Origin of the sequence: Bacillus xiamenensis (assembly GCF_001857925.1) — a bacterium.
In the GTDB taxonomy this organism is placed as follows: Bacteria; Bacillota; Bacilli; order Bacillales; family Bacillaceae; genus Bacillus; species Bacillus xiamenensis.
Genome location: NZ_CP017786.1, coordinates 2,133,844 through 2,595,216, shown reverse-complemented (window position 1 = coordinate 2,595,216; position 461,373 = coordinate 2,133,844). Strand labels below are relative to the sequence as shown.

480 protein-coding genes, 1 tRNA gene, 1 other RNA gene, 13 pseudogenes, 2 riboswitches and 1 other annotated feature (2 of these 498 cut by a window edge) are annotated in these 461,373 nt (G+C 41.1%); of the genes and pseudogenes, 114 read left to right on the top strand and 381 right to left on the bottom strand.

From position 1 onward, the window contains the following. From yqbG to BK049_RS19565, 11 genes are all read right to left on the bottom strand, one after another. Positions 1-357: the 5' portion of a protein YqbG gene (yqbG, locus tag BK049_RS13110; RefSeq protein ID WP_071168708.1), read on the bottom strand. Its footprint begins 27 nt before the window's first position; only the first 357 of its 384 coding nucleotides appear in the window; it begins with the start codon at positions 355-357; the stop codon falls past the left edge of the window. 13 nt (positions 358-370) lie between these two features. Then, the gene (locus tag BK049_RS13105; RefSeq protein WP_008361434.1) at positions 371-1,294 is read right to left on the bottom strand and encodes a phage major capsid protein; all 924 of its coding nucleotides are present in this window, start codon (positions 1,292-1,294) and stop codon (positions 371-373) included. 21 nt (positions 1,295-1,315) lie between these two features. Next, positions 1,316-2,407, bottom strand: coding sequence for an XkdF-like putative serine protease domain-containing protein (locus tag BK049_RS13100; RefSeq protein WP_071168707.1), 1,092 nt, complete (start codon positions 2,405-2,407; stop codon positions 1,316-1,318). Between the two features lie 34 nt (positions 2,408-2,441). Beyond that, positions 2,442-3,899 carry a phage portal protein gene (locus tag BK049_RS13095; RefSeq protein ID WP_071168706.1) on the bottom strand — a complete coding sequence of 486 codons (1,458 nt, stop codon included), beginning with the start codon at positions 3,897-3,899 and terminating at the stop codon, positions 2,442-2,444. Then, positions 3,896-5,209, bottom strand: coding sequence for a PBSX family phage terminase large subunit (locus BK049_RS13090; RefSeq protein ID WP_071168705.1), 1,314 nt, complete (start codon positions 5,207-5,209; stop codon positions 3,896-3,898). Before BK049_RS13090 ends, BK049_RS13095 begins: the two co-directional genes overlap by 4 nt. Beyond that, on the bottom strand, positions 5,206-5,853 hold the full coding sequence (terS, locus tag BK049_RS13085; protein WP_071168704.1) for a phage terminase small subunit: 648 nt from the start codon (positions 5,851-5,853) through the stop codon (positions 5,206-5,208). The genes BK049_RS13090 and terS overlap by 4 nt, the downstream gene beginning before the upstream one ends. Positions 5,854-6,003: 150 nt before the next feature. Then, entirely contained in the window at positions 6,004-6,522 is a 519-nt protein-coding gene (locus BK049_RS13080; RefSeq protein WP_071168703.1) for a sigma-70 family RNA polymerase sigma factor, read from the bottom strand. 98 nt (positions 6,523-6,620) lie between these two features. After that, complete coding sequence (locus BK049_RS13075) at positions 6,621-6,851, bottom strand: XtrA/YqaO family protein (RefSeq protein WP_071168702.1); 231 nt, start codon at positions 6,849-6,851, stop codon at positions 6,621-6,623. Beyond that, the gene (locus BK049_RS13070) at positions 6,848-7,249 is read right to left on the bottom strand and encodes a RusA family crossover junction endodeoxyribonuclease (protein ID WP_071168701.1); all 402 of its coding nucleotides are present in this window, start codon (positions 7,247-7,249) and stop codon (positions 6,848-6,850) included. Before BK049_RS13070 ends, BK049_RS13075 begins: the two co-directional genes overlap by 4 nt. A 102-nt stretch (positions 7,250-7,351) precedes the next feature. Then, positions 7,352-7,549: a hypothetical protein gene (locus tag BK049_RS13065; RefSeq protein WP_008361449.1), complete on the bottom strand. Its 198-nt coding sequence runs from the start codon at positions 7,547-7,549 to the stop codon at positions 7,352-7,354. Next, a complete protein-coding gene (locus BK049_RS19565; protein WP_167358864.1) occupies positions 7,524-7,682 on the bottom strand; it encodes a hypothetical protein in 159 nt (52 codons plus the stop codon). Before BK049_RS19565 ends, BK049_RS13065 begins: the two co-directional genes overlap by 26 nt. Before the next feature lie 393 nt (positions 7,683-8,075). Here BK049_RS19565 and BK049_RS13060 point away from each other — a divergent pair, with 393 nt between their 5' ends. Both BK049_RS13060 and bioB read left to right on the top strand, forming a co-directional pair. Further along, on the top strand, positions 8,076-8,453 hold the full coding sequence (locus BK049_RS13060; protein ID WP_071168700.1) for a helix-turn-helix domain-containing protein: 378 nt from the start codon (positions 8,076-8,078) through the stop codon (positions 8,451-8,453). 478 nt (positions 8,454-8,931) lie between these two features. Next, the gene (bioB, locus tag BK049_RS13050; protein WP_008361456.1) at positions 8,932-9,927 is read left to right on the top strand and encodes a biotin synthase BioB; all 996 of its coding nucleotides are present in this window, start codon (positions 8,932-8,934) and stop codon (positions 9,925-9,927) included. A gap of 40 nt (positions 9,928-9,967) precedes the next feature. Here the strand turns inward: bioB and BK049_RS13045 are convergent, their stop codons facing one another. The 4 genes from BK049_RS13045 to BK049_RS13030 form a co-directional block, all read right to left on the bottom strand. Then, positions 9,968-10,441, bottom strand: coding sequence for a hypothetical protein (locus tag BK049_RS13045; RefSeq protein WP_008361458.1), 474 nt, complete (start codon positions 10,439-10,441; stop codon positions 9,968-9,970). A 183-nt stretch (positions 10,442-10,624) separates the two neighbouring features. Continuing rightward, entirely contained in the window at positions 10,625-11,458 is an 834-nt protein-coding gene (locus BK049_RS13040) for an undecaprenyl-diphosphate phosphatase (RefSeq protein WP_008358926.1), read from the bottom strand. 126 nt (positions 11,459-11,584) lie between these two features. After that, positions 11,585-12,727, bottom strand: coding sequence for an AI-2E family transporter (locus BK049_RS13035; protein ID WP_008358928.1), 1,143 nt, complete (start codon positions 12,725-12,727; stop codon positions 11,585-11,587). Between the two features lie 73 nt (positions 12,728-12,800). Continuing rightward, complete coding sequence (locus tag BK049_RS13030) at positions 12,801-13,184, bottom strand: membrane protein (protein WP_008358930.1); 384 nt, start codon at positions 13,182-13,184, stop codon at positions 12,801-12,803. Positions 13,185-13,386: 202 nt separating this feature from the next. Here BK049_RS13030 and BK049_RS13025 point away from each other — a divergent pair, with 202 nt between their 5' ends. Continuing rightward, the gene (locus BK049_RS13025) at positions 13,387-14,370 is read left to right on the top strand and encodes a Gfo/Idh/MocA family protein (RefSeq protein ID WP_071169234.1); all 984 of its coding nucleotides are present in this window, start codon (positions 13,387-13,389) and stop codon (positions 14,368-14,370) included. 78 nt (positions 14,371-14,448) lie between these two features. Here BK049_RS13025 and BK049_RS13020 read toward each other — a convergent pair whose 3' ends face one another. The 8 genes and pseudogenes from BK049_RS13020 to BK049_RS20140 all read right to left on the bottom strand — a co-directional run. Further along, a complete protein-coding gene (locus BK049_RS13020; protein WP_071168699.1) occupies positions 14,449-14,973 on the bottom strand; it encodes a type 1 glutamine amidotransferase domain-containing protein in 525 nt (174 codons plus the stop codon). A 90-nt stretch (positions 14,974-15,063) separates the two neighbouring features. Then, positions 15,064-16,017 carry a methyl-accepting chemotaxis protein gene (locus BK049_RS20175; protein WP_425304338.1) on the bottom strand — a complete coding sequence of 318 codons (954 nt, stop codon included), beginning with the start codon at positions 16,015-16,017 and terminating at the stop codon, positions 15,064-15,066. After that, a pseudogene (locus tag BK049_RS20170) lies at positions 16,009-16,971 on the bottom strand (HAMP domain-containing protein); the annotation flags it as partial. The pseudogene BK049_RS20170 and the gene BK049_RS20175, both read right to left, overlap by 9 nt. Positions 16,972-17,219: 248 nt before the next feature. Beyond that, positions 17,220-18,167, bottom strand: coding sequence for a methyl-accepting chemotaxis protein (locus BK049_RS20165; protein ID WP_406566802.1), 948 nt, complete (start codon positions 18,165-18,167; stop codon positions 17,220-17,222). Continuing rightward, a pseudogene (locus BK049_RS20160) lies at positions 18,159-19,055 on the bottom strand (HAMP domain-containing protein); the annotation flags it as partial. The pseudogene BK049_RS20160 and the gene BK049_RS20165, both read right to left, overlap by 9 nt. 319 nt (positions 19,056-19,374) lie before the next feature. After that, on the bottom strand, positions 19,375-21,357 hold the full coding sequence (locus BK049_RS20235; RefSeq protein ID WP_071168696.1) for a methyl-accepting chemotaxis protein: 1,983 nt from the start codon (positions 21,355-21,357) through the stop codon (positions 19,375-19,377). Positions 21,358-21,491: 134 nt separating this feature from the next. Beyond that, positions 21,492-22,319, bottom strand: coding sequence for a methyl-accepting chemotaxis protein (locus BK049_RS20145; protein WP_406566800.1), 828 nt, complete (start codon positions 22,317-22,319; stop codon positions 21,492-21,494). Between the two features lie 114 nt (positions 22,320-22,433). Beyond that, a pseudogene (locus tag BK049_RS20140) lies at positions 22,434-23,300 on the bottom strand (cache domain-containing protein); the annotation flags it as partial. 339 nt (positions 23,301-23,639) lie between these two features. On the opposite strand from BK049_RS20140, the gene BK049_RS12995 reads away from it, so the two are divergent. After that, on the top strand, positions 23,640-24,380 hold the full coding sequence (locus BK049_RS12995; RefSeq protein WP_071168694.1) for a protein-glutamine gamma-glutamyltransferase: 741 nt from the start codon (positions 23,640-23,642) through the stop codon (positions 24,378-24,380). A 21-nt stretch (positions 24,381-24,401) separates the two neighbouring features. Here the strand turns inward: BK049_RS12995 and BK049_RS12990 are convergent, their stop codons facing one another. The 6 genes from BK049_RS12990 to BK049_RS12965 all read right to left on the bottom strand — a co-directional run bounded on the left by BK049_RS12990 (position 24,402) and on the right by BK049_RS12965 (position 28,573). Beyond that, complete coding sequence (locus BK049_RS12990) at positions 24,402-24,650, bottom strand: hypothetical protein (RefSeq protein ID WP_008358949.1); 249 nt, start codon at positions 24,648-24,650, stop codon at positions 24,402-24,404. Positions 24,651-24,673: 23 nt separating this feature from the next. Next, positions 24,674-25,705 carry a nitronate monooxygenase gene (locus tag BK049_RS12985; protein ID WP_071168693.1) on the bottom strand — a complete coding sequence of 344 codons (1,032 nt, stop codon included), beginning with the start codon at positions 25,703-25,705 and terminating at the stop codon, positions 24,674-24,676. A gap of 12 nt (positions 25,706-25,717) precedes the next feature. Next, a complete protein-coding gene (locus BK049_RS12980; protein ID WP_071168692.1) occupies positions 25,718-26,119 on the bottom strand; it encodes a secondary thiamine-phosphate synthase enzyme YjbQ in 402 nt (133 codons plus the stop codon). 133 nt (positions 26,120-26,252) lie between these two features. Continuing rightward, a complete protein-coding gene (locus BK049_RS12975) occupies positions 26,253-27,545 on the bottom strand; it encodes a hemolysin family protein (protein WP_008358955.1) in 1,293 nt (430 codons plus the stop codon). A gap of 48 nt (positions 27,546-27,593) precedes the next feature. Further along, complete coding sequence (locus BK049_RS12970) at positions 27,594-28,268, bottom strand: zinc metallopeptidase (protein WP_034739202.1); 675 nt, start codon at positions 28,266-28,268, stop codon at positions 27,594-27,596. Positions 28,269-28,348: 80 nt separating this feature from the next. After that, complete coding sequence (locus BK049_RS12965; protein WP_008358960.1) at positions 28,349-28,573, bottom strand: YuzI family membrane protein; 225 nt, start codon at positions 28,571-28,573, stop codon at positions 28,349-28,351. A gap of 128 nt (positions 28,574-28,701) precedes the next feature. Between BK049_RS12965 and BK049_RS12960 the strand changes: the two genes are divergently transcribed. Then, entirely contained in the window at positions 28,702-29,688 is a 987-nt protein-coding gene (locus BK049_RS12960; protein ID WP_008358962.1) for a potassium channel family protein, read from the top strand. On the opposite strand, the gene BK049_RS12955 is transcribed toward BK049_RS12960, so the two are convergent. From BK049_RS12955 to BK049_RS12935, 5 genes are all read right to left on the bottom strand, one after another. Further along, positions 29,685-30,086: a YugN-like family protein gene (locus BK049_RS12955; protein WP_071168691.1), complete on the bottom strand. Its 402-nt coding sequence runs from the start codon at positions 30,084-30,086 to the stop codon at positions 29,685-29,687. The genes BK049_RS12960 and BK049_RS12955 overlap by 4 nt on opposite strands. 29 nt (positions 30,087-30,115) lie before the next feature. Further along, positions 30,116-30,334, bottom strand: a complete 219-nt coding sequence (locus BK049_RS12950) for a spore germination protein (protein WP_008358966.1) — start codon at positions 30,332-30,334, stop codon at positions 30,116-30,118. Between the two features lie 310 nt (positions 30,335-30,644). Beyond that, positions 30,645-32,000 carry a glucose-6-phosphate isomerase gene (locus tag BK049_RS12945; RefSeq protein ID WP_071168690.1) on the bottom strand — a complete coding sequence of 452 codons (1,356 nt, stop codon included), beginning with the start codon at positions 31,998-32,000 and terminating at the stop codon, positions 30,645-30,647. 126 nt (positions 32,001-32,126) lie between these two features. Next, complete coding sequence (locus BK049_RS12940) at positions 32,127-33,299, bottom strand: iron-containing alcohol dehydrogenase (RefSeq protein ID WP_008358972.1); 1,173 nt, start codon at positions 33,297-33,299, stop codon at positions 32,127-32,129. Between the two features lie 121 nt (positions 33,300-33,420). Continuing rightward, positions 33,421-34,584, bottom strand: coding sequence for an iron-containing alcohol dehydrogenase (locus tag BK049_RS12935; protein WP_008358974.1), 1,164 nt, complete (start codon positions 34,582-34,584; stop codon positions 33,421-33,423). A 144-nt stretch (positions 34,585-34,728) separates the two neighbouring features. On the opposite strand from BK049_RS12935, the gene BK049_RS12930 reads away from it, so the two are divergent. Then, positions 34,729-34,965 (top strand): DUF378 domain-containing protein, encoded by a 237-nt coding sequence (locus BK049_RS12930; RefSeq protein ID WP_008345792.1) that lies wholly within the window; start codon positions 34,729-34,731, stop codon positions 34,963-34,965. Positions 34,966-35,032: 67 nt separating this feature from the next. On the opposite strand, the gene yugI is transcribed toward BK049_RS12930, so the two are convergent. The 3 genes from yugI to BK049_RS12915 form a co-directional block, all read right to left on the bottom strand. After that, on the bottom strand, positions 35,033-35,425 hold the full coding sequence (yugI, locus tag BK049_RS12925; protein ID WP_008345795.1) for a S1 domain-containing post-transcriptional regulator GSP13: 393 nt from the start codon (positions 35,423-35,425) through the stop codon (positions 35,033-35,035). A 199-nt stretch (positions 35,426-35,624) separates the two neighbouring features. Beyond that, entirely contained in the window at positions 35,625-36,818 is a 1,194-nt protein-coding gene (locus BK049_RS12920) for an aminotransferase (RefSeq protein WP_008358977.1), read from the bottom strand. Then, entirely contained in the window at positions 36,819-37,319 is a 501-nt protein-coding gene (locus tag BK049_RS12915; protein ID WP_071168689.1) for an Lrp/AsnC family transcriptional regulator, read from the bottom strand. It lies immediately after the preceding gene. Positions 37,320-37,491: 172 nt separating this feature from the next. Here BK049_RS12915 and BK049_RS12910 point away from each other — a divergent pair, with 172 nt between their 5' ends. After that, the gene (locus BK049_RS12910) at positions 37,492-38,316 is read left to right on the top strand and encodes an alpha/beta fold hydrolase (RefSeq protein ID WP_071168688.1); all 825 of its coding nucleotides are present in this window, start codon (positions 37,492-37,494) and stop codon (positions 38,314-38,316) included. Here BK049_RS12910 and BK049_RS12905 read toward each other — a convergent pair. Beyond that, positions 38,313-38,573, bottom strand: a complete 261-nt coding sequence (locus BK049_RS12905) for a DUF1871 family protein (RefSeq protein WP_008358983.1) — start codon at positions 38,571-38,573, stop codon at positions 38,313-38,315. The two genes, BK049_RS12910 and BK049_RS12905, sit on opposite strands and share 4 nt — an antisense overlap. Before the next feature lie 83 nt (positions 38,574-38,656). On the opposite strand from BK049_RS12905, the gene BK049_RS12900 reads away from it, so the two are divergent. Both BK049_RS12900 and BK049_RS12895 read left to right on the top strand, forming a co-directional pair. Continuing rightward, complete coding sequence (locus BK049_RS12900) at positions 38,657-39,832, top strand: MalY/PatB family protein (RefSeq protein ID WP_071168687.1); 1,176 nt, start codon at positions 38,657-38,659, stop codon at positions 39,830-39,832. 133 nt (positions 39,833-39,965) lie between these two features. Then, the gene (locus BK049_RS12895) at positions 39,966-41,258 is read left to right on the top strand and encodes an ATP-binding protein (RefSeq protein WP_008358987.1); all 1,293 of its coding nucleotides are present in this window, start codon (positions 39,966-39,968) and stop codon (positions 41,256-41,258) included. Here BK049_RS12895 and BK049_RS12890 read toward each other — a convergent pair whose 3' ends face one another. Then, positions 41,259-41,438, bottom strand: coding sequence for a hypothetical protein (locus BK049_RS12890; protein ID WP_008358989.1), 180 nt, complete (start codon positions 41,436-41,438; stop codon positions 41,259-41,261). A gap of 90 nt (positions 41,439-41,528) precedes the next feature. Between BK049_RS12890 and kapB the strand changes: the two genes are divergently transcribed. Next, positions 41,529-41,921, top strand: coding sequence for a kinase-associated lipoprotein KapB (kapB, locus tag BK049_RS12885; protein WP_071168686.1), 393 nt, complete (start codon positions 41,529-41,531; stop codon positions 41,919-41,921). On the opposite strand, the gene kapD is transcribed toward kapB, so the two are convergent. Continuing rightward, a complete protein-coding gene (gene kapD / locus BK049_RS12880; protein WP_008358993.1) occupies positions 41,918-42,535 on the bottom strand; it encodes a 3'-5' exonuclease KapD in 618 nt (205 codons plus the stop codon). The two genes, kapB and kapD, sit on opposite strands and share 4 nt — an antisense overlap. Positions 42,536-42,753: 218 nt before the next feature. Between kapD and BK049_RS12875 the strand changes: the two genes are divergently transcribed. From BK049_RS12875 to BK049_RS12865, 3 genes are all read left to right on the top strand, one after another. Next, positions 42,754-43,932, top strand: a complete 1,179-nt coding sequence (locus tag BK049_RS12875) for an MFS transporter (protein ID WP_008358995.1) — start codon at positions 42,754-42,756, stop codon at positions 43,930-43,932. A gap of 108 nt (positions 43,933-44,040) precedes the next feature. Then, positions 44,041-45,942 (top strand): transglycosylase domain-containing protein, encoded by a 1,902-nt coding sequence (locus tag BK049_RS12870; protein WP_071168685.1) that lies wholly within the window; start codon positions 44,041-44,043, stop codon positions 45,940-45,942. Positions 45,943-45,961: 19 nt separating this feature from the next. Further along, positions 45,962-46,372 (top strand): thiol-disulfide oxidoreductase DCC family protein, encoded by a 411-nt coding sequence (locus BK049_RS12865; protein ID WP_071168684.1) that lies wholly within the window; start codon positions 45,962-45,964, stop codon positions 46,370-46,372. 442 nt (positions 46,373-46,814) lie between these two features. On the opposite strand, the gene BK049_RS12860 is transcribed toward BK049_RS12865, so the two are convergent. After that, positions 46,815-47,372 carry a YufK family protein gene (locus BK049_RS12860; protein ID WP_008357146.1) on the bottom strand — a complete coding sequence of 186 codons (558 nt, stop codon included), beginning with the start codon at positions 47,370-47,372 and terminating at the stop codon, positions 46,815-46,817. Positions 47,373-47,558: 186 nt separating this feature from the next. Here BK049_RS12860 and malK point away from each other — a divergent pair, with 186 nt between their 5' ends. The 7 genes from malK to BK049_RS12825 all read left to right on the top strand — a co-directional run bounded on the left by malK (position 47,559) and on the right by BK049_RS12825 (position 56,546). After that, positions 47,559-49,160 (top strand): malate sensor histidine kinase MalK, encoded by a 1,602-nt coding sequence (gene malK / locus BK049_RS12855; RefSeq protein WP_071168683.1) that lies wholly within the window; start codon positions 47,559-47,561, stop codon positions 49,158-49,160. Further along, positions 49,153-49,860, top strand: a complete 708-nt coding sequence (locus BK049_RS12850) for a response regulator (RefSeq protein WP_071168682.1) — start codon at positions 49,153-49,155, stop codon at positions 49,858-49,860. Before malK ends, BK049_RS12850 begins: the two co-directional genes overlap by 8 nt. 395 nt (positions 49,861-50,255) lie before the next feature. After that, complete coding sequence (locus BK049_RS12845) at positions 50,256-51,338, top strand: BMP family lipoprotein (protein WP_071168681.1); 1,083 nt, start codon at positions 50,256-50,258, stop codon at positions 51,336-51,338. 159 nt (positions 51,339-51,497) lie between these two features. Then, entirely contained in the window at positions 51,498-53,033 is a 1,536-nt protein-coding gene (locus tag BK049_RS12840; RefSeq protein ID WP_071168680.1) for an ABC transporter ATP-binding protein, read from the top strand. Further along, the gene (locus tag BK049_RS12835) at positions 53,026-54,072 is read left to right on the top strand and encodes an ABC transporter permease (RefSeq protein WP_071168679.1); all 1,047 of its coding nucleotides are present in this window, start codon (positions 53,026-53,028) and stop codon (positions 54,070-54,072) included. The genes BK049_RS12840 and BK049_RS12835 overlap by 8 nt, the downstream gene beginning before the upstream one ends. After that, entirely contained in the window at positions 54,073-55,032 is a 960-nt protein-coding gene (locus tag BK049_RS12830; RefSeq protein ID WP_008357158.1) for an ABC transporter permease, read from the top strand. Positions 55,033-55,208: 176 nt separating this feature from the next. Then, positions 55,209-56,546: a 2-hydroxycarboxylate transporter family protein gene (locus tag BK049_RS12825; protein WP_071168678.1), complete on the top strand. Its 1,338-nt coding sequence runs from the start codon at positions 55,209-55,211 to the stop codon at positions 56,544-56,546. Between the two features lie 77 nt (positions 56,547-56,623). On the opposite strand, the gene BK049_RS12820 is transcribed toward BK049_RS12825, so the two are convergent. After that, positions 56,624-56,833 (bottom strand): hypothetical protein, encoded by a 210-nt coding sequence (locus BK049_RS12820; protein ID WP_071168677.1) that lies wholly within the window; start codon positions 56,831-56,833, stop codon positions 56,624-56,626. A 218-nt stretch (positions 56,834-57,051) separates the two neighbouring features. On the opposite strand from BK049_RS12820, the gene BK049_RS12815 reads away from it, so the two are divergent. Genes BK049_RS12815 through mnhG form a run of 7 tightly spaced genes read left to right on the top strand, consistent with a single transcriptional unit; the run spans position 57,052 to position 62,828 of the window. Then, complete coding sequence (locus BK049_RS12815; protein ID WP_071168676.1) at positions 57,052-59,463, top strand: Na+/H+ antiporter subunit A; 2,412 nt, start codon at positions 57,052-57,054, stop codon at positions 59,461-59,463. Further along, entirely contained in the window at positions 59,460-59,891 is a 432-nt protein-coding gene (locus tag BK049_RS12810) for a Na(+)/H(+) antiporter subunit B (protein WP_071168675.1), read from the top strand. Before BK049_RS12815 ends, BK049_RS12810 begins: the two co-directional genes overlap by 4 nt. Further along, positions 59,891-60,232 (top strand): Na(+)/H(+) antiporter subunit C, encoded by a 342-nt coding sequence (locus tag BK049_RS12805; RefSeq protein ID WP_003213576.1) that lies wholly within the window; start codon positions 59,891-59,893, stop codon positions 60,230-60,232. The genes BK049_RS12810 and BK049_RS12805 overlap by 1 nt, the downstream gene beginning before the upstream one ends. Further along, positions 60,225-61,703 carry a Na+/H+ antiporter subunit D gene (locus BK049_RS12800; RefSeq protein ID WP_071168674.1) on the top strand — a complete coding sequence of 493 codons (1,479 nt, stop codon included), beginning with the start codon at positions 60,225-60,227 and terminating at the stop codon, positions 61,701-61,703. The genes BK049_RS12805 and BK049_RS12800 overlap by 8 nt, the downstream gene beginning before the upstream one ends. A 6-nt stretch (positions 61,704-61,709) precedes the next feature. Continuing rightward, the gene (locus tag BK049_RS12795; protein ID WP_008357170.1) at positions 61,710-62,189 is read left to right on the top strand and encodes a Na+/H+ antiporter subunit E; all 480 of its coding nucleotides are present in this window, start codon (positions 61,710-61,712) and stop codon (positions 62,187-62,189) included. Next, positions 62,189-62,470, top strand: a complete 282-nt coding sequence (locus BK049_RS12790) for a Na(+)/H(+) antiporter subunit F1 (protein ID WP_008357172.1) — start codon at positions 62,189-62,191, stop codon at positions 62,468-62,470. The genes BK049_RS12795 and BK049_RS12790 overlap by 1 nt, the downstream gene beginning before the upstream one ends. Continuing rightward, on the top strand, positions 62,454-62,828 hold the full coding sequence (gene mnhG, locus BK049_RS12785; protein ID WP_071168673.1) for a monovalent cation/H(+) antiporter subunit G: 375 nt from the start codon (positions 62,454-62,456) through the stop codon (positions 62,826-62,828). Before BK049_RS12790 ends, mnhG begins: the two co-directional genes overlap by 17 nt. 94 nt (positions 62,829-62,922) lie before the next feature. On the opposite strand, the gene BK049_RS12780 is transcribed toward mnhG, so the two are convergent. The 6 genes from BK049_RS12780 to degQ all read right to left on the bottom strand — a co-directional run bounded on the left by BK049_RS12780 (position 62,923) and on the right by degQ (position 67,807). After that, positions 62,923-63,312: a hotdog fold thioesterase gene (locus BK049_RS12780; RefSeq protein WP_008357176.1), complete on the bottom strand. Its 390-nt coding sequence runs from the start codon at positions 63,310-63,312 to the stop codon at positions 62,923-62,925. A gap of 23 nt (positions 63,313-63,335) precedes the next feature. Continuing rightward, complete coding sequence (gene comA, locus BK049_RS12775; RefSeq protein WP_008357178.1) at positions 63,336-63,977, bottom strand: two-component system response regulator ComA; 642 nt, start codon at positions 63,975-63,977, stop codon at positions 63,336-63,338. An 80-nt stretch (positions 63,978-64,057) separates the two neighbouring features. After that, complete coding sequence (locus BK049_RS12770; protein WP_008357179.1) at positions 64,058-66,379, bottom strand: ATP-binding protein; 2,322 nt, start codon at positions 66,377-66,379, stop codon at positions 64,058-64,060. Between the two features lie 53 nt (positions 66,380-66,432). Beyond that, on the bottom strand, positions 66,433-66,603 hold the full coding sequence (gene comX / locus BK049_RS18990) for a competence pheromone ComX (protein WP_008357181.1): 171 nt from the start codon (positions 66,601-66,603) through the stop codon (positions 66,433-66,435). After that, positions 66,600-67,514, bottom strand: coding sequence for a polyprenyl synthetase family protein (locus BK049_RS12765; protein WP_008357184.1), 915 nt, complete (start codon positions 67,512-67,514; stop codon positions 66,600-66,602). Before BK049_RS12765 ends, comX begins: the two co-directional genes overlap by 4 nt. Before the next feature lie 152 nt (positions 67,515-67,666). After that, positions 67,667-67,807 (bottom strand): degradation enzyme regulation protein DegQ, encoded by a 141-nt coding sequence (degQ, locus tag BK049_RS12760; protein WP_003213123.1) that lies wholly within the window; start codon positions 67,805-67,807, stop codon positions 67,667-67,669. A 505-nt stretch (positions 67,808-68,312) separates the two neighbouring features. Here degQ and BK049_RS12755 point away from each other — a divergent pair. Next, positions 68,313-68,666, top strand: coding sequence for a YuzC family spore coat inner layer protein (locus tag BK049_RS12755; RefSeq protein WP_034738645.1), 354 nt, complete (start codon positions 68,313-68,315; stop codon positions 68,664-68,666). Positions 68,667-68,700: 34 nt separating this feature from the next. Here the strand turns inward: BK049_RS12755 and BK049_RS12750 are convergent, their stop codons facing one another. The 9 genes from BK049_RS12750 to BK049_RS12710 all read right to left on the bottom strand — a co-directional run bounded on the left by BK049_RS12750 (position 68,701) and on the right by BK049_RS12710 (position 75,080). Further along, the gene (locus BK049_RS12750; protein WP_008357188.1) at positions 68,701-69,927 is read right to left on the bottom strand and encodes an EAL and HDOD domain-containing protein; all 1,227 of its coding nucleotides are present in this window, start codon (positions 69,925-69,927) and stop codon (positions 68,701-68,703) included. A 139-nt stretch (positions 69,928-70,066) separates the two neighbouring features. Beyond that, positions 70,067-71,536, bottom strand: coding sequence for a nicotinate phosphoribosyltransferase (locus BK049_RS12745; protein ID WP_008357190.1), 1,470 nt, complete (start codon positions 71,534-71,536; stop codon positions 70,067-70,069). A gap of 17 nt (positions 71,537-71,553) precedes the next feature. Further along, a complete protein-coding gene (locus tag BK049_RS12740; RefSeq protein ID WP_008357192.1) occupies positions 71,554-72,105 on the bottom strand; it encodes a cysteine hydrolase family protein in 552 nt (183 codons plus the stop codon). Positions 72,106-72,165: 60 nt separating this feature from the next. Beyond that, entirely contained in the window at positions 72,166-72,573 is a 408-nt protein-coding gene (locus BK049_RS12735; RefSeq protein ID WP_008357193.1) for a YueI family protein, read from the bottom strand. Positions 72,574-72,600: 27 nt separating this feature from the next. Further along, positions 72,601-72,849 (bottom strand): YueH family protein, encoded by a 249-nt coding sequence (locus BK049_RS12730; protein WP_008357195.1) that lies wholly within the window; start codon positions 72,847-72,849, stop codon positions 72,601-72,603. A 94-nt stretch (positions 72,850-72,943) separates the two neighbouring features. After that, complete coding sequence (locus BK049_RS12725) at positions 72,944-73,165, bottom strand: spore germination protein (RefSeq protein WP_008357197.1); 222 nt, start codon at positions 73,163-73,165, stop codon at positions 72,944-72,946. A gap of 101 nt (positions 73,166-73,266) precedes the next feature. Next, complete coding sequence (locus tag BK049_RS12720; RefSeq protein WP_008357200.1) at positions 73,267-73,488, bottom strand: spore germination protein; 222 nt, start codon at positions 73,486-73,488, stop codon at positions 73,267-73,269. 68 nt (positions 73,489-73,556) lie between these two features. Beyond that, positions 73,557-74,660 carry an AI-2E family transporter gene (locus BK049_RS12715; RefSeq protein WP_008357202.1) on the bottom strand — a complete coding sequence of 368 codons (1,104 nt, stop codon included), beginning with the start codon at positions 74,658-74,660 and terminating at the stop codon, positions 73,557-73,559. A gap of 183 nt (positions 74,661-74,843) precedes the next feature. Then, complete coding sequence (locus BK049_RS12710) at positions 74,844-75,080, bottom strand: YuzF family protein (RefSeq protein WP_003213721.1); 237 nt, start codon at positions 75,078-75,080, stop codon at positions 74,844-74,846. A gap of 174 nt (positions 75,081-75,254) precedes the next feature. On the opposite strand from BK049_RS12710, the gene BK049_RS12705 reads away from it, so the two are divergent. Then, positions 75,255-76,745, top strand: a complete 1,491-nt coding sequence (locus BK049_RS12705; RefSeq protein WP_242059711.1) for an esterase/lipase family protein — start codon at positions 75,255-75,257, stop codon at positions 76,743-76,745. Here the strand turns inward: BK049_RS12705 and BK049_RS12700 are convergent. The 8 genes from BK049_RS12700 to BK049_RS12665 all read right to left on the bottom strand — a co-directional run bounded on the left by BK049_RS12700 (position 76,742) and on the right by BK049_RS12665 (position 88,321). Next, complete coding sequence (locus BK049_RS12700) at positions 76,742-77,275, bottom strand: HD domain-containing protein (protein WP_008357207.1); 534 nt, start codon at positions 77,273-77,275, stop codon at positions 76,742-76,744. The genes BK049_RS12705 and BK049_RS12700 overlap by 4 nt on opposite strands. Before the next feature lie 342 nt (positions 77,276-77,617). Continuing rightward, a complete protein-coding gene (locus BK049_RS12695) occupies positions 77,618-78,367 on the bottom strand; it encodes a (S)-benzoin forming benzil reductase (protein WP_008357209.1) in 750 nt (249 codons plus the stop codon). Positions 78,368-78,459: 92 nt separating this feature from the next. Continuing rightward, positions 78,460-78,948: a type VII secretion protein EssA gene (gene essA / locus BK049_RS12690; protein ID WP_071168671.1), complete on the bottom strand. Its 489-nt coding sequence runs from the start codon at positions 78,946-78,948 to the stop codon at positions 78,460-78,462. Beyond that, entirely contained in the window at positions 78,938-81,847 is a 2,910-nt protein-coding gene (esaA, locus tag BK049_RS12685) for a type VII secretion protein EsaA (protein WP_071168670.1), read from the bottom strand. The genes essA and esaA overlap by 11 nt, the downstream gene beginning before the upstream one ends. Further along, complete coding sequence (essC, locus tag BK049_RS12680) at positions 81,844-86,319, bottom strand: type VII secretion protein EssC (RefSeq protein ID WP_071168669.1); 4,476 nt, start codon at positions 86,317-86,319, stop codon at positions 81,844-81,846. Before essC ends, esaA begins: the two co-directional genes overlap by 4 nt. A gap of 51 nt (positions 86,320-86,370) precedes the next feature. Further along, positions 86,371-87,678, bottom strand: a complete 1,308-nt coding sequence (essB, locus tag BK049_RS12675) for a type VII secretion protein EssB (protein WP_071168668.1) — start codon at positions 87,676-87,678, stop codon at positions 86,371-86,373. Between the two features lie 14 nt (positions 87,679-87,692). Then, positions 87,693-87,932 carry an ESX secretion system protein YukD gene (gene yukD, locus BK049_RS12670; RefSeq protein WP_003213579.1) on the bottom strand — a complete coding sequence of 80 codons (240 nt, stop codon included), beginning with the start codon at positions 87,930-87,932 and terminating at the stop codon, positions 87,693-87,695. 95 nt (positions 87,933-88,027) lie between these two features. Further along, positions 88,028-88,321: a WXG100 family type VII secretion target gene (locus BK049_RS12665; RefSeq protein WP_003213769.1), complete on the bottom strand. Its 294-nt coding sequence runs from the start codon at positions 88,319-88,321 to the stop codon at positions 88,028-88,030. A gap of 405 nt (positions 88,322-88,726) precedes the next feature. Here BK049_RS12665 and BK049_RS12660 point away from each other — a divergent pair, with 405 nt between their 5' ends. The 3 genes from BK049_RS12660 (at position 88,727) to BK049_RS12650 (ending at position 91,917) form a co-directional block, all read left to right on the top strand. Then, complete coding sequence (locus tag BK049_RS12660; protein ID WP_071168667.1) at positions 88,727-89,956, top strand: sporulation transcriptional activator AdeR; 1,230 nt, start codon at positions 88,727-88,729, stop codon at positions 89,954-89,956. A gap of 110 nt (positions 89,957-90,066) precedes the next feature. Continuing rightward, positions 90,067-91,203, top strand: a complete 1,137-nt coding sequence (ald, locus tag BK049_RS12655) for an alanine dehydrogenase (RefSeq protein ID WP_071168666.1) — start codon at positions 90,067-90,069, stop codon at positions 91,201-91,203. Between the two features lie 117 nt (positions 91,204-91,320). Next, entirely contained in the window at positions 91,321-91,917 is a 597-nt protein-coding gene (locus BK049_RS12650; RefSeq protein WP_008357225.1) for a biotin transporter BioY, read from the top strand. A 41-nt stretch (positions 91,918-91,958) separates the two neighbouring features. Here the strand turns inward: BK049_RS12650 and BK049_RS12645 are convergent, their stop codons facing one another. Continuing rightward, positions 91,959-93,287, bottom strand: a complete 1,329-nt coding sequence (locus BK049_RS12645; RefSeq protein WP_008357227.1) for a Na+/H+ antiporter family protein — start codon at positions 93,285-93,287, stop codon at positions 91,959-91,961. A gap of 139 nt (positions 93,288-93,426) precedes the next feature. Further along, positions 93,427-94,917, bottom strand: coding sequence for a leucyl aminopeptidase (locus BK049_RS12640; protein WP_008357229.1), 1,491 nt, complete (start codon positions 94,915-94,917; stop codon positions 93,427-93,429). A gap of 321 nt (positions 94,918-95,238) precedes the next feature. Here BK049_RS12640 and BK049_RS12635 point away from each other — a divergent pair, with 321 nt between their 5' ends. After that, positions 95,239-95,715 carry a divergent PAP2 family protein gene (locus BK049_RS12635; protein ID WP_008346791.1) on the top strand — a complete coding sequence of 159 codons (477 nt, stop codon included), beginning with the start codon at positions 95,239-95,241 and terminating at the stop codon, positions 95,713-95,715. A gap of 40 nt (positions 95,716-95,755) precedes the next feature. Here BK049_RS12635 and BK049_RS12630 read toward each other — a convergent pair whose 3' ends face one another. The 4 genes from BK049_RS12630 to BK049_RS12620 all read right to left on the bottom strand — a co-directional run bounded on the left by BK049_RS12630 (position 95,756) and on the right by BK049_RS12620 (position 98,379). After that, entirely contained in the window at positions 95,756-96,400 is a 645-nt protein-coding gene (locus tag BK049_RS12630) for a 3D domain-containing protein (RefSeq protein ID WP_071168665.1), read from the bottom strand. A gap of 99 nt (positions 96,401-96,499) precedes the next feature. After that, the gene (locus tag BK049_RS12625) at positions 96,500-96,820 is read right to left on the bottom strand and encodes a YuiB family protein (RefSeq protein WP_008357234.1); all 321 of its coding nucleotides are present in this window, start codon (positions 96,818-96,820) and stop codon (positions 96,500-96,502) included. 81 nt (positions 96,821-96,901) lie between these two features. Beyond that, positions 96,902-97,027 (bottom strand): YuiA family protein, encoded by a 126-nt coding sequence (locus tag BK049_RS19560; RefSeq protein ID WP_167358863.1) that lies wholly within the window; start codon positions 97,025-97,027, stop codon positions 96,902-96,904. 134 nt (positions 97,028-97,161) lie between these two features. Beyond that, entirely contained in the window at positions 97,162-98,379 is a 1,218-nt protein-coding gene (locus tag BK049_RS12620; RefSeq protein ID WP_162130799.1) for an NAD(P)/FAD-dependent oxidoreductase, read from the bottom strand. Between the two features lie 390 nt (positions 98,380-98,769). Here BK049_RS12620 and yumC point away from each other — a divergent pair, with 390 nt between their 5' ends. After that, entirely contained in the window at positions 98,770-99,768 is a 999-nt protein-coding gene (gene yumC / locus BK049_RS12615; RefSeq protein WP_008357239.1) for a ferredoxin--NADP reductase 2, read from the top strand. A gap of 46 nt (positions 99,769-99,814) precedes the next feature. Here the strand turns inward: yumC and BK049_RS12610 are convergent, their stop codons facing one another. Continuing rightward, positions 99,815-100,021: a hypothetical protein gene (locus BK049_RS12610; protein ID WP_008346803.1), complete on the bottom strand. Its 207-nt coding sequence runs from the start codon at positions 100,019-100,021 to the stop codon at positions 99,815-99,817. 197 nt (positions 100,022-100,218) lie between these two features. Between BK049_RS12610 and BK049_RS12605 the strand changes: the two genes are divergently transcribed. Beyond that, positions 100,219-100,635, top strand: coding sequence for a hypothetical protein (locus tag BK049_RS12605; RefSeq protein WP_071168664.1), 417 nt, complete (start codon positions 100,219-100,221; stop codon positions 100,633-100,635). 124 nt (positions 100,636-100,759) lie between these two features. Here the strand turns inward: BK049_RS12605 and BK049_RS18980 are convergent. From BK049_RS18980 to BK049_RS12580, 6 genes and pseudogenes are all read right to left on the bottom strand, one after another. Next, a pseudogene (locus BK049_RS18980) lies at positions 100,760-100,866 on the bottom strand (iron-sulfur cluster assembly accessory protein); the annotation flags it as partial. Between the two features lie 76 nt (positions 100,867-100,942). Further along, the gene (locus BK049_RS12600) at positions 100,943-101,887 is read right to left on the bottom strand and encodes a sce7725 family protein (protein ID WP_071168663.1); all 945 of its coding nucleotides are present in this window, start codon (positions 101,885-101,887) and stop codon (positions 100,943-100,945) included. Continuing rightward, positions 101,888-102,691 carry a sce7726 family protein gene (locus BK049_RS12595; RefSeq protein ID WP_071168662.1) on the bottom strand — a complete coding sequence of 268 codons (804 nt, stop codon included), beginning with the start codon at positions 102,689-102,691 and terminating at the stop codon, positions 101,888-101,890. It lies immediately after the preceding gene. Between the two features lie 1,090 nt (positions 102,692-103,781). After that, complete coding sequence (gene erpA / locus BK049_RS12590; RefSeq protein ID WP_008357254.1) at positions 103,782-104,144, bottom strand: iron-sulfur cluster insertion protein ErpA; 363 nt, start codon at positions 104,142-104,144, stop codon at positions 103,782-103,784. Between the two features lie 73 nt (positions 104,145-104,217). Beyond that, positions 104,218-105,072 carry a diaminopimelate epimerase gene (gene dapF / locus BK049_RS12585; protein ID WP_071168661.1) on the bottom strand — a complete coding sequence of 285 codons (855 nt, stop codon included), beginning with the start codon at positions 105,070-105,072 and terminating at the stop codon, positions 104,218-104,220. Between the two features lie 270 nt (positions 105,073-105,342). Further along, positions 105,343-105,579, bottom strand: coding sequence for a YuzB family protein (locus BK049_RS12580; protein ID WP_008346813.1), 237 nt, complete (start codon positions 105,577-105,579; stop codon positions 105,343-105,345). Between the two features lie 256 nt (positions 105,580-105,835). Between BK049_RS12580 and BK049_RS12575 the strand changes: the two genes are divergently transcribed. Continuing rightward, on the top strand, positions 105,836-106,903 hold the full coding sequence (locus BK049_RS12575) for an NAD(P)/FAD-dependent oxidoreductase (protein WP_008357258.1): 1,068 nt from the start codon (positions 105,836-105,838) through the stop codon (positions 106,901-106,903). A gap of 49 nt (positions 106,904-106,952) precedes the next feature. Here BK049_RS12575 and BK049_RS12570 read toward each other — a convergent pair whose 3' ends face one another. Together BK049_RS12570 and BK049_RS12565 are read right to left on the bottom strand one after the other, a co-directional pair. Beyond that, positions 106,953-107,183, bottom strand: a complete 231-nt coding sequence (locus BK049_RS12570) for a WYL domain-containing protein (protein ID WP_008357259.1) — start codon at positions 107,181-107,183, stop codon at positions 106,953-106,955. Positions 107,184-107,284: 101 nt separating this feature from the next. Continuing rightward, entirely contained in the window at positions 107,285-107,614 is a 330-nt protein-coding gene (locus BK049_RS12565) for a YuzD family protein (protein ID WP_071168660.1), read from the bottom strand. Positions 107,615-107,735: 121 nt separating this feature from the next. On the opposite strand from BK049_RS12565, the pseudogene BK049_RS12560 reads away from it, so the two are divergent. Next, positions 107,736-108,035 (top strand): annotated as a pseudogene (locus tag BK049_RS12560) (NifU family protein). Between the two features lie 241 nt (positions 108,036-108,276). Here BK049_RS12560 and BK049_RS12555 read toward each other — a convergent pair. From BK049_RS12555 to yutH, 6 genes are all read right to left on the bottom strand, one after another. Then, positions 108,277-110,244, bottom strand: coding sequence for an alpha/beta hydrolase family protein (locus tag BK049_RS12555; protein ID WP_071168659.1), 1,968 nt, complete (start codon positions 110,242-110,244; stop codon positions 108,277-108,279). Positions 110,245-110,345: 101 nt separating this feature from the next. Beyond that, positions 110,346-111,278 carry a homoserine kinase gene (gene thrB, locus BK049_RS12550; protein ID WP_071168658.1) on the bottom strand — a complete coding sequence of 311 codons (933 nt, stop codon included), beginning with the start codon at positions 111,276-111,278 and terminating at the stop codon, positions 110,346-110,348. Next, on the bottom strand, positions 111,275-112,336 hold the full coding sequence (thrC, locus tag BK049_RS12545; protein ID WP_008360439.1) for a threonine synthase: 1,062 nt from the start codon (positions 112,334-112,336) through the stop codon (positions 111,275-111,277). The genes thrB and thrC overlap by 4 nt, the downstream gene beginning before the upstream one ends. Continuing rightward, positions 112,336-113,637 (bottom strand): homoserine dehydrogenase, encoded by a 1,302-nt coding sequence (locus tag BK049_RS12540; protein WP_071168657.1) that lies wholly within the window; start codon positions 113,635-113,637, stop codon positions 112,336-112,338. The genes thrC and BK049_RS12540 overlap by 1 nt, the downstream gene beginning before the upstream one ends. 222 nt (positions 113,638-113,859) lie before the next feature. Next, complete coding sequence (locus BK049_RS12535; RefSeq protein WP_071168656.1) at positions 113,860-114,828, bottom strand: 2-hydroxyacid dehydrogenase; 969 nt, start codon at positions 114,826-114,828, stop codon at positions 113,860-113,862. Positions 114,829-114,902: 74 nt separating this feature from the next. Further along, positions 114,903-115,943 carry a spore coat putative kinase YutH gene (gene yutH, locus BK049_RS12530; protein ID WP_071168655.1) on the bottom strand — a complete coding sequence of 347 codons (1,041 nt, stop codon included), beginning with the start codon at positions 115,941-115,943 and terminating at the stop codon, positions 114,903-114,905. Between the two features lie 113 nt (positions 115,944-116,056). On the opposite strand from yutH, the gene BK049_RS12525 reads away from it, so the two are divergent. Beyond that, positions 116,057-116,557 (top strand): phosphatidylglycerophosphatase A family protein, encoded by a 501-nt coding sequence (locus BK049_RS12525; RefSeq protein WP_008360446.1) that lies wholly within the window; start codon positions 116,057-116,059, stop codon positions 116,555-116,557. 43 nt (positions 116,558-116,600) lie between these two features. Here the strand turns inward: BK049_RS12525 and BK049_RS12520 are convergent, their stop codons facing one another. From BK049_RS12520 to BK049_RS12510, 3 genes are read right to left on the bottom strand one after another with little or no spacing between them, the layout of a single operon-like run. Further along, the gene (locus BK049_RS12520) at positions 116,601-117,374 is read right to left on the bottom strand and encodes a TIGR01457 family HAD-type hydrolase (RefSeq protein ID WP_145939433.1); all 774 of its coding nucleotides are present in this window, start codon (positions 117,372-117,374) and stop codon (positions 116,601-116,603) included. Positions 117,375-117,392: 18 nt separating this feature from the next. Next, positions 117,393-117,827: a DUF86 domain-containing protein gene (locus tag BK049_RS12515; RefSeq protein ID WP_008360450.1), complete on the bottom strand. Its 435-nt coding sequence runs from the start codon at positions 117,825-117,827 to the stop codon at positions 117,393-117,395. Positions 117,828-117,846: 19 nt separating this feature from the next. Next, positions 117,847-118,122, bottom strand: a complete 276-nt coding sequence (locus BK049_RS12510) for a YutD family protein (RefSeq protein WP_008360452.1) — start codon at positions 118,120-118,122, stop codon at positions 117,847-117,849. 120 nt (positions 118,123-118,242) lie between these two features. Here BK049_RS12510 and BK049_RS12505 point away from each other — a divergent pair, with 120 nt between their 5' ends. Then, positions 118,243-118,878 (top strand): YhcN/YlaJ family sporulation lipoprotein, encoded by a 636-nt coding sequence (locus BK049_RS12505; protein ID WP_071168654.1) that lies wholly within the window; start codon positions 118,243-118,245, stop codon positions 118,876-118,878. A gap of 39 nt (positions 118,879-118,917) precedes the next feature. Here BK049_RS12505 and lipA read toward each other — a convergent pair whose 3' ends face one another. After that, entirely contained in the window at positions 118,918-119,814 is an 897-nt protein-coding gene (gene lipA, locus BK049_RS12500) for a lipoyl synthase (protein ID WP_008360456.1), read from the bottom strand. A gap of 325 nt (positions 119,815-120,139) precedes the next feature. On the opposite strand from lipA, the gene BK049_RS12490 reads away from it, so the two are divergent. Then, a complete protein-coding gene (locus BK049_RS12490) occupies positions 120,140-121,084 on the top strand; it encodes a M23 family metallopeptidase (protein WP_232532147.1) in 945 nt (314 codons plus the stop codon). A gap of 89 nt (positions 121,085-121,173) precedes the next feature. Here BK049_RS12490 and BK049_RS12485 read toward each other — a convergent pair whose 3' ends face one another. The 5 genes from BK049_RS12485 to BK049_RS12465 all read right to left on the bottom strand — a co-directional run bounded on the left by BK049_RS12485 (position 121,174) and on the right by BK049_RS12465 (position 125,230). Beyond that, positions 121,174-121,401 carry a hypothetical protein gene (locus BK049_RS12485; RefSeq protein ID WP_008360462.1) on the bottom strand — a complete coding sequence of 76 codons (228 nt, stop codon included), beginning with the start codon at positions 121,399-121,401 and terminating at the stop codon, positions 121,174-121,176. Between the two features lie 327 nt (positions 121,402-121,728). Beyond that, positions 121,729-122,499, bottom strand: a complete 771-nt coding sequence (gene yunB / locus BK049_RS12480) for a sporulation protein YunB (protein WP_008360464.1) — start codon at positions 122,497-122,499, stop codon at positions 121,729-121,731. A gap of 69 nt (positions 122,500-122,568) precedes the next feature. Then, positions 122,569-122,874 carry a YunC family protein gene (locus BK049_RS12475; protein ID WP_008360466.1) on the bottom strand — a complete coding sequence of 102 codons (306 nt, stop codon included), beginning with the start codon at positions 122,872-122,874 and terminating at the stop codon, positions 122,569-122,571. A gap of 67 nt (positions 122,875-122,941) precedes the next feature. After that, positions 122,942-124,315 (bottom strand): bifunctional metallophosphatase/5'-nucleotidase, encoded by a 1,374-nt coding sequence (locus BK049_RS12470; protein WP_071168652.1) that lies wholly within the window; start codon positions 124,313-124,315, stop codon positions 122,942-122,944. Positions 124,316-124,378: 63 nt separating this feature from the next. Continuing rightward, entirely contained in the window at positions 124,379-125,230 is an 852-nt protein-coding gene (locus BK049_RS12465; protein WP_071168651.1) for a DUF72 domain-containing protein, read from the bottom strand. Positions 125,231-125,553: 323 nt separating this feature from the next. Here BK049_RS12465 and BK049_RS12460 point away from each other — a divergent pair, with 323 nt between their 5' ends. Together BK049_RS12460 and BK049_RS12455 are read left to right on the top strand one after the other, a co-directional pair. Then, entirely contained in the window at positions 125,554-126,723 is a 1,170-nt protein-coding gene (locus BK049_RS12460) for a PucR family transcriptional regulator (protein ID WP_071168650.1), read from the top strand. Between the two features lie 65 nt (positions 126,724-126,788). Then, positions 126,789-127,946 carry an oxalate decarboxylase family bicupin gene (locus BK049_RS12455; RefSeq protein WP_071168649.1) on the top strand — a complete coding sequence of 386 codons (1,158 nt, stop codon included), beginning with the start codon at positions 126,789-126,791 and terminating at the stop codon, positions 127,944-127,946. 47 nt (positions 127,947-127,993) lie between these two features. Here the strand turns inward: BK049_RS12455 and BK049_RS12450 are convergent, their stop codons facing one another. Beyond that, positions 127,994-129,265 (bottom strand): MFS transporter, encoded by a 1,272-nt coding sequence (locus BK049_RS12450; RefSeq protein WP_483294851.1) that lies wholly within the window; start codon positions 129,263-129,265, stop codon positions 127,994-127,996. 87 nt (positions 129,266-129,352) lie between these two features. Next, entirely contained in the window at positions 129,353-130,588 is a 1,236-nt protein-coding gene (locus tag BK049_RS12445; protein ID WP_034739629.1) for a pyridoxal-phosphate-dependent aminotransferase family protein, read from the bottom strand. Positions 130,589-130,758: 170 nt separating this feature from the next. Here BK049_RS12445 and BK049_RS12440 point away from each other — a divergent pair, with 170 nt between their 5' ends. Further along, a complete protein-coding gene (locus BK049_RS12440; protein WP_008360483.1) occupies positions 130,759-131,637 on the top strand; it encodes an endonuclease I family protein in 879 nt (292 codons plus the stop codon). Positions 131,638-131,855: 218 nt separating this feature from the next. On the opposite strand, the gene BK049_RS12435 is transcribed toward BK049_RS12440, so the two are convergent. The 4 genes from BK049_RS12435 to BK049_RS12420 all read right to left on the bottom strand — a co-directional run bounded on the left by BK049_RS12435 (position 131,856) and on the right by BK049_RS12420 (position 135,692). Beyond that, the gene (locus tag BK049_RS12435) at positions 131,856-132,599 is read right to left on the bottom strand and encodes an IucA/IucC family C-terminal-domain containing protein (protein WP_071168648.1); all 744 of its coding nucleotides are present in this window, start codon (positions 132,597-132,599) and stop codon (positions 131,856-131,858) included. A 21-nt stretch (positions 132,600-132,620) separates the two neighbouring features. Beyond that, positions 132,621-133,658 (bottom strand): FecCD family ABC transporter permease, encoded by a 1,038-nt coding sequence (locus BK049_RS12430; RefSeq protein WP_008362051.1) that lies wholly within the window; start codon positions 133,656-133,658, stop codon positions 132,621-132,623. Beyond that, entirely contained in the window at positions 133,651-134,667 is a 1,017-nt protein-coding gene (locus tag BK049_RS12425) for a FecCD family ABC transporter permease (protein ID WP_071168647.1), read from the bottom strand. Before BK049_RS12425 ends, BK049_RS12430 begins: the two co-directional genes overlap by 8 nt. A gap of 71 nt (positions 134,668-134,738) precedes the next feature. After that, positions 134,739-135,692 (bottom strand): ABC transporter substrate-binding protein, encoded by a 954-nt coding sequence (locus BK049_RS12420; RefSeq protein WP_008362055.1) that lies wholly within the window; start codon positions 135,690-135,692, stop codon positions 134,739-134,741. 419 nt (positions 135,693-136,111) lie between these two features. Here BK049_RS12420 and BK049_RS20135 point away from each other — a divergent pair, with 419 nt between their 5' ends. After that, positions 136,112-136,222, top strand: a complete 111-nt coding sequence (locus BK049_RS20135) for a DUF418 domain-containing protein (RefSeq protein ID WP_237739244.1) — start codon at positions 136,112-136,114, stop codon at positions 136,220-136,222. Positions 136,223-136,641: 419 nt separating this feature from the next. Further along, positions 136,642-136,794 carry a hypothetical protein gene (locus BK049_RS19550; RefSeq protein WP_165378950.1) on the top strand — a complete coding sequence of 51 codons (153 nt, stop codon included), beginning with the start codon at positions 136,642-136,644 and terminating at the stop codon, positions 136,792-136,794. A gap of 143 nt (positions 136,795-136,937) precedes the next feature. On the opposite strand, the gene BK049_RS12415 is transcribed toward BK049_RS19550, so the two are convergent. After that, entirely contained in the window at positions 136,938-138,074 is a 1,137-nt protein-coding gene (locus BK049_RS12415) for a Rap family tetratricopeptide repeat protein (protein ID WP_244887348.1), read from the bottom strand. A 117-nt stretch (positions 138,075-138,191) separates the two neighbouring features. After that, a complete protein-coding gene (locus BK049_RS12410; RefSeq protein WP_071168645.1) occupies positions 138,192-138,692 on the bottom strand; it encodes a hypothetical protein in 501 nt (166 codons plus the stop codon). An 83-nt stretch (positions 138,693-138,775) separates the two neighbouring features. On the opposite strand from BK049_RS12410, the gene BK049_RS12405 reads away from it, so the two are divergent. Further along, positions 138,776-138,988 (top strand): hypothetical protein, encoded by a 213-nt coding sequence (locus BK049_RS12405; protein ID WP_071168644.1) that lies wholly within the window; start codon positions 138,776-138,778, stop codon positions 138,986-138,988. Positions 138,989-139,090: 102 nt separating this feature from the next. On the opposite strand, the pseudogene BK049_RS18965 reads toward BK049_RS12405, so the two are convergent. Next, positions 139,091-139,234: pseudogene (locus BK049_RS18965) on the bottom strand (transposase); the annotation flags it as partial. 32 nt (positions 139,235-139,266) lie between these two features. Here BK049_RS18965 and BK049_RS12400 point away from each other — a divergent pair. From BK049_RS12400 to BK049_RS19840, 4 genes are all read left to right on the top strand, one after another. Then, entirely contained in the window at positions 139,267-139,650 is a 384-nt protein-coding gene (locus BK049_RS12400; RefSeq protein WP_071168643.1) for an ImmA/IrrE family metallo-endopeptidase, read from the top strand. Between the two features lie 94 nt (positions 139,651-139,744). Further along, positions 139,745-140,041, top strand: coding sequence for an Arm DNA-binding domain-containing protein (locus tag BK049_RS19850; RefSeq protein WP_034738522.1), 297 nt, complete (start codon positions 139,745-139,747; stop codon positions 140,039-140,041). Between the two features lie 56 nt (positions 140,042-140,097). Further along, positions 140,098-140,403: a hypothetical protein gene (locus BK049_RS19845; RefSeq protein WP_237739190.1), complete on the top strand. Its 306-nt coding sequence runs from the start codon at positions 140,098-140,100 to the stop codon at positions 140,401-140,403. Continuing rightward, the gene (locus BK049_RS19840; RefSeq protein ID WP_319641075.1) at positions 140,319-140,897 is read left to right on the top strand and encodes a site-specific integrase; all 579 of its coding nucleotides are present in this window, start codon (positions 140,319-140,321) and stop codon (positions 140,895-140,897) included. The genes BK049_RS19845 and BK049_RS19840 overlap by 85 nt, the downstream gene beginning before the upstream one ends. A gap of 78 nt (positions 140,898-140,975) precedes the next feature. Here BK049_RS19840 and sufB read toward each other — a convergent pair whose 3' ends face one another. The 19 genes from sufB to BK049_RS12295 form a co-directional block, all read right to left on the bottom strand. Next, positions 140,976-142,373: a Fe-S cluster assembly protein SufB gene (gene sufB, locus BK049_RS12380; RefSeq protein ID WP_008356703.1), complete on the bottom strand. Its 1,398-nt coding sequence runs from the start codon at positions 142,371-142,373 to the stop codon at positions 140,976-140,978. Between the two features lie 17 nt (positions 142,374-142,390). Beyond that, positions 142,391-142,837 carry a Fe-S cluster assembly sulfur transfer protein SufU gene (sufU, locus tag BK049_RS12375; RefSeq protein ID WP_008356701.1) on the bottom strand — a complete coding sequence of 149 codons (447 nt, stop codon included), beginning with the start codon at positions 142,835-142,837 and terminating at the stop codon, positions 142,391-142,393. Then, positions 142,827-144,047 (bottom strand): cysteine desulfurase, encoded by a 1,221-nt coding sequence (locus BK049_RS12370; RefSeq protein ID WP_008356699.1) that lies wholly within the window; start codon positions 144,045-144,047, stop codon positions 142,827-142,829. Before BK049_RS12370 ends, sufU begins: the two co-directional genes overlap by 11 nt. Then, complete coding sequence (sufD, locus tag BK049_RS12365) at positions 144,047-145,360, bottom strand: Fe-S cluster assembly protein SufD (RefSeq protein ID WP_008356697.1); 1,314 nt, start codon at positions 145,358-145,360, stop codon at positions 144,047-144,049. The genes BK049_RS12370 and sufD overlap by 1 nt, the downstream gene beginning before the upstream one ends. A gap of 18 nt (positions 145,361-145,378) precedes the next feature. Next, on the bottom strand, positions 145,379-146,164 hold the full coding sequence (gene sufC / locus BK049_RS12360) for a Fe-S cluster assembly ATPase SufC (RefSeq protein ID WP_007500355.1): 786 nt from the start codon (positions 146,162-146,164) through the stop codon (positions 145,379-145,381). A gap of 210 nt (positions 146,165-146,374) precedes the next feature. After that, complete coding sequence (locus tag BK049_RS19545; RefSeq protein ID WP_008356693.1) at positions 146,375-146,512, bottom strand: YuzK family famiily protein; 138 nt, start codon at positions 146,510-146,512, stop codon at positions 146,375-146,377. Positions 146,513-146,728: 216 nt separating this feature from the next. Continuing rightward, positions 146,729-147,097 (bottom strand): carboxymuconolactone decarboxylase family protein, encoded by a 369-nt coding sequence (locus tag BK049_RS12355; RefSeq protein WP_003212803.1) that lies wholly within the window; start codon positions 147,095-147,097, stop codon positions 146,729-146,731. 104 nt (positions 147,098-147,201) lie between these two features. Continuing rightward, positions 147,202-148,023: a methionine ABC transporter substrate-binding lipoprotein MetQ gene (metQ, locus tag BK049_RS12350; RefSeq protein WP_008356691.1), complete on the bottom strand. Its 822-nt coding sequence runs from the start codon at positions 148,021-148,023 to the stop codon at positions 147,202-147,204. Positions 148,024-148,037: 14 nt separating this feature from the next. After that, complete coding sequence (locus tag BK049_RS12345) at positions 148,038-148,706, bottom strand: methionine ABC transporter permease (protein WP_008356688.1); 669 nt, start codon at positions 148,704-148,706, stop codon at positions 148,038-148,040. Next, entirely contained in the window at positions 148,699-149,724 is a 1,026-nt protein-coding gene (locus tag BK049_RS12340; protein WP_008356686.1) for a methionine ABC transporter ATP-binding protein, read from the bottom strand. The genes BK049_RS12345 and BK049_RS12340 overlap by 8 nt, the downstream gene beginning before the upstream one ends. A 155-nt stretch (positions 149,725-149,879) precedes the next feature. After that, positions 149,880-149,988, bottom strand: a riboswitch (SAM riboswitch). 102 nt (positions 149,989-150,090) lie between these two features. Further along, positions 150,091-150,432, bottom strand: a complete 342-nt coding sequence (locus BK049_RS12335; RefSeq protein ID WP_008356684.1) for an SCP2 sterol-binding domain-containing protein — start codon at positions 150,430-150,432, stop codon at positions 150,091-150,093. 120 nt (positions 150,433-150,552) lie between these two features. Further along, on the bottom strand, positions 150,553-150,855 hold the full coding sequence (locus tag BK049_RS12330) for a thioredoxin family protein (RefSeq protein WP_008356682.1): 303 nt from the start codon (positions 150,853-150,855) through the stop codon (positions 150,553-150,555). Positions 150,856-150,866: 11 nt separating this feature from the next. Then, positions 150,867-151,211 (bottom strand): toprim domain-containing protein, encoded by a 345-nt coding sequence (locus BK049_RS12325; RefSeq protein ID WP_008347035.1) that lies wholly within the window; start codon positions 151,209-151,211, stop codon positions 150,867-150,869. Positions 151,212-151,341: 130 nt separating this feature from the next. Beyond that, positions 151,342-151,578 (bottom strand): YusG family protein, encoded by a 237-nt coding sequence (locus tag BK049_RS12320; protein WP_008356677.1) that lies wholly within the window; start codon positions 151,576-151,578, stop codon positions 151,342-151,344. A 44-nt stretch (positions 151,579-151,622) separates the two neighbouring features. Beyond that, positions 151,623-152,006 (bottom strand): glycine cleavage system protein GcvH, encoded by a 384-nt coding sequence (gene gcvH, locus BK049_RS12315; protein WP_008356675.1) that lies wholly within the window; start codon positions 152,004-152,006, stop codon positions 151,623-151,625. A gap of 66 nt (positions 152,007-152,072) precedes the next feature. After that, a complete protein-coding gene (locus BK049_RS12310) occupies positions 152,073-152,429 on the bottom strand; it encodes an arsenate reductase family protein (protein WP_008356673.1) in 357 nt (118 codons plus the stop codon). A 111-nt stretch (positions 152,430-152,540) separates the two neighbouring features. Beyond that, the gene (locus BK049_RS12305) at positions 152,541-154,322 is read right to left on the bottom strand and encodes an acyl-CoA dehydrogenase family protein (RefSeq protein ID WP_071168642.1); all 1,782 of its coding nucleotides are present in this window, start codon (positions 154,320-154,322) and stop codon (positions 152,541-152,543) included. 14 nt (positions 154,323-154,336) lie between these two features. Then, positions 154,337-155,512 carry an acetyl-CoA C-acetyltransferase gene (locus tag BK049_RS12300; RefSeq protein ID WP_071168641.1) on the bottom strand — a complete coding sequence of 392 codons (1,176 nt, stop codon included), beginning with the start codon at positions 155,510-155,512 and terminating at the stop codon, positions 154,337-154,339. Positions 155,513-155,524: 12 nt separating this feature from the next. Further along, positions 155,525-157,912, bottom strand: coding sequence for a 3-hydroxyacyl-CoA dehydrogenase/enoyl-CoA hydratase family protein (locus BK049_RS12295; protein ID WP_071168640.1), 2,388 nt, complete (start codon positions 157,910-157,912; stop codon positions 155,525-155,527). Between the two features lie 199 nt (positions 157,913-158,111). Between BK049_RS12295 and BK049_RS18955 the strand changes: the two genes are divergently transcribed. Genes BK049_RS18955 through BK049_RS12285 form a run of 3 tightly spaced genes read left to right on the top strand, consistent with a single transcriptional unit; the run spans position 158,112 to position 158,888 of the window. Beyond that, complete coding sequence (locus tag BK049_RS18955; protein WP_008356665.1) at positions 158,112-158,249, top strand: YuzL family protein; 138 nt, start codon at positions 158,112-158,114, stop codon at positions 158,247-158,249. 27 nt (positions 158,250-158,276) lie between these two features. Then, the gene (locus BK049_RS12290) at positions 158,277-158,528 is read left to right on the top strand and encodes a hypothetical protein (protein ID WP_232532145.1); all 252 of its coding nucleotides are present in this window, start codon (positions 158,277-158,279) and stop codon (positions 158,526-158,528) included. A 12-nt stretch (positions 158,529-158,540) separates the two neighbouring features. Next, positions 158,541-158,888, top strand: coding sequence for a spore coat protein (locus tag BK049_RS12285; RefSeq protein WP_008356662.1), 348 nt, complete (start codon positions 158,541-158,543; stop codon positions 158,886-158,888). 34 nt (positions 158,889-158,922) lie between these two features. On the opposite strand, the gene BK049_RS12280 is transcribed toward BK049_RS12285, so the two are convergent. The 3 genes from BK049_RS12280 to BK049_RS12270 all read right to left on the bottom strand — a co-directional run bounded on the left by BK049_RS12280 (position 158,923) and on the right by BK049_RS12270 (position 160,669). Next, the gene (locus BK049_RS12280; protein WP_008356660.1) at positions 158,923-159,174 is read right to left on the bottom strand and encodes a YusU family protein; all 252 of its coding nucleotides are present in this window, start codon (positions 159,172-159,174) and stop codon (positions 158,923-158,925) included. Between the two features lie 72 nt (positions 159,175-159,246). Further along, positions 159,247-160,077 carry an ABC transporter ATP-binding protein gene (locus BK049_RS12275; protein WP_008356658.1) on the bottom strand — a complete coding sequence of 277 codons (831 nt, stop codon included), beginning with the start codon at positions 160,075-160,077 and terminating at the stop codon, positions 159,247-159,249. A gap of 145 nt (positions 160,078-160,222) precedes the next feature. Further along, positions 160,223-160,669, bottom strand: coding sequence for a YusW family protein (locus BK049_RS12270; RefSeq protein WP_008356655.1), 447 nt, complete (start codon positions 160,667-160,669; stop codon positions 160,223-160,225). A 126-nt stretch (positions 160,670-160,795) separates the two neighbouring features. On the opposite strand from BK049_RS12270, the gene BK049_RS12265 reads away from it, so the two are divergent. Next, positions 160,796-161,638 (top strand): oxidoreductase, encoded by an 843-nt coding sequence (locus BK049_RS12265; RefSeq protein WP_206760378.1) that lies wholly within the window; start codon positions 160,796-160,798, stop codon positions 161,636-161,638. A gap of 244 nt (positions 161,639-161,882) precedes the next feature. On the opposite strand, the gene BK049_RS12260 is transcribed toward BK049_RS12265, so the two are convergent. Continuing rightward, the gene (locus BK049_RS12260; RefSeq protein WP_008356651.1) at positions 161,883-163,247 is read right to left on the bottom strand and encodes a S1C family serine protease; all 1,365 of its coding nucleotides are present in this window, start codon (positions 163,245-163,247) and stop codon (positions 161,883-161,885) included. A 336-nt stretch (positions 163,248-163,583) separates the two neighbouring features. Here BK049_RS12260 and BK049_RS12255 point away from each other — a divergent pair, with 336 nt between their 5' ends. Beyond that, positions 163,584-164,258, top strand: a complete 675-nt coding sequence (locus BK049_RS12255; protein ID WP_008356649.1) for a response regulator transcription factor — start codon at positions 163,584-163,586, stop codon at positions 164,256-164,258. After that, on the top strand, positions 164,255-165,586 hold the full coding sequence (locus tag BK049_RS12250; RefSeq protein ID WP_071168637.1) for a sensor histidine kinase: 1,332 nt from the start codon (positions 164,255-164,257) through the stop codon (positions 165,584-165,586). Before BK049_RS12255 ends, BK049_RS12250 begins: the two co-directional genes overlap by 4 nt. A 21-nt stretch (positions 165,587-165,607) precedes the next feature. On the opposite strand, the gene spxO is transcribed toward BK049_RS12250, so the two are convergent. Continuing rightward, positions 165,608-165,772, bottom strand: coding sequence for an anti-adapter protein SpxO (gene spxO, locus BK049_RS19540; protein ID WP_008356647.1), 165 nt, complete (start codon positions 165,770-165,772; stop codon positions 165,608-165,610). A gap of 192 nt (positions 165,773-165,964) precedes the next feature. Between spxO and BK049_RS12245 the strand changes: the two genes are divergently transcribed. Continuing rightward, a complete protein-coding gene (locus BK049_RS12245) occupies positions 165,965-166,843 on the top strand; it encodes a TetR/AcrR family transcriptional regulator (protein ID WP_008356644.1) in 879 nt (292 codons plus the stop codon). 367 nt (positions 166,844-167,210) lie between these two features. Here the strand turns inward: BK049_RS12245 and fumC are convergent, their stop codons facing one another. Next, positions 167,211-168,605: a class II fumarate hydratase gene (gene fumC, locus BK049_RS12240; protein WP_008356643.1), complete on the bottom strand. Its 1,395-nt coding sequence runs from the start codon at positions 168,603-168,605 to the stop codon at positions 167,211-167,213. An 87-nt stretch (positions 168,606-168,692) separates the two neighbouring features. Next, the gene (locus tag BK049_RS18945; protein ID WP_008356641.1) at positions 168,693-168,860 is read right to left on the bottom strand and encodes a YvzF family protein; all 168 of its coding nucleotides are present in this window, start codon (positions 168,858-168,860) and stop codon (positions 168,693-168,695) included. A 112-nt stretch (positions 168,861-168,972) separates the two neighbouring features. Between BK049_RS18945 and BK049_RS12235 the strand changes: the two genes are divergently transcribed. From BK049_RS12235 to BK049_RS12220, 4 genes are read left to right on the top strand one after another with little or no spacing between them, the layout of a single operon-like run. Continuing rightward, positions 168,973-170,397 (top strand): spore germination protein, encoded by a 1,425-nt coding sequence (locus BK049_RS12235; RefSeq protein ID WP_008356639.1) that lies wholly within the window; start codon positions 168,973-168,975, stop codon positions 170,395-170,397. After that, on the top strand, positions 170,384-171,478 hold the full coding sequence (locus tag BK049_RS12230) for a GerAB/ArcD/ProY family transporter (RefSeq protein ID WP_008356636.1): 1,095 nt from the start codon (positions 170,384-170,386) through the stop codon (positions 171,476-171,478). Before BK049_RS12235 ends, BK049_RS12230 begins: the two co-directional genes overlap by 14 nt. Beyond that, on the top strand, positions 171,475-172,596 hold the full coding sequence (locus BK049_RS12225) for a Ger(x)C family spore germination protein (protein ID WP_071168636.1): 1,122 nt from the start codon (positions 171,475-171,477) through the stop codon (positions 172,594-172,596). Before BK049_RS12230 ends, BK049_RS12225 begins: the two co-directional genes overlap by 4 nt. A 37-nt stretch (positions 172,597-172,633) precedes the next feature. Then, positions 172,634-173,005 carry a hypothetical protein gene (locus BK049_RS12220; RefSeq protein ID WP_071168635.1) on the top strand — a complete coding sequence of 124 codons (372 nt, stop codon included), beginning with the start codon at positions 172,634-172,636 and terminating at the stop codon, positions 173,003-173,005. A gap of 43 nt (positions 173,006-173,048) precedes the next feature. On the opposite strand, the gene liaR is transcribed toward BK049_RS12220, so the two are convergent. The 7 genes from liaR to BK049_RS12185 all read right to left on the bottom strand — a co-directional run bounded on the left by liaR (position 173,049) and on the right by BK049_RS12185 (position 178,328). Then, positions 173,049-173,684, bottom strand: a complete 636-nt coding sequence (gene liaR, locus BK049_RS12215) for a two-component system response regulator LiaR (protein WP_007500305.1) — start codon at positions 173,682-173,684, stop codon at positions 173,049-173,051. Then, positions 173,681-174,745, bottom strand: coding sequence for a two-component system sensor histidine kinase LiaS (gene liaS, locus BK049_RS12210; RefSeq protein WP_071168634.1), 1,065 nt, complete (start codon positions 174,743-174,745; stop codon positions 173,681-173,683). Before liaS ends, liaR begins: the two co-directional genes overlap by 4 nt. After that, positions 174,742-175,506 carry a cell wall-active antibiotics response protein LiaF gene (gene liaF / locus BK049_RS12205; RefSeq protein ID WP_071168633.1) on the bottom strand — a complete coding sequence of 255 codons (765 nt, stop codon included), beginning with the start codon at positions 175,504-175,506 and terminating at the stop codon, positions 174,742-174,744. Before liaF ends, liaS begins: the two co-directional genes overlap by 4 nt. A gap of 31 nt (positions 175,507-175,537) precedes the next feature. Further along, positions 175,538-176,407: a LiaG family protein gene (liaG, locus tag BK049_RS12200; protein WP_034738503.1), complete on the bottom strand. Its 870-nt coding sequence runs from the start codon at positions 176,405-176,407 to the stop codon at positions 175,538-175,540. Positions 176,408-176,518: 111 nt separating this feature from the next. Continuing rightward, complete coding sequence (gene liaH, locus BK049_RS12195; protein ID WP_008356623.1) at positions 176,519-177,184, bottom strand: stress responsive protein LiaH; 666 nt, start codon at positions 177,182-177,184, stop codon at positions 176,519-176,521. Positions 177,185-177,199: 15 nt separating this feature from the next. Then, positions 177,200-177,592 carry a hypothetical protein gene (locus tag BK049_RS12190; RefSeq protein WP_008356621.1) on the bottom strand — a complete coding sequence of 131 codons (393 nt, stop codon included), beginning with the start codon at positions 177,590-177,592 and terminating at the stop codon, positions 177,200-177,202. A gap of 166 nt (positions 177,593-177,758) precedes the next feature. Beyond that, positions 177,759-178,328, bottom strand: a complete 570-nt coding sequence (locus BK049_RS12185; RefSeq protein WP_008356619.1) for a cob(I)yrinic acid a,c-diamide adenosyltransferase — start codon at positions 178,326-178,328, stop codon at positions 177,759-177,761. 189 nt (positions 178,329-178,517) lie between these two features. Here BK049_RS12185 and BK049_RS12180 point away from each other — a divergent pair, with 189 nt between their 5' ends. Then, complete coding sequence (locus BK049_RS12180; RefSeq protein WP_034738528.1) at positions 178,518-179,264, top strand: SDR family NAD(P)-dependent oxidoreductase; 747 nt, start codon at positions 178,518-178,520, stop codon at positions 179,262-179,264. 35 nt (positions 179,265-179,299) lie between these two features. Here the strand turns inward: BK049_RS12180 and pdxA are convergent, their stop codons facing one another. From pdxA to BK049_RS12080, 20 genes are all read right to left on the bottom strand, one after another. Beyond that, the gene (pdxA, locus tag BK049_RS12175) at positions 179,300-180,304 is read right to left on the bottom strand and encodes a 4-hydroxythreonine-4-phosphate dehydrogenase PdxA (RefSeq protein WP_008356614.1); all 1,005 of its coding nucleotides are present in this window, start codon (positions 180,302-180,304) and stop codon (positions 179,300-179,302) included. Beyond that, positions 180,280-181,623 carry a four-carbon acid sugar kinase family protein gene (locus BK049_RS12170; protein WP_071168632.1) on the bottom strand — a complete coding sequence of 448 codons (1,344 nt, stop codon included), beginning with the start codon at positions 181,621-181,623 and terminating at the stop codon, positions 180,280-180,282. Before BK049_RS12170 ends, pdxA begins: the two co-directional genes overlap by 25 nt. Positions 181,624-181,648: 25 nt before the next feature. Beyond that, complete coding sequence (locus tag BK049_RS12165) at positions 181,649-183,433, bottom strand: sigma-54-dependent Fis family transcriptional regulator (protein WP_174549233.1); 1,785 nt, start codon at positions 183,431-183,433, stop codon at positions 181,649-181,651. A 146-nt stretch (positions 183,434-183,579) separates the two neighbouring features. Beyond that, the gene (locus BK049_RS12160; RefSeq protein WP_071168631.1) at positions 183,580-184,755 is read right to left on the bottom strand and encodes a sialidase family protein; all 1,176 of its coding nucleotides are present in this window, start codon (positions 184,753-184,755) and stop codon (positions 183,580-183,582) included. Continuing rightward, the gene (locus BK049_RS12155; RefSeq protein ID WP_071168630.1) at positions 184,752-186,158 is read right to left on the bottom strand and encodes a sodium:solute symporter family protein; all 1,407 of its coding nucleotides are present in this window, start codon (positions 186,156-186,158) and stop codon (positions 184,752-184,754) included. The genes BK049_RS12160 and BK049_RS12155 overlap by 4 nt, the downstream gene beginning before the upstream one ends. Before the next feature lie 72 nt (positions 186,159-186,230). Continuing rightward, on the bottom strand, positions 186,231-187,403 hold the full coding sequence (locus tag BK049_RS12150) for an iron-containing alcohol dehydrogenase (protein ID WP_071168629.1): 1,173 nt from the start codon (positions 187,401-187,403) through the stop codon (positions 186,231-186,233). A 4-nt stretch (positions 187,404-187,407) separates the two neighbouring features. Beyond that, positions 187,408-188,310: a 4-hydroxy-tetrahydrodipicolinate synthase gene (dapA, locus tag BK049_RS12145; protein ID WP_083381160.1), complete on the bottom strand. Its 903-nt coding sequence runs from the start codon at positions 188,308-188,310 to the stop codon at positions 187,408-187,410. A 179-nt stretch (positions 188,311-188,489) separates the two neighbouring features. Continuing rightward, entirely contained in the window at positions 188,490-189,776 is a 1,287-nt protein-coding gene (locus BK049_RS12140) for a heme ABC transporter ATP-binding protein (RefSeq protein WP_071168628.1), read from the bottom strand. Continuing rightward, a complete protein-coding gene (locus tag BK049_RS12135) occupies positions 189,773-190,831 on the bottom strand; it encodes a FecCD family ABC transporter permease (protein WP_008356598.1) in 1,059 nt (352 codons plus the stop codon). Before BK049_RS12135 ends, BK049_RS12140 begins: the two co-directional genes overlap by 4 nt. After that, a complete protein-coding gene (locus tag BK049_RS12130) occupies positions 190,797-191,747 on the bottom strand; it encodes an ABC transporter substrate-binding protein (protein ID WP_071168627.1) in 951 nt (316 codons plus the stop codon). The genes BK049_RS12135 and BK049_RS12130 overlap by 35 nt, the downstream gene beginning before the upstream one ends. 227 nt (positions 191,748-191,974) lie before the next feature. Further along, positions 191,975-193,366 (bottom strand): glycoside hydrolase family 28 protein, encoded by a 1,392-nt coding sequence (locus BK049_RS12125; RefSeq protein ID WP_071168626.1) that lies wholly within the window; start codon positions 193,364-193,366, stop codon positions 191,975-191,977. 20 nt (positions 193,367-193,386) lie between these two features. After that, positions 193,387-194,880 carry a UxaA family hydrolase gene (locus tag BK049_RS12120; RefSeq protein WP_071168625.1) on the bottom strand — a complete coding sequence of 498 codons (1,494 nt, stop codon included), beginning with the start codon at positions 194,878-194,880 and terminating at the stop codon, positions 193,387-193,389. Further along, positions 194,877-196,334: a tagaturonate reductase gene (locus BK049_RS12115; RefSeq protein ID WP_071168624.1), complete on the bottom strand. Its 1,458-nt coding sequence runs from the start codon at positions 196,332-196,334 to the stop codon at positions 194,877-194,879. Before BK049_RS12115 ends, BK049_RS12120 begins: the two co-directional genes overlap by 4 nt. 58 nt (positions 196,335-196,392) lie before the next feature. Continuing rightward, positions 196,393-197,403, bottom strand: coding sequence for a LacI family DNA-binding transcriptional regulator (locus BK049_RS12110; RefSeq protein ID WP_008356587.1), 1,011 nt, complete (start codon positions 197,401-197,403; stop codon positions 196,393-196,395). Positions 197,404-197,471: 68 nt separating this feature from the next. Then, positions 197,472-198,908: a glucuronate isomerase gene (uxaC, locus tag BK049_RS12105; RefSeq protein ID WP_071168623.1), complete on the bottom strand. Its 1,437-nt coding sequence runs from the start codon at positions 198,906-198,908 to the stop codon at positions 197,472-197,474. Between the two features lie 137 nt (positions 198,909-199,045). Continuing rightward, positions 199,046-200,800 carry a HAMP domain-containing sensor histidine kinase gene (locus tag BK049_RS12100; protein ID WP_008356582.1) on the bottom strand — a complete coding sequence of 585 codons (1,755 nt, stop codon included), beginning with the start codon at positions 200,798-200,800 and terminating at the stop codon, positions 199,046-199,048. Between the two features lie 3 nt (positions 200,801-200,803). Then, positions 200,804-201,526, bottom strand: coding sequence for a response regulator transcription factor (locus BK049_RS12095; protein ID WP_008356581.1), 723 nt, complete (start codon positions 201,524-201,526; stop codon positions 200,804-200,806). Between the two features lie 173 nt (positions 201,527-201,699). Next, complete coding sequence (locus BK049_RS12090) at positions 201,700-202,515, bottom strand: ABC transporter ATP-binding protein (protein ID WP_071168622.1); 816 nt, start codon at positions 202,513-202,515, stop codon at positions 201,700-201,702. A gap of 21 nt (positions 202,516-202,536) precedes the next feature. Then, complete coding sequence (locus BK049_RS12085; RefSeq protein WP_008356577.1) at positions 202,537-203,559, bottom strand: FecCD family ABC transporter permease; 1,023 nt, start codon at positions 203,557-203,559, stop codon at positions 202,537-202,539. Then, on the bottom strand, positions 203,560-204,612 hold the full coding sequence (locus tag BK049_RS12080; RefSeq protein ID WP_008356576.1) for a FecCD family ABC transporter permease: 1,053 nt from the start codon (positions 204,610-204,612) through the stop codon (positions 203,560-203,562). Between the two features lie 259 nt (positions 204,613-204,871). On the opposite strand from BK049_RS12080, the gene BK049_RS12075 reads away from it, so the two are divergent. Next, positions 204,872-205,810 (top strand): iron-hydroxamate ABC transporter substrate-binding protein, encoded by a 939-nt coding sequence (locus BK049_RS12075; protein ID WP_071168621.1) that lies wholly within the window; start codon positions 204,872-204,874, stop codon positions 205,808-205,810. Between the two features lie 39 nt (positions 205,811-205,849). On the opposite strand, the gene BK049_RS12070 is transcribed toward BK049_RS12075, so the two are convergent. The 3 genes from BK049_RS12070 to BK049_RS12060 form a co-directional block, all read right to left on the bottom strand. Beyond that, positions 205,850-207,259, bottom strand: coding sequence for an amino acid permease (locus tag BK049_RS12070; protein WP_008356574.1), 1,410 nt, complete (start codon positions 207,257-207,259; stop codon positions 205,850-205,852). Positions 207,260-207,451: 192 nt separating this feature from the next. Then, positions 207,452-207,630, bottom strand: a riboswitch (Lysine riboswitch). A gap of 322 nt (positions 207,631-207,952) precedes the next feature. Beyond that, positions 207,953-208,096, bottom strand: a complete 144-nt coding sequence (gene sspJ, locus BK049_RS12065) for a small acid-soluble spore protein SspJ (protein ID WP_008347117.1) — start codon at positions 208,094-208,096, stop codon at positions 207,953-207,955. A gap of 82 nt (positions 208,097-208,178) precedes the next feature. Further along, the gene (locus BK049_RS12060; protein WP_008361625.1) at positions 208,179-208,607 is read right to left on the bottom strand and encodes a MarR family winged helix-turn-helix transcriptional regulator; all 429 of its coding nucleotides are present in this window, start codon (positions 208,605-208,607) and stop codon (positions 208,179-208,181) included. Positions 208,608-208,777: 170 nt separating this feature from the next. Between BK049_RS12060 and BK049_RS12050 the strand changes: the two genes are divergently transcribed. From BK049_RS12050 to modB, 4 genes are all read left to right on the top strand, one after another. Next, the gene (locus BK049_RS12050; RefSeq protein ID WP_008361622.1) at positions 208,778-209,269 is read left to right on the top strand and encodes a metal-dependent hydrolase; all 492 of its coding nucleotides are present in this window, start codon (positions 208,778-208,780) and stop codon (positions 209,267-209,269) included. A gap of 125 nt (positions 209,270-209,394) precedes the next feature. Further along, entirely contained in the window at positions 209,395-211,245 is a 1,851-nt protein-coding gene (locus BK049_RS12045; RefSeq protein ID WP_008361620.1) for an LTA synthase family protein, read from the top strand. A 116-nt stretch (positions 211,246-211,361) separates the two neighbouring features. Further along, entirely contained in the window at positions 211,362-212,144 is a 783-nt protein-coding gene (modA, locus tag BK049_RS12040) for a molybdate ABC transporter substrate-binding protein (RefSeq protein ID WP_071168619.1), read from the top strand. Beyond that, complete coding sequence (modB, locus tag BK049_RS12035) at positions 212,144-212,809, top strand: molybdate ABC transporter permease subunit (RefSeq protein ID WP_071168618.1); 666 nt, start codon at positions 212,144-212,146, stop codon at positions 212,807-212,809. Before modA ends, modB begins: the two co-directional genes overlap by 1 nt. A gap of 38 nt (positions 212,810-212,847) precedes the next feature. Here modB and BK049_RS12030 read toward each other — a convergent pair whose 3' ends face one another. The 7 genes from BK049_RS12030 to BK049_RS12000 all read right to left on the bottom strand — a co-directional run bounded on the left by BK049_RS12030 (position 212,848) and on the right by BK049_RS12000 (position 221,335). After that, entirely contained in the window at positions 212,848-213,693 is an 846-nt protein-coding gene (locus BK049_RS12030; protein WP_008361606.1) for an aldo/keto reductase, read from the bottom strand. Positions 213,694-213,761: 68 nt separating this feature from the next. Continuing rightward, entirely contained in the window at positions 213,762-214,631 is an 870-nt protein-coding gene (locus BK049_RS12025) for an ROK family protein (RefSeq protein ID WP_008361604.1), read from the bottom strand. A gap of 63 nt (positions 214,632-214,694) precedes the next feature. Next, positions 214,695-216,710 (bottom strand): Na+/H+ antiporter, encoded by a 2,016-nt coding sequence (locus BK049_RS12020; RefSeq protein WP_008361603.1) that lies wholly within the window; start codon positions 216,708-216,710, stop codon positions 214,695-214,697. 317 nt (positions 216,711-217,027) lie between these two features. Beyond that, on the bottom strand, positions 217,028-217,639 hold the full coding sequence (locus BK049_RS12015) for a trimeric intracellular cation channel family protein (RefSeq protein WP_008361601.1): 612 nt from the start codon (positions 217,637-217,639) through the stop codon (positions 217,028-217,030). A gap of 353 nt (positions 217,640-217,992) precedes the next feature. Next, entirely contained in the window at positions 217,993-218,406 is a 414-nt protein-coding gene (locus BK049_RS12010; protein WP_071168617.1) for a disulfide oxidoreductase, read from the bottom strand. Then, entirely contained in the window at positions 218,403-219,092 is a 690-nt protein-coding gene (locus BK049_RS12005) for a DsbA family protein (protein WP_071168616.1), read from the bottom strand. Before BK049_RS12005 ends, BK049_RS12010 begins: the two co-directional genes overlap by 4 nt. Before the next feature lie 143 nt (positions 219,093-219,235). Then, the gene (locus BK049_RS12000; RefSeq protein ID WP_071168615.1) at positions 219,236-221,335 is read right to left on the bottom strand and encodes a heavy metal translocating P-type ATPase; all 2,100 of its coding nucleotides are present in this window, start codon (positions 221,333-221,335) and stop codon (positions 219,236-219,238) included. Positions 221,336-221,756: 421 nt separating this feature from the next. On the opposite strand from BK049_RS12000, the gene BK049_RS11995 reads away from it, so the two are divergent. The 5 genes from BK049_RS11995 to BK049_RS11980 all read left to right on the top strand — a co-directional run bounded on the left by BK049_RS11995 (position 221,757) and on the right by BK049_RS11980 (position 224,955). Continuing rightward, positions 221,757-222,500 (top strand): metal ABC transporter ATP-binding protein, encoded by a 744-nt coding sequence (locus BK049_RS11995; protein ID WP_071168614.1) that lies wholly within the window; start codon positions 221,757-221,759, stop codon positions 222,498-222,500. Further along, complete coding sequence (locus BK049_RS11990; protein ID WP_008358349.1) at positions 222,500-223,372, top strand: metal ABC transporter permease; 873 nt, start codon at positions 222,500-222,502, stop codon at positions 223,370-223,372. Before BK049_RS11995 ends, BK049_RS11990 begins: the two co-directional genes overlap by 1 nt. 13 nt (positions 223,373-223,385) lie before the next feature. After that, on the top strand, positions 223,386-224,324 hold the full coding sequence (locus tag BK049_RS11985) for a metal ABC transporter substrate-binding protein (protein ID WP_008358347.1): 939 nt from the start codon (positions 223,386-223,388) through the stop codon (positions 224,322-224,324). 76 nt (positions 224,325-224,400) lie between these two features. Then, complete coding sequence (locus tag BK049_RS19835; RefSeq protein ID WP_232532107.1) at positions 224,401-224,547, top strand: TetR family transcriptional regulator; 147 nt, start codon at positions 224,401-224,403, stop codon at positions 224,545-224,547. A 12-nt stretch (positions 224,548-224,559) separates the two neighbouring features. Continuing rightward, a complete protein-coding gene (locus tag BK049_RS11980) occupies positions 224,560-224,955 on the top strand; it encodes a TetR family transcriptional regulator C-terminal domain-containing protein (RefSeq protein ID WP_244887347.1) in 396 nt (131 codons plus the stop codon). Between the two features lie 14 nt (positions 224,956-224,969). Here the strand turns inward: BK049_RS11980 and BK049_RS11975 are convergent, their stop codons facing one another. The 10 genes from BK049_RS11975 to BK049_RS11935 form a co-directional block, all read right to left on the bottom strand. Beyond that, positions 224,970-225,902, bottom strand: coding sequence for a response regulator (locus BK049_RS11975; RefSeq protein WP_008358344.1), 933 nt, complete (start codon positions 225,900-225,902; stop codon positions 224,970-224,972). Then, a complete protein-coding gene (locus tag BK049_RS11970) occupies positions 225,899-227,215 on the bottom strand; it encodes an ATP-binding protein (RefSeq protein ID WP_008358341.1) in 1,317 nt (438 codons plus the stop codon). The genes BK049_RS11975 and BK049_RS11970 overlap by 4 nt, the downstream gene beginning before the upstream one ends. A 117-nt stretch (positions 227,216-227,332) precedes the next feature. After that, positions 227,333-228,778, bottom strand: coding sequence for an aspartate ammonia-lyase (gene aspA, locus BK049_RS11965; RefSeq protein WP_008358340.1), 1,446 nt, complete (start codon positions 228,776-228,778; stop codon positions 227,333-227,335). Positions 228,779-228,795: 17 nt separating this feature from the next. Next, positions 228,796-230,073: a cation:dicarboxylate symporter family transporter gene (locus tag BK049_RS11960; protein ID WP_071168613.1), complete on the bottom strand. Its 1,278-nt coding sequence runs from the start codon at positions 230,071-230,073 to the stop codon at positions 228,796-228,798. Between the two features lie 374 nt (positions 230,074-230,447). Next, positions 230,448-230,582 carry a hypothetical protein gene (locus tag BK049_RS20005; RefSeq protein ID WP_280513602.1) on the bottom strand — a complete coding sequence of 45 codons (135 nt, stop codon included), beginning with the start codon at positions 230,580-230,582 and terminating at the stop codon, positions 230,448-230,450. After that, positions 230,579-233,014 (bottom strand): heavy metal translocating P-type ATPase, encoded by a 2,436-nt coding sequence (locus BK049_RS11955; RefSeq protein ID WP_071168612.1) that lies wholly within the window; start codon positions 233,012-233,014, stop codon positions 230,579-230,581. The genes BK049_RS20005 and BK049_RS11955 overlap by 4 nt, the downstream gene beginning before the upstream one ends. An 82-nt stretch (positions 233,015-233,096) precedes the next feature. Beyond that, positions 233,097-233,303, bottom strand: coding sequence for a copper chaperone CopZ (gene copZ / locus BK049_RS11950; protein ID WP_008358333.1), 207 nt, complete (start codon positions 233,301-233,303; stop codon positions 233,097-233,099). Between the two features lie 83 nt (positions 233,304-233,386). Then, a complete protein-coding gene (locus BK049_RS11945; protein WP_008358331.1) occupies positions 233,387-233,692 on the bottom strand; it encodes a metal-sensing transcriptional repressor in 306 nt (101 codons plus the stop codon). A 97-nt stretch (positions 233,693-233,789) separates the two neighbouring features. After that, entirely contained in the window at positions 233,790-234,245 is a 456-nt protein-coding gene (locus BK049_RS11940) for a DUF6376 family protein (protein ID WP_071168611.1), read from the bottom strand. A gap of 256 nt (positions 234,246-234,501) precedes the next feature. Further along, the gene (locus BK049_RS11935) at positions 234,502-236,103 is read right to left on the bottom strand and encodes a histidine kinase N-terminal 7TM domain-containing diguanylate cyclase (RefSeq protein WP_071168610.1); all 1,602 of its coding nucleotides are present in this window, start codon (positions 236,101-236,103) and stop codon (positions 234,502-234,504) included. 239 nt (positions 236,104-236,342) lie between these two features. On the opposite strand from BK049_RS11935, the gene BK049_RS11930 reads away from it, so the two are divergent. Next, entirely contained in the window at positions 236,343-236,522 is a 180-nt protein-coding gene (locus BK049_RS11930) for a hypothetical protein (RefSeq protein ID WP_071168609.1), read from the top strand. A gap of 167 nt (positions 236,523-236,689) precedes the next feature. Here the strand turns inward: BK049_RS11930 and BK049_RS11925 are convergent, their stop codons facing one another. Beyond that, positions 236,690-237,259: a hypothetical protein gene (locus tag BK049_RS11925; RefSeq protein WP_071168608.1), complete on the bottom strand. Its 570-nt coding sequence runs from the start codon at positions 237,257-237,259 to the stop codon at positions 236,690-236,692. Positions 237,260-237,550: 291 nt separating this feature from the next. On the opposite strand from BK049_RS11925, the gene BK049_RS11920 reads away from it, so the two are divergent. Further along, positions 237,551-239,029, top strand: a complete 1,479-nt coding sequence (locus BK049_RS11920; RefSeq protein WP_071168607.1) for a recombinase family protein — start codon at positions 237,551-237,553, stop codon at positions 239,027-239,029. Between the two features lie 1,676 nt (positions 239,030-240,705). Continuing rightward, positions 240,706-241,599, top strand: a complete 894-nt coding sequence (locus tag BK049_RS11915; RefSeq protein ID WP_071168606.1) for a hypothetical protein — start codon at positions 240,706-240,708, stop codon at positions 241,597-241,599. On the opposite strand, the gene BK049_RS11910 is transcribed toward BK049_RS11915, so the two are convergent. Next, the gene (locus BK049_RS11910) at positions 241,576-243,120 is read right to left on the bottom strand and encodes an Eco57I restriction-modification methylase domain-containing protein (protein WP_083381121.1); all 1,545 of its coding nucleotides are present in this window, start codon (positions 243,118-243,120) and stop codon (positions 241,576-241,578) included. The two genes, BK049_RS11915 and BK049_RS11910, sit on opposite strands and share 24 nt — an antisense overlap. Positions 243,121-243,367: 247 nt before the next feature. Then, positions 243,368-243,976 carry a recombinase family protein gene (locus tag BK049_RS11905; protein ID WP_071168605.1) on the bottom strand — a complete coding sequence of 203 codons (609 nt, stop codon included), beginning with the start codon at positions 243,974-243,976 and terminating at the stop codon, positions 243,368-243,370. Positions 243,977-244,313: 337 nt separating this feature from the next. On the opposite strand from BK049_RS11905, the gene BK049_RS11900 reads away from it, so the two are divergent. Beyond that, complete coding sequence (locus tag BK049_RS11900) at positions 244,314-244,589, top strand: hypothetical protein (protein ID WP_071168604.1); 276 nt, start codon at positions 244,314-244,316, stop codon at positions 244,587-244,589. Between the two features lie 863 nt (positions 244,590-245,452). On the opposite strand, the gene BK049_RS11895 is transcribed toward BK049_RS11900, so the two are convergent. From BK049_RS11895 to BK049_RS11870, 7 genes are read right to left on the bottom strand one after another with little or no spacing between them, the layout of a single operon-like run. After that, positions 245,453-245,737: a hypothetical protein gene (locus tag BK049_RS11895; RefSeq protein WP_071168603.1), complete on the bottom strand. Its 285-nt coding sequence runs from the start codon at positions 245,735-245,737 to the stop codon at positions 245,453-245,455. Next, on the bottom strand, positions 245,737-246,120 hold the full coding sequence (locus BK049_RS11890; RefSeq protein ID WP_071168602.1) for an adenylate kinase: 384 nt from the start codon (positions 246,118-246,120) through the stop codon (positions 245,737-245,739). Before BK049_RS11890 ends, BK049_RS11895 begins: the two co-directional genes overlap by 1 nt. Before the next feature lie 16 nt (positions 246,121-246,136). Then, on the bottom strand, positions 246,137-246,355 hold the full coding sequence (locus BK049_RS11885) for a hypothetical protein (RefSeq protein ID WP_071168601.1): 219 nt from the start codon (positions 246,353-246,355) through the stop codon (positions 246,137-246,139). Positions 246,356-246,392: 37 nt separating this feature from the next. Continuing rightward, positions 246,393-246,698 carry a hypothetical protein gene (locus BK049_RS11880; protein ID WP_071168600.1) on the bottom strand — a complete coding sequence of 102 codons (306 nt, stop codon included), beginning with the start codon at positions 246,696-246,698 and terminating at the stop codon, positions 246,393-246,395. After that, positions 246,699-247,328 carry a hypothetical protein gene (locus BK049_RS11875; protein ID WP_244887346.1) on the bottom strand — a complete coding sequence of 210 codons (630 nt, stop codon included), beginning with the start codon at positions 247,326-247,328 and terminating at the stop codon, positions 246,699-246,701. Next, positions 247,316-247,447 carry a hypothetical protein gene (locus BK049_RS20000; RefSeq protein WP_280513601.1) on the bottom strand — a complete coding sequence of 44 codons (132 nt, stop codon included), beginning with the start codon at positions 247,445-247,447 and terminating at the stop codon, positions 247,316-247,318. Before BK049_RS20000 ends, BK049_RS11875 begins: the two co-directional genes overlap by 13 nt. After that, positions 247,447-247,725 carry a helix-turn-helix domain-containing protein gene (locus BK049_RS11870; protein WP_071168599.1) on the bottom strand — a complete coding sequence of 93 codons (279 nt, stop codon included), beginning with the start codon at positions 247,723-247,725 and terminating at the stop codon, positions 247,447-247,449. The genes BK049_RS20000 and BK049_RS11870 overlap by 1 nt, the downstream gene beginning before the upstream one ends. 301 nt (positions 247,726-248,026) lie before the next feature. Between BK049_RS11870 and BK049_RS19995 the strand changes: the two genes are divergently transcribed. From BK049_RS19995 to BK049_RS20130, 3 genes and pseudogenes are all read left to right on the top strand, one after another. Further along, positions 248,027-248,149: a hypothetical protein gene (locus tag BK049_RS19995; protein ID WP_280513600.1), complete on the top strand. Its 123-nt coding sequence runs from the start codon at positions 248,027-248,029 to the stop codon at positions 248,147-248,149. A gap of 140 nt (positions 248,150-248,289) precedes the next feature. Then, positions 248,290-248,487, top strand: a complete 198-nt coding sequence (locus tag BK049_RS18930; RefSeq protein WP_234884887.1) for a transposase — start codon at positions 248,290-248,292, stop codon at positions 248,485-248,487. A 220-nt stretch (positions 248,488-248,707) separates the two neighbouring features. Further along, positions 248,708-248,902 (top strand): annotated as a pseudogene (locus BK049_RS20130) (IS3 family transposase); the annotation flags it as partial. 425 nt (positions 248,903-249,327) lie between these two features. Here BK049_RS20130 and BK049_RS11860 read toward each other — a convergent pair. From BK049_RS11860 to BK049_RS11845, 4 genes are all read right to left on the bottom strand, one after another. After that, positions 249,328-249,708 carry a hypothetical protein gene (locus tag BK049_RS11860; protein WP_008358323.1) on the bottom strand — a complete coding sequence of 127 codons (381 nt, stop codon included), beginning with the start codon at positions 249,706-249,708 and terminating at the stop codon, positions 249,328-249,330. Continuing rightward, positions 249,692-249,943 carry a hypothetical protein gene (locus BK049_RS11855; RefSeq protein WP_145939412.1) on the bottom strand — a complete coding sequence of 84 codons (252 nt, stop codon included), beginning with the start codon at positions 249,941-249,943 and terminating at the stop codon, positions 249,692-249,694. The genes BK049_RS11860 and BK049_RS11855 overlap by 17 nt, the downstream gene beginning before the upstream one ends. A gap of 603 nt (positions 249,944-250,546) precedes the next feature. Then, a complete protein-coding gene (locus BK049_RS11850; protein WP_071168597.1) occupies positions 250,547-252,430 on the bottom strand; it encodes an ATP-dependent helicase in 1,884 nt (627 codons plus the stop codon). Continuing rightward, the gene (locus BK049_RS11845) at positions 252,415-254,301 is read right to left on the bottom strand and encodes an ATP-dependent nuclease (RefSeq protein WP_244887396.1); all 1,887 of its coding nucleotides are present in this window, start codon (positions 254,299-254,301) and stop codon (positions 252,415-252,417) included. The genes BK049_RS11850 and BK049_RS11845 overlap by 16 nt, the downstream gene beginning before the upstream one ends. Before the next feature lie 2,003 nt (positions 254,302-256,304). On the opposite strand from BK049_RS11845, the gene BK049_RS11840 reads away from it, so the two are divergent. Next, positions 256,305-256,796 (top strand): hypothetical protein, encoded by a 492-nt coding sequence (locus BK049_RS11840; protein WP_071168595.1) that lies wholly within the window; start codon positions 256,305-256,307, stop codon positions 256,794-256,796. 23 nt (positions 256,797-256,819) lie between these two features. Then, positions 256,820-257,026 (top strand): hypothetical protein, encoded by a 207-nt coding sequence (locus BK049_RS11835; RefSeq protein ID WP_071168594.1) that lies wholly within the window; start codon positions 256,820-256,822, stop codon positions 257,024-257,026. 67 nt (positions 257,027-257,093) lie between these two features. On the opposite strand, the gene BK049_RS11830 is transcribed toward BK049_RS11835, so the two are convergent. The 44 genes and pseudogenes from BK049_RS11830 to BK049_RS11640 all read right to left on the bottom strand — a co-directional run bounded on the left by BK049_RS11830 (position 257,094) and on the right by BK049_RS11640 (position 288,505). Continuing rightward, positions 257,094-258,247, bottom strand: a protein-coding gene (locus BK049_RS11830; protein WP_145939411.1) for an IS3 family transposase whose coding sequence is annotated in 2 segments (ribosomal slippage) — positions 257,094-257,974 and positions 257,974-258,247 — 1,155 coding nt in all. Because the reading frame shifts where the segments join, the coding sequence is not laid out codon by codon here. A gap of 112 nt (positions 258,248-258,359) precedes the next feature. Continuing rightward, on the bottom strand, positions 258,360-259,169 hold the full coding sequence (locus BK049_RS11820) for an N-acetylmuramoyl-L-alanine amidase (protein WP_071168591.1): 810 nt from the start codon (positions 259,167-259,169) through the stop codon (positions 258,360-258,362). A gap of 44 nt (positions 259,170-259,213) precedes the next feature. Continuing rightward, on the bottom strand, positions 259,214-259,633 hold the full coding sequence (locus tag BK049_RS11815; RefSeq protein WP_071168590.1) for a phage holin family protein: 420 nt from the start codon (positions 259,631-259,633) through the stop codon (positions 259,214-259,216). Positions 259,634-259,675: 42 nt separating this feature from the next. Next, positions 259,676-259,855, bottom strand: a complete 180-nt coding sequence (locus tag BK049_RS11810) for an XkdX family protein (RefSeq protein ID WP_071168589.1) — start codon at positions 259,853-259,855, stop codon at positions 259,676-259,678. Continuing rightward, positions 259,852-260,136, bottom strand: coding sequence for a hypothetical protein (locus BK049_RS11805; protein WP_071168588.1), 285 nt, complete (start codon positions 260,134-260,136; stop codon positions 259,852-259,854). Before BK049_RS11805 ends, BK049_RS11810 begins: the two co-directional genes overlap by 4 nt. Before the next feature lie 14 nt (positions 260,137-260,150). Further along, on the bottom strand, positions 260,151-261,392 hold the full coding sequence (locus BK049_RS11800; protein WP_071168587.1) for a phage baseplate upper protein: 1,242 nt from the start codon (positions 261,390-261,392) through the stop codon (positions 260,151-260,153). Between the two features lie 13 nt (positions 261,393-261,405). Further along, positions 261,406-263,304 carry a right-handed parallel beta-helix repeat-containing protein gene (locus BK049_RS11795; RefSeq protein ID WP_244887345.1) on the bottom strand — a complete coding sequence of 633 codons (1,899 nt, stop codon included), beginning with the start codon at positions 263,302-263,304 and terminating at the stop codon, positions 261,406-261,408. A gap of 14 nt (positions 263,305-263,318) precedes the next feature. Continuing rightward, on the bottom strand, positions 263,319-265,061 hold the full coding sequence (locus tag BK049_RS11790; protein ID WP_071168585.1) for a phage tail protein: 1,743 nt from the start codon (positions 265,059-265,061) through the stop codon (positions 263,319-263,321). 15 nt (positions 265,062-265,076) lie between these two features. Further along, positions 265,077-265,910 (bottom strand): phage tail domain-containing protein, encoded by an 834-nt coding sequence (locus tag BK049_RS11785; protein ID WP_071168584.1) that lies wholly within the window; start codon positions 265,908-265,910, stop codon positions 265,077-265,079. Next, on the bottom strand, positions 265,910-269,926 hold the full coding sequence (locus BK049_RS11780) for a phage tail tape measure protein (RefSeq protein WP_071168583.1): 4,017 nt from the start codon (positions 269,924-269,926) through the stop codon (positions 265,910-265,912). The genes BK049_RS11785 and BK049_RS11780 overlap by 1 nt, the downstream gene beginning before the upstream one ends. A gap of 15 nt (positions 269,927-269,941) precedes the next feature. Then, on the bottom strand, positions 269,942-270,136 hold the full coding sequence (locus tag BK049_RS11775; RefSeq protein WP_071168582.1) for a hypothetical protein: 195 nt from the start codon (positions 270,134-270,136) through the stop codon (positions 269,942-269,944). Positions 270,137-270,138: 2 nt separating this feature from the next. After that, positions 270,139-270,474, bottom strand: coding sequence for a phage tail assembly chaperone G (gene gpG, locus BK049_RS11770; RefSeq protein ID WP_071168581.1), 336 nt, complete (start codon positions 270,472-270,474; stop codon positions 270,139-270,141). Positions 270,475-270,514: 40 nt separating this feature from the next. Beyond that, a complete protein-coding gene (locus BK049_RS11765) occupies positions 270,515-271,141 on the bottom strand; it encodes a major tail protein (RefSeq protein ID WP_071168580.1) in 627 nt (208 codons plus the stop codon). Between the two features lie 11 nt (positions 271,142-271,152). After that, entirely contained in the window at positions 271,153-271,521 is a 369-nt protein-coding gene (gene gp17, locus BK049_RS11760) for a tail completion protein gp17 (protein ID WP_071168579.1), read from the bottom strand. Continuing rightward, positions 271,518-271,901 carry an HK97-gp10 family putative phage morphogenesis protein gene (locus BK049_RS11755; protein WP_071168578.1) on the bottom strand — a complete coding sequence of 128 codons (384 nt, stop codon included), beginning with the start codon at positions 271,899-271,901 and terminating at the stop codon, positions 271,518-271,520. Before BK049_RS11755 ends, gp17 begins: the two co-directional genes overlap by 4 nt. Beyond that, a complete protein-coding gene (locus BK049_RS11750; RefSeq protein WP_244887344.1) occupies positions 271,894-272,241 on the bottom strand; it encodes a phage head closure protein in 348 nt (115 codons plus the stop codon). The genes BK049_RS11755 and BK049_RS11750 overlap by 8 nt, the downstream gene beginning before the upstream one ends. Continuing rightward, positions 272,195-272,536 (bottom strand): head-tail connector protein, encoded by a 342-nt coding sequence (locus tag BK049_RS11745; RefSeq protein ID WP_071168576.1) that lies wholly within the window; start codon positions 272,534-272,536, stop codon positions 272,195-272,197. Before BK049_RS11745 ends, BK049_RS11750 begins: the two co-directional genes overlap by 47 nt. Before the next feature lie 14 nt (positions 272,537-272,550). Next, positions 272,551-272,952, bottom strand: a complete 402-nt coding sequence (locus tag BK049_RS11740; protein WP_071168575.1) for a collagen-like protein — start codon at positions 272,950-272,952, stop codon at positions 272,551-272,553. Between the two features lie 24 nt (positions 272,953-272,976). Then, positions 272,977-273,273 carry a hypothetical protein gene (locus tag BK049_RS11735; RefSeq protein ID WP_071168574.1) on the bottom strand — a complete coding sequence of 99 codons (297 nt, stop codon included), beginning with the start codon at positions 273,271-273,273 and terminating at the stop codon, positions 272,977-272,979. A 19-nt stretch (positions 273,274-273,292) separates the two neighbouring features. Further along, positions 273,293-274,480, bottom strand: coding sequence for a phage major capsid protein (locus BK049_RS11730; protein ID WP_071168573.1), 1,188 nt, complete (start codon positions 274,478-274,480; stop codon positions 273,293-273,295). 40 nt (positions 274,481-274,520) lie between these two features. Then, positions 274,521-275,156, bottom strand: coding sequence for an HK97 family phage prohead protease (locus tag BK049_RS11725; protein ID WP_071168572.1), 636 nt, complete (start codon positions 275,154-275,156; stop codon positions 274,521-274,523). Further along, positions 275,149-276,390 carry a phage portal protein gene (locus BK049_RS11720; protein WP_071168571.1) on the bottom strand — a complete coding sequence of 414 codons (1,242 nt, stop codon included), beginning with the start codon at positions 276,388-276,390 and terminating at the stop codon, positions 275,149-275,151. The genes BK049_RS11725 and BK049_RS11720 overlap by 8 nt, the downstream gene beginning before the upstream one ends. Before the next feature lie 6 nt (positions 276,391-276,396). Next, positions 276,397-276,579, bottom strand: coding sequence for a hypothetical protein (locus tag BK049_RS11715; protein ID WP_066030385.1), 183 nt, complete (start codon positions 276,577-276,579; stop codon positions 276,397-276,399). 11 nt (positions 276,580-276,590) lie between these two features. Next, positions 276,591-278,297, bottom strand: a complete 1,707-nt coding sequence (locus tag BK049_RS11710; RefSeq protein WP_071168570.1) for a terminase large subunit — start codon at positions 278,295-278,297, stop codon at positions 276,591-276,593. After that, a complete protein-coding gene (locus BK049_RS11705) occupies positions 278,297-278,827 on the bottom strand; it encodes a phage terminase small subunit P27 family (protein WP_071168569.1) in 531 nt (176 codons plus the stop codon). The genes BK049_RS11710 and BK049_RS11705 overlap by 1 nt, the downstream gene beginning before the upstream one ends. 86 nt (positions 278,828-278,913) lie before the next feature. Further along, positions 278,914-279,237: a hypothetical protein gene (locus BK049_RS11700; protein WP_071168568.1), complete on the bottom strand. Its 324-nt coding sequence runs from the start codon at positions 279,235-279,237 to the stop codon at positions 278,914-278,916. Then, a complete protein-coding gene (locus BK049_RS18920) occupies positions 279,227-279,586 on the bottom strand; it encodes an HNH endonuclease (protein ID WP_083381119.1) in 360 nt (119 codons plus the stop codon). The genes BK049_RS11700 and BK049_RS18920 overlap by 11 nt, the downstream gene beginning before the upstream one ends. A gap of 41 nt (positions 279,587-279,627) precedes the next feature. Then, positions 279,628-280,110 carry a hypothetical protein gene (locus BK049_RS11695; protein ID WP_071168567.1) on the bottom strand — a complete coding sequence of 161 codons (483 nt, stop codon included), beginning with the start codon at positions 280,108-280,110 and terminating at the stop codon, positions 279,628-279,630. 231 nt (positions 280,111-280,341) lie between these two features. Further along, on the bottom strand, positions 280,342-281,223 hold the full coding sequence (locus tag BK049_RS11690) for a TIR domain-containing protein (protein ID WP_071168566.1): 882 nt from the start codon (positions 281,221-281,223) through the stop codon (positions 280,342-280,344). Between the two features lie 233 nt (positions 281,224-281,456). After that, positions 281,457-281,999 (bottom strand): site-specific integrase, encoded by a 543-nt coding sequence (locus BK049_RS11685; protein WP_060596944.1) that lies wholly within the window; start codon positions 281,997-281,999, stop codon positions 281,457-281,459. After that, positions 281,996-282,445, bottom strand: a complete 450-nt coding sequence (locus tag BK049_RS11680) for an ArpU family phage packaging/lysis transcriptional regulator (protein WP_071168565.1) — start codon at positions 282,443-282,445, stop codon at positions 281,996-281,998. Before BK049_RS11680 ends, BK049_RS11685 begins: the two co-directional genes overlap by 4 nt. Before the next feature lie 13 nt (positions 282,446-282,458). Continuing rightward, entirely contained in the window at positions 282,459-282,581 is a 123-nt protein-coding gene (locus BK049_RS19990; protein WP_280513599.1) for a hypothetical protein, read from the bottom strand. A gap of 91 nt (positions 282,582-282,672) precedes the next feature. After that, positions 282,673-283,278 carry a hypothetical protein gene (locus tag BK049_RS11675; protein WP_071168564.1) on the bottom strand — a complete coding sequence of 202 codons (606 nt, stop codon included), beginning with the start codon at positions 283,276-283,278 and terminating at the stop codon, positions 282,673-282,675. 54 nt (positions 283,279-283,332) lie between these two features. Further along, positions 283,333-283,521 carry a hypothetical protein gene (locus tag BK049_RS19830; RefSeq protein WP_244887343.1) on the bottom strand — a complete coding sequence of 63 codons (189 nt, stop codon included), beginning with the start codon at positions 283,519-283,521 and terminating at the stop codon, positions 283,333-283,335. Positions 283,522-283,530: 9 nt separating this feature from the next. Continuing rightward, positions 283,531-283,587 (bottom strand): annotated as a pseudogene (locus tag BK049_RS20125) (hypothetical protein); the annotation flags it as partial. 266 nt (positions 283,588-283,853) lie between these two features. Next, positions 283,854-284,885: a patatin-like phospholipase family protein gene (locus BK049_RS11665; RefSeq protein ID WP_071168563.1), complete on the bottom strand. Its 1,032-nt coding sequence runs from the start codon at positions 284,883-284,885 to the stop codon at positions 283,854-283,856. A gap of 157 nt (positions 284,886-285,042) precedes the next feature. Next, positions 285,043-285,291 (bottom strand): hypothetical protein, encoded by a 249-nt coding sequence (locus tag BK049_RS11660; RefSeq protein ID WP_071168562.1) that lies wholly within the window; start codon positions 285,289-285,291, stop codon positions 285,043-285,045. Between the two features lie 33 nt (positions 285,292-285,324). Continuing rightward, complete coding sequence (locus BK049_RS11655; RefSeq protein ID WP_071168561.1) at positions 285,325-285,534, bottom strand: XtrA/YqaO family protein; 210 nt, start codon at positions 285,532-285,534, stop codon at positions 285,325-285,327. Between the two features lie 70 nt (positions 285,535-285,604). Next, a complete protein-coding gene (locus BK049_RS19530) occupies positions 285,605-285,787 on the bottom strand; it encodes a hypothetical protein (RefSeq protein WP_425304327.1) in 183 nt (60 codons plus the stop codon). Between the two features lie 6 nt (positions 285,788-285,793). Further along, positions 285,794-285,934: a BH0509 family protein gene (locus BK049_RS19345; protein WP_108611783.1), complete on the bottom strand. Its 141-nt coding sequence runs from the start codon at positions 285,932-285,934 to the stop codon at positions 285,794-285,796. Between the two features lie 108 nt (positions 285,935-286,042). Next, on the bottom strand, positions 286,043-286,573 hold the full coding sequence (locus BK049_RS11650; protein ID WP_071168560.1) for a hypothetical protein: 531 nt from the start codon (positions 286,571-286,573) through the stop codon (positions 286,043-286,045). Further along, the gene (locus BK049_RS19525) at positions 286,570-286,725 is read right to left on the bottom strand and encodes a DUF6906 family protein (RefSeq protein WP_167358861.1); all 156 of its coding nucleotides are present in this window, start codon (positions 286,723-286,725) and stop codon (positions 286,570-286,572) included. The genes BK049_RS11650 and BK049_RS19525 overlap by 4 nt, the downstream gene beginning before the upstream one ends. Positions 286,726-286,836: 111 nt before the next feature. After that, positions 286,837-287,541 (bottom strand): ATP-binding protein, encoded by a 705-nt coding sequence (locus tag BK049_RS11645; RefSeq protein WP_244887341.1) that lies wholly within the window; start codon positions 287,539-287,541, stop codon positions 286,837-286,839. A gap of 100 nt (positions 287,542-287,641) precedes the next feature. Continuing rightward, complete coding sequence (locus BK049_RS11640) at positions 287,642-288,505, bottom strand: conserved phage C-terminal domain-containing protein (protein WP_071168558.1); 864 nt, start codon at positions 288,503-288,505, stop codon at positions 287,642-287,644. 74 nt (positions 288,506-288,579) lie between these two features. Between BK049_RS11640 and BK049_RS11635 the strand changes: the two genes are divergently transcribed. Continuing rightward, entirely contained in the window at positions 288,580-288,771 is a 192-nt protein-coding gene (locus tag BK049_RS11635) for a hypothetical protein (RefSeq protein WP_071168557.1), read from the top strand. A 97-nt stretch (positions 288,772-288,868) separates the two neighbouring features. Here the strand turns inward: BK049_RS11635 and BK049_RS11630 are convergent, their stop codons facing one another. From BK049_RS11630 to BK049_RS11620, 4 genes are all read right to left on the bottom strand, one after another. Beyond that, a complete protein-coding gene (locus BK049_RS11630) occupies positions 288,869-289,114 on the bottom strand; it encodes a hypothetical protein (protein WP_145939410.1) in 246 nt (81 codons plus the stop codon). 74 nt (positions 289,115-289,188) lie between these two features. After that, positions 289,189-289,356 (bottom strand): hypothetical protein, encoded by a 168-nt coding sequence (locus BK049_RS19520; RefSeq protein WP_167358860.1) that lies wholly within the window; start codon positions 289,354-289,356, stop codon positions 289,189-289,191. Further along, a complete protein-coding gene (locus tag BK049_RS11625; RefSeq protein WP_066030369.1) occupies positions 289,353-289,556 on the bottom strand; it encodes a helix-turn-helix transcriptional regulator in 204 nt (67 codons plus the stop codon). The genes BK049_RS19520 and BK049_RS11625 overlap by 4 nt, the downstream gene beginning before the upstream one ends. Positions 289,557-289,594: 38 nt before the next feature. Then, entirely contained in the window at positions 289,595-289,798 is a 204-nt protein-coding gene (locus tag BK049_RS11620) for a helix-turn-helix domain-containing protein (protein WP_071168555.1), read from the bottom strand. Between the two features lie 177 nt (positions 289,799-289,975). Between BK049_RS11620 and BK049_RS11615 the strand changes: the two genes are divergently transcribed. Beyond that, the gene (locus BK049_RS11615) at positions 289,976-290,374 is read left to right on the top strand and encodes a helix-turn-helix domain-containing protein (protein ID WP_071168554.1); all 399 of its coding nucleotides are present in this window, start codon (positions 289,976-289,978) and stop codon (positions 290,372-290,374) included. A gap of 231 nt (positions 290,375-290,605) precedes the next feature. Here the strand turns inward: BK049_RS11615 and BK049_RS19985 are convergent, their stop codons facing one another. After that, the gene (locus BK049_RS19985; RefSeq protein ID WP_280513598.1) at positions 290,606-290,728 is read right to left on the bottom strand and encodes a hypothetical protein; all 123 of its coding nucleotides are present in this window, start codon (positions 290,726-290,728) and stop codon (positions 290,606-290,608) included. A 20-nt stretch (positions 290,729-290,748) separates the two neighbouring features. Continuing rightward, positions 290,749-291,849 carry an AimR family lysis-lysogeny pheromone receptor gene (locus BK049_RS11610; protein ID WP_071168553.1) on the bottom strand — a complete coding sequence of 367 codons (1,101 nt, stop codon included), beginning with the start codon at positions 291,847-291,849 and terminating at the stop codon, positions 290,749-290,751. 253 nt (positions 291,850-292,102) lie between these two features. On the opposite strand from BK049_RS11610, the gene BK049_RS11605 reads away from it, so the two are divergent. Beyond that, the gene (locus BK049_RS11605; RefSeq protein ID WP_071168552.1) at positions 292,103-293,170 is read left to right on the top strand and encodes a tyrosine-type recombinase/integrase; all 1,068 of its coding nucleotides are present in this window, start codon (positions 292,103-292,105) and stop codon (positions 293,168-293,170) included. A gap of 73 nt (positions 293,171-293,243) precedes the next feature. On the opposite strand, the gene ssrA is transcribed toward BK049_RS11605, so the two are convergent. The 7 genes from ssrA to BK049_RS11570 form a co-directional block, all read right to left on the bottom strand. Further along, positions 293,244-293,607: a transfer-messenger RNA gene (gene ssrA / locus BK049_RS11600) on the bottom strand. A 180-nt stretch (positions 293,608-293,787) separates the two neighbouring features. After that, a complete protein-coding gene (smpB, locus tag BK049_RS11595; protein WP_008347658.1) occupies positions 293,788-294,258 on the bottom strand; it encodes an SsrA-binding protein SmpB in 471 nt (156 codons plus the stop codon). 139 nt (positions 294,259-294,397) lie between these two features. Further along, entirely contained in the window at positions 294,398-296,740 is a 2,343-nt protein-coding gene (rnr, locus tag BK049_RS11590; RefSeq protein ID WP_071168551.1) for a ribonuclease R, read from the bottom strand. A gap of 19 nt (positions 296,741-296,759) precedes the next feature. Continuing rightward, entirely contained in the window at positions 296,760-297,506 is a 747-nt protein-coding gene (locus BK049_RS11585; protein ID WP_071168550.1) for an alpha/beta hydrolase, read from the bottom strand. Positions 297,507-297,630: 124 nt separating this feature from the next. Further along, positions 297,631-297,864: a preprotein translocase subunit SecG gene (secG, locus tag BK049_RS11580; protein WP_003212746.1), complete on the bottom strand. Its 234-nt coding sequence runs from the start codon at positions 297,862-297,864 to the stop codon at positions 297,631-297,633. Between the two features lie 186 nt (positions 297,865-298,050). Further along, on the bottom strand, positions 298,051-298,341 hold the full coding sequence (locus tag BK049_RS11575; protein ID WP_008358314.1) for an AbrB/MazE/SpoVT family DNA-binding domain-containing protein: 291 nt from the start codon (positions 298,339-298,341) through the stop codon (positions 298,051-298,053). Positions 298,342-298,378: 37 nt separating this feature from the next. Beyond that, positions 298,379-298,612: a helix-turn-helix domain-containing protein gene (locus BK049_RS11570; RefSeq protein WP_008347669.1), complete on the bottom strand. Its 234-nt coding sequence runs from the start codon at positions 298,610-298,612 to the stop codon at positions 298,379-298,381. 154 nt (positions 298,613-298,766) lie between these two features. Here BK049_RS11570 and BK049_RS11565 point away from each other — a divergent pair, with 154 nt between their 5' ends. From BK049_RS11565 to BK049_RS11555, 3 genes are all read left to right on the top strand, one after another. Next, positions 298,767-299,171 carry a helix-turn-helix domain-containing protein gene (locus BK049_RS11565; RefSeq protein ID WP_008358310.1) on the top strand — a complete coding sequence of 135 codons (405 nt, stop codon included), beginning with the start codon at positions 298,767-298,769 and terminating at the stop codon, positions 299,169-299,171. Between the two features lie 130 nt (positions 299,172-299,301). Further along, positions 299,302-299,703: a helix-turn-helix domain-containing protein gene (locus BK049_RS11560; protein WP_071168549.1), complete on the top strand. Its 402-nt coding sequence runs from the start codon at positions 299,302-299,304 to the stop codon at positions 299,701-299,703. A gap of 82 nt (positions 299,704-299,785) precedes the next feature. Then, a complete protein-coding gene (locus tag BK049_RS11555) occupies positions 299,786-300,106 on the top strand; it encodes a catDE operon transcriptional regulator CatR (protein ID WP_008358306.1) in 321 nt (106 codons plus the stop codon). Positions 300,107-300,188: 82 nt separating this feature from the next. Here BK049_RS11555 and BK049_RS11550 read toward each other — a convergent pair whose 3' ends face one another. Genes BK049_RS11550 through BK049_RS11535 form a run of 4 tightly spaced genes read right to left on the bottom strand, consistent with a single transcriptional unit; the run spans position 300,189 to position 303,646 of the window. Next, positions 300,189-300,878 carry an ABC transporter permease gene (locus BK049_RS11550; RefSeq protein WP_071168548.1) on the bottom strand — a complete coding sequence of 230 codons (690 nt, stop codon included), beginning with the start codon at positions 300,876-300,878 and terminating at the stop codon, positions 300,189-300,191. 21 nt (positions 300,879-300,899) lie between these two features. Further along, positions 300,900-301,817, bottom strand: coding sequence for an osmoprotectant ABC transporter substrate-binding protein (locus BK049_RS11545; protein ID WP_008358303.1), 918 nt, complete (start codon positions 301,815-301,817; stop codon positions 300,900-300,902). 13 nt (positions 301,818-301,830) lie between these two features. After that, the gene (locus BK049_RS11540; protein WP_071168547.1) at positions 301,831-302,484 is read right to left on the bottom strand and encodes an ABC transporter permease; all 654 of its coding nucleotides are present in this window, start codon (positions 302,482-302,484) and stop codon (positions 301,831-301,833) included. Positions 302,485-302,497: 13 nt separating this feature from the next. Then, on the bottom strand, positions 302,498-303,646 hold the full coding sequence (locus BK049_RS11535; protein WP_071168546.1) for a betaine/proline/choline family ABC transporter ATP-binding protein: 1,149 nt from the start codon (positions 303,644-303,646) through the stop codon (positions 302,498-302,500). A gap of 269 nt (positions 303,647-303,915) precedes the next feature. Here BK049_RS11535 and BK049_RS11530 point away from each other — a divergent pair, with 269 nt between their 5' ends. After that, the gene (locus tag BK049_RS11530) at positions 303,916-304,452 is read left to right on the top strand and encodes a GbsR/MarR family transcriptional regulator (protein WP_008358295.1); all 537 of its coding nucleotides are present in this window, start codon (positions 303,916-303,918) and stop codon (positions 304,450-304,452) included. 54 nt (positions 304,453-304,506) lie between these two features. Here the strand turns inward: BK049_RS11530 and BK049_RS11525 are convergent, their stop codons facing one another. Continuing rightward, positions 304,507-305,139, bottom strand: coding sequence for a MarC family protein (locus tag BK049_RS11525; RefSeq protein ID WP_008358293.1), 633 nt, complete (start codon positions 305,137-305,139; stop codon positions 304,507-304,509). Between the two features lie 205 nt (positions 305,140-305,344). Here BK049_RS11525 and BK049_RS11520 point away from each other — a divergent pair, with 205 nt between their 5' ends. Next, on the top strand, positions 305,345-305,809 hold the full coding sequence (locus tag BK049_RS11520) for a GNAT family N-acetyltransferase (RefSeq protein WP_008358290.1): 465 nt from the start codon (positions 305,345-305,347) through the stop codon (positions 305,807-305,809). A gap of 19 nt (positions 305,810-305,828) precedes the next feature. On the opposite strand, the gene BK049_RS11515 is transcribed toward BK049_RS11520, so the two are convergent. The 13 genes from BK049_RS11515 to BK049_RS11455 all read right to left on the bottom strand — a co-directional run bounded on the left by BK049_RS11515 (position 305,829) and on the right by BK049_RS11455 (position 319,330). Continuing rightward, positions 305,829-306,110, bottom strand: coding sequence for a hypothetical protein (locus BK049_RS11515; protein WP_008358288.1), 282 nt, complete (start codon positions 306,108-306,110; stop codon positions 305,829-305,831). Then, a complete protein-coding gene (locus BK049_RS11510) occupies positions 306,111-306,476 on the bottom strand; it encodes a zinc metalloprotease (RefSeq protein WP_071168545.1) in 366 nt (121 codons plus the stop codon). Next, a complete protein-coding gene (locus BK049_RS11505; RefSeq protein WP_071168544.1) occupies positions 306,473-307,870 on the bottom strand; it encodes a hypothetical protein in 1,398 nt (465 codons plus the stop codon). The genes BK049_RS11510 and BK049_RS11505 overlap by 4 nt, the downstream gene beginning before the upstream one ends. Continuing rightward, positions 307,842-308,609: an ATP-binding cassette domain-containing protein gene (locus BK049_RS11500; protein WP_008358281.1), complete on the bottom strand. Its 768-nt coding sequence runs from the start codon at positions 308,607-308,609 to the stop codon at positions 307,842-307,844. The genes BK049_RS11505 and BK049_RS11500 overlap by 29 nt, the downstream gene beginning before the upstream one ends. Positions 308,610-308,690: 81 nt before the next feature. Next, positions 308,691-308,957, bottom strand: a complete 267-nt coding sequence (locus tag BK049_RS11495; RefSeq protein ID WP_008358279.1) for a hypothetical protein — start codon at positions 308,955-308,957, stop codon at positions 308,691-308,693. Between the two features lie 248 nt (positions 308,958-309,205). Next, positions 309,206-310,498, bottom strand: a complete 1,293-nt coding sequence (eno, locus tag BK049_RS11490) for a phosphopyruvate hydratase (RefSeq protein WP_008358278.1) — start codon at positions 310,496-310,498, stop codon at positions 309,206-309,208. A gap of 29 nt (positions 310,499-310,527) precedes the next feature. Then, positions 310,528-312,063 carry a 2,3-bisphosphoglycerate-independent phosphoglycerate mutase gene (gene gpmI / locus BK049_RS11485; RefSeq protein WP_071168543.1) on the bottom strand — a complete coding sequence of 512 codons (1,536 nt, stop codon included), beginning with the start codon at positions 312,061-312,063 and terminating at the stop codon, positions 310,528-310,530. After that, positions 312,056-312,817: a triose-phosphate isomerase gene (tpiA, locus tag BK049_RS11480; RefSeq protein ID WP_008358274.1), complete on the bottom strand. Its 762-nt coding sequence runs from the start codon at positions 312,815-312,817 to the stop codon at positions 312,056-312,058. Before tpiA ends, gpmI begins: the two co-directional genes overlap by 8 nt. 30 nt (positions 312,818-312,847) lie before the next feature. Next, on the bottom strand, positions 312,848-314,032 hold the full coding sequence (locus BK049_RS11475) for a phosphoglycerate kinase (protein WP_071168542.1): 1,185 nt from the start codon (positions 314,030-314,032) through the stop codon (positions 312,848-312,850). A gap of 214 nt (positions 314,033-314,246) precedes the next feature. After that, on the bottom strand, positions 314,247-315,254 hold the full coding sequence (gene gap / locus BK049_RS11470) for a type I glyceraldehyde-3-phosphate dehydrogenase (protein WP_007500174.1): 1,008 nt from the start codon (positions 315,252-315,254) through the stop codon (positions 314,247-314,249). Positions 315,255-315,287: 33 nt separating this feature from the next. After that, a complete protein-coding gene (locus tag BK049_RS11465; RefSeq protein ID WP_008358269.1) occupies positions 315,288-316,325 on the bottom strand; it encodes a sugar-binding transcriptional regulator in 1,038 nt (345 codons plus the stop codon). A gap of 288 nt (positions 316,326-316,613) precedes the next feature. Beyond that, the gene (locus tag BK049_RS11460) at positions 316,614-317,999 is read right to left on the bottom strand and encodes an amino acid permease (RefSeq protein ID WP_071169228.1); all 1,386 of its coding nucleotides are present in this window, start codon (positions 317,997-317,999) and stop codon (positions 316,614-316,616) included. Between the two features lie 137 nt (positions 318,000-318,136). Beyond that, on the bottom strand, positions 318,137-319,330 hold the full coding sequence (locus BK049_RS11455; protein ID WP_071168541.1) for an ornithine--oxo-acid transaminase: 1,194 nt from the start codon (positions 319,328-319,330) through the stop codon (positions 318,137-318,139). A gap of 211 nt (positions 319,331-319,541) precedes the next feature. Here BK049_RS11455 and BK049_RS11450 point away from each other — a divergent pair, with 211 nt between their 5' ends. Then, positions 319,542-320,984, top strand: a complete 1,443-nt coding sequence (locus tag BK049_RS11450; RefSeq protein ID WP_008358263.1) for a sigma-54 interaction domain-containing protein — start codon at positions 319,542-319,544, stop codon at positions 320,982-320,984. Positions 320,985-321,077: 93 nt separating this feature from the next. Here BK049_RS11450 and BK049_RS11445 read toward each other — a convergent pair whose 3' ends face one another. Then, positions 321,078-321,818, bottom strand: a complete 741-nt coding sequence (locus tag BK049_RS11445) for a FadR/GntR family transcriptional regulator (RefSeq protein ID WP_071168540.1) — start codon at positions 321,816-321,818, stop codon at positions 321,078-321,080. A 172-nt stretch (positions 321,819-321,990) separates the two neighbouring features. Then, on the bottom strand, positions 321,991-323,289 hold the full coding sequence (gene rpoN / locus BK049_RS11440; RefSeq protein ID WP_071168539.1) for an RNA polymerase factor sigma-54: 1,299 nt from the start codon (positions 323,287-323,289) through the stop codon (positions 321,991-321,993). A gap of 70 nt (positions 323,290-323,359) precedes the next feature. Here rpoN and yvfG point away from each other — a divergent pair, with 70 nt between their 5' ends. Further along, positions 323,360-323,575: a protein YvfG gene (yvfG, locus tag BK049_RS11435; RefSeq protein WP_008361224.1), complete on the top strand. Its 216-nt coding sequence runs from the start codon at positions 323,360-323,362 to the stop codon at positions 323,573-323,575. Positions 323,576-323,825: 250 nt separating this feature from the next. Here yvfG and BK049_RS11430 read toward each other — a convergent pair whose 3' ends face one another. The 13 genes from BK049_RS11430 to BK049_RS11370 form a co-directional block, all read right to left on the bottom strand. After that, positions 323,826-325,004, bottom strand: coding sequence for a DegT/DnrJ/EryC1/StrS family aminotransferase (locus BK049_RS11430; protein ID WP_071169227.1), 1,179 nt, complete (start codon positions 325,002-325,004; stop codon positions 323,826-323,828). After that, on the bottom strand, positions 325,004-325,690 hold the full coding sequence (locus tag BK049_RS11425) for an acetyltransferase (protein ID WP_008361219.1): 687 nt from the start codon (positions 325,688-325,690) through the stop codon (positions 325,004-325,006). Before BK049_RS11425 ends, BK049_RS11430 begins: the two co-directional genes overlap by 1 nt. Continuing rightward, positions 325,653-326,246: a sugar transferase gene (locus BK049_RS11420; RefSeq protein ID WP_008361217.1), complete on the bottom strand. Its 594-nt coding sequence runs from the start codon at positions 326,244-326,246 to the stop codon at positions 325,653-325,655. The genes BK049_RS11425 and BK049_RS11420 overlap by 38 nt, the downstream gene beginning before the upstream one ends. Before the next feature lie 20 nt (positions 326,247-326,266). Then, entirely contained in the window at positions 326,267-327,796 is a 1,530-nt protein-coding gene (locus tag BK049_RS11415; RefSeq protein WP_071168538.1) for an MATE family efflux transporter, read from the bottom strand. A gap of 28 nt (positions 327,797-327,824) precedes the next feature. Continuing rightward, on the bottom strand, positions 327,825-328,853 hold the full coding sequence (locus BK049_RS11410) for a polysaccharide pyruvyl transferase family protein (RefSeq protein ID WP_071168537.1): 1,029 nt from the start codon (positions 328,851-328,853) through the stop codon (positions 327,825-327,827). Next, entirely contained in the window at positions 328,853-329,881 is a 1,029-nt protein-coding gene (locus BK049_RS11405) for a glycosyltransferase family 2 protein (protein WP_071168536.1), read from the bottom strand. The genes BK049_RS11410 and BK049_RS11405 overlap by 1 nt, the downstream gene beginning before the upstream one ends. A 27-nt stretch (positions 329,882-329,908) precedes the next feature. Continuing rightward, the gene (locus BK049_RS11400; protein WP_008361210.1) at positions 329,909-331,012 is read right to left on the bottom strand and encodes an EpsG family protein; all 1,104 of its coding nucleotides are present in this window, start codon (positions 331,010-331,012) and stop codon (positions 329,909-329,911) included. Positions 331,013-331,026: 14 nt separating this feature from the next. Beyond that, entirely contained in the window at positions 331,027-332,157 is a 1,131-nt protein-coding gene (locus BK049_RS11395) for a glycosyltransferase family 1 protein (protein ID WP_008361209.1), read from the bottom strand. Then, the gene (gene epsE / locus BK049_RS11390; protein ID WP_008361207.1) at positions 332,150-332,989 is read right to left on the bottom strand and encodes a glycosyltransferase EpsE; all 840 of its coding nucleotides are present in this window, start codon (positions 332,987-332,989) and stop codon (positions 332,150-332,152) included. The genes BK049_RS11395 and epsE overlap by 8 nt, the downstream gene beginning before the upstream one ends. A 2-nt stretch (positions 332,990-332,991) precedes the next feature. Then, positions 332,992-334,131, bottom strand: coding sequence for a glycosyltransferase family 4 protein (locus BK049_RS11385; RefSeq protein WP_071168535.1), 1,140 nt, complete (start codon positions 334,129-334,131; stop codon positions 332,992-332,994). Beyond that, positions 334,097-335,971 (bottom strand): polysaccharide biosynthesis protein, encoded by a 1,875-nt coding sequence (locus BK049_RS11380; RefSeq protein WP_071168534.1) that lies wholly within the window; start codon positions 335,969-335,971, stop codon positions 334,097-334,099. The genes BK049_RS11385 and BK049_RS11380 overlap by 35 nt, the downstream gene beginning before the upstream one ends. A gap of 165 nt (positions 335,972-336,136) precedes the next feature. Beyond that, a complete protein-coding gene (locus BK049_RS11375; protein WP_008361201.1) occupies positions 336,137-336,820 on the bottom strand; it encodes a CpsD/CapB family tyrosine-protein kinase in 684 nt (227 codons plus the stop codon). Further along, complete coding sequence (locus BK049_RS11370) at positions 336,810-337,541, bottom strand: YveK family protein (protein ID WP_071168533.1); 732 nt, start codon at positions 337,539-337,541, stop codon at positions 336,810-336,812. Before BK049_RS11370 ends, BK049_RS11375 begins: the two co-directional genes overlap by 11 nt. Before the next feature lie 257 nt (positions 337,542-337,798). Between BK049_RS11370 and slrR the strand changes: the two genes are divergently transcribed. Further along, positions 337,799-338,269, top strand: a complete 471-nt coding sequence (gene slrR / locus BK049_RS11365) for an HTH-type transcriptional regulator SlrR (RefSeq protein WP_071168532.1) — start codon at positions 337,799-337,801, stop codon at positions 338,267-338,269. 290 nt (positions 338,270-338,559) lie between these two features. Here the strand turns inward: slrR and BK049_RS11360 are convergent, their stop codons facing one another. From BK049_RS11360 to BK049_RS11345, 4 genes are all read right to left on the bottom strand, one after another. Next, positions 338,560-338,784, bottom strand: a complete 225-nt coding sequence (locus tag BK049_RS11360; RefSeq protein WP_071168531.1) for a phage holin — start codon at positions 338,782-338,784, stop codon at positions 338,560-338,562. A gap of 349 nt (positions 338,785-339,133) precedes the next feature. Further along, on the bottom strand, positions 339,134-340,033 hold the full coding sequence (locus tag BK049_RS11355) for an iron-hydroxamate ABC transporter substrate-binding protein (RefSeq protein ID WP_034739953.1): 900 nt from the start codon (positions 340,031-340,033) through the stop codon (positions 339,134-339,136). Between the two features lie 13 nt (positions 340,034-340,046). Then, complete coding sequence (locus BK049_RS11350) at positions 340,047-341,048, bottom strand: FecCD family ABC transporter permease (RefSeq protein WP_008361775.1); 1,002 nt, start codon at positions 341,046-341,048, stop codon at positions 340,047-340,049. Next, positions 341,045-341,980 (bottom strand): FecCD family ABC transporter permease, encoded by a 936-nt coding sequence (locus BK049_RS11345; RefSeq protein ID WP_237739240.1) that lies wholly within the window; start codon positions 341,978-341,980, stop codon positions 341,045-341,047. Before BK049_RS11345 ends, BK049_RS11350 begins: the two co-directional genes overlap by 4 nt. 417 nt (positions 341,981-342,397) lie before the next feature. Between BK049_RS11345 and BK049_RS11340 the strand changes: the two genes are divergently transcribed. Continuing rightward, positions 342,398-343,807, top strand: coding sequence for a polysaccharide deacetylase family protein (locus BK049_RS11340; RefSeq protein ID WP_008361779.1), 1,410 nt, complete (start codon positions 342,398-342,400; stop codon positions 343,805-343,807). A gap of 187 nt (positions 343,808-343,994) precedes the next feature. Here BK049_RS11340 and BK049_RS11335 read toward each other — a convergent pair whose 3' ends face one another. The 10 genes from BK049_RS11335 to BK049_RS11295 all read right to left on the bottom strand — a co-directional run bounded on the left by BK049_RS11335 (position 343,995) and on the right by BK049_RS11295 (position 352,202). Further along, complete coding sequence (locus tag BK049_RS11335) at positions 343,995-344,759, bottom strand: ABC transporter ATP-binding protein (protein WP_008361781.1); 765 nt, start codon at positions 344,757-344,759, stop codon at positions 343,995-343,997. Then, complete coding sequence (locus BK049_RS11330; protein ID WP_071168530.1) at positions 344,753-345,571, bottom strand: ABC transporter ATP-binding protein; 819 nt, start codon at positions 345,569-345,571, stop codon at positions 344,753-344,755. The genes BK049_RS11335 and BK049_RS11330 overlap by 7 nt, the downstream gene beginning before the upstream one ends. After that, complete coding sequence (gene opp1C / locus BK049_RS11325) at positions 345,534-346,421, bottom strand: nickel/cobalt ABC transporter permease (RefSeq protein ID WP_071168529.1); 888 nt, start codon at positions 346,419-346,421, stop codon at positions 345,534-345,536. The genes BK049_RS11330 and opp1C overlap by 38 nt, the downstream gene beginning before the upstream one ends. Positions 346,422-346,427: 6 nt before the next feature. Next, positions 346,428-347,357 carry a nickel/cobalt ABC transporter permease gene (gene opp1B, locus BK049_RS11320; RefSeq protein ID WP_071168528.1) on the bottom strand — a complete coding sequence of 310 codons (930 nt, stop codon included), beginning with the start codon at positions 347,355-347,357 and terminating at the stop codon, positions 346,428-346,430. Positions 347,358-347,372: 15 nt separating this feature from the next. Then, positions 347,373-349,016 carry a nickel ABC transporter substrate-binding protein gene (nikA, locus tag BK049_RS11315; protein WP_071168527.1) on the bottom strand — a complete coding sequence of 548 codons (1,644 nt, stop codon included), beginning with the start codon at positions 349,014-349,016 and terminating at the stop codon, positions 347,373-347,375. A gap of 320 nt (positions 349,017-349,336) precedes the next feature. Beyond that, on the bottom strand, positions 349,337-350,506 hold the full coding sequence (locus BK049_RS11310) for a macrolide family glycosyltransferase (RefSeq protein ID WP_083381117.1): 1,170 nt from the start codon (positions 350,504-350,506) through the stop codon (positions 349,337-349,339). A gap of 165 nt (positions 350,507-350,671) precedes the next feature. Beyond that, entirely contained in the window at positions 350,672-350,800 is a 129-nt protein-coding gene (locus tag BK049_RS19980; RefSeq protein ID WP_268557951.1) for a hypothetical protein, read from the bottom strand. Between the two features lie 134 nt (positions 350,801-350,934). Continuing rightward, the gene (locus tag BK049_RS11305) at positions 350,935-351,399 is read right to left on the bottom strand and encodes a DinB family protein (protein WP_008361975.1); all 465 of its coding nucleotides are present in this window, start codon (positions 351,397-351,399) and stop codon (positions 350,935-350,937) included. A gap of 300 nt (positions 351,400-351,699) precedes the next feature. Beyond that, positions 351,700-351,775 (bottom strand) — tRNA-Arg (locus BK049_RS11300). Positions 351,776-351,893: 118 nt separating this feature from the next. After that, positions 351,894-352,202: a TM2 domain-containing protein gene (locus tag BK049_RS11295; RefSeq protein ID WP_008361976.1), complete on the bottom strand. Its 309-nt coding sequence runs from the start codon at positions 352,200-352,202 to the stop codon at positions 351,894-351,896. A 227-nt stretch (positions 352,203-352,429) separates the two neighbouring features. On the opposite strand from BK049_RS11295, the gene clpP reads away from it, so the two are divergent. After that, positions 352,430-353,026: an ATP-dependent Clp endopeptidase proteolytic subunit ClpP gene (gene clpP, locus BK049_RS11290; RefSeq protein ID WP_008361979.1), complete on the top strand. Its 597-nt coding sequence runs from the start codon at positions 352,430-352,432 to the stop codon at positions 353,024-353,026. Positions 353,027-353,077: 51 nt separating this feature from the next. Here the strand turns inward: clpP and BK049_RS18905 are convergent. Both BK049_RS18905 and BK049_RS11285 read right to left on the bottom strand, forming a co-directional pair. Further along, positions 353,078-353,275: pseudogene (locus BK049_RS18905) on the bottom strand (LOG family protein); the annotation flags it as partial. Positions 353,276-353,626: 351 nt separating this feature from the next. Next, a pseudogene (locus tag BK049_RS11285) lies at positions 353,627-354,235 on the bottom strand (SulP family inorganic anion transporter); the annotation flags it as partial. Positions 354,236-354,690: 455 nt separating this feature from the next. On the opposite strand from BK049_RS11285, the gene BK049_RS11280 reads away from it, so the two are divergent. Further along, positions 354,691-355,668 carry a 2-hydroxyacid dehydrogenase gene (locus BK049_RS11280; RefSeq protein WP_071168526.1) on the top strand — a complete coding sequence of 326 codons (978 nt, stop codon included), beginning with the start codon at positions 354,691-354,693 and terminating at the stop codon, positions 355,666-355,668. Positions 355,669-356,044: 376 nt separating this feature from the next. After that, positions 356,045-356,533: a ribonuclease gene (locus BK049_RS11270; protein WP_008361076.1), complete on the top strand. Its 489-nt coding sequence runs from the start codon at positions 356,045-356,047 to the stop codon at positions 356,531-356,533. Between the two features lie 50 nt (positions 356,534-356,583). Here BK049_RS11270 and BK049_RS11265 read toward each other — a convergent pair whose 3' ends face one another. From BK049_RS11265 to BK049_RS11185, 17 genes are all read right to left on the bottom strand, one after another. Next, positions 356,584-357,327, bottom strand: a complete 744-nt coding sequence (locus BK049_RS11265; RefSeq protein WP_071168525.1) for an arylamine N-acetyltransferase family protein — start codon at positions 357,325-357,327, stop codon at positions 356,584-356,586. Positions 357,328-357,367: 40 nt separating this feature from the next. After that, complete coding sequence (locus tag BK049_RS11260; RefSeq protein ID WP_008348124.1) at positions 357,368-357,625, bottom strand: HPr family phosphocarrier protein; 258 nt, start codon at positions 357,623-357,625, stop codon at positions 357,368-357,370. Positions 357,626-357,651: 26 nt separating this feature from the next. Further along, a complete protein-coding gene (gene whiA, locus BK049_RS11255) occupies positions 357,652-358,602 on the bottom strand; it encodes a DNA-binding protein WhiA (protein WP_071168524.1) in 951 nt (316 codons plus the stop codon). 17 nt (positions 358,603-358,619) lie between these two features. Beyond that, positions 358,620-359,579: a gluconeogenesis factor YvcK family protein gene (locus BK049_RS11250; RefSeq protein ID WP_008361083.1), complete on the bottom strand. Its 960-nt coding sequence runs from the start codon at positions 359,577-359,579 to the stop codon at positions 358,620-358,622. Further along, entirely contained in the window at positions 359,580-360,467 is an 888-nt protein-coding gene (rapZ, locus tag BK049_RS11245; protein ID WP_071169225.1) for an RNase adapter RapZ, read from the bottom strand. It lies immediately after the preceding gene. 39 nt (positions 360,468-360,506) lie between these two features. Beyond that, on the bottom strand, positions 360,507-360,971 hold the full coding sequence (locus BK049_RS11240) for an 8-oxo-dGTP diphosphatase (protein ID WP_008361087.1): 465 nt from the start codon (positions 360,969-360,971) through the stop codon (positions 360,507-360,509). 358 nt (positions 360,972-361,329) lie between these two features. Next, positions 361,330-362,280 (bottom strand): thioredoxin-disulfide reductase, encoded by a 951-nt coding sequence (gene trxB, locus BK049_RS11235; RefSeq protein WP_008361089.1) that lies wholly within the window; start codon positions 362,278-362,280, stop codon positions 361,330-361,332. Positions 362,281-362,514: 234 nt separating this feature from the next. Beyond that, entirely contained in the window at positions 362,515-363,891 is a 1,377-nt protein-coding gene (locus BK049_RS11230) for a C40 family peptidase (RefSeq protein ID WP_071168523.1), read from the bottom strand. Between the two features lie 365 nt (positions 363,892-364,256). Beyond that, complete coding sequence (locus BK049_RS11225) at positions 364,257-365,717, bottom strand: tetratricopeptide repeat protein (protein ID WP_008361092.1); 1,461 nt, start codon at positions 365,715-365,717, stop codon at positions 364,257-364,259. 130 nt (positions 365,718-365,847) lie between these two features. Further along, positions 365,848-366,477, bottom strand: coding sequence for a bifunctional phosphoribosyl-AMP cyclohydrolase/phosphoribosyl-ATP diphosphatase HisIE (gene hisIE, locus BK049_RS11220; protein ID WP_008361094.1), 630 nt, complete (start codon positions 366,475-366,477; stop codon positions 365,848-365,850). Continuing rightward, on the bottom strand, positions 366,474-367,232 hold the full coding sequence (gene hisF / locus BK049_RS11215) for an imidazole glycerol phosphate synthase subunit HisF (protein ID WP_071168522.1): 759 nt from the start codon (positions 367,230-367,232) through the stop codon (positions 366,474-366,476). The genes hisIE and hisF overlap by 4 nt, the downstream gene beginning before the upstream one ends. Beyond that, the gene (hisA, locus tag BK049_RS11210) at positions 367,229-367,966 is read right to left on the bottom strand and encodes a 1-(5-phosphoribosyl)-5-[(5-phosphoribosylamino)methylideneamino]imidazole-4-carboxamide isomerase (protein WP_008361099.1); all 738 of its coding nucleotides are present in this window, start codon (positions 367,964-367,966) and stop codon (positions 367,229-367,231) included. Before hisA ends, hisF begins: the two co-directional genes overlap by 4 nt. Beyond that, a complete protein-coding gene (hisH, locus tag BK049_RS11205) occupies positions 367,963-368,601 on the bottom strand; it encodes an imidazole glycerol phosphate synthase subunit HisH (protein ID WP_071168521.1) in 639 nt (212 codons plus the stop codon). Before hisH ends, hisA begins: the two co-directional genes overlap by 4 nt. Further along, positions 368,601-369,185, bottom strand: coding sequence for an imidazoleglycerol-phosphate dehydratase HisB (gene hisB, locus BK049_RS11200; RefSeq protein ID WP_008361102.1), 585 nt, complete (start codon positions 369,183-369,185; stop codon positions 368,601-368,603). The genes hisH and hisB overlap by 1 nt, the downstream gene beginning before the upstream one ends. Before the next feature lie 2 nt (positions 369,186-369,187). Next, positions 369,188-370,471 carry a histidinol dehydrogenase gene (gene hisD, locus BK049_RS11195; RefSeq protein WP_008361104.1) on the bottom strand — a complete coding sequence of 428 codons (1,284 nt, stop codon included), beginning with the start codon at positions 370,469-370,471 and terminating at the stop codon, positions 369,188-369,190. Further along, positions 370,468-371,115: an ATP phosphoribosyltransferase gene (hisG, locus tag BK049_RS11190; protein ID WP_008361106.1), complete on the bottom strand. Its 648-nt coding sequence runs from the start codon at positions 371,113-371,115 to the stop codon at positions 370,468-370,470. Before hisG ends, hisD begins: the two co-directional genes overlap by 4 nt. Then, positions 371,108-372,283, bottom strand: coding sequence for an ATP phosphoribosyltransferase regulatory subunit (locus BK049_RS11185; protein WP_071168520.1), 1,176 nt, complete (start codon positions 372,281-372,283; stop codon positions 371,108-371,110). The genes hisG and BK049_RS11185 overlap by 8 nt, the downstream gene beginning before the upstream one ends. A gap of 232 nt (positions 372,284-372,515) precedes the next feature. On the opposite strand from BK049_RS11185, the gene BK049_RS11180 reads away from it, so the two are divergent. Continuing rightward, positions 372,516-373,310 (top strand): C39 family peptidase, encoded by a 795-nt coding sequence (locus BK049_RS11180; RefSeq protein ID WP_008361109.1) that lies wholly within the window; start codon positions 372,516-372,518, stop codon positions 373,308-373,310. A 232-nt stretch (positions 373,311-373,542) separates the two neighbouring features. Here the strand turns inward: BK049_RS11180 and BK049_RS11175 are convergent, their stop codons facing one another. The 7 genes from BK049_RS11175 to hprK all read right to left on the bottom strand — a co-directional run bounded on the left by BK049_RS11175 (position 373,543) and on the right by hprK (position 378,666). Further along, positions 373,543-374,184, bottom strand: coding sequence for an NAD(P)-dependent oxidoreductase (locus BK049_RS11175; RefSeq protein WP_008358367.1), 642 nt, complete (start codon positions 374,182-374,184; stop codon positions 373,543-373,545). Positions 374,185-374,271: 87 nt separating this feature from the next. Beyond that, positions 374,272-374,700 carry an Rrf2 family transcriptional regulator gene (locus tag BK049_RS11170; protein WP_071168519.1) on the bottom strand — a complete coding sequence of 143 codons (429 nt, stop codon included), beginning with the start codon at positions 374,698-374,700 and terminating at the stop codon, positions 374,272-374,274. A 69-nt stretch (positions 374,701-374,769) separates the two neighbouring features. Continuing rightward, positions 374,770-375,288: an acyltransferase gene (locus BK049_RS11165; protein ID WP_008358371.1), complete on the bottom strand. Its 519-nt coding sequence runs from the start codon at positions 375,286-375,288 to the stop codon at positions 374,770-374,772. 1 nt (position 375,289) lies between these two features. Continuing rightward, entirely contained in the window at positions 375,290-375,940 is a 651-nt protein-coding gene (ppaX, locus tag BK049_RS11160) for a pyrophosphatase PpaX (protein WP_071168518.1), read from the bottom strand. Beyond that, the gene (locus tag BK049_RS11155; protein ID WP_008358373.1) at positions 375,937-376,881 is read right to left on the bottom strand and encodes a nucleoside recognition domain-containing protein; all 945 of its coding nucleotides are present in this window, start codon (positions 376,879-376,881) and stop codon (positions 375,937-375,939) included. The genes ppaX and BK049_RS11155 overlap by 4 nt, the downstream gene beginning before the upstream one ends. Positions 376,882-376,897: 16 nt before the next feature. Beyond that, the gene (gene lgt / locus BK049_RS11150) at positions 376,898-377,722 is read right to left on the bottom strand and encodes a prolipoprotein diacylglyceryl transferase (protein WP_008358374.1); all 825 of its coding nucleotides are present in this window, start codon (positions 377,720-377,722) and stop codon (positions 376,898-376,900) included. 11 nt (positions 377,723-377,733) lie between these two features. Continuing rightward, positions 377,734-378,666, bottom strand: a complete 933-nt coding sequence (hprK, locus tag BK049_RS11145; protein ID WP_071168517.1) for an HPr(Ser) kinase/phosphatase — start codon at positions 378,664-378,666, stop codon at positions 377,734-377,736. 177 nt (positions 378,667-378,843) lie between these two features. Here hprK and nagA point away from each other — a divergent pair, with 177 nt between their 5' ends. From nagA to BK049_RS11130, 3 genes are read left to right on the top strand one after another with little or no spacing between them, the layout of a single operon-like run. After that, positions 378,844-380,046, top strand: a complete 1,203-nt coding sequence (gene nagA / locus BK049_RS11140) for an N-acetylglucosamine-6-phosphate deacetylase (RefSeq protein WP_008358376.1) — start codon at positions 378,844-378,846, stop codon at positions 380,044-380,046. Continuing rightward, positions 380,033-380,758 (top strand): glucosamine-6-phosphate deaminase, encoded by a 726-nt coding sequence (nagB, locus tag BK049_RS11135; RefSeq protein WP_008358377.1) that lies wholly within the window; start codon positions 380,033-380,035, stop codon positions 380,756-380,758. The genes nagA and nagB overlap by 14 nt, the downstream gene beginning before the upstream one ends. Positions 380,759-380,776: 18 nt before the next feature. Beyond that, the gene (locus BK049_RS11130; protein WP_071168516.1) at positions 380,777-381,502 is read left to right on the top strand and encodes a GntR family transcriptional regulator; all 726 of its coding nucleotides are present in this window, start codon (positions 380,777-380,779) and stop codon (positions 381,500-381,502) included. Positions 381,503-381,532: 30 nt separating this feature from the next. Here BK049_RS11130 and BK049_RS11125 read toward each other — a convergent pair whose 3' ends face one another. The 5 genes from BK049_RS11125 to BK049_RS11105 all read right to left on the bottom strand — a co-directional run bounded on the left by BK049_RS11125 (position 381,533) and on the right by BK049_RS11105 (position 387,508). Continuing rightward, on the bottom strand, positions 381,533-385,387 hold the full coding sequence (locus BK049_RS11125; protein WP_071168515.1) for a lamin tail domain-containing metallophosphoesterase family protein: 3,855 nt from the start codon (positions 385,385-385,387) through the stop codon (positions 381,533-381,535). A 94-nt stretch (positions 385,388-385,481) separates the two neighbouring features. Continuing rightward, a complete protein-coding gene (locus tag BK049_RS11120; protein WP_008358383.1) occupies positions 385,482-385,868 on the bottom strand; it encodes a phage holin family protein in 387 nt (128 codons plus the stop codon). Further along, a complete protein-coding gene (locus BK049_RS11115; RefSeq protein WP_008358386.1) occupies positions 385,869-386,063 on the bottom strand; it encodes a PspC domain-containing protein in 195 nt (64 codons plus the stop codon). A gap of 6 nt (positions 386,064-386,069) precedes the next feature. Next, positions 386,070-387,161: a DUF4097 family beta strand repeat-containing protein gene (locus tag BK049_RS11110; protein WP_008358388.1), complete on the bottom strand. Its 1,092-nt coding sequence runs from the start codon at positions 387,159-387,161 to the stop codon at positions 386,070-386,072. 11 nt (positions 387,162-387,172) lie between these two features. Further along, positions 387,173-387,508: a magnetosome magnetite crystal formation protein family gene (locus tag BK049_RS11105; RefSeq protein ID WP_008358389.1), complete on the bottom strand. Its 336-nt coding sequence runs from the start codon at positions 387,506-387,508 to the stop codon at positions 387,173-387,175. A gap of 195 nt (positions 387,509-387,703) precedes the next feature. On the opposite strand from BK049_RS11105, the gene BK049_RS11100 reads away from it, so the two are divergent. Next, on the top strand, positions 387,704-387,934 hold the full coding sequence (locus tag BK049_RS11100) for a hypothetical protein (protein ID WP_008358394.1): 231 nt from the start codon (positions 387,704-387,706) through the stop codon (positions 387,932-387,934). Between the two features lie 32 nt (positions 387,935-387,966). On the opposite strand, the gene uvrA is transcribed toward BK049_RS11100, so the two are convergent. From uvrA to BK049_RS11080, 3 genes are all read right to left on the bottom strand, one after another. Further along, positions 387,967-390,843 carry an excinuclease ABC subunit UvrA gene (gene uvrA, locus BK049_RS11095; protein WP_071168514.1) on the bottom strand — a complete coding sequence of 959 codons (2,877 nt, stop codon included), beginning with the start codon at positions 390,841-390,843 and terminating at the stop codon, positions 387,967-387,969. 7 nt (positions 390,844-390,850) lie between these two features. Beyond that, positions 390,851-392,836, bottom strand: a complete 1,986-nt coding sequence (gene uvrB, locus BK049_RS11090) for an excinuclease ABC subunit UvrB (protein WP_071168513.1) — start codon at positions 392,834-392,836, stop codon at positions 390,851-390,853. A gap of 291 nt (positions 392,837-393,127) precedes the next feature. After that, complete coding sequence (locus BK049_RS11080; RefSeq protein WP_008358409.1) at positions 393,128-393,373, bottom strand: CsbA family protein; 246 nt, start codon at positions 393,371-393,373, stop codon at positions 393,128-393,130. 283 nt (positions 393,374-393,656) lie between these two features. Here BK049_RS11080 and BK049_RS11075 point away from each other — a divergent pair, with 283 nt between their 5' ends. The 8 genes from BK049_RS11075 (at position 393,657) to BK049_RS11040 (ending at position 404,938) form a co-directional block, all read left to right on the top strand. Beyond that, positions 393,657-396,188, top strand: coding sequence for a PEP/pyruvate-binding domain-containing protein (locus BK049_RS11075; RefSeq protein WP_071168512.1), 2,532 nt, complete (start codon positions 393,657-393,659; stop codon positions 396,186-396,188). A gap of 90 nt (positions 396,189-396,278) precedes the next feature. Further along, positions 396,279-396,851 (top strand): TetR/AcrR family transcriptional regulator, encoded by a 573-nt coding sequence (locus tag BK049_RS11070; protein ID WP_008358414.1) that lies wholly within the window; start codon positions 396,279-396,281, stop codon positions 396,849-396,851. 41 nt (positions 396,852-396,892) lie between these two features. Beyond that, the gene (locus BK049_RS11065; protein WP_071169224.1) at positions 396,893-398,227 is read left to right on the top strand and encodes an MFS transporter; all 1,335 of its coding nucleotides are present in this window, start codon (positions 396,893-396,895) and stop codon (positions 398,225-398,227) included. A 275-nt stretch (positions 398,228-398,502) separates the two neighbouring features. Then, positions 398,503-399,486, top strand: a complete 984-nt coding sequence (locus BK049_RS11060; protein ID WP_071168511.1) for a YncE family protein — start codon at positions 398,503-398,505, stop codon at positions 399,484-399,486. Next, positions 399,483-400,169, top strand: coding sequence for a response regulator transcription factor (locus BK049_RS11055; protein WP_071168510.1), 687 nt, complete (start codon positions 399,483-399,485; stop codon positions 400,167-400,169). The genes BK049_RS11060 and BK049_RS11055 overlap by 4 nt, the downstream gene beginning before the upstream one ends. Then, positions 400,166-401,581 carry a HAMP domain-containing sensor histidine kinase gene (locus BK049_RS11050; RefSeq protein ID WP_071168509.1) on the top strand — a complete coding sequence of 472 codons (1,416 nt, stop codon included), beginning with the start codon at positions 400,166-400,168 and terminating at the stop codon, positions 401,579-401,581. Before BK049_RS11055 ends, BK049_RS11050 begins: the two co-directional genes overlap by 4 nt. A 190-nt stretch (positions 401,582-401,771) precedes the next feature. Continuing rightward, positions 401,772-403,916 carry an ArnT family glycosyltransferase gene (locus BK049_RS11045; RefSeq protein WP_008358425.1) on the top strand — a complete coding sequence of 715 codons (2,145 nt, stop codon included), beginning with the start codon at positions 401,772-401,774 and terminating at the stop codon, positions 403,914-403,916. Between the two features lie 29 nt (positions 403,917-403,945). Next, positions 403,946-404,938, top strand: a complete 993-nt coding sequence (locus BK049_RS11040) for a glycosyltransferase family 2 protein (protein ID WP_008358427.1) — start codon at positions 403,946-403,948, stop codon at positions 404,936-404,938. 47 nt (positions 404,939-404,985) lie between these two features. Here BK049_RS11040 and BK049_RS11035 read toward each other — a convergent pair whose 3' ends face one another. The 6 genes from BK049_RS11035 to ctpB form a co-directional block, all read right to left on the bottom strand. Next, positions 404,986-406,335, bottom strand: a complete 1,350-nt coding sequence (locus BK049_RS11035; RefSeq protein ID WP_008358429.1) for an amino acid permease — start codon at positions 406,333-406,335, stop codon at positions 404,986-404,988. Positions 406,336-406,410: 75 nt separating this feature from the next. After that, positions 406,411-406,635, bottom strand: a binding site (T-box leader). Between the two features lie 90 nt (positions 406,636-406,725). Further along, positions 406,726-407,400, bottom strand: a complete 675-nt coding sequence (locus tag BK049_RS11030; RefSeq protein WP_008358431.1) for an NAD(P)H-dependent oxidoreductase — start codon at positions 407,398-407,400, stop codon at positions 406,726-406,728. A gap of 440 nt (positions 407,401-407,840) precedes the next feature. Further along, positions 407,841-409,106, bottom strand: a complete 1,266-nt coding sequence (locus tag BK049_RS11025; protein WP_008358433.1) for a pectate lyase family protein — start codon at positions 409,104-409,106, stop codon at positions 407,841-407,843. A gap of 560 nt (positions 409,107-409,666) precedes the next feature. Further along, entirely contained in the window at positions 409,667-410,854 is a 1,188-nt protein-coding gene (locus tag BK049_RS11020; RefSeq protein ID WP_071168508.1) for a PDZ domain-containing protein, read from the bottom strand. 68 nt (positions 410,855-410,922) lie between these two features. Then, positions 410,923-411,276, bottom strand: coding sequence for a swarming motility protein SwrAA (locus tag BK049_RS11015; RefSeq protein ID WP_007500014.1), 354 nt, complete (start codon positions 411,274-411,276; stop codon positions 410,923-410,925). 344 nt (positions 411,277-411,620) lie between these two features. Then, entirely contained in the window at positions 411,621-413,069 is a 1,449-nt protein-coding gene (gene ctpB / locus BK049_RS11010; RefSeq protein ID WP_071168507.1) for a carboxy-terminal processing protease CtpB, read from the bottom strand. Between the two features lie 153 nt (positions 413,070-413,222). On the opposite strand from ctpB, the gene BK049_RS11005 reads away from it, so the two are divergent. After that, a complete protein-coding gene (locus tag BK049_RS11005; RefSeq protein ID WP_071168506.1) occupies positions 413,223-413,963 on the top strand; it encodes a sulfite exporter TauE/SafE family protein in 741 nt (246 codons plus the stop codon). Positions 413,964-414,011: 48 nt separating this feature from the next. Here the strand turns inward: BK049_RS11005 and BK049_RS11000 are convergent, their stop codons facing one another. The 5 genes from BK049_RS11000 to BK049_RS10980 form a co-directional block, all read right to left on the bottom strand. After that, complete coding sequence (locus BK049_RS11000) at positions 414,012-415,274, bottom strand: murein hydrolase activator EnvC family protein (protein WP_008358444.1); 1,263 nt, start codon at positions 415,272-415,274, stop codon at positions 414,012-414,014. 115 nt (positions 415,275-415,389) lie between these two features. After that, complete coding sequence (ftsX, locus tag BK049_RS10995) at positions 415,390-416,280, bottom strand: permease-like cell division protein FtsX (protein WP_008358446.1); 891 nt, start codon at positions 416,278-416,280, stop codon at positions 415,390-415,392. After that, positions 416,273-416,959: a cell division ATP-binding protein FtsE gene (ftsE, locus tag BK049_RS10990; RefSeq protein WP_008358447.1), complete on the bottom strand. Its 687-nt coding sequence runs from the start codon at positions 416,957-416,959 to the stop codon at positions 416,273-416,275. Before ftsE ends, ftsX begins: the two co-directional genes overlap by 8 nt. 381 nt (positions 416,960-417,340) lie before the next feature. Then, the gene (gene cccB / locus BK049_RS10985; RefSeq protein WP_008358449.1) at positions 417,341-417,670 is read right to left on the bottom strand and encodes a cytochrome c551; all 330 of its coding nucleotides are present in this window, start codon (positions 417,668-417,670) and stop codon (positions 417,341-417,343) included. 49 nt (positions 417,671-417,719) lie between these two features. Then, the gene (locus BK049_RS10980; protein ID WP_071168505.1) at positions 417,720-418,568 is read right to left on the bottom strand and encodes a YitT family protein; all 849 of its coding nucleotides are present in this window, start codon (positions 418,566-418,568) and stop codon (positions 417,720-417,722) included. 189 nt (positions 418,569-418,757) lie between these two features. On the opposite strand from BK049_RS10980, the gene BK049_RS10975 reads away from it, so the two are divergent. Beyond that, positions 418,758-419,492, top strand: a complete 735-nt coding sequence (locus tag BK049_RS10975; protein WP_071168504.1) for an alpha/beta fold hydrolase — start codon at positions 418,758-418,760, stop codon at positions 419,490-419,492. 214 nt (positions 419,493-419,706) lie between these two features. Here the strand turns inward: BK049_RS10975 and BK049_RS10970 are convergent, their stop codons facing one another. The 25 genes and pseudogenes from BK049_RS10970 to degS form a co-directional block, all read right to left on the bottom strand. Beyond that, positions 419,707-421,500 carry a M3 family oligoendopeptidase gene (locus BK049_RS10970; RefSeq protein ID WP_071168503.1) on the bottom strand — a complete coding sequence of 598 codons (1,794 nt, stop codon included), beginning with the start codon at positions 421,498-421,500 and terminating at the stop codon, positions 419,707-419,709. Between the two features lie 124 nt (positions 421,501-421,624). Next, positions 421,625-422,726 (bottom strand): peptide chain release factor 2 gene (gene prfB, locus BK049_RS10965; protein ID WP_145939408.1). Its coding sequence is split into 2 segments (ribosomal slippage): positions 421,625-422,653 and positions 422,655-422,726, totalling 1,101 coding nucleotides; the frame shifts between segments, so codons are not numbered across the junction. A 67-nt stretch (positions 422,727-422,793) separates the two neighbouring features. Further along, positions 422,794-425,319: a preprotein translocase subunit SecA gene (gene secA / locus BK049_RS10960; RefSeq protein WP_071169223.1), complete on the bottom strand. Its 2,526-nt coding sequence runs from the start codon at positions 425,317-425,319 to the stop codon at positions 422,794-422,796. 199 nt (positions 425,320-425,518) lie between these two features. Then, the gene (gene hpf, locus BK049_RS10955) at positions 425,519-426,082 is read right to left on the bottom strand and encodes a ribosome hibernation-promoting factor, HPF/YfiA family (protein WP_008360166.1); all 564 of its coding nucleotides are present in this window, start codon (positions 426,080-426,082) and stop codon (positions 425,519-425,521) included. A 189-nt stretch (positions 426,083-426,271) separates the two neighbouring features. Continuing rightward, the gene (locus BK049_RS10950) at positions 426,272-427,957 is read right to left on the bottom strand and encodes a methyl-accepting chemotaxis protein (protein ID WP_071168502.1); all 1,686 of its coding nucleotides are present in this window, start codon (positions 427,955-427,957) and stop codon (positions 426,272-426,274) included. A 33-nt stretch (positions 427,958-427,990) separates the two neighbouring features. Beyond that, on the bottom strand, positions 427,991-428,371 hold the full coding sequence (locus BK049_RS10945; RefSeq protein WP_008360170.1) for a DUF8042 domain-containing protein: 381 nt from the start codon (positions 428,369-428,371) through the stop codon (positions 427,991-427,993). A 13-nt stretch (positions 428,372-428,384) separates the two neighbouring features. Next, on the bottom strand, positions 428,385-428,726 hold the full coding sequence (gene fliT, locus BK049_RS10940) for a flagellar protein FliT (protein ID WP_008360172.1): 342 nt from the start codon (positions 428,724-428,726) through the stop codon (positions 428,385-428,387). Continuing rightward, positions 428,723-429,127 carry a flagellar export chaperone FliS gene (gene fliS, locus BK049_RS10935; RefSeq protein WP_008360174.1) on the bottom strand — a complete coding sequence of 135 codons (405 nt, stop codon included), beginning with the start codon at positions 429,125-429,127 and terminating at the stop codon, positions 428,723-428,725. The genes fliT and fliS overlap by 4 nt, the downstream gene beginning before the upstream one ends. 17 nt (positions 429,128-429,144) lie before the next feature. Continuing rightward, the gene (locus BK049_RS10930; RefSeq protein ID WP_008360176.1) at positions 429,145-430,659 is read right to left on the bottom strand and encodes a flagellar hook-associated protein 2; all 1,515 of its coding nucleotides are present in this window, start codon (positions 430,657-430,659) and stop codon (positions 429,145-429,147) included. Between the two features lie 18 nt (positions 430,660-430,677). Further along, complete coding sequence (gene flaG, locus BK049_RS10925) at positions 430,678-431,019, bottom strand: flagellar protein FlaG (protein WP_008360179.1); 342 nt, start codon at positions 431,017-431,019, stop codon at positions 430,678-430,680. A gap of 162 nt (positions 431,020-431,181) precedes the next feature. After that, a complete protein-coding gene (gene csrA, locus BK049_RS10920) occupies positions 431,182-431,406 on the bottom strand; it encodes a carbon storage regulator CsrA (RefSeq protein ID WP_008360181.1) in 225 nt (74 codons plus the stop codon). Beyond that, the gene (gene fliW / locus BK049_RS10915; RefSeq protein ID WP_008360183.1) at positions 431,400-431,834 is read right to left on the bottom strand and encodes a flagellar assembly protein FliW; all 435 of its coding nucleotides are present in this window, start codon (positions 431,832-431,834) and stop codon (positions 431,400-431,402) included. The genes csrA and fliW overlap by 7 nt, the downstream gene beginning before the upstream one ends. Before the next feature lie 28 nt (positions 431,835-431,862). Then, the gene (locus BK049_RS10910; protein ID WP_008360185.1) at positions 431,863-432,441 is read right to left on the bottom strand and encodes a DUF6470 family protein; all 579 of its coding nucleotides are present in this window, start codon (positions 432,439-432,441) and stop codon (positions 431,863-431,865) included. Between the two features lie 47 nt (positions 432,442-432,488). Continuing rightward, positions 432,489-433,400: a flagellar hook-associated protein FlgL gene (gene flgL, locus BK049_RS10905; protein WP_008360187.1), complete on the bottom strand. Its 912-nt coding sequence runs from the start codon at positions 433,398-433,400 to the stop codon at positions 432,489-432,491. Positions 433,401-433,408: 8 nt separating this feature from the next. Next, positions 433,409-434,929 carry a flagellar hook-associated protein FlgK gene (gene flgK / locus BK049_RS10900; protein ID WP_008360189.1) on the bottom strand — a complete coding sequence of 507 codons (1,521 nt, stop codon included), beginning with the start codon at positions 434,927-434,929 and terminating at the stop codon, positions 433,409-433,411. 15 nt (positions 434,930-434,944) lie between these two features. Then, positions 434,945-435,427, bottom strand: a complete 483-nt coding sequence (locus BK049_RS10895) for a flagellar protein FlgN (RefSeq protein ID WP_008360191.1) — start codon at positions 435,425-435,427, stop codon at positions 434,945-434,947. 18 nt (positions 435,428-435,445) lie between these two features. Beyond that, positions 435,446-435,709: a flagellar biosynthesis anti-sigma factor FlgM gene (flgM, locus tag BK049_RS10890; RefSeq protein ID WP_003213252.1), complete on the bottom strand. Its 264-nt coding sequence runs from the start codon at positions 435,707-435,709 to the stop codon at positions 435,446-435,448. A gap of 79 nt (positions 435,710-435,788) precedes the next feature. Next, positions 435,789-436,208 (bottom strand): TIGR03826 family flagellar region protein, encoded by a 420-nt coding sequence (locus BK049_RS10885; protein ID WP_008360193.1) that lies wholly within the window; start codon positions 436,206-436,208, stop codon positions 435,789-435,791. A 56-nt stretch (positions 436,209-436,264) separates the two neighbouring features. After that, entirely contained in the window at positions 436,265-436,621 is a 357-nt protein-coding gene (locus tag BK049_RS19820; protein ID WP_237739228.1) for a ComF family protein, read from the bottom strand. Positions 436,622-436,786: 165 nt separating this feature from the next. Then, a pseudogene (locus BK049_RS19975) lies at positions 436,787-436,951 on the bottom strand (double zinc ribbon domain-containing protein); the annotation flags it as partial. Then, entirely contained in the window at positions 436,948-437,241 is a 294-nt protein-coding gene (gene comFB, locus BK049_RS10875) for a late competence protein ComFB (RefSeq protein WP_008360197.1), read from the bottom strand. The gene comFB and the pseudogene BK049_RS19975, both read right to left, overlap by 4 nt. Positions 437,242-437,305: 64 nt before the next feature. After that, a complete protein-coding gene (locus BK049_RS10870) occupies positions 437,306-438,685 on the bottom strand; it encodes an ATP-dependent helicase ComFA (RefSeq protein WP_145939407.1) in 1,380 nt (459 codons plus the stop codon). A gap of 119 nt (positions 438,686-438,804) precedes the next feature. Beyond that, positions 438,805-439,647: a DegV family protein gene (locus BK049_RS10865; RefSeq protein WP_071168501.1), complete on the bottom strand. Its 843-nt coding sequence runs from the start codon at positions 439,645-439,647 to the stop codon at positions 438,805-438,807. Between the two features lie 212 nt (positions 439,648-439,859). After that, positions 439,860-440,549: a two-component system response regulator DegU gene (degU, locus tag BK049_RS10860; protein WP_008348273.1), complete on the bottom strand. Its 690-nt coding sequence runs from the start codon at positions 440,547-440,549 to the stop codon at positions 439,860-439,862. A gap of 64 nt (positions 440,550-440,613) precedes the next feature. Then, positions 440,614-441,789: a two-component sensor histidine kinase DegS gene (gene degS / locus BK049_RS10855; protein WP_008360205.1), complete on the bottom strand. Its 1,176-nt coding sequence runs from the start codon at positions 441,787-441,789 to the stop codon at positions 440,614-440,616. Positions 441,790-442,008: 219 nt separating this feature from the next. Between degS and BK049_RS10850 the strand changes: the two genes are divergently transcribed. The 3 genes and pseudogenes from BK049_RS10850 to BK049_RS18890 all read left to right on the top strand — a co-directional run bounded on the left by BK049_RS10850 (position 442,009) and on the right by BK049_RS18890 (position 444,507). Continuing rightward, positions 442,009-442,677: a YigZ family protein gene (locus BK049_RS10850; protein WP_008360208.1), complete on the top strand. Its 669-nt coding sequence runs from the start codon at positions 442,009-442,011 to the stop codon at positions 442,675-442,677. Further along, positions 442,662-443,753: an LCP family protein gene (locus BK049_RS10845; protein ID WP_008360210.1), complete on the top strand. Its 1,092-nt coding sequence runs from the start codon at positions 442,662-442,664 to the stop codon at positions 443,751-443,753. The genes BK049_RS10850 and BK049_RS10845 overlap by 16 nt, the downstream gene beginning before the upstream one ends. 114 nt (positions 443,754-443,867) lie before the next feature. Continuing rightward, positions 443,868-444,507: pseudogene (locus BK049_RS18890) on the top strand (IS3 family transposase). Between the two features lie 57 nt (positions 444,508-444,564). Here BK049_RS18890 and BK049_RS10835 read toward each other — a convergent pair. From BK049_RS10835 to BK049_RS10765, 16 genes and pseudogenes are all read right to left on the bottom strand, one after another. Further along, positions 444,565-445,632 carry a glycosyltransferase family 4 protein gene (locus BK049_RS10835; protein WP_071168499.1) on the bottom strand — a complete coding sequence of 356 codons (1,068 nt, stop codon included), beginning with the start codon at positions 445,630-445,632 and terminating at the stop codon, positions 444,565-444,567. A 134-nt stretch (positions 445,633-445,766) separates the two neighbouring features. Continuing rightward, complete coding sequence (tuaH, locus tag BK049_RS10830) at positions 445,767-446,966, bottom strand: teichuronic acid biosynthesis protein TuaH (protein ID WP_008357499.1); 1,200 nt, start codon at positions 446,964-446,966, stop codon at positions 445,767-445,769. 16 nt (positions 446,967-446,982) lie between these two features. Further along, a complete protein-coding gene (gene tuaG / locus BK049_RS10825) occupies positions 446,983-447,738 on the bottom strand; it encodes a teichuronic acid biosynthesis protein TuaG (RefSeq protein ID WP_008357501.1) in 756 nt (251 codons plus the stop codon). 24 nt (positions 447,739-447,762) lie between these two features. Next, entirely contained in the window at positions 447,763-448,440 is a 678-nt protein-coding gene (tuaF, locus tag BK049_RS10820) for a teichuronic acid biosynthesis protein TuaF (RefSeq protein WP_071168498.1), read from the bottom strand. 70 nt (positions 448,441-448,510) lie between these two features. Beyond that, on the bottom strand, positions 448,511-449,968 hold the full coding sequence (gene tuaE / locus BK049_RS10815; RefSeq protein ID WP_071168497.1) for a teichuronic acid biosynthesis protein TuaE: 1,458 nt from the start codon (positions 449,966-449,968) through the stop codon (positions 448,511-448,513). A gap of 39 nt (positions 449,969-450,007) precedes the next feature. Then, positions 450,008-450,937 (bottom strand): NAD-dependent epimerase/dehydratase family protein, encoded by a 930-nt coding sequence (locus BK049_RS10810; protein ID WP_008357508.1) that lies wholly within the window; start codon positions 450,935-450,937, stop codon positions 450,008-450,010. A 14-nt stretch (positions 450,938-450,951) separates the two neighbouring features. Beyond that, complete coding sequence (tuaD, locus tag BK049_RS10805) at positions 450,952-452,286, bottom strand: UDP-glucose 6-dehydrogenase TuaD (RefSeq protein ID WP_071168496.1); 1,335 nt, start codon at positions 452,284-452,286, stop codon at positions 450,952-450,954. A 78-nt stretch (positions 452,287-452,364) separates the two neighbouring features. Next, positions 452,365-453,549 (bottom strand): teichuronic acid biosynthesis protein TuaC, encoded by a 1,185-nt coding sequence (gene tuaC, locus BK049_RS10800; RefSeq protein WP_071168495.1) that lies wholly within the window; start codon positions 453,547-453,549, stop codon positions 452,365-452,367. Beyond that, entirely contained in the window at positions 453,546-454,997 is a 1,452-nt protein-coding gene (tuaB, locus tag BK049_RS10795; RefSeq protein ID WP_071168494.1) for a teichuronic acid biosynthesis protein TuaB, read from the bottom strand. Before tuaB ends, tuaC begins: the two co-directional genes overlap by 4 nt. Positions 454,998-455,015: 18 nt before the next feature. Beyond that, positions 455,016-455,675, bottom strand: a complete 660-nt coding sequence (locus BK049_RS10790; RefSeq protein ID WP_071168493.1) for a sugar transferase — start codon at positions 455,673-455,675, stop codon at positions 455,016-455,018. A gap of 198 nt (positions 455,676-455,873) precedes the next feature. Continuing rightward, positions 455,874-456,425, bottom strand: coding sequence for a hypothetical protein (locus tag BK049_RS10785; RefSeq protein WP_244887394.1), 552 nt, complete (start codon positions 456,423-456,425; stop codon positions 455,874-455,876). 135 nt (positions 456,426-456,560) lie between these two features. Beyond that, a pseudogene (locus tag BK049_RS10780) lies at positions 456,561-457,122 on the bottom strand (N-acetylmuramoyl-L-alanine amidase family protein); the annotation flags it as partial. Then, on the bottom strand, positions 457,110-457,346 hold the full coding sequence (locus BK049_RS19810) for a cell wall-binding repeat-containing protein (protein WP_242059750.1): 237 nt from the start codon (positions 457,344-457,346) through the stop codon (positions 457,110-457,112). The gene BK049_RS19810 and the pseudogene BK049_RS10780, both read right to left, overlap by 13 nt. A gap of 167 nt (positions 457,347-457,513) precedes the next feature. Next, positions 457,514-459,004, bottom strand: coding sequence for an N-acetylmuramoyl-L-alanine amidase (locus BK049_RS10775; protein ID WP_008357523.1), 1,491 nt, complete (start codon positions 459,002-459,004; stop codon positions 457,514-457,516). 23 nt (positions 459,005-459,027) lie between these two features. Next, positions 459,028-461,136: a SpoIID/LytB domain-containing protein gene (locus tag BK049_RS10770; RefSeq protein ID WP_071168491.1), complete on the bottom strand. Its 2,109-nt coding sequence runs from the start codon at positions 461,134-461,136 to the stop codon at positions 459,028-459,030. 24 nt (positions 461,137-461,160) lie between these two features. Then, a protein-coding gene (locus BK049_RS10765) for a LytA (protein ID WP_071168490.1) crosses the window boundary here: on the bottom strand, positions 461,161-461,373 show its 3' portion. The gene runs 111 nt beyond the window's last position; 213 of the gene's 324 nt are visible here — the last part of the coding sequence; the start codon falls outside the window, past its right edge — the gene reads right to left on this strand; the stop codon is at positions 461,161-461,163.

Here is a 461,373-nt window from a genome sequence, read left to right as displayed (position 1 = left end):
ACTGCCGCAAGTTAATGATGGTTCAATATAATCAACAAGCAGGGCATACACATATGGTTTGCCTTTCACTTGATCCGCTGCCTTGGCATATGAATAATCACCCATTTTTTCTGACGTCAAGCCTTTCATCATGGATTCATCATCATTCAGCATGGCAAAATACTGGGCCATTTTTAATAAGGCGATCCTTGCTTTTTCAGGGATGGGCTGATATTTTTCGTGCGTAAAATCGTGGCCGACGATCTGAAATACCGCAGCTTCTGCTTCGATAATATCTGCCGCTAGTCTCTCTACAGAACGATTTTTCACGCGATCAAATACAGAATAGGCTTGTAATTCCTCAGCAGAAATGATCATGATCTGCCGTCACCTACTCTTTCACTTTCATTACTTTGGCTACAGCATCCTCTTCCTCAAATTTGCTGTCGAGCTTTGCTGTCAGGACAATGATAAACTTACGACTGCGAATATCTTTTTCTACTTCAATCCGAATATTGCGAGAAAAACCTACGATGATGTTTTTCGGATGTGTCAGCAAAATATCTGATACGTCCGTTCCTGCTTCATCATACGGCTGCATGTTGGCAAGACCTTTGACCGGAACACCGAACGCAGAGGAAAGTCCGCCTTGAAGTGCTGAATCTCCTAAGCCTGTTTGACGGTTTGCTACTTGATCCTTCCACTCAACCTCTAAGCTTGGAGATGTGTAGAACCGGAAATCCTGAGGAACACGTAAATATTTTGACGGCATCGCTTTATAGGCTTGTTTGAACATTTGACGGCTAATTTCTGCTCCATTTGCATCGACAATATGAGAGACTGCCTGTTTTCGTACGCCATCTATTTGAGCTAAAAATGGATCTTCTGCTGTTGTATCTCCGTTGACAATCAGCTCTTCAATATCGACTGCCGCTCGTTCCGCCAGCATTTGCATAATCGTCTGCTGAATCCCGTCTTTTTCAATATTGTTTTCAATGCTGTCGTAGGTCATATGAATCTCTGCAATGACCTCTTTGGCATTAAGCTGGACAGTGCTTGTCGCTGGGACAACACGATCTTTTGCATTAAGCGCTTTGCCTTCTTCTGCTGGGCGCAAAATACGCTGGCCGAAGCCAATTTTTTCGATTTTTTGTGAATCACTTTCCATTGGAATGATACGTGCATCATTTAAAACGGTTGGTGTGTTTTGCATCATTCTAATGAATGTGTTGGATTGGGCTGCGTTCATGAGACCGCCGGTTTTTAAGCTGGCAAGTGTCATTTCTGCCTTACGAATCAACTCTTGATTTCTCACACTTTTTCCTCCTTATTTGGCTTATAGTAAGCCATCCCATATGGGTTTTGTACTGTCGTTTTGTGTATCGTGAATTGTTTGTTTTGAAATACCCCGCGCTTTTTCAAGCATGTGAATCCGCTCTGAAATAGGCAGTAGCTGCTGCTGAAGCACTTGCTGAATAGCTGATTTTTCTCTGCTGGTGGATTTCTCTAATGAAGAGAGTTGATGACGAATCGGCGCAACCACTTGCTCCAGCACTTTTTGAACAGGTTCTTCTTCCCCTGCTTGATCTGCCCTCTGTGTTTCTGCTTGCTGTAAGACGTTTTCGATTGCCGTCTTTGCTTTTTCAAGCTCGCTTACTTGATCGGTCGTCAATCCGGCATCTTGCTTTTGAACGGATGCTGGTCTTTCGCCAATCGCTTGAAGGACGTCTGTTGTCTTCAACACGTCCTGCACAATTGGTATCAATTGTGCAAGCGCAGCTCTTACGCTAGACTCATCAACATCACTTGACTGTAACGTTTCCAGCAGATGATTTAAAACGCTCCAAAATTGTTGTGGCATATTTGCACCTTCCTCTTTCAAAAAGAAATTTTTCAGCAAAGAAAAAAGCCCTCTCTCATTCGCTTCTTGAGATAGGAGCTGTTCCTGCTCTTCTATTGCAACGATGTCTGCTGTCCCTGCCATGGAATAGCCTGTAATGTGGCCTTTTTGAATCTGATTCCAAATTTCTTCGGAGGCCTTTGTCACAAGCACCCATGATCCTTTTCGAATCAGCTCTCCGCCTACTTCAAAATCCGCTGGAGCAATATATGATTCGACGACTTCGCCAACACCCTCTTGAAAATCATGCTGCTTGTCAATGTGACGGGCATCTTTCATAAAACCGTGTGCTGCTCTTTCAATTTCTTTGGCCGACATAAAGTCTTGATGTGCATCAGGTGTATTCGGTTCATACACGACGCCATACACAAGGCGATGAGCATCTTCTGCCTTTGTCAGGACGCTAACTTCCTTTTGAAAGTCAGGCTGTTGTTTCTTTGCTTTCGTGAAAAAGAATTTCTTTTGGTTTGCTGCCCTGTCGACATAGGAAACATGCGTAATTTTTGCGTTTTTTAATTCTCTTGGCATATGTTCACCCCCCTTCAAAAAAGCTCACGTTCTTCTATTTCTCCAGCTGTGCCGGCGCTGACTGTGACTGTCCACCAGCTGATGCTACGCGGCTTTCTAAAGGCCTGTGATAGAGATCTTCCGGCCATTCCTCTAACGTTTTGCCAAGAATGCGTCCCGCCAGATCTCGTAAATCGTTTGGCGATACTGCTCCAGCCTGAATAAATGGTGTCAGAACCTTCGCAATCTCTAATGGATCTCTGAAATCAGGACCATTTAATAAAAAGCGGACATGCCATATATCCAGATCAGGAAGGAAAAGGGTATTGAGTTTCCCAGTAATGAGATGCCTCTCCGGCTGAAATACCTGCTCCTCCGTCGTTTTACGTGCGGTATCTGCTGTGGCCTTGTTATAATCTTGTGACTCACCTGTGTAAATAGGCGGCAGACGAAAAGCGGAGCGGATTTTGTTTCTCGTCTTTTCATCGTATTCTAAAAAGAGCGCATCCTCTTGCAGGATTTCCGCCAAGGATTTAAAGTTCACTTTGACATTTGATACCTCTTCTTCACCTGTTAATCCCTTTTCTGTCGGAAGCCCTTCTACTTCAAGCAATAAAAATTTATGCGCATGATCAGAGCCTTCAATATCGTCCATATAATCCTGAAGCTGCTGATATGAAGCCTCTGACAGCATCCCATTTTCAACAATAATGGCACCTGGTACATGCCGCCCTTGCTTAAAATAAAGATAATTCAGCTCTTCTGCCTTGCGTGCTCCATACATATTGACGATATTGCCAATCCAGCGGGGAATCCCATACGTACCGCTACCAATTTTAAAATGAATCACTTCTGTTGCTCTAAGCGGTTCTGGTGTCGTGTCATCGTATTTGCCTGTTTCATAATTTAAGATGCGGGGATCACCATACTCCTTGAAAAAGACTTTCTTTTCATTGATGACCTGTACATATTTTCGGAATCGTTTCTGTCGATTCATCGTCTTCAATTCTCCGTCTTCTGTGAATCGGAATTCGACGTCGACTGGCTCACTCAGCTTACAAATGCGGATATGGAGTGCATCTAAATACTCGATTCCTGCTGGCTTTCCTTGTCCATCTCGCAGCACCTCTAAAAACCCATTGCCCGTTTTCTCTCGGTCTTCTAGGACATAGCCAAGAATCACATCGGCAGACTCATCGTAGTTCATGTATTTCGTAAACTCTTCCAGTCTTGTCCATTCCTTCTCTGCTGTCTTCTTTTTTGCCGATTTCACACCTTCTGCATTAAAATCAAACGCATATTCCACCCCAAAACCAAAGCCTAAAATGTTGGTTCTATACGCATCAATACACTGCTGAAGAATCGTCGAGTATTCTGCCATGCTTTTTAGTTCATTGATGTTGTAAGGCGGGGGAACAATGTCATCTTTTTCGTAGGAAAATTCATCTTCATACATTTGTTTTGTGTGATCAGACATGTTTGCTTTCATAATTGTTGCCTTCAATTGTTTCATTGTATGGACCTCCTCTCTCTGTTTGGACGGACACGGTCAGAAGCAGTCTGTTTCAAATCCGTCACCTCATAATCATCCAGTGCATACCAAATGGCGGACAATGTGTGCGGGTCAATTTGAAATTCATCTTCCGCTAAGCGGCCGTTCTTATCTGCCTTATAGGTCAGTGATTGAAGTTCATAAATAGTATAAGGACACGCATCAGAGCAAATGATTTTCTTAAACCGTTTGATTTTCTTTGTATATTGCAAGCGTGAGCCTTGGAACTTATGCGCTGCCACCATTTGAAATCCGCGCTGCCGAAAATAATGAATGGTTTTAGGCTCTGCTGCGTCTGCCTTAATAAGTTCCTTTGATTCCGCAAACTCTTTCAGGTCAACGGCTGTTTCATCATCTGTTTTTCCGCGGTCGTAATATTCCCAATAAATATATAAGTACTTTTTTTCATGATCGACGGCTAATCGAATTAACGCATTATAGGACTCCACAAAGCCAAAATCCATGCCCGCTCGTTTCAGCGGTCTGTCAATCTCGTGAATCGCTTCTAATACGTCAGCATGATTTCTCACTTCAAATTGAGGAAAAACCTTTGTGCCATTGATCCCGAAATATCCCTTCCTCGCAATTCGATAAAGGTCTGGGTCATATTCTTTCAGCTCATCCAGCTGCTTCACATAGCTTTTAGGAAGAAAGAGGTTATCTGCTGCTGTCGAATGATGATAGTACGTATCCTTGATGACGACAGTTCGCTTTTTGTATAAAGTCTCGTCATCCAGAACAAATCGCTTCAGCTGCTCATCTCGAAAGAAATGTCTGTACGTCCAATTATCCTGACCAACAGGGTTGGTCGATAACATCATATAAAGAGGTAAAGCCGGGTGCCTCAGCCTTCCAAGCAGTTCTTTAAAACCTTCATAAGAAACCTCGGAGCACTCCTCAATCCAAATGATCGAGATATTGTTGATCGACTTCAATTTCTCAGGTTTATCCAGCCCTTTAAATAAGATGCTGCTGCCGTTTCGAAAAGTGAGGGCAAGCGGCGAACTGCGGCACTTCACAATATGATCAATGCCAAGAGCGGTGACGATTTCTTGCAAAAGAGAAAAAGTCGACTCTCGGTGCGTATCATACACCTCTCGTATGACAAGTGCTGTCCGCTTTTCCTCGAGCAGCTTTAAGATGAGCTTTAACGCAATGTGATAGCTTTTGGAAGAGCCATAGCCGCCTACTAAAAATTGAAACTTTTGATTCCAATCGAATAGAAAGTGTTCAAAGTGAGGATTGACTTCTTTTTCAATCAACGACGTCATGAGTCGTCCTCTTTTCGCTTGATCATGATGTGAAGGTCTTCTTCTTTTTCCTCTCGCACTGCTTTTTTTGTTTTTTCGATTGTCAGTTCAATTTGCTTCAGCCTTAATCTTCGTTCGTCTTTCGCATGAGCGAGCTCTTCAAACTGTTTTATAAGACGTCTTAGCTCTCCCATTGCACGAGATTGGGCATTTAAAAAAGTGGCATGCCGGTCCCATGAAAATTGAAACGAAAATTCTTCTGCTGTAATGTCTGGTTCTGGCTGAATGCCTTCTATCGTGTCTTCCTCTAATGAAGAAGGCATGTATGTCACCTTTTTCAGCTCTTTGATCATGTCATCTTGAGCTGCTACATGCATGATTCGCTGCGCACGAATAATGGCTGCGTATTGAATTTGGATTTGGTCCCAAATTAAATCAAGTGAGGTGCGCCCGCCCATTTTCTCCATGATTTCAATCGTTTCATCCGAGAGAAATTGATTGAAAATCGAATGCGCTGTCTTTGACGACATTTTCTGTCTTTGCCAGCCGTATCGCCTTTTCCATGATTTGACGGTATGGATGGAGACGTCGTAACGATCAGCTAGCTGCTGGTACGTCATCCCTTTCATATAATCCTGCTTAGCCTCTATCAGTTTATCTTTCATTTACATTCACCTGCCGCCTCCTTTTAGTTCGAACGATTCCCTAAAAAGGAATCATTTGTGCCGGGCTAGCAAACATTCGTTTGGTCTTTCTACCTATAGGTGGCAACTGTAAGACAAGCTCTGAATGAATTCTTTTTAAAGAAAAAACGCCTATTCAGCCGCTTTGAATAGGCGTTCTTGTACTTTTTTGGACATTTTGATCCGAGCTCTTTCCATATGCTTTTGGACAGTTCCTTTCTTTACATCTAGCATCATCGCAATCTCACTAAATGAAAGTCCCTGCGTTGTGTGCATAAAGAAGACGTCTTTTTCTCGATCTGTTAAAACGGACAAAGCTTCGTCAATTCGTCTTTTGTCCCGCTCACTTACCTCTCTTTCTTTCTCTTGAATAAGGGTATATTCATGTGATAAGGCCTCTAATACTTCTGGATTGGCAAGGATCGTGCGCTGATAAACAGAACGTCTGTCCAATCCCCTGCGCGCGCCTGGCTCTCTGCCGATTTGAAGCCAGTCCACAACGTATTCTAGATCGCTGACCATACTGGCGATCATTTTTTTGTCATGCTTATCTTGATCTGACAACTGCTTCTCCTCTGTTTCTCTCAATCGTTCATATCGTTTTCTAGCATCTTTTAATGCTCTTTTATATTCGATCAGTAAATCTTGCATATGTGCTCTCTCCCTTTTTTAGAAAATAAAAAACGGACACCAATCAAGTCCCTTTCAGTAGGGTCTTGATCAGTGTCCGCAGGCTTTCCGTCTTGGACTTATGATGTTGTGTATTTATCAGGCTCGCTGATTTTAAAACCAATCTCGTGATCCACTCTTGCAAAATGTCCCTTTGCTGTTTGAATAATTGTTTTTCCATGTTCAGGCACATCCATCTTATAGGCCGTTCCTACATTTCCATCTAACACAATGACTTGAATCTTTCCTTTTTCCATTTTACCGACAAATGTCTGGTTTTCTTGAATGAGGAGTTGTTTTGGCTCGTTCATATGCTTGTCTCCTTTTTTGGTGATGACCTCATGCCGTCACCGACAGTATTTAAAATGATTTCCACTCTTGGACGCATGCTATAAAACTGTGAAACTCTTAAATCCACAATCTGCAAAGGGGCGTCATCGGCAATGGAGTGAAGTGCTTCTAGAATATGCTCCAAACTTGTCTGGAGGATGCTGATGTGCACTGGACGTATCAAGCCTTTTTCAGCATATGTACGCTTGTCTTTGCCGGCAGCTAGATCAATTGGCATATTGTAAAATAAACGAATGTCCAGTGATAGTGCGCCTTTTATTCTTTTTGAGCATTGCGCTTTTGCGGCTGCTCGAATTCTTTTCATCAACGGCTCTTTTGTGAATAAATGCTCTGTCTCAATGATGAAGTGGATCACCATGTTACGATCTCCCATCATCCTTGCTCCACTGCCGAATGTCTTGTTCGTTTTGACTCGCTTTGAGCAAACATGTCAAGAACGTCACGATTTGCTTCAATCGATTCATATCGCTCTGATTCCTTCCTTCTTCTTTGCATCCATCGTTTTTTCTGCCATGAGGGTCATATAGGTGCGCTTCGCTTCTGCCGTGGCGAAAGCAAACATTGGTTCCTTTTGATGAAAAGTCATCCAACCGCCAGCTTGTTCTAAACAAAGCTGGGCTTCTTTTCGATCATCAAACGTCAACTGATGTCTCATCATCGTCAACTCCCTCCTCGTTGTCATCGCCGTCTACTTGATAGCCATATCGCTTGATCTCATTCTCATACGGCCAGTAACTTTTTGGATATCCAAAGTCATTGATTTGTGTCACGATCGGATGTTCAATATTCATTCTGTTTGTCTCTCCTTTTTCAGAGCGGTCTCTTTTTAAATTACTCTTTTTGTGTAACTTTTAGCTAAAAAAAAGCGCTTGAACACTGATATTGAACAGCTCAGCAATATGCTTTGCTCATTCTGCACTGGGCTTTGTGCGGCTTTTTCTATATTCGCATCCTCACTCGTGTCCTTATATGCAATTTTTTCGCCATATACGTTTGTGTTTTCCCTTGTAAGATTCGTTCTTCTCGCAAATGCCTCTTACTCAATATGTGTAAGTTATACTCATTATGATAATATACACAAAACGAGTAAGTCAATCATATTTTTATTCTTTTTGTGTATTTATTTATCTTTTCCGTGTAATTCATGATAAAATTTACACATAATATGAAAAAAGGTGTTTCCAATGGATAATTTGACTGGAAAGATTCTAACTGAATTAAGAGAGAAGCATGGATGGAGTAAGTCAACCGTTGCTAAAAAACTCGGATTAAAAGCGATGTCGACCTATGCAAACTGGGAATATGGATTGAGAAAGCCCGATGGTGAAATGATTGTGAAAATCGCCGAGTTATATGGGGTCTCAACAGATTATCTCCTCACAGGTAAGGACAAAGGCACCTCCGATTACGACCTTGCAGATGATCCTGATTTGCAAATTGCGTTTAAAGCTGCCTCCGACTTTTCTGAAGAAGCACGAAGACAAACCATCGACTTTATTAATTACATTAGAGAGAAAGAAAAGGAAAAAGGCCGTCAGCCAAAGCAGTCAGACGACAAATAAAAGAAATCTGCTCTTTCATGACCTCTTTTTATACAGCATCACATAGCTGGAGATATACCCAGCTTTTTTTAATGCCTCTTTTTCCTCTAAAAAAAGAATGACCTATGAATAAAGTGATGACAGTGAACCGTACACTTTCTGTAGATTATTCAATCGCCGTCTCTCGTCCAGCCATCAAATTTCTGTGTCTGGTGCAGCGTATGCGATTCAATTAGATCAAACTGCTCCGAATTCCACTTGGATTCGTGCCATGCAACGCGGTTCTGTGACTGTTTCTTACTATCATTCACTAGGTGAGCTTGTGATTCACTATATAGCTGTTCGATAAGCAATCTAGCTTTACATATCAAAAGGCGATGAGATGAAGTCATCCCCTTTTAGTGTTTCGGACTGCCATCCTCTGATCAGTGGTTGCCAATATTCATCCAATATGTTAACTTCTAATAAAATAAAGTTAACATATTGAGAGGGGCTTATTATGGGAAAACAAACGTCTTTGTCCTGGGAAGCGATAGCGGAGCAGGCGATGAAAAATGAACCGATCACCATGGAAGCAGGTCTAGATATTCTTGAAGCAGACGACGGAGAATTGTTACCTATTATGCATGCAGCCTATCAAGTGAGATTTCATTTTTTTCAAAACAAGGTGAAGTTAAATATGATTTTGAACGCCAAAAGCGGTTATTGTCCTGAGAACTGCGGGTATTGTTCACAGTCGGTCATGTCAAAAGCGCCTGTTGAGAGATACACAATGCTTGATCAAAAAACCATTGTGGCCGGTGCGCGTGAGGCATTAAAACGAAAAGCGGGTACTTTTTGTATTGTGGCAAGCGGGAGAGCACCCTCGCATCGTGAATTAGATGAGGTAACCGCAGCAGTTAAGGAAATTACTGCGACGATGCCTTTGAAGATTTGTGCATGCCTTGGATTATTAAATGAAGAAAAAGCAAAGCGTCTGAAGGAAGCAGGCGTTCATCGTTATAATCACAATATCAATACACATCAAGATCATCATGCTCAAATCACAACGACCCATACATATGATGACCGTGTGTCGACCATTGAGCAGGTTAAACAGTCAGGTATGTCGCCATGCTCCGGTGTCATTATCGGCATGGGCGAAACCAATCAGCAAATTGTTGAAATGGCTTTTGCGCTCAGAGCCCTTGATGCGGATTCGATTCCCATCAACTTTCTCCATGCAATCAAAGGAACACCTCTTGAACATCAGGGACGCACCCACCCAATAAAAGCGTTGAAGGTTTTGGCACTGATGCGATTCATCAATCCAACGAAGGAAATTCGAGTATCTGGGGGAAGAGAGTTTAATTTACGAACGCTGCAGCCCCTCGCATTATATGCGGCAAACTCTATTTTTGTCGGTGATTATTTAACCACAAAAGGCCAACAAGTCCAAACCGACCATCACATCATTGAAGATCTAGGATTTGAAATAGAAGAATGTGCGCTGTAAAAAAGTCTGCCGATGAATCGGCAGACTTCTGACGTTGAGATTAGAATCTTTTATGGAAATCAACCGTGCCGCTGCCTTCTTCGCGATCAAAGCTGCCAATAAAGGTCCAGTTAATATAACCGCCGTCACCATTGTTGACAAACGTACCATCTTCAAACACCCAAATACCAAACGTAATCCCATCATAAACGACACTATCATAATAGACTACATTGTTCAGTCCACTAAAGTCATGGTCTTGGCTTAAGTTTTGGACAACCACATTATAGTTTTGATCTGCTTCATAGAATGCACTGTACGCTGCATTTTTGACAAATCCATCACGATTTTGAGATGTTTTCACTGCTTCTTCAATTTTATCGGCAATGGCTACTGGATCAATCGAGACACTTCCATCGACACCTGTTGTCGTAGCAGCTTCAGCCTTTTGACCAAAAGTCGTAAGAGATAGAGGGACAGCAACCATTGAAGTAGCAATCATCGAACTAACAAAAAATTTGCTTGTTTTTCTCATTATTTCTAACTCCTCCTTTAAATGGTATGTTGATGTACTACCCTTTTACTTGTCTCTTAAACACTAAATTAAGAAAAAAGTTCATTTTCTACCAATTAAGAGGGGTATTTTACTGTTTAAAAGGGATGAAACAACAAAAAACTACTCTTTTGAAAGAGTAGTTTGAAAGAGTAGTTTTTATCATTACATAAACAGGATAAATAAAATCAGACCTAGGATGATTCGGTATATTGCAAAAGGCACGAGTTTGATTTTATTGATCAATTTTAGGAAGAAGCGAACAACAAAGAGGGCGACAATAAACGCACTCACAAAGCCGACAATAAAGAATGGAAGCATGTCTGGTGTTAAATATTGGGCATTTTTCACAAGAGTTAAGAGACTTGCTCCCGCCATAATTGGCATGGCCATGATAAATGTAAAGTCAGCCGCAGCACGGTGATTCAGACCAAGAATTACACCACCTGCAATTGTAGAGCCTGAACGCGAGAAGCCTGGCCATAGCGCCAAACATTGAAACAGCCCGATATAAAGTGCCTGTCTGTACGTCATGTTATCCACAGAGCTTGTTTCTGCTTTACGTTTATTGATCCAGTCAGCGACAAGCATCAGCACAGCTCCTAAAATCAACCCGACAGCGACCGTTCTGACGTCAAACAAATATTTATCAATATAATCTTCAAATATGAATCCTAAAATGACGGCTGGGACGAGTCCAACAGCAATTTGAGCAATGGTCAGCTTATGTCCGCTGCGCTTTTGTTCTTCTGTGATATTCTTCTTTAAGCCTAACAAGTTCAAAATACGATCTTTGAACACGATCATTACAGCTAGAATAGAGCCTAACTGAATCACGACTTTAAATGTGTTTGCCGCCTCTGGCGTAATGATTTCCTTTGATTTTAACCAAAGATCATCGACAATGATCATGTGTCCTGTAGACGAGACAGGTGCATACTCTGTTAGTCCTTCGACAATTCCTAAAACCAGTGCCACGAATAAATCCCATAGATTCATGATTTTCTTTCCTTTCAATTCTGATCTTTTGAATAGGCCAAACATCTATGTCCACATAAAGACAAGCTTCCTTTTTCGAAAGCTCGTCTTTATGATACTATATTTTTTTCTAAAAAGATTATGCCATCAAACGTTTTCTTCTTTATACAGATTGGATTGCTTTTTGAACCAATCAAATAGGTGGGTCGTGATGACTTTCAGAACGGCATACGTCGGAATGGCGACAATGACGCCGACTACGCTGAACAGTTTACCCGCTGTTAAAAGAACAAAAATGATGGTGATCGGATGAATATGAAGGTTTTTCCCCATGACTTGCGGAGAAATAAATTTCCCTTCAATCAACTGAACAACTGTCCAGACAATGATAAGTTTCAGCAGCATCACTGGTGACGTAACAAGTGCAATCACAATCGCTGGTGTAATGGCAATCGTTGGACCAAGGTAAGGCACCACACTTGTACATGCCGCAATGATGGCTAGCAGCAAGGCATAGTCTAGTCCAATAATCATATAACCGATTAAGAGAAGAATACCGATACAGAAGCTGACAATGATCTGTCCGCGTATATATGAACTCAGGCGATGGTTCATTTCGTGGAGGACGATATGTGTATGGTCTCTTAACTTATTCGGAATAAATTTCAAGAAATAGTCTGGCAGTTTTTTGCCATCTTTTAATAGATAGAACAGAATGAACGGCACTGTGATGATCGAGATGATAATTTCAGTGAGCGCACCTAAGAAATTTCCGACCCCAGTAAAAGTGCTTTCCAAAATCTTCGTTGCTTGACTTGATGCTTTACTGACTAGTTCAGATACATTAAAGTTCATCGTCTTCTGTACTTGATTAATAAAGTTGCTTCCTGTTAATTGTCTAATCTGTTCTTCTACCGTGTCAACGTATTTGGGCAGATTATGAAACAGACTCATCGTTTGTGCTTGTAAAAAAGGAATAATAGACACGATGGTCACTGTAATAATCCCAATAATGACAATATATAAAAGCAGAATCGAATAGATCCGTTTCACTCTAAATCTTTCTAACAAGTTGACAATCGGATTTAATAAATAATACACAACCCCTGTTAAAATAATCGGTAAGGCAATGGTTTTGACGAGTACAATGAGCGGCGTGAAAATAAAAGATGTTTTCGTGAAAACAAGAATATTCAACCCTATTAATAACAGGATGAGTAAAAAGAGAACAAACTTGTTATCAAGAAAAAATTTTTTAAACCGACTGCTCCACATTTGCATAGAATTCATATCGTTCCTCCAAACACGGGCTATTTTATTAGTAAATTGTACACTACTTGATCTTCATAGGGTGATGATTGTTTCAGCTTTTTGCCAGTTTCGCAATGGACATAGCCCATACAATTAAAATTGGCTGTCCAATCAATCTCATCCATAGCAACGCTTGTTCTGTGCTCTCTTGACCTGGAAATGGAATCCCCTCTCTTGCAGCAAATAGATTTGCTGGGAAAATGAGCACAAGATAGACAGCGATCACTTTTGCTGCCACAACCCTTACGTTTGGCAAAAGCAGCAAAACTCCCATCAGCCATTCCAGGCATGCGGTCGCATAGACGATTCCATATGGAAATGGCCATCCAATCATCATGCGGGCAAAGCCGCTCGGCTCTATCACATGAAAAACACCGGCTGCTATGAATAAAAGCGCAAAGACGTATGTACTTCCTATATGCAGGATGCGCTTCATGTTCGGTTCCTCCTCTCCCTTCTTTCTGAGTATTACCCGAATGAAGGAAGAAACTACCCACTTTTCGTACATTTATATCCTTTATGTAAGACGCATCAGCCTAGATAAAGGTTTCATCCGCTTTTCATTAAAAAAGAATATTCTTTCATACAAACGCTTTCAAAGCATGTATAATCAGAGAAAAGCAGAAGGAGGGAATCACATGATTCGATTTGCTGTCATTGGAACGAATTGGATTACAGATCGATTCTTACAGGCTGGTGAAGGAATAGCGGATTTTACCTGTACGGCCGTCTATTCGCGATCTGCTGAAAAAGGACAGGCATTTGCCGAAAAATATGGAATTGATACCGTCTTTACTAACTTACATCAAATGGCGGCAAGCGATGCATTTGATGCAGTGTATATCGCAAGCCCAAATGCCCTTCACAAAGAGCAAGCCATATTGATGATGGAGCATCAAAAACATGTATTATGTGAAAAACCATTGGCCTCTCATCGAAAAGAGGCTGAAGAGATGATTGCCACAGCAAAAAAACATCAGGTTTGCTTAATGGAGGCGATGAAAACCACATTTCTGCCAAATTTTCTTCAAATTAAACAGCATCTTGATCAACTAGGCCCTATTCGACAAGTGGTCGCCCATTACTGTAAGTATTCCTCAAGATATGATGCCTACCGAAACGGTGAGATTCCAAACGCCTTTAAGCCGGAATTATCCAATGGCTCTTTAATGGATATTGGGGTGTATCTCGTTTTTCCAATCATCTATTTATTCGGACTGCCAAATCAGATCACTGCCAGAGGGTATACCCTTTCTTCTGGTGTGGATGGGAGCGGCTCGTTACTTTTACAGTATGAAGGGCAGCAAACACTTCTTTTTCATTCAAAAATCTCAACATCTCATTTATCTGCTGAAATCCAAGGAGAGGATGCCACGATGGTGATTGATCAATTCCATCGCCCTTCTCGTATCACGATCCATGATCGAAAGGGGCAAGAAACCGACATTTCCCTCAAAGATGATCAGCCTGCCATGTATTATGAACTTGCTCACTTTATTCAATGTATCCTGCAAGAAACGTGGCAGTCCCCGGTCAATACATTCGCCTTATCTGTTCAAACCATGTCCGTCATGGACGAGGCGAGAAGACAAATCGGCATTATATATCCTGCCGACAGATAAAGGTCATGAGGCATTTGATGAACAAAGGGCTAAAGTGATCTTTATTTTAGCCCTTTGTTTTTTTCTGTGTGATTCCATTTATTTTGCCGCTAATACATCGGCAAATGCTTTCACATATGGCGGAAGGTCCGGCGGGCGTCTGCTTGATACAATATGACCATCTGTCACAACGGCTTCATCAAACCATTCCGCTCCAGCATTCGTCATATCATCTTTAATACCAGGTGTACTCGTCACTTTTTTACCTTTCAGGATACCAGCTGAAATGAGCACCCATCCGGCATGACAGATTTGTCCGATCGGTTTGCCCTTTGCATCAAACGTACGAACGATGTCTAATACTTCTGGATATCGGCGCAGTTTATCCGGTGCCCATCCCCCAGGAACGAGAACCGCATCATAATCATCTGCTTGAATGGAATAGAAGTCTGCATCTGATACAGCTGGCACTCCGTACTTCCCGATATATTCATGATCTGCTTTTTCGCCTACGAGATGGACAGTTGCCCCCTCTTCTCTTAATCGCAAAACGGGATACCATAGCTCTAAATCTTCAAAATCATCACTGACTAACGCAATGACCTTCTTATTTGATAAACGCATAACATCTCTCCTTTTCTTCGGATTTCCTCTATTGTACGAGATCATCTCTTAAAAAGAAAAGCGGTTCCCCTTGAGGAGAACCACTTTCCATTATTCACTGATCTTGAATTTTTTAATTAAGTCACGCAATTCTTCCGCCATTTGGGAAAGCGTCGTCGAAGAAGAACTAATCTCTTCCATTGATGCCAGCTGTTCTTCTGCTGATGCCGCGATATCTTGAATACTTGCTGAACTCTCTCTGGATACATCTGCAATTTCATTCACTGCTTTAGAAATTTGTTCAGATCCTTTTGAAAGCTCACGAACTGTCGTATTCATTTCATTGATTCTTGTCGCAATTTCTGCCGTTTGCTGATTGATTTGTGAGAAGCTTTCTTTTGTTTGGTCTGTAATTGATAGGCCATTTTTTACTTCTTCATTCACAGATTTGAACATATTTTGAGACGTTTCTATTTCAGAGACAATTTCTTTGACGAGTTTTTCAATCTCTTTTGCAGAATCTGATGATTGAACCGCCAGCTTACGGACTTCTTCTGCTACAACGGAGAAGCCTCGCCCGGATTCGCCTGCACGTGCTGCTTCGATCGCTGCATTCAGTGCGAGTAAATTCGTTTGATCTGCAATGCCGTTAATGACGCCTAAGATGTTTGTGATATCTTTTGATTTATGCTCTAATCCGTTGATCACACTTTCAGCTTCTTTCACTGAATGATCAATTGTTTTCATTTGGCCAACTGTCTGTTCAACAAGCTGTCCGCCTGTTTCGGCTACTGTCTTTGATTGAACAGATGATGCTGTAATGACATCAGAGGTTTGTGCGACTTCATTTAGTCCCTCGTTCATTTGTTTCAAGTGGGTTGCACTTTGTTCAACCATTTCGCTTTGATTTTCGTTACCGTTCGAGAATACTTCAATAGATGATGTAATATGTTCGGTTGCTTTTGTCGTTTGACCTGCACTTGCCGTCAGTTCTTCAGACGATGAAGCCACGTTCTCAACAGATGTCTGAACAGCTTGGATCACATCTCTTAGTGACCCGCTCATTTCATTAAAGCTTGTACCGAGTTGTCCAATTTCATCTTTTGACCGGACAGCAATTCTTTCTGTTAAATCTCCCTCACTAATCTTCTTAGAAGATGAAACAAGCATAGAGAGTGGTTTTGTAATGGAACGGATGATCAAGAAGATCAGAATACCGCCAATGATGAGAGCGCCGGCTAATATAATGGCTGCCATGTTAAAGACTGGCTGCGCAGCATCTTCTACTTCACTCACAAACATCGTACCTGCAATCTTCCAGCCCGTCAGCTTGTTTGTGATGAACACCATTTGCTTTTGTTTGCCTTCAAACTCATAGCTTATCGACCCTTTATCTTGTGAATAGAGCTTGTTTATCCATTCGCCCGACATTTTGGTACCAGCCTTTTTCGTTGGGTGAGCAACAAACGTATGATCAGGACTTCCGATAAAGGCATATCCTTTTTTACCAATGTTAATACTATTTGACTCTTTTACTAGATTCGCAATGTCTAGGTTTATCGCAATGACACCAGAACCGTCCTCTAATTTTTTAGAAATCGTAACTACAAGTGTACCAGTTGACGCTGTTGGATATGGTGCTGATACTGACAGCTCACCATTTTTCGCCCAGCCGTCTTTATACCAATCCCGTTCCGTTGCCACATAATCAGCAGGCATTTGTTTATTAGGATATCTTGAGAACACTTTGCCATCACTTGAAGCAACAAAGATGCCTTCTGTGTCATGATTCATACTCATGAATTGTTCAAAGCGTCCTTGAATATCAGTCGTCCCTTTTTGCTTGAGCTTTTTCTCCGTGATCCATTTGCTAAAGAAATCAGCTGCATCTGTTTTCACTTCTACTACCTTCGTAATATTTTTATCTAGCTGCTCGACATTTTCCTTTGCGCTTTCCATGATTTGATCATTTAAGGAGGTGCTCGCCGTATGATATGAAGAGAATGCCAATACAATCATTGGACATAAAAGAATAAATAAGAAAGAAAAAATAAGTTTTTTTGAAATCGATGGCTTCTTGAAATACTGTATGAATTTCATAAAAAAGATAACTCCTTTTAGTGAGATAGTATATATATCGGAAGTACTACTATGTTCTTTACTTTTTTAACTTATTAAAGTCTACATAAGTTCAAAATACCCAAATTATATGCAATGAACGGAAAAAAACACCTGACGTTTTGGCGTCAGGTGTTTCACTATAGTTCCTATATTTTAAATTGTTTAATGAGTTCTCTCAGTTCTTCTGCCATCTGAGACAAAGTGGCGGAGGATGAGCTAATTTCTTCCATGCTTGCCAGCTGTTCCTCTGCTGATGCCGCAATATCTTGGAAACCTGCGGCGCTTTCTCTTGAAAGCTCTTTGATTTGATTGACGGCTTGTGAAATATCGTTCGAGCCATGTGCAAGTTCTTTGGCTGATCCGTTCATTTGTTTCATTTGTTCTGTCATTTCTGATGTTTTATGGGTGATTTTCTCAAAACTTACTTTCGTTTCATCTGTAATGTTTAATCCAGATTGCACTTCACCTGCTACTTGTTTAAACATATTCTGTGATTTTTCAATTTCCTCTACTATTTCGTTCGTCAAGCTTTCAATTTCTTTTGAAGAGCTGCCTGATTGCTCTGCCAGCTTGCGAACCTCTTCTGCGACAACAGAGAAGCCTCTTCCCGCCTCACCTGCACGTGCTGCTTCGATCGCGGCATTTAAGGCGAGAAGATTCGTCTGGTCTGCGATGCCGTTGATGACGCCAAGAATGTTTGTGATGTCCTTTGATTTCTGCTCTAGTCCTGCAATGACCAGCTCTGCTTCTTTCACTGCCTGCTCAATGGTTTTCATTTGGCCTGCTGTTTTTTGAACGAGTTCTCCTCCAGCCTGAGCGGTGTTACTAGATTCGATAGACGATTCCATCATATGAGAGGTCGTGTCGACCATATGCGATAAGCTACGATCCATTTCGTTCAGCTGGACAGAGCTTTTTTCGATCATATCATTTTGATGTTCAGTGCTGTTTGAGAACTGTTCAATAGATGATGTAATATGCTCGGTCGCTTGGGCTGTCTGTCCCGCGCTTGCCGTTAATTCTTCAGATGAGGCAGCTACATTCTCAATCGAATTCTGGACGGCTTGAATGACTTGTTTCAGTTTTGCTGACATATCGTTGAAGCTCTGTGCAAGCTTGCCGATTTCATCGTGAGTACGCACCTCAATATGCTGGGTAAGATCTCCCTGACTAATTTTCTCAGCCGATTCAGAGAGCTCTATCAGTGGTTTTCGAATGGATTTAATAATAAAATAAATGGCGATTCCACCTAATATAATTGAAGCTGCAAGGATCATCATTGTTAAATCAAGCACTGGCTGTGCTGCTTCCTTCACTTCGTTGACATACATCGTCCCGGCGATCTTCCAGCCTGTCACTTCATTTGTGTCATAAAACATTTGCTTCGGCTGTCCCTCATATTCATATTCAAAATTGCCCTTTTTATTAAGATACATCTTTTTGCTGGCGTCACCTGTCAATTTCGTCCCAGCCTTGGCCGTTCTATGAGCAATATAACGTTTGTCTGACGTAGCCACAAACGCATAACCTTCTTGGCCAATTTTGATGCTGTTTGTATCTTTCACGACAGTGTTCACTCGCATATTGATCCCAATCACACCAGAGCCGTCCGCTAATTGTTCTGATATTGTGATGAGCAGGTCATCAGATGATTTTTCCGTAAAAGGATCTGAAATGATGAGATTTTCATCTTTCATGGATTGTTGAAACCATGTTTCGTTTTTTGCGCTCTTTCCACTCCCTTTGTGAATCTCGGAATATTCAGTTAGTTTACCATTTTGATCTGCAACAAATACTTCCACTACATCGTCATCTATTTCTGATAATTGCTCTAATTTCACCTTGAGTAAATCTTTGTTCTTAGATGTCACTTCCTTCTTATTTATCGATTTGGATAAGTATGAAACCATATCAATCTTCGGCTGTATATCTTTATTAATCAGTTCGTTTAATTGATTAACCCCGTTTGCAGCACTAGACATAATCTCATTATTGAGAGACTTGGAAGCCACTTCATAAGAAAATGCGGCCAATACAAGAATTGGCACTAGAAGAATCGCTAAGAATGCAGTCACTAATTTCTTTGACATCGTAAAGTGCTTAAAAAAGTTGATTTTTTTCATCATTCTACTCCTTTTGATTTATGATTTGTGGTCTTTCCCTTCTATTCTTAGGTAATATGAATTATTTTTCAAGGTCTAATGTTCAAGCGATAAGCGATTTGAGTAATTTTACCCATTTCTTTTGATTTACTCATTCAAAAGAACCTCCTGGCTGGGCTGGAGGTTCTTCTCATTTTGTCTATTCCACTTTAAATTTGCTGATCAAATCGCGTAATTCTTCTGCCATAGATGAGAGTGTGGCAGAAGATGAGCTGATTTCTTCCATTGATGCCAGTTGTTCTTCAGCTGAAGCAGCAATGTCTTGAATATTTGCGGAGCTTTCACGTGATACGTCTGCAATCTCACGGACAGCTTCTGAAACATGAGCAGAGCCTTTTGACAGCTTGACAACCGTTTCGTTCATTGTTTGGAGCTTATCTGAAATTTCTTTGGTCATGTCGAAAATGTTGTGGAAGCTCACTTTCGTTTGTTCAGTGAAGCTTAAGCCTGATTGAACTTCTTGATTCACTGCTGTGAATACTTCCTGTGATACATCAATATCTTGAACGATTTCATTAATTAAATGCTCAATTTCTTTCGCTGAATTGGACGATTGAACAGCAAGTTTTCTTACTTCTTCTGCTACAACGGAGAAGCCTCGACCGGATTCTCCAGCTCTCGCTGCTTCAATCGCTGCATTTAGCGCCAGTAAATTCGTTTGATCGGCAATGCCATTGATGACACCGAGAATTTGGGTAATGTCTTTTGATTTACTTTCGAGTGCACTGATGACATGCTCTGCTTTTTTCACTGATTGATCAATCACGTTCATTTGGGAAGCTGTTTTTTCAACCAGCTGGCCGCCTTCCCCTGCAATCTCTGTTGATTTGATTGATGAAGCGGTAATGGATTCAGCCGCTTCATTCATATGCTGAAGACCTCGGTTCATTTCCTCTAATTCGTCTGAGCTTGATTCCACTTTATCATTCTGGCTTTCATTCCCACTGGAGAATTGTTCAATGGCTAATGTAATATGCTCAGTTGCTTTACTTGTTTGTCCTGCGCTGGCGGTCAGTTCTTCTGATGACGAAGCGACATTTTCGACAGAAGTTTGAACAGCACCAATGAGGGATCTTAATGAGTCAATCATCGCATTAAAGCCTTTACCAACTTGTCCAATTTCATCATCTGATTGAATCTGAAGTTTATCACGCAAATCACCATTGCTGACCTTTTTGGAGAAGCTGGCAAGATTGGATAATCTTTTTGAAATAGAGCGGACGATAAAGAAGATGAGGATTCCTGCTACAATCAGTGTCACACTGAACACGATAATGGCTGTATTAAAAACAGGCTTTGCTGCATCTTCTACTTCTGATACGAGCATTGTTCCGCCGATTTTCCATCCGGTTAATTCATTGGTCACATACGCAACCTTTTTATCTGTTCCTTTGAGTGTGTAACTGCCGCTTCCTTCTTTGTTTTTAAATATGATGTTCGCCAGATTTTCATTGACTTGACTTCCTGGCTTTTGGGTTGGATCTGCTAGGACCGTTTTATCCTTCTCCATCATGAAGGCATAGCCTTTTTGTCCAATTTTGATTTCTTTTAATTTTTGAAGCAGGCTGTCAATTTCCATATCAAGACCAATGACACCTGAGCCATCTTTCATTTTTTGGGCAATGGTGATGACCATTTTGCCTGTGGATGCTGCTACGTAAGGCTTAGTGATGATTTGTTTACCATTTTCAGCACTCATTGCCTCTTGATACCATGGACGCTTTCTTGGGTCATAGCCATCAGGCATTTTTTGGACTGGGTATTGCATGAACAAGCCCTTTTCAGAACCTGCATAGAAAGCAGATACGTCTTTGTTATTAATTTTTCCATATTGCTGCAATTCTTTAATGGTAGCTTTTCTATTTTTTTCTTGAAGATCAGAAGCCTTGAGAGTATCTGCAAACAGTGTCACAGCCTCTGCTTTGTTTCCAATATTCTCATTGATTAAGGTATCAAATGCATTGACCTGGCTCATGGCACTTCCCATAATCTGATTGTCCAGCTCTGTCTTTGATGTGAAAAACGCACTAATTGTCAGTGCAGCAGTTGGCAGTATGAGGACGACCAAAAACGCAATAATTAACTTTTTAGAAATGGATGGTTTTTGAAACCATTGGATCATTTTCCCCGTTTTCTCTTTCCCCCTTTAATTCTCTAAAGTTATTATCGGATAAAAGGTTTATTTTTAGAGACTGGAAATGACAATTAAAAATAAAAAAAATACCCAGACAATTCTGGATATTTTTTCATCGTTTTTTAATTGATTTTAAATTGACTTGTCAGCTCTTTTAGTTCCTCTGCCATATTGGCAAGTGTCACAGAAGATGACGTAATTTCTTCCATTGATGCCAGCTGCTGTTCAGCAGATGCCGCAATGTCTTGAATGTTTGCTGCACTTTCTCTTGAAACTTGACGCATCTCCTGCATGGCTTGTGAGACAAGCTTTGAACCGCTTGATAAATCAATCGCTGTATCATTTAATTGAGTCAGCTTTTTCGACATACCTTCTGCCGCCTCATAAATGTTCTGGAAGCTTTCTTTTGCTTCTTCTGTCATGCCGAGTCCTGCATTTACTTCTCGATTGACAGCTTTGAACATATCTTGAGATTTAGCAATTTCTAACACAATTTCTTGGATCAGCTTTTCAATTTCTTTCGCTGAATCTGCGGATTGGACGGCTAGTTTTCTGACTTCCTCCGCTACGACAGAGAAGCCTCGTCCTGATTCACCTGCTCTTGCTGCTTCAATGGCTGCATTTAGTGCAAGTAAATTCGTTTGATCTGCGATTCCGTTAATGACATTTAAAATACTCGTAATATCTTTAGACTTGTATTCTAATTCTTTCATGACTTGTTCTGCTTCTTGCACAGATGTATCAATATGTTTCATTTGATTGGCTGTGCTTTCAACGATACGTCCGCCTTGTCCAGCAGCCTCTGTCGATTGAACCGAGACAGCAGCAACTTCAGATGAAGTATGTGACATCCCTTGTAATCCTTCATTCATTTGCACAAGCTGATTCGTACTAGATTCGACTTTCTCGTTTTGTGCTTCATTTCCATTTGAGAATTGTTCAATCGACATCGTGATATGTTCTGTTGCTTGACTCGTCTGGCTGGCACTTGCAGTCAGCTCCTCTGAAGCCGAAGCCACATTGTCGACAGATTGCTGGACAGCTTGAATGACTTCACGAAGGGATTCACTCATTTTGCTAAAGCTTCTTGTCAAATCCCCTATTTCATCCTTCGATTTGGTTTCAAGGGTTTCTGTTAAATCCCCTTCACTCACTTTATTTGAGAAATGAACAAGCTTTCTCAGTCCAATGGTAATCGACCGAACGATGAAGAAGATTGCGATGCCGCCAAGAATAAATGAAGAAATTAAAAGAATAATGGCAGAATTCCAAACTGGCTGTGCTGCTTCTTCTGCTTCCGATACAAACATCGTTCCAGCGATTTTCCAGCCTGTTAAATCATTCGTCACAAAAACGAGACGCTTCTGTTCTCCTTTATTCTCATAAGTTGCTGTTCCTTCTTTGCCGCCGTAAAGGATAGATGAAATATTACCTGTGACCTTAGAGCCTGATTTTATTTCTGGATGGGCCACAATTTGTTTGTTTTTATTTGCAATAATGGGATAGCCTTCTCGTCCAATTTTAATGTCTTTGATTTTATCGACAATATCCTGCACATCAATATCAATCCCAATTACACCTGACCCGTCCTTCAGACGTTGAGCGATTGTCACGACCATGCCTTCGGTTGTGGCAGAGACGTATGGATTGGTGATAACAGGCTCACCGTTTTCGTCCTTCATCGCAGCTTTATACCAGTCGCGTGTCGTTGGGTCATAGCCTTTTGGCATATCTACTTTAGGAAACTGAATGAAGTCGCCTTTTTTACTTGCTGCATAAAATCCAACCACATCATCTTCATTGATTTTGCTATATATCTCAAAATGCTCAGAAAGTTCATGCTGGTTATTCTTTTTGAAATCGGCAGCAGTGGATGCTTCGGTAAACAGTTTTACTGCATTTTCTTTGTTCAAAAGCTTTTGCTCGATCATGTCATTCAACTCATTGACTCTTGCCTTTGCGCCATACATGATTTCATCATCTAATTTTTGCTTGGCAATTTGATATGAAATCGTACTGAGTATAATGATCGGCAGGACGAGAACAAGTGTGAATGAGATAATCAATCTCTTTGAAATCGATGGTTTTTTCAACCATTTTATTGCACTTTTCATGATTTTCCTCCTTTTAAGCGTTACATTTTATATCGGACATCTTTATATTATTTTCATGTTTTTCAAATAAAAAGGATGCTTTTTTGTTTATTTTCACAAATTGATTCCTTGCCCAAGCATCCCGCATACGCTAATACAAAAGGGGGCGCTTTTCATATGATTATCCTTTCAGGACAGCCAATGACAAATGAGCAGCTGGCATCGTTTCAGCTAGAGGGTCAAAAACGGATTATCTCGATGCAGTTACAATCCTCAAATGATACGTTCCGCTATAGGCAAGCATCTGATTTGTTATTTGAGGTGACTTTAAGATCGAACATTATGAATGCAGCTAGAGATCTGAATAAAAGCGGTGCCTCATTTGCGATCTTTCAAAGGTCTCGTGCAAATGACGCATTTTGGCGGGTATCAGAGGCAGGCGCATTAGAACTGCGCTATCAAGTCGAACCATCTACAGGGATTAAAGACATTTTTGAAAACGGCTCAAAGTATGCCTTTGAATGTGCAACGGCGATTGTCATTGTGTTTTATATGGGGGTGCTGCAAACAGTAGGAGACGAGAAATTCAATCGAAGGCTTCGGAGTTTAACACTGTATGACTGGCACTATGATACATTGTCGATTTATACAGAGCGTGGAAATGACTTTATTTATGGGGACTGTTTATATTTCGAGAATCCGGAGTTTAGTTATCAGCAGTCCCAGTGGCGCGGTGAAAACGTCATTTACTTAGGAGAAGATCAATATTACGGACATGGACTTGGGATTTTAACAGCAGCCGAAATTATCGACAAATTAAATAGCAGAAGGCGGCCAGGTGCTGTTCAGTCCGCTTATTTATTGCCGCAGACCACCAGGATGGATGTCATTTATCTCAGGCAAATGTTTGGCAGCTAAAAAAGGCCTCTTGTCTATAGGTTATGACAAGGGGCCTTTATATGCTTTACGTTTGCGATAGTCTGGAAGCGTGCCAAGCATTGTGTTCACAAGGATTTCCATTTCCTCTAAATCGTTTCTTGTGACCGGAGGATCGTGCTTGCTCCATTTCACGTAACGAACGAAATAGTAATGGCGAATGGGGGTAAGGACGGCTGGAGAGTGCGGAAAATCATCAAATAGACATTCGATTTGTCCTTTTTTTCGGTATGAATGGTTTAAGATTTCCACCCTATCACACCCCCGTCATGAATTTATGTTTGGGTCAGGTCACGCATGATGTCTTTAACAGTTAAAATCGAGTGAATGCGGCCAGTGCCCTGTCCGGCCCAAAGAGCCATTTGATCAGCGCTTCCTGCAGCGGCTGCCGCTTTTCGCATTGGTGTTGTCCATACATGCTGTACTGGATAGGGAAGCACCCTCTCCTCATTCAGCCTTTCTGTCTCCATCCACTGATTCACAATGCCTCTTGCCCTTTTGCCAGAAAAAAGCCTTGTAATCGCTGTTTCACTGCCCTCGGCCTGTAAAATGGCTTTTTTGTGCACCTCTGCCGCAGCGCTTTCTTGACTGGCTAAAAACCGTGTGCCTATTTGCACTGCATCCGCTCCAAGCGCTAGTGCTGCTTTCATACTGGCTCGATCTGTGATACCACCAGCGGCGATCAATGGGACATGACATACTGGTCTAACCTCACAGATCAGACTAAAGAGTCCCTGCAAAGCATCGCCCTTTGAAGGTAAAAAGGTGCCTCGATGCCCTCCTGCTTCACTTCCCTGAAGGACAATGGCATCCATTCCCTTTTCCTCTAAAAGAAGCGCTTCTGCTTTTGTTGTCGCCGTTCCAATTAAAAAGATCCCTTTTTGTTTTAAGTGATGAATGGTTTGTTCGTTCGGACAGGCAAATGTAAATGAAAGAATAGGAACGTTTTCTTCTTGAAGAATGTTGATTTTTTGTTCAAAATCATCCCATAATTCCTCCTCGCTTGGCATCTTATGTGCTTCTGGTAATAGAGGCAGCCGTTTCTCCCAAAATGACACATCTTCTGCTTTTATGTCTGAAATCGGCTCAGGTACAAACACATTGACTTGAAATGGGCGAGATGTAAGCTGTTTGACCTGCCTGATTTGCTGCCGCATATGTTCAGGCTGTACATAACCACTTGCTAAGCTGCCAAGACCTCCATATTGTGAAACAGCTGCGGCAAGCTGCGGCGTCACGGCTCCTCCTGCCATTGGCGCTTGGATGATCCCATGTTTGATTTGAAGTAAAGCTGTGAATTCCCCCATTTTTCCCCTCTCCTACTCGTTTGATGACACCTGAACATAAAAGTGGCGATATCTCGGTCCGTCAAACTCACAGAAATAGATTCCCTGCCACGTTCCAAGCACAAGATCACCGTTATGAACAAGAACATGCTGAGATGCGCCCATATAACTAGCCTTCATGTGTGCTGCTGTATTTCCTTCCATATGACGGTCCTTTGGATGTTCCCATGGAAAGACTTCGTCAAGCCGGCGCAGCATATCTCGTTTGACATCTGGGTCCGCATTTTCATTAATGGTGATGCCTGCTGTCGTATGTGGACAATAGACAATGACGGTTCCGTTTTGAATACCTGTTTCCATCACATACTGATGGACTTCATGGGTCACGTCTATCATGTCATCTCGTCTGTCTGTTTGTAGATTGATTTTTTTCATATGACTGCTCCTTTTTGTCGTTTCTATAAGACCATACCCTTTTGCTGTGAAACAAATCACGACCAATCGGCACAAATATCCTCACACCTAAAGTTTACCAAGCGAAAAAACCTCGTCAATAGCTCCGAGGTTTTTAGGAAAAGTGAACCTTTTTTACTTCGATGGTTCGAATATGATGATCTTCTGCATCTATGATTTTAAATTCACAGCCTTCTGCTTCAATGATATCTCCAATGTCAAAATCGATTTTATGCGTCATCATCCAGCCTGCAATCGTATCGACATCATCATTCTCAATCGCTAAATCCAATAAATCATTGACTTCATCAATCAGGGCTTTCCCGTCCATCACATAGTGAAAGTCGCCCTTTTTCACAATATGCGGCGTCTCATCTTGGTCATACTCATCCCGAATTTCTCCGACAATTTCCTCTAATATGTCTTCTACTGTGACGAGCCCGGCTGTTCCGCCGTATTCATCCACAAGCACTGACATATGAATCCGTTCCTTCTGCATCAAAATAAGCAATTCCTGAATGGGTGTACTTTCAATCACACGAATGACAGGACGCATTAAATCTTCAATGGACACCTCTTGATGGAGGAAGCTTGCTTTAAACACATCTTTGCTATTGATCACACCAATGACATGATCTTTGTCTTCTTTAATCACAGGATAGCGTGTGTACCTTTCGTTTAGCATATAATGCGTCACATCTTCTAGCGTCTGCTCAATATCAATGGCTGAGATTTCGGTGCGCGGAATCATGATCTCTCTCGCCACTCGGTTATCAAATTCAAATATTTTATTCACATATTTGTATTCAGATTGGTTAATCTCGCCCTTTTCGTAGCTTTCAGACAGGATCAGACGCAATTCTTCCTCACTGATCGCCACTTCATGTTCTTTGACAGAATGAAAACCAAATAATTTCACAATGCCTCGCGCAGCCCCATTTAATGCTTTAATAAACGGGTACATGACTTTATAGAAAAAAATAAGGGGTTTTGCCGTCACAAGGCTGACAGCCTCTGCTTTTTGAATGGCAATCGTTTTGGGCGCTAGTTCTCCAACGACGACATGTAAAAACGTAATGATCACAAATGCGATGATAAACGATATGATATCTATCAACGCGGAATGAAGCCCTAAATTTTCAAACAGCGGATGCAGGAAATGCTCTACCGTCGGCTCTCCTAACCACCCTAAGCCTAATGCCGTGATGGTGATGCCAAGCTGACAGGCAGATAAATATTCATCAAGGTTTGATGTCAGCTTTTGAACATGAATGGCTCGCTTATCACCGCTTTCAATCAACTGATTGATTTTAGAGCCTCTAATTTTCACAATCGCAAATTCAGTGACAACAAAAAATGCCGTCGCAGCAATGAGTAATAGGACTAAAAATACGTTTAAAATATACAAAAAAACCCTTACCTAACACTGGTAAGGGCTCACCTCCTCTGGCGTCAATTAATCATTACGGCCATTTAGGAAGATCATTACAAACCGAAGCAATTCAAACAGGGAGACAAGGGCCGCCGCTACGTACGTAAGAGCTGCAGCATTTAATACCTTGTTCACACCTCTTTCTTCACTGCTTCTAATGATTCCTTCTGAAACAATAATATCTTTTGCACGAGAACTTGCGTTAAACTCGACAGGCAATGTCACTAGCTGAAAGAACACAGCAGCTGAGAACAAAATGATCCCAAGCCCGATTAAGTTAAGGTTGCCGAGCAAAATTCCACCAAGGAAAAGGAGCGGGGCAACACCAGATGCAAAGTTCACGACAGGGAAGATCTTATGTCTCAAGACAAGCGCACCATAAGATTCCTGATGCTGCAAGGCATGTCCAACCTCGTGTGATGCAACTGAAATGGCCGAAATCGAATGGCCATAGTACACAGGTTCAGATAAACGAACCACACGCTGCGTCGGGTCGTAATGATCAGTCAAAGTTCCTCTTACCGGTTCAACAGGTACGTCATATAACCCGTTGCGATCTAAAATATATCGAGCAGTTTCAGCACCTGTTTTCATACTGGCTGCTTCAACCTTTGAATACTTTTCAAAATTATTCTTCACTTTAAATTGTGCCCAAAATGACAATCCCAATGCGGCAAATGTTAAAAAATAAAAAAACAGCATGCTCATCAGCTTCCTTTTATTTTATATATTTATTTACAATTTTAATGACTTTTATGTAACGTGTACAGCAAAAAGCACTAGGTCTTTTTAAGGGGGATGACTGCGCCAATGAAAAAAAAGAACATTCCTAAGCATGCCGTATAAAATGTCACCGTTCCATATAGGTCTTGAAAGAAGCGCAGCCATGAGAAATCATTCATAAAATGATTGACCGCATTTAAGTCAAATACAAGCAAGATCACAGCTGATGATAAAAAATGTGCGCCGATAAAAAGAAGTATGGTCTTTTGAACAAACGACATTCGCATTCCCTCCTTCTTCTCTCTTATTTTAAGATATGGTTTCTGTTTCAATACATGACGAAGATGAAAATTTGTTTCCTCAATCGGGCATACTGAACATGAGCAGTCTCCCTGAAAGGACGAGTCCGATGAAATCAAACCGTATCTTTATCGCTTGGCTAAGATGGCCTCTTTTTCTTCGCATTGCCATCATTATTTGTTTCATACTTCTCTTTTTTGGACAATTAATCGTGTTACTTGAACCAAAGCAGTACCATACGATCTTTGATGGGATTTGGTGGGCACTCATTACAGTTTCTACTGTTGGATACGGTGATTTTGTGCCGCAAACCACGCCCGGGCAAGTAGCAGGCATGGCGCTCATTTTTATCGGAGCAAGCTTTGTCACTGCTTACTTTGCCACGCTTGCCGCCGCTGTGTTTAGCAAACAGCATCATTATGTAGAGGGGAAGGTTTCGTTCAAAGGGAAAGGACATCTGATCATCGTCGGGTGGAATGAGAAAACAAACAAACTGCTTCAATCGTTTCAAACGATTGATCCCGCCATGCCGATTGTGCTGATTGATGACTCCTTAAAGGAAGGGCCTCTTTTAGAAAATGTTCATTTTATTAAAGGACATGGTACCGAAGATGTGACTCTGCGCAAAGCCAATATTACGGGCGCAGATACACTAATGATTACCGCAGACCAGCATGAAAATGAAGTGACAGCCGATATGCAAAGCGTCTTAACCTTGCTCGCAGCAAAAGGGTTAAATCCTTCGTTATATTGTTTAATTGAAATCTTAACAGATCGTTATGTGAAAAATGCTGAGCGGGCTGGAGCCAATCAAGTCATCCACACGTCTGATGCCGTCAATCATTTAATGGTGGAACATTTTCTTTTAAAAGAACAGCTCCTGGCGTTAAAGAAAAAACGACATATGACACTGCATAAACACATCACCATCATTCCGGTACCGGCTTCATTAGCTGGAGAGACATTCTTAACAGCGCTCCATCACTTTCTAGAGCATCATGTGATCATTATAGGTGTACAAAAAAAAGAAGGACCCATGATGAATCCTCCCTTTGGATATGAGCTTCACCCAGAGGATGAGCTAATCAGCCTTTAAAGCAGCGCGTCTTCTAATTCCTTAACGAGTGAAAAGCCAATGTCGGTATAAGCCTTTGACACATCTCCATCTTTCTCTTTTGGCTCTTGGAATTGGTTAAATGATGCCCCCACATTTCCAACCATTGCATGGTCATCTAATTTGTCTTGATACACATGCTTTAAGAGAAATGGATGTCCCATTTTTACGACAACGCCGGGCTGATCAAGCTGCCATTTCTCGGCTGTAAATGGAACTCTCAGAAAGGTGTAGCCGTCACGGTTGTCAATTTTATAATCGAAATAGCCGTGATCATAATCCCAATTGCCATTGATGACGTATCCGAGCGGCTTCATGGTTTCTTCTAGATGGTATAGTGTGAAGCTTTCACCAGTCAGCCTGGATGGTACATGAATCATACAGAACCCTCCTTTTTGTATAGGGTTCGTTAAAGAGAGGAATTCATACATCTGCCCCTCGTGATTTGTACATTGTTTGTAAAAGCGGCATCCAACAAGCTCTGGCTGGATGATGCATTTGTCTCATTCGCACTGCCCGCTCCTGATGTGTCCTTCACAGCACTCATTGGACAGATTCGCCCGACATTGCCAAAGTTAACAATGGCCTGCCCAGAAATATCATGAATATAAATATGATTTGTTCTCATCGCTTCTTCAACCTCCTCCATTGATTATTCTATGTTCAAAACATCGGAAGGCTTGCACTGGAACCATGAGAAAACAAAAAAAGGCACACCTTTTAACAGGTGTGCTCAGATTGTGGACAAAGGGCTAAAATGATTTTTATTTTAGCCCTTTGTCTTCTTTTCAGCGTGATCTGAAAACCTTTACAGTCTATGAAGGACGAGTACCGGAGCGAATTTAACATTCGTGAGCACCGGCACGCAGGACTGACACCGAATGCGAGGGTTTGTCTACACGCTCGGCACACCTTTTAACAAGTGTGCTTTTTCGTTCTTAAGATTGTTTGAGACGGCTTTCAAGTTCTGCCTTTTTCTCTTCGAAGCCCGGTTTTCCTAATAAAGCAAACATATTCACTTTATACGCTTCTACTCCTGGCTGATCGAATGGGTTGACGCCTAGTAAGTAACCAGACATCGCACATGCTTTCTCGAAGAAGTACACGAGATATCCGAATGTATAAGCATCCATCTTAGGAATGGTGACAATCAGGTTCGGTACTTTCCCATCAGTATGGGCAAGCATTGTCCCTTCAAATGCTTTTTTATTGACAAAATCGACTGTTTTTCCTGCTAAATAGTTTAAGCCATCAAGGTCTTGTTCTTCTGCTTCAATGACCAGCTCATGACAAGGCTTGTCTACATTCACAATTGTTTCAAACAAGTCTCTTCTTCCCTCTTGCACATACTGACCAAGTGAATGAAGATCAGTTGAGAAGTTGGCAGATGAAGGATAGATTCCTTTTTCATCTTTTCCTTCACTTTCGCCGAATAATTGCTTCCACCATTCTGCAAAGTATTGTAATCCTGGCTCATAGTTAATCAGCATTTCAATTGTCCGGCCTTTATTGTAAAGAACATGACGGACAACTGCATATTGATAAGCCGCATTTTCTGTGAGCTCAGATGAAGCGAAGTCTTCGCTTGCTTTCGCAGCACCTTCCATCATTTGATCAATGTCTGCACCGCTCACAGCGATTGGCAATAGACCGACTGCTGTTAAAACGGAATAGCGTCCACCGACATCATCAGGGATGATAAATGTTTCATAGCCTTCTTCTGTTGCTAAAGTTTTAAGAGCTCCGCGCGCCTTGTCAGTTGTAGCATAAATACGTTTTTTCGCTTCTTCAGCACCATATTTTTCGATAAGGAGCTTTTTAAAGATGCGGAACGCAATGGCTGGCTCTGTTGTTGTACCAGATTTTGAAATCACGTTAATGGAGAAATCGGCATCCTCCAGCAAATCCATGACATCGGTTAAATAAGAGGAACTGATGTTGTTTCCAATAAAAATGATTTGCGGTGTCTTGCGTTTGGCCTTTGGCAGCGCATTATAGAAAGAATGGTTTAAAAACTCAATGGCCGCACGTGCGCCAAGATAAGACCCGCCGATTCCTACAACGAGTAATACATCAGAATCAGACTTAATCTTCTCTGCACTTTTTTTAATACGGGCAAATTCTTCACGATCATATTGCTTCGGTAAATCAACCCAGCCTAAATAATCACTGCCAGTACCCGTTTGCTCATGAATATGATGATGGGCCACCTTCACAAAATCTTTTAAATATGTAAGCTCATGTTCTTGAAAGAAAGGTAACGCTTTCGAGTAGTCAAATTGAATATGTGTCATCGCTTATAAGCCCTCCATTACGTTAGTTCTGTCCCTTTCACTTTAGCGGAACTAGCTATTGAAATCAAGTGATCGTCATTGATGCAGCATAAAGCCGCTCCTCATGAAGAAAAGCGGCTATCAAGATTATAAAGAGGCCTTTAAAATAGACAGAATGTCATCACGGTTTAGTTTCATAAAGTTACCAAAGCCGCCATATTCCATTTCTTTTGCCGCAATATCAGCAATTTTGTCTAGTTGATCTTCGCCGATGTCATAATCCGCTAAACGGTTTGGTGCACCTAGGCTAGTCCAGAAGGCTGACAGCTTGTCGATTCCTTCTAATGCGATGTCACGATCTGTTTTTCCTTCTGTTTCAATGTCAAACATGTGAAGCATAAGGTGTTTAAAACGTTCCACATTATGATCAAGTGTATGACGCATCCAATTTGGGAAAATGATCGCAAGTCCACCCGCATGCGGAATGTCATAAACAGCGGATACCGCATGCTCAATCGTATGAGATGCCCAGTCTCCAAAATAGCCCATTTGCAGTGTGCCATTTAAAGCAATCGTTCCAGCATAAAGAATTGTTTCGCGGTGCTCATAGTTTTGTAAGTCTTCAAGCAGTTTTGGTGCTGTCTCGATGACCGTTTGAAGAACGGCAAAACACATCCGATCTTGTAGAGGCGTATTTTTGACATGATGGAAGTATTGTTCAAATACGTGGCTCATCATATCGACCATGCCATATACCGTCTGGTTTTCTGGTACAGAATACGTATGTTCAGGGTCTAAAATAGAAAAGACAGGGTGCGTCACTGAACTTCCCCACACGTATTTTTCATTTGTTTCCCAGTTTGTGATCACAGAGTCCGGGTTCATTTCTGAGCCGGTCGCTGCAAGTGTCAATACTGTGCCAAATGGCAATGCTTTTTGAGCGGTTGTTTTCTTTGAAATAATATCCCAAACATCCCCGTCATATGCTGCTCCAGCTGCAATCGCTTTTGTACAGTCGATGACACTTCCACCGCCAACGGCTAATAAGAAATCAATTTTTTCAGCTTGGCAGATCTCGATTCCCTTTTTCACTGTCGTGAGGCGAGGGTTCGGTTCAACACCAGACAGCTCATATACTTCAGCCTCTGCTTCATTTAAAGCACTGATCACGTGATCATAAAGACCATTTTTCTTAATACTGCCTCCGCCGTATACAAGTAACACTCGTTTCCCATAACGAGCGAGTTCGTTTTTGAGTCCTTCTAGTTGTCCTTTTCCAAACATTAATTTGGTTGGATTATAGTAAATAAAGTTCTCCATCTGTTCAACATCTCCTTACAACGAATATATCCAAAAACATGAAAGACTACTGTAACATATGTACACACTGAACTCAAAAAAAAGATAACTGCTCGAAAGCAGCTATCTTTTTGACATTCGATTATAGAGAAGCGTTTAAAATAGCTAGAACGTCTTCTTTGTTCAGCTTTTTAAATTGACCAAATTCACCGCGTGCCATTGCACGGTCTGCAATTAAATCAATTTTCTCATCGTTAATGTCATAATCAGCTAAACGACTTGGTGCTCCTAGGCTTGTCCAGAAAGCAGACAGTTTGTCGATTCCTTCTAAGCCAACTTCTTCATCTGTTTTCCCCGCAGGGTCTACATCAAATACACGCACCGCTAATTGTTTGAAGCGGCCTGGGTTTTCTTGAATGACATGCTTCATCCAGTTCGGGAACAAGATCGCAAGTCCGCCTGCATGAGGGATGTCATAGACAGCGGATACCGCATGCTCAATATTGTGAGATGCCCAGTCACCGCGTGCGCCCATAGAAAGCATTCCATTTAGCGCAATTGTACCCGTAAATAAGATGGTTTCACGGAGTTCGTAATTTTCCAGATCGTTGATCAGCTTCGGTGCCGTTTCAATGACGGTACGAAGAAGTCCTTCACACATACGATCTTGGTAAGGTGTATTTTCTGTGTGATGGAAATATTGTTCAAACACGTGAGACATCATGTCGACCATGCCATAAATCGTATGGTTTTTTGGCACAGTGAATGTGTTCACTGGATCAAGAATCGAGAATTTAGGGAAGACTGCTGGACTGCCCCAGCCATATTTCTCATTTGTTTCCCAGTTCGTAATCACTGATCCAGAGTTCATTTCAGAACCTGTTGCCGCAAGTGTTAACACCGTACCAAATGGGATGGCTTCCATTGGAACATGCTTACGAGTCACAATGTCCCAAGCATCTCCATCGTACTTCGCACCTGCTGCGATCGCTTTGGTCGCATCAATGACACTACCGCCGCCGACTGCTAAAATGAAATCAATTTGGTTCTCTTTGCAAAGCTCAACCCCTTTTCTGACCGTTGTTAAACGCGGGTTTGGCTCAACACCAGCAAGCTCAGTGATTGTAGCTCCTGATTCTTTTAAGATGCTGACAACTTGGTCATAAAGGCCATTTCGTTTAATGCTGCCTCCACCATATACAAGCAATACGTTTTTTCCGTAGTGTTTGAGTTCATCTGAAAGGGCTGATACTTCTCCCTTTCCAAAGATTAATTTCGTTGGGTTCCAATAAGTAAATCGATCCATGTGATCTCCTCCTCGCGCTACATTATGCGCCTCTTTCATTCCAAAAGTAAAGTAATTTGCTTTCATCCATTTTCTTACGCATAGTTTGGCTAAAAATCTGCAAAATATAAATGTATTGATACTGTAGCGAAAGGAGGAATCACGATGAGTGCTATTCAACGTATTGCCCTCGTGCTCACGATTATCGGTGCTATTAACTGGGGACTAATCGGCTTTTTTCAATTTGACTTAGTAGCAGCGATCTTTGGCGGTCAAGGTGCTGCATTATCACGTATTATTTATGGTCTTGTTGGAATTGCAGGTCTTGTTAACCTTGGTCTATTATTCAAGCCAAGCGAAGAAGCTGTCCGCCGTGACGAGCCGAATCCAGAGGTTCGCTAAACAAAAAGACATAAAAAAGGCTGCCTATATGAGGCAGCCTAAGGCACCGTTTGAAGCGGTGCTTTTTTTATTTCTTGATAAGGTCTTTACGGTTAGATTGCTCAATCCACTCTTCAAGTTTATCTTTCAGTGTATTGAACCCTTGTGGTGCAGCAGCTTCTTCTTTCACTTGCTGTGGTCTTTGTTTCTTTGGTTTGCTTTCTTTTCTTTCAGGTGCTTCTTGCGTTGCACGGATAGAAAGGCTGATTTTACCAGCATTTTCATCAACAGAAAGAACTTTCACTTGTACTTCGTCACCAATTGAAAGGTGCTCGTTGATGTCTTTTACAAAGCCATGTGTCACTTCTGAAATGTGCACAAGTCCTTGAGTTTCTTCATCTAATGCAACAAACGCACCATACGCTTGTAATCCTGTTACTTTACCAGTGTAAACACTGCCTACTTCAAACTTTGTCGCCATGATAACAACTCCTAAATAAATGTTTTAATATTCGTTTATACGCAATTAAAAACTATATCACAGAACGGACAGTTTCGCAAAATATTTTTTAAAAGGGTTTAGATCATATGAAAAGGGGGAATACCTGAAAACAAGAATGCTTTCTAGTATTCCCCCCCTAATTTGAGAGGCATGAGTCCAGATGGATTGATGCCTTTTTTTATTTTAAGATAGCAGGTGCCTCTTCTTTCACTTGTCTACTTTGCAAAAACCGCTGGATTCTTGAAAGTGATTCCTGCAGGTGATCGAGTGACGATGCATATGAACAGCGAATATGCCCTTCACCGCTTGGACCGAATACATTTCCAGGGACAACCGCTACTTTTTCGCTAAGCAGCAGCTCCTCGGCAAATTGTTCTGATGTCATGCCCGTGCTTTTAATGGACGGGAAAGCGTAAAACGCTCCGTTTGGCTGATGACATGTGAGTCCAAGTTCATTGAGGGATCCAACAAACAAATTACGGCGCCTTCTGTAGCTTTTCTTCATTTTCTCCACATCTTCAAGTCCGTTTTTTAATGCTTCTTCAGCGGCATATTGTGCCATAGCCGGTGCACACATCATAGAATATTGATGTATTTTCAGCATAGCCTCACGGAGTACAGGCGGTGCTGCCACATATCCTAAGCGCCAGCCTGTCATAGCAAATCCTTTTGAAAAACCTGAAATCAAAATCGTTCTTTCCTTCATATCTTGAATCGCCGCCACGCTCGTAAAAGCTTCATCGTACGTTAGCTCTGCATAAATCTCATCCGTGATGATTAAAAGGTCATGCTCCTTTGCAAACTGAGCAATATCTTCAAGCTCTTCTTTCGAATAGACAGACCCTGTTGGATTTGACGGAGAGCATAGCAAGATGGCTTTTGTCTTCGGCGTCAGCTTCGTGCGAAGATCAGCGGAATCGGCTTTGAAATCTTTTTCAGCTGATGTACTTAAATACACCGGTTCACCGCCCGCAAGTGTCGTAAGTGCCCCGTAGGCTACGAAACAAGGCTCTGGGATGATCACTTCATCACCGCTGTTTAGAATGGCGCGAAAGGCCAAATCAAGCGCCTGGCTTCCGCCAACAGTAATGATGAGTTCTTCTTCAGGACTGTAATCAACATGAAACCGCTTATATAAATACTGGCTTAATTCTTTTCGCAAAGAAAGCAGCCCAGCATTTGCCGTATAGGAGGTAAGTCCTTGCTCTAATGACATAATACTTGCTTCTCTCACATTCCAAGCGGTCACGAAATCCGGTTCACCGACACCGAGGGAGATGACTCCTTCCATTGTGGCTGCCAAATCAAAGAATTTTCGAATACCTGACGGCTGAATGCTTTGTACCGTTTCAGATAAATAAGACTTTTTCATTTAAGGAGACACCACGATTCTTTTGTCATCGTCCCCTGTTTCAAATACTTTCCCATCATGCTTATATTTTTTCAAAATAAAGTGGGTAGTTGTTGAAACAACGGAATCAAGTGTCGATAATTTTTCAGATACGAAGCGAGCGATATCAGACATGGATCTTCCTCTAATCACAACAGATAGATCATATACACCTGACATTAAATACACGGACTCCACTTCCTGAAATCTGTAGATACGTTCAGCAATTTCATCAAAACCGACGCCTCTTTTCGGGGTCACTTTCACATCAATCATCGCTGTAACGCCTTCGTGGCCATCCACTTTACGCCAGTCAATCATGGTCGAATAATCAATAATGACTTTTTGATCTTCAAGTTTTTGAATAATGGCTTTGGCTTCTTCTGTTGTGACGCCTGCCATTTTGGCAATTGTATTTAAATCGGCACGGCTGTTTTCATCTAAAATCTCTAATATTTCAGTTTCTTTTTCACTTAGTTTCATTTGATTTCACACCTCTGAATGTAAAAGCTAGTTTTAAAAAATCTTCTGAACATTATAGCACGTTTTTCCCATTATGCTAAGCAGGGAAAAGATTCTAATCGTAGCTTAAAACCCACTTTTTAGGGTACAATACAGTCACCTAACAGACAGTCAAGTATCGGAGTTGATGAGTGTGGACATTGTTCAGCCAGCTTATATGAAAAGTAAATTCGGTTTAGATATCTATTACGAGCACTATCCAAATGAGGGAAAGAAGACATTGATTTTGATTCATGGTCTCTTCTCATCTACCTTCAGCTATCGAAAGCTCATCCCGCTTCTGAAACAAGATTTCAATTTAATTGCAATTGATCTGCCTCCATTTGGGCAGTCCGAAAAGTCGAATACGTTCATTTACAGCTATCGCAACATGGCGAAAATCATTATTGAGCTAGCTGGTTACTTGCAGATTCGGCATGCGATTCTCGTCGGTCATTCCATGGGCGGACAAATTGCCTTATATGCTGCATCTGAGCGTCCAGACCTATTTGAAAAGGCCGTTCTTTTGTGCAGTTCAGGGTATATGAATAAGTCCAAAAGATCGCTTGTTTACAGCACATATATTCCTTATTTTTATCTATATCTCAAAAGAAAGCTCTTAAAGCAAGGCATTATGAAAAATTTAACCGCTGTTGTGCATGATCATTCGATTATTGATCAAGAAATGGTGGACGGATATTTAAAGCCTTTTTCAGATGATCAAATTTTTAGAGGCATATTTCGCTTGATACGGCACAGGGAAGGCGATTTGACGTCAGATGTGCTAAAGAAAATGGAGACACCCGTCCTGCTTATTTGGGGCGTGGAAGACCGAATTGTTCCGATTCAAATTGGCGAAAGGCTACACAAGGATTTGCCGCATTCGACCTTACATGCACTAAAAAAAACCGGGCATCTCCTTCCTGAGGAAAATCCGGACTTTGTGTCTGATCAAATTGGCAGCTTCAGCCTGTCTTAACGAGAGCAGGAGCTGCTGTCTCTTAGGACAAAAAGCTGTTTCGCTATATCTTGACAGCTCTCTATCGGAAGAAGCTGCTCAAATGAGTGATGGTAAATGGCTTGAATCTCTTTTGCTAAAGATAATGGGTCCTCTGCGTCGTATAAGGCACTGATGACGTCAGCAGGCTCCGTTTCATAAAAGTCCTCTCCATAATGAAAAGGATCCCATGCCTTAATGGATTGAATCATCTCTTCTACAGCTTGACTATCTTTCATCGGTATCACCGCTTATAATAAATTTTGTGATGTTTATTTTAGCACAACCAAGAGTGGTTGAAAAACGGCTAGAGGTGGGTTTCATGAATTTCGACGAACAGATCATACGTAAAGGTTCAAAATCAGTCAAATGGGATCAAGCAGAGTCATTGTTCCTGACAACAGATGCGCTGCCGATGTGGGTAGCAGATATGGATTTTAAAGCGCCCCAAGTCGTTCTTGATGCTTTAAAAGAACGATTAGATCATGGCGTATTCGGCTATGCCTTTCAGGATCAGGAGACGCAGCAGGCAGTGGCTGACTGGCTCAAAAGAAGACATGGGTGGACCATTCAACCAGATGCTGTCACCTTCACACCAGGTATCGTTACAGCTCTTAGTTTTGCTGTACAAGCTTTTACAGCTCCGAATGATGAAGTGGTCATTCAGTCACCCGTTTATACACCCTTCTATCAAATGATTGAAAGAAATGGACGTATTGTCTCAACCAATCCTTTAAAAATAGAAAACAACCGCTACATGATGGATTTTGATGATTTAGAGAAAAAATTAAGCAGACCAGAGGCGAAGCTGATGTTCCTTTGTCATCCCCATAATCCTTCAGGGAGAGCTTGGTCTAAAGAGGAATTAAAACGTGTAGGAGACTTGTGTGTGCAGCATGGTGTAACGGTCGTTTCAGATGAGATTCACTCTGATTTGATGCTTTACGGGAAGCCGCATGTGCCATTTGCCAGTCTTTCTGATGAGATAGCAGGCATCACAGTCACGTGTATTGCACCAAGTAAAACTTTTAATTTAGCTGGACTTCAAGCATCTGCCATTATCATTTCTGATGAAGAAAAAAGAACCCTTTTTACCAGTGAATTGCAAAGAAACGGATTATCCAAACTGAATGCATTTGCAATCCCTGCGATGGAAGCGGCCTATCGCCACGGGGATGAGTGGCTTGATTCACTTGTTCTTTATCTCGAAAAGAATATGAAGATCGCAATGGAGTATATTGACGAACATCTTCCTAATATGCGTTATATGAAACCAGATGCTTCTTATTTACTTTGGCTGGACATTCGTGATTATCAATTCACTCAGGCGGAATTGAAACGGAATTTGCTAAAAAAGGGCAAGGTGATACTAGAGCTTGGGCACGTGTATGGGCATGAAGGAGACGGCTTTATTCGAATGAATCTCGGCTGTCCTGCCGGAACGGTGAAAGAAGGTCTGAAACGCCTTCATCAAGCGTTCACCCCAGATTCCAAATAAAACCATTTCTATCAAAAGAACATCCTAGCGGGTGTTCTTTTTAAAGAAAAAAACCCTCCTATTATCATATCTACTTTGTACATGAAATGATATAATGAGAGGAATTACAATTATTTACGAGGAGAGCATTTAAATGGAAATGTTCAAGGATTTTCTGCTCCATGTATCTTTTATTCTATTTCCAATCTTTTTATATCATGCACTATGGCTAAGCCGGACCCCTGCTCATTTCCCTAAAACGAATAAACTGCTCATCACAATATTTGCATCCATTTCATCAGCACTATGTATTATGTATCCAGTTGGTTCGATTTTAGATTTGCAGACTGGGCTTCAATCGATTCCCCTTGTACTAGCCATTTTATATGGAGGATACACCGCTGGAATCGTCGCCATCTTGGCCAGTTCAACCGTAAAGTTCGTGATGTATGGTTCTTTTTTATGGGTTGGACTGATTGTTGTACCGATTTACTTTTTCGTTCCTTTCCTGCTTTACCGGAAATGGCGCCAATATCCGAAGCCGAAAAAGCTGCTATACGGAGCACTTATTGGTTTATCAAAAGGGGTGTTTATTTACATTGGGTTGCTTGTAGTCAGCTTACTGGAGTACAGCCCGGCTTTTATTATGCAGCAAAAGTTCCTTGAGTTATTTTTCTCAACTCTTTACTACATATTCTTTCTTGTGCTAAGCATTTATTGCATTGAATTCGTAAAAGAAAATGCACAAATGAGAACACAGCTCGTCCAATCAGAGAAGCTGACGATTGTAAGTGAGCTTGCGGCAAGCGTCGCCCATGAAGTACGCAATCCACTGACAGTTGTGAGAGGGTTTATTCAGCTGCTCTTTTCAAGTGACAATGCGAAAGAGCCGTCGACCAATAAAGATTATAAAAATCTCGTTTTATCTGAACTAGACCGCGCGCAAGATATTATCACGAGTTATCTTGATATTGCGAAACAAAATTATTATCAAATTGAATCTCTTAATTTATCTAAATTACTTGAAGAATGTGCATCGCTGATGACATCCTACGCTAATTTTAAATCGGTCACCATTCATCAATCCATTGAACCAGATCTATACATTCAAGGTGATGAAACGAAGATCAAGCAAGTGATGATTAATTTAATCAAAAATGCGATTGAAGCAGCACCCGAACACGAAGGAAAAGTTGAACTTTTTGCTTCAAAAGAGAATCATCGAATCTGCCTTTATTTCGTTGATAACGGTGTAGGTATGACAGAAAGCCAAATGAAAAAGCTTGGCGAACCTTATTACACGTTGAAAAATAAAGGAACTGGGCTTGGGCTGACCGTGACATTTTCCATCATCGAAAATCACCATGGAACGATTCGTTTCAAAAGCTCGCTTCAGTCTGGTACAACGGTCACCGTGAAGTTTCCTGAAGATACAAGAAGAAAATGATCAATCCATTTTTTTTGTCCTTTTTTCATCTATCTGCTCCTGCTTCTTAGAAGCACGAACGATCAGACGAAAACAAATAAATGCAGCCATAAAGAAAAGCACCGTGGTAATCGCCGCTGGGATGTACTCCCTTTTATCTTCAGGAAAATACAGTAGAAAGAGTGCGATGAACGACATCATTCGCCATTCCCCCTTTTGCTCGTTTACTTCACTATATTGGCTAAAAGAAAGGAAATACCTTCTTATATGAAGGAAATGGAGGAATTTCACATGACAGACATTCAGATTGGACAAACGGTGAAAGGTTTTTACAAAACAGGTGTTTATATTGGGGAAGTGACAGCCGTTAAACCATCCACTTATCTCGTTCAAATAAAAGCGGTTTTAACGCATCCAACTCAAGGAGACCTGCATCACCCTAAAGAAGCGGACGTGCCTTTTTTTCAGGAGAGGCGAGCTTTGGCCTTTAGGGAACAGACGAATATCCCTCATCATATGGTGAAGCCTTATGATGGTGACATCCCTGATTATCAAGTGTCACTGAAAGAAGCCGTAGACAAATTGAAAAAAGGGCTCAGTGCGGATGATTCCAAATGGGCTGAAAAATCAAGAACGTGCCTCTCTTCTCTTGAAAAAGATTATTTTCCAGAAGACGCCCGCTAGTCTGTCGAATCAAAAAAGTGAGAGAAGTCAATGAGTTCACCAATTTTGGTTGTTTGCGGATTTTCCACATAGGATCGGTCTTTTTCAAAAAGGGTGAATAGCTGGTAAGTGGTCATGGCATCATCAAGTGCTTTATGATGCTGACCAGCTCCATCACTGCCGTATTCCTTTGCCGCTTTTCGAAGTCCTGTGAGAGTTCTATCCCCAAAGAAGGTTTTATATTCAAAGGCGAGATCCCGCAGCTTTCCCTTAAAAGGAAAAGCAATATGATTGAGCATGCAGTTTTGCTTCAGCACCTTCATGTCCATATTTCCCCAAGTGATAATCTCACAGCCTTCTCCCCCATCAAGTGACACGAGCTTCTCAATAAACGTCTCAAATGAAACCCCGTTCTCTACGTCTTGCTGCGTAATGCCGAGGAACGATTTACAGCGCTTTGTCAGCTTCGGAAACTTTTTCGGTTTGACGTAGCTTGAGAATGTGTCTATGATCGTTTCATTTGACGCTTTCACTACACCAGCTTCAATGATTTCAGGGAAAAAATTTTGTGGATGATATTTTCCATCAGGCATCGTAAATTCAAAATCGACCACAAGCAGCGTCTTCTGTTCCATCAGTCTCACCTCACTTTTTCGTCTGTTTTTCATCCTGCTACCATTATATTAAGACGGACTTTGAAATCACTTCATTTTTGCGAAAATAATGCAGATTCACTATGCCCAACCTATTCATCAGATGAAAGATCGTTTATTTTCCTTTATAATTATTAAGGAACACGAAATAAATAAAGAAGGTGGTCCCTATCACAAACAGGAAGAGAAACTTGTACATCATGTGGTTTGTGAACTTTTTTGTATCTGCCAGCATTACGATGATCGTCCCTTTTTTATCACTTTACATAGAATCTCTTGATAGCAGCTACTCGAATGAATTTGTTCAAAGATGGAGCGGCTATGTCTTTGGGATCACGTTTTTAACGGCCTTTCTCATTTCTCCTATTTGGGGGCGGATTGGTGACCGCCATGGCTATAAAAAGATTTTGCTCATTAACGGCATCGGGATTGCCACAAGCATTTTATTAATGGGGCTTGTTCAAACCGTTTATCAGCTATTCGCACTTCGGCTCTTCATGGGGCTTGTGACTGGTTTTATCTCAACTTCGATGGCGCTGATTTCTGCTCAAACTGAAAAGGCAACAGCCGGTAAAACCCTTGGAACAATGCAAATGAGTAATGTGGCTGGCGGATTATTCGGTCCATTGATGGGCGGATTCATGGCAGACAGTGTCGGATTCATTTATACATTTTTCTTAACAGCCGCTGTCATTTATGTGTCGGCAATTGTCATTATTTTCGGTGTGAAAGAACAGCCAATCCGTTCAAAAGGAGCAAAGCGTGTTTCTTACTCACGGAAGGAAGTCCTTGTCCATATGTTCAAACAGCCTTTGCTTGTGGTTACCATGCTGTTAACGTTTATTACGCAAGTAGGGAACTTTAGCATTCAGCCGCTTTTAGCTTTATACATTCACGATTTACATGGACCGGTCAATCTAGCCTTTTATGCGGGGCTGGCGTTTTCTGCAACAGGACTTGGCAATTTGCTGTTTACGCGGAAATGGGGAGATCTTGGGGATCGAATCGGTCACGATAAGGTGCTGCTTGCCCTTCTCATCCTCTCCTCCATTTTATTCATCCCACAAGCGATGGCGGATTCCTACGGGATGTTAGTGATCTTCCGTTTCTTATACGGGATGGCACTAGGCGGGATTATCCCGTGTACGACGGCGTATATTCGCATCAAAGCACCTGCCTCTATGCAAGGGGAAGTGCTCGGTTACAATGTCAGCTTCCGTTTTCTCGGAAATGTCGTTGGTCCAGTGATCGGCGGCATTGTCGCAAGTCATTACGGGATTCCAGCTGTCTTTTATGTCACCGCCGGCATTTTCCTTTTTGGGGCATTATTTTTATGGGTGGTCCGCTCACAATCAAAGACAAGAGAGAGGAGTGTCTGATCTGTCATCAGATACTCTTTTTTCATCTCTAGATGCCTAGTTTACTAGACTTCACATCCATTCTTTTCTAAAAATAACCTTCTCGTATTCGCAAAAGAATGGTACGATATGGCTAGAAATCTGAAGAAAGTGAGTGACCTCATGTTTCGTGCAATCATTGGTTGGTTATTACTTGCTGCCCTCATCCCATTATTTGTTCTGACTTTTTATCTATCAAAGGAAGAAGCTGCAAGTGTAAAGCCTGTTAACGAAGTGCTTGATCAAAAAATCAAGCTGGAAAAGATAGATTTTTCCCAAAACAGTTATATGTATGATCGAGATGGTTCTCTTATCTCCGAGATCGTATCGAATGATGAGAACCGTGTTTTCGTGAAATACGACAAAATTCCTGATTCCGTGAAGGAACTGTTCCTCCGCTCAGAGGACCGCAATTTTTATGACCATAAAGGCATTGACTTTATGGGGGTTGTTCGTGCACTTGCCGCAAATGTCAAAAACCATGGCATTAGCCAAGGCGCCAGTACGATCACACAGCAGTTATCCCGCAACCTCTATTTAAGCCATGAACGTTCGTTCAGCCGAAAGTTTACAGAACTGCTCTATTCTTATGAACTAGAGCGGAAATTCACAAAAGATGAAATTCTCGAAAGCTATTTAAATACGATTTATTTTAGCAATGGTGTTTACGGTGTGGGTTCTGCGGCTAGTTACTATTTTGACAAGCCGCTTAGCTCTTTATCGCTTGCACAGATGGCATTTATCTCTGCTATTCCAAACAATCCAACGCTGTATGACCCATTGAAACAATTCAAGCACACAAAGAAACGCCAAGAACGGCTGCTCGGTATCTTGAAAAAAGATGGCGTCATCACCAAGAAGCAGTACAACAAAGCAGTCAAAGAAAAAATCAGCTTGTCCGTAAGTGAAAAGAAAAATCTTTATCCTGACTATGTGACGTACGCTAATGAGGAATTTACCGACCTTGTGTCTGATCAGGAAGGCTTTACAAAACGATTGAAGAAGGCCAAAACAGCAGGAGCAAAAAAGGCGATTCAAAAGGAATTATCCGAAAAGGTCAGTGCCCTGCTTCAGAATGGCGTGAAGATTTATACAGCACTCGATCCTTCCTTGCAGCAAAGAGCGGTTTATCAGCTCAATGCTCAATTGCCTTATCAAGGTGTGGAAGGCGGTTCAGCAGTCATTAACCACCAAACCCATCAAATCGTCGCACTTGCTGGCGGGAAGAATTATAAAAAGTTTGATTTCAATTACGCTTATCAAGCGCAAAGACAACCAGGTTCCGCAATTAAGCCGCTGTTAGATTATGGCCCTTATATTGATCAAACCGGTGCGACCGCATCAAGTAAAATCAGTGCCGGCAAGTTTTGCAGCAGCGGATACTGCCCGCAAAACTACAACCATAAAACGTATGGAACGGTGACTCTTGAAACCGCCTTTAAGAATTCTTACAATACACCAGCGATCCGAATGCTTGATACAGTCGGTGTCAATAAAGGCTTCAGCTATTTAGAAAAGTTCTCATTCGAACATATTGTAGCGGATGATTACCGCCTCCCTTCTGCACTTGGAGGATTTACAAAAGGCTTCTCGCCGTTAGAAATGACCGATGCGTATACCGTGTTTGGCAATCAAGGTGCCTATACGCGAAATCACTCCATTACAAAGGTCACAGACTTAAATGGCAAAACCCTTTATAAGTGGAAAGAATCGCCGAAGCAGGTCTATTCGCAGCGGACAAATGAAACGATGCGCAAACTGCTTGCCTCCGTTGTGAAAAGTGGAACAGGGAAAAAAGCGAATTTCAATTCTCCATACATCGGTGGTAAAACAGGAACATCTAACGACTACAAAGATATTTGGTTTGTCGGACTCACGGATCAATACACAATGGGTGTATGGGTCGGAAGAGATAGAGGAACCGTTGAATCTATTTATAGCTCAAGCCCGCACTTACGTATTTGGAAAAACACAATGCAATATGCCAGATAAAACAGGAGGTTTAACTGTCATGCATACACCTCAGCCTTCTCATTTAATTTTATTTGATGGTGTCTGCAACGTGTGCAGCGGCGCTGTTCAGTTTGTCATGAAGCGTGATCCACACGAGCAGATGATGTTTGCTTCTTTACAATCAAATACAGGACAGCGTATTTTAAAAGAAAACGGCTTGCCTTTAGATGAGTTCAATTCATTTATTTATATTGAAGAAGGCACACTTTACATGAAATCGACTGGCATCTTAAGAGCTGCACGGCATTTAAAAGGAATCTACAGGTGGAGCTATTTGCTCCTTATCATTCCCCGCCCAATCCGTGATTGGTGTTATCATCTCATCGCGAAAAACCGCTACAAATGGTTTGGTCAAAAAACATCCTGTATGGTGCCGACACCCGATATTCAAAAACGGTTTCTTCCATAAAAAACATCCTCCAATAATGGAGGATGCTTAGATTGTTGACAAAGGGCTAAAATGATCTTTATTTTAGCCCTTTGTCTTCTTTTCAGCGTGATAGAAAACCTTTGCAGTCTAGGAAGGACGAGTACTGGCGCGGAGCGAATTTGACATTCGTGAGCACCAGCACGCAGGACTGACACCGAATGCGAGGGTTTGTCAACAATCTGACATCCTCCAATAATGGAGGATGTCAGATTGTTGACAAAGGGCTAAAATGATTTTTATTTTAGTCCTTTGTCTTCTTTTCAGCGTGACATGAAAACCTTTGCAGTCTAGGAAGGACGAGTACCGGCGCGGAGCGAATTTGACATTCGTGAGCACCGGCATGCAGGACTGACAAAGAATGCGAGGGTTTGTCTACACGCTGAGCATCCTCCAATGATGGAGGATGCTTTCTTTCATCTGTTTAAGCAGGCAGACTTGCCATGACACTGTTATAAAGCTTAATAAATAAGTACAAAATACCGATCAAAAATGTGGCCCAAAACAGCAGAATAAACATCATAAATCCAATTAAATTCAGCATGGATAGCGATTGATAAATGCGTACCACAACCCAGATAAAATAAATAAGACTTGCTAAAACAAAGAGTCCCACCAGCAAAATGAGCTGCTGCGTCAATAGAAATGCAAGTAAGCTGGCAAACAAATAAACAACCGATGCGATTCTAATTTTCTTTAAGTTTTCCCCTTCAGGGTCCTTTGCAAAAAAGAGCAGCGCCAACTCTAACACTGTATCCGCAATGAGTTTTAAAGCAGATAAAACCATAAAATAAACAAGTGCAAATGCGGCAAATAAAGCAAGACGGATGCCCTGTTCTGAAAAGAATTCCAGCATTCCTTTTAAGACCCCTGCTTGCGTCAAGAAATCAGTCGTGATGCCTACTGTGAAAATCGAAAAAGCAGAGCTGAATAGTAAAATCGAAATTAGCGGAAAATATCCAGTCAAATATGTATTTTTCATAAATAAATCCTTTCTCATAAGCTCCTATTTATTATGGCTCACTTAAAACGGATTGACAAGATGCTTTCCAAGTAAACTGGAATTAACATCAAATTTGTGATTTTTGCACGTACATTCCTTCACAAACTTACATTTTCCCGTTAAAGTATTACTATTACGAAAAAATTGCGCGTTAGGGGTATACTCGTGAAAAAAACTTTAAGACTGCAAACACGGCTGACGATCTTTGTCTGTATTGTTGTCCTCATCTCCCTCTGTATCACATTCTTTACGATATGGTCGGAAACAGCCAAAAATATCCACCAGCAGGAGCGTGACATTGCCCTCTCCACCGCCAAGATGGTCGCAGAGGCACCGATCACAGCGAAATCGCTAGAAGACGATCATTCATATTCAGCACTGCGTAAATATACAACCAATGTTCAGCGTATCACCAAAACCGAATTCGTTGTCGTTATGGATATGAACGGTATCCGCAAAACACATCCGAATCCGCAAAAGATTGGGAAGCGCTTTGCTGGTGGTGATGAAAAGCCAGCATTACAGGGGAAAGAACATATTAGTACGGCATCTGGAACACTTGGCAGGTCCATGCGTGCTTTTGTTCCTGTTTATAACAAAGACGGCAAACAGCTTGGGGCAGTGGCAGTAGGGATTACGTTAAAGGAAATTGATTTGATTATTCATCAAAACTTAATCCCGCTCTACTTCGTCACATCACTTAGCCTTCTATCTGGCATTATCGGTGCACTCATTGTTGCACGAAAAGTGAAGAAGATTATGTTTGGACTTGAGCCAGACGAAATTGCGACATTATTAAAAGAACGAAGCGCCATGCTAGAATCAACAAAAGAAGGAATTCTTGCCGTCGATCAGCATGGTAAAATCAAGCTGGCCAATGCAGAAGCCAAACGGCTCTTTCATAATATGGGCATTATGGTTGATCCTAGAGAACAGGATGTTCAGGCTCTTCTCCCTTCAAGCGGCTTAAAACAAGTGATTGAAACACGTAAACCGCTGCTTGATCGTGATGTCAGAATGAACGGACTGGAGCTCGTCTTTAACGAGGTGCCAATCACGGTAAAAGGAGAAATTGTTGGGGCAATTGCAACCTTCCGTGACAAAACAGAAGTCAAACACCTAGCTGAGCAGCTGAGCGGGGTGAAAATGTACGCCAATGCCCTTCGTGCCCAGTCCCATGAATTCATGAACAAGCTGCATGTCATTTTAGGATTGGTACAGCTGAAGAATTATGATGACCTTGGCACCTATATCAAAGATATTGCGATTTATCAGCAGACAGAAACAAATGAAATCATCAACCATGTGAAAAACTCGGTCTTAGCAGGCTTTTTACTAGGGAAACAAAGCTACATTCGCGAACAAGGTGCTACTTTAGAAGTCATTTGCAGCACCCAGGTCCCTAACTCAGAGGACCCATCTGTGACGCACGATCTTATTACCGTCATTGGGAACTTGTTAAACAACGCACTCGATGCCGTTTCTCATACAAAGAACAAAAACATCTCGATCTCATTCAGATATGTCCAAGAGCAGCTTCATATTGAAATCACAGATACAGGCGTTGGTCTGACAAAGGAAGAACAGGAAATGATGTTTGAGCAAGGCTTCTCAACAAAAGGAGAAGACAGAGGATTCGGCCTCTACTTTGTTGACCAAAGTATCAAAAAATTGAACGGACATTTGATTGTTACGAGTGAAAAAGGAGAAGGAACGACTTTTAGTCTCCGCATTCCGTATAAACAAAAGGAGGATTCACATGATTAATGTGTTGATCGTAGAAGATGATCCAATGGTTGGGGAGCTGAATAAACGCTACCTGACCCAAATAGATGGTTTTGAATTAAAGGGGATTGCCACCTCGTTTCAGCAGGCACTAGAATGTTTGAAGACAGACATCATTCACCTTGTCCTTCTTGATATTTATATGCCTGGACAAAATGGGCTCGCCCTATTATCAGAAATTCGTCAGCAAAATCATTCCGTGGATGTCATCGTGATATCTGCTGCCAATGAAGTCGATGTGGTGCAGCAAACCATGCGTAACGGCGCTGTTGATTATTTAATCAAACCTTTTGAATTCGAACGGTTCCAATCAGCACTGGCAGAGTATAAACGAAAACATGCCCTGTATCAAACGATGAACAGCATCTCGCAAAATGATTTAGATGCGAAGCTCTTTCATAAAAAAGCAGAAGCCGAAAAGGTTCTTCTGCCAAAAGGCCTGACCAAGAGCACACTCAAACTCATCTGGACAAGCATTCAATCATTCGGCCAGCAGGCTTTCACGACCGAAGACCTAGCCAACCATACAGAAATCTCCCAGGTCTCTATTAGAAAATATTTGAAATTCCTTGAGGATATCGAGGTGGTTGATGTGGAGATGGCATACGGGACAATTGGCCGCCCTGTTTTCCAATATAAATTGAATACGAGCAATATGAATTTGATTCAACAATATCTATAATTTGACACATCTGACCTTGACCAAAGGCCAGATGTTTTTTTATGGCATAAGATGTAACAAACCCCTTGATATCAGTTCTTTCACTGTAGTAGAGCACATCGCAAAAGCGGCATTATATCATATTTCATCAGATAAAAAGACATTGAATTAAGCCTTTTAACATTTTTTTAAAAATAAAACAAATTTCTATTTATTTATTCGATCGGAAATGATAAATTATGATTGATTAGTTCAACGAGATATAAGTCTGATGTCTTACATCTTCTCTTCTGTCTCTATCAATTTTAAGAGAAAACAGGATAAAATACCCTTTCCAAAAGGATAGGAGAAGACAAGAGTCGGTCTTTTTTCGCGAGACTTTTCTGAAACTTTTAAATTTTATAGGGGGTTATGTTTTGAAGAAGCGCAAAATTGGACTAGCATTGTCCTTAGTCGTAGCAGCAGGAACCATCCTTGGAGCATGCGGCAACTCTGGCTCAAACAGCGGTGAAAGCAAAAAAGATAAAGATCAATTCACTGTTGCAATGGTAACTGATGTCGGTGGTGTCGATGACAAATCGTTTAACCAATCAGCTTGGGAAGGTCTACAAGCATTTGGGAAAGATAACAATTTAACAAAAGGCAAAAACGGCTTTGATTACTTACAATCTAAAACCGATGCAGATTATCCAACAAATTTAAATACACTTGTTAGGCAAAAATTTGACCTCATTTATGGTATCGGCTATAAAATGGAGAGTGCCATTTCAAAAATAGCTGATCAGCGAAAAGATTCCCATTTTGCAATTGTTGATGCAGTTGTTGATAAGAAGAACGTAGCTAGTATTACATTTAAGGAAAACGAAGGATCATTTCTCGTAGGTGTTGCTGCTGCTCTTTCTACAAAGTCAAACAAAATTGGTTTTGTTGGCGGTGTTGACTCTGAATTAATCAGAAAATTCGAAGTTGGTTTCCGTGCAGGCGTTGAAGCAGCTAACCCAAAAGCAAAAGTTGAAGTGAAATATGCTGGTGCATTCGATAAAGCTGATATCGGTAAAGCAACAGCAGAAAGTATGTACAAATCTGGCGTTGACATTATTTATCATGCAGCTGGAGGTACTGGAACTGGTGTCTTTACAGAAGCAACCAACTTAAAAAAGGCAGATCCAAATCGAAATGTCTGGGTTATCGGTGTTGATAAAGATCAGTATGACGAAGGAAAAGTACCTGGAACAGATCAAAGTGTCACCCTTACTTCTATGATTAAGAAAGTTGACACTGCGGTTCAAGACTTAACAACAAAAGCAAAAGAAGGCAATTTCCCTGGCGGTGAAGTGATCACATACGGTCTGAAAGAAGGCGGCGTTGACATCTCTCCATCTCAGGACAACCTTGACAAAGATGTATTGAAGAAAGTTGAAGAATGGAAACAAAAAATCATCAAGGGAGAAGTCAAAATCCCTGCAACACGTGATGAACTAAAAGATTTTAAAGCTTAATTTGAGCAGCGGGATAAGCACGTCTTATCCCCTTGCCTCTCCTTTACCTCCTCTTTATTCGTAAAAGGTGGTAAAAGAAAAGCTGCAGCCTTGTTTTGCAGCTTTTCTTTTGCTAGTTTTTATCTTCATCAGCACCCTAAAAAAGGAGCGGTTAAACCTGTGGATTATGTCATTGAAATGTTGAATATACGCAAAGAATTCCCTGGTATTGTAGCAAACGATAACATCACGCTGCAGCTAAAGAAGGGCGAAATTCATGCGCTGCTTGGTGAAAACGGCGCTGGAAAATCAACGCTCATGAACGTGCTTTTCGGACTGTATCAGCCTGAAAAAGGTGAAATCAAGGTACACGGAAAACCTGTTACGATCTCAAGTCCAAATGATGCCAGTGATTTAGGCATCGGAATGGTTCATCAGCACTTTATGCTAGTCGATACATTCACTGTTGCTGAAAACATCATTTTAGGAAAAGAGCCAAAGAAGCTTGGAAAGATTGACAAAGAACAAGCCATTCAGCAAGTTCAGGAGCTTTCTGACCGCTATGGGCTGAAAATAGACCCTTCCGCAAAAGTATCTGACATCTCGGTCGGTATGCAGCAGCGAGCAGAAATCTTAAAAACACTTTACCGCGGCGCTGACATCTTAATCTTCGATGAACCAACAGCCGTCTTAACACCTCAAGAAATAAAAGAGCTCATACAAATTATGAAAAACTTAATTCATGAAGGCAAATCCATTATTTTAATTACCCACAAGCTGAAAGAAATTATGGATGCCTGTCATCGCGTCACCATTATCCGAAAAGGGCAAGGCATTCGTACACTTGATGTGGAAAGCACAAACAAAGACGAGCTTGCCAGCTTAATGGTCGGCCGGGAAGTCTCATTTAAGACAGACAAAAAAGCAGCCTCCCCTGCTGAAGAAGTACTGCAAATTCGAGACCTCACTGTCAAAGACGCCCGAGGAATTGAAGCAGTTAAACAGCTGAATCTATCAGTGAGGGCTGGCGAGATTGTCGGAATTGCTGGTGTCGACGGAAATGGTCAATCTGAATTGATTGAAGCCATTACAGGTCTGAAAAAAACGGAATCTGGCACGATCTTGCTAAACGGGAAAGCCATTCAAAATCTCCCGCCACGCAAGGTGACCGAATCTGGAATTGGACATATTCCTCAGGATCGTCATAAGCATGGACTTGTGCTTGATTTTTCAATTGGAGAAAATATTTCCTTACAAACGTATTATCAGCGCCCTTATTCGAAGTTTGGTTTGATGAATATGAAAAACATTTATCAAAAAGCAAAACGAATCATGGCTGAATATGACGTGCGGGCACCTAGTGAATATACAGAAGCACGTGCGCTATCAGGCGGTAACCAGCAAAAAGCCATTATTGGCCGTGAAGTTGACCGCAATCCGGATTTATTAATTGCCGCTCAGCCGACACGCGGTCTCGATGTTGGGGCAATTGAATTTGTTCATAAGCGTCTCATTGAACAAAGAGATGCGGGCAAAGCCGTTCTGCTCATCTCCTTTGAGCTTGATGAAATTATCAATGTCAGTGATAAGATCGCTGTCATTTTTGAAGGCAGCATTATTGCCATTGTTGATCCAAAAGATACAACAGAGCAAGAACTTGGTCTATTGATGGCTGGAAGTACGCAACAGGAAGTGGGGAAAGAAGCAAATGTCTAATCGCTTAACAAATCTGTTGATTCCGCTTATAGCCATTGTACTTGGTCTTTTCGTTGGGGCCATTATCATGCTGGCAAGCGGTTATAGTGTCATCGAAGGCTATAGCGCCCTTTGGAATGGCGTCTTCGGTGAAACATATTATATGGGAGAAACCATCAGACAAGTCACACCTTATATTTTATCGGGACTTGCTGTTGCCTTTGCATTTCGGACAGGTCTCTTTAATATCGGAGTAGAAGGTCAATTGCTCATTGGCTGGATTGCATCTGTATGGATCGGAACAACCGTCCATGCACCTATGTATATCCATCTTCCTCTTGCACTGATCACAGCCGCTGCTGCTGGTGCATTATGGGGCTTTATTCCTGGTTTTTTAAAAGCTCGTTTTTATGTTCATGAAGTGATTGTCACCATTATGATGAACTACATTGCCCTTCATGTGACTAATTTTATTATTACAAATGTTCTTACAGATCATAAAGATAAAACAGATAATATCAATTCCACAGCCTCTTTACACTCTGATTTTTTTGAAAAAATAACTGATTTTTCAAGCATGCATAACGGAATCATTGTAGCTGTCATATCTGCCGTTATTATGTGGATCATTATCCAAAAAACCTCTAAAGGGTTTGAATTGCGTGCTGTTGGTATGAATCAACACGCATCCCAATATGCAGGGATGAATGTGAGAAAAAACATTATATATTCCATGCTAATTTCTGGTGCTTTTGCAGGTTTAGCGGGAGCAATGGAGGGATTAGGAACCTTCGAATATGCTTCAATAAAAGATGCCTTCACTGGCGTCGGCTTTGATGGAATCGCCGTTGCCTTATTAGGCGGAAACACGGCCATTGGTGTCGTTCTTGCTGCCTTATTGCTTGGTGGATTGAAGGTCGGTGCTTTAAATATGCCGCTTGAATCTGGCGTACCGACTGAGGTCGTTGATATTGTCATTGCGATCATTATTCTTTTCGTCGCCTCAAGCTATGTTATCCGTCTTGTGATTCAACAAATGAAGAAAAAGGGGGGAAAATAAGTGGGATTTCTGCAAATTCTTGAAATCATCGTCCCAGCTACACTTGTTTATGCTGCACCACTTATTTTAACCGCTCTTGGAGGCGTCTTTTCAGAAAGATCAGGTGTAGTCAATATCGGTCTTGAAGGGTTGATGGTCGTCGGAGCATTTTCTAGTATTATCTTTAACTTATTTTTTGCTGATACGTTTGGTGCCTTGACCCCGTGGCTTGGTCTTCTTGTCGGAATGGCCATTGGCGGGTTGTTCTCACTCATTCACGCTGTTGCCACCATTACGTTTCGAGCAGATCAAACGGTCAGTGGTGTAGCGATTAACATGCTTGCCCTCGGCGCTACACTGTTTGTTGTGAAGCTGATTTATGGTAAAGCACAGACAGATAAAATTACAGAGCCTTTCTATAAAGGAGATATTCCCCTTTTAAGTGATATTCCGATCATTGGTGATATTTTCTTTAAAGATGTGTATTATACGTCGATACTCGCATTAGCTCTTGCAGTTGTCGCTTGGTTTGTCTTATTTAAAATGCCATTTGGCTTGCGCCTTCGTGCAGTTGGGGAGCACCCAATGGCTGCTGATACAATGGGAATCAACGTGTACCGGATGCGCTATATCGGCGTCTTCATTAGTGGCCTGTTTGGCGGTCTTGGCGGAGCTGTATATGCGTCAACCATCGCTCTTGATTTCTCTCACGCCACCATTACTGGTCAAGGCTTCATTGCTTTAGCTGCGCTTGTATTCGGTAAATGGCATCCATTTGGCGCAATGGGCGCTGCATTATTCTTTGGATTTGCACAAAGTTTAAGCATCATCGGCTCTCTCTTGCCGCTGTTTCAAGATATACCGAATGTGTATATGCTCATTGCACCATATGTGCTTACGATTTTGGCTCTCACTGGGTTCATCGGACGTGCAGATGCACCAAAAGCACTTGGTACGCCTTATTTAAAAGGAAAACGATAAATACAATGTATGTTCAATCCCCTGAAGGACAAACTATCTTCAGGGGATTTTTGTATGATAAAAACGAAAAATCCCTCCATTTATTTTACTTTTATTACACTTAATTTAGTTTAATAAATAGAAGAGTGACATTGAATCTTCTACAATTGAGTCAAATAGCATTTGGGGGTGTTTATGTGGCTAATGCACAACAATTGAAATCGATTACAAATGATTCTGACAATAATAAAAGCGTTTTCCGAAAGATTCTGTCTTGGAAAATTGGTGTTATTGATCTTCCTGTGTATTTAGTACTTGCAGCGATTATTTTAACTGCCGCTTATTTTAATAAAATTCCAGCAAATATGCTTGGTGGTTTCGCTGTTATTATGATTTTGGGGATTTTCCTTGGGGATATAGGACAACGTATTCCAATCTTAAAAGATATTGGTGGACCGGCGATTCTTTCTTTATTCGTACCATCGTTCCTGGTCTTTTTTCATGTTCTGAATCCGAATTCGTTGGAAGCGGTTACGTCTCTGATGAAAACGTCGAACTTCCTTTACTTCTATATTTCTGCTCTTGTAGTAGGTAGTATTCTTGGGATGCAAAGAACTGTTTTAGTACAAGGCCTTATTCGTATGTTTGTTCCTCTTGTTGCAGGTACAATTACAGCTGTAGCTGCCGGAATTCTTGTTGGTCTTTTAGTTGGTTACACACCGCATCATTCGTTCTTCTATATTATTGTACCGATTATTGCCGGTGGTGTTGGTGAAGGGATATTGCCATTATCTATTGCTTATTCACAAATTCTTGGTGTATCAGCAGAGTCATTAATTTCTCAATTAATTCCTGCTGCTGTCATTGGGAACGTGATTGCCATCATCTGTGCTGGTGCAATGAAAAAGCTTGGTGAAAAACGTCCTGAACTAAACGGAAATGGACGACTTGTTAAATCGAAAGAAGCAAACGACATTTTCGAACAGCCTGAAATGGATACGAAAGTTGATTTCGGTTTAATGGGTGCAGGTGTACTCGTTGCTTGTACAACCTTCATCTTTGGTGGTTTGTTAGAAAGCTTTATTCATATTCCTGGGCCAATCTTAATGATTGTTCTTGCAGCATTAATCAAATACTTAAACGTGATGCCTCAGCATCTGCAAAATGGTTCACAGCAGTTTTACAAATTTGTATCGAAAAGCTTTACTTGGCCGCTTATGGTTGGTTTAGGGATTCTCTACATTCCACTTGATGATGTAGCAACTGTTATCTCAATTCCTTTCATTTGTGTATGTATCGCAGTTGTTCTAGGAATGGTTGGTTCTGGTTACTTTGTTGGTAAATTAATGAACATGTATCCAGTAGAATCTGCGATTGTTACTGGCTGCCACAGCGGACTTGGCGGTACTGGTGACGTTGCGATCCTTTCAGCTTCTGGAAGAATGGGTCTTATGCCGTTCGCTCAAGTATCTACACGTCTTGGCGGCGCAGCAACTGTTATTTGCGCAACGATCTTACTCAGAATGTTTACTTAATCCATACAACCACTAAAAAGCATGAGCCCTTATGAAGGGGCCATGCTTTTTTTATATTTCTTTTCTCCTATAAGACCTTATTCATCAGCTAATACAATTCGTAAATATTCACGGGGCTGAAAAGGATATTGTTTGGTCTCTTGGTAGGTCATATGAATGAGGTGCTCAGAAAATAGCGGCCATTCACTCGCAGCCTGCCACCTTTTTTGATCATTTCGTTCTATTAAGAATGCTCCTCCTAAAATCGTGCAGAATATGCTTAAGCTGATGCCCGCTTTTATTTTCATGTAATCAGCTCCTTTAAGAAAAGCATGTACGAAATACAAAACAATATACAACGAGTTTTATTTTTGATAAAATTATTTTATGGTCAAAAGAACTTAAAATGAATTCAATTTGTCGTAAATCAGTTCAAACCAATGCGCTATAGCTGTGTTTACGCTATAATTTTAATTACCAGTTCTTTAGAACGTGAATTTACATTGATCAAAGGAGGTTTATTTTCTTGCAGCTTATTCACTTCGCCATCCTATCGCCTTTTTTGCTTGCGTTTGTTGTGCCTTTTCTTTTTAAATATGTACAGCGTATACATACGGGATGGTTTGTTCTTATCCTGCCAATTCTATTATTTATCTATTTTGTCCAGATGATCACGATGACATCAAATGGACGAACGTTGTTCTCACAGGCCGAATGGATTCCTTCCCTTGGAATGAATTTCACTGTATATGTAGACGGCCTTAGTTTGTTATTTACGTTATTGATTACAGGAATTGGCGCACTTGTCGTCTTATACAGTATTTTCTACTTATCAAAGGAAAAAGAACAACTTGGCTCTTTTTATACGTATTTATTGATGTTTATGACCGCTATGCTTGGTGTGGTTCTTTCAGACAACATGGTCGTTCTTTACTTGTTTTGGGAGCTAACGAGCATCTCTTCCTTTCTCTTAATTGGGTATTGGTATCAGCGGGACCGCTCTCGTTACGGAGCAACCAAATCACTGCTTATTACTGTTTTTGGCGGATTAGCTATGCTCGGTGGCTTCATTCTCATTTATCTCATCACTGATTCATTCAGTATTCGAGAAGCAGTCAATCAGCTTCAGCTCCTGATGGCATCGCCTTATTTTATTCCTGCCATGATCCTGATCTTATTAGGTGCCTTTACGAAATCAGCACAATTCCCATTTTACATTTGGCTGCCTGATGCGATGGAAGCACCAACCCCTGTGAGCAGTTATTTGCATTCTGCCACTATGGTGAAAGCCGGCATTTATCTCGTTGCCCGCTTTAGCCCAATCTTTGCTATATCAGAAGTTTGGTTTTGGACGATTTCAATCGTTGGACTTGTCACATTATTCTGGGGATCATTCCATGCTGTCCGGCAAAACGATTTAAAAGCCATTTTGGCCTTTTCTACCGTTAGTCAGCTCGGCATGATCATGCTCATGCTTGGAGTAGGTGCAGCTGCGATTCATGAAAACAATCCTGCCTTTTTTGGCGCAGCCGTACTTGCTGCTATTTTTCATCTCATTAACCATGCTACCTTTAAAGGCAGTCTCTTTATGGCAGCTGGAATAGTTGATCACGAAACAGGTACACGTGATATTCGTAAATTAGGCGGATTAATGACCATCATGCCTATTACCTTTACGATTATGTTGATTGGTACATTCTCGATGGCCGGACTTCCGCCATTTAATGGTTTCTTAAGTAAAGAACTATTTTTCACAAGTATGATCCGTATCTCTGACATCAGCTTTACCGATGTTTCCACATGGGGTGCTATCTTCCCTGCCATCGCTTGGCTTGCTAGTGTGTTTACGTTCATTTACAGTATGATGCTCCTCTTTAAAACATTCAGAGGTCGTCTAAAGGTCGATCAATTGGAGAAAAAACCGCATGAAGCACCGATTGGTATGCTTATTCCGCCAATGATTCTCGCTGCACTTGTGGTCACTTTCTTCTTTTTCCCTAATATCCTTGCCTATTCTGTCATTGAACCTGCTATTCAAGCAATTATTCCTGAAGCCATTGATACAGGAAGTCGTTTTGCTGTGAAAATTGAAGCATGGCATGGATTCCAGCCAGAGCTTTATATGACAATAGGTGTTGTTACGCTCGGCACAATCGGTTATTTGACGATGTCAAAGTGGCGTCCGATGTACAACATCTTTAAGGAAAAATGGTCATTGAACGCTTTGTATGATCGTTCGCTTATAGGTGTAGAAAAAGGGGCTTACCGCCTAACAAACAGCTATATGACAGGATTCCTTCGTGACTATCTTGTCTATGTATTTGGGTTTATGATTATCGTGCTTGGCAGCGTGATGTTCTACAAGCAAGCCTTCTCATTTCAAACTGAGCATGCTGCTTCAATCGGCACGTACGAAGTCATCCTTTCACTTGTGATGGTGGCGGCAACTGTCACTACTGTATTTGCTCGTTCACGCTTAACAGCTATTATTGCTCTAGGTGTCATGGGATACACCCTGTCATTATTCTTCGTGATTTTCAGAGCACCTGATCTTGCGCTGACACAGCTCATTATTGAAACGATTTCTGTTGCACTGTTTTTACTTTGCTTCTATCATTTGCCGAAGCTGAGTCTGAAACAAAAAACACGAAGATTTAAATTAACAAATTTGATCATCTCATTAGGTGTTGGAGTCGTTGTCACCTGTCTTGCTTTCGCTTCAACAAGCCAGCAGTCTCTTGACACAATTTCAACGTACTTCATTGAAAACAGCTACAAACTGGCTGGCGGAGACAATATTGTCAATGTCATTCTTGTCGATTTCAGGGGCTTTGATACACTCTTTGAGATTACAGTGCTGGCCATTGCGGCACTCGGTATTTATGGATTATTGAAGGTAAAAGCACAAGGAAAACGGAAGAGAGGCGTACGGCGATGAGAAAGATTGATACGAATGATATGCTCTTACAAGTCACAACAAAAATCACAGCATTCATCATCTTGCTTTTCTCACTTCACCTCTTTCTTGCAGGACATAACAATCCTGGTGGAGGATTCATTGGCGGTTTGATGAGTGCTGGTGCTGTCGTCCTTCTGCTTTTAGCCTATGATCTTAAAACAGTCAGACGCATTTTACCATTTGACTTTATTTATGTGGCTGGTGTCGGTTTGCTCGTTGCCATCCTAACAGGTATGGGATCTTTTCTGTTCGGAGCACCTTTTCTATCCCATACATTTGATTATTTCCAACTGCCGTTTCTAGGGAAGACAGAGCTGGCGACAGCTGTACTGTTTGATATCGGTGTGTATTTGGTTGTTGTTGGTGTTACCATGACCATTATTCAAACGATTGGAGAGAAGGAATAATGGAATTTCTAATGTCTATTATCGTCGGAATTATCTTTATGGCGGCGACCTATTTAATGCTTTCAAAAAGCCTTCTGCGGGTCATCGTCGGTACGGCCGTTTTAAGTCACGGCGTCCATTTGCTTTTATTAACAATGGGCGGCTTGAAAAAGGGAGCACCTCCTATTTTGAAAGAGGGGCTCACATCCTATGTAGATCCATTGCCACAAGCATTAATTTTAACAGCCATTGTCATTGCTTTTGGTGTAACATCCTTTTTGCTCGTGATGGCCTTCCGTGCCTTCCAAGAGCTGAGAACAGATGACATGGATCAAATGAGAGGAAATGATCAGCATGAATAATCTCGTGATCCTGCCTATATTAATTCCATTACTAGCCGCTACATTATTAATCTTTATGAATAAAAACATCATGCTGTCGAGAGGCTTTAGTGTCTTTGCATCTCTTTCAGCTGTGATGTGTAATATCTATTTGGTGCAAACGATTTTCACAAACGGCATACAAACCCTTTATTTGGGCGGCTGGAAAGCGCCATTTGGCATTGCCCTTGTGGCAGATCAGTTTGCCGCACTTCTCGTGCTGACCGCTTCGCTCGTGGGTCTTGTCACAGTTCTTTTTTCCTTTCAAACGATTGGGAAAGAAAGAGAGCGGCTGTTCTATTATTCTGGTGTCCAATTCTTGTTAGCTGGCGTCAGTGGTGCCTTTTTAACAGGGGATATTTTCAACCTATTTGTCTTCTTTGAATTACTGCTGATGGCGTCTTATATGCTCATTGTGCTGGGGGGATCAAAGCCTCAGCTCCGTGAATCACTGAAATACATCGTGTTTAATATCATTTCATCGGCGTTATTTATTGTTGGTGTCGCTTGTTTATATGCAGTCACAGGCACACTGAATATGGCTGATTTAAGTGTAAAAATAGCTGAATCAGGGCAAACGGGGTTAATCACCGTTATTTCTATTCTGTTCCTGATTGTATTTGGCTTAAAAGCTGGGGTCTTCCCGCTTTATTTCTGGCTGCCAGGATCCTATCATGCACCGCCAGCAGCGATTTCGGCTTTGTTTGGCGCACTGCTGACAAAGGTCGGTTTATATGCAATTGCCAGAGTCTTTACGCTCATTTTTATACATGATACAGGTTTTACACATACAATCATGGCTTGGCTTGCCGCACTAACGGTTATATTCGGTGTCATTGGGTCTATCGCCTATGCTGATGTGCAAAAAATCGTAATTTATAACATTGTCACAGCTGTTGGCGTCATTTTGTTTGGAATTGCAGCCAATACACCGGCATCACTCCAAGGTGCCATTTATTATCTCATTCACGATATGGTGATCAAAGGCGCTTTATTTATGCTGGCAGGGGCACTGTTTGTGTATGCTGGTACCAATCACTTAAAAAAAATGGGCGGACTGATTCAATCCCAGCCTCTGCTCGGCTGGATGTTCTTCCTATCAGCTTTATCTCTTGCAGGTATCCCGCCGCTTAGTGGATTTGTTGGCAAGCTAAAAATTGTGGAAGGTGGATTCTCTACTGGATACATGACGTTTTCTATTCTTGTTTTACTGTCCAGTCTTCTTGTCCTTTATTCTATTATGAGGATTTTCATGCTCGCATTTTGGGGCAAGGAACAGGATATGCCAAGAAGAAAGCCATCCATTAGAGGAATGGTGTACCCTGGAGTACTGCTTGTAGTCTTATCGCTTGCGATTGGATTAGGGACAGAATTCATTGCACCTTATATCAATCAAGCTGCGGAAATGCTTTCAACACCAGAAAAATATATTCAAGCTGTGCTGAAGGAGTAGATGAACATGGCCTTTCAAATATTATTAAATGCTCTCCTCGCCTTTACATGGATGTTTATGAATGATACATACAGAGCTGCTGACTTTGTATCAGGATTTGCATTAGGGATGATCGCCATTTTTATGCTGCGGCGCTTCTTCCCGCAACGTTTTTATGGCTATGCCCTTTATGCGATTTTCAAGCTTGTGATCATTTTTGTCCGGGAGCTGCTTCTTGCCAATTTGAGTGTACTAAAGACGGTGTTATCTCCAAAGCTGCAGATCAAGCCTGGTATCTTCGCCTTTCGTACAGACTTAAAAACAGATTGGGAAATCACCATACTAGCCAATATGATTACATTAACACCCGGTACACTGGTCATTGATATTTCGGATGATCGGTCGATTTTATACATTCATGCCATGGATATTGAAGATGCTGAAAAAGCCATTCACGATATTCGGGTTTCATTTGAAAAAGCGATTCAGGAGGTGAGCGGTAAGTAATGGACCTTCTATTGCAAATTTCACTTGGCATTCTTGCGTTGTCTACTTTGCTTTTTGTTATACGGGTTATCAAAGGACCTTCTATTCCTGATCGCGTTAGTGCGCTTGATGCGATAGGTATCAATTTAATTGGAATGACAGCCATCGTGTCCATTTTACTGAGAACCACTACGTTCTTTGAAATTATTTTACTGCTCGGTATCCTTGCCTTTATCGGCACTGTCGCTTTTTCCAAATTCCTTGAGAAAGGGGAAGTGATTGAAAATGATCGTCATCGCTAAAGCCATCGTCATTTTCTTTATCCTGCTTGGGGCAATCCTTTGTCTGATCGCAGCCATTGGTGTCCTTCGCCTGCCTGATGTTTACACACGTATGCATGCTGCATCAAAAGCTTCGACACTTGGCGTTGTCCTCATTTTAGTTGGTGTGTTCTTTCACGAGTGGTTTCTGGCAGGGGTCATCTCCGCAAAAATTTTGCTCGGGATTGTTTTTATCTTCCTGACTGCACCAGTTGGCGCTCATTTAATCGGAAGAGCTGCTTACAATACTGGTGTGAAAATGGATAAACGAAGTGTCCAAGATGATTATGGCGGTTTCCGTAACTTTGTCATTAAGCGAAAAGAAGACTCTTATTTATAAATGAAGAACCAGACATTCAGGTCCTGTTCACTTCATGTTCATGATTAGATGTTCCTAAAAGAATATAAAAAAAGCTTCCGCATCGGGAGCTTTTTTATATGCGATCAATGACAGCAAGTGTACATCTTGACGTACAGATATGACGGTCTCGATCATCTTTTATATCGACTTGGAATACCATTGTACGCCGTCCTACATGTACAGGAACAGCTGTAGCTGTCACCACTCCATCACGTACAGATTTTAAATGATTGGCATTGATCTCAATACCTGAGCAAACCTGCTGAGTTACATCTAAATGAGCAGCAGCCCCCATGCTCGCCACTGTTTCTGCTAGAGCAGCTGACGCGCCTCCGTGCAGTAATCCAAATGGCTGTTTTGTTCGGTGATCGACTGGCATTGTCGCCACGCAGCGTGACTGATTGCATTCCACAATTTCAATACCCAGTGCCTCAAGCAGTGTATTAGATCCACTTACATCCATCAAGGCCCTCTCCCTTCACACGTTTACAGCACACTTTCAGATTTTGCAATTAACACCGCTTCTGTTCGAGATCCTACATTCAGCTTATTAAAGATGGATGTCAAACTGTATTCAATCGAGCGTTTGCTCAAATGAAGCACATCGGCGATCTCTTGGTTTGTGTAGCCCTTTTCCACTTCTCGAAGAATTAAACATTCACGCTCTGTTAACAGCTCATGATCCGTCTGCTGCGCCTGTTCTGGCTTCTCTTGCTGCTGTGAAATTAATTTCTTTAAATAGGATAGCTGAATGACCACTTCTCCTTGCAATGTGCGGTGTATGTATTCAATAATTTTGTCTTTTGTCTCTGTTTTACTTATTGCACCATGCAATCCAGCTCGAATGGCCTCTTCGAAATAATCATCTACTTCATATCCTGTATAAATAATAATTTTCACTTGTTGATTCGTTTCTAGAATTTTTTTCGCAATGTCCATTCCATTGATATCCCCAAGATTTAAATCCATCAAGATCACATCATAGATGGAAAAGTCATGCGTCTTTAAAAAGGCGGCTTCTGCATCAGGACTTAAACAATCGACTGATAGCTGCTGATCTGATTCTAATATGCTTTTTGTCCCTTCCATGACAGCCGGATGATCATCAATGACCAATATCTTCTTCATGTCTTCCTCCCTTTAAATCACTCACTTTCATTTTATATAAAAGACTTGGCAGATGCCAAGTCTTATTCCTTAAGAAATCGTTACAATTCCATTTCAATTTTCACCTTGAGCCCTTTTTCAGGTGCTGTGTGAATTTGAAGCTTCCCATTTAACGCTTTGACTCGCTCCCTTATACCTGAGAGTCCCATGCTCATCGTGTGCTGATCAAGCTGGCTTGCATCAAATCCGACTCCATCGTCCTCATAATGGAGAACAACTTGATCTTTAATACAAATGAGCATCACTAAGACTTGGCTGGCCTTAGAATGCTTCAACGCATTGGATAACAGCTCCTGCACAATCCGGTAAATATTCAGCTGTGAGTCAATATCAATGTCCAGTTCTTTATCAAAGCGGGTCGTATTCAGCCTAATATGAAATGGTGCTTCCTCTTGGATTTGAGAAACCAGCTTCGAAATCGCCTTCACTAACCCTAAATCATAAAGGAGTTGTGGCCGAAGTTCATGGCATGTTTCTCTTGTGGTTTGAATCACCTTAGACATTTGTTCATTCCATGAGATAAGCGAATTTTCAATAGACGTTGTGCATTGTTCATTATGAAAATTGGTTAAAAACATTTCAGACTGTCTTTTCAGCGAAATCAAATCCTGCAGCACAGAATCATGGAGATCCCTCGCTAAATCTGAGCGCTGCTTCTCTTCCATCGCAAACATGATCTTTTTCAGCCAAGCAGGATTGGATTCACGCTGTTTCAAATCTTCAAGATGCTCCATCAATTCTTCAATCTTGACAACATTTTCTAAACTGACACTTGTGTAAAATGCCAATGTTTTCAGCCATGAAATTTCATCGCGGGTCAGCTTCGGTGTCTTTAAATTGGATAAACAGCAAATCACAAACGAGTGACCGCCCCGCTCGCCAATTTTCATCATGAATCCTTTATCCAGTCCGATGATTTTACCAACTTCACCTAAAATATCTTGAAATTGATCCACATAATCTTTCCATAGCTGGCTTTCTTCTATTGATTCATCAATTTCATCAATTTCAACAATTTCTCCATCAGCCTTCACCTCTAGCACAAAGGCTTTATTCACAACGAGCACTTCTAAAATGGTGTATTTCAAATGATACAGTACTTGATGAAGTGATGACGCCTCACGAATAAGCTGTGTAAATTTAAATACACTATCCTGATAATTATGCTTCTCTGAAAAACGTTTCAAACGAAAACGGAAATCTAAAATTTCTTTAAAATAGAAAACAGCCAACATGAGTGTATATGTGATGAATGTGAGCTTCAGTGTGTACTTTAAATCTTCTGGTTTTTGCAGAATATAAAACGTGACAACAACTAAAATGGTCGGTGTAATGGCAATAAATCCATAGTATTTAAGTCTACTAATCAAGAAATCCATATTGTAAAGTTTGTTCGTCATGAATTGATACACGAGTGAAAAAGGAATGAGCAATACAAAAGAAGTTAAGAAAAAGGGATCTACAACATAAATACGAAACAAAACATATGGAATTGCAAATAAAAATATAAACGGACAAAATGCTATGATATTAATCATGACAAAAAACTTTAAAACAGACCCCTGCTCTGTCTCTTTATATTTCTGCATTCCATTAATAATGACTTTGAATGACATGATAATAGAAGCAAAAAAGAATAAAAGATTTAAACTCGGCATGTATCTGGCTATCACCGAATCAATTGGAACAAACAGCTCTATTACTAGATTAGTTATAGGAAGACTATATAAAATATAAATTGTTTTTCGAGTCGTTATATGCAGGTCAAACTCTTTAAAATATTGATAAATGAAATGAATATAAAAGATAAATACACTTGATAAACAAAATGTGATGACATAATGGCTAAATCTATCACCAATACCTGAAGTACCTGCACTAAGATATCCGATACAAATCGTTAATAAAAATAAAACTAAAAGAAATGCTGATTTTCGTTGGACCTCTTTGTTAATACGAATGATAAAGAAGATACAAAATAAACATATTGAATACAGGATGAGAGGAATTATATAGACAAATAAACTTTCTTGACCAATCAATGTCTTATTTTTTAGGGTGATCATTTGGTTGCCTCTTTGAATATCAATTCTTTGCACATTCCTAAGCTCACCATTGATCAAATGATCTTTATTGTTAGCAGGTTCTCCATTGATTTTAAGTATAATATCTCCTTCTTCTAATCCTGATGTGTAGGCTAAAGAAAGATATTCGACTTTGACAACTTCTGCTTGACCATTCTTGTTCTCCGCAACACGTGCTCCATTAAAAATATCAAATACATAAATATATGAAACATAGATCACAAATAAAAAAGACAGAAAAACCAAAAAAGCAGATAGTTTCGTATAAGTTATCTTCATGTATAAAACATCCTTAACTGGAGAACTTTTAGATCATTTTTAAATGAATAGTATCATTTATAGTACCATATATAATCTGCAGACATTTGCCCTTTTTTTATGCCTTGAATGATTGCTTTCATCGTTTCCTCATCTGTGTGAATTAAACTTGCATTCCCTAAGTCCAATTCATTCACAACATTAGGATTTTCCACTAAATATGCAATAACATTTTGAATGTTCAATCATTGCCCTCCTTTGTCATATATGCATATAATTGTTCCTTTTTCGTTTTAGGCAAATCAAGTTGTGCAATTCCTTGCTTCATTTTTAACATCATAATCTCTCTCATCGATACCATGTACTGAGTCAAACCAGCTTCAAGTAACTTTTGCTTCAGTTGAAACGGCTTTTGCTCTGACTCATCCAGCCGGTTAGAAAAGAAGGAAAGAAGCTCTAGACTGACATCGTTAAAATGTCTTTGTAAATAACTAAATGCCAGCGTTTGTTTTTTTTGAAAATCTCCGTTTGTTTTTGAAAATAACGCAAAAAAATCGTTACTGATTTGTTCAGCAACACCATAATAAATCGAATAAGATTCTACAGTGGCATTCATTTTTCTTGTCGCTAAATAAACACCCAGTACGCTAGAAAGAGCTGTTAAAGATCCAGATTTTTTCCTTAAAACCTCTACACACTCTTCTTCTGTTCCATACAAATGACTCAAATCCTCATGCTGCCCTTCCATAGACATTTTGATGAAGTGGAACAGTTTCTCTATTAGTTGAGAATTATTTTCACAAATTGATGTGATGAATTGGATACTCACCGTATACAAATACGTAGAAGCATTGATGGCCACTCCTTGGTTTATGTTCATCCAAGGATACGAATCATTATCCTGATCTTCAACATCATCTAATATATCGGCAGATAAGATGAGAAGTTCAATCCCTGCTGCCAATTCTGTAATCGCTTGCTTGTCTTGTCCGCCAAATGCCTCATAATGCTGGTAAGCCAATTGACCAAAATGACATTCTTTCTTTATATCTGTAAATTCAAGAAGCAGCTTTTGTAAATCATTCTGCCTGACTGCATGTTGAATCAAATCAGACATTTTCTGCTTGATTTTTTTATTCTCTAGATAGTTTAGCATACTCGATCTTGATCCTCACCCTCTCGCCTCTTATTTTACTAAAAAGAAATAAACAAATGTCCACTGACATCACTATTTAACAATTATATAATAATATATCCTTTTTTTGTATGTATTTGGATAAAAAAAAAGACTTGATGGCCATCAAGTCTTTAAGAAATTTTCACATATTCATATTTGTCGTATTGATCAATGCTTTTGTTAATGTTATGAAGAGAAGCCGTTGTTTCTCTAATTTCGTTTTCGAGTTTCCATAATAGTTGTTTCAGTTCTTCGATTTCATACTTTTCCATCGATTCCACTCTCCTTTTTTGGAAGATCAATGTATTTGTGTATGGTGATTGGGTCATAAGTATTTGATCTGTTACTAACAGTGTAAATGCTATTGAGTATTTTTTCACCGAAAAGTATGCACAAAATGTGTGCGTGATACCGCAAAATTCAATAGGTCTTTCTTCATCATTTTCAGACTTTTCAAATGATACTTTTATCTCAATTTCAAAGGAACCGCGTCATTTTTCCGACAAGAACAGGCACGATTCGGCACGATTCTCACACAACAGAACATACGATCCCTTCTGTTCTCACGGTTTTTCATGTCATAGGTCAGACGACAGGCTCTACTGTAGACACCGCAATTTTTTGGCGACATTCACCGAAATTGACCGCAAAAGTACCTATTTTTATGATGAATGTGCAAAGGTAGAAAGATCATTTTGATTCTTTATTCTGATTTTCTTCATACATTTAGAACAGATATCCGTCCAAATTCACTTCAATGAGAGAAGAGGTGACCATGTGTTTTACTATGTTCCTTATCCCCCTTTGCAGGTTCCCGCAATGAGGAGCGCATACCCACGAACGCCTATGACCTTCCCCCCGGTGGATGCCCACGCGTTTCAAAGAGCTGCAAAAGAATCAACCCGGCTCGTTGCTGATGCATCACTCATTACACAGCAAATTTCCGGATCGCTTTCGTTTGGACAGCGAATCATGGAGGCTGGTGAGCGCGCTGACACCGCAAGTGTGATTCGAATGCTAAGACAAATCGGGGTAAAAAGCAATATCGATATCCGCTTTAGTCCAGAAGGCATTCGCATCTACTTATCCCTAACTTCAAGCAGGCTTTTTCTGCTTTTACAGTGGGGATGACAAAGAAAAGCCGCTCACGTCAGAGCGGCTTTTGTTAAGATTCAAACATTTTATGACACCATTCAATGGCTTCTATATAACAGCCGTAGGCTTCTTGCTTCGGAAGACGTCCTTCTAACATCTCATCATCCCATTCATTTCGTTCAATACGTTTGGCGACGTCTAAAACAAAGGAATAGTCATTTTCATAACCAAGCAGCGCCTCACCCACTTCATCAGAAAGCGGCAGCTCCTTCACAAGTTCAGTAATGTCTGCCCTAACAAGCGTATCAATGAGTGAAAACATGCCTGTCAGCATATAAGAAGCGGGATGCTCTCGTTCGGTTCGATGGGCAATGAGTTCACACGTTTTGGCCCGAATGAACGACATTTTGATGATTTCTTTTTGACTTGAGTTGGCTTGCACATTGAGTTCTTTAAATGAAAGAATAAAGATCCATCGCCGAATCTCGTTAAATCCAAGCAGGATAATTGCCTGCCGAATACTCTTGATTTGATAAAGGCGTCTCATGCCGCCCGAATTCAGCATTTTTAATAATTGATATGAAAGCGAAAGATCACTCTCTATAAAATGCGTCACGGTCTGGATATTCGGTTGTTCCTTGCTCAGCTCATTCAATAGCTGATGGTACGCATGAAAGCTAGTCGACAAGGCTCGTCCCGAAATGACGTGCGGTTCACTAAAGAAATATCCTTGAAACAAATGGAAGCCAGCTTCTAACGCTTCTTCATATTCTTTTCGCGTTTCTACCTTTTCAGCAAGGAAACGAAGTCGATACTTTTTATATGTATGTAAAATGGCTCTTCGTTCTTCACATGTTGTTTTTAGAAAGTCAATTTTTAAAATATCAATGCAATCGAGGAGTTCGTCAAGTAATTTGTCATGAAAATGGGTTCCGTTCAGAAAGAAATCATCGAGTGCAATCGTGTAACCCCATTTTTTTAATTGCTTACATCTCATGATAAGTGCCGGGGTAATCGGCACATTTTCTAATATCTCAATCACAAGCTGATGTGGATCAAAATAAGTGAGCAGATCAGACGAAAGCAAGCTTTCCGTAAAATTAATGTAGCATCGTTTTCCTTCTGTCAGTGTTTCGATGCCAATGTTTAAAAAACTATTAATAATGAGGTCCGTTGTCGCTTGATCACCATCTTCAGCATGATATGTATTGGTTTCACTATCTCTATAAAGAAGCTCATATGATACGACTTGTTCTTTTCTATTAAAAATAGGCTGTCTCGCAACAAACACCCTCAACTGCTCCAGTCCTCCTTTATGCAATGACAAACAAGATGTGCTTTCAGTATACCAAATGATTGCCCCTATGGTTCATTTTGAATCGGTCATAACAAAAAAAAGAGACCACCTGACTGGATGATCTCCTTTTCCGCTAGCATCAGCTTTCATAAAGCTCTTTTTTGATTTTGTTTTTCACATCATGGATAAATTGCATCTTATTATCCCAGCATTTTTGACTCAAATCGACTGGATATTCTTCTGGTTTGCTGATTCGTTTGTATTCCTCCCAGAAGAGTCCGAGACTATCCTGAACATACGCTTGAATCGTTTGAATATCAGGATTATTATATACAAGCTTTCCTTGTTCGAAAATGGGGACGTGAAGGTCCTTCGCCACAAAGTTTGTCACAAATTTGCTGATAAATGTATGGACTGGATGGAACATTTTTAGTTTCTCTGCACTTTGTACATCTTCGTCTTCAAGGGCAATGTAGTCTCCCTCAGAGTGATGATTCAATTGATTAATAATGCGATACACTCGTTTACGGCCTGGTGTTGTGACTTTCTCTGGGTTGGATGAGATTTTGATGGTGTCATTCATTTTGCCGTTTTCTTCAATTGATACGAGCTTATATACGGCACCGAGGGCTGGCTGATCAAATGCAGTAATCAGTTTCGTTCCAACACCCCACACATCAATTTTTGCGCCTTGTGCTTTTAAGTTCATAATGGTATGTTCATCAAGATCGCTTGATGCAATGACTTTTGCGTCATGGAATCCTGCTTCATCCAGCATCGCTCTAGCCTTTTTAGACAAGTATGCAAGATCTCCGCTATCCAGTCTGATCCCAATAAAGTTGATTTTGTCTCCGAATTCCTTCGCTACCTTAATCGCATTTGGAATGCCTGATCTGACAGTATCATATGTATCCACTAAAAAGACACAGTCTGTATGTGTTTCAGCATATTTTCTAAATGCTGTATATTCGTCGCGATATGCTTGTACTAGCGCATGGGCATGTGTTCCAGATACAGGGATATTGAAGCGTTTCCCTGCACGGACATTACTTGTTGCTTGGAATCCGCCGATCAGTGCCGCTCTTGCTCCCCACATGGCAGCATCCATTTCATGCGCACGTCTTGTTCCGAATTCTAATGCTGTCTCATCTTCAATGATGCCTTTAATCCGAGCCGCTTTTGTTGCGATCAGCGTCTGGAAGTTCACAATATTAAGCAGTGCCGTTTCGATTAACTGCGCTTCAACAAGCGTTGCCTCGATGCGCATAATTGGTTCATTCGCAAAGACAATTTCCCCTTCTCGCATTGAATGAAGTGTACCTGTAAAGGTCAACCCGCTTAAGTATTCAATGAAATCGCTTTTATAACCGAGTTCATCTTTTAAATAAGCAAGATCGCTTTCGGTGAAGGAGAAGTCCGATAAATATTCAATCGCTTTTTCTAAACCAGCAAATACAGCAAAGCCATTGTCAAATGGAAGCTTTCTAAAGAAGAGTTCAAACACTGCCTTCTTCTCATGAATGCCGTCTCTCCAATATGTTTCTGCCATGTTAATTTGATAAAGATCTGTATGTAGTGATAAACTGTCGTCAGTAAACCGATGCTCCAACTTCCATTCTCCTTCCCTTACTTAACCACTTTCGCTCCAAGCGTATGCTCAAAGTGAGAAAGTGCCCACTTGTGCCCCGCTTCATTAAAACTTGCCACCGCATTCTCATGAATCACAAGTTCAAAGCCTTTATTGTACGCATCAACAGCTGTATGAAGTACACAAATATCGGTACACACTCCGGCTAAATGAAGTTCAGTGATGCCACGCTCGCGCAGTTTCATTTCTAATTGAGTGCCAGCAAAAGCAGAGTATCTTGTTTTTTCCATATAATAGACATGCTTTACATGTTTTGACGTGTGAAATAGTGAACTTAGTTTTCCGTAAAGTTCAATTCCTTCTGTTCCGCGAATATTATGGGGCGGAAATAACTTAGTCTCAGGATGATAAGGGTCTTGTTCTTCATGATGATCGACGGCAAAGACAACAAAGTGTCCTTCATCAATAAATGTAGAAGTGATCTCTGTGATCTTTGATTCAATTGCCTGTCCAGGCTTTCCGCACGTCAGCTTGCCATCGTCTGCAACAAAATCAACTGTATAATCAATACAAATCAGTGCTTTGCCCATCCGCATCTCTCCCATATACTCTTTTGAATCATTATAGCCTATTCATTTCACTAGGGAAACCTATTCAACAGATTCACGAGAAAAAGCTTTTTGAAACAGCTCATCTTCTATATAGATGCGCTCTTGATTGATCGCGTGCGGCATCTCTATGACAAGACCGAAAGGAGAATGTGACTCGTGATGGTTGACCACTTTAAAAGAACACCCAGCAGCATTTGCCATTTTGACATATGGAGAATAAGAAGCATAAGACAATTCACCATTTAAAAGAACAGTGGCTTCGCGGTTTGCCTTCAATACTTGCTCGACCTCTTGATACGGTTTATTTCTTGATACTTGCCCCTTTGTCAGAGCGAGAAGAGCGCGTTCCCTTAATGACCCGAGAAACATTCTTCGTTCATCGGGTTTTGTTTCAGCATGTCCAAATATTCCTTGCTGCAAATAAAAGTCTACGGATTCTTCTTTCATTGCGGTTTTCACTCCTGATTTCAACATTTACATTTCTGTGACCCAGTGCACAATTTTTTGTGCGATTTCTCGTGCTTCGTTTATTTCTACCCTTTGGTTTAAGGATTGTTCAAGTGTTTGCTCAAGCTGCGCTTTTTCGTCCTCATACGCAATGGACATACTCCATTCAATATCAGGTACAGCGACAAGTGTTTTATATTCTTTTTTATTTTCATGTAAATATACATTGTAGGTCTTTGGTTGTCCGCTTGTGATATGTGCTTTTCTTATTTTCATTTGACTCTTTTTACACCTCTTTTTCTTCTTCCTTTCATATCCATTGTACCATAAAAAAAGACAGCTTCTGAAAAGGAATCCCTTTCAAAGCTGGCTATGCGTTAAAGCTTTTTGGCTGGCTGATCAGGTTTGAATCCCAAACAAATGTGACATTTGGACTGTTGAAGAACTGGACAAAGTCTCCTGCATTATAGGTGCCTGAACCGCCGGCAGAGTGATCAACACTTTTGGGCGAAATGGCAAACACATCACCGAAATGTGCAGAACCATTTCCAATAACACGGTCAATATGAATAGGCCCAACAATTGCTGGCATCTTCCCACCACCTTTACTACCCTCATCATATGCCTAGCGGAACAATACGTGTCTATCCAACATAAAAAGACAGCTGATCTGTCTTATGATCAGCTGTCTTTCTATGCATTAAATGATTGAGGCTGGCCAAACAGTGTAAAGTCCCAAAGCATGGTGGCATTCGGATCACTTGTCAGGGACATATAATCACCTGAATTAAAAGCTCCCGCTCCGCCGGTCGAGTGATCTACAGCCAAAGGGGCAATGGCTAGAACATCACCAAAAGTAGCCGAACCGTTCCCGCCTAAAGCTTCAATATGAATGGGTCCAACAATTGCTGGCATCTTCCTTCTCCTCCCTATCTGCTTATGTGAGTCATCTTATGCACATAGGGGAAAGTTGTGCATCTGTCCTAGACGTTTAAATGCTGCTCTTTTCGAGAACGCTGACGCAGCTGAACCAATCTGACAATATTCAGTGTAATGGCTTTAAGTAGAGCATAAACAGGGACAGCAAAGATCATGCCAAGTATTCCACCAAAGCTGCCTGCACCAATTAATAGCAGGATAATCGTCAATGGATGTGTGTTCAGACGTTTCCCAATCACCAATGGAGAAATCACGTTTCCATCAATTTGCTGAACGACAAGTATCACAATCACTGTTACAACCGCTTTTCCCGGGGAATCCAGAAAGGCAATGAGCACAGCTGGTGCCGCGCCAAGATATGGCCCAAGATACGGAATCACGTTTGTGACCGCAATGATGATGCCGAGAATAAGCGCATACTTTACACCAATCAATAAGTATCCGATAAAACAAGCAACTCCGACAAATAAACATACAACAATCTGCCCCTGTATGTAAGCTGCAAGCGTGTCGTTTAATTCTTTGAAGATTTTCAGTCCTTCCTTGCGGTAAGGCACTGGCAAGAATTGAACGAGCTTGTCCGGAAACTTATGTCCGTCTTTTAGCATATAAAACAAAATGAACGGAACTGTAATCACGGCAAGGGCAATATTTGCAATCACGCCAAACACCGCAGACATACTTGAAGCAATATTTTCCGGTAAATCTTTTAATGTCGAAACGATCGTCTGTTCAAACTTTGAAACTGACACATAATCTTGGTTCATCATCCAAGTAAATGTTTTGGAGTGCGAAAAGTCATTAATAAATTTCTGCAAATCCGTCACATAACCAGGGAAGCTTTTAACAAGTCCACCCACCTGGGTGACAATGACAGGACCGGCAGCATTGACAATGAATGTGATGAGCCCGATGAACAGGAGATAAATGATCAGAATGGCGAGCGTCCTAGGAATCTTCTTCGATAAGAACCGAACAATTGGATTGAAAATGAAAAAGAGAATGCCTGCCAGTAAGATAGGGACAAACAAGGTTGATGCAAATAAAATGATCGGCTGAAATAAAAACGAAACCTTTGTTGATACATACACAATAAGTAAAACCAGTAGTATTTGGAATGTCCAAAAATGAACTTTAGATTTTAACAAAGATGCTCCTCCTGTTACGTATTGATCTTATTAAAAAACTACTATTCAACCCACCTTCTGTCAACTGCTTCTTGTTTTAGAACCACATTTTTTGAAAAAAAAAGAACAATTGGTATATCATGCACTTTTTCTAGATATACATTCTATAAGCATGAAAAAAGCAGACACCTATGCGTCTGCTTGTTACACTCTTTCACTGTGATCAGGCATCACCGACACGATTTGCTGGATCCGCACATAAAAAACTGATTTTGCCCCCGCCTCAATTACAATATGATCCGGCATGACTTCCTTCAACTTTCCACGTACTGTATCTTTCACTGTTTGAACAATCAATCTCATACCGACTACTTTCTGCAATGTTTGATAAACATATGGATCAACTAATGAAACGAGCTGTGGACTTCCTTGTTGTGCCATCCTACCTGCCCCTTTACTTGTGTATTTACCCACAGCGTATGCAATGACCCATGTGAGTGTCACTCGGCAAACCCACAACATTAATACCATATTTTTACAAATTATATTCTTTTACATTTTTTAGAAGTATAATAGACTGGTGCTGCCAACATCTTAAATCATTTGAAGAGGTGAATGATCTTGAAAAAATTAATCTGTATCGTTGCTGTCATGCTCTTACTATCCTCTGCAAGTTATGCGCACGCAGGCACAATTGGAGATGCACCTGGTACACCAGGGAAGTGGTTTAAAGGAGAAGAGCCGGCTCAAACAGACACGTCAAAACCCCCGCTTGTTTTTGTTCATGGCATCAACAGCTCTTCCTCCACATGGTCTGATAAAAATGATATGGCAAAACAAGCTGTTCTGAATGGATACGAAAGCGCATTCATAGATTTGTATCCAGATCAGGACATGAAAACGAATGGCAAACTATTAGCAGAAAAACTAAAAGAAATCTATGATTTTTTTGGTAGAAAGCTTATTGTGATCGGTCATAGTAAAGGCGGAGTGGATACGCAGGCCGCACTTGTGTATTACAATGCCCATCCATATGTAGATAAGGTCATCACACTCGGCTCCCCTCATTATGGAACGCCGCTTGCGGATTTAGCCTATAGCAAGGGCGGGAGCTGGCTTGCGCAAATCCTTGGACAAAAAAGCGAGGCGCTCTATTCTCTGCAAACCGGTCTTATGGCGGCTTTTCGAAGTGAAACCGACCGGCTGGAGACGTTCCCCAATAAATATGTGACCTATTCTGGTTCAGAATGGGGAACTTTTGGCGGCGTGCTTTATTTAGGCGGCATGTATTTAAAGAGCTTTGGTGCAAACGATGGCGCTGTTACGGTCAGCAGCACAAGGCTCTCGTATGCAAACAATATTCTAACAGGAAAATGGGATCACTTTTCGATCAAAAACGGCACAAGCATGTTCCCCGTATTCGAGCATCAGCTGCTGGCAAGTACCACAAGTGATGATCTTGAAGAGGAAGTGAATCAAGAGCCTGTCTCTGATGAGCTGAATACAGACATTTATGTAAAAGGCGGGGAAAGCGAAAAGGAGAAAACAGAAGCGTTCTATGTAGAGGAAGGAACGAATGGCTTATCGATCCAGTGGTTAAATGAACAGAAAGAAACAAGTCTTGAAATTGTCGCCCCAAATGGAGATGTCTTAACGAACCTTACGACATCAGATGCATCATTTCCATATGAAGGCGCATATTCACACCATGTACAAATCAATAAACCCGTTCCTGGAAAATGGACGATTCGATCGAATTCAGGGAAAAAGGCACCTTATTTGCTGCTTGTGTCCTTTGACTCACCGTTAAATGAAGAGATCAAAATAGCTGCAGCGAAATCAGGAGATGCATCGACACATTCGAGCAGCCTGATTAAACGGATCAGTAAGACAGTAGAGACCGTTTATGTTCAGGATGCACAAGAGGATCATCCACTGAAAACGAGCTCTTCATCAGCCGTTCAATTGAAAAAACAAGGTGCTTATTCCGTCACGGTTCATTACACAGGTCTCACTGCGTCAGGGAATTCTGCGTTTAACCGTACTGTTATTCGCACATTGTATGTCGATCAGCATGGAACGATTCATGGAGACATTCCATATTAAACAGATCGTTTCATGGGCTGAAGCGCCTGCTGCACCTTCTCATCCAATTCAGCAATTTTTTGTAGTGCGAGTGATTCATCTATTTGTCTGTAATGATGGTGTCCGCCAGGCTCTTCATCCATTTCATCTGCTTTTTTCACTATTTGCTGGAGTGTGTCCTTATGCAGGTCGCCCTCTGGCAAATAGGAATCCGTATGAAGCAGAATGGCCAGCGCAATATCTTTGGCTGCTTTTGGTTCCTCACCGAGCCGTATCAGCAGTTTATGTGCCCGCTCTGCGCCTTTAATGGCATGAATATCATTCCGTCTATATGTCTCGTAATCCCATTCTCCGCCCGCTGTATACCATTCATAGTGGCCGATGTCATGCAAGAGTGCTGCTTTCACAGCAAGATCTGGGTTAATTCCAGCCTTCATCGCCAATTTGAATGCGTGATAAGCACAAGCTATCGCATGGGCTTTCCCTGAACGATTTAAATATTTTTGAGCGACTGGATGGGTATAAACATCCATTAACGTAACCTTTCTCATGGAAACCCCTCCTTATCTATATTTTTAGCATCCTAACATATTCCGAAAAGAAACTCAAATGTTCTGTCATATTTCCTATGAGCTTCAAGATTAGCTTATGCGATACAAGCTGTCTTTGCTTGTACAATACGAAAAAAGCAGTCGTTATGACTGCTTTCAGATTGTTGACAAAGGGCTAAAATGATCTTTATTTTAGCCCTTTGTCTTCTTTTCAGCGTGACATGAAAACCTTTGCAGTCTAGGAAGGACGAGTACTGGCGCGGAGCGAATTTGACATTCGTGAGCACCAGCACGCAGGACTGACACCGAATGCGAGGGTTTGTCTACACGCTGAAGCAGTCGTTATGACTGCTTTTTTCCATACTCACGCGCATCGTATACACAACCGCCAGCAGGCTCATCCGCTAGAAGGTCGAGCAAAATACCGGCGACTTCATCCGGGCTCTTTAGCGTACCTGTTTCATATAATTGCTGAAACCGTTCAATTTGTTCGAAGTCCTGCTTGGAGGCTTTCCGAATCTCTCCTTGCATATCCGTATCAATCGTCCCAGGTGAAAAGGAAAATGTGGTGATAGGATGCGCTTCGTCTTGCTGTTCCTCATGTAAAGTTCTCATAAACATATCAAGCCCTGCTTTTGAGCTGCAATAGGCGCTCCAGCCTTTGTACGGATTTTTAGCCGCTCCAGAGGAAAGATGAACGATTGTTTTCTTCCCTTTAAAGGATTGTGTCTCTCTAACAAACATATGACTCAGTAAGACAGGCATCATAAGATTCAGCGTATAATGCCGATGAAGCGTATCCTGTCCTCCTTGCCCTACCCGTTTGATAGGGGTCACCATTCCTGCATTATTGACAAACAAGATGTCATCAGCCTTTTCAAGTGTTTGTGATGACAATATATCCTGAAGCCACTTGGCAGCCGCTTCCTCATCTGTGAGGTCGACCTGTGTATGTGTGAGGTGCGGATGGGATATCGGAGCCGCACTTCTTGCAGATGTGAACACGTGGTCCCCTCGTGAAAGAAGCCTTTTCACAAGTGCTAGTCCAAATCCTTTTGATCCTCCTGTAACGATTGAAATTCGAATGGTCATCTCCTCCCTTAGTACTCCTATTTTACGTAGTGATTCAGCATGACATCAAGCAATCTGCATAAAGAAAAGCCTGCCCCTTTTAAAGAGGCAGGCTATTTCTTTTCCGTCTTCACATTCACCTTTGGAATGAGGATAACCATCACTATGATGCCGCATGCTATCAAGATCCCAAAAATGGTCGGAAGAAGCGCCGATCTCTGCTTTTCATGATCATCGGCAATAGGTGCTGATACAGCCGAATCACTAAAAGAGATGTTGATCTCTTTCATCATACGAGCTGGCGTTTTAGGCGGATTTTCTTTCAGATCACTGAACAGCTGCGGCGAAAGCTGGCCGCCAGAGGTTTTAGGCGGTTCAGCAAAATGAATGTCTGTTTTGACTTTTGATGTTGTTTTGCTTTGTTCGTATTTCGTTTGATCTCTCAATATACTTGAGTTAATATTGAGATCCTTTTCTTGATATTCATTCGGCTTGACATTCGTATCCGTATCTTCACCTGTAGCAGCAAAAGCAGCAGGGATGAGGAGAAAAAGGGATATGACACCAAGTGCCATCCCTTTGACGTATAGGTTAAGCCTCATGAGTCACATCACGTTCCTCTGTTTGATCTTTCCATAGCCTTTTCACAAGTGGTATGACCATTAACAAGACAGTTAAAATCAACAGCCCTGTGATGCCTATGCCGAAGTTATCTCCATTTCCATATTGGATGGACAAATACACGTCGGTCACGGGATTTGTAAAGTAGAAATTCGGCATGACCAAATCAATTAAAGGTGCGACAAAGAAGAAAATAAGCGCCGTTGCTGCCATCCATCCGGCAATGGAACCGAAAAGGAAGGCCGTGCGAATAAAGGCAGAGCACGCCACTAGCAGCAGAATCGTGAAGATCGACCATTGAATGGCTTGATCATCTGCAAGTTTGTAAATGTTGAGTCCAAACAGGCTGATCATCAGCCCGACTAAAAGATTCAAAATGCCAAACAGAGCACCTTTCACCAGCATTGGAGCCGCGGCATAATACGAGCTAAAAAAGCCAATCAACAAACTGCTAATCATCACAATGACCAAAATCACCACTGGCGGTACAGTCTGCGCTTTTTCTTCAGGGACGTCTCCGCTAATCTTCAACGGGTTCGCTAAGTGGTTATACACATAGTTGCTGTCGCCTTGGTCGCTTAATGTATTACCTAAAATACCATTTAAATCTTGCTGAACAAGTTTCGTAGAATGGACATTCTTGCTCCAGTTTTCGTTCAGTGTGTCCGCTTTTTCTTGAACCGTTGTGACACTCTCTTCAATGTTATTCGTATAATCTGCCACCCCTTTTTGACGGTCAGTTAACGAACTCATATTTTCAGAAAGACGAAGCACTTCCTGACCAATTGAATCCTGTGCACTCACAACAATCGAACTGCCCGCAAGGTCTGCCGTATACACCGCATCTCCTTGATCAGCCATTTGTTCAGCTACATGGTCCGCACTTTTAGAAATTGCATTTAATTCCTGTTCCATGCTTGCCTGCTGAGTCGAAATGTATGCCGCATAGCCGTCCGAAAATTTTTGCATCTCATCAATAAAAGTTGACACATCATCGTTTGACATGAGCATTTGATTTTTGAGTGTATCCCAGTTTTCCGTTTCTTCTTTTTTGATGGAAAGGATGGACTGGATTTCATCTCCTTTTGTGTCGACCAAAGAAGAAGGATCCTTCTTTTGATAGAAGCTGTTAAGTAATGCTTCATACTGTGCTAATTCATTTGAATACTTTAATAATTCTGATGCATTTTCTGAATTTGTATCGAAGCCCCCAAGTTTATCCATTTTTGATGTATATTGATTTAATGGAGATTGAGTTGTTTCTATTCGTTCTAATTTTCTTGTAATAGAAGACTCTTGTTTGATAATGGATTTCTTTATATCACTTATGTTTTTATTGTTACTAGTTTCTATTCTTATTATTTTTTCTTCTAGTTTGTCTATTTTATCTGTTAAAGATTTTAGTTCTTTACTCAAAAGATCGACTTTTCCTTGTAATTGATCGTTATGAGCTTTGGTTTTCTCCTCGATATTCTTTTTCACTTCTTCTAATTTTAGGGACAGTGCTTTTAGTTGCTCTTTTGATTGAACTGACGTTGATTTGGTTTCCCCAGTTTGGTCTGGATTTTCTCCACCATTTTCAGGAGTAGGTGTCGTTTCTTCATTTCCTGACAACTCATCTGCCACTTGATTTATTTCTGTTGAGATTTCAGTTAATTCCTTCGTCTCTTCTTCAAGATCGATTTTCAAACCGTCTGACGAATCTTTTTGGTCCTCATCTTGATTATTCGAATCCTCATTCGGATCCTCTTTCGGTTTCTCTGCTTCAAGCAATGCCTTTCTTGAAGCTTTCAATTGCTCTTGCAACGGAGTAATTGTATCGCCCATATATGAAAGATATTGATCTTCATAGTTTTTAATCAATTCTTCCTGAGACTCCTGAACAAGCTTAGTTAATCCCGTCGATTGCTTAGGAATTGCGTCTTCCCTCGACTTCTGAACAGATTGAATTGCACTGTCAGTTGTTTTCAGCTGACTTTGCACCCCGTTGATATCTGTTTTTAGTCCGCCCATTTGATCGCTAAAGCTGCGGGCATTTTGATTTTGAATCTCCGCAAGCTGTTTGAGTCCTTGCTGGATTTGTTTTTTGCTTGTAGATTGCGCTTTGATCAGGAGATCCTTTTGTTTCTCCTGATACTGCTTATATTGGTCCACTACTTTCACAAAATCCTTTAGCTGACTCTTCGCTTCTTCTGTTGTACTTAAGCCGTCTTTATACTGTTTTTGTGAATCGGCCATCGCCTTTTTTAAGTCTTCTATTTGTTTCTTCTGCTGCTGGACGGCATCAGATAGTTTGTTTGAATTGGGCTTATAGAAGTTATACATCGTGTTTTGGAATTCGACTTCTTTGCCGACAATATTCTCAAATTCTTCTCTGACATTGCCGATTTCCTGTGATACAAAACTCCAGTATAAGGTCGACATCTGTTCGTTCATTTTCTTTTGAGCATTTTCCAGCTCTCTTTGCACTTTTTCTTTATTCACTGCATTGAGCTGATCTTGAATCGAAAATTGAATGGATGCCTTTTCAGGATGTTCTTTATCATAGCTCAGCACATTTTTAGAGAAGTCAGACGGAATATAGAGGACAGCGTCGTACTTTCTATTTTTCAGTCCATTTTCCGCCGCACTGCGATTGACGACCGTCCATGTGTAATCTGGACGCTCTGATAATGCTGCCACCACATCCTGTCCGAAACGAGCAGTGTTTTCACTTTCGCTCGCTCCCATATCCTCATTGACCACTGCAATATTACGCGTAGCATTCTTCTTTTGTTTTGCCGGATCATCTCCAATGAGATGGAAAAATAAAACCGGCAAAACGAGAATCAGTATCATGGTGGACACGATTTTGATGGAGCTTTTTTGCTGCTCTGTCATTGAACACTCTTCCTTTCTACCGCACATAAAGGAACCTGGATTTTCTTCTCTTTTCCGTTTTCAACCAAATAGCCGAAGCCTGGCTGAATCTCTGGTTCTTGTCTTGCATACGGAAGCGGTATGATGTTTTGCTCTGATTTTTTCATGAGTAACATGGCATGACGAACTTGTTTGATTTCGTTTGTGAGTGCATCATAGCCCTTACTGAATTCGGTATGATTTCCTGATGCGATCAGGCTAAAGCCTAGGTGTGCATAAGACTTCATGAAATCAGCCAATTGATCTTGAAGGCGCGGATCGATTGTTTGCTGAAAACGTGTGATGCCGTCGATCACCAGCACAACTTGAGCAAATGACAGCTGATCAGTTTCTCCCCGGCGCACAGCTTCGACATACATCTCTTCTCGAACCTTGAATAAACGGTCCATTTCCTCTGCCCATTTGGAGATATCATCCTTGGTCTCAAGATAATCAATGTTCTCTTCTTTTGCATAGTAAGAAAGTCCACGATCAATTGAGTCAAAGACGGCAAGCTTTTCAGGCTTTGCCGCTAACAGCTGATCAAGCAGCAGTTTTGTTACATTTGTTTTCCCACGCTGCGTTTGCCCAATAATGAGGCAGTGTTTATTCTTTTTCAAATCAAAGTATACTGGTGCCACAGATTCCTCATCTAATCCTACTGGAATGTCATAAGGCTGTTTTTGATCATCTAAACGACTCTCAAGCTCCCAAACGGTCAGCTTATCAGGCAGCATTGGCACAGGCTTTGGTTTTTCAGCGTCTTGGAAGCGGTCATGAAGAAGCTGGATCTCTTGCTTCAGATGTTCAAACAATTCGAGATCGTTCTCTCCTTCAACTGGCAGGAACATTTGCGCAAAGTAAAGCTCTTCCTTGTTGATAATGACTCTACCTGGAATCGGCTCTAAGCTGAATTTCGGTCTGCCAATAATGGAATATGCCTCTCCTTGATCCATTAAGTAATGAACAATCTTTGTTTTCAAGTTGTTCATGAGCGATTGGCGCACTGCGTTTACACGAGTTGCTGTGATCAAGAAGTAAATGCCTAATGACTGTCCATCCCGGCTCAGCTGGATAAATTCAGATTCGAGTTCATGCATTTCGTCTTTGACAATGTCAAAGTTGTCAATCACGATAAAGATGAACGGAAGCTTTTTCTCATTCAAAGCGTTGTACATTTTGATATGACTCATTTCCTGCTGTCTGAATAAACGCTTGCGATATTCAACCTCTTCACGCAGACGCTTCATCGACTTTTGAATCTTTCTCATTTGATCCATTAAGAAATAATCCGCTGTGTGCGGCAGTTTGGCGAGCGGAAGCAACGTACCGTTACCGAAGTCATAAATATACGCATGCCATTCTTCAGGGGAATATCTCTCAGCAAAGCTCATGAGCAGTGTTGTGGCCGCAAGTGATTTGCCGTAGCCGGATGACCCGAAGATGCCAATATTCCCATCCTCCATCATTTGATACGAAAGTGGATGCTGGCTTTGCTGATCTGGCTCATCGACAAGTGCGAAATGGAAGACATGCTCTTCACTCGACGCATAACGCGTTTTCGGAATACGCTCTTCAAGCGGTGGAAGCCATGGACTTGGGAGTTTCTCAATTCCAAGCTCCTGCTGCATTCTTTCAATTTCATCCACAACAGCGGAAATTTCCGTCACTGTCTCTTTTTTCACTGCTGGCTCTGTGCTGACCCCTGATAACGGAATCAGTCCAGTGTCGGTCACAATCGCAATGTCATCTTCTGACCCGTAGCCATCCTCCATATACGGTGCACCGCTCCAAGCCGATTGGAATAATTCATAGATCTCATTGTTTCCAACTTGTAAATATCCCCGACCTGTGACGGTAATCGACGCCGCATCACTATTTTTCAAAATTTCCTTACTGTCTGACGCATCTTGTACCTTTAATGCCACCTTAAAGCGGGAGTTACTCCAAATTTGATCATCAATGACCCCGCCAGGCTTCTGTGTGGCCAAAATGAGATGGACACCGAGGCTTCGCCCGATACGTGCGGCACTGACAAGCTCTCTAATAAAGTCAGGCTCTTCACTTTTTAGTTCAGCAAACTCATCAGAGATTAAGAACAAATGAGGCATCGCCTGTTCAGCCTTTTTCTCTTTATAGAGCTTCGTATAATCATTGATGTGATTCACATGATACTGATCAAACAATCGCTGACGTTTTTTCAGTTCACTTTTAATAGAGGCAAGCGCTCTTTCACTAAAGTTCTTGCTGCCTTCAATGTTTGTGATGGTCCCAAGTAAATGCGGAATATTTCGGAACGGCTGCGCCATTCCGCCTCCTTTGTAATCAATGAGCAGGAAGGCAACCTCATGTGGGTGAAAGTGTACAGCCAAAGATAAAATATACGTCTGTAAAAATTCACTTTTCCCTGATCCGGTTGTCCCAGCTAACAGACCGTGCGGACCATGTGCTTTTTCATGAAGGTTCAAATCGACAATATCGTTTTTTCCTTTATAACCGATTGGCACAGATAATGATTTTGCTGTTTCAGATGTCAGCCACTTTTCACGAATGCCAATGTCCTCTACCTGTTTGGCATGAAATAAATCAAGGAATGAGACTGTTTCTGGAATCGAGTTGGTCATTCCGACTTGATGATCTAATGTTCTTAGTGTTCTGGCAAACAGCTCATTATCCTCACGCTGATGTGTATCAAGCTGAAATGGAATCCGGACAGCCTTCTTATGTTGGATGAGAATATCTCCTTCTTCTTCGTTAATGTAACGGACAAGCGTTGAGATATTTTCAGCTAAGCTTTCCTTTGTTTCTGCCGCAAAGATAATCGAGATGCCTAAATCTGTTCGGCTGCCTTCTAAGTATTCTAAAATGACATGTTCCGCAATGAGTTCATGGTTTGTCACGATGAACACAAAGTGAGGCGTAAAGATTTTCTTCTCTTTCTCTTCCTCTAAATCACGCTCACGTAAAATTTCATAAATAGAAGATAAAAGCTGATCGCGTGTTTGTTCGTTGTAAATAAATCCTTTACCGTATGTATGAGGCAGTTGGAAGTGCGGCAGCCATTTCATCCATTCCCAATGCTCATACTCCTGTTCATTAAAGATAAAAACAAACCTCAAATCATGATAACTGTGCGAGAAAGCCAGCTGGCCGACAAGCTGGTGAAGTTCATTTTTCACAATTGCCGGTTTACCGATTAAACCGGTTGGGCCGTCCGCAAGACCGAATGTAATCGGTACATCCTTTACCTCACGATAGACATTTTGCATGTGCTGCGTTTGCTCCATTAAGTCATCAATGTCACGATTGGCCATATCGCCGCCGCTTGTCGATAATTCATAGCTTGAGGGAACTGCACCTGTCCCAAGACGCAGCTGTAAAAAATCATCACTGACAAGGGTCTTTTCCCAAATCCGCCCACTGATTTCTGACGTCAAGTACTTCATTTGTTCGAATGATGGATAATGATACGTGAGAATAAATTGTTGACGGTCATATAGCTCCTGCAGTTCTTTTCGCTTATTTTCTAAGTAAAGCGAGTAAACCCGCTGTCGTTTCTCTTCCCGTCTTTTGCGCTGTGACTTCTCTTTAAAGTATTGAACAGACGATGTAATTAACGTCATAATAAACATCGCCATCGACACGACAATAAAGATTCCACGCGGCTGTATCAGGGCAACGATCCCCATGACAAGCAGCATGACAAGCGGCGGGAGGACCACAAGCCAAAGCCCTCTGCCGTTATGTTCAGTTTCCTGTGAAGGAAAGCTAAATGAAACCCGGTCATCTGGCAGATCGTAAATCAAACGCGGTGTTCGTCTGTATAAAGGGTATCTTTGTTTCGTTTCGGTACTCGGTGGTCTTGTTTTTTCTAAACGTGTTTGAAATGGTTCGAATGCTGTCACTTGCAATAAATCATCATCTTGAAATCTAACCGTCAAAAAGTTCCAGAACAGCTCGTCTCCGGCATGAACCTTCTCTGGACCGTGAATTTGTTTCCCATTCACATAAATCGTCTCATCCTCGGGCATGACATACCAAGTTCCTTCAACTTGTTCTAAAGTAAACTGTTTGGCATCTTGAAACATCGCATGAGCTTGTTCTTTCCACACATCAACCTCATCTTTCTCCTCACGTGAAAAAGACACCTCAACTCTATTTCCTAGGTAATAAATGTGCTGATCATGATGTGCCTCCATTAACACGAGTGTGAGTGCTCCAATCTGACACGGCTCATTTGGACGTAATGTTCCTTTCTTCGTTTCTCCTTGGTATATTGAAAAACCGTCATTTGATTCTTCTGGAGATAAACGAATCGTCCCTTCATCAAATGAAAGGGAAGGGATCGTTACGGTATGCTCTATTTCAGGTCCAATCACGGCTTCACGATTGAACTGCTCATCTAAACGGACGGTTTGATAATTCTCCTCATAAAAAACCCAAAGAAGACTCAAACGCTCCACCTCCTCATCGGACAGCACCAACTGTCAGTTGTATCGAAAGAATTATTTTTTCTCATCTTTTTTCGTCTGAGAGGTTTTCTTATTTGAATCAGATTCTTTCTCTTTTTTCTCCTGATCGGCTTTTGACTGCTCTTGTTCAGCTGAATCATCTGTTTGGCTCGCTTCTGAGGAGTCATTGGTGCTTGTCTCCGTTGTTTCTTCTTCATATTTCGCCATTTCTTTAATGATTGGATCTAGCTGTTTTTGTTTTTCTTCAGCAGAAAGGCTGTCATCGTTTTGAATGTCATTACGGTAGGCGACAAGTGCTGTGAATATGTATCGGTCGTCCCCGAGTACCCGTGCTATATCAAGAGCTTCCTTGCTATTGCCTTGTCCAATGTGAATCCAAAACAAAAAGTATTGCGGGTCTGTCTGCAATGTGTACGTATCCGTGATTTCTTTTTTGTGCTGGTCAAGCAATAGATTGCCTTGATTCGTCTGCACATACGAAATGGCCAGTTCATACTGAAGAGAGACTGGCATTTGATCAGCTTTGTATTTTTCGAGCGTATCCACCACTTGGCTGTACTGTTTGTTGAGATAATATTTGTTTGCTTCCACATACGCTTCTTGTTTCGGCATGGCGAAAAAGAACGTGTAAATGGTATACACCAATGCAGGAATCAAAAGAACAAGGAGACCAAGTCCAATGTATCGTTCGAGCTTCCATTTCTTTTTTGGAATGGTTACCAGCGTCTTTTCTTTTGCTTCGATCGCTTTGATTTTTTGTTGAATCAAGGCGGACACTTCTTCAAGAGACTTTGTATCACTGATTTCCTTTGCCAGCTCGGATAATTTCAACGTATCATGATAAGCCAAATATTCTTGAAACTGATATTGATGGTCCACCACTCGAAGAATGACGGCTTTGACCTCTTTTAAGAGGCGATGCTCATCGGTTTCATATGGCGGGATGCTTTCTTTGACCCCGTAATGCAAAAATGCTGGCGCTAAGCCTTGATGAAAAACAATGTTTTCAGGAGAAACAATAGGATGCAGCCGCTTCACATCGTGTTTGCACACTGCATCGACAAGCTGGTATGAAAAAATCCATTTGCTTTTTTCATCCTTTGCATGGATGAAACGAAATTCCTGATAGGCAGGAGGCGGTTGAATCGAAATGATGACCTCACCTTCGGTTAATTGAATGTCTTTTTTAAACGAAGGATTGATGTCTTTAATTGGCGCCGCTTCTAAACCGTCTAAGAGTTTAATTGTCTCTCTTTGAAAAATGAAGGTGTAAGTGCCTTCCTCTTTTTTCATGACTGCTTCTAATTGTTCTTCTAAATAGGAACTCTTTTTATCTGCCATTTACAAAAGTCCTTTCATAGTATTTCCAGCCTGTCTCCTGTGGTGATCCCACAGTCTGACAGCTTATATTCGCCTGAAAACACAGCTTTCTTATTAACTACACGCACCCATCCGCCTTCTCGCTTTGGCAGTGAGATTTGTTTGGCCTGCCAGGCGATATGAATGACTTGCTTAATATGTAAATAATTTGATAGTCTCAAATCAAACACACTGCCATCATAATTTTTTAAGTCGATGGTAATATCGATATACACAAATTTCCACCTCACAAAATAGAAAGAGCGCCGGCATCAACTGACAGACTCGGCGCTTTTTCTGCTTTTCACACTTAGAAAGGAAATCACTTTGATTAGCCGCGGATTTGGCTTGCGATGTCTTGGTCAGTGCTTTCAAGTGTATTTGCAGTTTGATCAAGCTGATTGCTGACATCTGTTAATAGATCAGACATTTTGATGAATGAAGGCTTTAGCTGTTCGTATTGATCAGCGAATGCTTCACTAGAAGCACCTTCCCACATTCCTTTAAGATCAGAGATCATTCTATTTAGACGATCAACTTGGTTTAACACTTCTTGACTTTCAACACCATATTGCTTAGCGGTCGCTCTTAGTTCTTCTGGGGTTACGCGAATAATTCCTGACATATTCCTCATTACCTCCCGTGCATAGCCGCCATATAATGGGCTAATCCACTTATTTTTTGACGTTATTATTATAAAAACAGAAATGATACACAGTCAAACAAATCTGTTTTTATTTTACAAAATGAGTCTATAGAATTACTGTTTTTTCGCTCTTTATCTAGTATTTAACATTTTCTTGGTCATATATCCTTAATAAGCGTTGGGCAGATTCGATGAATCTTTTCGTCTATTGATTTTTTACTACGTTATTATTGTACTATTCTTTTTCATCCCCACTGACCTCCAGTGTACTCTCTTCTAGAGCTTTCTGTTTTTTAAGTTTATGGCATTTTTTTTATTGATTTACGCACCTGTTTTTCTTCATAATGTAAGTACGTGAAATATTCGAAAAAAGCAGGGGTTTTTATGACAAAAAAGACAGATCCGTTTAAGTATAGCCTTGATCGTTTAGAGGATGTGGCAGACCAAATTAGTGATGTGCTCAATTGCCCTATTACTATAGAAGATACTCATCATCGATTACTAGCCTATAGCACACACAATGATTTCACTGATCCCGCCAGAACTTCAACCATTATCTCCCGCCGTGTACCGGAAAAAGTCATTAATCGGCTTTGGAAGGACGGCATTATTCCTACACTCCTGAAAACAGATGAACCGCTTCGTGTCCCTCAAATTGCAGAGGTGGGTTTATCTAGCAGGGTCGCCATTTCGATATGGAAGGACCAAGAAGTGCTCGGATTTATTTGGGCAATTGAATCCGAGCAGCCTTTCTCAGATGAGGACATGGACCTACTCAAAATGGCAGCACATGCCGTGAAAAACAAATTACTTAATTTACAAATTCGAAAAACGAAAACAGAGGAACGCAATCAGGAGCTTTTTTGGAAGATGCTCACAGGTCATATTCATGAAAAGGATGAGATACTTGATCTCTTTTTGAGGCTCGGCATAAGATGTCCGGATACGTATGCCATTATCATCTTTCGCCTACGTGACGAGCTCACAGAGGAAACGGAAAAGAAACTCTCCTATCTGCTTGAAACAACGCAGCAAGTGCAGGTGCTCTTAACGACTGTTGATTTTCACGAATTCATTATTCTTGTCTCACCAAAAACGGAACACCCGCTTCAGGATATCAAACAATTCACAAACAGCATGCTACAACAGCTGTCTGATCGGTATCACATCCATCACGTTCAAGCGGCCATTGGTGGAATTTACGACCATATCACGCATATACAGCCATCCTATAAAGAAGCACTTGCTGTATTAAAAACAAAAGAACGCTTTCCTGTTGAAACGGAGCGTTTAAACAGTTTTTCTGAACTTGGGATTTATCAATATTTAGATGTACTTGCTGAAAAGCGAAAGGGCTCGTCTTATTCCAGTTACTCTTTATCAAAGCTGGAGGATTACGACATAAGGCACCATTCCAACCTAGTTGAGACCCTGGAACGGTTTATTGATTGTGACAGCAACGCCAATACCGCCGCAAAGCAATTAAATATTCATATCAACACACTGAATTACAGGCTGAAGCGGATTACAGACATTGCAGAAATTGATTTAAAAAACATGAATGAGAAAATGACCATTTATCTTGATATGAAGCTAAAAAACGTCCATTTGTGAAATTTCACAAAGAGGCGTTTTTTAATTTTTTCATTCAACCGAAGAATTTTCTAAACTTTCAGGATACACTAGACATACAATATCAATAGATAAGCATAGGAGGAATAAACATGATCATCGGCATTCCGAAAGAGATTAAGAACAATGAAAACCGAGTGGCATTAACACCAGGAGCAGCTTCTCAATTGCTTTCTGCTGGACACCAGATTTTGATTGAAACAAACGCTGGTTCTGGAAGCGGATTCACTGATGACGATTATGTATCTGTTGGTGCAAAGATCCTTGATCAAGCGAAAGATGTGTGGGCATCTTCTGATATGATTATGAAGGTAAAAGAACCATTACCAGAAGAATATCCGTATTTTAGAGAAGGCCTTATCTTATTTACGTACCTGCATCTTGCGGCAGAGCCCTCCTTGGCTGAAGCATTAAAACAAAAAGGCGTGACAGCCATTGCTTATGAAACGGTAACAGATGGAAAATCACTTCCTCTATTAACGCCAATGTCTGAAGTGGCGGGCAGAATGGCCGCTCAGATTGGTGCCCAATTTTTAGAAAAGCCAAAAGGCGGGAAAGGCATTTTGCTCGCAGGCGTGCCAGGGGTATCAAGAGGTAAAGTCACCATTATAGGTGGCGGTGTTGTTGGAACAAATGCAGCGAAAATGGCCATCGGACTTGGTGCAGATGTAACACTCATTGATTTAAACGCGGAGCGATTACGTCAGCTGGACGATCAGTTTGGTCATCAAATGAAAACGTTGATGTCTAATCCTGTCAACATTGCAGATTCAGTGCGGGAGGCAGACCTTCTCATTTGTGCGGTTCTCATTCCAGGTGCCAAAGCACCGACCCTTGTAACAGAAGAAATGGTGAAACAAATGAAGCCTGGTTCTGTTATTGTCGATGTAGCCATTGACCAAGGCGGGATTGTAGAAACAGTCGATCATATCACAACACATGATCAGCCTACTTATGAAAAACACGGTATTTTACATTATGCTGTCGCCAATATGCCAGGCGCAGTTCCGAGAACATCGACTGTTGCTTTAACAAATGTCACCGTTCCTTATGCACTGCAAATTGCAAATAAAGGTGCTATAAAAGCCATTAAAGAAAACAATGCGATCGCAGCAGGCGTCAATGTGATGAACGGACATATCACCTATGAAGCCGTCGCTCGTGATCTCGGCTATGAATATGTGCCTGTCAGTAAAGTCCTTGATACATCTTCTATGACTGAAGCTTAATATCCTAGCCCGCCCTTTTCAGGAGCGGGCTTTATTGTTAACCTGAAATAAAAACAAGTTGACAAAAGACCTTCTTCCCCTTAATCTATTTGTACAGATAAGACAGGGGGAAACATCATGCAAAAGAAGACAAGAACGGCTGACTTTGTGCTAGTCGGAATGTTTGCTGCACTGATGGCTATAGGAGCCAATATTACATCAATCGTACCGTTTTTACAGGTCGGCGGTATCCCGCTCACCATGCAGCCGTTTTTTTGTGTGCTTGCTGGTCTTTTGCTAGGCAGACGTCTTGGTGCATTAGCCATGATTGTCTATGCCTTAGTTGGAATGGCTGGCGCACCTGTATTCGCACAATTCTCTGCGGGCCTTGGTGTCATTTTAGGTAAAAGCGGCGGCTTTGTGTTATCGTACATTCCTGCTGCCTGGCTTGCCGGATTCATTCTTGAAAAGAGACAACACCCTGGCTTTGGCCGCTTTTTGCTTGCAGCCATTGCTGGCACGACTGTGATGTATGTGGTCGGAACAACCTATATGTACATCGCGTTAAATGTTTGGTTACATGCACCAATCTCTTATCAAACAACGTGGTTCTTCATGATCTGGTTTATGGTCAAAGACTACGCTTTGACGATTGTCCTTGCCATGCTGGCACCTAAAATTTATCGTTCTGTTTCAAAAGCCACATCCTTTCGAAAAGAACAAACTGTCTCTTAAAGATCAAAAAAGGTTCCTTCATATAGAGGAACCTTTTCATATTATAGGATAATTGCCGCAAGCCAGCCGAACACAACAAGCGGGATATTATAGTAGATAAATGTTGGGACACATGTACCCCAAATGTGGTGATGCTGTCCATCCATATTCAGCCCAGATGTCGGTCCAAGGGTACTGTCACTTGCAGGTGACCCTGCATCTCCTACAGCCGCAGCTGAACCAATAATTGCAATGGTTGCCATTGGGCTAAACCCTAAGTGTAAACAAAGTGGAACAAAGATGGTCGTAATAATCGGAATCGTTGCAAATGATGACCCGATGCCCATTGTGACTAACAGGCCAACTAGCAGCATTAAAATGGCTGCTAAGCTTTGGTTGTTTCCGATAAATTGAGAAGATGCCTTGACGAGAGATTCAATATCTCCCGTTTTCGTTAACACGTTGGCAAATCCAGCTGCGACAAGCATGACAAAGCCGATAAATGCCATCATGTTCATTCCAGATGTAATCAGCTCGTCTGCTTCATCACGTTTCATCATACCGGTTACAAACAAGACAAGCAATCCTGCAAGTGCACCGAAAATCATTCCTTCTACTCCCAGGCTTTGAGAGAGATATAGCTGGACAATTAATGAAACAAGGATAGCAAGTACAGCATAGAGCAGACTTTTCTTCGTATACGCTGATTTTTCTACATCCGTAATGTCACGATCTTCATATACTTTTGGCTTACGATACACCAAAAGTGAAACGATCAATCCGAGAACCATGCCACCTACAGGAATCAGCATCGCATATGGAATATCTGCTAAGTTCACTGTCAAACCAGCTTCCTTCATATTGTCACGAAGCATCCCGTGGAAAATCTGACCAAAACCGACCGGAAGTAATATATATGGTGCAGTGAGTCCGAAGGTAATAACACACGCCAGCAGTCTGCGGTCGATTTGAAGCTCATTAAACACCTTTAATAATGGCGGGATTAAGACCGGAATAAAAGCAATATGAACAGGAACGACGTTTTGAGAAAAACAAGATACGATCAAAATGACCAGAATAATGAGCACTTTTGATAATGTTTTTCTTCTTGAATCGCCTTCTTTTCCTAGAAGCTTTACTGCTCCTTCGACCATGGCATCAGGAAGACCCGTTTTCGTCAGCGCCGCTGCAAATGCCCCTAAAAGAGCGTAACTAATTGCCACTGTCGCATTTCCGCCAAGTCCGTCAGTAAAGGCTTCAACTGTTCCTCCTAGACCTAATCCACCTGCAAGTCCACCCGCTAAAGCGCCAAGTGCCAGCGCAATCACGACATTGACTCGAAGCAAGCTCAATACCAACATTAAAACAACCGCTAAAACAACTGCATTCATGGTGAAACCCCCGAAATCCTTTAGTTTACTAATGTAGTAGATAATTAAAGTACCAACGTATGTTACCATACAAAATTTACTTCGTCAAATGGCGTATGTCCTATATAAAAAGCTCTGCCGTCTGGCAGAGCTTCAGTCTTTATTTCTTTGCTTCAAATCGTTCTACAAATGTCGCTATTGATCTCACCATCACGCCTGTTGCTCCTGTTGGCCCAAAGCATGAAGGTTTTTCTGTCGTGGCTGTTCCTGCAATATCTAAGTGAACCCAAGGGGTGTCTTCAGCGAATTCCCCAATGAATGCACCTGCCATGATCGCATGACCATCACGGCCTGGTGAGTTATTGAGGTCAGCCATTTTGCTGTTTCGCACTCGCTTTTTATCTTTTTCAGTGATTGGCAGCTGCCAAATCATTTCACCACATTCTTCTGATGCTTCTTTAAACTGTCCATACAGTTCATCATTATTGGTCATCACGCCTGTTATCTCATTCCCAAGTGCTACAATGACACCGCCTGTTAATGTCGCCACGTCCACAAGTACAGAGGCTCCATGCTGTTTCGCATATGTCACACCATCTGCTAAAACAAGACGTCCTTCTGCATCCGTGTTGAGCACTTCGATTGTTTTACCGCTCAATGACACAATCACATCATCTGGCTTCATGGCGTCTGCTGAAATCATATTATCTGTTGACGCAATAACAGCAATCACATTTTGCTCTGGACGAAGTTCACCGATAATTTCCATTGCGCCTAAAACAGAAGCTGATCCGCCCATATCTGTTTTCATGCCGACCATACTTGCTCTTGGCTTTAATGAATATCCGCCTGTATCATACGTAATGCCTTTCCCAACAAGCCCAATGACGTCTGTCCATTCTTCCTTGCCTTGATATTTCAATACAATCAGCTTTGGTGGTTCCGTTGAGCCTCTATTGACGGCTAAAATACCACCCATCCCGAGCTCTTCCATTTGTTCTTTATCTAAAATTTCAATCTCGAATTCATATTTATAAGCAAGCTCTGCCGCATAGGAAGCAAGGTCAGAGGACGTGAGCATGTTCGGCGGCATATTCACAAGGGTACGAGCCGAATTGACGGATTGTCCGTAGACTTCGCCTACTTTCAGACTAGCCTGAATTTCAGCCGTATCATGATCTGTCGTAGCATAGACAAACTCGATAAAGCGATCGGGTTCATTCGTTTTATGTTTAAAATCTTGTAATTCATATGTAGCTAAGAGACAGCTTTCAGAAAGGGCATGGGCTGCATCTTGAACAGGCAGATCCTTTCCTATGAACGTATCAAGCAAGACCGAAACCGCTTGCTTTTTATCTTGATGAAGCTTTTTAAATAAATGTGCAAAGACTTCTTTTGCCTCTTCAAACGTGTAATCTGATTCCTTCCCAAGACCGACAAAATAAATGCGTTTAATGCCTGTTTCAGGGGATGGGAAAAATTTCGAAAGCTGATTTCGTTTGGAAGAAATATCGCCTTCTTTTAATAATTCAGTGATTCTTCCTCCATGTAATTCATCCATTTCTTTTGCTTTTCCTGATAATTGGCTCTTTTGAAAAAGTCCGATGGCCAGTGTATCTTTATGTTGCAACTCATTTGTTGAGAAAAACATTATCACACGCTCCTTCAATGAACTCCATATTTCACATTGGAACTTCCATTATATCAAAATTTGCGTACCTATACGATCATTGCCAGCCTGTCTTCTCTTCATGAACATTTATATTTTGACTCACGGAAGGGCATGATGAAAACGTGACGGCCTTCGATAGCCGCCTGTTCATGTTCTCCTCGTTCTCCACTTCTACTTTCTTTAATGTTATAATAAACATGGACTTGGCAACAGTTCTTACTGCCATCATTTTTTATCTTACTAGGGTTAACACTTCATTTTTTCACACGATTTTTCTTAAAGAGAGGATGTTTCTTGTTCATGAGCGTACTGACGAATTTTCCGCTGCTTGCCAGTCTTGCAGCCATCTTTTTTGCACAATTTGTAAAAGTACCTATTCAATTTATCATTTCTAGACGCCTAGATTGGTCGCTCATCACAAGCACAGGCGGAATGCCAAGTTCACACTCCGCAGCAGTAACAGCACTCTCAACAGCAGTTGCTTTAGAGCACGGGCTAGGAACATCTATTTTTGCCATTTCCGCCATCTTTGCCATTATTACAATGTTTGATGCGACAGGTGTTCGCAGACAGGCAGGAGAACAGGCAACTGTCCTAAACAAACTGGTCACGGATTTTAACCGGTTTGTTGCCGAGGCAAAGAACTTCCCAAATGCGGAAGAAAAAGAGAAGCAAAAGAAATTGAAAGAGCTTCTTGGGCATAAGCCGATTGAGGTTTTCTTCGGTGGCTTAACTGGAATCTTGCTCACACTCATCTTAGACTATTACTTCATGTAGAAGCGAAAAAGCTTTGGACCTTTTGAGATCCAAAGCTTTTTTATTCTTTATTGGCTTGAAACTGCTGCCGGAACACTTGCATCGATTCTGCTTCATTCAGCTGATTTAAGTCTTTTTCCGTTAGCCTTCCTTCTCCCTTTTTAATCACATACACGTCCAGCACTTTTTTACCCCATTCTCTATACACATCATCAACCGTTTCATAATATAAATCCAGTTTATGACCTTTAATCGCTTTACCGGTATCTGCGACCACTCCATAGCCATAGTTTGGGATAAACAGGACAGTTCCAATCGGAAAGACAGATGGGTCCGCTGCCACGGTTGAATATAAATCACGTTTTACTTTGACGCCTGAATATGTAATGCCATATGCATGGTGTTCCTTCGTCTTACCTGTTGATTCTACACCCGCTGTATAGCCTGTGGCGACAACCTTTTGCTTCGGATAATCATTCCAATTAAATGCTTCTTCGAGAGACACCGCTCGCAAGTCGTCACTTTTAACCGCCATCGTTTGCCTTTTTGGATGTTGAAAAAAAGAAGATACTTGCTTGCCCGCATTGGTCTTTTTCACCCATGTTGCTAAGTCGCTTGCTTCTACGCCAGATATGCCCGTAAAGCTCGTCATCAAAGCAAGCATAAATAGGGCTGTCATGAACAATCGTTTCATCCATGTTTTCATTTCTATTTGTCACTCCTCTACCCATCTATTTGTTTCCAAACCAAATGGAATCTATGCAAAGGAGAAACAAAAAAACCCACTTGCGTGTAAACAAGTGAGTTAAAACATTTGATAACCTCTTTTTCGAAGTGCCTTGATGACAAAGCCTGAGGCAATGGCACCAATTAAACCGCTTAATAAAATGATGATATCTGCCGCAGCGAGTGAGACGATGCGGTCTCCTATCCCTGAAAAAGCGATACCTGGTTCTCTTATATAAGCGATCATCTTTTGATTATTGATAATGAAAAGGCATACAATTGGATATAAAATCGCCATAATCCATGACATTCTCAGCAGCATATTCAGCAAAAATCCAATGCCGAAGAATAACACGAAAAATAAAATAACTGAAATGATAACGACTGGTAAACTGATCACTTCATCTCCACCCCCAAATATCCCATCATTAGTTTAACTTGGAAAGAGAGATGAAGTCAATCAATGGAAAAAGCAGTGAGATTAATGCTGCTCTCCTGTCCCCTTACATTCCTCACATGTTTCTGATCCGCCGAGCAATAACTGAAAATATCCTTTACCTGAACAATATTGACAGGTTGCTTTTTTTTCTTTTGCTTGTGCATTCATATTGCCCACTCCTTAATCTAAATTTTCTGATAATTCATCATAACATATTTTTCTGTCCAGTACCAAGTGAGAAAATATTCCGTATAACATAAAAAACGTGTATCACAAGGATACACGTTTTCGTCTATTGGTGTTTAGAAGAACTTGAACTTTCCTTTTTTCAGAACAAGTCCAGGTCCGCCAACCATGAATAAAGAACGGTTGTCGATGATTTTCTTCATTGCAGAAGCTTTTGTTCCTTGAAGTTTTTTACCAAACGCAACACCTACAGCGTCGTGTTCACCAAGAGAAGCAACTGTTCCTTTGATGTCTGGCTTAAAGCTTTCAAGCGTACCGCCTTTTATTAGTGCTGCAAGGTTTTTCGCTACTGTCTCACCTTGCTGCATTGCAATTTGTGCAGTTGGTGGGTATGGACGGTTAATTTCTTCATTGATGATTAATGAACAGTCACCAATGATGAACACATCCTCATTTTCTGGTACACGAAGATCTGGAGATACTTTTACGCGGCCGCGCATGTTTTCAAAACCAGCTTCTTCAACGATTGGGTTACCACGTACACCTGCAGCCCAAACAACTGTTGCTGCTTTGATTTCTTCTGTATCATCGTCTTTTCCAACAATGATGCCTTCAGGCGTACATTCTTTGATCGCTGTACCGATTTTGAACTCAACACCTTTACCTTGAAGGTAGTTCATTGCATAATCAATTAATTCCGGATCAAACCCTGGAAGAGCTGTTGGTGCAGCTTCTACACAGATAATACGCACTTCTTTTTGATCAATATCATACTCTTTGCAAAGCTCAGGCACACGGTTACCAAGCTCACCAAGGAACTCAATACCTGTAAAGCCCGCACCGCCAACAACGATGGTTAGACGCTCTGGACGCTTTTCAGCTTCATTATTGTACGTCGCAAATTGAAGCTCAATGTGCTCACGAAGCTGCCGAGCAGAGTTGATGTTAGAGATTGAGAATGCATGTTCTTTCAGTCCTGCAATACCAAATGTTTCAGGAACAGCACCAAGCGCTACAACAAGATAGTCATAAGAAAGTTCCCCATCTGATGTCACAACTTTCTTTGCTTCCTTATCAATGCTCTCAACTGTCGCTTGAACAAAATTGACACGGGAACTGTTAATCACATCTTTGATTTGATAACGACAACGGTCATGATGAAGTGTACCTGCACTTGCTTCATGTAGCCATGTTGTTTCGTAATGATAATTATGCTTGTTCACAAGAGTAATGTCCGCATCATTTGTGCCAAGCTGCTTTGTTAATCTTGTTACAGTCATTAATCCGCCATAACCTGCACCTAATACAACGATTTTCGGTTTATTCACTGGAATCACATCCACCTTTTTTAAATTTGCTGTAAAACGGATGAAGAATTACATATCGTTATTCTCAACCGCTTTGCGGCATTTTATGAAATTTAAACAAAAAAATAAGTATGTGAAAATCTGAACTTTCACCTACAAAAAACGAAAGCATTTGACCGTATCCGACAAAAATTCATAAAAAATTAATAATTAGTTCCCTAAACAATAATAGCGAGTTCTGCTCCTTTTTTCAAGGCTTTAAACTGAAAATCCTTATGATAAACGGTCTTTCTCACTTTTTTCTCTTTTTCATAGCACCGACATCAAAAAACGACAAGTTTTTCAAAACAAGTCAAACGACGATATGTGGTATGATATGATATAGTGATAACAATTTTCATTTGGGAGGATTAAGGAATGCAAGAAGATTCTAAGGTATATGACATTACCGTTATCGGGGGCGGCCCAGTTGGATTGTTTACTGCGTTTTACGGAGGCATGAGACAGGCAAGTGTGAAAATCATTGAAAGCCTTCCTCAGCTTGGCGGTCAACTATCTGCTCTTTACCCTGAAAAATACATTTATGATGTGGCTGGTTTCCCAAAAATCCGCGCACAAGAATTAGTTGATAATTTAAAGGAACAAATGGATAAATTTGATCAAACCATTTGCTTAGAGCAAGCTGTGGAAACGGTTGAAAAACAAGCAGACGGTATCTTCAAACTCGTCACAAATCAAGAGGTTCATTATTCTAAAACGATCATCATTACAGCTGGTAACGGTGCATTCCAACCGAGAAAGCTTGAACTTGACGCAGCAGAATCATTTGAAGGAAGCAACCTGCATTACTTCATCAATGATTTGAACCAATTTGCTGGCAGACGTGTCGCTGTTCTTGGTGGCGGAGACTCTGCGGTGGACTGGGCACTGATGCTTGAGCCAATCGCAAAAGAAGTATCCATCATTCACCGCCGTGACAAATTCCGTGCACATGAGCACAGTGTAGAAAACTTGCACAACTCGAAAGTCAATGTGCTGACACCATTTGTCCCAACTGAGCTCATCGGTGAAGACCGCATTGAACAAATTGTGCTTGAAGAAGTCAAAGGTGATAAAAAACAAGTGCTTGATGTGGACGATGTGATCGTTAACTTTGGTTTTGTTTCCTCCCTTGGACCAATCAAACAATGGGGTCTTGAAATCGAAAAGAACTCTATCGTGGTCAAATCCACAATGGAAACAAACATCGAAGGCTTCTATGCGGCAGGAGACATTTGTACGTATGAAGGAAAAGTCAAATTGATCGCAAGCGGATTTGGTGAAGCACCAACTGCTGTGAACAACGCAAAAGCGTACATGGACCCGAAAGCCCGTGTACAGCCACTTCATTCCACAAGCTTATTTGAAAACAAATAAGAACGGATCAAAAAAAGGAGTTCCATCTGCGGAACTCCTTTTTTGTTTATTTAAAAATCCCAATATAGGCATTCGCCATTCCAAGTACCATTGCAGCAAGCAACACCACAACAATCCCCGCCACAACCAAAATCACCCGATCCTTCACACGTTCCTTTTTCGGAAGCGGCTTGTCTATCCCGCAAGATGGACACGTTTTTGAACGATACGGAATCAGTTCATGACAGTTCCTGCAATTGATTTGTTCACTCAAACCTCAGCAACCTCTTTTCTGATGACAGTTTATGTTTGGTTCTCATGATACTCTTTTCGGGTGGAAATAGCCAGTTGTGAGGACAAGCTGTAACAAAATTGAGCGATTTATCAATTGTTGAAGAGAGAATGAAGGTTTCATCTGTTCGACCGATATATAGGAAGTGAAGATTATGTTCATAAGGGAGCGATAGAAAGATGTTCAAGCGTTTAATAATCAGTTTGAGCTTGTTACTGATTATCAGCAGCTCAGCTGAACTGTTTGCAAAAGACTATAACAAACATTATGCTCAGTTCGCAGCAGGATTGAATATGGATGTTGATCAACTAGAACCTTTTTTAAAGCGTGTATCCACTTCGGTTTTGGATTCTGGTTTGAGTGATCAAGAAATCAAACAGATACTCTACAAAGTTCAAAAGATGAATAAAAACAACGAAACGAAAAAAATGGGCACTTTTGAAGTGATGTACCATGAAAAAACAGCAAAGATTAAAATTGAAATTGAAGTCCACGTGGAAGATGGCAATAAAGAAGTCGTGATCTATATGTTTAGCACCCAAGAGTTGGTGGATGTCTTGGATAAAGAACTATTGAAAATAGAAGAAGCTATATGAGACAGAGACGCGGAATGAGTGTCTCTTTATTATAGTTTATTTTCCTCAATAAAAAAGCCTCCTCGATCGTGTTGTTTACAAAAACAAACGAATAAGGAGACTTATCTTAATTCACGATCAGTTGTTAACACTCTTCCGGCATACCGGATTCGTCGCTTTTCTGAAAGAAGAACCGCATCCGCATGACGCGATGGTGTTCGGATTGTCGATGGTGAAACCGCCACAAATCATGATTTAATTATAATGGTCAATATTGTATGTAATTATCCACTAATTACTCTCTTTTTCTCCTTAGTCTATACTACCTTTAAACTTTTACTAATGTATTTCCTACAAGTTCTAAGTGATGTTTAATTGAATAACGTTTTAACATTCCAAGACCAGGATAATTTCCATTCTTATCACAATCTAATAATTCATTTAATCCTTTTGTATCAATTAAAGTTGTTTTATTTTCCTTATACCAATCTACGAATTTATAAAGCGCTTCACCAAATTTCCCTGCTTGGTCGGCACGATTCTCATTTGAATCAGATACAAAATGTCTCACCCAAAAATTATTATCTTCATCTGGATAAATAACATGAATAGCTACTGCTTTAGCTCCAAATCCACTTTCTGTATATTCTTCGCCTACTATAGAATAATCTGAAAAGCCTAAAAACCCTTCACTTTTAAAATCTAAATGGTCCGAAGAATACCATTCAACTTCATGGTTTAAATACTCAGCGTTAGGTGACCGTTTAATAAATGAATCTCGCAAAATTATTCCATTATTATTAACAAATCTTCTTTTGAATGGTTTTTTGTCAGGAATAAAGTTAAACCCAGCTTCATATTCATCAAATATTACTTCATATAAATCTACGTTTCTTAAATCATTGTGGAAAATGGCTGTATCTTTCAAGTTTCTTCCACATTTCCGAACAAGTTGTGGTAACTCTTCTAAAGCTGAACTCGAGTTCAAATGATAACCAATAATGGTATTCGGATGGCTCATAAGCTCTAAAATTTCATCCATTATTTCCTCATTATCATTTAAATCAGCAACGAAAGTTCCTATACTTGGATTCATAATCATAATCACTTTTCGATTGTGATTAATTAAACCTTTTAATGTACTAACTAACTGTGTAGAATATTTTACTGGTTCGATGACTGGTAATATTCCATCAGATAAAACATTGGATTCGTTTAAATCCCTCAGTGCAAATAGCTCATGTTGTTTACCTCGTAGAAATGGAAAATACATTCAAATGCCCCCCTGCAAATTATTTAAGAGCCTTTCAAATTTCTCTCGATTCAGATGTGATTGATAAACTAGCCATCTGAATTCTAAAGGCACTTCTTTTAAATATTCGACATTATTCTTGTTAATCCTCCCTAAAATTGCATTAAATACTAATCTTTGGGATTTTTTTATATCTAATAGTCTAAACATATTTAAATAAGTTGTATATCGAGAGATAGGCTTTACCTTTGGGATTTCCTCAAAGTTTTTTTCTATTAATTCTTCATATTCTTGTTTCCTTAGAATTCTAAATAAGTTGTCATGTTTTAATCCACTAAAATCTTCGCTTGCATCTTTACGAATACTAATAGTATTTCTTTTTGTTAGTACCATAATTCCAACTTTAGTATTCTTTAATAAGCGATAAACCTGGTAATAGTAATTCTCAGAAGTTAAAACATATACTATCGAGAACACCTTATAATAATCTTCAATTTGGAAGATCAATTTCTCTAAGTTGTCTAAGTCCGTTTTAATCTCTACAACAAATGATTTTTTACTATTAATTATTGCAAAATCCGCCTTTGAATCATCAATTTCTATTTCACTCAATGCCACAGTAGTATTCAAACTATAAGTACCTAATACTAGTTTATTAAATAAAGTATTTTTATAGAAAAACTCATTTCTGTAGGAGGTGGATAATTCTTTGTACAAGTCTTTTGAGTCTTTAATTTGTTGTAATATTACCTCATCAACTTCTTTTCCAATTAACTTGGTAATCGTTTTTCTATTAAACCAATCATAGAATTTGGAACTATTCATCTTACTCACTCTTTTCTATTGACTAATTCAATTCCATCTTGTCACCATGAAAAATTTATTCGTATTCTAATAAAAATGTCTATTTTTAATCTAGTTTGTTTACAAACTGCTTCTCCCGATAACCTTTTATTTATAATTTTACTCTTTTATTTTTTTACTTAAAGTAGATACATTAAACTGTGATCTTTTTAAATACTTTCACTATGCTTTTAGTACTTTTAGTTTAACCCTGTAAAACATTAACCCGTTCCCTCTCGCTAAAGGAACTAAATCACTCATAAGTGTCCTCAATGTATTTCTATTATGCCATGAATCAAGCAAATGCTTATGATTTAATTTTGTTTCGCATTTAATATTCTTTTATAAAAGTTTCACTCTCTCCTTCTAAGACTATCAATAGTTTATATGTAAAGTAACACATCTTCATGTAAGTATTGTTTTAAAGCTTGATATTATGGTCTATTCAATCTTTACGTATTTAAAATTTCACGTTCATACTAACCAAATCGTTCTAGTCTTTCAACTTTCTTTATCAATTTTTGAGTTTGCTTGAAACTCTTATATATTGTAAAAGTCTTTTTATTCATTATAAACCCACCAAATCATTGATTGTATCTCAATTATAAACAATCAGTATATAATGTGCATAATTAGATTAATAAACGTTTTTAATCGCCGTTTAATTGTCTACAAACTATTTCAACTAATTATTTATGCCTTCCATTAAGGTATACCTTTGTAATAAACATATGTTTATTTTGTATTTAAAGATCCACTATAAAATTGATGTTGATTATCAATACCTACATAATCCTGTTCTTCCTTTTAAAATACGTTCTCTTATCTTCTATACTTTTACCTACAATAACTAAAGTCAATTACTTATTCCAAATTGTTTTCCAACATCACTTTAACAAACCCTTCCCCCTCTTCTTTATTCTAATACTTGTTTAAAGGTATTAAAAAATACCTCCTCAAATAGCTTGTTTTCCAACATCACTATAGAGAAGGTATTTAATTCATAACTATTAAATATTCCAAACTCAAAATACTGCGTAATTCATAACCAATTATATTATTTCCTAAACTCTTAACACTCCTCCGGCGTACCGGTATTCGTCGCCGTTCTAAAAGAAGAACCACACCCACATGATGCAATGGCGTTCGGATTGTCAATCGTGAAACCGCCGCCCATTAGTGATTGTTTGAAATCAATGATGGTGCCGTTCATGATGTCAAGGCTTTCGGAGTCGACAAGGACCTTGATGCCGTGCTGTTCGAACTGCGTGTCTTTCTCTGAAACTTCATGGTCAAAGCCCATGCCGTATGAAAGTCCGCTGCAGCCGCCGCCTTTTACGCCCACTCGAAGGAACGCATTTTCTTCTTCATGTTCTTTCATCATATCTTTAATCTGCAATGCAGCAGCTTCTGTAATCGTTACTGGTGTACTCATGATCATCCCTCCTTTTGACTGGATGTTTCTTTTCAATTATAAACGTGATGTTGCCTTTTCTCAAATAAATGGTTTAGAGATAGAATGAGCCGTCACAAATTGTTTCAGCAGGCCCTGTCATCAGCACATGGTCATTGTCTTTCCAGCGAATGATCAGGTCTCCGCCTGCTAGATGAACCGTCATGTCCGTCTCTTTTTTCGCATGTCCATTCACAATCGTTGATACAGCCGCAGCGCACGCTCCCGTTCCGCAGGCTTGCGTAATCCCTGAACCTCTTTCCCACACGCGAAAATGCAGTTCCGTTTCACTGACGCGTTCAACAAATTCTACATTGACGCCTTCTGGAAACATGTCATGCTTTTCAATGATGGGTCCAAGTGATTCAAGCGGAGCCTGTTCAATGTCTTCTAAATAGAAAACAATGTGAGGGTTCCCCATTGAAACGGCCGTTCCATGTAATGTCGCCGTGCCAAAATCAAGTGCCTCATTGATGGTTGTGCTAGCCGGTTCACCAAGCATCGGCATCGCTTCTTTTTCAAAACGTGGTTTTCCCATATCTACTGTGACTAGATGAACATGACCATCCTTGACATGAACAGTGGCTTCAACGAGTCCTGACAATGTCTCAATTTGGAACGTCGTGTCTGTCACCATCTGATGCTCATACACATATTTCGCCACGCAGCGAAGCCCGTTGCCACAGTTTTTCCCCTCTGATCCATCATTGTTGAAAATACGCATCTTCACAGGTGCAACCTCTGATGGGCAAATGAGGATCATTCCGTCAGAACCGATTCCTGTATAAACAGAAGAAACGCGGGTCGCTATCTCTGACAGTTGCTCCTCTGGAAGCTGTTCCTTCATCTGATTGACGTATATATAATTATTTCCTAGTCCGTGCATTTTCGTGAATTGAAATGATGTCATGAGCGTCCTCCAAAAATGTTGTTTCTTTATAGTATAAAAGGAGTCGATTCAGGAGACAATCTTATCATCCCCCGTTTTTCATACATAGAAGCTCTTTGCTGCCATGGCAAAGGGCTTTTATTATGCATATGCCTCTTTTTCTCTCGTGTGATGCTTCATTTTGATGATATTTTATTAGCATAACATATTGAATGCGCTTTCTACATTTTCTCCTGAAAAATGGTAGCTGAACGTATGAAAAAAATGCACCTCATGACCCATGTGGTGCATTTAAAACATGTCGTTTTCCTCTATAAAAGCATAAATACGCTCGACTAGCTGCTCTGCATTTTCTCCTGAAACAAATTCTCCATTCACAAGCGCAAATGGGGAGTCCATGCATTTGCCGCAGTAGCTTAAACAGCCGTATTCCATGACATCTAGGTTTGGGTCTTTTTCAAGCTTCTCTTTTGCTTCTTGAGACCCTTGTGCAAGATTACTTACACAAAATTCGATCAGTGGAAACACTGTGCTTCACCTCACATTTGCCTTACCATCCTACCGAAATTCCTTCTATTAGTCAAAACATGAGCATCAAATAAATCGTTACGCCTATTCCTCGTAAAATGTTTTACTATTTAGGACTAACTAATGAATATGTAGGTTATTTTGAAACAATTATTGTGGTTTCACAGTAAATTCGATATAATTTTATTTGGTATTTTAACTTAAAGTTTTTTAGTATAAGTGTTTTTCAATGTCTAGGGGGAAAAGGAGAATCGTCATGAAAAATTTAGTCTTGATCGGCGGAGGTTACGGGAATATGCGGGTTCTCCACCGCTTATTGCCAAATCAATTACCTGATGATGTCACTATCACATTAATTGATCGAAATCCTTACCACTGTTTAAAAACAGAATATTATGCACTTGCTGCTGGAACGATCTCTGATCATCACATTCGAGTATCTTTTCCAGAGCATCCGAAGCTGGATATTCAATACGGGGAAGTAGAAAAAATTGATCTTGAAAACAAACAGATCTTATTCAGCGACCGAGAACCTATTTCATATGATGATACGGTGATTGGACTCGGCTGTGAGGACAAGTATCATAATGTCCCAGGTGCGAAAGAGCATACATACAGCATTCAAACCATTGATCAGTCAAGGCTTGCGTATAACAAATTAAACAATTTAAGTGCTGGCGCAACGGTTGGTATTGTCGGTGCTGGACTAAGCGGGGTAGAGCTAGCCAGTGAACTGCGAGAAAGCCGATCTGATTTAAACATTATTCTTTTTGACCGAGGAGAGCTGATTCTATCAAGCTTCCCAAAAAGATTAAGTTTATATGTACAAAAATGGTTTGAAGAAAATGATGTGAAGATCATTAACTGTGCCAATATTACGAAGGTTGAAGAAGGGGTTGTTTACAACCATGACGATGCGATTGAAGCAGATGCCATTGTGTGGACAGCAGGAATTCAGCCAAGTAAAGTGGTTCGAGATATGGATGTTGAAAAAGACGCACAAGGCCGTGTCGTCTTAACTCCTCATCACAATCTCCCTGGAGATGAGCATGTATATGTCGTAGGTGACTGCGCAAGCTTGCCGCACGCCCCAAGTGCACAGCTAGCCGAGGCACAGGCAGAACAAATTGTTCAATCCCTGCAAAAACGCTGGAAAAACGAGCCGCTTCCTGAGGCTTACCCGCAGTTTAAGCTAAAAGGGGTACTCGGCTCTTTAGGAAAAAAAGCTGGCTTTGGCTTAGTAGCAGATCGTCCGCTTGTTGGCCGTGTTCCACGACTCTTAAAATCCGGGCTTCTTTGGATGTACAAACATCATAATGGCTAAACTTTTGTGAATTTTTTCTCAAAGCTCCTTCCAAGCGAAGGAGCTTTTTCTATGAAACGGCATATGCCGGTCGATGGGTTCTTTTGATCGGAGCAAGAGCAAGAATACAGTCTTTACGAAAAGTTCTCATGGTTTTCTTCGATAAACAATACGCTTGTATGAGCTGGTCCGTTTGACGGTGTACAATGATTTTTCGTTTCGTGCATTCTCCGTTTTTTTTCATATAAATCATATCAATTGGTATTTGCTGATGAAGAGATTGGTTCAGTAAATAATTCATGATGCTCACGCTCCTTTCATTTTATTATAAACGAACAAGCGTTCTTTTTTCAACACAAAAAGGAACGTTTGTTCTATTTATTTTCTCAAAAAAAGAACAGCTTATTCACTGCTCTCTTTGTACCCGTATTTCTCCATTTCTTGATAAATGTCTTTTAATTTCGGATTGCCTTCTCCAACAATTTGATCCTCCACTAGGACAAGCGGATAAAAGAATTCATCATCAAGAATTCGTTCAGACCATTCTTTTTGGCGTTCATTTTCTGGCGGGTGCTCAATATCAATATATGTGATGCGAAACGGCTGATTCGGATATTTTCGTTTTAATGCTGCATCTAACCACTCAAATGTCTCTTTTGACGAAGGCATATTTACGCAGCTAGCGCACAGTACATCTCTTCCATATACATAAAGATCAACGATTTGTTTCATTTGACAAGCCCCCTATTCTTTCTTTATTTTAGCTGAATTTTCTGTATGAAAAAAGTCAAAATCACTTTTTGTTTCAAGATGAGATTGTGCTATAATGAGAAGGAAACTTTGAAACCAATCAATAGATTTTTATCGTCCAGATGAATATAATGGTGATATGTTGTGAAAGGAGCGATTATATCTAATGACTGAAGTCGAAATGAAAGACCAAGTACAGGAAGTACTGGACAAACTTCGTCCATTTCTATTACGTGATGGTGGAGACTGTGAGCTTGTAGACATTGAAGATGGCATTGTGAAATTACGTCTTCTTGGTGCATGCGGCAGCTGCCCAAGTTCAACCATTACATTAAAAGCCGGTATTGAGCGCGCATTATTAGAAGAAGTACCTGGCGTTGTAGAAGTTGAACAGGTTTTCTAATTTATATATGACATGAAAACGACCCGATTTGGGTCGTTTCAGATTGTTGACAAAGGGCTAAAATGATCTTTATTTTAGCCCTTTGTCTTCTTTTCAGCGTGACCTGAAAACCTTTGCAGTCTAGGAAGGACGAGTACCGGCGCGGAGCGAATTTAACATTCGTGAGCACCGGCACGCAGGACTGACAAAGAATGCGAGGGTTTGTCTTCACGCTGAAACGACCCGATTTGGGTCGTTCTTTTTATAACTTCTCTCTAAACCATTCCTTGATAAAGGTCAGTCTTTGGATACGCTGACCCGGATGGCCGCTTCTGGATAAATCATGGGATGCCTTCGGGAATTTGACTAACCTCGTGTCTTTCCCTAGCTCCTTCAATGCCACAAAAAGCTGTTCTCCTTGATCGACTGGGCAGCGATAATCTTCGTCACTGTGCAGGATCAGAAGCGGTGTCTTCACCTGTTTCACATACTTTAGCGGCGAACGATCCCATAGCTTATCAACCGAATCATAAATATCCCCATCAACTTGCCATTTTGTAAAGAAATAGCCGATATCACTAATACCATAAAAGCTAATCCAGTTCGAGATGGACCGCTGTGTGACGGCTGCACGGAAGCGGTCGGTCTGTCCGACAATCCAGTTGGTCATAAAACCGCCATAGCTGCCACCTGTCACCCCGAGCCTTGTTTCATCAAGGAAATCATAGGCTTCGAGCACATCATCAACAGCGAGCATGACATCCTCATAATCAACGTCACCATAGCTGCCTCTCACACGATCAGTAAACATCTGTCCGTACCCATGACTCCCATGAGGATTGATGTACACAATCGCATACCCTTCAGCAGCGAGCATTTGGAATTCATGAAAATATGTATGACCGTACATCGCATGCGGCCCGCCATGAATTTCTAAAATAAGTGGATATTTCTTTCCCTCTTCCATCTGTGAAGGCTTCATGAACCAGCCATGTACATCATCTCCCTCTTTCGATTGGAAAGAAAATGGTTCTGGTTCGGATATGACATGTTCCTTTAGAAAGTCATCATGCTCAAACGTGATTTGCTTGAGTGAAGACTCCCCCAAAGTCAGCTCATATAGCTCACTAGGTGAGACAGGTGAAAGGCGGCTGATCAGCATTTTTGATTCATTTGGATGAAGGCTGAAGTTCGTGATGTGTTCTGCCTCTAGCCGAACTGGATAGGCTAAGCCTTCAGTGGAGAAATAATAAATCCCGGTACTTCCTTGATCAGAAACAAGCACATAAACCCCCTGACTATCCTTTGTCCACTGCGGAAGCTGATTGGCTTCACCCATGACACTATCCCCTGCCATACAGTTTCCTACATACATATCGAGCATTTCTGACAATTGAACGGTCTTTTTCTCCTTCAGGTCATGCAGCCACAATGATGGGAAGGTTGCATTTTGGAATTCACGTTCGTGTCCAATGTACAAAAGGCTTTCTCCATTTGGAGAAAATGATACGGTCGAGTAAACACCTGTTGATTGGGTGATTTTCTTGGATGTACCTTCCTCTAATGAAAGGAGACAGATGTCACTGATGTAAAACGTCTGAGGGTTTGATTGAATATAGGCGAGCCACTTCCCGCACGGAGAGACGACATGATTCACATGATGATACGGCTCACTCGTGACAGTCTCTACCTCTCCTGAACGCACATCGACTTGTACAATTTGCGTCAGACGTCCATCTAAAAAGCCTCTTCCATCTGCTTTATAAGTCAAATCATCATATACCGCCGGAGCAAAGTCATCTCGCTCTTCCATTTTTTCATCATGAACTGATTCTGTTTGTTTTAATGATACTGCCGCATAAATAAAATCCCCGTCAGGCGAAAATACAGGATGTGATACCCCGTATGGAATCTTCGTCAATGTGCGCACGCCGCCCCCTCGGCTGTTGATGAGTGCGAGCTGAGGGACTTCTTTTGGCTTCTGCAAAATAAAGGCTAGCTGCTTCCCGTCTTTTGACCATGCCGGCTGATGGTGCTTTCCATCATCAAATGTCCATTGAGACAGCTCCCCTGTCTCTTCATCTCGCACCCATAAATGAATATTGTAATCATCCTTTTTTTCATTCACCGTTACCTTTGTAAACACAGCCTTTTTGCCGTCTGGTGAATAGACCGGATGAGAAACGGACACGATTTTCGTTAAGTCCTCGGCTGTGATCAATTTCTTCATCAATAGATCTCCCCCTTTTATGTATAAAAAATAGTTCGCTTCTCTAAATAATCATCCCTGCTTTTCTTCTGAAAAACAAGGATAAAAAAGAACGTGCGTCTTCACAGCACGTTCTTTACTTGATTCACAGAGTGATGCTCCACGACGACACCTTCTGCCGGCACCGTCAGCACATCTACTTCGCAATGCGGGAAATTTTGGGCAAGCTGCTTTTTCAGTGCTTCTCCCTTCCCTTTTTCCACTAATGTTAAAATGGTCGGCCCAGCACCGCTTAGTGCAGTTCCATACGCTCCTTTTAATGAAGCAACGTGCTCCACCTTTGACAGTTCTGGAACAAGCATTTTGCGGTAAGGCTGATGAAATAAATCTTTGTTCATCATTTCCCCTACAAGCGGCCAGTTCTGCGTCATTAAGGCGGCGACAAGGACGTTACTTACAGCACTCGCGCTCACAGCCTGTTTATAAGAAAAATCCTCTGGCAGGACATCACGGGCATCCTTTGTGAGCACCTCGTAAAAAGGAATCACAACGACAACATCTACATCCACATGCTGCACTTTAACGGCATGGGTCTTGTCTTCTTCATGAAGGCCAATGAGTAAACCACCGAATAATGAGGCACCAGCATTATCTGGATGACCTTCTACCTCACTTGCAAAAAAGAGCTTCTGATCATCGGTCATATTTAATTCAAGCAGCTGATTGGCAAGCTCAATGGCGGCCACGATGGCGGCAGCACTGCTGCCCAGCCCCCTTGCCAATGGAATATCACTCCACACTTTGACATGAACAGACGGGAGTGTTTTTCCAAAGTCATCTGCAACCTTTTTGGCTGTTTGATAAATCAGGTTATCGGTGCCTGATGGAATACCAGACACGACATCTGTTTCTGCTTCAAACAGCCAGCTATCATGGTCATAGACCGATAGCTTTAAATAGCGGCTGAGCGCCATTCCGACTGAATCAAAGCCTGGTCCTAAATTGGCAGTGCTTCCCGGTACTGTGATGGAAAAAAGCATGGAGGCTCCACTCATACGCGTGCGGCCTTTTCTAAATGTTCGAGAATTTGATCTTCATCTGCATCCAGTGTGACCGGCTTGATGTGCGAAATATCAATCGCCGTATTCGGATCTTTTAATCCGTTTCCTGTCAGTACAGCGACGACTTTACTACCTGGCTTAATTTCTCCAGATTTCACTTGCTTGAGTACGCCCGCAATTGATGCACATGATCCCGGCTCTGCAAACACACCTTCTTCACGTGCGATCAATTGATACGCATGAAGAATTTCCTCGTCTGTTACTTCATCAATTTTTCCGTTTGATTCATTTGCCGCTGCTACAGCTTGCTTCCAGCTCGCTGGATTTCCGATACGAATGGCCGTTGCGACTGTTTCTGGCTGCTCGATCACTTCATTTCGAACGATGGCTGCTGCACCTTCTGCTTCAAAACCGCGCATGACTGGCAGTCCAGTGCCTTTTTTCTCATGATATTCTTTGAAGCCTTTCCAGTACGCTGTGATATTCCCTGCATTTCCAACAGGAATCGCTAATACGTCTGGCGCAGAGCCTAGCTGCTCACAAATTTCAAATGCTGCTGTCTTTTGTCCTTCAATACGGTATGGATTGACGGAGTTAACGAGGGCGATGGGTGCTTTTTCACAGATGCTGCGAACAATTTTCAGCGCATCATCAAAGTTGCCGTCAATGGCAATGATTTCTGCTCCGTACATGACCGCCTGTGCCAGCTTACCAAAGGCAATTTTCCCATCTGGAATGATGACGATACATTTCATATCAGCGCGAGCTGCATAAGCCGCCGCTGCTGCAGACGTATTCCCTGTTGAAGCACACATAACCGTATCATTGCCTTCTTCTTTTGCCTTGGCAACAGCCATGACCATCCCGCGGTCCTTAAAAGAACCCGTTGGATTGACGCCTTCTGTTTTCACATGCAGCTCAATCCCCAGCTTTTCCGAAAGCTTGGCGAGGTGGATCAGCGGTGTATTCCCTTCATTTAATGTTAGTTTTGGTGTGTGTTCGTTTACTGGTAAGAATTCTTGAAATTCTTCAATGAGTCCATTCCACTTCATCAGCTTAAACCGTTCCCTTCTACTCGGTACGTGCTTTTCACTTGAACCACCACGTCGAGATCGTTTAATGTTTGCAGGATATTCGCGAAATCTTCTTCTGACGTCTGATGTGTAATAATGACGATTTCAGCCAGCTCATCATGCCCTTTCACAGGAAGCTGAAGGATCTTTTCAAAGCTGATGCCTCTTTCAGAAAAAATAGATGTAATGCGGGAGAAAGCACCGACTTGATCTCTCACATGAATTCTTAAAAATTGCTGAGCAAATACTTCAGATGATGCCTTAATTTTCTTCTCAAATTGTGGTGCAATAAAGCCACTGCCATTTACGCCAAGACGCATGTTTTTCATGACTGCGACTAAGTCAGATACAACAGCTGTTGCCGTTGGCAGGCTTCCTGCCCCAGGTCCGTAAAACATCGTTTCTCCGACAGCACTTCCGTAGACATACACGGCATTAAATTCATTGTTGACGGATGATAGTGGATGATGATCAGGGAGTAAGGTTGGCTGTACACTGACCTCCACTTTCTCTCCGTCCCGCTGGGCAATACCAATCAGCTTCATTGTATAGCCAAATCGTTTACTGAAACTAATGTCCTCATCAGAGATGTCAGAAATACCTTTGACCTTCACATCCTCTAAATCCACATTCATGGAAAAACCGAGTCTTGCCAGGATGGCCATCTTCCTTGCTGCATCCAGCCCTTCTACATCAGCTGTCGGGTCTGATTCTGCAAAGCCAAGCTCTTGCGCTTCTTTTAAGACATCCTCATATGCACTTTTATCGACATTCATTTTCGTTAAAATAAAATTGGTTGTGCCGTTCACGATGCCCATCATCTTTGTGATGCGGTCAGAGGCTAATCCTTCCTCCAGTGTACGCAAAATGGGAATCCCACCTGCCACACTTGCTTCATAGTAAAGGTCACAGCCGTTTTCTTTTGCTACATGTAAAAGCTCTGTGCCATATAGCGCCATTAAATCTTTATTGGCTGTAATGACATGTTTTTTCTCATTTAACGCATCTATTAAATATTGTTTTGTCTCTTCAATGCCGCCCATCACTTCAATAATGACGTCGATCTCTGGATCTCGAATCACATCGTATACTTCAGTTGTGAAGACCTCTCTTGCGACATCCACATCTCTTTTTTTATTGGGATTGCTCACAAGCACTTTTTGTATTAATACCGGACAGCCGATCTGGTGCATTAATTTATCCTGATGATCTTGAATAATCTTAACGACACCGCTCCCCACTGTTCCTAATCCTAGTAGTCCCACTCGAATTGCCTTCACCTGAAATTCCACCTTTCCTCGTAAATGTCCTCATGCAGAGGACATTTGTTAACCTAACACAGACATTCAATGTACACACATTATAAAGGGGTATCCTCATTTTGACAAGGTAATAAAATAAGAGAATATGAGAATGAAACCGCTTAACAGCTATTTATATCAAGATTCTATATTTTCGAAATATTTTTGTGAGAAAAGCTTCCGAAGCAGAGAAGCTTTCCATTACGCCTGAACCGGCGTTTTGGCTTGTTGATTTTGCAGGACAAGCGCTATGTTTTCAGCACATAAATGCATCATCTTTTTTCTCGTTTCGACACTTGCGCTTCCGATATGAGGAAGGACCGTAACGTTTGGTAATGTCGTTAACGGGTGATCAGGGCTGACAGGCTCCTTGCTAAATACATCCAGACCTGCTCCTGCAATTTTTCCTGTCGTAACAGCTTCATATAAAGCATCCTCGTCCACAGTCTGCCCTCTGGAAACGTTGATGAAGTAAGCTGTGTTCTTCATCTGATCAAATGCTTTCTTATTGAACATTTCTTTTGTTTCCGGGGTTAAAGGCGTCAGGCAAACGATGAAATCAGACTGCGTCAGCAGCTCATCAAATGTGGCATAGGTCACACCTAGCCGCGCTTCTGCTTCTGGCTTTCTTGAACGATTATGATAAAGTACCTTCATCTCAAAGCCTGCGGCCCGTTTGGCAAGAGCTGTTCCAATGCTTCCCATTCCGACAATTCCGAGGGTTTTGTGATGAACATCCGCACCGGCAAGAAGAAGCGGTCCCCAGCCTGTCCATTTTCCTTCCTTAATCCAATCACTCGCCTCGACAATCCGTCTAGCTGATGCCATCAGAAGAGCAAAGGCTAAATCGGCCGTGGATTCTGTTAATACATCCGGTGTATGACATACAGTGATCCCGCGCTTTTTAGCTGCTTCAAGATCAATATTGTCGTAGCCAACAGCAAGATTCGCGACCACTTTTAGGTTTGGAGCATGTGATAAAAGCGCCTCATCTACTTGATCTGATAGCATGGTTAAAAGCCCATCGGCCTTTGCGGCTTGTTTCACTAACTCTTCTCTTGGACATGGCTCATCGTCGTGCGGCCACATCTCGATATGAGCGGCTTCTTTTAATGGTGTAAGTGTTGTTTCATCTAGCTTTCTTGTGATATAAACATAAGGTTTAGACAAGAAGAACACTCCTTTGATTGATTTCTTTAAGCATAACGAAAAACGCCTCAAGAGAAAAGAGACGTTTCGTCTGTTCACTGAAACTTCAACTCAGCGGATTGATGAATCCACCCAACAGGCGGAATGAGATTGCCGCCGCTTCTCATAGCACTCATTTCTTGAAAGACCTTGAGAAAATATTCATAGCGGCTGGCATCATTTAAGACATAATCTAATCGCTGCTCATAATAGGATTTCTCATTTTCGCCTGACATATAGTAGCCCTCAACAATTTCGAAATAGTGAAGCGGGAACAAGAGGCGACTATATAATAAACGCTTTGAAAATGATGAAAGTGGGGTGACCTGCTCATATTGCTGCAAAAAGGAAAATCCCTCTTCAATTAAATCCTCTTTATGCTGCACAAAGGTCTCTCTCAAAAATTCTGCGATATCTCTTGTTGGATGGTCAAATACCCAATCAACAGGTAACCGAAGCGGCTGCTCATTCGGCCAAGTCATACGTGAAAAGCGCTGGTGACAAACAGTACCCGAGTCACATTCTTTCGGTTCATCATCAAGCTCTGTATCCACTAAATATTGAATGGCATTTTCCGTTAATCCAAGATAATACGGAAAGGATTCAATGAATTTTTTCTCAAATCGTTCCAGCGGCTTGTGATGCATTTGCTGCATCCAGAAGCCTTCAAGCTGATCTAACCGTTTTGCCCACAATTCCTTCCAGGCCCCCACACGTTTTGTTTCAGATACCTCATAGGGAAACCCTCTTCCCCTCACATGAAAGGCCGCCAGCTCTGACGCAGGCTGAAACGAGCGGCTTGTGATCGGCGGCGCGGCCTTTAATAAAGCGTACAGCTCTTTTCCATGGGTAAAGGTCGGTTTTTCTTCATTCGTTAATTCAAACACGGCGACGTATGGGTCACCGTTATTCAGTAAATACTGACTGATATGATAAAGCTCTGTGAGTTCTTCTTCTCGCAAATGAGACACGGGAACAATGAGGAAGAGAGCGTTCGCCGTTTGAAAGCTCTGATAACTGCCATATGGCATAAATTGACGAACATCAATACCAAATGTGTGATAAATGGTTTCTTTCATGTTTTCACCTGCGTTCATATGATCAGTCTCTTATCATATCGTAGTCGCAGGTTGAGGGATTTATGAATACTATTTACTATCCGAAGCTTTTTAACACGTTGTGGACAAATTACGAGGATTGGGTGAGGAACATGCCGCATCATCATGAGATGAACGAAGTAGAAAAAACAGCAAGACGCCGTTTACAAGAACGAGGCGTAACCATTCAAGATATAGCAGACCTTGTCTTCTTTTTACAGGAAAAGTATCATCCTGGCTTAGACATGACAGAGTGTATCCACAATGTGGAACGTGTCATCGCAAAACGTGAAGTCCAAAATGCCATTTTAACAGGTGTGGAATTAGATGTTCTCGCTGAACAAAAAAAGCTGACGGAGCCGCTGCAATCCATTCTTGCAACAGATGAAAGCCTGTATGGGGTTGATGAAATTTTGTCCTTTGCCATCGTCAATATTTATGGATCCATCGGCTTTACGAATTACGGATATATCGATAAAGAAAAACCAGGGATTCTCGGCAAGCTCAATGATAAGTCCACCGGCGAATGCCACACGTTTTTAGATGACATTGTCGGCGCCATCGCAGCGGCAGCATCAAGCAGATTGGCACATAGTGCGAGAAATGCAGAGTAAAAGAAAAAAGAGGACGCGCGTCTAACGCTTGTCCTCTTTTGCATTATGATAATCGCTCGATCCACTCAGATAATGAATCAATCACATAGGTTGGCTGCCTTTCAACCTGCTGAAGCAGCTCTTTTGTCGTCACGCCTGTATGGACGAGGAGTGTATCCATCCCTGCATTCATTCCTGCCATAATATCGGTATCATAATTATCGCCCACCATGAGCGTCTCAGACACATCTGTCCCGAGCACCCGCATAGCTTGCTCCATAATGATAGACTCTGGTTTTCCGATAAATGTTGGCTGAACCGTTGTTGTAACCGTCAGCACAGAGGTTAATGAGCCATTTCCAGGTAACAGCCCTCTTTCTGTTGGAATGGCAATATCTCCATTTGTCGAGACAAATTGTGCGCCTTGACGGATTGCAATAGCGCCTACCGCTAGTTTTTCATATGTAATGCCTCGGTCTATTCCAACGACAACGAAATCAGCATCTTCTTGAGCAAACGACAGGCCTTTTTCTTCAATGGCCTGCTTGATCCCTTCTTCGCCGATCACATACACCGAGGCATCTTTCTTTTGTTCTGCAATATAATTTGCCGTCGCCATACTTGTTGTAAAGACTTGTTCTTCCGTTGCTGGAATATCGAATGAAACAAGTTTTTCTGCTACCTGCTTTGGGGTGCGTGAAGAGTTATTTGTTACAAACAAATAAGGGATGTTCAGCTCATTTAACTTATGAACAAATTGACCCGCCTCTTCGATTTTTTCTGTTCCTTTATACATCGTTCCGTCTAAATCAATTAAATAGCCTTTGTATTTCATGATGTTCACAACTCCAATGATTTATTTAAACGCTGATACTGGTCCAAGCTCCTGCTCCAAATAGGTACGAATTCGGCGTGGGAAAACTTGAAGCGACTGTTCTACCTCGCTGATCACCTGCAACAAGTCGTGATGAACCACTTCCTGATATTGCTGAACAAGTGTTTTGCGGCACGAGACAAGCTTTTTCAGCTGAGTGCCTTCTTCTGTTGGTACGACCTTTTCATCAACAAGAATATCCATGATGTCATCATAGCTTCCTGGATCCCGCATGATAAAGCCGTCAATCATATCATTTCCTGTATCAAGAATACATTCGACGAGCAAATGAACGATTCGTTCCAGCGCTTTTTTTTCTAAAGGACTTGTCCATGTTTGATGACTTCTCATCAAATCATATTGCTCCTCGAAAAAACGTAATGTCTCTTCAATCTTCTTTCTGTCTACGAAATACATCATGACGCTCCCCTTTGCGTTATTTTCTGATTCGTTTTAAGACAAAATAGGCACAGCCAAAATTACAGTATTCATAAATGTATTCATCGAGTGTGCTGATTTTTGTATCGAATGTGGCCTTTTGGTTTTGGTCATCAAAGAACCCCTTCAGTCTCAGCTGATTATAGCCCCAATCCCCCACAATATAATCATACTTATTTAAAATATCTGAGTACCTTGCTTTAAACGCTTCCTCATCAAAGCCGTCTTTGATCTCTCTTACAAGATCAAAGGTAGCATTCTGAACGACGATCATCTTCTCACCTCTTTTTAAACGATCCACCTTTAATGATAATTCATTGGAACAACTCCATCAATTGCTAAAGCATGTTTTTTCCGATTTAGCCGAAGCTAAAGGAAAAAGGAGGTCACATTTATGAAGAAACAACTGACAGCCGCGGTTCTCCTCAGCATGCTTTTAGGCGGGTGCGGCTTTCAATCAGGCATGAACCGGCAAGTGGATGAAGATTCTTCAAGTAAAACCATCCGCCTGTCTGATCGTCATGAAGGAAATAATTCCAACATGCCAGCAGCAGACACAAACAGAGCCGGATATGTTCGTTATCAGCGGCAGCAAGTAACAGATCAGAAAGAAAAAACACCTGCTTTAAATCGTGAGCATCTTGCCCACGTGATAACAAGTTTGGCCGTACAGCTGCCAAATATAAAAGATGCAGCCACACTTGTCACAGATGAGGATGCACTCATTGTGTATCGAACAGGGAACAAAAACCGAAATGAATCAGCCGATCAAGTGAAAAAAACAGCGGTATCTGTTCTCCCTCGTTATTATCACGTGTACGTCTCTGATAACCCAGAGCACTTTCAATCCATTGCCAATTTTTCACGTCTTCAAACCAATTCACGTGATTTTGATCAAATTTTAACCAAAACGATTCAACAAATGAAATACTCCCCTCAAGGCGGAGAAATTTCAACAAAAGAAGACGCCAATGGCATGACGAATTCCGATCGTACCATGAGACGAAACGCACCTTACGGCCAAAATTAACATGAGAAAAAACGCCAGAGAGCTCTGGCGTTTTCTTTGTTATGCTTGCGCCTGACGCTTCTTAGACGCTTCGTTTACTTGTTCGTCTGCATGGTATGAAGATCGAACCAGCGGCCCTGCTTCACAGTGGCTAAAGCCTTTTGACATCGCAATTTCCTTTAGCTCTGCAAACTCATCTGGATGGTAGTATTTTTGCACTTTTAAATGCTTTTTCGAAGGCTGTAAATACTGACCAATCGCCATGATGTCGACATTATTGGCAAGAAGATCATCCATGACTTCAATGATTTCTTCCTTCGTTTCACCGAGTCCAATCATAATGCTCGATTTCGTTGGAATGTCGGGTTGCATTTCTTTTGCACGACGCAAGAATTCTAATGAACGGTCGTATGTAGCCCGTGCACGAACCCTTGGCGTTAACCTGCGTACTGTTTCAATATTGTGATTTAAAATATCAGGGCGTGTATCCATTAACGTTTTCAAATTATCATAATTGCCACCCATGTCTGAAGGGAGAACTTCAATTGTTGTGAATGGACTTTTTCTTCTAATGGCACGAACAGTTTCAGCGAATACGCCTGCTCCGCCATCTTTTTGGTCATCCCTTGCAACCGCTGTTATCACCGCGTGCTTTAGGTTCATCAAAGCCACTGAATCTGCAACGCGTTCAGGCTCTTGCAAGTCTAACTCAGTTGGAAGTCCGGTTTTCACCGCACAGAAACGGCATGCGCGCGTACAAACTGATCCTAGGATCATAAATGTAGCGGTTCTTCTCACTGCCCAGCATTCGTGAATATTCGGACATTTCGCTTCCTCACAAACGGTATGCAGGTTGTTTTCCCGCATCATTTTTTTCAAACCGGTATAGTTTTCATTCGTATTCAGCTTAATTTTAAGCCAGTCCGGTTTTCTTACGTGCTCTTCCTTCTTTGCCAATTCCATCATCTCCATATGAATTCGTTAAAGGTGCATATACAAAAATCTTCCTGCTATATACGATGGATGCAGCCAGCAGCTGCAAAAAATTGAATCTTCGGCCTAAAGCCTTTTCTTTAGACACTTTAACATAGTACAGATTGAACAACAAGGGAATGAGCTTCAAAAATACCCATAAGCCTCCTAAAATAACTGAAGAAAATTACTAACATTTTCTTCTTATGAATTATAGCGATCTAACCACACTAAACGGTAGAAGATGATGCTCGAAGAAAGGAGATGGACGTTTGTGAAAGTCTTTTTAGCTATCATCATCGCTCTTTCAATGAATCCAATGCCAGTTCATGCACATGGGACAAACAAGCATACAGATGAACTGAAACAGCGAATGGCATTATACGAAAAGGTCGCCATCACAACACAGGTTCCTTGGTATGTACTTGCTGCCGTTGATCAATATGAACAGAATATACGAAAAAGCAGAAAAGATTTACCGAAACAAAAAGGCATCATTGGCATCTACATTCCCCGGGAAATGTGGATTGGACCAGAAAACCCAAATAAGCAGGACTCCTCTCCATTAAGCATCAAAGTGTTTGACGGCATTGGGCTTGATGGAAATGGAGATGGGAAAGCTGAAATTGATAACGATGAAGATGTCCTGTTCACATTTGCTCAATATTTGCTTCACTATGGCAGTAGCATCGACCAATTAAAAATTGCGTTATGGGACTATTATGGACGTGATCAAACTGTTGGAATCATTTCATCTTTTATGAAGCTATATAAGCACTACGGCCATCTTGACCTCGGAAAACATGCGTTTCCACTTCCAGTCGGAGCTGATTACAGCTACAGGAGTACATGGGGTGATGCGAGAGGCTTTGGAGGCAGAAGAATCCATGAAGGGACTGATTTATTTGCTCATTACGGTCTTCCTGTTCGGGCGACATCATATGGCGTGATTGAAATGAAAGGCTGGAACCGTTTTGGCGGCTGGCGGATAGGCATTCGAGATATTCATAATCATTATCATTATTTCGCTCACTTAAATGGCTTTGCAAAAGGGCTGAAAGCTGGGCAAATTGTGGAACCCGGGCAAGTTATTGGATCAGTTGGAAGCTCCGGTTACGGTCCTCCCGGCACAGCAGGAAAGTTCCCGCCACACTTACATTACGGCATGTATAAGGACAACGGACGAACTGAATGGTCGTTTGATCCTTACCCTCATTTAAGGGCATGGGAAAGAGCCGAGCGGAAACGTCGTTGAATAAAAGGAGAAGTTTAGCGGATTTCGCATGCTTCTCCTTTTGATTATTTATAAAAATTTCCCCGGAAACAATCAGGCTCAAGCAGTTACTACTTATGCTTCTCTTTCAATCCTAAAACTAAAAAAAGAATGCCCATGATTAAAAACAAGAGATATACAACTGTTACTTCCAGTGGAATCATGTCTAACATACCTCTAAATAAATCGACACTCACACTGTCACTCCTGGCTAATAATATCGATGCTGAAATATATTTAGCACTAAATACAATGGCAAACACCAAAAAACAACAACCACTCACATAAAGTTTCTTCATATAAATCCCCCTCACACATTCATTACAGACGATAGTCATTGAACAGCCAATCCTGCTATTGATGTCGTCAGAAATCAGTATACAAAATAGATGTACAATCCAAGAAAAGCGAGACACTGTAACGATTAAAATTGATCATGGCACAGTTTTCCATATGGAATCAAGTGGTTCATTAGGTGATTATTAACAAACTGTCGGCAATTGAATGCTTATACAACAATGCAGATTTGATGCAGGGACAAAACTTTCGTCATAAACATCCTTTCCTATATGGAATCAATCAAAAAAAAGCCCAATTCGTTCATTGGGCTTTCGTTCATTGGGCTTTTAATCTTCCTTCTCCTTTTTCTCTGGCAGAACAATCGATGGAGCACCCGAGTTCGTTCCGCTGCCATTATAATAATCTGGGACATCTCCTTGAACGGCTTGAATAGAGACAGGAACAGAATTTTTAACAACGATCGTTTCAGATGCAAACGGGATGATGACTCTCACCTTCACCTCAATGAGCACACTAATATCTATCAAGGCATTGTTAATGCCATATGGCTTGATGTTTTTTTCAACGTCCGTATGCGGATCACCAATGACACTAAATCGTACAGGTACTTTTGGCCCTAGGTTCGCAATGAGTGCGTTACCGGACACTTGACCGAGCGGAATATTATATATAATACCGTCATGTCCGTCTGTTTGATCTTTTAATGCTTCTTTTGCTTCCTTTTGAAAATTCCCCTTTTCAATCTCCTCTAGGTTTTTTTGAAGGTGACGTGACAGGTCAGCCATTGCTTTCGATGTTGCCTGCGCATTGAAGTCGATGGTTGTTACTTTTCCATTCTCACTTGTATTCATCACGACCATATCCTTCATATTCTTCTGATCATCTGCAAAATCCTGAACAGAATATTGGATGAGGTGATTGGCGATTCGTTCTGTTTCTAGTTCAGCAATGTGAATTAAGGTTGGTTTCATGGAACGATTGATGAAGAATAGGCTAATGACGGTTGAGAGCACAAAAAATAATATCGCAAGCAGCATGACATAACGAAATGGCAGAGGGCCCTTTTTGTAGGGGCGATAACGGCGGTTCATTCTCATTAAAAAATCCCCCCTTCTCCATTACAAGTGTATGCAGACAGGCGGGGGGATAGGAATCATCTCTCTATTTTATTTCACCATTTTTAATAATGCGTCTCTTCCAATTGTGCCAGCATGAATGCCGAGCGCCTCTGCGGCATAGGTTACAGATTCTAAAGGTGCATCGAGCAATTGCTCGATGGTTCTCACACCGACCGCTCTTCCTGCGATGATTCCTCTATCTGCCAGCTTTTCATTTAAGAGCCCGACATCAAGTGCACCGCACATAATATATCCATGCTCATTTGTCACTGCCATGAAATTGGTCTTTGGCAGTTTAACGGTGACGGCTGTAAAGGAATGGCCATCAATTGTAATCGGTGTTAAATTCACCATATCCCTTCACTCCCTTCATCACAATCTATGTGAAGGGAGGGCGGGTGTTGTTAGGCGGGTGCGGATTTCATCTTGCATCTTTCAGGCGCCAGCTTAGCACATCACGTAAAAATTCCGGCATGAAATATTCAATGTGTTCATGGTCACGTATATGAGGAAAAAGGGAACCGAGTGTATACATATCCACTGTGCCAACCGTATAGGACTCATCCTCTTTGATGAACTGACCGTTTACAAAGACATCCTTTACGCGTTTGGCTTCGCCTTCTTCTACTGTATAAGTGAGTCCGCTGTACAGCATTTTCCCCATGAGCTCACCTCTAAAGCCAAAGCCTTTGATGCGCAGCTGTTCTATTTTTTCTTCACAAGCACGAGAAACAGTTTCGATCAATTGCTTCCCGGTAAGCGTCACCCGAATCGGATTAATTGGATGCGGGCATATCCGGTGAATATCTTCTCTTGTGACGATACCCGCCTCTAATGAATCAAGCACCATGCCTGCATTCATCATGCCAATATCTGCTCCGCACCATTCTTTAATGGCATCTGTTAGGAGCTGGGGAAGCGGCGATTCATCGAACCACTTCGTTTCAAGCTTCGCTTTGATTGATGTTACTTCTTCCTGCATCAGTGCTTTGGCTCTTCTTTCTGCTTTCTGTAAGGTTGTGATGGCTTCTTCCGATTCACTGATGAGCTGATCGACTGATTGCACCGTCGCTTTTTTCTCTACGAGCTCCTTACTGGTTGTGTCAATGGTCAGCTCGACACAGCCAATATAATGTCCATATTTTTCAGCACATGCAAGGAGGACCCCATTGTCCATTTCACCCTGTTCTAACAGATGATGCGTGTGTGAACCTAAGATGATGTCGATGTCGGGGAAGATATCGGCTACCTCTCGATCATGGATGATGCCAAGATGGGAAAGAAGCACAATCACATCCGCTTGGCCTTTCACTTCGTGGAGCATGTCCCGTATGCTCTCAAACGGGTCTGTAATGTCCCACCCAAGCTTTTCATATACAGGTATATAAGCAATCGTCACCCCTAGGATGCCTATCTTCAGTCCATTTTCTAACGTGATTACATCATAGGGCTTAGCCCACGATGGTCTTTTGCCTTTTTCAAATAAATTAGATACAATCACTGGAAATTGCGCCTCTTCGTACAATTGATCCAGTTGATCATGAGGCAGTGTAATGCCTTCATTATTGCCAATCGTCACTCCATCATAGCCAAGCTGATTCAGAAGTTTAACGTTTACTTTTCCATAATCAGCTTCTGACACGAGGTTCACTCGGTCCATATGGTCACCAATATCAAATAAAAGCATCTGATCGTGAACTTGACGCTTTTCTTCAATATAAGCTGCGATTTTGGGCCAGTTCTCAAAGTGGCTGTGCAAGTCGTTTGTATGATATAACCATAGCTTTTGCAGCATGTTGATCTCTCCCTCAAGTTGTCACTGAACCGTCTCATTCACGTTGAAAGGCGCAGCTTTCTTTTAGCTAAATAAATCTAACTGCTTCGGGGATAAGCTTGAATACGTAATATCCAGCAAATCAATCATTTGCTGGCCATTCGTCGCTGCATCTCCGCCGGAGTTATTGTTAAATACGACATATACATCTTTCGATTGCTGATGCAGGATGTCGAGGTTCTTTTTCCATTCCTTTAATTCAGCTTCATTATATAAATATAAGTATCGAACTTCACGCCAGTTCTCATGATCTGCCGGATGAAGCCAGCCTTGTTTATTTCTTCCGTGAAAACGGACTAATGTTTTGTCACGATGTGTGGCTTGTATGACTGGCGGAATGGATCCTTCTCCGACTTGTGGTTCATCACAGACGGAATGAATCCAGCCTTCGGTCTCCATAAAGGACAGCGTTTGCTCATAAAATTCCTGTGAAAACCAAGTCCGATTTCGAAATTCGAGTGCACAAGGAATGTCACCCATCTTCTCCTTACACCATCTTAAATAGTGGACGTGCTCCTTTTTGCAATCAAACCATGGAGGAAATTGAAACAGAACCATGGCCAACTTCCCTTCACGAATGAGCGGAGTCAGTGAAAGAATAAATGCATCAAACATTTCATCTTTCGAAGCAAACGGAATTTCGCCTCTTTGATGTCCGGTCATTCCTTGGTAGGCTTTCACAATAAATTGGAAGGCGTCTGGTGTATCTTTTATCCATTTTTCATGGTTGCGCTCAGGCTGTACAGCATAAAAGCTTGCATCCAGCTCCACAATAGGAAAGGTTGATGCGTAGTGAAACAGCTTTTGAGCACTTCCTATTTTCGGCGGGTAAAGACTGTCATGATCTCCCCAGCCAGTTAATCCGATATAAATCATGTATCTCACCTCTTGCCACTAGCTGATATAAACGGCTTCCTTACTCAAAGCCTTTGTTGTTTCTTGGGATTCCCAGATTTCCGAAAGAAATTCTTCTGTGTACAACATATCATATTTACTTGTCATTCTGAATGAAGATGACTGCTGGCACGCGATTTTGTCATGCTGCCCTGTTTGTTTGTCATATTAAATGACAACTTTCTATCTAAAATGATTTTAGCTGATAACATAAAATGCATATCAGAGACTTTGACAGCCATTGTCCATTTTTTTATTCATCTTCACCAACAGCTTTGGTTCTAAATAAAGGAGATTGAGTGGATATGAACATTGCCGATCACCATGTGGAAGAATTGCAAAAAATGGCTCAAAGGATTCACAAGCCTGCCTATCTGATGAATCATCATGGACGTATCCTATACACCTCGCACAGCATAAACACAAACCCAGAATTGTTTCATGTGCTCCGCTTTTTTCAAAACACGACAAATCATTATTTTTCAATGATCCATTCAAAGCAAAGCTTTTCTGTCTTTCCTGTTTATATACACGAGCAAGCATGTGATTATTTAGTGATCCCTTCTTTCATCCATCCGCATGATCAAGAGCTGCATGCAGCAATTGAGCAAGCAGTGAATGCAATGTCCATTGCAAATATAAAACAGCATCTCACAAAGCAATTTACACAGCGTGCCAGAAATGAATGGTTTCGCAGATGGATGGAGGGGACCATTTCCTCCGGGCAAGATGTCGCCCGCCTTGCACAGATGTTTGGATTAGACGCAAAGATCTCCTATATATGTATCGCCTGTCAGCTCGATCAGCCTCATCACTTTACTTGTTTGATTGAACAGCAAATCGTTTTAGATCAAGTGTTTGATTTACTTGAAAGCACCATTTCGCACTGTCCATTTCCCGCCTTTCTTTTTGTGAAAGGAGATATCGGCATATTTTTGATAGAAGAGACAGGCAATTGGGCTGAATTAAGCGAATCAATCCGCTCTTTTTTGAAACAGATGCAGATGCTTATTAAACAGTATGTGCATCGCACCATTTCCTTTGGTGTGAGCTTAACTGGTTGTTTGATCAGCCATCTGCATGAGGGTTACAGTGAAGCAAGCGATGCACTTCAATCAGGCCACCTCTCATCACGGTCTGAATATATCCAGTTCTATCAGGCAAAGGATGTGTCAGATTTACTGAAGCTCATTCCAAGAAAGGATTTAACCACTTTCTATGAGTTGCACCTTCATCCATTATATGAACAATCACAAGCCGATCCAAGTCTTCTCCACACCTTATCTGTATATTTAGAAACGCATTGCCACATTTCAGAAACAGCCAAGCGTTTATGTGTGCATCGTAACACTGTGATTTATCGACTAGAGAAATGTGAAGAACTACTTCGCATCAGCCTAAAAGATCCTAATGCAACATTGCCGCTGCGCTTAGCCTTACGTATTCAAATGTACCTTTCATCCCATTCCAATTGAATCTTTTTATCTGATGCTTCATATATTTTGGAGGGGGAAAAGTGAAATACGAGGAGTGGTGACAAATGGATGAGGAGCTACGTCATATCCCGCAGCCGATTCGAGAAGATGGCGCCGGTGCAACTGATTTAGGCCCGCGAAACGTACTTCGAGATATGGAGAACCCAGATATGCTGGTTCCTCCTAAAACGGATGCGGGGACGATCCCTAATTTAAAATTTTCATATTCTGATACACATATGCATTTGAATCATGGCGGCTGGTCGCGGGAAATCACGGAGCGAGAGCTGCCTGTTTCAACAACTATTGCCGGTGTGAACATGCGGCTTACGCGCGGGGGCGTTCGTGAGCTTCATTGGCATAAGCAGGCGGAATGGGCGTATATGATTTTAGGGAAAGCCCGGATCACCTCTGTAGACGCAGAAGGGCGGAATATGATCGCTGATGTGGAAGAAGGAGATTTGTGGTATTTCCCGCCCGGTATCCCTCACTCGATCCAAGGTCTTGAGGATGGCTGTGAGTTTCTTCTTGTTTTTGATGATGGCACTTTTTCTGAATTTGATACGTTCACCATCACAGACTGGTTTGCTCATACACCAAAAGACATTCTCTCCGCCAATTTCGGCGTTCCAGTCAAGCTGTTTGACCGCATTCCGAATCAGCAGCGCTATATGTTTCAAGGCTCTCCGCCGGCATCTTTGGAAAGCCAAACGGTTCCTGATCCATACGGCAGGATAAAGCCGCCATTTACGCACCAGCTTCTTCGCCAAAAACCAATCGTGACCTCTGGCGGAACGGTGCGAATCGTTGATTCACGCAATTTTCCAGTTTCTAAAACCATTGCCGCTGCGCTTGTCGAGGTAAAACCTGGGGGCATGAGAGAAATGCACTGGCACCCTAATAATGATGAGTGGCAATACTATTTAACCGGTTCAGCCAAAATGACAGTTTTCGGAGCGGGCGGTACAGCTCGCACCTTTAATTACAGAGCAGGTGATGTCGGCTATGTTCCTTTTGGAATGGGGCACTACATACAAAATATCGGCCACACAAGCCTTTGGTTTCTAGAAATATTTAAAAGTGACCAATTTGCAGATATTTCATTGAACCAATGGATGGCCTTAACCCCTCCTCAATTAGTGAAGGAGCATTTACATGTAGATGATGCATTAATTCGTGCTCTGCATAAAGAAAAATCACCTGTCGTGAAGTATGAGCGATGAGGCTGATAATAAAAAACCGATCAATCCGTGCTGATCGGTTTTTTTCATTAAGAAACGGCATGAGAATGCGGCTGACTATTTTTTGCCCATAGGATAGAAGCAATGAAACTTAAACAGAGCACCAGTGTCCCAAACATAAAAGGAAACTCAATATTCACATCAAATAAAATACCTGCAAGACTCGGCCCGACGATATTGGCAAGGCTCATAAAGGATGTATTGAGACCGCCTGCCACCCCTTGCTGATTCCCAGCCAGTTTCGATAGCAAAGTATTGAGAGCTGGGCGAACAAATGAGGTAGCTGATAAAAATAAAATCGAGCCTGTAAAGATCAGCCAAAAAGAGGGGGCAAAGCGGCATACGATCAGCATAAAAGCCGCCCCCAGCAGCGCATAACGCACCACACGCATCTCGCCAAATCGTTTCACAAAGATATTCACTAAGGCACCTTGAACAATCACACCAGCAAGCCCAGCCGCCGTAATCACAAACGCAATATCCTTTGGTGTAAAGGCATGTTTTTGGTCCACATATAACCCAAAGATCGATTCAAAATGGATAATCCCAAAATTCAGGACAAAGGCCAATATAAACAAAAAGCCGTATGATGTCTTTAAAGCTTGAATCATTTGTGTAAAAGGATTGAAGTAAAGCTCTTTGTTCCTCCTTGCTTCTTCCTGCTTTTCCTTTGTTAAGGTTTCAGGCAAGAACATGAAGGATAGCAGAGTCGAAAGGGCTGCAAAAGAGCCTGCGATGAGAAAAGGAAAAGAAATCCCAAACTCTACCAAATAACCGCCCACGCCCGGTCCAATGACAAAACCTAGTGTCATCGCTGCACTAAAAAGCCCCATTCCTTTCCCTCGGTCCTTTTCACTTGTGATATCCGCAATGTATGCAAACATGGCCGGCATCAGCAGCGCACCGGCAGCCCCGCCTAAAAACCGAGACAAAAATAACATCCAAAGCTGATCGGCAAAAGCAAATATAAATTGTGCAATCGCAAAGCCGGCAATTCCGGCAATGATCCATTTTCTGCGGCCAAATCGATCGGTCAACGCACCTGCGACCGGTGATAATACAAATTGCGTGAGGCCGGTTGCAGCAACGAGAAAACCAAGTGTTTTCCCAGTCGCACCAAAGGCTTCAATATAACTTGGCATCACTGGAACAATGAGGCCAAAGCCGAGCATGGCAATAAAAATATTCAGCATCAAAATGTATAATCTGCCCATCTTTTTCATATCAAAAAAACCTCTTTCTGCAAAATAAATGAAGATAATGACAAAAATGATAAGAACTTCTTCAGTATGCGATATCATGGCCTATAAGTCTAGTTTTTCAAAAAAGAGTGTTTTTCCTAAATAAAAAATACCCGCAGATGGCGAGTATTTTGAGTATCCCTTTACTTATTCAGCTTGTTCATAGAATGAAAGAGCCGCCTGCAGTCCCGCTCCGCATGTAATGGCTGCACCGTATTTCATCAGTATGGCTTCAAGCCCTGCTAAAACAAACAAAACATTTTCCTTTCGGCAGCTATAGCCCATTGTGCCGATTCTCCATATACGTCCTGCAAGGGGTCCAAATGAACTCGCAATCTCAATCCCAAAATGATGGAGCAGATCGGCACGCACCGCTTCTCCGTCAATACCACTTGGAATGACAATGCACGTCACTACTGGCATTTTACAATCTGGATCCCCAAATAATTCAAGCCCCATCGCTTCAAGACCTTTCATTAAAGCTTGTTCATGAAACAAGTGACGCTGAAAACGTTCCTCTAGACCTTCTTCCAGTACAAGACGAACCCCTTCTCTCAGTGCATAAAGCATCGTTGTCGCTTCTGTATGGTGATTTAACCGCCTCGGGCTCCAATAATCTTGGAGCTGGCTTAGATCAAAATAATTGCTTTTGATAGGAGACATATCTATCTGCTCTTGCAGTTCGTCCTCTGTAGCAATCCCTCTTTCTACTTTCTTTCTCGATTCAATAACAGCCGCCACCCGGTCATTATAGGTGATCGGCGACATGCCTGATGGAACAGACAAGCATTTCTGCGTGCCCCCAATGGCCGCATCAATCTTCCAGTCATCTACCTTCACCTCGACACCGCCTATTGTTGCCACAGCATCTACAATAAAAAGCGCATCAAGTGCTCGGCACGCTTCACCCATTTTCTCAAGCGGCTGCAATCTCCCTGTAGATGTTTCACCGTGAACCAATGCAACGATTTTAGGCTTGACCTGGTGCATTTCAGCAATGATGTCATCTTGTTCAAAAACCGTTCCCCATTCACATTCCATTGTATGTACCTCAGCACCGTAGCGCTGTCCTATTTCCATCAGCAAATGACCGAAGCGTCCAAAGATAGGAACAAGCATCACATCTCCTGGCTCGATCACACTGGCAAGAACAGCTTCAAGCCCTGAACGTGACGTACCATCAATCGGATACGCCCATTTATTTTCTGTTTGAAAGAGTGATCGTAATAAGATCATCGTTTCATTCATGATCTCTGTAAATGCAGGGTCAAATTGACCAAGAATCGGTGTGCTCATGACCCTTAGCACTCTCGGGTCTACTTCAACAGGTCCTGGTGTCATAATCGTTCTCGAAGGTGTTTGCAGTTCTTTCATGCGATCCATCCTCTCCCTTGCTGCCCTCTTTATATGCCCACTTATACAGCAATACGTCTAAAATAGCAATCTCTTTTCTCACACATTGATTACATAAAATTTACGATCAATCCATTTATTTCTTTATGGCAATATGATAGAAATAAAGAGACGACATTCTCGATTAAGGAGGAAATAGAATGAAAAGAAAATTATTTGGTCCTGTAGCCGCCGGCATGATGATGTTCGGCATATTTGCCGCCCCTCTGCCTCCACCTGCGCATGCTCAAAGCTTCTCCCTACATGAACCTAGCCAAGCGATCACCTTTTCCCCGTTACAGCTTCAAACCGAAACATCTGCACAACAAACGCAAACAGCCGCCACAAGTCAAATTGATTCCTATTACCAGTCTGCTGCTGGCAAATCAGGGCCCGCTCTTAAGAAAGCTTTACACGATATAATTGATGATCATACGCAGCTATCCTACAGTGATGTATGGGATGCGTTAAAGACAACAGATGAAGATCCAAATAATGCAAACAATGTGCTTTTGCTTTATAGCGGGATCTCACGCTCAAAGCAAGCCAATGGCGGGAATGTCGGTCAATGGAACAGGGAGCATGTCTGGGCAAAGTCTCATGGCAATTTTGGGACAAGTAAGGGACCTGGAACAGATCTCCATCATCTTCGTGCAACAGATGTGCAAACGAATAGCACACGTGGAAATTTAGATTTTGACATCGGCGGAAATGAATATAAAGGCGCACCAGGAAACTTCTATGATAATGACTCCTTTGAACCACACAACCGAGTGAAAGGGGATGTGGCGAGAATGCTCTTTTATATGGCGGTACGATATGAAGGCGATGACAGCTTTCCAGATTTAGAATTGAACAACAATGTGAATAATGGAAGCGCCCCTCTGCACGGCAAAATGTCCATTCTTTTGAAATGGCACAAGCAAGATCCAGTCGATCAAATCGAGCGGAATCGCAACGAGATCATCTATCAAACGTATCAGCACAACCGCAACCCTTTCATCGATCATCCTGAATGGGCAAGCGATATTTGGGAGTAAAACGAAAAGGCACTGCTAAGAACAAGCAGTGCCTCAGCGTGTAGACAAACCCTCGCATTCGGTGTCAGTCCTGCGCGCCGGTGCTCACGAATGTCAAATTCGCTCCGCTCCGGTACTCGTCCTTCCTAGACTGCAAAGGTTTTCAGGTCACGCTGGAAAGAAGACAAAGGGCTAAAATCAAGTTCATTTTAGCCCTTTGTCAACAATCTAAGGCACTGCTAAGAGCAAGCAGTGCCTTTCTTTTTTTCAAGCGGACAGACAAGACAATAATCAAGACTCTCCGATTTTTTCTCAAGCTTATAGTACATACAGCAAGTCTTCCGGTTGGATGCTTCCAGTAAACCCTCATCTAAGTTTAAACTGTGCTCAAATGGATTTTGCTTCGCTCCAAATACATCCCCCGCCGCTTGCTTCAGAAAAAGATAATCCTCCCGCACGCGCTGCTTCACCGCAGACTCCTCTGTTTCCCGCATCATACTGCGATAAAGAGAATTGATACGAACCGCTACATTCTCCCATAGAATAGAATGCGGGAGTCTTGATGTTCGCTTCAGCACATCTAAAAGAGGTGTGACACACTCCGTAAATAGCGTGCGGACGACCTGCTCTCTCCACTCATGACGATCTCCTTCTAACTGAACAAATGAACAGAGCGTTTCATCTAGCTCAATTTTACGATCTTCTCTAAAGACACACGCCTCTGGTGAAAACCGGTAGACAGCATCATACATCGTCATCAAGTACAAAGTAGAACTAACCGCTAAGTATGCATAGCGCTTTGAGAACATGGACGCCGCCACTGCTAGATTCGGTGCATGCATCGCTTCCTTTTCCGCTTCCAATAAACGTCTGACAGATGCTTCTGTAAAAAGCGCAGCCAGTGTGCGATCAGATGTCATCGGTCCATTTGTGATGTGTACCCCGAAATCAAGTAATTCTCTCTCAACCCACTCTGGCCTCATATCAAAACCCCCATCTTTCGTTTAGCGATTTCGCTGTTGATATAACAAATAGATAAAGAACGGTGCACCAATTGCCGCCGTAAAGACACCTGCTGGCACATCTAATGGAAGAAAAGCCGTTCTCGCAACTAGATCTGCCAGCATCACGAGAATACTTCCAACAAGCGCAGATGCCGGGACAAGCGCAATGAATGAACGACCGATGATCATTCTAGCCACATGCGGTGCCATGAGTCCGACAAATTCAATACCACCTGCAAATGCAACGGCAATACCGGCTAGTGTCACACTCATCAGCAGAAAGAATAACCGCTTCGCCTGTACCTTGACCCCAAGACCTGTTGCAAGATCATCCCCAAGCTCCTTCACATTCATCGTTCTTGCTAACACCATGACAATTGGTAAAATGATCATCACCCAAGGAAGCATTGCGGTAACGTCCTTCATCGTAGAGCCATATAAACTTCCAGTCAGCCAGATGTAAGACTTGGTCGTGGTCATCGTATCACTGAGAACTAAAGTAAACGTCACACACGCCTTCATAATGGCGGAAATCCCAATACCCATCAGGACAAGCGTGATCGGCTTGACGCCTTTTTTCCATGAAAGCAAATAGATCAGGCAAGACACCACAAAAGCACCTGCAATCGCCCACAATGACTGATAAGCAATGGGTACAGTGCCCATCCAAAAGACGATAAACATAATGGCACCAAATGAAGCACCGCTCGTAATTCCTATGATGTCAGGCGATGCAAGCGGATTTCGAATGAGACCTTGTAAAATAAGTCCTGATACCGCAAGTGCCGCTCCTACTAAAACCGCAAGTAGCGTCCGTGGAATCCTCAGTGTATTTAATACAAACGTATTTCCTTCTCCCTGCCCAATTAAATGAAGCAGCACATCTTGCGGCGGAATGAACCGGCTGCCCATACAGAGACTCAAAATAAATAAGCCAAAGGCAATAGCCGTCAATAAAAGTAAGATCAAACATGTCCGCTTTGAAAATTGAAATGAAATGCGCCCGCCCTTTGAACGCACTGTATATGTTTTAGCCACCTGTCTTCAACCCCTTGCGCACGAGATAAACAAATAGAGGCGCTCCTGCTATTGCTGTCATGACGCCAATTGGCACTTCCTGCGGCATGATTAGAAAACGAGCCGCAAGATCTGCGACAAGTAAAAGCGACGCCCCCACAACGGCACAATACGGCAGTACCCAGCGGTGGTCAGGTCCGACAAGCTTTTTCACAATATGCGGCACAAGAAAACCGACAAAACCAATCGAGCCTGCAACAGCGACGGAACCACCTGCTAAAAAGACGACGAGTACCCCCATCGTCATCTTCAAAAGCAGCGTACGCTGGCCAAGCCCTTTGGCAATATCATCCCCCGACAAAAGGACATTGATCGAGCGGCCAAGTAAAAGCGCCACCACAGTCGCACCTAGAATATAAGGCAAAACAGGCAGCAGCATATCAATACTTCTTCCTGACACTGAACCCGCCATCCAAAACAGGATACTTTGAATCGACTGTTCATTCACGATTAAAAGTCCTTGAGTAAAGGATGCAAACAGGGCGGATATCGCAGCACCTGCGAGCACAATTTTGACCGGTGTCAGCCCATCTCTTCCAATAGAGCCCAGTAGAAAAACGAGCATCCCTGCAATCGCAGCACCTAAAAAGGCGGTCCACATATAGCCTGTTAACGACTCTGTAGAAAAGAATATAATGGAAATGACGATAAAAAATAGTCCACCTGCATTAATACCTAATAAATCAGGCGCAGCCAGCGGATTTCTTGTTAATGCCTGCATGAGTGCACCTGAAATCGCTAAACTTGACCCAACGACTGTTGCGATTAAAGCTCTTGATAATCTGGATGTCATGACAATCACACTGTTCGGATCTGATTCATCGAAATGAAGAAAAGCATGGATGGTGGCTTTGAGGGAAATGGAGGTTTGCCCAAGGGAAATACTAAGCATAAAAAAGACCAACATCAACACGATGAATCCAGCAAAAAGCAGTGCCTTGCTTGAATCCTTTTTTAATAGACTTCTCATTTGATTCCCGCTTTCAATCTGTTATGGAAAAAGGAGAAAATGGTCTTTTCACATTTTCTCCTCCGTTATCCTTATTGATCAATTCCTAGACGATCATAAATATCATCAAGCATCATGTTTGCAGCAATGATACCGCCTGCCATGTTCCAAGTGATTTCATCCACTTTATGTACTTGCTTCGCTTTGACTGCGTCAAGCTGCTTCCATAAAGGATGACTTGTCCACTCTTTATATGCTTTCTCGACCGATTTATCCTGATCATCCATGAAGTAATAAATCACATCTGCATTCATTTGCGGAATGCTTTCTTTGTCTGTAAGTGTCACGATATCTTGCTTTTTATCTTTGACATTCTTTGGACCTTCAAATCCTAGTTCTGTTAAAATCGAACCCGCGAATCCCGTTTGATAGATTCTCGCATGATCAGCACGGAAATTGACAACCGCTACATTCATCGGCCAGTTTTTAATATTCTTTTTCGCTTTTTCTTTGAAGTCAGCGACACGGTCATCCCACTTCGTCAGCAATTCTTTTGATTTATCTTGCTTATTTAACGCTTCTCCCATCAATTTCACTGTATCTTTAAAAGTGAACACTGTTTCTGTTGCAACAGTTGGAGCGATTTCTTTCAGCTGATCAAAAATTTGCTCGTGACGAACTTTTGATGCAATGATCAAATCTGGCTTGAGCTTTTCAATTTCCTCTAAGTTTGGCTGTGTTTCCTGCCCAACTATTTTGACACCCTTTAAATCATCTCTTAAATATTTATAAGTAGGTGTTTCAAGCCATGATTCTACAACACCAACTGGTTTAATGCCCATAGCGACTGCTGCATCCGTTGCTCCTTGGTACAGCGTCACCACACGTTTCGGCGACCCTTTTATTTCAGTTGAACCGATAGCGCTTTCAACGGTTCTTGTTTTTTCTTTACTATCTGACTTGCCTTCACTGCTATTGCTGCCACAAGCTGCAAGTAAAACGATGGAGAGCACAACTAATAGCGACCAAAAAGATTTTTTGAACATGTACCTCACCTATCCATTCTATATGTAGTCATATCGTTTGATAACGATTCTCATTATCACACTATGATTTTATCATAGAAAAGGGTGGTGTCAATGGAATTTTTTAAGAAAATGGGAGAGTGTTGACTATTTGTTCATGTTAAATGGAATTTTTGCACATTTGGATGGTGCGACCGATGCTAGTAAAATGGACAAATGAGCCTATGAAAATTGTATCGATATACGTGTCATCAAGTAAACACGCACGCACAATTAGTTCGTGATCACACAAAAGGGTACTTGTTACATGTTCGGCACACAGCGTTTTATTGAGTGAGCATAAGAGTAAGGAGAACACAAAAAAGAAGACGAATGATGACCACTCGTCTTCTTTTTTCCTCATTTTACTTCTTCATACTCATGAGCTGAGACGTGCTTTAATGGTATTCACCAAAGTCGGCCGGATGTCGCTGCCTTGCTATCTGCTCAATTCCATCATTGGAACAATGCTATTTCTGAAGGACGGAGCTCTCTTCAGTACGTTAGGTTAAAGTGATTTAATATGGTTCAATGGCGTTTACTTCGCGTCAGCTGACGTATGTAAAAGTCCATGATAAACCGAAAACAAATCCATTGCATTGCTGCGGCGAAGTAACACACCTCGATAAAAAAACAAAAGAAAACACAACGCTGAAGGCATTTGATTATCAAGTGATATCATAACGCTATCACTCGAAAATAAATGCCCTCAAAAAGCGTTGTGCATCAATGTTTTTTATTAACCAATAGAACCTTCCATTTCAAACTTAATTATTTTTGGGAATCACACACAAACATATGTTCTCTCGTTGGCGTGATTCCTGCGGTTTATATTTGTTTTACGTCATATAAAATAATAAGCCGTCATATGTTTGTGAGTGTTTTGTGGGTGTACCCACATAAATATATATTAATGAAGGAAGTGAAATACATGAACATAAATAAACTAAGATCATTCCTTTATAAAACATCAAAATACCTTGGTGACGTTAACGCCGTTCAAAAGGGTACTATCGGAAAACGTATCATGCGACGTGCTGCGGGTAAAGCATCCGGCAAGCTAATGAAAAAGATATTCAAATAAAAAAAGCCCCCTTAAAAGGGCTTTTTAAATTGTAATTGCCTTTTCTGTTACATGATAAGTGTTAGAAGTAATGATTTTATCAAGTGACCAACCGGCAGCGAATAACACAGAAAAAATTGTTAAACTGATAAATAACTTTTTCATCATAACGCCTCCGCCATTTTTAGTATTTGTTGATGAGCTTTAATGGTCTTTTTTAGATATTCTCTATTCAATTCAAAATTCCCTTTTTGATAATGATAATCTGCAAGTTTCTCTGATAACTCCGCTACATCTTGCCACAATCTTTTGTTTTCTAAATAACCGAGGCTTTCTTTTACATCCGATTCATTATATTCTTCAAAAAGCGCATAAATGATTTTTAATTTAGCTATATATTCTTGATCGTCTGCAAAGTTAGCTCTATTTAAGCCAATGTTGAAATATTGATTTCCTCTATCTTTTTTATCTTGTTCGTAGAATACCCAGGACAACATATAAAGTGTTCTAATTCCTGAAATCGTTTCGGCATGTTCTTTTATTTGAATTGAATTTAGAAATTCATTTTCTGCGGTTTCAATTTCTCCGGCTCTTTTTTTCACTAAACCTAAATTATGATGTATTACACCAATAATCCGTTGGGCTGTTTCCTCATTAAGCTCTTGAGCCAAACTCAAGGCTTCCCTATAATAAGATTCTGCCTCATCTAAACGGTATAAGTCGTACATATTCGCTCCATATTTGATATTACAACCTACTACTTTCGCTTTGTAAAACTCGCTTGTTGAATACATTTCTTTTGCTTTTTCCAAATGGTTTAATGATACGAAATGTTGATCAATGCGATAATATGCATCAGCTAGTTTGTAATGAAATTCGGCTCTTTCTATATCATCGGGAACATTCTTTAAATGTTCTTCAGCAGCCTTATAAAAATTTATAGCAGCAACATAATTTTTGTGATGGAATTCGTGCATACCTCTAAAGAAGTTTGAATAGTAGTCAAGCGTTCCTTTGACGTGGGGTTGTTTGTTCTCTATTTCTTTGAGTAAATTGGGTAAAGTGGGGCGTTGCTGATTCATTTCAATAGGCTCAAGACTCTCAAGCATGAGTCTATGCCTAAACTCCATTAATTGATAATATAGCAGTAAATCTTGATCCTCTTCCATGTTCTCTATTTCTCTTTCAACCTGTTCTTTTAAAATCTCTGCATCCGGCACGCTGAATGTCCTTATAAATCTATACCAGTCATTTATCAAGATACCAACTTGAGAAGAAAGAACTTTCTCCACTCCTATCATCCCCTTCCTTTTCATCCCTTATAATTACATAATTATCATTTTCTGAATAATTCAACACCGAAAAGAAATCGCAAAAAGAACAAAAAAATAGCCCCTCTAACCGGAAGGGCTTTTCATTTAGAACAAGAAAAAGTTTATTGCATAGTAGACACTATCAGCAATCACTTGCGCTGATCCTCCACCAATTTTCGGTTTTAAAGCAGCATACAGCTTTTTCTTTATGATGTTTGCAGTAACATCAGGTATATTTGCGAATTCTTCAATTTTTTTAGCTATGAAATTAGAATTCTCTTTAAATGCTTTAGCAGCTTGTTTGTCAGCCTTTTTTAAAACAAGACCTGCTGCTTTACCGCCATACCTTACACCTTCTGCTACTATTTCAGCAGCTAACTTTACTAGGTATCCTCTAAAGCCTTGAGTTTGGATGACAGGATCTTCTATTTCTGTTTCATCTGCTAGACTCTTTAACGACTGTATTTTCACTTGAATCTGTTGTGATGCCATAGTCTCATTATCATTAATAGGAGTTGCGGCTCTTGATACAGTCGGTAACAATGTTGATACTAATAGTAAAGTTGTTAACGAAACAATAAGTAATTTAGATACAAATTTATTCATTTTACCATCACCCTTCTATAATGGTATTATATACTAAATTTATAAACATTTGTATATTAAATTCAATGAAAAGGATGATTGTCATGAGAAAAATCTATAATTATATGGATAAGGAACAGAAGCAACATGCAATAAAGTTGCTGCATGAAGATATAAAGGAATTGAAAAAGGAACAATCACAAGAAGAAGAAAAAGGGTATCCTGGTGTAATTAAAGCAGCTATTGAAGAAACAATTGAGAGATACAAAAAAGATATAGAATTTCTTGAAAATGACTTAAAAAATGAGCAGACATAACGCCTGCCCAGATTGTAGAGAAACTCATGTTTTTCTACAATCTTTTTTATTTTCAGCGTAAGTATGATGGATGAGATTGAATGAAAAAGGCCTCCCACACACCTAGCCTAGCTTCGCTAGGTGTGTGGCAATCTTCTTCATGTTCTGACAGGCAGCTGTGAGAAGCACTTGCTCACTCACATTTTGTTTTCCCCTTAACCGGCAGTAGCGAAGCCCATGCAGTTGTTTTGAATCTGCAAAGCTTCGCTAAAAATATAGATAAGATGATATTTTACATCATGGGCGATATTACTAAAACTGTTTCAAAATTAAAAAGTAAATTTAAGTCATCTGATCCTTTTTTCATTGCAAACAAACTTAACATCATTACAATTCATGAAGATTTAGGGAATACCCTGGGATATTACAGCAAACATTTTCGCACTAAATTTATTCATATCAATGGAAAAGTAAGTGAAAAATGTGGTTACTTTGTTTGCGCCCACGAACTAGGGCATGCTTTACTTCATAATGAATCTAATACTCCTTTTTTAAAAAGAAACACTTTCTTTTCAACTGAAAAAATTGAACTGGGAGCAAACTTTTCCGCCATGCATTTACTGTTTTCTTCCGTTCAAAAGGGTATTACTTATTGTGAATTCAAAGAATATGGCATTCCGTAAGAACTTGTACAAAATTACCGCAGTATTTTTTTAAGCAAAGACCGAACAAACGTTCTTGAAAGGATCTGAAAATAAAAGTAGGGAGTGAACTATCTTGGCTAGTTTCAGACAACACGAAAACGGTACGTGGGAATATAGAATTAGATATAAAGATAAAAGAACGGAAAAGTATAAAGAGAAATCAAAAAGGGGATTTAAAACAAAAAAAGAAGCTAGGATCGCTGCGAAAAAAACGGCAAACAATCTTGCATATGTTGGTTTTGATTCAACAAACGAAACAGTCGGGGGGTACTTTCCCGTTTGGTTAGAAGTATATAAAAAACCATCCGTAAAAAAAACTACCTACTCTTTACAAGAAAGAACTATCAGAATCAATATTCTACCTAGATGAGAACATTATCGTTTAAGAGATATTGAACGAAATGAATATCAAAATGGCTAAATGAATTGATTGAAAAATATAGCGAAGGAACTATAAGAAGAATCCACAGTATAATGAATTCAGCTTTAAATGAAGCTGTACATGATTTTAGAATCCTTCGAGAAAACCCGTTAATCAATATAAAAATACCTAAAAAGAAGGAGGAGAAAAAAGCATTAAAATTCTTCACTCTTTCACAAACTGAAAGATTTTTAAATCAAGTAAAAACACCTGTTAAGAATGCAAAATATTCACATTCAATTCAGTATTACGTCCTTTTCACTTTAATTGCAAGAACAGGTTTACGGATTGGAGAGGCTCTCTCGCATTAACATGGGATGATATAAATTTAAAAGATGGAGAGTTAACAGTTGATAAAACTCTTATATATCCCTTGAATACTCAACCTTACATTTCAACACCTAAAACACAATCTAGTTACAGAACAATAAAACTTGATGATCACACAGTATCGTTATTGAAAAAACACCGAGTTAACAGACACGAAATCGTTTTGATGTACACCAATTATGTTCAGCCGGAAAATAACATTGTGTTCTTTCAACATGAGGGCAAATGGTTAAAAACAAATGTTGTGAGAGAGTATTTTAAAGAGGTCTGTAAAAGGGCAAATCTTCCCGTTCTGTCTCCTCATGCTTTAAGACATAGCCATGCTGTACACCTTTTAGAAGCTGGCGTGAATATTAAATATGTATCAGAACGGTTAGGGCATTCTAGTATAAAAACAACCGCAGATAAGTATCTCCATGTCACCAAAAAAATTGAGGACCAAGCAATGGAAATGTATCTGCGGTATGTTCAATAATTAAATTTTGTGGGTGTTTTGTGGGTGCTTGATGAAAATGTAATGCCTAAACACCTTCAATCCCCGGTATATCAACGGTTAACCTATACTACCTTCCATTTCAAACTTAATCAAACGGTTCATTTCAACGGCATACTCCATTGGCAGTTCTTTTGTGAATGGTTCGATGAAGCCCATGACGATCATTTCTGTTGCTTCTTCTTCAGAAATTCCGCGGCTCATCAAGTAGAATAGCTGCTCTTCTGATACTTTTGATACTTTCGCTTCGTGCTCTAATGAAATGTTGTCGTTTAAGATTTCATTGTAAGGGATCGTATCAGATGTTGATTTGTTATCCATGATGAGTGTGTCACACTCGATGTTTGAGCGTGCGCCCTCTGCTTTGCGTCCGAAGTGTACGATTCCACGGTATGTGACTTTACCGCCTTGTTTGGAAATCGATTTCGATACGATCGTTGAAGATGTGTTTGGTGCAAGGTGAATCATTTTTGCACCTGCATCTTGGTGCTGACCTTTACCTGCTAGGGCAATACTTAATGTCATACCACGTGCGCCTTCACCTTTTAGGATGACCGCTGGGTATTTCATTGTCAGCTTAGAACCGATGTTTCCATCAATCCATTCCATTGTCGCATTTTCTTCACATACTGTACGTTTCGTCACAAGGTTGAAGACGTTGTTTGCCCAGTTTTGAATCGTTGTATAACGGCAGTAGCCGCCTTTTTTGACGATGATTTCAACAACCGCACTATGAAGTGAGTTCGTTGTGTAAACTGGAGCTGTACAGCCTTCTACGTAATGCACATGTGCGCCTTCATCAACGATGATCAGTGTACGCTCAAACTGACCCATGTTTTCAGAGTTGATACGGAAGTATGCTTGAAGTGGTGTATCTACTTTTACGCCTTTTGGTACGTAGATAAATGAACCACCGGACCATACAGCCGAGTTGAGCGCAGCAAATTTGTTGTCAGTCGGAGGAATGACTTTTGCCCAGTGCTCGCGGAAGATGTCTTCGTTCTCTTTTAATGCGCTGTCTGTATCTTTAAAGACAATTCCTTGATCTTCAAGGTCTTGCTTCATGTTGTGGTAAACCACTTCAGATTCATACTGAGCCGATACACCCGCTAAATATTTTTGCTCTGCTTCTGGGATCCCAAGCTTATCAAAGGTTTGTTTGATTTCTTCTGGTACTTCATCCCAAGAACGCTCAGAGCGTTCTGATGGCTTTACGTAGTACGTAATTTCATCAAAGTTTAATGCATTTAAATCTCCGCCCCATTGTGGCATCGGCATGTTGTAAAAGTGTTCAAGAGATTTCAAACGGAAGTCGAGCATCCACTGAGGCTCCTCTTTCATACGAGAAATTTCTTCAACGATCTCTTTTGTCAGTCCGCGCTCTGAACGGAAAATGGAAACGTCTTTATCAGAAAAGCCGTATTTATATTCACCAACATCTGGCATTTTTTTAGCCATCCATTTTCACTCCAATCTTATGATTTGCCGTTATCTTCGGCAGATGCGCCTTTTTCAAGCGCCTTCCAGGATAATGTTGCACATTTGATGCGTGCTGGGAATTTTGCGACTCCCTGCAGCGCCTCAATGTCACCAAGATCAATGGAATCGTCGTATTCTTTTCCTTGCATCATATCGGAGAAAATCCGAGACATTTTCAAAGCTGTTTCAATATCTTTCCCTTTAATCGCCTGCGTCATCATCGAGGCAGATGCCATTGAAATAGAGCATCCTTCTCCTTCAAATTTCGCATCAGTGACTTTTTTGTCTTCGATTTTCATCGTAAGACGAATGCGGTCACCACACGTTGGGTTGTTCATATCGACGACAATGCTGTCGTTTAACACACCTTTGTTTCTCGGATTTTTATAATGATCCATAATCACTTGTCTGTACAGTGTGTCTAAGTTTACATTAAAAGACATTCGTAAAATACTCCTTTGTCTTACGGAGCGCTGCAATGAGCCCGTCAATCTCCTCTTCTGTATTGTACAGATAGAAGCTTGCTCTTGCAGTCGCTGATACACCTAGCCATTTCATAAGCGGCTGTGCACAGTGATGTCCAGCACGAATGGCGACACCTTCCGTATCCAGAACAGTTGACGCATCATGTGGATGGACGTCGTCTAAGTTAAACGTCACAAGTCCAGCTCGGTGCTGCGGTCCATAAACCGTTGCACCTTCAAGCTCCTTAAAGCGCTCAAGCGCGTAAGTTGCAAGCTGATGCTCGTAGCGGCTGACTTCGTCCATTCCGATGTCATTTAAGAAATCAATCGCCTTTCCTAGTCCAACTGCTCCTGCAATAATCGGTGTTCCCGCTTCAAATTTCCACGGCAGCTCTTTCCATGTAGAATCATACAGATCCACAAAGTCGATCATTTCACCGCCAAACTCAGCAGGCTCCATATTATTCAAAAGGTCCTTCTTCCCGTAAAGAACACCGATGCCAGTCGGTCCACACATTTTATGCCCAGAGAAGGCGAAAAAGTCACAATCTAGATCCTGAACATCAATTTTCATGTGCGGGGTGCTTTGCGCACCATCGACGACGATAATTGCACCGTGATCGTGGGCAATCTTTGCGATGTCTTTAATCGGGTTGATGGTTCCTAGTACGTTTGAAACATGTGTGACAGCGACGATTTTCGTTTGATGTGTGATCGTTTGCTTCACATCTTCAAGCGATAGCGTGCCGTCTTCCTGTAACGGAATATATTTCAGCGTGGCTCCAGTTGCTTTCGCTGCCTGCTGCCAAGGGATGATATTCGCATGATGCTCCATGTGCGTAATGACAATCTCATCGCCTTCTTTAAGGTTTGCTCTTGCATAGCTGATCGCCACTGTATTCAGTGCGGTTGTTGTACCTCTAGTAAAAATAATCTCCTGGACAGAAGAAGCGCCAATGAATGCTCGAACTTTCTCTCTTGCACCCTCGTATGCGTCCGTAGCTCTTGTGCCAAGGGTATGAACACCCCGGTGGACGTTCGAGTTGTAAGACCGGTAATACTCATTCATTGCATCAATGACAACTCGTGGTTTTTGAGATGTCGCTGCACTGTCCAAATACACCAAATCATGTCCGTTCACTTGCTGATGAAGGATTGGAAACTGCTCACGAACGTCTTTGATATTCATTATTTTACTTTCCTTTCAATCACAGAAACGAGCTGCTTTTTAACTCCTTCAATCGGCAGTTCTTTAACAACTGGATTTAAGAAGCCATAAATGACAAGTCTTTCTGCCTCTTCTTTGGAAATTCCGCGGCTCATGAGGTAATAGAGTTGAATTGGATCGACACGTCCAACAGAAGCAGCGTGCCCTGCTGTGACATCATCCTCATCAATTAAAAGAATTGGGTTTGCGTCACCGCGTGCTTTCTCACTCAACATGAGAACACGTGATTCTTGCTCTGCATTTGACTTCGTAGCGCCATGCTCGATTTTACCAATTCCGTTAAAGATAGAGGATGCTTGATCCTTCATCACACCATGCTTCAAGATATACCCTTCAGAGTTTTTACCGAAGTGAATGATGCTTGTTGTAAAGTTTTCTGTTTGGTTTCCTCTGCCGACCACAACCGATTTCGTATCACCAAATGTGCCGTCGCCCATGAGCTTTGTGATGTTTTCAGACACAACGTCTCCATCATTCATAAGGCCAAGCGCCCATTCGATTTTACTATCACGGCCGTTTGCCATACCGCGTCTATTCACATAGACTGTCACACCTTCTGCAAGATTATCCACTGCACCGTATGTGATGCGAGCATTTGCTCCTGTGAACACTTCAGAGACGATATTGAAGATCGCTTCTTCTGGCTTAGCTGTACTGATGTAGTTTTCTACGTACGTCACAGCACTATGATCGTCTGCTACAACGATAACATGGTTGAACAAAGTTGTTTCGTCATGTTCATGAAGATAAACGGCTTGAATTGGTGCTTCAAGCTCTACGTTTTTCGGTACATAGAGGAAAGCTCCACCATTCACTAAAGCAGCATGTAAAGCTGTTAGTTTATGCTCATCCACTTTCACTGCATCTGTCATGAAGTATTTCTTCACTAGCTCTCCATGCTCGCGAATCGCTGTATGGATATCCGTGAAGATCACGCCTTTGTCTTTTGCTTCAGTAGAAAGAGACAAGTATGCTGGCGTTTGGTCGCGCTGAATGTAAACTGTCTTATCCGTGTCTTCTAGATCAATTAAAGATTTCACTTCTTCTGGAAGCTCTTCTAGTGATCCATATGGCGCACTTTCGACTGTATGCTGTTTGAAATTGGTTAAATTCCATTTTGAAATATTCGTTTTGTCAGGCTTTGGCATTGGGAGGTCTTCTGCTTTTTCAAGTGCCTGTAAGCGAAGGGAGCTCATCCATGCCGGTTCCTGATGCTTCTCGGAGAAGCTTTTGACATAATCTTGATCTACTGATAATTTCGTTTCTAATGTCATCAATAATCCTCCTAACGCTTACGCTTCTTGACCAACAGTTTCGTCTTCAATTCCTAACTCTTTTTTAATCCAGTCATAGCCTTCTGCTTCTAGACGCTGCGCGAGTTCTGGTCCGCCAGATTTCACGATACGTCCTTGCATCATGACATGAACGTGATCTGGTGTGATGTAGTTCAATAGACGCTGATAGTGAGTGATCATTAAGCAGCCGAAGCTTTCGCCGCGCATTTTATTAATTCCTTTAGAAACAACTTTCAGAGCATCGATATCAAGACCAGAATCGATTTCGTCAAGGATGGCGATCTTTGGTTCAATCATCATTAATTGAAGAATTTCGTTGCGTTTTTTCTCCCCGCCTGAGAAACCTTCGTTTAGGTAGCGCTGTGCCATATCTGGGTCCATTTCAAGGAACTCCATGTTTTCGTCCATTTTACGGATGAATTTCATGAGAGAGATTTCATCGCCTTCTTCTCTGCGTGCGTTAATAGCCGAACGAAGGAAGTCTGCATTTGTCACACCACTAATTTCAGATGGATATTGCATGGCAAGGAAAAGACCCGCTTGAGCGCGCTCATCTACTTCCATTTCAAGTACATCTTCGCCATCAAGCAAAATGCTACCTTTTGTTACTTCATACTTAGGATGACCCATAATTGCAGCAGATAAAGTCGATTTACCTGTACCGTTTGGTCCCATTACTGCGTGGAATTCTCCACCTTTTATCTCTAGGTTTACACCCTTTAAGATTTCTTTCCCTTCAATCTCAACGTGCAAGTCCTTAATTGTTAATGTCGAAGCAGTCATATATCGATACCTCCAAAATAATCATTATTCTCAATTTATTCTCATTCTAATTTTATAACAAATTAAAAGTGAATACAACACATTCACGACAAGCGTGAGAGGATGCTCTCAAAATTCTAACAAAAAATGCAGGTGGATAAAAGGAATTATGTCGAAAAGACTGTTTTCATAAAGAAAGGACGGGAAACTCTTCTCCCCGTCCTTTAGCTATCAATAGCCTCGTATATTCATTTTTGCGAGCTGCCTTTTCTCATCTCGATAGGACTGCTCTCGTTTAAGTTCTACTTTCATTCGTAAGTCATGGTCTCTTTCGTACTCTGCATAACTCATGCCATGAGATTGATGCATGGCCTTTTCCATCTCGGCGGTATAATCCAATCCCAGTGTACTCTGGTCCGAACAAATAATAAACCATTCCCTTCTTTCGAGTGTAGCTTCATTGTATCAAATGCATGCTGCTTCACTCAAAAAGGATATGACGCGGTATACTGGCATATTTTCTCACACACTCGGCTGAGAAGCACTCAACTCCCCTATATGGAAAAATACCATGTTTTTCTTCCTTTAATGCGTCTGTCCTCCAAATTCATCAATACATTGCTGAACAACTGTGATGCCTTGACTCAGTGCGGCACCTCCGCCGAACGCTGCCGCCACGCTGACAACTTCCAGCAAATTCTCTTCTGTTGCGCCTTGGTCGAGCGCTCCCTTTGTATGATAAATCATGCAATATTCATCCTGTGCATGAATGCTGATGCCAAGGGCAATCATTTGTTTTTCTTTTTGCGTTAATGAATCACTCTGGAAGCACTGCTCCGTAAATTCATTGAATTTCTTGCCAAACACCGGCATTTTCTTCTGAAATTCACCCATTGCCGTTTTATAATCCGTCAGTGATTGCTGCATCGAGCCGCTCATATGCTGTTCATTCATCTTCATTCCATCCCTTCAGGTCATTTGTTCGTTTTTATTATGAGCGAGATTTGAAAAAATACACAAAAAAACCTCGCTTTCATGAAAGCGAGGTTCACACGTCGTTATTCAGATACAGGCAATACTGCACCGTCATATTTTTTGTCGATAAATTCTTTGATTTTATCAGAGTGAAGAACTTCCATTAATGCCTTGATCTTTTCAGATTTTTCGTCACCTTTGCGAACAGCCACGATGTTTGCATATGGATTGTTCTTTGTTTGCTCAAGTTCAATAGCATCTTTTTTCGGATTCAATTTATTTTGGATCGCATAGTTTACGTTAATAAACACTGCATCGCCTTCACTGTTTTCATAAGCTTTCGCTGTTAGTTCAGGAGCGATTTTTTTGAATTTCAGGTTCTTCGGGTTTTCTTTGATGTTTTTGATTGTTGCGTTGATTGTATCAACTTTTGGATCAAGCTTGATCACACCAGCATTTTGCAATAGGGCAAGCATACGTCCTTGCTCAGCTACGTTGTTTGTCATGATGATCGTGCCGCCGTTTGGAATATCTTTTACTGATTTGTATTTCTTAGAGTAAATACCGAAAGGCTCAAGGTGAACTGCACCAGCACTTACTAGGTTGTAATCTTTGTTTGATTTATTTTCTTCGTTTAAGTAAGGAATATGCTGGAAAAAGTTCGCATCCACTTCTTTTTCAGCTAACGCTTTGTTGTACATTTTATAATCGCTAAGCACTTTTACTTTTAGATCATAGCCTTTTTCTTTTAGAAGTGGTTTTGCTTCTTCAAGAATCTCGGCATGTGGTGTTTTTGAAGCCGCAACCGTAATGGTTTTGCTTTCGCTTGCGTTATTAGATGAACCGCATGCAGCTAGAATACCTGCAAATGCTAGAAATAGTGCACTTAAAATCAATTTCTTCATGAATAAATCCTCCCTTAACGTTTATCAATTTTATTTGTAATCAAATCACCGATTATTTGAATAATAAAGACGATGATCAGAATAAACACAGTGGCTACAAGTGTGACATCTGTATTACCAGATTGGTATCCTTCTACATAGGCAAGGTCACCAAGTCCGCCTGCTCCAATTGCACCTGCAATCGCAGTAGAGCCAATCAGAGCAATCGCTGTTACGGTAATGCCTGAAATAAGGGCTGGCAGTGATTCTGGCAGCAACACTTTGAAAATAATGGTAGACGTTTTCGCTCCCATAGATCGTGCTGCTTCAATGACTCCTTTGTCTACTTCACGCAGTGCAATTTCAACAAGACGTGCGTAGAAAGGAGCTGATCCAATGACAAGGGCTGGTAACGCTGCATTTGGGCCTAAAATCGTGCCCATAATAAGTTTGGTAAACCCTAATAATAGAATGATTAAAATGATAAAAGGAATCGATCTGAAAATGTTGACGACTGCGCCGATGACAGCATTGATCGGTTTATTTTCCCAAAGACCGCCTTTACTTGTGAGAAAAAGCAATAGTCCAAGGATGATCCCGATCACAAAAGCAAACGCTAGTGCAATGAATGTCATATATACCGTTTCACCTGTTGCACTCCAGATGACATTTAGGTCAACGTTCGGAAACCATTTCTCAAACATGTGTCATCACCTCGATTTCAACCTGTTTGCTTTGGATATAGGCGATGGCTTTTTCAACTTCGTTCTCGTCTCCATGAATATGGATAAAGAGTGTTCCAAACGCGCCTTCCTGCGTTTGAGAAATCTTTCCTTGCAGGATGTTCACATCGACCTTGAAGGATCGAATGATTTCCGTGATCAGCGGCTGTTCGGCAGAATCTCCGATAAAGGACAACCGGACGACCTGACCTTCTTTTACTCGCTCTAGGACGTGCTCAATCGTTTCTTTCGCTTCTTCTGGTTCAGCAAGCTGTTTCACAAATCGCTTCGTCATTTCTTCTTTCGGCTGTCTGAAGACACGTAATACTTCGCCTTCTTCGACAATACGGCCATTCTCCATCACCGCCACACGGTGACAAATTTTGCGAATGACGTGCATTTCGTGTGTGATTAGCACAATGGTGAGTCCCAGTCGTTTATTAATATCGGCTAAAAGCTCAAGGATGGAATCCGTTGTTTGCGGATCAAGCGCAGAAGTGGCTTCATCACATAGTAAAACTTTTGGATCGTTCGCTAATGCTCTCGCAATCCCTACACGCTGCTTTTGCCCGCCGCTTAGCTGAGACGGATATGCATGTTCTTTTCCTTCTAAACCGACCAATTTAATGAGTTCGTCTGCACGAGCTCTCCGTTTTGATGCAGGTACACCTGCGATCTCGAGTGGGAACATAATATTTTGTCTCACTGTTCTTGACCAGAGCAAGTTAAAGTGCTGGAAAATCATGCTGATTTCTTGTCTTGCTTTCCGAAGTTTCGCATTCGATACTTCATTAATCCGGTTGCCTGCCACTTCAACGATTCCTTCTGTTGGCTGCTCCAGACCGTTTAATAGGCGAATAAGGGAGCTTTTCCCTGCGCCGCTATACCCGATAATTCCGAATATTTCACCTTTATCGATATCCAAGTTGACGTCTTTTACAGCATCAACATTTCCGCTTTTTGAATGATACGTTTTTGATACATTCTGTAAATGGATCACAGTCTGTTCACCTGCTTTCTTGCTGAATCTATAGGTTGCCATCACATACGTTCATTTATTCTTCGTGCTGTCGTGACTCTAGCCAGACGCCAGGTCAGTAAAAAAGACCTAACTGCAACGCAAGCAGAAAGGCCTTTTATTTCAAATACGCCTTTCTCTCATCTTTCAAAGCGTTGCGGCTTTGAGTGAATTGGCACCAATTTCAGCTATGCTGACGGTTGCCGGGTTTCATAGGGCACGTCCCTCCACCTCTCTTAATAAGAGAAAATATGTTGTTTTATGTGATGTTCATGTTTTTACTAACGTAGAATATCATGCTATTTGAGATATGTCAACGCTGTAAATCACTAATTTCCAAGTAAACGACTAAGTTATCATTTTTCGAAAAAAACCGTTCGTCAGCCAAAGGACTGCTTCTAATCTCAGAAGCGCACGAAACGAGCCTTTCACCTTCACTTGTCCCCTGCTGATAAGCTGCTGCAAGGACATGTCTCCATCTAATAATTGAAGAATTTCTTTCCTCTCACCATAAAAGATGAGATCTGATAACTCAATTGCAGGCAGTTTCTTCACTTCACCACGCTCATCCACAATCAAAGTACAAGAATCAGTTTCCGCCTCAAATGTAATCTTCAAGGATGATGATGAAAGCAGCGGCTTTAAAAGCAATCGCTGCCCTACGTTTCCATGGGCTTTCACATTTTCCACATGTATAACCTCCCTGTCATTTGGTTATACATAACATTTCTCTACAAACCTCAGCTTGTCCTTTATAAATAACTCGACAAATTTTCAAATGAATTGCTTGAAATATGACAAAAAAACGCTTTATTTAGCGGTTTCAATCACTTCGTGAAGATATGGAACTGAGTGAAAGGCATAGCCTTTTTGTACGATCTCACCCTTTTTAAACAGGAGAAAGCACGGAACACTCTCGATCTCAAATGCTTTCGCAAAACCTGGTGAATAGTTTAAATTGTTCTCGTAAAAGGGAACATCCGGCTGCATGGCCTCGACCACTGCCAGCATCTTCTTTGCCAGCTGGCATGTTCCGCAAAACGGTGTATATAAGTATAAAAGAAATAAATCGTCCTCTATCTCCTTGAATTCATGCTCTTCAATCTCTTTCATATACGTCACCCTCATAAATATTTCGAATGAACATCAATGTTTGCAGCTAATAGAATAGATGCAATGTGGGCTGACGGTGAAGCGGCCACTTCGCGGTACGTTCTGTCGACAAACAGATGAAGGGCTTCAGGAAATTCTTTTCGAAATTGCTTCCGCAGTTTGTCGCCAGCATCGTCACTGTCTGCTAATATGTAAACGTCTTTCCCGAATAAATCGTCCACAAGCTGATCCAGCTTCGATGTACTGATCGTGCCATTGGTGCAAATGATGGTAACAGGTTCACTTATGACTTCTTTTAGCTTCTGTTTATCTGATTTACCTTCTACAATGATGACCTTTTCTATCTCGACATTCATCACGATCACCCGGCCCTTTTGACGTTGATTCACTTCTTCCTTAGATTACAATCTTTCATTCAGGTTGTAAAGATTGGGTACTTGGGCAACAAAAAGACTGCAGCACTCACTCACTGCAGCCTTTTTGTGATTAGCACCAGCCATTTTCATCGTCACAGTCTACATATTTTTCAGTTCCATGTGTCAATGTATCTGACAAACGATAAAAACGATTTTGATCATAGGAGTAACCCGATTTTAATTCATATTGATTTTCACTAATCATCGTGCCAATCTCTTCATTTTGATGAAAAAGCACCATGCCGCTTTCTTTAAATCGTCCAGTGACATGTTCTGTAATATCCACCTGTTCTTTTTGAAAAGACAAATTGGACACCCCCCATAAAGGTAGAGTGTCCAATTTCGCATGAATTAGTCTTCTTTGATCATTTCTTCATATTGCTCAGCTGTCATTAAGTTCTCGATTTCAGATGCATCCGCTGGTTCTACAACGATCATCCAAGCTTTTTCGTATGGAGAGTCATTTACGAACTCTGGGCTGTCATCAAGCTCATCGTTCACTTCAACGATTGTGCCGTTGATCGGTGCATATAGTTCAGAAACTGTTTTGACTGATTCTACGCTTCCGAAAGGCTCGTCCGCTGTGATTTTGTCTCCTACTTCAGGAAGCTCAACGAACACGATATCGCCTAGCTCTGATTGAGCAAAATGCGTAATACCGATACGCACCTTATCTCCTTCTACTTTCACCCATTCATGTTCTTCTGAATAACGTAAATCCTTTGGTGTGCTCATTCAATACCCCTCCAGTCTTTTCTTTCCGTCTATATTGAAGATACCACAATCTGAATGAAAGTTACATCATTTCCAGACGCTTTTAAATGTATCTTCATTAAATCCAACTGTCACTCGTTTGCCATCTGTTGTAATTGGACGCTTGATCAGCATTCCGTTGGATGCAAGTAATTCTAGCTGCTCATCCTCTGACATTGCAGGAAGTTTATCTTTCAGCTGCAGCTCTCGATATTTCTGTCCGCTTGTATTAAAGAATTTCTTCAGCTCTAAACCGCTTTTTTCGTAAAGGGCTTTTAATGTTTCTTTATCAGGCGTCTCTTCGACGATATGTATGCTGTTGATGTCTTTATTGTGTTCTTCCAGCCATTTCTTTGCTTTTCTGCATGTACCGCAAGATGGGTATTCATAAAAATCTAAAGCCACCATTTTCACCTCCTGCAAATAGTGACAACATTTTATCACAAAACATGTTAAAAACCTAAATGTATGCTTACAAAAAGGTGCGAAGCCTACTCCGCACCTTTCGAACCGTTTTTAAACGATATATTTCTCTGCTTCAAAGATTCGTTTCGCCACCTCACGCTTTTTCGCAATGACATTGATCGGCGTGAATCTTGTCAGTTTGCGAAGGGCTGACAGATTCATACGAAGTGAATCTCCTTCTTCCATTGCAATCAACGATTCTTTCGCATGAGCTTCAATCTTTAAAAAGGCTTCCTGCGTGAAAATTTGTGTATAGGCAAGCTTTTGTGCATTCTTTTCTGCGCCTGTTGCAGCGATAGCCTTTTCTGTCCGCAAGACCGCGGACTCAGCAGCAAACAGTTCATTGACAATGTCTGCTATGTTCACAAGGATTTCCTGCTCTTTTTCTAGTGCTTTCCCATATTTCATTGCGGCCATGCCTGCCACCATCAAGGCGATTTTTTTCGCATGGGCGAGTAAATATTTTTCTTGATCGAGCGGCTGATCACCCGGCTCCTGCGGCATCATCATCATGAGCTCTTCTTGCAGGGTTTGGGCTTTTTGAAGAAGTGGAAGCTCCCCTTTCATGGCTTTCTTCAAGAACGTACCCGGCACAAGCAAACGGTTAATTTCGTTCGTTCCTTCAAAAATACGGTTAATTCTTGAGTCACGATAGGCTCTTTCGACTTCGTATTCTTGCATGAAACCATATCCGCCGTGAATTTGCACCCCTTCATCCACAATGTAATCTAAAGTTTCAGAGCCAAGCACTTTACAAAGAGAGCATTCAATTGCATATTCTGCAATGGATTGCGCAATTTGTTTCCCGTCCTTTTGCTCCTCGTCACTTAATAGACCCATCCGCTGTTCAAATAAGCCGACTGTGCGGTATACAGCACTTTCCATGGCATAAAGCTTTGCCGACATGTTGGCTGCTTTTTCGCCGATTAAGCTAAATTGAGAAATCGGTGTTTTAAACTGCTTTCGCTGATTGGCATATTCTGCTGATAATTGAATGACCCGTTTTGACGCACCAATTGTGCCAACAGCCAGCTTATAGCGTCCAATGTTCAAAATGTTAAAGGCAATGACATGACCTCTGCCTGCTTCACCAAGCAAATTCTCCTTTGGCACTTCGGCATCTTCTAAAATTAACGTTCTTGTCGATGATCCTTTAATGCCCATCTTTTTCTCTTCAGGTCCTGTTTTGACACCTGGAAAATTCTTTTCTACGATGAAAGCAGAGAAGTGTTCCCCATCAATCTTCGCATACACAACAAAGACATCGGCAAATGCGGAGTTTGTGATCCATTGTTTTTCTCCATTGAGGACATAATGTGTTCCAGCTTCATTCAGGACTGCCGTTGTTTTCGCGCCTAAAGCGTCAGACCCTGATCCCGGCTCTGTCAAGGCATACGCCGCAATTGTTTCTCCAGAGGCGAGTCCTGGCAGATACTTTTCCTTTTGCGCTTGATTTCCGAACAGCACGATCGGCAGAGAACCGATCCCGACATGGGCGCCGTAGGAAAGAGAGAAGCTGCCTGCTCTGGCGAATTTTTCAGTAATGATAGCTGAGCTGATTTTATCTAAACCAAGACCTCCGAATTCTTCAGGAACGTCTGCTCCAAGCAATCCAAGCTCTCCAGCCTTTTTTAAGAGGCGAACAGAATGCTCGAACTCATGATTTTCAATTTGATCGATGTGCGGGACCACATCTTGTAAAATGTAATCCTCTGTTGTTTTCCCAATCATTTGATGCTCATCAGAGAAATCCTCTGGTGTAAAGATATGCTCATAATTCGTCTCATCAATTAAGAAACTGCCACCCTTTTTTACCTCTTCTATTGCTTTCATTCTGTTTTCCCCCTTTAGATCAATTCAAAAATGCCTGCTGCTCCCATGCCCCCGCCGATACACATCGTCACAATACCAAACTGCTCGTTTCGTCGTTTCATTTCATGAATGAGCGACAGCGTTAGTTTCGTTCCTGTACAGCCTAACGGATGTCCTAATGCAATCGCTCCGCCGTTGACATTGACCTTCTCTTCATCAATCCCTAAATGACGAATGACTTGAATCGCCTGAGAGGCAAATGCTTCGTTTAGTTCAAACAGCCCAATGTCCTTCAGCTCTAGACCAGCCATTTTCAGCGCACGCGGAATGGCTTCAACCGGGCCAATTCCCATGACTTCAGGTGGTACACCGCCAACCGCAAACGCCCTGAACTTGGCGAGCGGCTGAAGTGAAAGAGAGGATGCTTTCGCGCGATCCATCATCATCACACATGCCGCACCGTCACTCGTCTGCGAAGAGTTTCCTGCGGTCACTGTGCCTTTTGTTGAGAAAGCAGGTCGTAAGGTTGAGAGAATCTCCTCTGTTGTGCCAGCTCTCACACCTTCATCCTGTGAGAACGTAAATGGATGTTCTTCTAATTGGTACTGCTCTCCTACCCGTCTTTCTGTCACCTCAACAGGGACAATTTCATCTGAAAATTTCCCGTCCTGCAATGCCTGTGCTGCCTTTTGATGGCTTCTTACCGCAAACGCATCCTGATCTTGCCGTGTGACCTGATACTTTTGCGCCACTTGCTCGGCTGTGTGTCCCATGCTCATATAGTATTCAGGCGCTTGCTCTGCCAAGAGAGCATTTGGACGAATGGAGTGACCCATCATTGGGACTTGCGACATCGATTCGACGCCTCCGGCTAAAATGGTTTCTGCCTGCCCGAGCATAATTCGTTCACCTGCGTAGGCGATTGACTGTAGACCAGAAGAGCAATAGCGGTTAATGGTGATGGCAGGTACTGTATACGGCAAACCTGCTAACGCCCCAATATTCCGGGCGACATTCAGCCCTTGCTCTGCTTCTGGTGTCGCACATCCGATAATCAAATCATCAATCTGACCGTCGTATTCACCGGCACGCTTTAGCGTTTCTTTTACACACAATGCGCCCATATCATCAGGCCGTACATGTTTTAATGAACCTTTTTTAGCCTTTCCAACTGGTGTTCTTGCGCCAGCCACAATCACTGCTTCTCTCATTTTGATTCCCCCCTAGTTACGTAAAGGTTTGCCTTTGACGAGCATGTGCTGCATGCGTGCCTGTGATTTCACTTCTCCCACAAGACTTAAAAAGGCTTCTCTTTCAAGCTCTAATAAGTATTGTTCCTCCACCTCTGTACCAAATGGCAATTTACCGCCGGAAATGACATGAGCTAGTTTTTTCGCAATGGTCATGTCATGGTCTGAAATGTAGCCAGACAATCTCATATTTTCAGCAGCTAGCACCATTGCTGCATAGCCTGTTTCTCCCATGACGGGCACTTTTTGTTTGAGCGGTGCACGATAACCCGCTTCATCAAGAGAGAGAACGAATTGTTTCGCATCATAGATTAAATGATCACCATTCATGCTGATCCGATCATTCATGCGGAGCATCTTCATATCACGGGCTTCCTCTGCTGAAGTCGATACTTTCGCCATCGCAATCGTTTCAAAGGTTTGCAGCGCAGCATCTTGTATCGCAGTTGCAGACGGCTTAGCCGCTCCTTGTAGGTGACGTAAATATAATTCTTTGTTTCCACCGCCGCCCGGAATCAGCCCAACCCCTGCTTCCACAAGCCCCATGTACGTTTCACTGGATGCTTGGATAGCGGCTGCCGGAAGACAAAGCTCCGTCCCCCCGCCGAGCGTCATACCAAACGGTGCAGCAACAACTGGACGGTCACTATATTTCACCTTCATCATTGCCTGCTGGAACCTGCGAATGACAAAGTCAATTTCAAAGAAATTGTCGTCCTGTGCTTCCATTAAAATTAAAGCAAGGTTTGCGCCAACACAGAAGTTCTTCCCCTGGTTCCCAATGACAAGACCTTTATAATTCTTTTCCGTTTCATCTACAGCACGGTTGATCATATCAATGACATCAAGACCAATCGCATTGCTTTTCGAGTGGAATTCAAGCAAGGCAACATCATCACCAATATCGATTAAGCTTGCACCTGAATTGTTGAAAATGACCCCTTGTTTCTTTTTCAATCTGGCTAGAGAAATATTCTTCTCGTTTCTTTTTTCCTGTTTATAAGTGCCATTCTGATAAAAAGCACGGTCTCCTTCGGCATTCTCTTGATAGAATGTGTCATGTCCCTCTGACAGCATTTCTTGCACCCACACCGGGATGCTGTGCCCTTCTGCCTCCATTCGGCTGACGGCTTTTTTCACACCAATCGCATCCCATAGCTCGAATGGGCCATGCTGCCAGCCAAATCCCCATTTCATGGCGTTATCAATGGACTCGATATCATCTGCAATGTCGCCTTTTAGATGAGCTGAATAAAGAAGCACTGGTGCTGTCATATTCCAGAGCAATTGCCCAGCGCGGCCGTCTTGATAAATAAGCGCTTTCAATTTCGCTTTTGTCCCCTTTTGCTGCTTAGCAATGTCAATGCCCGGGTCCTTCAGCTTTGTCCGTTCTCCGTATGTGAGTGTCACAGGATCAAGCTCTAAAATGCTCTTCCCGTTTTTTTGATAGAACCCTTGCCCTGCTTTACTGCCAATCCACCCTTTTTCAAGCATTCTTTCCATAAACTCAGGCAGCTGGAAAATATCCTTCTCCTTTCCTTCCACCTGTTCATATACGTTGCGGGCCACATGAGAAAACGTGTCGAGTCCGACCACATCCAGTGTACGGAAGGTCGCACTTTTCGGTCTGCCAATGAGTGGACCTGTGACAGAATCGACTTCTCCGATCGTGTATTTGTTCTCAAGCATTTCACGCACTGTGACAAGGAGTCCATAAGTGCCAATACGGTTGGCAATAAAGTTCGGCGTATCTTTCGCTTCAACAACGCCCTTGCCAAGTACATCTTCACCAAATGTTTTCATATATGAAAGTACTTCTAGATCAGTTTCTTGAATAGGAATCACTTCTAAAAGCTTTAAATAACGAGCTGGGTTAAAAAAGTGAGTGCCTAAAAAGTGGCGTTTAAAATCAGCTGATCGGCCTTCTGCCATTTTTTCAACAGAAATACCGGATGTATTGCTGGATACGATGCTGCCTTCTTTGCGGTGTTCGTCAATGAGAGAGAATACGTGTTGTTTGATGCTGAGCTTTTCAGTGACGACTTCAATGATCCAGTCAGCATCGTGTAATAAGGAAAGGTGATCTGTGAGATTTCCGGGTGTGATGTATGATAGGTTTTTCGCTGACGTAAGAGGTGCTGGCTTTTGCTTTAACAACTTTTTCATCGCTTCTTGACTTAATCGATTCCGAACACTAGGGTGATCAAGCGTTAGCTTTTTTGCCGTTTCTTCCTTTGTCAGTTCATTTGGCACAATATCTAGCAATGTTACCGGTATCCCAATATTGGCTAGATGCGCAGCAATGCCTGAGCCCATGACACCTGAACCAATGACAGCCGCCTTGCGAATATGTTTGCCCATAAATATCCCCCTAAACATTTTGAATGAACAGTCATTCATTTTTTGTCCAAAAAAAAGCAATGCCTCTTTCTTTATCTTAAAAGATTTTCCGAAACAGTTCAATAGCAGATTTCAAAAATTTACACATTCTCATGCGTCTTTCTTTACAGCGTATGAATTAAAGATGAGAGGGAAATGTAAGAATGGAGGTGATGTCCATATGTCTCGTTTGAAGAAAAATCCATCAAAAGCTGGCGTAAGTGCTGCAAGTGTAAAAGGAAACGCAGGTCCATCACAAGAAGCAGACCTTGGCGGGAAAAAGACCAGTCAAAATCAGCAATATAAAAAGAAACATTAAGGAACCAAAATCGTAAGGAGGAAACACATCTTGAACAATCAGCAAATGAATATGCCCCCGCAAGTCATTTCAGTGAAGGATTCCTTGTACTTAGAGGATATGCTGAACTGGAATTTGATCGCCATGAAAAAAGCCCACTTTATGGCCGAGCATTGCCAGGATCAAGCATTGAAACAAGAACTCAATCAAGTTGGTCAAATGCACCATCAGCATTACACCCAAATTCTTCAGCATTTAGGCAGCTCAGGGCAAGGCCAGTCTTCTGGCTTTATGCAATAGGAGGTAACAGACATGGATCAGCAAAACCAACAAAAAATCGGGAATCCACAAACGCCGGTTCCAACAACCACAAACATGAACGATCGTGATTTTATCACAGATCTCTTGTCGACTGAAAAATATATGACAAGCGGATATAACACAGCGCTGAATGAATTAAGCCATGAATCTCTTTACCAAGATATTCAGCAAATTGCGCTGGAAACACAAAAAACGCAAAGACATTTATATGATGTCATGTTCAAATATGGCTGGTATTCTGTCGAAGCGGCTGAGCAGCAAAAGCTCCAGCAAGCACATCAAAAGTTCCAGCAAACACTGACAGATCAGTCTCCATATGGACCATCAAACATGTCATAAAGAAAAACTGCCAGTGATGATGCTGGCAGTTTTTTTAACGGTCTTTATTGGCTCGATGAGCTTCATTTAATTGTTTGATCCGCTGAATCGTTTCTTTGATGTCTTCCTTTGCCTCTGGATACGTTTCATTAAAATGCTTCGCTAGAGGCGGCATGCTTTTGGCAATATGAGAGTAGATCACCCACTGCGTGACATCTCTTTTCAGTTCCTCATTCGTTTCACCAAGCAGCAGCTCTGTATATTTATCAAGCAAGCCCTCTAGCTTTTCATCTAATTCATTTCCCATTGATCTTCCGCTCCCTTTTTCAGAAAAAAACCTGACTCTGCGCGTAACAGATGTCAGGCTTTTCACATACGATTATCTTGCAGCAAGAAATGTCTCTGCTTGTGCCTCCTGCACAATACAGCGTCCTCTGCCATGCGGAATACATAATGGTGTTCCGAATAAAGGATCTGTTGTCACTTGGCAGTTCATATCAAAGACATTTTTCACGAGATCACAGTTAATGACGGTTTCCGGTCTTCCTTCTGCATAAATCGACTTGTCTTTAATGGCAACAAGATGATGCGCATATCTGCAAGCGAGATTGAGGTCATGCAGAACCATGACAATCGTGCGCTGCTCTTTTTCATTTAAATCAAACAGAAGATCAAGGATTTCAATTTGGTGCGTCATGTCTAAATACGTTGTTGGCTCATCTAATAGGATAATATCCGTCTCCTGCGCCAATGTCATCGCAATCCATGCACGCTGCCTTTGTCCACCTGATAATGAATCGACCGTTCGATCAGCTAGGTCTTCCATCTTCGTTGACTTCAGTGCGCGATTTACCGCTTCTTCGTCTTGCTTTGACCATTGCTTCAGCCAATTTTGATAAGGGTATCGCCCTTGCTTAACTAGCTGGTGGACAGTTAATCCTTCCGGCGCTTCTGGTCCTTGCGGAAGAATGGCAAGCTGTTTCGCCACTTCCTTTGTTGGTAATTTGGCAATGGAATGACCTTCAAGCAGGACAGATCCACCCATTGGCTTCATGAGACGGGCCAATGAGCGAAGTAGCGTGGATTTACCGCATCCATTGCTGCCAATAAATACTGTGATTTCACCCTTAGGGATTGATACATTTAGTTCATCTATGATCATTGTTTCTCCGTAGCCTAAGCTTAAACCTTCAGTAGAAATGGCACTCATTCCGCTCAAACGCTCCTTTTCTCATCCAAATTTTTTATATTGAATATCGTCTATGTAGACGTCAAAGATCACTTATCTCAATTTAGTGTATCAGATTTGAGTGATTTTGAAAATCATTTTCAATTAAAAAATGAGAAAGTCTCGTTTACTTTTTCTTTTCGAATGTACGATTTGTCCCATCTTCGAGCTTCATATCGACCTGAATCCGCTGATAATCGTCATCTAAATTAAAGGCAGCTAATAGTTCATTTACATACGTTTCATTTAGCTTTGCACTAGGTATAGACATATCATTTAACTTCATCTTCATCTCGCGCAATGCTTCCTCCCCTTCATAGCGGACACCATTCATATGATCTCGAATCAGTGCTTCTTCTTTTCCGCCCACCTGACGATAGGTAGCTTCGTATAATTCATTTTTCTGCCCATATTGAACATGTAGATGCAGATGATGAAATGGCAGCTCCTTCATTTGAACAGCTGACAGACTTTCTGCTTCTGCTTCACTTGTATGTTGCATTGGTTCGATTGATTGACAGCCAGACAGCATAAAGAGCAGCACTCCTAGCAGTCCCGCCTTCTTCCAGCACATCATGTGTTTCCTCCTATTTCGCTTCATCGGTTTTTATTCTGCTCTAAGCTTCTTTTCGTTATTCACCTAAACACTGTGTTATGGTAAATGAAAACAAAAAATATACGTCAAAAGGAGAAACGGATGATGAAAAAAACAGCCATTGTGACTGGTGCCAATAGCGGCTTTGGCAAGCTCATCACGCTGCGCCTCGCTCAGCAAGGCTATACCGTAATTGCTGGTGTGAGACAAGAGGCCAATGCGAAAAAGCTTGCGGAAGAAGTAAAGAAAGCCGCTTTATCCGAATTGATACATATTGAAGCATTAGATGTGACGGATACACAGTCCATTCAAGCATTTCAGAAAAGGCTCGATACTGATGCACCCATTCACCTGCTTGTGAACAATGCGGGAACAGCCTATGCTGGTTTTGCTGAAGAAGTGCCTGTTGACAAGTACCGCCAGCAATTCGAAGTGAATGTCTTTGGGGTGATGGAAATGACACAGGCGGTCCTTCCGTTTATGACAACCGGTGCAAAGATATTGAATATGAGCAGTATCAGCGGGTTAATGGGTATGCCTGCGCTCTCTCCATATGTATCGTCCAAATTTGCACTAGAGGGCTATACAGAGAGCTTGCGAATTGAACTGGCTTCGTTTGGCATTCAGGCCGCTTTGATTGAGCCGGGTTCTTTCCAAACAAATATTTGGAACACCTCTATGAATGAGCAAATGACGCAGCCCGCAGAAGATTCTAAATACACAGCTATTTATCAAAAGATGATGTCCTATATTGAAGCGCAAAAAAACAACTATGGAGATCCTAGCGAAGTTGCGGAGCTTGTGGTCTCACTTGCAGAGAAGAAGCGTCTAAAGAAGCTGAGATACCTTGTGGGGAAAGGTGTACGGCTTTCATTCCTAGCAAAGCAGCTCCTGCCTTGGAATGTATGGGAAACGATCATTTTACGGACACTTTCATCCAAAAAATAAGCGCAAAAAAACAGGTGGATCTTTTATCCACCTGTTACAGATCATTGACAAAGGGCTAAAATGACCTTGATTTTAGTCCTTTGTCTTCTTTTCAGCGTGACCTGAAAACCTTTGCAGTCTAGAAAGGACGAGTACCGGTGCGGAGCGAATTTGACATTCGTGAGCACCGGCACGCAGGACTGCGGGCGAATGCGATGGTTTGTCTACACGCTGACAGGTGGATCTTTTATCCACCTGTTTTCATTTATTCGTTATCAGACTGCCCAAGGGTAATATCAAGGTTTTTGTTCTTTCCTTCACGGATGACCGTCATTGTTGTTTTATCACCGATTTTTGTTTCTTTATAAAGGATTTCTTTTAGCTGTGAGCTGTTCTCCACATCTTTCCCTTTGAACTTGATGATGACATCTCCAGACTTCAAACCTGCCTTTTGTGCAGGTGATCCTTTCGATACATCTTTTACGTAAATGCCTTTACCGATTTGTTTATCAAATAATCCGAGCGTATTTTCCTGATACGTTTCAGGCACTTGCTCTAGGTCAATCATTTGAACACCAAGGTAAGGGCGTTCGATTTTTCCATTTTTCAATAGCTGATCGACAATCGGTTTCACATCGTTACTTGGGATGGCGAATCCAAGTGATTCTACACCGCTTTCGCTAATTTTCAAGCTGTTGATCCCAATGACTTGACCGTCCGTATTGATCAGTGGACCTCCACTGTTTCCTGGGTTAATGGCAGCATCTGTTTGAAGCACATTCATCTCAACAGTACCAGATGACGTAGTCGCTTCAACGGTACGATCGACACCACTAATAATTCCTTCTGTCACAGTACCTGAGAACTGCGCACCAAGCGGGTTCCCGATAGCGATCACTTTGTCTCCGGCACGAAGCTTAGACGAATCACCAAAGCTTGCGACTTTATCAATGCCGTCAGCGTTGATTTCGAGAACAGCCAAATCTGTCATCACATCATTGCCGACAAGCTTAGCATCTTTTGTTTTTCCATCATAAAGCGTGACCTTTAATTTATTGGCACCTTCAACCACGTGGTTATTGGTAATAATGTATGCTTTTTTTCCATCCTTTTTAAAGATCACACCGGAACCAGTTCCAGCTTCCGCTTCTGTTGATTCTCCGCTAAGACCGAAAGAGTTTTGTGTAGATTGATAGTTTGAGACCCCTACAATGGTCGGCTCTAAATCCTCTACCATATCGGCTACATTCGTCGCATTGGTGATTTGTTTTGATGAGAAATTATCAGAGGTAACCGATTCACTTGACGCTGTTTGGGTTTGCGTGTTGGCAGCTGTGTCCTGTGCCTGCGGTAAAAGCGGTGTAATTCCAAGCACAAGACCTCCGCCAATAATCCCTCCAAGAATCGGACTCAGCCATGCAGCCTTCCGTTTTTTCTCCTTTTTAGAAGCACGATCATCCACAATTTGAGGTGACCTGTTTGTCACACTCTCCTGAGAGGCGGATGCTTCATTTTCATGGTGGTGAAAAACGAGTTCTTTTTTTGGTTCTTCTATTTCTTTCTCGTTCTCTTGATGTGTTTCTTCTTGATGATTGATCTTTTTTTCTTCATCTTCTCTTCGGAAATCCATCGCTTGCACTCCTTTGCATCATTTTCATGAAATGCTTCATTCATATGTGTAGATAGGACCGATGTCCTCTTAATGGCAAAATCATTGAAAATACTTTATGGCAATATACCAAATTATATAATACTTATTCATAGAAAAAAAGCAAGGTGCGCACATTGGTGGAAAACACCTATTCATCAGCTTTTTGTCTATGCCCTTTTTTCCCTTGAGCTTATCATAATCAAACATTATGGGATAATGATGAGAAGAATATGTGAAATTATGAAAAAAGCGTGTGATTGTTGACATATCGCCTTTGTATCCCGTTATAATGACGTTGAGAGGATGTGGAAGACTTTGTCGTACACCATTTATTTAGTTGAGGATGAACAAAACTTAAATGAACTTTTAACCAAGTATTTAGAGAGTGAAAATTGGAATGTCTCCTCTTTTTTAACCGGAGAAGCGGCACGTGCGGCAATGGACAAGCCGCCGCATCTATGGATTTTAGATATTATGCTGCCTGATACAGACGGCTACACACTCATTAAAGAAATCAAAGCCGCCTCACCTGACGTACCAGTCATTTTCATTTCTGCACGTGATGCAGATATTGATCGTGTCCTCGGCTTAGAACTGGGAAGCAGTGACTATATTGCGAAACCATTTCTTCCGCGGGAGCTGATCATCCGAGTGCAAAAGCTGCTGGAGCTTGTGTATAAAAACAGTGAGACCCCGCAGCCAAGCATCACACACGTTTCCTCCTACACCATTCATGAGGACGTGAGAGAGGTGTTTGAAGGGGATCAGCTGATTAACTTAACTTCTAAGGAATTTGACTTGCTGCTCTTATTTACCCATCATCAAGGACACGCTTTTTCTCGTGAAGATATTCTCGTGAAGATCTGGGGACATGATTACTTTGGGACAGATCGTGTCGTGGATGATCTTGTCAGACGGCTGCGTAAAAAAATGCCTGACTTAAAAGTCGAGACCATTTATGGATTTGGCTATAGGATGCTAAAGGGATGAAGAACAAACCGCTCGCTTTTCAAATTTGGGTCGTCATCTCTGGCATTTTGCTGACCATTTCGATTGTCCTGATCATTTTATTTTCAAATACATTACGCAGCTTCTTCACAGATGAAATTTATAAAAACATCGAAAATGAACAGCAGGTGTTAACAGAATACCCTTTGAATCGAGACGGATCACCAAAGTCGACCCCAGAAAACCGCTCGGTTCAGCACATTCTGATCCCGTCAGATGAATTAGATCAAATGGCGCAGTTTTTCCCGCATGCGTTTATTGAAAAAGTACAAACCTTTGTGAAAAAACAAAAAAGCGCAACGAAACGCTATTCTGAAGAAGTGAATGGCCAGCATATCTTTTTTGTGATCAAAAAAGTCTCAACAGGCAATACACAATATATTCTGTTGTCGTATGCACCAGATTCTTATCGAGACGACTTGTCCTTTACGCTGTTTAAACAGCTGATATTGATCTTAGGCACTGTCATTTTACTAAGCTGGATTCCGTCTATTTGGCTTGCCCGCTACTTATCCCGTCCGATCGTTGCGTTTGAAAAGCACGTGAAGCGGATTGCACAAGAGGACTGGGACGATCCTGTGGTCGTTGACAGGCAAGATGAAATCGGCAAGCTCGGTCATACGATTGAAGAAATGAGACAAAAGCTCATTCAAAAGGATGAAACGGAACGAACGCTTTTGCAAAATATATCACATGACTTAAAAACACCTGTGATGGTCATCCGCGGATATACGCAGTCCATTAAAGATGGGATTTTTCCTAAGGGAGATCTTGAACAAACGGTGGAAGTCATTGAAGGTGAAGCGGAAAAACTTGAGAAGAAGATCAAAGATTTGCTGTATTTAACAAAGCTTGATTATTTATCAAAACAGAATCCCGCACATTCTTCCTTCCTTGTGAGTAATACAATGCTGGAAGTGGTCGACCGCATACGCTGGTCGAAAAATGAATTGCAGTGGAACGTGGACTTAGATGATGAGGCTACACTTGAAGGCGATCCAGAACAATGGAGCAAATTATTTGAAAATGTACTAGAAAATCAACTTCGCTACGCAAAAAGTAGAATTGACATTCATATGAAGCAGGAAGAGGATCACATTCGCATGGTCATTCGTAATGACGGCCCTCCAATTGAAGAACACATGCTATCCAGCCTATACGAACCTTTTAGTAAGGGAAAAAAGGGCGAATTTGGTATTGGATTAAGCATTGTCAAACGAATTCTTTCAATGCATCAAGCGTCCATATCTATTGAAAATGATGATCTAGGTGTACGCTATACGATCACTGTTCCAAAGAAGAGACTGTAGGTTTTTGACCGCAGTCTTTTTTTAGATGAATGAATACCCAGTGAAATCACGGTATGTGGCTTTGATCTTTTTGCCAGCTTGGTACATCCATTTCTTTTCAATGGTTGTTTCTTTCGGCATTTTGACTTTTTCTACTTGAATTCCTTTTGCTTTCAAGCGTCTAATCATATCATCGATTTCTCTCATGGAACATCATCCTTTCACATATTTTGACCAGTTGGTCACCTTACTTTATAATATAAAGAATTACACTGTAAAAAACAAGTTACAATCTGATTAATTTTTGAAAACTTTCGTCGTTTATGACCGATAAGTCACATCTCTTCGCGCACGTTTCCTAAGACATTTGTCTCTCGGTAAGAAAGGATGACATTCATATTGAAAAAGAAAGAAAAAATGATCATTGAAGCCGGCATGAAGTTATTTGCCAGCAAAGGCTACAATACAACGTCTGTTCAGGAAATTGCGGATGAATGCCATATGTCAAAGGGTGCTTTTTATCTTTACTTTAAATCAAAGGAAGCACTGCTCATTTCGATCTTGCACTACTATTACGATAAGGTATTTACCCGGATTCACGAGGTTCAAACAGAGGGCGGCACACCAAAAGAAGCCTATCGCAAACAGCTCACTGTCTATTACGATAATATTTTGCAGCAAAAGGATTTTATTAAAATGCAGCTGAGCGACAGGGCTCTTCCATTGAATGAAGAAACGCAGCAGCTTGCAAAACAAATTCGGCTTGCAACGATCCAGCTTCACATTGATAACATTAAGCAGGTATATGGGGATGCGGCGATTCCTTATATGGCTGATCTTTGTTTGACGATTGAGGGCATGAGTCATGTTTACTTTGAGCTTGCAATTTTATATGATTTTCAGCTGGAAGCAGAGGAACTTGCCAAAACGATGATTCACCGTATTGATGATTTGATGGGCGGTATGATGAAACGAAACGACCTTCCGCTCATTTCTGTGGACCAAGCAAGCGACTGGTTCGGCCCTATTTATGAACGATCATTTGACCCGCTGACAGAATCTCTTTTAAAAGAATTAAGAGAGCAGGCTGAAGAACACTATGATGTGAAAGACGAGCCGGATTTATTTGAAGCACTTGGCATTTTAGAAAATGAGTTAAACAAACAAAAACCGAGACAAGTCATTGTAAAAGGTATGCTCTACCAATTGAAATTGTTCCCTCCGCTTCAAACCATATCTGAGTCACTTTTGCGTATTTTGAAAGAGGACCATTTGTAAAGCCCAGGACAGCCCCCCTGGGTTTATTGTTGTGAATGGAACATCAAATTCAAATCCTCCCTTTACTGATAGTGTGCTCATACAATCAGAGCAACTTGGTTTCAAAACATATCGTTACCTTCAAACATCTTCAAGTGATTCTTCTGACAGCTCAAAATGAGAGATCAAAGATGATCCCCATCCTGCGGGCGCCTTTGATCACTTTATAACAAAAAGGGCAGACTCCTCTGTATCCCTGAGATATGGCTTGAAAAAACTCGACTTCACGTGTTTTTCACTCTAATCAATCTCGTCTTCACGTTCTCAACCACCATTCATCTCATCATTTTTCCCACAAAAAAACCAGGGGCAGCGGGCCCCTGTTGTCTTATTTTGCTTTCGGTGTCACCATTTCTTCTGGTTTCACAAACTCTTCAAATTGCTCTTCTGTTAATAGCTCTAATTGAAGGGCTGCTTCTTTTAGCGTTAACCCTTCTTTGTGCGCAAGCTTAGCAATTTTCGCTGCATTTTCATATCCGATGTGCGGATTAAGCGCCGTCACAAGCATCAATGAATTTTTCAGGTTTTTCTCGATTGTTTCTAGGTTTGGTTCGATTCCAACGGCACACTTGTCATGGAATGAGTTCATGCCGTCAGCAAGCAGTTCAACTGATTGCAGGAAGTTATAGATGATGACCGGCTTAAATACGTTCAGCTCAAAGTTTCCTTGGCTTGCGGCAAAACCGATCGTTGCATCATTCCCCATGATTTGCGCTGCAACCATTGTTAAAGCTTCACTTTGGGTTGGGTTGACTTTTCCTGGCATAATGGAGCTGCCTGGCTCATTTTCAGGAATGATCAATTCGCCAATTCCACAGCGCGGGCCACTTGCAAGCCATCTGACATCATTGGCAATTTTCATTAAATCAGCTGCAAGTGCTTTTAGAGCACCGTGTGCATACGTAATTTCATCATGGCTTGTTAGCGCATGGAATTTGTTTGGTGAAGAATTAAATGTTTGACCTGTCAGCTGGCTGATTTCTTCAGCCACGTATTTGCCGAACTCAGGATGTGCGTTAATTCCTGTACCGACAGCCGTTCCACCAATCGCAAGCTCTCTCATTTTTTCAGTCGATTCTAGAATCATTTCTTTTGAACGATCAAGCATGTACACCCATCCGCTAATCTCTTGGCCAACTGTCAGCGGCGTTGCATCTTGCAAATGCGTACGGCCGATTTTCACGATCTCTTGATATGCTTGTGCTTTCTCATCAAGTGTCGCTCTTAATTGGTCAATAGCAGGTATTAATTTTTTGTGCACAGCTAAAACAGCTGCCACGTGCATAGCTGTTGGGAATGTATCGTTTGAGCTTTGGCTGCGGTTGACGTCATCATTCGGGTGAATGCTGAGTTCACTATTTTTATCTTTCAAGAAAGCAGTTGCTCTATTTGCAACAACTTCGTTCATGTTCATGTTACTTTGCGTTCCACTGCCTGTTTGCCAGACAACCAGCGGGAAATGCTCGTCATATTTTCCACTGATGATGTCATCACATACAGCAGCAATCGCTTCTGCTTTTTCACTTTCAAGGTTACCAAGACGTTCATTGGCAATCGCTGTGCTGCGTTTCAAAATTGCAAACGCATTCACAACTTCCTTTGGCATTTTCTCAGAACCGATTTTGAAATTTTCTTTGCTTCGTTGTGTTTGTGCACCCCAGAACTTGTCCTTTGGCACCTTGATTTCGCCCATTGTATCTTTTTCGATTCTAAATTCCGTCATTATGTATCCCTCCATAGCTTCATCACTCAACTCTATTCTATACAAAAAACGAAAATCCTTTAAGCGTTTTCAATTAAAATTTTATCTTTATTTTAATTTTAGTTCAATATAAACGCGGACATCTTTGGAATATTTGTATTTCGGATTCGTTTTTCCGTAATCTTTTGATGTATAGGTCACCTCATAATACTTGTCAAATGACTGTAGAATACGGTCGATCTCCTCTTTTGTACCTGCTAAACGAATTTGTGCCATCTTGTGTCCTCCAAAACCCTCATTCTTTCTTTTACCACAAAATAATGTAACACAGAATATTGTTTTTTCAAGCAGGTAATGCTAAGAAAAAATGTTGAGGCGGGTGATCCTTTTGAAACAGACTCCATTAAAAGAGCACTTATACGATAATCTCTCTGTCATTCTCCCGCAGTTAAAGGACATGGATGATTTGATCCATGAGAAAAAAACATTACCTCACGGACAGGTTGTCTACTATTTATACATTAAAGAAATGAACGAAACGATGCAGATTCAAACCTTCTTAAAGCTGCTGCTGCAAGATCATTCCTCTTTGACAAAAGAGAAGCTGGAATCCAATTTATCAATGATGACCACCCGTTCTGTGAAAACCTCTGAAGAATTGCTGGAGGCGATTTTCGAAGGACATTGTGTCGTTCTGATTAACGGATTTCAGCATGCTTATATTCTAGAAACACATGGAGCGATGAAACGTAGTTTAGGGGATTCCACATCTGAAACCGTGGTAAGAGGGCCGAAAATTGGCTTTATTGAAGATTTAGATACGAACTTAGCTCTTGTCAGACAGCGCTTGAAAAATCCTGATCTCAAAACCGTCGATATGAAAATCGGTCAGAAGAAACTCACCCAAGTGACCATTATGTACATTGACAATATCGTAGATCCTTCTGTTTTAAAAGAAGTGAAAAAACGGCTCAAACAAGTCACCTTTGATGACATACAAGACTCTGGCGTCCTTGAAGAACTCATTGAAGACAATGTGTATTCGCCGTTTCCGCAAATTCAAAATACAGAACGGCCTGATAAAGTTGCCTCTGCTTTGAACAACGGACGCGTCGCTATCTTTGTCGATCATTCACCTTTTATATTAATTGTGCCTGCTTCCCTTGCGACGATTATGCAGTCACCTGATGATTATTATGAGCGCTGGATTTCCGCCTCTCTTATACGATTGTTGCGGTTTATCTCGATCTTTCTCACCTTGTTTTTATCAGCCATCTATATTGCCCTTGTCTCCTTTCATCAAGGTCTTCTGCCCACCACTTTGGCTATTTCGATTTCAAGCACAAGAGAGAATGTCCCTTTTCCACCTATTGTCGAGGCACTTATTATGGAAATGACCATTGAACTGTTGCGGGAAGCCGGCTTACGACTACCAAATCCACTTGGTCAAACGATTGGACTGGTGGGCGGAGTTGTCATTGGACAAGCGGCTGTACAGGCTCATATTGTGAGCTCCATCATGGTCATTATCGTCAGTGTCATCGCTCTTGCATCCTTTACGGTTCCGCAATACGGAATGGGCATGTCCTTTCGTGTGCTCCGATTTGTGTCCATGTTTACTGCGGCTACTTTTGGATTATATGGGATTGTTTTATTCATGCTCGTTCTGATGACACATTTGACGAGGCAAAAAAGCTTTGGGACGCCTTACTTCTCACCAGATTTTGTGTTCAGTTATAAAAACAAAGACAATTCCATCATTCGACTTCCGCTCAAAAGTCAAAAGAAAGGAGAACGATATGGTGAATCATAAAGAGTCAATTTCAAGCTATCAGGCAAGTGCCATTATCTCGAATACCACACTAGGCGCAAGTATGTTGGTTCTGCCCAGATCAATGGCTCAGGCAGCGTCCACACCTGACGGCTGGATTGCACTCTTACTAATGAGCGTCATTTACATTGTCTTTATTTTTGCCAATGTACTCATGATGAAAAAAGTCCCTTTCTCCTCTTACTATGATTATACAAACGAAGGGCTTGGGAAGTGGATCGGCACCATTGCCAACCTCTTGATCATTATTTATTTTCTTGGCGTCGCCAGCTATGAAGTACGCTCGATGTCGGAAATGGTGAAGTTCTTTCTGCTTCAAAACACACCTATAGCCGTGACGATGCTCAGCTTTATTTTGGTCGGCTTTTATCTTGTGATTGGCGGTATAGGCGACTTTGCGAGGCTGTGTCCTTTTTTTCTCATTGTCACACTCATTATCTTATTTGTGGCCTATGGACTCAGTGTACAAGAGTTTGAGCTCGATAACCTCCGGCCAGTGCTTGGAGAGGGCTTCTCCCCTGTCTTTCAATCCTTTAATGCTTCTGCCATTTCATTTGTCGGCATTGAAATGATGCTCTTCATGCCCGCTTATATGAAGTCGCAGAAACATACCTTTGCTTATGGGGCCGTCGGTTTTTTAATTCCTGCGATCATCTATATCTTCACCTATATCCTTGTAGTTGGTGCGCTCACGGTGAAAGAAACGGCTACCCTCACCTGGCCGACCATTGCATTGTTTCAATCATTTGATATTCAAGGGATCTTTATTGAACGGATTGAATCCTTTCTTTTGATCGTATGGCTTGTTCAGCTTTATACGAGCTTTGTAGGGTATACGTTTTTTGCCGCAATGGGGGTATCGAAACTGACCAAGTTTCCAAAAAAAGTGGTGCTTGGTTTAATGGCCGTCGTCATCTATCTTGCCGCCATTTTCCCAAAGGATGTTGATACGGTTCGGGTTTATTTAGCCTATGTCAACAACTTATTTTTCTTGTTATTCGGCATCCTCCCATTTCTCTTATTCATCATTGTGTTTTTCAAAAGGAGGCGAAAAGCAGCATGAAAAAGAAAGCGGTCTTTGCTTTCCTGACGCTTGTTTTATTAAGCGGGTGCTGGGATAGTACTAATATCGAGGAGCTCAACATGGCGATTGGGTTTGCAGTGGATAAAGGCGATCAGGGGCATAAATTAAAACTGTCTATGCAAGTGCTTGTTCCGCAAAAGATTGATCAAGAAGCAAGTGTCAAAGATCCGACGAAAATCATTGAAACAAATGGTGATTCAGTGCATCAAATTTTTCGCACAACTGCTTTAAAGGCGCATCGTATTTTCGCTCAGCAGTTAAGAATTTATTTGTTTTCTCAGGAGCTTATTCAAGAAAATAATTTTGATTTGGTTATCAATCAATTCATTCGGGACAATGAAACACGAAGGGGCAGCCTTGTCTTTATGGCTTCCGAAAAGCCTGGAGACATGCTGAAAATTAATGATGACGGACAGCCCGCCTCTTCCACCTTATATGATATTTCTGCAAATATGAAAATGACCGTTCGTATGCTTAAGTCCGTTTCATTAGGAGATATCTCCTCTGCTTTGCAAAACAACGTATCCTTTGCCATTCCGAAAGTCAGTGTCAATCAAGGGAAATTAATGATCGACGGCGCCTCTATCATTAAGAATAGACGGTTTCTTACCAACATCTCTCCCTTAGCGGTTCAATCATACAATCTGCTGACAGGGGACGGCAAGGGCGGAGTGATTGAATTTGAATATGATCACAGCATCTATTCGTTTGAAATATTTAAACTCAAACACAACATCGAGACTCGTAAAACAGCCAGTGGCAGATATGAATTCGATGTATCAGTTCATCTAGACGGAAGATTGTCTGAGGACTGGAATGAACGAGAAAATTCATTTAATGAAAAATACATCCAAGAGATTGAGAAAGTCGTGGCACGAAGACTAGAGGAAAACGTGAAAGATTTCATCGAAGAATTACAGCACGAGATCAAAACAGATATTTGTGGGTTTTATCAAAAAGCAAGTATTGCGTATCCGAAGGAATACCGAAAAGAAGCGAAAAATTGGGATGATATTTTTAGTGAATCGGATATTCGTTACAAGGCAAATGTGAAAATCCGTGACTTCGGGACTAAGGGCGCAACACAATCCTTATAGAGTATGTTAAAATGGTAAGAAAAAAAGGGTGTCAATCATGAAACGAGCTTTACTTTCGGCCGGCATTCTATTTTTGATTCTAGGAATACTTCTGTTAATCGTTGTATTCGTGCAATCAAAAGAAGATTTCTTCATTGAAGCCGACAGCTTTACAAGCACATTTTTGATCGTGATTTATTATGGACAAACCCCTGCGCTCCTTCTTGTGGGAGGCGGTTTATTTGTTGGACTTTCACAGATCATTGATTTGCAGGAGAAAAAAGCGGCAGTGGCAAAGGAAAGCGTAAAGCTGCTATCCGAGATGAGGAAAACCCTGGAAGACAAATCGGCCAAGGAGCAGGAGGAGGCTTTCCCAGTTCCAGAGCTCCATCAACTCTCCGAACGTCCAATCACAGGACAGAAGGACTAATTTCACGCATGTTCTAGCAGCTTTCATTTGAAAGCTGTTTTTTTTATTGAATCAGCTTATGGCGATGGGCATACACTGCCGCTTGTGTGCGGTCTTCTACATCAAGCTTGGAAAGAATGTTCGTAATATGCGTCTTGACTGTTTTGATGGTAATAAACAGTTCCTCTGCAATGACCTTATTCGATTTCCCATCTGCAATCAGCTTTAATATTTCCATTTCTCTTGCGGTTAACGAATCGTGCAGAATCGACCCATTTGATGAATGACGGAGTTTGTTCATGACCTTTCCCGCTACTTTTGATTCAAGCCGCGGCTCTCCAATACTGGCAGATCGAATGGCATCAGCAATTTCCCCTGCCTTCGATGTTTTTAATAAATAGCTCAAAGCACCAGCCTCAATGACTGGGTAAACTTTGTCGTCATCAATAAAGCTCGTCAGCACGATAATTCTGGCATCCTCTATTTCCTGACAAATTCTTTTCGTTGCTTCGATACCGTCCATTCCTTCCATGACAAGATCCATTAAAATCACGTCTGGCTTTAATTCAACCGCTAGTTCTACACCTTTTTGTCCATCTGACGCTTCACCGATCACTTCAATATCAGCCTGTGCCTCTAAAAAGGCAGCAAGCCCCATTCTCACCATTTCATGATCGTCAATTAAAAGCACTCGAATCATCGAACGTTCTCTCCTTTTCCGTCATCAAAAATGGGAACCTTCACATCTATTTGTGTGCCTTTTCCCTCAAATGACATAATCTCTGCGACACCGCCTACTTCACTTGTTCTTTCCCGTATTGATTCAAGTCCGTAGGAAGCGGTCTTCACATGATCCGTTTGAAAACCGATCCCGTTGTCGATAATTTTCAGCTGAACTTGACGGTTTCGAATGAGCAGACGTACCGTCACCTTTGTCGCCTTTGCATGCCTAAACACATTGGAAAGGGCTTCTTGCACAATTCGGAACAGATGATCCTCCACTCCTTTAGACAGCGGGACATCATCTTCTATCTCCCAATCAATATCAATTGGCTGCTTTGCCTGAAATTCATTAAGCAGCTCGATCAAGCCTTTTTTCAAGTCTTTCCCTTCAAGTGTGATCGGTCTTAGATGCAGAAGAAGTGCACGCATCTCATTTTGTGCATCGCCAGCCATTCGTTCGACAAGACGCATTTGCTTTAGAATCTTTTCATCCTTTTCCTTCATGCCTTCAAGAATCGCAGAGGTCATCATGGAAATCGCAAATAATTGCTGGCTGACCGCGTCATGCAGTTCACGGGCTAGACGCTGACGCTCGTCTGAAACAACCGATTTTTTCATTTGAACCTGCCATTCAGCACGCTCATTCGAAAGCTTTTGCAAAGAGGCTACTTGCCCTTCAATCCGTTTTGCCATTTCATTTAATTGATCAGCCGCCAAACCAATTTCATCATCACCTAAAGACGGCAGTCTGTACGCAAAATTCCCATTTTCAAACTTCAAGATCGACTCCACAATCTGATCCAGGCGCTTCTTATGCTGATAGCCAAACACATGGCCGGCTGATACACCAATGACAAGACTAATGATGAGTAAAATGCAAAAAAACGGGATGCCGAACCACCGTGTAGACAGCAAGATCATGGGGTCAAGCTGATAATAAAAAAACATCGGCAGTGTCGTCATGATCACAACACCAAGCGAGATACCAACTGCGAGACGAACAGATTGCCACTGGATGCCTAAATGCAGTTTTCTCATAAGTACCTCACGTCCACATCCCCAATCAGTAGAGAAATGGAGATTTTCACTTTTCGCTTGCTCTCATCGTAATCATTGGTCATCACATATACTTTACTGCCAAATCCGCTTCTTTTTTCATCAATGATTTTCATATCACCAATCGCAGCCGAAGCACTCACACACACTTCAATGTCCTGCGGAATGTAAATATCCACATCTCCGATGAGTCCGCTAATGACGATGGTACTTTCTTCCTCTGCGATGATGGCCTTTGATAAGTCGATTTTGACATCACCAATGAAGCCTGAAATCGTCAAATCACTTAATTGAAACGGCTTTTTCATCAGCCTGACTTCCCCAATAAAGAAGTCATGTTCTTTTCGTGGCTTTGTCTGGCTTTTTGTTTTCTTTTGACCGCTCTTTTTTTCAAGATCGACTTTCAATGAAGGCTTTTTCTCGTCTCTCGACTCCTTTTTATCGACATCAAAAACAGGTTTGTTCTTTACTAAACGATAGCCCGCATAGATCAAAAAAGCAGCAAATAAATACCCCGTTAAGCTAAACGTGATATTTAGCAGGAACTTCAGGAAGAGAAAGCCGGCAAAAATATAGGATACCGAACCGAGCCAACGTTTGGATCGTGAGTGCAGCCAATAGCCAGCAAGTGCAAAAAACACTGGCCAAAATAGGTCAGCTCCGATCCCAATAATTTTGAGAAAAAGATTGATACCAAAAATCACAACAATGATGCCTAAAATTTGATTTCTTGAAAAACGCAGTTGACTCGCCCCCTTCCTTTATGACGTATCATTACCGTAGTTTTAAGTTTCCACTTGTCATCTCAATATCGACTAAGTGTGCCCCATTTCCCCGTGTGCCTGTAAAGCCTCGACCTTCACTATCCGCTTGATCAAACTGATACGAATGATCGACGCTTCCACTCGTTTTTTTCACTTGGACTTTGAAATCTCCCTCATCTGGCAAGTTAAGTGTCGCACTGCCTGACGTCATATGAAAGTCAACCGGTGACTCAATTGTATCAAAACTTGCCGTCAACCTGCCGCTTGTCATGCCTAGTTGCAGCTTTCCTTTTATATCTTGAATATCGGCACGACCTGAAGTTGCACCAATATCACTTTCCTTCGCATCAATATGAGACACTGAGAGTCTGCCAGAGGTTGCTTTAATTTCCACACGTTTTGCTGAGAAATTCTCAGCTGTGAGGTTTCCGCTTGTTGATTTGAGCGTCACATCTTGAAGAGACAGCTTTCCTTCGCCATTTACTTCACTCACGCCGCTTCCACCTGTAATCTTCACATCTTGATGATAATCTGTTGGAATTTTGACTAAGAGTTCTCCTTTTTCAAATTGAGAGAAAAACAAAAACCCTTTATTTTCAGCACGAACTTTGAATGTCCCGCCTGTTTGCTCCGCATACATTTTCCCTTTTCCACCTACGACCATTACGGAAATATCAGAACGATTCTCAGGCTTCACTTTCACACGAAATCCAGAAAGAGAGATATCTAATTGATCAATCTCATCCTTTTTCGCTGAAGCTGTTGTCACCGCTTGCTCTTTAGAAAAGCTCAAATGAAAGAGATCTCCATTTTTGAAAAGCATCCCAATCATTAACAAAACACCAACAAGTATACAAATTAGACCGATTAACCGTTTCATTTATACCATCCCTTTACCCTTTGACCTTTTTATTATAAGGAAAAGCGAATCAGAAAGAAATTAAATATCGGAAGAAAAAACCTGCTTTTCTTCCGATTTGACACATTTTCCTTAGTTTGCTTGCTGTTGTTCAGGCTTTTTTTCCAGCTTCAGCTTCTGCCATTCCTTTTCAACCTCATCATCGTAATCTAGATGAGCATACGCACCTTGACCTGCAAATCGTGCATAGCTGCCCGCTTTTGTCTCCATTTCCTCGATACGGTTCTCCATTCGTAAGAATTCCTTATATGCACTTTCACTATCTACTTTATTAATGGATTCATTCATATACTGCTTTGCCTGTGCGGCATTTGCTCTTGCAATCAGCGCTTGCTTCTTGTCTTTCATATCACGCATCTTTGTTTCTAAATGCTGCAATTGTTCTTTTAGCTCTTTCAGCTGTTTCACAGATTGCTGGTAGGCATCTTGATACTCGTTGTGCTTTTCTTCAAAATACTTCATTTCAGTGAGCGCTTTTCGTGCAAGCTCTTCTTCTCCTGCATGAAATGCCAGCTCAGCCTGCTTTTTCCGCTTACCAGCAAGTGCTTCTGTTTCCTCTGCTTTTCGCAGGAAGCCTTGCTGAATGGTCTGCTGTTTGATGATCGCATGTTTCGCTTTGGCCATATCACCTTCCATATCACGAACGTATTGATTGAGCATGACACGTGGATTCTCCATTTTATCTAAGCCCTCATTCACTGTCGCAACAAACATATCCCTTACTCTTCTTAATACCATTTGATATTCCTCCCTTTATTTTTTCTTTAAAAAGTCTTCCCACTCTTGATCAAATGACGTGTGAATTTGTTTATCCATGTTCGGCGTCGTGTTTGGCTCCATATATGAGCTGCCTGATGATTGTTTTGTTGATTCACCATTTATCATTTTCCAGCCAAAGTAGAGAAGCGCTGCTGCAAATGCGATTCCGAGTAAAAATGGCAGAGATTGCACGACGAGCAGGACACCGATCACAGCGAGAATGACACCTGTTGTTTTACTGCCTTTATCATATTTTTTGACACCTGCGTAAATGAGCCACGCCCCAATTAGAGTTGGGATCAGCCCCCCTATTGAACCACCAAAAAAGATGGATAAACCGACAAACATTAGAATCGAACCAATGATGGTTTTACTTGTTATTTTCATCTTCATGCCTCCTTTCTTGCTCCTTGCTTTTACTATAGTCGAAAAAGAAAGCCGGCAAAACGTGTCGTAGATTGATCTTTGATTGCGACCAGAGTCGTAACGATGCTCAGACTGACCGATTGAATCCATTAAAAAAAGCACTCCTCGATTAGAAGAGTGCTTTCCCTTATTTAGAATGGAACACATCTGCACTTCGTTCATACTCAACATCAGCTTCACCGAGCCGATGATTCACAATACGGGCGGCTGCAAATAAATAGTCAGATAGACGGTTCACATATGTGAGGGCAACAGCTGGAATGTCCTCCTGCTTCGCGAGTGTCACAATATGCCGCTCGGCTCTTCTGACAACTGTCCGCGCCACATGTAAGAGGGCAGCGCCTTCCTGGCCGCCAGGTAAAATAAATTTGGTGAGTGGCGCAGCTTCTTCTACATAGACATCCATTCTTTGCTCAAGGGCTGCCACAGATTTTTCCGTTAGCTTGCCTTCTTTCGGTGGTTTCACCGCTGCCAAATCGCCGCCGCAGTCAAAGAGCTCATGTTGAATGACAATCAGCTCAGACAGAATATCATGAAACAATTTGCCATGCCGCCGTAAGTTTGCATGGGCAAGCCCAATAAAGCTATTTGCCTCATCTAACGTACCGTACGCTTCTACTCTTATGTCGTCTTTATCCGTTCGCCCGCCAATCAAGCCGGTTTGACCTTGATCACCGGTTTTGGTATAAAGTTTCATTGCGGTTCCCCCTTGTCCATTTCTTGTTCCTTTTAGTATACCCTGTATTGTAAAAGATGTATTTGTTTTATTATGAAACACTTTTTCTCAAACGTTCTTCAATCCCACTATATATGTTGAATGATGAAACACCACACTTTATAATAGAATGAAAGCGCTTTTTAATTTTAAAAGATGGGCGGGATGTATGTGACTTTACAAAACAAAGTAGCGATTATTACAGGGGCAAGCAGAGGAATTGGCCGTGCCATTGCAGAGACACTCGTCCGTGAGGGGGCTCGCGTTGTATTGAGCGGAACGAATGAAGATCTATTGCAAGACGCTTGCTCCGCACTGAATAAAGAAGAGACATGCGCTGTTTATGTAGCCGGTGATGCTAGCTTACCAGAGACAGCGGCCTCCCTCGCTCTGCAAGCAAAAACACATTTCGGACAGATTGATATATTGGTTAACAACGCCGGGGTCAATTTGCGAAAATCAACAGTCGATACATCCGTTGATGAATGGAAAAGGTTGATCGATATTAATTTAACCGGTACGTTTCTCATGTGCCAAGCTGTCATACCTGACATGATCAAACAGCAAGGCGGGAAAATTGTTAACATGAGCTCGACAACCGGCAAAACCCCTCATCATAATGCATCACCTGCTTACGGGGCATCAAAGGCCGGGATCAATTATTTAACGATGCATCTCGCAAAAGAATTAGCAGCGCACCGCATCCATGTAAATGCTGTCTGTCCTGGCCCCATTGAAACTGATATGAGTAAACAGTGGAGTGCTGAATACCGCAGCGCTGTGTTAGAAAGGATTCCGCTGAAAACAATTGGGACACCGGAGCAAGTCGCAAACGTGGTCGCCTTTTTAGCCTCTGATCAGTCTGATTTCATTACAGGAGAAACCATCAATATGAATGGCGGCACGTATATGAACTAGAAAAAGAGCCTCAATATGACGGCTCTTTTTGGTTCCTATCGTTTTTCTCTCGTACCAGAGAGCATGATCGCCTGTCTAATGGCCTCTTCCATGCTCGCAGAATCAGCCTTTCCTGTCCCTGCAATATCAAATGCCGTTCCATGATCAACACTTGTACGGATAATAGGCAGACCTACCGTAATGTTCACACCTGATTCTAAGCCGAGCACCTTAATAGGCCCATGTCCTTGATCATGATACATCGCCACGACGATATCAAAATCGCCTCTTGTTGTCCTAAAGAACAGAGTATCAGCTGGCAGCGGGCCAAATACTTGAATCCCTTCACCCTGTGCTCGTTCCACCGCTGGGATGATCTTTTCCTCTTCTTCTCCATTCCCAAACAGCCCATTCTCCCCAGCATGCGGATTAATGCCGCATACAGCAATTCTAGGTGCAGAGATACCGGAACGGACGAGTGTCTCATGAGCCAGCTTAATCGTTGTGTATACACGCTTTGGGTTGATTTTTAAAATGGCATCCATTAATCCAATGTGTGTCGTCACATGCACCACTTTTAAATTGGGAGCCGCCAGCATCATGGCATAATCCTCCGTACCCGTCAGATCAGCTAAAATTTCCGTATGCCCTGGGTACATATGACCTGCCTTATGAAGTGCTTCCTTGTTTAACGGTGCTGTACAAATCCCATCAATTCTTCGGTCATTCGCCAGTGTAATGGCTTTTTCAAGATATCGAAAAGCGGCATTCCCTGCTTCTTTTGAAATATCCCCTACCGGTATATCACCAGTTAAAAGCTTAAGATCAAGGCAGGGAACTGCGCCAGCTTTTACCTGCTCCGCTTCCTCGGGCTCTGTAATACTGACAATCTCCACATTTGTATCCACAAACTCTTTCGCCCTATTTAATATACTGGTGTCCCCAATCACAAATAGAACAGCTTCTTCATGTAAACGGCTTTGCTGGAAGGCTTTTAAAATAATTTCAGGACCAACGCCAGCCGCATCTCCCATCGTTACAGCAATGATTGGTTTTGACATTCGTCTTCCCCCTCTATGTTTTTCAGCACTTCTACCGCATGGAGCACAGAATCTTTTTGACCGTATGCCCCTGCTTTGGTGACCGCATATAAATGAGTATCAACGAGCCGCCCAAGCGGGATGCCGGGTTCAATTTCTTTCAGCAGCTGAATTCCCCCCGCTCCAAGCTTATGGCATATCGCACGTGCTGTATCACCGCCAGTTAAAAAAAGGCGTTTCACCCCTGTTAATTCAACAATGTCTTTTGTGATCATTCCAAGACAGACAGACAAGGTACTCCCGACCTCTTGTCTTGTCATTCCTTTTGCTTTGCCGTAAGCCAGCATCTGTTCAACGATTTCAGGCCTTGCGTCCGTATAAAGAAGAATATCTTCATCCTGACGCATAAGCAGCTGATCCATGACTGATTTTCTTTCCCACGCTTCACAGCCGTTTAATACATTTAGCGGGTTCACTTTCACCTCAAGGCAATCATGCTGATCTCGTAAGTAAGCAAACTGTTCATTTGTCTTTTGAGAAGCACTTCCTGATACGATGAGAACAGGCTCTTTTTTAGGACGAATGCTGCTTCGTTGCTTCGCAACATAAGCTGATAATGCACTAGCCAGTCCTGCTGAACCGACCCATAGCACTCTTTGATCCATCTTCATAAACAATTCAACAATCTGAGTTAAATCATTGTTCGTTTCTGCATCACACACAAACCATTGATGACCATGTTTCAATAAAGATGCGACCTCATGACTCGTGTCGGTTAGCGCTGAATGGATCGCTTGCTGCGTGAGATTTTTTGGTCTGACATTTGTCTGCTCAGCAATTAAGTCTGATATGCTGGATGTCAGGACAGGCGTTTTCGGGTCCTTTGCTGCCTCTGACAGATGAACAGGCACACCCTCCACATAATGAATGCCATAAGCAGTAGATCTTTTTGCATCGGGATAAGCGGGGGCAATGACGGCTGCATCAAACCGGCCAAGATCCATCAGTGCCTGCAGTTCAATCCCAATGTTTCCTCTTAACGTTGAATCTACTTTTTTAAAGAAAAGGTGCGAATGCTCTTGTAAAAATGGCTGCACCACTTGACTGACCTCATTGTACGCTTTTTCAGAAGGCATACTTCGTGAGTCTGTGTCGACAATCAGTACATCCTCCTCCTTGTACCGGCTGATGTCATCAAATGACGGCTTGAACAGTACGGAGGCTTTTAAGCCTGCTTTCACAAATTGAACACCGGTATCACTTGCGCCTGTTAAATCATCCGCCACAATGATTACCTTTTGCTCTAGGTTCGCTCCTTTTTTTAATAGATCGTTTGTCATTTAGACACCTCGGTCTCATTGCATATTATTCCTTTAGCTTTCTCCACAGCGTCGTACGGTTGATATTCAGCCGCTTCGCTGCTTTTGATTGATTCATATTTTCCTCTTCTAGCACCGTTCGAATAATCCGTCTTTCAATTTCATCAAGCGTGCCATGTAAATAGCTCGACAGCTGCTTTTCTTCATGTTCAGACGCAAGCTGATCAATTGCTGTCTTCGCTTTACTCAATGTGATATATCCGCTTTTTGTCGTCAGCACAAGCTCTTCCATGATCCGCTTGAACTGCCGGACATTTTCTCTAAATCTCTGATTTTGAAAGGCTTCTATCACCTCTGCTGACAGCCCGACAACCTGCGTACCATAAAGAGAATTCAGTTCGGCAATAAATAACCGGCTCATATCCTCAATATCTTCTGCCCGTTCAGATAACGGCGGGACATGAATCGTGAGCTCCTGTAAGCACATATATAGTTCCTCACTAAATGCTCCAGATTGCATCAATTTGAACAAATCCACTGTAGATGCAGCCATCCAGCGAATGTGCTGCCGATGATGAAAAAGCTGCTCGACAATGAGTGGCTGCATATCCATTGGGACACCATCAATATCCTTCAGAAAGATCGTTCCTTTTTGATGCACCGGAATGGCTTTTACATCATCCGGTTCGGTCAAACGTTTGCAATGAACCGTCATAAAGCTCTCATTTTTTCTCTCGCTCATTTGATGAATCGCAAAAGCAAGGCTTGATTTACCAGTTCCTTGTTCGCCATAGAGGCAAATAGAGCGATCCGTTTGGCTGAACGCCTTTGCCCTTTGGATCACATCTTTCATTTTTGAACTCTGTTCGGTAAAAAGAGCAAATGGATGTGCTGAATGAACAGGCGCTGCCAGCGTCCATATACGATGACCCTCTCTATTGATCACAGCAGAAGGCTTCTCAATTGTCACCAGCATCTCGCCTTTAGATAACAAACTGCCTTTGACATGCCACATGTGCTGCTGATTGGATATTTGAGAGAAGCCGTTTTGCTTTCCTTCTCGAACCGCTTTCACTGCCGGTTCAAGCGCTGGACACCATGCCACCACATCGACATGAGATGTAAACGGTGGAAATAATCCTTGTTCAGTCCATTGTTTCAATTGTTGATTGATAAAATGAAGCTGATTGTCTTGATCAATGATCAGCATTCCTTTTGACTCTTGATCAATCATTTCTCGAAAGAGGCGCTGCTCAGCTGTAGCCTCTTTATATAAACGGTACATTTGTTTTGCTTGATGGAACGCTTCCTTGACAGATTCACGGCCAGAGGTAATCAGCATGCTTTGCATCCCAAGCTCCTTGGCCGCTTTATCTGTAATCACATCCCCAAGCACAACCTGCGTTCCTTGTTCCTGTAATTGCTTTAAGAGATCCCAGACTTCTTCCTCTTTCTGCACTGTGTAAATATCAATTTTAATCCCGTATAACTCTCCAATGGTGCGTACACCTTGTGTAATATTTTCAAAACCAACAACTGCTTTTTTCCCTTGGTAATCTTTAATCAGCGTGAGGGCACGAAGCAGGTCGTAACCTGATACAGGGATATCCACCACTGGAATGTTGACATGCTTTTGAATAAGCGCAGCTGTTCCTCCGCGGCTCATAATGATATCCATTCCTTGAGCCTCTGCCTGTTCTGCCAGTGCAACACCTGACCTAAGGTCTCCGACTTCAAGCTGGAATGTGATATTTTTTTCTTCTTTGGCAAGGTCGATTAATACATCGCCCAATCCTTTATACGGCGCAATACCTAGCACTTTTATATTCATGAAAAGGACCCCCATTTTTTATCTCTTCATTGTGAGACATACCTTGAGGGAGTCCAAAGGTTAACAAATTGGGACAACCCTCCAAACATCAATTATAAATGAAGCAAATGAGGGTTACAATTCACAGAAACAGGGCTCCCTTGCGGTTAAGACGTGTGATGTGTCCATTCCTCTGTCACACATACATACTTGATGGCCTGCCGATAAAAAGTAAACGCAATGTGCAGCTTCCCATCTTTTCCTTCTGTGATGGATGGATATGAATACTCTCGATTCAATTTATCCTTTGAATTGTTTGTCATGGCATAGCCATCACCGATTTCAAGGTTACGTCTGACGGGCCATGTTGCACCGTCATCCTTAGAGATGGCAAGTGTCATTGGGGCACGAGGCGTTCCCCAAAAAGCTGGTCGTGCCTCTGTATCAACAGCCGTCCGTGTATCGCCTTCATCCTCAATCTCGTCATATAAGGAGGCTCTTCTTTCTGTTTGATCATCCGCATTGATATGGTTATAAACGAGGGCGAGATGACCATTTTGGAGCACCGTAAATTGAATGGATGAGTTATTGTTCGGCAGCTCTGTCGCCTTTGGCTCGGACCATGTCCGTCCGTGATCCACTGAGCGGCTCATATAAATCGAATCAGCAAACCGGCTTCTAAAGAGGGCAATCAGGGTACCATCAGCACATTTTCCAATATTCATATGAACACAGCCCGTACTGTTTGGCACGATGACCTCTTCCCACGTCTTGCCTTGATCCGAGGAAATTTTCACAGCACTGACATCTCGGTTCCCTGTCCATTTGACACCAGGAATCGTCTTACAATAAAAGACGGGAAGGAGCCAATCATCATTATCCAGCACAACAATAGGCTGACGAATAAACGTGCCGGGCTGATCAAATAAAGTGCCAATCTCCCCCCATGTCTCTCCTCTATCCTCTGATACACGATATCTCACAATGGCCGTATCTTGATTTCCAGATAGCTGCGCTGTATAAAGCAGCCACAGCCTGCCACCTTTCTCTTGAAAAAGAACTGGATTTTGTTCAGATCGTGTAGAATCATTGGATAGCTTCACAGCCTCTGTCCATTGGTCACTTCCTTGCTTGAGCCTTGACATATAGATAGAGATATCAGGAATTCCTTCTTGTGTTCCGCCAAACCATACACATAGCACATCCCCATTATCCAGCTCAATGAGATTAGCCGCATGGTTTTGCACGCAGTTTGTTGGGAGAAAAGCTTCTTTTCTCGCGGGGTCTTGTTTATTTTGTCGTAATATTCCATCTATTTTGATCGAGACGTCTTCATTTGTCATGATAATTCTCCTTTCAGTTGTTGATCCTTTTTCGTCGGCGGGCTGATCAATCGATCAATCACCAGCACTAGGAAAGGAATGATAATCGCTACGTACATATTATCGATACCGAATGGATTATCGAGTAAATACCAAACCGTCGTAGCAATACCTGAAGCAGCAAGACCAATGGTTGCCCCTCTATTTGAATTAAAATATGGCAAGTAAAAGCCCATTGCCGCTACAACAGCGATTGATGTTCGAAGTGCTCTTGTAAAAAAGGAGAGAGACAGCAGCTCAGGCGCAAGGGCAACCCCCAAAAGCGGCACAATCCCAACGATGACAGCTACATACCGAGTAATCTTCATTCGCTGCTCAGGTGATGGTTTCATTTTCGGCACATAAAAGTCATCAATGATCAGCGTGGTTGTTGCAAGCGCAACCGTTGACACACCGACAAAGATGGATGCTACAAGAGATGTCGCCACAACAGCGCTCAAAATCGGATTCATATGCTGTAAAAAGACAGGAAACGCGTAAATAGGATCAATGTCTGGGTACAAATAACGTGCAGCGACACCGATGACCCCGATCGCAATGGCCAGTGGCAAACAAAGGAGTGCTGCATACAGGGTCGATTTCTTTGCCTCTCGTTCACTTTTCGACGAGGTGATGGCCTGAATGATAAACTGCGTCGCAAAAATGGCTCCCATGTTTCCTATAAACCAAGCTCCGATCGTTCCCCAACCGATTGTGCCATCCCATGTAAAGAAATGATCAGGCAGGCTTTGTTTCATCGGCTCAAAGCCTTTCGTTAAATAAAGTGCTACCCCTAGTGTAATTAAAATCCCCGCATACTTCACGATCGAATGAAGGATGGTGACCCATGCAACCCCTTTCATTCCTCCGAACGTAAAATAAAATGTACTGACAACCGCCGTAATGATGGCACAGGTCATTAAAGGAAGCCCAAGAATCGATGCAATGGCAGCTGAACCACTTAAATAGTTTCCTAGATTCACAAGGAGCAATGCTGCAATCATGATAACAGAGACGACCAACTTCGTTGATTTTCCAAACTTCTGATTAATAATACCTGAAATGGTGTATTGCCCTGTTCGATAAAACTTTCCGACTAAGAAAAAGGAAAAGATAAAAAAGGCAATCGCAACTGTGATAACAGACCATGAAGCGGACAGCCCATGCGTAAATGCAGATTCTGCTGTTCCGACGGTGGATTTCGTTCCAATGAATTCACTCATTAACAAAATACCGACCACAATGGCTGGAAGTGACTTAGCTGCATTGTTGAATTCTGAATTGGACTTACTGCGGAATCGCATCGTCAGCCAAGTCGTAAACAGGATATAGATCATAATGACGATTAAAATAAATGTGATGACAGAACTGCTTAAAACATTCACTTAAAATCCCCCTTTGTGTGAAAGCCGTGTGAAGCATCTTCTTATGTCCCATCCCGAGTGACGTATGAAGAGTTAGGCGTCGAGCAGTTTCATATAGACCTGTTCAATATCAGAGACAGACATTGGCTTCGGGTTGTTGTCCATTAATCTCTTCACCGCTGAAGCTGCTTCAGCAAGTGCCGGCACATCCTCTTTTGACACGCCAAAGGCTTTGAGCTGTTGAGGAATGTGTAAATCCGCTGTCCACTCTTCAATCTGACGAATCAAATGCTCTGCAAGCGTATGCTTCGAGCCTTTTTCTTCTATCCCTATCACCCTAGCAACATCTCCAAGACGATCATTGATATGATCTGCATTAAATGCCGTGACGTGAGGAAGAAGCATGGAATTAGCGACACCGTGAGAAATCTTGTATTTTCCCCCTAACGGATAAGCCATTGCATGAACTGCTGCTGTCCCAGCACTTGTGAGTGCCATTCCCCCATACATTGCACCAACCAGCATATCCTCCCTTGCCTTCACATTCTCCCCGTGATGATACGCTTCCTGAATACTTCCTGAAATCAGCCTCATGGATTCGAGTGCGAACATATCACTGAATGGATTGGCTTTATTGGAAATATACGATTCAAGCGCATGCGTAAACGCGTCCATACCTGTAGCTGCGGTAATGGGTTTCGGTAAGTTGAGCGTAAGTACCGGGTCCAAGATCACAAGGTCCGGCAAGAGATGCGGGCTGACCATTCCGATTTTTAGTTCCTTTTCTGGAAAGGTGACAATCGCATTTGGTGTCACCTCTGATCCCGTACCAGATGTTGTTGGAATCAGAATCGTCGGAACCCCTCTTTTTCTCACAAGATTTGTACCAATGAGCGCAGAAATCGGCTGATCATTCGTTTTTAGAACAGCTAGAATTTTTGCCGCATCCAGCACACTTCCACCACCAATCCCGATGATGGCCTCATGCTCCCCTTTTAAAAATGTCTGGAATACATCCTCGATATTTTCTTCTGTTGGTTCTGGCTTAATCTCTGTGCAGATCTCACTGGCAATCCCTTTTTTCGCAAGCTCTCTTTTGATTTGGTCTGCATAACCAAGCGATACGATGGATGGCTGCGTTAAAATAAAGATCGATGTCAGTCTGCTAAGTCCTAATAAATCTAACTTTTCTCCAAGGAGCTCTAGAGAATGAGCCCCAGATACAATGTGTGATGCCGTTTGAAACTGATAATGCGTTGTCGTCATCTCTTCACTGCTCCTTTGCTGCTTTTGCTTGCGTGCGATAATTCTCGATCATGTGTGTCACAGCTTCTAAAGCCTCTCCAGACAGCTCTTTTACCGGGCTTTTTGGCGGACCAACGGGAAGTCCTGAAAGCTCTGCTGCTTTTTTTAAAGGCGCTGGTAATGTGCCTAAAGTGAATGTCGCTCTTAACGGCTGCAACTGCTGCTGAAATTGCTCACTTTGATCAAGCTCACCTTGTTGAAAAGATTCATAAAGCCCAACGACAATTTCTGGAAGAACGTTTGCCGTTGCCGCAACTGCCCCTGATCCGCCGAGCTTCAATGTCTCTAAAATGAGTGAATCTGTTCCTGCAAGTACGACAAACTCTTCATCCTTTGTCACATCCAGATAAGCCTTTATATTGGCAATGTCTCCACTGCTGTCCTTAATGCCCAGCACGTTCGGCAGTGAGCTGAGCCGCAGAACCGTCTCTGGCGCAAGTGATACACCCGTTCTTGATGGGATGTTATAGAGCAGAATGGGAATCCTTACGTTTTCTGAAATGCGGCGGAAATGCTCATACAGCTCTTCTTGTGATGGCGCAACAAAATAAGGTGTGATGACTGACAGTACATCTACGCCTATATCTGCGAGCTTGTTTGACAGCCTGATCGTTGCTTCAGTGCTATTTTCACCTGCTCCAATGAATACCGGCACCCGTCCGGCCACAGCATTTACAACAGTTTCAGCAATTTGAAGCTTTTCTTCCTCTGAAAACAAATGAAACTCGCCATTTGTTCCTAAAGCAAAGATGCCGTGCACACCTGAATCAATCAAACGGTCAATGAGTTGCTTTGTCACTTCCGGATGAAAATCCTCTTCTTTTGTAAGCGGTGTCAAAATAGCTGGAATAATTCCCTTAATGTTCAAAAGATCCTCCCCTTCTGAATGTTGCATTTTTAAACACATATTCATTTAAACGCTTTCATAATTCTTATTATAAAAGTAATTTGATTTATTTAGCAACATATTTTTAGATTTTTTCAAATGTTCAGCGCATTCTTTAAAGATCTGTTGATGTTTTCAACAAAAAAAGCGAACCAGTCGGTTCACTTTTTTCTTGCAACCAATGTATGAAGAAGACGCTGCACTTTCTTTCGTACCCTTTCGTGCAAAAGAGCATCATGTTCCTTTTGCTGCGCATGAGCAGAAGCGATACAAAGATGATGGATGGGAACGCTTGTCTCTTGTTGAATGATGTGCATCAGCTGCCCCATCATTTGAACAGACGCTCCATCTGATAATGATTCTTTCAGCACAAGCCAAACGGACAGCTCTCCTTCCTGATGCATTCCATAAAGAAGGACATCTTCTTCATCATCTTGAGCCGCGTATTCCTTTGGTTCACCCGATTGTTCAAGAAACAATATGCCTTCTCTATCATCTAGCATTTCATGGAGAGCTTCAGTTCCCGTTCCGAGTGACCGTTTCCAAAAGAAGCCGCCGTTTTTCTCATGTGAGGAAAGGATGCGAAGCGGCTGTTTAATGGAAAACGTCATTCCATGTGATCCATGTGTTTTCCAGCCCTCCGCTAATTTCACACATGATCTGTCAGAAGTGGCCGCCGGCTCGATCATCAGCTGGGGGTTTGGTCGCAGTGGATGCTGAAGCGGCGTCACAACGGTTTCATACACTCGGTTTATCCGTTCAGTGGTCAAAACGTGATGCGGTTCTCCTAGCATCTCCGCCTTTCCCTCGTGAAGCAAAAGCAGCCGATCACAATACAAACTGGCGATATTCACATCATGAAACACACCGATGACCGTTAATCTAGAGGAAGAGGTCTCTTCTCTAATCAAATCGAGCAATTCTTTTTGATAGGCTAAATCAAGAAAGCTAGTTGGTTCATCCAGCAATAAATATTCAGGGCGCTGCGCTAACGCTTGGGCTAAATATACCCGTTGCTGCTCTCCCCCGCTTAATTCATGGATGGATTGATCCTTAAATTGAGCCACATCGGTTTGTTCCATCACTGTGCTGACGACCTGCACATCTTCTTTTGTGACAGATTGCAGCCATCCTTTCTGATAAGGATAGCGTCCAAACTGGACGGTTTCTTCCACCGTAAATGAGAAGGCTTGATCGGTCTTCTGCGGAAGAACAGCCAGTTTTTGCGCAAGTGCCTTTGGCCGATAGGACTGAACTGGATGGGCGTTCAGGTATACTTGACCGCTCTTTGGTGCTAAAACACCTGCGATCATTTTAAGCAAGGTCGTCTTACCGCTCCCATTTGGTCCAAGGATGCCAAGAAATTCTCCTTGATTCACCTCAAAACTCACGCCGCGAATGACCTCTTTTTCACCATATCCACCTCTGACTTCCTTCACTTGAATCATAGATGCGTCCCTCCTCTATATCTGCGAATGAGGATCATGCCAAATACAGGTGCACCAATTAATGCCGTGATGATGCCAATAGGCAGTTCCGTCGGCTCGATGATTGTACGGGATAACACATCTGCTAAAACAAGAAAAGAAGCGCCGTTTAGCATAGACAATGGGAGGAGATGCCGGTGATCCGTGATAGATAAAAGACGGATAAAATGCGGGATGACAAGTCCTACAAATCCGATCGTCCCTGACACTGCTACCGCACTGCCCGTCAGAATTGAACCAGCAAGCAGAACCACATATTTGCTCCTTGTCACATGAACCCCTAATAGCTTTGCCTTTTCCTCCCCGTACGTCATCACATTTAAATCTCGTCCCATCAGTATCAGTGCAAAGGTACCAATGAGGAAGAAAGGAAGGAAAAGAACGATATAACGCCAGCCCCTCATGGACACACTGCCTAAAAGCCAATGAATAATCTCTTTTAAATCATCACCTGTTAAAGCAATCATTAATGAAATGAGCGCCCCCAAAAACGAACTGAAAATCACACCCGTCAAAATTAAAGAGGAGATGCTCATTCCTCGATGAACAAGACGTGCAAAAAAGAGGACGAGACATAGCGTCACAAGTGCTGTTGTCATACTCAAGAAAGGCAGTGTAAAAGTGCCCATGAAAGGAAGCTGCAGGCTAAAAAATAAAGTCGCTACGGCTCCAACAGATGCCCCTTGAGATACCCCTAGTGTATAAGGATCTGCGAGAGGATTTTTTAATAAACCTTGAAAGGCTGCACCAGATAACGCCAAAGCCGCCCCTACTAATGCTGCTAATATCACTCTCGGCAGCCGGATATTCATCATGATATTGCGGTCGATCGCATCAATGCCCCCGATCTGAACTCCGAATAGTTCATGAACAAATATGCGGATAATAGAAGGAATGGGAATCCCTAAACTGCCAAATGAGATTCCCATTCCAATACTCATCACAAGAAGGAAAACACTTAGTGCGTATGCAATGATTACTTTATTTGAACGTGTCAGGATAGATGCTTTTCGCAAGAGCCTCGACTCCTTCAACCAATCGCGGCCCCGGTCTTGATGCGAGATCCGTATTCAATTGAAAGACTTGTTTTTCTTTTACTGCTTTAATGGCATTCCAGCCATCTCTTTTTTGCAGATCAGCTAAGCTAGAACCATCAATTGTGACAATGACATCAGGATTTCGTTTGATTATTGATTCTTCCGTCATTTGCACCCAGCCAGTTTGATCGCCTGCAACATTTTTTGCGTGAATGACAGAAAGCATTTCGTCCATAAATGTGTTTTTACCTGTTGTGTAAATTTCAGGCGTCCCTGATACTTCGACAAAGACTGTTTTTTGTTTGTCTTTGGAAATGGACGCTGCTTGTTTCTTAAGGTCATTCAGTTTTGATTTCATTTCATCTATAAGCTTCGTTGATGCTTCTTTCACACCGGCTGCTTTGCCGATCATATTGATAGACTTGTACACATCTTTGAAGGAGGCTGCATCTTGAACAGTCAGCACTTGAATACCTGCATCTTCAAGCTGTTTAAATCCTTCTTTCGATCCCATTTGAGATGCATGTGCTAATACGAGGTCAGGCTTTAAGGAAATGATCTTCTCTACATTGAATTCAAGACCGCCAATCTTCTCTACTTTTTCTACTTCCTTTGGATAATTGTCAAAATCTGATCTTCCAACGATTTTATCTCCAAGGCCAAGTGCATAGGCAACCTCTGTATTACTTGGAATTAACGAAACAATCCGTTTGGGCTGTTCTTTGATTTCAACTGTTTTACCAGCTGCATCTTTGATTGAGACGGGAAAGTCCACAGCTGCTGTCTCTTTATGTTGCGAATCACTTGCTTTTTGGTCTGTTTCCGCACCTGCACATCCTGCTAAAACACCCATCACAAGTAATAATGAAAGCCAAATGCCTGTCAACTTCTTCATGAATAAACCCCCTGCTTTATGTACTGCTTGACGACATCTCTTCCGTCAATTCTTTTCTAATTTCGGGAATATTATACTACAGTGCAGATAGGTTGTATATGTGATTTCCAAAAGCGTCTTTTCTGTTCTTATAAAAGGAAAAAGAAGACACAGGGCTAAAATAAAGTTCATTTTAGCCCTGTGTCAACAATCTGAAACAGCCTTCAAACAGGCTGTTTTCATTTCCTCTATTGGTTTATTTGTTCACCATTCATGATGACTCTCTGAAAAGAAGGAGCTACTGCATGCTCTAAAGAGAGGGGATACGTGACATCATCAATGACACAATCTTTCATTTTAAAGTGCGTGACTGGAGAATGTGGGTATGCGGCTATTTTCACACCATATCGTCCGCCGCTGCTTTTTAGCCCCTCGACTTCAATATGGCGAACGACAGGCTTGTGCGGGCCGGCATCTCCTTCCTCATACATCATGTCGATACAGACAACCTCATGCTTTAAGCTTTTGACTGTATTGTTTTTAAAATAAATGTGTTCAATGGTACCGCCCCTGACAGAGTTGGTTTTGATGCGCAGTGCCCGATCGAGATTTGGACTGTCCATGATATTATCCTCTGCATAAACATATCTGACCCCGCCAGAAATTTCGCTCCCTATCGTTACTCCACCGTGTCCATCACGCATTTCATTTCTACGAATGACAATGTTTTCAGATGGAACTCCGATTCTCCGGCCGTCCTCGTTTCTGCCAGATTTAATAGCAATACAATCATCTCCATTATCAAAGTAACAGTCTTCAATGAGCACATTGCGGCAAGACTCTGGATTTACACCGTCTGTATTTGGTCCATGCCCGATAATATTGACCCCGCGAACGATGACGTTTTCACATAACACCGGATGAATCTGCCACATCGGCGAATCCTTCACTGTCACTCCTTCAATGAGAATATTTTGGCATTGGTATGGCTGTATAAAACTGGATCTTAAATAATGTCCTTCTCCGAACACTCTTTCTTCCACTGGTATTCTTTTTTCAGCCATCTCAAACAGAAGCTGACGATCCCGATCCTGGGAGGGCTGACCATTTGTTCCATACTTCCAAGGCCACCAATGATGCTCATCACCTCTCCCGTCAAGCGTACCACTGCCTGTAATGGCCATATTTTCTGCATGGTGAGCATAAATAAGCGGTGAATAATTATAAAGCTCAATTCCCTCATATCTTGTCAATACGAGCGGTAGGTAATCGCGTGGGTCTTGACTGAATGTCACATAGGCGTTCTCATGGAGATGAAGCTCTACATGGCTTTTCAATTCAAGAGCTCCTGTCAAAAATGTCCCTTCAGGAATGACCACACGCCCCCCTTTCAAACGATGTGCATCATCGATTGCAGACTGAATAGCATTTGTCGAAAACACTTTCCCTTTTTCGTCTGCACCATAATGAATCACATTGAACTCACGATCGGGGAACATTGGCGCTTTTATTTGCTTTAACACATGATCCATGCCATTTGCTTCTTTGTCTTTCTTTCCTTGTTTTGCTAAACGTGCGAGTCCGATTCCGGTTAGTACTGTTCCTGCTGTGATATACATCAAATCCCGTTTTTTAGACATTTCCTCATCCCCCAGTCGCCTTAAAGTGTGACACCTGTTTTAAAAATAGCCAGCTCTCTAAAATTGTTTTTTTCATGATTTAATTGCTTTCCACTCGCCACATCAATAATCGTTGAAATGAATTTTTCTAGCACCACTTCTTCAGGTACATCCTCAAGCAATTCCCCAGCATTAAAGTCAATCCAGTGTTTTTTTGTTTCATATAAGGCAGTATTCGTCGAGACTTTCATCGTTGGGACAAACGTGCCGAACGGTGTCCCTCTGCCTGTCGTAAAGAGCACCAGCTGACAGCCAGACGCTGCAAGGGCAGATGAAGCAACTAGATCATTACCAGGCGCACTTAAGACATTCAGCCCCTTTCGTTTCAGCAATTCTCCGTATTTCAACACATCCTTAATAGCGGAAGTACCCGCTTTTTGTGTACAGCCGAGAGATTTATCTTCTAATGTCGAAATTCCTCCTGCTTTATTTCCCGGGGAAGGATTTTCATATACTGGCTGTTGATGATCCATAAAATATTGTTTAAAATCATTGATCATTTGCACAATATTGTCGAAGGTCTCTTCTGATTCCGCTCTCTCCATTAAGATGGTTTCAGCCCCAAACATTTCTGGCACTTCGGTTAATACGGTTGTTCCGCCCTGCGCCACAATAAAGTCGGACAGTCTGCCTAACAGCGGATTTGCAGTAATGCCAGAAAAACCATCTGATCCTCCGCACTTCAAGCCAATTTTCAGCTCAGATAACGGAATCTCTTCACGTTGATCTTCTTTCGCCGCATCATAAATTTCCTTGAGTAAAGCGACTCCAGTCTCTATTTCATCTCCTACTTCTTGGCTCCTTAAAAATTTCACTCTCGTCTGGTCATACTCCCCTAATGTCGCCTGAAAATCTTCAATGTCATTGTTTTCACAGCCAAGCCCTAGAACGAGTACCCCTCCAGCGTTTGGATGCTTGACAGCATTTTGTAAAATGGTTTTTGTATTTTCATGATCGTCCCCCAGCTGTGAGCATCCATAATTGTGCTTTAATACTAACGCCGTTTCAAAAGGATGGATGTTTCCGCCCATTTCAGCAGTAAATATTTGAATGATTTGATCGGCGATGCCATTGACGCAGCCCACTGTAGGGACAATCCAAAGCTCATTACGTATCCCACTTGCACCATTTTTTCGTTTATAGCCTTTAAATGTCAGATTCGTTTTTTCATAGGGGTTTTCTGTTAAAGACGGTTGATATTCGTAATCGAGCTTACCTGATAGATTCGTTTTAATGTTATGCGTATGCACCCATTCTCCCTTAGAAATAAGTGTAGTTGCATGACCAATCGGATAGCCATATTTGATGATATTCTCGTTTTGCTTGATATCAGCCAGCGCAAATTTATGACCTTTGGCGACGGTTTCTTTTAAAACGATTGTATGCCCCTGGTACTGAAGTTCCTCACCTTGCTCAAGCACTTTTAAAGCAATCCCTACATTATCTGAAGGATGAATCACAATAAAGTCTCTCATGCCTTCTCCCCCTGACTTTCATATTGATGATGGAGCATTCGGTCAACAGCAGCTCTCATCCCGTTTTCATGGATGAAGGTAAGCTGCTTGGCTACTGCATCATTCAGCCCTTCTATACTCGTTAAGTCCATCCCCCATATTGCCTCACTTGAAAGAACATGATGAGCCATGGATTCATAGGAATGATTCATTTCTTCCTGCGCTTCCTTCATGATTGCCATCACAGTCTCATCATCCTTTACCTTATCTGTATTGACTTGATAAAAATAAATAAGACTGCTGAGTGAAAAGACAAGCTTCATTGGCAGCTGTTTTTTTAGCCCAACATAATCAAGAAGGGATGGGAGAATACGCGCCCGAAACTTAGAGACACCATTCAATGCAATATCCAGCAATTGATGCTTCACAAACGGGTTGCAGAAACGATCCCAAACGGATTGTGTATAAAGAAGAAGCTCATCTTCAGGAAGGGGCAGACTTGGCAGCACTTCCTCCTCGAGCATACTTCGGATGAACGAACCAACAAGCTCATCATCCACAGCTTTTTTTACAGTATCTAAACCACATGAATACGCGATTGGCACCATCGCTGTATGTGCACCGTTTAAAATACGGACCTTGCTCATTCGATAAGGAGTGATATCCTCCACAAAAAGCACGTTTAGCCCTGCTTCTTGAAAAGGAAGCTCTTTTTCAACAAATGCGGGTGCTTCAATGACAAACAGATGATAATATTCTGCCGTGACAAGCAATTCGTCGATATATCCGTCTTCCTTTTGCACAGCTTCAGCTGCTTCCTGTGAAAATCCCGGGACAATTCGATCAACAAGCGTATTACAGAAGGTGTTCGCTTTCTTCAGCCAAGTAACAAAGTCAGGCGGAAGATCCCACTCAGCTGCCATAGCAGTCACGTATTCTTTTAATCTATCACCGTTTTGCTCGATCAATTCACAAGGCAGGATGATCAGTCCCTTATTCTCATCTCCTGCAAATGCTTTAAACCGATGATATAAGAAGGCTGTCAGCTTTCCTGGAAAACTTACCTGCGGTCTGTCTTCTAACCGATCCTCTTTTCTTAATACAAGTCCTGCCTCAGTTGTATTAGAAAAGACGAAGCGCAGATCAGGACTTTCCGCTACGTGTAAAAAGGCCTCGTAATCTGTATACGTACTGATTCCCCTGCTAATGGATTGAATGACGATACGTTCGTTCATTTCTTTTTGATCATGAAAGCCCTGAATACATAAAGTGTACAAGCCGTCTTGTTCATTTAAAGCCGTAACTGATCCTTTTCGAGGAGGAACAACAACGGCTCTTCCTTTAAAATCTGTACAGTCGTTTAGTTTCTGGATGTGCCAATTGATAAACCCTCGCATAAAATTCCCTTCACCGATTTGCAAAATCGTTTCTGGATACTCTGCCACCGGGTAGACAGCTTTGGATAATCGCTTCAAATGGTTTCCCTCCCTGCATATATTGCACACGTGAACATTTTTGATTAAAAGATGCAGATCACTGCACCTTTTTGACTGAATCTCTGATCATTAGCTCTGTGTGTACATACACTTTTTCCATATGATCTTCTTCTTTCTCTTCACCGTTTATGACTGAAAGGATCGCTTCTGCTCCAAGCGCACACATTTTTTCAATCGGCTTTTTCACTGTTGTGAGAGCTGGTGTGGTATAGGATGAAAATGCAATATCATCAAAGCCGATAATCGACATATCGCCTGGGCACGTTTTCCCTTTTGCATATAGTGCATTCATCGCACCAATGGCCATGTCATCGTTTGAGCAAAAAAGGGCTGTTGGCGGCTCATCAAGATTCAGCAAGGCTTCCATTGATTCATAACCGCTTTTCATGTGATAGTCACCTTTGATCATATATTCCTTCTTCATTGGCACATGATGATCAATTAATGCTTGCAGAAAGCCAGCTTTTCTTTCTTGAGTCGATTTAAAGCCTTCTTTCCCTTCAATGATGGCGATTTGTTGATGCCCCTGCTGAATGAAATAATGTACAGCTTGGTATGCCCCTTCACTATCATCAGCTAATATATTCATCACTTCATTACTTTCCACACGGCGATTCAGTACAATAATCGGAATGCCCTGTTTTTTCACATGATGGATAAACGCTTCATCATGCTCACTTTGACTCATGAGCAAAATTCCATCATAGCGTTGTTTATGAATGGTTGTGTAATCATGAAAGTCATCAATTCCTCTCACAAACAAATGATAATGCTCTGTCATCACACTGTTAACACCCTTTAACGCATCAACAAAGAAGCTCGAAGATGTGCCTTCTGTTAAACTCGTAAAAAACAGACCAATTGTAAATGATTTTTGGGAGACAAGGCCTCTGGCATGAACATTCGGTGAATAGTTCAGCTGTTTTGCAATCGACAATATTTTTTGTTTTGTTTTCTCTTTAATAAAAGGACTGTTATTCAAAGCCCTTGATACCGTGGTATGAGAGACGTTTGCCAATTTTGCTATGTCTTTGATTGTGACTGTCATGCGATTCCGCCTTTTATGATTTTTTATCATCTTATCATAAAACCGCTTTCATTATCTTGCCTTATTGTTCATGTGATCTTGCTTTTTTGCGGCAGATCCTTGGCTCGATCAAATTGAAAATACTGCTTTGCATTTTCATAGCTGATTCCTTTCACAATTCCCCCTAGCAGTGAGAGATCGTATGGCGCTTCTCCTTTTTCTACCCAATCTCCGATGATATCACAAAGCAGTCTGCGGAAATATTCGTGTCTTGTATACGACAGAAAGCTGCGTGAATCTGTCAGCATCCCAATAAAACGGCTGATCAGTCCGATACTGGAAAGAGCCATCATCTGCTCTGTCATTCCTTGTTTCGTATCATTAAACCACCAGGCCGTGCCGTGCTGAATTTTCCCAGGTGTCTTCCCATCTTGAAAGCTGCCAGCTAACGTTGAAATCACTACATTATCCCTTGGATTTAAGGAATAGAGAATGGTTTTTGGCAGTGCATGTTCTTGTTCTAATCGATCTAATATTCGGCAAAGGGGCTTTGCTATGTCCTCATCATTCATTGCATCAAATCCCGTATCTGGTCCAAGCCGCTCAAACATTTTCGTATTGTTGTTTCTGAGCGCATTGATATGAAGCTGCATTGCCCATCCCCGCTTGCTATATGCCTGGCCTAATTCAATAAATGTATGCGTTCTAAATTGAATCTTCTCATTTTCCGTCAATGGATGGCCAGACAGCCTTTTATGAAAGATGGTGTCCACTTCTTCTTCTGTCGTTTCTTCATAGGTCATTTCATTGATGGCATGATCTGAGATCAAACAGCCCTGCTCATGGAAAAAGTCAATTCTCACATAAAGGGCTTTTAAGAAGTCTTGATAAGACTGAATTGGAATAGCTGATGCCTCTGCCAGCTGATGAACATACTCGATAAACAGATCATTCGTTATATCCAGTGCCTTATCTGGCCGAAACCCTGGCAGCACTTGCACAGAAAATCCTTCTTCCCGTAATTTTTGGTGATAGTGCAGCGAATCGACCGGATCGTCTGTGGTCACAACCGTTTCAACGTTTGATTTCACAATGAAGTCTCTCGCACCAAACCCGTCACCCTGCAGCTTCTTATTTACTTTTTGCCAGATGATGTCTGCATTCTCTTCATTCAAAAGTTCTTCGACTCCAAAATACCGCCTCAGCTCAAGATGAGTCCAGTGATAGAGAGGGTTTCCTATGGTCATCGGAACGGTCTTCGCCCATGCTAAAAATTTCTCTTCATCTGATGCATTTCCTGTTACGTGTGTTTCGGGTACGCCATTGGCTCTCATCGCACGCCATTTGTAATGATCTCCGTAAAGCCATGCTTCGGTTATATTTTGAAACGTTTTATTTTCATAGATTTCTTTTGGACTTAAATGACAATGGTAATCGATAATCGGAAGGTCCTTTGCAAACTCATGGTATAGCTTTTCCGCCGTTTGACTGTTCAATAAAAACTGCTCATCTAAGAAGGCTTTCATCAAACTCCCCCATCTCTTATATTTATGAAAATTAATTTGTTCACGTTAACATTTTTATTGTAATCGTTTACAAAATTGATTTCAATCCTAAAAACAGAAAAAAACGATCTTCTTTAGAAAAGAAAATCGTTTTTTGGCTATTTTACAGATGGTGGTTTTTTAAGGATAATCGCAATAGTTGTTCCTTTACCTGGTTCACTTTCAACTAGAATATCACCGTCGTGCAGCAGGACCAGCTCTTTTGCAATCGCCAGCCCTAATCCTGTTCCATTCGTTGGATCATTCGTATTTGTTCCTCTATAGTAACGATTAAATAAGTGATCAACCGTTTCTTGCGCCATTCCGCGTCCGTTATCTTTCATTTCGATCCGAACTTCTTCATTTGTTTCAGATAGCACAGCTATAATATGAGTACCTTTTTGGTTATGCTTAACGGCATTTGCCAGCAGGTTCTCAATGACTCGTCGAAACCAAGCTTTATCAATTTCAAACGTGACACCCTCTGTTCGATCTTCAAAAGATGACGGATAATCTTCAGAAAATGAGCTTCTTGAAAACTCGTCCATAATGGATGCTAAAAATTGACCAAGATCGACAGGTTTTCGATTAATAGGCAATGCACCATTTTTCAACCGATACGTGAGATTTAAATCCTCAATCAAGGTCGACATGTATTCTGATTTCTCACGAATGACTTGTCCCATTTCCATGACTTCTTCCTTGGACCATTGGTATTGATCTGATTCAAGCATCAAACCATAGCCATAAATCGTACTAAGAGGCGTTTTCAAATCATGAGACAGCCCTGCAATCCATTCTTCCCTTGTGGTTTGAATTTTTCTTCGGTTTGCTTCATTCTCTTTTAACGTATTTGTGAGCTGATCCATTGCTTTTAGAATATCCTCAAACAGCCGGTACTCCCGCTTAATACGGCCTTTTTTATTTTTACTAACTGGGATGCCCTTTCTGTTTGTTGGCTCCTGCAATTTATTTCTTGATAGGAAAATCAGCCAGCGAATAATGTGATAGATCGGCAGTCCGTAGCGATACGAGTACCATAATGTCATCACAACAATAATCGTGAGTGCAAGACCTGCAATCAAGAACGTTGTATATTGGTTTAATGCCTCTGTCTCTTTATCATAAAGCTCATCTGGGCTGTATACTTTGTTTGGCACCGAAACAATCATATACAGACCCTTATTCACTTTGATGTAAGACAGGTCACTTCTAAACTCCCAAGGCTTTGATTGATACTTGAGCAGTTCAACATCCGTTACATTATTTTTCAAATCACTTTTCGCTCGAATGCCTTTTAAATATTTTCCTTCTTCATTAAACAGGTGCACCGATCCATTCATTCTTTTCAAAAATTCTTTCGTTTCAACTGAATATTGAGATAGTGCAGCCAGGTTTTTCTCGTGCTTCTTAAGATAATTGGCTACCTTTGTACTGTTCGTCTTAAATCCATATAATACTATAAAGCTTTCTTGATCAATCTCAATTGGCCAGAAGTACATCTTATAATCTTTAAATTGTCTTTTTTCAAAGATCTTGATCATTTCATCCTTTTCATAGGATGTTGGAATGTTTTTAGGGAGGTGATAGCTATAGACGTTGTGTTTTTTTGAATCAATTACTTGTAGCCAGCCGTCCCGTTTTTTTACTGCTTGTTTGAGCTGATCATCGGCTTCCATTTTTCCATCCTCGTTAAAATAGAGCCAGCTCATGAGTGTATCTCCATCTGCCTTTGTTAAACCGGTTTCAGTCATATTCTCATAGTGTTTCTTATAATAAAGATTTTCAGAGAATGTATTTCCAATCAGCAAAATGGCAATGACAATAAACATTTGCCCGACAAAGTGAAAGAAAAGTTTTGTTCGTAAATTCATAAACTAATGAAGAACCTTCACAGGCTGCGGAATGAATTTATAGCCCATACCACGAATCGTCACAATATATTCGGGATGACTTGGATCTAATTCTATCTTTTCTCTCAGCTTTCGGATATGAACCATGACGGTGTTGTTATCACCATACGATGGTACGCCCCATACTTTCTCATAGATTTGATCTTTTGAAAGTACCACATTCGGATGATCACAAAAATACTTCAACAAGGACAAAAGCTGAGCAGAGCATGCCGTCACCTCTCCTCTTACTTTCAATTCAGCTGCATGAGGATGATAGGAGAAATGGGCATATTCATATTGGCTTTGAGCCTCTTCCTGCTCCTCCTGTAAGGAGATATATGTTCGGTTTAAGTGCGCCTTAATTCTTGCCACTAGCTCTAGCGGATTAAAAGGCTTTGTGATGTAATCATCTGCACCTTGTGCAAATCCAGTCAATTTATCTACATCAGACGTTCTAGCTGTTAAATAGAAAATGGGTGATTTCGTATATTTCCTTATTTCAGGCAAAACATCAAAGCCAGACTTACCGGGCATCATCACATCTAGAAGTAAAAGGTGAATGTCCTCGTTCTTCACAATATCTAATGCTTCATCTGCATGGTAGGCTTTATAAATATGTTGAAATCCTTCTTTTTTTAATACGCGTTCAACCATTTTTACAATTGCTTCTTCGTCATCTGCAATCAATATTTTTGCTGTTTCCACGCATCTCTTTCCTTTCTAGCTATGATCTCTAACCGTATATTACCATTGTCTAAAGTAAAAAAATACCTCTTTTCTGCATAAAAGCGAAAAAAGATCGACTTGAAAAAAAGCAGCACCATATTTTCAGAAGACGAAAAAAACCCGGTATCCCTACCGAGTTTTTTGTCCACCTATTACCCGTTCACAGCTTCTAGCTTTCTTTCATGATTCATTAAATCATATGTTAAACAAATCGGCTTATTCGTTCTAGGATCAAGAACGATTTCTGCATCAATGTGGAACACCTGACTAAGTACCTCTTTGGTCATGACCTCATGAGGCGTACCGTCTTTAATGACTTTCCCTTGATTGAGGGCAATCATGTAATGTGAAAAGCGCGCTGCATGATTCAGGTCATGAATCACCATCAGTACGGTTCGTCCCTGCTCTTTATTTAAGCGTTCTAATAACTGAAGAATTTCGAGCTGATGAGCAAGATCCAAATACGTCGTTGGTTCGTCTAATAGTAGCAGCTCTGTTTCCTGAGCGAGCGCCATTGCAATCCATACACGCTGACGCTGTCCACCAGATAGTGCTTCAATTGGACGGTCATGAAAGGCAATCATCCCCGTCTCCTCAAGCGCCCATCTGATGATTCGTTTATCCTCATTCGTTAGACGTCCAAATCCATTTTGATGCGGAAAACGCCCATATGATACAAGCTCATAGACTGTCAGCCCACTTGGTGCTTCAGGAGTCTGCGGTAAAATCGCCATTTGTTTTGAAATTTCTTTTGTTGGCGTTTGATGGATGGCCTGACCATTTAAGTAAACAGCGCCTTGATGGGATTTCATGATACGGGACATGGTTTTTAAAATCGTTGATTTGCCGCACCCATTCGGTCCAATTAATGTGGTCACCTTTCCTTTTGGGATACTGATATTTAGATCGTCGACAATCAAACGGTCATGATAGCCAATACAAAGCTTTTCTGTTTCGAGTGATTTCATCTGTTGTACTCTCCTTCCTCATTAGTTTGTTTTCATCAATAAGTAAATGAAGTACGGTGCGCCTAAAGCAGAAACGACAAGTCCTACTGGCACCTCTGATGGAGCAAGTATGACGCGGCCAAGTGTATCTGCGAGTAATAATAGTAGTGCGCCGATCATAGCGGAAGCTGGTATCATTCCTTGATGCTTCGGTCCAACAAGCTTTCTCGCAAGGTGTGGTGCGGCTAATCCTAAGAAAGAAATACTGCCTGCCACAGCGACACTTGCACCTGCTAATGCTACTGCAATCAGCATGAGAAAACTTCTTTCTTTATGAACGGAAATCCCTAAGCCATAGGACAATTGATCACCTAAATTCATGATATTTAAGTAGCGTGCCCTTACAAGCGCTAATACTAAGAAAATCAGCATCCATGGCAGCACAGACAGGACATACGTCCAGCTTGAGCCCCAAATGCTTCCCGACAGCCACACAATGGCTTGGTTAAAATCATTTGGGTTCATTTTTAATTGAATCACTACAATGGCTGCTGAAAATGCAGCATTGACACCAATCCCAGTTAAAATCAATCGAACAGGTGTGATCCCCTTTTTCCACGCCAGCACATAAATGAGAAATGCAGCAAAGCCTGCACCTGCAAAAGCGAAAAGCGGCAATACAAATATCGTGAAATCACCTAAGTTCGACATCGAGCCTTGAAATGCAAAAATAAACAAAACAACTGCAAAGCCTGCACCCGCATTTACACCTAGAATGCCGGGATCAGCTAAACCGTTTTGAGAAACGCCTTGCCAGATGGCACCTGATACAGCGATAGAAGCGCCAACAAGTAAAGCAATGACCATCCTTGGAAGTCTAAACTCGAATAGCACTAGCTCATCCATTTCACTACCGAATCCAAAAAATGTTTTTAATGTATCCATCGGAGAAATCCGAATTTCTCCGGTATTTAAACTGATCAGGAACACAGCCATGATCGCTAAAAAGATCATAAGCATCGTTCGTTTGTATTTCTTTCTCTTTGCTTGCTGTACCATTTCCATTTAAATTCCGCTCCTTTCACGTCTAGCCAAATATAAGAAGAAAGGAACGCCTATAATGGCTGTAATGGCACCAACTGGCGTTTCAAAAGGAGCATTGACCAGCCTTGCAGCAATATCTGCATAAATGAGCAAAACAGCTCCTAAAATAGCTGAGCATGGGATAATCCAGCGATAGTCCACTCCGACCAAGAATCGAGTAACATGAGGAATCACCAGCCCGATAAAGCCAATAGAACCGGCAACTGACACAGCAGCACCTGTTAAAAGAATCACGACCAATATTCCAAGTACCTTGACAGTTCGCGTATACTGTCCAAGTCCTTTGGCCAATTCATCACCTAAGCTCAGAACAGTAATCGAGCGGGCAAGAATCATCGCGATAATTAGCCCTGCAACCGCAACTGGAATGATGATCTTAATATTGCTCCAATTCACACCAGCCACGCCGCCAGCGTACCAAAAGCTCATATCTTGGGCGACGTCAAAGCGGATGGCAATCGCTGAGGAGATGGAGCTTAAAAGTGCTCCAACAGCCGTACCAGCTAGTGCGAGCTTCACAGGAGTCAGTCCCCCTTTTGAAAGAGTCCCAACACCAAATACAATAGAAGCACCAAGTGCCGCACCTACAAATGACCAAAGAATTAATGTGAAAGAAGATTGGCCTGGGAAAAAAGCAAACGCAATGGCAATCGCAAATGCTGATCCATTTGTCACACCCATGATTTCAGGAGACGCAAGCGCATTTCTTGTCATGCCTTGCATAATGGCACCCGATACGGCTAAAAAGGCACCGACGAGTGCTGCCCCAACTGTACGCGGCAGCCTTAATTCCCGAATGATTTGATGTGAAGTTTGTTGTGGATCAAAATAAAAGACGGCTTCCCATACGGTGTGTAAATGAATGTTTGCCGCTCCTAACGATACTGATAAAAAAAGACCAAATGCTAAAGCAATGATTCCTATGATGACAACAACTGCTGTTCCAAAGGGCTTCGTGACAATATCGATTGCATCGTCTTTGGCTGGCAGCTGTTTATTCGATTGTGAGCCCAAAACCAGTCTCTTCCTTTCCATTCATATCTATTTCTTATTACTGATAATGATTATCAATCTCGAAGTCTAGTATATCACTTTCTTTTCTTTTTGAAATCATTGTTCTGATAATTTTCTTTATTTTCACCAAAAAACCGGGAGAATTTCACCATTTTCATTTCGGTCCTAAAATAGACGATGCATTTTTGCTTCCATCATGTTACGATATAATCGAAATTGAGAATCATTATCAAAAACAACTGAATAGGAGAGAACTTTTGTGAATAAACGAACTGGACTTCTTTTGATTTCCTTCATCACCCTTATGCTTTTTACCGCTGCTTGCGGCAGCACTTCAAATAAAGAATCTGGCGCCAAAAAAGATGCCACGATCACCTATCAAGATGTAAAGGGTGAGGTCGAACTCCCCCAAAATCCGAAGCGAATTGTGCTTCTTGCAGAAAGCTACTACGGGGACCTCGTAACACTTGGCAAAACCCCAATTGCTGCAACTGCGCCCATCTTTAAAAACCCTTTCTATAAAGGAAAAACGGATGGGGTTCAAAATCTAGGGAAAGCCCCCTCTGTTGAGAAGGTAGCCGCACTTAAGCCGGATATGATTATTGCTTGGGATGAAGATCAGAAATTTGACCAATACAAAAAAATTGCACCAACCGTCGCAATTAAATACAATCAATATTCTTTTAAGGATCAACTAAAAGAATTCGGTAAAATGACAGGCACATCAAAAAAAGCTGCAGATTGGATCACAAAATGGGATGCCAAAATTGCAGAAGTGAAACCAAAGGTAACAAAAGCTGTTGGAAACAAAACAGTATCCATCGTATCACCATTTGATAAAGGCATTTATATTTTCGGAAACACCTTTGCACGCGGCGGGGAAATTATTTATGACGAGTTGAAATTAAAAGCACCGAAGGCCGTCCAAAAAGAAGCCATCGACAGCGGTGTCGGTTATGCAAACATTTCTCTTGAGAAACTTCCAGAGTTTGCAGGCGACTATATTTTCACCAGTCCGTGGAGCGGCTCAAAAAGTAATGGTGAGCAGGTATATAAAAGCAGCATCTGGGCATCACTTCCTGCTGTCCAAAACAAACGCGTATTCGAAACTGATCCGATCGGTTACTTCTTTAATGACCCTGTATCACTGGAAGGTCAGCTTGAATTTATTGTGGATCGATTAACATCAGCATCATAAAAAAAAAGACGTTTCTCCAACAGCGGAGAAACGTCTTGCTTATTCTGCTTCTTTAGCAAATTTCTTTGACATGAATGGATACAGCAAAATCCCTACTAAGAAGAGACCAATTCCAAGACCAAATGTTTTCAAATCAGCTGTTCCTGAAATAATGACCCAAGCTGAATACCCCATAGCAGCAAGCGCGATGATCCCGTCTCTTGCTCGATTGCCTTTTTGGAGATCATATGTGTCGCCTTGCATAATGACCTTAAAGCTGTAGATCGACGACACGATATACGGAATGAGATACGCAAGTGTCGCTGATGTTGTTAAGAAGGTAAAAGCTTCATTGATCGTACGTGACATGACTGAAAAAATAAACAGCTGTGACATGATATTTGTGACAGTCAAAGCGAAGGCAGGGCTTCCCTTTTTGTTTGTTTTTGCAAATACCGCTGGGAAATCGCCAGCCTTTGCTGCTTGATACGGTACTTCAGAGCCTAGTAAAATCCAGCCAAGCATCGAACCAAATAAACAAATGATTGCAAGAAGTGCCATGACAATCCCGCCAGCTGGCCCAATAATCAGCTGAAGTACATCTACGAATGGTTTGTCTGAGCCTTGCAATTGATCATGCGGCAAGACGCCCATCGTAATCAGCGTAATAATCATGTAGATAGACAGTGCAATTAAAAGTCCTGTAATCGTCGCACGTTTGACATCACGCTGCGAGGACGCTCTTCCTGATAAAATCACAGCAGATTCGATGCCGATAAATGCCCAAAGCGTGGAAATAGCCGCATGGTGAATTTGGCCTCCAAGTCCGAGCACTCCTTCTCCATCTGATGCTGCAACAGGGAAGTAATAATGTTCAAATAATGCGGTTTGGAATGCGAATAAGCCCGCTACAATAAAAAGCACAAATCCAAGCACCTTTGAAAAGGTCGTAATAAAATTAAGTTTACTTGCTGCACTTAAACTTGTGATTAAAATGGTATGAGTTCCCCATAGAAGGATGGTACATACGATAAAAGTCATGAGCTGACCAAGTGTGATCGCTTCTTTCCCAAAGGTCAAAATTTCCGTCTTAACGGTTAGAATAGGGAAAAAGGTTGTTAAATACCCGGCAAGACTTGTAATGATGGCGACATTACTAATCCAGCTCGCTACCCAGTAGCCCCAAACCATTGTAAAACCGGCTGCTTTTCCTTTTTTCGGGTCTTTAAAAAGCGCTCTCGCATAGCTTTGTGGCCCAGCTGTCAGCTGCGGCTTATGGATGGACAAATGTCCAAATACAAATGCAATCATCAGCACACCGCCACCTGTGACAAGCCAAGCCATCGTCACGCCTAAAGGACTTGCGTGCTGGGCAAGTGTACTTGGCAGCATAAAGATGCCTGACCCTACCATATTTCCGACGACAAAAGCCGTCAATAACCAAAAACCCCATTTTTTTGTCTGTTCCATTTTCGTACCTCCGTTATATTCACTTCGGACCAGACCCGGCAGTATCTTCATTGATATATTTGTGAAGCAATGACTCGCATTCTTTATGTTCATGTGGGGTCACTTGTTGTGCAGTATCCCCTTTTCTTAGACAATCAGAACATAAAAAAAAGCCTGAACAAAAGTCCATGCTTTTCAAAACATACACCTTGATCTCCGGATAGCCCTCCACGCTTCAAAGACGTGGCAGTCCTGCATTTATTCAATGCAGACCCAGCATAAAGAAAGTTGGAGCTTTCTCTACACTTCGGCGCTGATGCCTTTTTTCTCATGATCTACGATTCCATCTCTCCCATGAGTGACTCATCATCCGCGCAACCTCTACCTCACTGAGACATAGCGTGAGGATTTCTATTCATTTTTTACTACACGAAGGTTATCAAACATTCTCACATCTGTCAAAGGGAAAATCATAGAAAAAAGGCAGAGAAGCTTTTCTCTGCCCCAGATTGTTGGACAAAGGGCTAAAATGATCTTTATTTTAGCCCTTTGTCTTCTTTTCAGCGTGAACTGAAAACCTTTGCAGTCTAGGAAGGACGAGTACCGGAGCGGAGCGAATTTGACATTCGTGAGCACCGTCACGCAGGACTGACAAAGAATGCGAGGGTTTGTCTACACGCTGGGCAGAGAAGCGTTTCTCTGCCCTTTACATGCTTATTGATGATTGTTTTTCTTCTTTTGTACAGCTTCCTGAAGCGGATCGCCTGCTAGTTCTTTACTAGCTTCTTCTAACAGCTGATCTACCTGCTGATGGTCTTTCTCACTTTTCGCCTTTTTATCCTTTTGGAAAAATGACATCGCTGCTTCCCCCCTTTTTATAAAATGCCTTTGCCTGTTTAATTTGCGCTACAGCACTCAGCATTATACAAGGGGAGAAGGCTCATTCATCATGAAAGGTCTTTCTCATTTTTTGCAAATAAGCTAGAAATGTCTTTAAGTCTTCCTCTGTGAAGTCTGACATCATATGCTGAACCACTCTTCCAAAAAGACGTGTATGCTTTTCGTAAATAGCCAGCCCTTTTTCTGTGGCTTCTAACCGTACAAGCGATTGGTCCGCCTTGTCCCGCTCTCTCTGAATATAGCCTTGCTCACATAATTTATTGAGTGCAATCGAGGCGGCACCTGGGTTTAGAGAAAGTCTTTGTTTTAGCTCTTCGGCATGTGATACTTTGCCTTGTATCAAAATAGAAAGAGCATATATCTGCGGAGGCGTGATGTCTTTTTCTAACTCAAGTAACTTGCGGTTTAGTTTACGGCTGACTTCATAATGTACAAGAACAATTTCTTTTAAAATGTCTGCATTACTCATCCGAATCGCATCCTTATCGTTAGTGTCAACATGATTTCCTTCTTATTATAGAATGTTTTTCCAATCAGCCAACTATTTTGTCCTTTTTTCTTTAGAAATAGGTCTTGCTGAATGAATTCACCCTTGATATAGTGAGTACTTGAACAAAAAACAGAACAGGAGTACGCATCATGACAGGAAAAACACATATCATGGGCGGAATTGCCGCCTCCACAGCCGTCGCCTACTATTATGGATTTGACCCGGTCACTATGGCAGCTGCTGGATCAGCAGGCGCCCTCATCCCAGATCTTTGTCATACGAAAAGTAAGATCGGCAGGAAGTTCCCCCTGCTCTCCACACTGATTAGCAGTGTGTTCGGCCACCGCACGTTTACACACAGTTTATTATTTCTGCTGATCATTTATTTTATTGCGACAACATACATTCCAAATGACAGCCTAAGTACCGGGTTGCTAGTTGGGATGGCGAGCCATCTCATCCTCGATGCAGGAACAGTGAACGGCATTAAATTTTTGTTCCCAGCGACCATTAAAGTACGTCTTCCCTTTTATGTCAAAACAGGCAGCCCCGGGGAACAAGTCGTACTAGCTGCTCTGACCATTGTCACCTGCTATTACATCGCCGTCATTTGCGGAATATCTATCCCATTGCAGTTCTAGGAGAAGAAAAAAAGAGTTTTGCAAAAAAGACAAGATATGAATTGATCATTCCTCATTTTTTTAGTAGTTTTAAGATAAGTGTTTTTGGCTTGCAGCTGAATACAGAATGGTGAGGAGCTACATAAATGAAAGCGTTCTTCAAAAATCACTGGTTTTTAGTGTACTCCATCCTCTTTATGTGGATGAAAACATACATCATTTATCAATTCGGATTTCATATAAGAACGGCCAATTTGTTTCACGAATGGCTGCTTTTGATCAATCCACTCAGCTTTTTGCTCCCTTTGTTTGGGATTGCTCTTTTTTTAAATGAAACGAAACAAAAGGTTTTTTTATTGACCGCAAATTTTATTCTCACAGCGATCTTGATATCAAATACGATCTTTTACGGTTTTTATATTGATTTCATTACCATTCCCGTTTTATTTCAAGCAAAGAACATGGGAGATATGGGCAGCAGTATGACTGAATTGTTCCACCCGCTGTTTGTGCTGATGCTGATTGATTTCTTGGTACTGGCATGGCTCTTAAAGCGTAAGCCGTTATCACCAAAAGCGTCATCCAAGACGATCAAAACATATTATGTGGTGTGCTGCAGCTTTCTATTGTTCCATGTCAGCTCAGCCCTGATGGACCACCCTCGATTTCTGACAAGCTCTTATGATCGAGAAGTCATCGTACGAAACCTTGGGCTGTTTCAATTCCATCTGTATGACGGCGTGGCCCAAACGGCGCGTATTGGACAAAAAGCCTTTGCTGACGAAGATACACTTTCAACAGTAGCAAACTACACAAAGGCAGATTACAGTGCACCAAACAAGGACTACTTTGGACTTGCTAAAGGCAAAAACGTCGTGTTCATTTCACTTGAATCAACGCAGCAATTTGTCATGGACCAAAAGGTGAATGGACAATACATCACGCCATTTTTAAATCAACTTGCCAAAAAGAGCTTTTATTTTGACGAATTTTATCAGCAAACAGAGCAAGGCAAGACGTCAGACTCAGAATTTATCGTCGCAAACTCCCTCTATCCGTCCAGCAGTGGCGCTGTCTTTTTCACAGCGAGTGACAACGAATATGACACACTGTACAAGCAATTGAAAAAAGAGAACTATCAATCCGTCCAATTTCATGCGAATAATAAAACGTTTTGGAATCGTGATGTGATGTATGAATCTCTCGGAATTGACCGCTTTTATGATGTCGATTCCTATGATGTCAATGAGGGAAATTCGACTGGCTGGGGATTAAAGGATATCGACTTTTTTGAACAATCCATTGATTATTTAAAAAAGCTGAAAACTCCTTATTACAGCACGTTCATTACGTTGACCAATCACTTTCCATTTGAAATTGATCCACAGGACCAGTTCATTGACGAATATGATTCGTCTAGCGCCATTTTAAACCGCTATGTGACGACCGTCCGCTATCAAGACGAAGCCATCAAAAGATTTTTTGACCGCATGAAAGAAGAAGGTCTGTATGAAAATACAATGTTTGTTCTCATGGGCGATCACTATGGCATTTCAGAAGCACATCATGAAGCAATGGCTGAACTGCTGAAGCAGGATGAAATCACACCGTTTGATGCTGTTAAACTACAGCGGGTGCCTTTTTTGATTTACATTCCGGGTGTGACAGATCAAGCCCCTCAGACCATATCTGAAACAGCCGGTCAAATAGACGTAAAACCGACACTCCTTCATTTACTCGGCATTGAATCAAAGGATGCCATTCAATTTGGAAATGATCTCTTTTCAAATGAACGGACGCCTTTCGCTGTGCTGAGAAATGGCAACTTTATTACGGATGACTATCTTTATACAAAGAATACTTGCTATGACCAAAAAACCAAACTTCCGATTGAACAAGATGAATTGTGTCAGCCTTATATAGAAAAAGCCAATAAAGAGCTGTCTCTATCAGATAAAGTGATTAACGGAAATTTACTGCGTTTTTATCAACATTAGAAGCTGCTGCTCGGCAGCTTTTTTTTGTTTCTTTTTGAAAGAAACCCTATGAATGGTCAGATTAGTTTGATTATAATAAAAGGTAAACATGATTTTGAATCATAAGAGGTGTGAGCATGAAGTATTTATTCTTAACCTTCGTCACGGTTTGTTTACTCCTGACTGGGTGTCAAACGGAGACGAAGTCATCGTCATCAGTTAATAGCAAAAAGACAGAGCTTGTCATTTCAGCAGCTGCAAGCTTGCAGGATGCATTAAAAGAGATTGAATCCGCATATGTAGATGATCATCCAAATGTGACATTATCGAATAATTTCGGATCATCAGGCGCACTGAAACAGCAAATCGCTCAAGGAGCAAAAGCGGACCTTTTCTTCTCAGCAGCTGAGGAGCCCTTCGATGAACTTGTTCAATCAGGAGACATCGATCAGGATCATATCAAGGATGCCATACAAAATGAGCTTGTTCTTATCGTGCCAAAAGAAAGCACTTCTTCTATCAAAACCTTTCGGGACATTCAGCACGTAAAAGGAAAGATTGCACTTGGAACACCTGAATCTGTTCCTGCTGGTACATACGCAAAAGAGATTTTCACAAAGTTGAATATATGGGATCAAGTGAAAAAGAACACGGTTTATGGCAAGGATGTACGTCAAGTTTTAAGCTATGTCGAAACAGGAAATGTGGAGGCTGGTGTCGTGTATAAGACGGACGCCCTCGTTTCTAAAAAAGTGAAAATTGTAGATGAGGCAAATCAGGACATGCATTCCCCCATCATTTATCCTGTTGGTATCGTAAAAGAGACAGAACATCTAGAGGAAGCGAAAGCATTTTTCCAATATCTCCAATCAGATACAGCCGCATCCATTTTTAAAAAGTACGGCTTTCAAGTGAAATAATGCCGATGCTGACCGAAGATTTTCTTTCTCCTATATGGCTGTCTGTTCAAGTGGCTATTGTCAGCGGGCTATTTGCAGTAGTTTTTGGAACTACCATTGGCTTTTGGATGGCGCGAACATCTTTCAAGGGAAAAATGTTCGTGGAAACGTTCCTCATGATGCCCCTTGTCCTCCCGCCAACGGTCGTGGGATTTCTGCTGCTCGTCGTGTTTGGGAAACATAGCGTAATTGGACATGCGATTGAATGGATTTTCCATCAGCCTGTCATCTTCACATGGTGGGCAGCGGTCATTGCCTCGACGGTTGTCGCATTTCCGCTCATGTATCAATCGGCGAAAGCTGGGTTTTCTACGATTGAGTCGGACATTGAAGGTGCTGCAAAAGTAGATGGCGCTCATTCATTCCAAGTCTTTGCCTATATCACCGTTCCACTCGCACTGCCTTCTCTGCTCTCTGGTGCAGTCCTAAGCTTTGCTAGAGCTCTTGGAGAATTCGGGGCAACCTTAATGTTTGCCGGCAACATCCCTGGGAAAACGCAAACACTCCCAACAGCCATCTATGTGGCGATTGATTCTGGACGAATGGAACTTGCATGGACCTGGACGATTTGTATTGTGATCCTGTCATTTATCATGCTGCTGGCCGTGCCTAGAAGCATGACATAAAAAATCCCCTTTCTCAAAAGAGAAAGAGGATTTTTTATTTATTCAAACCCAACCGTCATCGTCTCTGGATTAGACCCGACGCGTTCGTTATTATTTAATGCATTGATTTTTTCCATATCTTCCTGAGAAAGCTCGAAGTCAAAGATGTCGGCATTTTGTTTAATGCGTTCTTCATTGATTGATTTAGGAATGGTGACGACACCGCTTTGTAGATCCCATCGTAAGATCACTTGAGCAACAGATTTGTTGTAGCGAGCGGCAATTTCCTTCAATACGTCATGATCTAACAGCTTCCCTTGCATTAGTGGAGACCATGCTTCAATTTGAATGCCTTTTTCTTTTGCATATTGTCGTAATTCTACAAGTGTCAGTTTTGGATGAAACTCAACTTGGTTCACCGCTGGAACAACCTCCGCATCTTTTAACAGCTCTTCTAAATGCTGTACGTAGAAGTTGCTGACACCAATCGCTCTTACTTTTCCATCTTTATAAAGCTTCTCGAGCGCACGCCATGTTTCTTTAAACGTCTCTGCCTTTGGACCAGGCCAATGAATCAAATAGAGGTCTAAGTAATCAAGACCAAGCCGGTTTAAGCTTGCATCGAATGCAGCTAGTGCCTTGTCATAGCCTTGATCGGTGTTCCATACTTTTGACGTAATAAATAATTCTTCTCTTTTCACGCCAGATTCTTTAATGGCTTTTCCTACACCTGTCTCATTTTTATAAACGGCAGCCGTATCAATGCTGCGATAACCGTTTCGTATGGCTGCTTTTACGGCATCAACCACTTGGTTGCCGTCCTCCACTTTGAATACACCTAAACCAAACCATGGCATTTCTACTCCGTTATTTAGTGTTACGGTATCATTCAAGCTTTTGACCATGTTAACAACCACCTTTTCATAGATTCCATCTTTTTCATTATCTCATGTTGCGTTTGAAAACTCTATTATCAGGCGTTTCTCTTCGCTTCAATCGCTAACAGCAAAGCACCTGTCATACCTGCCTTGTCCTCAAGTCCAGGAGAGACAATGTATGTATCAAGCGGCGGCATATCGACATAATCATTGACATACGCAGCCAGCTTCTCTCGAATGAGCGGAAATAACTGCTTTTGCTTCATGACGCCTCCACCCATAATGATGCGCTCTGGGCTTAAAATGAGCGTGTATTGCATCAATGCCTGCGCCAAATAATCTGCTTCAAGTGACCAAACCGCTTCTTCCTGAGTAAGCTCTTTAGCCGGCTTTCCCCATCTTGCCTCAATAGCTGGCCCAGCTGCCAGTCCTTCTAAGCAAGTACCATGCGCCGGGCAGACACCTGCAAACTGGTCTGATTCATGCTGCCTGACAAGGATATGGCCCATTTCTGGATGCGAATGACCATGAAGAAGCTCATTTTTCACAACAGCCCCAGCACCAATACCGGTGCCGACTGTGATGTACATACAGCTGCTCAGCCCTTTGGCTGCCCCTTTTGTCAGTTCACCTAATGCTGCGGCATTGACATCTGTCGTAAAGGACACCGGTACGCCTAATTGTTTCTCCAGCTCAGGTATGAACGGGTAATGCTTCCATTCAACTTTCGGCGTATTCATGATGTACCCGTAAGAAGGATCGTCTTTCTGGACACCAATCGGTCCAAAGGAACCGACACCTAATGCTGCAATTTCATATTGTTGAAAAAACGGAATAAGGGTTTGGACGGTTTTTTCCGGGTGCTCTGTTGGAATCGTCCATTCCTCTATGATGTCCCCATGCTCATTGCCAATGGCACAGCAAAACTTTGTCCCCCCAGCCTCAATAGCTCCGTAATACGTCATCCTGCATCTCCCCCTGCTTGTCTCTTTTTTTCATCATAAAACATAGGGGAGAAGATGACAACATCATGTATTGGTCAATAGGACTGCTTCCATGTCATTGATATACTCTCTTAAATGATGGGCAATATCACGATTGATTTCGCCATCTTCATATAAAGTTTGAATTTCATTACGAATGGTCTGTACCGCTTGGAAGTTGAGCTCTTTTTTCTTACGGTCAAAGGCGCGATCCTTTTGCTGAAAGAAAGAAGGCCCATGTTCACAGCGGAAAATCACTTGATTGTAAAAACCAATGACTTGGTGACACGTTTGGCGATTGTCTTCGGTCATGTGTTGCTTGATGGAATCTACAGCAGCTTCTGCGGTTTGCTTACGGATTTGTTTATACGATTCCTCGTTTTCTAAAATGCCGCTTGAAATATGCTGTTGGGGCCGCCATAATTGGAGCCATTGAAGCAAGCGTAAAAACTTCACTTTTGAGAAACGAATTTTAAAGGAGTTGGAATACAGCATTTCCAGCTCATGAAATCTCTCTTGAAGCTCATAGGCTTCTTCTTTGTCAATTTTCTCTTCCTCAATGAGCTGCTGAAGCTTCATTTGCTCGGCTTTAATGCCGTGCAGCCTGATTTTTCGCTCTTGTTTTCTCATTCCGAACTGATACGGTTCCCTCTGTATATTTCTTAGCTTCATTCGGAAATCATTGATGAGTGCAAGTGACACCTCTCGATTGTCCTCATTCATGCCTTCTTTTAAGGTTTTAATGGCACTTCTCAGCAGCTTCCGTTTCACGTGCTGAATCTTTGTATCTAAGTCTACATCGACTTGCTTATCTTTTTTCTCAGATAAAATAGGCAGGAGCACGCTAGCTAAAATGAGTGTACATAAAATCACGCCTGCTGCGAGGAAAATAATCAAATGCCGCTCAGGAAAGGGTGAACCGTCTGCAAGCGTAAACGGAATGGAGAAAGCACCCGCTAATGTGACAGCACCACGAACACCAGAGAATGTCATCAGCATGGAAGCACGCAGCTTCGGCTTTTTCACATTCTTCTTTTTCGCTACACTCCAGTTACCTGCCCAGAACAGCCATACCCATAAAAATCTTAGAACCATCAAACAGAGTGTAATGATTAAAATGTAGCTGATGACCTGCATATTATTAAAAGCTTCATCCTGGAAAATGACGGTGGACACATCAGGAATCTGTAATCCGAGTAAAACGAAAACAAGGCCGTTTAAAATAAATAAAATAATATTCCATGTGTTGGAAGAAGCAATTTGCAGTTTTGCTAAATTCGCTTCCATTCGATCTTGCTCAATGGCATGTGTCACACCACCCGCCACTACCGCTAAAATGCCGGATACACCCATTTCTTCTGCGGCTAAATAAATCACAAATGGCGTCAGGATTTGCAGGATGATGTGCATAGTGACATCGTCCATACCTAAACGGCGGAGGAAATAGCGGAAACGAATGATAAAAAAGGATAGAATAAATCCAGTCAATAAACCGCCAGCAGCAATAAGAACAAAGCTAAAGGATGCCTCAGCAATTGAAAATGCTCCAGTAACCGTTGCAGCAATGGCAAATTTAAAGGCAACAAGTCCTGATGCATCGTTCATCAGTCCTTCGCCTTCCAGCAACCTCATAATCCCTTTTGGCATATTCACACGGCTGGATAAGGCACTCACTGCGACCACATCTGTTGGTGAAAGGATCGCCGCAAGCGCAAATGCAGCTGGAAGCGGAATGCTTGGTATCATCCAATGAATGGTATACCCTGCTACAACCACTGTTGCAAACACTAAACCAAGTGCTAAGAGAAGAATAGGAGCTCTTAATTTCCAAAGCTCATCTCTTGGGGTACGCTTCCCATCATTAAATAACAGCGGCGCAATGAATAAAACGAAAAACAGCTCAGGATTTAAAGAAATATGTAAACCTGAAGGAAAAGCTGCGACCAATATCCCTAAGCCCACTTGGATTAACGGAACTGGAATAAAGGGCAGAAAACGATTGATAATATTAGATGATGCAATGAGTGCTAATAGTACAAGCACCGCCAGAAAAATCTCCACTAGTACATGTCCCTCCTGTTTCATTTTTTCCGTCATGTTTTGCTTACATGCAAAGATGTGTTCATTTCTTTTCGATCCATTCGTCCGATCACAGATTGCTTTTTTAGTATCCCGCAAAAAGTGAAACCAACACATGACAATCCATCTAGGCAAAAAAAGACTGAATGCAGATATTCAGCCAAATGACAAAATTTTTCATTACATGTAATGTTCCAATGATGAATAAAGAATCTGCTTTTATTTTACACGAAAACAGTGTAATCTGCTGACATCCAGCTCGAATAAAACAAAAAAAGAGCGAAATCGCCGCTCTCTTTTTACCCTTTATTTAAAAAATAAGACCTAGCGGGAAGCCGCCATTTGAATAAGTATGAACAAACCCTGCATGTAACGAGGATGAGAAACAGCAGATACAGGCTGATCTCCCCTTGGGCTAAACCAAGTCCTACAAATAAGCCGCCAAGCGCCGCCCATACGGCATAAATCTCTGCTTTTAGAACGAGCGGTTTACGACCTGCCAGAAGATCACGCACAATCCCGCCGCCGCTACCAGTCAAAATGGCTGCCACAATGACCGCACTAAGCGGGAGCTCTCTTTGTACAGCAAATAAAGCACCCTGTATCGCAAAGGCAGCTAAACCGATCGCATCCGAGAAATTCCCCCAAGTACTCCAATGCTTAAGCAAGAGCTTTGGAAATAAAAACACAATCGTAATCGACACAAGGGCAATGGTAAACATCTTGCCCTGTGACCATAAAGCCGAGACTGGTAGGCCGATTAATAAATTACGAATCGCTCCCCCGCCAAATGCTGTCACAATCCCTAAAATGTACACACCAAGAATATCGTATTCTTCCTCCATTGCCACAATCGCACCGCTAATGGCGAATGCCACAATGCCAATCATACTTAAGACTTCCCATGCCATTTTCCGCTTATCTCCTTACCTTTGTCTGATCATCTAACACTCTCCCCTTAATGTATATCTGACAAAGGTGAAAAGCAATACAAATTTTCTTTAAATTTTATCTTTTTGCGAAAATAAAAAATCACCTGCTCGAAAGCAGGTGATTCCAGATTGTTGACAAAGGGCTAAAATGTTGTTGATTTTAGCCCTTTGTCTTCTTTTCAGCGTGACATGAAAACCTTTGCAGTCTAGGAAGGACGAGTACTGGCGCGGAGCGAATTTGACATTCGTGAGCACCAGCACGCAGGACTGACACCGAATGCGAGGGTTTGTCTACACGCTGAAATCACCTGCTCGAAAGCAGGTGATTCCACTCAATCTTCTTTTGCATTTAAAAGTAGCATACTGATGATGATGAGAATAAATGCAATAAGTGCTAATAAAGGAATCGTGATAAAGCCAAACCAATTGAGATAATCAAAGGAACAAGGAATCCCGCTCAAACAAGGGCGGATGGATGCAAAGCCAGGTATCTTTTGTTCCATATAATGATAGATGGAAAAACAAGCACCAATGACCGCCAATGGAAGGACGTAATATTTCACTTTGACATCGCCCCTGAAAGTCGCAATGCCAAGTAAAAGGACGAGCGGATACATAAAAATGCGCTGAAACCAGCACAAATCACATGGGATAAACTTTTTCACTTCACTTAAATACAGGCTGCTCATCGTCGCTACAATAGAGACGATCCAAGCGCTGTATAAGTAAATCAGCTTATTCTTCATGACTTTTTCCCTTTAAGCTCTTGATCTATTAATTCCTTGATTTCATCATAGTCATAAAAGTTTTGAACTTGTTTATTGTTAATGTAAATGGTTGGTGTTGCATTTACTTTGTATTGATTCACCAGCTCATTGTCTGTGCTCAGCTGAGGTTGATACGTTTTCTTCGATAAATTGTCTTTCAGCTTGTCCGTATCAATTTTGGTTGTCTTTTTCGCCAATTGAATGAGTTTTGCGGGTGTTACCCATTCCGCTTCACTATCTGGCTGTGCTTTGTAGACAGCCTCATGAAATGCCCAGAAATTTTTTGGGTCTTCTTTCCACACTTCTTCAGAAGCAAGTGCTGCTAACACTGCACCGTCTCCATGAACAGGGAGTGGTAAGTTAATAAATGAGAAGGTTACATCGCCTTTATCTATGTAGTCTGCTTTCAGTTTTGGGAAAATGTCTGTTTCAAATAATTTACATGATGGACATTTGTAGTCCCCAAACTCGACAATTTGCACTTTTGCCTTTTTATCTCCCATGACAGGCTGTCCTTTAATAGACGGCTTACTGTCGACTGTTTGTGCTTCTTGGCTGTTGTTGTTGCCGCCAATAACAACGAAAATACCGATGAGAAGAGCTGCAATGATGGTTAGAATAACAGCAAACTTGATGGATGAAGATTGATTATTTTTTTTACTCACAAAAGCACCTACCTTATCTTTTTCATTCCTTCACAAAAGAAAAAGGATAATAGCTCAGGAAAATGCCATTATCCAACTTCTTCTATTTTAACAAGAGGGGGTTCATTATGAAAGACGCTATTCATGAATTTTTCCTAACAATTTTATTTCATGACCCTCATCGCATTTAAAACAGCCAGTACGGTGACACCGACATCTGAAAAGACTGCTTCCCACATGGTGGCAATACCGAATGCACCAAGTAAGAGGAAAACGGCTTTCACCCCAAGAGCAAATGCAATATTCTGCCATACGATGGCTCTCGTTCTTTTAGCGACAGTAATGGCTTCCGCTACCTTTGATGGCTGATCCGTCATAATTACAATATCAGCCGCTTCTACAGCTGCATCTGAACCAAGTCCCCCCATCGCAATGCCGATATCCGCTCTTGCTAATACTGGCGTATCATTAATGCCGTCCCCAACAAATAATAATTTTTCTTGAGGTGCTTTTTTCTGATACATTTCCTCTATTTTCGTCACTTTATCCTGCGGCAATAATTCAGTGTGAACTTCGTCAATACCGATTTGCTGCGCTACGGCAGTCCCTACTTGCTTGGCATCCCCTGTAAGCATCACAGTTTGAATGCCAGAAGCTTTTAAAGCAGATACTGCTTCCTTTGCATCATCTTTTAATTCATCAGCAATCAAGATAGATCCCGCAAACTCACCGTCTATTGCCAAATACACAACCGTTCCGCTTCGTTTTTCTTTTTCAAAAGCAATGCCTTCTCGTTCCATGAGGCGATGGTTTCCCGCTAAAACATTTGCACCGCGTATTGTCGCTTTAATTCCATGTCCCGCAATATCTTCATAGGCTTCGATTTGGCTCTCATCGAGCGCTGATCCGTAAGCGGCTTTAATCGATTCTGCAATCGGGTGCGAGGAATGCGCTTCTGCTAAAGCCGCAAAAGAAAGCAATTCCTCTTCTGACCATTTCTCATGAGCGGCTGTGATATGAGTGACTGTAAAGTTCCCTTTTGTGAGCGTGCCTGTTTTATCAAACACAGCATAGCGCACAGAGTTCAGGGCTTCTAAATAGTTACTGCCTTTCACGAGAATGCCTCGTTTAGATGCTGCACCAATTCCTCCAAAGAAACCTAATGGAATGGAGACAACGAGTGCACAAGGACAAGAAATGACGAGAAAGACAAGCGCCCGGTACACCCATTCAGACAATTGAGCTGATGGAATGAAAAGCGGCGGCATAAAGGCAAGCAATAAAGCAAGCACGACAACAGCAGGTGTATAATATTTCGCAAACTTTGTGATAAAGTTTTCTGTTTGTGCTTTTCGGCTGCTTGCATTCTCGACCAAATCCAAGATCTTCGTAACAGCCGATTCGCTTAGCTCTTTTTGCACTTCAATTTCAAGAATGCCGTTTTGATTCACGAAACCAGCAAGCACTTCTTTTCCCGCTTCCACATCTCTTGGAACAGACTCCCCAGTTAGTGCAGAGGTATCGACAAGAGAATAGCCATCTATCACACGTCCATCCAAAGGAATTTTTTCACCTGGTTTCACGACAATGCGGTCACCAGCTTTCACTTCTTCCGGCTTTACTTTTTTCGTTTCGTGTCCTACTTTGAGATTCGCGTATTCAGGACGGATATTCATTAATTCACTAATCGACCGTCTTGAACGATTGACTGCCGCTCCTTGAAAAAGCTCTCCAATTTGGTAAAACAGCATGACTGCCAGTGCCTCAGGATACTGCTGAATCACAAAAGCACCAGCTGTCGCTATGGTCATTAAAAAGTTCTCATCAAATACTTGGCCGCGCACTATATTTTTCAGTGCTTTCAAGACAACATCTCCGCCAACGAGTAAATATGCGGCGAAAAACATGATGAACTTCAGTAAGCCATTGTCAGGTATAAAATAAGCTGCTGTTCCAATGACTGCACCGCCGATTAATTTCAGTACAATCGTTTTCAAATTTTTTGTCCCATGATCGTGATCGTGGTGATGTCCTTCTTCTTTTGGTGATACACTCACATGAGGTTCAATGGACTGAACGGTTTTTTCAATACGCTTTGACATCGTTTCTTGTGCATCAGCATGTGTCACAGTTAATGTACCGGTCGCAAAATTAATGGAGCAGGCTTCAACTCCAGCAATTTTGCTGACGCCTGTTTCAATTTTACGTGCACAGTTTCCGCAATCAAGACCGCTTAACACGTATTCATCCTTCATCTTTTTCATGTTCTCACCTTTTTCTATATGAGTAGCGTTCCCTGATTCAATCAAACCTATCAGCTGCTGTAAATATTATATATGAGCACATATTCATATATTGAATTACCCTTATTATATGAGGAGTTCTTATAAACTGTCAATCGTTTATGAGCAAATGAAGTGTTTTTTTGTGTCCAATGATGTCACTGAGATTTTCAATAAACCATGCTCATGTCCCCTGCTCCTTGCATAACATACAAACGATCGTTTGATGAGGAATTCCAGCATTTCTCTTTACAAAAGAAGAACATACGCTTAGAATAAAATAAAAGTTTCCCTAAGGAAACAAATTAGCATTAGAGAATAATTTCATCCTTTAGTCAAAATTATTAAATGAACGCATATATCTTTAGGAAACGCAATTGATGATTGAAAGGGGTCTCAAGAGATGTCAAACGCTTTAACAATCGACCGTCTATATGTCTCATACCACGGACAGGATGCATTAGAAAACGTCTCTCTTTCCATACAGGAAGGAACGATGACAGGCATCATTGGTCCAAATGGTGCCGGTAAATCAACTTTATTGAAAGCTTGCTTGGATTTAATTGAAAAGGATCAAGGGGATATTCACTTTTTTGAACAGCCCTTTAAACAAGTGAGAAAACAGATCGCCTATGTACCGCAGAGAAATGATTTAGACTGGACGTTTCCAATCCATGTGCTAGATACCGTTCTGCTTGGGACATACCCAAAGCTCGGATTGGTCAAAAGACCGAAAAAAGAAGACCGTGCCTATGCGTACCATTGCTTAGAAAAGGTCGGAATGCAGGACTTTGCCAAAAGACAAATTGGGGAATTATCCGGCGGTCAGCAGCAGCGCGTCTTCCTTGCACGAGCGCTTGCTCAAAACGCACAGCTCTTTTGTTTAGATGAACCTTTTGTCGGAATTGATATGACCAGTGAAGAAACGATGATTCGCATTTTGAAGGAGCTGCGAGATGAAGGGAAAACCATTCTGGTCGTCCACCATGATTTAAGTAAGGCGGATGATTACTTCAGCCACCTCGTTCTATTAAATAAAAAACTGATCAAAGCAGGACCTGTACACGATATCCTTCGTCCAGAGGTCATGCTGGAAGCCTATGAAACGCAGTTGCCATTTTTAAAATCAGCAGGAGGAGACGTGTAATGGAATTCTTAACCGGACTCTTTGAGTATGCGTTTTTACAAAAAGCGTTATTTACATCCGTCATGGTGGGGATCATTTGCGGCGTCATTGGCTGCTTTATCATTTTACGAGGTATGGCACTGATGGGAGATGCGATTTCACACGCCGTTCTGCCAGGTGTCGCCATCTCTTATATGCTGGGGATCAATTTTTTCTTCGGAGCCGTCTTAACCGGCGTATTAACAGCTATCGGCATCGGATATGTCAGTCAAAACAGCCGCATTAAAAATGATTCTGCCATCGGCATCGTATTCACCGCTTTTTTTTCCATCGGGATCATTTTGATCACATTTTTGAAAAGTTCAAGCGATTTATATCATATCTTGTTTGGAAACGTACTAGCCGTTCGCTCATCTGATATGTGGATTACGCTTGGAATCGGCATTTTTATTTTGCTGGCCGTCATTGTTTTCTACAAAGAACTGCTCATTAGTTCATTTGATCCAGTGATCTCTTCTGTTTACGGTTTACCGAATCGAATGATTCATTATTTTCTCATGACCTTATTGACCCTTGTAACCGTCGCATCCCTGCAAACCGTAGGTATTATACTTGTTGTTGCGATGCTGATTACGCCGGCAGCCACCGCCTATCTACTGACAGACCGGCTATGGATCATGATTTATTTATCTGCCTTTTTCGGAGCAGTTTCAGCAGTCGCAGGACTTGGGCTTAGCTTTACGTATAACTTGTCGTCTGGTGCTTCAATCGTGCTAGTTGCGACCATTTTATTCGGCAGTGCATTTATCTTTTCACCGAAGCAAGGGATTTTGTGGAGATCATTAAAATCGAAACGAAAACGAACGCAATTAAAAAAGGAAGCGTCTATGTAAAAGGAGGACATATATGAAGAAGGTATTTGCAATCCGGTTGACCGCAGTATTCATTGCTCTTATGGTGATCGCAGGATGTTCTACTCAACAAAATCATGCTGGCAAAGATGATGGCAAATTAAAAGTGGTCACAACCTACTCCATTCTTTATGACATCGTCAAGGAAGTAGGCAGGCAGCATGTCTCTATTCACAGCATCGTACCAATTGGAACAGATCCACACGAATTTGACCCACTGCCAAAGGATGTTCAGCATACAACGGATGCAGACCTTGTTCTCTATAATGGCTTAAATCTTGAAACAGGGAACGGCTGGTTTCAAAAGCTGCTTGAATCAAGCGGTAAGAATGGAGATGATGCACCTGTAGCCGAGCTGAGTAAGGGAGTCAAAGTAAAGCATTTGTCCTCAAAAGGACTGGAAAGCCAGCAGGACCCTCACGCCTGGCTGAATGTCGAGAACGGTATCCTTTATGCCCAAAATGCCCGGGATGCGCTCATTCAAGCCGACCCTGAGCATAAGGAGGATTACGAAAAAAATGCTAAAGCCTATATCAAAAAGCTTCAGGCTCTTCATGATGAAGCAAAAGACAAGTTTGAACAGCTGCCAAAAGACAAAAAGCTTCTTGTCACAAGTGAGGGGGCATTCAAGTATTTTGCAGATGCGTATGGACTGAAGGCCGGCTACATTTGGGAGATCAATACAGAAAGCGAAGGAACACCTGGGCAAATGAAACGCATCATTCATTTTGTCAAAGATCATCAAGTTCCTGCTCTTTTTCTTGAAACAAGTGTAGATAAACGGAGCCTTGAAAGCCTTTCTGAGGAAACCGGGGTTCCAATTAAGGGGAAAGTCTTCACTGATTCCATTGGCAAGAAAGGGGAAGACGGGGACAGCTACTATAAAATGATGAAATGGAATATTGACACCATATACAAAGGATTGTCATCCTAAAAAAGACAGGTGGAGTGAATCCGCCTGTCTTTTTTCAGCCTGCCATATTTTGCGGATGTTTTTTGGGCCAGCTGCCATGAGAGTGATCAAACAGGATGGATTAGAGAATGCGCCTGTATGGAAAATAGCTGTTGAAGCTGACATTTCTGCCGGCTCCATGCGCCATTATTTTTCCACACAGCAGGAATTATTTCTTTTCTCTATGAATTTGATTCAAGAGTGAGTCAAGGAGCGAATGGCCGGACTGTCATTAAACGGTTCTACTACTGAAAATGTCCTCACGTTACTTGAGCAAGTCCGTCCGCTTGATGAGGAACGAAGATTTGAAATGGAGGTGTGGCAGGCTTTTACGATTCAATCGTTGACTGAACCAGATCTACAGCCGCTCAATGCGGAAATGTATGACGAGCTTTTCCAAACCGTTCATTTTTGTCTAACGAAGCTGAAAGACGATGATCTGCTGCTAGATCATCTTGATCTTTTACTAGAGACTGAACGGCTTTATGCGGTCATCAACGGGCTTGCTTTGAACGGTATCTTACAGCCTCACCGTCTCTCGCCTCAGCTTATGCGCTCGGTGCTGCAGATGCATCTTGAATCCATCACAAAAACAGACATGCCCTCGTCATAGAGAGCATGTCTGTTTTAATCTTCCATAAAGATACGTTTGGCCTCGTAATAGAGCACCTGCACAAATTTCTTTACATTGATGCGGGTATGTTCTTCTCTACCGCTTGTCTCTTTTGTCAGTTCACTCATTTTCTTTCGAACAATCGTGAAATCGAAAAATTTAGAGGCGTAGTTTTCAAAGGTTGGGTGCGAAAAATCCGTTAGCCCGAGCGATGCGATGTGTTTCAATGATTGATTGATCGCACGCCTTACCCGCTGTTCCGCTGCTTTGGCTTCTCTTGCGATGTCTGCTGATGTAAAAGGTTCATTTAATTTCTCCTCTGTGATGCCAGTAAAAATCACCTTTAATGAAGGAAAAGAGTCGTGCTGATCGGCATGTACCGCTAAATACTGATCTGTGAAAAGAATCATATCTAGTAAATCCTTAGACCCCTTCTCGCCAACAATTCCAAGCTCCGCCAGCAAGAATTGACCTGCCTCTGCAAGACTTTTCCCCCGCTGCTTCGTTTTTGTCTGTCCGCGCTGCTGGAACTGCATCACCGACTTTAGCGAATGCTGAATATTTTCAATCGAGTGCTCTAAATGCAGACGTTCAATCATCAGATGGAGCACACTTAAAACCTCTACACGGTTGATTGGCTTTGTCACATAATACTCGACGCCAAGCGTATATGCCTGTCCGATTAATTCCTTTGTTTCTACTTGCGAAAGCATTAAATATTTCCCATGAAACTCATCCTTGATCGCTCGGATCGTTTCAAGCCCGTCCCTTTCTGGCATCAAAAGATCAATACATAAGATATCAATGTGCAAATCATTTAAGTAGTTGGCTGTTAATTCAGCACCATCCTCTGCTTCTCCAGCCACAACGCCAAGCTCTTCATCTTCAATGAGCTGAGCCAGTGATGAACGAACGGCTTCATCATCATCGACAATAAAAAATCTCATCTCCCATTCCCCTCTTTTCTGCTGACTTGATCAATTGGTATCTTTAACGTAAAAATCGTTTGTTTATTTGGGATACTCTCCATCTCAACACTTCCGCCCAGCTTCTCCGCTGTGTCCTTCACATAGGAAAGACCGATGCCGCTTGATGGATTCCCAGCCTGATCGTATTTTAAAGTAAAGCCCGGTTTAAAGATCACATGGTGGTTACGCTCTTTAATGCCTGGTCCGTTGTCACTAATTTGAAAGATCACATGATTTTCTTCCCTTGAAATGGCTAGTGACACCTCTCCATCAACTGGGATGGCTTCAACGGCGTTGGAAACAATGTTATTTAATAAAGATAGAATCGTATACACATGATAGGCAGGATGCTGTCCTTCTTCATCATAATCAAAGACAATGTGTTTTTTAAGTGATTCCGCGTAATTTTCATGAATACGAATGACAAGCCCAGCAATATGAGCGGGACTTGCATACTCCTGAAAATTCTCCTCATGAATCAGTTTTGATAAAGCAGAAAAAATCCGCTGATTATCCTTTTTGATTTCATGCACCTCTCCTGCAATTTGCAGGGCTGTTTTTCCGAGCTTTTTCAAATCTAATGATTCCGCATCCTTTGCATGATGAAGGGATTGATACAATTGATACGATGTGGCTGTAATGTGCTCAGCATGTGCCAGTGTTTTATGAAAGTATGTAGATTCCATATAAAGGTTCGACAGCAGCATCAGCAGATGTTCCTTTTCCTTTTTCATCTGACGCTCTCTTGCCTGTTCTTCGTATAATCGAATCATCGTATAACAAGCCAGTACGAAAAAGCTTCTGAAAATCGCCAATACAAATAGTTGGAAGAGCGTTCTCACTGTTAAAATTTCATCAATGGCTCCCCGGAGTGCAATCATTTCAACAACACTTGCACACAGTTCCATGATGATGCCCGTCGCCCCAATCAACCAAGGCTTATCACGAAACCGTCTGACCTGCAATAAATAAAAGAGCGTGCCATAGACGACATAATAGAGCAGGGAAGGAAATCTTAAAGAAACCGCCTCTTCCAGCGGGAGATGGCCTGTCACGACTGTATCAAGCAGCACCCGGAAAGCAAACACAGATCCCCCCGCAATCATGCCGCTTGCCCATGAAGGGAATTTTTTCATTTGAAGCAGGATAAAGAAAAAGACAACGGTTCCAAAGCTGACCCGAAAGCTGTCCTCAAATGGATAAAATTTCAGCTCTCCGCCAATCGGTGTTAGTACAATGAGCATGACAATTAAATAAGGCTCTGTATTCAGCCATTTTTTCAGTAGATTCAAACGCAGTCACATCCCTAATAATTGACGATAGTATACTATGTGAGCTTCAGAAAAACAAACAGTCCATGAAAAAACGCACACCGGAACTTTGTCGGTGTGCGCTTCTCATGGTGTCACTTAATCTTCTAAACGATCCTTTTCTAAAAGTGATGCGCCAGCAATACCTGGTTTCGTCATTTCAAAAGGATTTAAGATGACATCAAGCTCTTCCTCTGTTAACACATCATTTTGCAGACAAAGCTCACGTACAGATGCGCCTGTCAGGATCGCTTCTCTAGCAATTCGTGCAGCAGCTTCATAACCAATGTGCGGATTGACCGCCGTCATGACACCGGCACTCTTTTCTACATATTCTTTTAATCGAGATTCATCTGCTTTTAGATCACGCAAGCAGTTGTCAACGAAGGACTCAAATACATTCTTCATCATGCTGAGAGATTGAAGCAAGTTGAACACTAGGACTGGCTCCATTACGTTCAGTTCAAGCTGACCAGCCTCTGATGCAAGGCAAATCGTATGATCATTCCCGATGACTTGGAACGCCACTTGGTTCATCACCTCTGGCATGACTGGGTTGACTTTCCCTGGCATGATCGATGAACCTGGCTGTCTAGGCGGCAAGTGCAGCTCTCCAAAGCCTGCTCTAGGACCTGACGCCATCAGTCGAATATCGTTCGCCATTTTGGACATATTCATCATACATACTTTAAGCGCAGCAGATACTTCTGTATAAGCATCCGTGTTTTGCGTTGCATCAACTAAGTCTTCCGCTCCAACTAGCGGTAATCCACTAATGTCAGAAAGATAGCTCACCACTTGACGAATATATTTAGGGTCTGCATTCAGCCCCGTTCCGACTGCTGTTGCCCCCATATTCACTTCATATAAATGCTGTCTAGACTGCTTGATACGTTTAATATCACGAGCGAGCACCTTTGCATAGGCACTAAACTCTTGACCAAGTCTGATTGGCACAGCGTCCTGAAGATGCGTACGTCCCATTTTGATGACATGATCGAATTCCTGCGCTTTTTCAATCATGACTTGATGCATGTTTTCCATCGTATAAAGTAGCTTTTCAATCATATTCAATGTCGAAATATGAATCGCTGTTGGGAAAACGTCGTTTGTAGACTGCGACATGTTCACATGCGTGTTTGGACTAAGCTCAGTATAAGCGCCTTTTTCCTTTCCTAGTAGTTCAAGCGCTCTGTTTGCAATGACTTCATTGGCATTCATATTCATTGAAGTGCCAGCCCCGCCTTGAATTGGATCGACAATAAATTGGCTGTTCCATTTTCCTTCGATGACCTCATCTGCGGCTTGAACAATTTTTTCTCCAAGACCAGAATATAGTCGCTGTGTATCCATATTGGCAAGGGCGGCTGCCTTTTTGACAATCCCTAATGCTTTAATGAGTTCCTCATGAATACGGTAGCCTGTAATTGGAAAGTTCTCCACTGCACGTAATGTTTGAATCCCATAATATGCTTGAGTGTCTACTTCCTTTTCACCTAGAAAGTCTCGTTCGATTCGAACTTGCTTGTCCTGTAGCTTCGTCATTTGAAAAGATCTCCTTTTTACGCTGCTTTTGTTTGTTGTTTTAATTCCTCAATATACTTTTTCGATTTTTCGTGATCAAATACTTTTTCCCACTTAGACATAACAATGGCTGCAAGTGAGTTACCAAAGACGTTCACTGTTGTACGAACCATGTCAAGAATACGGTCGATACCAACGATGAAGGCAAGTCCTTCAAGCGGTAGTCCCATTGCTCCAAGTGTTGTGATAACAACAACGATAGATGCACCTGGTACACCAGCCATTCCTTTTGATGTCAGCATTAAGATTAATAGTAACGTAATTTGCTCATAGATGGAAAGCGGCATGCCATACATTTGTGCAACAAATATAGCGGCAATCGATTGATAGATTGCACTTCCATCTAGGTTAAATGTATAGCCTGTCGGGATAACGAACGACGTGATCGCTTTCGGACAGCCGAACTTCTCCATTTTGTCCATTAATCTAGGCAGAACAGCTTCTGAACTTGCTGTTGAGAAGGCAAGAATAATTTCTTCTTTTAAAATTTTAAATAGTGTAATGACGCTTGTTCCAGCCATTTTTGCGATAATGCCTAGGACAACAAATACGAAGAATGCCATTGTACCGTATACGACAAGGACCAGTTTACCTAATGGAAGAAGCGCTCCGACCCCGAATTTGATCACCGTCACACTGATGAGTGCGAATACACCAAATGGAGCAAACTTCATCACTTTATTAGTCACCCAGAACATCGCTTCGAGTATGCCCTCAAAGAATCCTAACACTGGTTTCCCTTTATCTCCTACTGCGGCAATTCCTAATCCGAATAATACTGTAAAGAAGATGGTTGGTAATAGATCACCTTCTGCAATTGATTGGAAAACGTTTGTTGGGACAAGATGTACCAACGTTTCAGAGAAAGTCGCTTTGTCGGAAGAAGCCTTAGATGTCTCTTCATATTTAGAGATATCGCCTTTTTCCATGTTGCTCATATCAATTCCTGTACCAGGATGGAAGACGTTTGCTGCAAGCAGTCCAACTGCTAAAGCAATCGTTGTCACAATCTCGAAGTAAAGAATCGTTTTCCCACCGAGTCTTCCGATGGTTTTCATATCGCCTACACCTGCTACTGCTACAATCAATGCAGCAATGACAATTGGAAGAACGATCATTTTAATTAAATGGATGAATATATCGCCAATCGGCGTTAACACATTAATAACAGTTTCATTTTGATAAAACAGCGCTCCTACGACAACACCCAGAACAAGTGCAATGAGTATTTGAGAAGCTAACCCTAACTTTTTCATACGTGAACCCCCTTTTATTGATAACGCTTTCTTTGTTGCTTAATCGAATCTTAACGATGAACCTACAAAAAACGACAAAAAGGAACAAAAACAAATGAATTTTTTATGAAATTTTTTAAAAAAGGTCAGTTCTTCCACAAAATTGTTAAAAAGAGACTTCGCTTTTGGCGAAGTCTCAGATTGTTGACAAAGGGCTAAAATGTCCTTTATTTTAGCCCTTTGTCTTCCTTTCAGCGTGAATTGAAAACCTTTGCAGTCTAGGAAGGACGAGTACCGGAGCGGAGCGAATTTGACATTCGTGAGCACCGGCACGCAGGACTGACAAAGAATGCGAGGGTTTGTCTACACGCTGAGACTTCGCTTTTGGCGAAGTCTTAATGTTGCTGCATCTGTTCAGCTGGAGACTCTTGATGTGGAAAAAATTTGTCATAAACAGCATAACCAATCAGTACAAGCGCCACATAAATCACAGCACTCAACGTCCACACCCATTTGACATTCAGCTTCATTCTGCCACTCCCTCTCTGACAGGTTTCAACCTCTGTAATCTAAGTGCATTCAGCACAACCGACACAGAGCTAAAGGCCATTGCCGCTCCTGCAAGCCATGGCGCAAGGAATCCAAATGCGGCTACTGGAATCCCAATGCAGTTGTAAGCAAGCGCCCAAAATAGATTTTGCTTAATGTTTCTCATCGTTTTTTTACTAAATTCAAGCGCATCTGCAATGGCATGAAGATCTCCTGTCATGAGCGTAATATCTGCTGCTTCCATGGCAACGTCTGTCCCCGTTCCAACTGCCATTCCAATATTCGCTGTCGCAAGGGCAGGTGCATCATTGATGCCGTCTCCCACCATAGCCACTTTCTTTCCTTGTTCCTGAAGCGTCGCAATATGTGCCGCCTTTTCCTCAGGCAGGACTTCAGCGATGACATGATCAATGCCCGCCTGTCTCGCAATCACCTCTGCTGTTCGTTTGTTATCCCCTGTCATCATTACGACATGAATCCCCTGCTCTTTGAGCCGAGCGATCGCTTGAGGAGAAGACGGTTTCATCGTATCTGCAACCGCAGCAATACCTGCCGCCTCGCCGTCAATCGCAATGAGCATGGCCGTTTTCCCTTGCTCCTCTAGTTTAGTAACGGCTGCTTCTATTTTTTCGTATTCGATATGGTGTTTCTTTAATAGCTTCCGCGTGCCAATCAAAAGCTCATGACCAGCGGCCCTTGCTTTCATTCCATGACCAGGGTCTGCTTGGAAAGCTTCTACCTCAACCGATTCAAGACCGCGGTTCTTCATGCCTTCTGTCACCGCTCTGGCAAGAGGATGTTCTGACTGTTGTTCTGCCGACCCCGCTAGCTGAAGCAGCGTATCTTCAGTCCAATGGCCATATACCATCACATCTGTAAGACTCGGCTCGCCTTTTGTCACAGTTCCTGTTTTATCTAAAACTACCGTGTCTAGTGATTGGGTCACTTCTAGATGCTCTCCGCCTTTAAACAGAATCCCTGACTCAGCTGCACGTCCGCTACCTGCCATAATGGAGGTCGGTGTAGCAAGACCGAGCGCACAAGGACATGCAATGACTATCACCGCTATAAAAGTCTCAAGTGCTGATGTCACATTCCCTGGATCTACAAAGAAAAACCATATGAGAAAGGTCAGTACAGCGATACCGACTACAATGGGAACAAAAATCCCTGAAATTTGATCCGCCATTCTTTGAATCGGTGCTTTTGAGCCTTGTGCTTGTTCTACCACTCGAATGATTTGTGAAAGAGCCGTCTCTTTCCCTACTTTTGTTACTTTCACTTTGATAAACCCATTTTTATTGATGGTTGCCCCGATGACTGTATCTCCTGCGATTTTATCAACTGGCAGACTTTCTCCTGTAATCATGGATTCGTCTATCGCTGTTGTTCCCTCAATGATTTCTCCATCTACCGGGACTTTCTCACCCGGTTTTACAAACACAAGATCATTCACTTTCACTTCGAAAATAGGAACGGTCATCTCTTTGCCATCTCGTTCAATGACTGCTTCTTTCGCTTGTAAGCCCATCAGTTTTTGAATCGCTGCTGATGATCTCCCTTTCGCTCTTGCTTCCATTAACTTTCCGAGCACAATCAACGTAATAAGCACCGCACTTGTTTCATAATAGAGAGCCGCCTCATGTGTGTCTTGGACCGCTGATTGAATGCTTTCATATAAACTATAGAAAAAGGCAGCAGATGTCCCTAGTGCTACAAGGACATCCATATTGGCACTTTTATGTCTTAAAGCTTTATAGGCGCCTACATAAAAAGGCCAGCCGACAATGAACTGGACGGGCGCTGCTAATGCAAGCTGAACCCACGGGTTCATCAGCGCTTCTGGGAGCCAAATAAACGATGTGAAAGAAAAATGGCTGACCATAGCCCAAAGCAGCGGCAGTGACAGGATCATTGAAAATAAAAAACGTGCCGTCTGCTTCTCAATGGCTGCTTGGCGATGATCTTTTTTGCCTTCCTCTGCATGCTCTTCGACTGGTTCTATTAATGAATACCCAATGGATTTCACAGCCTCTTTGATGTCACTTGGAGATGTTTGACCAGGATGATACGTGACCTGAAGGGTTTCAAGCGCAAAGTTCACTGAACCTTGATCAACACCATCCATCCGGTTGACTTTTTTCTCGATTCGGTTTGCACAGGCCGCACACGTCATTCCTTCTATCTCAAATTCTGCTTGCTCCATCACCACATCATAGCCAAGCGATTGAATTTTTTGTTTCAGATCATCTGCTGTTAGCTGGTCCGCTTCATAGACAATGTGCGATGTTTCAAGCGCCAAATTCACACTGGCATCGTCCACCCCTTCCAGCCTGTTCAGGCCCTTTTCAATGCGGCCTGCACAGGCGGCACAGGTCATCCCCGTAATGTGAAAGTCAATTTCTTTTTTCATTTATCTCACCTCTCCATATACACCATGGGGGTATTGTGATGTTAAAAAAATACGCGCTGTCTTATGCAGCACGTTTGTTCATTTATACGACATCATATCCCTGTTCTTCGATCACATCAGAGATTCGGTGTAACGTGACTTGATCAGGATGAAACGAAACCTTCACCTGTCCTTTGTCTAAATGGACTTTCACAGATTCAACACCTGCTAATTCTCCTACATTTTCTTCGACTGCTTTCACGCAATGTCCGCAAGACATGCCCTGCACTTGAAGTGTTGCTTGTTCCACTTCTCATCGCCTCCATCAATCATTTTCTATTTTTACTATACCCTAGTAGGGTATCATTGTAAACATAAATGATGCGCTGTGTGCTACGATTTTGTCAGCTTCGTGAAGACGTTCATTAACTCCTCAATGGCTTCATCCCCATTGCCGCTCTTAATGGCATCCGCTACGCAGTGGTGTGTATGCTTTTCCATCAATTGAAGACTCACCTTCTTTAAAGCCGCATTCACAGCAGAAATTTGATTGACGACATCTATACAGTAACGATCGTTCTCAATCATTTGCTGAATTCCTCGAACTTGTCCTTCCACTCGTTTTAAGCGGTTGATTAATTGATCTTTTTCCTTCTCGGCTCTAGGCGAAGCGATATGCCTTTCTTCATGCTCTGTCATGTGATCACCTTTTTTCTATCAAACTTGTCTTTTACTAAATTAAAGCATATCTCCACCGGAAAAGACAAAGATATGCCTTGCGTAAGCTGCGTTTGTCCTAGTTTGTTAATTGTTCAATATCCTGCAAAAGGTTGACGGACTGCTGGAGCTGCTTGATCAGCCCTTGCTGATCCTCCAATATAGCAGCAGCATCGAATTTGTCTGTTTTCAATTGCTGTAAATAAGTTTGAATTTCCTCTGACAGCACTTTATTTTTCTCTATGACTTGTGCATGCAGATCTTCCGCTATTTTCGGCGCTGTGAGTTCATTGAATTCTTGAATGTCAGCCTTCAATGATTCAAGCTGCTGCGTCAAATCTGCTTTTTTTGCAGCATCTTGTACAGCTTCTTTCGCAAGTTGCGGAAATGCCTCTGTGAATTGCTGAATATCCGTCACATACTCATTTGCCTCTGTGACATACGTCGTTGTATCGTTTACTTGGTCAAGCAAGCCGGAACATCCGCTTAACAACAGCGTGCCGGAAAATAGGAAAGTCATCACATATTTTTTCAAACTCCATCATCCTTTCATCTATTGTGTTAAAAGCACTCATTTGTCCCGCTCCCCTGCCACACGGATGCAAAAAGGCCTTAAAAAAAGCCAGACCTTTGCCTTATGTGTCATAGGCAAAGGTCTGGCTAACATGTTCATGCCGGAATGGCCGAGAAACAGCGGATGTTTCTGTAATGACGACCAAACCGTAAAAGCTACTCCCCTTTAGGAAACCGTTCAAATGTTATGTTTATCATATCTAAATGAAGGACAACAGTCAATGAGAAGCTGGCGGCAGGTCATGTCTCTGATGTGGTATATAGTCTTCACCAGTTGATGAATAAATCCGATTACGTCCGTGGCGTTTTGACATATACAAGGCTTGATCCGCCTCGAATAGAAGCTTTTCTAATATAGGGGAATCATTCGCTGTATGGGCGATGCCGAAGCTCGCTGTCACTTGTACTTTTTTCTCATCAGCCTGAAAGAAGCTCACTTCAAAGGAATGTCTTATTTGTTCTGCGATATGACATGCCTCTTCAAATGAATGCTGCGGCAGACAAATGGCAAACTCTTCTCCACCATATCGGCCAAATAAATCATCCACCTTTAAATGCTGCTGACAAATGGAGACAACATGACGAAGTGCCTCGTCCCCAATATGATGTCCGTGCGTATCATTGATTTGTTTAAAGAAATCAATATCAAACAGTAAAATGGCGGTATTCTGTGCATCCTCTTCCAATATCATCTGTGTTCGTTCAATGAAAGAAGAACGATTGAAGATATTCGTTAAACCATCCATATACGCGCGACGCTCCAGCTCCTCCTGCAGCAAACGCTGCTCCGTAACATCACTGATCACAATTTGCCTGCCCTCGATCTCACCTCTCTTATTAAATAGAGAAGAAGCGGTCAGATGATAATAGCAGGGCTGCTCTTTTTCCCACATCAAATCATAATGCGAATGATCCTGCGGAGAACGCAACCACTGAATAAACGAGGACTCTTTGTTGACCCCTGAAAAAATATCCTCGATTTTATAGCCGATTCCCTTTTTAGAAAGTACCGGAATAATCGACGCAGCCGCAGGATTATAATCGATGAGCGTTCCGTAACGATCCAAAATGAGAACGCCTTCTGACATATGCTCAAACACACGCTCCATCGCAATAGGAGATAACTTAAAGAGATGAAAGGACATAATCGCCCATAAATAAAGAGCGTTGGTTAAAAACATCACCACTGGTACTGGGTCAATGTGAAAAGGCGTGAGACCTAATAAATAGATAAAAGAGGTCGTGATCGGCAATAACATGCCAACGAGCAGGATCAGAATCTGTTTTAAATATTCTTTTTTGGTCACACGTAAAAACCAAAGCAGCATAAAGACTGCGAGCATTGAACAGCCAAAGGTATAGACGCCATGAATGATATACCAATACCCAATCCTAAAATCAGCCAGTAAAAACCCGTCTAAAGTATGCAGCGTGATGCTTCGGTAAAAAAGTGAATGAAAAGAATTGGTGAACACCATAATGGTGGTGAGAATGGGAATCAGTAAGATGAAAAGCACGCGGCGCTTTGTTATATATTGATAAAAACCCGTAAATTGCAGCACAATCATGAGGCTGAACGGTGCGATGAACGGAAGACCTATGTATTGAAAACTAACCCAGAACATGATTTCTTGAGGGGTACGTGCCAACAATTCAAACGTGTGCCCAAAAATATAAATCGCAGTTGCCGCAGACATGTACATAAACAATTGACAGCCAATATACCGATGGCGATTTGCATGAGCAATGATTGATAAGATCACGGACAGAATGCCAGAAACACTCATGATCACAATAAAATGTAAAACAATCGAATTCATGTAAACGCCCCAATTTCAGTTATTTAGAACTAGTCTAATCTTACTATATATGAGGACGTCTCAAATGGGAAGATGTGATTTTGATTTGGTTGGCGGTTTTTTGGAAAGCGTTCGTCATTTTACTAGTTATGGCGCCTCATCTATTCATTACTTCTTACTTAATTTAAGGATAAAGCATATTGTTGCAAGTGAAATATCTGTACAATGTGGAGATGAATGAAAAGGAGGCTTGAAAGGAAATGACTTTTTTGATCATCATGGCAGGTTTGTTTATGCTGATTCTTTTAGAGAAGCCATTTCAGAAGAAACGATCTGAGCTGTTATTTTTAATGAGTTATTTGCTGCTGATTGCGGTTTATGTGATTCAGACAACATTTGTGGAGATCATGTCGGATGGGCTTTTGATGATGATGGCGTAGATTGTGGTTTGTCCTTTGTTTGTTCGGTTGGTTCGTTTTCCTCGAGGAACTTACATGAAAAGTAAGAAGGATGACAGTATGTAGCATCCTTCTTATGTTGTGAACTAAACTCGTTATTCTTAAGACCCACTGAGCTTTGTAAAGCAGACGTCTTTTTCTTTACTTAATTATGAATTTGATTTATCTTTTTGTTTTTCATTTGCTTTATTGTCTTTCATTTTACTCATCTCTTTTTTAGCATTATCCACTTCTTCTAAAGCTTTTTTCATTCTAGAATTCATGAAACTTAAATCATCATCACTGACTTTATCTCGCTTGATTACTTTTAAGATATCTTTGAAAAGTGATTCAAATTTGTCATCCGCTTTCACCAAGTACTCGTTTACTTTTTTATACGTATCAGGAACTTTAACTTCTTTGTCTTTGGCTTCGTTGAGTAATTCTCTCATACTATCAATCTTTGTCTCAACATCACTAGCCCATTCTTTATCGTAAACCTCGTCTAAAGGAACCAACGATAAAACAAAAGACATAATTCTTTCTTCAAACCGTTTTAGATATCCCTTATACCATGATGCATATTCGCTATCAGTCATTTTTTCTATTTTTTCTTGTTTTGCTGCTGCTTTGTTTGATGATGAACCGTTTGCTGATTCATTTTTACCGCATGCTGTACCCATCATCAATGTAAATACTAAAAGAAATACTGGAATGATTGTCTTTTTGTTTGTTTTCATTTTTATGAATTACTCCTTATCCTTTGAGACCTTTTCTAATTCGTCAACTACTTTAGCTGTTTCATCATATGCTTTGTAGGGTCTATTCGAACTTTTTTCTTTTATCTAAATTGTCCCCCTAACATTATCTGGTGATATTTCCCTACAAATTATCATCGGTTAAAAAATAGGTATATTTAGGTATTATTCCTAATTTTCAAATAAAAAAGACTTCTGATGTGATATTACCCCCTCTAACTGGTTGTGTACGTGGTGATAACGTAATATAATTACCTCAGGAAGGTGATTATATTGCTATTTAACAACGAGAATATAAAACATGTAGCAGTGTATTTGCGTTTAAGTCGTGATGAAGAAAACTTAGGAATTGAACAAGTATTAGCCAACCATAGGCAAACTCTTATTGAATTATGTAATCAAAATAAATGGTCATATGAGTTATTTGAAGAGGTGGCTTCTAGTAGTACAATCATAAATCGTGAACAAATGGTTAAGTTGTTAGACCGAATTGAACAGGATTATTATGACGCTGTGGTTGTAATGGACATAGATAGACTGTCAAGAAACGAATATGACGCTAGTATAATAAAACGGATACTGTTTGAAACGGAAACTTACATAGTCACACCTTATCGAATGTACGATCTTACCAAAGACGATGACAGTTTATTATTAGGAATAACTAACCTAATTGCTAGTGGTGAATATAAACAAATATTAAAGCGTATGAGAAGGGGAAAAGAATACGCCCAAAAGCAAGGGCACTGGACAAATGGTATAGCACCATTAGGGTATACTAAAGACCCTAAAACAAAAAAACTTGTACCTAACGATCGTGCTGAGGATATTAAGTTTATCTTTTCCGAGATAGTGAAAGGTACAACTATACCAGACCTTATAAGACAGTTAGAGAAAATGGGGTTAAAGACAAGGGAAGGAAAATCCTTTCACTATAACAGCATTCTCAGAATAATTAACAATGAAGCTTATAAAGGAACAATAGTTAGCAATAAAACTATTGGTAAACATTCAAGTGAAATTAGACCTAAAGAAGAATGGATAATCGTTCATAATGCACACCCAGCAATTATTGACGAAAAAACATGGAATACAGCTAATAAAATTGTTAATGAATATTCTTTTAAAGCCCCTAGAAGTAAGAATAAAGTTTATCCAACAACTAGCCTAATTTATTGTGCGAATTGTGGAAAGGTGCAGGGTAATAACTATCATCCTCATATTGATAAATATTACATTAAACATTGTAAGTGTGGAAATAGAAGTTTTTACTATAATCCTGTTTTAGCCTTGATTAAGGAAGAAGTGTTGCAACATAAAGAAAGCCTTTTAAAGGCACTAGAAACGCTGGAAGAAGGTAAAGAGATAGATAACACTGAATACAAGAAAGAAAAGCTGATAAGCCAATTAAATAAGGCTAGAAGGGCATTAGAAAAGATCAATATTCTTTTTGAGGAAGATGAGATTGACATTGTTGTATATAGGGAAAGAAAAGCTAAAAGACAAGAAGAAATCAAGCTGATTGAAGAAGAGATATTGGCTTTAGAGAAGGAAGATAAATCAGCTAAAATTGACACCTTAAAGGAACAAATTAAATACATTGAAACCCTGGTTGAAAAGTGGCAATTCTTAGATGGAGAAGGGCTATCTGATGAACAGGTGAATCGACTGTTACATGGTTTAATAAGCGGAATATTGTGGTCATATAAAAAAGGTGCGGAAACTCCAACCTTGAATATAATTTTTAAGTAGGGATAATCACTATTGATTATTCCTTTTTTATATGCAAAAAAAATAACCCCCTAACAGCATAAAGCCATTAGAGGGATAAAGAAAAGATGATGCTAAATCACATTACTGTTCTGCTATGGTGCTAAAAGAAAAGGAAATACTGATCTATGTCAATCTATTCTAGTGCCACTGTTTATGGTGGCATAAGTTATATTAAATTTAGATAAGGTTATATTGCTTACGCCATGACATTCCGCTAACGCTTCATGCCATGCACTATTAAAGATAATCTATATTTATTATCTATATCATAGCTATCATAGATTAGATTATTTATTAGTTATTTTAGTATTGGTGCGAAGCACCCGAACGAAGTGAGGTATATCTTTTAATCTTTATTACTGTTATAGAGTTATTTATTATTTATTATCAGTTTTCTACAGTATATAGGGTGGCAAACACCTCACTTTACAGGCAGTTTTAAAAAATATTTTTAGTAATTTTTTGTAAAAAGCTGAAACCCTTGATACAACTGAGTTTATCACGTTCACGATTTAGACACATTTATAAAAAAGTTGGTGCTTAGAACCTGAGTGGATTTTTAGCTGCATTGTTAATCAGCCGAATAGGGATTATTAAATCAATTGTTAATCACACCGTTGTGACTTTACTTGTGATTATTAGATGGAATGAAGCCTTGAAAAATAAGGGCTTTTATAATTGTTGATCACATGTTATTTTAACGAATTAAAGCCCCTTGATATTACTGAGTTTCTAAGGAGGGTTAATCACAAGCTTAAAAAAATGCCCCTAAAAAGTGAAAAAGCCTAGCCCATTATAGGCTAAGCAGTTCCACCGCAAGGTTAATCAAAACCGTTGCCAGCCCGATAACCTCACTTGAAACCTTTATCTCAAAAGAGAATTTGATTTCCATTTGTTTCACCCTTTAGAATGGGTCGGATTACCGCCGAAGCAGAACCCAATTCTTTTCCAAAGTTATCTATTATTCTAATATTTTTCCTCACTAATGTAAATGGTTCGGGTTGATAAAAATGGAAATGGTTTGCTGTTTTTAGTTGAAAAGTGCTTTAGTCAAAATTATGCTTCCATGCCCTCTATAGACACCACCCCCCAAAACTTTTTTATGCACAATCCTAGTAATGTCACGCTTTTACGATATTTAGTGAAAGTAATAGTGATCACAGTTATGAAATAAGCACAATAGCCCCTTTTAAAAAAATTAGAAGGATAGTTCTTAAAATAGGAAAAAAAGAAAACCAGTCTTAGCTAGTCGTATTTCTTTTAGACCTTATAATGTTGCTTATAGTTATTCCTGTGTTAGTCAATTTATTTTTATTGCTATGCCCTTCTAACTGCATTAAAGCGTATCCTAGTTATTTCTTAGTAAACTTGTTGGTTAGTATCTTCCTTAATGACCACGCTGTTTAGTATTGCGTTATGTTTATAAATAGGTTTAATTTTTTCTAAGATCAACCAAAGACACAATAATTTCTATTTCACCAGTTTTAATCCATTCAATTTTATTAAACAGCAAAACAGGTTTGCAAAATGTTTTTAAATATAGTCGCCTTTGATATTTTATTAAATCAATTACGATATATCGTAATACATGGTTAAAGATGGGGAAATGTGATATTATTGAACTGTTTTACTTATAACAGAGGAGGAGAAAAGCCATGGGGGCAGAAAATCTAAAGTATACAAAACCAGAATTGTTAGAGTTATTTCGTACAGTTGGTTCAAGAATTTATGAAGAAATTAAAGGTAAGAAAACTCAGATCACCAAAATGAACACTGAGTTAAAAAAAGTAACTGAGGCGTTGGTTAAGCCTGTAGTTGAAGATATTGATCTTACGAACGAAGAACGTTTAGACAAAATTTTAATGGTATATTATTGTTCCTATATTGTAATGATTGAGTTTAGAAATAGGATGAGACCCTATGAGTACATGGACTTCACTCGGAGAGTTGGGGAACTATGGGAACCATTTTGTAAACTTTGCTGGAAGTATTCCTCAGAAGAAGGTATTGCAGATATTATTCCCCCAACTTTTGATGAAGCAAAGGTACAATTATTAACTGATTTAAATACCTTTATTGAAACAACTTCTCTTACAGAGGAACAAACCCAAGAACTAAACAGATATTTAGAACTTATGTGGGAACTTATCGCTTCTGGGGAAATCAAATTAGAAAGTGATCTTCATTTTGAAAAAGATGGGGTTAAATATAACGTTGATTTTAAAAGTGGATTTAACTCAAATGAAAAGGGGAATACGAACAGGTTGTTAATGGTTGGAAGTATTTACAAAAAACTAGACCCTTCATATGAAAACTTGTTATTGGTTAGGGCAGAAGAAAGTGAAAACAACCACTATCTTCAAACCCTAAAAAATTCTACTCAATGGAATGTTTTTTGTGGCCAAGAAACTTACGATAAGATAGAAGAACTAACTGGCTTTCCTTTAAAAAGTTGGATTAAACATAATATTGATTGGGAAAATGATTTAGATATCGAAACAATCAACTATCTAAGAGAAAATAGATTAAACCAATATCTCCGTTGGTAATTCTTTTGCTGCATATAGTTTATTAAAAATTGTATTTATTTCTGATTGAATTTCTTTATTAACTGTATTTGTTTTTTCTATGTGACTTATCATTTGTTCTACCAATGAATTAACATGATCGATTTCCTTTTCATTAGATGGAAGAACAACAGGCACTTTTTTAAGGTAATTTGCAGAATTATTTGCCGTATGGTTAATCGTTTGTATTATAGTGTTTACTATATCGGAGTTTAGTAAAGCTAAAAGATAATACAGATATTTTTCTTCTTTTGGGAAGATCCCAACAACTGATTGATCAAAAACTTGATTGTTTATTAAATTAGCTTTAATTTTTCTCGATTTAACCATCGGCACTGCAATACCTTTTCTGAAATAGTATCTTGAATTTTGTAATCGTGCTTTTTTATCAGTCTTATAATGATGTAAAGCTTCTTTACTCCAATCAATAAACCATTCATTTTTTCTATGGTACATTTCTGCATTTCCTTTAGTTACAGGGATAAAGTGTTTTTCACCCTCAATTCCTTCAAGTAAGTTATCGTATTTAAGATAATCATATTCGATTTTATTTTCATCAACAACGTCACATTTTGTTGGGTTTTTAACCTGTGAATTTAATGCTTTAAAATAAGCTTTATTATTGCCTGTATAGATTCCAGTTACACAATCTGCAACATCACCTAATGTCATTTTGGGATTGTTAATTAGGTTCCTTATTTCACTTCCAGCTTTTATTAAAAACGCCATATCTACTGATTCAAAGATTTCCCTTTGTGGAATATCCACAACATTATATTTTTCTAAATTGGTTTTATTGGTAATATCTTCAATATCAGATACCTTCTTTAAATCACTAATAATCCTTACAGTATTGTTTAAAGCGTGTTCCTTATCTGTTTTTTCCACAGTTATTATGGTTAAATTAGAGTACCCAAAATTAACACCAGGGAAAAACTTAGAAGGAAACATTAGGATTTCATGTATTTTTGTATTCAGCAAGATGTACTCTCTTAATTTATTATGCATATGAAGGTTTAAAAAGGTATCGGGAATGATAAAAGTTAATTTCCCATTTTCCTTTAATAACGAAATACAGCGTAGAAGAAACAATGCATAAGTTTCTTTAACATAGAACCCTTTATAGATATTTTTTAAATTGGCACGTTTGTCGTAATCTTGCCATGCACCGTAGGGGGGATTCCCGATAACCCTGTCATAATAACCATTCATAAATACTTTCATATCGAGGTCTAGGTCAAGTAATGTATCAGATTCTATAATCTGAATGTTTTCATTATTGCTATATTTAGCATTTAGGACTTTTATCGCTTCTGGGTTTAAGTCATATGCTGTAATGTCTGTCATAGGGTGTTTCTTTAATATAGCGTCTATGAAAACACCATCACCAGCAGAAGGTTCAAGTACCAAATGATTTTCATTTAAGTCCAACATTTTCACCATATAATCTGTTATGTATTCAGACTTAGTATAGTAGGAACTATATAGGTTTTTTTCTTCCATAGTAAATTTACTCTCCTTTATATTGCTTATGGACAACTTATGTTCATCATAAGTCAACCATAAGATTAAGTCAACTGAAACAGAATAATTTAGTAGAAAAATAATCTCTTATATAATTCTCAAATGTATTAAATTTGAAGTAAGGTTGTTTATATTTAGGTTTTATTTTTGAAGTCAACAATATCTGTTTTATTTTCTGTCTAATATAAGTTTAAAATTATTGGATAAAAAAAGAGGCTAACACCTGTTATAGTGTCGCCTCGTATTCCTTCACCTTTTTATAGAATGTTGCCTTTTTCATTTCAATAGCTTCCATAAATGTCACAGCTGTAATTTCCCCAGCTTTCCACTGTTTGTATAGCTTAGTCCATTCCTTAGGCAATTCTAAAGACGGTCTACCTAAATGTTTACCTTTAGTCTTTGCCACAGCAATTCCTTCCGCTTGTCGCTGCTTAATAGTCTCACGTTCCTGTTCAGCCATTGAAGTATAAACCTCGATAATAATATTGTTAATCATATCTATAACCCATTCTTGCCCTGCTGGAACGTCTTGCATAGTTGTTGGAAGGTCTATGATCTTCACTCTAATGCCCTCATTCTTGAACTGTTCTAAATAGGTCTTTATTTGGTGTTTGTTACGTCCTAACCGGTCAATAGATTTTATGTAAAGAGTGTCACCTTTTCTCATAGCTTTAAGTAGGTTCTGAAAGCCCTCACGATCCATATCCTTACCGCTTGCCTTGTCTGAATAGATATATCTTTCATCAGTTACATAGCCCTTTAAAGCCTCATATTGACGGTCTAAATTCTGTTCCTTAGTTGATACTCGAATATAGCCAAAGTTAATTTCTGTCATAGTTGATAACCACCGTTAATATTGTTTGATAGTTTAACTATATACTTTTCGTCCATAAAGGTCAATTTAATTTTAGACGTATATAAAGGTTTATTTTTAAATTATATAGACTATTTTTAGCCATTTATAAAAACTGTCTACAATGGTGTACCTTTGTAGACTGTATTTTTAAAAGTTAAGGTAAGGTAATTTTCGTTGAAATAAACTAACTTAAAATGAGGCAAAGATTTTATCTTATCACATTAAATTTATTGTTGTAAATAAAAATATTTACATTACTTTGTGGATCTGATAAATTTACTTGTAAATGATAGGAATGGAAGTGTTTTGTGGGTTTATGCAAAAGATATTTAATGTAAATTGTAATCTAGATATAGAAGAAAAGCAGAAGTTTGATGAACTAATGGAAAAATACAAGAAGCAATCTTTAGGTAAACTTTATCAGGCTGATCTTTTAAGAGAATGTATTAGATTTACATACGAAAATTCAGGTAAGATAGAGGAATTTAAAAAAGAAATTTTTAGATTAAATGAAACTGTAATTAAACAACAAGAGGAACTAATTGAAAAGAATAATATGATTGAAAATGCCCTCCAAAGTCTCCAACAGTAAAGGTATAATTTTTTTTACATAGTCAATCAAAACCCATCATTATTGATTGATCACTAACAGCAACGCAAGAATAAGGGGTGGCGGTCTATCAAAAGTGTCAATCAAAATAAAGGGGTGTACAGGGTCTAATAATAGGGGGAAAGGGTGTTAAATATATAGCCCCAGTGACACCGCATATAAGCCCTATATAGTACTTATCAGGATAGAAGGGCAACTGGAAGGCACAGCACAGCCCACAGAATAGAGGCAACAGCAAAGGCAAAGAGAACAGCGAGAAAATGCGAACAACAAGACAACAGACAAAACGAATGAAGAAACAATAAATAGAAAAGAAAAGAACAAAACAATGAATAGTAATCTATCCTATCAGCAGGGATATAAGGTAAGCCACAAAGACAGATACAGCAAGGCATAGGGGGTCTATACAGGGGAAGGGGCATGTGTATAGGGCTGGTCTGGTGGTTGCAAAATATACACCATATTTTCAAAACTTTTTATGGTAAATAGTGGGTGTTCCTACAAGCAATTCTAACGCAATTAACTTTTCCTACATAGGTACTTACCTTATAATTTAGAAATAGGAGGCGTATAGATTGAGTGATAAACCTATGAAACCTGAAACTGTAGACGAGATACTAGAAAAGGTAACGTTAATTCAAACTAAACTAAATGACTTTAGAAATGATATGAATGACTTTAGAAACGAAATGAGGCTACAGTTTAGTGATCTTAACAAGAGATTAGATAAGCTATCAGAACGGTAGGGGTGTCCTTAAGGTTTTGGGGGTTTAAAATATGCTTAGCAGCGAGAAAAAATTTTGGGAGATTTTTTCAAAACTTTTTAGGCACAAAAAAGATAGGGCTTAGATCAGCCCCAATCTTTTACATTCCTTTATTTTTTCTGTTCTAGTAACATCTGCTAAAATAGTGCATTGTTCATCCAAGTATAGTTTATTTTCCTCAGATTTAATTCGTAGGAACTTATCATTAAAGATCATTTTCTGCCAGTAAACAGAACCGTCTGCAAAAATGGCTTTACAGTTTTGAACAGTGGGCTTTACATAAAAATAAATGGCTTTTTTGCTACCCTCGTCAGTTGTAGGAAGGTTCATAAAGTTAGTGTACCGATCATTAGTATACTGTGCCATTAGATCAGCCCCTCTTTATTAAAGTAATCCATAACAAGCACAAGTGGTATATCTAACTCTTTAGCTATTTCTTTTGGTGTGTAATCATTGATAACCATTTCATAAAATCGTTCGCTAGTGGCTTTAGACGAATTCTTTTTCCTCTTATTCCTTGATGAACTAACAATTTGAAACCTCTCACCATTTATGTCGCCATAAGGATAATTACATTTATGTTGCTGGTGTTCCTTGCCTATCATGTGGTTAGGTTTACCAAAGAATTTCAGCCCACATTTATCACACTGAAAGACTAATGTAGCATGTTCACTTACATAGCTTGTCAAAGGCTTTACAGCACCTTTATAAACCTCATTTAATTTAGCTTCAAATTCTGTTCTATTCATTATGTTAGTCCTCCATTTACCTGTTAAAAGTGTAGCTAGAAGGCAATTTTTCAACCTTTACACGTAAGGCAATGGTTTTACCTTCACTGTCAGTTTCCATATGAGAATTTGACGCTATAGCCTCGTTTTTTAACCTATTGATATGCTTAGGAACAGTGGTGTAAATATCCCATAGCCGAGTTGAAGGTTCGTATATCATAACAGTTTCCTGTTCGTCTTTTTCGTAATATGCCATTGATCTATTTCTCCTTAAATAAAAAGATCATCAGCGATTATTCGCCAGTGACCTCTTTTGTAATTTGTTTAGCTTGTTCAACCTTTTCAGCACGTTCTTTTTCTTTTGCTTCAATCTCTTTAATAAGACGTTCCTTAACACCACTATCAGCCATACGACTAAGCATAGCTTCACCAACAGCCTTATCATTGATAGGAGATTTTTCTGTATAGTTACTAGCTTCATTTTGTAAAGCTAGTCCATATTGCATAGTTAGTACAGGGGGAAGTCCTTTCAAAACTTCCGTATTTCCTTTTTTTAATTCTGATAAGATTTCTTGTTTAACAATACTAGCTAAATTCATTTATTCCACGTCCATTTCTTTAGGTTCTTTTAGTCCATGTGGCAAGTTACCACGACAAGCAGAGAATACTTCATTCTTAGAAACAACACTGTTCTCAAACCAGCTAAATGAAGGTACATAGTTCTCGTAAGTGTATGCGTAGGCTAAACGTGGGTACTGTTCCAGTACGCCTTTATCCTGAAATACCTCGTCAATTTCAGGGGCAATTTCACGATATTGTTCTTGCATTTGTCTACCAATTTCACTGATCTCTTTAAGCATTAAATAGCGATATTTTTCAGCTATCTTTGTTGCGTTATATTCTTGAATATCTGCTTTGCCTAATGCTTCACGATATTTAGGAACATATTCTAGCTTTAATGCTGTACGTTCTTCCTCTAGTTCCTCCAAAAGAGTATCTATAATTTCAGCTTTAGAAACGATCTCTTTGTTTCTAATCTTTAAATAAACACGTTCAGAAACAGGGGCATTTTCCTGTTCAAGCATATTCATTGTCATTTCTTGTTGTAATGCTTCAAGATCAGCTTTTAGTTCTTTTTCTTGTTCAGCTAATTCCTCAGCCTTTGCTTTATATTCCTCCACAACCTTCTTAGCTTCTGTAAATAGTTCCTTTACTTTTATTTTTGCCATGCTTCCATACCTCCGTTAATAGCTGTATTTTGTGTAACCATTTCCTTTTCTTTTAACACCACAAGCCCTTTAGCAGACATAGCCACTTCTATAGCTAACAGTAATGTGACAATTAGCATTACTTGTAACCCCGCCTTTCCTTTTGTTCAATGATATTTCTGATAGACATGAGTTCAATATTACTAATCCGTAAACGCTTGATAGCGTCTTTTAATTTCTCATGGTAATAAGGCGTAAAGTCTAACAGTCCTTTTTCTAACTTTGCTATTGTACTTTGATCAACACCCATAAAATAACTAAATTCTCCCTGAGTTTTATTTCTAGCGTGTCTAATGTATTTGATATACCTGTGGTCATATTCCATGTTGTACGGTAATCGAGAATTAACTGTATACATCGTTTTCACCTCACTAATTTTTTTTAGTTCCTAAAATAGGAACTTGAAAGCCAAATAAAAAAGGCAAGGCATAAAGCCTCACCTTAGCTACAGGAGACATGTCTATTCTAATCCGTTGGAAACCCTCTAAGGATTTCCCTACTATTAGGTACATGACAGCCCCCCTAAAATCAGGGTATTTTAAAAAGATTTTTAAAAGTTTATATGTGAATGTCCTATTCCAGTCGTTATTTGCAAGTGCCTGTTTGTAAGGGCTTAGTTTATTTAGCCTTTAACATTCATATTAAGGGGAACTGGCATAATGGCGAAAAAAACTTCTAAAAAGAAACCTGTCTCAATTACTGTAAGGGTATTTAATGAACCTTCTAATGAAGCTATCATAAATTCAGCAAAGATATTAAAGACTTTAGGCACTCATGCTTAGAGTCTTTTTTTATTTTTTTTAAAAATTATCCCTAAAAACAGGACTATAGATAGTGTAAAAAGCACAAGGGGATTTTTTATGGTGAGAAAAGGACAACAATTTCAACATGATTCGAAAGAATTTAAAAAAAAGCTGTCAAAATGTATGAAGAAGGAAACAAAAGTTATCAGTCATTATCTGAAGAATTAGGTATTAGAAGTTCCACTCAGTTAAAAAGTTGGGTCAGAAAATATCGTGAGGGACAATCTTTTGAAGATCAAAGAGGTACATCAGTCAATCCGTTTAGGGGTCGTCCTAAGTCCATATTTAAAAGTGTAGAGAAGAGAGAGATTACTTAAAGGCACAGGTAGAATACTTAAAAAAGCGTTACCCAAATCTTCACGGGGAGGACGGATTTTAAAGAATGTGCGGTTTGAAACTGTTCACAAATTAAAAAGCTTTTTTCCGTTGACATGGCTCGTCTGTATCGACAAAGTATCACGATCGGGGTACTATAAATGGCGTAAGAATTAAAAGATTCGAATGGAACGACAGCTGAAATAACAAACCCTAAAAGAACACATCATGGCCATTCATCATTCAAGACCCTTCTATGGCTATCCTCGGGTGACAATCACTTTAAAGAAAGAAGGATTTCACATCAACCATAAGCTTGTCTACAGGTTGATGAAAGAGATGACGATCCAATCAATCAATCATTCGAAAAAAGCGTCGGTATTTCGGAAGACAAGCTTCAGTTATCCATCCAAATAGATTAAACCGAAAATTTAAAACCAATCAATTCAATCAGTTATATGTGACTGATATTACCTATATCGCTTGCCAGCATCAATTCTATTATCTTTCAGCTATACAAGATCTATATAACAATGAAATCGTCGCATGGAAACTGTCAACATATTTAAAGGTCACTCTAATTGGCCGATAGAATGATATAACGATACAAATCATTCTGATAATCACTTATTCGTAAATAACTTATCAATCATGCTTATAGCAACAAAACAAATTGGAAATGCAATGAAAATGAACAGAACATTTTTAGGTACAAACATATTGTAATAATACAAAAATACACTCATAAATAAAATCATCACAGCATACTTCATCATCCTCTTCACAACATTCCTCCTAATATATATCTACCCAACCATTATTAGGGTGCTTATCCCTCTTATCTAACTGTTTAGCAATTTGAGTTCCGATATCCAAATAATTAAAGCAATTGCAACAGCAACACCAATAGAGATCGCTAATTTTTTAGCTCCCCACGCCTTTAATCTACTTGTCACAGTTTTAGTAAATATTCTTTTAGCTTCCGCTTTACCTTTTTTAATAATAAATGATTGTATAACACCTACACCACCCCCAACAGCAAAACCAATCACTGCATTGAAAACTGCACCTGCAAATCTAACAGAGACACCGACCTTTATACCTGATGATTTTTTCTTTTTAGCAGCTTGAATTTCTTTCACCCCAAAAGAAGAAACAAATACATCTTTAGCAAATGCAAAATCATCATTTTCTTCTAGTGTTGCATCATTTATTCCCTCCACTAACTCTTTTTGTGCGTGCTGCAGTCAAATCATTATATGTATCAGAATATTTATCAAAGAAATTTGTTAATTCTTGTTTAAATATTTCCTTCTCATTTACATTTGAAAGCTCTGTTTGTTCTTCTACTATTTTATTAAAAAGTTGCTTCTCATCTTTCGTCATTTCATCTATTGACAGCATATTTTTAACCTCTTCTTCAAGATCGAAATCCTCAGATAAAACCTTCTTACTCAATCGAACATCTTTTGAATTTATGCCCTCTACTGTTTCACAGACTAAAACTCCCTCTAAAACGGGCTGTTTCTCATTATCTGACTCTGTCTCTGCGAAACTAGTTAAAGTCGATAATGAACTAATTGTAAAAAAGAATGACTGTTAAAATTGAAACTTTTTTTAAAAATTAGACTCTATAGAATTAGGCATAACGTCCTTAATACCTATAAATAAGCATCTGAATATGAATAGAAATTTAGATTATAGAATAAAAAAAAGACACTGAAAATAGCGTCATTTTTTATTGAAATATGTGACATTTATAAAGAAATAAAAAGAATTATCAACTAATCCTTAAGTGTAAGCAATCGTTAAAAAAATATACCATAACAGTATCAAAAGTTTCAAAACCTTGATTGTGACATTGAACCATATCTTTGCCAAGTAGAGAGGCATATTATTGCCAAAGTGTTGATATGTTTACATTGAAATCTGTCTAATAAGTAAACTCAATAAAAATTAAAGATAAGGAGTTGAATTCTTATCTCTAATCGGCTATTTTTTCACTCTAGGCAAGTATATGATTACAAAAATATACCTTTAGAAAAAATTTGATTCAAATCATCATACGTAATTCTCTATATCCATTTTCTTTATAAATCTAGACGGGTATTGGTACTTTATACTTCCCCATGGCATGAGTTTATATTGAGGATACGTTACATAACAAACCCTTCTTGCTCTAGTGAGTGCTACGAACATATTATTTAGCTCCTCATTTAACTCCTTAACGCTATTAGCTCTATAATCAGGAAAAGTTCCTTCATTCATACCCACTAAAAATACTACATCATACTCTAACCCTTTTGACATATGAACTGTCAATAATGAGACACCTGAATTATCATGTGTTTGTGTCTTACCTAGAGATACTTGATTTCTAAAATGTGACAAGTTTCTTTGTCCAGTAACAGATTGACTACAGTACTTTTTCCAGTGCTCTCTCCACATTTCTATATCTTTTTGGATTAAGTATTGCTCTTCTTCTACTGATTCTTCATGCGTAACATCATTTTTCACTAAATACTCGGCTATAATATTTAACGCTTTAGAAAATTTTTCTTCGTCCTCTAGTAAAATCTTCCATGCTAGTTTAACACTTTTAAAAATTGCATTATCTGCAAGACCAACCCTATCACTGTCCACCTCAAGCAACATTTCTAAATAACTAACTTCAACAGAAGAACGATATTCATCTTTATACTTTACCAGCCCAAGGATTTGATTAAAATGAACATTGTCATAAGGATTAATGATAACTCTTAATCCCGCTTCAAATATCTTTATCGCAAGTGATTCACTTTCAATACTTCTAGATATAGCCCCTTGATTAACTGGAATATTATCCGATTCCAAAGTTTCTTTTACTATAGATAATACATATCTATTCCTTGCTATTACAGCAATGTTCTCATAGTTTATTTTGGTATCGATCCATTCATTCCCGTTAGTAATTAAATTATGAATCTTACTTAGTATCCACGATGCCTCCTGTTGTTCATTATTAAACTTACGAACCATTAATTCACCCTCAAGCGGATAAACTGCACTACTATCGACATCCGCTTGGAGTTTTTTAGCAGCATCTATAATTTTTCTAGTAGATCTAAAATTCTCGACCAATTTAAATTCGGTCGGACAAAAATCTTTTATAAAATCATTTGTCATAAAATCACTATCCGAGCCATTAAAACCATAAATTGATTGCGCTGGATCTCCAACCATCATAAGATTTTCAAAGTCTTTACATAACGCTCGTATAACTTTATATTGAGCTTCATTTAAATCTTGAGCCTCATCTACAAAAATATACTTATATAGCCTTGTATAAGTTTTTGCAATTTGTGGTCTTTCAACGAAAATTCTATAAGCGTAAAAAAGGATATCATCAAAATCTAGGGCTCTTTGTGAGAGCATCATATTATTATAAGCCTCGTATACTTTAGCAAATTTAACTTCATTTTCATCAATTGAATCCAATAATACTTCAGGAGAAATGAAGTTTTGCTTATAGTTACTGATTTGTGTTAAATATTTTTTTAGTACATTTCCTTTACCACCAGCTCTTAACTCTGGTATTTCATTCGCTACTCTTTTCATAATTTCTAGTTTATCTGATTCTGCCTCAAATAAGACTAAGCCACTTGGCAACCCTATTAAGTTCCCCCGATTCATTACAACATCAAGACAAAAACTATGGATAGTTCCAACAAGGACGTTATCATTTAATTCATCATCTATGGTTTGTTCAATTCTTTCAGATATTTCCTCAGCAGCCTTGTTACTAAAAGTAAGTGCTAATATCTTCTTTTTACCTATATTCATTAGATTTGTTATTCTTTCAGTTAAAACACGGGTTTTACCGCTTCCAGGCCCCGCAATAACAAGAAGAGCTCCATTAACATGTTTAACGATTTCAAGTTGTCTATCAGTTAAAGGGAATGCCATTTTATATTTGTTACCTCCTCTGCTTCTTTGATTTTAAGATCATCATTTATATTCATAAGTAACTCTTCGATCATTGGAGGTATTCTATCTACTTCTCTGTTTTCTATTATGACATCTGCAATTATAGAAGAATAAGCTGTCTTGTTATCATGAATACAATCAAGTAATGCTTGCTTTCTTCCTTCTTCATCACTATAGTCTCGTGATGAACTTTTGAAAATATTCTGATTACATTTTCCACAGATTTCTTTAGTTTTTCTTGGTTTAGTGGCACTCTTATCCTTTAATTCAATATATCTATCCAAGAATCCTTCTCCCTGTATTTCATCCATAGCTAGAGATACTTCTTTATTATAGCCTGTCTCTATTAAATATTTCTCAAAATCATTTCCGTCCGGTAAAAACTTAACCCTAGGGCGAATCGCTTGCCCTTCTTCTTTTCCATAAACCTTTTCAATGACTTTTTCGAGACTCCTTACCGTTTGTTCTTCCCCATCACTGAACACATATGCCTTGATTTTTAAATCCTTAGCGATTCTCAAAAAAGGCTGATACTTTTCACCACTGCCTCCTACACTTATAATATTGATTCCTGCTTCAAAAGCCTCGCAGCCGAAATATTCTCTAAAAAAGGCTGGTAAAGCCTGCTCTTCTGTTTCTCCTTCACAGAGAATCATTGCATTAGCAAAAAGTAAATCTCCCCTGGATTTAAATATTTCTAATTTAATTTTTCTAAGCTCTTTCTGGTCTAAGTTGTCAATATTAACAGAGTTAATCGAAGAGAATCCATTGACTTTTGATATGTGTCTTATATTTTTAATATCCACTTGCCCAACTATCATAGGAGAATGTGTACTGACAATCTTTTGACCAGATAAACTATTAATTTGTTGATATATTTTTCTTTGAGCTTGAGGGTGTAGATGCGCTTCTGGTTCTTCTAACAATATAATAGGGTGGTAAGGAACTTCTTCCTTACTCATTTCATCAGTTCTCCATGAGATATACGCTACCACTGTTAAAAACGTAATCCAGCTTCTTGTGCCCATACCATGGCTTGAAATAGGAAATCTTTCTGAATAATCATCTTTAAATGTCAAATCAATCCCTCTATTTAAGTCCCTAACTTTTCTGGATACTGGGTTTATTTTTATACTGGAGTCTTGCGTATTTACTGTTCTTGAGATTTTACTAAGATTGTCTGTTAAATGTTTTAAAATTGGGCTCTTCATAGTAATCTCGTTATTGATTCTATCTAAGGTATCTTCAATATTCTCAATTTCATCACTATCTAATCCAACATCTCTTACTAATCTCCCCCAGTAGGAATTCCTATCTTTCATTTCTACAGATATATCCCTTTTAGCATCCATGTAGAATACCGGAAGCGCTTGAAGAACTTTCTCCGTTATTCGACTTCTCTTGTAGTCTTTATATGTTTCTACCGCTTCACTGGCCGGCCAGTCAATAAGTGCCTTTTTTTCAATATCATATTCACCTTTTAATGGATTAAAGGAAATTAGTACTCTCATAGCAAAAAATTGGTTTAATGTCACAGGGTCCTCACTTCTTAACTCCCCTAAATGATCAAGCCACTTTTCGTCAAACTCATAGGTCTCTTCATCATTTTTCTCAGTTGGACAGAGTAAAACGTCAATGATTGCCTTTCTATTTCTAGGTAATACTTCATTAGATTCCACATAAATATCTTCATCACTAACCCTGATTCCCCTTATAAAAGCAAGCTGTACTGCTTGTAAAAGGGTAGTTTTCCCTACGTTATTTGCTCCGATCAACACACAGTTATCCGATAAATTAATGTCTGCAGATTTATACGACCTGTAGTTCCTAAGCCGTATCTCTTTTATCATTACTCCCAAGTATTACATCTCCCTTATTAATATTCTCTATTCTATTGTTACATATTTTCCCATGTTAATCCACATAATTCTAAAGTGTGCTAATTCAAAATAAATAAAAGATACACCTTCTTAACGCTCGTATAGTAGGTATTAAAAAGAATAGAAAATTACAGATGTAAATAGTACAACCTACTCACTAAAATAATAGATAGACTGTTAATTTTTTTCGCTTTTCCTCTCTCCTACTTGGTCCCGCTTTGGATTCTTATGTCCCGGGCTTTGTATTCTTTTGGATTTGTGCTCTTTTTGATGTTCTCCATTCCTAAAGATAGGTTGAATCCCTATATAAAAGGATGCATCTAAAAACTTCTAAAAGTCAACAATACCTACGAACAGGCTAAATAGTAAAAAGAGAGACGAAAACTATCGTCTCTCTTTTAATATATGATTTACAGATGTAATAATATTTATAAATTGAAATATATGTTTACGAGAAGTAAATTGAAGTATATCTTTGCCTAAGCGGCAAAAATATACTTCAAGCCACATTGATACGACTGCATTCTAGAAGTTTTGATGGAGACGGTGGGAGTCTATTAGATTGATTTTGTATGTTTGTAATATTCATTAGATACGTTGACTATTCAATGTTTTGTTTATTATTAACCGAGTAGAATAAAACAATATTTTTAAGTTTTTGATGCCAAAATGATGCCAATCCCATTCTATTTTAAACCTGATTACTAAAAAACAACTCGGTCAATTTTGAACAGCTCATTAAAATTAATGAACACACATAAGTATTGCATTTTAAAATTAATCACAATTTAGAAATTCAAACAAATTTTTATTATTAATTATATGTCCTTGACAATTAATTCAAAAATGCTATTATGAATTTGTGCAGAGTACGACTTGAAGATTGCTTGATGCAGTTTAATGCGTACAAAAGTTTTAAATAGTTCAAAGAACGTTTAACCACATTTTTTAATTAAGTCGTTAATTAAGATCCATTGTTAAACGTACTCTGTTACTTCAAATAACCGGTTTTAAATTCTTTCTTGTTCAGATCAAACGGAACAATCCTTGTATCTGAAATTCTTGGTTTTTAAGTGAAAAAAAAGAAGCGGGGGTAGGAGCCTGCTTCTTTTTTTTATTTAAGTTAGCATATTTGCTTAAATTTTGGATATAAATAATAGTGGCTCAAATTTCTCCCGGTTAGATACAAGCCTGTTGTCTTGTAATAATATGTGGAAGTTAGGTAGGAGAATCCACATATCCGGTTCTAACGAAAATGGCCACTCTTTGATGTTTAGTCTTTAACCGGCAAAAGCTATTTTAGATGAATCTCACATATTCTAATTGAATATGTTCCACAGAAATCCAACAATCCAACAAAAGTGCTTTACTGCGGAAACAGCGAAGCGGGCTAATCGCCATCTTTTGTAAAATCTCTCTAATCTAGCCTTTCTTTTTGCTTCTTTAAACTCTTTTCTTGTAATCATTAATCCAAGTCATTCCCTTCTTAGTTTTTTAAGTGAATGGCTTGTATCATGATTACTCAACTATTGAATTATAACAGAAAAAACCACTTTTATAATAGTCTTTTCATGTAAATTAAGTTATTTCAATTAAACTTTTCCACTTATATTCTGTTGTTTCTAATCTTCTAAGGCTTCTTCCCTGGTTTTCTGTTTATTAAATCCATAAATGCACCTTGTTACAAGTAAGGAAACAATATCAAATCCTCTAAGACGTGGTAGATTTAAATGTCCCCATCAATAGATGAACATGTAAGGGTGTGAATAACCAGTATCTAGAAAAGAATTGATGTGGGATAAAGAAAAGAAGGAATAACGGTACAAATAAAAAGCAATTCACAGTCTCGTCACAAATGACGGGACTTTTAATTAGTCTATTTTTACCAATTTTATAAAAAGTATGGAAAATAAAACCTGTTAATTGTTACCATACGAGTGTAGGACAATACTTTTAGGGGGAGGATGTTTAGTATGAACGGTTTATTGCGCAAGCTAAATGTAAAACTTACACTTGTATTAACACTTATTGTGACTCTTGGAATCACTTCTGCTTTTGGTCAGGCATCAGCCAAAGAACAATGGGACCCTCAAAAGCAACAAAGAATTGCACAGGCTATTTTCGAAGCTGCTGCATACAATGAATTAGATAAAACTTTTTCCTTTGATGAATCAAAAGTTATCAATGCTGGTTTACCAAAGGATATTGCATTAGAAATCAAAAATCATTTAGAGTCATTGGGCAGCAGTGATGCTGAAAAAGTATATCAAGATCAATTAGTCGCAAAACAAAAAGGTGAAGTAACAACTATGGTTGCTCCTTTATTGATATGGGCAGCTAAGGTATTGGCTGGCGCAGGTCTAGCATGGTTAGCCAAAAAACTCCTAGACATGGGCGGCCACGAATTTTGTAAACGATACAAAAACAAGAACAAAACAACTAAGTACGTTTGTAAATTCCTTTAATTTAATGAAAGGAAGTGGTTTAATTGAGAAAAACAAATTGGTTTTTAAATGTGTTTATTACAGCGCTAATCTCTTTTGTAATTCAGTCAGGATTAAGCAACTTAGGTGTAATTAACATGTCCAATATTTGGGCTGACCTAGTTAGTTGGACTATCATCTTCTTTGTCGTCTTCATTGGCGTTGAAGCATCTTCTAGAACGATCAATAAAATGAAGCATCGAACTGAATAAAGACAAACAAAAAAGCCCCTCCAATTTGGGACTGACCCCCGTTTTTGAGACAGGGATCAAAACACCTTTACGAAACAGCCAGTTGCCGAAACTCTTTTGGTGACTGGCTGTTTAATTTCAATTGAATTCGGATATTGTTATAATAATCAATATACTCCCTGACTGTTTTTTCTACAATGGCTGTTGTAGTGTTTGTCAGGTGGTGGAGATAAAATCCTTCTGATTTTAAACTTGAGTGGAAGGATTCGATGGGGGCATTATCAGCGGGCATTCCCTTACGGGACATGCTCATGGTAATGCCTTTTTCCTTTATCTCCTTTTGATAAGCATAAGAAGTGTAGACCGAACCTTGATCACTATGAAGTACGCAGCCTTTAGGCAGTGTCTTTAACTGCTTCAATGTATCTAAAACAAGAGAAACATCCTGTTTATCACCAATCGTATAAGCCACAATCTCACTTGTATATAAATCTTTTATGCTGGATAGATAAAGCATTTTTTGCCCAAATGGCAAATACGTGATATCTGTCACCAGTTTTTCAAGTGGCTTGGTCGCAGAAAAATCTCGTTTTAAGTGATTTTCTGCAATGTAATAGGGTTGACCGGTCTGTTTACGCTTTTTCACTTTCACACGACACTGCAAACCGTAGGTTTGCATCATTCGTTGTACTCTCTTATGGTTGATCTTCATTTCTTTGCGTAGAAGAGCCGTTATTTTACGATACCCATACGTATACTTGTGCAACTTACAAAGTGTTGAAATAAGCTTGATTAACCCATGTTGCTTTGAGTGATGATGATCTTGTTTTTTCCAACGATAAAATGTTGATTTAGCCACTTCAAATAGCTGACAGAATTCACTGACACTCACTTTATCTTTTACCGTTTCGTAGATCGACACGAGTGCTTCTTTCTCCACCACCTTTCCCATTCTCGGTACTTTTTTAATATGTCTATTTGTTGATTTAGATAGCGATTTTCTGTTTTCAATCTCTCGTTTTCATCTTGGTATTCAGGTCCTTTACCGTATGAATACTGCTTTCCAACAGGTTGATGAAACCGGTGGGTTTCACCATTGTGATACCACTTCATCCAAGTTTTCACTTGTGTTTTATTCTTAATTCCTAGCTTGTCCATGATTTCTTTTGTTGAGACTCCTGCCAACTTCATCTGAACCGCCTCTTCTTTTACACTTGCGGGGTAACTGACTCTTGTTCCCATACAAAAAACACCTCCAAATTGTTTTCAGATATGATATACCCGATTTTCAACTTAAAGGTGTTTTTATTTGTCTCACTTTATGGGGTCAGTCCCTTTGGAAGGGCTTTTCATTTTACTTTTGTTTTACCTGAACATATTTCGTGGCAGCTGTGATATACAATCCTGATTTAAGCTTATACATTTTTGATCCGTTGACTGCCACAGTCTTTTCAATCGTAAATGCTTCACCTGGTTTCACCTTTTTGTGCTTTGCTTTCCAGTCCGGCTTATCATAGACCCATAGCCACCCGTCAGCATTCGGCTTCACTACGGCCATTTTAATGCCCTTTGGTGTCGTTTCTTTTTTAGGGCTTGTTTTAGATGACGATGACACCTTTTTTAAACCAACAGCCGCCGCGATCCCTTCTGCATGTCCCTCCGCCAAAGCATCAAGGAATGACTCCTGTTTCAGCAGCGCAGCGTCTTCTTTGCGGTCAATGAAAAGGTTCTCTGTTAGGATTGCAGGCATTTTTGTTTCTCGCAATACTGCAAGATTTTTAGATTTAGTTCCGCGGTCCCCTGCTTTTCCTTTAATTTTTCTATAAATCGCATCATGCACAACTTTTTGTTGCTTTCCTGTGCTGGAGGATGCAGATAATTTGTCGTAACGAAACGTCTCAAAGCCTGTTCCACCAGCTGCATTGATATGGATGGATGCAAAATAATCAGCGCCCCAATTATTTGCTAGTCTAGCTCTTTGAGAAAGATCAATATAAACGTCAGTTGAACGCGTGAGTTTGACCGTTGCCCCGTACACCTTTTCAAGAATCGCTTTAGTTTTCTTTGCGATAGTTAGTACAAGGTCTTTTTCTTTCATCCCGTTTGCTACTGCACCGGGATCGTGTCCGCCGTGTCCGGGATCAAGCATAATTTTCTTTGTCATATTCAATCTCTCCATTCATTTTTTCATATAGAAAAAACCGCCGTTTACTCAGCAGCTTTCTTTTCCTCTTCTTCTTTTTGGCTGTCATTTTCAATCACATGAAGCCTGTCAGTGATGGAAGCTGGAATTTTAACGCCGATCTGTGCAAGGTTTTCAACGATAGAAAGCCCTTCGTTTGCAATATAAAAAAGCACTGTCCCAAAGGTCAGCACTCCATTAAGTCCCATAATTTGATCAATGATATTAGCCACAATCACAACAACAAAACTAAGCATTTTCCGCACGTAACCGAACCATGCCGTGCGGCTTCTCAGCTTACCAACCTTCCATGCTTTAATGATCCCTGTCAAAACATCAATAACACTTAGCAGCAAGAGCAAGTCTAAAAATTTTACTCCGCCAAATAGATATGTCTTCGCCAAATCCAAAGTTTCAAAGTTAATAAACAATTTTATATCCCCCATTCGTTTGTCACCTCCTTTCGAAGGCAAAATAAAAAGCACCTGTTAAGATGCTGTTGTTCCTAAATCTACTGAGACAGCAGGCTTTTCGAATGAAACGCCTGTGATCTGCTCAAACTCTTCTTTAGTTATTACTTCTAATGCGACATACTCTCGCATTATCTCAAGAGTATAAACGCCCCAATCCCAAAATACTTTTATATCGGCCGCTGTTGGGTAGATCATGATGACCCGCCTCTCTGCAGCTGCGTAACTTGCAATGTGAGTAAAGCCGCCTGTTTTTTAAGAGTGGTTATATCATTAGGTAAAGGCGGTTTCGGCTGCATGCTCTCTATATAATCTTGAGTAGCCGTTTCACTCCACTCCCTTTTTTCCTCGTTATATTTTGGCAAATACAACCCTTTGGGCAGACCCACATCTGTAGCGTTTTTCGGCATCTCGTCATATTCACTTATTACATCTTCACCTGTATACATAAAATTTTCGTCATAATAATATATGTGCATGTCCCTTCCCTCCTTTACCACAATGGAATTGACTCGTTTATCTCAACTCTCGACACTTTTGAATTATCGTTCGCGTTTAGACCATTGAACTTGAGTGATCCGTCTTTCTCAAGCGTCAAACGTGCCGATCCGTACGATCCAACCGTAGCACCCAAAAATGCAGTTTCTCCTGACGGTTTTTGAGCAAAGCGGGCAATGACTGTATCGTTCGCGGGTATGCCCTCGAAAGACCCCCGAAGATGTAAAGAGTTTAGACGTATTGAGAATTGAAGTGGATTACTAGCAAAATGTTTTGTTGTTCCAGTAACAAATGTGACTTGATTCCATGAGCTAGTTAAATCAGCATCAGTCACCACACGTTTCCACCCTTTAAAATCCCCGTTAGTATGAACTGTTCCATACCACATAGTATTCTTGTAGCTGGCTGTTGCTAGAATCATTTTTCTACCCGATCCACTTTCGGACACGTCATAATTAAACCACCCAGTATCAGATGGATCAGGATTATTTAAAAGTCTGTTGTTAATCCCAAAATAAAACCCAGGCGGTAAAGTGAGTAAATCAGAACCATCAGGTATCAATTTTCGTGTCCCTGAATCTTGCGTCATTTTGTATAATTGACCATTATTCCATTTGTTTTTTTCGGCTTCTGTAACATGGATTTCGCTATTCTTAGCATAAACATCCGAATATTTTTTAGCTGCTGCAAGCGCCGTATCTGCTTTAGACTGCGCGCCTTCCTTTGTTTCAATCTTTTCCAAGTCCTCAAATTTTGATCGTAACTCGTCAATTGTTTGAATTGTTTCCTCATACAGTTCGTTAATTTTCTCTCTTAATGCCTCAAACTCGTCTACATAATACTCGGTGATCGGTACAATATCTTGATCAATGAGTGACTTTGAAATGTTAAAAGAGAACTGATGCACAGACATAGATTGATCATTTGTATAGTACAAATTTAATTCAGCTTGTACTATACCGTAGTGCTTGATCTCTTGATCTGATAAAACGTACTCGGCGTGACCGTTCACTCTATCAACTATCGTTACGTCTCGAATGAATCGGCTGCCGTCGTCCATAACTAATACAAGTTTTCCTGTGACAGCTGCTAAAGGCAGTGGTACCCCATCTTTCGTGAGTTTGAAAATGAGCCTTGCTGTCTGCCTATCCTGCGTCCAAAAATTTATACTGGTTGATATGCTTGAACTGGTATATGCGTTTACATCAAAATCAAGTGGACCGTTCTTGCGAATCATGTTATCACCTCTCTCATGTTACATTCTCGATTGTTTTAATTGGATCGACACTATCATCTTTTAAGCTACCTTCTGCTCCAGCTCCTTTGAGCCTGTTCCCAAAATGCTGAATCCGTGAACATTTGCTAGTCAAATACATCGCGTATCTGCATTTTTTTCCGCGCACTTTGTTGAATCTTGCTGCTGAATCTGAGACTCCATCCATGAAGATAATTCCGTAATATGGGTTTGATGAAGAAGTCCTTTTACCAGCATTCTGAATATCGCTGAAATCAACGTTTATGTCCTCTGAATCACCTGAAACAGAAATTCCCGAATATCCAACTTCACGTAACGTTGTGTTTGTGACATCAACATTTTTACAACCTAATTCCACTCGCACGCCGTTTCCTTCGATATCTCTTCCAATGCTTAAATCTACTTTGCCATTGCTGCAGCGAGTTAAGAGCACCCCATGATGCTTGATGTCTCTAAATTGATTTTTAGACACCAAAAAGCCATCCACATCTGATAAGTGAATAGCGTGCTTGACCTTTACGCCATTGATTTTATTGTTGGAAATATCCACGTCGTCAATTTTCTGAATCCCTTTACGGCCATATACCTGAATGGCATGACGCTCTTTAATGTTTGTGAAAGTGTTATCTTTGACTGATAGACGCTTTACCTTGTTGACCCTGTTCGTAGGATTGCCGTTTGCGTCTTGCGTGTAGACCGATTCAACTCTTGGGATCATTAGTCTTACGCCGGATGCACAATCCTTAAATCTGTTTCGGCTTATTACAACGTCTTCCCATTTGTTCCCTGAAATTGCGTACTCGGTCGTATCTTCAAAATCGTTGTTTTCGATACGAATATCAGAATACCAAAAGCCATCTGTGCTGGTGTGAGAATCTATCCCCCGTGCATATCCTTTTAAGCTTTCGGATCTGCTAAAATAGCAGTCTCGAATAGTGACATGCTTGCTGACGGTTTGGTCATAAGCTCCAAATGCTCCGAAGTTTTCCGCCGATCTCATTAAGTCCAGCTGAATTGCAGCAGAAAACCATCTGTCGCCTTTATAATCGGCGAAACCTTTAAACCAGACATTCTCTATTAATACGTGTTTATTACCCGCACAGTCAAAGGCGTGGCCGCCGCACACATCCTTGATAGTGATGTCCCGTATGATAATGCGCTCAGCATGTGCAAAACCTATTACTGAACATTGTTCTTTGATCTCTCCCCCTGCGCTATCCAGTACACCTTGTCCATCAATCAGTAGGTTTCCGTGTCCGTTATATTCTTTTGTCTGATCGTCTTTATCCCCATTTACAAGCATTGATCCTACAAAGCCACGTTTAATAACGGCACCAGCTTGTAAGGTTAAGTGTGTGTTTTTATAGATACGTGCTGTCTCCATTAATTTGTATTGTCCAGGAGGAACAACAATGTGCACAGGATATAATTTTGCAAGACTAAGAGCCGCCTTGAATCCTGCTGTAAAACTTCCGTACTTTTTAATAAATCTTTTTAGGTTCAAGGAAACGGCAGCTGCTTCTATTTCTTCTTCAAGTAGTTGAAAGTCATAGTCTAATCTATCTTTTGCTGTGGGATGAATAGATGCATCCCTAGCAACTCTAATATCAACTACTTCCTTTACGTCTTTTCCATCGTGATTCAACACTAAATTAATCAGCCTTGACCACAAGTTATCAATTCTATTTGCGACGGAAAATAACCCGTGCATAATCTGATTAGACGAATGCGCTTTTTTACTGTCTTTATGTGATTGTAATTCACTCGCGTTCTTATTAAGCTCATTCTCAACCGTTTGCATGTCGCTACGTAATTCCGATTCATAGACTGAATTTCTTGTCGTATCGTAATCCTTTTTAAGCCGGACCAATATGTTCACTCCCTTCAATTCCAAAAGAAAAAACGCTCCTAATTGAGCGTTCTCATCAACTGATCTATATATCTTTTTTGTTGCTTAATCTGCCGCGCCTGACTTACTTGATAATCCTGAATGTCTTTTCGGAAATTTGCGAAAGTCATTTTAGGGCTGTCATACGGGTTGAGGGGATTATAAGTGACAGACACTAGCCTTACATCGTCCTCAAACGTGATCCCGTTTGCCGTATCGGCAATGACATGGATCGTGTCACCTTTCCAAAAATCCTCTTCTATACCTTGTAGTGCTGGCTCATAGATATACTGATACTCAGCCTCAACGACTACATCAGGATATGGGTTTACGTGCTTTTTCAAAGCAGATACCATGTTGCTTGCTTTTTTTACTGTGTCGTCTCTTATCGGCTCACCCCATCGCGGCTTTCCTTCAATGAGAAACTTATCTTCATCAGGATGGATATAAAGGATAGGCTCGAATTCGTATTCAGGCTCTTTTTCCTCTTCATCCTCGTTCGTTTTTGTATCAGTGGATTTAGTATCACTTTTCTTAACTTTCTTTTCTGCGCCGTAACCCCATGCTCTTGTGGAAGTGTTTTGGTCATTGATCTTTAATTTAAAGCCCGGCATATTGTATCGGCTGTCAAAAGTGTAATCTACTACTTTTCCCATCTTTTTATATACATAGATGACATAGTTGTTTACATCAAGCTCTATTTCATAATCCTCAACAATTTGATCCATTAACTCAATACAATTCTTTTCGCCGAAGCCGTCTTGATCAACGGTATCAAATGCTGATTCTTTTTCTTTCAGGACATATTGAAAAGGTGTGTCAGCAAGCGCAATGTCTAGGGCTTCTTTGATGTTAAGTTTCTTTGACGTTTTTTCCTCGACCCTGTCATTTACAAGAAGTACAGTATAAACATGATTGGCTGTTACCTTTTTTTGCAGCACGTTTTTTCTGCTCTGATCAAGCTCAATGTCTGTAATGTAATACTTTTGATGGTTGTAAACTTTCTCGTCTAAATACAGTATGTTTCCTGGAACAAGTAAATCAAATTCTGTTCCGTTATCCTCAGTTCGCATTAACGTAAAAGTGAAACTCTTTTTACCTGTTGTGTCGTCTTGCAGTTCTAGCACTGCGCCAACGATTTCCACAAGCTCTTTGCCGTCTTTGGTCGAGACATGCAGCTGCCTAAAATCAATATCAGAAGGTAATCCGTCGTTTAACTCTACGTCCTTACCCTGGTATTCCTTGCTTGGATATGTCGGATTTGTTGGTGTTTCTGGCTCACTCGGTTCTTCTGGACCGTCAGGAACGTTTTGGTCATCGTACTGTGTCAGGTTGTATTTTTCAATGATGCTGATGAGTTTTGAAGGGTAATTTATATCCGTAGCGTACCCTGCATCTTTGACTGCTTGGCACGCCTTTTTATAATTGGTTTCCCCTACTACCGCTTTATAACGACTCAAACGAGTGTACAAACTCCCTAAATCCGCGAGACTCTCAGCATATGATGGATACTTTCTAAATTTAGCTTGTATTCTGGTAACGTTCCCCTTTTTATCCTGCTCGTTGGTCCACATCAATACGTATTTTCCGTTATAAGTTCCTTTAATACCAAACAGGTTATTGGCCTGTTGAGAAAGACCACTCGTTCCAAATCCACTTTCTAAGCACCCTTGAGCAATGACAAGACTCGCAAGCACATTATATTTTTTGTAAACCTTCTGCGCTCCCGGTGCCAACTTTTTAATAAAATCAGCCGCTGCCATGATGACATCCCCCTTTTACGGAAAATAAAATCTTGTATCGAATACAATTTCAAAGTCATTTGTATTCTGTATCTCAAACTCATTCATGCCTTTATCTAAGGACGGTAGCCTTCCCGACGTTTTCAATCTTTTATTGCCGACAACGGTATACTGTTTCAGGTTTCTGACCTGCTGGGACTTTTTCAGCTGTGCTTCTATTTTCAATCTTTCGTTATTCGTGTGATTGATGATTGTCACGTTTTTTCCCTTTGCATTAAGAAGTACATTATAATCATGTTGCATTGGATTAATAGGTAAACCAGGATTAAATACACTGAAACGCTTTTTGTTTTTAAATCGGTACTGCAGATCGTCGCGCCTCTGTATACCCATTCCTGAAAACCATCTTTCATTAGAAAAGTTCTGCGCGCTTAAAGACGTGCCTTTTGACTCTGCTAACCCTGTGATATTAGTGAAATCTACTTGGAAAGACACCTGATTTTTTTGTTTGTCTTTAGGGATCTGAAAGCCCCCATCGCATGTAACCGCAAAACGCCTCCCAGGAAGAAGATCACATGAGATGTAATACCAGGAGGGCTGAACAACGAGATCATAAAACTCATGTCTGTACTGATAAAAGTTTGCCGCTATTTTAGCATCTAGCAATATTTCAACCTTGATAGACCTTTCTTTGTACACAATGTCGCGCGGGTGCTGCGTCGGTACAAGTCCGTTAAACCTGGTTAACTGTACAAGCTCCCTATCAGTGCTCGGCGCGTCAGGTGCAAAACTAAGCAACTTAAAATAGGGCAGTAACCCCGATAAAGGTTGCTCCCCCATTCCGTCTCTGAAATCAAAATACAGATCCATTATCTTTTCAGCCCTCCTTTATAAGCATTCTGTTCGTACTTTTGAGCGCTCTTTTTATCTAGTATGGATGTGTCTCCTTGATTAAAAACGATGTCTGCTAAATGCTCACCGCCAATAATGACAGGTGCAGGATGGATTTTGATTGTTTGCCCAGCAGCACTTACGCTTTCATTGTTGGATTGTAGATTATTTGATAGAAGACTAATAAGAGCATCGAGCTTCTGATTTAGAATAGGCGTATCAATTTCGTTTTTCACAGTCAGTTCGGCACGCATTGTGTTTATCTCATCTGCTGCTCCTTGGATGTTAAAAGCCATTCTATTAATTTCAGACTTAAATGACGACATAGCACCTTGCGCCATAGCTGCAGTGCTCTTTTTCACGTCCTGCGCCTTTTCACCAAGACCAATTATGAAGCCGTCTCCAAAGTTCACACCTTCTGCGATGGTCTTTTTTGCAGGAGATTTAGAATCTATTGATTTTTTAAGAGATTGAATGGCAACTTTACCAATAGTCCAGGCTGCTTTCCAAATTGTCCCGCCGGTGCCACCCATACTACGAATACCGTTAGCAAATCCTTTAGAAAAATCAGCCCCTGTGCTAGTTGTTTTAACACTGGATAAGCCTTGTTTTCCTGATTTTGCAACGGTGCTGCCTGAATTGCTGGCATTTCCGGCTTGGCTACGGATTCCCGATGCAAATTGAACCCCTGCTTTTTGTCCGCCCCCGCCATCGGTTGTTTTGGCAAGTTGGGCTGTTGCTGACGCACTAACGGATGATGCTGCAGACGTATTGGCGCCCTTTGTGCTTGTTATTCCCGCACTATGACTTTTCCCTTTTGTCTCTCCTGCTTGAGTAGCTTGAGTGGTATTTTTGTTTAGGTTTGATAACGCTGTTTGGTTTACGCTACTTGCTGCAGTGCTTGTGCTGCCTTTTGTTGAGCTTATACCTGCGCTAAATGATTGGCCTTTTTGTGAGCCGAATGTTTTAGCTCCTGCATTGCCTTCACTTAACTTTTGTTTTAGTGCTTGCTGCAGAACTGTACCACTGTTAGATACGTTAACTTTTGACGAATTAATACCTTCACTAAACGATTGACCTTTTTCTTGTCCTGCAATTCTAGGGGTGCCGTTTTCTTCTCGCAATTTTTGATCCAGTGTTTGTTTAAGGATCGACCCACTTGCTAACGTGTTAGGCGTCGCAGCTGTTATGCCATCTGCGAATTCATCGCCCATTTTCTTTCCTGATTCACGGGCAGATGTTGCACGGTTGAATTCGTTTTCTATCTTTTCAATCGCTTCATTTGCTTTGCTCGCTGACTCTTCTGTAGAACGGCCCAATCCCTCGTTAAACTCTATAAGCGCTTGTTTCGTTTTTTCTAATGCTTCTTCTTTGCTGTCTCCAAGTTTTTGTAAGAATGCTACTTGTTTTTCGGCCCATCGTTCTTGGTACTTTGCTTCACTTTCTTCCATTTCAACAAAGATCCCCATTGAATTACTGGAATACTCTTTTTGCTTTTCAAGGGCTTTTCCTGTTTCCAAGTCCAGCAGTTTCCCGTCTTGGGCCATTTGATCAAATAACGCTTTTGAATTGTTTTTATACGCTTCTAGGTTCTTAGCAAGATCCTTTTGGTAATCGGCATTCGTTTTCGCTTTTAACGCTTTGTATCTTTCAGCATTTTTTGCATCTTTTACAATAGCTTCATCCAAGACTTTAATTCTATAGTCTCGGTCTTCTTTCGCTGCTTTCTGACCTTCTTTGTATAGCTCTGTGATTTGATCATTGTAGCTTTTTGCATTTTTAAAAGAGAGCTTGTTTTGACTCTCGGAAACCCTCTGTTGAATAGCCAATGCGTCTTTTTGATTGGCCGCAAACTTACTCGTCGCCTGTTGAAAGAATGAAATAATGCCATCAAATTGTTTCTTTTGTGAAGCATTCATATTTGATGATAATAAACCTGTTTCATCCTTCAATTTTTCAAGTTGGCGCATTTTCTCTCGTGCTTTTTGAACATCCTTGTCGATGTTACCAACTAATTGATCTGTCCAATCTTCTCCGATTTTCTTTGTCTCTTTTTCCTGGTCTTCAAATAGTCCTTTGAGAACTGCTATTGCATCAGTCTTAAATCCTTCTAACTCCTTAATAAGTGAAGTGGACATTTTTTGATAAGTAGACAATAGATTGCTTGCCATCTTCTCGGCTTCTTTTCCTGAAACCTGTGTCAGTTGGAACAATTGCGACGTAGCTTTTTCGCGTAGGATCACATATGAACCGGCTGCCTTTTGTGTCGCTTTAGAAACGCCCTCACCATATAGAAGAGCCGATTCTTTTGCTTCTTCTTGGCGTTTCTTTTGATTTTTCAGCTGCTCATTGTAAGCATACGTCGCAACGGCAATGCCTCCTAGTAAAGCCGTTCCACCAACTATGGCAAGCCCCACCGGACCCGTAAATGCTAAGAGCGCACCGATACCCATCGTCAGCGTTGCAACTGCTGTTGTGGCCCCCAAAACTCCCGTAGCAAACAACGCAGTTTTAGCAACCGTTTGAGCTGTGGCAGAATCCATTTTGTTAAACATGGAAACGATGTCTGCTCCTTTTTCAGCTAGGTTCCCAAGTGCAGGAAGTAGACTTTCAGTAAGCTTAATCTTTGCCCCTTCAACTGCAGACTGGAAAGCAATGATACTGCCCCGCGCATTATCAAGCATTGTGTCGGCCATTTTTTTTGCGGCACCGTCTGATTCTTTTAAGGCTTTAGTATTTTCTTTCAGTGCTTTGCTGCCTTTTTGCAGAAGAATAGCCCAATGTTTATAAGATTCAGCGCCGACAATGGTTTTTAAGGTTGCGGCTTGCTGTTCCTTCGTCATGCCTTTCATGCCCTTTTCCATTTCAGCAACAACTTCCGGCATACTCTTCATATCTCCGGCCGCATCAAAGAACGCAAATCCTAATCTATCAATTTCCTTTTGAGCCTTTTTAGCTGGCGTAGCTAACCTAATTAAAGACGTACCAAAGGCTTGTCCTGCGATAGAACCCTGCAAACCTGCGTCACCAAATGCCATGACTGCAGCCGCTGATTCTTCGAGGCCCCAACCAAGTGAATTGGCGTTAGGTGCAAGGAACTTCATGGCCTCTCCCATTTGTTCTACGTTGGTATTTGCATTCGCGGCACCGTACGCGATAACGTCCGATGCGTGCCCCGCTTCCGCTGCTTTCATAGCGAATGCTTGCATCATGTTGGAAGAGATATCGGCGGCAGCAGCTAAATCTAGTTGTCCTGCTGCTGCTAAATTCAGCATACCTGGCATCGCTGCGTAAATGTCGTTTGCTTTAAATCCGGCCATTGCCAGGAAGCTTTGTGCGTCTGCTGCTTGACTGGCAGTGAAAACAGTTGTTGCCCCCAACTCTTTAGCCTGGTTTTTCAGCTTTTCGACTTCTGCAGCTGTACCACCTGAAATAGCTTTAACTTTACTCATTTGTGTTTCAAATGACATACCCACTTCCACTGCGTCTTTTAGTGGGAGGACCAAGCCAGCAAAAGCAACACCGGTAGTCATCGCTACCGAAGCACCGGTACTTCTCATTTTGTTGCCAACTGTATTCATTCTTTGGCCCATTTTATAAAGCGAAGAAGAGGTTCGTTTTATTTCAGCTTCCATCTTCTGAATTTTGTTGGTCGTTTGTGTTAACGCATTTTGCGTTTTATTCATTTCAGCTGTTGCATAGTTCAACCGACGGGCAAGATTTTGGGTTTCTCTAGCGTCCTTCCCCTTCTTAACGGCTGAATCTGCATAAGCTCTTTCAAGTGCTTTGACCTTCATTTTATGCTGATCTAATTGCTGTGAAAGGGTTCTGACTTTTGTTTGTGACGTTTTCAGTTCATTACCCCACACACCGACGGCAGTCCGATTCTTTTCAAATTCAGACTTTATGTTCTTCATTTGAACGGCAATTGCTTTCATTTCCCCGTTAAATTGGGACGAATTAGAATACAGCTTTACTTTAATGTCTTTGCTCAATCCCTCACCACCTTTTTACAGTCCAGGTATCTGATCAATGTATAAAGGCTTATCCGATGCTGCAGCATTCTTACTTGGCTTTTCCTTGCTCGCTTCTTTCCTGCGTGCAAGGCGTTTTAGGTGATAGACAATGTCCATTTGGTCTATCTGATTTTGAGTAAAGCCAATGTCCTCTAATGCGTTATACATATCAAGGACCGCATCGGACAAACTTACTCCCCCGGCTCTGCTTCCTCTGCGGTTTCAGGATTCAATATATTGCTTGCCTCAGCGATATTCCCTATGACATACTGTGCGGTCGCAAAGATGGTTTTGGTCAAAAGACGTGCGTCAATACCTGTATCGAATTCCTCTGCAGTAAACTTGTTTCCGAACACGTTACAAATGAACTCGGTTTGAGCACTCGTATGAAATCTTTCAGGATCATTCGATTCCAAGTCTTCTATAATTTCTACCGCGGTTCTAAACAAGGCACCTGTAATAAAGTTAGGTGTGGAAAATTCCTTTTTCTTTCCGTTCAAATGCAAGGTGATTGTCAATGCTTCCATGTGTTATTTCCTCCTAATTACAAAATAAAAAAGAGCGTTATTAAACGCCCTTTCCGATGTCTACTGAATTTGTGGAATCCTCTGTATCTTTTCCTTTTGCAAACGACGCCCCGTCGTATACAACTTGTTTAAACCATTCATCCGGGTCAAAACCTTCATCGAATTCAGCTTGAGCCTTCCACCGATTTTTTCCTTTTTTGTTTTGCAGTGTCATGAAGCCAGCCTTGAATTTTGCTGTTTCAGGATCTGCTTTACCCTCTGTGGTTTTATTTTCGTTAGCCATCAATTCAGGAAGTCCCTTTAAGAACCAGTAAAATCTATGGCCGCCTGTGGACGTTTTCGCCCTAAAGCCAAAAGCCAAGAAAATAGCCTTGTCATCAGAACTGGCAAAAGAAATCCCATTTTCGACCTTGTGACCGAAAATCTTGTTTTGCACCTCAATAGGTAAATCTGCTAGTTCAGCCTCAAGGTCAATGTCACCCATGTTGTTAAATGAATCATAGACGCCGTTATCAGCCCAAAATTTAGATTGCTCTGATTTAGGATCGACTTTGACGTTTACAGCTCCTGGCAGTCTTTCAGGCTTTGCATATTCAAGTCCCTTGTCGTCGTCTTGAATAAGTTCAGCATAATGGAACATGTCTAATCCGTAGATTGTTTTCCCCATCTGTTTTCCTCCTAGAAAAATGTTTTAACGTACCTCATGCCCTTGTGAAAGATTTTTGTATCTGTTTCGTAAAGATCGACTGAATCGTACCTCCCGTAACCTAAATCTTTCATCAGTTTGTCTATCTGTTTTGCTATTTCTGTCTCATGCGTCCGCGTGTCTGCTTTTGAAAATATACTTAGCTGAAAACGAACTTCACTAGCAACTGCTTGGTTGTCTCTGTATTCCTGGTCCCTATCTGTAATCTCTGAAAACACAACTCTAGGGAATGCGGCCACATCATCAGCCACAAGATTATGAAAACCACCCGTGACAAGCTGCTTTAATTCATCGTTTTTTATTAACGCTGCACTCAATTCTTTCTTTGCATCAAAGCTCATTTAATAGGCGCCGTGATAATTCTTTCCATGATCTTCACAGCTTGTCCCTCCCCTTCAATTGCGCTTTTTTCAATAAATGGATGCGGCGGCATTTTAGATGTGCCCCATTCTAAAAAGCGCCCTCTGTAAGCGACTTTTCTGTTTGGCCCTACCGAAACAAACAGCTCACCGTCTTTGGATTCTCTTGCAGCTGAAACCGTGATGTTATCGACCATGTGAGGCTGATTTTTTGAACTCTTATTCACGTTACGTTTTTGGTGCTCGGCTATTACCTCGCCGCCAGCTTTAAGAGCGACCTTTTCAGCTTTTTCGACGTCGTCACCGATTTTATTAAAATATCTCGTTAAATCTTCGAACCCTTCTATATCCATATCAGCCATTTATGCCGACCTCGTTACAAGTGACTTCAAGTCGCTTCTTTTTGTTTTCTATGTCGTTATAATCCATTACATCGAAAGTGCGATAGATTGGCTCTCCTGCCTCGTCTGTTCCAGTTTGAAGAAGGATTCTCATGTCTTGTTTAACGTCTTCCCGGTATCTTATTGTGATTTTCTTAGGTGACTTAACGCCTAGTGCGCCAGCAACAAGCGTATCTGATTTTGTGCCGGAAAATCCTTCAATTGAACCCCATGTCTCAAAGACATTTTCATAGGATTCATTCCAATTCAGCTCATCATCCTGTACCCTTTTCTTTACTTGGAAGATTAACCTCCGATTCAATTTGCTTATCTTCTTCATTTCCTTTCACATCCACATATCGAAGTTGAGTCAGCAAAGCTTGAACGGTAAAAGGGATGTTTGAGCCGGAAACACCTGACTCATACATCCCCCTGTTTTCGTACCAATGCTCAACTAACATCCCTACTACAAGTTCAAATTGAGCGTTACCTTCTGTATAACGCCCTATTCCGTTTCTGATATATTCCTTTGCTGCAGTAATTAAGGTTTTAAGTAAGGCATCATCTTGGTCGGTATCAATTTTTAAATATTCATCTTTCAGCATTTTTAAATCCATAGAAGACCGCCTACTTATTCAGTATTTTCTTTACCCTCAAGCCCATCAACTCGTGTCTGTAAATCTGTAATCATTTTTTGTACTTCTGAATTGATATTGTCCCATTTAACACTACCTTTACCGATTGTCCGTGAGTTTACAGACCCGTCGCCTAAATGATCGTTCTTAATAGCCCCCGTTTCAATTACTGCAGGATCTCCTTTGTCACCTTTTGGACCTTGCTCTCCTGGATCGCCTTTTTCTCCTTTCGGACCTTGAGGGCCTTGTTCACCAGGATCACCCTTTAACCCCTTCACATAAAGAGGATTTTCTTCGCTATTGTCTTTCACTGTAACTGCTGTGATAGGTTTACCATCAGGACCCGCCTCTGCAGACGTGAATACTCCATTACTTTCGTTTAGGTAATCTTTAGCCATGTTTAATCCATTCCTTTCAATTGTTTATTCTTTGCTCAGTTTGCTTTTCAGCTCTTTTATTTCGTCTTCCATTCCCTTGAGTCTAGTTTCAATAGACGAATTAAGATGCTCCGGCATGACGCTCCCTGTCCCGATGTTTGCCGAACGGACAGCTTTTTCAGCAAGCATTTCATGTGTCACGCTTCCTGGTGCTGCTGATCCGCCGCCTCCTACACTCACTTCCTCGCCGTCTTTGACGATTTTTCCGCCTGCAAATTCTAAAACACCACCGATGACAGTTCGATCCCCGCCGTCAGTGGTGTAATTTTTTGTCACTCGCATGACTTATTCACCTCTTTTTTTACTCGCTTATTGACAACTGGCCGTATACTACCGCTTCTTTATCCCAAGCCACAACGTCTTCACGTTCAATAGCTCGTACTTTCGTTGTGTTTGTCTCAAATGATCCTGCAGCAAGATTGGTGTAGTCAATAGACTGTTGCTGACGATCAAATAAGATAACTGCCTCTTTTAAATCACCAACGATTACAGGTGCTTTCCCTGCTTTTGTTTTCAAAATTTTGTTTGAGATAACCACCACTCGACGACCAAACAGCATTTTGTTTGTCGGCTCGGACGGTATGTCTTTGAGTAGATATTTGCCGTCCGCGTCTTTCAATTGATCAAGATAGTTGAAGCCGTCTTGATTTGTCATGATGATCGCCCCAGCAGAAATGGCAGTATCAAGCGTAACGTTTAAAGTCTTTTTGATGTCATCCAAGCCCTTAAATTCGACCTTTTTCAAACCATCAAGGATAGCCAAGATAAGAGAGTTTCTTGTTGCGACTGATTTTTTAACGAACCATTTCGCGACATATGTCATGATCGCTTGATCTGTATCTTGCAGCAATGTATTTGAAAGTGGTAAAAGCCCAGCATAGTCAGTAATGCTATACGATAATTTTGTAAACTTAGGCTGGTCTGTTTCTGGAATGTTTCCCATTTCCTCGATGTCTTGGAACGGTGTCATGTCTCCGTTTTTTTCAAGCATACGACTACCTGAACGGGTTGCCACCGGCTCGACCGTGACATATTGCTCAAGCTGATGTAACTGCTCCCGCTTTAGTTCTTTAATGGTTCTTGAAATATCTTCGGGGATTAGGATTCCGCCATCTTCTTCATTTTTTCCTGACATCGCTCGGAATTCAGGGTTTTCTAAGAATTCACGTTCTTCATGTGTTAAGGATTTACCTCGAAGAGACTTCATGAACAACTTGGTGAATTTCTTTTGACGTTCTTCTTTATCTCCCTCTGCTCCTTTTCGTCCCTCCGGGTTACGTTCTAGCTCCGGCACAAAATTTTCACCACCAGGTAATTCCGGCACGTTCAGTGATCTTCCTTCTACCATCAATTCAATTTGATTCTTAAGCTCCTTCACTTCATCGAGAAGCTTGCGCGCTTCCTCTGTTTTTCCCTCTGCTAGTGCTTTATCAGCATCTTCTTTCTTTTGCGTAAACCGCTGACGCAGTTCAATTTCTTTTTTTGTCATTTTTATTTTTCCTCCTCATAGAACGGAACGCAAAAAAGCCTTATTCGGGAAGATCAAGGCTTAAAAGTTCCAATTCAATTTTTAAAATTTCATCTGTTGGTGCGCTTCGTTGATCTTTCATTTCTTCTACTTTCTCCATGCTTCGAGCACCTACCACAGCTTCGGTATCGCTATATGCAGGTGTCGTTACTAGAGAAATGTCATAAATGCGGTGAATTCTGTTTATTCTTCGTTCGTATATGTCCTCGTTTTCGTTAATTCTCCATTCGTCGGGTTCGTCCCCTTTGTTGTAATCCAACGAAAAAGCAAAAGAACATTGATTAATAACGCCGCTGCGTATATTCTCCATGAGATCGCGGGCATATGACGTGTCTGACGGTTTAAATCTGAATTTAAGACCTATGCCATCTATTTCGAGTTCAAGCTTCCCTGACTCCCCTGAAACGGTATTTCGCGCTAGGGGAAAATCCTCTCGATGGTTAAAAAGTGCAATGACGTTTGATAGATCGGTAGATTCTAAAGCGTTCCTGCTGATGATTTCCTTAAACCACCCAAGACGCTCGGACCATTTTTCAAACTTCAAAGCATAGCCTTCCACATATTCGGCTTGTCCTTCACCTTCGGAACGTATCTCAATTGGCGTCGTGAGTAGCCTCACTTCTTTTTCTTTACTCATTCTTGCTGTCACCTCCCTTCATGGCAGAACCAGCTTTAAGCCTCTGGTATTCTTCCATAAAGTCAAGGAACACATAGTTCAAGCTAGATAGGTATTTTTCGCCATGTTCAATAGGGTTTCTTTCAATCAAGTCGCGAATCTCATTTTTATTTAAAAGACCCGCTTCACTCATGGTCTTAAAATACTCTGCTTGAGTTTTACTGTCGCCGCGCAACTCACTGTCAACGTTGAATTTCACATAATGGCCCGCTTTTTGATCATTGTCGGTAAACAGTTTGATATTTAACTCCTGTTCAAAACTCACGATCCACGGTTGCAATGTGTTTTTTACATATTCCAAGGATTGATGCTCAATGTTTGAAAATGTGGCTTTATCAAGCTCATTGAGTTTATGCAACGGAACTTTATAAATCATTGCAATTTGTGCTTTATTGAATTTCATAGATTCTACAAACTGCGCTTCTTGCAACGGCATGGCAATAGATTGATATTCTAGTCCATTATCAATAATCGCTATGTTTTCACCCTGGTTGACCCGCAGCCATTCTTTACGGACGTTCTCTTTTGGTTTTTCATCCAAGAAAGAAGGTACTTTTAGAATGCCTCGCGGCGTGGCTTCGTTTTTATATAATTTTGCGTTATATTTTGTCGCAGCTGCTTGAGCGCCTATGTGCTCTCGTATTACACCAATAGGCGACTTACCGTGTATACCATCCGTTGATAGACCTTTAAAGTGCAGCACTTGGTAATCATTAAGTTCCATCGTCCTTCCGTTAACGGTGGTTTGGTACCATAGCCTCCCTGAGTCGGGATGGATGTATGCTTTTGTCGCATCCGGCCGCAACGGATAAAGATTTTCAGGAAAACCATGCGGACCAAACTCAATCATCGAATAGGCATTTCCCCATGTGAGTACATGCGTCATCATCAGCTTTTTCCACACATAAGCTGTCATGTACGGGTTTGGCCTTGCGTAGATCATATAGGCTGATGGATGATTAGGGTTTCTGTTGACTCCTTGACTCTCTTTTTTAAAAGTGTGTATCGGTAGCTTTGCAATGTCATCAGACAATACGTTGACACATGCGAAAATGTCAGGCTGCTCAAATGAATTACTTTCACTGACTCTTTCACCACTGGCCGTTTCTCTACCTCCAAACAGATTGATCAACTGGCTGAAACCGTCTAACGTTTTTGAGCTGGATCGTTTTTCAAAAAACTTGTCTATAAACATTTATTTTCACCTCTCTTTCTGCCGCGCGTGACTCGACAGCAAATAGGCATAAAACATAAAAAATACACCCGTCAGAAATAGACCAATGTTTGTATTTACCCGATACGCTGCCAGCAGAATAAAGATGCACCCTCCGATAAACAGCAAGTCGTTTAGTATTAATTTCAGAAGAACAATAAATTTTTTCACTCTCTCACATCCTAAAAACTGAAATTTCCTGAAAAATGTTTGTTTAAGTCAACGTTTGCACCCATATCGTGATACATGGCCCTAGCAAAAGCATTCATAACGGCTGCAGCTGGATCTATTCTTTGCGGTGATTTCGCTTTGTCTAACATGACATTTTCTTGAGCATCTTGTTTAATGATTGCGTTATTATATGCAAAAGTTAGAAGTGGATCGTTCCCATGAATGACCTTTCCCTCGTATACCTTTTGTCTGTAATCCTTTGTGGGTAAAGAAAGATGCTGAATCCTTTGCGGCAGCTCAACCATATTAAATCCCTTACTCTCAAGCCGTTGTGCAAGGTGCAGCGCATTCCATTTGTCGTAAGCAGCTTCAATGACCCTTAATTTGTTGACGTGGGCAAATTCAATGATCCATTTTTCAACAAATTGATAATCAACCGCTTCCCCTGGTGTGAATGTCATCCAACCTTGATCACGCCATAAAGCATAAGGCACTTTATCAGTAGCCATTTTCTCCTTGGCTCGTTCTTCGGGGATGAAGGAATGCTGGCCGACATAATAAAAACCATCAAGAACGCCAACCCACCCGACAGAAGTCAAATCCGTTGTCATAGATAGATCTAAACCAAGATAGATCGCCATTTCTTTTAGATCCGGTATTTCACCATGACAGGCCCGCCATTTAGACATTTTCATGTAGCCATTGTCTTTTTGGTCGACCCACCCATTCATGTTTTTTGTAAGGAAACTTCTCATCTTTTCAGGCACATCTAATGCAACTTTTAACGCTGCCCTTAGTGACTCCATTCCCTCTGGGTAAGTTGCGACTATCGGATTTGCCTTGATCCAGTTCGATTCATCTTTTATATCGTCTTGTGGATCAAGCTCACAGATCATAACAAAATAATCATCGTTTTCAATTTCAATGTCGGGATCAAGAATCTTGGAAACATACTGATACTCTTTAAAGCACGGCCCGTTTAAGTTGAAACCTGCAGTAGTAATGATAATCATCAAAGGGCTACGACGAGCGACCATACCGCTATCAATAACATCATATATTTCACTTGTTTCATGAGACATATATTCGTCGACTATTCCAAGAGAAGGGTTTTTACCGTCTCCTACCTTGCGGGCTTCACGGGATAAAGGTTTGATAATTGAATTTGTTGCGTATTTTGTGACCTGCCCGTTGGCGTCTGTGTATTTCCCCTCTAAAATAGGTGCGTGCTGTAGTTGCTCAAGTATTGCTTGATAGACTTCATCCGACTGCTCCCTTGACCATCCAGCAATAAACACACGATGTTTTTCCTTAGTAGGAAAGATCTCATACGAAGCCATGATAGCCAGCAATTGTGATTTTGCGTTTTTTCTCGCTAACTGGATGTAAGCCTTTCTAAAACGCCTGGCACCATTGACCTTTTTGTAAAATCCATAGATATTAGCAGCCATGAATAGCTGAAAGTCTGTCAGTTCAATCGGCTGACCTGCCAATATGCCTTCCACATGGTTGAACTGCTTGGCCCATTCATAAAAATCAAGAACTGCTTCTGCATCAAAATAATACGGGCAGTCTTCTTCTGCTAACCGCTCTACGTCTTCTATAAATCTTTGGACAGCCCACTTGTGTTTCTTGCCTGCTTTTATTTCCCCCGATTCGATCTTTTCGCAATATGACCATACGCGCTCAATTAAAAGCTCCGCTGTCATCTCTTTCATTACATGCGCCCTCCAAAGCGTTCTTCCTCTTTTGACTTCGGCTTGTCATCCTTTTTAGGGATCACAAGTTTACAGCGAGAGGAAATGGTTAATCCTAGATCACTTGATGCTTGTCTGCATTGTTTAAACAGTTTGTCTTGATTTATAAGAAGATCTGAATAATCATCATTTGGAACTAACTTTTCATCTTCTGAAATCACGTTACCTTCTTTATCTAGGTTTCTGACTATTACCTTTTTCATAGGTCCACGCTCAAGCAACTGTTCAGTTACTTGTAAATATAATTTTTTAGCAAATAAAAAACGGGCAAGCGCATCTACATCTAAATTTGTCATAATTCCGATGTTTTTGAGCTCGTCCGCTATCTTTTTGAATTCTCTTTTTAAGTCTTTTGGTAAATAAGAAGGAGCTTTCACTTTGTCATCCGGTGCCTTTATTTCTTGCTCTCTTCTTTCTGCAATCTCTTTCTTGGTAAGGTTTTTCTTCCCTTTCACTAGCAACAAGTCAACTGGTTGTCTCGGCCTTGCCATCCCCTCACCTCCTTCCGAATTTTCATTTAGGGAATTTCTCGCGATGTTGAGGGAGACGCGGTCTACGGCAAATCCTTCCTAGGGATTTAACCCTGGGGGGAGCCTTCAACTTCAATGCGAAGCTGACTCATGTCTCTTTCTAAATCTGCTTGTATTGAATCTATTTTCTTTTGGTGTTTATCAAGTAGGCTTTTGTTCCTTGTCATTCGAATAGCATTATACAGCTTGCTGATTTTGTTTTGCTGCTTTCTGATTTCAGCGTTTGTGTAGTAAGATGTATACTCAGCTTTACACCCTGGACATACAAGCAAATGACGTTTAATACCACGTCCAATCTTCTTAATCCTAGAACAATATTTAACTATGAAGATTGTTCCGCATTGATCGCATACACACTTTTTATAATCCATTTCCAAACCCTCCATCTTCTTTAGCGGTCTTCCTACTGTGACAGGACGCACACAGCGGCTGCCAGTTAGAAGAATCCCAAAATAGTTTTTTATCTCCCTTATGCGGTTTTATATGGTCCACTACTGTAGCGGCAATCCGTTTGCCTTGTAACATGCAAGACTGACACAAAGGATGCTTTGCTAAATATCCTTCACGCGCTTTACGCCATCGGCTATTATACCCTCGGCGTGACGATGATTCACGGTGCAGATCGTATGAAGGCTTGGATGTCTTATGCTGCTGGCAATATCCTTTGCGTGTTAGTTGAGGACATCCAGGTTCATTGCACGGTTTTAATGACTTTCTCATTTGATTTCACCTCGGAATAAAAAAAGCACCTCAAAGAGGTGCTAGTGTGGAATGCCGTATTTAATTAAATCCAATTCAGCCTGATCTATTTTCTCTTGATACTGTTTCATTATCTTGTTTTGAAAGTCCAATTGGTCTATTAAACTTCCATATAAAATGTCAAAAGAATTGGCTCTCAAAAAAGATTTCAACTCAATGTTTTCTTTAACTATTTCGTTGGTATATACATTATATTCATCGATATACCTGTCTTGACGAATGACATACTTCGTATTTTCTTTTTTATCAAAACCTATAACCGGACCAACATGCGAAGATAAATTAAATGTTTTATTAAAAAACGAAACATTTTTATTTGCCATATATTGAAATACCGGTGTTAATTTTTCCAAGACTTCTTTAGTTGCTTGCTCTTGAATAGCTAATAAATCATCATATCGTTGTTTCCAACCGTCTATTTCTTCTTCTTTTCCATTTAAATTACTTATTGTATTATCAATTTTCTCCTGAATTGTTTTATCCATATTTATCCCCTCCTATCTTTTTATCGGTAAAGAATGAGAATATATAACTAAATGCAGATTTTGTCGAACAAAAAGCGACCTCCACTGGAAGCCGCTCTCAATTTATCACCTAATACCATCATAACCGCTCTCAGACAAAATGCTTTGCCAAGATCGTGCCAAAAGTGTGCCATTTTAAAAATACAAGAAAAAGAGTAAATTCCATTGTGTTCTAATATATAAGGATTAAGATTAAAAAAATCCTATTGCATCGTAGCCATTTTTAATAAATGCATGTTTAAGACCCTCTATTGTAGATTTTCTTTGATCATTAGTCCGTAGATAATATCCCCTCTGATCTTCAGTTTTACTTGCAGAATACGTCTTGATGTCGAATGAATCCATAACTTCTTGTATATCTCTTTCAAATACATTTTGACTTTTATTACTTTTATTATAAACATATAAGCTTCCTGATTCTTCTGCAAAAAGTGAAAAATTATCTACAGCTGGATCATGGGTTGGATAACTCTTAACGTTTACCGCTCTTATGACTAATTGTTCTATTTCCGCTAATTTTGTATACAAGCTATACTCATCTTCTGTAAATTTAACTTTTAGATTATTAGCAATGATGTTTTCTTTCTTGGCCCTATAAATTGGGTTATCCGGCTCAGATTCAGCAAGAGCACTTTTTACATGATTTTCAAAATTACCTCTTACATCTAATACACCGTGCATATCATCTGTATAGAATATTGTACGTTCATCATTTAAATCGAAAGGAAGCTTTGTCCCTCTTTCACACAAATTAACTATTGGTTTTCCAGTAGCATGTCTAACAGCAATTTCATACATTACATTAGGATTTAATCCTGTTAAATTCGCTATTACGATATCGTCTTCAAGAAGTCTTGAAATGATCTGTTTATTTATTGAACCAGATTCACTTATCTCGTGCGCAGCACTAGCATCGTAACCCAATTCGTTTAAAACAGGTTTTATTACTGCACGATAAATTCCCTCTGCCGATCTTCTTATAGGACTGTTATCCTCCCCGATAGGCATAATAACGAAAGCTTTCTTCTTTTGTTGCCCCTCTGTTTGTTGCTTATTCTCTTTTTTCGCTGACAATTTAGTACCCCCTCTAAGAATCTTATAAAATTATAAACAATAATTCTATAATTATCCACACAATCCACCAATTCACCATATCTATTATTGTGTCTAACTCAGGGAATCGCTGAATCCTTTGTCCCTCTTGCTTTTCAGCCATTTCCCTAAAATGAGTTGGACATTTTCTCATTATGGTTAGTTGATGAAAAAGAGCGCAAAAAAAGACCCATCTGCCATTTGAACAGATGAGCCTATAAGCCAAAGTCGTCCATTGTTCTATCCATTGTGTCTTGTGTGATACCGATATATCTCAATGTAATATCTGGACTTGAGTGATTGAAGATTTCTTGCAGCAAGGCCACATCCTTGAACTTCTTATAATGCCAGTATCCAAATGTTTTCCTTAATGTATGTGTACCTATGCTATCAAGCCCGACATACTCCGCTGCCTCTCTCAAAATGTTGTATGCACTACTACGGCTGATTGGTTTGTTGAGTCCTTCTCTACTTTTAAATAGATACTCTTGATCATCTTTGTCTTTAATATATTGATCTATCGCTTTTCGAAGCGTCTTGTTTATTTTGATTCTTTTCTCTTTACCTGTTTTTTGTTCTCTAAGGGATACGTACTGTTTTCTCACGTTCTTCACCCTTAATTCCAGCAGATCGGATATGCGCAAGCCCAGATTGATTCCCGCCACAAACAGCAGCAGGTTTCGTTTGTTTCTCTCACCTAAATACTTCTTTATATAATGGATCTGATCAAGGTCCCTTATCGGCTGAACAAAATTCATGATTTATCCCCCTGCTTGTACACTTCTTCTCTCAAAGCAAAGGCCAGTCTATAATATGCTTTATTTTTGAATCGGTAATAGTTCCGCTGGCTGAGGCCCATATCTGCGTAAATCTCATAATCAAACATTTCTTCGTCTTGCATGTAAAGCATGACCAAGATGCGGCGCTCTCTTTGTGTAAGACGATTAATGCCCCTTTCAATTCGCTTCATGTATTTTTCCCGCTCAAGCTCCCAATCCATTTTTTTAAGGGCTGCATCCTCGGTCGATGAATGAAACTGATTTGAGAAACTAGGCGGCGTAATGGTGTATGTTGTAGTGATTTTTGGGAGAAAGTCTTCTGGCGTTTGAAGCCTTAACATCTTATACTTATCTAGCATTCTTTCCATCTTTTCTCTAGTTTTTTCCTCGTCGATTTGCGGAATGTCTAAACTTGTTTGATTCATGATAATTCCCCCTTTATTTTCTGCGCATTGACCCGCCTTTGGCTCTTCTTAGTCTTTGCATGTTTTGCCCCATCAGCTCTCTTAAATCTCTGTCAGTGAGCTTCTGCGGCTGTTTTTTTGGCTTTTCCTTCTTCATGTTCACCCTCCGTTCTGAAAAATAAAAAACGGACACCAACCAGCACCCGTAAAAGGTGTTGATCAGTGTCCGCAGGCTCTCCGTCTTGGACTTATTTTTTTCTCAAAAGAAATTTTATCACTAGCGTTATCATGAGAGAAATAAAGGCAGAAATTGTTAAGAAAATCAATAAATTATTAGGAGTATCATCCTTAATAAAATTAAGGTTTTGATTTAGAATATCTAAACCAACCGTTGTAAAAAGAAAAGCGATAGCTGAACCAATTACAAAACTAAAAAGTGAATGAATACTTTTTTCAGTATCAACACTAGCTTCATTATTTGAATTATTCAAAAGGTTCGAGTTCACACTAGACTCTTTTAACTCTAATAATTCTTCGGATATTTTTGTTTTTTGGGAACTAGGTAAAAAACTTGTTTCAAATATCTCTCTAATAAGACGATTAATTACATTCTCTTCATTGTTAATATCTTTACTCTTTATTTTGTATGATTTTGAATACGCCATACACAGTGCTTTTATAAGGGAAGCACTTGGAATTTCTCCTTCTGAAATATAATTCTTCAGCGTCTTGTTTAACTCTGAATTTGCAATTTCAACTCTATTTTTATATTCTTTTCTATCTATCAATCTCATAATAAAACTATTAATTACTGTAAAAATTAAACCAAAAATAAAAGTAGTCAACCAGTACATCCAAAACAATCCTTTTTGATTTAATTATATACCATTCACAAAATAAATGCTTTTTTATTTCACCTCGAAAGCTGGTGTATAGATATGGACTTTGACACCTGTCCAATTGCTGTTTTTGTAGATCGTCATTTTGATACGGTGCGTGCCAGCTGTATGGTTGACCGTGTAAAACTCTTTTGCTGGCGTGACGCTTTTAAACGACCCAACAAGACTAAACCGTTGATCTTTCCATTTGCCGCTCACCTTCTTTTGAAGCGTGAAGCGGTAGTATACTGTTTCATTGCCTGTTTTGCGTACTGTGACATCAATGCTTTTGGCTTTCGGTGTGTATGAATTGGCATCCGTTGATACGCTGACTGTATGCCCTGCAATTGTTTTATATCCGCTCGTTTCTACGCAGCAGACGGCTCATAAAACACCACTGCCACAATAATATATAGTGTGATTAAAAGCTATTTCATACAGAAATCTTCTTATTGGAATATGGACTGGAAAATATGAACGTTGTTTTTAGTAATTGAAAAGGGAATCCCCTTTCAACCCATCAATATTGTCATATTGATGGGTTAAAATGTTCATATTTTATTTCTTAAAAATGTGCTTTCATTATTATATTTACTCAGGTAGTCCTCACAGCTCTTTTTTCCTGATTCAATTAACTCTTTTTGCTCGGTACTACATATAGAAAAGTTAATGGAAGAAACATTTTTAGTGTCTACAAAAACTGTTCTGTCAAAATCATCTCCTGTTAATTGTTGATTAGCTTGCTGTTCGATAATCGTTGCCATTAAACTCCATATAAAATCAAAGAATGTATTTATACTATGTTCTTTTGGTAGTGCTAATCCTGAAAATATTTCTATGTCTTTTTTTGAGTCCAGTCTAAACCCTATAGTTTCTTTGTTATAAACGTATTTACCAAAGATAAAACTTTCTGTATGATTATCTAAAGATAAATTAAACTTCTTGTATAAATCAATTTCCTTAGAATGTTCTTTCCCTACATATTGCTCTCTATCAAAGAGCCTTACTGGATAATTCGCAAGGAGTCCTCCGTCTACATAAAAACATCCATTCATTTTTACTGCAGCAAAAAATATCGGTATTGACATAGATATTCTTACGGCATCTTTTATTTTCATATTAGCAAATTTAGGGTCTTCTGCAGAAAATGTCTCAGTCCTATAAGTTGACAGATTAGTTCCTTGAATGTAAATATTTTTAAATTCAGGGTTGTCCTCTATCTCTTTAAAAGTTACGTTTTTGTCTAACCCTTTTTGTTCAATACGATTTTCAATCCACTCCATAAATTTTTTCCCTTTAAACCAACCATGATCATTTGTTATAAGCCTAAATACATCTCTAACAACTCCGAAATCAGAGTCCATAAATTGTTTTAAATCCATTTCCCTTAGACTTTGATTTAATTCGGATGAACTATACCCTAGACTTACTAACATCGCAACAACCGCTCCAGCAGATGTCCCTCCAACCCGTTGAATATTATTTAAAATTTGATGCTGTTCTAAAACCTCTAAGACACCCACATAAGCAATTCCTTTAACTCCTCCTCCCTCAAAAACAAGATTTTTAAATGGATAACTCATACAATTCCCTCCTGTGATAAATTCACAGGTACTTTTCTCACTTTAGAGATAAATTATTCGGTATTTACATATGTTTATCATTTTTAAAAAGAGCGTTTAATTTATTTAAAATCTCTGTTTTACCTAACTCATCAAATTTCTATAATTATCATGTGTTTCATTGCATCAACCCAGCAACAGTAAAAACCCCCATGAAACAAAGCAGCGTGAAGATAACAGGGCCGTTCGATTCCCTTTTCGCCATGACTACATTTCCTTCGATGATCAGATCAGGACAGTAATCAGCTAGCACTGGAACAAAAAACTTCGGCACACCAATATATGCAGCTGCATCATCTATTGTCATCGCTTTGTTTTTGCAGGCTTTGACGGCCTGAGAAAGCTCGATATGTTTAGGTAAATTCATGGTTTTTCCTCCCCCGCAGGGGATAAACCCCTGCTATCGTTTAGTTTTGTAACTGAAATCAAATCTAACTCGGTCAAAATTTCCTTTAATCGTTTCAATGATTGTGTGACCGTGTTCGGGAGCCTCTATGTAATGCGCTGTGTTGTTGATCCCGTCCAGCACGATCACTTGCACCTTTCCTTGTTCAACTAATGTTGTGAAAAGCTCGTTTTTTGTTAATGAGATAGTCTGCGGTCTATTCACAATCTTCACTCCAATGTGATATAATTAAGGTTCCTAAGCTTAATTACTCACATTGAACTGATGTGAATTCTTACCGCTGAGACTTGACGGATTGATCTGTGCGCTGCCAACGCCAGTCTTTACGTTTGAGTCTCTTTTTATATGGTTTGGGTGGATGTTGCTGTCTATATGCTGCTAGTTCATCCTCTGACATAACCCACGCTTTCACTGGACCTGCTTTGTATGGATTCACTACAGTTTCCAATATGCTCACCTCCTTTTATTCGTCACGCTGCGGAACGTTGAGATTAAAGATTCTTTCGAGTTCTTCATCAGTCAGTTTCTCGCAATGCTCCCGCCCATAAGCCCCATTTTTAAGACTCAACCACTCAATCAAAAATTCTCTTTCTGATGTTGTCATCACTTGATTCCTCCCCTCTTCTTGAGGTGGCGCATGGCTGCTGTCTTTAGCTGTTTCGGGCAATCTTCATATCTCGCAATGACTTCCAGCTGGCGTGCTGTCGCTTTCTCAAATGGCAACAGGATGCTCTTTTTCTTCATGCTGCTTGTCTTCCTTTCCAAAAACTCCACCTTTACGTGTTTCGATCTTTCCCAAATCTGCTTGATCAATTATGAGCAACAGAATTTCATCGACATTGCGGGCCAAACGATTTGCGATGTGTCTAATCGGTTCATGGTCCTGCCACATTTGTCTAAATAAAATGATGTCTTTTTCATCCCATATGAAATCGTGGTGCGGACAAACGTAGTAAACCGGTTGTTGTTCAAACAACTTTCGCAAATCCCTTTTTTTGTAGCTCATTGTGCATTTTTTGATATACATAGGCTCGTTTGCTCCGACACCGTTCGGACGCTCCTTGATCTTTCCACGCTTGCTGAAATCAATCATCAGTATTAACACTTCTTCTTCTGGCCTGCGAAACAGCTCGGCCATTTCACTCAAAGACCTGCCTTCGTACCAGTAGTCCAAAAACCTCTTGAGACCAACAATGGTCCATTCGAAATTGAAATCTTCTAAAATGATTCTAGTAGCACTCACTTTGCAATTTCCTTTCTGCGACCAACCTCTTTATGCACAACCTGTACAGATGACGTCAGATTCTTTTCTACGAGCCAATAAAGTGGGGTCAACCCATTTACTACTAAAATCTCCCTTTCGGCTCTCGTGGGCTTTCTACCGCCTTTTTTCATAATCGTTCCTCCTTTAGGTTTTTGTGATCTTTTAAATTGGCATCCAATTGGGTTATTAAGCTATTAATCTCGGATACTGTGGGGTTGTTGATGATGCTCATGTTCTTCCTCCTAGAACGGCAATTCCTCGTCACGCTTATCAAACGTATTTTTAAACAAAATGTATTTAGACCTTTTCGTGATACGTGATACAAGTTTGGTGTCGTACATTTGTTTCAACTTGTCCCCAGTTAAATTGGTCGTGTAAATCGTTGCTTTGTGCTGTCTAGCTGAGGTGACAGCGTAAAGTATTTTGTGTATAAAGTTGCTGGCCTCACTGTTTGAGTGTTCAGATCCTGTTTCCGCTCCTAAATCATCGATCACAAGATAATCTGCATCCCCCATGATTCCTGTTACATACGCCTGTGTGAACTTGCTTTCTTTGTTGTGGAAAGAATCTTGAATAACTAAAGCAGCATCAGCAAGATTTACAAACAAACATGATTTGCCCTTATCATCAGGGTTTTCAGGATCAGGCAGGACATTGAGTGCTTTTAGAGCCGCATAAGCAAGATGACTTTTCCCTACTCCCGGATGGCCCTGCAGAAAGATATTGAATACTTCACCTTGATTTAAGTGATTAGTAAGCTCCAACATCAGGCGTTTATTTGCAGTCTCCTCATGTTCGGTCACTTTGAAATTATCAAACGTTGCTTGTGCAATGGTTCGGTCTCGGAAGATGCTTCGCTTTTCAAGCATGTTGAAATTCTTTGTCCGCTGACTAAACTCAATCTGGCTTTCTAAGTCTCTTTGGAGCTTCTTTTCATCTGCTTCCAACTCACACCTAGGACAGATCACTTTACCTTTGAGAACCATCATGCGAACAGGCTTTACAACATTCTCACTACCACTCGTGTATGTGTGCTTATGACAGTATTCAGAATGGAAGGTCATTCTTGCGTTTAAGACTTCCGCTGCCACTGACTTTATGCTCTGCACGCTTAATCACCTCATCACTGTGATTTAAGTAACCCTCGAATTTGGTTCCAAATAGTGTTTCAGGTCGAAGGTATTTACTCATGTCTGGGTTATTACGCCACTCATAGCATTTGGACAAGATCACTTTTTTAAAGTCATCAAATCTAAATCCCTCGTTCCATCGTGATCTTATGTCTTTTTGTGTCTTTGGTGTGGTTGCTCTGAATTTCTTTCCTGACATTTGATTCAAAAGATCAACAATCAGCTTGAAAGGTATTTCAGTTTTTTGAGTTTTTGGATCATCCGCAGTCGGTTTGCCCGACAATATATCTTTATTTTCTTTTTCTTTTTCTTTTTCTTTTTCTTTTTGTCCACTTGTCGTAGACGTGTCGTGTAACGTATCGTTAGCGTGTCGTTCAAACAATTCCCTAACGCTCGTATTCTCAATTTTTGGATAAAGTGCACTCACGAGAGATTTGTCTTTAACCTCATTTAATTCTTTAGTGACACAGTCTAATATTGGCTTTCCACCTTTGTTCAAGTTGTATTTAGGCCAATTCTTTATTGCAATTTCCCTAGTGTTATTGTTGTAAAGTATCAGTTTGTGATGATTTTCGAAGCGATCCATCAAGCTATTGACCGACTCAATAGAGTACCCTATATCAAAAGCTATTTGCTTCTTAGTTATCGTATAAATTCCAATTTGAGTCGTATTAGGATTAGTGATGAGATACAGAAAAAAATACCTATCCTCAGGTGTCATTTCTTCCGTCACTTTTGGATCTTGCCAGAAAGTTGTTTGAACATGTCTGAACTTAGCCATAAAGAAACCTCCTTTCATTTCTCATAATTAGATAAAAATGGTATAATCTCCCTCGTAGGAAGGGAGGTGTAACCATGAAAAGCAGAGAAGAACAAGCACATGATTTTGCACTCGCAGTTGTAAAATCAACTACCATTGAACGTAAAGCAGCAGATCAAATTGCCGAGTTTAAGCTAGAGTTATATAAATCAGCCTTCAAACTATTTATCAACTCTAAAGATACTGAATTAAATGATCATATAAAATCTGGAAATTTCACTTTGTAACCAACTGAATAGGAGTGAAAGGAATGACTTAAAAACACGATTTACATCTCTTTCCCTCCTGTTATGAAGTTCATCATCTGTCACAGCTGAGAGGAGATTATGATTGATTTTGTTCATCAATAAATTTTTTTAAGTCTTTAAGAAATTGATTATACTTTTCAACACCTAAATTCTGACTGATGAATAAGAACTCCACATTCAACGTACTTGGTGGAATAGATGTAACATCAAGTTCGCCAATCGTTCGTTGTTTAATTTCGTAACCAGAAATACCGACATATTTAAAAAGTTTAGAATCAGCCTCTGTTGCAGCAGGGGTTGTTTTCATTTGTTTTTCGTCCATGTTAAAACCTCCATATGATTTTCTTAAATAACTTTTCCGAAAGAGCTTGTCCTTTTTAAAAAATGAAAAAAGTTTCAATACTCTTTATTTCCTTCCTTCTTTACAGGCGTGTAATACGGTGCCACAGCCTCGGTAAAAAGTTTTTCTCTGTCTTCTGTTCCAAAGAAAACTTCTCCGAGAAACAAATTGCTTTTTCTCTTTTTCTTACCGCCAGCTTTAGGTTCACTTGTTTTTTTATTCATGATCTAACCTCCGCCTTATTAAATAATTCCTCCACTTTTTGACCAAAGAAACTTGCAATAGTTAAAGCTTCATCAAGCAGAAAATCTCTTTTCCCAGTTTCTTTCAGGTGATAAGTTTGTGGGTGTGTTCCAATCAATTCAGCTATTTCTCTTTGAGACATCCTTTTTTCCTTACGGGCAACAAATAGATTTAAATGCATTTATTCATCCTCCTTTTTTATTCCTGTCAGGTATAATATTAACCAAAAAAAAGGTTGGCTTTTATACCAATATGCTCTGAAATCCTTTCAAGACTCTTAAAGGTAGGAGAGACCTTTCCATTTTCAAGTCTAGATATATATGAAGCGGTGAACCCTAAAGTCTTTGCGAACTCTTCTTGTGAAAGTCCGCTCTCAATTCGTTTCTTTTTAAGCATTCCCGATAACTCATTTAAATTAATCATAAAACATCCCCTAACATACCTGACAGGAATATAAAATGAATATACCACACAGGAATATTCTTGACAAGTCTATTTTTCCACAAATATTCCCGCGCGGAAAGTCTGTATGGTATAATAAACAACAAATAATACATAAAATATATAAGGTAAAACTGTTCCCATAGAGGTGGTTAAAAGATGGAGAATCGGATGATTGGATTTGCAGTTAAACGCCTACGGCTTAAAAAAAATAAAACTGTTGAGGAAGCAGCGAAAGAAATTGGTATCTCACAAAGTTATCTTTCTAGGATCGAAAATAACTCTCAGGCGCCTTCTCTTAAAGTGATAAATCAAATAGCAGACTATTTTAATGTTCACAGTTCTTATTTATTATTTGATGAAGACAGCTTAAACAGCTTTGATGAGAGCGAAAAAGAATTATTGTCAAAAGAAAATATTAATATCGATGATTTAAAAAAACTAAACATTGTTCATGATAATGGTTCAAAAATTACAGAAGAAGAATTGCAATATGTCATAGATCGCTTAAAGGAATTGAGAAGCCTTAAAGAAAGCTATCTGAAAGATAAAGAATAACTTATTTTTTTTTGCCTTGCGCCGCTTTTTCTTTTAAAATTTCTCTTTCTATTTTCTTTAATAATTGCTCATAACTAGACAAAATAAGGAACTCCTCTCAAGATAATGTTCTACGGTTTCCTAATTTCCTATCTCCTCAATTTAGGGTAAGTAGGAAATCCCCTTAAAAAGTACGAAAGACGTTACCTAGCTTATAGGTAGCGTCTTTTTGATATGTACTATATAAAAGTTTTATACACCTGGTCTAACATCTTTAGTTTCATAAACATTTTCTGCTTGTGAATGAGGTAATAAAGCAACTGTAGAGATAAATAATCCTAGTAAGGAACATGTAATTACTAGCTTTTTTCCCAAGATTAAACACCTCCTTATTTCTAAAGTGTATATGCAAAATCTAATTTCATCAATTCTTTTTTTGGAAATGTTGCTCGAAATTTCTCGTAATCTTTCTCAAAGTAATGTATAGATAGAAGCAACTTCTTTTCAGATTTTTCTTTCATACCGTCTAAAAACATTGCATATTTTCTTAAGTTAGGATCATTATAAAAACGTACCAAACCTTCATTTGTTATCAATGATTGGGTAAATTCGTTCACATTGTAAGCAGATTCTATTTCTTTGCCCCAATAATATTGCAGAATTGCGATTTCCATTTTATTCTCTACTAAATCTGAATCTCTGTCGTTATATTTCTCCATTAGAGTTAGCATTTTTTTATAATAGTGTAAAGACTCATCATATGATTCCAAGAAATAAGATAGACCTAATGTGTGATAAGCTGTCATATTATGATTTTCACTATAATCTCTAGCAAGAATTTTTTTGGCTACTATTCGAGCCTTTTTGATGTTTTTATTTTGTTTCAAATAGATATTTGCAAGCACTTCATCAATCCTTGCTTGGAAAGAAATTTGAAGAAATGGATCATTTAGTTGCTCTATTAATTTTTTGATAAGTTCAATTCTATAAAGTGTGATCTCAAAATTTCGATTGAGAAAATAAGTATACATATGAATAAATTCTAAGACTATTTGAGATTCAATGTGTTCTGTTTTAATTTGTTTTAGTCTCTCAATAGATTCTAGTTTTTCATAGGTGAAACGTGAATCCAAAACAAATCTATAAACATTTGATAGCTCAAGAAAATAAGGACCCCTATCTCCATTTAAGGAAATCAATTCTTCAACAAAATTATATTCTTGCTTTGAATAAAAATATTCAAGAGCAGCAGCGTAATTAGATTTCTTAATCCCTTGTGATACATATAACTTTAATAAAGTAGCTTCATTACTTTTATCGATCGTCTGAATAATTTTACGAGCCATCCAAAAGGCAATTTCTTTTCCATTTATAAATTTGCTAAAATAGCTATCACTTATCCCAATCTGCTTTGCTATCACTTTTTGGTTAGTGCCACTTGATCTCAATATTTGCTGTAGATAAGCTCTCATATTTTTTACTGTTAATATATTCATGACATCACCTTTTCGAATACAAATTTACCAACCATTTAATTAGAAGTGTGTCGATTTCTGACGAAACTTATTTAGAATTTTTTGATTTTTTAGTTGCCACTTTGTTTATTTAATTCTTTATTATACCATATTTTACACGTTTTTCTTGATGACATAGTAGTATTTTCTATAAACAAAACTTTTTAAAAAACAAAAATGGTGTTATCTTTATAAATAATCTAAGATAAAATGGAAATTTGTTAGAGGTGAAATGATGCCTGTATACAAGGATAAGAAAACCAATACATATTACTTTGCAAAAAGGATCACTTTAAGTGACGGAACAAAAAAACAAGTGAAACGCAGAGGGTTTAAAAAGAAGAAAGATGCCCAAGAGGCCGAAGCAGAGTTGCTACTCGGCTACAATGATGAAAAAGTAGCTGCGATTACTTTTCAAGAAGCTGCTCAATCTTATTTTGACTGGTATCAAGCTCGACGAAAAAAGTCATCAATTCAGGTGATTAAAAACATCATCTTCAACCACCTAATACATGAATTTGGACAAATGGAAATAAAGAAAATTTCTCCAAGACATGTAATGCTTTATCAAAATAAAATCATTAATAAATATGCTCCTGATTTTCTCAAAAAAATTCATTCTACCTTATCAGCCGTATTCAACTTTTCAGCGAAGTATCATGGTACTGAGAATAACCCGGCGAAAGTAGTTGGTAATTTTGAAGTAACTGTTAATAAAAGGTTGAATTATTGGGAGTTTGAAGAGTTTAAAACATTTATAAGTGTGGTGGATGACCCATTGTACAAAGCATTCTTTTCCACGCTTTATTTTAGTGGAGCGAGAAAAGGAGAGTTACTCGCCTTAACATGGGCTGATGTCAATTTCGAGGAAAATTATATAGACATTAATAAGACGGAGTACAATAGAGAAATTACCCCTCCAAAAACATCCGCATCGATAAGAATTATTTTGATGCCAAATCAAGTGATGGATCTATTAAAGGGCATAAAAAAAGACGCTGAAAAAATAGCGCCAGTTAAAAATGATTATAGAGTTTTTGGAACGTTTTACGATAGTATAGCTACCAGCACTATCGACAGACGTTATGCAAAATATTTAAAAGAATCGAATGTCAGAAAAATTGTTATTCACGAATTCAGACATTCTCATGCCTCATATTTAATAAATAAGAATTGTAATCCTTTGGTGCTAGCCAATCGTTTAGGGCACTCAGATGTTGCAGAAACTTTAAACACTTATAGCCATCTGTACCCTTCAAAACAAAAGGAAGTTGTGGCTTTCATGGAAGAAGAAATTTTCTAAAATGATGCCAAAATGATGCCAGTCCCACATCAAGGGCTTTTAAACCCTTGATACGACTGCATTCTAAAAGTTTTGATGGAGACGGTGGGAGTCGAACCCACGTCCAGAGACATCGATTACTTAAGCGTCTACGAGCGTAGTCAACATATTTACGTGTTCACTCATCCTCATGCCTGCTGACGGGCGCTTGGAGAGCTAGTCTGATGGATCTCTTCTTACGTCCTCAGACGAAAACGTAAGCGTAGCCTACTTCATTGGGCTCCTCACAGACACATAGGCGATGTCAGGAAGAGCTCGCTGCGCTTATTAGGCAGCTAGTGCTAAGTTTTGGTTAAAACTTTTAGTTTTGCCAGTTACATTTAAGTGCGTGTTAACGAGATCGCCTCTCGGCTCGCAGCCTAAGCTCGAACCATCCCTGTCGAATCCGTAACGTCCCCTTGTAAAAGGGATATACGGGATGGAAACGTTCTTTAGCTTAACTGCTTCCGTATATAACTATTATAACAACTTCATCGCTCGAAACAACTGGTGGTTTCTGTAAAAAATGACGATGATTGATGACTGCATATCATATTGTAGCATAGTGCTTCGGGCCTCAGCAAGCAATCCGCTCTGGACTAGAATTGCTTTTGCCGATCACGGAAGGCACGCTCGATTTCACGTTTTGCATCTTTTTTCTTCAAATCTTCACGCTTATCGTATTTCTTTTTCCCTTTACCGACTCCGATTAGCACTTTGGCAAAGCCATTTTTCAAATATAGTTTAATGGGAACAAGTGAATAGCCCTCTTCCTTAGTGGCACCAATCAATTTGCTGATTTGCTTGCGATGAAGCAGCAGCTTTCTTGTTCTCAGCGGATCATGGTTATAACGGTTCCCCTGCTCGTATGGGCTTACGTGCATGTTGTGAAGAAACACTTCTCCTCGTTCGATTTTGGCAAAGGAATCTTTTAAATTCACTTTTCCTGCTCGAATTGATTTGATTTCCGTCCCTTGTAGCACAAGGCCGGCTTCGTAGGTTTCTTCTATAAAATAGTCATGATTTGCTTTTTTGTTTTGGGAAACAACTTTTCCCTCTCCCTTTGGCATTGGCGAACACCCTCCTTTTGACACAAACACGGTCCAAATCGTACGGATTATTTTATCAAACAATCCAGCTTTCGACAATGCTGACGTCACGTGGTCAAAAAGCAAATAGAGCATGATGCCCTATTTGCTTTTTGTCACGTTACTTTTTCTTTTTGCGCTTTTGTTTCGGTGCGTTATCAAATACGCGTTTTTTCTTTTTCTTCTTTTTACGGCTCGTAAACCACTCTCCACCGCTTTTTTCATCTTTGGCTTTTTCTCCAGAAGGTTTTTGACCTCCGCGCCCTCTTTTGGCTGGTGGATCTGTCCGCTTTTTGAACTTGAAGTCTTTTGGCGATTTACGGCGAGTGCCTTTCATTCCGACGATTTCAAAATCAATCGAATGCTCATCTTTATTGACATCAACTACTTTGACAGTGATTTCATCACCGATACGGTAGACATTTCCTGTACGTTCACCGATCATGGCAAAGTGCTGTTCATCAAAGCGATAATAATCGTCTGTCATGTAGCTCACATGGACAAGACCTTCTATCGTATTCGGCAGTTCAACGAATAGTCCGAAATTCGTAACCGAACTAATCATACCATCAAACTCTTCACCGATTTTATCAAGCATAAACTCTGCCTTTTTCAGGTCATCTGTTTCGCGCTCAGCATCAACAGAGCGGCGCTCCATTGTAGATGCATGATCTGCGATTTCTGGCAGCAGTTGTCCCCATTTTTCAAGGGTCGCTTCGTCTGTCTTTTTCTCTATTAAATAGGTTCTGATCAGCCTATGCACGATTAAATCCGGGTAACGGCGGATCGGCGATGTGAAGTGTGTATAGAATTCCGTTGATAATCCAAAATGGCCAATGCTTTCTGGATCATACTTCGCCTGTTTCATAGAGCGAAGCATCACAGTTTGAATGACGACTTCTTCCGGCTGATCACGGACGGCATCAAGTACACTTTGAAGAGCACGCGGGTGAATATTGGTTGACGTACCTTTGACAATGTAACCAAATGTCGTCACGAACTCTAAAAAGCGCTGAAGCTTCTCGGGATTTGGTTCTTCGTGAATTCGGTAAATGAACGGCACATTCATCCAGTGGAAATGCTCGGCAACTGTTTCGTTTGCAACCAGCATGAATTCTTCAATTAATTTCTCGGCGACAGAACGCTCACGAATGACCACATCTTTCGCTACTCCTTCATCATCTACAAGCACTTTTGCTTCCTTGAAATCAAAGTCTACAGCTCCACGCTCCATCCGCTTGTCGCGAAGAATTTCTGCAAGCTTCTCCATCTCTTGGAACATCGGTACAAGCGGCTCATATTTGTCTAGAAGCTCTTCGTCTTGGTCCACTAAAATCTTATTCACATCGGAATACGTCATTCTCTCTGTCGTTTTGATCACACTTTGGAAAATCTCGTGTTTGACAACCTTCCCGTTTTGATCAATAACCATTTCACAAGACAGTGTAAGACGATCGACTTTCGGATTTAATGAACAAATACCGTTTGACAGACGATGAGGAATCATTGGGATAACGCGGTCTACAAGATACACACTCGTCCCGCGCTCATAGGCTTCCCGATCAATTGGGGAATTCTCCGTCACATAATGAGAGACATCCGCAATATGCACCCCTAGCTTGTATTTACCATCATCCAGCTTTTGCACAGTAACAGCATCATCTAAGTCCTTTGCATCTGCACCGTCAATTGTTACAATCGTCTCGTTGCGCAGATCACGTCTGCCTTCCAGATCTTTTTCATCAATTGTTTCAGGTGTGTCTGCCGCCTGCTTCAGTGCTTCTTCAGGGAACTCACCTGGCAGACCGTGTTTATGAATGATCGACAAAATATCAATGCCAGGGTCATTTTTATGACCTAAGATTTCAGTCACTTCACCCTCTGCGCTCATTCTGCCTTCTGGATAACTTGTCAGTGTCACAACAACCTTATGACCTTCAACCGCTCCGTTTTTAGCGGATTTCGGAATAAAGATATCGTTTGTGATTTTTTTATCATCGGGAATGACAAAACCAAAGCTTTTCGTTTCAGTATACGTACCGACAACTGTCTGAGTATTACGCTCTAGAATACGGATGACAGTTCCTTCTTTTTTGGTGCCGTTTGATTTATGGCTGACACGCACCATGACGGTATCACCATTCATCGCTGTGCCCAGCTCATTAGGCGGAATGAAAATATCATCCTGTCCAAACTCTTCAGGTGTCACAAATGCAAATCCTTTTGCATGAGCAGACAGCTTCCCTTTTACCAAGTTCATTTTTTCTGGTACACCATAGCGGTCGCTGCGGGTACGGACGATAAGTCCCTGATCCTCTAATATCACAAGTGCTTTGACGAGCTCTTTATAATCATCCGGATTGGTAATTTCCATCATGACTTCTAATTCTTGTACCGTTAACGGTTTGTACGCCTCTTCCTGCATAAACGTAAGTAGTTCATCCATAAATTCTTCTTTTTGCACACTCTAACCCCCTATATATTTAAATTGACCAATCGAGTGATTCTAAGAATGCATATACATCCTGATGAACCTTCTCTCGCTCTTTATCAAGCGTAATGACATGGCCTGATTCTTCATACCATTTCAAATGTTTTTCATCTGTCTCTACTTCGTTATAAATAATATTTGCACTGTCTGTATTAATCATATGATCATGACGTGCCTGAACAACAAAAGTAGGTGAATAAATCATGTCAACATTGTTTCTCACTTCTGCAATCAGTTCTTGAAGAGCCTTGAGCGTATTCATTGGTGTTTTCTTGAACTCTTCCATCTCTTGTTCAATCTGATCCTCTGACTTACCCTCGAATTTTTTATAGTTACGGGCATAATCTAGTACACCCTGGTACATGACTTCTTCACTTTTTATGTACATAGGTGCACACATAGGTACAATTCCCTTTACAGGTACAGTGTAACCTAATTTCAATGAAAAAACTCCTCCGAGGGATAGTCCGCATACAGCAATCTCCTCATAGCCCTCATCTTTTAAAAATTGATAACCTTCTTCTACATCTTTCCACCAATCTACCGGGCCTGTATGGACAAGTTCCTCTGGCGGTACGCCGTGTCCTTTGTATTGAGGTGCATGGCATGTATACCCTCTTTCATTCAAATAGCGCCCAAGCATCCGAACATCTGCTGTATTCCCAGTAAAACCGTGAAGAAGAAGCACCGCCTTTTCTCCACCTTTGAACGTAAATGGTTTTGGTGTAACAACTTTCATGATGTGACTTCCTTTCTTTTTGATATAGTTTATATTTTCCACCTGTATGTACGAAACAAACACAAAAGAGTGCTAATAATAAAAAAAGGTCTGAAAAAAGATCAGACCTTCTGTTACTCGCGCCTTACACGCCTAAATATGCCAATGCAAGTGTTAAGATGAAGAAAAGCACTGACAAAATGACAGTTAATCGGTGAAGAATCAAGTCAAGACCTCTCGCTTTTTGCTTACCGAAAAGCTGCTCGGCTCCACCTGAAATAGCGCCTGACAGTCCAGCACTTTTACTTGATTGCAATAATACAACGATGATAAGTGCGATACTGACAATTACGAGTAATGTGATAACAAATGCGTGCATGAAAACACCTCCAGACAAACTGGTACACATAACTTTATTTTACATGAAAACAAGGTACATGTCACGAAACATCAAAATAAAGATTTCCTATATATTGTCGACTTTATTTGTCATTTTGATTCAATTTCGCTCCAATGTGCTGCATGCCGCATTTTTTATATGCAATTTTTGAGTTAAAAAACGTTTTTAGCGAGTTGCATCTTCTTGCAAGAGCTGTTTTAATTCTACTAACAACTGTTCAGCTCCTTCAGGACTCAGAACCACTTTGCCATTTCCATAGCTTTTGTTGTGTTTCGTTATTTTTCCAGTTAAAAGGCAGCTTTTGTCTGCATCATATTTTTTCAGCATAATGGTTTGATCTTCGATGAAAATTTCTAACAGCTGCTCTTCTTTGATATTAAGTACCTTTCGCATTTCTGAAGGCAGAACAATTCTACCAAGAGAATCAATGTGTCTAACCATCCCAGTTCTTTTCAATGAGGTTGCCTCCTTTATGATGATACGATGATTACATTCATTGACTTTTGTCAACATCTTCATAGTAAAATAGATCTTCAAATTTCTTATCAAAGTAATGAATCATTTTGCCAATGACAAGCTGTCCTGGCTTCCTGTGACCATTTAATACCCTGCTGAGTGTGGCAGGAGAGATGCCAATTTCATCTGCGAGCTGATTTAAAGACATATCGTTTTCGATCATATACTGCATCACAAAAGCCCGCCTGATCTGAATCTTTTCGACCATCATTACAACCTCCTGTAGGATCAATATGTACAACATGTAGAACTCTCACATCAATCAGCTTCATTTACTTATGTCAACACTTTTATGCCCTTGCTATTTCCTTTGGTCAATGATCATACTAAAATAAGTCATATACTGAAATGTGAGGTTCGATGACATGAATCACTTTGGTGAACAATTACGCATTTTAAGAGAAAATAGAAAAATGTCTGTCAATCAGCTTGCCATGTATTCAGGTGTTAGCGCTGCTGGTATTTCTCGGATTGAAAATGGAAAGCGCGGTGTGCCGAAGCCTTTAACCATAAAAAAATTAGCACGCGCTTTGAAGGTGCCTTATGAGGATTTAATGCTGCTTGCCGGTTATATTGAACAAGAAAAAGTTCACGAAATGAAACCTAAATATGAGTCCATGTTAAAAATCTATCAAACGGCGCTTCAAAAAGATGTCGAACATCTCCCCATTTTTGATGGAGACCAATGGGAAACGCTCACCGCACATGACATCAGCCAGTTGAATCAATACTTTCTCACGCTCATCAACCAAAAAAAGGCGAACAAATAGTTGGGCATAAACTTAAGATACATCCACCATTAACTAATGTCAATATTTTCATGGTATACTTATTGCCAATAGTCAACAAATCAAGTAAACTAGAGGTAACTAATCTTTAACCATGTGAGGTTTTGAGTTGATGAACTTCGGTGCATATTTAAGAGCATTGCGTGAGGAAAAGAAGCTGTCAGTGAACCAGTTAGCGATGTATTCAGAGGTCAGTGCTGCCGGTATTTCTCGGATTGAAAATGGGAAACGAGGCATTCCGAAACCTCCTACAATTAAGAAGCTGGCAGGTGCATTAAAGATACCTTATGAGGAAATGATGAAGGCTGCAGGCTATATTGAAGAAGCAACCCCTGCCCAAGTCATGAAGGAAGAAGAAATGGCTTTGTCCAAAATACGAGAAACAGCAGACAACTATGGGCTTGGCGACCTTGAAATATTCAATGGGGACATCTGGTCCACCTTATCTAAAAAAGAAATAGAGGATCTAAACCGCTATTTGCTGTTTCTGTTAAACAGCCGTTCATCGTCGTAAAATGTTTTGAGCATTGACAAGCTTTTTGCGCTGATTTATGACAGAATTACGGTATAATGGGTTCAGATTGGAGTGAAGAAAGATGAATCAATCTGACATGTGCCCGCGGTTTGAAAAAGCAGTTGAGTTATTAAGTAAACGCTGGGTGGCACTGATTGTTTTTCAGCTTCTCTCAGGTCAGCAGCGCTTTAGTGAAATTGAGGCAGCCCTGACAAATTTAAGCGGAAGAGTATTATCTGAGAGATTAAAAGAGCTTGAAGCAGCAGGCATTGTAAAACGGGAGGTTTTCGCTGAAACACCCGTGCGTATTGAGTATTCTTTAACGGATATGGGACGCTCACTTGCACCCGTTTTTGAGGAAATTGCGAAATGGTCCTCTGAATGGATCAATCTTGAATCATAATTTCTCCTCAAATGAGCCCGCCTGTTGATCATAAAACAACCTCCCTTACCATTTGTAAGAGAGGTTGTTTCTTTTTCATCGCTTAAGCCGATGTCATATTTTTTTCAGCTAGCGCTTTATTCTCTTTTTTCTTGTTTGTTGGGCTTAAATAACGTTCAAGCCAGCCCATGACAAGGTCGGCAATAATGGCCATGAGCGCAGTTGGAATAGCACCTGCTAAAATGATGGCTGTTCCGTTGGTGGCGTTTGAACCTCTAATGATGATATCTCCAAGTCCTCCAGCACCAACAAATGTCCCAATCGCTGTAATGCCGATTGCGATGACCAGTGCGGTTCTTAAACCAGCCATAATAACCGATAAAGCAAGCGGTAATTCAACCATTCTCAGCACTTGCCATTTCGTCATACCCATTGCTTTCCCCGACTCTAAATAGGCATGCTCAATGCTGACAATCCCTGTGTACGTGTTGCGGATGATCGGCAAAAGCGAATACAGAAAGAGTGATAGGATGACTGTATTTGCGCCAAGTCCTAATACAAGCATCAACACTGAAAGCATCGCTAATGCTGGAATCGTTTGAATGACATTTGTAATTGCGAACACCCAATTGCTCAATTTGCGGTAATGCGCCACAAAGATGCCTACTGGAATTCCGACAATCGCCGCAAATAGCACCCCATACGCTGACATGAGAAAATGCCGATAAAATTCTTCTAACACATATGAACCGTTCTGCTGATAATATGTCCATAATTGCTGCAGTGTGTCCATCAGCCCTGACACCTCCCAATCTTACTCAAAGTAATTGTGTTTCTTTAAGAAATTTTTCGCAACAGTCGCTGGTTCTTGAAGCTCTCCATCGACTTGATAGTTTAGCTCTTGCATCTGTTCTGTACCGATTTTTCCAATCAGCCTGTTGATGACCTTGTCGAGCCCTGGATGTTCTTTTAATACTTTCTCCGGGACAACTGGTGATGCATCGTAAGGCGGGAAGAATCGTTTATCATCTTTTAAGATTTTGAGATTATACGCTTTGATCCGGCCATCTGTTGAATAGGCAAGCACAATATCCATTTTTTCATTTTTCAATGCGTCATAGACTAGACCGATCTGCATCGGAAAGGTGCTTCCAAATTCAATTCCGTATGTTTTCACAAACCCTTCATAACCGTCGCCTTTCTTTTTCAGCCAAATATTATCCACACCGAAGCGATAATTCTTGGCATTCTTTTTCAAATCAGAGACTGTTTCCAGGTTGTTTTCCTTCGCCATCTTTTGCGTCACGGCAAAGGCATACGTATTATCAAATCCATAGGAATCAAACCATTTGTAATCGTAGCGTTTTTTGAATTCTTTCTGGACGATTTCCATTGCACGTTTTGGATCTTTTACCGCATCCATTCCGAGCGTACTTGTCAAATCTGTGCCTGTATATCTTGTCGCAGAAATGTCGACATCTCCGTTTTCCATCGCTTTCTGCTGTACGGTGTTTGAGCCTAGGTTTTTCACAATGGTTGTCTTTTTATCTGTGTAATGCTCAATGATATCTCCAACCATATAAGCCATAATTTCTGATTCAGTAAAGTTTTGTGCTCCGATTCGCAGCGTGCCCCCTGAGGAGCCGGCTAGTCCAGGAAGTGAACAGCCACTTATCAATAGCAAGCATCCAGCAAGCAGTGCACTGATCCATTTTGTTTTTCGATTCTTCACATGAGCCAACTCCTTATGAAACTTCCTTCAATCCTTTTAAGCCTTCTGGTGTTACTTTTTTCTCAAGCTTCATCAATGAAAAGTCGATGATGACCGCTAAAATGGTGACAGGGATGGCACCTGCAATAATGTATTCCGGCTGGTATAGCTGAAGTCCAATTAAAATGTAGTCACCAAGACCGCCTCCACCGATAAAAGCTGCAAGTGTTGTCCAGCCAATTAAATAAATGGTTGATGTTCTAACACCTGCCATAATGATCGGAACGGCAAGCGGCAGTTCAACAAGACGAATTTGCTCCCATGTCGTCATGCCGATCCCTTTACCAGATTCAAGCAAGTTTTTGTTCACACCTTGAACACCTGCATACGTATTTCTCAAAATAGGCAAAACCGAATAGAAAAATAGAGCAACGATTGCAGGTATTTTCCCGACTCCCAAAATAGGAATAAAAAATGCAAGAATCGCTAAACTAGGGAGTGTTTGAAAGATATTCACGACACCGATGACAACACCTGCGCCTCTTTTCATTCGTGTGAGAATCACGCCTAAAGGAACGGCAACGATAATGCCTAACACAACGGCAATCAAAGAAATATATAAATGCTCCCACATTTTTGTGAGGAGTTCCCCACCATTTTTCTCTAGAAAATCCATGATTTGATCCATGTGTACACCTCCCTTAGTTCATTTCAGTGACAGCCTCCGGCGTATCTTCTCCCCAAATGGAGTCATATACAACATCCACAAGACTTGCACGTGTCACAATGCCTTTTAAATGACCCTGTGCATCGACAACTGGTACATATTTAATGCCTCGTATTAAAATTTTTCGGACGGTATCTCTTAGAAGTGCGCCTTCTTGTACTGTATAGAATTCTGTATTTAAAATATCGCCAACAAAGGCTGCTTTTCTGCGGTTCGCATCAATTGTTTCGATGTCGATATAGCCTTTTAGCACATGATTTTCATCAACGACGAGCAGGGAATCCACCCGCTTTTCTCTCATAATAAAGATGGCATCTGTCAGTGTTTTTTCGACTGTAATTGTGACTGGTGACGTGTTCATCATTTGTTCCACACGTTCCATATTCGGATTTGATTGAAGCAAGCGTTCTTTCCCGATGAATTCTTCTACGAACTCGTTGACAGGGTTACGTAAAATATCATCTGGCGTGCCTACTTGGACAATCTCTCCATCTTTTAAGATCACAATGCGGTCAGCAAGTTTGATCGCTTCATCCATGTCATGTGTGACGAATACGATTGTTTTATTTAGCGTTTTTTGTAGCTTCTTAAATTCTTCCTGCAATGAATCTCTTGTGATGGGGTCAAGTGCTCCAAATGGTTCATCCATGAGGATAAGAGGGGGTTCTGCTGCTAATGCGCGAAGAACTCCGATCCGCTGCTGCTGTCCTCCACTGAGTTCATGCGGGTAACGCTCTAAATATTCCGGCCCCATGTCGACGAGTTTGAGCAGTTCTCGTGCACGTTCTTTTCGTTTTTCTTCCGGCCATTTTAGCAGCTTCGGAACAAGTGAAATGTTTTGTGCAATGGTCATATGGGGGAAAAGCCCAATTTGCTGAATCACATAACCAATTTCTCTTCTTAATTGGACTGGATCTTTTTTCATAATGTTTTCTCCCTCGATCAAAATCTTTCCTGAGGAAGGTTCAATGAGTCGATTGATCATCTTCATGGTTGTCGTTTTTCCACAGCCACTCGGTCCAATAAAACAAATAAATTCTCCTTTTGCTATTTCTAAATCAATATTTTTGACAGCTTTTTTTCCGCCTTTATACGTCTTAGATACATTCTCTAGTTTCAGCAAATGAGACACCTCCAATTAGTCGGATATATATTTTCAGAAAATTTACACCTTATTTATTATAGTGCAAACTTTATAAAATAAAAAGTTTACGATGTGTTTATATTGCATAAGATTTATTTAAAATTTTCAGTTAACGGTCAGATATGTAACGATCCCTCCTTTTTCCTCCAACTTACGAGCAAATACTCAATATTTATTGTTTTCATCAACAAACAGGTATATGATATATTGTGTTACAAATTGTCAGTCATGAAGGGATGAAGCGGGGAGTGGACAAGCAAGCGTTAGGTGCCATTCAAAAAGCACAGGATCATTATATTGAAAAAGCTGCCGAGAACATGAATGCCTTTGGTCTTTCTGCCACAGTGGGCAGAGTGCTTGGTATCATTCACATGAACCGTAAACCAATGACGCTCGGTGAGCTCTCAGAGGCGACCGGCATGAGCAAAACGAGAATGAGTCAAGTCGTTCGAGAAATGCTTGATTTGAATATTGCTGAAAAGGTGTATGAAAAAGGAATACGTAAAGATTTGTATGATGTTGAGCAAGATCATTACCAAACCTTTATTTCATTGTTTGCAGCCAATTGGTCACGTGTGGTCAGCAAAAATCGCAAGGCACATAAGAAGACATGCAAGGAATTGCTGGAGCTGCTCGAACAAGATGACTTACCAGAAGAGACAGAGGATAAAATCAATCTTCTTCTTTCAGAAATTAAGGAAAGCCTTGATTACTATGATTGGATTAGCCGCTTAATTGAGTTCTTCGAAAGCGAAGAAGTATTTAAACATGTGCCAAAACCTTAAAAAAGCTGTTTTATTTTACAACTTTGTAGAAAAAAACAGCTTTTTTATATACACTTATGACATCAGCATTGGAAACATCCCTTTTATTCCTGAGCCAATCATTTCAACTGCCACAACAGCAAGAATCAATCCCATTAATCGTGTCACGACATTCATCTCTGTTTTCCCCATTTTTCGCATGATGAAACTTGAGTAATGAAATGCATAATAGGTCATGGTCAGAACGACCACAATCCCAATCAGAATCGCAAGCATATGAAGCGTTACTTGGCTTCCTGGCGTTAAGCTCATGACGGTAGCGATTGTACCAGGTCCGGCAATGATCGGAATGGCGAGCGGGGTCACCGAGACATCTGCCTTCTCTTTGCTTTCTGCCTTTTCATCCGAATGAGGGTTTTGAACATGTGATTCTTTTGCATTCAGCAAATTGTAAGCGATACCAAAAATAAAAATACCTCCGGCGATGCGGAGTGCATGAATATCGATGCCAAACAATTTGAAAATGAGCCTGCCTGCCAGTAGAAAGGCAATCAAAATAATAAATGACACAACAATGGCTTTTTTGGCTGTTTGGGAGCGTTCCTTCTCTGAATAGCCTTCTGTTAAAGTGATGAATAGAGGCACGTTTCCAATCGGGTTCGATACAGCAAATAATGACACAATGACATGAATCATAAAGGAAATCAACAGACACCCTCCTTTTTTCATAGTGTCTGCCAATCTGATGCGAATATTCCCTTGTTCGGATAAAACCTATTCGGCTTTAACCGTTGATTAGAGAGGCTTGAAGACAGGAGGATAGAACATGAAAAAAACATCCCCTTCGCTCTCAGTAGGGTATGATTGGGGCGTGAAACAAGGAGATATTGAAAAATAGAAAGGATGAAGTGAATTGATACAGATTCGGCCGTTGCCCCCTGATCAATCTGTCCCTATGGATCTTTTATTATTAGCTGATCCTTCAAAAGAAAAGGTCCTTGCCTATGTAGAATCTGGCTCTTGTTATGTTGCCTTTCATGAACAGGACATGCTAGGTGTCTATGTTCTCACGTCTCTGTCTCAGCATACAGTGGAAATCATGAATGTCGCTGTGAAGGAGTCATGGCAAGGAAAAGGGATTGGAAAACAGCTGGTGCGCCATGCCATTTCAGAAGCCAAAGCTGCCGGCTTTCACACAATTGAAATTGGCACAGGCAACTCCAGCATTCAGCAGCTCGCCCTTTACCAAAAATGCGGATTTCGCATGGCGTCCATTGATCATGATTTCTTTCTTAAACATTATGATGAACCGATCTATGAAAATGGCATTCAGTGTATGGATATGGTTCGGCTGTCACTCGTTCTTCAAGCAGACTGAGTCCATTCAGCCTGCTTTTTTATGTTCTGCTCTTTTTCACTGCATGAATCACATATTGAATCAAGAAATAAAGCACGGCACCCGCTAAAAAACAGACCACGCATCCAAAGAGGGTCGCCTCAGAGCTGAATTGATACTGTTCAATTTTCATGATATAAAATGGCATGCCAAACAGAGTTGGACTTGATTCCACATGTTTGACCTCTAGCAGCAGTAAAAATACCGGAGTCATAAACACAGCAAATACATAAAGCATCGCTAGCGTTAAGCCGCTAGAAAACGAATGAAAAACTTTGACCATCTATTTCTCTCCTTTCATCTCTTTTAAGCTTGCTGTGATATTTTTCCCGTCTGGACAAGCTGGATGTAGCATCATAGTGTTTAGTAAAGAAAAAAGCAGCAAAGGATGAGTCATCGGATGCTTCCATATCAGAAAAAGCACAGCCGAGCAGATTACTGGAAACAACGGACCTGCAAGTGCCACCATCATATTAAAGCTCGGCCGGGCAAAGGTCTCATGAACGATCGACACGTGCTTCCAATCGATCATCACCACATAATCAAAAAGCGGCCTTTTTTCGATTTTGTTGCACAACATCACCATCAGTATATGACCGAGTTCATGAATGACCACAACCGCTATCAAGCAAATCAAAAGTTCCATCATCGCACAATCGGCCTCTTTAACATGGCAGCATATATACAGCTAAAGAATACGGCTGAGAAGGCCATGTAGGCGATTGAGAGAAGCTCGGTATGTGCTGAAAGCCACTCTAATAAAATCATATCCATCATGCTGAACACAGCAATCATCATCACAATCACAAACAGTTTATTCAACTCGCTGATTTTCACGACAAAGCCTACACATGCCGCCATGACGGTGATCAATAAAATGGACAGACTCGCCAAAACGTGACCTTCACTTTCAATGCCCAACACCACATAAGCAAGCCCGATATACACAAAATATATCAACAAATTGATCGTGTAATAAAATAAAATTCTCGACAGTAAATAAGCGCCTTTTGATGAATTTAACATAAAGATGGCTCGATGGTTCATATGATATTCCCTGCCAATCATCAGCGGAAGCATGATCAAGATCTCTTTTAATGCAAACTGCACAATAAAAGCATACAGCCAGCCAGTCTCTGCCGGAGTAAACACAAACGGGAGACCTATCGTGAAACAGACAAGAAATAAAAACAGAATACCCTGTTCTTTAAACACAGCTGATCGCGTGAAATAAACAAATTCCTGCCGTAATTGAGTCAGAAATGAAGAATCCGTTCTGATTTTCTGGTAAGAAAACGCCTTTACTTCTACTTTCAGCTGCAAAAACATCCGATTGACATAACAAGGCGCTAAACCCTTCAGCCAAAGCCATCCGGCGCATAGTAAGATCACAAGAAACACGAGATAGCCAAACGGCCATACGTGCATCATCTCAGCCGCTTTTTGAAAGAGAAAAAACTCAAAAGCGCCGAGCGTCACAAATCCGATCGTTTGTAGCAGTAAATGCTCTTTTGTTTTTGAAATGAAATGGCTCACTCCGATTCGTATGAGCATCCAAGAAGCGAGCGCATACAGCGCCAATACACAGCAAGTAACACAAATAACCATCATCCAATACATAGATGGGATAACGCCGCTAATAAAAAGTCCAAAACCAATTGGCAAAAAAAGCAGGCCAAGCATCATGAAGCAAAACAACACCGGAAAGAAATAGACACACAGGACAAATGACACACTTTGAATCGCACTATTCAGAAAGAAGAATTGATACTCTTGACGCTTCATTTTATTGCGGGAAAAGACAACACCCGCACCTAAAAGTAAAAGTGTCATTTTCACAAATTGAAGGTATAAAGCAGTTGGTTCGCTTTCCCCTGCTTGCATAAAAAAACGCAGGCTCATGACCACGTATGTGGCATAGATCAACAAGAAAAATGCGGCTGCTGTGAGAAGCTGCAAAGGATATTTTTTGCCGATCTGCTTTACTTTCGTTATGAGCATGCCCCATTCTATTTTATGAAGAACGTGTCGTGTCCAAATCATTGAGTAACCTCTCCACCTGTATATAGTAATCTCGATTCACTTCTTTATAAATGTCCTCAAGTGCTTGTTGAGGAAATGTCCGGCTTGTTTCTTGACGAGACATATCCAGCTTTACGTCACCGTTTCTTAAGATCATGAGATGATCATACAATGTCTCACCAAAACTTAAATGATGAGTGGAAATGAGGATACCAGCGCCTTGATCTCTCAGTTTCATGAGCACCTTTTTTAAGATGATCATCATATCTGGATCAAGTCCGTTCGTTGGCTCGTCGAATACATAATAATCACAAGGCCTGAGGAGCTGTGAAATGATCTGCGTTTTCTTTTGATTGCCATGAGACAGCTGGGCAATTGGCTGATCCATATACGGACTCAGCTCAAAAAGATCAACGAATGTCTCCTCCCGCGTGATATCTTGCTCATGTGGTAGCTGGAGTAAGTGAAAATATTCTCTCGGCGTTAAATAATCAAACAAAGCATGTTCATCAGGAATATAGGAAACATGTTCTTTTAATAGGGAGATATGAGCTGAGGATTGAAAGTTCAGCTGTTGACCATGTAAAGATACGTACCCTGTAAATGGCGTCAGCCCAAACATAGATTGAATCATCGTTGTCTTTCCTGCACCATTATGCCCCAAAAGAAGAAGCATACGTCCTTTCTCCACATTTAGCTGAATATTGCGAAGAGAGAAGGTGCGGCTATACGTTTTTTCTTTTAATTGTAAGGTCAGCATCATGTCCCTCCGTTTGTTTCAGATAGAACAGATGACTTCGCCTCACGATATCGTCATCTGTCCCTTACATCTGCTAAAAACTCAACCGCATTTGATTTTGATGTAAATGCCTAAAAACTTGAATTGCCCTGCAAATTTAGAGCCTTTTCCAAATGTTTTGCATGCCCAAACCAGTGCTGCAAATGTCACTACACCTAAAATAACCGCAAGAACATAAATCCAAAATGAGTTTTTCTGTGTATTCTGAGAAGTTAGGATTCGTTGCTTCTTTTCCTCATAGGCTGCCAATAAATGTAGTACATACATGTACACACTTACAGGAAAACGAAGACTAAAAGCATTCAGCATCTTAACACCTCCTAATATATGTAAAACAATAACACCATCATACATAAAACATAAGTTCAAATTTATTCATATTTCTAGAAATTTTTTCATGATTTCTTTCTTATATATTGGCATTTTACCGAATTTTCAATGACAGAAGAATTATTTTTTACAGAAAAAGGATATGCCAAATGGAATAGTTGCATGAACATAAAAAAAACGCTGCGTGTCGCTCTTATGTAAGAGCGGCACGCAGCGCGGTACTGGCATTATTTATTCAAGTTATAGAACGTTTCAATGCCATGATATTGTGCTGTTTCAGCCAATTGATCTTCGATGCGAAGCAATTGGTTGTATTTCGCCACACGGTCCGTACGAGACGGAGCACCTGTTTTGATTTGTCCAGCATTTGTTGCAACTGCAATGTCTGCAATTGTGCTGTCTTCTGTTTCACCAGAACGGTGAGAGATGACAGCTGTATATCCTGCGCGTTTTGCCATTTCGATTGCATCAAATGTTTCAGTTAATGTACCGATTTGGTTCACTTTGATCAGGATTGAGTTACCAACGCCGTTTTTGATTCCTTCAGAAAGCTTCTTCGTATTTGTTACGAACAAGTCATCTCCTACTAGCTGAACCTTGCTGCCAAGGCGCTCAGTTAATAGTTTGTGACCTTCCCAGTCGTTTTCATCAAGGCCGTCTTCGATAGAGATGATTGGGTATTTTGATACCATATCTTCATACCAGTCAACCATTTCAGCAGATGTTTTCACAACACCTTCGCCTGATAAATGATATTTACCGTCTTCTTTGTTATAGAACTCAGAAGATGCAGCATCCATCGCAAGTTTCACTTCTTCACCTGGTTTGAAGCCCGCTTTTTCAATCGCTTCTACGATTGTTTGAAGTGCTTCTTCGTTAGAACCAAGGTTTGGAGCGAATCCACCTTCGTCACCTACAGCTGTGTTTAAGCCTTTTGCGCTTAATACAGATTTCAGGCTGTGGAAGATTTGTGCGCCCATGCGAAGTGCTTCACGGAAGTTCGGTGCACCTACAGGCATAATCATGAATTCTTGGATGTCTACGTTGTTATCCGCATGCTCTCCGCCATTGACGATGTTCATCATTGGCACTGGAAGCGTTTTGGAGTTGAATCCACCAAGGTATTGGTAAAGTGGAATTTGCAAGAAATCAGCAGCCGCACGTGCTACAGCGATAGATACGCCAAGAATGGCATTTGCGCCTAATTTCCCTTTGTTTTCTGTTCCATCAAGTTCGATTAACAGCTTGTCAATCGCTACTTGTTCTGTTACATCAAAGCCTAAAAGCTCTGGTGCAATGATTTCGTTTACGTTGTTTACAGCTGTCAGAACACCTTTTCCAAGGTAACGGTCTTTGTCTCCGTCACGTAGTTCTACTGCTTCATATTCACCAGTAGAAGCACCACTTGGAACTAATGCACGGCCAAAACCGCCAGATTCTGTGTAAACTTCTACTTCAACTGTTGGGTTACCGCGTGAGTCTAATACTTCGCGTGCATATACGTCAACAATGTATGGCATTGTGATTTCTCTCCTTTTGAATCAATTTGTTATTTTTGAATCAATGATGTTCCTGTCATCTCTTTTGGTTTTTCAAGACCAAGTAAGTCTAAAAGCGTTGGCGATAGATCGGCTAAAATGCCGCCCTCTCTAAGCGTCACACCTTTTTTCGTGACGATCACTGGAACAGGGTTTGTTGTGTGCGCAGTATGCGGCTTTCCTTCTTCGGTAATCAGCACGTCTGCGTTACCGTGGTCTGCCGTGATGATGGCATGTCCGCCTTTCGCTAGGATTGCGTCGACTACAGCTCCTAAACACTCATCTACTGCTTCAATGGCTTTAATGGTTGGTTCAAGCATTCCTGAATGACCGACCATATCCGGGTTGGCGAAGTTCAGAATGATCGCATCATGCTTGTCTGCATTGATGTCTTCAACAAGTGCATCCCTTACCTCGTAAGCACTCATTTCAGGCTTTAGATCATAGGTTGCCACCTTTGGTGAATTAATCAAGATGCGGTCTTCACCAGGAAATTCTTCTTCACGTCCACCACTCATAAAGAATGTCACATGAGGATATTTCTCTGTTTCAGCAATCCGCAGCTGCTTCAATCCATTTTGTGAAATCACTTCTCCTACTGTGTTATCCAAATTCACTGGTTTGAAGGCGACATAGCCATCCACCGTTTCACTGAAGTGTGTAAAGCAAACGAAGTGTAAATGCTTCGGATACGCTTCTCCGCGGTCAAATGAGCGGAAATCTTCATTTGTGAATGTGTTTGAAATTTGAATGGCACGGTCTGGACGGAAGTTATAGAAAATCACAGAGTCGCCGTCGTTTACCTTTGCAACTGGCTCACCATTTTCTCTTGTAATGACAGATGGAATGACGAATTCATCATAGATTCCATTTTCATATGAGTCATCCACGACATCATAGACGTTTTGATAACTTGGACCTTCACCATACGCCATTGCTCGATATGCTTTTTCCACACGATCCCAGCGTTTGTCACGATCCATTGAGTAATAGCGTCCAGAAAGTGTTGCAATTTCACCGACACCAATTTCTTTGATTTGTTCTTCAAGCTGTTTTAAGTACACTTTGGCTGTCTTCTGACCAACATCACGTCCGTCCAAGAAGCCATGAATGTATACTTTTGTTAAGCCTTCTTTTTTCGCTAGTTTCAGCAATGCAAATAGATGCTGGATGTGGCTGTGCACACCGCCATCTGACAATAGTCCAAATAAATGAAGGGCCTTGTCATTCTCTTTTGCAGAGGTCATTGCGTCTAGGAACGTTTCGTTTTTTTCAAATTCCCCATCACGAATGGCGACATTCACTCTTGTTAAGCTTTGATACACAATGCGTCCTGCACCGATATTCAAATGCCCAACTTCAGAGTTCCCCATTTGACCTTCTGGGAGACCTACTGCTTCACCTGAAGCCGTTAACGTTTGATGCGGGAATTCGTTCCAGTAGCGGTCAAAGTTCGGTTTCTTTGCTTGTGCAACAGCGTTTCCGACTGTTTCACCTCTTAAACCAAACCCGTCTAAGATAATTAATGCAACTGGTTTCTTACTCATATTGACCTTCCTCCAATAATTGAACGAAAGACTGAGGCTCTAGGCTTGCGCCACCAACCAAAGCACCGTCAATATCGGATTCTGCCATATATTCTTTAATATTCGCCGGCTTTACGCTTCCGCCATATTGAATGCGAAGGCTGTCGGCCGCTTCTTGACCAAATTCGCTTGCAACGGTTTGGCGAATGTGAGCACAAACATCATTTGCATCTTTCGCTGTAGAAGATTTACCTGTACCAATGGCCCAGATTGGCTCATATGCAATCACAGATGCAGCAACTTGCTGCTTTGTTAAACCAGCTAGTGCTTTCTTCACTTGATCAGCGACAAGTTCATTTGTTTTGCCTGCTTCACGCTCTTCAAGCGTTTCACCTACACAGATGATTGGAACGATGCCATGCTTGAATGCTGCGTGTGCTTTTTTGTTCACTGTTTCATCTGTTTCAGCAAAGAATTCACGGCGCTCTGAATGACCGATCACTGAGTAGCCGATGCCAAGATCTTTTAGAGCAGCAGGGCTGATTTCACCAGTGAATGCACCGTTTTCTTCAAAGTGCATGTTTTGCGCACCAATTTTCAGGTCTGTTCCGTTTGAAAGGCTGTTCAGCTTTTCAAGGAAAAGGGCTGGTGCACATACAATAGATTCCACTTTGTCAGGAGATGGAATAGATGATTTTACTTCTTCAACGAAGCTGACCGCTTCGCCAAGTGTTTTATTCATTTTCCAGTTCCCAGCTATAATTGGTTTTCTCATGATTGACACTTCCTTATAGCAGTTTTGGTCTTATTTATCGTTTAATGCAGTCACACCTGGAAGCTCTTTGCCTTCCATAAACTCAAGTGAAGCGCCGCCGCCTGTCGAAATATGGCTCATCTGATCAGCAAGTCCAAATTTCTCAACAGCTGCTGCTGAATCTCCACCGCCAATGACAGAATATGTATCTTTTGCTTCTGCCAGTGCTTCTGCAATTGCTTTTGTTCCTTTGGCGAATGCATCAATTTCAAATACACCCATTGGACCGTTCCAGACAACAAGCTTGCTGTTTTTAATGACATCAGCATACTTCTCTCTTGTCTCTGTTCCAATATCAAGTGCTTCTAGATCACTTGGAATTTCAGAAATTGGCACAATGCTTGTATTCGCATCATTTGAAAAGTCGTCGGCTACTAGAACATCTGTTGGAATAAGGAAGTTCACGCCTTTTTCTTTTGCACGGTCCATAAAGGATTTCGCTAACTCTACTTTGTCTTCTTCTAATAGGGATTTCCCTACTTCGTGGCCAAGTGCTTTGACAAATGTATAAGCAAGTCCGCCGCCGATGATGAGGTTGTCCACTTTATCAAGAAGGCTTTCAATCACACCGATTTTATCCTTTACTTTTGCCCCGCCGATAATCGCTGTAAATGGACGGTCAGGATTAGTAATGGCCTTTCCTAGAACCTCAAGCTCTTTTTGCATGAGGAAGCCCGCAACAGCCGGAAGATATGCTGCAATACCAGCTGTTGATGCATGTGCACGGTGTGCAGCACCAAACGCATCATTGACATACACATCCGCTAAATCAGCAAACGCTTTTGATAATTCAGGATCGTTCTTTTCTTCACCAGGATAGAAACGAACGTTTTCAAGCACTAGCACGTCTCCTTCTTTTAAGTCAGAGATTTGCTTTTTCACGTTGTCGCCGTAAGCTTCATCTGCTTTTTTCACTTCTTGTCCAAGAAGCTCTTGCAGACGTTTTGCCACAGGTGTCAGACGCAGTTCTTCAGTAACTTGACCTTTCGGACGACCCAAATGACTAGCTAATAGTACCTTTGCGCCTTGCCCTGTTAAATACTTAATGGTTGGTAATGCTGCGCGAATACGAGTATCATCCGTCACGTTTCCGTCCTTCATTGGAACGTTAAAATCCACGCGGCAGAACACAACTTTACCTTTTACGTCAATGTCTTTTACTGATTTCTTATTCATGCTCGTCAGGAGATCCTCCTTTATTCTGGTTTCCTTACGCATTAGACAAGTCTCTCTTTTATCCTTTTCCCATTTTGCCCTCATCAAAACGAGAAATCGTGCAGAACGGATAAAAACAGAGAAAAAGGGAAAGGGATGCTTCCCCTTCCCTTGTCCGTCTTCATTATATCGTGTCTCTAGGAAAGAACCAAGTGAGTTCCTTCAGTATGAGAAATTAGAGACCTTGTTTTGCAATGTAAGCTGCAAGGTCAACTACGCGGTGAGAATATCCACTCTCGTTATCGTACCAAGAAATGACTTTCACCATGCTGCCTTCCATTACCATTGTAGAAAGAGCATCGATTGTAGAAGAGTTTGCATTACCATTGTAGTCACCAGACACTAATGGCTCTTCGCTGTAGCCAAGGATTCCTTTAAGTTCTCCTTCAGCTGCTTCTTTCAGTGCTGCATTTACGTCTTCAGCTGTTACATCTTGGTTTAATTCAGCAACAAGGTCAACTAAAGAAACGTTAGGTGTTGGAACACGCATTGCGCCACCGTTTAATTTTCCTTTAAGTTCAGGCAATACAAGTGAAACAGCTTTCGCAGCACCTGTAGAAGTTGGAATGATGTTTTCCGCAGCTGCACGAGCACGACGGTAGTCTTTGTGCGGAAGGTCAAGAATTTGTTGGTCATTTGTGTATGAGTGAACAGTTGTCATCATACCGCGTTTGATACCAAATTTATCGTTAAGTACTTTTGCAAATGGAGCTAAGCAGTTTGTTGTACAAGATGCATTAGAGATGACATCGTGGCTAGCTGCATCGTATTTGTCTTCGTTTACACCCATAACGATTGTGATATCTTCTTCGTTAGCAGGAGCAGAGATGATGACTTTTTTAGCGCCAGCTTCTAAGTGTTTTGCAGCGTCTGCACGTTTCGTGAAGAATCCAGTAGATTCAACAACGATTTCTACGCCTTGTTTACCCCAGCTTAATTTTGCAGGGTCACGCTCAGCTGATACTTCGATTGTTTTACCGTTCACTACTAAGTTTGTACCGTCTACAGAAACCTCTGCATCTAGTTTTCCGTGAACAGAGTCATATTGTAAAAGGTGTGCAAGCATGTTAGCGTCTGTTAGATCGTTAACCGCTACTACCTCAACTTCAGGATTGTTTAATGCTGCACGAAATACGTTACGTCCAATACGTCCAAATCCGTTAATACCGACTTTTACTGCCATGATGTTTCCTCCTTTTATAGGTAACAGAATGTTTTATATTGAGGGATCAATTGACTCCCTTAATAACTCTTTTGCGGCTCCTTCGTCTGTAACAAGAACCGTTCGGCGGGGTTTTTTGAAATAGGCTTCAATGGCCCCTGCCTTTGATGATCCACCTGCAACAGCAATGATGTGTGGAATGTTTTCTAGATCGTCTAGCTGCATGCCGACGGAGTGAACTTTGTGTACGACCTCGCCATCACGATTAAAGTAATAGCCAAAGGCCTCAGTCACGGCGTCATGCTCATCAATCTTTTTTAAATCTTCAGTTGGTGTGTTTCGTCTCATCGCCATTGTTTTTGCTTCCCCGATCCCGTGAATGAGCATCGTGGACGATTTAATCGTTTGAAGCACTTCTTTGACGGACGGCTCTTCAATAATGGAAGAGTACGCACCTTCTGACAGCTGTCCTGGAACAAACAGCAGCTTGTAAGTACCGGAAGCTTTTTCAGCCATGTGGGCACAAATGGTGTTTGCCTGATTTTTTACATTCTCCCCAAGACCGCCTCTCGCAGGGACAAACATCATGTCGCGATTTTTGGCATCAGGGGTCATCATTTCGGCAACGGCTTCCATCGTCGTTCCGCCAGTGACGGCGACGATATTATTTCCTGTAAACCTTTTTTTCATACATTGGACAGCAGCTCTCCCCATCTCTTGCTTCACCCACGGAGATTCGTCACTGTCACCAGAAACAATAATGACTTCTTCCAGGCCTAACTTCCTCTTTAATGTATTTTCCAAAAAGGTTAAGCCTAAAACGTCTTTCATCATTCCTTCAAGCATGTCTAGCAAAGCATGACCTTCACTTGTCAGCATCATACCGCTCGTTTTAACATCCAGCAGGTTTTGTTCTTTTAAGAACTGAACTTCAGCTCTTAAGATGCGCTCACTGAGACCAAGACTTGTCGCAAGGCTTCTGCGGCCAATTGGTTCAGCTAACCTGATGTACTGCAAAATGTCATAGCGTTTTTGCATAACTGTGAGAAGATCTGGCAATAATTTTTTTTGAGCTTCCAATAAATGATTCATGGCTAACGACCCTTTCTTTTCACATTGGACTCAAAACGTCCCACTGTGACAAAAAACGTCCCGCCACAGCCAAAAAAAATCAAACCCTGCTTTCTTTCATTATTTTAACAGGATCATCTTGCATTTTCAACTCTTACAAACACATTTAGACAAAAAATAGACACATTTTCGCCGATAACCTGCTTGTCACCTAGCTTCTCGCTATTTTATTTCTTTCAAAATATTGTTTTTCTTCTATATAGAATGAATTTGGCATGAAAAAGGTGCAGGCGAATGTGATCCGCCTGCTTATGTTTTTGGTACCGCTTCTTCCTCTTCAGCAAACCGCTTCGCATCTTCCTTCGGTTTGATTTTAAGGTAATAAATGAGATAGCAGGCAGCCATGAACGGAACACCGCAATAAAGGCCAATCCGCTGATCCTCAATAAAGAATAAGCTGATAAGAATCAAGCCAAATGCGATAAAGCCTGCCAATGGCACAAATGGATAAAGTGGTGTACGGAAGACGAGATCCTTTACATCTCCTCCGTCTTTTATGAATTGTCTTCTAAAGAAATACTGGGATAAACAAATGGACATCCATACGACCACAAGCACCATACCTGAAATTGAAATAAGCCAGACATAGACCGTTTTTGGTGCTACAACACTCGTGAGCAGAGATAGAGCAGAAACACCCATTGTCACCAATAATGCGTTGATCGGAATTTTACGCTTGGACAATTTTTTCGTAAAAACAGGTCCTTTCCCATCCTTTGAAAGCGACCAGAGCATTCGTGATGATGCATATAATCCAGAGTTCGCTACAGATAGAACGGCTGTAATGATAATAAAATTCATGATATCGGCGGCGTATGGTATGCCGACCTTGTCCAATACCACAACAAACGGACTATCTACAGTGCCTGCTGTCTGCCATGGAAGAAGTGCGGCAAGAACCGCAATAGATAAGACGAAAAAGACCATCGTTCTCCAAATAATATTCCGAATAGAACGAGGGAGTGTTTTTTCGGGACTTTCACTCTCCCCTGCTGCAATCCCTACAAGCTCTGTTCCTTGAAAGGAGAAATTAACTGTGACCATGGTTAATAAAATCGCAAAAATACCATTCGGAAAAAGGCCGCCATGATCCGTCAAATGACGAAATAGAGGGGCTGGTTCTCCGTCTTTCAAGTGAATCATTCCGAAAATTGCGCCAATTCCAATGATAATAAACAAGACGATGGCAGCAACCTTGATGGCTGAAAACCAAAACTCTGTCTCAGCGAAGCTTCGTACTGAGATGGCATTGATGGCAAATAAGATGATGCTAAATGCCAGACACCAAAGCCACACAGGAATATCAGGGAACCACCTTTGGAGTAAAATACCTGCCGATGTAAACTCAAGTCCGATTGTACATGCCCAGCTAAACCAATAGAGCCAGCCGATCATAAAGCCTGTGGATGGACCAATATACTCGGTTGCATACGCCTGAAAGGAACCGGCTGTCGGCATCGCCACTGCTAATTCACCAAGACAGAGCATGACCAAATACATGAACAGGCCGCCAATGATAAATGAAAGAATCGCTCCCCCAGGTCCAGCCTGATGAATAATGAGTCCTGACCCAAGGAAAAGGCCTGTGCCAATGACCCCGCCTAAGGCAATCATAAAGAGATGTCTGCTTTTCATGGAACGCTCTAGTTCATTATGCTGTTCTTGCTTCAAATCCGCTTCCCCACTTTCACTCTTCTATTCATCATCTTTTGACAAAATTCGCCGTTCATTGAAAGAGAAAGGGAGAATTTGAGGCTTCTCCCTTGCACCCTTTATGCTTGAAACAATGCTTCAATATGATTGATCGCCCAGTCTAAGTCTTCTTTTGAAATGGTGAGCGGCGGTGCAAATCGAATTACTGTCTCATGGGTTTCCTTGCATAACAGCCCTGCTTGCTTGAGCTTCTCACAATATGGTCTAGCTGCCTCATGCAGCTCCATGCCGATAAATAGTCCGCGCCCGCGCACTTCCTTAATGACAGGGCTTTGAATGCGTGACAGTTTGTCTTTGAAATATTCGCCAAGCTCCTTTGAACGCTCTGCTAACTTCTCGTCAATTAAAACATCCAGTGCAGCAAGTGACACTGCACATGCGAGAGGATTTCCACCAAATGTAGACCCATGAGACCCCGGATTAAACACGCCTAAAATATCACGGTTTGCTACAACACATGAGATCGGGAATACCCCGCCGCCAAGTGCTTTACCCAGAATCAGCATATCAGGCTCAATTTCTTCCCAGTCACATGCGAACATCTTACCCGTTCGTGCTAATCCTACTTGAATTTCATCTGCAATAAATAAAACATTCTCCTTCTCACATAGTGCCTTTGCTTCTTTCAAGAAGCCCTCTGGCGGCATGATAATGCCCGCTTCCCCTTGAATCGGCTCAATGAGAAAAGCCGCTGTTTGCGGAGTGATTGCTTCACGCAGCGCATCCAGATCTCCATAAGGGACGAGCTTAATGCCCGGAAGCATCGGACCAAAACCTCTTTGATATTCTGTTTCAGAAGAAAGTGACACAGCCGTCATCGTACGGCCATGAAAATTCCCGGTACATGCAATGATTTCTGCGCGATTCTCTTCAATGCCCTTTACATCATAGCCCCAGCGCCTTGCTGCCTTTACAGCCGTCTCCACAGCCTCCGCTCCTGTATTCATCGGCAACGCCATATCTTTATTCGTCAGTTTGCAAATTTTCTCATACCAAGGACCAAGCTGATCATTATGGAAGGCTCTCGATGTCAGTGTCACACGGTCTGCTTGTGTTTTGAGTGCCTCAATAATACGGGGATGCCGATGTCCTTGATTGACTGCGGAATACGCACTAAGCATATCCATGTATCGATTGCCTTCAGGGTCAGTCACCCACACGCCCTCAGCCTCTGAAATCACAATTGGCAGCGGATGATAGTTCGCAGCACCATATTGTTCTGTTTGTTGAATCAATTCATTTGTCTGTGTCATCATGTTATCCTCCTTCAATAAGCTTGCCTTTTTCCATTGGGTTCATCTTCACTCTTATATTATGCAAGGATTGTGCCAACTTTGTAATCGCTTCGTTCCTAGGTTTTATCTTGCCTTTAACGCAAAAATATTTTGCATATGCAAAATTTTTAAGAGGAAACCGCAAAATATTTCATGTAAAATAGAGGGAAAGGTCTGGGGGGTGGCGTAAATGAAAAAAGAGCACCATGTCGAAAAACTTGAAAATGAGATTGATCTGTATAAACAAATGCTCGATTTAATTGATGTCGGGGTGCACGCCATTGACGAAAATGGCAATACCATTGTTTATAATAAAAAAATGATGGAGATCGAATCTTTAAAACGCTCTGATGTCCTTTATAAAAATGTATTAGACCTCTTTGTCTTTCAAGACGAGATGCACAGCACACTTGTCCAAGCGCTACGAACGGGAAAACAAACGGTTCATGCAAAGCAGACATATCACAACTACAATGGAAAAGAAATCACAACCATTAACCATACATACCCGCTCGTTCGAGACGGTTTGATTCAAGGAGCGGTTGAAATTTCGAATGACGTCACCAAGCTCGAACGGCTGATTCATCACAATATGAAGAAAAAAGGAAACACACGCTTTACATTTGATTCAATTATTGGGGAGAGTCCTGCATTTTTAGAAGTCATCGAGCATGCGAAACGAGCCACACGCACCTCATCTTATGTGCTGATTGTTGGAGAAACAGGGACAGGGAAAGAACTGTTTGCACAAAGCATTCATAATGGCAGCAGTCGTTCATCCGGACCATTTATTACCCAAAACTGTGCGGCGCTTCCTGATAACCTTATTGAAAGTCTGCTGTTCGGAACGCAAAAAGGGGCTTTTACAGGCGCAACAGATCAGCCCGGTCTATTCGAACAAGCACAAGGAGGGACACTGCTTTTAGATGAAATCAATTCCTTACACCCGGCTCTTCAAGCAAAACTATTGCGCGTCTTGCAGGAGAAGCGCGTGAGAAGGTTAGGCAGCACAAAAGAAATTGCCGTTGATGTGAGAGTAATTGCCAATATGAATGAGGACCCTGTGGATGCGATTGCGAGTGGACGGATGCGAAAGGATTTATTTTACCGATTAGGAATTGTCACCTTGTTTATCCCCCCGCTTTCTGAGCGAAAAGAAGACATCCCTACGTTTGTCATGCATTTTATTCAAAAATATAATGAGCTGTTTCAAATGAATGTGAAGGCGGCTGATGAAGAGGTGCTTGCTCTGTTTCAGGCTTATGATTGGCCAGGCAATGTCAGAGAGCTGGAGCATGTGATTGAGGCTGGGATGAATATGATGATGGATGAAGCATACTTAAGCTTGCAGCATCTTCCCTATCATTTCAGATTCAAGCATAGGGAAGGTCGTCCTGCTGAACACATGCAGGTGAGTCCTGTGCAGCAACCATCAGCAGCTGATACCTTTATCTACACAAGCTCGGAACAGACGACTGATTTTCAAACCCAAATGGAACGCTTTGAAAAACAATATATCGTCCATTACTTAAATCAAATGGACGACAATATTTCACAGACTGCAAAGATACTGGGCATGAGCAGGCAAAGTCTGCAATATCGAATGAAAAAACTGCATATTACTCGTCAATAATAGAGCTGTGCCCTTATGGGGCACAGCTCACAGATTGTTGACAAAGAATGCGAGGGTTTGTCTACACGCTGGCTGTGCCCTTATGGGGCACAGCTATTGTTGTATATCTGGCTTTCTTCCCTGTTCTTGTTGCACGTCGCCGAGACGTCTTTCTACATTTTCCAAATGTGTGAGCATCGCTCTCTCTGCTTCTTCTGGCTGTTTGGCCATGACGGCTTGATAAATTTGCTCATGGTCTTTGTAAAGCTGCCGTATGGAGGCTTTCTTTGAGAACAGTACAGCTTTTCTCGTTTCTCGCATCGTTTCTATTAACAAGGTTGAAACCTGACTCATTAATGTCTCTAGTACACCATTCTTCGAGGCTTTGGCTAAGGCAAGATGAAATGTGAGGTCTGCCTCTTCCCCCATTTCTTGATGAGCTTCTGCCAGCTTCATTTGTTCGAGTGCATCACGCAGGCGATGAAGGTCCTCGTCTGTTCTCAGCAGCGCCGCCTTTTTGACAGCACCTGCTTCAATGATTGCCCTCACTTCAAAAAGTTGCGCTATATCTTGCTGCTTCATCAAAAAAGCAGGAGATGTACAAAATGCGAGCTGTTCAGGATCGAACTGCTTCACATATGTGCCTTCTCCTTGCTTCATCTCTATTAATCCGATCGCTTTCAGAGCGGACAGCGCCTCTCTCACAGCGGAACGACTGACTTGAAAGTTTTCAGAGAGCGCTTGAACCGAATCTAATTTTTCCCCTGGTAGAAGCTCACCCGTACGAATGGATTCAACTAATGCATCCGCTATTTCTTCATATATTTTTTTCGTTTTGATTTGTTTATATTTCAATTGGTCTCACCTCATCACCGTTGTCTATCCTTCGGCTCATGCCCTATCTTATACTTTACCCCAAAATTTCAGATCACACGTCTCCCCTTTTCTCAATTCTCAAGAAATCTTCAAGCGGTCTTTTTCTCATCAAAAAAGAAGCACGAGCCATTTTTCTGGCATGTGCTTCTTTTTAATCATAGCGCTTCCGCTGTGTGGATGACGGAAGGTTCATTTGTTCACGATATTTTGCAATGGTCCTGCGCGACACGCGAATACCAAAGGTTTGCTGAAGCAACGTCATGATTTGCTGATCCGAATACGGTTTTTTCTTATTTTCCGATTGAATCAGCTCGGCAATGTGGGTCTTCACTGTGTAGCTGGACGCTTCTTCTAGCGAATGCCCCTCTAGTTTCGCTTGGAAAAATTGTTTCATTTCCATTAATCCATAAGGGGTTTGCACCATTTTCCCTTTGACGGTTCGGCTCACTGTCGACTCATGCACTTGTAAAATATCTGCAATCCGCTTCATCGTAAGCGGTTTCATTTTATGCTTCCCGGTAAGGAAAAAATCAGTCTGTTGTAAGATAATCTCACGAACGACATTTGTCATCGTTTGTTTTCTCTGTTTAAGCGCTTGAACAAGCCAATTGTACTGCTGCTCTTTTTCCTTTAAATACGCATATGCTTCATGCCGCTTTCGATCTTGAATCATGGCGAAGTACGCTTGATTCATTTCAATGTCCGGAAAGGCACGCTGGTTCAGCTCAAATGTAATGTGATCTTGCATAGCAGTAATAAACACATCGGGCTCTATATACACATGCTGTTCCTCGTAAGAAAAATGAAGGCCTGGTCGTGGTTCAAGGAGTGACACCTCATCTTGTATCGCTTGAAGTGTTTTCATCGGAATGCCTGTTTTTGAAGCAATTTCCTTCCAAGCCTTTCTTGCGAAAAGAAAGAAATGCTCTTCGATGATCCGCTCGGCCTCATACCAGCGGTCCTTTTTTCTTCTAAGCTGAAGCAGAATGCATTCTTGCAATGATCTTGCGCCAATACCGGCAGGCTCTAATGATTGAAGCTGATGAAGAACGGCTTCTACTTCTTCTGAAGAAGCCTCCAAAACAGCGGCCATTTGATCAACCGGTTCATTTAGGTAGCCATTGGAATCAATGGACTCAATCATAAAGTGAAAGATTCTTTGATTCTTTTCACTTAAATTCAAATCAATGGCCTGTCTCTTTAAATACATTTGCAGGCTTTCTTTTTGGTGCGAACGATACGGCTCTGTCATTCGATCTTGCGTTCTTTTATGATAAACTGGTTGATAGCTGTCCGTGTCTTTCCGCTCAATCAGAGGGTTCTCAAGCGCTAGCTGGTCAAGATACTCGCCCAGCTCTGCACAATTCAATTGCAGCAACGTAATGGCCTGCCTGAGTTCTTGTGTGAGCACATGCTTTAATACTTGTTCTTGTTGCAGTTTAAGGCTCATTGTCTCCCCTCCCTCTCCTCATTTTACATGAAGATTGACGGACCGTATATATGAAATAGGAGTGATTTCCATGTCTGAACTTTTTTCTGTTCCATACTTTGTCGACAACTTGAAACAGCATATTGCCATGAATCAACACGAGGACAAGGTGCATGCCATGAATGCTTACTACCGCTCGGTGGTTTCTACACTGGTTCAGGACCAATTGACCAAAAATGCTGTTGTGTTGAAACGAATTCAGCATCTTGATGAAGCTTATCAAAAGGTGAAAAAAGAAAGCGAATAAATGGGCGAAAAACAGCACCCTTTGCCTCGATTGCAAAGGGTGTTTGTCATGCAGGAAACGCTTTTGATCCAGCTTTGATTTGTACATCATCAAAAAGCCGGACCGCCCCGCAGTATACACAGGATAAAGGCAAACCATAGCCCGTGATTGCGCAATCAAGAAGGGCGTACACCATTGTCAATTTCATAATTGAAACGAACTGACAGTACCTATTCCGTTTGATTTCATCAATTGAGAAAAGGCAAACTGCTTATGTACGAGCTGCCTTGATAGAGGTACATGCTTTCTTATGCAGAGCACCATGCAATGTGTCAATGACGCGCTCCTGTTCAGCCTCTGTCATGCTTGTTCCAGATGGCAGACAAAGCCCTGTCTCAAATAACAATTCCGAGGCAGGAATCCCCGTAGCGGCTGTATAAAAAGGACAATCATGAAAGAGCGGCTGCCTGTGCAGCGGCTTCCATACACGCCTCGCTTCGATCTGCTCTTCTTCCAGCAAATCAATGATCTCGACTGGAGAAATCTGCGTATCACGATCAATGGTTAATGTCGTCAGCCAGCGGTTGGACTTCGTCTCTTGATATTCCGGCATAAAATGAATGCCTTCAACATCGGATAAAGCGTCATGATAACGCTGGAAAATGCGCCGCTTTTGCTGAACACGCTCGTCTAACACGTCCATTTGGGCAATCCCTACACCTGCGAGCAGGTTGCTCATGCGATAGTTGTACCCCACCTCTTGATGCTCATAATGCATCGCACGTTCTCTTGCCTGTGAGGCGAGGAAATGGCAGCGTTCGATGGCAGCTTCATCATCACTCACCAGCATTCCGCCTCCTGATGTTGTCATGATTTTATTTCCATTAAAAGAGTAAACACCGAACCTGCCCATTGAGCCGCTTTTTCTTCCTTTATACATAGCCCCTAACGATTCAGCAGCATCTTCAATGATGGGCACATCATATGCCTCACACAGCGCTATGATCTCATCCATTTTCGCACTTTGGCCGTATAAATGAACGACAATGACCGCCCGAGGTCTTTTCCCAAGACGTTTTGTTTCAACAAAGGCTTTCTCTAACGCAAGCGGACACATATTCCATGTCTCTCTTTCTGAATCAATAAAAACAGGCACTGCTTGTTCATATAAAATAGGATTTGCACTTGCCACAAATGTAAGGGTAGAACAAAAGACAACATCTCCCTTTTGAACGCCAATGAGTTTTAAGGCAAGATGAATGGCTGCTGTTCCTGAAGATAAAGCTGCTCCTTTCTTCACCCCTGCATAGTTCGCGACCATTTGCTCAAATTCATTCACAAGCGGTCCTAAAGGCGCAATCCAATTGCTCTTAAAGGCTTCCTCTATTTTCAAGCCTTCCTTTCCACTCATATGAGGAGGAGATAAGTAGATTCGGTTCTTTTCTTTCATCATTTCCCGCCCTCTCTCCGATCTTTGATCTCAATTGCAGGAACACCTACAGCGACTTTCTGATCGTGTATATCTCGGGTCACTGCTGCTCCTGCACCAATGATTGACCAGCTTCCAATGGATGTACCAGGTGTCACAACAGCCCCTGCCCCAATATGGGCTCCCTCACGCGCGGAAACACAGCCGGTAAGCACAGCTCCCGGTGAAAGGTGAACAAAGGCTCCAAGTAAGCAGTCATGCTCCACGATCGAGCCAGTGTTGATAATCGCATGTTCACCGATGACTGCATCTGCTTGGACAACCGCCTTTGTCATCACCACAGTTCCTCTTCCAATCTTGGATGATGGACTTATGACGGCGTCTGGATGAATCAGTGTGGCAAATGCCGTGTCTTTAAACGAGAGACGTTCCTTGATCATCTGTCTCATTTCATTTTGTCCAATGGCAATCAGCCATTTCGTATGGGGCATTTCCTCTCTTAGCATTTGACTCATGGAGATCGGTGCATAAAGAATGCCGCTTTGAGTGACCGCCTGAGCAAACTGATCGTCTAATACAGTACACAATGAGTAATCAGGATGCGAAAAAATCAAATCCTGAATGACCTTGCTATGCCCGCCAGCCCCAATTAAGCCAATGGGCTGCGCTTTACGTATCGGTCCCTTTGAATTTTTCGGCTGTTGCATGATGCGGCTGCTGCACCCCCTCTGTTTTGATGACTTTCAGCAAAGTCATCCATAAAATTTTCAAATCAAGCCAAAACGATTGATGCTCAACATACCAGAGGTCATAGGTGAATTTTTCCTCCCAGGAGAGCGTGTTCCTTCCATTCACCTGCGCCCATCCAGTAATACCAGGCTTCACAAGGTGGCGCTTAGCCTGCTCCTCTGTGTACATCGGTAAATACTCCATTAAAAGAGGTCTTGGTCCAACGAGGCTGAGCTCTCCTTTCAGCACATTGACCAACTGCGGCAATTCATCAAGACTGAGCTTGCGAATCAAGGCGCCCGTTTTTGTTAATCGAAGATGATCTGGAAGCAGCACACCCTGTTCATCGCATTCATCAGTCATCGTTCGAAATTTATACAGCATAAATGGCCGGCCATGCAGACCAGGCCGTTCCTGCCGAAACACCACAGGAGCCCCGATTTTCCACCTAATGAGTCCATACATGAGAAGGAAAAGAGGGCTACCTGCGATGAGCAGAGTCAGTGCCACGACCACATCTATTATTCTTTTCATCATTGCATCTCCTTTTCACACTAGCGGGAGACAGCTCGTGCAGCGGCAGCTTGTTTCACCTTACGCATCAGCTGTATCCGCTCTTGTTTTGTTCCTGCCAATAGATACAAATAGCCCATGTAGAGAATAAAACCAATTCCACCAATACAAAAGAGCTCCCACCACGAGGTCACGTCATACACAGCCTGAATGCAAGCGCAGAAGCCCCAAATGAATACAGCTCCTAATAGCGGAACGACTGTATGTTTGTAAAAGATGGTGCTTTTCTGTTTTGTGATCTTGGCCGTATAAAATGGGAGAAACACGATATTTTTCATCAATAAAACAATCGCTCCCGCTGATGCAATGCCGTATAAGCCAAGCTGAAGCAGCTGAGTCAATCCATAGGCAAAAAGCACATTGGAAGCGCCTAATATGAGCGTGACAACCGCTGGAACTTTAAATCGGTTAAAGGCTGGCGGCACATAGGTCAGCGGTAAAAACATCAATGTCAAACATAAATAAGCCGCATGAATCATGAGCAGCCATTTCAGTTCCTCAAAGGCTGGTCCAAGCCATAGCAGCATGAGCGGGCCGGCAAGACCTCCTAGAAGAGCCGCGGGAAATGCCACAAATAAGCCACTCCACTTTATGGCTTTGGCAGCATATCGAATGAGTCCCTGCTCGTCTTGATTTGAATATAATTTCGTTATGGTCGGTGCAAACACAACTGCAAGTGTCCCTGCAAGTGTGCGTAATAATAATGGGAATTGTAAAATGGCGGCATACTGACCAGTCGCTTCTGCCCCAATCAGCAAGTTGGTCATCAATAAATCAATTTGTAAAAACAACAAAATCCCCATTTGCTCCAATGAATGCCATACCCCTGATCGCACAAGGGTGAGACTAGAAGATAAAGAGACATGCCGCCACTGAAACGAAAACCAAGGAATGAGTTTTTTAAAATAATAGATGCCGATTCCCATAGCCGCAAAGCTCCCAATCACGGCTGCAAGCGGAATATGCCAAATAGCGGGTGTCGTCACCGTAAACAAAAACACAATCACAAGCGCCCTGCAAAACATCTGGATGGCCTGTCCAACACTTGAAACATATAATTTATTCGCATAAAACGGCGCAGCCCCGATACCGGACATGACGAAATTGAGCATAAATAAAAGACCCCCTAACATAAAGGCGATCTGTGTGTCTTTTGCGAGATAAGCGGGCACATGAAGCCAGTCAACGAGCTGATGAGACAATAAAACGCAAAGCAAAAAGAGACTGATGGATAAAAAAATAGAACTGACAAAATAGGAGGCGAGATAGCGCTGCGCTTGTTCCATCTCTCCTTTATGAGCCGCAACAGAAAAAAAACGCACAACCACAGCACTTAATGAAGCCGTAATAACTGATAAATAATTGATCATATTTTGCGTCAGATGAATCAGACCAAATGCTTCCACTCCAAGTGTATGAACAATGTAAGGCGTTAAACAAACAGACATCAGCATCATCAGGATAAACGTGATGATATTCGCACTCACATTGTAAAGAAACGTACGGTTCATAGTGTCTTCACGCAGTGTTTAAGGGCCTTCATCCAGCTTCCTCTCCCTTTTGACCGCTTGTTTTCATATGCTGATGAATCGCCTTTTTCACTGCTTCCTCATTTGGTTCTTTCAAAAGGGTGACAAACGGAAGATGCGATACCCATTCATATCCTTCCATCACCTTATGATCAAAGGACCTGATGACAATACATGGTGTATGTGTAATCGCACAAAAGATCATGCCATGTAACCGGTCTGTCACAACGACTTGCGCCTGTCTTAACTGCGTCCACAAAGTGGATAATTCCTCTAAACGAGTCGTTCGATCCACTCGTTTTCCAATTGTCGTTGTGATGAACCCCACTTGATCATACGTGTCTTTGATATGCTGCTGTAATTGCTTTCGCTTCTCTTGGGTGAGATAGGCTTCCTTATCCTCACGCAGACAAAGCAGCACACCTTCACGTGCTTGCTCGTTCGATGATTCATCTAATGTCAGGACCATATCAGGCTGTTTCCATACCTCTTTATCAGGGAAATGCTGCTTCATCCATTCATAGGTGGTTTGATCTCTTGCCATCAGAAGGAGCCTCGGGTGTTGTTGATACGTTCGAATAGCGCGGCGTTCTTCTCTTTTCCCTCTTTTCGTTTCTGTAAAATGAACAGTAGCGGGAAGCTGAATCACAGGATAGGACTTGAAGGCGGTCATGATAAATTGTCTCGTCCATTCTTCATAGCGGTATAAATCCCCCATATTGCCCCCGCCGATAATGCAGACGATGTCTTCAGGATGCCTCGCTTGCTTCAGCGGGCGTGCGAGACGATACAACTCCTGCATATCCACTTCAATGATGTGATAGTCTGGAAAATACTTTTGTAAAAAGCAGTAGCTCGCATAAGCAATGGCATGATCACCTAAATTGTCATGTGCCGGCAGCAAAGTGAGAATGATTTTCTTCTGATGGCTTAGCTCTGGGAGCCTTTGGCGGCTCAGTCTATACTCAAGCGGATACTTGACCTTTAAGAGCAGCCACTCTGCGGCACGTGCTTTTAATTGCTGCAATGTCAACCCCATCACCCCGATTTTCTCGTTTGATATTCTATCCATTTTTGATAGCTTGAAGCAGCCGCAGAAAGCGGATAAATCCACTGCAGTTTCGCCAAGAATAAGATCATTCGCTTTCGCACAGTCAGCTTCGATGCCTCCACGTGCTTCACAGCATGCTGAAACGCCTCGTGTGTCACCATTTCCCGCATATGATCAAGCTTTTCTTGAAATGAAAGCGAATTTTGGCTCTTCCATTCATTGAGCATACAATGAAGCGTATGATTGACCATAAAAACATGAAAAGCCTTCTCATATGGTGTCAGCTCGTCATGCTCTTTTAAAAACAAGCGCTGCGTGTCATAAAATGCCAGTCCATGGTGAAAATATTGCTTTTGATACCGCTGTACAATGGATGATCGATGAACCCGGTAATAATAAAGTGGTTCATGCACAAAGGCCATGACACGTGATAAAGAAAAGCAGCGCAGCGTGACATACTGATCTTCAATATTCTCAAGCTCACCTCTCAGCGGAAAACGGATCTGATGTTCTTCGATAAAAGCACGCCGATACAGCTTATTCCATGAGAATCCAGTGATGTCTCCATGTAATAACGATTCTATTAAGCTGGCCCTCTCTGCTTTTTGATGGGCTAAAAGCGTCGTCGGTATGGTTCTGTTTGACTGCTCAAATTGAATCCAATATTCACTGACAACAAGATCTGCCCCGGTCATTTCGGCTTTTTCATACAAGGCTTCACAATAATGAGGAGCGAGCATATCATCTGAATCAATAAAGGCGAGATACGTTCCTTTTGCTTCTTCTATGCCTCGGTTTCTCACTGCTCCTAGCCCTTGGTTCGCTTGGTGAATCACCCGAAATCGCTCATCACGCGCAGCAAACGCTTCAAGCAATTCCCCGCTATGATCCGTCGAACCATCATTGATGAGAATGACCTCTATATTTGAAAAGCTTTGGTCTGCAATTGATTGGAGGCATTGCTCCACATATTGACTTGTATTATAGACTGCGACCAATAGACTGATAGCTGGCATTACCTTATGCCCCACCTTTCTTCAAATCTACTTTGTAAAAATCGTTCGATACGGTAAAACGGAAGAATCAAACGGCATTAGCATAATGCTGTACAAAATATAGCAAACGGCAATCCCAACATACATAAAGAAATTGGACCGCTGATCAAAAATGCGTGTGAAATATGGCAGTAAAATGAGCTGATACAGACCAAAGTAAATATGAAATCTTGCGTAAATGACATCCTTTGTTGCAAGGATGCCAAACAAGAATCCAAGCAAGCAAAAATTCACAATATAATCACTCTCCGGCGTCAGCTCACGAAGTCGTTTTCGATAAAAGAAAGCAAGCAAAAGCGGCAGAATCAGCACACCAATTTTCGTCACATTCATTCCATTTGTATTCGTTGTCAGCCATTCCTCGTAATGGCCGTAAGAGCTCCCTTGCAGCATCACAACAAATACTGAAACAAAGCGGTCATAAAGAGCCGTTAAGCCTAAAAAAATCAAACATAAAACAAGCATCATCCATGACCATGCCTTTGTTCTGACGATAAAATAAACGGGGATCATCATGAGTGCCGATGAATGAAACAACGAACACACAAGTACAAGCGGAAAATACAATTTCCACTCACCATTGATGACAAACCTGATGGCATAAAAAAGAATCGCCGCCACCATATACTGACGCATGCCATTAAACGAAGCATAATAATGAAATGTGCCAAGGAAAAGCAGCATACTAAGCTCAAAGGGCCGTCCATATTGCATGAGCGTCTTGATGATAAAAAAATAAGTGATGCCCCCAACTGTGATATACATGATTTGCGGCTCATGTGAAAGCTGATTAAGCATCCATAAGATCAGCGTAAACCCCGGATCGGTTGCAGCCTTGTCTACGCCAAACCCAAATATATGCCAAGGCTTTTCATAATGAACGGCGTACTCATACATCTGCCCATAGGTCACAAAATCGGTTCCTACTTTGTACCTTATACCCGCTACAATACAAAGAAATAAAAACGGAAAAAACACCAGAAGCTTGTTTGGCCGCCAACCGCTTTGTATGGTATCATCACGCCTGCCATAAAATGCAGCAAAGCTCGACCATAAATAGACCATGATCATGTTCACCAAATAAACCGCCATCTGCCAATCCTTCCTTACAATCCATAGACATTCATCACACGAGTGATGTTCTGTTTCACATCAAATCCTCTTTGGCCAAGCTGAGAGGTAATGGTTTCTTGAAGAGGAGGTTCTTCGTGATACGCTTCAAGAATTGCTTTCATCCACTCATGTGCTGAATCGCGCAGTGATTGCCGTTTCACGAGCCCGCAGCCTAGATCGACTTCCTTTGTAATATGATCTGAGATCACACAAGGCAATCCAGATGCCTGCGCTTCCACTAATACGAGCGGGAGACCTTCAAACAAAGAAGGCATCACAAACACATCAAATGCTTTCATGTACTCCGGGACCTCCGATACAACACCCGTAAACACAATGTCTTCCGTTACCCCTGCTTTTTCCGCATACGATTCGACGACTTGTCTGAGCGGTCCATCCCCAACAAGAACAAGCTGAAATGAAACCCCTTGTTTCTTTAGAGTCTGCGCCAGTTCAATGAAAAAAACATGATTTTTTTGCTCATGAAATCGTCCAATATGACCAATCACCAGTTTCTTTTCGTCAAGATGGAGGTGTTTTTTCATCCCCACCTTTGCCTCTGGTTTCAACTGAAAAAAAAGGTCTAAATCAATTCCATTTGGTAAAATCACCACTCGCCGGTTTTGCATCTTCTTCTGTCCAAATAAAAAAACACCGGCATCTTCGCCGCAGGCAGCAAGCTGGGTAGAACATGCAAAGGTCAGCTGTCGAAAACCTTTGAACATCAAGTGATCAATCCAGCTTGGCGACTGTTTCCAAGCCGTATTATGTGAATGGCAAATGCGCACCTTCACACCTGCCAGTTTCGCAGCAAGGGCAGAAAAGCCAGTTTGAAAGTCCGTATGTGCATGCACCGCCTGATAAGGGCCGGTCTGCTTGATCGTCTTCGTCAACGTGTTCACAAAAGCCAAAGGAGAGGACGCTCCAATACTCGGGACATAAAAGATTCGTCCTCCGAGCTGACGAATTTCCTCATCATAATCGCAGTCGTCCTTGCGGTGGGTGATGAAATCGAATTGAAGAACATTCCTGTCGAGTGCACGATAGATATTCATGATCATCGTTTCTGCACCGCCTCTATTCATTCCGCCCACAACGTGCAGTACACGCTTTGGCTCACTCATCTCGGATCGTCCTCCTTTTCAACATCGACACCTCAAGCTTTCGCTGATGATAAAACCTCATGATCTTTGGTGACATACAGGCACGAACCACTGGCTTAAGAGCAAATAGATAATCAAACGGTGACAATTTTAATTGCCAGCATGCTTTTAAAACGAGCCAGGCATTATCCATAGAATATCGAAATTTTCGGCGCTGAAAGGCCGCTTCATCCTCTCTCACCATGTATAAGGGCTCCTGCAAATTAAAGCCTTTCCTCCCAGCAGCAAAAAAGCGAATCCAAAGATCGATATCTTCCATTCGCCTTGTTGTTTTCACAGAACGATATCCATTTAAAGCCTTGTAGGCTGAGGCCCTCATCATAATCGTCCCATGACAAAAAGGTGTTCCTCTTGCCAGCACCTTTCGATCAGGCTCTGAGGCAAGGGCACGAACACCCTTTGTTCCCGACTCGTCAAAAACTGTCATCGCCGTACCGGCCACATCATATTCAGGATGTGTATCGAGGAAATCAACCTGTTTTTCTAAACGAACAGGCACTGATACATCGTCGCCATCCTGCCTTGCAATGAGTTCTCCCGTCGCTTCAGTGAGACAGCGATTTAAACTGGCCGCAAGTCTTTGGTTCTGTTCATTTCGAATGAGGCGAATTCTTTCAGGATCTCTTTTTGTATAAGGAAGCACTTTTTCATAGGTGCCATCTGTTGATGCGTCATCACATATGATGAGCTCCCAGTTTTCATAGGTTTGATGAAGAATGGATTCGATGCTTTCTTCTACTGTCTCTTGGCAATTGTAGACGCCCATGATGATAGATACCTTCGGCTTACGCATGCTCACATCACCTTCTCTACTTGATCCATATAGGCTGTATAAATCTCTTCCATGGCACTTACCGTCTGCTCCTGTGCAAATGCGTGAGCCATGGAGCGTCCCGCTTTTCCCATAAGGGACAGCTGGTCCTTTTTATGATAAAGCTGCTGTAAATAACCAGCTAAAACATCTACATCCTGCGGTTTGATCAAAAAGCCATTCACCCCATGTTTGACTAGCTCACAGTGACCTCTATTTTCAGTGGCAATGACCGGCTTCTCAGCAGACATCGCTTCAAGAAGATTCATGCCGAGCCCTTCTCTTAGGCTGGTTGACACACATACATCACTCATGTGCATCCATTCCTCGATTTTTTGACAAAACCCAGCAAAATAAACATGCGGCTCAAGATTCAACTGCCGAACCAGCTTTTCATAGAACGGCCGGCTTGTCCCCTCTCCCGCAAACACAATCTTTACATTTGGTATATGCCCGTAAACTTGAGCACACGCTTTGATGAGCATCCCTTGATTTTTATTGTCATTTAATTCGCCAGCACACAGCACGATAAAATCTTGCGGGGTAAAGCCATATGCTGTTCGAAGGCGCTGCTTTTCTTTATCATCAACTGGTGCAAACCGCTTCATATCCACACCCATGCCGGGAACATAATGCACAGATACTTTCTCTTTTGACAGGCGATCGGCCCTTTTATAGTCTTCTCCATTAATGGTGATGAGCGCATCTGTATATGGAACGAGCCATCTTTCAATCGGATAATAAAACAGCCAGTTTTGAAGCGGAGCCCCCTTCCAAAAGTGAAAACCATGCGCCGTGTAAAGAACCTTCGTCCCTTTTTTGCGTGTACCTTTGGCAGCCAGCCTGCCAATGACACTTCCCATCGGCGTGTGACAATGAATGAAATGGTAATGCTCTTTCTCAAGCAGCTTTTTCAGCTCCACATAAGCAAGCCGGTTGCGCAAATGAAAAGGAGATCGCTGAATCGGAATGGAATGCGCCTGATCCACGTGCGGCAGCTCCAGCTGGCCATTTGCCGCTGTATGCACTTCCCATCCTTGTTCCTGAAACCACCGAAAATACGGGAGATGGAATGCCTTAAAATGATAATCAACCGTTGCGCAAAACAAGACTTTTTTCTTCATTAGCAAGCGTCTCCTCCTCTCTTTGCACCGGTTCAGTCAACAAATCATGCGACTCAATGGCTGCAAATAATGCTTGTCTTAATTGATCTTCACTCATCATGTCAAATTCGTGAATAAAGCGGTTTAGCACATATGGGTCCCCATCCAGCGCATGGCCGATGTGGATTTTGGGGAAGATTTGCTTCTGTGCTTTTTCATGGTGGTTGAGTAACTCCTCGTACATTTTCTCTCCGGGACGCATGCCCGTAAACGTGATTGGAATTTGGTCTGTGGTGTAGCCTGAGAGGTGAATGAGGTTTTCTGCGAGATCGACAATTTTGACTGGCTCCCCCATATCTAAAACAAAGATCTGTCTGCCTTCTGCTAATGCACCTGCTTGGATGACTAGCCGTGATGCTTCCGGTATCGTCATAAAATATCTTGTCATAGCTGGGTGCGTGACTGTCACCGGCCCGCCTTTTTCAATTTGTTTTTTAAAGATCGGAATGACGCTCCCCCTGCTTCCGAGTACATTCCCAAATCGTACAGCCACGAATTTCGTGTTACTGCTTGCCCCCATTTGCATGATCAGCATTTCAGCAAACCGCTTTGTCGCTCCCATCACATTGGCAGGATTGACCGCTTTGTCTGAGGAAATGAGGACGAATGTTTCAACTCCGTGCTCATGTGCGGCTTCTGCGACATTTTTGGTTCCAATAATATTATTTTTCACCGCTTCTTTCGGACTGATTTCCATGAGCGGGACATGTTTATGTGCCGCAGCATGATAGATCATATCCGGCTGAAAATGACCCATGATTTCACTCATTTTTTGTTTATCTTGAATATCCGCAATTTGCGGATAGAGGCTGATGCTGTCTCCATATAATTCTTTCAGCTCAAGTAAAATAGAATGAATGCTAAATTCTCCATGTCCCACAAGCACAATGGCCCGAGGGGCAAACACACAAATTTGACGACAGATTTCTGATCCAATGGACCCACCTGCTCCTGTCACCATGATCGTTTTCCCCTTTAAATGTACAGATAGGCGGCTTGTATCTAATTGAATCGGCTCTCTTCCTAGCAAATCCTCTGGCTGTACATCCCGCAGCTGGTTCAGCGCATGGGTTCCTTTTAAGATCTGCTCCATTTCCGGCATAATCTGTGTTTTGACTCCAGTCGCTACACATTCCTTATAAAGCCCCTTTAAGGTGTGACTGCTTTTAGATGGAATGGCGATGATGATTTTTTGAATATCCATCATCACAACAGCTCTTTGAATATGTTCTTTCCCCCCAAGAACGGGGAGTCCCATGATTTCAAGCCTATGCTTTGTCTTGTCATCATCAATAAAAGCGACAGGCTCAATACGTACATCACTCGACTGTTGAAGCTGACGAACGATCATGGTCCCGGCTGATCCGGCGCCAACGATTAGTGCCCGCTCCTTTTCTTCCTGCAGCCGCTTTGCCCCATCATGAAATAGCCTGGATGCCATACGAGATGCTCCGATGAATAAAACATGGAAAAGCCAGACGATGAATAAAAACCGAAATGGCCATGTCTGCACAAAGAGGTACAGCACCGTCATTGAAAATAAAAAAGAGCACACAAAGGTCTTCATTAAAGAAAATAACTCCCTTACCCCTGTATATGCCCATACTTGTTTGTACACGTGAAAAATATACGAAAACAAATGGTGCCCAATGAGCAGACTAAGCGAAGAAATGACGAGCATTTCAAATGTATATACGGTTAACGCCGCCTCTTGGACAAATTGAAAGCCAAAAAAGACAGCAACTAAAATGAGATACGAATCTAGTGCTACGATGATTGATAATCTTTGGGCGTAAGTCAACGCTCCTCCCCCTTTTTAAAACATCACTATTCTTACGTACAATGGGCATCAAACCCGTCCTCACATCCCACTACCGATGACGAGCATCTAAGGCATAAGACATGCCCACAGCAGGATCGAGTGCCTCCGTTGTTAAAGATTAGGAGACATCACCTATCAATCTCTTTAATACATATAGTGCCTTCCCTTTTTCACTTTCTTTCCATTTAGCATCGCCCCAAGCAGTTTCCCTGTTGTTCCGTCTAATACTTCTTTTGCTTTCTTCACAGCGGCGATCTTTGTTTTACCGCTTAATACAACAAGAATGCTCCCATCCGTCCGATTCGCTAATATTTTGGCATCGGCTACAGGCAGAAGCGGCGTGGAATCAACGATCACCATGTCATACTGCTGCTCAATCTCATAAAATAGTTGCTTCATCACAGAGGAAGAAAGCAGTTCAGCTGGATTCGGCGGAATCGTCCCACTCGGAAGCAGCTCTAAATGCTCAATCGGTGTAGGTAAAATGGCTTCCTCCAAACTGCAATTATTTAAAAGCACATTCGTCAAGCCAGTGTGCGGACTCAGGTCAAAATATTCATGTATGGCTGGTTTTCGCAAATCAGCATCCATGAGCAAAACCCGCTTTTTCTGCTGTGCAAAAACAGCTGCTAAGTTTGCAGCCGTAAATGATTTCCCTTCCTTCGGCAAGGAGGATGTCACCAATATCGACTTCAATCGGGTCTGAATGGATGTGAATTCGATGTTCGTTCGGATCGTTCGGAATTGTTCCGCAATGACAGAGTGAGGATTTAATACAGAAATACAGGATAAATCTCTCTTTTCTCGTTTTTTCCTCTTAAAAATCAATGTTCTGTCCTCCCGTTATGACGGACTGCTTGTCTTTTTTTGCCCTCCTGTCTGCTTGCATCTGATAGACACTGCCGAGCGACGGCAATCCGACCTCTTCTCTTATTTGATGTGTTCGTTTGACCGTATCATCGAGTAGATTCATTAAGAAAATGAGTGTCATTCCCCCTAATAAAGAGGCGCCTAGTGCCAAAACGATATGAACAAATTTACGTGAATTCACGAGAATCGTGTTGGACAGCTTGGCTTCAGACAAAACATTAATGCGATCCATATTCATGGTCTTTTTAATTTCTTCTTGCAGCACCTTTGTTGCCGTATTTGCAATCGCTACTGCCTTGGCGCGGTCCTCATCTTGTACAGAAATATTTATGACCTCAGACTCATTTTCTGTACTTGTGGCAATTTTGTGTTTTAATCCTTCAGCCGATTCTGTGAGATTGAGTGTTTCTTTTACTTTTTCAATGACGATTGGACTTTTTAATAGGACTTGAAAGGTACGTGTATATTGAAGGTTCATCTGAATATCGTTTAAATTCGCTTGTGCGTCACTGCTTCGTTTATGAACAAGAATTTGAGTGGTTGCCTGATATACAGGAGTCGAGACATAGAACTGATAGTAGGCTGAAATACCCGTTACGATCAGGACAATCAGGATCAGAAGGGCCATTTTCTCTTTAATGACAGAAAACAGCTGCTTAAAACCTATATTCTCATTCATAGATACCTCCCGATTTCATCATAAAAAGGTTATATATGGTTTCTTTTTGTTAATGATTGGATTATAAAAGATAATACCCGCAAAGAAAAATGTCATAATAGGTCTTATAGTTCTTTTTAAAGAACAAAATCGTTCGTTTTCTTTTATTTACTTCCTGTTTCTTACGTTTTTGAATTTTATAAAGAACAATTTATTTCTTATAATGAACGAAAAGGTCGCAGAACTATTCGCCAGGGAGAAGGGAGATCATAAATCGAATGATAGGCAAGGTGATACGCATTTACCGAAAGAGGAAAGGATACTCGATCCATCAGCTAGCTGAAGATGCCCATGTCTCTAAATCGTATTTGAGTAAAATTGAGCGTGGTGTCCACCAGAATCCATCTGTGCAGTTTTTAAAAAAGGTATCCTCTTCACTAGACATTGATTTACAAGAGCTGTTTGATGCAGAGACAATGATGTTTCATGACTTTGAGGGTGGTGAACAGGAATGGCGGGAGCATATCGTGCATGCCGTCCAATCCGGCATGCCTAAAGAAGAGCTGTATCAGCTGCTCCAAACCTTTCGAAAGGAGCAGGAAGAAAAGACATTACATGTTATCCATAGAAAGCTGACCGATTCGAATATCTCAGAATGGAAGCGTCTCATGAGTGAAGCAAAAGCTATCGGCCTAACCATCGAAGAAGTGAAAGCGTTTCTAACGAATATGGGAGAATACCGGGCGTAAGCCTTTGAGAAAGGACCAATTTGCGGGGAGAGGCGTTTGATGCCTCGATGAAATAGAGCCTTTTTTCATGAAAAGGCTCTTAGATTGTTGACAAAGGGCTAAAATGATCTTTATTTTAGCCCTTTGTCTTCTTTTCAGCGTGACATGAAAACCTTTGCAGTCTAGGAAGGACGAGTACCGGCGCGGAGCGAATTTAAGATTCGTGAGCACCGGCACGCAGGACTGACAAAGAATGCGAGGGTTTGTCTACACGCTGAGAGCCTTTTTTCATGAAAAGGCTCTGTTTTCTCTTATTCTTCTTTTTTCGTTCGGGCTTTTTTCGTAATGTCATTGTTTTTCCAATAGGCCCATAGTGATGTCACTCCTAGAAAGGCTAACGAAATGAATTGCTGCACGCCTTCTTCATCAATCGGAATCGGGCTTTTTCCAGCTGCGGTGAGAGAACTGTTCACAAGCGCCAATAAAAGCAACACAAGCCTTGTAATCGTACCTGCACTAATTTTTTGAACCTTCAACTATATACCCTCCCTTTTCCCTTCACGCGGGCGGTACTGCTCGTTCCCTCTCATATGTATGCAAGAAACGAATGAATAGAAGAAAGGATCAAAAAAAGACATCATTCTTATGTGTAGAATGATGTCTTAGATTGTTGACAAAGGGCTAAAATGATCTTTATTTTAGTCCTTTGTCTTCTTTTCAGCGTGACCTGAAAACCTTTGCAGTCTAGGAAGGACGAGTACCGGCGCGGAGCGAATTTGACATTCGTGAGCACCGGCACGCAGGACTGACAAAGAATGCGAGGGTTTGTCTACACGCTGAGACATCATTCCTATGTGTGGAATGATGTCTTGATTCATATGCTTCTTATTTAGAAAACATCTCTTTTACTTCATCCATTGCCATTTTATTTCCTAGTGCTGAGTAATCGAGCCATGGCTGATCTGCAATTGGATACACCTGGTTTTTCTTCACGGCTTTTAGGCCTTTCCAAATCGGAGTCTGTTCTAACTGTTTGAATGCCTGCTGCGCCTTGTCATCACGGTTAACGACGACGAAAATAGCATCTGCATCAAAGTCAGGAAGAACCTCTTGGGAAATCACTTCAAAAGGTCGTTTGCTGTTCAGTTTTTTCACACCATTTGCAGGGGTCAGTCCTAAATCTTCGTATAAAATAGGGCCCATCGGACGCTTCATACTAAATACTCGAAGCTCTTTTGCTGTTACACGAATCGCCATCACTTTTCCATGTCCAATCTTTTTCTGGATAAGTGCTTTGACTTCTTTTGCTTCTTGATTGTAGTCCTTGATATATTGATCCGCTTCTTTTTCCTTATTGACGAGCTTGCCGATTTTTTTCAAATGATCACGCCATGTGCCATCATTTAAATGAAACACTTCTGTTTTGGCAATCTTCTTGTATTTCGATAAGTCTTGACCAGCCAGCTCTTCATCAACATAGATGACATCTGGTTTTAAAGCAAGCAGGGACTCCATATCTGGATCAGCTGCAATGCCAAGCTTTTTCGTATGGCTCAGCTGTTTTTTCGCATGTGGCAGGAAATCTTTTAAGTCTCCCCCTACGACAGAGCCCGCAGGCTTGATTCCAAGTGCTAATAAGTCATTTGTTAAATGAATGGACAAGGAAGCGATCTTAGGTGTTCCGTTATCATCTTGATTTGTCGTATTCTTTGTTTCCTGTTGACCGCAAGCGGCAAGAATCAAGAAACAAAGCGTTAAAGCAAAAACAAGTAATTTTTTCATGATGAGTTCCTCTTTCTTATTTTGTTTTTGTTAATAAATATAGAAAATAAGGGGCTCCGATAAAAGCCACAACCACACCCGCAGGGATGGCATTTGGGGCAAATATGGACCGTCCAATTGTATCGGCACTAACCAAAATCAAAAGGCCAAGTAAGGCACTAACCGGTAAAAAATATTGGTGCAGTGACCCGGCAAGCCGTCTCGCCAAATGAGGCGCAACAAGTCCAATAAAACCAATACCACCTGTCATTGACACACTTGCACTAGCTAGGCCAACCGCTAAAGTGAGCAGCAAAAGGCGTTTTCGCTGCACACGTACACCTACACTTGAGGCGACAGCATCTCCTAACGTTAATGCATTAAGTGTGCTTGACTGCATCAGCGTAAGCGGCACAAGGCAGACAATCCAAGGCAGGAGCGCAAGCACATGAATCCAGTCTCTTCCCCATACGTTGCCGACGAGCCACCTTGAAGCAAATGTGTATGTATCTTCATCAAGCTTCAATGACAAATATAAGGTCAATGCACTAAACCCTGCAGCAACAGCAATTCCTACAAGGATCAGCCGGATAGGAACCAGTCCTTCATGCCTGTCATAGGCAAGGAGCACGATGATGGCCGCCGCAAGGAGTCCTCCGCCAAATGTAAAGAGCGGGATGAGTAAAGATGGGTGACCTTCTAGTGCGTGGAAATACGTAACAAACAGAATTAAGCCAAATGCGGCTCCTGCATTCAGTCCAATAATTCCGGGATCGGCCAGTGGATTGCGGGATAAACTCTGCAAGATGCCGCCTGCGACACCTAGTCCAATTCCAGCTAATATCGTCACGACGATACGAGGCAGACGATAGTCAAACAGCACCGTCTCACTTTGAAAATCCCCAAAGCCAAATAACGTTTTAACGACAACGACGGGACTAAGTTTCAGCGTGCCGGTATTTAAACTATACAGCACCACAGCTGCACTCAGGCAAAGCAGAACCGCTGTCACGACAAGAGCTCGCTGCTTCTCTCTCATGACAAGTTCCTCCCTTCTTTTCTGGCAATATATAAGAAGAAAGGAACACCGACAAGTGCTACCATGACGCCAATGGCAAGCTCTCTTGGCGGATTCACTGTACGGCTGGCCAGGTCAGCACAGACGAGCAGCACTGCGCCTAAAATCGCTGACATTGGAATGACGAAGCGATAGTTGATCCCAACCAGCTTTCGTGCAATATGTGGAATCACAAGCCCGACAAACCCAATGGACCCAACCGCTGATACAGACACGCCTGCCAGCAAGACAGCGGCTGCCATTCCTAGTATTCGCACTCGCCTGGTTTTCACCCCTAAATTAGCGGCTACATCTTCACCGAGCGATAGTAACGAAAGTGACCGCCCTAATAACATCGCCCATCCGATAACAATGAGAATGACTGGAGCAAGGATCGTCAGCTGCGGCCATTTCACACCAGCCACACCCCCTGCGTACCAAAAAGCCAGATCCTGACTGAGATCAAAATAAATGGCGATACCAGAGCTGAGCGCATGAAGCAATGCAGCCACAACGGCTCCTGCAATCGTCAGCCGAAGCGGGGTCAGCATACCACCAGCTGCCCCAATGGCAAAGATCAGAAGCGTACTAAGCACAGCACCAAAAAAAGAAAAAAACATCAGTGCTGAATATGGTATTCCTGGAAAAAAAGCAAAACAGAGAGCGACAACAAACATCGCACCGCCGTTAATGCCCAATATTCCAGCATCCGCCAGCGGATTTCTCGTGATGCCTTGCATGAGAGCACCTGCGACAGCAAACGCCGCTCCAACAAGTGCTGCCCCTAGAACACGCGGGAGCCTTAATTCATGGATGATCTGCTGCTCTGTCACATCTGACTGATAGTCGAACACAGCTGTCCAGACCGTTTGCAAAGACAATGTCTTGGCACCGTATGAAACAGCCAAAAACATAGCAGCCACCAAACCAATGACTGCGAGAAAAAATAATAAAAAAAACAGAATAGGTGATGAGCGTTTGTGTTGAGGGGTTCGCTGATTCTGCAAAATCGGTGTCATCCTTTTCTTCATTTAAAATCAGTTTTGAAAATGAGAATCATAATCATCAAAATTATAGCCGTCAGCCTATGAAAAAGCAATGTACAGCTTATTTTTTAATGATTGAAGATATGTTGCTTTAGCAGTCATGCGCCACGATGTTTTTCAATCTGAAAGACCTATCATTTTTTCTGATAGTTTAATAGGAAATAAGTTGACATTCCACATGAACATCCCCTAAAATTACAAAAGTGAGTCAATTGTTATAGAAATATTACAAACAGATGTCAAACGAATAAAGAATGACCCGTCATGAGAGGAGAATTGAAAGTTGTGTCAGTAAAGGGAAAATGGAGTATCATCCTATTTGCGCTTGCCATCGTCATTGGAGCAGTTGCTTTCTTTCAAAATCAGCAAGCAAGCGGTACAGAAAAGAAAAATGTGAAGCAGGATACGAATTATAAAAATGTCGAAATTGTGACCCTTGTAAATGACGGGAAATTTATGAGATATGCAGTCAACTATCCTCTTTTTCATCAAAAAAAGCTAGATGACAAGATTCAAAGCTATGCAAATTCAGCATTAGAGCATTTCAAGAAGACATTCAGTGAAGCAAAGGACGTCGATGAAAACAAACGATTTGAATTGAATATTGATTATGACATGGTGCACTATGCGAAACAGTCTGCTGCCATTCATTTTACGACCTATACTTATACAGGGCAGCAAAATGGGACCACTCATCATGTAACGATCAATTTCGATTTTCAGAAAAAAGACTTTCTTAACACAAAAGATTTATTTCAGCCAAAAAAGGACTATTTGAAAAAATTATCCTATATTACATACTTGGAGCTAAAAAAGGATAAAACCTTATCTAAGAATCTATCTCTCCTTCAAAAAGGAACTGCCCCTACTGATCAAAACTTCAGTCAATTTGCCTTGAAAGAGAACTATGTGGAGTTTTATTTCCCAGCTTCCCAAGTAGCCGCAAAAGATCTAGGACCGCAAACGCTCGCGATCAAAAAGACGCTGCTAAAAGACATATTGAAGCCGGAATATATGAATAAGATCAAAAATCAGAATGAAATCAAAGAACCGAATCCAAAAAGAAAAGCCGTGAAGCTGCCGCAAAAGTCAAAGCTTGATCCCAATCAAAAAGCCATCGCACTCACATTTGATGATGGCCCAAATCCTGCAACAACTTCAAAAATCTTAGAAGCACTGAAGAAAAATAAAGGACACGCTACCTTTTTCGTCTTAGGCAGCAGGGTGCAATATTATCCTTTGATGCTTGCCGACATTTTAAAAGGCGGAAATGAGATCGGAAACCATTCTTATAACCATCCTTTGTTAACAAGGCTGCCTCTAAAGCAAGCGGTGAAACAAGTGAAAGATACGCAGCAGATGATTGAGAAAGCCAGCGGTTATACACCTACACACTTTAGACCGCCATATGGTGGAACAAATCAAGATATCAATCGGGCGATTGATATGAAGGTTTCTTTATGGGACGTTGACCCTGAAGACTGGAAAATTCGTAACAGCCAGCAGATCACAAGCCATGTTCTCTCACATGCAGCAGATGGCCGAACTGTGCTCATGCACGATATTTATGACAGCTCCGCTCGAGCAGCAGTGAACATCATCCATGAACTCACGAAACAGGGCTACCAGCTTGTCACAGTCAATGAACTTGAACAATTAAAAAAAGAACGAAACGAAAAGGCCCCTGTGAAGTAAACACAAGGGCTTCTTTTATGACTCTAACGACTTCTTTCTTTTCAACAAGGCTTGAAATGTCTCATCCAGCTCCAGAGAAGGCTCTATACTTAAACGGCTGAGCACGTCAGACAGCTGCATACCTATGATCAAAAGCTCATCTTCTTTCCTTGTAGCAGCTGGCTTTTCTTCCTTTTGTTGATATTCTTCATATGTGCTGAAATGGCAGGAGCGAGTCCAGCAGCTTGAGCGTAAATGGGTGGGACGCTTCATATAGTTCGTCCGTTTTACAATCTTCCACCACGGTTCCTTCATGTAAAAAAAGAAGCCGATCACATAGATAAACTGCTGCTTCTATATCATGGGTAATCATAAGGATGGTCATGTCTAATTCTTGTTTTAACGTTTCGAGCAGCTCCAATATTTGCACCTGAACAGACACATCTAGTGAGCTCAGCACTTCATCTAGTATGAGAATGGACGGATTCGTTGATACTGCTCTTGCTATGCAAACTCGCTGCAGCTGACCGCCGCTTAACTGATGAGCATATTGATTCAGCAATGACGAAGGCAGTCTGACTTGTTCAAGCAGCGATAATACCTTCTGATCCACATTCTTTCCCTGCTGTAACAATCGCATAGGTTCAGCAATGATCTCTTTCACCGTAAAAGCTGGATGAACAGAAGATAGATAATCTTGAAATACCACACTCATTTTTCCTCGGTTCACCTTCCGCCATGTATGTGCCTGCCTTCCGTCAACCTGTATCTCGCCGCCATCTTTCTTTTCTAAACCGAGCAGGATACGTGCTAAAGTACTTTTGCCACTACCGCTCTCTCCCACTACCCCAACACATTGTCCTTTTTCAATTTGAAATGAGACGTTTGAGATTCGTGCTTTTGCTTTCTTCTGATGAGAAAAAAAACCCTTCGTCTCCCCATTTTTTTGTAATTGATGAACTGTGATTAACATGGGGCTGCCTCCATTCTGTTTTGCTGCCTCAATGCTTCAAGGGGCTTAGATAAACGGAGTCTCGTCTCTAGTAAATGCTTTGTTTGGGGATGTTGCGGTGATGTGAATATCTTCGCAGCTGAGCCATGCTCAAGCATCACTCCTTGATGCATCACTAGCAACTCGTCTGCGATCGCCTGAACGACGCCTAAATCATGCGAAATGACGATCAAGGCGGCACCTGTTTCTTCTTTCATCCGCTGTAATTGCATGATGACTTCACGCCGATTGTATGCATCAAGCGACGCAGTTGGCTCATCGGCAATGATCACATCAGGAGAAAGCATCATCGTAATGGCAATCATGACACGCTGAAGCATACCACCAGACAGTTCATAGGGATATGTTTTCATCAATTGATATGGATTTTTTAAATGGACACTTTCCAGTCCAGCGATGGCATGTAATTCCCCTTCTTTCCCACGCAAACCCAAATGCTGATGAAACGTTTCAATCATTTGATGTCCAATCGTTTCTATCGGGTTAAATGCATTCATGGCATCTTGTGAGATGAAGCCTATTCGTTTCCCTCTCCATCCCTTTACCGTCTGAGTTGTCAATTTCTCACCGTCAAAGATGATCTCTCCATCCACCTTTAGCGAAGGAGAGATCAGGCCAATTAACGTTTTTGCAATGGTTGATTTTCCGCTTCCACTTTCACCGATTACGGCTAAACAGCGTTGTCGATGTAAGGAAAACGTGATATTCGCTACCAAATGGCTTTGCTGTACTGGATCATGTACGGACAGTCTTTTTACGTCGATAAAAGGCAAATCGTCTCCCCCCTTTTTTGCTGATAGGATGCATGGCTGGGTTCATGGTCTGCTGAAGGCTGTCTCCTAAAAAATTCAAGGCCATGACCACAAATAAAATCGCCATTCCAGGTGCCAGCATATGACCCGGGTGTGTGACCATCACATTCTTCGCCTCATTCAGCATCATGCCCCACTCCGGTGTAGGTGCACTCACACCCAATCCAAGGAAGGACAGGGCGGAAATATTTAAAATGACCCACCCGGCATCGAGTGTAGCAAAGACAGCGATTTCTCCTGAAATGCGAGGCAATAAATGTTTTCGAAGAATGTAAAAGGATGAACCTCCGGATACTTTTACAAACTGGACCGATGGTTCATTTGTATATTGAAGGACTGACGACCGGATCATCCTCGTATACCACGCCCATTTCGCAAGGACATTGGCCAAAATAATATTGACAAGCCCTGGTCCCATGATCCCCACAACGGCCAAAATCATCACCTCAGCAGGAAATGACAGGATGACATCACATAGTCTCATTAAAACGCCATCCACCTTTCCTCTAAAAAGGCCAGCCATGAGTCCAAGTATAGTTCCAATGAGCATTGTGATACACATCGTGAAAACAGCCGCAAGCATTGTTGTCCGAATCCCAAATAGCAGACGCGATAGCACACACCTCCCCAAGTGATCCGTACCGAGCGGGTATGTGAGGCTTGCCTTAGCATATTTGTCTAAAACATTCGTGTCAGCCGGGTCATGTGGAGCGAGCATCGGTGCAAACAGCCCAGCTAATGCGACAAGTGCTAAGATCCAGATAGACAGCACAGCCATTCGATCTTTTCTTAACTGATCCCACCCTCTCATGATGTCTTATACCTCCTTTTTCAGTTGCGGGTTCATGATCATTTGCATGATATCAGCCATGAGATTGCAAACAACAAACAAGAACCCCATCACAAATAAATAGGCTTGAATAATCGGGAAATCAGCTTGAAAAATAGCTTCCACACACAATCGACCAACCCCGGGCCAAGCAAACAGGTTTTCTATAATGACGGTTCCTGCAATGAGTTTTGGTATCGACATCCCAAGTGCTGTAATCGCGAGCTGAAGGGCATGCCTCAAAACTTTCAATTGGATGGTTCGTTCCTTTAAACCGCGAGCTCTTGCATAAAACACAAAGGGCTCTTGCTGAAACTTTAGAATTTGATTTCGAATCAGTCTGACATAGGTTGATATGTAGCCAAGTGATAGAGTAATAGCAGGTAGAAAAATGGATTTGATTCCTTCCATTCCACTCGTATTGACCCAGTTGAATTTGACAGAAAAAAGCCAGATAAACAAAATGCCTAGCCAAAAACTAGGCATTGAAGATGCGATAAATACAAAGGCTCTAAGGACTCGGTCCACCCACGTATGAGCAGCATATGCACAAATCATTCCGAGTAACAAACTCGACACAATGATGAGAAAGAGGGCTACTCCTGCAAGCTTTAATGTTGCAGGTAGCGCCTCCATGATCAGATCAAACACTGGCTCATGTGTGACATAGCTGCTGCCAAAATCACCTGTTAATCCATCTTTAAGCCATGTGGCATACCGTATGAAGAATGGTTGATCTAAGCCTAGCTCCTGGCGCATCGATTCAATCATCTCTTCTGTCGGGGTGACTTGATTCACCCGCAAAGCAACTTCAGCTGGATCACTTGCCCGTATCGTCAGTAGCACAAAGGCAAAGAAGGTGATGAAGATAATAAGTGGAAACAGCAGCAATATTCGTTTTAACAGATAGCGTGTCATGTCTATGCCTCCGCTTTATGACGAAAAATACATCCGGTCAAAGGGAATTTCATACTGTGAAACATGAAAACCTACACCTTTAAGACGTTTATTATAAACGGCCTTTGTCACAGAATAAGAGATTGGAATGTAGACATTTTCATCATGAATATACGTGAAGATGTCTCGGTACATTTGTTTCCGTTTTTGCTCATCTGGCTCCACCAATACTTTCGTAATCGTCTGATCCAGCCACTTTTTCTTTTTCAATCCTAATTGGGCTTGATAATCGGCATGGGATGCCACACGGAATGAAGAAATGTAGGTTTGTGGATCATAAGGAAGACCCCACGATAGAGAGTACATTAGATCAAATTTCCCTGTTTTTTGGCGATCCAAAAATGCCTGTTTTTCTTCTCCTCTAATATTAAGCTTGACCCCAACCTGTTTGAAATCTTGTTGAATCGATTCACTTATCGTTCTTTCGCCTGCATTATCGGAATTATAATAAATAGTCACGCTCAGTGGTGTGCCATTTCGATAGCGATAGCCGTCTTCTTTCAGCTTCCAGCCTGCTTCATCCAGTATTTTTTCTGCTTTCTTTTTTTGATAGGTTTTCTTTTTCAACGGAATATCTGCGTAAGGAACTGACGGGGCAAGCAGTGTGTGTGCCACCTGTTCCGTTCCATTTAGAATACCTTTTGTGATCATGTCTTTTTGGACGGCGTATTGAAACGCTTCTCTCACTTTCGGATCTTTTGTGATGGGCTGATTTGAATTGATTACGATAGACCTAGAACCAACTGGAGGACTCACGGTCACACCGTATTGCCCCCCTTCCTTTAATACCTGAAATGAGTCTCCGTCGATCATGTCACCATCTGCGCCAAACAAGAGATCAATCTCTCCTTTTTGCAGTGCGAGTAAAATCGTTTGATGATCCGGCATCACTTTCCACTTCACTGTTGAAATCTTTGGCTTCTTTCCCCAATAACGATGATTCGTTTTAAAGATGGCATATTGATTTTTTTTATGTTCCTTCAACACATAAGGACCAGTGCCTGCATAACCTTTAACTCCCTTTGCTGTCGTGCCATCCACGAAGCTGTTAGGAGAAATAAAACGGAAGGGACGTGTTAAGCCAAGCTCCTCTAATGTCGGATAATAGGGCTGTTTCAATTTGAGAACAAATGTGTGTTCATTTACTGCCTTTGTCGATTGAATTTCTGAAACAAGATTGAGCCAGGCGTTCTTTTCAATATTTTTGACGACAGCATCAATATTCATCTTCACTGCCTGCGCATTAAATGGCGCACCATCTGAAAAAGTCACGTTTTTTCGAAGGTGAAACGTGTAGGTCTTTCCATCTTTTGAAATATCCCAGCTTTGGGCTAGGGCAGGCTGAATTCCTTTTTCAGTATTCACGACAAGTGATTCAAACACCATATGTTGAGCGGCCATCTCCCCGCCATATAAATGGGGATTGATGTCCCTGATATCTTTTGTACTTGCATACACCAGCTCATTATCTTCTCTTCCATGTAATCTGGAAGATGTCTTATTTTCAGAGCAGGATGCCAATAGAAAGCAAGCCATGACTGAAAACAGCATCAAGGTATATGTCACATAGGAATGGGCTTTCTCATCTTTTTGCTTTATGTAAACACGTCGAATCCTCATATGTACTTCCCCCACATTCTTTTATCGTAATCATTACGATTATTAATCGAAATGATTACGAATTGAATAATAGCATACAGAAATGGGAAATACAATGTCTATTTTCATTAAAAAACAGACTCATGATTGAGTCTGTTCAGATTGTTGACAAAGGGCTAAAATGATCTTGATTTTAGTCCTTTGTCTTCTTTTCAGCGTGACCTGAGAACCTTTGCAGTCTAGGAAGGACGAGTACCGGCGCGGAGCGAATTTAAGATTCGTGAGCACCGGAACGCAGGACTGACAAAGAATGCGAGGGTTTGTCTACACGCTGGACAGACTCATGATTGAGTCTGTTTCGCTTGCATTAATTGATCAATGACACGTAATGCTTTGTCTGTACCCCCTGCTGTTTGGAAGCTTTCTTCAATTTTTTTAATTCCGGCAAGATACGTGTTACTTCCCAGTACTTCTTCTACAGTGTCTCTCAGCTGCTTTGCTGTCAGCTGGTCTTTATCGAGCGCACGAGCAGCGGACAATTCCGTCAGTCTTTTTGCCACCATCGGCTGATCTTTGTCCACTGGGATGACGACCATCGGGACATGAAAATGAATGCTTTCATTGACACTGTTCATCCCGCCGTGAGTGACAAACACATCGGTCTGTTCAAGGACTTCAAGCTGCGGCACATAAGGCTCGATGATAACATGCGAAGGCGCTTCTTTTAGGAGGGACATATCAATTTTTTCACCTGTTGCCATGACCACTTTGCCATCAAAGTTTGCAAAGGCATCTATACACATATTAAAAAATGACTCTGTATCTCCAAGAACTGTCCCCATCGAAATAAAAATGACCTTCTCCTGTTCAAGTGCTTCTAGCGGGAAATCATGCTGATCTGCCCGTTTTTGAAAGCTCGGCCCAATGAAGACAAATGAGTCGTTCAATGCATCAACAGACGGCTGAAAATATTCGCTCGTATACACCATGTTCAGTTCTCCACGATTTTTCATCAATTGCATCAAATGTTTGGGCTGTACTTTAAAACGATCCTTTATTTGTTCTAGTAAATGCGCAGCCTTCTCATCCTTGCGATAAAGAGGTGTGTCAAAATGCGCCTCTTGCAGCACAAAAGATGGATTCGATCCGATACCAGGAATGTGCAAGTAATCTCGCACCAGTTCGCCTGCTCCAAACATATCAAAATAGACCAAATCAAATGTATGCTGCTGAGAAAGTGTATCCACCACTTCTAGAATATCTAATGACGTTTGCAGCATGGCATGGAAAAATGGCTGCATGGACTCCAAATCGCCTTCATTCACACTCAATGTCCGAATATAATCTGGATGGATATGTACGTGAGCGCCTAAGCGTTTGATTCGTTCCTGATAATGTACAGTTGTCACCACATGCACTTCATCTCCTCGATCCGCCAATGCTTTTATGATTCCTAACATTGGGTTCACATGTCCTTCAGCTGGGAACGTAATTATTAAAATCTTCGCCACCAGAATCCCCTCCTCATTGTCAATTCCCTTCCATGTTAATCATATACAGTCAGCTGGCTCAACAAATACGCGTGAAAAGGGAGGCAATGAGTCTTAGGGCCAATATTTTAAGCGGATCGCAGAAAAAAGACAAAGCCTCCTGTTACATGCTTTGTCTTTTTTCTATTATTTTTTGAGCAGCATTTGTTTAAACACCGCGGACTGTTTTTCAATTGAAGTCGGATCAGCATAGATAAATTCATTGATTGAATAGTACAGAACATGTCCTTGTTGCACTGCTTTGTTTTTTTCCATAAAACCCCTCTCCTTATGGAGAAGGCTGTGAGAAACACTTGTTCTATCGGGAAATAGATCAAGCATAAGCTCGTAGAACGTATAATAGACATGACTTAAAAAAACACGATGAATGTTATTTGAATTGAGGACAGTTATTCAAACATTAAAATTTTAGGGTCTTTATCGTAACAGTGAACAAGCATAGCGTGTAATTGCCCCCTATGATGATAAACGTGTGCTAATATCTCTAACAACCATTCATACCTTGTATATGTCACATCCCAATATGAGGTGGTACGGGATAGTAGTTCTTTGTCTGATAAATTCATATAATTATTTTTTAATGAATGAAAGTTGGTAATTAAGCCATTTTCTATTGATTCTAAATCTTTGTATGATACATTAGAATAAAATTTTTCCATCTCTTCTTGGGTAGCCTCATTAGAAATACGCCAGTCAGCTTCACAAATGATAGCAATGTGTTCCAACAATTCTCCGATAGACTGCTTATGAGATGTTGGTCTTTTTTGCAGATCATCTTCTTCTAATTTACTTATTATTTTTATTAATGTTTTAACAGCTACTTCAATTTGATGTAAAACACTTTCACAATTCATTAGTCCCTCCTTATGAAAAAATTCTTCCCTGCTAGTAGAACAATAAAAAAGCTTCAATGTGCAATGATTTTATACTCATTCAATACATTATATCTTTTGTGTTGCTTACTTTTAAATATAGCGTCTTTCTTTCAGGCTAGTAAAACAATAATCTCTGTTTACTACTAAGTGGCCGTACATCATTCACAACATATTCTGAAGAACAGGTGAAGTTCCTCTCAAATCACTCACAAAAAAAGCTGAAAACCCTTTAGAATAAGGATTTTCAGCTTTTTTTAAATGATAAATCGAATCTATAGACGCGCTCGGAGGGATTCGAACCCCCGGCAGACGTGGTACCGGAAACCACCGCTCTATCCAACTGAGCTACGAGCGCACGATATGTTTTTTGAACGTCAGCATATCAAATTATAAGGGAAATGATGCAAGAAAGCAATGATATTCTGACAGCATCAAAAAAGAAGCCTGCACCGAAAAGATGCAGACATGTCTTCTTATGCCATTTTCACAGATGCAATAATTTTTCGTTCCATGTTTTCATTTACTTCATCAACTGTTTTCACAAGACAGATGATACCATCAATAAACGGCCAAATGAACAGTGTTAACCATCCTAAAAGAAGCATGGTCACTGCATACCCTTTTTTCTCATCTAGGTAAAAACGATGAATAGCAAACGCTCCAAAGAACCACCACAAAAGAAATACAACTAATTTCGACTTTTTCTTGGTTTGCAGTTCAGTTGAGACAACAATACGTTGCTGATCAGTCAAACCACTTTTTTCTAAAAGCAAATTATCCACTCTGTTTCCTTCTTTCTGACTACAAATAATTATTCCATAGGTAATTTTACCTCACAACAGAAAGTTTTTCCATATTTTTTTAAAACTTTTCCATGGTTTAAGAAATTTAATTTTGGGAAAAATAACATGTGGCTGTCGAATTTTTTGATTGCATTTTGTTTGACCTTTATTGACCAAAAATGTATCATTGAATTACATACTTACCTAAAAGGTGAAGGAGGAACATTATGAATTTAATACCTACAGTCATTGAGCAAACAAATCGTGGGGAAAGAGCCTACGACATTTATTCTCGTCTTTTAAAAGACCGTATTATCATGCTTGGTTCTGCAATCGATGACAATGTTGCCAACTCCATCGTGTCACAGCTTCTTTTCTTAGAAGCCGAAGATCCAGAAAAAGATATTTCTATCTACATTAACAGCCCTGGAGGTTCGATCACAGCTGGTATGGCCATTTACGATACGATGCAATTTATTAAGCCAAAGGTATCAACTATTTGTATTGGGATGGCTGCATCAATGGGTGCGTTCCTGCTTGCTGCTGGTGAAAAAGGTAAGCGTTATGCCCTTCCAAATAGTGAAGTGATGATTCACCAACCACTAGGCGGTGCCCAAGGTCAAGCAACAGAAATTGAAATTGCGGCAAAACGAATCCTTTCTTTACGCGATAAACTGAACCAAGTACTTTCTGAACGTACTGGTCAGCCAATTGAAGTGATTGAGCGCGATACAGATCGTGACAACTTCAAAACAGCGGAAGAAGCTCTTGAATACGGACTCATTGACAAAGTCTTGACCCGTAATACAGACGAACAAAAATAATGACAACACAAACCGTCTGCTCTTTGAACAGACGGTTTTTTGTTGTTCAAATACGTTAAGACAGCTCTGTCCATTTCTGCTGAAGAGCAATACCTCATCCGCAATGGCTCCCATTCATCCAATTCGTGAGCCGCCGTATACAAGATGGATTCCTTGCTTTGCCATATAAGTCCCCAGCTCGACAGCTTTTTGTTTGTAGATGTCATTCACACCTAGATTCGACCCAGCAAACACACAAATCGTTTTCATCAAAACAGCTCCATCTCTCTATGATTTCTTCACCCACTCATTCTCCTATACTTGATTGTAAAGAAACAGCCGTTCCGTCTATATATAGTGTAAAACCAAAAGGTGAACACCATATAAGGAGATGTATAAAGAGCATGCAAACAACTGAGGCTGACCTCTATGATGTCTCATTAGAAGAAGTCTTCTCCTCCCATCAGCAGAAACTCACTCAGCGGTTTTCTCGTGAGACAGAGCAGGCAAAAAGCACGTGACTTGTCGGTCACGTGCTTTTTTCATCGTCTCATAGATGCTGTGGTAAGATATCATCCGTTCGTTCAAAAATAGAAACGGCAGCCACATTAGAAAGAGAGACCGATCAGCAAGGTTCAACGCCACAAACATCAAAATCGGTGCCATGGCAGCAAGCGGAATCATGGATGCATATGGTGCAAATAACATTAAGATCAGCAAGACGACGATGCCATGCACGACACCTGAAATCGGACTTGCTCCGCCATTTTTGATGTTCGTTGCCGTTCGGGCAATCGCCCCAGTTGCTGGAATCCCTCCGAAAAGCGGTGCTGCCATATTGGCAATTCCTTGACCGACGAGTTCCTTATTGCTGTCATGTTTAGAACCTTTCATATTGTCAGCAACCATCGCAGACAAGATCGACTCCACTCCGCCTAAAAGCGCAATGACAATAGCCGGCGGCAAGAGGTCCATCATTTTTTCAATCGTTAGTTCAGGAAAAGCGAAGCTTGGCAACTGACGAGGAATTTCGCCATATGCAGAGCCAAGGGTTACAACTTGTCCTTGGAAAAAGAGAACGGCTACAAATGTTGAAGCTAATAGTCCTAATAGAGCACCAGGTATTTTGGGAATATATTTTTGTGCCGCCAAAATCACGATAAGCCCGATGACGGATGTGATGATGGCAAGACGATTTGTGGTCCCGAGATGAACCACGATTTCTCTCATAATGAGAAAACGATGAGAGAAAATGTAAGCATTTTCTCTATTTTGACCTTTATACCGCTTCAGCACAGGCGATATGCGGCTTTTGCTTTCAAACGATAGCTCTCATCTCACCAAAAGACGATGAAAAGGTTTAGTAGAAAATGGCCATCCCGTTTAATACACTTCAAATATAATAAATTTTCTACCAAAAACTCTCGATCTATTTTCCGGTTTGTCAAATTATCTCTCGAAACATCTGCCATTTTTCTATGACACATCTACTAATCACTCATTTTTCTACATCATAAAAAGACATCAGTTGGCCGAGGAATTTACTCTTTCACTAAAAAAACGTCTTCTTTCCCGTTATTTCAGTATATTAAATATTGAACTGCTCATATTCAAACGTGTACTGCCAAAATGGTTGCTTTATAATAAAAAGAGAAAGATGCCCATGTGAAAGGAGCGAATTGACTGTGAAACCACATATTTTTGTCACCAAACCCCTGCCTGCCTCTTTTGAAGACATGCTAAAGGAACATTGTACATACGAGGTATGGCAATCAAAGGACCCTATTCCAAGAGATGTTTTATATGAGAAGTTGCAGAAGGCTGATGGCCTTTTAACATCTGGCACGAAAATTGATCAAGACTTATTAGATCACGCACCCCAACTCAAGGTGGTGAGCAATCATTCAGTCGGCTATGACAATTTTGATCTAGAAGCGATGAGACAAAGAGGGGTGATTGGGACGCACACGCCTTACACACTCGATCATACCGTTGCTGATCTTGCCTTTTCGCTCATTCTCTCTTCTGCAAGAAGAATTGCCGAGCTTGATCGTTTTATCCGCGAGGGAAAATGGACGGAATTCGTGCAGGAGGAAGATATGTTCGGCATTGATGTCCATCATCAAACGCTCGGCATTATTGGGATGGGACGAATCGGAGAGCAAGTCGCCAAACGAGCTGCTCATGGTTTTGATATGAACGTCCTCTATCATAACCGAAGCCGGAATGAGAAAGCCGAATCGGCATACGGCGCTGTGTATTGTGCACTTGATGATTTGCTGAAGCAAGCGGATATCATTGTGTTAATCACACCGCTGACTGACGAAACGTACCACCTGATAGGAGAGCGGGAATTTAAATTCATGAAGCAGACCGCTTTATTTGTGAACATCTCCCGCGGGAAAACTGTCGATGAGAAAAGCCTCATCCAAGCATTGCAGGAAGGGTGGATCAAAGGAGCCGGCTTGGATGTGTATGAACAAGAACCGCTTCAGGAAAATCATCCTTTCATGGAGATGAACAATGTCACTCTTGCCCCCCATATCGGTTCTGCTACTGAAACGACAAGAGACCTCATGCTCAAACGAGCCATTCATAATGTGATTCATGGCATAGATGGCAAAGCCCCTGTTGATATTGTGAAGGAGCTTGCCACATCTTAAACGAAAACGGACGCAGGAAACTGCGTTTCAGATTGTTGACAAAGGGCTAAAATGAACTTTATTTGAGCCCTTTGTCTTCTTTTCAGCGTGAACTGAAAACCTTTGCAGTCTAGGAAGGACGAGTACTGGTGCGGAGCGAATTTGACATTCGTGAGCACCAGCACGCAGGACTGACACCGAATGCGAGGGTTTGTCTACACGCTGGGACGCAGGAAACTGCGTCTTTTTATTTATGTCATCTGGAGGGACTCGGGAGAAAAGTCTCATTTTCGCCAATCTCCTGATTCTTTACATTTCCTTCATGTGCGGGTGCTATAATATGAGGTAGACAAGCAACAAGAGGACGACATCCCATTTCCTTTTGAGGAGGATGAAGATGAAAAAAATAAGTTCGATTTTCACCATGTTTGCTCTGATCGCTGCCATTCTGTTTTCTGGATTTATCCCGCAGCAAGCTCATGCAGAAACACCTCTTACACCAACAGCCACAAATGAAACAGCTTCAATTCAGCTTGCACCAGACCTTCGCACCCTTGCCGTCATTAATACATTTGATGGTGTAGCTGATTACCTGATCAGCTATAAACGACTGCCTGATAATTACATCACAAAATCTCAAGCGAGCGCTCTCGGATGGGTGGCATCGAAGGGGAATTTAGCGGAAGTCGCACCAGGAAAAAGCATCGGTGGAGATGTTTTTTCTAACCGGGAGGGACGTCTTCCTTCAGCAAGCGGCCGAACATGGCGTGAGGCTGACATCAACTACGTCTCTGGCTTCCGTAATGCTGACCGCCTCGTTTACTCAAGTGACTGGCTCATTTATAAAACAACCGATCACTATGCGACATTCACACGGATTCGTTGATCATTGAAATAGACAGCCCTAAGTCAAACGGGCTGTCTCTTTCATGTGGTTTATGGAAGCAGTTTTTGTACGTACTCCTCAAACGGTTGTGTGAGTGGTTTTTTTAATACTTCATCCTGTTCATGTGTGGTGACATGATCTTCTGTCACGACAACACGCCCTGTAGGTGTCAGCTTTGAAGCAAGTGGTCTTTTGTTAAAAGGCGAAGCTTCATTTTCATAAATCTCATGCCGGAGCTGCTCTAATGTCCCTTCACCGACTTCTTTTAATGTGAAAGCATAACCTGTCACAGCGCCCGCTCCCCTGTCCAATTGGAGTAAGTGGGTGCCTTTTTCTGTTTCCTCTGCTTTCACTCGAAAACGAATGGACGCTGCTTCCACCCATTCACCTGTAAAAGGCACAGGCTGAAGGGGGACATTCACACCAAACCCTGCATCAATGAGAAAAGGCTCGTGGTTCTGTTTAAGGACTATGGCTACATGCGTCCCATCAATTGCCCACTTCTCCGCTTCTTTGTGATACACGGTCCCTTGAACGAGCTGTACAATGAGGCCTGCCTCTTTTAACACATAATATAAAAGTGGATTAAGGTCATAGCAGAGCCCGCCTCTCTTTCCTTCAAGAAGATGCTGCTCCAGTCCTTCTTGATCCAAAGCATAGGAATGTTTATTGAGCACAGATCTATTTTCAAAAGGAAAGGTATAGGCCATCTTCCTGAGTACATCAGGCAACTGTTCAAACGTAATAGACTCGGCCTCGCAACCAATTTTCTGCAAAAAAGCTGTTTGGATCATCAACATCCCCTCCTGAAAAAAACTGAGCCTTTGAAGAGACTCAGTTTTCTTGATTGATAAAATCTGTTAACGCATCAATGGCTTCCTGTTCATCTGCACCATCTGCTATCAGTTTGACGGTAACCCCAGAGCTGATCGCAAGACTCATAAGCCCCATAATACTCTTTGCATTGACCTTTTTTCCATCTTTCTCTAGAAAAATATCAGCACCAAAGCGATTGGCTTCTTGAACGAACAAAGCAGCCGGACGTGCCTGTAAGCCTGTTTTCAGCTGAATTGTGACCGTTTTTTCCACCATATGATCTGCCTCCCTTTTTTATTTCCCTATTTGAGTGTAACAGCTTGTCCGTTTCTTAATTGTTCTGCAATTTGATCTAGCTTTCTTAGACGGTGGTTAATACCTGATTTGCTGATCTTGCCGCTTTCCACCATTTCGCCAAGTTCCTTTAGTGTGACTTCTTGGTAGTCAATACGCAGTTTCGCAATTTCACGCAGCTTATCCGGCAGGGCATCAAGTCCAATCTTTTCATCAATGAATTGAATGTTTTCGACCTGACGCAGTGAGGCACCGATTGTTTTATTCAAGTTTGCTGTTTCACAATTAACGAGCCGGTTCACGGAATTTCTCATATCTCGGACGATTCGCACGTCTTCAAAACGAAGCAATGAGTTATGAGCACCTACGACACTTAAAAACTCCGTAATTTTCTCAGCTTCCTTCATGTACGTAATATACCCTTTTTTGCGTTCAAGTGTTTTACTGTTGAGATGGAATTGATTCATCAGCTCACAAAGGGCATCATTATGTTCCTTGTATAGTGAAAAAATCTCAAGGTGATACGAAGAGGTTTCTGGGTTATTCACAGAACCGCCTGCTAAAAAAGCACCTCTCATATAGGAGCGCTTGCAGCATCTTTTCTTCACAAGTTCCTCTGAAATATTGCGCTCAAATACAAATTGTTCACCTAATATTTTTAAATCCTCTAAAATCGGTTTCGCTCGTTCTACCAGTCTGACAATATATACATTATTCTTCTTTAATCTCATTTTTTTACGAACGAGCAGCTCGACTGTGACATCGTATTTCTTTTTCAACAGGGTATAAATACGTCTTGCAATGGCTGCGTTCTCTGTCTGTATATCTAAAATCAATTTTCGATTAGAGAAAGATAATGAACCGTTCATACGGATGAGGGCAGAAAGCTCTGCTTTTGTGCAGCAGTCCTTCACGTCCAGATTAGTCAGCTCTTTTTTTGTTTCGGATGCAAATGACATCCTTGCCACCCCCATTCCTATTTTTTCTGATGCAGCAGTTCGACGAGCAGTGAGGCTACTTTCAGCGTATCGTGACGAATGACATTCTGATCATATGTAATGATTTCTCCACGGATGACTTCTAGTCCCATGGCTTCGAGTACATCAGTGTCGAATTGTACAGGCTGCGCCTGCTCTTCTGCATATTTTGCTTTGATTTCTTCTGGAATTTCTTTATTGTTTACAAAAATCGTATCAATAAATGGCCGGGCCATATGATCGTTTAGTGCCTGCACATGATCAGCTGCACTGTAGGAAAGCGTTTCCCCTGGCTGCGTCATGACATTGCAAATATACACTTTTTTCGCCTTAGACCGAATCACTTCTTCTCCAATATGCGGGACAAGCAGGTTGGGCAAAATACTGGTATACAAGCTGCCAGGACCGATGACGATCAAATCAGCCTCACGGATGACTTGAATAGATTCGGGCAGCGGTTCAATCGTATCAGGTGTAAGAAAGACTCGTTTAATTCGTTCACCATAGGTCGGAATTTTCGATTCTCCTGTCACCACTTGCCCGTTTTCTAATTCTGCATGAAGAACAACACTTGAATTCGCTGCTGGCAATACTTTCCCTCTCACATTTAAGACCTTGCTCATTTCAGTGACGGCATGAAAAAAATCACCGGTTATATTTGTCATGGCCGCAAGAATGAGGTTTCCGAGAGAGTGGCCTGTTAAGTCATTCCCTTTATTAAAACGGTGCTGAAATAGATCTTCAACAAGCGGTTCAACATCAGAGAGTGCCGCAAGTACATTTCGAATATCGCCTGGGGGCGGAATATTCAAATCATGACGAAGTCTCCCTGAGCTGCCTCCATCATCAGCAACCGTCACAATGGCGGTAATGTCCACTGGCTTTGTTTTTAGCCCTCTGAGTAAAACAGATAAGCCAGTGCCGCCGCCAAGAATGACAACCTTTGGTAGTGTCGTCATCTATTTTCTACTTCTCTTCTCAATGTCCCGGTGAGTGACATGTGTATAGTAATCGTTTTTAAAATACTCCGCTAAATAGTTGGCTAGCGTTACGGAGCGATGCTGGCCGCCTGTACAACCAATGGCGATCACAAGCTGGCTTTTCCCTTCTCGTTTATAAGACGGAAGCATAAAGCTGAGAAGGTCGATTAATTTCTCCGTGAATTTTTGCGTTTCACTCCACTTCATGACATAGGAGCGTACTTCTTCATCATTTCCAGTCTGTGGACGCATACTCTCGATATAGTAGGGATTCGGTAAGAATCTCACATCAAATACAAGATCAGCATCAATCGGCAGACCATATTTAAAGCCAAATGACATGACATTCACTGTAAACACCTGCCCCTGATTCGTGGCAAAGTGTGTGACAATCTTTTCTCGAAGCTGTTTTGGTTTCAAATCCGATGTATCAAAAATCATTTGAGACCGGCCCTTTAACTCCTCTAACAGCTCGCGCTCCATGGCAATCCCTTCAAGCGGCAGACCTGTTGTCGCAAGCGGATGCGAACGTCTCGTTTCTTTGTATCTTGAGACAAGCACCTTATCGTTTGCATCTAAAAAGAGAACCCTTGGTGTAATCCAGCCAATATCGTTCATATCATCTAAAGCAGCAATTAAGCTATCAAAGAATTCGCGTCCACGCAAATCCATCACAAGGGCTACCTTGCTCATCTTTGAATTGGATTCCTTCATGAGCTCTAGAAATTTCGGTAAAAGTGATGGCGGTAAGTTATCCACACAGAAGTAGCCTAAGTCTTCAAAACTTTGGATGGCAACGGTTTTCCCCGCACCTGACATCCCTGTTATAATCACAAGCTGAATATCATCTTGTTTGTGCGTATTCATGCCTGCTCCCTCTCCTTCTTTATGAAAACGGTTCATATATTAGTCTCCTTGAGGATCTAATCGATAAGCAATCAGCTCAAAATCTGGTGTATACGTAAAGGTACCGTGAAGAAGTCCTTTTCCTTTCAGCATGAAATCAAGAATATGGGAATCTCCAGGAGCCATTGGCAAACTAGGTACATCCTTTACGTCATGCCATTTTAAAATACCTTCCTCCGACTCTGACACGTTATTCCCAGTAAAAGAATCTGCCATAAAGGTGAACATCATCCACTCTTGAACAATTTGGTCGCCTTCTTTTATGATAAAGGTAAACACACCTTTTAGCTGCGGATTTAAAATATAAATACCTGTTTCTTCTCTAAACTCTCGAACGACTGAATCCTTGACCGATTCTCCGCTCTCCATTTTGCCGCCAGGTGCTACCCACCAGCCGCGTCTTGGCTTTTGCAGCAAGAGAACTTGATCTTCGTGATGCAGCACACAATTGGTTACTCGTTGCATCAGCTGTCACCTACTCTTTTATGTCTTTTTCTTATTATACAGGTTCATCCTGACTCCCACAATGAACATGCCCGTTCTTCACCGAAAACAGATAGGATTTCGTCTGAATGATGTAACGGGCAGTTTCTCTACTCTTTATTTTACAACATCTAGCGGGTCTCCATGCGTCATTTGTGAACATCTCGTGAATTTCTGTTTTTATGCAAAAAAAAAGGACACGGATTCACATCCGTGCCAAACATGTATTCCTTATAAAAGGGGGTCAATTACTAATTTTATCATAACGGATAATTGTTTCACCCGTGTTACATTCCAGTTAAAAGCCCGTGACGCAATATTAAGGATTTACGACAGCTGTTTATTTCATTGCCTTTAGCTTTTCAGCAAGCTCTTCTACATAATGCTGTGCACTCTGTGCTGCAATACTGCCGTCACCTGTTGCTGTGACAATTTGACGAAGTGTTTTTTCGCGAATATCGCCCGCTGCGAAAATGCCTTCCACTTTTGTTTCCATTCTTTCGTTTGTCTCGATGTAGCCTTCTTCATTTGTAATCCCTAGATTTTCAAATGGTTTAGACAGTGGCAGCATACCGATGTAAATAAAGACGCCATCTGTTTTGAACACTTCTTCCTCACCTGTCACAGTATCAATTAATGTCACACTGCCGACTTTCCCGTTTTCTTCATTGATCTCTTTGACGGTTTTATTCCACATGAAGTCGATTTTTTCATTATCAAATGCTCGTGCTTGTAAAATGCTTTGAGCACGAAGTTTGTCGCGTCTATGGACAATCGTTACTTTTGACGCAAAGCGTGTGAGGTAAACACCCTCTTCTACCGCAGAGTCTCCGCCGCCGATGACCACAAGCTCTTTGTTTTTAAAGAAAGCACCATCACATACCGCACAGTAGGATACGCCGCGGCCGCCAAGTTCTTTTTCACCTGGTACACCGATTTTTTTGTATTCAGCACCTGCCGCAATAATGACAGAGCGTCCTTTGTATTCTTTTGAACCGGCTTTGACGATTTTGTACTCTTCACCGTCAACAATTTCTTTAATATCACCGTATGCATATTCCGCACCGAATTTCTTCGCATGCTCAAACATTTTATTTGAAAGTTCCGGCCCTAAAATGCTTTCAAAGCCAGGATAGTTCTCGACATCTTCCGTATTTGCCATTTGTCCGCCTGGAATGCCTCTTTCAATCATGAGTGTTGAAAGATTTCCCCTTGATGTATAAACAGCGGCTGTCATTCCGGCAGGACCCGCTCCAATGATGATCGTATCGTAAATTTTTTCTTCTGACACAACTGTCACTCCCTCTTCAATTGCTGCTAGCATTTCTTATTAGAATGCCCTTGGGTGATGCTTCCATTCATGACAGAGAGCATCAATTCCATTCATAGCTTTTATTCCTTACCCATATCCTATAAAATCTGCGGGTAATAAGCGAATCATTTGCTCATATCTTCAAAAAAAGAAAAAGCTTCCTTAAACTGCTGTTTAAGGAAGCCTGTTTACGGTTATATAAAAAGTAATGATTTATTCAACGACTCTTCTGACAACGCCATTGAAATATCTCTTCCAATAAGGATTACTCATTGAATCAACTGAAACGCCATGGGAGCTGTTATCATTCAAGAATGTACCGTTTCCTAAGTAAATACCAACGTGTCCATTTACTTTATACGTATCAAAGAACACTAGGTCTCCGCGTTTCATATCAGATGCACTTACAGCTCTTCCTTTACCTACAAGCGTATCTGTTGTTGTACCGCCAACTGGTCCAAGGTTAATACCTGCTGATGCGAATGCCCAGCGAACGAATGAAGAACAGTCAAAACGACGTGCGTTGATATCAGCTTGTGATCTGCCGCCACCCCATTTATATGGAGATTGTCCAACAATGCTAGAACCTGTGCTGATTGCGCCTTCGATTCCGCCTACGTTATTGCTGACAGGTGATCCACCGCCAGAAGATGGCTTCTTGCTTGGTGAACTGCTGTTGTTGTTATTAGAAGGACCACTGTTATTTGAAGACGAGCCGCCGCTATCGTTATTAGAGCTGTTGTCGTCCGTTTGAACACTTGCTTGACGCTGCTGTTGTCTTTGTACTTTTTCTTCTGCTGCTTTTTGAGCAGCTTCTCTTGCTTCTTTTTCAGCTTGTTTTTGAGCAGCAATCGTTGCGTCTTTTTCAGATGCAATGCTGTCAGCCTCGCTGCTTAACTCGCTGATTGCAGAAGAAGCACTTCCTTTTTGCTTTTTCACTTGCTTGAATAGCTTGTCTTTTTCATCAAGCTGTTTATTCAAGTCTGATTGAAGTGTTTCAAGCTTTGCCAGTGTCGTTTGAACATTTTCAAGCTTTGTGTTGAGTTCGTTTTCCGACTTTTGAAGCTCCGCTTTGTCTCTTTCTTGTTCTTTAATGATTTCGCTGTCTGCGTTGATTAATGTAGATACAGCACCTGCACGGCTAATGAAATCGCTAAAGCTTTTTGCTCCTAGTAATACATCTATGTATTTCGTAGAACCGCCGCTTTCTTGAAGCGCACGCACACGCTTTTTCAAGAATTCGTTTCTTTCTTCGATCCGTTTTTCTGTATCAGCAATTTCTTTTTTCAGTGCTTTGATTTCTTTTTTTGTTTTTTCGTTTTCTTTTTGTTTTTCTTCGATTTGATCACTTGTTTTTAAAGCTTTTTCGTCAATTTCTTTTAGCTTTAGCGCAAGTGCTTCTTGTTTTGCTTCAAGCTTAGAAAGCTCTTCTTTTTTCTTTTGAAGATTTTTGTTAACCTCAGATTGCTTGCTGTCTAGTTCTTGTTTCTTTTGTTCAAAGTTCTGTGCATTTGCTTCATGAGTAAATGGGATAAATAAACCGCTCGCTCCAATCACAGAAGCTAAACCGAAAGTCATAAACTTTTTCACGTATAAGTTCCTCCTTTGACAATTTCCCAAGTGACATAAGAAAGCAACAAATTCTCTGCGACCAATCTGTGCTTTCCATGTCTTTCTTCCTGATGATTCAGTCAGATGTTGACCAGATTGTTTCTATCACTAGGTGTTGCATTATGTATAGTAAAATATTTAAATATATGTCTTTGTTTTAATCCACGAGTTTCATTATACATGACACATCGACAAAATGAGCTAATATTTTTATTACATTTATGTTTCAAATAGATGTCGAGATTGTCATACTTCGCCAAATCCTAGCAAATCCCACCTTTTTATCCAAGAAAAAAGCATGACCTTTTTGGCCATGCTGCTGTTATCTGAATCTATTTACCTATTCAAATCATGAACGTACAAATGACACGCTCATATTTGGACAGTGTTTGAACACTGATCTGAAAAGAGGCTGCGATCTCTTTTTTGCTGACAGCTGCTTCTTCTTGTTCATTCATCCATAGATAATAAGAAGCCGCTGCCCACGCAATGGCATTTTTCTTCTCTACGCCTGAAGCGCGTGCTTGCTGAATAATATGGAATAACCAAAAATATGGCATGTGGCTATCAGGCTGCACCGCTTCTTCCAAAGCAGATGCCGCCTGTTTTGCGAAGACCGCATCTTCTGAAAAAGATCGTTCTTCCATTTGATCTTCATATAAAAGCAGCTCAATGAACTGCTGTTCAAAGGCTGTTTTCGCTGCGCGGGCATCGAGAACAGATTGTAAGACGTCACGTTCACCTTTTTGTTTGCTGACATAGTACGCAGTGAGCCGTTCCTCAATTGAGACCATTGGCTCAGTATCCTCTGGTTTATCTTGCCACGGTTTGATTTCATCCGCATCAATATCTTCTTCCACCATCTTATCCCAGACGGTTTGCGCCAGCGTTTTGTGACCCGTGTGATAGGCTGCACTTGCCAGCCAGTATAAAAACGTACTATCTCCGTGGAAACCTGTTTTATACAAAGAATATAGCCATTTAAACGCCCATTCAAATTCTCCAACGAGGGCAAATGTTGCACCAAGCTTATAACGCTGTTCACTTAATATTGGATACACGTGCGTTAATTGCTTTGCTAACATGTTGACCTTTTCTTCTTCTTTTTCATAATGATAGAAAACAAGCTGGTTACAAAGGGCATGCAGATTACCGGGATTTTCATGAAGGACCCGGTTCAATATCTCTTTTGCCTGATGGATCTGACCAGAATAAAAATAGGCCAAAGCGAGATTATTATACGCTGACCAAAATTCTGGATACTCAACAATCATCTGTTCTAGCATCTCAATCGCTTCATCAAGCCTGCCGCTTTCCAGCAAATGGTTGGCTTGATCCTGCTTCACAATCAGATCATCCTGATCATAAGGAAAATCTTCATCAACATCGTCACTCATATCAAGCAGATCGAGGAGATCGTCATTTTCATCTGCAAATTCCCCGTCTTCTTCCAGCGCAGCATAAGCAGTAGCGGACTTATATGCTTCTTGAAACAGTCCGAGATTGGCATAGTTATTTGCTTTAAAATAGTGACACTCTGACATGTTCTCATCCAAGTGTTCCAGGATAAAATCAAGCAGTTCATTTGATTGTTGGTAATGACCCATTTCAGTATAAATGATCGCAAGCTGTGACAACATTTCTACATTTTCAGGCTCAAGTACAATCGCCCGTTGGATGAGCTTGCTTGCCCTAGATAAATTTCTTTCTCTATATGCTTTTAGACCTTTATGAAAAAAGTAATGCCCATCTTGAAATAGCTGGACGACTTGTGTGTGATTATTTTGAGAAGTGTATTTACTCACCGATACCCTCCATTTCGAACAGTGTACCGAGTGTAGTATAACATACTTCACGAGTCGTCACATAGAACAAAAGGAAAGGAAGGATTTGTTTTTCATTCAAAAGTAAAAAGCCGAGGATATCCCCGGCTTTTCATTCCCCTTGATGGCGCTTTTTCAATACCTTTAATACATCATCAAGCGGCAGCTGCTGTTCACGTAATAACACAAGAAGGTGATACAGAAGGTCAGCTGTTTCCCATTTCAATTCTTCTTGATCACGGTTCTTCGCGGCAATGATGACCTCTGAAGCTTCTTCCCCCACCTTTTTCAGGATTTTATCGACCCCTTTTTCAAAAAGGTAGGTTGTATAAGCTCCTTCTGGCATTTCCGCCTGACGCTTTGCAATGACCTGTTCAAGTTCATTTAAAATGGCAAAGCGATCCTGCTCTTCCCTTTGCCGCTTCACGTCTTCTTCCGAAAAACAGCTATAACTGCCAGTATGGCACGCTGGCCCACTTGGTGTAACAAGCACAAGCAGAGCGTCTTGATCACAGTCGTAGCGAATGGATGTGACTTTCTGGGTGTGTCCAGATGTCGCTCCTTTGTGCCAAAGCTCATTTCTCGACCGGCTATAAAACCATGTTTCACCTGTCTCTAACGTTTTTTCATAGGATTCTTGATTCATATATGCCAGCGTCAATACTTCCTTACTTTGAACATCCTGTACAATCGCAGGAATGAGGCCTGCGTCATTAAATGTTAATTCGTGTGCCTGTTTCATCTTACCTTCACCCCGTGTTCTCTCAAGTATGTCTTCACCTCTTGAATGGAGGTTTCTTTATAATGGAAAATAGAGGCTGCGAGTGCGGCATCAGCTGCACCTTTTGTAAATGCCTCGAGCATATGCTGCGCATTGCCAGCACCTCCTGAAGCAATGACTGGCACTGTGACTGCTTCTGACACAAGCCTCGTCAGACGATGATCAAAGCCCGTTTTCTCACCATCGGCATCCATGCTTGTCAGCAAGATCTCTCCCGCTCCTCTCAGCACAGCTTCTTTCGCCCACTCACTCACTTCTAAATCCGTTTGACGGCGTCCTCCGTGCGTATAGACCATGTAAGCTTGTTTCTTTTCATCGTATTTCGCATCAATCGCCACAACAATACATTGAGAACCAAAAAAGTCGGCTCCTTCTGTTATTAGCTCCGGTCTTAAAACAGCCGCTGTGTTCACAGACACCTTGTCTGCCCCCGCTCTTAATATACGCTTCATGTCATCAAGGTGGTTAATCCCGCCGCCCACAGTGAATGGAATAGCAAGAGTGGACGCAACTTGTTTCACCACATCCACCATCGTTTTTCGTCCTTCATGAGAGGCAGATATATCAAGAAAGACGAGTTCATCCGCACCTTCCTCGTCATAGATCTGCGCTAATTCTACCGGATCACCAGCATCTTTTAAGCCCAGAAATTGGATCCCTTTGACAACACGCCCTTCCTTCACATCAAGACATGGAATGATTCGTTTTGTCATCATAAGCTGTCAAGCCCTTCAAACGCTTCAGCTAACGTAAATTGCTTTGTGTACAGCGCCTTGCCAATAATCGCACCAGACACACCTGTCTGTTTTTGCGCTGACAGCTTTTGTAGATCACGAACAGCACTGACACCACCTGAGGCAATGACTTGTTTGCCGGTCGCTTCTGCTAAGCGAACTGTACTTTCCACATTTGGACCAGACAGCATGCCATCCATTTGAATATCGGTGAAAATAAAGACCTCTGCGCCTTCCTTTGCTAATTCCTTGCCGAGTTCCTCTGCTTTTACTTCCGACGTTTCAAGCCAGCCTTCAGTCGATACAAAACCGTTTCGTGCATCAATGCCAATCGCTATTTTCTCGCCATATTGTGACAGCATCTTTTTCACAAAGTCTGGGTTAGACACAGCCGAGCTGCCAAGGATGACTCTAGATACACCATTGCTTAAATAAAATGCAACGTCTTCTTCTGTCCGAATGCCGCCGCCAATTTGGACATTCACATCTAAGGCGGAAGCAATCGCCAGCACATGCTCATGGTTGACGCGCTTTCCTGCTTTCGCGCCATCTAAATCAACAAGATGAATCCATTTTGCGCCTTCATTTGCAAATAATCTGGCCATGTCTAGCGGTGAATCTCCATAAATGGTTTCTTGATCATAATCTCCTTGCACGAGTCGTACACATTTGCCATTTCTCATATCAATCGCTGGATATAATGTAAATTCACTCATTTGCTCACCCTCTGTTCGTTTGCTAATTGAATAAACCGTTTGAGCAGTGCCATTCCTGTTGTACTGCTTTTTTCAGGGTGAAACTGCGTTCCAAACACATTCCCCTTCCCAACAACTGTTGGTACTTGTACACCATACGCCGCACTTGCCAATTGTTCTTCTGGATTCATGTCACTCACATAATAAGAGTGGACAAAATACGCAAAGCCTTCAGACACTCCGTCAAATAACGGGGACGGCTGGTGAAATGTGAGCTCGTTCCAGCCCATATGAGGCACCTTCAGCCTTTGCCCATCCTGATCAAGATCCTTTAAAAGAACGATACGTCCTTTTAAAAGACCCAATCCTTTTGTTTTCCCTCCTTCTTCGCTTTCTTCAAACAACAGCTGCATGCCAAGGCAAATGCCAAATAACAGCTTTCCTTCCTGCACGACTTGGTGAATAAACGCTTCAAGTCCTGTCTGTTTTAACAGCTGCATCGCATCACGAAACGATCCCACACCAGGCAAAATATAAGCATCTGCCTTTTTAAGCTCCTTCACCTCAGAGGACACGATATAAGCGGCGCCTGCTCGTTCCAGTGCTTTTGATACGCTAAACAAATTCCCCATTCCATAGTCAATGACTCCGATCATTAGAGCATCCCCTTTGTCGATGGAATCCCTTTCACACGTGGATCAATGGTTGTTGCTTCATCTAAGGCACGTGCCATCGCTTTAAAAATGGCTTCAATCATATGGTGAGTATTGGTTCCGTAGTGCACAATCACATGAAGATTGATCCGTGCTTCAAGAGCAAATTTCCACAGAAACTCATGAACCAGCTCCGTATCAAATGTGCCAACCTTTTGGCTTGGGAAAGCGGCTCTCATTTCCAAATGAGGACGATTGCTTAAGTCGACGACGACCTGAGCAAGTGTTTCATCCATTGGAACAAAGCTCGATCCGTACCGTTTGATTCCTTTTTTATCACCAAGCGCTTCTTTAAACATCTGACCAAGCACAATGCCGATATCTTCTGTTGTGTGGTGATCATCAACCTCCGTATCTCCTTTCGCATCTACGGTTAAGTTAAAATGTCCGTGCTTCGTGAATAAGTCGAGCATGTGCGTCATAAAAGGAACATCTGTCTGAATATCTGCTTTTCCTTCCCCATCAATCTCTAAGGCCAATGAAATGTTTGTTTCATTTGTTTGTCTCGTTGTTTCCGCCTGTCTCATTTTCATTCCTCCCGCTTTCTCGCTTCAATCGACCTTGCATGTGCTTCAAGTCCTTCTAATCTGGCAAAAGCCGCTATGCTGTCCCTATGTGTTTCAAAGGCTTCTTTGCTATATGAAATGATGCTTGTTTTCTTTTGGAAATCAGTGACGCCCAGCGGACTAGAAAATCTAGCCGTTCCGTTTGTTGGCAGCACATGATTCGGCCCTGCGAAGTAATCACCCACCGGCTCTGGGCTATAGCGCCCTAAGAAAATCGCCCCTGCATGTTTGATTTGACCTAGTAGTGATTCTGGATACGCCGTGAGTACCTCTAAATGCTCTGGTGCTAACTGGTTCACGACGTCTACTGCACGCTCCATTGATTCTGTCACATAAATACGGCCATGATCTTGAATGGATTGTGCTGCGATTGATTTTCTTGGCAAAGTGTCCAGCTGTGCATCCACCTCTGCTTGCACTTCCTCAGCAAGCGCTTGAGACGGTGTCACTAAAATACTGGATGCCAATGCATCATGCTCTGCCTGTGAAAGCAAATCAGCTGCCACCTCATGTGCAGCTGCCGTTTCGTCAGCTAGAACGGCAATTTCACTTGGACCTGCAATCATATCAATGTCTACCTGACCAAATACTTCCCGCTTGGCCAGTGCTACATAAATGTTTCCTGGACCTGTGATTTTATCAACAGGCTGAATGTTGTCCGTTCCATATGCAAGTGCCGCAATCGCCTGAGCACCACCCATTTTGTACATTTCTGAAATGCCCAGCTCCTTCGCGGCAACTAGGACGGCGTCAGATAGACGGCCATCTTTCCCTGGTGGTGTCACAAGGACAATTCGTTCAACACCAGCGACAAGTGCCGGGATCACATTCATTAAGACAGATGACGGATAGGCAGCTGTTCCGCCCGGGACATACACACCGACCGCATCAAGCGGGGTCACCTTTTGTCCGAGCATCGAGCCGTCCTTTTGGTGATAAAACCAAGAGGATGTCAGCTGACGCTCGTGATAAGTTCGAATATGCTTGATAGCCGTTTGGATAATCTGAACCATCTCTTTGTCCAAACGCTCGTAGGCTTTTTTCATTTCATCCTCTGTGACAAGCGGATGTTCAATCGACACACCATCAAATTGCTTCGTAAAAGACCGTACAGCGTCGTCACCGTTTTTTCTCACTTCTTCAATAATGCGCTGAACAGTCTGACGCTGCTCTTCCGTCCCTGTATCTAAAGACCGCTTAAGAGAGAGATTGTTCGTCTCACCTTCTTTTATGTAGGTGATATTCATGATGATTCCTCCCCTTCTCCTTCGATGATTCTTGCCAGACGCTGCGCCATTTTATCAATCACCGCATCCTTCATTCGGTAGCTCACAGGATTGACAATAAATCGTGATGTAATGTCACAAATATGCTCTGTTTCCACAAGTCCATTTTCCTTAAGCGTTTGACCTGTGGAAACAATGTCAACAATTCGATCGGCAAGCCCGATGAGCGGCGCTAATTCAATGGAACCATTTAGCTTAATGATCTCAACCTGCTCACCTTGTTCTCTAAAATAGGACGAGGCTACGTTTGGGTACTTCGTTGCCACACGCGGCGCGACTCCGCCCCAGCTGGCTCCTGGCAATCCGGCTACAGCTAAATGACATTTGCTGATGTTTAAATCGAGCACCTCGTACACATCACGAGCTTCTTCAAGCATGACATCCTTCCCTGCAATGCCCACATCCGCCACACCGTGCTCTACATATGTCGTCACATCCATTGGCTTGGCTAAAATAAAGCGGAGGTTTTCTTCCGGTACATCAATGATTAATTTTCTGGAATCCTCGAATTCCTCCGGCAGCTGATACCCCGCCTGTCTTAACAGCCCTGCTGCTTCTTCAAATATCCGGCCCTTTGGCATTGCCATCGTCAACACTTTACCCATTCTGCTCTTCCTTTCTAGCACCGATAAAATAAGTCACTTGTTCAAATGCCTTGGTCATTGCGTCAATATTTTCGATACCCGCTAAGTCTTGCAGGACGATCTTTTTGCCCTTTGACCGCTCTTTTTCTGCAAAAGCAAATGCTTCAAATCTCTGCTCTTTACTAAAAATCACAGCCTCTTGCGGCTCATGCATTTCTTTGGCGTCAAGGGCCTCAAGAAGACGGTCTAAACGAAGACCGAACCCTGTAGCTGGTGCGGGTGCATCAAAGTGAGCAAGCAATTGATCGTACCTTCCTCCACTTCCAATGACAGACCCAACATGATCTGCAAATACTTCAAACAAAATCCCCGTGTAGTAGCTCATATGACTGACCATACTCAAATCCAAACGAATATATTCTGTACAGCCGTAATCCTCGAGTGTTTCCCAAAGCGCCTTTAACTCTGCAAGCACCTCTTTCCCCTCTTGTGACACCACGATCTCCTCTGCCCGCTGGATCACTTCCTGCCCGCCGCGCAGCTCCAAAAGCTGCAGCAGTCTCGTTTTATCAATAGATGAGAGTGACAATTGTTTCACATGCTGCCTGTATCCCACATAATTCTTTTCATATAAAAAACGGCGCAGTACGTTCGCACGTTCTGTATTTCCAAGTACATCTAAAAACAACGTTTCTGCCAAAGCAACATGACCGATCGCTATTTTAAAGGATTGAAGCCCGGCATTTTTTAATGCAAATACGACAAGCGCGATAACTTCAGCATCTGCACTAATCGAACCATCACCAATTAATTCAATTCCGACCTGCTCAAACTCAGATGGTCTTCCTCCTTCTCTTTCCTGCGCCCGAAACACATTGGCTGCATAACCGACGCGAAGGGGATACGCCTGTTCATGAAGCTTTGAAGCCGCGACTCTCGCAATCGGCCCCGTCATATCAGGTCTAAGCACAAGGGTTTGACCATTTTGATCAAGAAGCTTAAACAGCTGTGTATCTGTAATCGCCGATTGAACACCGACTGTATCGTAAAATTCAAGCGTTGGCGTCTCCATCAAACGATAACCCCAACCATACATCACCTCTGTTAATGAATGTCTCACTTTTTTCTTCGTCTCATACAATCCTGGTAATGAATCGCGCATACCATATGGTTTCTCAAACATAAACATGTTCCTCTGCACCTCCAACACTTTAAAACAAAAAATTCCGAATCCTTTAGTTCGCTAATATGATAATATGCTAACAAAATAAAGTGATTAAATCAATCATTTTTATTCTTCCCTTTTTTCTTTAATCATTTGTTCATATATTACATTAAAATGACACTTGAATCTTTTCGGTCTGTTTGCTTTTCGAACATGCTATAATACATAAAAATATTGAATAACACAGGAGATTACAGTGAAATTCATCCAGACATTAATCTTAACCTTGTTGTGCGCATCCCTTGTTTATTTCGGCTTTATTTATGTTTCACAAATGAACCAAGTCAAGAAAACCACTTCGTCGCAAGAAGAAGCCAAAGAAAAAGAGAACGATACCGCACTAGCAGCAAAAGAAACACGTTCAACGAAAAAAACAGATTCCACAACCCATACATTAAAAGGAAGCAAAAAAGCCATGGACGTCATCCTCTACAATCAAATGGATGCACCAAGGCTTTATAATGGATGCGAGGTCACAAGCCTAGCGATGCTGCTTCATTACAGCGGCTATAAAGAAGTGACAAAAAACACATTGGCAAATGAGATCAAGCGTGTTCCGCTCAATTATGAGAATGGCTTAAAAGGAAACCCTGAAGACGGGTTTGTAGGAGATATGGAAAACGGACCAGGTCTTGGTGTGTACCATGGACCCATTTATCAGCTTGCGAAAAAATATGCAGGTAATCAAGCCGTCGACTTAACGGGAAAGTCAGTCAAAAAAGCCATCTATGAATCACTTGAAAAAGGCTATCCTGTCTGGGTCATTACGACATCGACCTTTGCCAAAACAGATAACATCGAAACATGGAATACACCAAATGGAAAAATAGATGTCAGCTTTAAAATGCATAGCGTAGTGATCACAGGCTACGACAAAGAACACGTCTACTTGAATAACCCATACGGAGAAAAGAACCAAAAAGTCGATCGCGATCAATTTGAGGAGTCTTGGAAACAGATGGGCAGTCAAGCGGTTATCATCAAAACATAAAACCCCGCTCTTCAGCGGGGTTCAGATTGTTGACAAAGGGCTAAAATGATCTTTATTTTAGCCCTTTGTCTTCTTTTCAGCGTGACATGAAAACCTTTGCAGTCTAGGAAGGACGAGTACCGGCGTGGAGCGAATTTGACATTCGTGAGCACCGGCACGCAGGACTGACAAAGAATGCGAGGGTTTGTCTTCACGCTGAAAACCCCGCTCTTCAGCGGGGTTTTTTCTCTTCTTATTCAGCTTCAGATACAACCGTAAATCGTTCTCCAACATGGGCAGCCTGCTCAATTTCATCAACCAGCGCAATGGCGTAGTCGGCATAGCTCACATAGCTGTCACCCTTCGAATTGACAATGAGATGATCTTTGCCTTTCACATAAGAACCAGTTCGTTTGCCTTCTGGATTAAAGAATGCTGCTGGACTAAGAAATGTCCATTTTAACCCTTTGGAATTTTGAAGATCTTTTAAGTTTTCGCCTTGCTTTGACGAAGTAGCGAAGTATTCCTTTGGAAACTCTGGTGTGTCCATAAGTCTTGTGGTTTTCGCCTCATCAACAAATAAACTGCCAGCACCGCCTACCACGATTAAACGCGTGTCTGGTGCCTCTTTCAATATATCAATCAGCTTTTTCCCAGCTTCTACATGAAGGTGCTCTTGTCCAGCTGGTGCACCAAATGCATTCACGATGACATCAAAACCTTTGATGTCTTCTGCCTCCAAGTGGAACACATCCTTCTCTAAAACGGCTGCTGATGAACCTGTCATCTTTTGTGCATCTCGAACAATTGCAGTTACTTCGTGTCCTCTTGATTGAGCCTCTTTTAAAATTTCCTGTCCTGCTTTACCTGTTGCGCCAATGATTCCAATTTTCATGTGAATTCCTCCTACAATCTGGTTTAATTTTTACATCTAGAGGTGTAACAAAAACAGTTACAACAGAGGTAAAAAAAATTGAATAAATCATCCAATTTTTTTGATTAACACCTGCGTTAGTTCACTCAATTTGATCTCAGCCAGCACTTGCTCCATCGCACTTTGGGCACGGCACAGAATTAATTCAAGCACCGCTTGAATATTTGCACCGATCGGACAGTCAGGGTTCGGGCTTTCATGAATTTGAAACAATTCTCCCTCATCCACAACTTCAACCGCTTTATACACATCGAGCAGTGTGATGTCTTCTTCACTGCGATTCAACTGTGAACCACCTTTGCCAAGACTCGTTGAGATCAGGCCTGCTTTTTTTAATTTACTCATGATACGGCGAATGACCACTGGATTTGTATTGACACTTCCTGCGATATCCTCCGATGTCTGTAATGATCCTTTTTCAAGTGATAGCAAGGCCAGAATATGGACAGCGACAGTAAATCTGCTGCTGATTTTCATGTTTTCTCACCTCTGTTGTAATCATTATAGTTACACCATGTCAGAATGTCAATAAAAAAGTCTGCCGAGCTACTCAGCAGACGTAGATTGACGTGCTTCCATTTCTTCTTTCGTATAAATCATGCGCATTGGATTACCTCCAACAAAAGAGCCTGCCGGGACGTCTTGATGCACAAGCGTACCCGCCGATACGATAGCACCATCACCGATCGTCACTCCGGGCAGAATGGTTGAATTTGCTCCAATTAAGACTTCATCACCAATATAGACTTCCCCAAGCCTATACTCTTTAATCAAATATTCATGTGCCAAGATCGTCGTGTTATAACCAATCACACTATTTCGACCAACCGTGATTTTCTCGGGGAACATCAGATCGACCATCACCATTAAGGCAAACGCTGTATCATCTCCGACTTTCATGCGGAGAAAGGTTCGATAAATCCAATTTTTCATCCCCATAAAAGGCGTATAACGTGCCATTTGAATAAAGATAAAGTTTTTTATCACCTTGAGAAAGGGGACCGTCCGATAGACTTGTCTAAGTGAATTGACCCCTTTGACAGGATAACGATCTGTTTTTCTCAACTTAATCAGCTCCAACAATCGCCAAGAGATCACTCATTTTCTGCAGCATGTAATCAGGGCGATGCTTTAAAAGGGCTTCTTCTCCCTTAATAGACCAAGCGACACCTGCTGTTTTCGTTCCTGCCGCTTGTCCAGACAAAATGTCGTGATAATTATCACCGACCATTATGGCCTCATGCGGGTCACTGCCAAGCTTGGATAACGCCAGCTGGACTGGTTCTGGATGCGGCTTCTCGTTTTGTACATCATCAAGTGTGACAATCACCTCAAAGAATGGCTCCAAACCTGTCAGCTTCAATCCCATTAAGACCGTATCACGTATCTTCGTTGTCACAATTCCGAGCTTAAATCCTCGATCCTGAAGAATTTTTAACGTATCTAAAACCGTCTCATACTCCGTCACAAGCAGATCATGCTGTTCATGATTAAACGTCCGGTACATCTGAATCATGTCATCCGTCAGATTCGGGTCCATCGCAGAGAATGTATCAAACAGCGATGGACCAATAAAGTGAAGGATATCCTCACGGCTGTACTGACCAGGGTAATAATGATCCAGCGTATGCTGAAATGATGCAATAATTAATTCATTTGTATTGATTAACGTGCCATCTAAATCAAATAGCACGGTGTTGATGGTTGATTCGTTCATATGGCTTCCTTTCTAACAGCTGCATGTTCCCGCTTCCGCCAAAAATAGCTAATGGCAGCTGTCAATAAAATAGCAGAAATCAGGCGGATCAGAAGCAGCGGCCATACTGGAATACCTAATGGAATGAAAATCAGTGTATCTTCGACCACCGCATGACAAGCAACGAGGAAAATGAAAGCAAGGGTTAAATCCTTTTTGCTGACGCCGTCCTCTTCCACTGCCTTCATCATCACGCCTGCCCCGTAGGCCAAACCAATGGTTAAACCAGCCACCATCGTCATAGACGTATTTTCTTTCATTCCAAGCATTCTAGTAAATGGAGACAGCCACTTAGACAGCGTATGAAGCCATCCTAAGTCTCTCATCAATTGAATGATGATCATGAGAGGGATGACAATACAAGCCAGTTGGAGCACACCAAGAACGGCTTTCTGTAAAGCAAGGAAAACGATCATATGCCAGCTTGAAGGCACATCAGCTGTCTGAGCTGCTGTAAGCAAACCATATTGCGCCGGCTCCTGGCCTCCCTGCCAAACGAGATGAATGACAATCGCTGAAACAACGGCAAGACTGATTCTGACTAACAAAATAACAGACACCCGTAGTCCAACCTTCGCCGCCACTGTCGATTCAATCATCAGGTTGTGACAAAAGGATAGCATGACCGCTAAAATGAAGACTTCCTTCACAGGTAGCTCTAATGTCAAGATAGCTGCAATACCCGCATACAAGTTCAGCATATTTCCTAATACAAGCGGAATAGCTGCCTCCCCTGAAAGGCCCAATAGCCCCATAAACGGACGGATAAATTGGATGATCCAATCCATGACAGGCGTATGCTGCAAGATGCTGACGAGAATGGTAACCGGAAAAATGACTTTTCCAAGTGTCCAAGTCGTCGATAGCCCTGCTTTCAAGCCATTTTTCCATGTCTCTCTCATCTCTTATCCCCCCTGCTTAATTTGATGAGTTGTTCTCTTTATACGGTATAGATGCGTAGCCCTTGATTCTTCTATACACAATCAACAAAACGGCCACGGCGAATATGACAATTGAAATCATCTGCGCAATTCGAAGGTGCTCTGTCAGCATTAAGCTGTCTGTTCTCATGCCTTCAATGAAGAAACGGCCGATTGAATACCAGATTAAATAAGACAAGAACATTTCGCCTCTGCGCAGCGATGTTCTGCGTAATAAGATGAGAATTACAACGCCGGCAAGATTCCATAATGATTCGTATAAGAACGTCGGGTGATAGTAGGTTCCATCAATATACATCTGATTAATAATAAACTCAGGCAGGTGTAAATTCTCTAAAAAGGCTCTTGAAACAGCCTCACCATGCGCTTCTTGATTAATAAAATTCCCCCAGCGTCCAATCGCCTGCCCTAGTAAAATACTAGGCGCTGCCACATCGGCGATTTTCCAAAAGGACACTTTTCTCACTCTTGTAAAGACGATCGCTGTCAGCACTGCACCTATCAGTCCGCCATGTATGGCAATTCCGCCATTCCAAATCTTTATGATTTCATTTGGATGCTGCTGATAGTAATCCCATTCAAAGGATACATAATAAATTCGTGCACAAATAATGGCGATAGGAATGGCAAATAAAATTAAATCAATAAACGTATCTTTATTGATGCCTCTTTTTTCACATTCCCTGAGTGCGAGCCAGAGGCCAAGCAAGGCTCCAACCCCTATGATCACACCGTACCAATGAACCGAAATAGGTCCGAGCTGAAAAGCAATCGGATCAATTGGTTGAATTGCTTCATTCATATAGACAACTCCTATTCATCCTGGCCATTGTCTTCAATGACATCGGCAAGTTTACTTGTAAATTGTTCCGCTGCATTATGCCCCATTCGTTTCAACCTGAAGTTCATCGCAGCTACCTCAATAATGACCGCTAAATTTCGTCCTGGACGTACAGGGATCGTCAGCTTTGGTACATCCGTATCGATGATCCGCATCTTCTCTTCCTCAAGCCCTAAACGATCATACTGTTTGCCTTGTTCCCACAGTTCAAGGTTCATCACAATCGTAATTCTCTTATAGCTTCTGACAGCGCCTGCTCCAAATAAGGTCATCACATTAATAATGCCTAATCCACGGATTTCTAGAAGGTGCTCAATCAGCTCTGGTGCGCTCCCAACTAGCGTATCCTGATCCTCTTGACGGATTTCCACGCAGTCGTCTGCAACCAGCCTGTGTCCCCTTTTCACAAGCTCTAAGGCTGTTTCACTTTTTCCTACACCGCTTTTACCTATTAACAAAACACCCACACCATATACATCTACAAGGACACCATGAATTGCGGTCGTTGGTGCAAGCTTGCTTTCTAAAAAGTTTGTTAATCGACTCGAAAGCCTTGTCGTTTTTAAGCTTGATCGTAAAACCGGCACGCCATTTTCATTGGATGCTTCAATTAATTCCTTCGGCACTTCACGATCTCGTGACAAAATGATGGCAGGGGTAATATCTGTACAAAGAGACATCATTCTCTGCTTTCGTTCGCGTTCTGGGAGTTGTTCAAAAAAGGAAAGCTCTGTCTTCCCTAAAAGTTGAACTCTTTCTTTTGGATAATATGTAAAATATCCAGCCATTTCAATACCTGGTCTGGAAAGATCACTGATTGTAATGGGACGATTAATCCCTTCTTCCCCACTTATCAGCTCAAGATGAAATTGTTCCATTATGTCCTTCGTACGAACTTTCGGCACGCTTCTTCCTCCTTTTATCACAGGCGTTTCAGAAATACAGCTCTATTTTATCACTTTCAATGATGAACCCAAAACAGTATTTTATCCTGATCCTGTTTCACAAGCTCGAGTGGTATAGACAACTATACTTAAAAAGGGTACACTAAAGCTAAAGACAACGAATAAGGGGGCACAAACATGAGCAGCTCTTTATTGCTCTCCAATATTCATATTGTGACAAAGACAGAAATCATTGAACGCGGTTTTGTCGGTTTACGCGATGGCAAGATCGACTATATTTCAACATCTCCACCGACAGGAAATTATGAAAAAGTATATATTTCCCGGGAAAACTTTTATTTACTTCCCGGAATGATTGATATTCACATTCACGGCGGTTACGGTGCAGACATGATGGATGCGACACCAGAAGCCATGAATACACTTGCTGATCACTTACCCTCAGAGGGAACGACAAGCTTTTTAGCGACAACCATTACACAAAACCATCAAGAGATTGAGCATGCTCTTAAAAATGTCGCTCTGTGGAAACCCGATAACGAGAAGCAGGCCGGAAGTCAGGCACAATGTTTAGGAATTCATTTGGAAGGTCCTTTTATTTCTAAAGATAAAGCTGGGGCACAGCCTGCCCAATGGATTAAACAGCCTGATCTCCCGCTTTTCGAAAAATGGCTTCATGCATCTGAACAGCTGATTCAAATTGTCACATTTGCACCTGAGGAAGATACTGATTTTGCTTTCCTTTCCATGCTGCAAGAAAAAAACATTATTCCTTCTATTGGACATACGAATGCTGATCATGCCATGATTGAACGAGCAGCAAAGCACGGTGCACGCCATGTGACGCATCTTTATAATGCGATGAGTTCGTTTCAGCATCGTGAACCAAGCGCGGCAGGTGCTGCTCTTACAAACGAGAAACTCTTTACTGAGCTGATTACCGATGGCATTCATTCACATCCTCTTTCCGTAAAGCTAGCATATCTGGCAAAAGGGAGTGAACGTTTGATCATGATTACAGACTCCATGCGCGCAAAAGGGCTAGGAGAAGGAACATACGAATTTGGCGGTCAAACTGTCACAGTCAGAGGTGAACAAGCATTGCTGGCAGACGGTACACTTGCAGGATCGATCTTACGTATGAAAGATGGAGTCAAACAGATGAGACAGGTCACGCATTGCGGATGGACAGAGATTGCTAAGATGACCTCGACAAATGCAGCCAGTCAGCTAGGTCTTGAAGATCAGCTCGGTTCAATTGAAGTTGGGAAACTGGCAGACTTGGTCATTTGGGATGATTCTGGCGAACTGATGATGACGATCTGCCGAGGACAAATTGTCTTTGAAAAAAGGAGGCAAATGACTGATGAACATCATTGAATTTGCGGATAAAGATCAATTAGGAAAAGAAGCTGCTGCCTTCATTGCACGTACCATTAAATCCAAAGCAGATGCGGTGCTCGGTCTGGCAACTGGCGGTACTCCTATCGATACTTACAAAGAGTTAATTCGGCTGCATCAAGCAGAAAAATTGTCTTTCAAACAAACAAGAACAGTGAATTTGGATGAATACGTAGGACTTGATCCAAATCATGAAAATAGTTATATGACCTACATGAGGCGTCATTTATTTGACCACATTGACCTCCCAAAGGATCAGTATTTCCTTCCTAATGGCGCTGCATCTCAATTGGAAGAAGAGTGCTTAAGATACGATCAGCTCATTGAAGATTTAGGGGGCATAGATCTTCAGCTTCTTGGCATTGGGCAAAATGGACATATCGGGTTTAACGAACCTGGTACTCCCTTCGATTCAAAAACGCACGTTGTCCAATTAGATGAACATACCCGCAAGGCCAATGCAAGATACTTTTCTTCTATTGATGAAGTGCCTACACATGCGATCACAATGGGTATTGCGAGCATTCTTTCAAGCAAAAAAATTCTGCTTCTTGCATCAGGAAAATCAAAGGCGGAAGTGATACAATATTTAGAACAGACGGATGTTCATCCAGACTTCCCTGCATCTGCCTTGAAACTTCATCAAGATGTGACGATTTTTATTGATCGAGAAGCTGGTTCACTACGCTAAACACGAGAGGATTTTCACATGTTTATTGATAAGCAGTCACCTATTCCCATGTACCATCAGATTATGGAGAACTTGAAAAAGCAGATTGAGGATGGAACGTTAGCCCCTGATACACTTATTCCTTCTGAAAGAGAATATGCTGAACGCTTTGGTATTAGTCGAATGACTGTCAGACAAGCCTTATCGAACCTTGTGAACGAAGGATATTTATACCGCCAAAAAGGAAAAGGCACCTTTGTTAGCCGAAAAAAGTTTGAACAGCCGCTTCAAGGCTTAACAAGCTTTACAGAAGATATGCGCCAACGGGGTCTCAAAGCCTCAAGCCAGCTGATTGATTTTAAAAAAATCGCATGTCCAGAGCACTTACTGCCAGTCTTACAGCTGTCCAGCAGCGATGCTGTATATGAACTGAAACGGATACGGCTTGCAAATGATGAACCGATGGCCATTGAAACGAGTTATATACCTGAAAAATTTGCAGGGGATCTCATAAAGGAACATTTAACAGGATCGTTATATGAATATATAGAAAACCACACGGGCCTGGCGATCGCTCATGCAAAGCAGGAGCTTGAAGCCAATGTTGCCTCAAAAGAAGAAGCGCACCTGCTGTCAATTGCAACAGGCGCTCCTGTTCTATCCATTGCAAGAACGACTTATTTTCAAAACGACCTTCCATTCGAGTATGTCATTTCCGTTTATAGAGGAGATCGTTATAAGCTCATTCATACAATGGAACGATAAACTGTGCTCCTAAAATAGAAGCACAGTTTTTTATTTCCTAAGAAATTTTGATTGACCATCATTTTTTGTATGAATTTTCCATATAGGTGAAACAGCTTTCCCTTGGAAACGATCTTTTGCGACAGTGTACCAATAATAATCTTGGTTTGGTTTTAAACCTTTCCATTCAAAGCTTGCTTTTTTACCACTTTTCACACCTTTAGCTTCCCCAAGAAGAACATTTGTGTAGACATTGAGTTCAAAATAATTGGTTTTGACGGATTTCATTTTTGGTGTCAAATCCACATCAATGGAAAATTCGTCTTGGTCTCCATACGTTTTAGGATCATAGAAATGCTCTTGATTCATATAAGGAGAGTAGGTTGTAAAGTGAAGTTGATTTTTTTCTTGATCTGCTGTAATCAATCGCATAAAGCCTTGACCACCTTCAGGACCTGATTGATAATCTGCCAGTATTTGATATACTTTTCTGTCCACTTTTCCATCATGATCATCATCAATCTCATCTACTTTCCGGCTCGCTCCGTGGTAGTGACCGCTAAATACTGCCACAATATTTGGATGACGTTTCACCACTTGATGGAAGATGAGATCTCCAATCGGGCTTCGGTTGCCGCTCACTAGCAAATACTCATGAAAATTTAAGATGACAATACGATCTGGATGCTCAGAAATCACTCGGTTTAACCAATCAATTTCATTTTGCTTCAACCCCCAGCCCATATATACCATCATATAATCATTACCGCCAGCAGAGATGAGATCATAATGTCCTCGATTGTTTTGATAGGATTCACCGTAGTAAGGTTTTTCTGCAAAGCGTTTCGCTCCAAAGTATCTCCCATATTCCATATAAAGGCCGTCTTTGTGCCTGACATCATGATTTCCAGCTAAGACACCGTAAGGAATTTGATGTTCATCTAACACACGCATAAATGTATCGGCACGATTCCATTGCTTCCCCTTTGAATCATCCACAATATCGCCTGTATGGAACACGTATTGAATATTTAGCTGATCCCTTTGATCTCTAATCCACTCGACCATTTGTTTAAAGATATGAGGATAGCTTTTAGCATAATATTGAGTGTCAGACATCCATACCATTTTATACGGCTTTTGCGTCTTGCTGATTTCATCCTGCACAAGCAAATCAAATGTTTGATTTTTCATATACTGTCTCACTGACAGCAGTCCTTTCAGGTAAAATTCCTTTTCATCTTTAGCAAAGTGATGAGTGATTTTATCCCACTTTTCCTGCTGATGATTCCAAGCGTACATTGTCACCTTTCTCCCAGTTAATGAACTTCCTTTCCACATAGCCTCGACGACATCCTTTTCACGTACAGCGTGATGCACCTTGATTTGAAAACGATGATAAGGAAAGCGCTGTAAATCCCTCGTTTCGACTGCTTTCCCATCAGCAAATGCAATTCGGTTCCTTTCTTGCTCGGAAAATAGCATCTCACCTGATTCGGTAAGACTCTTTGGCGGTTCAGTCTCTGCTGCATATTGAAAGATCTTCATGGATGGATGCAGCGATGTATATTGATAGGCACGATAAAATGAGTAATCTAACTGATCATTTGTTGGATCTTTGGTTAATACCGTTTGCTTAGATGATTTCATTTTTGTCTTATCTGCCACTCGTTCTGGTGTTTCAGGATGTTCATGTACCGTTTTAAACTCTTTTTTCAATATAGACATGTTCCCTGCGGCATCTTTTGCTTTGATCGTAAACGTATGCTGACCTGGATTTAATTCGCTAGAGGATGTCTGATAAGGCAAAGAAATTGGTTTGCCATCTAAATATGCCTTCATCTCCTCTATGTCACTCCATTGATCCGTCACCTTTGCCTTTAACGTAAAGGCGCCTTTATATTGGTCATTTGCCTTTATATTTGTCTTGATTTTCGGACCTGTGTTATCGACTTTCACCCGTACTGATGCAGATTCGTCTGCGGTGTTGGCCTGAATGAAATGCGTCCCTTCTTTCAGCCTTCTTGTATCCCACTGAATATAGGTTGAAACATATGCTTGTTTTGGAAGTTGAAATTGGAAAGCTCTGACCTTCTTTGCATTGCCACCGTCTCCCATCTTCCATTCTTTTTGCGGATCGGCATTTGTCGAGGGAATTTGAGTTCCATTCGATAAAATCATCCTGACATGTTTCAACTCAAAATCATCGTGATTTTCTCCAGGAAATCGGTCAAATGGAGATGACTTTGTTCCAGCATGAAAAGAGATTGTCTGCGGACCTTCCTTTTCCAACTGATTTTCTGGTATTCGCATTGTATAGGTGCGATACACTTTTGTCGAATCATCAAAAATAGAAAGTAAGCGTTTCCCTATAGACACACCATTCTTAAAATATAAATTTGTTCCTTTGACATCAAATGCAATATATGGATCTGCTTCAAGCGCAGGAAATGCTTGTCGAATCCGCTTTCCATCTATCATCAATTGAATGTTTTTTTTCTGATCCGCTGTTGCTTTTAAGGAGAATATGCCTGAAACCGTATCTCCGTCTTCTACATTGAATCGAAGGCCGTGGGCTTTGCTGACCTGCTCGACATCAATTGTTTTTTTCATGGTCATTGCTTGATTTTCACCGTCAGACGCTTCCAGCTCGTATTCCAATTGTTCTTTACCAATCAGCTCAGGTGAATAAATAATGTAATGAAACAGTCGGTCATTATGATCCTTTTGAAGTAGAACCTCTTTAAAATCATCTTTACGATTCGTCCGATATCGCAGTTTGACGGTTTTGACGGATTGATCGTCCTGTACATCTGCTTTAACCTCAATACCCTCAGTTGGTTTTACCGGTTTCTTGTCTGTCATATCTTCGATCACAGGTTTATGAACATCTGGTGAGATTTCTTTTTTTTCAGATGGAATTTGTGCTTTTAATACTTTTCCAGGTGTAGGCTCTTCCTCCACTTTTGAAATCAGCTTCATTTGCGTCGTCCCATCCATTGGATACTTGAACAATAAAGATTTGTGCTCGCTAAATAATGAAGGCTTCAAACGATATGAGGCAGATGAAATCTCTTCCCCTATATTTGTTGTGATAGAGACAAGACGAGATTGGGAATTGGACAGCCCTTTGCTCTCGATCACTGATAGATGCTCGCCCTCTTTTAAATGGCTTTTGTACATTGCATTAAAGTCCGCAACCGTTAAATGCTCCTGCCCTTTTTTTCTGAGCCAGAAAACATGTGGTTTTCCAGGAGAGATAGTGACTGGATTGGTGTGAAATGAATAAATATCATCCATCTCTAAGCCTTGTGCAGGATTGCGATAGCGAAGCTGATAATGCTGAAGAGAGATAGGTGCTTGTGTTGTGTTATACACCTCGATAAATTCAAATGCATCCTTGCCTTTTCTGTTTTTTGAATTGGTGACGATCTCCGTGATAAATAAGTCCGGAATATGTGAAAGATCCTCTTCAAATCCGTTTACGTGAACAAACTGTTCTGTGGTTTTGATCACAGACTTCTGCGTTAGGAATTCTGTATAGTAATGAACCGTTGGATTCCATAATTGATCTGACGGGATTTTCGCTGTGAATTCTGGTTTCATCCCTGGTAACCGTTCCATTGGAATCAAGCGGTATCCAAGTTCGTCACTTTGTTTATAGTACAAGTTTGCAGACAAAATGTGCTCTGACTGATTAATAGATGCCCGAAACTGAAGATCACGGCTTTTTCCTTGAACCGGACGGACATCCACATGAAATTGGTCAAAGATAAAAGGTGAAAAGGGCTTGTTTGGTAAATTCACTTGGGTTTGAATGTAGGCCCCTGCTGAAGCAGGCTGACTGAAACAAAAAAGAATGATAAAAAAAGGTAAAAGAATCATTTGTCTGCTCACGTTCACCATCGTGCACCGCCTCCCTTCGGATATTGTGTCTCCTAAAGGCGGTTTTTATGACAGATGGAACGGGGAAAAGGGATAAATTCGCATAAAAAAACCGTTAGCTTTTCTTCGCTAACGGCTCCACGATTCCTTTTTGTATGAGCAGATGGAAAATGGATAAAATGACAGCCACCCAAATGGCCGTTCCGAACCCATCAATGTGAAAACGATCTCCCATAAAGCTTGACGTCATCATCAGTGTGATGGCATTAATAACAAATAGGAACAATCCTAGTGAAAGTACTGTCACTGGCAGCGTTAAAATGATCAAAAACGGCTTCACTAAAATATTGAGCAAGGACAAAATGATACTTGCCACAACGGCTGCGCCAAACCCTTCCACATACACGCTGCCGAGTCCTGGCAGAATGCCCGAATCAAAATATCCAGCAATGACGATTAAAAGTAGTGCATTCACTAAAATACTGGCAATCCATCTAAACATTTAGCTAGTGCCTTCTTCCGGAACAACAAAATACCAGATGAAGTAGATGAGAAAGATCGGCATAAATGCTGTCATAAAACCGATGATCACTGTTAAAATGCGAAGCAGGGATGCATCAACACTTAAATATTCAGCAAGTCCACCAACAACACCCGCTATTTTTTTATCTGTTGCTGAACGATACAGCTTCTTCATGTAGAATCACTCCTTGTCTGATTGGTGCTTTACTTGGATTGAGCCTGTTTTTGTTTCTGCAAAAATAGAGATACTATGCTCTGCCTGTTGATTGGCCTTGATCATTTTTTCTTTTTGTAGCGTTTCATTTTTCTCTTTAATCATATTGGCATCAAGCAAATCGTGAGAAATTGAACCGAGATTGCTTTTCAGCTCCGCAGTCACTGCACATGCACGTGGAATGTGAACGTCCACACTGCCTGTTGTGGTTTTTGCATAAATCGAACGGCACTTCTCATCTGACAGCTGGACAGCAATATTCCCGTTGAAGCTCTGTGCATCAATTGATTCACTTTTCCCACGCAGGTCAATGAGCCCATTGATGGTTTCTACTTCAATCATACCACACTCGTGATCTGCCAGTTTAATTTGTCCGTTTGCTGTTTCAATTCCGACCTTTTCTGCTTGTAAAGAGGCAAAAGAGACAACGCCATTTGTGGTTTTTGCAGCCAGTTCTTTTGTCTTTAGCTTTTCCCCACGAATTGGGCCATTAAACAGCTTGACCTTGATCTTCTCGTATTGGATACGCGGTACATATAGGGTGACATTGACTTTCATTGTCTTCTTTTCAGTTCGGATAAAAAATTTATCCCCTTCAAGCCCGCAATCCAGTTGATTGAGAAATTGCTGTCTTGCCTGCTCTCCATCCTCTGCACGGTAAATTTTCGCATGACACTCTGCTCGAATGTCCCCATCGTCCCACGGCATCACATTGAGACTGCCGTTCGCCAATTGAATATCTAGATGAGACAGTGAGGCGTCTTTGAATTGAAAAATGTGTTCAACGTCGACGGACTGTCCGAAGTTCAAATCAAGATCAACATCTTTGACTTTTTTCACGGCAGAATCTAACCAGCCAAACAGCTTTGCTCCAAGATTCTCACTGCTGTTTCCTTTGCTTTCTGCTCCCGCTTTTTCTTCATGAAAGGTGTGATCGGCTGTAGACTTTTCTAATGAGACAGACTGACTTTCTTCCAGCTTTTCTAATAACGTAATCGCTTCTTTTGCCGATAATGTCCCATCTTCTACTAATTTTAAAATTCGTTCTTTCTCATTCATACAAAGCCCTCCTACGATTTAATGGTTTGAAGTACTTTAATGCCTTGAATGATATTCCAAATGACAGAGATCAAAAAGCTAATGGCAATGATAAAGGTCAAGATAAACACCGTCATGACTGGAATGACCGAATCGGTCGACTGCGTCGCAAGTAAAAATGGGATAGACCCAAAAATGAGAATACAGCACGCTGCAATCGGCAGCAGGTGTGACCATAGCGCCCGCACCGCATGACGTTTTGTTTCCTTTTGATCTACTACAAAATATGCCACAATCGGTACGATAAACGGCATAAAAAATACACTAAAATAACAAATAGATGCAATGATCGACTGATCTCTATTCATATATTCGCTCCTTCATGATGAAAATTCCTTTCTAACTCATACGTTTCTTGCGTATAAAAAGTTTCAAACTCATTCGATTTACATATGACCTTAGACACAAATTATTTCTTTTTCCCCGTAAGTGTAGATTCTTCATGGATTACCCTTTAAAATATGTTGAAAAGATGGTGATTATCATTATAGGGGGTAATTATTTTGACAGATCATCATAATTCTAATCACACGGCGCAAACGCTTTTAGACCTTATACAGAAACAGAAAAGCATGAACAGCGATATGATCAAGGAGCTGGAGACCATTCACCCGTCTCATCCGAAGTATGGTGATATCCGTTATTTAAAAGTATTGCTCGACAGCAGCAGTACCCATATTTTAAAGGATTTAACGCACCTCAGTAACTTAATGCCAAAGGAAGATGCGCAATAAAAGGAAAACCCCTCGACCGGAGGGGTTTTCCTTTATGAGGATGTCACACTTTCTGTTTCTTTGACTAACTGTTTCATTCGTTCACGGTCACGCTCTAAAATAGGTTTTAAGTATTGACCGGTGTAAGAAGCTTTTTCTTTTGCAATTTGTTCAGGTGTCCCCGAGGCAATGATCGTTCCCCCGCCTGCACCGCCTTCTGGTCCTAGATCAACAAGGTAATCGGCCGCCTTAATAATATCAAGGTTGTGCTCAATGACCAAAACCGTATCTCCATTTTCAACCAAGCGCTGAAGCACTTTTAACAGCCGGGCAATATCATCCACATGTAGACCTGTTGTCGGCTCGTCTAAAATATAAAGAGACCTTCCGTTCGAACGGCGGTGAAGCTCAGATGCCAATTTCACACGCTGCGCTTCTCCACCAGACAATGTCGTCGCAGGCTGTCCAAGTGTAATGTATCCTAGACCAACATCAAAAATCGTTTGAAGCTTCCGCTTAATTTTCGGGATATTCTCGAAAAATTGAAGGGCATCCTCAACAGTCATTTCAAGAACATCGGAAATGTTTTTCCCTTTGTACGTGACCTCTAGAGTCTCACGGTTATAACGTTTCCCGTGACACACCTCACAAGGCACATATACATCAGGTAAAAAGTGCATTTCAATTTTAATAATGCCATCTCCACGACACGCCTCACAGCGTCCGCCTTTCACGTTAAAGCTGAATCGGCCTTTTTTATAGCCTCGCACTTTCGCTTCATTGGTCTGCGCAAAGACATCCCGCACGTCATCAAATACACCTGTATACGTAGCCGGATTGGATCTTGGTGTACGGCCAATGGGAGATTGATCTATATCAATGACCTTGTCTAGATAATCCATTCCTTTCACTTCTTTGTGCTGTCCTGGCTTCGCCTTCGCTCTGTGAAGCTTTTGCGCAAGGGACTTCAGTAGAATTTCATTCACAAGCGTACTTTTCCCTGAGCCTGACACACCAGTCACAGCCGTAAAGACACCTAGAGGGAATTTGACATTGACGTTTTTCAGATTATTTTCTTTTGCACCTTTAATTTCAATGTAGCGGCCGTCAGGCTTTCTTCTCTCAATCGGAAGCGGGATAAATTTCTCACCAGATAAATATTGTCCCGTCAAGGATTTCGGGTCCTTCATGACTTCTTCTGGCGTTCCAGCTGAAATCACTTCTCCCCCATGAACCCCTGCTCCTGGTCCGATATCAATTAAATAGTCAGCAGCAAGCATGGTATCTTCATCATGCTCTACAACAATCAGCGTGTTTCCGATATCACGCATGTTTTTCAGTGTGCCAATCAAACGGTCATTATCTCGTTGATGCAGACCAATAGACGGTTCATCTAATATATAAAGTACGCCTGTCAGCCTTGACCCGATTTGAGTCGCCAGTCGAATCCGCTGCGCCTCTCCGCCTGATAATGTGCCAGCAGACCGGTTTAATGTCAGATAATCCAAGCCCACATTATTTAAAAAGGACAAGCGCTCTTTGATTTCACGTAAAATAAGCTGGGCAATCTGCAAGTCTTTCTTAGATAACTCGATTTTCTCATAGAAATCAAGGGCATCAGATACAGACAAATCGGTGATTTCTCCAATGTGCTTGCCATTGATGAGAACCGCAAGCGTTTCTTTTTTCAGACGGTATCCTTTGCAGGTCGGACATGGCTGATTGGCCATATATTTTTCCATTTGTTCACGAATATAATCGGAGCTGGTTTCCTTATAACGGCGTTCAATGTTCTGAAGAACACCTTCAAACTCAATTTCATTTTCACGTACCTGGCCAAAATCATTTTCATATTTAAAATAAATCAGCTCAGAGCCGCTGCCATATAAAATTTTATCAAATAAATGCGGCGGTATATCTTTGACTGGTATGTCCATGTCGATTCCATAGTGTGTACATACGGCCTCAAGAAGCTGCGGATAATACTGTGAGCTCTGCGGCTCCCATGGAGCAATGGCATGCTGCCGTAAAGTCAAATCCTTATTCGGAATGACAAGCTCTGGATCTACTTCCAGTTTAGAGCCGAGACCATCACAGCTTGGGCAGGCACCGAAAGGACTGTTGAATGAGAACATTCTAGGCTCTAGCTCCCCAATAGAGAACCCGCAGTGCGGACAAGCATGGTGCTCACTAAATAACAGCTCTTCTTGGCCAATTACATCAATCATGACCCGACCTTCACCAAGTCGAAGCGCCGTTTCAAGAGAATCAGACAGACGTGCAGCAATGCCTTCTTTCACGACAATTCGATCAATCACGACTTCAATGGAATGCTTTTTATTCTTTTCAAGCTCGATCTCTTCTGACAGGTCTTCCATCTCGCCATCAACTCTCACTCGAACATAGCCCTGCTTTCGGATTTGATCAAGCACTTTGACATGTGTTCCTTTTCGGCCAGAGACGACTGGCGCAAGCACTTGCAGTTTTGTACGCTCTGGATATTCTAAAATACGGTCTGTCATTTGCTCAATCGTTTGTGAAGTAATTTCTATCCCATGTATAGGACAAATCGGTTTTCCGACTCGAGCATACAAAAGGCGCAGGTAATCATAAATTTCTGTGACAGTCCCTACTGTTGATCGAGGGTTCCTGCTGGTCGTTTTTTGGTCAATACTAATCGCTGGTGAAAGACCTTCAATGGCATCTACATCAGGTTTGTCCATTTGACCGAGAAACTGACGTGCATAGGCTGAAAGAGATTCAACATATCGCCGCTGTCCTTCAGCATAAATAGTATCAAAGGCAAGCGACGATTTTCCTGAACCAGATAATCCCGTCATCACCACTAGCTGGTCACGCGGGATATTGACATCAATATTTTTAAGGTTGTGGGCTCTAGCACCTTTCACCTCTATTCGTTCCATAGCCATCAGGCATTCATCCTTCCGCTTTTAACTCTAGCAATAAATCTCTTAATTCTGCTGCTTTTTCAAAATCAAGCGCTTTTGCTGCATCTTTCATTTCCATCTCGATTTTTTCGATCACTTTTTCTCGTTCTTTTTTGCTCATTTTTGACAGCTTTGGCGCTGCTTTTGTTTCGTATTCTTCCGAATCCTCATGTACTTTCGTTGCCTTGATGACATCTCGAATCTTCTTATGAATCGTTTGCGGAGTAATTCCATATTTCTCGTTATACGCTTCTTGTTGCTCTCTTCTCCGCTTTGTTTCTTGAATCGCAATGTCCATTGATTTCGTCATATTGTCCGCATACATAATTACCCGGCCTTCTGCATTTCTCGCAGCACGGCCAATCGTCTGAATGAGAGATCTTTCAGAACGTAAAAAACCTTCTTTATCCGCATCCAAAATGGCTACGAGTGACACCTCTGGAATATCCAAACCTTCACGTAGAAGATTGATCCCGACGAGTACATCAAATTTACCGAGACGTAAATCACGAATAATCTCAATTCGCTCAAGGGTCTTAATTTCTGAATGTAAATAATTGACCTTGATTCCGATTTCTTTTAGGTAATCTGTGAGATCCTCAGACATTTTCTTCGTTAAAGTCGTCACAAGCACCCGTTCATTTCTCTCAACCCTTGCATGGATTTCTCCAATTAAGTCATCAATTTGCCCTTCAATCGGACGCACTTCAATGATTGGATCGAGCAAACCAGTTGGGCGGATAATTTGTTCCACGACCTCTGGCGTTTTCTCAAGCTCATACGGTCCAGGCGTTGCGGATACGTACACAATATGGTTAATATGCTTTTCAAATTCATCAAAAGTGAGCGGTCTATTGTCAAGCGCTGACGGCAGACGGAATCCGTGATCTACCAGCACTTGTTTTCTTGCCTGGTCCCCGTTGTACATGGCTCGAATTTGCGGGATGGTCACATGTGACTCATCGACCACAATCATAAAATCATCTGGGAAATAATCAAGCAGTGTGTAAGGCGTCGAACCCGGAGGACGCAAGGTTAGATGTCTGGAATAGTTCTCGATTCCTGAACAAAAGCCCATTTCTCTCATCATCTCAAGGTCATACCTTGTCCGCTGCTCAAGACGCTGCGCTTCAAGCAACTTTCCGTTCTCACGAAGCTTTTCAAGCTGCTCCTCAAGCTCTTTTTCAATATTGATAATGGCTTTTTCCATTTTTTCTTCTCTTGTGACGAAGTGAGATGCTGGGAAAATAGCGACATGATCACGATCACCGAGTATTTCTCCAGTCAGAGCATCCACTTCACGAATACGCTCAATTTCATCACCGAAAAACTCCACTCTGATACAATGCTCATCTCGTGAAGCTGGGAAAATTTCAACGACATCGCCTCGAACCCGGAAGGTACCGCGCTGAAAATCTATATCATTACGAGAATACTGAATATCCACAAGCTTACGCAGAAGCTGATTACGTTCAATTTCCATTTCCGTTCGCAAAGACAGGACAAGCTCCCGGTATTCCTCTGGCGAACCTAAGCCGTAAATACAGGACACACTGGCAATGATGATGACATCTCTCCGCTCAAATAGCGAGGATGTGGCGGAGTGTCTTAGCTTATCAATCTCATCATTGATGCTGGCGTCCTTTTCAATAAATGTATCAGTTTGAGGCACATACGCCTCTGGCTGGTAATAATCATAGTAACTCACAAAATATTCAACAGCATTATTCGGAAAAAATTCCTTAAACTCACTGTATAATTGACCAGCAAGTGTCTTATTATGCGCAATGACAAGTGTCGGTTTGTTCACTTCTTTAATCAGGTTTGATACAGTAAAAGTCTTTCCCGTACCTGTAGCACCTAACAGCGTTTGATGCTGTTGCCCCTGATGGATGCCCTCCACAAGCTTTTCAATCGCTTTTGGCTGATCCCCTTGGGGTTGATAGGTAGAAACTAATTCAAAGCGGTCACTCACATCAAAGCCTCCGTTTCGTTACGAAATCTATCTAATGAATATATTATCATAAAAGAACACAAAAATACGAACTAAAGTTCGCTTCTCACTTGATTTTTATTTCCAATACCATCATACCCTCTCTGCCGAGGCAAATAACCACCTCAAGAAACCTTCCTTTCAGTATGGAACATTTTGGAGCGAGATATTCGATCAACAGAAAGATCACAAAAAAGAAAGCTGCACTCACTAAAAATCGTAAGCACAGCTCAGTACAAAACGTATTCTTTCGATTGATCACAAGGAAAAACATCAATGATGTTTTTCAGCCTTCTCTCTCTTTTCAATTTCTTTCTTAGCCATAAACAATGCCCCAGCTACTAAAGAAATAATATCTAATCCTACAATAAAGTAAGTTTCTGTATAGCCTTTCATATACGAGGCAAATAAAAGGGCCGCGGTTAAAGCAATGCCAACGTAATGATTATAAGTAACCTTTGAAAATAAAATGACAAGCAGGAAAGGAAAAATAAGTGCAAATATGGCTTTTGTAATCACAATAACCCTCCCTCTACATGGTCTACTCCCTTGATTATAGTAAAGATTGGCATAATGAACAATTCACAGTTTTCAATTTCAGCTTTTTTTCTTCTCTAATGAAGACTTTTGATATAGATGAGGAGGAGAATTAGTGAGAACGTCCCCTTTCCAAAGATAGGTCTTTACGTCTTTGACAATTACATCCAATAAATTCTATGATTAAAATGATAGTGCGCACTATCATCTTGAGAATATAGAGACACAGACAAACAATTGGCTATTTGAATAAGGGGGCTTTCCCATGTATTCAGTATTATTTCATGCGGCTGAAGAATCCGCATCACTCGCAGGGGCAAAAGGCGTGAATTTAATTAAATTAAACAATCACGGGCTGCCAGTTCCAGATGGGTTTATTATTAAAACCAACAGCTTTGCAAGCTTTCTTTCCTATCACCACCTGCATCCAACTGAACAAATGCTTGAACAAAAAATCAAAAATGCTTCGTTTCCTTCACAAATGGAAACAGAGTTACTTTCGTCCTTTCAATCATTGCTCAAAACATATCCCTCCGTTGCAGTTCGATCCTCCTCTGTGGCGGAAGATCTCGAAGGCGCCTCATTTGCAGGACAATACGAGACCTATTTGAATATCAAAACCAATGAAGAATTTTTACAGGCTGTGAAAGAATGCTGGTCTTCTTATTTTGCAGCAAGAGTCACAGAATATAAGGAAGAAATGGTCGAAACCGAGGAAGATATGCCGCTCATGGCAATTGTCGTTCAAGGATTAATCCATTCTGACGTCTCCGGCGTCATCTTTAGTGAGAACCCGGTATCAGGAAAAACAAATGAAGTCATGTTGACAGCAAGCTACGGACTAGGAGAAGCCATCGTCTCCGGCCTTGTGACACCAGACACGTTTATTGTAGACAAAGAAACGGACTCTATTGAGAAATCACTGGGAACAAAAGATCTGCAAATTGTCCCCTGTCAAGAGGGCGTCATTGAACAGCCTGTATCTAAGGAAAGGGCTGGTCAGTTTTGTCTGCATGATGATCAATTGTTACAAATCACGAAAATCACCAAACAAGTCGAAGCACTTTACGGACATGGAGTAGATATTGAATTTGGAATTTCAAATGGTACTTTTTATTTACTTCAAGCGAGACCCATTACCACTGTTCTTCCAAAAACAGCCAATGAAGTGGCAGGAGCTTCTTTTCAAATACAGCCAGAAGAGCTGCAAGATTTCTGGATTTCAATGGACGATCATATGCCTGGACCAACAAGTCCTCTCTTTTCAAGTCTAATCATCCCTGCTTTAAAAAGCGGGATGAAGAAAAGCGGAGAAAAGTATCAAGTGCCTGATCTCAATATTAAAGATATCAAGCTTTATAGAGGCCATCTGTATTCTTCACCATCTATGCCAGAAGCAGGAACGGATACTGAACCAGTTTTTGATGAGAGTCTATTTGAGCTGTTTCCCCGTTTAAGCGAAAGAATGTATCACATTTTGGAGCAAAACTTGTTTCCCTTATACGAAAAACTTGATCGGCAAATCAATCAGCCTCTGACAACTGATGAAGCCATCATTGGCCTCAAAGAATTAAAAGATATTTATCTAAAAGCGTACGACGATCATTTTGATATCGTCATCCCACAAGTCATTCTATCAGCAATGATCGAAGATATGCTTGTCACATATACCGGTGATCAAACACAAGTCGTCTTGCTGCATGAAATGATGATAGGTGTGATGAACAAGTCTCTTGAAACAGATCAAAAGCTATCTTACCTGGCAAAAGAAGTCCTTCAAGATGAAGAACTTCTTCAGGCATTTACAAACCATGCAACGAATCCAGAACGATTATATGCGCTCAATCACACGGATAAAGGAAAGAACTTCATTTCTAAAATAGAAGAATTTCTCCAAATCTATGGCTGGCGATCTGTCAAAAGTCATGATTTTACAGATGAAACATGGGTAGAGAACCCTGATTTTGTCTTAGATATCATTAGAAATAACATTCAGTACCAATCTGATTTTGACGATGAATTTGCACAAGCAGTGCTCAAAAGACGAGAAACTTATGAGCACTTTATGAGTCAAGTAAAGGATGAAGCGTTTAAAACAAAATTTGAAAAACTTTATCATTTTGCGCTTCAGGCAGCCAATATTCGAGATGATCATCACTTCTACATTGATGCCATGTTAGATGCAAAAGCTAGACTATATCTCTTGAAAATTGGTGAACTTCTTGTCCAAAAAGGAGCCATTCCTCATCAAGAAGACCTTTGGTATCTCTACGATGATGAAGTACACAAAGCACTCACAACTTCTATCACATACGATTCGGTCATCCAGCAAAGAAAAATTGAAATGAAAGAAAATGAAGCCATTCAACCGCCAGCTTATACAGGCAGCCCCTCTGAAGCTGAATTACAGCAAGTAGAAAGAATGCTCGGTTCGTTAAGAGAAAATGAAAATAACACAAATGATGTAATCCACGGAATTGGCGCATCTAGCGGCATTGTATCTGGAAGGGTAAAAGTCATTACATGCGCTGATGAATTCTCACAATTCCAAAAGGATGACATTTTAGTTTGCAAAACAACGACGCCTTTATGGACCAGCTTATTTAGAGACGCCAAAGCCGTGATCACCGATTCTGGCGGCATTTTGTCTCATTCCGCTATTATCGCTAGAGAGTATATGATGCCTGCTGTCCTAGGAACACGAATCGCCACCGAAAAACTAAAATCAGGTGATCTTGTTACAGTAGATGGTGCCAATGGGCGTATTCAGTTATTAAAACAACATTCAAGGGCATAATCGGAACTTTTTGGTTCATATTGGCGGTCATGGATTTTATCGGTATACTTACTTTGTTGCAAACACATTCATAACCTGAGGTGAGTATGCTTGTTAAAATCAACAAATCAACGAATCATTCGCGCAACGATGGATTTATTGTCGGAAAAGGGCTATCAAAAAACAACCACTAAAGAAATTGCGTCAAAAGCGAATGTGAGTGAAGCGACAATTTTTCGTAACTTTAAAAACAAACGCGGCGTGATTGCTGCCATGATGAAAATGAAATCAACACCGACAAAAACCCTAGAAGCAGAATTTAAAGGAGATTTATACACGGATTTAAAATTTCTCGGTACCTATTTCCTTGAACATTTGACTTCCAAAAAAGAATTTATTTATATCAGCATGAGAGAACCAGCTATGTTTAAGGATTTAGCAAACCATGAAAAAATTTATCCTCAAGAACTGAGGGAAATGCTGATACAATATTTCAAAAAGATGAGTGATCGGCATCAAGTATTAAAAGGAAATGAAGAAATCTACTCGGACATTTTTATTAGTACGTATTTCGGTTTTTTCATTCAACAGCTGGAGCTAGACTTCCAACTCGTTTTAACACAGAAAGAAGATTTTATTGAGACATGCACACACATTTTCATGAGAGGAATTTCTCCCGCTTGAAGGGTGAAATTCTTCTTTTTTACAAAAAGGTGGTATACACATTGAAATTAAAAAAAGAGAGCTTGATTATTTATTCTTTGTTACTTGGTGCTATTTTAGTTCCGGTCAACTCAACCATGATCGCAGTAGCTCTATCATCTATATCAACTTATTACGACCAATCCATTTCAAACATTACTTGGGTTGTTACGATTTATCTTATTGTGATGGCAGTCACTCAGCCTATTGCGGGTAAGCTAGGAGATATATACGGCCACCGCAATATGTATTTAGCCGGTGTGACACTCTTTTTGATTGGCTCCATTGGCTGTGCTTTCGCACCTAATCTTGCTTTGCTCATCACTTTTCGATCCATCCAAGCAGCAGGTGGCGCTATATTAACACCGAACAGCATTGCATTAATTCGGGCAACGGTATCACCTGAAAAACTCTCTAAAACAATGGGGTTCTTTGGTTTTGGAGCAGGAATTGGTGCTGCACTTGGGCCTTTTATTGGCTCGATGCTTATTCAGAGCTTTGACTGGCATTCCATTTTCCTAGTGAATATTCCTTTTTTATTCCTCACACTTGTGACCGGCGTCTTGCTGATTCCGAAGATGGAGCATACACGCTTACAAGCCAATGTAGATATCATCGGTTCGTTATACTTAACGATCGGGATCGCCACACTTATTCTGTTCACCAAAAGCCAACTATTAAATGAATACATGGTCTATGGGATACTTGCATTGACCGCCATTCCTTTATTCTTCAAACATGTACGTAAAGTAACAAATCCGATCATTGATTTGGCCCTATTTAAAAATAGTGCTTTTACAAACGCTAACCTTTCCATCATGCTTAGTAATTTTGTGATGTACGCTATTCTTCTCATTATGCCGCTGTTTATGGAACAACAACTTACGCTGTCTCATACACAAAGCGGGATCATTCTTTCTATCTTTTCACTCTGTATGTCTATTAGCGGACTGCTTGGGGCAAAACTCCATCCAGTAAAAGGCGCAAAGAAAATGATTCGATTTTCATTTCTCTGTCTTACTTTATCAGGCATCCTGCTGATCACACTAAGCAGTTACCCAAATGTACCTCTCCTGATCATCACATTAGTCGCAGGGGGAATCTCATCCGGTATTGGCATGACTAGCATGCAGATGGCTTCTTTAACCTCTGTTGATCAGAGCTTATCAGGTTCGGCATCTGGGATTTTCTCTACCTTTCGATATTTCGGAAGTATCATTTCATCTACATTGATTGGAATTATAAGTGGTTTTCAATCTTTATTTATTGTATTAATGGGCGCCGGTATTCTTGGTTTCCTCCTATCTCATCGCTTAAAAACAAAGTCCACCTCTCATTCATCTGGACACTCTGCTTAATGACTTCCTTCGCTCTAGGTTCATTTAGGGCGGGGGATCTATGATTATCTGTCACTTTACATTATGAAGAACATATTGATCAAACCGTGAAAATCATCTTTTAAACATGAAAAAATGTCATATGTTCAGAAGAAAAATGGGTTTCAGTTCAAATTTCACCCCACTTCCCTACCTAAAAGCTTTTTTTCATATCTTCCAGCAATCATAACTTCGATTTTTTTTCACAATTTTTGTGTTATGCTTTTTGAAAATAGAGCACACAAAGGAGCAGAAAAATGGAACGTGTGAAATATTTTTTGATTTGTTTATCAGCTCTACTGTTTTTCCTGTCAGGCTGTGGAAAAGAACAGCAATTTACGCCACCTAGCAGCTCTCAATCGTTTGCTGTGATTTCTCAATTAAAAAAATCCTCCTTTTCAATTGTTGATTTACAAAAGAAAAAAATTGTCTCTTCCGTTGATTTAAAACATCCTCTCACTGATCTTATTCAAATCAACAAAGACGTCATCATTGCTTCAAGTAAAGAAGGACAATCTCTAATAGAAATCAATTTAAAAAAAGGAACAGCAACAGACTATATGAATGTGAAAAAAGGGCTGACGTCACTTACATATGATGCAGCTTCCCGCACTTTACTTGCAGCAGATTCAGAAAAAAATGCCGTGTATTTTATTGATACGCAGCGCAAAAAAATAAAAGCAACTGTGAAGACAGGAAAATTACCCTCTTCTATGACTCTTTCTTCTGCAGGAACTTTGTTTGTTTTAAATGCAGAAAGTCATACCGTTTCAGTCATTGATATTGAAAAAGAAAAAAATATACGTACCATTTCTGTATTAGAACGACCTTCTGGTATCCATTTTGATGGGCATTCCATTTGGATTGGAGGACACGGTAAACCTGGCACCTTAAATAAAAGTATTTTTGCTTACGACCCTAAAACAGGAAAAAAACAGCAGGAAATCAAACTAGGCGTCATGCCTGTTGCATTTTTCTCAGAAAAAAACGCCTCTACTTTATATGTACTATGTCATGGAGACCATACACTCTACAAAGTAGATACGAAGACGAATCAGCAGCTATCTTCTGTTGAAACCGGTCAAAATCCGAATTATATTACTGCCGATTCCTCATCCATATATGTAAGCAACTTAGATGACAATTCAGTATCAGTCATTGATAAACATACATTCATGTTAAAAAATCGGCTGAATATCCCATCAGGGCCTTACGCTATCGTGTTGGAGGAAAAGAAATGAAAGAACAGATGAATATTTTAATAGTAGATGATGAGTTAGATATGCTTGAGTTAATCGGAGCCTTTTTGCAGAAGCAAGGCTTTCACGTGATGACTGCCAATAATGGAAAGGATGCCTTACGTCAGTTTGAAAAAGAGCAGGTAGATCTTATTGTATTAGATATCATGATGCCTGAAATGGATGGATTTGAAGTCTGCCAGCGTATCAGGCAAACCTCCCAAATCCCCATTTTATTCTTAACAGCTAGAAGTTATGAGGAGGATCGAATTAAAGGGCTGGAAATAGGAGCAGATGACTACATCATGAAACCTTTCAGTCTGCGTGAGCTTTCAGCAAGAATTGAAACGACCTTAAGAAGAATTAGAGGACTTTCACTAAAGCGCAGCCGGATGCAGATTGGTGACATGGAGATAGATCAAGATGGAAGACAAGTCTATCTAAAGAAAGAGCCTATTAATTTAACAAGAAGAGAATTTGATTTACTCATGTTTCTTCTGCTTAATCAAGGCCAGGTGTTTTCCCGTGAGCAGCTCTATCAAAAATTGTGGGAGTCACACTCAACTAGCGGCTCTTTAAGAACAGTCGATACACATATTAAAACACTGCGGCTGAAATTAAAAGGAGCCGAACGGCATATTAAGACCGTGTGGGGTGTCGGCTATAAATTTGAGGAGAACGAATGAAGCCATTATCCATTAAAAAAAAGGTACTTTTCTTAATCCTTTCCGTTATAGGAATCGTTGCCACCTCAGCTCTTGCACTAACCTATTACTTATACCAGCACTTATATATAGATAAACAGATTGACTCCTTAAGTTTACAAGGAAAGAAGCTGGCAGAAGTCTATCACAAACACGGAAAAGACACGTATTTTACCGACAGAATGAAATGGGCAAATGATTCAAGTCAGGCGCGTGTTATTTTTACTGATGATCCAATGGAGCTTTCAAGTGGTATTCCTTTTGATACGAATACAAATGATAATCTCATTACGTTTAAGGAACGCCAAAAGCTACTTCAAGGGAAAACAGTTGTGTTAATTAGAGAACATCCCCAGTTTCATCAAGATATTCTCGGGATTGCCATCCCTGTATTTTCAAACAAAGATGATCTATCAGGGACGATTTTTCTCTCGATGCCTTTATCCGATGTGTATGAACCGTTTGTTCAGATTAGATTGACACTTGGCCTATCCATTTTATTTATCCTGCTGCTGATTTTCTTTATCGGATATAAGAGCTCAAATAAAATCGTAAAGACGATTAATCAAATGAAAGAAATTGCAATGGAGATGGAATCTGGTGATTTTTCAAAGCGCATGGCTGTGACAAAAAAAGGGGATGAGTTAAATCAGCTGAGCCGTTCCTTTAATAAACTGTCTTCTACCTTAGAAAAGGTTGAGCAGCACCGCAGGGAGTTTCTGGCGAATGTCTCTCACGAACTTAGGACACCTTTAAGTTATATGAAAGGCTATGCAGAAGGGATTGAAGAGGGCATCATTGAACAAAAGAAAGGAATGCAAATCATCCAAGATGAGGCTGCACGTTTAAGCAGGCTTGTGCATGATCTTTTAGACCTTGCACAATTAGAGGGGGAGTCTTACCCACTAACGATGGAGCCCATCGTCTTTGCACAGCTTATTCATGATGTTCTTGATCAGATGACATTCATCGCTCATCAAAAAGGGATATCGTTCACACGGACCCTTGAAGAGGATTGTATTATATATGGTGATAGCGATAGGCTTCAACAAGTGGTGCGTAATTTATTGGACAATGCCATTCATTATACCCCCTCTGGGAAATCGATTTCGATTGAATTAACTGTTCACCAAAAGACGGCTGAATTGAGAGTGATAGATGAAGGCAGCGGGATTCCAAAGAAAGACCTACATCATGTTTCTGAGCGATTTTACCGAGTGAATAAAGCCCGTACAAGAAAAGATGGAGGCTCTGGCCTTGGACTAGCCATTGTTTATCAAATTATGAAAAAGCATCATGGCACGTTTGATATTCAATCTGAACCAGGACTCGGTACGACAGCTATCATTCAATTACCAAGTGCTGCATTCAGCGAAAATCTGCCTGCTCAATAACAAATACAGTTACACTCTCCTTCACCTTATAAATCCTTCACATCTATATACAAATGTGAAACAGAACAGCTCATTTCAAGAGCTGTTTTTATTCATCAGAAAAATAAAGAATTGGCCTTTTTTTATTAACAATTTATTCATATTTGCTTGTTACACTTTTTTCAAGTAAAGAAAAAGGAGTGACACACTTTTGGTGAGACGTTTTCAGAAATTTGATATCTATTTATTTTTCATATTGATCTTATCTGCCATTTTAAACATTTATAACATTTGGAAAGATGATACGGTGAATGCCTATTATACGGCGGCAGTCACAAGTATGATGCAAAGTTGGCATAATTTCTTCTTTGCTTCGTTTGATCCAGCAGGTTATGTCACGGTGGATAAACCACCTCTTGCCTTCTGGCTGCAAACCATCAGTGCCAAAATTTTCGGACTGCATGGCTGGAGTGTAATCTTGCCTCAAGCTTTAGCTGGCATTGGATCTGTTTATTTAATTTATCGACTTGTTAAACCTACTTTCGGTCAGGCTGCTGCAAGACTTGCCGCACTGATTATGGCTTGTACACCTATCGCAGTTGCCGTATCTCGTACAAATAACATTGACAGCTTACTCGTCTTTATACTTTTACTAGCAACAGCCATGATGTTCAAGGCTGTAAAACAGCAAAAAGTGCTGTGGGCCATTGCTTCATTTGCGATGATTGGGGTCGGATTTAATACAAAAATGCTGCAGGCGTATATGATCGTACCTGCTCTCATCCTGTTTTACATCATTGCCTATCGAACGACATGGAAGAAGAAATTGCTTTCACTCATGATTTCAATGATTGTCCTATTAGGTGTATCTGCATCTTGGTCTATAGCAGTTGATCTTACCTCAAAAGACAATCGCCCTTATATGGGTTCGAGTCAATCCAATTCTGCTTTAGAATTAGCCTTTGGTTACAACGGCCTTCAGCGGCTGACTGGTCAACAGTCTGGCGGCGGTGGCGGGATGAGCGGTGGCTCAAGTGAGGGGCAAGGTCAACCACCTTCACAGCAGGGTGAACAGCAAAACGACAATGATTCATCCACTATGCCTCAGCCGCCATCTAATGGAAATCAAAGCAGCTCAGACAGCTCGGATCAATCTTCAGGTCAAACTCAGCCGTCTATGCAAGGGCCGCCAAGCAGTGCAAACGGCTCAACAGCATCTGAAATGCCTTCTGGAGGAGACGGAGGAGATGGCGGTAGCCCACCAAATGGTGGAGGCGGCAAGATGGGAAGCGGCTCTGGCATGTTTGGTACAGGAACAAAAGGGCCATTACGTTTATTCCAATCTGAATTATCCGATCAAATCAGCTGGCTACTACCATTTGCAATCTTTGGTGCAATTGGTATCTTCTTCTCAACAGCATTTGAAAGAAGACGTCTCAATACAAAACAAAAAGAAACACTATTTTGGTTAGCTTGGCTTATACCGGTCGCTGCATTTTTCAGTGTAGCAGGATTTTTCCATCACTATTACTTAATCATGCTGGCACCGCCAATTGCTGTATTAGCTGGAGCAGGATGGGTGTCTATGACTCAATTGTTCCAAACAGCAACCGGCTTTAAAAAATGGCTGCTTCCAACTGCTATTATAGTGACGACAGCATTTGAAATCTTTATCTTATCTACCTTTACAAGCACGATTGGTCTTGGATTAAGCATTGCAGTTGGTGTCATTGGCGTTGGAACCACCCTTGCACTGCTCTTGATAAAAGGGAAAGAAAAACTAAAACAATTGATGTCTCTCATCGCCATCCTTGGCATGCTGATCGCACCATTGTACTGGGCAAGCACACCTCTTCTTTATGGAGGAAACAGTATGCTGCCAGAGGCTGGTCCTCAGCTTGCAACTTCAAGTGGCAGCATGAGTTCACAAGTCAATGAAAAGCTGATCAGTTACCTTGAGAAAAACAATACAGGGGAAGAGTTCCTGTTTGGTACAACAGATGCAACCACTGCTTCGCCTTACATTATTAAGACAGGAAAAGCTGTTATGGCATTAGGTGGATTTAGTGGATCTGATAACATCCTTACGCTTAGTGAATTCAAACAGCTCGTCAAAGACGGCAAAATCAAATACTTCTATCTCTCTGAGATGAGAGGCGGAAGCTCTGACATTCTGAGCTGGATTCAAAAAAATGGGAAAGAAGTTTCTGCTTCTAAATGGCAGAACAGCACTACATCTAAAACGAATCAGCAAACAGGCAGCTCAGACAGCCAGCAATCGGAACAAAATAATCAGTCAAATGGACGAATGGGCGGAACGGAGAGCGGCACCCTTTACGAACTATCCGTTGATTAATTCATCTATTAAAAGGAGGAAAATGACTGATGGAAAAAAGCATAAAGTATTCTATTGTTGTCCCAGTCTATAATGAAGAACTTGTGATCCATGAATCGTATCAGCGCCTCAAAACTGTCATGGATTCGACGGGAGAAGCATATGAGCTTCTCTTCGTCAATGACGGTAGTATGGATCGAACAGCTGAACTGATTAAAGGGTACTGTCAGGAAGATCCTAATGTGAGACTCATTGATTTTTCTCGTAACTTTGGACATCAAATTGCGATCACGGCGGGAATGGATTATGCAAAGGGAGAAGCCGTCGTGGTGATTGATGCGGATTTACAAGATCCACCTGAATTGATTTTAGACATGATTGAGAAATGGAAGGAAGGCTATGAAGTCGTTTACGCAGTCCGCACCAAACGAAAAGGAGAAACGGCTTTCAAAAAATACACTGCTTCCCTTTTCTACCGAGTGCTGCGTCAAATCACCGAAGTAGATATTCCTATCGACACCGGCGACTTTAGATTAATGGATCGTAAGGTATGTCATGAAATGAGAAAAATTCGTGAGAAAAATCCATTTGTCCGCGGCTTAGTCAGCTGGGTCGGCTTCAAACAAATTGCGGTAGAATACGTTCGAGATGAGCGTCTAGCAGGAGAAACAAAGTACCCTCTCAAAAAGATGCTCAAACTCTCAATGGATGGAATCACATCCTTTTCCTATAAACCTTTAAAGCTAGCCAGCGTGGCAGGCATTACCCTTTCTGCTATTGGATTCATTTCTATGTTTGTTGTTTTATACTTAAAGCTTTTCACAAACAGCACCATCACTGGCTGGAGTTCATTAATTGTCATCCAACTATTCTTTAGCGGTATCATCCTCTTTATGTTAGGAATGATTGGAGAGTATATTGGCCGAATATACGATGAAGCAAAGGACCGGCCGCTTTATATCGTCAGGGAAAGCTATGGGCTTCAGGCAAAGCCTCACGCGGTTCAATCCCCTGTTCATTTCAAGCAATATAAACAGCATTAAAAAAAAGCGTGTGAGACCTTATAAAAAGATCTTGCACGCTTTTTAGATTAAACGGCAGTTTCAAACCGCTTTCTGTTGATGAAAAAAGAGAGTGTAATGAGTAGATAAATTCCCATTGTGACCATCGTTTGTACAATTGGTGTTGTTGATACAACGCCGATAAAAATAGCAATGATCGCAATGACAGAAAACCATGTCGTGAACGGATACAGCTTCACGCGATATCCACCTGGCTGTGCGACACTTCGAGATTTCAAATGACCGACTGCAATGATAAACCAGATGAACAGGACGGTATAACTTAAAGACCCCATCAAATAATTGAACGTTTGACTTCCCACAAAAAGAGAAATCAATACAGCTGCATACAATGTGGATGTACATACAAGGATGGCTCTGACAGGTACCTGCTGTTTTGACAGCTTAGAGAAGCCTTTCCATACACGTCCATCCATTGCCTGCGTATAGAGTACCCTTGATGAAGCATACAGTCCAGAGTTCATAGAAGACAAGATCGCTAGCAAGATGATGCCGTTCATGATATCACTGGCATACGGCACACCAATCGTTGCAAACACTGTGACGAATGGACTTACTTGCTCATTGTTTACTTGATTCCAAGGGATTAAGCTGACAATGATAAAGAACGGCAGTACATAGAAACCGATAATTCGGACAAACGTACTTTGAATGGCCTTTGGAATCACTTTTTCAGGATTTTTTGTTTCCGCTAGTGTGACCCCAATCATCTCAGTCCCGCCATATGAATAGACCACAACCAGCATTGCCGCAATTAAGCCGCCAGTTCCATTAGGGAAAAATCCTCCGTGGCCGGTTAAGTTAGATAGTCCCGGTGCCGCATGCTGTCCAAATGAGACAAACAGCATCGTTAACCCAATGATAATAAATAAAATGATGACAGCAATTTTAATAGAAGCTAACCAGTACTCCGTCTCAGCAAACATTTTGACTGAACACACATTAATCAATGTCACAACAAGTGAAATGATTAACACAAGCGTCCAAATCGGCACGTGAGGGAACCAGTATTGAATAAAGATCGCAGACACAATGGCTTCTGCTGCAATGTTCAGCACCCACATTTTCCAATAAATCCAGTCTAAGAAATAGGCTGGATATTTACCTAAGACAGGTTCTATTAAATCACGGAATGTTCTTGCTCCAGGTCGTGCAACGGTCATTTCGGCAAGTCCTTGCATAATAAATAATAAAATAAGACCACCAATCATATATGCCAAAATGACAGCAGGACCTGCAATATCAATGGCAGAACTGCTTCCTTTAAATAGACCAGCGCCGATTGCACCGCCAAGCGCAAGCATCATAATATGCCTTGACGTCATTGTTCGTTTTAACTGCACATGTTCCTTTTCCATTTTCTATAGCTCCTTTAAATTTGAATCTTCAGACAAATATAAGATAAAAGCATATAAAAAGGCCAGCCATCTCCTTGAAGAGACGACTGACCTTGCAACCGCGTTACCACTCTAATTGATTCAGCACGTGCTGAATCCAACTTAAAACCCGATAACGGAGGTCACACGTAAAGACTTACCATTCATTCAGTCTTACCGCTCTTTGAGCGAGTTCAATGATTCGTTTTACTGCGTTGCACCGACCCGCAGCTCTCTTAAAAAACGGATGTTCATCTACTATTCTCAAGTCAAAGCGTTTATCGTCAATTTGTATATTCACCAAAGATTTTATTTTTTAAATATACTGACTAACCACGCAATTGTCAACATCCTTTTTCAGACAAACGGCGATTAACGAATCCAAACGGCTACTTCATCCATCGGACGGCGCGTTTTGCCGCGCTTCGGTTCAGTGACACGATAACCAAAGGCTACCATCACAGAAATGTCGTATTGACCATCCTCAAGTAAACCTTCTTCTTCTAGGATACGATGTATTTCATCGTAGCTAAATCCTTCAACTGGGCATGAATCAATACCGATCTGTGCTGCAGCTGTCATCATATTTCCAAGGGCAATATACGTCTGCTTTGACGCCCAATCAAATAATGTACGGTCATTTTCAAGTAAATGAAGGTCGTTTTCTTGGAACTCTTTGTAGCGTTCCTTGACCATTTCAAACGTTTCATCTGTCATGCCTTTGATTTGCTTGTTGATATATTCTGCATAAGCGGAATCATAGCGGGCATCTGTTCTTGCCAGGATGATCACAAAATGACTGGCAGTGGGAAGCTGTTTTTGCGCGCCCCAAGTATATTTTTTTAATTTTTCTCTAAAAGCTTCATTCTGCACAACGAGGAACTTCCATGGCTCAAAGCCTACAGAGCTTGGAGAAAGTCTTCCTGTTTCTAAAATAAATGCAAAATCATCCTCAGGAATTTTTTTCGATGGATCGAACTCTTTTGTCGCATGGCGGAACTTATATGCTTCAATGATTTCCTTTTTTAGTAATTCTTTGTCTCTCATATCGTTCATCCTTTCACATGATTTTTGGCATATTATTTTTTACCATTATATTTGAAAAATAATCACCCTTTGGTGTGATGTCATATCGTTTATGTTAAAAGATATAACAACTGCATTCAAGTAAACTGCCTTTCAATCAATTTCTATCATTGTCACGTTCAGCATATCTTCATTTAAAACATAAGTTGAACAAATAAAAAAAAGAGGGAAAAAAACACCAGAATGACCACTTCCAAAAAAGGGAATTAAGTCTCTACTATCCAATCGATAAAAAAGATATCATTGTGTTGCTGGCGATTTTCTGAGATCGTCAGCTATGTGACACCCTTTTCTGCAAGAAGATGCAGAGGGGAAATGGGGCTTGGAAAGATCATCGAACATTATGAAGAACAAATTATCAATATGAAAAACCCTGACTATACCAGTCAGGGTCACGTTTTTCAGTTGATTTTACCTACACCAGCTTTTGATAGAACGTTTGATTTTACTTTCGTCACTGAATCTTTGGATAAAAATAAAGTAGGCGTCCAACCAACACTTGTTTTTAATCCTTGATTCGCACCAATTTTCTGTGTTAAAGAACCATTTAATAGAGTATCTGAATCCCGCAATTCAGAACCCGAAAGAATACTAATTACGTTCTTAGATGTCAAATTGGGTACATCGATCACATTGTTCTCTGCATAGATTTTCGAACTCTTTCCAATGCCCCAAGCATAACTGAAAGGATACTCTTTCGTGCTTAAACTACCTTTATAGTAGTTATTGTAAATATGAACTTTTCCATACCTGACTCTCGGTGCCCGCTGTACGATATTTTCAAACCGATTATGGTGAAGTGTCACTCTTAATTTCCCATCATCAATAGTATTTTTATCATTAGAGCCAATGGTCATAGCCTTATCATGATGATGGAAATGATTATAAGATAACGTAATGTAATCCGCTTGGTTTGTGATATCTAACAAGCCATCATGATGTTGATATTTCCTTCCGTAATATGAAGGGAATGTATGATCTTGTCTAGAGCCATCATTAAAAGTACAATGATCAATCCATACTTTCGTTCCCCCATTAATAGAAACGTTATCGTACTCTGAATTCCAATTTCCGTTTTTACCGTCCGTAGGATCCCACGATGGGAAGAAATCATATGCATCTTGAAATTGAATATTTCTTAAGATTACATTATTACTTTTGATAAGAAAAACGCCTCCGATTACTTTTGCGTTATTCCCCACACCAACGATCGTCGTATTTGACGGAATATCAATTTGAACACGTGCTTTCTGATTCAATTGAGAGCGTTTACGTGCCTCTTCTAATGTACCAGTCGGCTCCTTCTTCCCCCATGTTTTCGGATCATATTGTTTTAAGTATTTGTCAAAATCATATTTTGGGTCTTTATAATCGTTTAACCCAAGTTTTTTGAGCTTATCATCCACATTTAAATCAATGGTTCCCTGAATGTAGATTATTTTTGGTGTTGTATTGGTTTTAGAACCTAAAGCATTCACAAGAGTGTTTCGATTAGATACAGTATAAACATTTGCAGCTTTAGCAGCGGACCCTCCAGTAACTCCAGTTGACTTTGAGCCCCATCCATCATTTTTAGCAAGCGTTTCACGTCCGATGTCTGCTCCAAAAGCTATGTTCTCAAAGCTGAATAAAGACAATAACATCATAACTAACATTATTTTTTTCATTTTTTTCTCCCTATTATTTTTTGCACACGTGAACATAATTTAATTTTTTAGCAGCAGAGAGTTGTGCAATCCTGCATCTACTGCTTTCTCATTGGTGTTTGAAGAAAACAAATGATGATACAGAACAGCGTTTATTCATGCACCCCCGTTCATATACTGACAAATATAGCACCCTCGTGCAGACGGCACTATGTTCACTTATGATATCTTCAGCCTCTCACCTCTCTCTATTTTTATAAACATCATTATTACATATTTTCAAAAAATTACAATATATTTTACAATAAATACTTTTTTTATTTATTGTTTCCTTTTGAAGCCATCAAAAAAAGCTGCTATCTCTAGCAGCTTTTAGCGTGTAGACAAACCCTCGCATTCTTTGTCAGTCCTGTGTGCCGGTGCTCACGAATCTTAAATTCGCTCCGCGCCGGTACTCGTCCTTCCTAGACTGCAAAGGTTTTCAGATCACGCTGAAAAGAAGACAAAGGGCTAAAATCAAGATCATTTTAGCCCTTTGTCAACAATCTGAAAGCTGCTATCTCTAGCAGCTTTTAGCTATTTTAAGATGAAATCGCCGTTGGTTCTTGCTGCGGGTCATCCTTCACAAACAAGATACCAAGCTGATGATGCTCCCCTTCGTAAGAAGCTCGTTTCTCAAACCTTGTCTGACCATTTAGGCCAATGATCTCAAGCTTTGTCAAAGCACGATTGGTTTGAAGTGCTTCATAAAATTCTGAAACGGTTTTGACCTCGATTCCATTTACCTTTGTAATCATTTCCCCGATTTCAAGCTTTAAATCAGCTGCAGGGGTATTGGGAATGATGCCAAGCACCATCAGTCCTTGATTCCGCTTAGAGAAGAAGAACGGTGCAGCATTGTCATTGATCCTCTGCTTCCATGAAAGAAAGGCTCTTCCAACAATCGCTATTACAACAGCTCCCAGGGCAATAGGCTCAAACCAAATACTTGCAGCACCTAGTAAGGCAACAGCGAGTCCAAGCATCAGAATTCGTCGTGCCGTAATTTGAATACTGACAATTGGCAGCGAGCCTTGAATTCGCTGGCCGAAGCCGATGATATACGGAATCAGAATAAATGAAAAGCTTTGGTCGTGCACTTGAAGCACCGGCCACCATGGCAGGGTAGAAGTGAATTCACCTGCCGGCATCAGCAAAACAAGCGGTAAAAGCCACAGACGGTTTGCCCGCTGCTGGCCAATCAGAAGTCCTCTCGCACTCATCACCATTGCAGGCGATGTACGTAAATGCGCCGTTCGATATGCTAGAATTCCCTCGGTCATTAATAGGAGCCCTAACAGGATGACTACGGCTGAAGCATTCATCATTGAAAGCTGCGGCAGCCAAGAATGGTTCACTTGGAAGAACATTAGTCCAAATGCCGCAACAAAACTGAAACCGAGTGTGTATGCAGACGAAAGCGCACTCGCCTTAAAGAATAAAGAGAAAACGATGGTCATTGCTGCAATCAGCACGATGAATCCAGGCGGGAGGGATATCCCTAAGCCTACTGAAATGACAGATAGACAAATACCTAGAATCCATCCCTTTGAATATGTAAATTTTAGTTCATCGTAAACATCTTCTATTCTTGTTTGAAACGCTTTTCTCTCCCGCTTTACGCGGATGTAGCCATACAATAGGCTGATTAATATCATGAAATAAAAAAGAGGATGGATTAAAAACAGACCGACCGCTTTTAATCCGGCTCCCATCCACTCCGAGCTCATTATCGTTCACCGCCCAAGTCAAGCATTTTCTCTTATTCTATCAAATAAATCGATGCTTGACATCAGGTTTATTTCTCCTGATTCATCCAAAGTGTGACATTTGACAGTGAAAAATCCTTTAAATAGTGATTCACATCTACATCTAGTATGCCGCCGAGAAGCTGCATGGACCTCTTGATGTCGGTTAAGTTTATACCAAGTCTCTTATGATTATCCATTAAATAATTGAAGTATATCTCAGCACAGTCTTCATCGATTTCGTCGACTGATTCTACCGTTGTGTAATTGACCAAGTACCTGCTTAACAGCATGAGCAGACTTAATGCCTTTGTAGCGGAAAACGTCACATCTTTCGTACGACTCTTAAGCTCCTCTACCAACTCGTAATATTTTTTTTCTCTCACAATACTTGCCCTTTTCAATTGTGTACCCCCATTTACTAGTTCTTTTAAGAAAAGCGCAAACCTCGGTACAGCTTAATGCTTAAGCTGAATATCCGCAAAAAATAAAATATTTAAAATGAGTGCTACTTTTTATTGTAAGAATTATTTATGTAACATACAACTTTCAAAAGTTTCATTTTCATGACATGTTTAAATCAACAGAAAGTCTCTTATATAAATATGTTATCGGGTAAATTCGAAGGAATGTTATGTTTTTTGTAAAATAAATGAATATATTTCTCGATATAATTTATTTTTAAGAATAAATTATTACATGTTCGTGACACTTATGAACCAAAAAAAAGAGGCATTTATTCGCCTCTTTATTTTTTGAGATATAGTGCTTTTAGTGCAGTTTGCAGTTGAAGATCATTCTTTTCATAGGATTTCACTTCATCTACCATTTTGTTCATCATTTTCGCTGTCTTCAAATCAATGACACCTGATTTATCAAGATTGTATGTGCTTTGAAAAGCAAGTACGGCTTTTTTCGTTTCTTCGTCGAAATATCCATCTACTCTGCCTGGATCGAACGACAAGCCTTTTAGCAGCGTCTGAGCTTGTCTGACCTCTTCATTGTTCATATCAAGCTGAAGTGGTTCTTTTAGCTGAAGCGGGCCAACTGTGAAGTAATCTGGCTGATGAATCGCAATCGTCGGCACGACGCCTTTTTTGTGAATCCAATTGCCTTTTGGTGTCAGCCACTTATACAGCGTTAATTTAATGTTACTTCCATCTCCCATCGGAACTGCCTGCTGCACAGTTCCTTTCCCGAAGGAAACGTCCCCCACCACTTCATACTTTCCTGCTTCTTTCATCGCACCAGCAAGAATCTCAGAGGCCGATGCACTTCCTTTATCAATCAAGACATTGACCGGATAAGGTTTTGGTTCTTTTCGCTTTGAAAAATACCGTTTTCGATCGCCGTTCCGTTCTGCAATCTGAATATAAGGTTGATCCTTTGTGATAAAATGCTTCAAAATGTCTTCCACACTTTGCAGATAGCCGCCTGGATTTCCTCTCACGTCCAGCACAAGACCTTCCATGCCCTTTTTCTCGAGCTGATTCAAGCTTGCAGTGAAATCCTTCGCAGTATCTTCAGAAAAGCTGGAGATCGCAATATAGCCCGTTTTATGACCATTGACCTCTTTCATTGAAGCAGTCACTGTTTCAAGTGGAATTTCTTCTCGTTTGATATGGAACGTTAGCTCTTTCTCAATCCCATTTCGTCTAATTTTCAAGGCGACAGACGTTCCTTTTTTTCCTCTTATTTTCAGCACAGCATCGTTGAGGCTTTTTTCTTTCATCGTCTCACCGTCAATGCTGATAATTTCATCTTTCGGTTTAAGACCTGCCTTAGCCGCGGGGGATTTTTTAAAGGCAGAGACGATAATGATCTTCCCTTCATCCATCCCAACTTCTGCGCCAATTCCCTCAAAAGAGGAATCAAGCGAATCAGAAAATTGTTTTGCGGTTTGCTTGTCCATGTATACTGAATACGGATCATTTAAAGTTGAAAGCATGCCCTGAATGGCGCCTTCAAGCAGCTTTTGACGATCCACTTCCTCCACATATTCATTCGAAATAAGGTCATAGGCTTTCTCAATTTTCTCCATTCCGTTTTCCTTCGCCCGATCATTTGATTGAGCTTGTCCAGCCACTGCAACAGCCGCTTTCGGTGACTCCGCATGAGTTCTGTCTTTATACGTCATCACCCCTGCACTCATGATAAGAACGACACTTGCCATGATAGATGCGATTTGTTTTTTCATATTTTGCCTCCTTCTTCAACTCTTCCTGATGACCTGAGTTATTATATGCCAGAAGAAGGGATTTCATGTAAAGACATTCTCCCCGGAAGGCTTGACTAATCATTTCATTAGGTGTAATTTTTATTTTGGTATGATCGAGAAGGAGTCTTCGCTATGTATATTATTTTGACTATGCTTTTATTAGGAATTTTACTAGGGTTTGTCGGAGCTGGCGGAGCTGGTTTTGTCATCGCATTGCTTACGTTACTCTTTGATGTACCAATCCATACAGCACTCGGGACATCTTTAGCTGCTATGGCATTTACGACTTTATCTGGTGCATACAGCCACTACCGGGAAGGGAATATTCAGCTGAAATCCGGGTTGATTGTCGGTGCTTTAGCTTGTATTGCTTCTTTTGTGGGAGCAAAGATTGCTCCTTTTATTCCCGAGGAAAGCCTGCACTATTTAACAGCTGGTATGCTCTTTTTATCTGCTGTTTTTATGATGATCAAATTGTTTGTCCTGAATGAAGAAGCAGAGCAACAGCCGCTTTCTTCACGTCAATTGCTCATAAGGGGCATTATTTTAGGCCTTGTATCAGGTATGCTGTCAGGCATGTTCGGTATCGGGTCAGCACCATTTATCCAAGTGGGACTTTTGATTTTGCTGAGGCTGTCTATTAGACAAGCTGTTGGGACGACCATGCTTGTCATTATTCCAATCTCTATTGGCGGTGGAATTGGCTATATTTCAGAGGGGTATGTTGACTTTATCCTGCTCATTCAAATCTTAATTGGTACAGTATTAGGGGCTTTTATTGGGGCTAAATTCACACGCCTCGCACCGAAACTTCTACTGAAATCCGCTGTGCTTTTAACACCTATTATCGCCGGATTACTGCTGTTATTTTAATTTTATCTAGATGAAAAAAGCCGATAACAGAGTGTTATCGGCTTTTTGTTAGCGAATATATTGAGCTGGATTGACAGCATTTGATTTTGCGCCATTCCATAACCCTTTATGAATTTCAAAATGAAGGTGCTGACCATATGACCGGCCTGTGTTCCCCATATATCCAAGGAATTGCCCTTGCTTGACTCTCTGGCCTGTTGAAACACTTCTTGTTGACAGGTGAGCGTATACCGTTTGATACGTCTGTCCATTGATGTTATGCGTAATGAATACAACATTCCCATAGCTCGGCGAATAGCTTGAGTTCGTAACTGTTCCAGATGCTGCTGCCACAACAGATACTGTGCCTTTTGCCGCAATATCTAATCCGTAGTGCTGTCCACTAGAACGTCCGCCAAAGCCTGATGAGAATCGGCCTGCAGCCGGCTTAATGAAACCTGAGCTGCTTGCTGGTGTATCTGACACTTGATCAGATCCGCCATTTGATGCAGGTGCATTTTTTTCAGCAGCTGCTTGTTGTGCTTTTTTCGCTTCTTCTTTTTGACGGCGTGCCTCTTCAGACTTTACAGCCGCTTTCTGATTCGCTAAAATTTCTTTTTCATTTTCAAGCTTGCCCAGTTCATCATGTGCATGTTCTTTTTCTTCCGTTACATGACCAAGGACTTTTGCTTTTGCTTTTTGCTGTTTAGATAAATCCTTTTTCAGCGCTTCAAGCTCTTTCAGAGATGCTTCAAGTCCACTTAGCTGTTTATTTAGCTCTGCTTCTTTTTGCTCCACAAGCTTTAAATCATTTTCGTGTTCTGTAATCATGTCTTTATCTGCTTCGACAATGGTAGTGACAGCTCCAACACGACTCACAAAATCACTGAAACTGCGAGCACCTAGCAGCACATCTAAATAGTTGATCGTACCGCCGCTTTTTTGCATAGAACGAATGCGGTCTTTGAAAATCGCTTTTCTTTTTTCAATTCGCTCATTGATGACTTCAATGTCTTTTTTCAGTTTTTTGATCTCTTGTTTCGTCTTTTTGACTTCTTTTTCTTTTTCAGCGACTTTTTCAGTTGCAGCACTTACTTTTTGGTCAATCTTTTCAATCTCTTGTTTCAGCTTTGATTCTTTCTTTTCAAGCTTTGCCAGATCTGATTTCTTTTTCTTCAAGGTTGATTCAGTCTTCGATGTTTTCTCTTCGATTTGTTGACGTTTTTGATCTAGGTCTTCGTATGCGAATGCACGATTCTCGTTCCCTGGAATGTATAGCCACGTTGTTCCAATAAACGCTGCCATTCCAGCCATTATCAGCTTTCTTTTCAAAACGATCTTCCCCTCCCATGACAACTGCCTGCATAAAGATTCGACCGGATGAATTGGATCAACCGGTCACATCTTCTATAGAATCCTCGAGTGCTGCCATCAAAATAAAATAGATTTATACTTTCAAGAATTTACGGATGGACGTTAAACTTCCCCACACACCGATAACGGCACCGATCAATAGAAGGATCAGTGATACTTGATAGACAAACGGATTGTATGGAAGCATTGAAATAAATGAACCTTGTACCCTTGGCGCTACCCAACCGACAACATATTGATACGTGCCAAGCAATAGAGCGATTGGTATAATGGAACCAAATACACCAAGCAGTAATCCTTCAATGAAGAATGGCCAGCGGATAAACCAGTTCGTTGCACCTACTAGCTTCATAATCTCAATTTCTTTACGTCTAGCAAAAATCGTAATTTTGATCGTATTGGAAATCAAGAACATCGCTGTGAATAAAAGCCCAATAATGAGCGCGATGCCGACGTTACGTGCCACACCGACAACATTAAAGAGTCGGCTGACCTCTTCTTTTCCATAAGTGACTTTATACGTCCCTTTTAGGTTTTCTAACTTCTTCGCTACTTTTGGTGTATCGTGAGGGTCTGTTGTTTTCACAATAAACGCATCATTTAATGGGTTTTCTTGATCAACCAATCCCATGGATTGTCCATTTTCACCAAAGCTTTTAATCAGTGCTTTCAGTTCATCATCCTTAGATGAGTATTTCACATCACTGATTTCAGGAATCTTCTCAATTTCTGCTTTTAATTCATCCTGCTGCTTTTGATTCGCTGTTAATTCAATTAATACTTTTACTTCTACTTCTTTTTCAGCGTTCGATGCCATGTTATTCAAGTTGAGCATAATGACAAGAAAAACCCCAACTAAAATCAATGTGACAGTGACCGCACTAATTGAGGCAAATGTCATCCACGTGTTTCTTCCAAGTGAACGGAAGCTCTCACGTAAATGCCGCGAGAGAGTTTTAATCATAAATTCCGTACTCCCCTCTTGCTTCGTCACGCACAATCATCCCGTCTTCGATTGCGATGACGCGTTTCTTCATGCTGTTTACAATCTCTTTGTTGTGTGTCGCCATGACGACTGTTGTTCCGCGGTTATTAATCTCTTCGAGTGTCTTCATGATTTCCCATGAAGTATCTGGATCAAGGTTTCCTGTCGGCTCGTCTGCAATGACAACCTCTGGATGATTGACGATTGATCTAGCGATAGACACTCGCTGCTGTTCACCGCCAGACAACTGGTCAGGGAATTGGCGCGCTTTATGCTTTAATTGCACTAAATCGAGTACATCAAGCACTTTTTTCCTAATGATACTAGGCTGTTCACCAATGACTTCAAGGGCAAATGCCACGTTCTCAAACACTGTGAGAGTTGGAAGCAGTTTGAAATCTTGGAATACTACGCCTATTTCTCTTCTCACGTAAGGAATTTCTTTTTCCTTAATAGAGCCTAAATCTTTGTTATTAATTAAAATTTTCCCTTTGGTTGGCTTCTCTTCACGATACATCATTTTGATGAAAGTAGATTTACCAGCGCCACTGGGACCAACAACATACACAAACTCTCCTGGATGGATAGAGACATTGATTCCATTGATCGCCTTTACACCATTAGGATAGATCTTGTAGACTTCCTTCATTTCAATCATGTAATCACCTAATCTTTTCTTATTCGCTGACAAACAGCTTATCATGATGTTTTGACACTTCTCATCAAAAACGTTATGTATGTTCACGCACATACCTTTCGATACGCAAAAGCAATTTATGTCCTTTTCATCCAAAAAGATGAAAAAATTGAATCGTCTAAATTTCAACAACTCCAATTATACGTCATGATTCGACGCAATGGTATTACATTTATATTTCAAAACTTATAAATAAAAGGTAAATCGAACAAACAAAACCAAAAAACATGCCTTTTTACCCTTATTTTTTAAATAAAATTTAATATAATACGTTTTCATACTGTTCAAAAGTCTTTTTCTACATATAGAAAATAAAAAAACCTTGTCGATTAGACAAAGTTTTTATTTTTTCTCTGCAAGCCATTTGGCGACTTCTTTTGCTTGTTTTTCATCTACCATCCCGCTTGGCATAGACCCTTTACCGTTCTGTGCAATTTCTGCAATTTGGCTTTCATTATATTTCTTCCCGACTTCTTTCAGGCTTGGACCGCCTCCACCAGATAAGTCTTTTCCATGACAGCCAATACAGTTCTGCTGATAAACCTCTTCACCACTGCTCACAGTTGATGCACTTTTACTGCCTTCTTTGTCACTGCTACTTGAATTTCCTCCACAGGCCGCAAGTACAAATAGCATGGCCGCAAATAAAAGCGTTAATCCACTCTTTTTCATCTATTTCCCTCCCTTACGATCATTTGGTCAACGCTTATTATATCCTTGTTTACGCCCTTTTAAAACCCTCACCAAGCACCTCTTTGGCATCCATGACAATGACAAATGCTGATGCATCGATTGCTTTGACCACTTGTTTCAACTTTGTGAATTGTGACTGCCCTACAACACACATGAGAATCGGCCGTTCATGGTCGGTGTATCCCCCTACTGCTGAGATCTTCGTTACACCACGATCAATTTGATCAAAAACCGCCTGTCTCACCTCATCCTCATGCCCAGTAATAATCATGGCCATTTTCGAATGACTGAAGCCAGCCTGTACCACATCAATCGTTTTACTAGAAATAAACACGCCAATCACAGCGTACAATCCTTCTTCGATACCAAACACAGTCATCGCAGCCAGTACAATGAGGCCATCCATCATTGCTAAACATGTACCTAACGTCAGTCCTGTGTATTTATTGATGATTTTGGCAGCAAGTGCCGTTCCACCCGTTGAACCATTCCCGAGGAACACGAGCCCTATTCCGATTCCAATCACCACTCCGCCAAATATCGCTGCGAGCAGCGCTTCATGGGTCACAGGGGCAATATGTCTCGTTAAGAATACCATCAAAGGTAAAAAAACAGACCCAACAAGTGTCTTCACCCCAAATGTTCCGCCCAATAAATAAAAGCCGGCGATAAACAGCGGAATATTGAGGCCCCATTGTACATATGCTGCTTCGAAACCGAATGACTGCATAATGGTACTAATGCCACTCACACCTCCAGCGGCAATCTGATTCGGTAATAATAACGTATTAAACCCTATCGCCACGATGGCTGACCCTATGAAAATGAACAGATAGTTTTTCGCTTCAATCCAAAATTGAGAATGTCCCTGCTTCATGTCTTTCTTCCTCCGTTACTTCTGAATGCACACCTATTTTAAGCCCTCTTATTTGGATTGTAAATAACAGCCAAATGAAGTGCTAATGGATTAATACTTTATCACACAGCCGGATCAGCGTACTCATTACTTGGCATGAGAGGAAATGATGATATATTTAATATGTACATGAGAAAGAAGGGACATGCGATGAAGAAAATATTAAAAATCACTGGTATCACATTACTCGCACTGCTGATTTTAGCCTTTGGTGCTTTCTATACATGGAGCCGCTTTACATATGGACCATCTGAAGCATTAAAAAAGCAGGTGAACATCGAGCAGGTTGATCATCAAAACGGGGTTTATGCATTTGAAGCAGCTAAAAGCGATACTGGCATCATCCTGTACCCAGGTGCAAAGGTTGAACCTCTTTCGTACGCCTATCTCGGGAATGCGCTGATGAAGAAAGGCTATTCGGTCTTTGTCCCAGACATGCCATTTTCCTTTGCGATCTTCCATACAAAGAAAGCAGAAGATATCATCAAGGATCATCCAGCCATTAAGCATTGGTACATTGGCGGGCATTCACTAGGCGGGACAGCTGCCGCTATGTACGCAGAGAAAAATCAGAGCAAGCTTGACGGCCTCTTTTTCCTTGCCTCCTATCCAGCATCAGATGACTTGAAACAGGCTTCCTTTCAAGTACTATCTATTTCAGGCGAAAAGGACGGGCTAGCGACACAAGAGAAAATCAAAGAATCGAAAAAGCTGCTGCCGTCTCAAACGGTGTACCATGAGATAAAAGGCGGGAACCACGCGCAATTTGGCATGTATGGCAAACAAAAAGGTGATCAGCTTGCAAACATTCCAGCACTGACACAACAAAAAGATATCATTCAGACGATGCTTGAATGGTTAAAGCCAGCAAAAAAGCTCCCATAATGGGAGCTTTCGGATTGTTGACAAAGGGCTAAAATGAACTTTATTTTAGCCCTTTGTCTTCTTTTCAGCGTGAACTGAAAACCTTTGCAGTCTAGGAAGGACGAGTACCGGAGCGGAGCGAATGTGACATTCGTGAGCACCGGCGCGCAGGACTGACACCGAATGCGAGGGTTTGTCTACACGCTAAAGCTCCCATAATGGGAGCTTTCGGATTTTATTCTTTCGTCGCTGCTAAAAACGCTTCGGCATCTGCCACAGCCAGTGAAATCGCCTCTTCCCAAAATACTTTTTGAGTGAGGTCGACACCTAAATGCTTATAGGCCAGATCTTCTACAGTCATTGAAGCTGTATCCTTTAATAGCGCAATGTATTTCTCCTCAAACGATGCCCCGGCCTGCAATGCTTTCGCATAAATACCTAACGAGAACATGTATCCAAAGGTATAAGGGAAATTATAGAACGGGACACCTGTAATATGGAAATGCAATTTAGATGCCCAGAAATGCGGATGGTATTCATCTAAAGAGTCACCAAAGGCTTCCTTCTGCGCTTCTACCATCAGCTCATTCAAGCGGTCAGCCGACACTTCTCCATGTTTACGCTCTTGATAAAAGCGCTGTTCAAATAAAAAGCGTGATTGAATGTTCATAAAGAACGCCACACTGCGCTGAAGCTTATCCTCTAACAAACTGAGACGCTCTTCTTCATTTACTGCTTCTTTTAATGAAGCATCCGCCACAATCATTTCTGCGAATGTCGACGCTGTTTCAGCTACATTCATCGCATATTGACGATTCAGCATACGAACGTCTTGCATCACTTCCTGATGGAACGAATGACCAAGCTCATGTGCAAGTGTCGCTACATTGGACGGCGTCCCTGAGAAGGTCATAAAAATACGTGATTCCCCGCTGTCAGGGAAATTCGTACAGAAACCGCCCACTCGTTTGTTGGGACGATTCTCAGCCTCTACCCAGCGTTCATTAAAGGCTTTTTCAGTAAAGGCAGCAAGCTTTTTTCCAAACCCTGCGAAATGCTTAATAATAAAAGCAGCTGCGTCTTGATAAGAATAGGTCTTTGTCTCACTTCCAATTGGCGCTCCAACATCAAACCAGCTCAGTTTATCAACCCCAAGCATGTCAGCTTTGCGCTGTAAGTAATCAATGAATGGCTGTTTGTGTTCATCAATGACGGACCACATCGTATCGAGTGTTTCTTGTTTCATCCGGCAAATATCCAGAGGCTCTTTTAACATATGATCCCAGCCTCTTGCTTCATACACTTGTAAACGGAAACCCGCAAGATGATTGAGCGTGCTTGCAAATAAATGTTCATCCTGTGTCCAGGCATGCTCTAAATTATGATAAACGGCTTTTCTCACTTCACGGTCTGAATCATCCATCGCATTTTCTGCTTGGCCTACAGAGATCATCTGTGTTTCACCATTTTGCTCAAATGGAATGGTGATCTTATTCACTAAACTGGTATAAAGCTCCTCCCACGCATGATACCCATCTACCGCCAGCTTTTGAATCAGTGTTTCCTGTTCAACAGGCAGCAGATCCTTCACACGCTCTCTTCGTTCATTTAATATGTAGCGAACATCTGAAAAAGCAGCTGAATTCATCAATTCTTCCCACTTGCTAGTACGGATGGCAGCAAGTGATTGATCAAAGCGGGCAAGAATGGTTCCTAATTCAGCTGCCAGCTTGGCAATGGCCCCTCGAAGGCTCCCCGCCTTCATATCCTTTGTATTTTGAGATTGCAAACATGATACAAATGAACCTGCTTGTGATAGCTTTTTATATGTGATTTCATATGTTTCAAGGACAGACGTTAATCTGCTTTCAATCTGTGTATCTTCTTTTGAAAAGGCATCTACCTTTTGACGTAATTCATCTAATAGCTGATGGATGTGCTGTAAGTATGTCATCAATTCCGGTGAAGAACTGCCTCCTTTAAAAAAGGCATCTAAATCCCACGTCTCTTGTAATGGTTTTAATCCCAAAGTATTTCCCCCTTTATTTGCTAATTTCATCATACAAAGGATATAGAGTCAGTATGGCGTATGTATTCCTTTATATTCATTTTATTTTCTCATAATTAAAAAAACCCGGCAAGAAGCCGAGTTTTTATGATAATTTCGAACGTAAATAAGCATCAATGAATGAATCTAAATCTCCATCCATCACCGCTTGGACATTTCCCATCTCCGTATTGGTCCGGTGGTCTTTCACAAGGGAATATGGGTGGAAGACGTAAGAGCGAATTTGGCTTCCCCAGCCAATTTCTTTCTGTTCTCCTCTAATTTCATCCAATTCCGCCTGCTGTTCTTCGATCCGTTTTTGATAAAGCTTAGATTTCAGCATTTTCATTGCGCGTTCTCTGTTTTTGATTTGTGATCTTTCTGTTTGGCAAGTTACCACGACATTTGTTGGGATGTGGGTAATACGAACAGCAGAGTCCGTCGTATTGACGTGCTGACCACCAGCACCACTTGCACGGTACGTATCGACCTTAATATCCTCTGTACGAATATCAATATCAATTTCTTCATTGAATTCTGGCATTACATCACAGGAAACGAAGGATGTATGTCTACGGCCAGATGAATCAAAAGGAGAAATACGAACCAAACGATGGACACCCTTTTCTGCTTTTAAGTAACCGTAAGCATTATGTCCTTTAATCAGCAATGTCACAGACTTAATTCCGGCTTCATCACCTGGAAGATAATCAAGTGTTTCAACCTTAAAGCCTCTGCGCTCTGCCCAGCGGGTATACATTCTGAGGAGCATAGATCCCCAATCCTGTGATTCAGTCCCGCCTGCACCTGGATGAAGCTCAAGAATGGCATTGTTTTTGTCATACGGTTCGCTTAAGAGCAGTTGCAGTTCAAACTCGTTAAACTGTTTAGTTAAGCTCTTCAGCTCTTTTTCAAGCTCTGCATGAAGCTCCTCATCATAATCTTCCTTTAATAAATCATGCGTCATTTGCAGCTCTTCGTGAGATTCACTGAGCTCATGATATGTATTCACATAATCCTTCAGTGCATTGGCTTCATTGATGACACCTTGCGCCTTTTGCTGATCATTCCAAAAATCAGCTTCTGACATGGTCGCCTCAAGCTCTGCAATTTTTGCTTCTTTTGTATCGAGGTCAAAGAGACCCCCTAAAATCAGCTAGCCTGCTAGCCATATTTTCAAGTTCTTGTCTAATTTCTACTAATTCCATACCCTTCACCTCATAGATGTATAGGAGCTGACATGAATAGAAAGAGGTTTTCACCTCTTTCCATTACTTATTCTGTCTTCCCATGACAATTTTTATATTTCTTGCCGCTTCCGCAGTGACATGGTGAGTTTCGACCTATATCCACCACTTTACGCACCGGCTTTTTCTTCACTGTTTTCTCCTCATCACCCTCTTGAGGCTGATGAGCAGTTGTTTGACCTTGAACAACTTCCTCACGTTCTAGGTTGTTTTGGATTTCTGATTTCAGAACATATTTGGCCACGTCATCTTCAATTGAAGCAACCATATGCTCAAACATCGCAAATCCTTCCATTTGGTACTCACGAAGCGGATTGGTTTGCGCGTACGCACGTAAATGAATTCCTTGACGCAGCTGATCCATTGCATCAATATGATCCATCCACTTCGAATCTACCGCACGAAGAACGATGACTTTTTCAAATTCACGCATTTGTTCCTCGCCAAATGTCTCTTCTTTTGCATCGTATTTCTCTTTAATACGCTCCATAATGAATTCCGTGATCTCATCTGCTTCTTTGCCGAAGATATCTTTGACCGTAATGGCACCTTCATCTAAATAGTTCGTGTTGATTAATTCAACAAGACCATCTAGTTTCCATTCCTCAGGAAGCTCTTCTTTCGGCGTGTAAGAGCCAACAGCCCGCTCAATAGACGATTGAATCATGTTGATCACAATCGATTTTAAGTTATCAGAATCGATGACTTCAAAGCGCTGTTTGTAAATGACTTCACGCTGTTGACGAAGCACATCATCATATTGCAGAAGCTGCTTACGGGAATCAAAGTTATTCCCCTCAACACGTTTTTGGGAAGATTCAACAGCCTTAGACACCATTTTACTTTGAATTGGTGTAGAGTCATCCATGCCGAAGCGGTCTAGCATCGCCATTGTCCGCTCTGCACCAAATCGGCGCATCAATTCATCTTCCATCGATAGATAAAATTGTGTAACCCCTGGATCTCCTTGACGACCAGAACGACCACGGAGCTGGTTATCAATACGACGTGATTCATGTCGCTCTGTCCCAATAACAGCTAGACCGCCTAGTTCCTTCACACCTTCGCCAAGCTTAATATCTGTTCCACGTCCCGCCATGTTTGTCGCAATCGTGACGGCACCTTTTTGCCCAGCTTCCTCGATAATTTGTGCTTCACGCTCATGGTTTTTCGCGTTTAACACTTGATGAGGAATGCCTTTGTTTTTCAGCATCTTAGAAATCAGCTCTGATGTCTCAACAGCAACGGTTCCGACAAGAACTGGCTGCCCAGTCATATAACGCTGTGCCACATCCTCAGCCACTGCTTTAAATTTCCCATCCATTGTGCGGTAAATTAAGTCAGGTCTGTCATCACGAATCACTGGTTTATTGGTCGGGATTGTCACAACCTGCATATTGTAAATGTTACGGAATTCCTCTTCTTCCGTTTTCGCTGTACCTGTCATACCAGATAATTTTTCATACATACGGAAGTAGTTCTGGAACGTAATCGTTGCAAGTGTCATGCTTTCATTCTGCACTTCAAGACCCTCTTTTGCCTCGATGGCTTGGTGCAGACCTTCACTATAGCGGCGTCCTTTCATTAAACGTCCTGTGAAGGAGTCAACGATAACGACTTGGCCATCTTCCACGACATAATCCACGTCTTTTTGCATCGCAACATGTGCCTTAAGAGCTTGCGCGATGTGGTGGTTAAGAGCCACATGTTTCACATCAAACAAGTTCTCGATGCCGAATGCTTTTTCCGCCTTCGTCATTCCGCTTTCAGTCAGCTGTACACTTTTTGTTTTAATATCATAAGTGAAATCGTCTTCTGCTTTTAACGTACGAACAAATGCATTTGCTTGTACGTAAAGCTTTGTCGATTTTGCAGCTTGTCCAGAAATAATCAAAGGTGTTCTCGCTTCATCAATTAAGATGGAGTCAACCTCATCAATGACGGCATAATGAAGGGGTCTTTGAACCATTTGCTCTTTGTACAGCACCATGTTATCTCGTAAGTAGTCAAAGCCAAGTTCATTGTTTGTTGAATACGTAATATCAGCAGCATACGCTTCTCTTTTTTCATCTTTGTCTAAACTGTTTAAGTTCAAGCCAACCGTTAATCCAAGAAATTCAAAAATCTTGCCCATTTCCTGCGCATCACGGCTTGCCAAGTATTCGTTGACTGTCACGATGTGGACGCCTTTTCCAGTAAGAGCATTCAAATAAACAGGCATTGTTGATGTCAACGTTTTACCTTCACCTGTTTTCATCTCTGAGATGTTGCCTTCATGAAGCGCAATCCCCCCCATGAGCTGCACCTTAAACGGGAACATTCCTGTCACGCGGCGGGATGCCTCGCGAACCGTTGCAAATGCTTCAACCAAAAGGTCGTCTACAGATTGTCCTTTTTCAAGTTTTTCTTTAAATTCGATTGTTTTATTTCGTAAAGCCTCGTCAGATAATTTCTCGAAATCTTGAGCGAGAGCTTCAATTTCATTTGCCTTTTTTTCGTATCGGCTGATCGTACGTTTCGTAGGATCAAACACTTTGTTTAAAATTCCAAGCATATAATAACGCTCCTCTATTTTCATGCAATTTTTCGGCATGTCCAAAAGTTTGACAGGTCCATATTTACCTGCATTTATCATACCATACCTTCCTTGATTTCCAAAGAATTTGCAATGATTTAGAACAAAAAACCCGCCCCTAATGAAGGGAACGGGTTTACTTTTTTTAGGTTATTTCCAAACCAGCTGAAGCTGATGATTAAGCGTTTGGCTCAATGAGTCCATATTTACCGTCATTTCGACGATAGACCACGTTGGTCAAATTTGTCTCAGCATTTGTGAAGACAAAAAAGCTGTGACCTAACATGTTCATTTGGAGAATGGCCTCTTCGCTATCCATTGGTTTTAAGTTGAACCGTTTTTGTCTGACGATTTCTGTTTCATCCACTTCTTCGTCATCTTGAACTGCTACATCGGCAGCACCATTTCCCCCAGCAAATAAATGCTTTTTCGCACCTTGCTCGCGGAATTTACGGTTGACTTTTGTTTTGTGTTTTCTAATTTGACGTTCTAATTTACTGGCTGCTAGGTCTACTGCATTGTACATATCCTCATTATGCACCTCTGCTCGAAGTGCTAGATCAGTCATTGGAATGGTAACCTCAACTTTAGATTCTTGATCGTTGTAAAACTTCAAGTTTACGTTGACTGAAGCATCAACATCTGACTCAAAATAACGCTCCAGCTTTCCAATTTTTTTCTCGACATGATCTCTTAGTGCAGGTGTTACTTCGATGTTTTCTCCTCTAACATTGTAATTCATGTAAAGAACGCCTCCTTTAAAATTAAGGATATGTAAACCTATTTCTACTTTTCCCTCCTTTTCTCCTGCTCAAACGTAAAAAAAATGTGAATTTTTATTGAAATTTGTCGAATCCTGCGGTGCTTCAACTTTTGCTTGATAGGTGATGAATATATATTCGAGTGATTCTTGAAAAAGACCAGCTTGCTTTTAAATCTTGAAAGATGAGATAGATGTTTTCAGTGATTGAGACAAGGACTTTAAATCTTCTGCTGCTGCTTTCATTTCTTCATTCGCCGCTAATGATTCTTCAACAGCCGCCGACATATACTCTGTCTCTTCTGAGTTCCGTTTAGCCCCTTCTTCAATGACACCAACTGTTTGAGAAATTTCCTCTGTACTAGCTGAAATTTGCTCTGTAGTGGCTGACAGCTCCTCTGCTTTCATGGAAATATCTCGGATCGATTCCAGAATGTCATGAAAGCTCTGTTCAGACAATTGCGATACTTTCACACCTTCTGCTACATCTCGTTCCACCTTCGTCATAGAATGTGATGACCTTTCAGTATCTTTGTTCACGTTCGCGAGTAATTGACTAATTTGATCTGTCAGCTGACTCGATTCTTCCGCCAGCTTTCTGACTTCATCTGCAACAACCGCAAAGCCTCTGCCGTGTTCCCCAGCCCTTGCCGCTTCAATGGCTGCGTTTAAAGCAAGCAAATTCGTCTGGTCTGCAATAGCATGGATATTCCCTAACAGGTCTTGGATGCCGGTAAACTGCACTTGTACATTGGCCATTGTGGAATGGTGTTCATTCACAGATTCTTTAATAGAGCTCATTTGTTTCACAAATTGTTGAATGAGGGATGCACCCTCTTCAGCCTTTTCAGTCACTGAAATTGAGTGACCCGAAACATCAGATGTATGTTCAGCCGCATTATGCATGCCGGTTGAGACTTCTTGAATGGCAGAGGCCACTTTTCCAACTGCTCCCGATTGTTCACGTGAAGCTTCACTGACCTGTTCAATCGAGCTAGACGTCTGTTCACTAGCCGATATGGTTTGACTGATGGTTTCTTCAAATTGAGTAGCAGAATCAGCCAGCTGCCTTGATCCGTTTTGCACCTGTAAAATCAACTGACGTAAATGAGTTGTCATTTGGTTAAAAGCTGCAGCGAGCTGACCAATCTCGTTTGTAGAGGTTACTTCAATCTCTTCAAGTGTGAGATCACCATCTGCCATCCTTCTGGCAGCATGTGTGACAGAGACAATCGGTTTTGTCATTCGACGGACGAATCTGACCCCAATGATCAAAAAGCCGACCACAATTGCTGCGCTGACAAGAATGAGTGTCAGCAATAATTGATTACTTTCTTGGTTGAGCTGACTGATTTTTTGATCACGCTGTTTCAGTTGGGTTTGGGCAAATTCTTGTGTAAAGGTATGTATTTTTTGTTCGATAGGCTGTAATTCTTGCGTGAGGCGGGTGTTGAATTCTTTTTGATTTTGCATATTCAGTGAATTAAATAATCGATTCGTTGAGGTATAGTAAAGATAATTCTTTTCGGAAATTTGATCTAATAGATTTTTTGCTTGTTTAACCGTGCTAAGTTTTGATGCTTCAGTTGTTTTCTTATTAATATCTTCATATGTTTGCTCAATTTTCTGTAAATTTTCAGCGTCTTGCACAACCACATATGTTTTGATTTGTGCTTCCTGCTTTTGCAGCAATGTCTCTAATTCCAGTGAGGTCTGATACAGCTTTACTTCTTTGCTGAGGAGTGCTTTATAGGATTGATCTGTTTTGTAATAGATGAAGCTTGAAAATCCTAAAATACTGACAAACAATACACATATGACAATAAGCCCAAATAAAAATTGATTTTTTAGTCTCATAAATTCCTCCGAATGGTCTGAATTGAACAAAAATTAATGAATGACATACGGCCTCATGCAGGCATGTATTTCATCCATCCACTTTCTATATTCAGGTATAAAATATGCTGTAAGGAATGACTGGAAGTGATTTGAAGGGAATGTATAGAAAGCTAGTATATCGAAACTTAAAAAAATTTGGTCAAACGAACGAATCGTCTTGGCAAAGTCATCATTTTCAATAATTGAAAGCAGAAGGGGGTGTGTTGTCTCTAAGTGAAAGAAGGCATGGATCAGATCATTAAAGATCCGATCCCCTTCTGTTTTAGTGAAATCCTTCTCAATTTCATCTAAATATTTCAGACTCTCTTCTATCGTATATAGAAGTTCATAATATGTGGTTAATAAGATATAGTCATCTGAACGATACGCCACAGGTCTCACCTATTTATTTCCGTTTATCGTAGTATATGCCGTCACTTGTCATGGGCTGGTACGGATGTTGATAATTTAACTGTTTTGTTTTCTTGCGTTGAATGGCTTGAATATCTGCTTTTATCCCATTTTGAATCTCTGTTAATTGCTTCGCCATCTGTTGATCTGTTTGAATAATTTCCTTGATCTTCTCTTTCTCTTGAACTGAAAGCTCATGCTGAATGTCTCTCATTAATTCATCTCTCTCAATTAAAAAAGCATCAAAGTCTTCAACCAGTGTTTCGCTTTGCGGATTGGCCTCTATTTCTGCTGCCATTTTTAATGTTTGGTCATGCAGCTGGTCCACAATACTCATAGAGATCCCCCAATAGAGTGATGACGCCCTTTTCGATCGGTTTGAATGACTTCTTTCCAAGCATCTCGGAAATCAATCACGTATTGCTCTACTTCATTCAGTATCTCTTCGTCATTTTGCAGATTGGCTTCAATAAGTCTACGATAAATGTAGTCATACATACTCGCCATGCTCTTTGATACATCATAAGTACGATTTAAGGTGACATTTAATTCTTGGATGATGTTTTGAGCCTTTTTCAGGTTCAAGTTTCTTGCTTCGGCATCGTCTTTTTGAATAGCATGCTTCGCTAGTTTGATAAACTTTAAGCATCCTTCATAAAGCATAAGCGTCAACTCGGCCGGTGTTGCAGTCTCAATAGAATTTTTCTGATAGGCGGCATAAGGGTTCTGAATTGCCATATGTTATAAACCTCCAATTATTGTCCAAGCAGTTGAGAAAGATAGCCAGATTGGTTGTTTAGCTTTTGAATCGCACTATCCATGGCATTAAATTTTGTATAGTAACGGGCTTCAACAAGTTTCAAGCGGTCTTGGAACGTACTCATTCGTTTTGTCAAAGAATCAAGGTCTTTACCAAGTCCGTATTCCTTTAATGCCATCGTTGTGCTTCCAGCCTTTGTTTGAATGCTCTTCGTGAAGGCTGTTAAAGAATTTTTGACACGATAAATGATCCCTTGTTCTTTATATTGTTGCTGCGCTTTGTCTTGATCTTTTGAATCCACGTTTAAACTACCTGAGATGAACATTTGACTGACCTTCTGCGGGTCTTCTTCAATGGCTTTTCTTAGTTTCGGTTCATCAATTACAAGCTTTCCGCCATCTTTATATTTATCTGAAGTGGTAATTCCGATTTGTGTCATGTGAATTTTATTCCCATCACTTGTTGTAATATCAGCATAAAAATCACTTCTTAATTTAGATGCACCAGATCGTAAAATTGAATCACTTCTCAGCAAGCCAGACTTAGCGGTCGTTTCCCAAAGCTCAACTTCCTTTTCAGACATAGCTGATTTCTCTTCAGTAGTTAAAGGATAATAGTCTCTGTTTCTTTTTTCATTGACTTTACCATTGACCTGCTCAACCAGTTCATTGTATTTATCAACAAATTGTTTAATTTTATCAAAAATCGCATCCACATCTGTTGAAACGTTTAAGCTGACAGGCTTATCCGTTGTTCCTTTGAGCTCATATGTGATACCAGCTTGCGTGAATGTATTATTGTTATTTTCCATTTTGAGACCATTAATTTCGTATTGCGCTTTTTGTCCTTGAGTGGTCGCAACTAATTTATTATCTCCATCCACCTGGAAGCCTAATTGCGTTAAAAATGAAGCAGAATCGCCATCCGTTGCTTTAATACTGACACCTTCACCAGTCGTACGCGAAGTCAGAGCGATCGTATCCACGTAGTTGGTTCCATCAGAAATTTGGCCTTTATAAGCGGTGACACCTAGTTGAGAGTTATTCAATTTTGTCACGATTGAATCAATGGTATCTGTATCAGTGGTTTTAATGGTCACTGTTTTTGGTGTCGTAGAATCTGGTGTTGTCACCTCAAACGTAAACGTACCGTTTGCTGGCGTAAACCCAGATGTACCAGAAGATTTGAATACGGAAGCTGTCGCTAGTTGGGTCACATTAATCGAGCCAGATGTAGCATTTGTTGATCCAGTTGCTGTGACAGCAGATTCGTTTGAGCTTGTCACCTTTTTTGCGCCATATGTACTTGGACGCGATAAGTTTAAATTGTTGATCAAATCATCTAATTCTTTGACTTTCGAATTCACCTCGCGATAACTGTCTCTTTGCCATTCAAGTGTTTGTTTCTGGCGTGTCATTTTATCAAGTGGTGCTTGTTCTGTTTTCATAAGTTTTGATACGATTTCATCAATATCAAACACATTTGAAAACCCAGTAATTCGATTAACCATTGTTTATTCTCCCTTCAATTACATTCTTTTATCTACAAATAAACCGACAATCTCTGTCATCGCCGCGTAGAAATCAAGCCATTCCTTGGAAGGAATTTCTCTAATGACTTCTTCAGTTTGGTTATCTACGACTTTGACATAATATTCATTGAGTTTTTCATGTAATTCAAATTGAAGATGAAATTGAGTAGGTTCAATCAGCTTATTTGCTCCTTGAAGCGTTTTTTCAATTTCGTCCTTTGAAACAACTTTTCCATTTGCTTGTAAATCGGTGTTTGCATTGTCATTCTGATGATTCGTAACACGGGTTTGAAATGCATCAATCAGTGGCTCTAGCGATGTCAACTTACCAACAGACATAATTATTCAGCTCCTGTGCTTTTAATCTATCTTTTATATCGGCTTTGAATTTTCAAATTAAATATAGATGGACCGATTTGTTAAAGTTTCATATAGATGGTGTACATCCACATAGAAACGCTTTTACACGGAGAAAAATGGAGGAATCAGATAAAAAAATCCTCACTTTTTCTGTGAGGATAATTGAGAAAGGAGATCTAAAGACAAGCTTGCAGCACGATTGTTCTCTTCTTGAATAGACAAGTAAACTTCTTTCCTATGGATATCAATGTGCTTAGGGGCCTCAATCCCGACTTTTACTTGATCGCCTTCGATCGAAATAATCTTAACTTCAATATCATCGCCTATTTGAATTGACTGATTTAATTTACGAGATAGAACTAGCATGAGGAAGCCACCTCTAACAAATGTTTTGTATGATAGGCAGAATCATGCAAAATCACTTGCTTGGCTTTCATGTTTTTCCGGTTCACAATAATAGGCGCTCTTAAGTTAGCTGTCGTTTTTTCAATAGAAGATCCCATTGTTAAAATCACCATCACTTCTACATCATTGGCATCTTCAACACCAAGAATGTCTACAACCGCTTCTTCTAAGTCAAATTCATATTGATTGAAGAACAAAAACGGGCTGCTGACAATAAAGCCTAATTCTGCATTTTTCAATGATTGGAGAACGAGAAATGGAGATTCTTCTGATAAAGGTAAAATGACAAATTGTTTTTGATCTAGAAATCCTGGAATTCCGTTAGAGAAGTTGATGATCTGCTCCTCTTTAATCGTCACTTCGCCATGGTATTTTGTTTGAATGATCATAATTCACGACCTTTTTCGTTTTTCTTAACTATACCTTATCACCATTTTGACCAGTTTCGTCAACCTCTATTTTTAGTTCAGGGTATTGTAGCATATCAATATTGACCTTACCTGGCTTGTAGTTAACGATTGGTTTATGAGGTGTTGCCTCTATGACAGCTTTTTGCGGCTCCACATCAATTTGAAGCTCGGATGGCTGATAGTGAATTTTCACACTAAAGAATGAAGGAATCACACCGATGGTGAATTGTTTTGCTGGAGGACTGCCATTGATTTTGGCAAACTCCGCAATCGCACTACCACCTTCCTCGATCTTGATTAGTTCGCTTCCTTCTTCCGCTCTTCGACCCATCCCCTCTCCAACAGCACGTTTCCCTTCAGCTGCCCATTCCTCAGAACGCCTAAAAATTGATTTGATATCCATATCAGCAAACGCCTCAGTTTGATCAATGGTTAATTTCGACGGTGTCCTTGTGATGCTCATAACAGCTTTTGGCTGTTGAATTTCAAGATCCGCTCTTGGCTGTTCTAATTCTTGGCTAGAGGGGGTTGTTGACATTTGCAGCTTTGCATAAGTTTGCTCTATTAACAATCTCGGGATTTGCATAATGTTCACCTCCATGATGCAAAAAAGCACCCAGCGGATGCTTTTTATTATCTTAAGAAATCGACAAGTGATGGCTGAATGACTTTAGCTGTCGTTGCTAATGCAGCTCTATTCACTGTCTCTTGTTGAAGAAGATCAAGAATGGCTTTTTCACTTTCAACATCTTCGTTATCTGATTTAGCATTTTTCAGCACTTCGGCTTGTGCAGTCAAACGGCTTTCGACTAAGTCAACACGATTCGTTCGGGCACCAAGATCCGAACGTTCAGCACTCATCACTTCTTTGAATTGATCAATATCACCTAGTGCCTCATCTGAATCCGTAAACGTTCCATTTTTCAATGCGTTTTCTAAATCCGTCAGCATTTCAATGACATTTTGACCGTTGGCAGACTGACCACCAAACGCTGTTAGAGGATTTGAGTTCACATTTAAAGTGATACCATCAGAAATGTTCGTTTTCACTGCGTTTGCATCTGTATAGGTCTCAAAATTAAATGTATACGTACCATCTGCATTCTCTACAACTGGTTTTACATTAGTATTCGTCCCATTAAATACAAACTTACCTAACATTTGAGTGTTCATTGCATCGATGATTTGTTTCTTCATCTGACCAACTTCTACGCCGACAGCAGCTAAATCTTCTGGCTGTTTTGTTCCATTCGCCGCATCAAGCACTTTATCTCGTATATTTGACATAATATCAATGATTTCAGTGACACTTGTTTCAGATGTATCAATCCAGTTTCGTGCCTCATTTAAATTATTTTGATATTGTTCATTTCGAAACAGGGCTGTACTATATTGAAGACTTTTCACTGCTGCAACAGGATCATCAGACGTTTTTGTGAAACGTTTTCCAGCCTGTGCCTGCTCATTAATTTTAGAGAGTTTTTCATAGCTTTTACTAATATTGCGAAGTGAGTTTTGAGAAATCATACCTTGTGTGACTCGCATCAGTTACCCTACCTTCCTACGACACCCATGCCGTTTATTACTTTATCTAATACCTCATCTTGTAATGTCACGATTCTTGCAGCTGCGTTATACGCATGCTGAAATTGGATCATGTTCGTCATTTCTTCATCCAAAGATACAGAGCTAGTTGACATTCTGCGTTCATTGGCTGAGTTAACAAGCGCTGCTGAACTGCTTTCAAGCGTCATGTTCTTTTTACCTTGTATTCCCATTTCAGCAATGACATTTTGATAGTAGTCCTGAATCGTCGTTGTATTTCCGCCAATTGCCAGCTTTAAGTTTTGAATATCGGCTAATTGTGTAGCATTCGAACCGTCACCTTGCGTTTGATTAAGAGATGCAGCAATGTTATCTGTTGATGCTAAAATGACATCGCTCACTTTGATACGAGCTGCCAAGCCTTTATTCAAATCATTGTTATTCTCGATGTCAAAAAAGTCTTGTCCGCTTGTGCCATTTAACGTGTACCCTTGCTTATGCACATCGTTAAATGTATCCATGAATACTTGTGCTACTTCATCTAGCTCTGCAAGCATCTCTGGATACATTCCTTTTTCAGCCCCATTTGACATGTAGCCATACGCCTCAACAAGTGCTTTTATTTTTCCATTCACTTGTAATTGATCTGCTGCAATGGTTGTCGTTCCAAATTGAAGTGAGTTGATAAGTCCTGTCGTATCATCATAGGAAATTTGCAATTCAGACTTTTCATTGGTAATCCCATTTAAAATCGTTCCAACAGATTGTCCATTTGCACCGATCATGTCGATGTTGACGGTTCCTTCAGCAATTTTCAGTGCATTCCCTCCAGATGGATTGTAGCTCACCTTAATATCAACAAGTGAGGATAACTGATCGACAAGAGCATCACGTGTATCATAAAGATCATTAGGAAGATAACCATTAGGCTCTACTGCTGCAATCTGTTTATTCACTTCATCAATTTGAGATAAAATGGTGTTCACATCTTTAGCTGTTGAATCAAGTTCGGTTTTTAAATTCTTTTGTATCGTTGTTAAAGAAGAATTAAGCAGACGGAATTGGTCAACTAAAGCTTGTGCACTTGTTTTAACAACTGTACGTGCTGAAGCAGTATCGGCATTTTTCGATTCTGATAGGACCTGTAATGATTTCCAAAGGTTATCAAAAGCTCTATTCAAGCCTTCATCTGTCAAATCATTCATAACTCCTTCCATTTGTGAAAGGGCATCCGACTTCGCTGCATAATAAGACATATTGTTGTTATGATCTCTATACTGAAGATCTAAAAAACTGTCTCGTATTCTTTCAACAGTCCCAACTTGAACGCCTGTCCCCATTTGGCCGTATGTCTTGCCATCATATACAGAAATCACTGGGTAAGGATTATCTGCTTTAAAGGCAACTCTCTGTCTTGAGTAGCCTTCTGTATTTGCATTGGACACGTTGTTTGATGTGACATAAAGACCTGCACGCTGAGCTGTTATTCCTCGTTTTGCCGTTTCTAGTCCCATGAATGTAGAACCCATAGATATCCTCCTTATTTACGCCTTTGAATCAAACAAAGCCCGATGCTGTTTAGGCTTTGAACTCTCAAGACCATTTTGTCCGTAATTCATATTTTCTTTGTTAGGATTTACAAGATCGAATGTCAGTGAAATAAATTGAAGTGACTGCTGAATGAGCTGTTTGTTTAGTTCATTTACACCTTTCAATTCCACCATGATGTCATTTAGTTTTTCATATAGCGAAATAAGCTCTTTTTGATCCGTACCTTCAGCTTTTTCGATACATGCGGTGATGGTCGGTGATTGATCATTCTGTAAAAATTGAACTGTGGCTTCAATCCGCTTTTCTTCTAATTGTGAAATGGCCTGAATGTATTTTTGCTCAAGGTTCAGAACCTCTGAAAGAGTATCAATCTCATTATTTTTCAGCATTTCTGTTTTATCCTTAGACAGCTTTAGAAGCTGTTCATGTAATCCATAGAGACGATGCAGCTCTTCAATAATTATTTTTACTGACATCCACGCTACTCCCTTTTGTTATTGTTGTTTATAAAAATTTAGCATTTTATCTGCAATGCCTTTTGTATCTACTTGATATGTTCCGGCTTCAATGCTTTTTTTAATTTGGTCTATTTTATCTTGGCGTTCTTTCATGATATTCGGCACCTTTTGCATTTCGATTGCCTTTTTAGAAATTTCGACTTTATCAGTTGATTTCGCTTGATTCGATTGCAACGTTTGTTTCTCATATGTTTTCTTGTAAGGATTTACTGGTTGTGTTCCATATCGATTAATTTTCACGGGATTCCTCTCGCTTTCCGTTACAGTCTGTCTTGATTCTATCCATTTTATCGACCAAACTGCAACTTAGTTTAGGGAATCAGTCATTTTTAGGATTAATGGCATAATAGGTGTCTTTTTTCCTAGATTCGATCTCTCTTTTACGTTCTTCTTCTTGGTTCATTTGGCTGATTTGAGCATTTATATCCTGTTCACATTGGCTACATAGCTTATTTTTCCTGATCGGTTGGCCACATCTTTCACAAGGATAGTTGATATTCGGAAATTGACTAATTTGAAGCCTTTTCAATCGAATAAATTTTAGGATTAATTCTTCATCAACCTCTGTTGCATCTACTATTTCAGCAATGGTTGATTGTCTATTACTTTGCTTTCGTAAGAATTTATAAACGAGATCAAAAGAACGTTCTTCTTCTTCAAAACATTTGTTACAAACCGTTTGGATGGTGGTTTTTAAAAATAACTGATTACATTGTGGACAGTTTGCCAATTGATTCATAACCAAAACCCCTTACGTTATTTTCTTCTCTTAATATCGGTTGATTGTCATGATTTTTAACTGCGAATCAACGTAAAAGAGGAAACGCTTTTGGCACCTGCGTCTTTTAAAATTCTTGCCGCATGGTAGACTGTCGCCCCGGTTGTATAAATATCATCAACTAATATGACATCCTTTAGAACGATCGGATCTGGCTGTTTTAATTGGAACAAACCCTTTTGATTTAAACGATCATTTTTGCTTTTCTTTGACTGCTTCCTTTGATGTACTTTAATGAGTGGCTGGAATATAGGTCCACCAATCATGGAAGCAAGCATTACCGACTGATTGAATCCTCTTTCCTTTAGCCTCTCTTTACTCAAAGGAATTGGGACAAGCACAGGCTCTTTGATTGAAAAAGAGCGTTTAAACACTGCTTGTACATCTCTTTTAAATAGCTCAGCTAAAGCCGTATCACCTCGGAATTTAAATCGTGCTAGAACATCTTTCATAAAATCGTTGTAAACATAAACAGACCTATTCTTCTCAAGGACTTCCTCAGAATCAGTTCGTTTATTCCACCGTGAACAATCATGGCACAAATGGTCATCTGACTGTACTCTTCCGCATTTGGGGCAAATAGGACTGTCAATCTTCGTTAGCTTCCTCTTACATGCTACACATAAACGATCTTCATTTGATAGAAGAAATGACTTCCATGTAAAAGCAGCCACAAAATGCCCCTCACAAATTGGGCAAATCAACTATTTTCCTTGTTCATCGGCAAACGTTTTTCGCACCTTGGAAATGTTGTGACTGTTGAAGCAGCTTCTATAAGAATGACCAGCATGGCCGTATTCTTCTGTTTGTCTACCATCTCGGATTTACTGTAAGATATTTTATCGATATCTGTTATATACTGCGGTTTCACTTGATTTAGAGAAATAGCTAATACATCTTCTATACACTTTTCACAATGACAAATCATGTTTAATTGGTTGAGATATTGATAGAGGATTTCTTTGAGTAGTATTTCTTTTGCGTTGAGTAGCATATTTTGTCTCTCCTGCCATTTGTGTATTGTGAATATAATGTATCATGATTTAGTTGAACCTACACTATTTTTCAGAAAACTCCTGTTTAGCCACCGTGTTCATTTGTTCGATGTGCTTCTTCGCTTTTTTCATACTTCTCGTTAAACCAAAATGAAAAAAGAACACATCTCCTTTAGCGTATTCAGGATGTCTGCCAGCCCTGCCAGAAATCTGAACAAGCGCACTCTCTGTAAAAATAGTAGATTCTGCACCTAACACACCCACCTGAACATCTCGAATGGTGACGCCTCTTTCTAGAATTGTTGTTGTAACTAGAACATCATATCTATGCTCTCTGAAGTGTTGAACCTTTTGTTTCCTATCTTGATCATCGGCAGAAACACCCTGTACATTTACATGATGTGCTCGAAGGATCTGCGTGACCCTCTTCATAGTAGAAATAGAAGGGACAAAAAGTAAAACCCTTTTTTTCTTTTTGATATGTTCCTGCAGCCAGTTCATTGTAATAGATGGCAGCCGATTCTTTTTTAATTTCTTTCTCCATTGTCCAATCCATTGAAATGCTGGGACAGGCAACGGTTGTTGGTGAAAACGCAAAGGAATTTTTACCGCTTCTAATTGTCCACGAACCACATCCTTTTTCATTTTTTTAGATGGCGTGGCACTTAAATAAATCCTAACTCCTGTTTTCTTCATGGCCTTAACAACAGCAAATTGAAGACGTTCATCAATTGAATAAGGAAAGGCATCGACTTCATCTACTATGAGGACATCAAAAGCATTTTTGTATCTCATCAGTTGATGGGTTGTGGCAATCATTAGCGGTGCTATTTGAAATCTTTGAGGACTTCCGCCATAAAGTGCAGCTATATCAAGCCCTTGGAATGCCTTTCTAATTCGTGGTTCGAGTTCAAGTACAACATCGGTTCTAGGCGTCGCAATACAGACACTCATTCCTTTATTTAACGCATATTCAATTCCGTGAAAAAGCACCTCCGTTTTCCCCGCACCGCAAACAGCCCAAACCAGTAAATCAGATGTGTTTTTTATCGCTTCTACCATTCTTTTTGACGCCCTCTTTTGTCCTTTAGACAGCTCTCCCTGCCATGTCAATTCAGCTTGGATTGTTTCTTCCTTGTGCGGACCCGTCCATTCATAGAGGAAACCACATTCAGTTACTTTACCCATCATGATGCAAGATCTACAGTATAGACAGTCTTTTTGACATGTTTCACACGGTGAGCGGGCAAAATATCGTTTATTTGATACACCGCATCGACAGCATATTAAACCAATCGATTCTCTTTCAATGGCGTGTGTTCTATCAATAAATCCTTGCTTCTCCAGCCAATCCAAATCAGACTGTGTACATTGACATTCAAAAGCAAGAAGGTGTCGTGATTGGAGCTGCTGCCGGAGTTCCAGCGCTTTCTTCATGTTCAATTTTACCCAACACCTTTCGACTAATGTTTGCCTATTATGTACAAAGAGAAGACCTTTCGTCCAACTGCAAAAATAGAAAAATAAATCCCCTTTTCCATACGAAAAGGGGATTTTGATATCTATCTGATCATCCAGCCAAGACCTAAAGCGCCTTCGCCTAAATGTGTACCAATCACGGCACCAAAGTAGCTTTTATAAAATTCGACATGAGGGTACTTTTCTGATAAATGTGCAATCAATTCTTCTGCTTCTTCTTCTCTATTTCCATGAATGATTGCAGCTCTCATCGGTACACCGCGTGATGCATCTTCATCGAATAATTCAAAGATGCGTGAAATGGCTTTTTTTCGTGTACGAATCTTTTCAAAAGGGACAATTAGCTTGTTGTCAAAATGAAGGATAGGCTTTACCTTTAAGAGGCTCCCAATAAAAGCCTGAGCACCACTTAATCTGCCGCCTCTTTGCAAATGAGTTAAGTCGTCTACCATAAAATAGGCTCTTTCGCTTTCTTTCAATTGATTCAAGTGTGCTAAAATTTCTTCTAGAGAAGCACCTTCTTGAACTTTTTCAGCCGCTTCTAGTGCATAAAATCCCTGCACCATACAGCTAGTTTCTGAATCAAACGGATAAATGTCAATTCCTTCGACCATGTCGTTCGCTGCGGCTACACTATTATATGTTCCACTGATTCCGCTCGAAAGATGAATACTAATGACCGCATCATATGTTTCACTTAATTTTTCATATAATCCTACTAATTCACCAAAAGCAGGCTGAGAGGTCGTGGGAAGATCTTTATGCTTTTTTACTTCTTCATAATATGTCTTCCAATCCATCTCAATTTCTTCTCGATATGATTCGGTGCCAAAGATGACGTTAAGAGGGATCATATGAATTCGATGTTTATCACGCAGCTCTTGTGGTATATAAGCAGTACTGTCTGTTACAACGGCTATTTTCATTCTTAAATACCTTCCTTATTCGTTTCTCTTTTTATTTTAAAAGTATCCTGATTGTTTTTCATTAGATTTATAATAGTAATCAAAAAAGCCTGCCTAATCAATAGGCAAGCTGCTATATCCGAAAAAGACTCCTTGTCCTGCCTATTTTCTCTCTCAACCTAAAAAGGTGTGAGAACCAAAAACAGGCGAAAAAGGAGTACTTGTTCGGAACATTATCTCATTTCTACCCAACCGTTTTTAATCGCTACAACAACAGCTTGTGTACGGTCATTTACATTCATTTTTTGCAAAATGTTACTCACGTGGTTTTTGACTGTTTTCTCACTAATAAAGAGCGATTCGCCAATACCTCTGTTGCTCTTTCCGTCAGCTAACATTTGAAGAACTTCACATTCACGTCTTGTTAAGATATGAAGTGGTCTGCGAATTTCAGGATATACCTCGTGCTGTGGATGTGCTGAAACGCCGCTAGTCGCTAGGCGTCGGAATTCATTTACTAAGTTATGAGTGACTTTCGGATGTAAATAAGAACCTCCGTCAGCTACTACTTTCACTGCTTCAATGAGGGTGTCTGCATCCATTTCTTTTAACAGGTAGCCTCTCGCTCCTGTCTTTAAAGCATGTGTCACATAGTTTTCATCGTCATGAATAGACAAGATAATGACTTTTGATTCGGGATAAAGCTCTACTAGTTGCTTTGTAGCCTCTACACCATTTACATTCGGCATATTAATGTCCATAATGACAACATCCGGATGATAGTGCTCTACGATGCGTGCAGCTTCGTCACCGTCGTCTCCTTCTGCAACTACTTCAAAAGTAGGTTCAAAATCTAAAATCCGTTTGACACCTTCACGGAATAATTGGTGATCATCAATAATTACAATATTTACTTTAGTCACAAGCTACGCCTCCCCATATTTATTGTTCTACACCTTAACTTTACGGTCAATATGTCTTTTGACTCTATTTTACAATTTTATTTTGTAATGTTAACGGCACTCTAATCATAATGAATGTCCCTAGACCTATTTTTGAGTCAATGGTCATTTTACCTTCTAGTAAGTCAACGCGTTCTTTCATACCAAGTAACCCGAATGATTTGTTTTTATTTGTTTTCACATCTTTCATATCAAAGCCTTTTCCATCGTCTTTGATAATTAAGGTCACAAAGTCTTTCGTTACTTCAACCTTCACAGAGATTTCTTCAGCTTCAGAATGCTTTAATGAATTTGTGACAGCTTCTTGGGCTAGTCTAAATAGTGCCACTTCAAATTGAGAAGCGATTCTTTCGCTTTCTGTATCACCAATGCACTGGAACGTAATCTTGGTTTTCCCATCGTACTCTTCAATTGTGTTTAAGTACTTTCTTAGCGTCGGAATGAGACCTAAATCATCTAAAGCCATCGGTCTTAAATCATAAATGATTCTTCTCACTTCGTACAGTGCATTTCGCACATTCTGTCTAAGACTTCTAATTTCTTTAAAGCCTTCTTCTGTTCCACGGTCTCTAAAAATTCGTTCAATTAATTCAGAACGCATCATTACATTTGCCAGCATCTGAGCAGGCCCATCATGTATTTCCCGTGATACCCTTTTGCGCTCTTCTTCTTGGGCTTCAATAATTCTTAGTCCAAAATCTTGTTTTGCCTGAGCATCTTCAAGTAAAACGCCGACTTGGCGTAAATCTTGGTTTAGGTAGTTGAGGACGACCGTGATCTGGCTCACAAGTGTTTCTGAACGTTCAATGACGTCTTGTAAGCTTAGTAATCGTCTTTCTAGATCGTCTCTTCTTTCCCTCAGCTGCTTTTCACGCTGCTGGATCATGGTGAGTTCTACTTGCAGATTATGCGCTTTTTCGTAGGCTTCTCGAATTTCTTCTTCACTGAATTTGTTGAAGTTTCTGCTGACCTCAGATAATCGGTTTCTAGCATGTCTCGTATGTACTTCTAGTTTATCACCAAAATCAATTACTTCATTTACTTGCTGTTTGATTTGTTTAAGCTCTTCTACTAGGCTTTCATATTGTTGACGGGACTGCTCGCCTATTCTAAATACTTCGTCCTTACTGCCATCAACTGTACTTAGCATTTTCATGATGATTGAATCCAATAATTTCGGATCCATTTTAGGTGTTGTCATGGCTTTTCCCTCCCGTAACAGTGATGTCATCTTTTTTTATTATAAATGTCATTGATCTGTATTTTATGTCGAATTATAATGAAAGAATGCGTATAAATCATGAAGTGTTTATGACGACCCTTTTTCCGCTTCTATCATCATAACAAAATACGCTGTAAAATTCTAAAGTCATGCAAATTTTTCTAGTCTTACAATTTGCTTGTCAGGAGGGTATGTCTTTTGCTGAACCGCTATTTCACAGTGAAAAGTCGTGGCGAGCATGAGATCGTCATTGAAAAATCACGTTTTATTTGTCATATACAGCGTGCTGTCTCAGAAGAAGAAGCACAAGCATTTATACAATCCATTAAAAAACAGCATTGGAATGCCACTCATAATTGTTCAGCTTATCTGATTGGTGAACATGACCTGATTCAAAAAGCAAATGATGATGGTGAACCAAGCGGTACGGCAGGTGTACCAATGCTTGAAGTATTGAAAAAACGTAAGCTGAAAGATACGGTTGTTGTTGTCACTCGTTATTTCGGCGGCATTAAGCTAGGTGCCGGAGGGTTAATTCGTGCGTACGGAAAATCTGTATCAGAAGCAATCAATCATGTCGGTATAGTAGAACGCTGTTTAATGCGTACGATGCACACAACAATAGATTATACATGGCTTGGTAAGGTAGAGAATGAGCTTAGAGCCTCATCTTTTCACCTAAAAGAAATCCACTATGCCGAAGATGTTATTTTCGAGACATATGTAGAAGAAACACAAACAGAGCAATTCATTGGATGGATGACTGAGCTGACAAATGGAAAGAGTGTGACAAAAGAAGGCGAACTTATTTATTTAGAAAAGGACATTGGTCCGATAAAGGAGACAGATGAATGGCACAACGAGTAAAAGTGCGTGTACGAAAGAAAAAAAATAAAAAGAAAAAAATTTTTAAGCGTATCCTGGTCTTATTTTTGCTTCTCTTCATCTGCATAGGCGGATTTGCCGTTTATAAAATTGTGAATACACTTCAGGCTGCTGACAAAACATATGATGAATTAGAACGCGGGGAGAAATCTAAGCTGCGTGATACTGTCATTGATATTAAGAAAAAACCTTTCTCCGTTTTATTTGTCGGCATAGAGGATTATGCCACGAATGGTGATCATGGCCGTTCAGATTCACTCATTGTCGCAACCATTAATCCTCAGGATAAAACGATGAAAATGGTGAGTATCCCTCGTGACACACGGGTACAGCTTGCAAGTGACACAACTGGCAATAAAGTGAAAATCAATGCGGCATTTGCAAAAGGCGGAAAAGAAGAAACGATCGAAACTGTCGAACAATTCTTGAATATTCCGATCGATAAATATGCAACAGTGGATTTTGATGGCTTCAAAGATGTCATTGATGAAGTTGGTGGAATTGATGTAGATGTTCCATTTGATTTCAATGAAAAAAGTGACGTCAAAAAATCGAAAAAGATTTACTTTAAAAAAGGCAATATGCATTTAAATGGGGAAGAAGCACTTGCTTACGCGCGGATGAGAAAGCAAGATCCACGTGGTGATTTCGGGCGTAACGATCGTCAGAAGCAGATTTTACGCGCAATAATTGATCAAATGGCGAAGCCAAAGAACATTGCAAACGTGGATAATATCGCAAAAGAAGTAAGTGATCACATTACGACCAACTTCCGTATCACGGAAGGACTTGCTCTTCAGCAAATCTACAGCGGCTTTAAAGGAGACGACACAGAAACACTTTCTATTAAAGGATCAGACCTTTATTTAGGACCAAATCGAACATACTTCTTTGAGCCGGATCAAACCAACTTGGCTGAAGTACAAAATGAATTACGGACGCATTTAAAGCTTTCTTCTGAGTCATCGACTGAAACAGATTCACAGACCAATTCATCCTCTGATGAAACAGGGTCAACGGATACGATGAGCTCATCGACAAATTCATCAGGACAATAAAAAACAGCCCGCCTCCTTGGGAACTGACCCCATAAGATGAGACAAATAAAAAACACCTTCAAGTTTGAAAACGGATCGTTGTGATCCGAAATAAAGCATGGAGGTGTTTTTTCTATGGGGACAAGAGTGAGTTATCCAGTTGAAGTCAAACAGAAGGCTGTAGAAATGAGATTGGCAGGCGTACCTATAAAAAAGATCATGCAGAAATTGAATATCAAGAATAAGACGCAGGTTCAGACATGGATGAGGTGGCATCAGGCTGGGGATACACACCGGTTCGAACAGCCTGTTGGAAAACAATATTCCTATGGAAAGGGCCCCGACTACTCTTCCGAATTAGAGAGACTGCGGGCAGAAAATCGCTATTTGAGTCAACAGAATGAAGTTTTAAAAAAGTACAACGAATTGGAAAGGAAGTTGATAAGGAAACGGCAATCAAACTGGTAGAAGAATTGTGCAAAACGTTGACGGTACAGGACACCTGTATCCATTTAGGCATCTTACGAGTATCAGAAAGCTGTTCATATAAAAGGCATTACCATGAGCATGTCCCATAAAGGGACGTCCGCTGATAATGTGCCTCCATCGAATCGTTTCATTCCTCACACGTTCTATACTTAACAGGATTGATCGAACTACGACCACCATCGTAGAACGCACTGTCAAAGAATACATTTATTATTATAACAACATCCGTATTCAAACGAAACTAAACAACCAATCACCGATAAAATACCGGCAATTGGCTGTATAAAGGTGTTTTGATCCCTGTCTCAAAAACGGCGGGTCAGTCCCGAGGCACGGGCTGTTTTTATTGTCTTTTGACCATTCGTTTATAGAATTTCGTAAATGGCTTGAACTCTTCGTTCACCAAACCAGTAACTTCTGCAATGACTTGCATAAACATGACCAGTAAAAAGATAATGATCAATGAGAGCCAAATGGTGGCACTTGTCAGCAAGATTGCACTTAAGCTAAAGACTAAGCCAATCATGTAAATGACGATCACAGCCATTCGATGAGATAAGCCAAAGGCCATCAGTCGATGATGGATGTGTGATTTATCAGGCGCCGAAATTGGCTGTTTATTTAATATCCGCCTAATGATTGCAAAGGTGGTATCAAAGATAGGGACACCTAAGATGATCACTGGGACAACGACACTAAACAAAGTGACACTTTTGTATAACCCTAAAAGTGACAGCACCGAAATCATATAGCCTAAAAATAACGAGCCTGTATCGCCCATAAAAATCTTTGCTGGATGGAAATTATAAAATAAAAAACCAATGGTACTGCCAATGACGACAAGAGATAACGAAAGAATTAGGATTTTGTCAGCCGAAAACGCCATGACTGCAATCGTTGTTAAACCGATAACCGAGATACCGGCAGCCAGTCCATCTAATCCATCGATTAAATTAATTGCATTTGTGATTCCAACAATCCATAGTACAGTCAGGGGATATGCCATCCACCCTAGCTCCATTCGATCTGTTAAGAAAGGAACAGAGAAAAAGTCCATTTTTAACCCCGTGCTCACGATTAAACAAGCGACGAGAATTTGTACGAGAAATTTAAATTTTGCACTTAAATTATATTTATCATCAAATATACCTAAAATGACGATGAGAACAGCGCCAACTGAAATAGCTGTAATTTTATTATGTAGAAACAGCCCACCTGCTAGTGCTCCAGCCGCTACCCCAATAAAAATCGCCAAACCACCCATTCGAGGCATTACTCTATCATGAACTTTTCGTTTATTCGGCTGGTCCACTGCACCAATCTTAATTGCAAACTTTTTGACGATTGGTGTCACAATTAAAACTGTAGCCAGAGAGACAAAAAACGCTAATAAGGCGCGTTCGTAATCCATAGGTCAGTCTCCTTCTAAATTGAAATCTGTATTTTGTATATTGGCCGCTCTTTCCATTATACAATTGAATATAGGATGATCACAAGCTCCCCCTGTGAAGAAGAAACAAATAAAAACGCACAATCCTGAATGAATTATGCGTTTTCTTTAATATTCGTTAATTCCACCATGTTTGTGAACAGCGCGTGCCAATCTTTTTTCTTTGCTCGGCTTTGTCTTAGATGTCTATAGGTCATGTCGTCTTTTTTGCTGATCACTTTCAGACAGGCTTCTACGAAAAGAGCAGAATCTTCGCCCTCTAAATATTCATACACATCATTCTCTTTTAGCCTTTCCGTTGATGGAAGATTTAAACCAACAACAGGTATTCCTGCAGCTAAAAATTCATATAGCTTGAGCGGGAAAACAGCTTGATTATAAGGAGACTGTTTGTATGGCATCATTCCTACATCAATCAGTTTCATGTAAGCAGGCACTTCTTCTGGTGCGACAGCCCCTGTCCAAATGACATTTGGCAGTTTGAGTGCATGCTGAAAAGATGGATCTCCATTTGTTCCATCCGGACCAACAAATAAAAATGTCCAATCTGGCTGCATGCGAGCAGCTTGTGCGATCATGTCAAAATCGAGCTTCGGCTTGATTCCTCCAATAAAGCCAAGAACGGTACCTTCTCTTCCCTCTAGCACATCCTCCCTGCTAGGAAGGCTGCTTTTCGCAAACACATCGTACTCGACGCCATTTTCCACTGTGAACACATCTTTCGGTTCACCCATAAGCCTTTTTTTGATTTGATCATGTAGATATTGAGAGGAGCATGTAATGCTGTGTGCGTATTTAATGATCCGGTTTTCTGCTTTTACAATGACCCGCTGCCTCATATAAGAAAGAATGCTGTTTTTTCCGCTGATAGGCTCTCCCCACAGATCACTGCAATCATACACAATATGTTTCCATTCAAATAAAGAAGATAAGAGCGGAAATCCAGGAAACGTATACCATAAACAGACGGCCATGCCCTTCTTTTCCTCCTGCCGCAAATGCTCAAGCAGAGGGGACAATTTATGAATATAAAACATATCTTGATAACGGCCAAAGCGGAAAAACTTGCTCTTGAGCACATCAGGAATGGTCATTTGCTTCATTCGATCCGTTATAGGCTGAAAGGGAGCTAAATGACGGGAGGCAGATGGACATACCCAGATGACCTCTTTCGTCTCTGGATCAGATGCTAGAAATTCTGCTAAGCGATGCCGTCTGTATCTCAGACCATCCTGTCCCCATTCTCCCGTTGCTACGATAACATGTATGATCGAGTCTGCTTTCACCTTTATCACCTTTTTTCCCTTCTGTTTATAAGCGCTTCTTCACAGCATTTGTGGCATAATGCATAAAACACCAAGACGCTTTGACAAAATGAAGCTGCTCAATTTCTCTGTAGACAAACCACGTTTTTTTCGCTGCTTTCCACTTGTTACTAGAGATCGAGTTGCCAACGATGCGATATTCACTGAGCGGCTCACTCATTCCATAGGCCGTAAATCCTCTTTTTAAAATAGAGAGCCATGTGGCTAAGTCCTGTCTTGTTCGAATGTTTGGCATTTCCACATGTCCCACCTGCTGAAGATCGAGCATCACCGTCAAACAGCCGATAATCGTATTTTTCAAGGCTTCATTGTAGTTCAACTGAGCCGGTGCTGTGACCGTTTTTTGTAACGGTTCTCCATTTTCTGCGATGATGTCATATGCCGTGAATGTAAAGGCATAATCATTCGCTAGCATAAAGTCGACCTGTTTTTCGAGCTTTGTCTCTTTCCACTTATCATCGCTGTCTAAAAAAGCGATAAAGCGCCCTTTTGCCTGTTTGATGGCAGTGTTTCTAGCAATGGCGGCTCCCCCATTTTCCTCTAAATAAATGACGTTGATTCTGTCGTCCGTTTGACTTAATTCCCTTAACAGCTTCCTGGTTCCATCTGTTGAGCCATCATCTGCAATGATCAGCTCCCAGTTAGCATAAGTTTGGGCAAGGACGGAATGAACTGTATCCGTTACATAACGTTCCGCATTATACGCCGGTGTAATGATTGATACTAACGGTTGCTTGTTCACCTAGGACTCATCTCCAGTTCATCATTAAGATTCTTTGAACACTTCAGGTAACACCACAAACATGAGCGAGATGCTGAAGCCAACGACAAGTCCAAGCAGTGCCCGTTTTTTCGCTGACATGCCTTTATTGCCTTCATCGAGCACTTGGGCAGGATCGACAATCTTTGCCTGCTTCATCCCGAGCTTTGTAGACTCCAATTCATATAAAAAACGTTCTTTATCGACTTTGGAATCATTGCTGACAGATTCATCTTCTAGAGCAGATAATCTATTTTCAATGACCTGCTGTCTTTTCATAAATAAGGCCTTGTCTTGCTTTAAAAATGTATCTGACACTTGTTTCACGACAGCCAAGGCCCGGGCTTTGTCGGCATCTGTAAATGACAGCTGTAATTGTGTATCTGATGCATTGGTGAGAATCAGACGGTTTTTCACATCCTGCCTTTCTGCTTCCTTGACATCATGTAGTGCTTGATTCAGAAATGCATCGCTTTTTATGAGAGATGTCACTTCTGCCATATTGTTATACACCCCGTCATCATATTTACCAAGCGTCAAGGTCACAGCGGCTGTGTAGCTAGACTGCTCTACTGTCCCTTTGGCAAAAAAGAAACCAAAAGCGGCTAATATGACAGGCAATAGTACGAGCCATACGATATATTTTTTGATTCGCTTCCTTATTCTTACCATGAAACCAGACATGTTCATTCTCCCAACATTGACGTATTTGCTTTTTCACTAGTGTAGCCATACAAGCTCATCATCACACGTTTTACCACGGCTTTAAACGTTGTTTATTTTTCATGATATTCACCGCCGTCATCACCAGTCCTAAAAATACCCAGTGGAAATATAAATTCGAAACGGAGCTGGGACTAATACTCGAGACGAGAAAACTCAGCATTGCAGCAAATAGACCTTCGATGATCATCTTTGCTGATCTCGTGTCAGCCAATTGGTATTGTTTGTACAGTGAGAACATGAGATAGGCGTACACTGAGAGATACCCCAGCATGACGGCAAAGCCAAAATTCGTCATCAGCTCTAGTAGCCAATTGTGCACTTCAACGACTTGATCTGTATCAAATATCGAAAAGTGGGCTAAGTAGTAAGACACATTGCCTGCACCGACCCCAAAGCCATATGAATTCGTAAAGAAATGCCATGCGTTTTTGATCAAATTAGCCCGAGCGATGTTGGACGGGAGTGGTTCACTAAAAGAATGTGCGACCTGAGAAGCGAGAAACAAGTCATAAAAGACCGAATAGATCTTAGCTGAAAAGATGGCAAGACATATGACGCCAAGCCCGCCTGCTGCGATGAGTGACCACTTTTTTAAAAAGCGAGGCAGTAGCAGCCACACATAGATCGCCGCTCCAGCAAATATACCCAGCAAGCTCGCGCGCGATTCTGTTAACAAGATGAGATACAGTGCTGCGATCGCTCCTAATCCCCCAAACGCTTTGATATAACCATTTTTCACCTGACGCATACACGCTACATATAAGAAAAAGCTAATAGATAAAAACGTCGCAAAGTCATTTTGATTAAAGAATACAGCTGTAGGATAGTGCTGTTTGTACGCTGGTCCAAGATACAATGATGTATTCGGTAAATGGTTCAAGGTCAAGTGATTATAGAACCCGATCCCCATCACAAAGACGGTCATGACAAGCCAAATGCTATAAAAGGTTATAATCTGATCCATTCGCTGAATATACATGACCACCAGGAAGACAAATCCCATTCCCATTGCAAGAAGAGACATATATTTCAGACCATCTGTGACTGAATGAGCCCAAAGCAGTGAAATGAGGCCATAAAGAAACCATGCAGCGAAAAAGCCAAGAATGCCTTTTACACGAATGTGCCGCCACTGTGATATGTACGTTCCCCTGTCTCTCATCCGCCATATCAATAAAACAAAGACAGCCATGAGCATGATACGGTAGAGAAAAAGACTAAAGAATCCGACACTAATAGAAAAGAAAGCGTTATTGAGAAAGGTGAATGCAATCAAAAGGTAGATGGCTGACATGAAGACTTGATCACCGTTCATGTATAGCTTCATCAATACGGCAGCTGCCGTGAGCACCACAAGCAAAACCGGGACTGCCACCATCTTTTTTAACCCAATAGGCTGGGTGGATGCCAGCTGCACAAGCCCTATGCCTGCAGCTAATAAAATACATCCGATCATGATTTGCCATGCTGTTTGTTTCACACTCATACCCATTTTCCTCCTAAACAACCCATCCGATTTGAGGGATTAAGCCTTTACTCCCTGTTCATAGTAGGAGATGGTACGAGCCAAACCTTCTTGTAAAGACACGACAGGCTCCCAATTTAAGACTTGTTTCGTTTCCTCATTTGACAATGTACTATGCACAATATCTCCTGCACGCTGAGGCTTATAAATCGGTTCAAGTTGTGATCTGGTCACTCGCTTCATCGTTTGAAACAGCTCATTCACCGTGATGGAATCACCACATGAGATATTTAAACAAACGTTTGATTTGGCAGTTAAAGCCGACACATTCGCTGCTGCTAGATCACCGACATAGATGAAATCTCTTGTTTGTTCCCCGTCTCCGAAGATGAAAGGGGTCTCATGCTTTGCAAACTTATCAGAAAAAATAGAGACAACCCCTCCTTCGCCAAGCGCATCTTGACGCGGTCCATATACATTGCTGTATCGTAGAATACAATAATCCAGCTCATAGAGTGATTTCGCCATCTCTAAATACCGCTCGACTGTGAGTTTCGATAAGCCATAAGGTGAACCAGGCTGTAGTGGATGAGCTGTATCTACCGGCAGATAAACCGGGTCTCCATAGACAGCTGCCGATGAGGCAAACACCACTTTTTCCACACCGGCTTCAGCCGCTGCTTTTATCACATGAAGCGATCCTTTAATATTGACCTCTTCGTCATAGATAAAATGTTGAACCGAAACGGCTACACTCACTTGTGCTGCAAGATGGATGATATAATCTGGTGCAATTTGTTTGATCAAATCGACCGTTTCTGATTTTGTGACATCTGCTTCCACGCATTGTACGGAAAGATGAGCTATATTTTCCTTAGATCCAGTTGAAAAATTATCAAGAACTATGGGCTCATAGCCTTTTTCTAGTAAAGCCTCTACCGTATGAGACCCAATAAATCCACTTCCCCCAGTAACCAATACTTTCTTCATCCAAGCTCCCCCTATTATTGTGCCTTCGATACCAATTCTGCTTCCCATACGCCTGGGCGGCCGATCGACTGGTAAATAAATCCTCTCTCTTTCATTTCTGCTGGATCAAACAAATTCCTTCCATCAATTAAAATTGGTGAGCGAAGCAGCTGCTTGATCTGATCCTTATCCATCTTCTGTACATCCTCCCATTCTGTTAAAATGAGACAAGCATCTGTATCTTTCACTGTTTCGTAGAGATCATTGCTGAAGACTGCCTGCGGGCCAAGCTCTCTTTCTGCTTCTACATAAGCAATTGGATCATAGGCTTTGACAAAAGCTCCGAGTTCTCTCAGCATCGGGATAATATCTAATGATGGGGCTGAGCGCATATCATTGGTGTTCGGTTTAAATGCGAGCCCTAAGACGGAAATGGTCTTCCCTTTAATATCACCGAACACACTCATGAGCTTGCTGACAAGATGAGCTCTTTGGTTGTTGTTTGTTTCAATCACAGATTCGATCAGCTTGAACCGGTAGCCGGCTGTCTCGGCAATTTTGAGAAGAGCCATTGTATCTTTTGGGAAACAAGACCCTCCAAATCCAATGCCCGCTTTTAAAAATTTATGCCCGATGCGGCTGTCTAACCCAACTCCTTCGCTGACTTTCTCAACATCAGCGCCAACCCTCTCGCAAATATTCGCAATGTCATTGATGAATGAGATTTTTGTGGCGAGCATGGCATTTGCCGCATACTTAATCATTTCTGCACTTTCTAAGTTGGTCTCAACAACCTCTGTTTGAAACGGATCATGCAATCTTTTAATGATGGTCGATGCATGAGTACTTGTTGCGCCAACGACTGCTCTCTCCATATTCATCGTGTCTTGAATCGCCGAACCTTCTCGAAGGAACTCTGGATTGGATACAACATCAAATGGATATTTACTGCGTGATGCCTTTTGAACAATGGCTTGAACAAGACGTCCTGTTCCAACCGGCACTGTGCTTTTGTTCACGATGATTTTGTAGCCATTCAGGTGTTCACCAATCGTTTGAGCGACGGCTTTTACGAAAGTTAAATCCGCTTCACCCTTCGATGTCATCGGTGTCCCTACAGCAATATAAATGATCTCAGATTCTCGAATCGCAGCAGGAATATTGGTTGTAAAACATAATCTTCCTTCTTCTGTATTCTTTTCAATCAATTCCTTTAAGCCTGGTTCATAAATTGGAACGACACCGCTTTGTAAGCTGTTGATTTTTGATTCATCAATGTCACAGCAGATGACGCGATTTCCGATATCAGCAAAACAAGTACCCGATACTAACCCGACATATCCTGTTCCAATCACAGCAATTTTCTTCAACCTGTTTCATCCTCTCAGTAAAAGCATATTGTCCGTTCCAAACTGTTTATCTATCAGTCTTTGCACATTTCTTCCTGTTTAAACGATGGATATTGATTGATTCAGCACCTTTTCATACTGCTGAATGAGATGCTTCGTATTATGTGATGATGAATATTCTGTATGGACGATGTGGTGAAGGTCGTTCTTCACTTGATCATTCCATTTATTTTCATAAAGATACGCGTGAATCGCCTCTTTTAGCTGACTCGTTGAGCGCGGCTCAATGAGCAGATGTCGATAAGTAGAAAACAATGATGGGAGACCACCTACTCGTGTTGCAATAACAGGTACTTTTAAAGCGAGCGCCTCTAGGACGACAGTCGGCATTCCTTCACTATAGGATGGAAGGGCAAACAGATCGGCCGCCATGACATAATGTTTCACTTGATCATTTGGCATCTGCCCCGTGAGTATAATTGATTCCCCAGCTCGTTCTGCTAGCTCCTTTGCGAGGGGTCCTTTTCCAACTAAGACCGCTTTCACACCATCCATCCCCTTAACTGCATCAACTAATTCAAGTAAGCCTTTCTCTTTGACTAAGCGACCGGCGAAGACAACAAGCTTGTCGTGAAGCGGTAACCCTAACTGCTTTCGGATGGCTTCTTGATCCCCTTGTGTATTAGAAAATGACTCGAGCGGAATCCCAAGCGGGAGGAATTGCGCTTCCACCTTTGTCATATCATGTGTCTTTTTTGCCAGCTCCTCACTCACTGTCAGAACAGCGGCGGCCTGTTTCACCGCTGTTTCAAAGGCTGCAAGCGCCCCTTTGCTATAGTTCGGATATACATTCACATCACTGCCGTGTAAGGTCAGAAGATAAGGGATATGCGTTTCTTTTTGAATCACAGCTGCTGCGCCGCCAGACGGCATAGCAAAGTGCGCATGGATAAAATCTGGTGACAGCTGATTGCGCTGCATTGCGCGGAGAACAGAAGCTGCGATTCGGTTGCTCGGCTGTGCCCATTTCAACTGTCCAGGTAACGCTGTATAGGGCGGCCTGTAAACCGTCACACCGTTTCGAACCTCTTGTTCCGGCAAGTCTATTTTCTGCCGATAGGACGACTTGATCATCCGTAATACTGGTAGATTCACGGGGGTAGGGCAAATGACGGTTACGTCTATTCCTTGTTTGAGCAGCTCCTGCACCTGCGTTTCATGAAAGACGCCTTCACTCGGATGGTTTTCACTAGGATATACACTTGTCAGCCATAGCACCTTCATGACGAACGACCTCTTCTCCATAATTTGCTTGCAGCCTGCGGATACATTTTGACAAGCAGCAAGCCATACAAAGCAGCACTTAAACAAATTGTTAGTAGCAATTGAAGCGTCATATCGGCTGACGTCAGCTTCATCCCTTGATGAACAGCCACTGTACAGGCGGCCATGAACAGCGTCATGACAGCAGGCTTTACGAGTGAGCTTACATACACCTTCATATCTAGCTGAATGACGTATGCCATAAGCCATCTGCCCACAATGAAGTTCAGCAGGCTGACACCTGAGTAAATCCAAGCTACTGTCACCAGACTGCCCGTGTTTACTCCCGTATATAATGCGCCTCCATAGACGATCAGCATGCCTGTATCCCAATAAAAAGCTAAGTCCGCTCTCCCTTTTGCAAGGAGGATGGAACCGTTTGGATTCATGAGCACACGCAGAAGACCGACAATGCACAAAATATTAAGAACCGGAACTGCCACTAGCCACTTCTCTCCAAACACCACTTCTATAAAGCTGTCTGATACGGCAGCAAGACCGATTAATAATGGGAAACTAATCAATGCGAGCATATTCGTCATACTGAGGAAGCCCTCGCGCAGCATCGAATGGTCTCGCTGACTTTTTGCGAATACAGGGAAAGCCACTCTCGTCACAATCGGATTGATTTTCAGCACTGGAATCGTCACGATTTGATAAGCCAAACTGTAAATGCCTAACGCCTCCGCTCCAAGAAACCGGCCGATTAAGATCATGTCAATGTTCGATCCTGCCCGGTTGACAAGCCTTGATGCCAGCTGGAAAGCGCCGAATGAGAAAAACTCTTTCACTTCTCCTAATGCGAAAACAGGTGCTGGGCGCCACTTTTTCCAATAAGCTGCCGCATACAATAGCCCCTTTCCTGCTTGAAGCAGCACTTGAGAAACAACATAGGCCACAATCGGATTGATAAAAAAGGCAAGAACGAGTAAAACGAGCAGCGATATGATGGACGCAATGGTTTCAATGGTACTTAATGTTTTAAAAGCTAAATCTTTTTGCATCATATATTGGTATTGCTGGCCGATGGGTGCAATAAGAAACATGATTGATAATAGCTTGAGCAGACCCTCCAGCTCAGGCCGTCCATAAAAGGCGGCAATCATCGGGCTTGCCAGAATCAGCAAGCAAAACAAGATAAGACCGGTGAGCAAGTTAATCCAATATAATGTAGATAATTGACGTTCTGTCGTTTGTTCCTTTTGAATGATCGCAGCACCAATGCCTAGATCAAGTAAAATTTGCGTAAATATTGTGACAGTTGTGATCATGCCAACGAGTCCAAATTCTTTAAGTGACATCACGTTCCCTAAAAAGGCAAACTGTGCAATTTGGATCATAGTAATGATCAATGCGGACAAGCTTGTCCATTTCGCCCCGCCTAGCATGCGATTTTTCATACTTGCCATTTCTCTTCCCTACTTTACTTATCTGGCTCCGTCACCAGTCAAAATGACTTTTAACGTTTTTACCATAATCTTCGCGTCGAGAGAAAATGTCAAGTTTTGAATATAATGTAAGTCGTGTGATAATTTTTCACTTGGACTCATTTCATATCCTCCATTTACTTGAGCAAGGCCTGTCAGCCCCGGCTTGACCGTCAGTCTTTTTGTAAAGCCTGGTATTGTCCGATTAAATTCTGCAGTAAATATCGGTCTTTCCGGGCGTGGACCTACAATACTCATTTCTCCTTTTAACACGTTGATAAATTGCGGCAGTTCATCAATTCTTGTTTTTCGAATGAATGCCCCCACTTTGGTAATACGGGGATCATTTTTTTGCGCCCATTTCGCTCCTCCGCTTTCTGCGTCGGTTCTCATCGATCTGAGCTTCCATAATTTAAAGTAGACACCGTCTTTTCCGACCCTTTCCTGCATATAAAAGGCTGGACCTGGTGTTTCTAACTTAATCAATAGGGCGAACAGCAAAATGATTGGCGTACTCAACATCAATCCGATGAACGAGAACACTAAATCTATGAAACGTTTTGCAAATAAATAACGAACCATATGTTCTGTTAAAGCAAAAGAGTGGTTTCGTCTCACTTCATATTCTCTATAAAGATTCATCGCTTTCTCTGCGCTCACTGACCTGCACCTCACCATTCAGAGTAGTTGTTGTGTAAAGAGATGTTCTATGAAAGTCAGTTTAGCAGAGCAACATTAAGCAAATGTAAATGGGCTGTTAAGTCTTGTAAAAGTGTGTTAAGAATGTGCCCTTATATCAAGTTATGCCCTTTTAAACGTAAAAAAGACCCGCAATTCTGCGGGTCTTCGTGTCTTTTTTTATTTTGCCTTTACGGATTCGATTGTCTTAAGTCGGAGCGTTCCGTTTGCATCTTTTGTATAGGTTACTTTCACTTTTGATTCTTCTTTTAGGCTGTTGACTTGTTTAGAGAATGTATTTCCGAATTGAATGGCTATTTCTTTTCCATCAATGTTGACAGCAATGGTGTGTCCATCAGCCAAACCGACATATGTGCCTTCTTTGGTGACTTCTTTGTTCTTATTCGATGTTGATTCTTTCTTTGTTTTAGACTCGTCCTGAGTCGTTTCTTCTTTTGTTATTTCTTTACTTGAGCTATCTTTTGTATCTTCATCAGATTGACCTGCTTGGTCTTCTGTTTGAGCAGCTGTTTCTTTGCTTTCATCGTCTGCGTCTTCTGTCTGGTCATCTGTTGCTTTTTCTTTGTTTTGATCAGCTGATTCCGTTGTTTCTTTTTTGCTGTTATCCGTATTGTTATTGTTTGATTGATTTGTTGTGCCGCATGCTGTAAGCACTACACCTAGAAGTAATACTAAAATCGGCATTGTGATTAACTTTTTCAATATCGTCACCTCTTCATGATTTGTCGATTTGCTGTCATCGGAAGGTAAACACACAAAAAATCCACCCTCTATGTTTCAATTATAACAAAAATAACCTGAATTGAAATGTATTTTTAACTTGACATGTTAGGCATTCGGTTTATTTTATTCGAAATAAACCGAAACACCCGCAGCGATTCCAGAAGCTAGCCGATCCTTTGCAATGGTTGATTTTAAAATACTGGCATCAATCGGACTGGTCACAAACCCTGTTTCCAGCAGTATGCTTGGCATTTTTGAATACTTGATCACGTAGAAACCGGCTGTTTTCACGCCGCGATCCCTTGTACCAAGGGCACTCACCATTCGGGGCTGAACCTTTTGTGCCAGCTTTAAACTATTGGCCGCAGCATAAGTCGCATCATAATATGTCTCTGTACCATTTGCACTTCTGTTATCATTTGCATTGGCATGGATGCTGAAATACATCAGCACCCGCCTGTGCCCCTTTGCTTACACGTGTTTGCAAGGAATCAAAAGTATCAGATGATCTAGACATGACCGTTATGGCACCCGCTTGATTGAGCCTATCACGCAGCTTTAACGCCACTTCTAAATTGACGTTTTTTTCAAGAAGTCCATTCCCAACCGCTCCAGCATCCTGCGCACCATGACCTGAATCGATCAAAATGGTTTCACCTAACACCGCATTTTTCAGCTGTGTGACGACATTGGCTCGAATGGTGGACGCTCCGCTTGCTGAAAGGCATAAGGCACAGCACTTAGAGCATCCGCATATGCATCCCCGCCTACTAGAACAACAGTAGATGCTGTCGACCATCCTCTTTTCGCAGCATTTACTGCGACCTCATACCGATTACTTCCTTCAATCCTCGATACGGTATGCTGCGCAAATGCAGATGGTGCATACAAACATAGAGAAATCGCCATCAATACAAAACATTTAATATAGAAACGAATGAAGTCAACCTCCTTGGTTTTGAACCCTTCACCCTGGAATCACTTCATGGACTTTGGACTTTTGAAAAAAGGCTGCCGAGAGACGTTCTCGAGCAGCCTAGAGGAGTATCTTAGGCACCCCTCATGTTTGTGTTTTTTTATCTAAAATAGCCTGAAACGCCGCTTGAAATCCCTGATGCTAATCGGTCTTTATATGTGGCGGATTTCAAAATATTTGAATCAACTGGACTGGAAACAAAACCAGTTTCTAAGAGAACACTCGGCATCTTAGAATATTTAATGACATAGAAGCCAGCTGTTTTCACACCGCGGTCTCTTGTGCCTAATGCACTGACCATTTTAGGCTGGATGTTTTGTGCAAGCTTTAAGCTGTTTGCAGACGCATATGTTGTGTCGTAATACGTTTCTGTCCCATTTGCACTACTGTTATCATTTGAATTCGCATGAACACTAATGAAGATATCTGCTTTCGCATCCGCACCTTTGCTCACTCGTGTTTGAAGACTGTCAAATGTGTCTGATGTTCTTGACATGGTAACGAGTGCACCTGCGTTGTTTAATTTTGTATTTAAACGCTTCGCTACGTCTAGATTTAAGTTCTTCTCATATAATCCATAGCCTACAGCTCCTGAATCTTGAGCGCCATGACCTGGGTCAATGAATACTTTTTTGCCGACGACTGGGTTCTTCAATTGATTCACAACAGTTGCTGTGACCGTATTTGGACTGCCTACGACCGTGAATTTGGTGATATTTTTACTACTAATTGTTGCTCTTGTTACTTTTGGCAACGTCTTTTCGTTCGTCAAAAGCAAGGCTTTGTTTTGCTTGGCTGCAATCCCTGCCGCAGAAGATGAAGTGGCATAGCCAAATCCTCTCCCTACATAGGTATTATTTGTGCTCATATTGTACTTTTTCACAATATTCGCAGCTACGTCATAACGAGTAGAGCCTTTGATTCGAGTTGGAGATTTCAACTGATTGTAAGCTGCTTTTGTGACGTAATTCTCTCCGCCTACGACAATGGTTTGTTTCACATTGCTTGCCTTTGCAACAGCGGCGATTTCAGAACGAAGGCCCTTTTTGTCTGTATATAGAATTGGGAACCCTTTTTGCGCTGCCACAGGTGCAATCGCAATCCCATGCGCATAGAAAGAACCTTCCACGACAACAACGCCAGCTGGCGTTTTCATTTTTTTCGCGATATTTGCAGATAGCTCATATCGGTTTTTTCCTGAAATACGTTGTGTAGAGATGCCCATTTTCTTCACTTGATTGACCACGTCATTTGACACACTTGATGTGCTACCTAATACAATGACTGTCTTTGTCTTTAATGCCGTTAAGGCTTTTTTTGTATCACCTGAAAGGCTTTTACTGTTTGTGTAAAGAACTGGTCCATTTTTTTGATGTGCAAGCGGAATCCCCGCTGTTGCATCTGCATACGCAGTCTTCCCTACTAAAACAACTGTACTTGCTGTTCCCCATCCTGTTTTCGCTACATTTGCTGCTACAGCATACCGGCTCCCGCCGTCAATTCGAGAGACTGAGTTATCTGCCAAAGCTGTTGGAACAATAACGAAAATAGCGATGAGGCTGAGGATGGCTGTTTTGATCATTGAGCGCATCTTCTAAGTCCTCCCTTAACCTTTTAATAGTTTGTTAGTTTCGTGCCTGGATAGTAAAACGAAAGTATGGAAGAATATGAGTCTCCAGATTCAGCTCTAGCTTTGGCGCCGTATTGGCTCATTCCAATGCCGTGACCATACCCTTTTCCTGAAATTGTGAAGTCATCTGTATTATTTTTTACTGACGCAAACGTACTTTTCACCTTTGTTGCGCCCATGACGGTTCTAAACTCCGTCATCTTCATACTTGCCGTTGTACTTTTGTTCACTGTATACGTGCCTGTTTTGTTTTTCAAATGGTAATTCAGCTTGATTGATACTGTCTGCGCACGCTGACCTTTTGTTTTACCCGAGAATGTCAGACTAGAGATTGCTGCGATTCTCATGTCAGATGCAGCTGTTTCTTTGTTTTTCAGCAGCCATGATTTTAGACCAACAAGATCGGCTGCATTTGCTTCTTTTGTCTTAGACCACTGAGAGGCTGCTGTACTTGCAGTGAGCGTAGTGCCTAATTGTTTTTTAGACAACTTTAGTGTCCAAGTATTGACCGGATCTTTTGTGTCTTTTTTGGCTACTAAGTATGGAAGTGCATTTCCCCACACTTCTTCACTTGCCTCAGTATATCCGCCATTACTAGAATAATAGGTTGCTGAAATGAGTTGATTGTTATATGTCAGAACCTTTCCTTTTGTGGCATCGACAGCTTTTGTCGAATTCGTGTACCAATTATATCCTCCATATACTTGGAAGGCTGTTGTATCAGGTACGACTTTCCCAATACTTTTCACTGAATACGTTCTAGCGGCAACCGCTTGTGCTTTTAATGCTTCAACATGCCAGCTTGCAGGCATTTCGTTGGGCACAACACCTTTAAGATAGTCTTCAAATGGAATATTTTCGAGAGTCGGCCTGATATATCCTGATTCAATGGCAAAGTTTACATGACCTAAGTAAGGCTTTCCTGCAATTTGAAGGACATTTTTCGTTGAATATTTCTCAGGAACAACTCTTAATGTGTTATACGTCTTGATGCCTTTTAATGAAATTTTTCCGTTAGAAATATTCAATTGGTAGTTTTGATTTTTTTTCAGATAGACTTGCTTGGCTAAAGAATTTTTCAAGCTATCTTTGATTGCACTTGTGCTACCAGCCAGATGGTAAGCATATGTACCTTTTTCTTTCAGCAGTGCTTTTAGTGATGCTGTAACAGAATCTGGTTTCACATACACAACGGTACTGTTAGATTTTGCAGCCAATTGCGACATCGGCATTGCATAAATATAGCTAGAGGCTTTTGCTAAATAGACTTTATCTGCATTGATATTTAATTTCTTGATGATATTCACAGATAATTCGTAGCGATTGGCCCCGCTGATTCGTGTAACTTGTGAGGTTTTTTTGATTTGATTTTCTACTTTTTGTCCAGTACTTTTCGTACTGCCGACGATGATCACTTTACTTGGCAATTTGTAGGACGGAATAGAATCTTTTTTTGTTAAGAGAATTGGGTATCCTTTTCTCGATGCATAGGATGCAATCGCAATCCCATTCATAAATGAGTTCCCGCCGACAACTACGGCTTGCTTGTAGTTACCCATTTCCTTTGCGATTTTTTGGGATATTTCAAACTTGTCTTTTCCACTAATGCGTCTCACTTTACCGTACTTTTTGATTGATTTCTCAGCAGCTGTTGAAATACTTTTCGTATTACCGATAATCAGGATGTTGTCCGGATTCATTTTTTTCAGCTGGTTTTCAGTTGTTTTCGTGAGCTTTTCAATGTTCGTGTACAAAATCGGTGCGCCCAGTTTGTATGCTAACGGCGATACAGAAATGGCATGATCAAAAGCATCTCGGCTCACAATCACAACGGTTGAAGGGTTTGTCCAGCCTGCAGAAGCGATACTATTGGCTACTTCGTATCGATTTTTGCCATCATATCTTTTCGTGACAGCAACATTTGATCCTGATAGCTTGTATTCTCCAGTTGTTGATAGATCTATACTATTTTTGTTTCCGATATAATTAGACAATTTCACTGAAATTGTCGAGCTAGCCATGGCAGACTGAAACGGTGCGACTAGTAGAGTCAGTGTCATGAGAACAATAAGTGTAATGCCTGTTTTCTTCAATTTTGTTCATCCCGCCCATCTTTTTTACTTCTGTTTTTCAATCTTTTGAATTTCTTTTTGACCACTGTCATTGATAAAGTAAGAGATTTCTACTTTGTCACCTGGTTTAAATTCATTTAACACATCTTTAAAATTATCCGTAAATTCATAGCTTAAGGTCGTATTCATTTTTTTCACTTCAACTGTATGTGCATCAGCCATTCCAATAAATTCAGCTTGTTCTTCAAGTACCTGAGG

Bases quoted from the DNA above. Each gene is read 5' to 3' on its own strand.
- BK049_RS12305 (WP_071168642.1), bottom strand. From the start codon at position 154,322: ATGAAAGCAATAGAAGAGGTAAAAAAGGGTGGCAGTTTCTTAATTGAT.
- BK049_RS12410 (WP_071168645.1), bottom strand. From the start codon at position 138,692: ATGAATAAATTTGTATCTAAATTACTTATTGTTTCGTTAACAACTTTA.
- BK049_RS10775 (WP_008357523.1), bottom strand. From the start codon at position 459,004: ATGCGCTCAATGATCAAAACAGCCATCCTCAGCCTCATCGCTATTTTC.
- BK049_RS12270 (WP_008356655.1), bottom strand. From the start codon at position 160,669: ATGTGCTGGAAGAAGGCGGGACTGCTAGGAGTGCTGCTCTTTATGCTG.
- BK049_RS11550 (WP_071168548.1), bottom strand. From the start codon at position 300,878: ATGGACACACTGCAGCAATTATGGACATATTATCAGCAGAACGGTTCA.
- BK049_RS12900 (WP_071168687.1), top strand. From the start codon at position 38,657: ATGAATTTCGACGAACAGATCATACGTAAAGGTTCAAAATCAGTCAAA.
- uxaC (WP_071168623.1), bottom strand. From the start codon at position 198,908: ATGAAAGCCTTCTTAGATGAGCAGTTTTTATTGAACAGTCAAACGGCG.
- liaG (WP_034738503.1), bottom strand. From the start codon at position 176,407: ATGAAACGGTTAATCGGTCTAATTTGTATACTTGTTGGTGTTTTGTTA.
- BK049_RS12805 (WP_003213576.1), top strand. From the start codon at position 59,891: ATGGAATTTCTAATGTCTATTATCGTCGGAATTATCTTTATGGCGGCG.
- BK049_RS12950 (WP_008358966.1), bottom strand. From the start codon at position 30,334: ATGAGAACAAATCATATTTATATTCATGATATTTCTGGGCAGGCCATT.
- sufB (WP_008356703.1), bottom strand. From the start codon at position 142,373: ATGGCTAAAAAAATGCCAGATGTTGGTGAATATAAATACGGCTTTTCT.
- BK049_RS11240 (WP_008361087.1), bottom strand. From the start codon at position 360,971: ATGCAACGAGTAACCAATTGTGTGCTGCATCACGAAGATCAAGTTCTC.
- gp17 (WP_071168579.1), bottom strand. From the start codon at position 271,521: ATGAGCTTTGATGCAAAGAAAGAATTGAGTGCAGCGTTAATAAAAAAC.
- BK049_RS12740 (WP_008357192.1), bottom strand. From the start codon at position 72,105: ATGGGCAAAGCACTGATTTGTATTGATTATACAGTTGATTTTGTTGCA.
- BK049_RS11350 (WP_008361775.1), bottom strand. From the start codon at position 341,048: ATGAGAGAGAAGCAGCGAGCTCTTGTCGTGACAGCGGTTCTGCTTTGC.
- BK049_RS13095 (WP_071168706.1), bottom strand. From the start codon at position 3,899: ATGAAACAATTGAAGGCAACAATTATGAAAGCAAACATGTCTGATCAC.
- BK049_RS11710 (WP_071168570.1), bottom strand. From the start codon at position 278,297: ATGAAAGAGATGACAGCGGAGCTTTTAATTGAGCGCGTATGGTCATAT.
- BK049_RS12460 (WP_071168650.1), top strand. From the start codon at position 125,554: ATGAACATTGCCGATCACCATGTGGAAGAATTGCAAAAAATGGCTCAA.
- eno (WP_008358278.1), bottom strand. From the start codon at position 310,498: ATGCCATACATTGTTGACGTATATGCACGCGAAGTATTAGACTCACGC.
- BK049_RS12730 (WP_008357195.1), bottom strand. From the start codon at position 72,849: ATGAAAATAAGAAAAGCACATATCACAAGCGGACAACCAAAGACCTAC.
- BK049_RS13040 (WP_008358926.1), bottom strand. From the start codon at position 11,458: ATGAATCTATGGGATTTATTCGTGGCACTGGTTTTAGGAATTGTCGAA.
- BK049_RS20145 (WP_406566800.1), bottom strand. From the start codon at position 22,319: ATGTCGATTGAACAATTCTCAAATGGAAATGAAGCACAAAACGAGAAA.
- BK049_RS11585 (WP_071168550.1), bottom strand. From the start codon at position 297,506: ATGAAAGTTGTTACACCAAAACCATTTACGTTCAAAGGTGGAGAAAAG.
- BK049_RS13100 (WP_071168707.1), bottom strand. From the start codon at position 2,407: ATGCCAAGAGAATTAAAAAACGCAAAAATTACGCATGTTTCCTATGTC.
- yumC (WP_008357239.1), top strand. From the start codon at position 98,770: ATGCAAGAAGATTCTAAGGTATATGACATTACCGTTATCGGGGGCGGC.
- BK049_RS12050 (WP_008361622.1), top strand. From the start codon at position 208,778: ATGACAGGAAAAACACATATCATGGGCGGAATTGCCGCCTCCACAGCC.
- sufU (WP_008356701.1), bottom strand. From the start codon at position 142,837: ATGTCTTTTAATGTAAACTTAGACACACTGTACAGACAAGTGATTATG.
- BK049_RS11395 (WP_008361209.1), bottom strand. From the start codon at position 332,157: ATGAGTGAGCCAAAGCGTGTACTGCACGTTGTGGGCGGAATGAATAGA.
- BK049_RS12835 (WP_071168679.1), top strand. From the start codon at position 53,026: ATGTCTAATCGCTTAACAAATCTGTTGATTCCGCTTATAGCCATTGTA.
- BK049_RS11345 (WP_237739240.1), bottom strand. From the start codon at position 341,980: ATGTTTTTGGCTGTTTCATACGGTGCCAAGACATTGTCTTTGCAAACG.
- BK049_RS11185 (WP_071168520.1), bottom strand. From the start codon at position 372,283: ATGTTTATGTTTGAGAAACCATATGGTATGCGCGATTCATTACCAGGA.
- fumC (WP_008356643.1), bottom strand. From the start codon at position 168,605: ATGACGGAATTTAGAATCGAAAAAGATACAATGGGCGAAATCAAGGTG.
- BK049_RS11175 (WP_008358367.1), bottom strand. From the start codon at position 374,184: ATGAAAATTGGAATCATTGGCGCAACAGGTAAAGCAGGACAGGAAATT.
- BK049_RS11105 (WP_008358389.1), bottom strand. From the start codon at position 387,508: ATGAATAGAGATCAGTCGATCATTGCATCTATTTGTTATTTTAGTGTA.
- sspJ (WP_008347117.1), bottom strand. From the start codon at position 208,096: ATGTCATTTTTCCAAAAGGATAAAAAGGCGAAAAGTGAGAAAGACCAT.
- yugI (WP_008345795.1), bottom strand. From the start codon at position 35,425: ATGGCGACAAAGTTTGAAGTAGGCAGTGTTTACACTGGTAAAGTAACA.
- BK049_RS11495 (WP_008358279.1), bottom strand. From the start codon at position 308,957: ATGCTGAATGCTTTTAGTCTTCGTTTTCCTGTAAGTGTGTACATGTAT.
- BK049_RS12280 (WP_008356660.1), bottom strand. From the start codon at position 159,174: ATGGGAAATGAATTAGATGAAAAGCTAGAGGGCTTGCTTGATAAATAT.
- BK049_RS12420 (WP_008362055.1), bottom strand. From the start codon at position 135,692: ATGTTCAAAAAATCTTTTTGGTCGCTATTAGTTGTGCTCTCCATCGTT.
- hisA (WP_008361099.1), bottom strand. From the start codon at position 367,966: ATGAGTGAATTTACATTATATCCAGCGATTGATATGAGAAATGGCAAA.
- BK049_RS11685 (WP_060596944.1), bottom strand. From the start codon at position 281,999: ATGAATTTTGTTCAGCCGATAAGGGACCTTGATCAGATCCATTATATA.
- BK049_RS12595 (WP_071168662.1), bottom strand. From the start codon at position 102,691: ATGAATAGTTCCAAATTCTATGATTGGTTTAATAGAAAAACGATTACC.
- BK049_RS12060 (WP_008361625.1), bottom strand. From the start codon at position 208,607: ATGAGTAATGCAGACATTTTAAAAGAAATTGTTCTTGTACATTATGAA.
- BK049_RS12575 (WP_008357258.1), top strand. From the start codon at position 105,836: ATGAAAAATTTAGTCTTGATCGGCGGAGGTTACGGGAATATGCGGGTT.
- BK049_RS20005 (WP_280513602.1), bottom strand. From the start codon at position 230,582: ATGAAGCTGAATGTCAAATGGGTGTGGACGTTGAGTGCTGTGATTTAT.
- BK049_RS11075 (WP_071168512.1), top strand. From the start codon at position 393,657: ATGTATTCAGTATTATTTCATGCGGCTGAAGAATCCGCATCACTCGCA.
- BK049_RS11265 (WP_071168525.1), bottom strand. From the start codon at position 357,327: ATGATCCAAACAGCTTTTTTGCAGAAAATTGGTTGCGAGGCCGAGTCT.
- spxO (WP_008356647.1), bottom strand. From the start codon at position 165,772: ATGAGAGAAATCGATGATATGATTAGACGCTTGAAAGCAAAAGGAATT.
- BK049_RS12185 (WP_008356619.1), bottom strand. From the start codon at position 178,328: ATGAAACTTTATACCAAAACCGGTGATCAAGGTCAAACCGGCTTGATT.
- BK049_RS19525 (WP_167358861.1), bottom strand. From the start codon at position 286,725: ATGAAAAAAGGCGGTAGAAAGCCCACGAGAGCCGAAAGGGAGATTTTA.
- BK049_RS12160 (WP_071168631.1), bottom strand. From the start codon at position 184,755: ATGACAAATGAAGACGTCTCGATCAAAATAGATGGAATATTACGACAA.
- BK049_RS12100 (WP_008356582.1), bottom strand. From the start codon at position 200,800: ATGAATTTACGAACAAAACTTTTCTTTCACTTTGTCGGGCAAATGTTT.
- BK049_RS12400 (WP_071168643.1), top strand. From the start codon at position 139,267: ATGGGCGATATTACTAAAACTGTTTCAAAATTAAAAAGTAAATTTAAG.
- BK049_RS12660 (WP_071168667.1), top strand. From the start codon at position 88,727: ATGACAAAAAAGACAGATCCGTTTAAGTATAGCCTTGATCGTTTAGAG.
- BK049_RS11475 (WP_071168542.1), bottom strand. From the start codon at position 314,032: ATGAATAAGAAATCAGTAAAAGACATTGACGTAAAAGGTAAAGTTGTG.
- BK049_RS11790 (WP_071168585.1), bottom strand. From the start codon at position 265,061: ATGGCAGCGGCTGATTTTATTAAAAAGTTGGCACCGGGAGCGCAGAAG.
- BK049_RS11720 (WP_071168571.1), bottom strand. From the start codon at position 276,390: ATGTTTATAGACAAGTTTTTTGAAAAACGATCCAGCTCAAAAACGTTA.
- BK049_RS12895 (WP_008358987.1), top strand. From the start codon at position 39,966: ATGGAAATGTTCAAGGATTTTCTGCTCCATGTATCTTTTATTCTATTT.
- BK049_RS10910 (WP_008360185.1), bottom strand. From the start codon at position 432,441: ATGCAAATCCCGAGATTGTTAATAGAGCAAACTTATGCAAAGCTGCAA.
- BK049_RS13045 (WP_008361458.1), bottom strand. From the start codon at position 10,441: ATGAGAAAAACAAGCAAATTTTTTGTTAGTTCGATGATTGCTACTTCA.
- BK049_RS12120 (WP_071168625.1), bottom strand. From the start codon at position 194,880: ATGAGAGACTTTATTGTGATTCATCCTTCAGATAATGTAGGGATTGCT.
- BK049_RS12250 (WP_071168637.1), top strand. From the start codon at position 164,255: ATGAAGAACAAACCGCTCGCTTTTCAAATTTGGGTCGTCATCTCTGGC.
- gap (WP_007500174.1), bottom strand. From the start codon at position 315,254: ATGGCAGTAAAAGTCGGTATTAACGGATTTGGACGTATTGGACGTAAC.
- bioB (WP_008361456.1), top strand. From the start codon at position 8,932: ATGGGAAAACAAACGTCTTTGTCCTGGGAAGCGATAGCGGAGCAGGCG.
- tuaF (WP_071168498.1), bottom strand. From the start codon at position 448,440: ATGTCTGGTTTCATGGTAAGAATAAGGAAGCGAATCAAAAAATATATC.
- BK049_RS12780 (WP_008357176.1), bottom strand. From the start codon at position 63,312: ATGGATGTAAGTGGATCTAATACACTGCTTGAGGCACTGGGTATTGAA.
- whiA (WP_071168524.1), bottom strand. From the start codon at position 358,602: ATGTCATTTGCATCCGAAACAAAAAAAGAGCTGACTAATCTGGACGTG.
- BK049_RS11805 (WP_071168588.1), bottom strand. From the start codon at position 260,136: ATGCACATATATTATTATGACGAAAATTTTATGTATACAGGTGAAGAT.
- BK049_RS18955 (WP_008356665.1), top strand. From the start codon at position 158,112: ATGTCTCGTTTGAAGAAAAATCCATCAAAAGCTGGCGTAAGTGCTGCA.
- degQ (WP_003213123.1), bottom strand. From the start codon at position 67,807: ATGGAAAAGTATGAAATCGAAGAACTGAAACAACTATTATGGAAACTC.
- BK049_RS11695 (WP_071168567.1), bottom strand. From the start codon at position 280,110: ATGGATAAAACAATTCAGGAGAAAATTGATAATACAATAAGTAATTTA.
- BK049_RS19345 (WP_108611783.1), bottom strand. From the start codon at position 285,934: ATGACAACATCAGAAAGAGAATTTTTGATTGAGTGGTTGAGTCTTAAA.
- BK049_RS12795 (WP_008357170.1), top strand. From the start codon at position 61,710: ATGGCCTTTCAAATATTATTAAATGCTCTCCTCGCCTTTACATGGATG.
- fliW (WP_008360183.1), bottom strand. From the start codon at position 431,834: ATGATCATTCAAACAAAATACCATGGCGAAGTGACGATTAAAGAGGAG.
- BK049_RS12995 (WP_071168694.1), top strand. From the start codon at position 23,640: ATGATTATCCTTTCAGGACAGCCAATGACAAATGAGCAGCTGGCATCG.
- BK049_RS12915 (WP_071168689.1), bottom strand. From the start codon at position 37,319: ATGAAACTAAGTGAAAAAGAAACTGAAATATTAGAGATTTTAGATGAA.
- BK049_RS12565 (WP_071168660.1), bottom strand. From the start codon at position 107,614: ATGAAACAAATCGTTGATCTTTATGTATATGGAAGAGATGTACTGTGC.
- BK049_RS10810 (WP_008357508.1), bottom strand. From the start codon at position 450,937: ATGAAGAAAGTATTGGTTACTGGGGGAAGTGGATTTATTGGGTCTCAT.
- BK049_RS19545 (WP_008356693.1), bottom strand. From the start codon at position 146,512: ATGCATCAATCTCATGGCATGAGTTATGCAGAGTACGAAAGAGACCAT.
- BK049_RS11555 (WP_008358306.1), top strand. From the start codon at position 299,786: ATGAATCAATCTGACATGTGCCCGCGGTTTGAAAAAGCAGTTGAGTTA.
- BK049_RS11020 (WP_071168508.1), bottom strand. From the start codon at position 410,854: ATGAGCTCGGAGTGGATGGGAGCCGGATTAAAAGCGGTCGGTCTGTTT.
- BK049_RS12265 (WP_206760378.1), top strand. From the start codon at position 160,796: ATGAAAAAAACAGCCATTGTGACTGGTGCCAATAGCGGCTTTGGCAAG.
- BK049_RS11610 (WP_071168553.1), bottom strand. From the start codon at position 291,849: ATGAATATATTAACAGTAAAAAATATGAGAGCTTATCTACAGCAAATA.
- BK049_RS10950 (WP_071168502.1), bottom strand. From the start codon at position 427,957: ATGAGACTAAAAAATCAATTTTTATTTGGGCTTATTGTCATATGTGTA.
- BK049_RS13065 (WP_008361449.1), bottom strand. From the start codon at position 7,549: ATGATGAGACATCAGTTGACGTTTGATGATCGAAAAGAAGCCCAGCTT.
- BK049_RS11460 (WP_071169228.1), bottom strand. From the start codon at position 317,999: ATGAAAAGCAGACATCTCTTTATGATTGCCTTAGGCGGGGTCATTGGC.
- BK049_RS19520 (WP_167358860.1), bottom strand. From the start codon at position 289,356: ATGAATAAAAAAACAAGTGAACCTAAAGCTGGCGGTAAGAAAAAGAGA.
- BK049_RS11260 (WP_008348124.1), bottom strand. From the start codon at position 357,625: ATGGTGGAAAAAACGGTCACAATTCAGCTGAAAACAGGCTTACAGGCA.
- BK049_RS12165 (WP_174549233.1), bottom strand. From the start codon at position 183,433: ATGAATATAAAAGTGCTAGGTATTGCGCCGTATAAAGGATTGGGCGAT.
- kapD (WP_008358993.1), bottom strand. From the start codon at position 42,535: ATGGAACAGAAGACGCTGCTTGTGGTCGATTTTGAATTTACGATGCCT.
- essA (WP_071168671.1), bottom strand. From the start codon at position 78,948: ATGAGGCTTAACCTATACGTCAAAGGGATGGCACTTGGTGTCATATCC.
- BK049_RS12470 (WP_071168652.1), bottom strand. From the start codon at position 124,315: ATGCTGCAAAAGCTATGGTTATATCATACAAACGACTTGCACAGCCAC.
- BK049_RS12450 (WP_483294851.1), bottom strand. From the start codon at position 129,265: ATGATATCGCATACTGAAGAAGTTCTTATCATTTTTGTCATTATCTTC.
- BK049_RS12860 (WP_008357146.1), bottom strand. From the start codon at position 47,372: ATGAAAAATACATATTTGACTGGATATTTTCCGCTAATTTCGATTTTA.
- BK049_RS12355 (WP_003212803.1), bottom strand. From the start codon at position 147,097: ATGAATGAACAGCATATGAGCGGCTCGATGCAGCAATCACTGACGGAT.
- BK049_RS19565 (WP_167358864.1), bottom strand. From the start codon at position 7,682: ATGAATATTGAACATCCGATCGTGACACAAATCAATGACTTTGGATAT.
- BK049_RS11960 (WP_071168613.1), bottom strand. From the start codon at position 230,073: ATGAAAAAGTTAGGGTTAGCTTCTCAAATACTCATTGCACTTGTTCTG.
- BK049_RS11725 (WP_071168572.1), bottom strand. From the start codon at position 275,156: ATGAGTAAAGAAAAAGAAGTGAGGCTACTCACGACGCCAATTGAGATA.
- BK049_RS11980 (WP_244887347.1), top strand. From the start codon at position 224,560: ATGGCCGGACTGTCATTAAACGGTTCTACTACTGAAAATGTCCTCACG.
- gpmI (WP_071168543.1), bottom strand. From the start codon at position 312,063: ATGAGTAAGAAACCAGTTGCATTAATTATCTTAGACGGGTTTGGTTTA.
- BK049_RS12650 (WP_008357225.1), top strand. From the start codon at position 91,321: ATGCAAAAGAAGACAAGAACGGCTGACTTTGTGCTAGTCGGAATGTTT.
- BK049_RS11840 (WP_071168595.1), top strand. From the start codon at position 256,305: ATGAACGGTTTATTGCGCAAGCTAAATGTAAAACTTACACTTGTATTA.
- BK049_RS11400 (WP_008361210.1), bottom strand. From the start codon at position 331,012: ATGGCGGTTTATTTGGTGAACATGATCATGGTCTATTTATGGTCGAGC.
- BK049_RS12870 (WP_071168685.1), top strand. From the start codon at position 44,041: ATGGCTAGAAATCTGAAGAAAGTGAGTGACCTCATGTTTCGTGCAATC.
- BK049_RS11815 (WP_071168590.1), bottom strand. From the start codon at position 259,633: ATGGGGGATATAAAATTGTTTATTAACTTTGAAACTTTGGATTTGGCG.
- BK049_RS12945 (WP_071168690.1), bottom strand. From the start codon at position 32,000: ATGACACATATTCAATTTGACTACTCGAAAGCGTTACCTTTCTTTCAA.
- BK049_RS11050 (WP_071168509.1), top strand. From the start codon at position 400,166: ATGAAGCCATTATCCATTAAAAAAAAGGTACTTTTCTTAATCCTTTCC.
- BK049_RS10835 (WP_071168499.1), bottom strand. From the start codon at position 445,632: ATGGATTACGAACGCGCCTTATTAGCGTTTTTTGTCTCTCTGGCTACA.
- BK049_RS12285 (WP_008356662.1), top strand. From the start codon at position 158,541: ATGGATCAGCAAAACCAACAAAAAATCGGGAATCCACAAACGCCGGTT.
- mnhG (WP_071168673.1), top strand. From the start codon at position 62,454: ATGATCGTCATCGCTAAAGCCATCGTCATTTTCTTTATCCTGCTTGGG.
- BK049_RS10845 (WP_008360210.1), top strand. From the start codon at position 442,662: ATGGCACAACGAGTAAAAGTGCGTGTACGAAAGAAAAAAAATAAAAAG.
- ftsE (WP_008358447.1), bottom strand. From the start codon at position 416,959: ATGATTGAAATGAAGGAAGTCTACAAGATCTATCCTAATGGTGTAAAG.
- BK049_RS11785 (WP_071168584.1), bottom strand. From the start codon at position 265,910: ATGGATCTGTATTTTGATTTCAGAGACGGAATGGGGGAGCAACCTTTA.
- BK049_RS11945 (WP_008358331.1), bottom strand. From the start codon at position 233,692: ATGACAGAGCATGAAGAAAGGCATATCGCTTCGCCTAGAGCCGAGAAG.
- BK049_RS12045 (WP_008361620.1), top strand. From the start codon at position 209,395: ATGAAAGCGTTCTTCAAAAATCACTGGTTTTTAGTGTACTCCATCCTC.
- fliS (WP_008360174.1), bottom strand. From the start codon at position 429,127: ATGGCAATTCAGAACCCTTATGCCGCCTATCAGAAAAATTCTATTGAG.
- BK049_RS19810 (WP_242059750.1), bottom strand. From the start codon at position 457,346: ATGGCGATTTCTCTATGTTTGTATGCACCATCTGCATTTGCGCAGCAT.
- BK049_RS11680 (WP_071168565.1), bottom strand. From the start codon at position 282,445: ATGAATCAAACAAGTTTAGACATTCCGCAAATCGACGAGGAAAAAACT.
- BK049_RS11990 (WP_008358349.1), top strand. From the start codon at position 222,500: ATGGAATTCTTAACCGGACTCTTTGAGTATGCGTTTTTACAAAAAGCG.
- BK049_RS12510 (WP_008360452.1), bottom strand. From the start codon at position 118,122: ATGATCGTCGTTCAGAATGCTACCTTTGATCTTGTAAGAGAGATCAAA.
- BK049_RS12000 (WP_071168615.1), bottom strand. From the start codon at position 221,335: ATGAAAAAGATGAAGGATGAATACGTGTTAAGCGGTCTTGATTGCGGA.
- csrA (WP_008360181.1), bottom strand. From the start codon at position 431,406: ATGCTAGTTCTATCTCGTAAATTAAATCAGTCAATTCAAATAGGCGAT.
- BK049_RS12085 (WP_008356577.1), bottom strand. From the start codon at position 203,559: ATGGAAATGGTACAGCAAGCAAAGAGAAAGAAATACAAACGAACGATG.
- kapB (WP_071168686.1), top strand. From the start codon at position 41,529: ATGACAGACATTCAGATTGGACAAACGGTGAAAGGTTTTTACAAAACA.
- BK049_RS11730 (WP_071168573.1), bottom strand. From the start codon at position 274,480: ATGACAAAAAAAGAAATTGAACTGCGTCAGCGGTTTACGCAAAAGAAA.
- BK049_RS11910 (WP_083381121.1), bottom strand. From the start codon at position 243,120: ATGGAAGAAAAAAACCTATATAGTTCCTACTATACTAAGTCTGAATAC.
- flgL (WP_008360187.1), bottom strand. From the start codon at position 433,400: ATGCGAGTCACACAAGGTATGATTTCTCAAAACTCACTTCGCAATATT.
- BK049_RS20135 (WP_237739244.1), top strand. From the start codon at position 136,112: ATGGTATTCACCAAAGTCGGCCGGATGTCGCTGCCTTGCTATCTGCTC.
- BK049_RS11935 (WP_071168610.1), bottom strand. From the start codon at position 236,103: ATGAATTCGATTGTTTTACATTTTATTGTGATCATGAGTGTTTCTGGC.
- BK049_RS20235 (WP_071168696.1), bottom strand. From the start codon at position 21,357: ATGATCCAATGGTTTCAAAAACCATCCATTTCTAAAAAGTTAATTATT.
- BK049_RS11675 (WP_071168564.1), bottom strand. From the start codon at position 283,278: ATGTACTGGTTGACTACTTTTATTTTTGGTTTAATTTTTACAGTAATT.
- BK049_RS11640 (WP_071168558.1), bottom strand. From the start codon at position 288,505: ATGGCTAAGTTCAGACATGTTCAAACAACTTTCTGGCAAGATCCAAAA.
- BK049_RS11455 (WP_071168541.1), bottom strand. From the start codon at position 319,330: ATGACACAGACAAATGAATTGATTCAACAAACAGAACAATATGGTGCT.
- BK049_RS11055 (WP_071168510.1), top strand. From the start codon at position 399,483: ATGAAAGAACAGATGAATATTTTAATAGTAGATGATGAGTTAGATATG.
- BK049_RS11700 (WP_071168568.1), bottom strand. From the start codon at position 279,237: ATGGATTATAAAAAGTGTGTATGCGATCAATGCGGAACAATCTTCATA.
- BK049_RS11905 (WP_071168605.1), bottom strand. From the start codon at position 243,976: ATGACAGAAATTAACTTTGGCTATATTCGAGTATCAACTAAGGAACAG.
- hisD (WP_008361104.1), bottom strand. From the start codon at position 370,471: ATGAATATCACCTACATAAAAGAAGGTGAGACGAACAATCTCTCTCTT.
- thrC (WP_008360439.1), bottom strand. From the start codon at position 112,336: ATGAAGTGGAATGGACTCATTGAAGAATTTCAAGAATTCTTACCAGTA.
- BK049_RS11385 (WP_071168535.1), bottom strand. From the start codon at position 334,131: ATGAAGAAAAAAGTCTTGTTTTGCGCAACGGTTGATTATCATTTTAAG.
- BK049_RS10885 (WP_008360193.1), bottom strand. From the start codon at position 436,208: ATGAATCAATTGGCAAACTGTCCACAATGTAATCAGTTATTTTTAAAA.
- BK049_RS11405 (WP_071168536.1), bottom strand. From the start codon at position 329,881: ATGCCAGCTATCAGTCTATTGGTCGCAGTCTATAATACAAGTCAATAT.
- BK049_RS11060 (WP_071168511.1), top strand. From the start codon at position 398,503: ATGGAACGTGTGAAATATTTTTTGATTTGTTTATCAGCTCTACTGTTT.
- BK049_RS12790 (WP_008357172.1), top strand. From the start codon at position 62,189: ATGGACCTTCTATTGCAAATTTCACTTGGCATTCTTGCGTTGTCTACT.
- hisB (WP_008361102.1), bottom strand. From the start codon at position 369,185: ATGAGACAGGCGGAAACAACGAGACAAACAAATGAAACAAACATTTCA.
- tuaE (WP_071168497.1), bottom strand. From the start codon at position 449,968: ATGAGTGTGAAACAAACAGCATGGCAAATCATGATCGGATGTATTTTA.
- rapZ (WP_071169225.1), bottom strand. From the start codon at position 360,467: ATGAATACGCACAAACAAGATGATATTCAGCTTGTGATTATAACAGGG.
- BK049_RS13075 (WP_071168702.1), bottom strand. From the start codon at position 6,851: ATGAACGAGCCAAAACAACTCCTCATTCAAGAAAACCAGACATTTGTC.
- opp1B (WP_071168528.1), bottom strand. From the start codon at position 347,357: ATGACACGCTATCTGTTAAAACGAATATTGCTGCTGTTTCCACTTATT.
- BK049_RS11305 (WP_008361975.1), bottom strand. From the start codon at position 351,399: ATGAATTGTGAAAGTGTTTTACATCAAATTGAAGTAGCTGTTAAAACA.
- BK049_RS19990 (WP_280513599.1), bottom strand. From the start codon at position 282,581: ATGAAGAAGGAAAAGCCAAAAAAACAGCCGCAGAAGCTCACTGACAGA.
- BK049_RS12490 (WP_232532147.1), top strand. From the start codon at position 120,140: ATGAATCCAATGCCAGTTCATGCACATGGGACAAACAAGCATACAGAT.
- liaS (WP_071168634.1), bottom strand. From the start codon at position 174,745: ATGAGAAAACTGCATTTAGGCATCCAGTGGCAATCTGTTCGTCTCGCA.
- BK049_RS11635 (WP_071168557.1), top strand. From the start codon at position 288,580: ATGAAAAGCAGAGAAGAACAAGCACATGATTTTGCACTCGCAGTTGTA.
- BK049_RS12765 (WP_008357184.1), bottom strand. From the start codon at position 67,514: ATGCTAAACTATCTAGAGAATAAAAAAATCAAGCAGAAAATGTCTGAT.
- clpP (WP_008361979.1), top strand. From the start codon at position 352,430: ATGAATTTAATACCTACAGTCATTGAGCAAACAAATCGTGGGGAAAGA.
- BK049_RS11615 (WP_071168554.1), top strand. From the start codon at position 289,976: ATGGAGAATCGGATGATTGGATTTGCAGTTAAACGCCTACGGCTTAAA.
- BK049_RS12405 (WP_071168644.1), top strand. From the start codon at position 138,776: ATGAGAAAAATCTATAATTATATGGATAAGGAACAGAAGCAACATGCA.
- BK049_RS11850 (WP_071168597.1), bottom strand. From the start codon at position 252,430: ATGGCATTCCCTTTAACTGATAGACAACTTGAAATCGTTAAACATGTT.
- BK049_RS12070 (WP_008356574.1), bottom strand. From the start codon at position 207,259: ATGGAACAGACAAAAAAATGGGGTTTTTGGTTATTGACGGCTTTTGTC.
- BK049_RS12170 (WP_071168632.1), bottom strand. From the start codon at position 181,623: ATGACAAACGATCTATTAAAAAAAGGAGCGAACCTAGAGCAAAAGGTA.
- yutH (WP_071168655.1), bottom strand. From the start codon at position 115,943: ATGAACGCAGGTGAAAACATGAAAGAAACCATTTATCACACATTTGGT.
- gpG (WP_071168581.1), bottom strand. From the start codon at position 270,474: ATGGAAGCATTGACAATCACCTTGCATTTGAACGGAAAGAAAAAGGAA.
- hisH (WP_071168521.1), bottom strand. From the start codon at position 368,601: ATGATCGGAGTCATTGACTATGGAATGGGGAATTTGTTTAGCGTATCA.
- lgt (WP_008358374.1), bottom strand. From the start codon at position 377,722: ATGAATGAAGCAATTCAACCAATTGATCCGATTGCTTTTCAGCTCGGA.
- BK049_RS11335 (WP_008361781.1), bottom strand. From the start codon at position 344,759: ATGTTAATCACAGTTCATCAATTACAAAAAAATGGGGAGACGAAGGGT.
- BK049_RS11250 (WP_008361083.1), bottom strand. From the start codon at position 359,579: ATGACGACACTACCAAAGGTTGTCATTCTTGGCGGCGGCACTGGCTTA.
- BK049_RS12555 (WP_071168659.1), bottom strand. From the start codon at position 110,244: ATGAAGAAATTGATCACAGCCGAGGACTTAACGAAAATCGTGTCCGTT.
- BK049_RS11735 (WP_071168574.1), bottom strand. From the start codon at position 273,273: ATGCGAGTGACAAAAAATTACACCACTGACGGCGGGGATCGAACTGTC.
- BK049_RS13070 (WP_071168701.1), bottom strand. From the start codon at position 7,249: ATGGTGATCCACTTCATCATTGAGACAGAGCATTTATTCACAAAAGAG.
- tuaB (WP_071168494.1), bottom strand. From the start codon at position 454,997: ATGGCAAGTATGAAAAATCGCATGCTAGGCGGGGCGAAATGGACAAGC.
- BK049_RS12940 (WP_008358972.1), bottom strand. From the start codon at position 33,299: ATGGAGAACTTTATTTACTATAATCCAACCAAATTAATGTTTGGAAAA.
- BK049_RS12025 (WP_008361604.1), bottom strand. From the start codon at position 214,631: ATGACGTATTACGGAGCTATTGAGGCTGGGGGGACAAAGTTTTGCTGT.
- BK049_RS11620 (WP_071168555.1), bottom strand. From the start codon at position 289,798: ATGATTAATTTAAATGAGTTATCGGGAATGCTTAAAAAGAAACGAATT.
- BK049_RS11900 (WP_071168604.1), top strand. From the start codon at position 244,314: ATGCAAAAGATATTTAATGTAAATTGTAATCTAGATATAGAAGAAAAG.
- BK049_RS12370 (WP_008356699.1), bottom strand. From the start codon at position 144,047: ATGAATATCAAAGACGTTCGTGAGCAGTTTCCAATCCTTCATCAGCAA.
- BK049_RS12325 (WP_008347035.1), bottom strand. From the start codon at position 151,211: ATGAATGTCGAGATAGAAAAGGTCATCATTGTAGAAGGTAAATCAGAT.
- BK049_RS13035 (WP_008358928.1), bottom strand. From the start codon at position 12,727: ATGAATTCTATGCAAATGTGGAGCAGTCGGTTTAAAAAATTTTTTCTT.
- BK049_RS12010 (WP_071168617.1), bottom strand. From the start codon at position 218,406: ATGAAGAATAAGCTGATTTACTTATACAGCGCTTGGATCGTCTCTATT.
- BK049_RS12445 (WP_034739629.1), bottom strand. From the start codon at position 130,588: ATGGATCGCATGAAAGAACTGCAAACACCTTCGAGAACGATTATGACA.
- BK049_RS12960 (WP_008358962.1), top strand. From the start codon at position 28,702: ATGAAATCAAACCGTATCTTTATCGCTTGGCTAAGATGGCCTCTTTTT.
- hisF (WP_071168522.1), bottom strand. From the start codon at position 367,232: ATGATGACAAAACGAATCATTCCATGTCTTGATGTGAAGGAAGGGCGT.
- BK049_RS12665 (WP_003213769.1), bottom strand. From the start codon at position 88,321: ATGTCAGGAATTATTCGCGTAACCCCAGAAGAACTAAGAGCGACCGCT.
- BK049_RS11005 (WP_071168506.1), top strand. From the start codon at position 413,223: ATGTATATTATTTTGACTATGCTTTTATTAGGAATTTTACTAGGGTTT.
- BK049_RS12125 (WP_071168626.1), bottom strand. From the start codon at position 193,366: ATGTCTAAAAAACGGGATTTGATGTATATCACAGCAGGAACAGTACTA.
- BK049_RS11955 (WP_071168612.1), bottom strand. From the start codon at position 233,014: ATGAAAAAAGAAATTGACTTTCACATTACGGGGATGACCTGTGCCGCC.
- yunB (WP_008360464.1), bottom strand. From the start codon at position 122,499: ATGAGAATGAACCGCCGTTATCGCCCCTACAAAAAGGGCCCTCTGCCA.
- tuaC (WP_071168495.1), bottom strand. From the start codon at position 453,549: ATGAAGGTGCTATGGCTGACAAGTGTATATCCTAGTGAAAACCATCCG.
- BK049_RS12640 (WP_008357229.1), bottom strand. From the start codon at position 94,917: ATGTTTTTCTCAACAAATGAGTTGCAACATAAAGATACACTGGCCATC.
- nikA (WP_071168527.1), bottom strand. From the start codon at position 349,016: ATGAGGATTCGACGTGTTTACATAAAGCAAAAAGATGAGAAAGCCCAT.
- BK049_RS12515 (WP_008360450.1), bottom strand. From the start codon at position 117,827: ATGTATTTCGTAGACAGAAAGAAGATTGAAGAGACATTACGTTTTTTC.
- BK049_RS12695 (WP_008357209.1), bottom strand. From the start codon at position 78,367: ATGACCATTCGAATTTCAATCGTTACAGGAGGATCAAAAGGATTTGGA.
- secA (WP_071169223.1), bottom strand. From the start codon at position 425,319: ATGCTTGGAATTTTAAACAAAGTGTTTGATCCTACGAAACGTACGATC.
- BK049_RS12725 (WP_008357197.1), bottom strand. From the start codon at position 73,165: ATGCCAGCAATTGTTGGGCCTATTCATATTGACCGTGTTATTGGAAAT.
- pdxA (WP_008356614.1), bottom strand. From the start codon at position 180,304: ATGTCAAAACCAATCATTGCTGTAACGATGGGAGATGCGGCTGGCGTT.
- BK049_RS12875 (WP_008358995.1), top strand. From the start codon at position 42,754: ATGTGGTTTGTGAACTTTTTTGTATCTGCCAGCATTACGATGATCGTC.
- BK049_RS12415 (WP_244887348.1), bottom strand. From the start codon at position 138,074: ATGATAGGAGTGGAGAAAGTTCTTTCTTCTCAAGTTGGTATCTTGATA.
- opp1C (WP_071168529.1), bottom strand. From the start codon at position 346,421: ATGAGAGGGTGGGATCAGTTAAGAAAAGATCGAATGGCTGTGCTGTCT.
- BK049_RS11120 (WP_008358383.1), bottom strand. From the start codon at position 385,868: ATGTTTAGATGGATTGCCAGTATTTTAGTGAATGCACTACTTTTAATC.
- BK049_RS11745 (WP_071168576.1), bottom strand. From the start codon at position 272,536: ATGGATTTAAAAATGCTGAAAGATGAATATTTAAAAATTGATACCGAC.
- degS (WP_008360205.1), bottom strand. From the start codon at position 441,789: ATGACAACACCTAAAATGGATCCGAAATTATTGGATTCAATCATCATG.
- terS (WP_071168704.1), bottom strand. From the start codon at position 5,853: ATGAAAGATAAACTGATAGAGGCTAAGCAGGATTATATGAAAGGGATG.
- BK049_RS12110 (WP_008356587.1), bottom strand. From the start codon at position 197,403: ATGACAGTCACAATCAAAGACATAGCAAAATTGGCAAACGTCTCTCAT.
- BK049_RS20000 (WP_280513601.1), bottom strand. From the start codon at position 247,447: ATGCTAATTGTCACATTACTGTTAGCTATAGAAGTGGCTATGTCTGCT.
- BK049_RS11630 (WP_145939410.1), bottom strand. From the start codon at position 289,114: ATGGACGAAAAACAAATGAAAACAACCCCTGCTGCAACAGAGGCTGAT.
- BK049_RS12525 (WP_008360446.1), top strand. From the start codon at position 116,057: ATGCCGCATCATCATGAGATGAACGAAGTAGAAAAAACAGCAAGACGC.
- BK049_RS11740 (WP_071168575.1), bottom strand. From the start codon at position 272,952: ATGGCTAAAGATTACCTAAACGAAAGTAATGGAGTATTCACGTCTGCA.
- BK049_RS10895 (WP_008360191.1), bottom strand. From the start codon at position 435,427: ATGTCAGTAAAAATAATTATTGAAGAGCTGCATCGTCTCTATGGATTA.
- BK049_RS12485 (WP_008360462.1), bottom strand. From the start codon at position 121,401: ATGAAGAAACTTTATGTGAGTGGTTGTTGTTTTTTGGTGTTTGCCATT.
- ppaX (WP_071168518.1), bottom strand. From the start codon at position 375,940: ATGAACGAATCAACCATCAACACCGTGCTATTTGATTTAGATGGCACG.
- modA (WP_071168619.1), top strand. From the start codon at position 211,362: ATGAAGTATTTATTCTTAACCTTCGTCACGGTTTGTTTACTCCTGACT.
- BK049_RS12645 (WP_008357227.1), bottom strand. From the start codon at position 93,287: ATGAATGCAGTTGTTTTAGCGGTTGTTTTAATGTTGGTATTGAGCTTG.
- BK049_RS11820 (WP_071168591.1), bottom strand. From the start codon at position 259,169: ATGACAAAGAAAATTATGCTTGATCCCGGACACGGCGGACACGATCCC.
- rpoN (WP_071168539.1), bottom strand. From the start codon at position 323,289: ATGAGCCTTAAACTGCAACAAGAACAAGTATTAAAGCATGTGCTCACA.
- BK049_RS11130 (WP_071168516.1), top strand. From the start codon at position 380,777: ATGTTTATTGATAAGCAGTCACCTATTCCCATGTACCATCAGATTATG.
- BK049_RS11625 (WP_066030369.1), bottom strand. From the start codon at position 289,556: ATGCATTTAAATCTATTTGTTGCCCGTAAGGAAAAAAGGATGTCTCAA.
- sufC (WP_007500355.1), bottom strand. From the start codon at position 146,164: ATGACTGCTTCGACATTAACAATTAAGGACTTGCACGTTGAGATTGAA.
- BK049_RS12850 (WP_071168682.1), top strand. From the start codon at position 49,153: ATGATTAATGTGTTGATCGTAGAAGATGATCCAATGGTTGGGGAGCTG.
- BK049_RS11660 (WP_071168562.1), bottom strand. From the start codon at position 285,291: ATGAATTTACCTAAACATATCGAGCTTTCTCAGGCCGTCAAAGCCTGC.
- BK049_RS11125 (WP_071168515.1), bottom strand. From the start codon at position 385,387: ATGGTGAACGTGAGCAGACAAATGATTCTTTTACCTTTTTTTATCATT.
- sufD (WP_008356697.1), bottom strand. From the start codon at position 145,360: ATGACATTAGAAACGAAATTATCAGTAGATCAAGATTATGTCAAAAGC.
- yvfG (WP_008361224.1), top strand. From the start codon at position 323,360: ATGTCTGAACTTTTTTCTGTTCCATACTTTGTCGACAACTTGAAACAG.
- flgK (WP_008360189.1), bottom strand. From the start codon at position 434,929: ATGGGTTCTACATTCATGGGACTAGAAACGGCAAAACGAGGAATAACA.
- BK049_RS12800 (WP_071168674.1), top strand. From the start codon at position 60,225: ATGAATAATCTCGTGATCCTGCCTATATTAATTCCATTACTAGCCGCT.
- BK049_RS12935 (WP_008358974.1), bottom strand. From the start codon at position 34,584: ATGGATCGATTTACTTATTGGAACCCAACGAAATTAATCTTTGGAAAG.
- BK049_RS11110 (WP_008358388.1), bottom strand. From the start codon at position 387,161: ATGAATGAGAAAGAACGAATTTTAAAATTAGTAGAAGATGGGACATTA.
- BK049_RS11465 (WP_008358269.1), bottom strand. From the start codon at position 316,325: ATGAATCATTTATTGGAAGCTCAAAAAAAATTATTGCCAGATCTTCTC.
- BK049_RS11115 (WP_008358386.1), bottom strand. From the start codon at position 386,063: ATGAAGAAGCTGTATCGTTCAGCAACAGATAAAAAAATAGCGGGTGTT.
- BK049_RS12955 (WP_071168691.1), bottom strand. From the start codon at position 30,086: ATGATTCATGTACCATCCAGGCTGACTGGTGAAAGCTTCACACTATAC.
- BK049_RS12890 (WP_008358989.1), bottom strand. From the start codon at position 41,438: ATGATGTCGTTCATCGCACTCTTTCTACTGTATTTTCCTGAAGATAAA.
- BK049_RS12985 (WP_071168693.1), bottom strand. From the start codon at position 25,705: ATGGGGGAATTCACAGCTTTACTTCAAATCAAACATGGGATCATCCAA.
- BK049_RS12735 (WP_008357193.1), bottom strand. From the start codon at position 72,573: ATGAAAGAAGAATCCGTAGACTTTTATTTGCAGCAAGGAATATTTGGA.
- slrR (WP_071168532.1), top strand. From the start codon at position 337,799: ATGATAGGCAAGGTGATACGCATTTACCGAAAGAGGAAAGGATACTCG.
- BK049_RS13030 (WP_008358930.1), bottom strand. From the start codon at position 13,184: ATGAAGCGCATCCTGCATATAGGAAGTACATACGTCTTTGCGCTTTTA.
- BK049_RS12600 (WP_071168663.1), bottom strand. From the start codon at position 101,887: ATGTATTTTCCATTTCTACGAGGTAAACAACATGAGCTATTTGCACTG.
- BK049_RS11925 (WP_071168608.1), bottom strand. From the start codon at position 237,259: ATGAAAACAAACAAAAAGACAATCATTCCAGTATTTCTTTTAGTATTT.
- BK049_RS19835 (WP_232532107.1), top strand. From the start codon at position 224,401: ATGAGAGTGATCAAACAGGATGGATTAGAGAATGCGCCTGTATGGAAA.
- BK049_RS12505 (WP_071168654.1), top strand. From the start codon at position 118,243: ATGAAGAAACAACTGACAGCCGCGGTTCTCCTCAGCATGCTTTTAGGC.
- hisIE (WP_008361094.1), bottom strand. From the start codon at position 366,477: ATGAAACAGGCACACGAATTAACATTTAATGACGCAGGCCTCATTCCT.
- secG (WP_003212746.1), bottom strand. From the start codon at position 297,864: ATGCACGCATTTGTTATCACATTACTCGTAATTGTCAGTATCGCACTT.
- BK049_RS19995 (WP_280513600.1), top strand. From the start codon at position 248,027: ATGGCGAAAAAAACTTCTAAAAAGAAACCTGTCTCAATTACTGTAAGG.
- BK049_RS12820 (WP_071168677.1), bottom strand. From the start codon at position 56,833: ATGAAAATAAAAGCGGGCATCAGCTTAAGCATATTCTGCACGATTTTA.
- liaR (WP_007500305.1), bottom strand. From the start codon at position 173,684: ATGATTCGAGTGCTTTTAATTGACGATCATGAAATGGTGAGAATGGGG.
- BK049_RS11885 (WP_071168601.1), bottom strand. From the start codon at position 246,355: ATGGCATATTACGAAAAAGACGAACAGGAAACTGTTATGATATACGAA.
- comA (WP_008357178.1), bottom strand. From the start codon at position 63,977: ATGAAGAAGATATTGGTCATTGATGATCATCCGGCTGTCATGGAAGGG.
- BK049_RS11035 (WP_008358429.1), bottom strand. From the start codon at position 406,335: ATGGAAAAGGAACATGTGCAGTTAAAACGAACAATGACGTCAAGGCAT.
- epsE (WP_008361207.1), bottom strand. From the start codon at position 332,989: ATGCGTAAGCCGAAGGTATCTATCATCATGGGCGTCTACAATTGCCAA.
- BK049_RS11565 (WP_008358310.1), top strand. From the start codon at position 298,767: ATGAATCACTTTGGTGAACAATTACGCATTTTAAGAGAAAATAGAAAA.
- BK049_RS12705 (WP_242059711.1), top strand. From the start codon at position 75,255: ATGATCTTGAAAAAATTAATCTGTATCGTTGCTGTCATGCTCTTACTA.
- liaH (WP_008356623.1), bottom strand. From the start codon at position 177,184: ATGGTATTAAGAAGAGTAAGGGATATGTTTGTTGCGACAGTGAATGAG.
- cccB (WP_008358449.1), bottom strand. From the start codon at position 417,670: ATGAAAAAGAGTGGATTAACGCTTTTATTTGCGGCCATGCTATTTGTA.
- BK049_RS12905 (WP_008358983.1), bottom strand. From the start codon at position 38,573: ATGAAAGATAGTCAAGCTGTAGAAGAGATGATTCAATCCATTAAGGCA.
- BK049_RS12015 (WP_008361601.1), bottom strand. From the start codon at position 217,639: ATGGCATGGGAAGTCTTAAGTATGATTGGCATTGTGGCATTCGCCATT.
- BK049_RS13020 (WP_071168699.1), bottom strand. From the start codon at position 14,973: ATGCGTTTATCAAATAAGAAGGTCATTGCGTTAGTCAGTGATGATTTT.
- erpA (WP_008357254.1), bottom strand. From the start codon at position 104,144: ATGAGTACACCAGTAACGATTACAGAAGCTGCTGCATTGCAGATTAAA.
- BK049_RS11895 (WP_071168603.1), bottom strand. From the start codon at position 245,737: ATGGCACAGTATACTAATGATCGGTACACTAACTTTATGAACCTTCCT.
- BK049_RS11765 (WP_071168580.1), bottom strand. From the start codon at position 271,141: ATGGGGAAAACAATCTACGGATTAGACATGTTCCATTATGCTGAACTT.
- BK049_RS12150 (WP_071168629.1), bottom strand. From the start codon at position 187,403: ATGACGACAACGCATTATCAGTTTCAAACGGCATCACACATTGTATCT.
- BK049_RS11410 (WP_071168537.1), bottom strand. From the start codon at position 328,853: ATGGGGTTGACATTGCAGCAATTAAAAGCACGTGCCGCAGAGTGGCTG.
- BK049_RS11875 (WP_244887346.1), bottom strand. From the start codon at position 247,328: ATGGCAAAAATAAAAGTAAAGGAACTATTTACAGAAGCTAAGAAGGTT.
- BK049_RS12225 (WP_071168636.1), top strand. From the start codon at position 171,475: ATGAAAAAGAAAGCGGTCTTTGCTTTCCTGACGCTTGTTTTATTAAGC.
- BK049_RS11605 (WP_071168552.1), top strand. From the start codon at position 292,103: ATGCCTGTATACAAGGATAAGAAAACCAATACATATTACTTTGCAAAA.
- BK049_RS11425 (WP_008361219.1), bottom strand. From the start codon at position 325,690: ATGCAACAGCCGAAAAATTCAAAGGGACCGATACGTAAAGCGCAGCCC.
- BK049_RS11450 (WP_008358263.1), top strand. From the start codon at position 319,542: ATGAAAAAAGAGCACCATGTCGAAAAACTTGAAAATGAGATTGATCTG.
- BK049_RS11500 (WP_008358281.1), bottom strand. From the start codon at position 308,609: ATGCTGACCTTACAATTAAAAGAAAAAACGTATAGCCGCACCTTCTCT.
- BK049_RS11665 (WP_071168563.1), bottom strand. From the start codon at position 284,885: ATGAGTTATCCATTTAAAAATCTTGTTTTTGAGGGAGGAGGAGTTAAA.
- BK049_RS11915 (WP_071168606.1), top strand. From the start codon at position 240,706: ATGGGGGCAGAAAATCTAAAGTATACAAAACCAGAATTGTTAGAGTTA.
- BK049_RS12770 (WP_008357179.1), bottom strand. From the start codon at position 66,379: ATGAAGATAACTTATACGAAACTATCTGCTTTTTTGGTTTTTCTGTCT.
- BK049_RS12435 (WP_071168648.1), bottom strand. From the start codon at position 132,599: ATGAGGCCAGAGTGGGTTGAGAGAGAATTACTTGATTTCGGGGTACAC.
- hpf (WP_008360166.1), bottom strand. From the start codon at position 426,082: ATGAATTACAATGTTAGAGGAGAAAACATCGAAGTAACACCTGCACTA.
- BK049_RS12030 (WP_008361606.1), bottom strand. From the start codon at position 213,693: ATGGTCAAAAGCTTGAATGATACCGTAACACTAAATAACGGAGTAGAA.
- BK049_RS12090 (WP_071168622.1), bottom strand. From the start codon at position 202,515: ATGAAATCACTCGAAACAGAAAAGCTTTGTATTGGCTATCATGACCGT.
- BK049_RS19560 (WP_167358863.1), bottom strand. From the start codon at position 97,027: ATGAATGCACAAGCAAAAGAAAAAAAAGCAACCTGTCAATATTGTTCA.
- BK049_RS12140 (WP_071168628.1), bottom strand. From the start codon at position 189,776: ATGATTCAAGTGAAGGAAGTCAGAGGTGGATATGGTGAAAAAGAGGTC.
- BK049_RS11155 (WP_008358373.1), bottom strand. From the start codon at position 376,881: ATGAGAGAGACATGGAAAAATGGCTTGAAAGCAGGGCTATCGACGACT.
- BK049_RS11995 (WP_071168614.1), top strand. From the start codon at position 221,757: ATGTCAAACGCTTTAACAATCGACCGTCTATATGTCTCATACCACGGA.
- BK049_RS12345 (WP_008356688.1), bottom strand. From the start codon at position 148,706: ATGTTTGAGAAATGGTTTCCGAACGTTGACCTAAATGTCATCTGGAGT.
- nagA (WP_008358376.1), top strand. From the start codon at position 378,844: ATGAGCAGCTCTTTATTGCTCTCCAATATTCATATTGTGACAAAGACA.
- BK049_RS11515 (WP_008358288.1), bottom strand. From the start codon at position 306,110: ATGGTCAAAGTTTTTCATTCGTTTTCTAGCGGCTTAACGCTAGCGATG.
- BK049_RS13080 (WP_071168703.1), bottom strand. From the start codon at position 6,522: ATGCAAGATTTACTGATCGAATATAAAAGAGCATTAAAAGATGCTAGA.
- BK049_RS11370 (WP_071168533.1), bottom strand. From the start codon at position 337,541: ATGAATGAGAATATAGGTTTTAAGCAGCTGTTTTCTGTCATTAAAGAG.
- BK049_RS12260 (WP_008356651.1), bottom strand. From the start codon at position 163,247: ATGGATTTCCGAAGAGAAGATGAAGAAAAAAAGATCAATCATCAAGAA.
- BK049_RS11870 (WP_071168599.1), bottom strand. From the start codon at position 247,725: ATGTATACAGTTAATTCTCGATTACCGTACAACATGGAATATGACCAC.
- BK049_RS12930 (WP_008345792.1), top strand. From the start codon at position 34,729: ATGAGTGCTATTCAACGTATTGCCCTCGTGCTCACGATTATCGGTGCT.
- BK049_RS12465 (WP_071168651.1), bottom strand. From the start codon at position 125,230: ATGATTTATATCGGATTAACTGGCTGGGGAGATCATGACAGTCTTTAC.
- BK049_RS20175 (WP_425304338.1), bottom strand. From the start codon at position 16,017: ATGAGCGGGTCACTAAGAGATGTGATCCAAGCTGTTCAGACATCTGTT.
- BK049_RS10930 (WP_008360176.1), bottom strand. From the start codon at position 430,659: ATGGTTAATCGAATTACTGGGTTTTCAAATGTGTTTGATATTGATGAA.
- BK049_RS11505 (WP_071168544.1), bottom strand. From the start codon at position 307,870: ATGATTTGGACACGACACGTTCTTCATAAAATAGAATGGGGCATGCTC.
- BK049_RS11040 (WP_008358427.1), top strand. From the start codon at position 403,946: ATGGAAAAAAGCATAAAGTATTCTATTGTTGTCCCAGTCTATAATGAA.
- BK049_RS10865 (WP_071168501.1), bottom strand. From the start codon at position 439,647: ATGAAAATAGCCGTTGTAACAGACAGTACTGCTTATATACCACAAGAG.
- BK049_RS12570 (WP_008357259.1), bottom strand. From the start codon at position 107,183: ATGAATTATTTACTGAACCAATCTCTTCATCAGCAAATACCAATTGAT.
- BK049_RS12980 (WP_071168692.1), bottom strand. From the start codon at position 26,119: ATGAAAAAAATCAATCTACAAACAGACAGACGAGATGACATGATAGAC.
- BK049_RS11510 (WP_071168545.1), bottom strand. From the start codon at position 306,476: ATGATGGAACTTTTGATTTGCTTGATAGCGGTTGTGGTCATTCATGAA.
- ftsX (WP_008358446.1), bottom strand. From the start codon at position 416,280: ATGATTAAAACTCTCTCGCGGCATTTACGTGAGAGCTTCCGTTCACTT.
- BK049_RS12190 (WP_008356621.1), bottom strand. From the start codon at position 177,592: ATGAAAATAACAAGTAAAACCATCATTGGTTCGATTCTAATGTTTGTC.
- nagB (WP_008358377.1), top strand. From the start codon at position 380,033: ATGAACATCATTGAATTTGCGGATAAAGATCAATTAGGAAAAGAAGCT.
- BK049_RS10975 (WP_071168504.1), top strand. From the start codon at position 418,758: ATGAAGAAAATATTAAAAATCACTGGTATCACATTACTCGCACTGCTG.
- BK049_RS12455 (WP_071168649.1), top strand. From the start codon at position 126,789: ATGGATGAGGAGCTACGTCATATCCCGCAGCCGATTCGAGAAGATGGC.
- BK049_RS11270 (WP_008361076.1), top strand. From the start codon at position 356,045: ATGAAAAAAATAAGTTCGATTTTCACCATGTTTGCTCTGATCGCTGCC.
- BK049_RS12710 (WP_003213721.1), bottom strand. From the start codon at position 75,080: ATGGCACAACAAGGAAGTCCACAGCTCGTTTCATTAGTTGATCCATAT.
- BK049_RS12275 (WP_008356658.1), bottom strand. From the start codon at position 160,077: ATGAGTGCCATTTCTACTGAAGGTTTAAGCTTAGGCTACGGAGAAACA.
- essB (WP_071168668.1), bottom strand. From the start codon at position 87,678: ATGGCAGATAAAAAGAGTTCCTATTTAGAAGAACAATTAGAAGCAGTC.
- BK049_RS12630 (WP_071168665.1), bottom strand. From the start codon at position 96,400: ATGAAAACATGGATGAAACGATTGTTCATGACAGCCCTATTTATGCTT.
- BK049_RS11030 (WP_008358431.1), bottom strand. From the start codon at position 407,400: ATGAGAGACAAAGAATTACTAAAAAAGGAAATCATTGAAGCATATAAG.
- BK049_RS12810 (WP_071168675.1), top strand. From the start codon at position 59,460: ATGAGAAAGATTGATACGAATGATATGCTCTTACAAGTCACAACAAAA.
- BK049_RS11025 (WP_008358433.1), bottom strand. From the start codon at position 409,106: ATGAAAAAAATAATGTTAGTTATGATGTTATTGTCTTTATTCAGCTTT.
- BK049_RS12230 (WP_008356636.1), top strand. From the start codon at position 170,384: ATGGTGAATCATAAAGAGTCAATTTCAAGCTATCAGGCAAGTGCCATT.
- BK049_RS11810 (WP_071168589.1), bottom strand. From the start codon at position 259,855: ATGATCTACCCAACAGCGGCCGATATAAAAGTATTTTGGGATTGGGGC.
- flaG (WP_008360179.1), bottom strand. From the start codon at position 431,019: ATGTCTGTTGGTAAGTTGACATCGCTAGAGCCACTGATTGATGCATTT.
- BK049_RS11560 (WP_071168549.1), top strand. From the start codon at position 299,302: ATGAACTTCGGTGCATATTTAAGAGCATTGCGTGAGGAAAAGAAGCTG.
- ctpB (WP_071168507.1), bottom strand. From the start codon at position 413,069: ATGAAAAAACAAATCGCATCTATCATGGCAAGTGTCGTTCTTATCATG.
- smpB (WP_008347658.1), bottom strand. From the start codon at position 294,258: ATGCCAAAGGGAGAGGGAAAAGTTGTTTCCCAAAACAAAAAAGCAAAT.
- metQ (WP_008356691.1), bottom strand. From the start codon at position 148,023: ATGAAGAAATTGATTTTAAGTGCACTATTTCTAGCATTTGCAGGTATT.
- BK049_RS12330 (WP_008356682.1), bottom strand. From the start codon at position 150,855: ATGAAAGAGATTGAAGAGCATGAATTCAAGGAGATAGAGGACGATTTA.
- BK049_RS13090 (WP_071168705.1), bottom strand. From the start codon at position 5,209: ATGACGTCGTTGATTGAAAAAGAAGTCAATCCTCACTTTGAACACTTT.
- BK049_RS20165 (WP_406566802.1), bottom strand. From the start codon at position 18,167: ATGTCAGCAAAACTGAAACAAGTCATTCAAGCCGTCCAGAATTCGATT.
- BK049_RS12720 (WP_008357200.1), bottom strand. From the start codon at position 73,488: ATGCCAGCAATTGTTGGACCCATTCATATTGAAGCTTTAGGCGGGAAC.
- BK049_RS12605 (WP_071168664.1), top strand. From the start codon at position 100,219: ATGTTCAAGCGTTTAATAATCAGTTTGAGCTTGTTACTGATTATCAGC.
- BK049_RS19980 (WP_268557951.1), bottom strand. From the start codon at position 350,800: ATGGAAAAAAACAAAGCAGTGCAACAAGGACATGTTCTGTACTATTCA.
- BK049_RS12425 (WP_071168647.1), bottom strand. From the start codon at position 134,667: ATGAGAAGTCTATTAAAAAAGGATTCAAGCAAGGCACTGCTTTTTGCT.
- BK049_RS13025 (WP_071169234.1), top strand. From the start codon at position 13,387: ATGATTCGATTTGCTGTCATTGGAACGAATTGGATTACAGATCGATTC.
- BK049_RS19550 (WP_165378950.1), top strand. From the start codon at position 136,642: ATGAACATAAATAAACTAAGATCATTCCTTTATAAAACATCAAAATAC.
- BK049_RS11880 (WP_071168600.1), bottom strand. From the start codon at position 246,698: ATGAATTTAGCTAGTATTGTTAAACAAGAAATCTTATCAGAATTAAAA.
- BK049_RS11570 (WP_008347669.1), bottom strand. From the start codon at position 298,612: ATGATGGTCGAAAAGATTCAGATCAGGCGGGCTTTTGTGATGCAGTAT.
- BK049_RS12965 (WP_008358960.1), bottom strand. From the start codon at position 28,573: ATGTCGTTTGTTCAAAAGACCATACTTCTTTTTATCGGCGCACATTTT.
- BK049_RS11890 (WP_071168602.1), bottom strand. From the start codon at position 246,120: ATGAATAGAACAGAATTTGAAGCTAAATTAAATGAGGTTTATAAAGGT.
- BK049_RS12130 (WP_071168627.1), bottom strand. From the start codon at position 191,747: ATGAAGAAGTTGACAGGCATTTGGCTTTCATTATTACTTGTGATGGGT.
- BK049_RS11420 (WP_008361217.1), bottom strand. From the start codon at position 326,246: ATGAAAAGAATAATAGATGTGGTCGTGGCACTGACTCTGCTCATCGCA.
- thrB (WP_071168658.1), bottom strand. From the start codon at position 111,278: ATGAGTGGAGCCTCCATGCTTTTTTCCATCACAGTACCGGGAAGCACT.
- BK049_RS12220 (WP_071168635.1), top strand. From the start codon at position 172,634: ATGAAACGAGCTTTACTTTCGGCCGGCATTCTATTTTTGATTCTAGGA.
- BK049_RS18930 (WP_234884887.1), top strand. From the start codon at position 248,290: ATGTATGAAGAAGGAAACAAAAGTTATCAGTCATTATCTGAAGAATTA.
- BK049_RS11930 (WP_071168609.1), top strand. From the start codon at position 236,343: ATGACTTTTTTGATCATCATGGCAGGTTTGTTTATGCTGATTCTTTTA.
- BK049_RS12300 (WP_071168641.1), bottom strand. From the start codon at position 155,512: ATGAGAGAAGCAGTGATTGTGGCTGGCGCAAGAACACCAGTTGGAAAG.
- fliT (WP_008360172.1), bottom strand. From the start codon at position 428,726: ATGAGTATTGTGGACCAGCTGCATGACCAAACATTAAAAATGGCAGCA.
- BK049_RS12475 (WP_008360466.1), bottom strand. From the start codon at position 122,874: ATGGTGAATTTAACACCGATTACAATTGATGGCCATTCCTTTACAGCC.
- esaA (WP_071168670.1), bottom strand. From the start codon at position 81,847: ATGACAGAGCAGCAAAAAAGCTCCATCAAAATCGTGTCCACCATGATA.
- BK049_RS18945 (WP_008356641.1), bottom strand. From the start codon at position 168,860: ATGGCACAAATTCGTTTAGCAGGTACAAAAGAGGAGATCGACCGTATT.
- BK049_RS10980 (WP_071168505.1), bottom strand. From the start codon at position 418,568: ATGAAGCAGGGACATTCTCAATTTTGGATTGAAGCGAAAAACTATCTG.
- BK049_RS11985 (WP_008358347.1), top strand. From the start codon at position 223,386: ATGAAGAAGGTATTTGCAATCCGGTTGACCGCAGTATTCATTGCTCTT.
- uvrA (WP_071168514.1), bottom strand. From the start codon at position 390,843: ATGGCTATGGAACGAATAGAGGTGAAAGGTGCTAGAGCCCACAACCTT.
- dapF (WP_071168661.1), bottom strand. From the start codon at position 105,072: ATGACATCATTTCAATTCACGAAAATGCACGGACTAGGAAATAATTAT.
- BK049_RS12920 (WP_008358977.1), bottom strand. From the start codon at position 36,818: ATGAAAAAGTCTTATTTATCTGAAACGGTACAAAGCATTCAGCCGTCA.
- BK049_RS13060 (WP_071168700.1), top strand. From the start codon at position 8,076: ATGGATAATTTGACTGGAAAGATTCTAACTGAATTAAGAGAGAAGCAT.
- BK049_RS11415 (WP_071168538.1), bottom strand. From the start codon at position 327,796: ATGAACCGTACGTTTCTTTACAATGTGAGTGCGAATATCATCACGTTT.
- BK049_RS11975 (WP_008358344.1), bottom strand. From the start codon at position 225,902: ATGAGATTTTTTATTGTCGATGATGATGAAGCCGTTCGTTCATCACTG.
- BK049_RS11430 (WP_071169227.1), bottom strand. From the start codon at position 325,004: ATGAAAGAAAAGAACCGAATCTACTTATCTCCTCCTCATATGAGTGGA.
- BK049_RS18920 (WP_083381119.1), bottom strand. From the start codon at position 279,586: ATGAGAAAGTCATTAAAACCGTGCAATGAACCTGGATGTCCTCAACTA.
- BK049_RS11800 (WP_071168587.1), bottom strand. From the start codon at position 261,392: ATGATTCGCAAGAACGGTCCACTTGATTTTGATGTAAACGCATATACC.
- BK049_RS11755 (WP_071168578.1), bottom strand. From the start codon at position 271,901: ATGGCTGATATGGATATAGAAGGGTTCGAAGATTTAACGAGATATTTT.
- BK049_RS12865 (WP_071168684.1), top strand. From the start codon at position 45,962: ATGCATACACCTCAGCCTTCTCATTTAATTTTATTTGATGGTGTCTGC.
- comFB (WP_008360197.1), bottom strand. From the start codon at position 437,241: ATGCTACTCAACGCAAAAGAAATACTACTCAAAGAAATCCTCTATCAA.
- aspA (WP_008358340.1), bottom strand. From the start codon at position 228,778: ATGACGAAGCTACAGGACAAGCAAGTTCGAATCGAACGAGACTTTCTA.
- BK049_RS12635 (WP_008346791.1), top strand. From the start codon at position 95,239: ATGAGCGTACTGACGAATTTTCCGCTGCTTGCCAGTCTTGCAGCCATC.
- tpiA (WP_008358274.1), bottom strand. From the start codon at position 312,817: ATGAGAAAACCAATTATAGCTGGGAACTGGAAAATGAATAAAACACTT.
- BK049_RS12440 (WP_008360483.1), top strand. From the start codon at position 130,759: ATGAAAAGAAAATTATTTGGTCCTGTAGCCGCCGGCATGATGATGTTC.
- BK049_RS11170 (WP_071168519.1), bottom strand. From the start codon at position 374,700: ATGAAAATCAGCAGCAGATTTACTGTCGCTGTCCATATTCTGGCCTTG.
- gcvH (WP_008356675.1), bottom strand. From the start codon at position 152,006: ATGAGCACACCAAAGGATTTACGTTATTCAGAAGAACATGAATGGGTG.
- BK049_RS12700 (WP_008357207.1), bottom strand. From the start codon at position 77,275: ATGAGAAAGGTTACGTTAATGGATGTTTATACCCATCCAGTCGCTCAA.
- modB (WP_071168618.1), top strand. From the start codon at position 212,144: ATGCCGATGCTGACCGAAGATTTTCTTTCTCCTATATGGCTGTCTGTT.
- BK049_RS11540 (WP_071168547.1), bottom strand. From the start codon at position 302,484: ATGGATCAAATCATGGATTTTCTAGAGAAAAATGGTGGGGAACTCCTC.
- BK049_RS11705 (WP_071168569.1), bottom strand. From the start codon at position 278,827: ATGGCAAGGCCGAGACAACCAGTTGACTTGTTGCTAGTGAAAGGGAAG.
- BK049_RS11845 (WP_244887396.1), bottom strand. From the start codon at position 254,301: ATGATAAAAGAGATACGGCTTAGGAACTACAGGTCGTATAAATCTGCA.
- BK049_RS12295 (WP_071168640.1), bottom strand. From the start codon at position 157,912: ATGGGCAAACATATTCGCAAGGCGGCTGTCATTGGTTCAGGTGTCATG.
- ald (WP_071168666.1), top strand. From the start codon at position 90,067: ATGATCATCGGCATTCCGAAAGAGATTAAGAACAATGAAAACCGAGTG.
- hisG (WP_008361106.1), bottom strand. From the start codon at position 371,115: ATGGGTAAAGTGTTGACGATGGCAATGCCAAAGGGCCGGATATTTGAA.